The organism is Cupriavidus sp. C1SS-2L (assembly GCF_057073735.1).
In genome coordinates this window covers 226043-674819 of the sequence record NZ_CP172708.1, presented here as the reverse complement: position 1 = coordinate 674819, position 448777 = coordinate 226043, and the positions used below count along the sequence as shown (strand labels likewise).

Here is a 448777-nt window from a genome sequence, read left to right as displayed (position 1 = left end):
TTGCCGGGTGCGTCAGGGTGGCGTTCGTTGATGATCTTCATGAAGCCGGCCTCGGCGCGCGCGACGGCCTCGATGGTCTGGCCCGGACATGGGTCGCGGAAGAACGTGATGAAGTAGCACGGGTGCCCCATGCGCAGCGCGATGCCGATTTCGCTGTCCGCCTTGAAGCCGCCAATGCCGGGACCATGTCCAGCGCGCGGGTCGATGACGACGAACGGCCGCTTGGCCGGATCGGTCGGCATGTCGGCGGGCGGGATGATGCGCAGCAGCGCGTAGTTGACCGGCTCGGGCAGCGTGCGCGCGTCAGCGAGCGTCTCGTGCTCGAACACGAGCACGGGCGGCATGCCTTCACGCTCGTGCTCGGTGGATTCATTGCCGCGCTGGCGCAGGATGTCCTGCAGCAGGATGGAGCGCTGCCACGCATCGACGCCGTATTCGACGGCGGCCCATGGCCACGCAAAGAACGGGGCGAAGGCGCCGAACTGCGCCAGTGCACCGTTGGATTCAGGCTGGCCGGACTGCGTGCCCGGCGTGCCGGTGGATTCGCTAGCTGACATTCCACTTCCCCTGATTGGTGTCGGCGGACGCGCCACGCGTGCCGGAACAGTCCTTCGGGAACATCTGGATGTGACGCGTTGTGCTAAGCAGCAAAAACAAGCCTACCAGCGTGTCGTGCCAATGGCAATCGCGGAAACGTGTCGCTCGTGAGCCGGTTTGCGCACCTCGTTGCAGCGCTGCGTGGGCATTTCAGCACATCCGGAATGACGGAAAGGAAAGATTCGTGGCCTATACTGGGCCCGATGCGCCTTGCGCAGCGCAACATGCCGACCAACCTGACCGGAATCCGCCATGACTGCTGCCTCGTCCGCCCTGTCTCTGCCTGCCGAGCCCGGCCCCCCCGGCACCGACAAGTACGCCACGTTGCTGGCACGCTGCGCCGGCCTGCCGCCGATTCCCACTGCCGTGGCACACCCGTGCGACGCCTCATCGCTGAGCGGTGCGATGCAAGCCGCCAGCCTCGGACTGATCGTGCCAATCCTGTTCGGTCCGCAAGCGCGTATCCGTGAAGTCGCGGCCGAACAGGGGCTACCGCTCGGCGATACCGTCATCATCGATACGCCGCATAGCCATGCCTCCGCCGCGCGGGCGGTCGAAGCGGTGCGCAATGGTGAAGCGGAGCTGCTCATGAAGGGCAGCCTGCACACCGATGAACTGCTGCACGAAGTGACCGCCTCGGGCAGCGGCCTGCGTACGGGCCGGCGACTGTCGCACGTATTCGCGATGGATGTGCCGAGCTACCACAAGCCGCTGTTCATCACCGATGCCGCGGTGAACATTTTCCCCACGCTCAATGACAAGGCCGACATTTGCCGCAATGCGATCGACCTCGTGCGCGTGCTCGGCGTCGAGCGCCCGAAGGTGGCCATCCTGTCAGCCGTGGAAACCGTGACCGACAAGATCCCGTCGACGATCGATGCCGCGGCGCTGTGCACGATGAGCCGGCGCGGGCAGATCACCGGCGCGCTGCTCGACGGCCCGCTTGCGTTCGACAACGCCATCAGCCGCGAGGCCGCCGTGACCAAGGGCATTGACTCGGAAGTGGCCGGCGACCCTGACATCCTTCTCGTACCCGACCTCGAAGCCGGCAACATGCTGGCCAAGCAGCTCACCTTCCTGGCGGGCGCCGAAGCCGCCGGCATCGTGCTGGGGGCTCGCGTGCCCATCATCCTGACCAGCCGCGCCGACAGCGTGCGCGCGCGCATCGGCAGCTGCGCCATCGCGGTCCTGCTCGCGCATGCGCGCCGCAGCGCCGAAGCCGCCGTACCGGTCTGAGCTGCCCCCCCCACCTTATGCGGAGTGCATCGAGCGTGAGTGCCACCCATCCCGTCATCCTGGTCGTCAATGCCGGCTCTTCCAGCGTCAAGGTTTCCGTCTACACCGTGCCGGAAGCCGCGCATGACAACGCAGATATCAACCCCGTACTGAGCGCGCACGGGCAGATCGAAAGCATCGGCGTCGCGCCGCGGCTGCGCGCGAGCATGGCCGATGGCCATGTCGTCGCCGACGAATCGTTTCCCGTCGCGCAGGTCGCCGACCACGACGCAGCCTTCCGCCTGATACGCCTGGTGCTGAGCGTGGGGCTGCGCGACAACCCGCCGGTCGCCATCGGCCACCGCGTGGTCCACGGCGGCAGCGACTTCGCGCAGGCCGTGCGCATCGACGACGACGTGATCTCGCGCCTCGAGGCGCTGATCCCGCTGGCGCCGCTGCACCAGCCCCATAACCTCACTGCGATCCGTGCGGTGCGCAAGGCCGCCCCTGACCTGCTGCAAGTCGCCTGTTTCGACACGGCCTTCCATGCCGGGCACGACATGCTTGCCCAGTTGATAGCGCTGCCCTACGAGTACTACGAGCGGGGCATCCGGCGCTACGGCTTCCACGGGCTGTCCTACGAGTACATCGCCCGGCGCCTGGGCCAGGTGGCACCTGACGTCGCCGCGGGCCGCGTGATCGTGGCCCACCTGGGCAACGGCGCAAGCCTGTGCGCCATGCGCGATGGCCGCAGCGTGGAAAGCACCATGGGACTGACGGCGCTAGACGGCATGCCGATGGGCACGCGCTGCGGCTCCATCGACCCGGGCGCGGTGCTGTGGCTGGCGCAGCAGGGCATGACCGCCGACGCGATCCAGACGATGTTGTATGGCGCTTCCGGCCTGAAGGGACTATCAGGGGTCAGCAGCGACATGCGCGCGCTTCTGGCGAGCGAAGAGCCGCGCGCGCGGCTCGCGGTGGACTTCTACGCCTACCGCGCGGCGCAGGAGATCGGCAAGCTGGCCGTCACGCTCGGCGGCCTGGACACGCTGGTGTTCACCGCCGGCATCGGCGCCAATTCGCCGCCGGTGCGCGCACGCATCTGCGCACACCTGACGGACCTGTTCGGCATCAGCCTGGACAACGCGGCCAACAACGACAACAGCCAGCGCGTGAGCAGCGACGCCAGCCGCGTGCCGGTGCTGGTGCTGCCCACCGACGAGGAAGGCATGATCGCGCTGAGCACCGCGCGCATCCTGCGCGAAAGCGGCAAGCTGTAAGGCCGGCGCGGCGCTCGCCGCGCGTCAGGCTTCCAGGTAGTGCGCGCGCAGCTGCTCCACGTCGACGTCCAGCCCGTCGCGCAGGAAGCCATTCATGCTGCCGTACTCGGCCTCGATGGCCTGCACGGACGCATCGAGGTAGCTGGCGCGCACCTCGAGCAGCGGCATCATGACCTCCGGCCGAATGCCAAATTGCGTGATGCGCTCCAGCGCCTGCGTGTTGAAACGGGCATTGCGCTGGTTCGATTCCAGGTAGTTGGCGAGGATATCGTCCTGCCCCACACCCAGCGCCGAGAGCAGCAGCAGCGACGCGAAGCCCGTGCGGTCCTTGCCCGCGGTGCAGTGATACAGCAGCGTCTTGCCCGACTGCGCATTGCGCATGAAGTCACCGAACACCTGCCGGTAGCGCACCGGGAAATCGCGATAGACGCCGATCATGAACGCATCGACGTCTTCCGGCGTGCTCTCGCGCAGCCGCGGCATCAGCACGTCCATGGCCATGCTGCCTTCGAGCACCGGCATGGCGATCCAGTTGAAACGTTGCCCGAACGGCGCTTCGTCGGCCGACTTCTCGCCCGGAGAGCGGAAGTCCACGACGGCATCGAGCGCCAGGCCCTGCAACCGCTCGATGTCGGCGACCGACGCGAGCGCGGGATTGCCGCTGCGGTACAGGCGGCCATGCCGAACGCGGCGGCCGCCGGCTCCGGCGAGTCCGCCGAGGTCCCGTGCGTTGCTGATGCTTTCCAATCCGAGTTCGCTTCCGTTTGCGGCAGGCCCGAACGGCACTACCGTGTGCAAGCCCGGCGCGTGCGATGCCCGCAGGCATCCGGCCCAGGCCAACCAATGGCTGATCATCTGTTGTCCTCTTATCTGTCTTCTCCGGCGCTGTCCGTTCGCGCCTCGTTCCTGACGATCCTTCAGGCTGCTGCCGGCGCTGTGGTGCGGCCGCGATAGGCCGGCACGTACCAACGCAAATGGCAGCCGGCAATGTAGCGCCCATCAAGGCGATGCACCAGCTTCCATACCGCCAGCGCGCCCGCCGCGATGTCGACCCATGCCCAGGGACGGTTCGGATCGCCTTCGCGCACGAGTTCCACTGCACGCACTTCCGCATACGGCTTCAGCGCCTTGCGCAAGGTTGCAGCATCAACGCCGGGCCGTAGACCACGCACCAAAACCTTCATGATCGACTCCTAATTATTTCAGATCACTGCCTGCGCATGCGTCACCTGCAGATTTCCCGCATTGCGCCAGACCCCGGGGCATGCCGTTTGCCTTGCTGCATGCGCCTTTACAGGTAAGACGCCGCTGACGCGCGAGGAATCCCCACATCGCTTGCAATCTTGATCTGGCTCATGGCGGCCGCAATTTGCGCCGGATTCAACTCGACAAAAGCGTTGAACCTCGACCGAAATTTCCGATCGCTCGAACGCGGCGGTTCCGTCATAAGCGGGGTCGCTGCCGCACCCCTGATGCCAAGCGTACGACACCTGTTCACGCGGGGCTGGCACAATACGCGCCATGAAAAGTCTCTGGTCCGCCTTTGTCAAACTGCTGGTGCTCGCCGTGATCGGCGGCGCGCTGCTTGCCACCGTGGCCGTGCTCGTGGCCAATCGCCAGCTGCCATCGCTCGATGCCCTGACCGCGTTCCGCGGCACATCCGACTACGTGCCGCTACGCGAATTCCCGCGCGACCTGACCGACGCTGTGGTCGCCATCGAGGACGAGCGGTTCTACCTGCATGATGGCATCGACTACGTCGGCGTGATCCGTGCGGGCGTCGCCAATCTGTCCGACGAGCTGTCGCAGGGAGCCTCGACCATCACCATGCAGGTCGCGCGCAACTTCTTCCTGTCACGTGAGAAGACGTACACCCGCAAGCTGTATGAAGTGCTGCTGTCGTACCGGATCGAACATGCGATGAGCAAGGATGAGATCCTTGAGCTCTACATGAACAAGATCTACCTTGGGCAAGGGGCGTATGGATTTGCCGATGCGGCGCGGACTTATTTTGGCAAGCCGGTTGAGCGGTTGACGCTTGCCGAATGCGCAATGCTTGCGGGGTTGCCCAAGGCACCGTCTGCCAATAACCCTGTCGTCAATCCGCGGCGGGCGCGGCAGCGGCAGGCTTATATCCTGCATCGGATGCTGGAGTTGGGGAAGATTTCCAGGGGCGAGTATGACGGGGCGTTGCTGGAGCCGATGAGGTTGAAGTAGGGGGTGGATTTTTTGGGGCTTGGCGGGTTATCGCTCTTGGCATGCGCCGCTGACGTCCCACCAACATCCCAATTACTCCAATACCCCCCGATGCCTCCCCACCGCCTCCTGCACGATCTCCAGCAGCCCGGTGCCAGCATCGGCATCCACGTGGCCGAGCAGAGCTCGACGCATCCGGGGCTCCCAAAACCGCTTGATATGCCCGGCGATATCGGCCAATGCCTCCTCTCGATCCGGCATAGCCTCAAAGAAGCTGCCAATCTGATTGGCCATCGTAATCAGGTTGTCGATCTTCATACCAGACTCGCTTCGTGTTGCAGTCGTTGGGGATGGGAATAAACCACGTGGCCACTCGCGCGGACGAAGCCGGCCAGCGTAATGTTGGCCTGCTCGGCGAGCCGCACGGCCAGTGCCGTGGGCGCTGAAACGGCAGCGAGCACACCGGCGCCAATGGCCGCAGTCTTGAGCACCATTTCATAGCTCGCGCGGCTGGTCACCAGCACCGCGCCGCTGGCAATGTCCTCGCCGCTGCGCGCGAGCGCACCGGCAAGTTTGTCGAGCGCATTGTGGCGCCCCACGTCCTCGCGCACCATCGCGACATGGCCGTCGGCACGCAGCCAAGCAGCAGCATGCGTTGCGCCGGTTTCGCGCTGCAGCGCCTGCCGCAACTGGAGCTGCACGAACGCGGCCTGGATCACGTCGGTGTGGAAGCTCGCTGCACTCTTCACCGGCGCAGGCATGCGCATCACCTGCTCCAGCGATTCCGTACCACACAGGCCACAGCCAGTGCGGCCGGCCAGCGATCGGCGCCGCTCCTTGAGACCCATGAAGGCTTCCGAGGCGATCTCGATACGCACGGCAATGCCGTGTTCGCGCGCCTCGGTCTCGATGTCGTACACATCGCGCGCATTGGAGACAATGCCTTCGCTCAGGCTGAAGCCAAGCGCGAAGTCTTCGAGATCAGCCGGCGTGGCCAGCATCACCGCATGGGAGATACCGTTGTATTCCAGCGCGACGGGCACCTCTTCAGCGAGCTCGTCAGGACTCAGCGCATGTTCGCCGTGGCGCCACCGGCTCACCGCGAAGGTGCTGTGCGTGGCCGGTTCGCCATCCGCTTCCTGGACCGGTTCGAGTTCCGGTCCGTTCATGCAGCGCATCATGATGCGATCCTCCTGTCAGCCCACCGCGGCCTGGGCCGAATCGGTGCTCGCCGCTTCGAGCAGCTGAAGCTGCTGCGCGTTGAACGCCTGATATTGCTTCTGCCATTCCGAAGGTTGCGCCACCGGCATCACCTGCACCGCGGTCACCTTGTACTCGGGGCAGTTGGTGGCCCAGTCGGAGTTGTCGGTCGTGATCACGTTGGCGCCCGATTCCGGGAAGTGGAAGGTCGTGTAGACCACGCCCGGCTGCATGCGCTCGCTGACAATCGCGCGCAGTACGGTCTCCCCTGCCCGGCTCTGCACGCCGACCCAGTCGCCGTCCTTGATGCCGCGCTCCTCGGCATCATGCGGATGGAGCTCGAGCCGATCCTCGTCGTGCCAGTGGACGTTCTCGGTGCGGCGTGTCTGCGCGCCCACGTTGTACTGCGACAGAATGCGGCCCGTGGTCAGGATCAGCGGGTAGGCACGCGTGATCTTCTCGGTGGTCGGCACGTACTTGGTGATGATGAACTTGCCCTTGCCGCGCACGAAGCGGTCGATGTGCATGGTCGGCGTTCCTTCAGGCGCGTCTTCGTTGCACGGCCACTGGATGCTGCCCAGTTCGTCGAGGCGCTTGTAGCTCACGCCGTGGAACGTCGGTGTCAGGCGCGCGATCTCGTCCATGATCTCGGACGGGTTCTTGTAATTCATCGGGTAGCCGAGCGCATTCGCCAGCAGGATGGTCGCTTCCCAGTCTGCATAGCCGGCCTTGGGCGGCATCACCTTGCGCACGCGCGAGATGCGGCGTTCCGCGTTGGTGAAGGTGCCGTCCTTCTCCAGGAACGACGAACCCGGCAGGAACACGTGCGCGTACTTGGCGGTTTCGTTCAGGAAGATGTCCTGCACCACGATGCATTCCATCGACGACAGTGCTTCGGCCACGTGCTGCGTGTTCGGGTCGGACTGGACGATGTCCTCGCCCTGGCAGTACATGCCCATGAAGCTGCCGCCGAGCGCGGCTTCGAACATGTTCGGGATGCGCAGGCCCGGCTCCGGGCTGATCTCCACGTTCCATGCCGATTCGAACAGCGCGCGCACGGTCGAGTCCGACACGTGGCGATAGCCCGGCAGTTCATGCGGGAACGAGCCCATATCGCACGAACCCTGCACGTTGTTCTGGCCGCGCAGCGGGTTCACGCCCACGCCTTCGCGGCCGACGTTTCCGGTGGCCATGGCGAGGTTGGCGATGCCCATCACCGTGGTCGAGCCCTGTGCATGCTCGGTCACGCCGAGGCCGTAGTAGATGGCCGCGTTGCCGCCGGTGGCGTAGAGACGCGCGGCGCCGCGCAGCGTGTCGGCCGGCACGCCGGTCACTTCGGCCATGGCTTCGGGCGAGTTCTCGGGCTGCGAGACGAAGTCGCGCCATTGCTGGAACGCGCGGTCTTCGCAACGCTCGGCGATGAACTCGTCGGCAAGCAGGCCTTCGGTCACGATCACGTGGGCCATCGACGTCACCAGCGCGACGTTGGTGCCCGGACGCAGTTGCAGGTGGAAGTCGGCGCGGATATGCGGCGAATCGACCAGGTCGATTTTGCGCGGGTCAGCGACGATCAGCTTCGCACCGGCACGCAGGCGCTTCTTCATGCGCGAGGCGAACACCGGGTGGCCGTCGGTCGGGTTAGCGCCGATCACCATGATCACGTCGGACTTCTCGACCGACTTGAAGGTCTGCGTGCCGGCCGATTCACCGAGCGTCTGCTTCAGACCATAACCGGTCGGCGAATGGCAGACCCGTGCGCAGGTGTCGACGTTGTTGTTGCCGAATGCGGCGCGCACGAGCTTCTGCACGAGGTAGCCTTCCTCGTTCGTGCAGCGCGACGACACGATGCCGCCGATCGAATCCTTGCCATGCTTGGCCTGGATGCGCTTGAATTCCGAAGCCGCGTAGTGGATGGCCTCTTCCCACGACACTTCGCGCCACGGATCGGTGATCTTCGCGCGGATCATCGGCTTGAGGATGCGGTCCTGGTGCGTGGCGTAACCCCAGGCGAAGCGGCCCTTCACGCACGCGTGGCCTTCGTTGGCCTTGCCGTCCTTGTACGGCACCATGCGCACGACTTCGTTGCCCTTCATCTCGGCCTTGAACGAGCAGCCGACGCCGCAGTAAGCGCACGTCGTGACGACGCTGCGCGGCGCCTGGCCCAGCTTGATGACGGAAGTCTCGGTCAGCGTCGCGGTCGGGCAAGCCTGCACGCAGGCGCCGCACGACACGCAATCCGATTCCATGAACGACTGGCTGGTGCCCGGCGACACGCGCGAGTCGAAGCCGCGGCCCGAGATCGTCAGCGCGAACGTGCCTTGCGTTTCCTCGCATGCGCGCACGCAGCGGTTGCAGACGATGCACTTGGACGGATCGTAGGTGAAGTAAGGATTGGACTCATCCTTCTTCATGTCGGTGTGCGTGGCGATCGGGCCGCCGTCGTTGTAGCGCACTTCACGCAGGCCCACTTCGCCAGCCATGTCCTGCAGCTCGCAGTTGCCATTGGTCGGGCAAGTCAGGCAATCGAGCGGGTGGTCGGAGATGTACAGCTCCATCACGCCGCGGCGCAGGTCGGACAGCTTGTCGCTCTGCGTCTTGACCTTCATGCCGGCTTCCACCGGCGTCGTGCACGAGGCCGGATAGCCGCGGCGCCCTTCGATCTCGACCAGGCACAGGCGGCACGAGCCGAACGACTTCAGGCTGTCGGTCGCGCACAGCTTGGGCACGCTGACCTCCGCCTCCATCGCGGCGCGCATCACCGACGTGCCAGCCGGCACGGTGACGCTGACGCCATCGATCTCGAGGGTGACCATTTCGGTCGATTCGCTGGCGGGGGTGCCGAAGTCAATCACATCGCGGCAATCCATGGTTGTCTCCCGTAGTTCTGTTCTGGCGCAGGCTCAGGCCGCCTTGGCTGGGTTGGAGGCGAGGCCGAAGTCCTCGGGGAATTCGTTGAGTGCGGACAGCACCGGGTACGGCGTCATACCGCCCATGGCGCAGAGCGAGCCGTTGAGCATGGTGTCGCACAGGTCGCGCACCAGCTTCACATGCTTGACCGGCTCGTTGCCGGCGATGATCCGGTCCATGACTTCCACGCCGCGCGTGGAGCCGATCCGGCACGGCGTGCACTTACCGCATGATTCGATCGCGCAGAACTCCATCGCGTAGCGTGCCTGCTTCGCCATGTCGACAGTCTCGTCGAACACCACGATGCCGCCGTGGCCGACTACACCACCGAATGCCGCATAGGCTTCGTAGTCCATCGGCACATCGAAGCGCGCTTCGGGCAGATAGGCGCCGAGCGGGCCGCCCACCTGCACCGCGCGTACGGCGCGGCCGCTGCGCGTGCCACCGCCGTAGTCGTAGAGCAGTTCACGCAGCGTCACGCCGAATGCCTTTTCGACCAGACCACCTTGCTTGATATTGCCGGCGAGCTGGAACGGCAGCGTGCCGCGTGAACGACCCATGCCGAAGTCTCGGTAGTGCTGCGCGCCGCGCGCGAGGATGACGGGCACCGTCGCGAGCGAAATCACGTTGTTGATGACGGTGGGCTTGCCAAACAGGCCCTCCAGCGCCGGGAGCGGCGGCTTGGCGCGCACCACGCCACGTTTACCTTCCAGGCTTTCGAGCAGCGCGGTTTCCTCGCCGCACACATAGGCGCCGGCGCCCTTGCGCACTTCCAAGTGGAAGCGCTTGCCGCTGCCGCGGATGTCGTCGCCGAGCCAGCCGGCGGCCGTAGCCGTAGCAATGGCTGCATTCAGCACGGCAATCGCATGCGGGTATTCGGAACGGCAGTAGATATAGCCGTACTCCGCGCCGACCGCGAGACCGGCGATCGTCATGCCCTCGATCAGCACGAACGGGTCGTCTTCCATGACCATGCGGTCGGAGAACGTGCCCGAATCGCCTTCGTCGGCATTGCAGACGATGTACTTGACCGCGGACTTCGCGCCGAGCACGGTCTTCCACTTGATGCCGGTCGGGAACGCCGCGCCGCCGCGGCCACGCAGGCCGGAGTCGGTCACTTCCTGCACGATCGCGGCAGGCTCCATCGCCAGCGCGCGCTCGAGGCCGGCATAGCCTTCATGCGCACGGTAGTCGTCGAGCGACAGCGGATCGGTGATGCCGACGCGCGCGAACGTCAGGCGTTCCTGGCGCTTGAGGAAAGGAATCTCGTCGGTGAGGCCATGAGCCAGTACGTGTTCGCCGCCTTGCAGCAGGCCCGCATCTAGCAGTCCCGGCACATCGTCCACGCTGACTGGACCGTAGGCCACGCGGCCCGCTTCGGTTTGCACTTCAACCAACGGCTCGAGCCAGAACATGCCGCGCGAGCCGTTGCGCACGATGTGCACCGACTCGCCGCGCGCAGCCGCTTCACGAGCAATCGCGCGCGCCACGTCGTCGGCGCCAAGGGCCAGCGCGGTGGAATCGCGCGGGACAAAGATGGTGGTGACGGCGGCGCTCATGCCTGGGTCTCCTGATTGGCGGGCTGGTGGGCGGTCTGGTCGGCGCGCAGCTTGCGCACCAGCACATCGAAGCGCTTTGCGTCGACATAGCCGTGCAGCTGCTCGCCCATCATCACGGCCGGGCCGCACGCGCACTGGCCGAGGCAGTAGACCGGCTCCAGCGTGACGGCACCGTCGGCGGTGGTTTCATGGAAGTCGCAACCGAGTGCGCGCCTGGCGTGCTCGGCCAGCGCTTCGGCACCGACGGACTGGCAGGCCTCGGCACGGCAGACCTGCACCACGTGGCGGCCGGCCGGCTGCTGGCGGAAATGGTGGTAGAACGTGATCACGCCATGCACCTCGGCACGTGACAGGTTCAGCGCCTTGGCGATGACCGGCACGGCCGTGTCGGGGATGTAGCCGTGGGTGTCCTGGATTTCGTGCAGGATGGGCAGCAAGGCGCCCGGCATATCCTGGCGCGCCGCCACGATCGCGGCGATGGCCGCTGTGCGGGCCGCGTCGGCCGGCGCCGGAGCGGAAGTGGCGGTATCTGGCATGGCGTCTCCTGTGGGGGCCGCGCCCTCTGCAGGGCGACCGTTTATATGCTATTTTTTTCCTATTTACCGGGGTATAACCACGGCTTTATGGCCGTTGCAGCGACTATAAATAACTGTTTGGACTGATTCAATAAGCTATTTTGTTCATATGATCCGCATCTCGATCTCCCCCCATCTGCAGATCCGGGACGATGACCACCCGGCTGCCGAGCCGCTGGACGTGTCGCGCCTGGTGGCGCTGCTGGGCCATATCGAGGCCTCCGGCAGCATCAGCCAGTCCGCGGAGGCCGTCGCGTTGTCTTACCGCTACGCGTGGGGCATCCTGCGCGATGCCGAATCGCTGTTCGGCGGCCCGCTGATCGCCAAGACACGCGGGCGCGGCAGCGCGCTCACGCCGCTCGCTCAGCAGCTCGTGTGGGCCAGCAAGCGCATCGGCGCACGGCTGTCGCCGACGCTGGACAGCCTGGCGTCGGAGCTGGAGATCGAACTGAAGAAGCTGATGGATCGCACCGATCCGACGGTGCGCCTGCACGCCAGCCATGGTTTCGCCGTGGCGGCGTTGCGCGATTTCCTCGATGAGCAGCAGGTGCGGCACGACCTGAAGTACTGCGGCAGCGTCGAAGCGGTGGCCGCGCTGGCCGAAGGCGCCTGCGATATCGCGGGCTTTCATGTGCCGGTCGGCGAGTTCGAGCACGGCATGGTCCGGCACTTCACCACGTGGCTCAAACCGGACACGCACTGCCTGATCCACCTTGCGGTGCGCAGCCAGGGGTTGTTCGTGCGCATGGGCAATCCGCTCGGCGTACAGACGCTCGAAGACCTGACGCGGCGTGAAGTGCGCTTCGTCAACCGCCAGGTCGGCTCCGGCACCCGGCTGCTGCTGGACCTGATCCTGGAAGCGCGCAGCATCGACCCCGCCCGGATCGAGGGCTACAACAACGGCGAGTTCACCCACGCAGCGGTAGCGGCCTATATCGGCAGCGGCATGGCGGATGTGGGTTTTGGTGTAGAAACCGCCGCGCGGCGTTTCGGGCTGGAATTCGTGCCGGTGCTGAAGGAGCGATACTTCTTCGCCATCGAAAAGAAGATGCTGGCCAGCCAGGCGCTGGCCGGCGCCGTGGGTGCGCTCACGAGCGAGACCTTCCGCCAGCGCGTCGATGCGCTGCCCGGTTATGACGGCAGCCTGACCGGGACGGTTCTGACCTTGGCGGAGGCATTTCCGGAATACCGGGCCGGGAAACGCTGAGCGGAATATCCGGCTCTATCGCTGTCTTAGCGGATCAGCAGCGAAAGCCGGTCGGGATGATCGGCCCAGTCGGCATGGTCGGACAGCGGCCCCTTGGCCTTCCGCAACGGCAGCCAGTCAGGGCGGCGCGCAAGTTCGGCGTTGATCGCCACGAAATGGCGCTGGTCTTCCGGCAAGTCATGCTCGGAGTAGATGGCGCCCACCGGGCACAGCGGCACGCACATCGAACAGTCGATGCACTGGTCAGGATCGATGGCAAGGAAGTTGGGCCCTTCGTGGAAGCACGACATGGGGCAGACTTCCACGCAATCGGTGTGGCGGCACTGGATGCAGGCATCCGTTACGACAAAGGTCATCGGGGGCGAACAGCGGACAGCAAACTCCGCCATGCTAGCGCGCCGCCACGGCATGAGGGATGGCGCGCACTGTCCGAGTCGTTCAAATTGCTTCAAGCCGCTCAGTAGATCTCCGGCACGATCATGTCCTGCGGCACCGGCATGCGCACGTAATCGGCATGCCGCTCGCGCTTGGGCAGCACGACGGACGAGCTCTCCACATCTGTATAGCGAACTTGTCGCAGCAGGTGGTCGATGCAGTTCAGGCGCGCGCGCTTCTTGTCCACGGCCTGCACCACCCACCACGGTGCCTCGGGGATATGCGTGCGTTCCAGCATGATCTCCTTGGCGCGCGTGTAGTCTTCCCAGCGCCGGCGCGACTCCAGATCCATCGGGCTGAGCTTCCACTGCTTGAGCGGATCGTGGATGCGGCTCAAGAAGCGCAGATGCTGTTCGTCGTCGGAAATCGAAAACCAGTACTTGACGACCTGAATACCCGAGCGCACCAGCATGCGTTCGAACTCCGGCACGGAGCGGAAGAATTCCTCGTACTGGTCGTCGTTGCAGAAACCCATGACGCGCTCGACGCCGGCGCGGTTGTACCAGCTGCGGTCGAACAGCACGATCTCGCCGGCGGCGGGCAAGTGCGACACATAGCGCTGGAAATACCACTGCGTGCGCTCGCGGTCGTTGGGCGCGGGCAGCGCGGCCACGCGGCAGACGCGCGGGTTCAGCCGCTGCGAGATACGCTTGATCACGCCGCCTTTGCCGGCCGCGTCGCGCCCTTCGAACAGCACCACCAGCTTGTGCCCCGTGCTGACGACCCAGCTCTGCAGCTTGACCAGTTCGCCCTGCAAGCGGAACAACTCGTGGAAGTAGTGGTGCCGATGTGCCCGCTCGTCGGGGCCGTCCTCGACGAGCATTGCGTGGCCGTCGGGCCCCAGCACGAACTCGCGGTCTTCGAGCTCCAGTTCGAGTTCTTCGTCGTAGTTGTCCGCCACCTCGCGGTGGATGCGCCGGATCAGCGCTTCTTCGTGGTCTGTCATGGCTCGCTCCGCATGCTTGGGCCGCGTGGTACGGTTCCGGAAGGTTCGGCACAGACCCTCCGGGTGGCGATGCTAGCGCGGCAATGTGGCATTCGCGTGAAGCCCATGAGCCCTCAATCCGAGGCTGCTAAGGCCCCTCCTTGCGGAATGCCCAGCGCCCGGCCAGCACCGTGAACGTGGCAACGAGTGCCACCAGAATCCAGAAGCCGTGCGGGTGTTCGGCCAGCGGAATACCGCCGACGTTCATGCCGAAAAAGCCCGCGACGATATTGATCGGCAACGCCAGCACGGTGACCAGCGTCAGCGTGAACAGCGTGCGGTTGGTCTGCTCGTTGAGCTTGGCTGCGATCTCTTCCTGCAGCAGCTTGATGCGTTCCACCATGGCCGCAAGGTCGTTGAGCACCAGCGAAAATTCTTCTGTCGCTTCGCGCAGTTCCTGCAGGTCGTCGTCACGGATCCACGCCGGAGGGCGGTTCAGCAGCCGGAACATCGCGCCCGGCTCCGGCGCCAGAAGGCGCTGCAGCCGCACCAGGCCGCGCCGCATGGCGCCAAGATCGGCACGGTTGGCCTGCAGCCGCTGCGCGAGCAACTGGTCTTCGATGCGGTCCACGCCGATGCCGGTCTCTCGCACGATCTGCACCAGCACATCGGCCTGGTCGCGCAGCAGGTGCACCAGCAGGTCCAGCGGCGAGCGAAAGCCTTCGCCGCGACGCACCGCGGCGCGCAGCTTGTCCACCGAGCGCAGCGGCTTCGCGCGCGCCGTGACCAGCAGGCAGCGGTCGGCGCACGCCCACAGCGTCGAGATATCGTTGGACGAGACCCCGAAGTTGTAGATCACGTCATTGACCACCGCGAGCAACGCCGGGTCCTGGCGCTCGATGCGCGTGGAGTGCGAGCCTTGGCGCAATGACTCGAAGAAGTCATCGGGCAATTCGAGGCGGGCCTTCATCCAGCGCTCGCAGGCACTGTGCGACAGGTTGAAATGCAGCCACAGGAAGCCCTCGCCGCCGCCCACGCCACCCTGCTCCGCGGCGCGCGAACGCGCGAGCCATTCGAGCGCATCGGCCGAACCGATCTCACGCGCAGGCTGGCCGGGAGTAAAGAGATAGCCGTTGACCAGCCCCACCGGATCGGAGCCATAGCCGGGTTCGACGATGCCAGGTTGCATGCATGCCCTCGTTGCCGCAGTACTGTCTGCTTGACCGGAGACATTACCACGCCCGCGTGACGGGGCGGCCAGACCGCGCTCGCGCGTTCGCAGCTTTCGTGCGCATCTGCCGCGTGACTTCGCGAGCCTTTAAGTTTCGCTTAAGTCTGCCCCAATAGACTGCCCTCCATACCCAAGCACCGGACCATCCGGACAGGAGAGATCTCATGACCCCGCAGGAACTGCAGGCACTCGAAGCCTTTCTGACACAGCTCACGCAGGCCCGTGCCGGCGCCAAGGACCCGCAGGCGCAACAGCTTATTGCCGAGGCTGTGGCACGCCAGCCCGATGCCGCCTACCTGCTGGTCCAGCGCGCCATGCTGCTCGATCATGCGCTCGCGGCGGCACAGGCGCAGGTCACGTCGCTGCAGGGACAGCTTGCGGCAGCACAGTCGAACGCGGGCTATGGCGCAAGCAATGGCAGCTTCATCAGCGCGCAGAACGCATGGGGCAACAGTGCCACGCCGATGCCGGCCGCACCGGCGCCCGTGCCGCCCCAGGCAGCGCCCGTGCAACCGGCGCGTTCGGGCTTCCTGGGCGGCGGGCTCGGCAGTACGCTGGGCAGCATCGCGACCACGGCTGCCGGCGTCGCGGGCGGGGCATTCCTGTTCCAGGGCATCGAGAACCTGTTCCACCATAACAGCGGCAGCGGCAATGGCTTCTTCGGCCAGTCGGGTTCGGGCCTGGCCCCGTCCGACACGACCATCGTCAACAACTACTACGGCAACGACGATCCCGCCTTGTCACGTGCCGGCAGCACGGCCGACAGCTTTCTCGACGACGGCGGACTGTCCGGCGGGCTCGACGACGTCGGCTTCTCGGATGACGATTCATCGCTAGTGTGACGCGCACGCAGCGTGCGGCGGCCGTGAAGGTTTGCTAAGCCGCCATCAGGTGCTATGTTGGCAGGTACGGATCTGAGGCAGCGCCTTCGCTGACGCGAGGCGCCCTGCCTCTTTCCGCATGCGCGCGGCAGCCCGGCATGCATGGCGACAAAGCCGGCCTTGCCGCATACGACATTGCGCCCGACGCCCATCACCGGAGGGACTCGCATGCGCGCACGTTCCCGCTCTCCGATCGCAGGATTCCGCTGGCTGTGGCAGTTGTCGTCCGCCGGCTGGGGACATTGCGGGCTGGCCTATGCCAGCGCCGGAAGACTGCCGCCGCACTGGTGGCCGGCAAGATCCGGCATGCCGCTGCGCGACCGCTACTCGTCGCGCCGCACTTCGCTGGTGCTGTTCACGCTGGCGTATCGCAAGGGCGGCGCGCCCGGCGGTGCTGCGCCGCCGAGCGAAATCGTGTCGTGGCGCAATCAGGCGTGGGTGACCAACCAGGTTGCGAGCTGATTGCAGTTAGACGGCCATCACGTGACGTACACTGGGCATTCGCCCTCTTGCCGCCACGCGATCATGCTCGACATCCTGCGCAAGACAACCGACGTACTGTTCGATACGAACCGGCGTTTCCTTCAGGCCAGGCTGTTCCACGCGATACGCGTCGCGTTTGCGCTGCTGGTATCGATCGCGCTCACCACGGGTATCGACATCCCGCACGGCGAATGGGCCACGATTACCGTGCTGGTTGTAATCGGCGGGTTGCAGCACCACGGCAATATCCGGCGCCGCGCGGCGGAACGCGGCGTTGGCACGCTGATCGGTGCACTGGTCGGGCTTGCGCTGATCCTGCAGCAGTCGTATTTCGGCGCGCCGCTGCTGACCTATGCACTGATGGCCGCGATCTGCGGCTATTGCGCGTACCACGCAATCGGCAAAGGTGGCTATATCGCGCTGCTCGCGGCGATCACGGTGGTGGTCACGGCCGGCCACGGCAACCAGAACGTCTATGACGCGCTGTGGCGCACGGTCGATGTGTTCATCGGCACGGCCATTGCTCTCGTGTTCTCGTTTGCGCTGCCGGCCTATGCCTCGTATTCCTGGCGCATCCGGCTGGCCGCGCTGCTGCGCGCGAGCGCGGCCGTGCACCGCAAGATGCAGAGCGGCTTTGCCGATGCCACCGAACAGCGCGCCGCGATGCTGGACCTCGGCACGCGGCTGATCCCGCTGCGCGGCCTGATCCCTTCGGTAGCGAAGGAAACGGGCGTGCCGTCGTCAGAGTTCGAAGAGATCCAGCACGCCGCGCGCGTCTGCATCAGCGCGCTCGAACTCATGGCCGCGATCGAGCAGGAGACCGGTCTGCGCGAAGGCGAGGACCCGGGCATCGAGCCCGCCCTGCTGGCGATGGCCGAGGCGCTGGAGACAGGACAGGCGCCCGCGGCTGCTTCATCCGTGAATACTGCCGAGAACGACATCAACACGCAGCCGGGCCCACTCCCGTTCATGGCCCGGCAGCTCGCCGCGGACCTGAGCCGCATGCGCACGCGGCTGGACCGGCTGAGCGCACGGCACGGGTTCCCATACAACGCGCGATAGGCGGTACGTGCGGTGCGGGGGCCTGCTGATACCGCACTCGCCGCAAGTCCCGAGTCCCGAGTCCCGAGTCCCGAGTCCCGAGTCCCACACATCGTTCCTCCACCGACGCGCCCCTCCGGCGCTGTACGGATCCCGCCTACGCCTTTGTCAGACTGGCGCTGATAGCTGCGGCGCGCCGCACAAGCAATAACTCAAGGTGTGCAAGCAAACCGGAGGTACCGGAATGAAGTCCATGGACGTGCATGTCGTTCCCGCACAGGAAGGCTGGGCCGTCGAGGAAGCAAGCCATCCGTCCGGACGCAAGCTGTTTGCGACGCAGGAAGACGCCATTGCGGTTGCCACCGAGATGGCCAGGCAGCGCAAGAGCGAGTTGTTCATCCACGGCCGGGACGGGCAGATCCGCAGCCGCAGTTCGTTCGGCAATGATCCGCGCAATGTCAGGGGCTGAAGGCGTGTGACATGGCGCATCGCGGCCCGTGTCTGGCTCAAACCTTGCAGCAGTTAGCGGATCAGCCAAGCGGAGGAAGCGATGGATCCTATCGAGCAGACCGCCCGCTTTCTGCAGCGTCGGGGTCTGCGTCTTGCCACGGCCGAGTCGTGCACGGCCGGACTCATTGCCTCGCACATTGCCGATGTTCCCGGCTGCGGCAGCACACTGCAGTGTGCGGTCGTCGCCTATTCGCCCGAGGCCAAGAAGCAGATCCTGGGTGTCAGCGCCGCGCTGATTGAACGCCACGGCCTGACCAGTGAAGCCGTGTCGCTGGCCATGGCGCACGGCGTGATGGCGATCAGCCACGCCAATGTCGCCGTGGCCAACACCGGCGTTGCCGACGACGGCGCGCCGGACGGCACGCCACCGGGCACGCAATGCTTCGCCTGGCTGATCCGGCTGCCCGGACGCGCCGCACTTGCGCACACCTTCACCGAGACACGACGCTTCCGCGGCAATCGCACCGATATCCGCCAGGCTGCCTCTGCGTGGGCTCTGCAGCGCATTCCGCACTACTACGCGCTGGCAACTTCTACCAGCCAGTCGCCCGATGCGAAGACCAACCTTACCGATATGCAGGAGCCAATCATGACTTCCAGCAGTGGAACCCCCCGCGGCCCAACAGCGCCGGACGAAAACCCGCAAACCCCAACCCCTGAGACCATTGAAGTGAAAGTCTCCGGCGAAGGCAACGGCCTGGTCGACGACGAGACATCGGGAAACATGGCATTGCCCGACCCCGGCAAGCCGGTCGGCAGCCACAAGACGGCCAATGAGGCCAACGGTGGCGAAGGCGACGAGGACGCGACCAGCCAGTGACGCTGCACGGAGGCACGACGCGGGCGTGAAGATCGACCGGGACCGCGATACCCGCCATGGCATGGCGGATGCATGAAGGATAAATATCGCGGGAGCTTCAATGACCAGGAATGTCGTCACAATCGGCGGTTCACGCGGCGCGTTCACCGTGTTGCGGGACGTAGTGGCTGCATTGCCTGCAGCGCTCGACGCCGCGGTTTTCATCGTGCTGCACGTGGGCAAGCACAAGTCGGAGCTGCCATCGTTGCTCACGCGATGGGGCAAGCTACCGGCCTCGTATCCGCAGCACGGAGACATCTGGAAACCGGGGCACATCTATGTGGCGCCGCCCGATCACCACATGCTGATTACGGCGGACACCATCCACCTTTCGCATGGGGCCAAGGAGAACTTCAGCCGGCCGGCGATCGATCCGCTGCTCCGGTCCGCCGCCGTTGCGCTCGGATCGCGGGTGATCGGCGTGATTCTCAGCGGCGATCTCGATGACGGTGCCGCCGGACTGGCCTTCGTACGCGCCTTTGGCGGGCGCACGCTGATCCAGAACCCGCGCGACGCGGAGGCAACGTCGATGCCGAAATCTGCCATGGAAGCTGCGGGCGCCGACCTTATGGCGAGCCCGGCAGAACTCGGCCATGCCATTGTCGCGCTGCTTCAGGCAAGCGGCGAAGGCGAATTCGATCCAAAGCGGGAGAAAGACATGCAAGCACTGCGAAGCGAAGCCGCCACCGCGGACAACCCTGCAGGCAGCGCCTTCGAGGAACTGGACAGCATCGCCGCACGCGCGGCCATTACGTGCCCGGAATGTGGCGGAGCGATGTGGCAACTGCGCGATACGCATCCACTGCGCTTCCGCTGCCATACCGGCCACGCGTTCAGCGGCATGACCCTCACGGCGGCCGAGGACAAGGCCACCGAGCACGCGATGTGGACCGCGGTGCGAGCGCAGAAGGAAGCGCTTGCGCTGGCACGCATCCGCGCCGCGCACGCGAAGTCCGATGGAAACCGGGACGCGTATCAGATCGAGCTGTCGCGCATCCAGCAGTGCGAGCGCCTGCTAAAGGTGCTGCAGGGCGCTATCGCCGAGTGACCACGCCGAGGTACCCGCCGGCATGACGGTACGCATCGGCATTTCCGGGTGGCGCTACGAAGGCTGGCGCGGCGTGTTCTACCCGAAGGGGCTGGCGCAGCGCCGCGAGCTGGAATACGCATCGCGCCAGGTGGAAAGCATCGAGATCAACGGTTCGCATTACTCGCTGCAATCGATCAAGAGCTGGCGCGCGTGGCACGATGCGGTACCCGATGATTTCGTGTTTGCCGTCAAGGGCCCGCGCTACCTCACGCATCTGCTGCGCTTTCGAGACGAAAAGGCCGTACCGGCATTGGCGAACTTCTTCGCGTCTGGCGTGCTCGCGCTACGCCACAAGCTTGGACCATTCCTGTGGCAGTTTCCGCCCAACTACCGGTTCGACGCCGAGCGTTCGATCGCTTCCTGTCCTTGCTGCCCAGTGACACAGGCGCGGCGCGCGCGCTGGCCCGCCAGCACGATGGGCGCGTGAAGTCGCCATGGTTCGCCGCGCACGGCGATCGCCCTCTGCGCCACGCCGTGGAAGTTCGCCACGAAAGCTTCTGTACCGACGCCTTCCCGGCGATGTTGCGCCGGCATCGCGCGGCGCTCGTGGTCTCGCACGCCATTGCAGACTGGCCGTATGCCGAAGACGTGACCAGCGATTTCATTTACATCCGCCTGCACGGTGCGCAAGCGCTGTACAGCGGGGCCTATGCCGACAAGGCGCTCGACCGCTGGGCGCAGCGCGTCCGCGCCTGGGCCGCTGGCGGCGAACCGGCCGATGCGCGCCGCCTCGGCAAGGCGGCCGCACCGCGTGTCCGCCGCGATGTGTACTGCTATTTCGATAACGACCAGAAGGTCCATGCCCCGTTTGACGCGCAGCGCCTGCGTGAGCGGCTTGGCGCGGCCTGACGTTGAAGCCCGGGGCTGCAGCGATGTAATGTTGGCGGTACTGCGCGCTACCACGCCAGCCGCGGCGACACGACGACCAGCAAGTACACGAAGCCCACCATGCACAGCAGGACGAGCAGCGAGACATAGAAGCGGCTGCGCCCGCGCGGGTCCGCCTTCCGATAGATGCGGTGAGACTTTTGTATATGCGGCTTCATGGCGATGCCTCGAGCGACCGGCATGACTAGGCTGAATCCGCCACCAGCGTGTCCGCCAGCGCGCGCCCATCCACCAGGCACTGCTCCAGCGCCGCGCTGGCGTTGGCGAAATACTTGCCCACCGGGGATTCGAACTCCGATATCTGCGGACTGTCGCCGCCAATGCGCTGAATTTCCCCGCGATAGCGGTACTGGAAGCCGGTACTTCCGCCACCGACCTCCACGGCATGGGCGGTAATCGTCGTGCCGCGATACATGACGGATTTCATGATTCGCGCGCCGGTGCGGGGTCCGACGCGGCGCGCAACTCGTTGCGTATCAGGCAGTCCGGCAGGCAGTCGCCGGCTACCAATTCAACGCGCCGCTTCATCGCCAAGTCGCGCACGGTGCCGCGCAATGTGCAAACACCGTCGTGGAGATCGGCCTGCACGACCCCGGGATCCACGATGTCGGACAGCTGCATCTCGAGCCTTTCGCGCAATCTTGCCTCGCTGGCCGGCAACGCGGTGCGCACGCCATCGCCGTCGTATTGTCCCGGCATGGGCGCTGGCAATACCCTAAGCCCGTCGGAAGTCTCAGGCGACACGGTGCCCGGCGCGACACCGTACATGCCGTAGCGCTCGACGCCCATGGGCTCGTTGGCACCGGACGGCACATACGGCTGAGTGGGCATGTTGTCATGGCTCGTCGGCTGGACGTCGCCGGCCGCAGGCTTTCCGCGGTCGTCGCTCACCGCACTGTGGCCGCCATAGCGATAGTCGGTCAACCTCGTCTTGTATTCAGGCATGGCAGGACTCCGTGGCGTCGACAGTCATTCATCGACTGACTACGAGCAACCATCGTTCCAGGCGGTATTCCCTGGTGCCGCGGCAGCACCATCACTCTCCTGCGCTGCGGCCCGATCGCAACTTGTACGGCCGTCGCAATCATGGAGGTGAGCCGCGCGTGCTCGTTGAAGTCGAGAAGCGAAGCGGTCGCTGTATGGCGCCAATCCGCCGTCCTGAGTCCGTTGCGTGTGCGCATGGACAGTAATTCTTTCGTCGGCATTGAAGAAAAGGGACACGTAAGTTGCCTCCTGCGCCGCCTGGCGCGTTGCTGCGGGCCACTGTGCCGCGCAAGGCGCGTGCGAGGCGACACCGTCGCTTGTGCACCGGGCCAGCATCGTGCAGAGGCCGTGGTGGTTGTGTTGGGACACGCCTTGCTAGCAAGAACCGACAAAGCTCACGTGCCAATACGCGGAGGCGTGGCACGGCGGGTGCTTCCAGCATGTGCGACAGGGCATATGTCGCATGGAGGACAGCATGGGAAATGCTTGGCAAATGCGCAGCTGCGTGGTCCTGCTGCTTATCGCCGTGGCCGGAACGAGCGGTGCCGCATACGCGGCGCCCAATGACCCACCCAATGAGCCGGCCAATCGCCGCATCCACCAGCAAGGGACGACACCGCACACTGCGTCCACACCGGATGCACGCGCGGCCAGCGGACCACCGCCGCGCCCGCAAGCCAGGGATACCGGGCCATCGACAACGCGCGCGGCATCAACGCCGGATATGGGCGGCGTGGCCGGCGCTACCGGGGGTTCACGCTGACCAGGCAGCAGCGATGGTGTCTCGGGGACGGGCGCCTCGGTCGGCTCAGGAGGCACAGCGGACATGCGCGGCGAGCCGGCACGCAAGCGCTGACCCCCTCGAACTAGCAGACTTGGCGCGCCGTCACTCAGGCTCAGGCGGTTTCGCCAAGCAATTCCGACTTGCGGCTTTCGAGTTGCTGCGCCACGTCGGCCAAATCGATCTTGGCGCGGATGATTGCCGGAAAGAGTTCGTTCTCTTCTTCCTCGACATGGTGGCCGACATACTCGGACAGCACCGTATAGCGCGCCTCCAGCATCTCCTTCTCGCCTGACTCGATCTCCGCGATCAGGTCCTTGGCGACACCGTGCTCGACCTTGGCTTCATCGAGCATGTCGTCGATCTTGTCGCTCACGCCGCGCAGCGCGGGATAGAAGATCTCTTCCTCGATCTGCGCGTGTACCGTGAGCTGGCGGCAGGTCTCCGCCGCAATCGACTGCTTGTCGGCATCGTCCTTCGCGTCCTCGAACTGCTTGAACAGTTTCTTCACGGCACGATGGTCGTCGGCGAGCAAGGCCAGTGCGGCACGCTGCTCCGTGGGAATTTTAGATTTGTCCATGATGTCTCTGCAGTGGGGATGGAATTAAAGGAATGAACAGGACTCGGGCGCCGGGGCGCCCGCCCGGCATGAGCAAGACGCGTTCCATGCGGATCATGGACTAGATCGGTAGCGACGCGGTCTTCAATCGGCTCCCGTGCTTGTCACGCTTCTTGCGTCTCGGAGGCTTTCCCGAGCCGCGCAGGAGACAGCAAATGAAAGCAGTGGTATTCCTCGGCGACCGTGGTGATGCCATCCACGATCGCGTGCGGATATTGCCTGATGCGCCGAAGCGGCCCAGTTCGCCGATGCAGCACCGCTACTTCTTCACCTGAGCCGCCATCTGTTTCGCCATGTCGAGATGATGGCTCAGCGTGGGAAGTGTTTGCCGCGCGAAGGCCTTGACGTCCGCGTCCTTCGCGTCGTCGACGGCCTTCCGGAAGAGCGCCACGGCGTCCTGGTGTGCATCGATGCCGATCTGCTGCGCGTAGGCGTTGTCGAACGCCGGGCCGCTCAGTCGCTCCAGTTGCGCGAGCTCCTGCTTCTTGACGTCGGGCGGTGAAGACGGAAGCTGAATCCCGAGCCGCTGCGCGATCGGCTTCATCTTTTCGTTCGCTGCGCCGTGGTCGCGGATCATCATCGCGGCGAACGCCTTCACGGGCTCGCTGCTGGCCTTCGTTTGCGCGAGCCGGCTTGCCGCGATTTCCATGGTGCCGGCGTCCGCGGCCTTGCGCAGGAACATCACGTCGCTGTCGCCGGCCAGCGCGGTACCGGGCTGCTCGCTCATGGACGCGGCATACGCCATGTGAGAAACGCCGAGCAACAGGGCCGTGACGGCTCCGATCGCGAGATTGACGGGTCGCATGTGGCACCTCGACTGATTCGTTGCTGAACTGCCGAGGCAATGCAATGTGCGTGCCGAAGGCCCGAACGGTATTGGCTGGGATTCCGGGCAGCGCATGCTACAGTCGGCTTCCTTCAGGACAAGAGGCCGGCATGCAACTGTGCGAGAACTGTCTTTCCGTGACGCGCGATACATCTGGCGCCCCGGGACATCCTGGGCTTCGCATCGTCGACACCCGGCGCAGCAGGATTCCCGGATCGGTCACGGTCACGATCAGCACGTTCCGCTGCCAGGAGTGCGGCGCGATATGGCGCTATCGCGAAGCGAAGGACAACGGCCCGAAAGGCTGGGCACTCGTGCCGGACGAAGGGACTGGCAGCGAGTGATGCGCCGGGCGCATTGACATGGCTGCGGACCTGTTGCGGGCGAGAAAATCACGATAGTGGTACTATCGGAGCTCGTCGACATAGTTCGACGACAGATGCGCCGTCGGCAACATCATCATTAGAAGAGCACCGACGGCCCGCCGGGCGTACACCCGGCCCTTTTGCGGCAATCATCGCCTGCAACCACGACCCCGACCTGCGGCACGTCCGCTCCGCAACCATCGCGCATGTACTCGCACGCTGGCTTGCGCAAGCACGGTTACTCACACGTCAGTTTTGCAGCCTGCGTCGAAACGCAGGACATGGCACTGACTTTAGCAATGGCACCGATAGCCGGCACGCGCCCCCATAGGCGCGGCAAACGTTGTCTTACGGCTCTTGTGCCTTTCAGACAGGAAGCAATTTGAATCATTTGAATCCAAACACCAATCCGTTCACCGTCTCGGTGTACCCCATCCAGCAAGAGCCCGGCGTATGGTTCGCGAACTATATGATCTCGGAATACCGGGACGGCGCTGAACGCGTCGTGGCCAACGTCTCGTTGCGGCATGCCACGCACGGCACCGAAAACAAGGCGAGGCAAGCCGCCCGGCGTGCCGGCGAACACGCGATCGCACGCATGCGCGCGCCAGCATCGCGGCATCAGCACAACGCTATCCGCTCGTCATTGCCACGTCGTACTGCCTGAGGCAAGCATGGTTTCGCGCGGGGCAGTGTTTTCACCGCGGATTCTGCCAGCGTGGCAGTTCAGGTGAAAAGTTCTCTCCAGTGGAAGAAATGCGCGTACAGTGACTATTCAACCCGGAGGAGGTGCAGCGATGGACAACTATCCCGCAGCCAGCAGCAAAGGCTTCGACATCTATCCCCTGGTCTACAAATTCGACGCGCCGCGCGCATGGCACGAACCCCGGCCGGACCGGACCTATAGCGCCTCGGTTGTGATCTGCCGGGAAGGCGAGCAACCGGGCGCGGACAATGGCCGCGTGTTCCACGTCCCCGAAGCGCAATGGTCGGACCTTGGTGCCGCCAAGCGCGCGGCAATCGAGCACGGCGCGCACATCATCGACGGCCTGGTGCCAGGCGAGCCGCTCGCTGGCCTTTGATTGCCAAGTGGCGCTGCGTCAGACTACCGCGCGAACTGCTGCCGGATATCGCGCACCCACCTCAGCGTGGTCTGCGAGCGGCGCATCGCGACAAGGACAAACAGGGCAAGCTCCACGTCGCCACCGGCAAGTCGAGCCTCACGCACAATTTCGAGTTGCTGCCGTATTCGCCTGCGCGTTTGACGGATGCTTGATGTCTCCGGCCTCTTTTCGCCACGCTCGTGAGTCGCATTCATACGGTCTCCGCAAAGCGTCGGCATCGGTTCCAGGCGAAGTCGTGTGCCGGCTACAGGCTGGCAGACCCTGAGAACAACGAAGGCGCAACTGAAGTGTAGTCGCTTGCGGCTCTGCCCCGTCCGATTCACATCCACGATTGATGGGCGGCAATACGGGCGGTCCGATCGAAAGCGAAAAAAAGCCCCGAACATTTCGGGGCCTTGTATGCGCTGAAACGAATCAGCCTGCGAAGTTCTGAGCGGCGAAGTCCCAGTTCACGACGTTCCAGAATGCCTCGACGTACTTCGGACGGGCATTGCGGTAGTCGATGTAGTAGGCGTGTTCCCACACGTCGCAGGTCAGCAGCGGCTTGGCGTCGGTGGTCAGCGGCGTGGCGGCGTTGGACGTGGACACCAGGTCCAGCGAGCCATCGGCCTTCTTGACCAGCCATGCCCAACCCGAACCGAAGGTGCCAACCGCGGTCTTCGTGAACTCTTCCTTGAACTTGTCGAACGAACCCCACTTGGCGTTGATGGCATCAGCCAGCGCGCCGGTCGGCTGGCCGCCGCCGTTGGGCTTCATCGATTCCCAGTAGAACGTGTGGTTCCACACTTGGGCGGCGTTGTTGAAGATGCCGCCCGACGACTTTTTGGTGATCTCTTCGAGGGTCGCGTTTTCGAACTCGGTGCCCTTGATGAGGTTGTTCAGGTTGGTGACGTACGTCTGGTGATGCTTGTCGTGGTGGAACTCCAGCGTCTCCTTGGAGATGTGCGGAGCCAGGGCATCATGCGCGTACGGCAGCGGGGGGAGCTTGTGTTCCATTGTTCTGTCTCTGTGGGTTGGGGTTGTGGTCGAGGAATTGCCGATTGTAGGAGACTTGCAAGACCCACGCAAACCGCGGCGCAAAGCCCCCTAGGGTCATGTTAGTTTGTCCGCGCGATGCCGGCCGACCCTTAGATTCCGCCAAGTTTGGCCTGTACGCCGGCAATCGCGATGTCCGCCACGCCGTCGGCCAGATGGGCCTCCACCACGCTCCCTGCACGCAGTTCCGCGGGCGAACGCAGTGCGCGGCCGCGCTGGTCGAGCAGCACGGCATAGCCGCGCTCCAGCGTACGCTGCGGCGCCAGCAACTCCAGCGCACCGGCTACGCGCGCCAGGCGCTGCGTCTGGCGCTCATGCGTACGGGTTGCCGCGGCCTGCATCCGCTGTGACAGCCGCGCGACATCGGCGCTGGCCGCCGCCATATCGGGCCGGCAGGCGGTCCAGCGTATGGCCAGCAATTGCTGTCGGTGACGCTGGGCAACCACGGTTTCACGCAAGGCCGAACGCAAGTGTCGCGCGAGATTGTCGACGCGCGCACGCCGCTCCTGCAGTTGCGCCTGCGGGCTGCGCACCCGACGCGCGAGCCAGTCCAGATGCTGCGCACGCCGGTCCAGTTCACGACGCATCGACTGTACCAGCGCATCGCCGGCCCGCCGCGTCAGGCCTAGCAAGTGCCCGCGGTCGGGACTGACCAGTTCGGCCGCGCCCGTGGGTGTCGGCGCGCGCACGTCGGCAACGAAATCTGCAATGGTGAAGTCCGTTTCGTGGCCGACGCCAGACACCACAGGCACCGCGCTGCGCGCAATGGCGTGCGCTACCGCTTCTTCGTTGAAGGACCACAGGTCTTCAATGCTGCCGCCACCGCGGCACAGGATGATCACGTCGCACTCGCGCCGCGCGCTGGCCTGGTCCAGCATGTCGGCAATCTTCTGCGCGGCGCCCGCGCCTTGCACCGGCACGGGGTACACCGTGACCGGCACGTGCGGCGCGCGCCGCCGCAGCGTAGTCAGCACGTCGCGTAGCGCCGCCGCCTGCAGCGATGTGACGATGCCGATCGAGCGCGGGTGAGATGGCACCGGGCGCTTGCGCTCGGGCGCGAACAGTCCGGCCTGCGCCAGTTTTTCCTTCAAACGCAGGAACGCCTCGTAAAGATTGCCAAGTCCGGCACGGCGCATGGCTTCGACGCCGAGCTGGAGATCGCCACGCGCCTCGTACAGCGTGACGACGGCACGGACTTCCACCGCTTCCCCTTCGCGCGGCGTGAAGTCGACATGCTGGTTACGCCCGCGGAACATCACACAGCGAATCTGCGCGCGCGCGTCTTTCAGCGAGAAATACCAATGACCACTGGCCGCGCGGGTGAAGTTCGAGATTTCTCCGCGCACCCACGTCAAAGGAAAGCCCCGCTCCAGCATGGTTGCGATCGCATGGTTCAGCTCCCCCACGGGAATCGCTTCGCGCGGATTGCGAGCTGGCATGGAGGGCGTTTCACGCGAAAAGTTCTGCGGCTCTGGCATGGGTCGTAGCCGCGGTGCGGCGGGGATAGGACATGTCCACAGCATAACGGGTATGTCAAGAGGGGTGTCGTGATGGCGGCGACCTCTGCCAAAATCCGCATAAGTACGTACAACCCGTTGATTCTTTTGATTTTTCGGCGCGAAACAAAAATTAGGCAATGTAACCAATTTCCTTACGCGTCAATCACTTACAGGCTTCACCCGCGGGCTTGTTCACAAAGTTATCCACAGGAACTCTGGATAAAAGAGGACGATTCGGCACACTCATTTGGCGGGTGTTGCTTTAGGCGCCTGAACACGCGCGTCCCGGTACGCGACATCGCCGAGAAGAATCCCGGGGGCCACACCCTCGATTCATGCCCCCATGCCGCCTGAATGCCTATTTTGTGAGCACGGCACACGTACTTCAAACGAATCAAGTACTTAGGCAGGATCTCCATAGGTTGTCCACAACCCGTCCACAATGCTCTCCTTGTGGCATGTGGAAAAAGAAAGACATTGCCAGGTGGCTCGACGCAGGATCGGTGCTACTGGGATCAGCACCCTTTGCTTATTTTTTACGCAACACCTTCTTGGCCTAATGAAATCAAGAACTTAACTCGCTTCTCAGGCAGCTTTCCACAAGCCGTCCACACTCCTGTCCCGCACTGCTGTGGAAAGCAGCGGGGTAAACCCCGTTTCAAAGATCGCAACCACGCGGCCGGACCGGTATAACCGCCTCCAACAGGGGGCTGCACAAAAAACAGGCAACACTGCCATCTTCGTTTCAGATCAATGGCTTAGCGCGTTTGTCCGGCCGGTTTCCACAATCCATCCACAATCCTGTCCCGCACCGCTGTGGAAAGCGCACGCGGCCGCACCGATGCGCCGCCGAGACACCGTTTGCCAGTGTCTTGCCGCGCGCCATGGCGCGGGTTAGAGTGCTGCCTGATTTTTCGAGCAGTGCCGCTGCGCGCAGTGCCTCGGTATGCGCGTATCCAAGGGCTGCCATATAAAGCCGGTCCGTTTTCTGTCGTCTCTGGTTGTCGATTCGGGGGTCCAATTGTTTTCGATCATTCAAGCGGCCGGCTGGCCGATCTGGCCGCTGCTGCTCGCTTCGGTTCTCGCGCTGGCACTGATCGTCGAGCGCTTCCTCACCCTCAAGCGCAGCAAGGTGCTTCCCGCGCGCCTCTACGAAGAGGCGCTGTCGGCGGCGCAGCAGCGCCGCGCCACGCCCGAGGTGGTCAATACGCTGGAACAGAACTCCCCGCTGGGCCGCGTGCTCGCGGCCGGGCTCCGTCACGTAGTGCTGCAGCCCCATACGTCGCGCGATGCCGCCAAGGAAGTCGTGGAGGAAGCGGGCCGTGCGGTTGCCCATGAGCTCGAGCGCTACCTGAACGCGCTGGGCACCATTGCGTCGGTGGCGCCGCTGATGGGCCTGCTCGGCACGGTGATCGGCATGATCGAGATCTTCGGCAGCCAGGGCGGCACCGGCGCGAATCCCGAGCAGCTTGCGCACGGGATCTCGGTGGCCTTGTACAACACCGCGTTCGGCCTGATCGTCGCAATTCCGGCGCTGATCTTCTGGCGCTATTTCCGCCGCCGCGTCGACGACTACGTGGCCGAGCTGGAATTCCGCGCGACGGCGTTCCTCGACGCCATCCTGCCGCAACGGCGCGCCTGAGCGCCGGCATCCACGCAGGAAGCGCCATGCAATTCCGTTCCCGACAGCGGCGTGAAGAGCCGGAAATCAACCTGATTCCGCTCATCGATGTGCTGCTCGTGATCCTGATCTTCCTCATGATCACGACCACGTACTCGCGCTACACCGAGCTGCAAATCCAGCTGCCGACCGCCGACGCCGAGCGCGCGCAGCAGCGCCCGCAGGAGATCGTGGTGTCGGTGTCTTCGCGCGGCGTCTATTCCGTCAACAAGCATGTGATGGAGCAGAAGGACGTGACCAGCCTGGCGGACCAGCTTCGCGCCGCGGCCGGTCCGGCCACGAGCGGCCAGCCGCCGGTGGTGATCGTCAACGCCGATGCCCAGGCCACGCACCAGGCCGTGGTCAACGTGATGGAAGCGGCGCGGCTGGCCGGCCTGTCGCGCCTGACCTTCGCCACGCAGAGCGCGCAGCCGCGCTGATCGTGCCAGACCCAACCCGGTGCCGGCAGGGCGCCGGGGTTGCCCCGTGCGCAGGGCAATGCCCATAATGTGCGCGTCCGGCCGGCCGCCAGGCCAGCCAACCACCCTTCCCCTGCCCTTCCATGTCCGCTCCGCGCCATGACCTCGCCGATTTCGTGACCGCCCAGTGGCAACGCCGGGGTTGGTTCGCCTGGCTGATGCTGCCGTTCTCGCTGCTGTTCGGGCTGATCGCGCGCGTGCGCCGCTACGGTTACCTGCATGGCTGGTTCAAGTCGACGCGGCTGCCGATGCCGGTGATCGTCGTGGGTAATGTGACCGTTGGCGGTACCGGCAAGACGCCGGCAGTGATCGCGCTGGCGCAGGCACTGACCGAGGCCGGCCTGCGTCCGGGGGTGGTGTCGCGCGGTTACGGCGTTACGCTCAAGCATCCGCGCCGAGTCAAGCCGACGTCAAAGGCGTCGGATGTCGGCGACGAACCGCTGCTGATTGCGCGCGCCGCCGACGTGCCGGTCTGGGTATTCCCCGACCGCGCGCTGTGCGCGCAGACCATGCTGGTGTCGCACCCGGGCGTCAACGTGCTGCTGCTGGACGACGGCCTGCAGCACTACCGCCTGCAGCGCGACTTCGAGATCGTCATGTTCGATTCGCGCATGGGCGGCAACGGCCTGATGCTGCCCGCCGGTCCGCTGCGCGAGCCGCTTTCACGCCCGCGCGACGCCACGCTGATCAATGACCCGAACTTCCGCGCCACGCCCGAGCGGCCCGATGTCTATGGCATGCGGCTGGATCTTGATGAGGCCTGGCAGCTCAACGATCCGACCATGGCACGCCCGGTCAGCGCGTTTGCCGGGCGCCGCGTGCTGGCCGCAGCCGGTATCGGCAACCCCGAACGGTTCTTCGCGAGCCTGCGCGGTGCGGGCCTGAGTCCGAAGACCCTGCCGCTGCCCGATCACTACGATTTCGCCGAGGACCCGTTCGCCGGCAACCCTGACGCGCTCGACGCCGACGTCATCCTGATCACCGAGAAGGATGCCGTAAAATGCGAGCGATTCGACGACCCGCGCATCTGGGTCGTCCCCACCACGCCCGTGATCGATGCGGGCCTGATCGACAAGATCCGACGCGCCGTGCTGGCGCGCGTACCGGCCGCAAAGAGCACGCCCGCATCGGGCGGCGCCACGGGCCTCAACAAGGAACACCAAGATGGACAACCGGCTGCTTGAAATCCTGGTCTGCCCGCTTTGCAAGGGCAAGCTGGAATACGACCGCGCCGCGCAGGAACTGATCTGCCACGCGGACAAGCTCGCCTACCCGATCCGCGACGGCATTCCCGTCATGCTGGCCGACGAGGCCCGGCAATCGGTGCCAGGGCGCGTGATCGACCCGGCCGCGCCGCGGACGGAGTGAGGCGCGCATCATGAGCATCCCGGCCTTCACTGTCGTCATTCCGGCGCGGCTGGCTTCCACGCGGCTGCCGAACAAGCCGCTGGCCGATATCGGTGGTCACCCGATGATCGTGCGCGTGGCCGAGCGTGCGCACGCGTCGTCAGCGCAGCGCACCGTGGTGGCCACCGATGCGCCGGCTGTCGCCGAAGCGTGCGCCGCGCATGGCATCGACGCGGTACTGACGCGTGCTGACCACCCGTCGGGCACGGACCGGCTGGCCGAAGTCGCAGCACAGCTTGCGCTGCCTGACGATGCCATCGTCGTCAACGTACAGGGCGACGAGCCGCTGATCGACCCGCAGCTGATCGACGACGTGGCAATGCACCTTGCTCACCACGCCGATTGTGCGATCGCCACTGCCGCGCATGCGCTGCACGACGTGGCTGAAGTCTTCAACCCGAACGTCGTCAAGGTCGTTTGCGATGCCGGCGGACGTGCGCTGTACTTCTCGCGCGCACCGATTCCGTGGTCGCGCGACGACTGGGCCGGCGTGCCGGCGGTGCCCGCCTCGGCCGCGCAGGTGCCGCTGCCGGCCATGCCGGTGTTGCGCCATATTGGCCTGTACGCCTACCGTGCCGGCTTCCTGCGCCGCTTCCCTACCATGGCGGCGGCGCCGCTAGAGCAGACCGAAGCCCTGGAGCAACTGCGCGCCATGTGGCATGGCGAGCGCATTGCGGTGCTGGAAACGGCGGCCGCACCGGCCCCCGGTGTCGACACCGCCGCGGATCTCGAACGCGTGCGCGCGCTGTGGGCGCAAGGTATGGCTCAGGAAGGTCCCTGACCACTTTGCCACGCGGCGGAGTGCTTCGCGCCGCCTTTGCGTTGGGGTTCATACTGATGCAACCATGGAATCAGCCGAATTCGGGCCGGATTCGTTGCGCGTCATGGCATAATGTTTGCCGATACAGAGCCGTCGGGATGGCGCACCAGAATGCGCCGGCCGGCCAAAGCTCGGTGGGGAGATACAGATAGAGCCCGTCCGGTGTCCCGCGCCGCGTTCCCCGCAGCGCCGCGCCGGCCGACAGCGTGACCTGATTCATGCGCGCGCAGTAAGTCCTGCGTCAAGTTACGGCGTTACCCTCCTTCTTGTCTCCCGCTACACAAGATTCAAAACTCTGAGGACCCGTAAATGCGTTTGATCCTGTTGGGCGCACCCGGCGCTGGCAAAGGCACGCAAGCCAAGTTCATCTGCGAGAAGTTCGGCATTCCGCAAATCTCCACGGGCGACATGCTGCGCGCCGCGGTGAAGGCCGGTACACCGCTTGGCGTGGAAGCCAAGAAGGTCATGGATGCGGGCGGACTTGTGTCGGATGACATCATTATCGGCTTGGTCAAGGACCGTCTTAAGGACGCCGATTGCAAGAACGGCTACCTGTTCGATGGCTTCCCGCGCACCATTCCGCAGGCCGAGGCCATGAAGGAAGCCGGCGTGGCGATCGACTACGTGCTGGAAATCGACGTGCCGTTCGACGCCATCATCGAGCGCATGAGCGGCCGCCGCGTGCACGTGGCCTCGGGCCGGACCTACCACGTCAAGTACAACCCGCCCAAAACGGAAGGCGTCGACGATGAAACCGGCGAAGCGCTGATCCAGCGCGACGACGACAAGGAAGACACCGTCCGCAAGCGCCTGGACGTGTATTCGCAGCAAACCCGCCCGCTGGTGGACTATTACTCGGACTGGGCCGCCAAGGGCGATGCCACGGCCAAGGTGTCCCCGCCGAAGTACCGCAAGATCGCCGGCGTGGGCGATGTGGACAGCATCACTGCCCGCGTGTTCGAAGCGCTCAAGTAAGCCTCGATCCTGGCAGCCCAACAAAAAGCGACCTTCGGGTCGCTTTTTGCGTTCTGGGATCCTTATCGCTTTCCCCCTTGCCAGTCAGGCTACCGTCCGTACAATAGCGCCAGAGTTGACGTTTACGTAAACGGCAGTCGCCACGCGACTGATCACCGAGGAGACAGCAAATGGACATTCAGGACAATGTATTCATCGTCACGGGCGGCGCGTCTGGCTTGGGAGAAGGCACCGCGCGCATGCTGGCCGAGGCTGGCGGCAAGGTCGTCATCGCCGACCTGAACGAGGCTGCGGGCACCGCGCTCGCGCAGGAGTTGGGCGGGACCTTCGTCAAGTGCGATGTCTCGTCGGAAGCCGACGGCCAGGCGGCGGTCGCCGCCGCACAGGCGCTCGGCCGCGTGTCCGGGCTGGTCAATTGCGCCGGCATCGCCACGGCCAACAAGACCGTGGGCAAGAACGGCCCGCATCCGCTCGACGCGTTCGACAAGACCATCCGCGTCAATTTGATCGGCACCTTCAACATGATTCGCCTGGCCGCTGCGGCGATGGTGCAGAACACGCCCGACGCCGAAGGCGAGCGCGGCGTGATCATCAACACCGCGTCGGTGGCCGCGTTCGACGGCCAGATCGGACAGGCCGCCTATGCCGCGTCCAAGGGCGGCGTGGTCGGCATGACGCTGGCCATTGCGCGCGACCTGTCTCGTGACGGCGTGCGCTGCGTGACGATCGCCCCCGGCCTGTTCGAAACGCCGATGCTGCTCGGCATGCCGCAGGAAGTGCAGGACGCTCTCGGCAGGATGGTGCCGTTCCCCCCGCGTCTGGGCCGCCCGGCGGAATACGCCAAGCTGGCCAAGGCCATCATCGGCAATACCATGCTCAACGGCGAAGTGATCCGCCTCGACGGCGCGATCCGGATGCAGCCCAAGTAAGGGACCGCTTTGCCTGCTGCCGCTGCTTCACGCCGGCAGCAGCATCACCAGCATCAAACCCGGCGCCGCCGCCGGCCACAGCGTGAGCTGCTCGAACTGCAGCGCGCCGAGCGCCGGATGGCGGAAGCCGCGGCGCCCGCCTTCCCGGTCTTCCACGTCCTGCGACAGCCAGGCCGCGCGAAAGGCGGGGCTCTCCGCCATCAATCCTTCGATCAGCGCACGCATTGGCGCGTCGTCTGCATGGCGGATGCTGTGCGCGCGGAATTCCGCCACCAGGCGCCCGGCCCGGTGCGGCCAGTCCTCGACCAATGCCTGCAGCGGTGCCGACACGAACATTGCGCGCAGCAGGTTCCGCTCCTGACTGTCCCCGTCGAGCCAGCCGATAAACAACTCTGCAGCCGCCGCGTTCCACGTCAGTGCGTTCCACTGACGATCCAGCAGGTAGGCCGGGCCCCGGATGGCATGGACGCTCGCCATCACCGCTGCCGGAACCGCTTCACCGCCGGCCTGCTGCGGGTCGCGCCGCCCGGCCAGTTCGAACAGGTAGGCACGCTCGGCGCGCGACAGGCGCAGCGCGGCGGCCAGGCTCGCCAGCGCCCGCGCCGACAGCGCGACCGGTCTCCCCTGCTCCAGCCACGTCACCCATGTGGCGCTCAGTCCCGCAAGCTGGGCCACTTCCTCGCGGCGCAGGCCCGGCGTACGCCGGCGGCGCCCCGGCGGCAGCCCTACGTCTGCCGGCGCCAGCCGCTCGCGGTGGGCGCGCAGGAAAGCGCCGAGCACCGCTTCGCGCGTGACCGGCGCGGCGGCGCCCGCATCGGACAGAGAATCGGGCTGGACAATTGGGTCTGTATCGGAGGCAAACTGGACCATAGGGTGGTGCGTCTTATACCAGGATAAAACGGTAACTTGTACCGGGAAAACAGTCGGCCTACAGTAGCTCGAACCCGCTCTGCGGGCAACTCCCCGATCCATCAGAAGACCGGCATGAAGCCGGTTCAGGAGCAGCCATGCAACAACAGGAACTCGTCGCCGCCCAGTTCGGCGCCACCGCCAGCGCCTACCTCACCAGCGCCGTCCACGCACAGGGGGCCGATCTGGAACAGCTCAAACGGGAACTGGCGGACCTGATCCCGGCGGACAAGCGCGCGGCGAGCACCGTGCTCGATCTCGGCTGCGGCGCGGGGCATGCGAGCTTCGCTGCAGCGGCTGTTGCCGGCACGGTCACCGCCTATGACCTGTCCCAGGAGATGCTCGATGTGGTCGCAGGCGCTGCGCGCGATCGCGGACTCGGCAATATCGTCACGCGTCAGGGCGCGGCGGAAACGCTGCCGTTTGCGGATGGCACGTTCTGCGCCGTCGTGTCGCGCATGAGCGCGCACCACTGGCGCAGCGTGCCGGCCGCGCTGCGCGAGATGCGCCGTGTGCTCAAGCCGGGCGGCAAGGTGGTGCTGATCGACATCGCGGGCGCCGAGGACCCGCTGCGCGACACGTGGCTGCAGTCAGTCGAGTTGCTGCGCGATCCATCACATGTGCGCGACTACACGGGCCCGGCATGGCGCGCGATGTTCGAAGCTGCGGGCTTTGCGGCCGGTGAAATTGATGTCTCGCCGGTCTGGCGCATCGGCATCGAGTTCGATAGCTGGGTCAAGCGCATGCGCACGGCGCCGGTCGCGGTCGAGGCCATCCGCCATCTGTGGCAGTTCGCCCCCGCCGAAGTCGGCGAGCACTATCACGTGCAGCCCGACGGCAGCTTCGATCTGGAAGCGGTCATGATCACAGCCAGGGCACGCTAAGGTTGCGCAGATCGATCAACCGGCCACCGGCTCCCGCGTGGCCGCCTTGATGGTGAGATTGCGGACCAGCGCCCATACCGCTTCGGCGGCAGGCGACAGCGAACGGTCCTCGCGCCGGACCATGACGATGCGCCGCTCTTCGCGCGGCACCAGCGGCCGCCAGACCAGAGGCGACGCCGCCGGCAACGGCAGCGAGTACGTCGGCAATACCGATGCGCCGATGCCCGCCTCCACCATGCCGAACACGCTGGCCGAGTGGCCCAGTTCCTGCACCACGCGCGGCACGATGCCGTGCCGTCCGAACACGCGATCGATCAGCGGCCGGCTGCCCGAGGCAAAGTCCAGCAGCACCAGCCGCATGCCGTCCAGTGCGGACCAGGGGACCGTTTTCTCCTGCGCGAGCGGATGGTCGCGCCGGCACACGAAGCAGAACGGATCCGTCACCAGCGGCTCGATAGTGAGCCCGTCGTGCACGAGCGGGTCGATCAGCACGCCAAAATCCACGCCGCCAGCACGCACTTGCTCGATGCCATCGGCCTGCACGTTGTCGCGCACGGTCAGGCGGATCTCGGGGTACTGCGCGGCGCATGCGGCCACGTACATCGGCATCAGCCGCGCCGAAATCGTCGGGGCACCGGCTATCACAACGCGTCCGCGATAGTGCTCGCCGAGCTCACGCGTATCTTCAAGCGTATCGTCCAGCTGCCCCAGAAGACGTTCCAGTGCCGGAGCCAGCGCCTGGCCGGCATGGGTTAGCACCACCTCGCGCGTGGTCCGGTCCAACAGCCGCACGCCAAGGGACTCTTCCAGCTCCGCCACGCCGCGGCTGATGGCTGACTGGGTCAGGCCAACGGCATCCGCGGCCCGGCTGAAACCACCCGTTTCCGCGACTGCGAGGAACACCCGCAACTGACGGAGTGTGTAATTCATGCAACGACGAGATAAATGAATGCGATAAATGAATTTGCATTCTAGACCCGGGTAGCGTCCAATACTAGGCTAAACCCTTAGATGTCCAGCATGTTTACCAAGCTCAAGAAACTCTACGACCTGATCGACGGCTTCGTCCTGATCATGCTGACCGCCATCGGCATCGCGTTGCTCGCCCCTGAGTTCGGCAGCAGCCGCGGTCCGCTGCATCTCGGCACCATCACCAGCCTCGGCGTGGCGCTCGTGTTTTTCTTGCATGGCGCAGCGTTGTCGCGCGACAAGCTCGTGTCCGGGGCCAGGCACTGGCGCCTGCATGTATTCGTGCAGGTCTTCACGTACGTCGTGTTCCCGGTGGTGGGCTTGCTGCTGATGCTGTCGCTTCGCAACACACTGCCGGCGGACCTGCTGCTGGGCGTGTTCTACCTGTGCGCGCTGCCGTCGACCGTTTCATCGTCAGTCGCCATGACGTCGATGGCACGCGGCAACGTGCCGGGCGCCATCTTCAACGCCACCATCTCGGGCCTGATCGGCATGGCCGTCACGCCGCTGCTGATGGGTCTGGTCATCAGCGCGAGCGGCGCTTCCATGCCGCTCGGCAAGGCGCTCATGGGCGTGGCGCTGCAACTGCTGCTGCCGTTCGCGCTGGGCCAGTTGCTGCGCCCGCTGATCGGTAGCTGGCTGGCGAAGAAAAAGCACATCACCAACAAGATCGACCGCGGCGTGATCGTGCTGATCGTCTACTCGTCGTTCTGCGACGCGACCGCCGAAGGCCTGTGGCACCACTACCAGTGGCAGACCATTGCCGCAGTGATGGCGCTGGCCGCCGTGCTGCTGTTTGTCGTGCTTGGCACGACCACCTTTGTCGCGCGCCGGCTGCATTTCAGCGTCGAAGACGAAATTACCGCAGTCTTCTGCGGCTCCAAGAAGAGCCTGGCCAACGGCATCCCGATGGCCAACATTCTGTTCGCCGGGCATCCCGCGCTGGGGCTGTTGGTGTTGCCGCTGATGGTCTATCACCAGTTGCAGCTGATTGTGTGTTCGGTGATTGCGGCACGGTATGCGAATCGTGATGCGCTGGTGGAGGATCGGGCTGCGGCGCGGGCCTGAAACCTGGCATTCGCATAAAAAACGGGGGACATGTCCCCCGTTTTTATTTTCCTCGCCTCGCCCCCATCAAACCGACGGATTTTTCGACAACGGTGGATTCTTCGCAAAGTAGCTCCGAATCCCGCGCAAGATCGCATTAGCGAGCTGCTCCTGATGCGAATCGTCATTGAGCTTGCGCTCTTCCTCGGGATTGCTGATGAACGCGGTCTCGACGAGGATCGACGGAATGTCCGGCGCCTTCAGCACCGCAAACCCCGCCTGTTCCACGCTGCCCTTGTGCAGGCGGTTGATGCCGCCGATTTCCTGCAGCACCGCCTTGCCTACCTGCAGGCTGTCGTTGATCTGCGCCGTGGTGGACAGGTCCAGCAGCACGCGGGCGACCTGCGCGTCCTTGTTGAGGTTGGCGCCACCGATCAGGTCGGATGAGTTTTCTTTGTTGGCAAGCCAGCGCGCGGCCGTGCTCGACGCCCCGCGCTCGGACAGCGCGAACACCGAGGCGCCCTTCGCTTCCGGCGACAGGAACGCATCGGCGTGGATCGACACGAACAAATCGGCCTGCACGCGCCGCGCCTTCTGCACGCGTACGTTCAGCGGCACGAAGAAATCCGCGTCGCGCGTCATCATGGCACGCATATTCGGCTGCGCGTCGATCTTCGCGCGCAGGCGATGCGCGATCTGCAGCACCACGTCCTTTTCGCGCGAGCCCGAGGCGCCGATGGCGCCGGGATCTTCACCGCCATGGCCCGGATCGATCGCCACCGTCAGCAGGCGGCGCATCTTGAACGGACGCTCCGCGGTCGGGTCGTTCTGCGCGACGGGCGGCACCACCGGCGCGTTGGGCTTGGGCACGACCGGCACTGATGGCTTCGGCGGCTTGGCCGCGGCAATGGCGGGCGGTGGCGCCGTGGTTGCCGGCACATCGCCCTTTTCATCGAACTTGCGCACCAGCGCGCCGATGGCATCTTCCTCGGCGCCGGCAGGGGCACCGGCCACACCATCGGCACCAGTCGGCGACGCGCTGGTGGCGAAGCGGCGTTGCTTTTCCTCGGTGTCGCGCACCAGTTTCCATAGGGGATCAGGCGGATTGACCGGGTACAGGTCGAACACCAGGCGGTTCTTGTAGCTGCCGATCGGCAGCAGCGTGAACACCTGCGGCGCGACGTTTTCCTTGAGGTCGAACACCATGCGGACCACGCGCGGGCGGTTCTGGCCGACGCGCACGGTCTGGATATACGGGTCGTTCGGCGTGATCTTGGCCACGAGTTCGCGCAGCGTGGGCGAGAGGTCGAGACCGTCGATGTCCACCACCAGCCGGTCCGGATCACGCACCATCCGGTGCACCGCAACCAGTGGCGTGTCGGATTCAATCGTGACGCGGGTGTAGTCTTCCGCGGGCCAGACACGTACCGCGACGATGCCAGCGCCAAAGACCAGCTGCGGCCCCGCCAGCGTGAGCACGGCCGTGCCGGCGCTGAATTTCAGGCATTGCGCGATCCATTTGCGCCGGGCCTGCAGCAGTCCGTCGGGTCCATCGGGTCGGTCGGTGGCGAGTCGCTTGATCAGCATGCGTTCAGCAAGGTAATTCCAGTGGGAGTATAGGCGCGCAACGTCGCGATCCGCCGCTCGGCTGCCGTATCGCTCATATCGGCAGCGGGCATGTCCGATTGGAGCAACACGTGCAGATCCGGTTCCCCGAGCAGTCGGCCGGCCTTCTCGGGCCACTCGACGAGATTGAACGCCGGTTCGGCGAAGCAGTCGCGGAATCCGGCATCGATCCACTCTTCCGGATCGGCAAACCGGTACAGGTCAAAGTGGTAGACAGTAAGCGGCGAACCATCGGCGCGCGCGACGTCGTAGGGCTCGCACAGCGTATAGGTCGGGCTGCGGACCTTGCCCGCATGGCCCAGCGCCCGCAGGATCGCGCGCGACAGCGTGGTCTTGCCCGCCCCCAGGTCGCCCGAGAGCTGCACATGCACGGTCGTGGGCGGCAACTCGCGCACCACGCCGGCGAGCGCGGCACCGAGGCGCGCGGTGGCGGCTTCGTCGGTCAGCGTCAGGGAACGTTCTTCGAGCAGGGGCATTGCGTACAATTCAGGGATGACAGAGCGAGCATCCGAAGCGCCAGGCGCTCCCGTTCCACTGCCTGCAGCCGCTGCCGATGCAGCCGGCACAGACGGCCTGGAGGCGCTCGTGCAATCGATCCGGGACTGGGGCACCGAACTCGGTTTTGCCTCGGTGCGGATCGCCGACGTCGATCTCGGCCATGCCGAGCCCGGGCTAATGGCATGGCTGGCGCAGGGGTACCACGGCGACATGGATTATATGGCGAACCATGGCCCTCGGCGCGCCCGTCCCGCGGAACTCGTGCCCGGAACGGTGCGGGCGATCGTCGCGCGCATGCCCTATCTCCCAGCCCCGGCCACACCGGACTGGCGCCGGCACGAACTGGCGAGACTCGACGATCCCTCGACTGCCGTGCTTTCGCTCTATGCGCGGGGCCGCGACTACCACAAGGTGCTGCGCAACCGGCTCCAGCAGCTCGCGAGCCGCATCGAGGGCGCCATCGGCCCGTTCGGCTATCGCGTCTTTACCGATTCGGCGCCGGTGATGGAAGTCGCGCTGGCCAGCCAGGGCGGCCTCGGCTGGCGCGGCAAGCACACGCTGCTGCTGGACCGCGACGGCGGCTCGATGTTCTTCCTTGGCGAGATCCTGGTCGATATCCCGTTGCCCGCCGATCCGCCCGAAGCGTCGCATTGCGGCAATTGCCACCGCTGCATCGACATCTGCCCGACGCGCGCGATCCTCGCACCCTACAAGCTCGACGCACGCCGTTGTATTTCTTACCTGACCATCGAGCACAAGGGCCCGATCCCCGAGCAATTTCGCGCACCGATGGGCAACCGCGTGTACGGTTGCGATGATTGCCAGCTCGCCTGCCCGTGGAACAAGTTCGCGCACCGGGCCACGCTGCCCGATTTCGATGTGCGCAACGGCTTCGACGCCGCCGACATGGTCGACCTGTTCCTGTGGACCGAGGCCGAGTTCAACCTGCGCCTGGAAGGCAGCCCGATCCGCCGTATCGGCCATGAACGCTGGTTGCGCAATCTTGCTGTGGGACTCGGCAACAGCCTGCGCGCCGCGGCTTCGGGTCAACGCCCCCAGGACCGCGAACTCGCTGAGCGCATTCGCACAGCGCTGGAAAGCCGTCTTGCCGATGCCACGCCGCTCGTGCGCGAGCACCTCGACTGGGCCCTCGCGCAGGGCCGGGCCGTCAGCTGACCAGAGCGAGCCAGATCGGCGTAGTCACGATCGCCGCGACCGTCATCACCGATATCGTCGCGGCCACCATGGGCCCGTTGCCGCCCATGCGCACGGCGAGGATATAGGCGCTCGATGCCGTGGGCAGCGAGGCGTACAGCACCACGATCTGGTACTGCAACTCCGTCAGCGGCAGCAGGCGGCCTGCCAGCCAGGCCAGGCACGGCATGGCCAGCAGCTTGATGCCGGTCCACCACGCGACGGGGCCGACGGTACCGGTCGCGCCGCTCATCTGCAGTCCTGCGCCCACCGTCATCAGGCCGAGCGCCGTCGATGCCGAGCCCAGCCGGTTCAGTGTCATGGCCAGTACCTCGGGCGCGTGCAGCCCCAGCAAATTGGTCAGCAGTCCGCCGGCGGTAGCGAGGATCAGCGGATTGCGCGCGAGCTCTTTCCACAGCCGCGTATCGCCATGGCGCGCCAGCGCCCAGACCGCGGCCACATTGCACAGCGGCACCGTGCAGCCCACGATTACGGCCATCAGCGCGAGCCCTTCGCTGCCACCGAGGCGCGAGGCCAGCGCCAGTCCGATATACGAGTTGAAGCGGAACGCCGTCTGCAGGCCCGAGGCGAAATCCACGGCGTCAGGGCGCAGCACCCATTTGACGGCGTAGCCGCCAACCATGCCGAACGCCATGACAGTGAGCGCGAGCCCGAGCATGGCCGAGGTCGATGAAAAATCGAACACCGCGCTGTTGGTCGACTGCAGCAGCAGCGCGGGAAACAGCACGAAATAAACCAGGCGCTCCACACCACCCCAGAAGGCACGGTCGAATGGTGAATAACGGACCAGCAACCAGCCGATCAGGATCAGGCTGAAGTCGGGAACCAGCAGGAGGGCGGAAGACATCTCGTGAATGTTGTCGTTATTGTCGCGGCCGGGGCCGCCTGGCACTGCGGGGAAAAGAGACGGAATGTGCAGACTAGGGCAGATCCGGATAGGTATTTTTCCAGAAATGAGCCAGCATGGCATACCAAGTTGTACGCCTGCCCCCTATGCTGCACCGCCGTAACTCGCCATCGTCGGGCCCGCTTAGCGCCCCGCACCCGCTTTCACGACCCCGCCAGACCCCGCGCCGTCTGCTGGCCATGCTCGCCGCGGGCGTGGCGTTTGGCGTCCTGGTGCCGGCTGGTGCGACGGAAATCGAGGGGCTGCGCTTTGACGACGCGGCCCGCGTGTCAGGCAAGGTACTGCAGCTCAATGGCACGGCGCTGCGTTCGGGACTGCTGCTCAAGGGTTATGTGGCGGCGCTCTACCTGCCCGAGAAGGGCCGCAACGCCACTGTGGTACTCGGCACGCCGGGTACCAAGCGGTTGCAGCTCCGCATGCTGCGCGAAGTCGAACCCACCGCACTTTCACGGGCCATCCAGAAAGGCATGCGTGAAAACCACAGCGAACTGCAGATGCAGATGCTGTCAGCGCGGATGGTCCAGTTCGAACACACCATTGATCAGGTCGGCACGGCGCGCAAGGGCGACGTGATCAATTTCGACTTTTCGCCGGACGCCGGTACGGTGGTCGCCATCAACGGCACCCCGCGCGGCCGCCCGATTCCCGGCGACGACTTCTACCAGGCCGTGCTGCGCGTCTTCCTCGGCGAACATCCCGTGGACCGGGACGTCAAACGCGGCCTGCTGGGTGGCTGAGCCCGCCTGACCAGATGTTGCTGCTGCCTTGCCGCCACCTGCGGCAAGGCAGCGGCGTTTTCTTCCGGGCATCACCCCCAGCCCGGACTTTCCTGACGGGAGATTCGATCTCATGCAAGCTGGCAAAATTGCCCTGACCCTCGCCCTGGCCACCGCGGCCTCCATTGCGCAAGCGCAGAGCTTTCCGAGCAAGCCCATCCGCCTGATCATTCCGTTTGCGCCTGGCGGCACCACCGACATCGTCGGCCGCGGCGCCGCTGACCAGATGAGCCGCATTCTCGGCCAGCCCGTCGTGGTGGAAAACCGCGCCGGCGGCGGCGGCTCGATCGGCGCCGACGCCATCGCCAAGGCTGCCCCGGACGGCTACACGATCGGCATCTCGACCGTCTCGACCATGGCCGTGAACCCGGCTTGCAACCCGAAGCTGTCGTACGACCCGATCAAGGACTTCAAGCCCGTCACGAACCTGGCCAACGTGGCCAACGTGATCGCGGTGAACCCGAACTTCCCGGCCAAGAACTACAAGGAGTTCCTCGCCGTGCTGAAGGCCAATCCGGGCAAGTATTCATACGCCACGTCGGGCACCTGCGCGTTCGGCCACATGCTGGGCGAGCAGTTCAAGGTATCGACCAAGACCTTCATGGTGCATATCCCGTACCGTGGCGCGGGCCCGGCGCTGAACGACGTGCTGGCCGGCCAGGTGCCGATCATGGTGGATAACCTGCCCTCGTCGATGCCTTACATCAAGGCCGGCAAGCTGCGCCCGATCGTGGTGGCGTGGAACAAGCGGCTCGATTCGCTCCCGGACGTGCCGACTTTTGGCGAGATGGGGCTGAAGGAGCCCAACGATCCGGCGTGGTATGGCCTGGTGGCGCCTGCCGGCACGCCTGACGATGTGATCAAGAAGCTCAATGAAGCTGCGGTGAAGGCGCTACAGGACAAGGGTTTCCAGGAACGTCTGCGTGCCGCGGGCGCCGAGCCTTCGGGTAACTCACCGGCGCAGCATGCGGCGGAGATCAAGAAGGAGTTCGACAAGATGAAGAATCTGGTGAAGGTGCAGAATATTAAGTTGGAGCAGTAAAAGGCTCTCTTTGCCTTGTACTGGCCGCCTGCGGGCGGCTTTTTCTTTTGGGTTGCCTTATCGCGTGAATGGGTTCTTCGGGTCCCTCGCCTCGGTTGCCGTCAATCCCGGTAAAACGATTAAAATCCAGGCTTCCCTCGATGCTATTGCCATGCCTGCTCCCTTCGACGCCATTCTTCCTGCGCCTTTTGGCAAGGTCGGCGTGCGTGCCGACGATGTGCGGATCCGGGAGATTTTTTATCTGCCTGAGGACGTCGAAAGCATTGCGCCGCGCAGTGACGTGATTCTGCGCCTTGCCGCGCAGCTGGATGCCTATTACGCCGATGCCGGCGCGACCTTTGATGTGCCGCTGGCCATTGCCGGCACGCCGTTCCAGCAGCAGGTGTGGCAAGCGATCTGCGCGGTGCCGCGCGGCGGCCTGACTACGTATGGCGATATCGCGCGCAAGCTTGGGGGCGTCGCGCGGGCGGTGGGGCAGGCTTGCGGGCAGAACCCGCTGCCGATCGTGATTCCGTGCCATCGCGTGGTGTCTGCCAGCGGCATCGGCGGCTTTGCCCACCATGCCGAGGACGGTTTCCATCTGGAAGTGAAACGCTGGCTGTTGCGCCATGAAGGCGCCATGCTGATATGAAGCGCCCGGCCGGCGCAAGCCAGACCACACGCAAGCCGCGCGCGGTGCATGCCGATGCGGAGATGGTCGCCCTCGATGCGGCCATCGCCCCCGAACTCGATCTCGTCAGCCGTTTCTGCGACGCACTGTGGCTGGAGGATGGCCTGTCGCGCAACACCATGGACGCCTATCGGCGCGATCTGTCGATGCTCGCGCGCTGGCTGCATCAGTCCAGCAATGGCGGCTTGCTGGGCATCGGCGACACGGAACTGAACGCCTATTTCCTGGCGCGGCACCCCGAGACCCGCGCCTCATCCTCGAACCGCCGGCTCGCTGTATTCCGCCGCTTCTACCAGTGGGCACTGCGCGAGCAAATGATCGAGGCCGATCCGTGCATCCTGCTGCGCCCCGCCAAGCAGCCGCCGCGCGTGCCCAAGACGCTAAGCGAAGCGCAGGTTGAAGCGCTGCTCGAAGCGCCCGACACCACCACGCCGCTCGGCCTGCGCGACCGCACCATGCTCGAGCTGATGTACGCGAGCGGACTGCGCGTGTCGGAGCTGACGCAGATGAAAACCGTCGAGATCGGCCTGAACGAAGGCGTTGCGCGCGTGGTTGGCGGCAAGGGCGACAAGGAGCGGCTGGTGCCTTTCGGCATGCAGGCCAGCGACTGGCTGCGCCGCTATCTGGGGAGCGCGCGCCCTGCCCTTCTTGCCGGCCGCGCGTGCGACGCGCTATTCGTCACGCAGCGTGGCGAGGGCATGACGCGTCAGGCGTTCTGGCACCTGATCAAGCGCCATGCGCGCGATGCCGGCATTACCGCGCCGCTGTCGCCGCATACGCTGCGGCATGCGTTTGCCACGCACCTGCTGAACCACGGCGCCGACCTGCGCGTGGTGCAACTGCTGCTTGGCCATGCCGATATCTCCACTACACAGATCTACACCCACGTGGCGCGCGAACGGCTGCGCGAACTGCACCAGCAGCACCATCCACGCGGGTAAGACGAGCCGGGCTCGCCCCTGGCGCGACGAGAAGCGACAATGAGCAAAGCGAAACATATCTCCGAAACCCCGGCCACGCAGTTCCTGCGCCGCCACAACGTCGCCTTCGGCGAGCATCCGTACGACTACGTGGACCACGGCGGCACCGGCGAATCCGCCCGTCAGCTCGGCGTGCCGGAGCACGATGTCGTCAAAACGCTGATCATGGAAGACGAGCGCGCGCAGCCGCTGGTCGTGTTGATGCATGGCGACTGTTCGGTCTCCACCAAGAACCTGGCGCGCCAGATCGGCTGCAAGAGCGTGCAGCCCTGCAAGCCCGAGGTCGCGCAGCGGCACAGCGGCTACATGGTGGGCGGCACGTCGCCATTCGGCACAAAGAAGCGCATGCCCGTCTATGTCGAGTCGACGGTACTGGCGCTGGAGAAGATCTATATCAACGGCGGCCGGCGCGGCTATCTGGTCAGCCTGGACCCGAAGCTGCTGACCACGCTGGCCGATGCGAAGGCCGTGGAATGCGCGCTGCCTGACTGAACCGCCCGCGCCGCTCGCGGATATTGGGGAAGTCACGGTCGTGGCGACCCCGCCGCCGCGCTACAATCCCGCCAATTCCAGACAAGGCAGTCACTGCCGCGCGTATCCCCTCATGGCCAACCTGCTCTTCGCCCTCGCCGCCTACCTGATCGGATCGGTGTCCTTCGCCGTCGTCGTCAGCAAGGTCATGGGCCTGCCTGATCCGCACACCTACGGTTCCGGCAATCCCGGCGCAACCAACGTGCTGCGCACCGGCAACAAGAAGGCGGCGATTTTCACGCTGATCGGCGACGGGCTCAAAGGTTGGCTGGCGGTCTGGCTGGCGAGCCGCTTCGGGCCTGCCTACGGTCTCGATGACAATGGCCTGGCGATGGTCGCACTGGCCGTGTTCCTGGGCCACCTGTTCCCGGTGTTCCACCGCTTTGCCGGTGGCAAGGGTGTGGCCACTGCGGCGGGCGTCCTGCTGGCGATCAACCCGATCCTGGGGCTGGCCACGCTGGCGACCTGGGTGATCATCGCGTTCTTCTTCCGCTATTCGTCGCTGGCCGCGCTGGTCGCGGCGATTTTCGCGCCGGTCTTCTACGTGCTCATGGAAGGCATCGACGCCATGGCCGGCGCCGTGCTGATCATCGCCATCCTGCTGATCGCGCGCCACCGCCAGAACATTGCCAAGCTGCTGACCGGCAAGGAAAGCCGCATCGGCGAGAAGAAGAAGGTCTGAACGCGTTCCCTGGAGCGCGGGTGATCAGGCTGCCTGCGCCATCGACACCGGGAACTGCATCTCCACGCGCAGGCCGCCTTCGGCTCGGTTGAGGAGCGACAACCTCCCTCCCGCCTGCCGCACCAGGCGATCGACGATCGCCAGTCCGAGTCCCGAATGCGCGTTACCACCGCGTGCCGGATCGAGCCGCACGAACGGCAGTGTGACGCGTTCCATGTCAGCGTCCGGAATGCCCGGTCCCTGGTCTTCCACCGTAAGGCAGAAGCCTTCGGCCGTACGAGAGGTCGCCACGCACACCGGCGCCTGGCCGTAGGCGTAAGCATTGTCGACGAGGTTGCCGACGATGCGGTCGAGCTGCGTCGCGATCATGCGGAAGCCCTCGCCGGCATTGAGCGACAGCACCACCTGCCGTTCCTGCTCGGCCAGCGACGCCGCGAGCTCGTGGATACGCCGATCCACCGGCACCGGCCGCGCCGTCGGCTCGCTGCTTTGCGCAAAGCTCAGGAACTGCTCCACGATCGCCGACATGGATTCGACATCGCGCGTGACGCCTGCCGCGGCCTTCGGGTCGGACAGCATCTCGGCACGCAGCCGCAACCGTGCGAGCGGCGTTTTCAGGTCGTGCGCGATGCCGGCCAGCATGGTGTTGCGCTCCTGGTCGATACGGGTGAGGTCCGCCACCATGCGGTTGAAGCGCTCGATCAGCTGGCGCAGTTCATGCGGCCCGCGTTCGCGCAGCGGCGCCACCGGCTGCTGGCGTGAAAGCTGCTCGGCCGCGGCCGCCATATCGCGCACGGGCCGCTGGATCTGCCATGCAATCAGCAGTGCAAAGATGATGGCGACGCCCACCACGAGCATCACGCCCGGCACCAGGCGGTTGTCGGGCGGCGGATTGTGGACCCACAGGATCGGCATCGCGATCCAGTTGCTGCGCGTCGGCAGTTTGATCCACAGCCGCGGCGTGGCTTCGTCTTCGACCCGGATCTCGGTGCCCTGCGGCAGCCGCGTGATGAACTGCTCCACGAGCCGTCGCGAGCGGCCCTTGGGTACGACGGTATGTTGTTCGGCACTGGCCTCGCTGGCCACTTCGACCAGGCTTGGCAGCGGCACGGGCGGGCGCGCGTCGAGCGCGCGCTGGATGCTGGCGAACTGGAACAGCATCTGCTCGACCGAATAGTCGACCTGCTGCTGGCGCCGGTCCATGCGCAGGATTGCCAGCCACGAGAAATGGCTGATCACCAGCACGGCGGCAATCAGCAGTGCTATGCGGCCAAACAGGGTATCAATACGCAACTTCATGTCAGGACTCGTCATTGCCGCCCTGCCGCCGGACGGGCGACAGAGGCGACAGGCGTTACTGCGGAATTTCTTCGGCTTCGTCCGGTACGAACGTGTAGCCGCGTCCGCGCACGGTCTGGATGTAGCGCGGGCGCTGAGCGTCTTCGTCGAGCAGCCGGCGCAAGCGCCAGATCTGCACATCGATGCCGCGGTCGCTGATGCCGCTGGCGGTGCCATACATCAGCTCGACAATGCGCTCGCGCGAGAGCACTTCGAGCGGATGCATCAGCAGCAGCTTGAGCAGCGCGAATTCTGTGTCGCTGATCGACAGCACCTGGCCCGCTCGCTGCAGCGAGCGCTGGCGGAAGTTCACGCGGAACGGCCCGAACGCGATCGATTCGCGGTCTTCCGGTGCGGCCGCCGGCCGTGCGAGCTTGCGGCGCAGCACGGCATTGATGCGCGCGAGCAGCTCGCGTGGCGAAAACGGCTTGCCAAGGTAATCGTCGGCGCCGATCTCGAGGCCGACGATGCGGTCGATCTCGTCGCTGCGCGCGGTCAAAAGGATCACCGGAATGTCGTCGTTCTTGGCACGCAGATTGCGCAGTGCAGTCAGTCCATCGACCTTCGGCATCATCAGGTCCAGCACGATCAGCGCCGGGCGCTCGCGCTCGAGGCGCGCCTGCAGGCCGTCGCCATCGTGCAGTACCGAGACCGCAAACCCTTGCTGGGTCAGGTACTCGCGCAGCAGATCGCGCAATTCAGGGTCGTCGTCGACGACAAGGATCTGGGTGGGCTGGTTCGTTCGCATAGGCACATGATAGTCAGGCTGGCCGCTGTCCTGCCGAATCCGGCTCGCGGCTTTGTTTCTGGAGATTACACAGGCGGGGCTGGTAATTCTCTGTAATAAACGCGGGCTTCGCGGAAACACGTGCATCCGGCGTCTCACATTATCCTTGCGGCATGGCAGGTTCAGAACCCGGTTCTTACTCTGCCGCGGCCAAACCCACAAGGCCGCTGCCCGCTTGGGCAGAACCCCACGCCAGATGGGGCGAGTGCCGCACCTGATGCGGCATACTGCAGCATCGCCGCGCCCACGACGGCGCGAAGAACGCCGGCGCATTGCGCGCCGCTTCCAGGATTCCGGAAATGCCCAACCCCGAACAAGGCCAACAACAACCTATCCCGCCGTCCCGCCCGCCGGAGGTCCCCGGCCCGGCCGGTTCGCCACGGCGCAAGCTGATCGCCGCGGCCCTCGTCGTACTGCTTGCCGGCGGCGGCTGGTACTGGTACAGCCATCGCGGCGCCGGTGCGGACGCACAGGGGACACAGGGCGCGCGCGGGCCCGGCGGGCCGGGGGGCGCAAGTGGCCCGGGCGCCGGTGGCCGCGGCGGGCCGGGCGGCCCCGGTGCCCCGCGCTCACCGGTGGTCGTGTCCACGGTCGCGCAGCGCGACATGGACGTGACCCTGAACGGCCTGGGCAACGTCACACCCGTGTCCAACGTCACCGTGCGCGCCCAGGTGTCGGGGCCGCTGCTCAAGGTGCTGTTCAAGGAAGGCCAGATGGTCAAGGCCGGCGACGTGCTCGCGGAAATCGACCCGCGTCCGTTCCAGGCCGCGTTCGACCAGGCCGTGGGCCAGCTCGCGCGCGACCAGGCGCTGCTGCAGAACGCACGGCTGGACCAGAAGCGCTACCGCACGCTGCTGCAGCAGGATTCGATTTCCAGCCAGCAGGTCGATACGCAGGATGCGCTGGTGCGCCAGTATGAAGGCGTGGTCAAGACCGACCAGGGCAATGTGGACAATGCGCGGTTGCAGCTCGGCTACACCAACGTCGTGGCGCCGGTGTCGGGCCGCATCGGCCTGCGCCAGGTGGATCCCGGCAATATCGTCAATACGTCGGATACCAACGGCATTGCGCTGATCACGCAAATCCAGCCGATTGCCGTGCTCTACACCATTCCCGAGGACAGCCTGCCCGCTGTGCTGAAAAAGCTCAATTCGGGCGAGAAAATGCCGGTGCAGGCCTGGGACCGCCAGATGCGCAACCAGCTTGGCGACGGCACGCTGCTGACCACCGACAACCAGATCGACACCACCACCGGCACGGTCAAGATGAAGGCCATCTTCCCGAACGCCGACGGCATGCTGTTCCCTAACCAGTTCGTCAATGTGCGCACGCGCGTGGACACGCTCAAGGACGCGACCGTGATCCCGGTCGCGGCCGTGCAGCGCGGACAGCAAGGCACCTTCGTCTACGTCGTCGACGACAGCAGCAAGGTCAGGGTGCAGGTCGTCACGCTCGGTCCCAGCGACGGCAACCGTACCGCTGTGCTCAAGGGCGTGGAGCCCGGCCAGCGCGTGGTAGTGGACGGCGCCGATCGCCTCAAGGAAGGCATGACCGTGGAAGCTGTGGACCCGGCCGCCCGCGCGGCCCAACTCGTGCCGGCCAGCCAGCCGCGCGGGCGCGGACGCCGCCGCGATGGCGGCAGCTGGGGCGGCGCCAGCGGCGCTCAAGGAGAACGTGGAGAGCGCGGCGCCAGCGCGCCGCAGGGTGAACATCGCCGCCAGCGCGAAGGTGCCGGGTCCGGCGCCGATGCGAGCGGCGCCGCGGCCGAGGCTCCTGCTCCCCGCCGCCAGCCGTAAGGAATCCGCATGAACCCGTCACGCCTCTTCATCGAGCGCCCGGTAGCCACGGCGCTGCTGATGCTGGCCATCCTGCTCTCGGGGCTGGTGGCCTACCGGCTGCTGCCGCTGTCCGCGCTGCCCGAGGTGGACTACCCCACCATCCAGGTCACCACGCTCTATCCGGGCGCGAGCCCCGACGTGATGACCTCGTCGATCACCGCGCCGCTGGAGCGGCAGTTCGGGCAGATGCCGGGGCTCAAGCAGATGTCGTCGTCCTCGTCGGGCGGCGCGTCGGTGATCACGCTGCAGTTCGAACTGACGCTGCCGCTGGACGTGGCCGAGCAGGAGGTGCAGGCGGCCATCAATGCCGGCAGCAACCTGCTGCCGTCGGACCTGCCGATGCCGCCGGTCTACAGCAAGGTCAATCCGGCCGACGCGCCGATCATGACCATTGCGATGACGTCCGACACGCTGCCGCTACCCAAGCTGCAGGACATGGTGGACACCCGCGTAGCGGCCAAGATTTCGCAGATCCAGGGCGTGGGTCTGGTCACGATCAGCGGCGGGCAGCGCCCCGCCGTGCGCATCCAGGCGAACCCCACCGCGCTCGCGTCGCTGGGCATGTCGATCGATGACCTGCGCACAGCCATCGGCGCGGCCAACGTGAACGGCGCCAAGGGCAGCTTCGACGGCCCGGCGCGCGCTTCCACCATCGACGCCAACGACCAGCTGCGTTCGGCCGACGAGTATAAGCAGATCATCATCGCGTACCAGAACGGCGCGCCGATCCGCATTACCGACGTCGCCGAGATCGTCGACGGTCCCGAAAACAACCGGCTGGCCGCCTGGGCCAACGGCAACCCTTCGATCATCCTCAATATCCAGCGCCAGCCGGGCGCCAACGTGATCGAGGTGGTGGACCGTATCAAGACGCTGCTGCCGCAGCTGCAGACCGCGCTGCCGGCTTCGGTCCACGCGCAGCTCATGACCGATCGCACGACGACAATTCGCGCGTCGGTGCATGACGTGGAATTCGAGCTGTTCCTGGCCATCGCACTCGTGGTGATGGTCATCTTCGTGTTTCTGCGCAACGTCTCCGCCACCATCATCCCCGGTGTGGCGGTGCCGCTGTCGCTCGTCGGCACGTTCGGCGTGATGTACATGGCCGGCTTCTCGATCAACAACCTGACGCTGATGGCGCTGACCATCGCCACGGGCTTCGTCGTTGACGACGCCATCGTCATGATCGAGAACATCATGCGCTACATCGAGGAAGGCGATTCCCCGATGGAAGCCGCGCTCAAGGGCTCGAAGCAGATCGGCTTCACCATCATCTCGCTGACGTTTTCGCTGGTGGCTGTGCTGATCCCGCTGCTGTTCATGGGCGATGTGGTCGGCCGCCTGTTTCGCGAGTTCGCGATCACGCTGGCGGTGTCGATCCTGATCTCGGCCGTGGTGTCGCTGACGCTCACGCCGATGATGTGCGCGCGGCTGCTGCGCCATGTGCCGGAAGACCAGCAGTCGCGCTTCCACAAGGCGACCGGGCGTTTCTTCGACAACGTGATCCACCGCTACGGCGTGGCGCTCGAATGGGTGCTGGATCGGCAGAAGGCAACGCTGGTGGTCGCTGTCGCCACGCTGGTGCTGACCGTGCTGCTGTACATGCTCGTGCCCAAAGGCTTCTTCCCGGTGCAGGACACCGGCCTGATTCAGGGCATCACCGAAGCCACGCAGACCACCTCGTTCCAGGCCATGGGCATCAAGCAGCAGGCCGCGGCGAAGGTGGTCGCGGAAGACCCTGCTGTGGCGAGCGTATCGTCGTTCATCGGCGTGGACGGCTCCAACACCACGCTCAACGCCGGGCGCATGCTGATCAACCTCAAGCCCAAGGGCGAGCGCGATTCGATCGACGTGGTCTCGCAGCGCCTGCAGCACGCGGTGGAAAAGCTCGGCGGCATCTCGCTGTACACGCAACCGGTGCAAGACCTGACGATCGAAGACCGCGTCGCGCGCACGCAGTACCAGTTCACGGTGGAAGACCCCGATCCGCAGAACCTGGCGACGTGGGTGCCGCGCCTGGTCGAGCGCCTGCGCCAGGAGCCCGAACTGCGCGATGTCGCCAGCGATCAGCAGAACAACGGCCTGCGCGCCTACGTAGACATCGATCGCGACGCCGCCGCGCGTTTCGGCATCACGACTGCCGTGATCGACAGCGCGCTGTACAGCGCATTCGGCCAGCGGCTGGTATCGACCATCTTCACGCAGTCGAGCCAATACCGCGTGGTGCTGGAAACCATGCCCGAGTTCCGCAAGGACCCGCAGTCGCTCGCCGAACTGCGCCTGCCCTCCTCGTCCGGCGGACAAGTGCCGCTGGGCGCGTTCGCGCGCATCAGTGAACGGACGGGTCCGCTCGTGATCAACCACCAGGGCCAGTTCCCGGCCGCGACCATCTCGTTCAACCTGGCGCCGGGCGAATCGCTGGGCGCCGCGGTCGACAAGATCACCAAGGTGGAAAACGAGCTGGGCCTGCCGATCTCGATGCAAACCGAGTTCCAGGGCGCCGCGCTGGCGTTCCGCGCGTCGTTGTCCAACACGCTGTGGCTGATCCTGGCCGCCGTGGTGACGATGTATATCGTGCTGGGCGTGCTGTATGAAAGCACGATCCATCCGGTGACCATCCTGTCCACGCTGCCGTCGGCCGGCGTGGGCGCGCTGCTGGCGCTGCTGCTCGCGGGGCAGGACCTCGGCATCATCGCGATCATTGGCATCATCCTGCTGATCGGTATCGTCAAGAAGAACGCGATCATGATGATCGACTTCGCGCTCGAAGCCGAGCGCGAAGGCGGCATGGCCCCGCGCGAGGCGATCTTCCAGGCCTGCCTGCTGCGTTTCCGCCCGATCCTGATGACCACCATGGCCGCACTGCTCGCGGCACTGCCCATGATGCTCGGCACCGGCATCGGCTCGGAACTGCGCCGCCCGCTCGGTGTGACCATGGTCGGCGGCCTGCTCGTGAGCCAGGTGCTGACGCTATTCACCACGCCGGTGATCTACCTGGCCTTCGACCGCGTGGCTTTCCGCCTCAAGGACTGGCGCAAGCGCCGCTTCGGTGATCCGGAAGAAGGCGGCACCGATGAAGGCGATCCGTCGTCAGCGGGGCCGCGATGAACCTGTCCGCCACCTTCATCCACCGGCCGGTCGCGACGGCGCTGCTCACCATCGGCATCTTGCTGGCGGGCCTGGCGGCGCTGCGGCTGCTGCCGGTGTCGCCGCTGCCGCAGGTGGATTTCCCGACCATTTCGGTCTCGGCATCGCTGCCCGGCGCTAGCCCCGAGACCATGGCCGCCACGGTGGCCACGCCGCTGGAACGCGCGTTGGGCACCATCGCGGGCGTGACGGAAATCACGTCGAGCAGCTCGCTCGGCTCGACCCGCGTGACGCTGCAGTTCGACCTGTCGCGCGACATCGACGGCGCCGCGCGCGATGTGCAGGCGGCCATCAATGCGTCGCGCGCGACGCTGCCGACCAGCCTGCCGAACAACCCGACTTACCGCAAGGTGAACCCGGCCGACGCGCCGATCATGATCATTGCGCTGACGTCGCCGACCATGACGCGTGGACAGCTCTATGACGCGGCGTCGACCATCCTTTCGCAGAAGCTGTCGCAGGTGGAAGGCGTTGGCCAGGTAACGATTGGCGGTTCGTCGTTGCCGGCGGTGCGCGTCGAACTGAACCCGACGGCGCTGAACAAGTACGGCATCTCGCTCGAGGATGTGCGCAATACCATCAGCGCCACCAACGCCAACCGGCCGCTGGGCACGGTCGAGAACCGCACGAACAACTGGCAGGTCTACGCCAACGACCAGGCGATGAAGGCGAGCGACTACATGCCGCTGATCATCCGCTACGCCACGCCGGGCACGTTCTCGTCGGCATCGGCCGGCGCGCTGATCGCCAGCACCGCGAATGCGACCGCAGTGGGCGGCGTGAGCACCAAGGTCGTCAACGGTGTGACCGTGACCACCATCACGACCAGCAGCGGCACGACCACCGTCACCAGTGGCGCCACGGGCGGCAACAACACGACGAGCGGTCCCAATTCCTTCGCGGTGCCCGTGCGCCTGCAGGACGTGGCAAGCGTCGTCGACTCGGTGCAGGACATCCGCAACGCGGGCTCCGCCAACGGCAAGCCGTCCGTGCTGCTGGTGCTCAACCGCTCGCCGGGCGCGAACATCATCGAGACCGTCGACCGCGTGCGCGACATGCTGCCAACGCTGCAGAAGATGATCCCCGGGGCCATCTCGATGGAAGTGATGATGGACCGCACGCCGACCATCCGTGCGTCGCTGCGTGAAGTCGAGCACACGCTGATGATCTCGGTGGCGTTGGTGATCATGGTGGTGTTCCTGTTCCTGCGCAATGTGCGCGCGACGTTCATCCCCAGCGTGGCAGTGCCGGTTTCGCTGATCGGCACGTTCGGGGTCATGTACCTGGCGGGGTTCTCGCTGAACAACCTGTCGCTGATGGCGCTGACGATTGCCACCGGCTTCGTGGTGGACGATGCGATCGTGGTGCTCGAGAACATCTCGCGCCATATCGAGGAAGGCATGAAGCCGCTGGCCGCCGCGCTGCGCGGTGCCCGTGAAGTCGGCTTCACGGTGCTGTCGATGAGCCTGTCGCTGATCGCGGTGTTCATTCCGCTGCTGATGATGGGCGGCATTGTCGGACGCCTGTTCCAGGAATTCGCGATCACGCTGTCGGTGTCGATCCTGGTTTCGCTGGTAGTGTCGCTGACGACCACGCCGATGATGTGCGCACGCCTGCTGCGCACGCCTGTGCCCGAGGAAGAACGGGGCCGCTTCTTCCGCGCGAGCGAACACGTGTTCCGCTGGCTGCATGACAGCTACGCACGCACGCTGGCCGTCGCGTTGCGCTACAGCGCGGTCGTGTGGCTGGTCCTGCTGGCCACCGTGGCACTCAATGTGTGGCTCTACGTGATCGTGCCGAAGGGCTTCTTCCCGCAGCAGGACACGGGCCGGCTGATCGGCTTTATCCGCGCGGACCAGGCTACCTCGTTCCAGGCCATGCAGCCCAAGCTGGACAACTTCATCCGGATCGTCCAGTCAGATCCGGCGGTGGAGAACGTCACCGGATTCACCGGCGGTTCGCAGCGCAATACCGGCCAGATGTTCGTCACGCTCAAGCCGCTGTCGCAACGCAAGGAAAGCGCCGACGCCATCATTGCGCGATTGCGCGTCAAGCTGTCCAAGGAGCCGGGCGCCAACCTGTTCCTGCAGGCCGTACAGGACATCCGTGTCGGCGGTCGGCAGAGCAGTTCGCAATACCAGTTCACCCTGCAGTCCGACGACCTGCAGGTGCTGCGCGACTGGGAGCCGAAGGTGCGCGCAGCGATCTCCAACATCAAGGGCATCGAAGACGTCGACACCGACACCAACGACAAGGGCCTGCAGACCTCGGTCATCATCGACCGCGACGCGGCATCGCGCCTCGGCGTGACGGCGCAGCAGGTCGACGCCGTGCTCAACGACGCGTTCGGCCAGCGCCTGGTATCGACCATCTACAACCCGCTCAACCAGTACCGCGTCGTCATGGAGCTGAGCCAGGAGTACCTGCAGGGACCGCAAGCGCTGCACGATATCTACGTGGTCACGGGCAACGGCCGCCGCGTGCCGCTGTCCGCGTTCGCCTCGGTGATGCCTACCAGTACGCCTCTGGGCGTGAACCACCAGGGCCAGTTCGCGGCGTCGACGATCTCGTTCAACCTTGCAGAAGGCTTCTCGCTGTCGCAGGCCACCGATGCGATCAAGCGCGCCATGGCGCAGATCGGCGCGCCCGAGACGCTGCAGGCGAACTTCCAGGGCGGCGCCAAGGCGTTCCAGGACTCGCTAAAGAGCCAGCCGATCCTGATTCTCGCTGCGATCATCACGATCTACATCGTGCTCGGCGTGCTGTACGAAAGCTACGTCCATCCGCTGACGATCCTGTCCACGCTGCCCTCGGCGGGCGTGGGCGCGCTGCTGGCGCTGCTCGCGTTCAAGACGGAGTTCAGCATCATCGCGCTGATCGGCGTGATCCTGCTGATCGGCATCGTGAAGAAGAACGCGATCATGATGATCGACTTCGCGATCGATGCGGAGCGGCGCGAAGGCCTGTCCCCGCGCGATGCCATCCACCGCGCCTGCCTGCTGCGCTTCCGCCCGATCCTGATGACGACCATGGCGGCGCTGCTGGGCGCGATACCGCTGGCCATCGGCCGTGGCGACGGTGCCGAGCTGCGCGCGCCGCTGGGCATCTCCATCGTGGGCGGGCTGGTGGTGAGCCAACTGCTGACCCTGTACACCACGCCGGTGGTCTACCTGACGCTGGATCGCTGGCGCCTGAAAGTGAAGGCCTGGCGCGAACGCCGCCGCGGCAACCCGCACGGCTCCGCACCGGCTGCCGGCACCGAATCCTGATGATGAAGATGAATCCGCTTTCCCGTTTCCTCTCCCTTGGCGCCGTGCCGCTGGCCTGCGCGCTCCTGCTCGCCGGCTGCGCCGTCGGCCCCGATTACCAGCGGCCCGACGCGCCGACATCGCCCGCTTTCAAGGAAGCCCCCGCCGACGCCGAAGGGTGGACCGGCGAGTGGAAGACCGCCGAGCCGCAGGACGCGCACGCCCGCCCACAATGGTGGCAGGTATTCGGCGACAGCCAGCTCGACGGGCTGATGTCGCAGGTACAGATCTCGAACCAGAACATCAAGGCCGCCGAGGCGCAGTACCGGCAGGCGCAGGCATCGCTGCAGGCAGCGCGGGCCGGCTTCTTCCCAACCGTCGATGCCCAGGCCGGCGTGTCGCGCGCGCGCGGCGCAAGCGGCAATACGATCAGCGGCCAAAGCGTCACACTCGGCGCCACGTGGGAACTCGACGTCTGGGGTCGCGTACGTCGCCAGGTGGAAAGCAGCGAAGCGAACGCGCAGGCAAGCCAGGCAGACCTTGCCTCGACGCTGCTGTCGACGCAGGCAACGCTCGCGCAAAGCTATTTCCTGCTGCGCATCGCCGACGCGCAAAAAGCGCTACTGGACCGCACGGTGGCGGACTACGCGAAATCGCTGCAGCTGGTCCAGAACCAGTACAAGGCCGGCACGGCGCAAAGGTCTGACGTGCTGCAGTCCGAAACGCAGCTCAAGAGCGCGCAGGCGCAGCAGCTCGATATCCAGATCACGCGCGCGCAGCTCGAACATGCGATCGCCGTGCTGATCGGCAAGCCGCCTGCGGAACTGTCGGTCGGGCAGGCTGATTTCGCTTCCACGCCGCCGCGTGTGCCGGTGGCCGTGCCGTCGCAGCTTCTGGAACGGCGGCCGGACATTGGTGCGGCCGAGCGTCGGATGGCGTCCGCGAATGCGCAGATCGGCGTGGCACAGGCTGCGTACTATCCGACGCTGTCGCTGTCCGCCAGCGGCGGGCTGACTGCGAGCACGCTTGCGCGCTGGGTGTCGCTGCCCGACAGGATCTGGTCGGTGGGTGCCGGGCTGGCTGGGACGCTGTTTGATGGTGGGCTGCGCAGTGCTGCGAAGGCGCAGGCGGTGGCGGCCTATGACCAGACCGTGGCCAACTATCGGCAGACGGTGTTGGGGGCGTTCCAGGAGGTTGAGGACAACCTTGCTGCGCAGCGGCTGCTGGAGCAGGAATCGGTTGTGCAGAATGATGCGGTACGGGCGGCGCGGGAGGCGTTAGCGCTCGTCAATAACCGGTATCGCGCCGGCACCGCCAGCTTGCTTGATGTGCTGGTCGCCCAGACGACGGCTTATACGGCGGAGCGGACTGCGTTGACCCTGATGGGACGCCAATACACCGCTAGCGTGGTGCTGATCAAGGCGCTCGGCGGGGGGTGGCATCAGGGGGATGGTGGGGTGGAGACTGTGGGACAGCGGTGATTTGCGTGGTTATCGTTCTTGGCTAGTGCCGCTGTTTCGCCGGCGTAGCCGGCGACTTACTTCTTGTCCGAGCGACAAGAAGATGGTGTGAACGCGCCCTCCCATCACTTCACCCCACTCGGCCGCGGCAAGACCTGCCCACAAATCCTGTCCCTTAACCACCGGGCCGCCTTCCCAGCCGGCCGCTGCTTGAGCCAGACAAGCTCCATCGCCACCGGCCAATCCTGTTCCTGAAACGCCAAGGGCGGCGATACCAGTTTCGCCGCAGCGGGCGAGTTCGCCACGACGTGCCACGGCACAAAGGCCCAGCCAAGTCGGCGTTTGACGAGTTCGACAATCACCCACTGGCTTTCCACCCACCACACATCGGAGGCCACCCGCAGCCGCATCTTTTCCTCGCTGTCGGTCCGCGTAGCGACCATCAGCTGACGGTAGCGCTTGAGCTCTTCCCAGTCGATCCGCTGGCCGCCAGCCAGCGGATGATCGGGCGCACATACCAGCTGCATCGGCACCCACCCGAGCGCGTGAAAGCCGAGCGCCGGCGGCAGGACCTCCTGTCGCCACATGATGCCGAGGTCAGCGCCGCCTTCCAGCACCAGCCGGCTGACGTCCTCCATCAGTGGAAACAGCAACTCCAGCTCGACGGCGGGAAACAGGCCCGAGAATTCTTCCAGCAGCCCGCCAAGCGTTTCTTCCGGATAGAGTTCGTCCACAGCCAGGACAAGGCGGGTCTCCACGCCCTCCCCGAGGCTCATGGCCACGCCGCGAAAGTGCTCGCAGCGCTCCAGGATCACCCGCGCCTCTGCCAGCAGACGCTCGCCGACCGGCGTCAGTACGGGATAGCGACCAGTACGGTCGAACAGCGCGTTGCCAACGTCGATCTCGAGATTGGCCACCGCCGCGCTGATGACCGACTGCGCCTTGCCGAGCCTGCGCGCAGCGGCAGAGAAAGAGCCGGTTTCGGCTGCCGCGGCAAAAGCCTGCAACTGGTCGATGGAAAGCGACATGATGGATGCTGCGGATGATGTATCGGATTTTGCGATACTACCTAACTTGGCAATCCCGTCAAACCAGATAGACTCCATCCCATCGCTTCATTTGCAGGAGAGTCTCATGCGCAACACCCGTGACCGGATCCGCCACGCCATTGGCTTTGAAGTCATCGGCCTGCTGGCGTTTGCCCCGCTCGCGAGCTGGGTGTTCGGGTACGAGCTGCACCAGATGGGACTGATCGGCGCGGTGGCCTCGCTGATCGCCGCCGGCTGGAACTATCTCTACAACCTGCTCTTTGACAAGGCCATGCTTCGGTTCACCGGGCAGTTGCGCAAGTCGGTCATTGTGCGCGTTCTGCACGCCATCCTGTTCGAACTGGGGCTGCTGATCGTATTCCTGCCGTCGGTGGCGTGGTACCTGGACATCAGCCTGCTCGATGCACTGATCATGGATATCGCCGTAGCCGGCTTCTACATGGTCTACGCGCTGATCTACAACTGGCTGTATGACATCGTCTTCCCGGTGCCGTCGCTGAAGGCAAAGCCGGAAGGCGGCACCGCGCTGGGCTGACCCGCCGGCCCGCGCACGCGGGCATTTCCCCATCCATTGGCGGCTTGTCCGGCCCCTCTCAAATAGTTATACGCCATAACAAATTTTGAGCTGATTGGACAGACGAACGCGCGCCACACGGCTTTGCCGATATCGGACAGGTCATTCCGCGCGCCGAACTGAAAGCCATTGCACTGCGCTCCAAGCGGCTCGCGCGCTTCGATCCGCAGTCGCTGCAGGCGAGCCGGCGCTGAGCCACGCGGCAACAACGACAACGATGGCCCCGCCACATGACACCCCTGCAAAACCACTATGGCTTTGACCAGCGCGGGCGCGCTATGCTCACGCTCGGGAATGGCAACTGGAAGCTGCTCAAATGAGCCCTGACTCGTCGGACGCCGCCGCTGGCACATCGAAGGTCACACGGTCCGCGCGAACGCTGCGCAAGCCGGCCGACCCGCTTGCAGCCGAGCCCGCGGCGGGAGGTGCAGGCGCCGAAGGCGGCTTCGATCCGCATGTGCCGGATATCGACTACGGCGTGCTCGACAGCCTGATCGGCTATGCCATCCGCCGCGCGCAGATCCGCATCTACGAAGATTTCGTGGCGTCGCTCGCGCAATGGCAGATCACGCCGCCACGCTTTTCCGCGCTGGTGATCATCTCGCGCAACCCCAAACTGAAGCTGACCGAACTCGCGCATATCCTCGGCATTGCGCGGTCCGGTGCGGTGTTGCTCGTCGATGCCTTGCAGGAGATGAGCCTGGTCGCACGGCGCCCTGCCCCCGGCGACCGCCGCGCCTACAGCCTGGTGCTCACGCCTGCGGGCAAGCGCACGCTGGCGGCGGCGAAGCAGGCCGTCATCGCCCATGACGCGCACGTGGCCTCGGCGCTGACCGAACAGGAACAGGCCACGCTCAAGTCGCTGCTCGCGCGCCTGGCGCCGCCGCGCCCGGAGTAGCCGCAGGCCGGTCTGACTGAACCATCAGCGCCGGCACGCGTGTCATCCGTCAGCCACCGGCCATGCGTTAACATGGCCGCCATGCCAAAAAGAATCACCGTATTTTGTGCGGCAGCCCTGCTGCTCGCCGCCACCCAGCCGCCCGTTCTGGCCCGCCCGGCCAAGGCGATCAAGACTTCCGCCAGCGCGCGGGCGGATGGTGCGCTCGTACGCGCCGGCTTGCCGGCCCCGGTCGCCACGGCGCTGCAGCGCGCGCACGTGCCGGCCAGCGCGGCCAGTTTCTATGTCGTGAAAATCGGGGCGCCGCAGGCGCGCGCAAGCTGGAACGCGCAGCAGCCGATGAACCCCGCTTCGACCATGAAGCTGGTCACCACGTTTGCCGGACTGCAGTTGCTGGGCCCCGACTACCGCTGGCAGACCTCGCTCTATGCCGACAGCCAGCCCGCCGGCGACGGGACGGTCAACGGCAATGTCTACCTGCGCGGACGCGGCGACCCGAAGCTGGTGCCGGAGGAAATGGCCAAGCTCGTCGCCACCGCGCGCGCGGCCGGCGCCACCACGATCAATGGCGACCTGGTGCTTGACCGCAGCTTCTTTGCCGATGGCCTGAACGGCAACGGCACCATCGATGGCGAGGTCCAGCGCGCGTACAACGTCAGCCCCGACGCACTGCTGTACGCGTTCAAGACGCTGTCGTTCACGCTCACCCCCAACGATGCCAGCCAGACCGTGGCGGTCTCGGTCACGCCGGCGCTCGCGCAACTGCGCCTGGACAACCGCCTGACGCTGACCAATGGCCGCTGCGGCGACTGGCAATCGAGCGCCACGCCGACCGTGGCGCCGCAGGCCGACGGCACGGTGCTGGCGTCGTTCTCGGGCAACTATTCGAGCGACTGCGGCGAGCACGTGCTCAATATCGCGGCGCTGTCGCATGCCGAGTTCACGTGGGGCGGCTTCGTGGCCGAGTGGCAGGCCGCGGGCGGCCGTTTCACGCACGTGCCGGCGATGCGCAGCGGCTCCGTCCCGCGCGGCGCGGTGCTGCTGGCGCGCCACTACGGCCAGCCGCTCGGCGCGATCGTGCGCGACATCAACAAGTATTCGAACAACGTGATGGCGCGCCAGCTGTTCCTGACCATCGGCGCGGAGATGGATCGCAGCGGGCCGGCCAGCACCGCGCGCTCCACGCGCGTAGTGCAGCGCTGGCTGAGCCGCCAGGGCCTGGATATGCAGGGACTGGTGCTCGACAACGGCTCGGGCCTGTCGCGCGACGAACGTATCAGCGCCTACGACATGGCGCGGCTGCTGCAGCAGGCGGCCGCGAGCAACGTCGGGCCGACGCTGGTCGATTCGCTGCCGATCCTGGGCGTCGACGGCACCTTGCGCAACCGGCTCACGCGCGCCAACGCCGCCGGCAATGCTTACCTCAAGACCGGCACGCTGCAGGACGTACGCGCGCTGGCCGGCTATGTCGATGCGCTCAATGGCGAACGTTACGTGGTGGTGAGCTTTATCAACCACCCGAACGCCTCACAGGCGCAGGAAGCCCATGATGCGCTGATGCAGTGGGTGTATCGCGGCGCACCCTGAAGCACCAGCGGCACGGGGATGCGCAGGCCGGCGTGGGCGCCGGCCAACGCCGCCCGGGAACTTGTTAAGTATCTACTTACCAGCGCCGCGTCCGACCCTATAATGGTGCGATGCCGGCAGCCCCCGCTGCGCCGGCCCTGTCTGCGCCTAGGCCGCGCCTAGTCGTCGCATCCCCCGACATTGCCCATGACTTCCCCACAACCCTCGGCCTGGTTGCGACTCTGGCATCGCTTCGCACCCGCCGAACGGACCGCTTTTATCGAAGGCGTCCGCTTCTTCGCGCCATCCCTGCCCGCCGTATTCTCGTGGGGCCTGGTCACCGGGGTGGCGATGAGCAAATCCGTGATGACGGTGCCCGAGGCCATCGGCATGTCACTGCTGGTCTATGCGGGCTCGGCCCAGCTCGCCGTGCTGCCGCTGTTCGCGGCAGGGCTGCCGTTATGGACGGTGTGGCTGACCGCGGCCATCGTGAATCTGCGCTTCGTGATCTTCAGCGCGGCACTGCAGCCGCACTTCAGCTACATGCCGCTCTGGCGGCGCACGATACTCGGCTCGTTCAACGGCGACCTGCATTTCGTCTATTTCATGCAACGCTACAGCACGCCGGGCTATGAGGCGGGCAAGGAAGGCTATTTCTGGGGCATGGCGCTGTCGAACTTCGCGATGTGGCAGACGTCGTCGATCATCGGCATCGTGCTGGCCAGCCTGTTCCCGGACAGCTGGGGACTGGGACTGGCGGGCACGCTGGCCCTGATCCCGGTAATGATCGCCACGATCAATTCGCGTTCCACGCTGCTGGCGGTGGTGGTGTCGGCGATGCTCGCGCTGCTGTGCTTCGACCTGCCCTACCGGCTGAGCCTGGTGGTGGCCGTGATCGGCGCCATCGCGGCGGGCATGGCCAGCGACGAACTGGCCGCGCGCGCCACGCTGCGGCGCATCCACAGCCGCAAGGCGGCAGGCAAGGCCGCCACTCAGGCCGTGCCTGCCTCGCAGGCAGGACAGGGAGACCAGGCATGAGTCACACCGATATCTGGATTGCGCTCGCCGGCATGGCCGTGGTCACCATCGTCACACGCGCGCTGTTCCTGATGGCGGGCGAACACGTGACGGTGCCGGACCGGCTCCAGCGCGCGCTGCGCTATGCGCCGGCCGCGGCGCTGGCGGCCATCATCCTGCCGGATCTGATGACCTGGCACGGGCATTTCACGCTGTCGCCGTCCAACTACAAGCTCGTGGCGGGCGCCGCCGCGGCGCTGTTCTATCTGTTCACGCGCCGCATGGTGGGCATGATCGCCGTCGGCATGGCGGTCTACACCGCGCTACGGCTGCTCGCCTGACTCCGCATTCCCTGCCCCCAGCACCACGCCGAGGCGCGTGAGCAGGTGCGCAAGCTGTGCCTGCGTGCCGGTGCCGGTCTTGGTGAAAATCGATTTGAGCTGGGTGCGACTGGTCTCGCGCCGGATGCCGAGCTGCTCGCAGGCCTCGGGCAGGCCGATGCCGGTGGTCAGCAGCATGGCCAACCGGATCTCGGCGGGCGTGAGGCCATACAGTTCCCGCAGCACGCCGCCAATCCCCATGGCCGGGGCCCCGGCCTCGTGCACGGCAACCAGCACGGCCGGATGCTGCCAGTCGACCGCGAGATGGTGCGCCGCCGGCAGCGGCAGCACCACGACCTGGGCCTCCCGTCCGCCGGGGCCGGTGGCGCGCAGTGCCTGTGCCGGCTGGGCAACGGCCGGGTCGTTGGCGGCCCGCAGCACGTCCGGAAACGCCCGCGACAGGCGCCATTCGTCAGCCTTGGGATTGCCGGCCGCCCCGACGGCGCCGACCGCCGCCACGGGAAGCAGCGTGCGGGCCCACGCCTCGCCGGCACGATTTGCAATCAACACCTTGCCGTCCTCGGCAAAGACGATCACCGCGAATGGCAACCGTTCCAGCAGTTCGGCCGAGACATGCGCAAGCGTCGATACCTGGCGCGTGCGGTCGCGCAGCGCAATGGCGTGGCGCACATGCGGAATGGCCCAGTCGAGCGCGCGTGCGTCCTCCTGCGAATAGTGCGCGCGACCTTGCGGCCGCTGCAGCGACAGGAAGACTTCGTAGTGCGGCTGGCGCTCGATCAGGCAGGCCATCAGCGACGACATGCCGAACTGACGGAAGAACTCGCCATAGATCGGCAGGCTGCGCATAGCCTGCTCGCCAAGCTCGCGCGAGTCGATGTACCAGTTGCCCACGGCCAGCTGCGATACGAATGGGATCGCCGGGTCCACGGCCTCGTAGTAATCGCGGTAGGCCGCCACTTCTTCGGGCACCGGGTTGACCACCTGGTTGACCAGCACGCGGTCGCGCACCGTATCGCGCACCACCAGCGCGGCATGCATGCTGCCGCTGGACTGGCATAGCGCGGCGAGACTGCGCTGCCAGGCATCGGCATCGAAGATGCCCTGGTAGAGCGCCCGAATCGTCTCGTGCATCTCGTCTTCGTTCATTGCCTTCCCTTCTTTTTCTTTTTTCAGGGCAATTGCCGGGCTACTCAGTCCCTTCCAGCGCCGCCGCCAGCCGCGACAGCAAATGCGAAAGCTGCGCCTGGCTGCCTGTGCCGGTCTTCTGGAATACGGACTTGAGCTGGGTACGGGCGGTTTCGTGTCGGATGCGCAACTGCTCGCTGGCCTCGGGCAGGCCCTGGCCGCCGGCAAGCGCGGTAGCCACGCGGGTCTCCGCCGGCGTCAGGCCGTACAACTCGCGCAGGACCGTGCCCAGCATCGGCGGAGGCGTGCCGTCTTCATGGACGACGACGAGCGCAGCAGGCTCCTGCCATTCGGTGGCGAACGCATGCGCGGGCGGCAACGGCAGCACGATTACCTGCGCGCAGTTGCCTTGGCTATCGGCGGCGCGTGCGGCCTGCGCCGCGGCGGCACGCTGCGGATCGCACGCAGCCTGCAGCATGTCGCCGAACGAGCGCGACAGCGTCCATTCGGCCACCTTGCCGGCCGGGTCCAGGCGCCGCGCCCATTGCTCGCCGGCGCGGTTGCTCATCAGCACCTGGCGCCGCGGCGACATGACCAGCAACGCGAAGCTCAGGCGCTCCACGACCTGCGACGACAGGCTGGCCAGCGCCGACAGGCTCTGCGTGCGGTCGCGCAGGGCCATGGCGCCGCGCATGTGCGGGATCACCCAGGACAGGCCACGTACATCGTCGGTGGAGAACACCGGTTGCGACATGGCGCGCTGCATCGAGAAATAGACTTCGTAGTGCGGCTGGCGCGCGACCAGGCAGGCCACGTAGGAACGCAGGTCGAACCGGTTAAAGAAGTCGCGGTAGAACGGATGGCGCGACATAGCGCCTTCGCCGAGGTCGCGCGCGTCGATATACCACTCGCCCGGCTTCATGCGCGGCGCGAACTGCTTGGCCGGATCGATCGACTGGAAATCGGATTCGTACTCGCTGAAAAGCTCCACCACCGGGTTGACGATCTCGTTGACGGTGACCTGGTCGCGCACTGTGTCCCACACCATCATCGAGGCGTGGGCGGTACCGGCCATCTGCGTCAGGGTGTGCAGGCTCTTCTGCCACGCCCCAGGGTCAAGAATGCCCTCGTACAAGCCACGGATCGCTCCGTGCATGTCCGCTTCGTTCATCTGCAATCCCCTGCATTCACGACGAATTGTCCGCCCCGGCATGCTTGTGGCTCGCCCGGGCAGGCTTATTGTTATGGCCGCTTCACACCGGCTCTGTCAGTCTGCGTGTCTGCCATTGCAGACTTTACATACATTAACCCACTCGGGCCGCAAGCACGACATACCCCTCACCCCGCTTTCGTGGGGATCGGCGCGGGCCGCAACACATTACGGCTCGCCATTGTGCCGAGTCAGGCACAGCCGTCGTTGCGCCCGGTCCCAAACCGGCTAAGCAATGACTGCGATCAGGTAAAATGATTGTTTCCCCGAAATTTCAGCGAAATCTCGCGCCATCACACCGTCATGACCTCCGTCCTGCGTCTATCCGACCTCATCTCCCAAGGCAAAATCTCCGGCAAGCGTGTTTTTATCCGCGCCGACATGAATGTGCCGCAGGATGACGCCGGCAATATCACCGAGGACACCCGCATCCGCGCTTCGGTGCCGGCCATCGAGGCCTGCCTGGCTGCTGGCGCCGCCGTGATGGTCACGTCGCACCTGGGCCGCCCGACCGAAGGCGAGTTCAAGCCGGCCGATTCGCTGGCGCCGATTGCCACGCGCCTGTCCGAACTGCTGGGCAAGCCGGTGAAGCTGGTGCAGAACTGGGTCGATGGCGTGGAGGTCGCTCCGGGTCAGGTGGTGCTGCTGGAAAACTGCCGCGTGAACAAGGGCGAAAAGAAGAACAGCGACGAACTGGCGCAGAAGATGGCCAAGCTGTGTGATGTGTACGTCAATGACGCGTTCGGCACCGCCCACCGCGCGGAAGCGACCACGCACGGCATCGCCAAGTACGCGCCGATCGCCTGCGCCGGCCCGCTGCTGGCCGCCGAGATCGACGCGCTGGGCAAGGCGCTGGGCCAGCCGGCGCGTCCGCTGGTCGCCATCGTGGCCGGCTCGAAGGTCTCGACCAAGCTGACCATCCTGAAGTCGCTGGCCGACAAGGTGGACAACCTGATCGTCGGCGGCGGCATCGCCAACACCTTCATGCTGGCCGCCGGCCTGAAGATCGGCAAGTCGCTGGCCGAAGCCGACCTGGTGGCCGATGCCAAGACCATCATCGACATCATGGCCAAGCGCGGTGCCTCGGTACCCATTCCGGTCGACGTCGTGTGCGCCAAGGCGTTCAGCGCCACCGCCGCCGCCACCGTCAAGGACGTCAAGGACGTGGCCGACGACGACATGATCCTCGACATCGGGCCGAAGACCGCCGCGCAATTGGCCGACCAGCTCAAGGCTGCCGGTACCATCGTGTGGAACGGCCCGGTGGGCGTGTTCGAGTTCGACCAGTTCGGCAACGGCACCAAGGTGCTGGCCGAAGCCATCGCCGATTCCAAGGCATTCTCGATCGCCGGCGGCGGCGACACGCTGGCCGCCATCGCCAAGTACGGCATTGCCGACCGCGTGGGCTATATCTCGACCGGCGGCGGCGCGTTCCTGGAGTTCCTGGAAGGCAAGAAGCTGCCCGCATTCGAAGTGCTGGAGCAACGCGCAGCAGGCTGAGGCCGCGCTGGCCCGCGTCCGGACAAGGATCCCCCGCCATGACCCGCTCCACCAAGATCGTCGCCACCATCGGCCCCGCTTCCAGCTCGCTGGAAGTGCTGACGCGCATGATTGCCGCGGGGGTCGACGTGGTGCGGCTGAATTTCTCGCACGGCACCGCGCAGGACCATATCGACCGCGCCACGCTGGTGCGCGAAGCCGCGCAGGCCTGCGGGCGCGAAGTGGCCATCATGGCCGACCTGCAGGGCCCGAAGATCCGCGTGGGCAAGTTCGAGAGCGGCAAGGTCACGCTCAAGCCGGGCGACCCGTTCGTGCTCGACTCGTCGTGCCAGCTCGGCAACCAGGAACGCGTCGGCCTGGACTACCAGGACCTGCCGCGCGACGTGGGCCCAGGCGACCTGCTGCTGCTCAACGACGGCCTGATCGTGCTGGTCGTGGACCGTGTGCTCGGCACGGAGATCTTCACCACCGTGCGCATCGGCGGCGACCTGTCGAACAACAAGGGTATCAACCGCCAGGGCGGCGGGCTGTCGGCGCCGGCGCTGACGGCCAAGGACATGGACGACATCAAGACCGCCATGGCCCTGGGCGCGGACTATGTCGCGGTGAGCTTCCCGAAGAACGCCACCGATATGGAAATGGCGCGCCAGCTCGCAGCGGTCGCAGGCCAGCCGTATGGCCGCAAGGCGCGCATGATCGCCAAGATCGAGCGCGCCGAAGCGATCAACCCGGGCGTGCTTGAAGAAATCCTGCAGGCGTCTGACGGCATCATGGTCGCGCGCGGCGACCTGGCCGTGGAAGTCGGCAATGCCGCGGTGCCGGCACTGCAGAAGCGCATGATCAAGCTCGCGCGCGAGGCCAACAAGCTGACCATCACCGCCACGCAGATGATGGAAAGCATGATCGTGAACCCGGTGCCGACGCGCGCCGAGGTGTCCGACGTGGCCAACGCCGTGCTCGACGGCACCGACGCCGTCATGCTGTCGGCCGAGACCGCCGCCGGGCGCTATCCGGTCGAGACGGTCGAGGCCATGGCCGCAGTCTGCATCGAAGCCGAGAAGTCCGAAGTCGTGCAGCTTGACACGGACTTCCTCAATCAGACCTTTTCGCGCATCGACCAGTCAGTGGCAATGGGTGCGCTGTTCACCGCCTATCATTTGCAGGTGAAGGCGATTGCCGCACTGACCGATTCGGGCGCGACTGCGCTGTGGATGAGCCGTCACCGCATCCACGTGCCGATCTACGCGATGACGCCCAACGTGGCGTCGCAGCGCAAGATGCAGCTGTACCGCAACGTCGTGCCGCTGCCGCTTGACGCCAGCACCGACCGCGACACCGCGCTGGAGCAGGCCGAAGAGCTGCTGCTCGCGCAGGGCGTGGTGCAGCGCGGCGATTTCATCGTGCTGACCATCGGCGAGCCCATGGGCCAGCCCGGCGGCACCAACACCCTCAAGATCGTCAGGGTGGGAAGTTGAAGCCATTTGTGCGGCGGCGGGCAGAAGCACTACGGCAAGCGGTGCAAAAGGCGCTGCGCCGCAGGCTTGGCCCGCGCCAGCAGAACAAGATTCAGAGACACACCATTTACCTTCAGGAGTTTTGACATGCCACTCGTATCGATGCGCCAGCTGCTCGACCACGCTGCCGAAAACGGCTATGGTCTGCCGGCATTCAACGTGAACAACCTCGAGCAGGTCCAGGCCATCATGCAGGCGGCCGACGAGGTCAACGCCCCGGTGATCATGCAGGCCTCCGCAGGTGCCCGCAAATACGCCGGCGAACACTTCCTGCGCCACCTGATCGAAGCCGCGGTCGAAGCCTACCCGCACATCCCGGTGGTGATGCACCAGGATCACGGCCAGTCGCCGGCGATCTGCCAGGCCGCGATCGACCTGGGCTTCTCGTCGGTGATGATGGACGGCTCGCTGCGCGAAGACGGCAAGACTCCGGCCGACTACGAGTACAACGTCGACGTGACCCGCAAGGTCGTGCAACTGTCGCACGCGATCGGCGTGACCGTCGAAGGCGAACTGGGCTGCCTGGGCTCGCTCGAAACCGGTGAAGCCGGCGAAGAAGACGGCATCGGCGCCGAAGGCAAGCTGGACCACTCCATGCTGCTGACCGACCCCGAGCAGGCCGCCGACTTCGTCAAGGCCACGCAACTCGACGCGCTCGCCATCGCCATCGGCACCTCGCACGGCGCGTACAAGTTCACGCGCAAGCCCACGGGCGACATCCTGGCGATCAACCGCATCAAGGAAATCCACGCGCGCATCCCGAACACCCACCTGGTGATGCACGGCTCGTCGTCGGTCCCGCAGGAACTGCTGGAAGAAATCCGCAAGTTCGGCGGCGACATGAAGGAAACCTACGGTGTGCCGGTCGAGGAAATCCAGGAAGCCATCAAGTACGGCGTGCGCAAGATCAACATCGACACCGATATCCGCCTGGCCATGACCGGCGCGATCCGCCGCTTCTTCGTCGAGAACCCGAGCAAGTTCGACCCGCGCGAATACCTGAAGCCGGCCCGCGAAGCCGCCAAGCAGGTTTGCAAGGCCCGCTACATCGCCTTCGGCTGCGAAGGCCAGGCCGGCAAGATCAAGCCGGTGTCGCTGACCGATATCGCCAGCCAGTACAAGTCGGGCAAGCTTGCCCAGGTTGTGCAGTAATGTCCCCTGACCGCCATCCGCGCAAGCGGAAGGCGGTTTGACGTTCCGGCCGCCGCGGCAGCATTCAGTGCCCGGCGGCTTCGCCGTTTTATCGGAACCACCATGTCCAACGCTCTCTACCAGTCCTCCATCTCTTCCCTGCCGCTGCTTGGCCACGGCAAGGTGCGCGACAACTACGCCGTCGGCGAAGACAAGCTGCTCATCGTCACCACGGACCGCCTGTCGGCCTTCGACGTCATCATGGGCGAGCCGATTCCCGACAAGGGCCGCGTGCTGAACCAGATGGCGAATTTCTGGTTCCGCAAGCTCGCGCATATCGTGCCGAACCACGAGACCGGCGTTGCTGCCGAAACCGTCGTCGCGCCCGCAGAAGTGGAACAGGTCAAGGGCCGCGCCGTGGTGGTCAAGCGCCTGAAGCCGATCCTGGTCGAAGCCGTGGTGCGCGGCTACCTGGCTGGCAGCGGCTGGAAGGACTACCAGGCGACGGGCAAGGTCTGCGGCATCGAACTGCCGGCCGGCCTGCAGAACGCGCAGAAGCTGCCCGAACCGATCTTCACGCCGGCCGCCAAGGCCGAGATGGGCGAGCACGACGAGAACATCTCGTTCGGCGAAGTGGAAGAGCGCATCGGCATCGCGCTGGCCCGCCAGATGCGCGACATCTCGATCCGGCTGTACAAGGAAGCGGCCGAATTCGCCGCCACGCGCGGCATCATCATCGCCGACACCAAGTTCGAGTTCGGCCTGGATGAAAACGGCACGCTCACGCTGATGGACGAAGTGCTGACCGCCGATTCGTCGCGCTTCTGGCCGGCCGATTCGTACCAGGTCGGCACCAACCCGCCGTCGTTCGACAAGCAGTTCGTGCGCGACTGGCTTGAAGCCGTGCGCATCGACGGCAAGCCGTGGCCGAAGACCGCGCCGGCGCCAAAGCTCCCGGATGACGTGATCGAAAAGACCGCCGCCAAGTACCGTGAAGCGCTGACCCGCTTGACGGGTGAAGAACTCCAGTAAGCCCGGAGAACAAGACGTGAGCAAGCAAGAAAAGCCGGTCGTCGGCGTCGTAATGGGCAGCAGTTCCGACTGGGACGTGATGCAGCACGCCGTGGCCATGCTGAAGGATTTCGGCGTGCCGTTCGAGGCACAGGTCGTTTCGGCGCACCGCATGGCCGACGACATGTTCCGCTATGCGGAGACCGCGCGCAGCCGTGGCATCCGCGCGATCATCGCCGGTGCCGGCGGTGCCGCGCATCTGCCGGGCATGATCGCCGCCAAGACCATCGTGCCGGTGTTCGGCGTGCCGGTGCCGTCCAAGTACCTGCGCGGCGAGGACTCGCTGCTGTCGATCGTGCAGATGCCCAAGGGCGTGCCCGTCGCGACGTTCGCGATCGGCGAAGCCGGCGCGGCCAATGCGGCGCTGCATGCGATCGCCACGCTGGCCACCACCGACGACGCGCTGGCCAGCGCGCTGGAAGCATTCCGCGCCAGGCAGACCGAAGCCGCGCGCGCGATGACGCTGCCGCTGTAATCCATCGCGCAGTAACCCCCGGAAACCACGGAACCGAGCAATGCCGACCGATATCCATCCCTACCTCTCCGAAGCCCACACGCCGGAGTCGCGCGCCGAATTTGGCGTCGACAACCCCAGCGCGCCCATCCTGCCCGGCGCCTGGCTCGGCATGCTCGGCGGCGGTCAGCTTGGCCGCATGTTCACGCATGCGGCGCAGAGCATGGGCTATCGCGTCTGCGTGCTCGACCCGGACCAGGACAGCCCTGCCGGCTCCGTGGCCGACAAGCATATCTGCGCACCCTACACCGATGAGGCCGCGCTCGCCGAGATGGCAAAGCTGTGCCAGGCCGTCAGCACGGAATTCGAAAACGTGCCATCGCTATCGCTGGACCGGCTCGAACAGCTAGGCGCCTTTGTCGCGCCGCGCGGCTATTGCGTGTCGATTGCGCAGAACCGCATCGGCGAGAAGAAGTTCTTTGCCTCGTGCGCCGAGCGTACCGGCGTGCCAACCGCACCGCACTGGGTGATCCAGCACGATGCGGATGTCGACCAGTTGCCCGACACGGTGCTGCCCGGCATCCTCAAGACCGCGCGGATGGGCTACGACGGCAAGGGCCAGGCCCGCGTGAAGACGCGCGAAGACGTGCGCGCGGCATGGAAGGCCATGCAGCACGTGCCATGCGTGCTCGAGCAGATGCTGCCGCTGGCCTACGAGGTCTCGGTGCTGGCCGCACGCGCCGCCGATGGCAGCACCGCCACCTGGCCGCTGGCCGAGAACGTGCATCGCGACGGCATCCTGTTCTCGACGGAGATGCCGTCGGCCAGCGTGTCGGCCGACATCGCCGACCGCGCCCGTGCCGCCGCCGCGACCATCGCCACGGAAATGGGCTATGTGGGCGTGCTGTGCATCGAATTCTTCGTGCTCACCGACGGCTCGCTGATCGCCAATGAAATGGCGCCGCGTCCGCACAACTCCGGCCACATCACCATGGACGCGTGCGAGACCAGCCAGTTCGAGCAACAGGTGCGTGCCATGGCCCGCCTGCCGCTGGGCAGCACGCGCCAGCATTCGGCCGGCAAGATGCTGAACCTGCTTGGCGATGTATGGTTCGAGTTCGGTTTGGAGCGCACGCCGGCATGGGATGAAGTGCTGGCCCAGCCCGGCGCCAAGCTGCACCTGTACGGCAAGAGCGACGCGCGCCCGTCGCGCAAGATGGGCCATGTGAACTGCATTGGCGAGCATGCCGAGGCCGCCGCGCAAGCGTTCGATGTCGCTGCGAAGGCGCTGCACATCCCGCTCTGATCCAATCTGACCCTATCCGTCTCGCCCGCTTCAAGGAACACGATGTCGCGCATGCCCACGGCCGCCGAACTGGACGAAGCCGTCCGCCTGCTGGAGGCCGGCCAGCTGGTCGCCTTTCCCACTGAAACCGTCTACGGGCTCGGCGCCGACGCCGAAAGTCCGGAAGCGGTCGCGCGCATCTTCGCGCTCAAGGGCCGGCCGTCGAACCATCCGGTCATCGTGCATGTGGTTGACGGCGCCGACATCGGCTACTGGGTCGACGAGGTGCCCGAAGCCGCGACAAAGCTGATCGAAGCGTTCTGGCCGGGCCCGCTCACGCTGATCCTCAAGCGCGCCTCGCACATCCACGCGGCAGTGGCCGGCGGCCAGGACAGCATCGGACTACGCTGCCCGTCGCACCCCGTCGCGCAGGCACTGCTGTCGCGCTTCAAGCGCGGCCGCGGCGGCATTGCCGCGCCTTCTGCCAACAAGTTTGGCCAGGTCAGCCCGACCACTGCGCAACACGTGCGCGACGAATTCGGCGATGCGGTCTATGTGCTGGAAGGCGATGGCGTGGAAGTCGGCATCGAATCGACGATCGTCGATCTTTCAAGGCTCGACCAGGGCATCGGCCCGGTCCTGCTGCGACCGGGTGCGATCACGCCAGCGATGATGGCGAAGGTGCTCGGCGAAGCGCCGCTGCCGCCTGATGCCGCGGCCCCCCGTGCGTCGGGCACGCTGAAGGCTCACTACGCTCCGCATACCCCGCTGGTGCTGGCTGACGCGGCCGAGCTCGCGGCACAACTGGCCTCGCTTGCTGCCGATGCCCGCGTGGCGTGGGTAGGACGTGCCCCGATCGAAGATCCGCGCTGCACGTGGGTGCAGGCGCCTGCGGATGCCACCGCCTATGCGCGGGAACTCTACCGACTGCTGCGCAAGCTGGACAAGCAGGGCTTCACGCAGCTGGTGTTTGAGCCGCTGCCAGAGGGGCATGAGTGGGCTGGGGTCAGGGATCGGCTGCAGAGGGCCGCAGCCGCGTTCGGGGGATAGGCCTTCCTGGCTCTTCGCCTGAGCAGTACCGACTGCTATGCGGCAGTCCAGAAAGCCCTCCAGCCGTTCGCCAGAAGCGCCATATACACGCGACACCTCCACTGAAATTCAGCCTTTTCCTCAGCGACTTTAGGAATTTGTCGATTCCAAACGCGCCTTATCGGCGCTATACGCATGGATGCGCCCCCTTCTCAGGCAATGAAGGAGCATCCCATGCATCGACACATCCGGTACAACCTCGTACAAGGCGACAAGACCACCGCTAATGGCATAGTGGTTGGCGCCAATGATGCCCGAATGACCCAGATGGGCGTACCCCTAGCCCTGGAGGGCGACGCCGTCTGGTGTCCCGCCTGCAAGACCACGGGACATATCCTCTGCATCGGTCCACGGCACAGTAATTCATTCCATGGCAGAAAGGACGCACTCGAAGGCGATCTCTGTGTCTGCCGGTGCGATCCCTCGCCGCGGCTGATTCACTCCATGACGGGCATGTCCCACGTCCTGACGCACGACGAGCTTGTTGCGCAAGGGTTCGCCAAACATCCAGTACAAAGCGATTTCCCGGGAGAGTCCGGGCACTACGACGAGGCGGTCCATCTGTCCGCCGGCGCTGAACCGGCCTGCCTTGCCGGGCTGCCGTTCTTCATTGAAACCGCTGATGGCCGCCGATTTAGTGGGAAACTCGACGCGACCGGGCAGATGCCCCGCATCGCCACGGAAAGCCTCGGCGCTTACGAGATTTTTTGGGGCGATGATGCCCTGGCGCGAGGCTGACCATGCCGACGCAATCCTTACCTGCCGCCGGCGCCCGTACGATCCGGACAAACCCCGTTGCTGGCTCGACCATCAGTCTGAAAATTCAGCCAGTTACCTTCCGACAACTGTGGGACAACTACGTCACAGGCAAGCCCTATAGCGATCCGGAGAGGACTCGCACCAATCAGTGCGCCATCCGGCTCAGCGCGACCCTGCATCGCATCGGCATCGACATGAAGTCCTTTTCCCAGAAGAACGTCAGGCCGGGCCGGGGGAAATCAACGCTCGGGCGCATCCTTCTGGATGGAAAACCGACCGCTACGCGTGCGGACGAAATGGCTCAGTGGTTGTGTCTGAAGCCGTTTGCGGGATTACCGGAAAGGCCCGATGTGGTGACTGGGCCGGACTGGCACGACAAGGTGAGGGGCCGGACCGGGATTATCTTCTTTGGTGAATACTGGCAGCGCCATGATGAATCGGCCGATGCGGCAACAGGGGGGCATATCGACCTGTGGAATGGCGCCACGCTCACGGCAAATGGCCTCATCGGCGCCTTTCACAACTTTCTGAGATTCCGTGTAGGCATCCGTAGCATTCGTCGTACGTACGCCGATCTGGGCAAGGCAAGAGTGATTTGGTTCTTCGAAATCAGCTAGCCCGATAGCCATGAAAGCAATTCTTGCAAGGACTTTCCTGCTCTTGATTGGCTTTTTCCTCGGCTGCCTGTTTGATCTTGTACCAACCTATGTGGAGGAAACGCTGAATATCTCATCATGCTCGGAGGGATGCCCTTCGTGGATTCAGGCAAGCGCCATCTTCCTATACCTGCTGACGCCATTTGCTCTTTCCTTCGCTCTGGCCTGGATGCGCACAGTTAGGCAATGGGCGGTCATCTTGCTCTTGCTGGCACTCGCGCATTGCTCATTAGCGTGGCTCAGCCATGCGTATCAGATCGGACTGCTGCGGCGGATCCTCTCCCACTTCTAATCGAGTCGCACACAAAGTCTCTTCGGTCATGGAAAGCACAGGGAATCCTTGCAACTACCTGACCAATGCCCGAGGAATTCCGCTGATCAGCCAATCATGAAGACATTCTTTGCGAAAACCATACTCTTCATCATCGGCTTTGGCCTGGGTTGCCTGATTGACCTCGGGCCGACGTATGTCGCAGGAGTATTGAAGCTCCACTCCTGTGCCGAAGACTGTCCGACGTGGGTCCGGGTCTACGCCATCGTGGCTTACCTGATTCCCCCCTTCGCTGCAGGCGCGGTGATGGCGTTGGGTCGGTCCGTGGGACAGCGGGCACTCTGGCTCCTGTGCATTGCGCTTCTTCCGCTCTCCTTGCTTCCCCTCGACTCTTTACGCCACAGCAAGCTGTGGAAGCAGATCTACCTCTTTTTGTCTTAGCCGCGCACCCAGCGCCCGACGCGCCCGCACCTTCGCGGGCGCGTCTCCTTCAAACCCCGATCAATCGATCGACGCCCCAACCGTCTTCACCACACCCGCCCACTTCTGGCGGTCCGCCTTCACCGTAGCCTTGAACTGATCGACGGTCTCCACGCGCGGCGTGTTGCCCGCATCGATCAGCTTCTGGCGAATCGCCGGGTTTTCCAGCGCAACCTTCACCGCGTCATTGATCTTGCGTGCGATCTTCGGGTCCAGGCCCTTGGGCCCGAAGAAGCCGAACCAGATCGTGCTGTTGAAGCCGGGCAGGCCGCTTTCGGAAATGGCCGGCACTTCAGGAATGACCGGCACGCGCTTGTTCGTGCTCACGCCAAGCAAGCGCACCTTGCCCGCTCGATATTGCGGCAGCACGCTCTGGACCTGGTTAAAGATGCAGCAGACCTCGCCCTTGAGCACGGCCTGCAACGCGTCGGGACCGCCCTTGTACGGCACGTGGACCATGTCGAGACCCGCGCGCGCATTGAACTCGGCGAACGCCAGGTGCGTGCCCGTGCCGTTGCCCGTGGACGCGTAGTTGTATTTGCCCGGATTGGCCTTGATCTTCTCGATGAACTCTTTGACCGACTTCACATCGATCACGGCCGGGTTGATGGTCAGCACGTTCGAGACTTCGACCAGCGGCGCGATCGGCGTGAAATCGGCGTCGGCATCGAACGGCAGGGTCTTGTACAGCGCCGGGTTGATGCCGTGCGTGGCGGCCGTGCCGAGCAGCAGTGTGTAGCCGTCCGGCTTGGCGTGGGCCACGACTTCCGAGGCCACGTTGCCGCCCGCGCCCGGACGGTAGTCGTAGATGATGGTCGTCTTGAGCGACTTCTGCAGCGATTCCTGAAGCGTGCGGCCCACCATGTCCACACCGGAGCCCGCGGTGAAACCCATCAGGATGGTCACTGGCTGCGTCGGCCATTCGCCTTGTGCAAGCGCGGGCGCGGCAATGGCGCAGGCCGCGGCGAGGCCAGCGGTCAGTTTGAGTGCGGAGCGGAAGGACAAACGCAGGGGCAGGCGGGACATAGGGGCACCGTCGTGGAAAGTGAAGGACAACGGCGCCATTACCATTGCGGGGACGACGCCATCACGGGCCAGGGTCTTGGCGCCCTGGGCCAAGACCACACGATAGCAATGTTCGCGGCAAAACCAAACGACCGAGTTCACTTGAAGGTATGCCGCGCCGGCATATGGTGTGATCAGTCGTATCGCGGCAACGCTCAGCGCCGCAGCAGCCCGACCAGTTCATCCACGTCGGGCAGCGGTGCGCCGATGCCCGACGCGGCTTCGTCATCGGCATCGAGCAAGCCGTCGGCCAGCGCGCGCTTGTCCTTGTGCAGTTCGACGATACGCTCCTCGATGGTCCCCGCGGTGATGAGCCGGTACACGGTAACGGGACGCTGCTGGCCGATACGATGGGCGCGGCCCATGGCCTGGTCTTCCGCGGCCGGATTCCACCACGGATCGGCGATGATCACGTAGTCGGCCGCCGTCAGGTTCAGGCCGAAACCACCGGCCTTCAGGCTGATCAGGAAGACATCGCCCTCGCCCGCCTGGAACGCGGCCACGCGCCGTGTGCGTTCGGCAGCTGGCGTGGCGCCGTCCAGGTACTGCAGCGCGAGTCCCGCTTGTTCGATGCCCTGCCTGAGCAATTGCAGGAAATCCACGAACTGGCTGAACACCAGCACCTTGTGGCCATTGGCCGCGAGTTCGCCGGCAAGGTCGACAAAGGTCCGCACCTTGGCGCCTGCCTGACCCACCTCCGGCGTCACGAGCCGCGCATCGCAGGCCGCGCGACGCAGCCGCATCAGTTGCGCGAGCACGTGGATGCGGGCCTCCGCCTGAAACTGGGCCTGTGCCACTGCCCTCGCGCGCGCGCCCTCGGGAGCGCCGCGCGTAGCCTTGCGCGCAGCTTCGACGCGTGCGAGCGCAGCTTCGGCCTGGGACTGCGCCTGCCGTCGCAATGCCTCGTAGTGCGCGGCCTCGACCGGTGCCGGCTCGACGCGGATGACAAGTTCGGTGCGCGGCGGCAGTTCGTCGAGCACCTGCGCCTTGGTCCGGCGCAGCACGAAGGGCGCGATCATGCGCCCCAGCCGCTGACGGACTTCTCGTGCGCCACTGCGCTCGATGGGGTTCGCGAAATGCTCGTTGAAGCGGGCCAGCGAGCCGAGCAAGCCCGGGTTGCAGAAACGCATGACCGACCAGAGTTCGGCCAGCCGGTTTTCGATGGGCGTGCCCGAAAGCACCATGCGGAATCCCGATGGCAGATCGAACAATGCCTGCGCACGGCGCGATGCGGCGTTCTTGATCGCCTGCGCTTCGTCGGCCACTACCGTGTGCCACTCGCGCGCGCAGAATGCCTGGCGCGCCTGCTGCAGCAGCGTGTACGAGACGATGACGAGATCGCCTGCGCCCGCCTGGGCCAGCAGGGCTTCGCGCTCGCCTTCGGCATAGACGTGCACATTGAGCGTCGGCGCGAAGCGTCGCGCTTCAGCGGCCCAGTTGCCGCAGACCGAAGTCGGCGCGATCACCAGGCCCGCGCCGCCGCCCGCGCGCGCCAGCAGCACCGCCAGTGCCTGCAGCGTCTTGCCGAGGCCCATGTCGTCGGCAAGACAAGCGCCGAGGCCTGCGGAGGCCAGCGTCATCGCCCAGCGGTAGCCGTCGTACTGGTAGGGTCGCAGCTCGGCGGCCAGATTCGGCGGGAGCGTGATATCGGTCTCTCGCGCGGTCCGCAATCGTGCCAGCCGCTGGCGGAAATGCGCATCAGGATCGACCCCCGCGCCGGCCAGCACATCGTCGAGCCATGGCGTAGCCATCAACGGGACGCGGATACCATCGGGGACCTGGTCGGCAACACTGGCCAGATCGCGTAGGCGGCCCCGCAGCGTGCGCGTGAGCGCAATGTACACGCCCTGCCCCATCGGCACGAAACGGCCCGCGTGGCTGCTGGTCCAGTCGATCAGCTTGCCAAGTTCCAGCACGAGCCCTTCGGCCACACGCAGCTCGCCAACCAGCCGGTACCACGTGTTGCGCGTTTCGACCGTCACGCTGAGTTGCGGCAGGTCGGCGGCGACCACGCGCATCTCCTTGCCGCGCGGCCACTCGAGCGCCTGCACGCCGGCCAGGCGCGGCAGCGCTTCGACCACGGCCAATGCGTCCTCGGGATCGTCAAGCACCCAGCTATGCTCGCCATCGGGCGGAGCCAGCGGGACGAGAAACGGCAGTTCGGCAAATACCTCGGCCACGTTCGCCAGTTCGGCATCGAGATCGCGCTGCGTCGCGAGCGTTTCGCCGCGCACGGTGGCCATCAGCCGCTCGCGGCCCGCGCCGGGCGCCAGACGTGGACCGAGCGGTCCGAGTGGCGTGACCACGAGCCGCAGCGCGATGCCGCGTCCATGCGGCGCCACCTCGGCGCGCAGCCGCGCTTCGGGCTCCAGTTCGCGCACGGCGCCGGTCGGGTCGGCCTCGACCTGGAAGTGCCCCGCCAGCGCGCGCAGCGTGCGGTCAAGTTGCGCGCGGCCGGCTTCGGGAATCGAAAGGCCATCGGCAACGAGCTGCGCGGCGCCTAGTTGCGCCGGCGTAAAGCGGATGACGCGCAACCGCTGCGGGCCATCACGCAGCACCGTGATATGGCGCAGCGCCTCGGCATCCTGGCGTGCCGCCGCCGGCAGGTAGGCTTCCATCGCGGGCGCTTCGCGCAGCGGCGGGTAGATCCGCAGCAGGTAACGGCCGTCGGTATGCACGGCTTCGAGCGCTGGCGTGCCTTCGGTCACTTCCAGCACCTGTTCCGGCGAACGGGCCAGCACGACCGCGGGGTGGCCCACCAGCGCCGCGATGGCGGCTGCGCGATCGAGCACATAGCGCCGGTTGTGCGACTGGTCGCGCCGGATGGCATGCGCCACGCGTGTATCCCATGCTGGCAGTTGCCCGTCCTCCGCCACGCGCGCCAAGGGCACCGGGCGCGGCTTGCCCCAACCGCGCGCGCCGCGGACCTGCTCCAGCGGCTCGATGGCGCCGACGGCACCGTCGGCGTCCAGGGTCAGTGCCCACAGCAGGCGGCGATCCGTTGCAATGCCCACGCCCTCAGCGCCCGCCGCCAGCCCTTGCAGGGCTTCCAGTGCCTGTTGCCAGGCGGGAAGGCTGCTGCCGGGGGCAGCATCGGAGCCGGGAAGGGTGGCGGATTGCACAGAAACAGGTCCGGAATCAGGAAATTGGGGAAGAACGACGCGAAAGCGGGCATTTTAGACCGCCTTTCGCGAGTTGCCGCGTTGGCACCCATGCCCCCGCAGCTTACAATGTATGCTTTTGCCGCACCCCGGATATCCGGCGGAACCGGCAAGCCAGACAAGAAGCGGCTGACGCCCGGCAAGGCGGCAGCACGACCGAATCCCGAAGCACGACACCCCGCAACACCATGACGCAAACCGCCACCATCGTCGAAATCGGCGCCGAAGACATTCCCCTGCACTGCCCCACGGCCAACACGCCGGCGTGGAACTACCATCCGCGCGTGTTCCTGGACGTGGTCGACACCGGCGAAGCCAAGTGCCCGTACTGCGGCACCGTGTACAAGCTCAAGCCGGGCACCGTGCTGAAGGGCCACCACTGAGCGGCCCACACGCTCCTGCAGCACTCCGACGCTCCGGGCCGCCTGGCGGCGCCCCGGGGCGTTGGCATTTCCGCCCGCCACTGACGGCGGGCAAGCTTCGCCCCACTCATGAAAAAAGCCCTCGTCATCGCCCCTGACCGGATCAGCGACGCCCTGATGGCCCAGCCGCTGCTCGGGCTGCTCAAGGCGCGCCATCCGCGGCTGGTCATCGACGCCCTTGCACCCAAATGGGTCGGCCCGGTGCTGGCGCGCATGCCGGAGATGGGCAGGGTCTTCCCGAGCGACCTGACGCACGGGAAGCTGCAGCTTTCGGCACGGTTCATGTTCGCCCAGCAGCTCAAGAACGAAGGCTACGACATGGCCTACGTGCTGCCGGATTCGCTCAAGTCGGCGCTGATTCCGTGGCTGGCAGGCATTCCGCTGCGCGTCGGCTATCGCGGCGAGTCTCGCTTTGGCATGCTGAACGTGCGCCATGCCAACCCGCCGCGCAACGGCCGCCCGGTCATGGCCGAGCATTACGCGCGCCTGGCGCTGCGGCCCGGCGCAAAGCCGCCGGCGGAATTGCCCGAACCGCGCCTGCGTACCGATGCCGTCCGGATCGCCGCCACGGCCGAGCGCTTCGGCATCCCGCCGCAGACACGCGTGATCGCGTTCTGCCCGGGCGCTGGCTTCGGCCCCGCCCGTCGCTGGCCTGCCGCGCATTTCGCGAAGCTCGCACAGATGCTGAGGCGCTCGTACCCGTATGCCCAGATGATCACGCTGGGCGCGGCCGCCGATGCGGACGCCGCTGCGGAGATCACGAGCGAAGCGCCGTTCGTGCGCAACCTGTGCGGCAAGACTTCGCTCGACGATGCCATCGACCTGCTCGCGCTGTCCGAAGCGGCCGTATGCAACGACACCGGCCTCATGCACATCGCCGCGGCGCTGAACCGCCCGCAAGTTGCGGTGTTCGGCTCGAGCGATCCGCGCCAGACGCCGCCCCTGTCACAGGCAGCGAGTATCATGTGGCTGCAACTCGAATGCAGTCCGTGCCTCAAACACGAGTGTCCCCTGGGACACATGCGCTGCCTGAAGGACATCGAGCCCGAAATGGTGTTCGTTGAACTGCGCAAGCTGCTGCACCGGCCCTGACCCCTGAAATCGCGACCATGCCCCGTTTTGCCCGTCTGTTCGATTCCGCGGAAGACATTGTCCAGGCCTTCCGCGAGGCCATGAAACTGCGCGATGCCGACGGCGCGCTGCGACTGTGGCTCGACGAAGACTCGGTCACCTGCGTGATGCCTGACGGGCAGCGCCTGATCGGCCATGAACACCTGCGCCAGGCGTTCTCGCAATTGCTCGAAGAGCAGCCGGTGCTGATCGATGCGATCGAGACCAGCAGCCATGCGTCGCTGGGCGTATCGATCTTCGACGTGACCGAGGCCCTGCGCTTCGGCACGGACCGCGTCGAGGCCGACCTGTACGTGCACACGACATACGTGCTGATGCAAAACCATGAGGGCTGGCGCCTCGCGCATATCCACTGCAGCCCGGCCAACGCCGTGCAGGTAGCCACCGTGGCCGCTGCCCCGGGGCAGGCCCTGCACTGAACGCAACACAGGCTCCGGGCCGTCGCGCCCGGCCCTTCGCACGACCGATGCCGGCATGACGCAGCTTCCGCACCATCGCCTGCCATCCACCACCCAGGCCGACGCCACGGGCCACGCTTATGGCGACAGCATCGCCATGCCCTGGTGGCTGCGTGGCGGCCACGCCCAGACCATTATTCCCGCGCGCTTTACGCGCCGTCCGCCGCGCGTGCACTTTCGCCGCGAGCGCTGGGACACGCCCGACCAGGACTTCATCGACCTCGACTGGACCACGCACGCGGTCCATGACGGCTCGCCGCTGCTGGTGATGTTCCATGGGCTCGAAGGCGATTCCGGCAGCCACTACGCACAGGCGCTGATGCATGCACTGCGGCCACGCGGCTGGCAGGGCGTGATCCCACACTTCCGTGGCTGCTCGGGCGAGCTCAATCGCGCGCCGCGCTTCTATCATTCCGGCGATTCCGCCGAGATCCGCTGGGTACTCGAACGCCTGCGCCGCGAACACTGCGCGGGTGACCGCAAGATGCTGGTGGTCGGCATATCGCTGGGTGGCAACGCGTTGCTGCGCTACCTTGGCGAACAGGGCAGCACGGCCGACTTCGTGACAGCGGCCGCGTCGATCTCCGCGCCGCTGGACCTGGCCGCCGGCGGCGCTGCGCTGTCAGAAGGCTTCAACATGCTCTACACGCGCATGTTCCTGCAGACGCTCAAGCGCAAGTCGCTGGCCAAGCTCGAACAGTTTCCAGGCCTGTTCGACCGGGACACCATGCTGGCCAGCCGCGACCTGTACGCGTTCGACAACGTCGTCACCGCGCCGCTGCACGGCTTTCGCGATACCAACGACTACTGGAAGCGCGCCGCGAGCAAACCCGTGCTCGGCGAGATTGCCGTGCCGACGCTGGTGCTTAACGCGCGCAACGACCCGTTCCTGCCGGCCCGGCACCTGCCCGGCCCCGCCGACGTCAGTCCGCAGGTCTGGCTGGAGCAGCCCGAACACGGCGGCCACGTCGGCTTCATGACACCACCTGCCGGCCTGCTGGCACAGTTGCCGCTGCTGCCGTTCAGCGGGCATATCGAATGGCTGCCCGCGCGGATTCTGCGCTTCTTCGACAGCATGGCCTGAAGCCGGCACATCGCTGCGCGCCAAGCGCAACAAGGAGACACCACGATGGATGAATCAGTCCGGCAAGCGATGGCGCGCTGGCCCAATGTGCCCAACTGCTACGGCTGGCTTGCGCTTGATCGCCGCGGACAATGGCGCTTGCGCAATGAATTCGCGCAGGAGCACGGCCTGTCGGGCGACCCCATCCGGCATGAAACGCTGATCGCATTCATCGCGCGCAACTACCTGCGCGACGAGCGCGGCGCGTGGTACTTCCAGAACGGACCGCAGCGCGTGTTCGTGTCGCTCGGCTATGCGCCGTGGATCGTGCGGCTGCATGAAGGCAAGCTGAGCACGACCACGCAGCGTGCGTTTGCCGTGCAGTCCTGTTTCGCCGACGAAGACGGCAATGTCGTTCTGGCCGGCCCAATCGACGGGGAAGATGGCCTGCACGCAGCGCTGCTGCATGACCATGACCTCGATCTTTTCAGCGGCGCAAGCGAATGGCATGGCGATGCGTGCGGCGCGGATCTCGGCATCTTCCGTCACGACGGACGCGACATTCCGATCGAACCGATTGCCGCCGCCGAAGTCCCGAAGCGCTTCGGCTTCGTGCGCGATCCGCAGCCGCCGGCCGCCTGACCGCGCCGCTCAGTTCGGCATGCCCTTGTTGTCCTGCTTTTCCTCGCGGTACTGACGCTGGAGCTGGTGCAGGCGCGCATCGACTTCGGACAACGTGTAGAAATCGCCATCGCCGGCCTTGCGCGCGATCTGCAGCTGTTCGATCGCGGCCTGGTAGGCGCCGTCCATCGCATACTTTTCCGCCAGTGCCTGGTGCTGCTGCACCCGCTTGCCCTGTCCGGCATAGGCCCGCGCCAGCATTTCCCACCACTCGCTGCGCGTGGTTTCCTCCCGTGTGCGTTCGCGCAGGAACGTCACCGCCGCGTCGAACTGGCCAGTGCCGAGCAGCGTATCCGCATAGGCCAGCGCCACGGCGTGCGACAGCGGGAACGCCTTCATCGATGCCGTGGCCTGGCTCATCGCTTCGGGCACGCGGCCCTGCTGGCGCGAGAGCTCGATCGCCATCACATCGAGCATGGGGCTACCCGACGTGGCCCCGGGAATGTTGCCGTACAGCCGGCGCGTTTCGGCCAGTTCCTGCTCGGCCGCCGGATAGCGGCCGAGGCGCTGCTCGACGAAGGCCAGGCCATAGTGCAGCGCCGGCGCGCGCAGCGCCGAGGCATTTGCCAGTTGCGAACGTATCGCCGCGCGCAGGTTCTGCAGTTCGCTGGGCGAGGTTTCCTGGATCACGCGTGCCCGCACGCGCGCGAACTCGTATTCGGGCGTATTGGGCACCTTGCGCGCCGACACGTGGCTGACGCGATCCTGCATGTCCGCAATCCGCTCGGAGGTGAGCGGGTGGGTCCGCACGTAGGACGGCACCGAATTCTCCGCCGTGCCCGACGCCCGCTGGAGCCGCTGGAAGAAATCCGGCATGCCCTGCGGATCGAAACCAGCCGCGGTCATGATCTGGAAGCCGACCCGGTCGGCCTCGCGCTCAGCCCCGCGCGAGAATGAAAGCTGGTTGGCGATGGCCGCGCCCTGCCCGCCCATCGCCAGCGCGGCCGCCGCATCGGGACTGCGCGTGGCCGCCAGGCCCGCCAGCACCATCGAGGCCAGCGCGATCCACATCGACTGGTCCTGCTGCGTGATGCCGCGTGCGATATGGCGCTGCATCACGTGGCCGATTTCGTGGCCGAGCACCGACGCGAGTTCGGATTCGGTCTCCGACTGCACCAGCAGGCCCGTATGCACGCCGATATAGCCACCCGGCAACGCGAACGCGTTGATGCTACGGTCACGCACGGCAAAGAGGTCGAAACCCGTGGCGAAAGTCCCCGCACCGGTCGATCCGGAGATGTTCTGCCGCCGTGCGGCCTGCACCAGCCGGTAGCCCAACGCATTCAGATAGTCGGACAGCAGCGGATCGGGCACATACTGCGGATCGCGCCGGATGTCACGGATGATGCGGTCGCCGAGGCGCTTTTCCATGTCGGGCGACAGCGCCGCGGTGGACGGATCGCCCATATCGGGCAATTGCACGCCGCCGGCATCGACAACGGCATTGTTGGTGCGCAGCCCGAACTCCGATTTCTGCCCTGCCCGCACGCTGCGGCTCAGGTTGTCGTAGACCTGATCGCTAGTTTCCACCGGCACGGTGGCCGCCTTGGCCGTGGTGCCGGATGGCGCAGCGGGCGCTGTTCCCTGCGGCCACGCCGGCGTCACCATGGTCAGCGCGATCACGGCAACCAGCGAACGGCGCCATGGCCCCGCATTCCGCGCGGGGCCAAGTGATGCCGGGCCGGCAGGCATGGCGCCTTGCGGTCCGGAAAGGCCGGCGGCGCCTGGCCTGCGAAGCAATGGGGTCTTGGGCATGTTGCTATGATAGCGGCCTCCGCAACCCGTTCCCATCGGCGGTTGCACGCCCTTGCCGTACAGGATCCAGCCATGACGCAGCTCACCCATTTCGATACCGCCGGACAGGCCCATATGGTCGACGTCGGCGACAAGGCCAGCACGCACCGCGTGGCCGTGGCAACCGGCACCATCACGATGCTGCCCGACACGTTTGCGCTGGTGCGCGACGGCAACGCAAAGAAAGGCGACGTGCTGGGCATCGCGCGGGTCGCGGCGATCATGGCAACCAAGCGCACCGCCGACCTGATCCCGCTATGCCACCCGATCGGGCTGACCAAGGTCGCGGTGGACTTCGCGCTGGACGAGGCTGGCTCCAGCATTACCTGCACCGTCCGCACCGAAACGCGGGGTCAGACCGGCGTGGAGATGGAGGCGCTGACGGGCGTGCAGGTCGCGCTGCTCACCATCTATGACATGTGCAAGGCGGTGGACCGCGGCATGGTGATGGGCAATGTGAAGCTGCTGGAGAAGCACGGCGGGAAGTCGGGGGATTGGGTTTCCACACCGGCCGGCTAATGGTTCCATAAGCCTGTGTCTGCCCGGGCCGGCGGCCACGGCGTCATCCCGGCGCATCAGAGGCAGCCAGCACAAGAACATCGACGTCCTGTTCCCGCGATTTGCCGGGCCATTCCCGGAAGCGGATGCTGTTCCGGCCGGATGCCTTGGCTTCGTAAAGCAACGCATCGGCGGCTGCGATCAACGACGTTTCGGTGACATCACTTCCAACGGACGAGAAATCGACCGCCAGCACTCCAAAGCTGGCCGTCGCTTCGATGCTTCGGCCAGCGCCATCGATCGTCGGACTGCCCGCGATCGAAGTCCTGAGCCGCTCCGCCACATACGAGGCACCGTCCGGGCCCGTTTGCGGCAGGAGCAGCAGGAATTCTTCGCCGCCATAGCGGACCACGCTGTCCACGTGCCTGCGGGTGGTGGCCCGGAGAACGGCCGCGATGTGCTGCAGCACGGCGTCACCGGACTGGTGGCCATGCGTGTCGTTGATCGACTTGAAGTGGTCAATGTCACAGACCACCATGGTCAGCCAGTGCTGATACCGGCGCGCACTCGCGATTTCCGTGGGGAGCAGCGTCTCATGCAGATGGCGTCGGTTGTAGCAATCGGTCAGATGGTCTCTCAGGGACACCTGCTTCAGGTCCATGAGGACGCGATATTCGTCTCGCCACAGGCGATGGTAACGACGCGCTGCTACGAGCCCGAAGCTGTTGGCAAGCAGCAATAGCATCGACATGGTCAGCGTACCGGCGGGCGGGCCGGTTCCGGTTCCTTTCTCCAACGCGACGAGAACGAACGCCGCCGTCGAGGCAATCGCGATGCCCTTCGCGATGATCAGCCGGTTAGGGATGAAGATGTAGACGACGATCAGCATGATGCACAGCGACATCCCATGCCATGGAATTTCACTGGGGCGGTACCAGACGATAAGCATGAAGGTGGCCATGCCCACCACCTCGGCGGCACTGGCAACGAACCACAGGCCCGCAATGGGCTCCTGCTGGTTGCGGATCAGGAACAAGCCCATGGTTGCGGTGATCGCGACCAGCATGCGCGCGGCGAACAGGATCAGCGCCTCGCGTCCATAGCCCAGCACCGCCACATCCGTCATGGCAAAGGCCAGATAGAAGACGGAGCAGAAAATCAGTGTCAGGCGCAGGCTCGCCCGACTGCGATCCAGATGGTGGTGCTGGAACGCCAGTTCCGTTTCCGCGCTTCGGAACTCCAGACGCAGCGGATCGATCGCGAATTCAGGGATGGAATCGAGATTCAAGGTAATGCAGGCAGTTCTGCGGCTGCCTTGCCATGTAAGGCGACTTCGATCAAGGTGTGGACCGCCCTCGAACATGCCGCTGAACTCGACGCTTTCAGCGGCGTGGGATTTTCCGGATGCCATGGAAAGTATCCATCAATCCATGTTTGTATCATTGGACATGCACGACGGGGGAGTAACCACGACGTGGGGTGTTGGGTTGGAGCAACCGGCAAGCCCTGTTACTTCTGCTAGATTTGGCCTCAAACGATTTGAACAAAAACGAGGTAAATCAATGGGTCGGAGGAAAAGACAATCGCCTCTAAGCGAGGCTCTGCTGGATGCGCCATGGTGGGTTTCGGCTGCGTTGGCATTCGCCAGCTACATCGGGTTCCATGCCATTCTGCCCGCCTCGCTCGCCTCAAATCCATTCTTGATCGGCCTTGCCATGGTCAGCCGCTCCCTCGCATGGGTTCCGGCTGCGATATTCGGCTTTCTCGGGCTGCTGGCCTATCTGCGTGCACGAAAACGCCAAACGCAGGCCGGCAGGGTTCCTGGCGGCGCTGAACGCAGGGAGCGCACCTTACGAGCAGTTCCTGATCCCGGCTCCCTCGCCAATAAAACTCCCAAGGCGAAAGATCGGATCGGTGAGACACCCCCGGTTGTGCATCAGATGGCTCCCTCTGCAATACCGGAGGACTGGTCGCTGGATGCGCTCAGGCAACTGGAATGGAAGCGGTTTGAGACGCTTTGCGTGTGGTACTACGAGGCTATGGGGTTCGCTGTCAAAACGGTTCCCCATGGGGCCGACGGGGGTATCGATGCAACCCTGTACAAGGATGGGCTGCCGGCGCCGATCGCCGTCGTCCAATGCAAGGCATGGCGTTCACCAGTCAGGGTCGAACCGGTTCGGGCGCTTGGTGGAGTCATGCACTCGAACAAAGTGAAGAGGGGCGTGTTCTGGTCATTGACCGGGTACATCGGCCAGCCAGTGCAAACCTATGCCGCCGAGGCGGGCATCCAACTACTGGACGGCCCTGCCATCGTCGAGCGAATCCGCGCCCTGGACGCTGACAAGCAGATCAAGCTGCTTGCGCGAGCATTTGAAGGTGACTACCAGACGCCGACCTGTGCAGCCTGTGGCGTGAAGATGGTAGAGCGGCAACGTAGGGACGGTTCGTTCTGGGGTTGCCGTAACTACTCAAAGGGGTGCCGGTTCAAGCTTGCACGCGCGGCGTAACTTCACCCCACAATGGCTGCACCCTCAAAACTCATGAACACACGCATCAGCGGCACCCTCAAAAGCTGGAACAAGGACAAGGGGTTCGGGTTTATTGCCCCGTCGAATGGTGGTCGGGACATCTTCGTTCATATTTCGGACTACCCGAGGCAGGGTGGCATGCCGAAGATTGGTGAGTCATTGACGTTCCTTGTCACGCTCAACCAGGACGGGAAGAATAAGGCCATCAACGTTCAACGGCCGGGGGTCCCTCTGACGGCACCATACCGAAGTCGTATGAAACCGCCGGCGCGCCAGGAAAAATCACTTGGATCTCGCCTGGTCGGATTGGTCACTGTTGCTGCACTTTGCGCTTTTGGATACAAGTACTTCGCCCCCAAGTCCGGCGCATCGGAAACTTTGCCCTTGGAGGCCAATATGGCCACAATCTCGGCAGCGTCCACCGCATTCAGTTGTGATGGCAGGACACATTGTTCGCAAATGACCTCCTGCAGTGAAGCCAAGTTTTTCCTGAAAAGCTGTCCAAACACTCAGATGGACGGGGATAGCGATGGCATACCCTGTGAATCCCAGTGGTGTACTAGCGCCTTTTCCAGATAGCGGTCGGGCGACTTCCGCCAATGTCGCGCAAACATATGTATTAACACCCGGCCCAGGCAGTCGGCCGGGACGTGATGATGCACGGACCGAGGCCTCGAAGTACCGTTGACGATGCCTCGATTCTTGCAACATCTTCCCAATGCGTACCGCCACTGCAGTGCACCGTAATAAAGGTAACGCTGCATTTCGCCAGCCGATGCGGCACCGCCGGCAAGCGTAAATTGGTATTCAATAGCAATCAGGCCGGCATGGCCGGAAAGGCTGTTGCACTGCAGTGCCGCGGCCTGGAACCTTCGCAAAGGGTGGATTCCATGAACGGGCGCAAGCTTTGCCAGTTGGCGCTGGCCCTCGCGGCGGTCACCGCCACCGGCGCCGCGATTGCGGGCCGGGGCTACTACCATGGTGGTGGCTACCATGGCGGCGGCTATTACCACGGTGGCTACTATCACGGGTTCTACCCATCGGTGGGGGTGTACTTCGGGCCAGGCTGGTATGGTGGCTACCCATACGGCTATGGCTACCCATACCCGTACTACTATCCGCCTGCCGTCATGGCGGCGCCTGCATCGCCGCCGCAATACATCGAACAGGGTCCGAACGGTCCTGTTCCTGCGCCCGGGCCTGAACAGTCCGCCCCACAAACGCCGGACCAGGCGTGGTGGTACCACTGCAACCAGCCGGAAGGCTACTACCCGTATATCCATGCATGCCCGGGCGGCTGGCAGCGGGTGCCGGCACAGCCGCCATCCAGCTCCGAAGCACCTGAGTCGAGGATGTCATCATGAAGGCACGTGTCCAATCCGTCAGCCGCTCGCTCGTCGTAGCGATGTCCGCTGCGACGGTGGCATTGGGTGCCTGCGCCGTGCTGCCATCGGGCCCCTCCGTGACGGTATTGCCCGGCACCGGCAAGACGTTTGACCAGTTCCGCGCCGATGACGGCAACTGCCGGCAGTACGCGTTCGGGCAGGTCGGCGGCGTCAGTTCGGCGCAGGCGGCGAATACCAGTGCTGTGGGCAGTACTGTGGTCGGTACCGCGCTGGGAGCGGCCGCGGGCGCAGCATTCGGCGGCGGCGAAGGCGCGGCCGTGGGTGCCGGCGTAGGCCTCCTGACCGGCGCAGCATTTGGGGCAAGCAATGCGCAGTACTCGGGCTACGGCACGCAGCACCAGTATGACGCGGCTTACCTCCAGTGCATGTATGCCAGCGGCCACCGCGTGCCGGTCTACGGCAACGTCTCAACGGTTACGCGGCCGGCGGCGTCGTACTACTACCCTCCGCCGCCTCCGCCGCCCGGCTACGTCAGGCCGTACTGACAACGCCGCCCTATTCCGGCATGCGCCGCGCCTGTTCGCGGATCCATCTGCAGAACTCGCGCGGCCGCTCGGCCTCCGCTAGCTCGTGGCAAGCGTTGTCCAGCGTGGCGTACTGGTTCGGTTCATCGCCAAGATAGTAGTAGCGCAGGCGTTCCAGCCATGCGCGGCCCTGCGCGGCATCGCCCGTCAGTGCCATCAGCCAGGCGGTACGGGCAATCATCGTCGGCGTCGGCAGCAGATGCACCGCTGCGATATGGGCAGGCAGCAAATCCGCTGCATTGCCGGGGGTGATGATGACCCGTTCGGCTACATCGGCCGATGCATACGGGCGAAACCAGTATGCCGGCATCGGCAGCGTGGCACGCCGTTCGCGGGGAGCATACTCTCGCGCCTCGGCGCGACGGTAGTCCTGCCACATCGTCGCGAGCACGATCGCACTGACCGCCGCAAAGCCTGCCAGCAGTCCCAGCGACAGCCAGCGCGGCAGATGCCAGCGTCCAAAGCCGCGCGGCTCGAGCCAGCCCAACATGAAGCAGAATGGCAGGAAGAAGTACAGGTAGTGCAGCGGGTACTCGAGCATCGAATGCGCGCATAGCATGGCCAGCCACGTGAGCACGACGATGGCTTGCGCCCTTTCTTCGTTATCCGCGTGCCAGATGCGCACACGCACCACCCGCCACAGCCATCCCAGCAGTACCAGCGCGACACCGGCCATACCGACGATGCCGGTCTTCGCCAGCAAATCGAGCACTGCGTTGTGCGCATGCAGTGACATCTCGACCTTTACGCCGACCTGCGGCAACTGCTGGAACTGGGCCCAACCGAATTCGCCCCAGCCGACACCGAGCCATGGGTGCGATCGAAACATCGCCCACGCGTGCGTCCACAGCGCGCTGCGGGCGGACATCTGGTCTGCGGCCTGCAGTTGCGCAAGGGTGTCGAACAGGCGCCAGTCGAAGGCGTGGCCGGCTGTCTTGATGATGGGCTGCAGTACCAGCAAAACGGCGACCATCACAACCGCCGCGACCAGCAGCCCCGTGGGCCGGCGCATCGGATCGACATCATGGCGCGTATCGCGCGCGAGCCACGCGGCGATGACGGCGTACAGCGCGGCGAGACCCACGTGGAGCACGCCGGTGCGGGAACCGGACAATATGATGCCGCTTTCAAGCAGCACCACGGCGATCAGCCACATAGGGAATCGAAGCTTGCCGCGTGAGGCGAGCCAGGTCGCCGCGACAAGCGCCATGCCTTCCACGGTGGCCTGGTGGTTAGGCTGGTTCAGGTTGCCCCAGAGGCGGCGGTTGTCGTCGTAAAAATAGGAGGAGACGAGGCCGAACGAGCGGGATTCAAGGTGGAAGAGCTGGACCCATTGGGAAATGGTGCCGAGGAGGCCTGCTAGGAGGAAGGCCGTGGCGAGGGCATCTGTGATAGCTGAGCGTGTGTCAGGCGAAGCAGACGAACGGTAACGCCAGACCGCGGGCATGAGTGCCGCGCCGAGACCGAGCGTGAGTTGCGTTGCGAACCGGCTGCCGGTGACGTCATCGAATCCGGTGGCGGACTGGATGGTTCCGAGAATGACGAGCCATAGGGGGAGGCTGGCGATCCACGGGATGTTTGCATCCGATCCGCGTGAAGACCGCAGCGCGAATACGGTGAGCAAAGCTGCCAGTAGCAGGAACACTGCCGCTGCTGCCCACTCGCCATAGAACGTAGCCATCGGCAATGTGTGCCGGGATACCAGTAGTGGGAAAGCAATCGTGAGGACGAGGAAGATCGCCGGGGTGGCGGTCTTAGACTGCGGCATGCGGCGCCTTGCGGGGAAAAGGCGCATGATAGCTTGGTTGTTGGATAAAGAAAAAGGCGCCCAAAGGCGCCTAAAATCCAAGCCGCACTGTGTTTAGATGCCAGTCTGCGACTTGGTGCAAGCAGCCGCGCCACCGGTAGCGCCAGCCCACGTCACAGCGTTGGTACCAACGGTAGGCGTCAGCGTTACCGTACATCCCGGTGCGGCCAATGCCCCTGCACCAGTAACAACAATTGCTGCAGTCGCAGCGGTCAACGTCACAGTGCCATTGACCGGGTTTTGAATACCAGGATAACCCACGGTAGTAGTGAGCTTGGCCACGGTATCGCACGAGCCCAGAGCTCCGCTGTTATTTTGAAGACACTCCGCGATCGCCATCTTAAGCGTGGAAACGGAGGTGATATTGTCGCTCCAGCGTGAACGAGTAACATAATCCTGATACTGCGGAATAGCAATCGCCGCCAAAATACCAATGATCGCCACAACGATCATCAGTTCGATCAGCGTAAAGCCCTTCTGAACCCGACGGCCCAGCTTCTTGATTTGTTGTACCCGTTGCATGAGATGACCCCTCGAAGAGATTTTAGGTTGATGCACTGCACGTCTTCGATTTTGTGAAGTGCGGGGAGGCTAGAGCAGGTACTGTGCCAGGCACCGATACCCCACGAATCGGGGGTTAGGCGACAAATTTCGTCACTTGGTGAGCGCGCACGGTGCCCCAGCACCAAAAATTGTCAGTTGTCTGCCAATGTCTCGTGCCAGACCGACAAAATGTGCGATAACTCACATAAGTTAGTTCCGCATTTTCCGGCGCTGCATCAGCAGAAAGGGCAGCCACCAGGGCTGCCCTTTGCTTTGTGGACGCTTGCCTGCGTTAAGCCGTCTGTGCCGTCCGACGGCTCATCAGCTTGCCGACGACCACCACCAGGATCGCGCCGATGGCGCCGAACACCAGATGGGCATGCGGCACGTGCACTTCAAACCAGGCTGCGTCGACCGGATCGCTCACCAGCATTTCGCCAGCCAGATAGCCCAGCAGCGCGGCGCCCAGCACGATGATGACCGGGAAGCGCTCCATGACCTTCAGCAGGATGGTGCTGCCGAACACGATCAGCGGGATCGACAGGCCCAGGCCCAGGATCAGAAGCATCAGCTGGCTGCCTTCGGGGCCCTTCTGCGCGGCGGCGGCGACGGCGACCACGTTGTCGAGCGACATCACCAGGTCGGCGATCAGGATCGTGCGGATGGCGGCCCAGATATTGTCCTTGGCGTCGTGACCGTCTTCGTCATCTTCGCCAGTCAGCAGTTGCACGCCGATATAGACGAGCAGCACGGCGCCGATGATCTTCAGGTACGGCAGGCTCAGCAGCTTGACGGCTGCCACGGTCAGCACGACCCGCATGATGATGGCGGCGGCGCTGCCCCAGAAAATGGCCTTCTTCTGCTGCTTGGGCGGCAGATTGCGCGAGGCGAGCGCGATCACCACCGCGTTGTCGCCTGACAGGACGATGTTGGTCAGGATGATCGATCCCAACGCAATCCAGAACGTGGTGGAAGACAGCAGTTCCACGGCAGTGCTCCTCTAGGTTTCTATCTATATGTCCGACACCGCCCGATTGCGGCAGTTCGGATGTCTGAGAAAACAGACATGTATATCGCGCGAACCTTTCGATTCGGTTTCAAATCACGGGCAATCGACTCCGGAAATACCCTAGGAAGCACGTCGCCACAATGACATTGCCCCCGCACAGTGGCGGGGGCAAACCCGTCCCGGCCGAAGTCCGGGGCGGTTCAACACTGGCCCTGGGCGCCACGTGACGCGCAAGGCACGATGGTGTTGCTTACAGCTTTGCCTTCAGCAGGCGAGCCATTTCCGACGGGTTCTTGGTCACCGTGATACCGCAGGCTTCCATGATTTCCAGCTTGGCCTGGGCGGTGTCGGCACCACCCGAGATCAGCGCGCCGGCGTGGCCCATGCGCTTGCCCGGAGGCGCGGTCACGCCAGCGATGAAGCCAACCACCGGCTTCTTCATGTTGTCCTTGATCCAGTAAGCCGCGTTGGCTTCGTCCGGACCGCCGATTTCACCGATCATGACCACGGCGTCCGTTTCCGGATCGTCGTTGAACATCTTCATGACGTCGATGTGCTTCAGGCCGTTGATCGGGTCGCCGCCGATACCGACAGCCGACGACTGGCCCAGGCCCAGCGCGGTCAGCTGGCCCACGGCTTCGTACGTCAGCGTGCCCGAGCGCGACACCACGCCGATGCGGCCCTTGCGGTGGATGTGACCCGGCATGATGCCGATCTTGATTTCGTCCGGCGTGATCAGGCCCGGGCAGTTCGGTCCCAGCAGCAGGGTCTTCTTGTTCTCGCGGCGCATGCGGTCCTTGACTTCCATCATGTCGCGCACGGGGATGCCTTCGGTGATGCAGACCACCAGGTCCAGGTCGGCGTCAACGGCTTCCCAGATGGCGGCAGCGGCGCCTGCGGGCGGCACGTAGATCACGGAAACCGTGGCGCCGGTCTGGGCCTTGGCGTCCTTGACGCTCGCGTAGATGGGAATGCCTTCGAAGTCTTCGCCGGCCTTCTTCGGGTTCACGCCAGCGACGAAGCAGTTCTTGCCGTTGGCGTAGTCACGGCAGCCACGGGTGTGGAACTGGCCGGTCTTGCCAGTGATGCCCTGGGTGATGACCTTGGTGTCTTTGTTGATCAGAATCGACATGCTTTAGTCCTTTGCTTGGCCTTTGGCAGCGCGGGCACGAAGCCACGCGCGCTGCCCAAGTGCGCTTGTGTTTGGTATCGGCGCCCGGCTTACTTCTTGCCGGCGGCAGCGGCCACAACCTTCTGGGCCGCTTCTTCCATCGTGTCCGCGGCGATGATCGGCAGGCCCGAATCGGCCAGCATCTTCTTGCCCAGATCTTCGTTGGTGCCCTTCATGCGCACGACCAGCGGTACCGTCAGGTTCACGGCCTTCGACGCCGAGATCACGCCTTCGGCGATCACGTCGCAGCGCATGATGCCGCCGAAGATGTTCACCAGGATGGCTTCCACGTTCGGGTTCTTGAGCATCAGCTTGAAGGCTTCGGTCACCTTCTCGGTGGTGGCACCGCCGCCCACGTCTAGGAAGTTGGCCGGCTCGCCGCCGAACAGCTTGATGGTGTCCATGGTGGCCATGGCCAGGCCAGCGCCGTTCACCAGGCAGCCGATGTTGCCGTCCAGCGAGATGTAGGCCAGGTCGAACTTCGAGGCTTCGATTTCGTTGGCGTCTTCCTCATCCAGGTCGCGGTAGGCGACGATTTCCGGATGACGGAACAGCGCGTTCGAGTCGAAGTTGAACTTCGCGTCCAGCGCGATGACCTTGCCTTCGCCGGTCAGGATCAGCGGGTTGATTTCGGCCAGCGAAGCGTCGGTGTCGTAGAACGCCTTGTACAGGCCTTGCAGGGCCTGGCGAGCCTGGGCAACCGAAGCGTCGGGCACGCCGATCTTGCGGGCGATGTCGTCAGCGTCAGCGTCGGTCAGGCCGGTCGACGGCTCGATGATCAGCGTGTGGATCTTTTCCGGGGTGTGGGCAGCGACTTCCTCGATGTCCATGCCGCCTTCGCTCGATGCCATCAGGGCGATCTTCTGCGAAACGCGGTCCACCACCAGCGAAACGTACAGTTCCTTCTTGATGTCGGCGCCTTCTTCGATCAGCAGGCGGTTGACCTTCTTGCCTTCCGGACCGGTCTGGTGCGTGACCAGTTGCATGCCCAGGATGTTGGTGGCGTAGGTCTTGACGTCGTCGATGCTCTTGGCAACCTTCACGCCGCCGCCCTTGCCGCGGCCACCCGCATGAATTTGCGCCTTGACCACCCAAACCGGGCCGCCAAGCTCTTCTGCGGCCTTCAGGGCCTCGGCGACCGAGAACGCGGGGATGCCGCGCGGAACCGGCACATTGTATTTGCGCAGGATTTCCTTGCCTTGGTACTCATGGATATTCATGCGTGTTTCCTTTCGGGTAGGCGTAAAAGGTAGAAGGGGAAGAATCTGAAAAAGACGAACTCTCTCGTCCGTGGCCGATCCTGAGAATCAGCCGGAAGTGCCGGTTGGCCGGTCGTACGGAACATTGCCGTTGCCGGCTGCCGCTTGCGCCTGAGGCGTGTTCGCAGCGGCCTGCTCCGCCTCGGCCCGAACCTTGGGCTTCGGCTGGTGACCATACCAGCGCGGGTAAAACTCTCGGACCACCTCGCCGTCGAAGCGCAGCGCGTGGCAGCCGTTCAACTGGTAAGGCGGTTCGGGATTGGGATCGTCGTCGCCGCCATCGCGAATGCTGATGACTTCGCCGGCGAAAGCCTGGATCGCTGTACTCGGCAGCACGCCCGCAGCTTCGGTCAGATGCGAGCAGCCCTGGATACCGGACAGGCGCTCCTTGACCGCCTTGCGGAAGCCCTTGCGCAGGTTCAGCCCGATCAGCTTGCGGTAAGCCGGACCGATCTGATCGCAGTGTCCCGGATAAGGCACCCAGTCGGAGCAAGCCTCCGCGTCCAGCACGTTCAACGCCTCGTCGATCGTGACGCGCAGCCACAGGTCGTGCAACGGCTGTCCGACCGGTCGGATGCGGTTGCCCGCCAGGGCGATATCACGGGGCTTGGTGTCGGTCAGGCGCACCTCGATGTCCCACAAGCCGTCTTCCCTTAGGTAAGCCTGGGCCGTAATGGCGCGGGTATGGCGCGGGGAGCGGTTGACGGGCTGGGAAAGAGGCATGACCAGGCTGGGGAATACAGGTGCGAGGTACCGCGCAAACGCTGCGGCGCCGAAAAACCTGAGGAGTTTAACATGCCGGGGCGCTTTGCCCGGGAACATCGGCACGCGCGAACTGTCGGCGGCGGATTGTCGGCCAACCAGAAAGGGAAAATCGGGGAATACACGCCGTATGCGCCGCACCCGGTGACGGAGCCGCCTCGCGCTCTGGGGCATACCGTCGAATACACATGTAGCCAGTACTGGTATTCCCTTTTAAACCGGCCCGAAGGGCGACCGCCCGCGCACTCGATTTACTCGAAATCGTCAGGCAGTTCGTCCTCCGCGCCCTGAATCACCTTGCCAATCACCGAACGCGAAAATCCGCGGGTCATCATGAAACGGATCTGCTTGGCCCGCTCTTCCGGCGTCGCCGGCGGGGTGCCGAAGCGCTTGCGCCAGACCTCGCGTGCGCGGTCGGATTCGGTTTCGCGCAGCCGCTCCTGCAGTTCGCCGAGTTGCTCACTGCCAAGCTTGTGGTTCTTGGCCTCCTGCAGCACACGCGCAGCGCCATAGCGGCTGCCACGCCGGTGCAGCAGGCTGTCGGCAAAGCGCTGGTTGGACAGCCAGTTTTCCCGCTCCAGCGCATCCAGTAACTGTTCGAGCTGCTCCGGCGATTCCGCGTGCGGCGCAAGCTTTCGCGCCAGTTCGGCGCGGCTATGCTCACGGCGCGAGAGGTAACCCACGGCGCGGGCCTTCAGGGATAGCGGGGGGCGGGTGGACATCAGCGCGGTTCAGGAAAACGAGGGATCAAGCAAGAGGAAACAAAAAAGGCTGGCGCATCGGCGATGCGCCAGCCCTTGGGAGCGTGCCTGCCGGCCGGCGCTCAGTCTTCCGTCACGACCTCGGCCGCCGGAACACTGTTCATCGGCGCAACGCCCAGCGCGGCGCGGACCTTGTTCTCGATTTCCTGAGCGATGTCGGGATTTTCGCGCAGGTACTCGCGCGCATTGTCCTTGCCCTGCCCGATCTTGTCGCCGTTGTAGCTGTACCAGGCGCCCGACTTCTCGACGATCTTGGCGTCCACGCCGAGGTCGATGATCTCGCCCTGGCGCGAGATGCCCTGGCCATAGAGGATGTCGAAGAAGGCCTCGCGGAACGGCGGCGATACCTTGTTCTTGACCACCTTGACCTTGGTCTCGTTGCCGATCACGTCGTCACCCTTCTTGATCGAGCCGATGCGGCGGATGTCCAGGCGCACGGAAGCGTAGAACTTCAGCGCATTGCCGCCCGTGGTCGTTTCAGGCGAACCGAACATCACACCGATCTTCATACGGATCTGGTTGATGAAGATCACCAGGCAGTTGGTGCGCTTGATGGTGCCGGTCAGCTTGCGCAGCGCCTGGCTCATCAGGCGGGCCTGCAGGCCGGGCAGCGAATCACCCATTTCGCCTTCGATTTCAGCCTTCGGCACCAGCGCGGCCACCGAGTCGATCACGATCAGGTCGATCGAGCCCGAGCGCACCAGCGCATCGGTGATTTCGAGCGCTTGTTCGCCAGTGTCCGGCTGGGAGATCAGCAGCTCGCCCACGTCCACGCCAAGCTTGGAGGCGTAGTTGACGTCGAGCGCGTGCTCGGCATCGATAAAGGCGCAGGTGCCGCCAAGCTTCTGCATTTCGGCAACGACCTGCAGCGTCAGCGTGGTCTTGCCCGACGATTCCGGGCCGTAGATCTCGACCACGCGGCCGCGCGGCAGGCCGCCGACGCCCAGCGCGATGTCAAGGCCGAGGGAGCCGGTGGAGACCACCTGGATGTCCTTCTCGACCTCGCCGTCGCCCATGCGCATGATCGAGCCCTTGCCAAACTGCTTCTCGATCTGCGAGAGCGCGGCGGCAAGCGCCTTCTGCTTCTCGGCGCTCAGGCCGGCACCTGCCTTCTTGTCATCCATGGTGGTCCTTGAGTCAAATGTTGAGTCAATGGTGGTATAAATAAGTCGAATGTGGCGCGACACCGGCTTTTTCCGATTGTTCCGATCGACTTCCGGATCAGTGCGCCTCAACTACAAAATCACCCGACTGCCTGCACAGCCGCCTTCTGCGGCGGCCTGCGCGGAATGTGCGGGTACTGTATAAAAAAACAGTATGCTTGGCAAGCCCTGTCCGCATCGTTTGCGTGGCGACTGGCAATGCCGGCCGTGGTGGAGACAACCATGCGCATTCTGATTGCCGAAGATGACGATGTGCTTGCCGACGGCCTGACGCGCTCGCTGCGTCACTCCGGCTATGCGGTCGACCATGTCGCGAACGGTCTCGAGGCCGATTCCGCATTATCGACCCAGACGTTCGACCTGCTGATCCTGGATCTGGGCCTGCCTCGCATGCCGGGTCTGGAAGTGCTCAAGCGCCTGCGCGCGCGCGGCGCCATGCTGCCGGTGCTGATCCTGACCGCTGCCGACGGCGTCGATGAGCGCGTCAAGGGACTGGACCTCGGTGCTGACGACTATATGGCAAAACCGTTCGCGTTGTCCGAACTCGAAGCCCGGGTGCGCGCGCTGGTGCGCCGCGGCGCCGGCGGCGGCGCGACGCTGATGCGCCACGGGCCGCTCGCCTTCGACCAGGTCGGTCGCATTGCCTATATGAACGAGCAGATGCTGGACTTGTCGGCACGCGAGGTCGGCCTGCTCGAGATCCTCCTCACTCGCTGCGGGCGGCTGGTCTCCAAGGAACAACTCGTGGACCATCTGTGCGAGTGGGGCGAAGAGGTCAGCAACAACGCGATCGAGGTCTACGTGCACCGGCTGCGCAAAAAGATCGAAGTTGGCGGCATCCGCATTGCCACGGTACGCGGGCTGGGCTACTGCCTGGAGAAGTTCCAGCCAAGCGTGGCCGCGCATAGCTGACCCGCATCCGCTGCGCTTCCCGCCACGTTACTGAGCAGCCGATCACTCGACCGAATCCGCCCACACTTTGCCGAGATGAGCTTGCTGCGACTGCCATGGCGGCATCCGCCCGCCAAGCATCCCGTCCCTCCCCCCGGTGCCGCCACACCGGGCGACCCGGACGACCCGGACGACCTGGCCGATGCTCTGCCCCACCTGGAGGAGAGCACCGGCCAGCCTGCCCCGCGCTCGCTGTTCGGCGAGATCCTGGACTGGATGCTGGCGCCGCTGCTGCTGCTCTGGCCGATGAGCATCGCGGTCACGTACCTCGTCGCGAAGTCCATCGCCAACGGGCCGTTCGACCGTGCGCTGGAAGCCAGCGCCATCGTGCTGTCGCAGCAGGTCCGCGAAGTGAACGGCCGCGTCACGCTGCAGCTGCCGCTGTCGGCGCGCGAGATCCTGCGCGCGGACGAAACCGACAACATTTACTACCAGATCGTCGGCAAGCGCGGTGAGTATGTGGCCGGCGACCACGACCTGCCACTGCCGTCCGAGGAGGACGAGGGCCATCCCGGCCTGGTATCGCTGCGCGATGACCGCGTGTCGGGCAACGACGTGCGCGTGGCCTATACCTATATCGATCTCAAGAACGTAGGCGGCAACCAGCCCGTGCTGGTGCAGGTGGCCGAGACCCTCGACAAGCGCGCGCGCCTGGCCAACGAAATCATCAAGGGCGTGATCCTGCCGCAGTTCGTGATCCTGCCGCTGGCTGTGGTGCTCGTGTGGTTCGGGCTCTCGCGCGGACTGGCGCCGCTCACGGCGATCCAGCAACGCATCCGCGCGCGCAATCCCGGCGACACCAGCCCCATCGACGAACGCGCGGCGCCGCAGGAAATCACGCCGCTGGTCGCATCGTTCAACGAACTGCTCGCGCGGCTGGACCAGTCGGTGCAGACGCAGAAGCGCTTCATTGCCGATGCCGCGCACCAGATGAAAACGCCGCTGGCCGGACTGCGCATGCAGGCGGAACTGGCCCAGCGCGAACAGTCGCCCGAGGAATTGCGCCGCTCGCTCGCGCAGATCGCCGGCAGTTCGGAACGCACGGCGCACCTGGTCACGCAATTGCTGTCGCTTGCGCGCATGGAAAACCTGGCCGGCGCCGGCAGCATGGCGGCGCTGGACCTGGCCGCGCTCGCGCGCGAGGTCGTGAAGGACTGGCTGCCGCGCGCCTGGGCCCGTCAGATCGACCTGGGACTCGATGCCGACGATCACCCGGTCATGGTGCAGGGCAACCGGCTGATGCTCACGGAAATGCTGAACAACCTGCTCGACAACGCCATCCGCTATACGCCGATCGGCGGCCACGCCACCGTGCGCGTCACCGCCGATGCCTTCGAGCCGTTCGCATATCTCGACGTGGAAGACACCGGTCCCGGCATCGCGGCGGCGGACCGCGAGCGCGTGATGGAACGTTTCTACCGAGTGCTCGGCACCAACACCGAAGGCAGCGGCCTGGGCCTGGCGATCGTGCGCGAGATCGTGCAGCAGCACGGCGGCGAAGTCCGCATCGAGGACCACGTCTACCAGCAGGAGCCCCGGCTGGCCGGCGCGCGATTCCGCGTCACGCTGCGCCGTCCCGCACCGGAGGCATCAGCGTGAGCGCGCATCCGCCCGTCGATCCGGCACTCAAACGCTCGTGGCAGCGCAACCGGCGCTGGATCTGCGCGCTGCTCGCGGTCTGGTTCGTCGTGACCTTTGTCGTGAGCTGGTTCGCGCGCGACCTGCGCTTCGATTTCTTCGGCTGGCCGTTCTCGTTCTGGGTGGGTGCCCAGGGCGCGCTGGTCGTCTATGTCCTGATGACGGCGCTCTATGCCTGGCGCATGAACCGGGCTGACGACGAAGCTGACGCGGGCGTGCGCGACGCCCCCCCACTTCCGCAGGGCAATCCCGGCGATGTCAGCAAGGATGCTGCATAGCGTCACACCCGGATAGCGCGACGGCACGCCGTTTGCTGCACATTATTGCTCGCAGCGCAGCACGACAGGTGCCGTTACAGGCGCTGCGCGGGCTAGCGTATACCCCGACGTTTTGCGTGCAATAGCAAGGAAATTTGTCAGAACTCAGTAAGTTTCGCCTCCCAGAATCGTTTCAGCTCCGGTGCTACGGCTCCGCAGCGCGCCATGTCTTGCGGTGCGTCCGCGGCCTCACCGGTGACCCATTCAGACGGAGGAGACAACATGGCAAACGCGCAAAACGTAGCGATGCCCGGCGGGGGCGCGCAGAACGCACCGATGACAACCGAGGAGAAGAAGGTCATTCTGGCCTCGTCGCTCGGCACGGTGTTCGAGTGGTATGACTTTTACCTGTACGGCTCGCTGGCGGCAGTGATCGCCAAGCAGTTCTTCGCCGGTCTGGACCCGACCTCTGCGTTCATCTTCGCCCTGCTGGCATTCGCGGCAGGCTTCATCGTGCGCCCGTTCGGCGCGCTGGTGTTCGGCCGCCTCGGCGACATGATCGGCCGCAAGTACACCTTCCTGGTGACGATCCTGATCATGGGCCTGTCGACGTTCATCGTCGGCCTGCTCCCGGGCTACGCCACCATCGGCTGGGCCGCCCCGATCATCCTGATCGCGCTGCGCATGCTGCAGGGCCTCGCGCTCGGCGGCGAGTACGGCGGTGCCGCCACGTACGTGGCCGAGCATGCGCCGCACGGCAAGCGCGGTTCCTACACGGCCTGGATCCAGACCACCGCGACGCTGGGCCTGTTCCTGTCGCTGATCGTGATCCTGCTGTGCCGCGAGCTGACCGGTGCCAACTTCGAAGCCTGGGGCTGGCGTATTCCGTTCCTGGTCTCGATCCTGCTGCTGGCCATGTCGGTGTACATCCGCCTGTCGATGAGCGAGTCGCCGGCGTTCCAGCGCATGAAGGCCGAGGGCAAGACCTCGAAGGCTCCGCTGACCGAAGCGTTCGGCCAGTGGCGCAACCTGAAGATCGTGATCGTGGCGCTGGTGGGCCTGACCGCCGGCCAGGCCGTGGTCTGGTACACCGGCCAGTTCTACTCGCTGTTCTTCCTGACGCAGGTGCTCAAGGTCGATGCCAAGACGGCCAACCTGCTGATCGCCGGCGCGCTGGTGATCGGCACACCGTTCTTCCTGTTCTTCGGCTCGCTGTCGGACAAGATCGGCCGCAAGTGGATCATCATGCTGGGCTGCGCGCTCGCCGTGCTGACCTACTTCCCGCTGTTCAAGGCCCTGACGCACTATGCAAACCCGGCGCTCGAGCGTGCGCAGCAAACCGCGCAGATCGTTGTCACCGCCGACCCGAAGCAGTGCTCGTTCCAGGGCAGCCCGATCGCACGTGAAATCGACTTCCGCAGCTCCTGCGATATCGTCAAGCGTACGCTGGCCCAGGCATCGGCAAGCTATGAAGTGGTGCAGGCTCCGGCCGGCACGGTCGCTTCGGTGAAGATCGGCGACAAGGAGATCAAGGCGTTCGACGCTACCGTCACGGGCGGCCACAGCTTCGACGATGCCAGCAAGAAGCAGATCGCCGCGTTCAAGAAGGAGGTCGGCGAGTCCATGGCCGCGGCAGGCTACCCGACCAAGGCTGATCCGGCGCAGATGAACACCATCATGGTGCTGGTGGTCCTGGTGATTCTGGTGATCTATGTGACGATGGTGTACGGGCCGATCGCCGCCATGCTGGTGGAAATGTTCCCGACGCGTATCCGCTACTCGTCGATGTCGCTGCCCTACCATATCGGCAACGGCTGGTTCGGCGGGCTGCTGCCTACCATCTCGTTCGCGCTGGTCGCCCAGAACGGCAACATCTACTACGGCCTCTGGTACCCGATCATCATCGCCGCCGTCACCTTCGTGGTCGGTGCCCTGTTCGTGCGTGAAACCAAGGACGTGGACATCTACGCCCACGACTGAGCAACAGGTTAAGGCGAGACCGACCCGGTAATCGGTCGCTCCAGCCGGCAGGCCGCAAGGCCTGCCGGTTTTCTTTTCGGCGCCCAGCAAACATCTTCTCGATAAGGTGTTGACAGTCACGAAAATACCAGTACAATAGCGGTCTTCGTTGGCGAATTAGCTCAGTCGGTTAGAGCGACGGAATCATAATCCGCAGGTCCGGGGTTCGAGTCCCTGATTCGCCACCATCTATTTGAAAAGCCGCGATCCCGCAAGGGTTCGCGGCTTTTTGCTTTGCCGGCGTCCGATGTCTCGCTGCAGATCGACGTCTCCGCCCAGAGCCATCACAGCAACCGGTGCTGGCGCGCATAGTCGACCATCTCGACCACCGACCCCACGTTGAGCTTGCACATGATGTTGGTCTTGTGGGTGCTGACGGTCTTGCTGCTGATCAGCAGCCGCGCGCCGATCGTCTTGTTGGAATGGCCACGCGCGAGGTACTGGAGCACCGTGAGTTCGCGCGCGGTCAGCCGCGCGAGCTTGCCGGCCGATGGCAGGCGCAACTTGCGCGCGGCGTCCAGCGTATGCGTCGGAAAGACCAGGTAGCCGGACATCACGCCGCGCGCGGCCTGGACCATTTCCGCGAGATCGCGCTGCCGCGGCACGAAGCCGTGGGCGCCGGCGCGCAGCGCCTGAACGGGCGCCATCGTCGCATCGCTGTCGGACAACACCAGCAGCCGCACGTCCGGATGGCGCGCAGCCAGGCGCTTGATCAGCGTGATGCCGGCCTGCCCCAGCGCGTCCAGCTCGACGACCACCAGCCCCGGCTGGCGCTCCCGCACCATCTGCTGGGCCTGCCGCACATTGTCGGCCAGCAGCGTCCGGCGCGCACCGAGCGCGTGGGCAAGCTGCCACGACGCCTCGCCGGGCGGCACCGGCCGCGCATCGACGATCAGGGCTTCATCAAACGGGATGGGGTCCAACGCGCGGCTCCTTGGTGAATGGATACCGCGAAGGTTAGGCTCAGCGCGTCACGCCCGAGCGCTGAAACGGCTGCATCCGAACGCAAAGCCGTCGCGACGCGTTGCGAGAATTTCCGCTTCAGAATCTTTTTCCGGCCCAAGGCCGGGTAGCTATGCGCCCGCGGCTTCCAGCACTTCGGTGAGCTTGCGGCTGGCGTCAAGCGCGGCTGGAAAGCCGCAGTACACCGCGCTATGCACCATCAGTTCGCGCAGTTCCTGCGGCGTGACGCCGTTGGCCAGCGCGCCGCGCAGGTGGCCGGCCAGTTCTTGCGGACGGTTCAGCGCGATCAGCATCGACACCGTCGCCAGGCTGCGCTGCTTGCGGTCCAGTCCTTCGCGGGTCCAGACCGTGCCCCATGCAAACTCGGTCACCAGTTGCTGCAGGCTCGTATCGCCCTGCTGGGCGGCGGCGTCCAGCGCGCGCTGCACGTGGGCCGGGCCCAGGACTTCCGTGCGCGCGTTGACGCCGGCCTCGAAGGCCGGGTTGTCGGTATAGGCGGATGTATCGACTGGCGTGGTCATGGCAGATCTCCGGATGATGGATGCCGCATGGTATCCGAAGGTCTGCCCGCGCCTGCCGGCGCGACGCCAGTCTGGCTTACTTGGCCGCAGTGAAGCGCGGCGCCGGTGTGGAGCGCGCTACTTCGCGATCCCCCTGCTGGTACAGGCGGTAGGTGCCGCGCGCCTGGTTGTGCGGATGGCGTGCGGCCTCGTCCAGTGTCAGGACGCGGGCAAAGCAGACATCGGTGCCGCCGAGCAGCGATTCCCAGTGCGTGCTGGGCTTCGAAGCAATGAGGGCCGTGATGCGCGCCTTCACCGCCGGCCATTGGGCGCGGTCGTACTGCGCGGCCGGATCGATGTCGGTCAGTTCGAGCCGCTCGAGCAGTTCACGATAGAACTGCGGCTCGAGCGCGCCGAGCGTGATCGCGCGGCCATCGGAACAGGCAAAGACGTCGTAGAACGGCGAGTCATGGAATGCGCTGGGCTGCGGCCCGCCGAGCGTTCCGGCCGCACGCGACACCTGCACCAGCGAGCCCAGCATGGCGACGATATCGGTGATGGCAGCATCGACCACGCAGCCCTGCCCGCTCGAGCGCGCGTTCAGAATGGCGCTGGTGATGCCGAACGCCAGGCCAAGCGCGCCGGTGGCATCACCGACCACAGTGGGTGGCACCATCGGCAGCGCGTCGTCGCGCGCGGCCATCGACAGCAGGCCGGTCAGCGCGATGTAGTTGAGGTCATGCCCGGCGCTCTGCGCGAGCGGGCCGGTCTGGCCCCAGCCGGTCATGCGGCCGTACACGAGCCGCGGGTTGCGCGCATGGCATTCGGCCGGGCCCAGGCCCAGGCGCTCCATTGCGCCGGGGCGCAGCCCCTCGATCAGCGCGTCGGCGCCCGCCACCAGGTCCAGCGCGGCGGCGACGCCTTCAGCGGACTTCAGGTTGAGCTGCACCACGGCCTTGCCGTGTTCGAGTTCCATCTCGGCCGGCACATCCTGGCCGCGCAGGATGCGGCGCGCATCGGGGGCAACCGGGCGCGTCACCAGCGTGACCTCCGCACCAAGGCCAGCGAGCATGGCGCCGCACAGCGGGCCCGGGCCGATACCTTCGAATTCCACTACCTTGATGCCACGCAGGGGCAGGAGGTTGCCGCGCTCGCTCATGTTGCTGTCTCCGTCCAGGCATCGCGGCGGCCAGGCCTGGCGCGATTGCCCTGTGTTCTGGGATGAAAAGGCCGGGCGCCATGTCGCGGGCCCAAGCCGGGTTGGGCCCATGCTAAACGGGCGCGTGGCGGGCCAGCAATGGCCAAATGTGTCAGATGTCTTGACCAATCCGAACTCTCCCGCCCATAGGGCCCATAGGAGAATTCCGAATTTCTTGATCTGTGTCGGATTGTGACGAAAGACTTGCTGCGATGATGGTGCCAGACAGCCCGTCACCGCACCTGGAACCACGCGGTGGCCGATCCTGCCTATCCTAAAACCTGGCGTATCCGTACAGCGCCCCCATCCAGGAGATTCCCGCCATGTCCAATATCGTGCTCGCGACCGACGGTTCGGCCTTCAGTGACGCTGCCGCCCGCTTCATCGCCGAAGGCAAGCTGCTGCAGACCGGCTTCACCGTGCACGTGGTGCACGTCGCGCCCGAAGTCAGCGGCCAGGTCCGCGCCTTCGTCAGTAAGGAAACCATCGACGCCTGGCACCAGGAGGCCAGCGACAAGGCCATGGCCGGCGTGTGCGACATCCTGTCGGGGGCCGGCGTGCCGTTCGAGCGCCATGCGCTGCACGGGTTCGCGCCCGAGCGCATCGTGACCTACGCGCGCTCGGTGGATGCGCAGGCCATCATCATGGGCACGCACGGCCGTGGCTCGTTCTTTGATGCAGTGATCGGTTCGGTCGCCGGGCGCGTTCTCGCGCAGAGCGATTGCCCGGTGTTGCTGGTCAAGGCACCCCAGAAGTCCTGACCGGAACAGGCCGGGGGCTGACGCCAATGCGGCCGCCCTGATGCTTCAGGCGCCCCACAGGGGCGCTTCCTCCATCAGCGCGACTTGCTCGCGCAGCTCCAGGATGCGGTCCTGCCAGTAGCGCGCCGTCCCGAACCACGGGAACGCCGCCGGAAACGCGGGATCGCGCCAGCGGCTGGCCAGCCACGCGCTGTAGTGGAGCAGGCGCAGGGTGCGCAGCGCTTCCACGAGCCAGAGTTCGCGCGGCGCGAACTCGGCAAAATCTTCATAGCCCGCGACGATATCCGCGAGCTGGTCCTGCATGGCGGCACGGTCGCCTTCGAGCAGCATCCACAGGTCCTGCACGGCCGGAGCCATGCGGCTGTCGTCGAAGTCGACGAAATGCGGCCCTGCTGCGGTAAGGCCCGTAGACCGGACGTCGTCGCCGTCGATCCACAGCACATTGCCGCGATGGCAATCGCCATGCACGCGCAGCAGGCGGACGTCGCCGGCGCGGTCATAGCAGCGGCGCACGCCGTCCAGCGCAAGATCGACGACCGCCTGCCATGGAGCGAGCAGATCGGCAGGAATGCAGTTGTGGGCGAGCAGCCAGTCGCGCGATGCCACCCCGAACGTATCCGGATCGAGCGCCGGACGTGCCTGATAGGCGTTCGTCGCGCCAACGGCATGGATGCGGCCAATGAAGCGGCCGAGCCAGGTCAGCGTATCCGCACGATCCAGCTCGGGCTCGCGGCCACCGCAGCGCGCGAAGACCGCGAAGCGGAAGCCGGCATGGTGTTGCAGCGTGCTGCCGTCCGGCCCGGGCAGCGCGGGCACCGCCGGGATCTCCGCATCGGCGAGCTGCTGCACGAAGGCGTGCTCTTCGAGGATGGCGGCGTCCGTCCAGCGGCCGGGCCGGTAGAACTTGGCCACCACGGGCGCGGCGTCCTCGATGCCGACCTGCCAGACGCGGTTCTCGTAGCTGTTGAGCGCCAGCAGCCGGCCGTCGGTGCGCATGCCCGACGAATCCAGCGCATCGAGGATCAGTTCTGGCGTCAGCCCCGCGAACGGGATGTCGCTGTCGCCGGATGCCGGATGCGCGCTCATGGTTGGATAGCCGATCGGATCAGCGTGCCGGCTTGGCCCGCGCGCCGCCAAGCAGTGCGGCCTGCGGGGCCGGGCGGCGGTTGTTGTGGCGCGCCGGGGCGCCAGTGGCGTCCTGAGCAGGCCGCGCCTGGCCACCGCCGTTGCGTTGCGGATTGCGCGGCTGAGCCTGGCCGGCGTTGCGGCTTGCGCCGCCCTGACCACGGGCTGCCTCGCCCCCGGCCTGGCTGGCGCCACCACGCGGTGCGTTCTGGGCCGGGCGCTGACGCGGCTGGCCCTGCGACGGCTTGGCTGCCGCTGGCGCCGCAGGCTTTGCCTGCGCACGGCCACGTCCACCACCTTGTCCACCGCCCTGCCCGCCGCCTCGCTGCTGGCGACCCTTCTGGATCGGCTCCGCCGCGATGGTCGGATCGACTTCGAAGCCCGTCAGCACCGTCTGTTCGAGCTTGCGCTTGATCAGGCGTTCGATGTCGCGCAGCAGGCCATGCTCGTCCACGCAAACCAGCGAAATCGCCTCGCCCTCTGCGCCGGCGCGGCCGGTACGGCCGATGCGGTGCACGTAGTCTTCCGGCACGTTGGGCAGGTCGAAGTTGACCACGTGCGGCAACTGGTCGATGTCGATGCCGCGCGCGGCGATATCGGTGGCCACCAGCAGCCGCAGCGTGCCGGCCTTGAACTCGGACAGCGCGCGCGTGCGCGCCGACTGGCTCTTGTTGCCGTGGATCGCCAGTGCGGACAGGCCGTCCTTGGTCAACTGCTCGGCGAGCCGGTTGGCGCCGTGCTTGGTGCGCGTGAACACCAGCACCTGGTGCCAGTCATGCTCGCGCACCAGGTGCGCCAGCAGTTCGCGCTTGCGTTCGCGGTCGACGGGGTAGACGCGCTGCGCCACGGTTTCGGCCGTGGTGTTGCGGCGCGCGACCTCGATCGATGCCGGGTTGTTCAGCAGGCGGTCCGCCAGCGCGCGGATATCGTCCGAGAACGTTGCCGAGAACAGCAGGTTCTGACGCTTGGGCGGCAGGACGTTGAGGATCTTGCGGATGTCGTGGATGAAGCCCATGTCGAGCATGCGGTCGGCTTCATCGAGTACCAGCAGTTCCACGCTGGAAAGGTCGATCGTGCGCTGGGACACGTGATCCAGCAGGCGGCCCGGCGTTGCCACGACGATTTCCACGCCACGGCGCAGCTGTTCGATCTGCGGGTTGATGCCCACGCCGCCGAACATGACCATCGAGCGCAACCGCACGTACTTGCCGTAGTTGCGCACGCTTTCTTCCACCTGCGCGGCCAGTTCACGCGTCGGCGTCAGCACCAGTGCGCGCACCGCCGGCTTGCCCTGGCGCTGTGGCGCCGATTCGGACAGCAGCTGCAGCATCGGCAGCGTAAAGCCTGCCGTCTTGCCGGTACCGGTCTGCGCGCCGGCAAGCAGGTCGCCACCTTTGAGGATGGCGGGAATTGCCTGGGCCTGGATGGGGGTGGGGGTGGTGTAGCCCTGTTCGGCCACGGCCCGCACAAGCTTGTCGGACAAGCCGAGTTCGGAGAAAGACATGAATGAATGCTTCGGCCGTCCGTTGCGCGCTGGGCGCTGCGCGCGCCAGCCTGCAGGCAGCCTGGGTGATCTGACACAAAACCAGTCGGGGGACCGGCATAGCGGCGCGAGGCGTCCGCTGACGAAACAAAGGTCGGTAGTGTAACAGCCAAGCGCAAACCTATTGATCACATGGTGATGCATGCCGGTTACTACACACGCTACGTTGCGGGGGTGTGGCCCTGCGCTATCATGCGGCCACCATCTGCCCCCGAACGCTGAAAGCCGCGCCGCCGCGCGGCCAGCGCCAGCACCCATGCGGTTCCGATTTCTCGAAGACCAGGAAGTCACGCTGTTTGCGGCGATCCCGGTCGGCATTCTTGCTGCGATTGCGACCACCCTCTTCAAGGAAGCGCTGGAGAGGGCCGGCATCGTCATCTTTTCCAGCAACGCGGATATCGTCGCGATCTTTGCGGCGCTGGCGCTGGCATGGCGCATCGTGGTGCCGGCGGTCGGAGGCGCGGTGGCCGGGCTGCTGCTACAAGCCGCTAACCGGCTCGCTGGCAGCGGCGGCGCGACCGACTACATGGAGGCCGTAGCCAACGGCACGGGCCGCCTGCCCGTGCGCGTTACGCTGCTGCGGTCGCTATCGTCGTTTTGCTCCATCGTCAGCGGGGCTTCGGTCGGCAAGGAAGGCGCCATGATCCAGCTCGCTGCGTTGTGCGGCGCGCTGTTTCCATCCACGCGCATCGGACAGCCCCACGGCGCTTCGAACATGCGGCGCATGCTGACTGCGTGTGGCGCTGCCGCTGGCCTCGCCACGGTCTACCACACGCCGCTGTCCGCGGCCGTATTCGTTGCCGAAGTGGTGTTCGGAGCACTAGCCGTGCAGCGCCTGATGCCGCTGTTCCTGGCCTCGGTGGCGGGCGCCATGGTCAGCCAGTGGCATGGCGGCCTGCAGCCGCTGTATCCCGGCCTACACATCGCAGCCGACGTGCGTCCGCAATTGATGGTGGCCGCGGCGGCGCTGGGGGTGGCTGCCGGCATCGTCGGGGCATTGTTCCTGCGCGCCGCCAGCATCGCGCGCGGGCGCTTTGCGCAGGTGCCCGGCGGCCCGGTCACGCGGCTCGCGCTCGGCGGCGCACTGGTCGGCGTGCTGGCCATGGCCGTTCCCGAAGTGGTCGGCAACGGTTATTCCACGATCCAGACCATCCTGCAGGAACAGCCGCTGACAGTGTCGGTCGGCCTGGTGCTGCTGGCCAAGCTCGCGGCGACGGTCATCAGCATGGGCTCGGGCGCCGTCGGCGGTGTGTTCACGCCTTCGCTGTTTGTCGGCGCCGCGCTGGGCCAGTTGCTGGCGCTCGCAATGCAGGCGTTCGTGCCCGGCGCGCCGGCCTCGCCGGTCCTGCCGCTGGTCGGCATGAGCGCGTTCCTTGCCGCGACCAGCCAGGCGCCGCTGATGTCGGTGCTGATGGTGTTCGAAATGACGCTGGCGCCGGCTCTGCTGTTGCCCACCATGATCGGCGCGGTGGCGGCGTATTACACGGCGTCGCGCTGCCAGACGATGTCGCTCTACAGCGTGATCGCCGAACGCGCGCAGGCCTCCGCCGCGGAAGAACACGCGCGCGCGATGACGCTGGCCGGACTATGCGACCCGACCGATACCACGCTCGCACCGGATGCCTCGCTGGCCGCTGCCGCCGACAAGTTTGCGGAGACCGGCACACGCTACCTGTACCTGGTCGAGCCCGACGGGCGCCTGCTCGGGGCGCTGTCAATCCACGCGCTGCAACGCGCGCAGCGCGAAGACTCGGCCGCCGGCGTGCTCGCGCTAGCCGAACGCGACTTCCCGGCGCTGACGCCTGAGTCGCGGCTGCGCGACGCCCTGGAGGTCTTCGCCGCCCATGGCATCAACCGCATTCCGCTCGTGCGCGATGGCGCCAGCCGCGAACTGATGGGCACCGTTTCCAAGCAGCGTGTGCTGCAGGAAGCATCCTGTCTGTTCTAGGCGACGGGGCACCCGTGCCTTGAGCGATGCCGGACACGGTGCCATCGAACGGGTAAAATACCCGGTTACCCTTCAGCCTCCTTTTCAACCTGATCTGCGCTTTTCCGGAGCCCATATGCCCGCCGGCCGTTCCCTGCGTCAGAGTGCTTCATCGCGTTTCATCAAGCCGCTGCTGACGCTGTCGCTCGGCGCGGCGCTGTGGCTCGGAGCCACCGGCGCCATGGCGCAGCCGATACGGGTCATCCCGGTCGATGCACCGCAGGCGAAGCTGGTTGTCGCCGCACCGACCGCCGGATCGCCGCAGACGGTCACGCTCGACGGCAAGACCATCGGCGTGGCACCGGGCCTGCGCGTGTTCGGCACCGACAACCAATTGCAGAACCTCGCCGCCATCGCGGGCCAGAAGCTGGCGGTGCGGTACAAGCTCGACCTGTACGGCCAGTTGCTGACCGCATGGGTGCTCAGCGAGCAGGAACAGAAGGCACTGAAGGCCAAGTCCTGATCCCCGGGAAGTACGGAGGCGTTCGCGCCATCCGTGTTGTTGCAACACCCTGATGCCCCCAGGTGAACCACTGAGACCGGCACCATGAAGAAAGTATTTGTGAAGACGTACGGCTGTCAGATGAACGAGTATGACTCGGACAAGATGGTCGACGTCCTGAACGCCAGCCAGGGGCTGGAACCCACCGACAACGTCGAAGACGCCGACGTGATCCTGTTCAACACCTGCTCGGTGCGCGAGAAAGCGCAGGAAAAGGTGTTCTCCGAACTGGGCCGCATGAAGGCGCTCAAGGCCGTGAAGCCCGATCTCGTGATCGGCGTGGGCGGCTGCGTGGCAAGCCAGGAAGGCGCGAGCATCGTCTCGCGCGCGCCGTATGTCGATGTCGTGTTCGGTCCGCAAACCCTGCACCGCCTGCCCGACCTGATCGCGCGCCGCCAGCGCACCGGCCAGTCGCAGGTCGATATCTCGTTCCCCGAGATCGAGAAGTTCGACCACCTGCCGCCGGCACGCGTGGAAGGCCCGAGCGCCTTTGTCTCGATCATGGAAGGCTGCTCGAAGTACTGCAGCTACTGTGTGGTGCCCTACACGCGCGGCGAAGAAGTCTCGCGTCCGTTCGAAGACGTGCTGGCCGAAGTGGCCGGACTCGCGGAACAGGGTGTGCGTGAAGTCACGCTGCTGGGCCAGAACGTCAACGCGTATCGCGGCGCCATGGGCGGCACCAGCGAGATCGCCGACTTCGCGCTGCTGATCGAGTACGTGGCAGAGATCCCCGGCATCGAGCGCATCCGCTACACCACGAGCCACCCGAAGGAATTCACGAGCCGCCTGGTCGAGCTGTACGGCCGCTGCGACAAGCTCGTCAACCACCTGCACCTGCCGGTGCAGCACGCGTCTGACCGCGTGCTGATGGCGATGAAGCGTGGCTACAGCGTGCTCGAATACAAGAGCATCATCCGCCGGCTGCGCATGCTGCGTCCCGACATGTCGATGTCGTCGGACTTCATCGTCGGCTTCCCCGGCGAGACCGATGCGGATTTCGACAAGCTGATGGCGCTGATCGAGGAAGTCGGCTACGACACCTCGTTCTCGTTCATCTTCAGCCCGCGTCCCGGCACGCCGGCGGCCAACCTGCACGACGACACGCCGCATGAAGTGAAGCTGCGCCGCCTGCAGCATCTGCAGGCCACCATCGAAGAGAACGTGCAGCGCATCAGCCGCAATATGGTCGGCTCGGTGCAGCGCATCCTCGTCGAAGGCCCGTCGCGCAAGGACCCGACCGAACTGCACGGCCGCACCGAGAACAACCGCGTGGTCAACTTCGCGCTGCCGGGCGTGCCGCAGGCCCAGCGCGAACGCATGATCGGCCAGATGGTCGATGTGTCGATCACGCAGGCGTTCCCGCATTCGCTGCGCGGCGAGATCGTGGTGCGGCAATGAGCGAAGGCATCCCACGCGCCAAGATGAAGATCGCCACCGCCGAATTCGTTGCCCCGCGCGACGACAACACGCGGCTGCAGAACCTGTGCGGTCCGCTCGACGAAAACCTGCGCCAGATCGAGCAGGCGCTCGACGTGACCATCCAGCGCCGCGGCCACCGCATGACGATACGCGGCGCCAACGCGCAGGACGCAGCAATCGCGCTGGAGCGTTTCTATAACCAGGCGCGCACGGCGCTGACGGTCGACGACGTGCAGCTCGGCCTGGTCGAGACGCGCCAGCTCTCCGCGCACGGCAGCTACGTGCCGCAGGCCGATGACGAGAGCGGCGCGCCCGAGTTCGAGGACGAGTCCCCGGTGCTGCACACGCGGCGCGCGGGCCTGCAGGGCCGCACCGCCATGCAGCGCGAGTACCTGCGCCATATCCTGGCGCACGACCTGACGCTCGGCGTCGGCCCGGCGGGTACCGGCAAGACCTATCTGGCCGTCGCCTGCGCGGTGGACGCGCTCGAGCGCGACTCCGTCAAGCGCATCGTGCTGACGCGCCCCGCCGTGGAAGCGGGCGAGCGCCTGGGCTTCCTGCCTGGCGACCTTGCGCAGAAGGTCGACCCGTACCTGCGTCCGCTCTACGACGCACTGTATGACCTGCTTGGCTTCGACCGCACGCAGAAGATGTTCGAGCGCCAGATGATCGAGATCGCGCCGCTCGCCTACATGCGCGGCCGCACGCTGAACCATGCATTCATCATCCTGGACGAGGCGCAGAACACCACGCCCGAGCAGATGAAGATGTTCCTCACGCGCATCGGCTTCGGCTCCAAGGCGGTGATCACCGGCGACACCACGCAGATCGACCTGCCGCGCGGACAGAAGAGCGGCCTGGTCGAGGCCCAGCACGTGCTGCGCGATGTGCGCGGCGTCGCGTTCACGCGCTTCTCCAGCATCGACGTCGTGCGCCACCCGCTAGTGGCCCGCATCGTCGACGCCTATGACGAATACCACGCCCAGCACAAGGACGCGTAATTGAAAAACAGCAAATCGAAGTCTTCCGCAAAATCATCCGCCGTCAGCCTGACCCTGTTCGATGGTGACGGCCGCGCGCGCAAGAGCGCCGCGCATGCCGTACGCGTGCAGTTGCCTGACGGGCGCAGCCTGACCGTGGACCTGTCGCAGGCGGCCGACGGCGTGGTGGCCTTGCTGGCCGAACACACCGACACGCGCCAGCAGGCTGGCCTGCTGGTACGGCCCGACAACCATGATGCGCTGTCGGTGGCCGTCACCGCGACACCGGTGGTCACCACCACGGGCACCCCCGCCACGCCGCCCGCGCTGGAGCTCGACGTCCAGCAAGGCGACGGCATCGGCAAGCGCGCCGGCCTGCCATCGCGCAAGCAGATCGAGACGTGGGTGACGTCGGCGCTGTATGCCGACGCAGCGCTGACCGTGCGCTTCGTCGACGAGGAAGAAGGCCGCGCGCTGAACCGCAGCTATCGCGGCAAGGACTACGCGACCAATGTGCTGACCTTTGCCTACGCGGAGAGCGAGGACGACCCGGTGACCGGCGACATCGTGCTGTGCTGCCCCGTGGTCGAGACCGAAGCGCGCGAACAGCGCAAGCCGCTCGAAGCGCACTATGCGCATCTGATCGTGCATGGCGTGCTGCATGCCCAAGGCTACGAGCACGAGGACGACGCCGAAGCCGAGGAAATGGAAGCGATCGAGACCGAGACGCTGCAGGCCCTTGGTTTTGAGGATCCGTACCGCGACGACCACACACCGGTCGCGCACTGAAAACCGGGCTCGTCCACGTCTGAAGTGAGTCCGCCCGCACACAGTCGGCCGCCCCGCCGGCTGTGTCACGAGAGTAAACGGTCTTTTAGTGTATCCTTCAGACGATCTCCACCACGCGCTTGCCGCGAAATGAACGACCCCTATCCCAGTTCGAAGCCTGCCCATTTCAAGCAGTCCGATCGCCCCAGATCGCTTCTCGAACGCCTCACCGACCTGATTTCCCCTGAGCCCGAATCCCGCGCGGAGCTGCTTGCCGTGCTGCAGGATGCGCACGAGCGCAACCTGATCGACGCCGATTCGCTTTCCATGATCGAAGGCGTATTCCAGGTCTCCGAACTGACCGCGCGCGACATCATGGTGCAGCGCTCGCAGATGGATATGGTCAACATCGCGGACGCGCCGCAGGCCTTCATTCCCTTCATGCAGCTGACGGCGCACTCGCGCTTTCCGGTGTACGAAGGCAGCCGCGACAACATCATCGGCATCCTGCTGGCCAAGGACCTGCTGCGCTACTACACGGACGAGCAGTTCGACCTGCGCGAAACGCTGCGTCCGGCCGTGTTCATCCCGGAATCGAAGCGCCTGAACATCCTGCTGCGCGAGTTCCGCAACAACCGCAACCACATTGCCATCGTCGTCGATGAATACGGCGGCGTGGCCGGACTGGTCACGATCGAAGATGTGCTCGAGCAGATCGTCGGCGACATCGAGGACGAATTCGATCTCGACGAAGACCAGGACAACATTCTGCCGCTGCCCGACGGCGGCTGGCGCGTGCATGGCCTCACCGAGATCTCGCAGTTCAATGAGGCCTTCGGCACGGCGTTCTCGGACCACGACGTCGATACCGTGGGCGGGCTGCTGACCAACCATCTCGGCCACGTGCCGCATCGCGGCGAGATCATTACGCTGCCGCCGGTCAGCTTCGAAGTGCTGCGCGCCGATGCGCGCCAGGTGCACCTGCTTCTCGTGCACCGCGAGTCGTCCACGAACCACCTGACCGACGCATGAAGCGCCAGGCTCCTGCCCTGGCCGCCGCCACCGGCGCCGAACGCACACGCGTGTCCGGCGCGACCATGGCGCGCCTGCTGCTCGCGGGCATGCTCGGCATCGCCCATACGCAAGCGTTTGCCCCGCATGACTGGTGGTGGCTGCAGATTCTTTCGCTGGCCGGCCTGGCCGCGCTGGTCGCCGACGCGCCGCGCGCGCGGGTAGCTGCCGCCACGGGTTACGCGTTCGGCCTGGGCTGGTTCCTGTCCGGTATCTGGTGGCTCTACATCAGCATGCACGTCTATGGCGAGATGCCGGCCTGGATGGCCGCGCTCGCCGTGGTGCTGTTCAGCGCCTACCTGTCGCTCCACCCCGCGCTGGCCGCTGCTGCGTGGCACCGCCTTGCCACGCGGCTGCCGCGCCTGTCGATCTGGTCCCCGCTTGCCTTCGGCGCGGCCTGGGGATTGTCGGAATGGCTGCGCGGCGTTGTCTTCACGGGATTCCCCTGGCTGTCGGGCGGCTATGCGCATGTCGACGGTCCGCTGGCCGGCTTTGCGCCGCTCTTTGGCGTGTACGGCATCGGCGCGCTGGCTGCGACGGTGGCGGCACTGCTGGTGGTGGCGGTGCGCGCGTTTGCGCAGCGCACCCACGGCCGTGGGATGGTTGCCGCCATACTCGCCGTGGCCGTGCCTGCCGCCGGGGCGGCCCTGGTGCCACTAGCGTGGACCACACCGGCCGGGAAGCCGATCACAGTCAGGCTGCTGCAGGGCAATGTGCCGCAGGACATCAAGTTCGAGCAGGCCGGCGTGCAGCGTTCGATCGAACTCTACCGCGACATGATCACGGCAACGCCGGCCGATCTTGTCGTGACGCCGGAAACCGCTTTCCCGGTCATCCTGCAGGACCTGCCGGTCGAGGTCGCGCTCGCCATGCGCGACTTCATGGAGAAGTCGGGCACCACCGTGCTGTTCGGTGCGGCGGGCGCCGATTCCGCGGTCGATTTCACCAACAGCGTGTTCGGGATCGGTCCGCAGGCGCGCCAACTCTACCGCTACAACAAGCATCATCTGGTGCCGTTCGGCGAATTCATCCCGCTGGGCTTCCACTGGTTCGTCGACATGATGAAGATGCCGCTCGGCGATTTCCGGCGCGGTGGGCTAGACCAGCCGCCGATGCCTGTGCGCGGCATCCGCGTGGCGCCGAACATCTGCTACGAGGATCTGTTCGGCGAGGAGATCGCCCAGACCCTGCGGCACCAGGCCGAGCCGGCCAACATGATGGCGAACCTGACCAACCTGGCGTGGTTCGGCGACACCATCGCCCTGGACCAGCATCTGCAGATTTCACGCATGCGTGCGCTGGAAATGCGCCGCCCGATGCTGCGTGCGACCAATACCGGCATGACCGCAGTCGTGGCGCCGGACGGCAAGGTACAGGCGCGCCTTCCGACGTTCACCGTCGATGCGCTGACGGCATCGGTGCAGGGCATGCAGGGGCTGACGCCCTATATTCGCTGGGGAAATGTGCCGGTGCTGGCCTGGTTCGTAGCCGTGCTGGCTGCCGTAGCCTGGCGCGCGCGGCGCGCGGGCTGAAGCGCCTGTGCGATCACAGGCGGCAAGTGTGGCAGGGCGCGTCCGTCACGGGTAGTGCGAGGCGCGACCCGCCTCGGGCATTGCCACGGTGTTTCCCGGCAATGCCGTATTTGCGACCGCCTGGCGAATCAGCCAAGCAGGCTCGTCACAGCCGAAACGGCTGCTGCGGCGATCATGACCGCAATGGCGAGCAGATAAGGTTTGCGAGAAAGAATTGCCATGACCCATGTCCCCATTTGATAGCTGACAGCGGTATCCCCCAAACGGACATTTCGTGCAGCTTGCGCGGCATCGGCGCCCACTGTCCTTCGCAACTCTGTATGCAGGTTGCTTGATAATACTGTATACAAAAACATTATCGGCAAGGGTAAGGCCCCCCTTAAATCCCCGTCGGTGTTTTCCCCATGCGTTGCGAAAGCCCGACATGGCGTGCATCCCCGCAAACGCAGGCCAGTGGCTAAAAAACCGATAGAATTCAGGGTTTAGCACTAACCATATGCGTCGCCCGCTGCACTTTGTTTGCAGCCCGCGCCTGTAAGGGCGCGGCATTGCGGCGGGACCCCCGATCTAGCCTCCCTATGCTGACCTTCCAACAAATGATTCTGACCCTGCAGGCCTACTGGGACCGGCAGGGCTGCGCACTTCTGCAACCTATCGATCTGGAGGTCGGCGCGGGGACTTCGCACGTGCACACCTTCCTGCGGGCGATCGGCCCGGAGCCGTGGCGCGCGGCCTACGTGCAACCGTCGCGCCGTCCCAAGGACGGCCGCTACGGCGAGAACCCCAACCGCCTGCAGCACTACTACCAATATCAGGTCGTGCTCAAGCCCGCGCCGGAAAACATCCTGGAGCTGTACCTCGGCTCGCTCGAGGCGCTGGGCCTGGACCTCAAGCAGAACGACATCCGCTTCGTCGAAGACGACTGGGAGAACCCGACCCTGGGCGCATGGGGCCTGGGCTGGGAAGTCTGGCTCAACGGCATGGAAGTGACGCAGTTCACGTACTTCCAGCAGGTCGGCGGCATCGACTGCAAGCCGATCACGGGCGAGATCACCTATGGCATCGAGCGTCTGGCGATGTACCTGCAAAAGGTCGAGAACGTCTATGACCTCGTGTGGACCGAGTGGCAAGAGAACGGCGAAACGCGCCGCCTGACCTACGGCGACGTGTATCACCAAAACGAAGTCGAGCAGTCGACGTACAACTTCGAACACAGCAACACCGAAATCCTGTTCCGCCATTTTGCCGAGCATGAGGGTGAAGCGAAGCGCCTGATGGGTGATACCGGCACGGATGGACAGACTGCCACCGGCACGCGCCTGGCCTTGCCCGCCTACGAACAGGTCCTCAAAGCCGCTCACACGTTCAACCTGCTGGACGCACGCGGCGCGATTTCCGTGACCGAGCGCGCCGCCTATATCGGCCGCATCCGCAATCTCTCGCGCCAGGTGGCGCAGGCCTATTACGATTCGCGCGAAGCACTGGGCTTCCCGATGTGCGGCGGGGCCAAGGCATGACGGTGCTCGTGCGCAGCGTACTGTGCTGCGCCCTGGCAATGGCCGTGATGACGCCGCCCGCCGGTGCCGTCGCCGCGCGCGCGCAGCCCGCACCGGCTCCGCAGGCGCTGCTGCTGCCGGCCGAGCTGTCCAACGTCTGCGAAGCCGATCCGCAGGCACTGCAGCTTGCCATGGCACGCCACTGGCGGCCGTCGCTGAACGCTCTCGACCAGTGGACGCAGCTGGTGCGCTCGTTTGCTTGCGACCTGTCCGGCTCGCGCGATCTTGGCTGGCACCGGGTGCCGCTGCGCGCGTATGAGAGCGCGATCCGCTATCCGCTGACCTGGGTCGAGACGGAAGACCGTAACGGGCGCCCACGCCGCGTCGTGCGTACCTATTATTCGGCGGCACAACTGCCATCGAAGATCGATTTCTGGGTGGGCGGGCGCATCGACGAAATCCGCTACGACAAGCGGCTGCGCCGCATCGAAGCGCGCTTTCCGGCCGCGGGCACCCGCGGCGCTGCCAGCAACGGCGCGGCCAGTGCCGTGGCCGTGGCGCAGTGCGCGTCCACTACGCTGCAATTCCGGCAACAGAACGGCCTCTGGCTGCTCTCCGGGGTAGAACCTAATCTTGAGCCGCGCTGCTGATCGCAGCGCGAGCCACAACCTGTTGGAAACGATTCATGTCGCAACCCATGACCGACTCGCTGCTGATCGAACTGTTCACCGAAGAGCTGCCCCCGAAGGCCCTGGCGCGCCTGGGCGACGCCTTCGCGCAGGGCCTGTTCGCCGGCCTGCGCGAGCGCGATCTGCTTGAAGCCGATGCCGCCGTCACGCCGTTTGCTTCGCCGCGCCGCCTCGCCGCGCTGGTGTCCGGCGTGCGCCGCAGCGCGCCCGATCGCGAGCAGCGCGAGAAGGTCCTGCCGCTGACCGTGGCGCTGGGCGCCAACGGCGAGCCCACCGCGCCGCTGGCCAAGAAGCTTGCCGCGCTGGCGAAGTCCGTCGGCGTGGCCGAGATCGACTGGCAGACGCTGGAACGTGCCTCGGATGGCAAGGCTGAGGCCTTCTTCTACCGCTACACCGCCAAGGGTGCCGAACTGGCCGCCGGCCTGCAGGCCGCGCTGGACGACACCATCGGCAAGCTGCCGATCCCGAAGGTGATGAGCTACCAGCGCCCGGGCGGCGAAACCGTGCACTTCGTGCGCCCCGCGCACCGGCTGATCGCGCTGTTCGGCAGCGAGATCGTGCCCGTTACCCTGCTCGGCCTGCCAGCCAGCAACCTGACGCAGGGCCATCGCTTCCTGTCGCACGGCACGATCGAGATCGCGCACGCGACGCAGTACGCCGACACCCTGCTCGAGCAGGGCAAAGTCATCGCAAACTACGCGCAGCGCCGTGAATCGATCCGCGAGCAACTGCTGAAGGCTGCGGGCGCCGACCAGGTGGTCATGCCCGAAGCGCTGCTCGACGAAGTGAATTCGCTGGTGGAATGGCCGGTGGTCTACGCCTGCCACTTCGAGGAAGCGTTCCTGGCTGTGCCGCAGGAATGCCTGATCCTGACCATGCAGACGAACCAAAAGTACTTTGCGCTGACCGATGCCGAAGGCCACCTGCGCAACCGCTTCCTGATCGTCTCGAACCTCGCCACGGAAACGCCGCAGTCGATCATCACCGGCAACGAGCGCGTGGTGCGGCCGCGCCTGGCCGATGCCAAGTTCTTCTTCGACCAGGACCGCAAGAAGACGCTGGCCTCGCGCGTGCCGCAGCTTGCTAGCGTGGTCTATCACAACAAGATCGGCACGCAGCTCGATCGCGTACAGCGCCTGCAGCAGATCGCCGGCCACATCGCCGACGCGATGAATGCGTCCGGCGTCGCCGTCGACAAGGCCGCCGCGATGCGCGGCGCCGAACTGGCCAAGGCCGACCTGCTGACCGACATGGTCGGCGAATTCCCCGAACTGCAAGGCACCATGGGCACGTACTACGCGCGCCATGACGACGAATCCGAGGACGTCGCGCTGGCCTGCTCCGAGCACTACCGTCCGCGCTTTGCCGGTGACGTGCTGCCCGAAGGCGCCGTCAGCACTGCCGTGGCGCTCGCCGACAAACTCGAGACGCTGGTCGGCATCTGGGGCATAGGCCTGCAGCCCACCGGCGAAAAAGACCCGTTTGCGCTGCGCCGCCACGCGCTGGGCATCCTGCGCATGCTGATCGAGAAGCCGCTGGCCCTGTCGGTGGACACGCTGCTTGCGCTGACCCAGCAGGCCTTTGCCGGCGTGCCGGCCGTCAAGCCGGCACCCGACGCGATTGCCGATTTCCTCTATGACCGCGTGCGGGGCTACCTGAAGGACAAGGGCTACACCACCAATGAAGTCGAGGCCGTGGTCAGCCTGCGCCCGCAGCAGTTGCATGACATTCTCGGCCGCCTGGAAGCCGTGCGCACGTTCGCCGCGCTGCCTGAAGCCGAGGCGCTGGCCGCCGCCAACAAGCGCATCACGAACATCCTGAAGAAGAACGCCGAAGCCGCGCAGGACATCGCTGCGGTCAATCCGGCGCTGTTCCAGGAAGACGCCGAACGTGCACTGCACGGCGCCATCGAGCGCGTGCGCCCGGACGCGGAAGCAGCCTTTGCGCGCGGCGACTTCACCAGCGCGTTGCGCGACCTGGCCCAGCTGCGCGAAGCCGTCGACGGCTTCTTCGACAACGTGATGGTGATGGCCGAGGACGCGCAGCTGCGCGCGAACCGACTGGCGCTGCTGGCCTCGCTGCACGCGCTGGCCAACCGCGTGGCGGACATCTCGAAGCTGGCGGCCTGATCGCCACGCCACCACGCCAACCGGGAGCCAGACATGCCACAGACACCGCCCAAATTCGTCGTGCTTGATCGCGACGGGGTCATCAACCTCGACAGCGACCAGTTCGTCAAATCGCCCGACGAATGGGTGCCGATCGAAGGCAGCCTCGAAGCCATCGCCGCGATGAACCAGGCGGGCTACCGCGTGGTGGTCGCCAGCAACCAGTCGGGCATCGGCCGCGGCCTGTTCGAGATGAGCGCGCTCAACGCCATGCACGAGAAGATGTACAAGGCGCTGGCCCATCTCGGCGGGCGTGTGGACGCGGTCTTCTTCTGCCCGCATACCGCGGCCGACAGTTGCGATTGCCGCAAGCCCAAACCCGGCCTGCTCGACCAGATCAGCGAACGGTTCGGCATCGAACTCAAGGGCGTGCCGATCGTCGGCGACTCGCTGCGCGACCTGGAGGCCGGTGTGGCGGTCGGCTGCACGCCGCACCTGGTGCTCACCGGCAAGGGCCAGAAGACGCTGGACAAGGGCGGCCTGCCCCCGGGCACACGCGTCCATGACGACCTGCGCGCGTTCGCACGCTGGCTGTCCGGCGGCGATGGCCAGCCCCGCACAAGTTCGTCCTGATTCCCGCTGCTTCGCCAGTCATCTCTCAAGCGCCCCCCGATGATCTTTTTGCGTTCCTTTCTGTTCGCGCTGTACCTGCTGGTGCTGACGCCGCCCTATGCGTGCGCCTGCTTTATCGCATTTCCGTTCCTGAACGCCGCGCGGCGCTTCGACTTCGTGCGCGGCTGGACCCGTCTCGTGATCGGTGCCGCGCGCGTCCTGTGCGGCATCCGCTACCAGATGGAAGGCCGCGAGCATCTCGACGAGATGCTCGACAAGCCCGTGGTCCTGCTCTCCAAGCACCAGTCCGCCTGGGAAACCGTGGCCTATGTCGCGCTGATGCCCAAGCCGCTGTGCTATGTCTTCAAGCGTGAGCTGCTGCTGGTGCCGTTCTTCGGCTGGGCGCTCGGCATGCTGAAGATGGTTCACATCAACCGCAAGGAAGGCACCAAGGCGTTCTCCTCCGCCGCACGGCAGGGCCGTGAGCGCCTCGCCGAAGGCGCCTGGATCATCATGTTCCCCGAGGGCACGCGGACGCCGTCCGGCCTGGAAAATCCGCGCTACAAGAGTGGCGGTGCCCGCCTTGCCGTGGAAACCGGCGCGTGGGTAATCCCGATGGCCGTCAATTCGGGCCGCGTATGGCCGCGCAACTCCTTCCTGAAGTACCCGGGCATGATCACGATCTCGATCGGCCCGTCGATCCCATCGGCCAACAAGACTGCCGACCAGCTCAACCAGGAAGTTCGCGACTGGATCGAGCGCGACATGCGCCGCATCGACGCGCAGAGCTACCGGAACGCGGCCGCATGAGCTTGCTGCGCCCTGCCCCCGACACCCCCGGCGCACAGCTGGAACTGCCGCTGGCCGACAGCGGGCAGGGGATCGTCGCCGGGCTGGCGCCACAGGTTCCTGAGCCGACTGCCGCTTCATGGCCCGCGCCGCAGCCCGATGCGCGCAGGCTCCAGGTCGGCGAACACACGCTGCACTACGGACTCAAGCGCTCGACACGCCGCACGATCGGCTTCACGGTCGATGACCGCGGCCTGTCGATCACGGCGCCGCGCTGGGTCACGATCGCCGACGTCGAATCCGCGATCTTCGAGAAACAGCGCTGGATCTTCACCAAGCTAGCGGAGTGGCGCCAGCGCGAATCGAAGCGCGTGCTGCCGACCGTGCAATGGCGCGATGGCGCCAACCTGCCCTTCCTTGGGCAAACCATCACGCTGTCGCTCGAGTCGCCGATCGGCGCAGTGCTGTTCAATGGCGAGACCCGGATCCTGCACCTGTCGCTACCCGCGCATGCCGACGAGCAGCAGATCAAGGACCGCGTGCAGAGCTGGCTGCAGCAGCAGGCACGCCGGCTGCTCCCGCGACGGCTCGACGTCTACGCCGAGCGCCTGGGCGTGCGGCACACGGGATTTGCGCTGACCTCGGCCGCCACGCGCTGGGGCAGCTGCACCGCGGACGGCAAGATCCGCCTGAACTGGCGGCTCATGCACTTCCCCATGTCGATGATCGACTACGTTGCCGCGCACGAACTGGCGCACCTCAAGGAGATGAACCACGGCCCGCGCTTCTGGGAAACCGTGGAATCGATCTTCCCCGAATTCCGCGACGCGCGTGCGCAGTTGCGCGCGCATCCGCCCGAGTTGCTCCCGACGTTCTGAGTCGTTACTCCCGGCAGCGCGGCCGCGCTGCCGGCCCGCCGGTGCGTTTGGCACAAACGCACTAAAATGACGCACTCCCTCCAAGAACGACCCGACTCATAGGGCATCTCAAATGCGACTCCTCCACACCATGCTGCGCGTCGGCGACCTGCAGCGCTCCATCGACTTCTACACCCGCGTGCTCGGCATGCAGCTGCTGCGCCAGAGCGACAACCCGGAATACAAGTACCGCCTGGCCTTCGTCGGCTATGGCCCGGAAAGCGAGACCGCGGTGCTGGAACTGACCTACAACTACGGCGTCGACAAGTATGACCTCGGTACCGCCTACGGCCACATCGCGCTGGAAACCGACAATGCCGCGGCGGCCTGCGACCGCATCCGCGTGGCGGGCGGCAAGGTCACGCGTGAAGCCGGTCCGGTCAAGGGCGGCACGACGGTAATCGCCTTCGTCGAAGACCCGGACGGCTACAAGATCGAACTGATCGAGCGCCATTCCACGCGCGACGCCAGCCGTCCCTGAGCGCGCCCGGCATGGACGCGCAAACCCTGAGCCGGCGCCCGCTCGATGGCGCCGCCATCGGCCTGATGGTGGTGCTGTGCGCCGCCTGGGGACTGCAACAGGTAGTCATCAAGCTGACCGCGCCGCTGATGGGCGCGGTGCTTCAGGCCGGCGTGCGGTCCGCCGTGGCGGCACTGCTCGTGTTCGGCTTTGCCGCGTGGCGCGGCACGCCGATCTGGCGGCGTGACGGCACGCTCGGCGCGGGACTGCTTGCCGGCCTGCTGTTCGGTGCCGAGTTCTTCTGCATCTTCGTCGGACTCGGCCACACCACGGCATCGCGCATGGCGGTCTTCCTGTACACCGCGCCGATCTTCACGGCGATCGGACTGCATTTCGCCGTGGCCGGCGAGCGGCTGCACCGTGGCCAGTGGCTCGGCGTGGTGCTGGCCTTCTGCGGCATGGTGCTCGCGTTTGCCGATGGCATGACGACTACATCGGCGCACGGCAGCACGCTGGCTGGCGATGCACTGGGCGTGGTGGCGGGCTTGCTGTGGGCTGCAACGACAGTCGTCGTGCGTGCGACGCCGCTGGCAAGTGCGCCGGCGAGCAAGACGTTGCTTTATCAGCTCGCGGTGTCGGGTGTGCTGTTGTTGGCCATGGCGTTGATGGCCGGACAGGCCGAGAGCGTGCAGGTCAACGGCATGGTGCTGGCCAGCCTGTTCTACCAGTCAGTGCTCATTGCGTTTGCCAGTTATCTGGCGTGGTTCTGGTTGCTGCGCCGGTATCTGGCCTCGCGGCTGTCGGTGTTCTCGTTCCTGACACCGCTGTTCGGCGTGGCCTTTGGCGTGGCGCTGATGAACGACGCCGTGGGACCGCGCTTTGCTGTGGCGGCATTACTGGTGTTGTGCGGGATCGTGCTGGTGAACCGCCGCAGCTGAAGTGGCTGCCGAAGTGGCTGATTCCAAGGCATAAAAAAACGCGCGGATCGGTTCCGCGCGTTTTTTGTTGGCCGTTGCCGGCCTGATCAAAGATTCAGCGGCTGCCAAAAGAGAACATCCCCAGCGCCTCGCGGACCTCGTCCAGCGTCTGCTGGGTGATGGCCTTGGCCCGGTTCGTCCCCTCGCGCAGCAGGTCGAACACATAGTCCGGATCCTTGGCGAGTTGTTCACGGCGCTCGCGGATCGGGCCCAGCAGTTCGTTCAGAACGCCTTCGACGCGGCGCTTGAGCACCATGTCGCCAAGGCCACCGCGGCGATAGTGCGCCTTGAGTTCTTCGACTTCTTCGGTGTTCGGGTCGAAGGCATCCAGGTAAGTGAACACCATATTGCCTTCGACCTTGCCCGGGTCGGATACCTTCAGGTGATCCGGGTCGGTGTACATGCTATGCACGGCTGCCTTGACCTGCTCGGGGCTCGCGCCCAGCGCAATGGCGTTGCCCTGCGACTTGCTCATCTTGGCCTTGCCGTCGACGCCCGGCAGGCGGCCGAACTTCGGGATCAGCGCCTGGCATTCCTTCAGCACGTCGCGGCCAACCTGATGGTTGATGCGGCGAACGATCTCGTTGGTCTGCTCGATCAGCGGCGCCTGGTCTTCACCGACGGGCACGATGTCGGCCTTGAACGCGGTGATGTCCGCAGCCTGCGCAGCCGGATAGCACATGAAGCCGGCCGGGATATCGCGACCGAAACCGCGCGCCTGGATTTCTTCCTTGATCGTCGGGTTGCGCTCCAGGCGCGAGACCGTGACGAAGTTCAGGTACATCAGCGTCAGCTCGGCGAGCGCCGGCAGGTACGATTGCACCGTGATGGTGGTCTTCGTCGGATCGATGCCGACGGCCAGGTAGTCCAGCGCCACTTCCAGCACATTGCGGCGCACCTTGTCGGGATCGTGCGCGTTGTCGGTCATGGCCTGCGTATCGGCCAGCAGCAGGTACTGCTCATGCGTATCCTGCAGCTGCACGCGCGTCTTGAGCGAGCCGACATAGTGGCCGAGGTGCAGCGGGCCGGTGGGACGATCGCCGGTCAGGATGACGGGTCGCTTGTTGGTTTGCGTGTTGGCTGTCATTGCGGAAATTCGCGGAAATTTGGGGATGTAAGCGGTCCGGCCTTCAGGCGGCCGATCTGTCGGATGCATCGCCGCCCAGGCGGCGCGCCAGCTCGACGTACTCGCCGACCGGCACCTCTTCAGCGCGGCGGCCAAGGTCGAAGCCGATGGCCTCGAAATCGATCTGGTCGCGCAGGAACGAGAGCGTATTGCGCAACACCTTGCGCCGCTGCGAGAACGCTGCGGTCACCAGATCGCCGAGCACGGTAATGTCGCAATCGGCATGCGGCGAGCGCAGCCGGCCGCTTTCCGTGCGCGGCCACGGGATCATGCGCACCACGGCGGAATCGACCTTCGGCGGCGGATTGAACGAACCCGGCGGCACGTCGAGCACATGCTCCATGTGGTAGCGCACCTGCAGCATGATCGATAGTCGGCCGAAGGCCTTGCTGCCTGGTTCAGCCACCATGCGGTCGACCACTTCCTTTTGCAGCATGAAGTGCTGGTCGTGCACGTGGTCGGCGTAGTCCATCAAGTGGAACAGCAGCGGGCTGGAAATGTTGTACGGCAGGTTGCCGACGATGCGCAATGGCCGCCCGGGCACCGCGAGCCTGCCGAAGTCGAAGGCCAGCGCGTCGCCGGCATGGACCTGCAGGCGGTCGCCATAGCGGCGCCGCAGGCGCTCCACCAGATCGCGGTCCAGCTCGACCACCTGCATCTGCGGTACGCGCTCGAGCAGCGGATCGGTCAGCGCGCCGAGGCCCGGGCCGATCTCCACTAGCACATCGTCGGCCAACGGATTGATGGCATTGACGATGCCGTGAATGATGGAATCGTCGACCAGGAAGTTCTGGCCGAATCGCTTGCGGGCCACGTGGCCCTGGTGCATGTTTGAACGCATGGAGGAATACACCACTAGTGCGGCACCCTGGCTGAAGCATGCCTGCCGTTGGCATGTCCGGCCATGGTGACCGCACTGCGGATAGCCTCGATCATGCTGCCATGCTCGGCCTGGCCGCTGCCGGCCAGGTCGAGCGCGGTGCCGTGGTCGACCGAGGTGCGGATAAAGGGCAGGCCCAGCGTGATATTCACGCCGTGCCCGAACGTGCCGTACTTCAGGGGCGCGAGCCCCTGGTCATGGTACATCGCCAGTACGCAGTCGGCGTCGCGCAGGTGGCGCGGCTGGAACAGCGTGTCGGCCGGGTACGGGCCGCGCGCGTCGATGCCGGCATCGCGCGCCTGCGCTAGCGCCGGTTCGATGACGTTGATTTCCTCGCGACCCATGTGACCGCTCTCTCCCGCGTGGGGATTGAGTCCGGTCACCAGGATGCGGGGGCGTGCAATGCCGAACCAGCGGCGCAGGTCGGCGTCGATGATCGACAGCGTCTCCAGCAGCAGCGGCACCGTCACGGCGTCGGCCACGGCGCGCAGCGGCAGGTGCGTCGTGGCCAGCGCCACGCGCAGCATGGCGTTGGCGTGCGCCGGCTGCGGGCCGGCCAGCATCATCACCACGCGCGGTACGCCCGCGGCTTCGGCGAGGTATTCGGTATGGCCGGTGAACGGCACGCCGGCATCGTTGATCGTGCTCTTCTGCACGGGCGCCGTGACCATGGCGGCAAAGCGCGCCGGTGCGCCGGCATGCGTGCGGCAGCCCGCAATCGCGGCATCGAGCATCGACAGCACATAGGGACCGTTGCGCGCATCGAGCCGGCCCGGCTCGCACGCGACGGCCAACGGCACATGATGGATGACCACTTCGCCCTCGGCGATGCGGCGCTCCCACGCATGCGCAACGCCCAGCGCCGCGGCCCGGGAGGCCAGCAGGTGCGCATCACCAAGCACATGGTAACGGGCGTGCCCGTTCTGACCCGCGAGTTGCAGCAGCGCCCCGATGGTGATGTCAGGGCCGATACCGGCGGGTTCACCGGTAGAAATGGCTAGCGCAAGCGGGTCGGGCATGTCGTGGTCGTGCTACGGGGCGGCGGGGGCGGCGGGTACCTCAGCGCTGTCGGTTGACGCGGTACTCGACGTACGCCTGCGAACGCAGCTGGCGCACCCAGTCATCATAGGCCGCGCGCAGCTTCTGCTCGCGGATTTCAGCACGGGCGAAGTCGCGCTGCTTCTCTGGTGCCATCTCGGTCTCGCGGCGGTTCTCTACCTGGATCAGGTGCACGCCGAACTGCGTGACAACCGGTTCCGAGATCTCGCCGGGGCGCAGCCGGTTCATGGCCTGCTCGAATTCGGGCACCAGTTCACCGGGCGAGACCCAGCCCAGTTCGCCGCCGGCCTGCGCCGAGCCGTCCTGCGAGAAGCGCTTGGCGGCATCGGCAAAGTCCCCGCCGTGCGTGATGCGGTCACGCAGGGTGCCGAGCTGGCGGCGCGCCTCGGCTTCGGGCATGTTCGGGCCCGTACGGATCAGGATGTGGCGGACCTGAGTCTGCGTGATGCGGGAAGCCGCGGCAGGACTGGAAGCCGATGTCGACGCAGGCGCCACGCGCTTGGCGGTCAGCTTCAGGATGTGGAAACCGTTGGCGCTTTCCACCACCTCGGGCGCCACGGCGCCCGGCTGCAGGTCGACCACGGCGTTGGCGAACAGTGCCGGCAGGCGGCCAATCTCGCGGAAGCCTATCGCACCGCCCTGCGCCGCTTCGGGCCCCTGGGAATTTGCTTGCGCGAGCTGGGCGAAGTCGGCACCGCCCTGCGCCTGCTTGAGCAGTTGCTCGGCCTTCGTCTTGAGTTCCTGCTTCTGCGCATCGGAGGCATTCTCCGGCACGCGCACGAGGATCTGGGACACATTGAACTCGGTCGGCCCGGTGGCCGCCGCACCCTGACCGCCGCGCGCGGCGAGGTAGTTGTCGATTTCGCCGTCGTAGACCTGTACCTTTGAATCCACTTCGCGTTCGCGCAGGCGGATCACCTGCACCTGCTTGCGCAGTTCGTCGCGATACTTGGTCCACGTCATGCCGCTGGCCTCGACACGGCGGCGCAGTTCTGTCGCGCTCAGGCGGTTCTGCTGTGCGACGGATTCGATTGCGCGGTCGAGTTCCTGGTCAGTCACCTTGATGCCGGCATCCTGCGCGGCCTGGGTCTGCACGCGTTCCATGATCAGGCGTTCGAGCACTTCACCGAGCAGGTCCGCGCGCGGCGGCGCCGGCCGGTTGGCGGTGCGCAGTTGCGCTTCGATTTCGTCGGCACGGTCGAGCAGTTCGCGGCGCGTGATCACGCTGTTGTTGACCACCGCGACCACTTCATCGACGAGTTGCGAACGCTTGCCGCCGCTGCTGGGCTGCGGCACGCCGAGTTGCGGCTGGCTCGACGGCACGGCCACGTCCGACGATTGCGGCACAAAGATGCCTGTAGCGCGCGGTGCTTGGGAAGGCGCCTTGAGCTGGGCCAGGGCCGGCCCGGCCATGGCAGCGAGCACGGCCGGCAGCAGAACGCGGCGCCACGGCGACAACATCAGGGTCAGGGAAAACAAGGCGAATTCTTGACGTTTCATCGTAATCCGTCATTCATAGTGATCAAACTGGGTCGTCGGCACCGGCTTGGCGGTGACCGGTTCGTACCCAGGAACATTCAGGCGCAGGATATCAAGCGGATTCGAGCCGATCTTCGACAGTCCGCGGAACTCCACCTGCAGGAAGATCCGGCCGGTATAGCCCTGCGTGGTATTGCGGTAGCGCTGGTAGACCACGCGGCCCACCCAGCAGTCAGCCGCGTATTCCAGGCCGGCGAGCGCATCGACCATCTGGTTCGCATTGCGGTCGAACGCGAAACGGCCTATGCCATAGGCGCGCTGGGTAATGGGCCACTGACCGGAAATCTCGAACTGGTCAATGGCGGTGTTGTCCGTGACCGACGTGGCCCGCCGGTAGCGGTAGCCCACGTTGAGCAGCTTGCGCGGCTCCGGACGCCACGCGAACGCCAGGTTCGAGTAATTGATGTGTTCCGAATCCGGATTGTATTGGATGCCTGCATCCAGGTAGTAACCGCGGAACAGCTGGATGGTCGTGGCCGCCAGCAGGTCGGAGCTCCCGGCCTTCGGATCCGGCAGCGTGCCGTTGATCTGCACGCGCTGGCCGCTGAAGTCGTAGCGCTGCGCGATGGTGCCGCGGAAACGCTCGACACCCGTGTCGGCTTCGATCAAACGCGTGGTCAGGCCCGCAGTCAGCTTATTGTTGTCGGCCACCCGGTCATAACCCGTGAACGGGTTCTCGGAAAAGATCTGGCCGTAACCGAAGTCCGACTGCACGGTATCGAACAGCGGAAACTGGTTCTGGTCGCGGAACGGCGTGTAGACGTAGAACAGCCGCGGCTCGAGCGTCTGCAGGTAGTTGACCCCGAACACCCGGCTCATGGTCGGCGCGTCGCGCTCGAAGGTCATGCCCGAATCGAAACTGAATGTCGGTACCGTGCGAGAGAAGTTGTTCTGCGCCGTCGGCGTATTGCTTTGCGGCTCCATCTGGTACTGCGTCGCATTGAAGATGACCTTGGGCGTCGCGTACCAGCCCGGCCGCACGATCGGATAGCTGATGGTCGGCTGCACGAACATGCGCTCGCCCTGCGGCTGCTGGAAGCCGGTCGAGGTCAGCGGGATGCGGAAACGCGTGTAGTCGGCCTCCACCTGCACGTCGAAGCCGCCGAGGTCATAGCGGATGTACTTGCCGTTGAGCTGCGGCTCGCGCTCGTAGGACGGCCCGCTCGGCAGCAGTGTCTGGAACTTCTGTACGCGCGCGAGGACCGTGAAGTCCTGCCAGTTATAGGTGACACCACCTTCCTGGATGTACTGCCGCTGCGTCGATTGCGCCACGGTACGCGTCAGATCGTCCGGATACCGGTCGTCCGATACGCGGTTCAGGTTCAGGTAAGCGTTAAGCCCTTTCGCCAGGTTCTGGGTATGCTGGAACGAATAGGACCAGCGGTTCGAATTCGTCTGACGGTCATCCGGCAGGATTTCAGCGCGCAGCCGGCCCGAATATCCCTGGCCGATGTACCGGTAGTCGCCGCCGAGCATGAAACCACGCGACGTCATGATGCGCGGATACAGCGTCAGGTCACGGTTCGGCGCGATGTTGAAGTAGTACGGGAGCGTGACGTCGAGGCCCGATTTCGACCCGTAGCCGAACAGCGGCGACAGGAAACCGCTGCGGCGCTCGTCGGTGAGCGGGAAGCTGAACACCGGGGCGCCCGCGATCGGCACGTCGAAGAAATGCAGCACGCCGCCGTAGGCCACGCCCACTTCGCGATCACTGTCCAGGTCGAGTTGGCGCGCGCTGAAGTACCAGTCGGCGTTGTCCGGCGAGCACGTCGTGTACGTGGCCCGCTTGATCACACTGCGGTCCTTGTCGATGAAATCGATGCGTTCGGCCTTGCCTGTACCGCCGGTCTGCTGGAAGTAGTAGTCGGGCGAGAGCATGTAGCCCTCGTTCGCCTCGACCTTCATACGAGCCTCGGGGCCCACGGCCAGCGCGCCGCCGCGCGACACACGGGCATTGCCATGCGCGAAGGCTTCGTCGGTGTCCTGGTCGTAGGTCAGCTTGTCGCCCTTGACCACGGCGCCGCCCCGGCGCAATTCGGCATTGCCTTCGAGCACTACGCCACGCTCGTTGTAGCCGGTGAGCCGGTCGCCCGACACGAATGCTGGCGGGTTTTCCCCAGGCTGGGTGGTCTTCGCGGGCTCGGCCAGGCGCGGGACGAGCTCGCCGGACACAGGCGGCGCCAACGGCACTTCCGGGGCGGTTTCCACCACGGACTCGGTCTGATCGATGTCTGGCACCGCCGAACTGGACATCTGGGCGTGCGCGCCCACCGACAGGCCGGCCATGGCCAGCACCAGCGGCCGCAGGGCGCTGGCAGGCAGCCGGCCGGTGCGGCTGGATAGGCCGGAAAGCGCAGGCGGCTTGTTGGCTCGTTTGTTCGGTGATCGTCGTTGTTCGGTCATGCGAGCGGGTTGTCAGTCACGTCGGCGGCGACGGCTTGCCTGCTAGCCGCCAGCCCCCCACGGAACAGGCTGCGGGGCAACGGTGAGCCCCTCCCGGGGGCCGCCCGGCGCCCGGGTCTGGTCGGGTATTATACGGGGCAACCAATTCTCCATTTCCGGCATGGCAGCACTTCTTCACGACCCACGCCTGGACCAGCTCAAATCCTGGGTGTCCGGACTCGGTCCGGACTGGTCCGTCGACCCTGATTCCTGCACCCCCGCTTCGTCCGACGCGAGCTTCCGGCGCTACTTCCGCGTGAGCACCGGCAACCCCGCGCATCCGACCGCGATCGTGATGGATGCGCCGCCTTCGCATGAAGACTGCCGGCCGTTCGTCCATGTCGCGGCCCTGTTCGGCGCCGCCGGCGTCACGGTGCCGACGGTGCTCGAACAGGATCTCGACCAAGGCTTCCTGCTGCTGGCCGACCTGGGCAGCCAGACTTATCTGTCGCGGCTCGACGACTCCTCCGCCAGCGGCATGTACGCCGACGCGGCGGTCTCCCTCGTCCGTATCCAGGCCGCGACCCGTGCCGGCGAACTGCCCGCCTACGACCGCGCCCTGCTCCAGCGTGAGCTGGACCTGTTTCTGCAGTGGTACATCGCCAAGCATCTTGGCGCGACGCTGACTGACGCCCAGCAGGCCGACCTGCGTGAAGTGATGGATACGCTTCTCGCCAACAACCTCGCGCAACCGCAGGTCTATGTGCACCGCGACTACCACTCGCGCAACCTGATGGTGCTGCCCGGCGGCGCCAATCCCGGCGTACTCGACTTTCAGGACGCCGTGATCGGCCCGATCACCTACGACGCGGTGTCGCTGTGGCGCGATGCCTACATCGAATGGAATGAGGAGCAGCAGCTCGACTGGCTGATCCGCTACTGGGAGCGCGCGCGCAAGGCCGGGCTGCCGGTGAACGCCGACTTCGGCGAGTTTTACCGCGATTACGAGTGGATGGGCCTGCAGCGCCACCTGAAGGTGCTCGGCATCTTCGCGCGCCTGTACCACCGCGACGGCAAGGACGGCTATCTCGCCAACCTGCCGCTGGTGCTCAAGTACACGCGCCAGGTCGCCGGCCGCTACACCGAACTGCGCAAACTGATCCGCCTGCTCGACGCGCTCGAAGGCGCCGCAAGCCCGGCCGGCTACACGTTCTGAACGGGGGCCGAGCAGTGCCCCCTACCGGCCTTCCTGAAAGCTCCGAGACCATCACCCGCTCCGGCGAGTGGTGGGCCGGCATGCGCGCGCTCGCGCCCATGCTGCTGGGCGTGGTGCCGTTCGGCCTGATCTATGGCGTGCTGGCGGTCGGCGCCGGCATGCCCGCGTGGCTCGCCTGCGCGATGAGTGCCATCGTGTTCGGCGGCGCGTCGCAGATGATCCTCACGCAACTGTGGTCGGCCGGCACGCCGGCACTGATCATCGCGGTCACGGTCGCGATGGTGAACCTGCGCCATGCGCTCTACTCGGCCACGATCGCGCCGACGCTCGCGCACCTGCCGCGCCGCTGGAAGGCGCTCATCGCCTATCTGCTGACCGATGAGGCGTTCGCTGCCATGACGCACCGCCTGGCCGATACCGGGCCGCGCCAGCGCTATCGCCACTGGTATTACTTCGGCGGCGGCTTCGCGCTGTGGGCAAGCTGGCAGGTGTCGACACTGGCCGGCGTGCTGGTCGGCGCGCAGGTGCCGCGCGACTGGCCGCTCGATTTTTTCCTGCCGCTGACTTTCATCGGCATCATCGTGCCGGGCCTCAAGCACCGCGCACAGGTCGCAGCGGCGCTGGTCGCTACCGCGCTAGCTGTGGCCTGCTTCGGCATGCCGCACAAGCTTGGTCTGATGGTCGCGGCGCTGGGCGGCATTGCCGCCGGCATGCTTCTGCTTGGCCGCGGCAAGACCTCCGGCGAGCGGCCGGCAGGCAAGGCCGCCGTCGGCAAGGAGACGGCATGAGCTCGCTGACCTTGCTCTGGGTGTTCCTTGGCGCGGGGCTGGCTACGTTCCTGATCCGCCTGTCGTTTATCGCCGTGGAAGGCCGCGTACGGCTGCCGTCGTGGTTCCGTACCGCCCTGCAGTTCGTGCCCGCAGCCATGTTGTCCGCGCTGATCGCACCCGACCTGCTGATGCGCGGCGGCGAACTCTACGTGAGCCCGTTCAATGCAAGGCTGGTCGCCGGCCTGGTGGCGATCGTGATCGCCGCGCGCACGCGCAGCATCGGCTGGACCATCATTGGCGGCATGGCTACCCTGCTCGCCATGGAGACCCTGATTTGAAAGCCATGATCTTTGCCGCGGGCCGCGGCGACCGCATGCGCCCGCTGACCGACACCTGCCCCAAGCCGCTGCTGCCGGTCGGCGGCAAGCCGTTGATCGTCTGGAAGATCGAGGCGCTGGTGCGCGCGGGCCTGCGCGACATCGTCATCAACCATGCGTGGCTCGGCGAGCAGATCGAGGCGGCGCTGGGCGACGGCAGCCGCTATGGCGCGCGCATCGCGTACTCTGCCGAAGGCAGCGCGCTCGAGACCGCCGGCGGCATTGCGAAGGCCTTGCCGCTGCTGTCGCACGCGCCGGAACGCGGCGAGATCTTCCTTGCGGTTTCCGGCGATATCTTCTGCGAATACGACTTCCGCACGCTGTTGCCGCGTGCGCGCCAGATGGCCGGCTTGCCGTCGCCGCGCATGCATCTGGTGATGGTGCCGAACCCGCCGTTCCACCCGGCAGGCGACTTCGCGCTGCAAGCCGACGGCCTGCTTGCACTGGACACTGCGCCGGACGCCGAGCGCCTGACCTTCGGCAACATCGGCCTCTATGACACGCGCCTGTTCACCGACATCGCCCCTGGCACCAGGGTCGCGATGACCCCGAGCTACCGCGCAGCCATCGCGGCAGGCACAGCCAGCGGCGAGCGCTTCGACGGCCTGTGGGAAAACGTCGGCACGCCTGCCCAGCTTGCCGCACTGAACGACGCTGTCGCCTCGCGCGGTACCGCGATCGCAGGCGGCGCCTGAGCCGCTTGCCAGCGCCGCCGGGCCCTGCGCGCCGGCGGCGTTAGAATCTGATGCATTCCCCCTACACAGTTGGCGATCCTATGTCCGCACCCGATTCAGCCCTCTTGTCCGCCTGCCGCGATCGCCGCGCGCGCGTGTTGCAGCACCTGCGCGCTAGCGGCGGTGGCGTGGCCATCCTGCCCACGGCGCCGGAAGCCATGCGCAACCGCGACAGCGACTATCCGTACCGGCACGACAGCTATTTCTATTACCTGACCGGCTTCACCGAGCCCGAGTCCGTGCTGGTGCTGGTCGCCGGCCAGGGTGCCGAACCCGACCGCAGCATCCTTTTCTGCCGCCCCAAGCATGAGGAACGCGAGATCTGGGACGGCTTCCGCTACGGCCCGGAAGGCGCACGCGCGACCTTCGGCTTCGATGAAGCGCATTCGGTCGAGGAAATCGATGAGATCCTGCCTGGCCTGCTCGCCAATCGCGCGCAGCTCGCGTATCCGCTCGCTGCCTCGACGCGCACCGACATGCAGGTGCGCCGCTGGCTCGACGCGGTGCGCATGCAGGGCCGCGCGGGTGTTGCAGCGCCCTCGGTTGCGACCGACATCCGCACGCTGCTCGACGAAATGCGGCTGTTCAAGGATACCGGCGAACTGGCCACCATGCGCCGCGCCGGCGAAATCTCGGCAGGCGCCCACGTGCGCGCCATGCAGGCCTCGCGTCACGGCCTGCGGGAATACCACCTCGAAGCCGAGCTGCTGTACGAATTCCGCCGCCACGGCGCGCAGAGCGTGGCCTACAACTCGATCGTCGCGGCGGGTCCCAATGCCTGCGTGCTGCACTACCGCGCGGGCCCCGCCGAACTGCGCGACGGCGACCTGTGCCTGATCGATGCCGGCTGCGAATTCGATGGCTACGCGTCCGATATCACGCGCACGTTCCCCGTATCGGGCCGCTTTTCGCCGGCCCAGCGCGAACTTTATGACCTGGTGCTGGCCGCACAGGACGCCGCCATTGCCGAGACGCGCGTCGGCGTGCCGTACAACGTGCCGCACGATGCCGCAGTGCGCGTGCTCGCGCAGGGCATGCTCGACACCGGCCTGCTCGATCGCAACAAGGAAGGCACGCTCGACGACGTGCTGGCCAGCGGCAGCTATCGCCGCTTCTACATGCACCGCACCGGCCACTGGCTCGGCATGGACGTGCATGACGTAGGCGAATACCGCACGGCCACGCCCGCGGCAGACGGCGAACGCCCGTGGCGGCCGCTGGAGGCGGGCATGGTGGTGACGGTCGAACCCGGCATCTACGTGCGCCCTGCCGAGGACGTGCCCGAGCGCTACTGGCATATCGGCATCCGCATCGAGGACGATGCCGTGGTCACGAACGGCGACTGCGAGATCATCACGCGCGGCGTGCCGGTCAAGGCCGACGAGATCGAAGCGCTGATGCGAGACCGCAACACCCTGAACGGAGGCAAGGCATGATCGGATGGCTGCGCCGACTGTTCCCCGGCAATACCGGAACACCGCATAACCCGCCTGTAAAGCGCCACGTCGATCCGAGCGAACCGTTCGTGATCAACCTTTACGATGACCGCGTGGTGGTGCACCGACCCGACGGCCAGCGCGAAGAAGTCATGTGGGACACGCTCGAACGCGTCGTGGTGCGTGTGTCCAACGCAGCGCCATGGGCGGGCAAAGTCTGGCTGATCCTGATCGGCGCCGCCGATAGCGGCCAGGGCTGCGTGACGCCAATGGATGCCGCCAATGCCACCGCTCTGCTCGAGCGGCTGCAGGCGCTGCCTGGCTTCAACCAGCAGAAGCTCGACAACGCGCTGCGCGATGCCTCGGCCGGCAAGTCGCGCTCCGACGCGGTCTGCTGGAAGCGCGGCGCGCAGGCGGAGCCGGCATCGGATATCAACACGGACCGGAGTCCCGGCAATGACGCAGGCCGAACCTGAAGTCCGCGACATCGCCATCGTCGGTGGCGGCCCGGTAGGGCTGGCGCTGGCTTGCCAGTTGCTGCTGGCTACCGACTGGCGCATTACGCTGATCGACGCCGCCACGCCGGCGCGCGCGGCGCGCGACCCGCGCGCCATCGCGCTGTCCCACGGCAGCCGCCAGTTGCTGGAGCAGATCGGCGCATGGCCCGTCGCCGGCACGGCGATCGAGCACATCCATGTCTCGCAGCGGGGGCGTCTTGGTCACGTGAAGCTGCATCATGACGACTACGGGGTGCCGGCGCTGGGCTACGTGGTGCGCTATGGGGAGTTGTGCAACGTGCTGGAGCGCGCGATCGGCCGCGCCGCGAAGCAGGTAGGCGAATCGCGCCTGCTGCGCGTGTTCGAAACCCGCATCGACGACCTGCAGCAGGATCCGCTGATCGGCGGCGATTTCGACGGCATCGATGCGATGAGTGGCGCGGTCCATCTCACTGGCACGGCGACGGACGGCCAGGTAGCGCGCTTTTCCTCACGCATTGCGATCCAGGCTGAAGGCGGCCTGTTTCACCAGCAGGTCGCGCATGCGGGCCAGGGCTCGCGGCATCGCGACTACCGGCAAACCGCTGTGATCGGCCATGTTGCGTGCTCGCGCCCGCGCCACGGCTGGGCGTGGGAGCGGTTCACCGAGGAAGGGCCGCTGGCGCTGTTGCCCTATGACGAGCACGGCATCGACGGCTACGCGCTCGTCTGGTGCTGCCCGCCCGACCAGGCCGCGCGGCGCATCGCACTGAGCGATGCGGAGTTCGCGGAGGAGCTTAATGCCGTGTTCGGCGACCGCCTAGGGCGCTTCACGCTGGCTGGCAAGCGCCACGCGTTCCCGCTCGGGCTCAATGCCGCACCGGTAACGGTCGATGGCCGCATCGCGGCAGTTGGCAATGCCGCCCAGACGCTGCACCCGGTGGCGGGCCAGGGACTGAACCTGGGCCTTCGCGATGCATTTGCGCTTGCCGATTCCCTGCGTGCGGGCTGCTCGCCGCGCTCGCTGCAGGCCTTCGCATCGCGCCACAGGCTGGACCGCGCTGTGACCATCGGCGTCACCGACCTGCTGCCGCGCGTGTTCGGCATCCCGTCCCCGCTGGCCGCGCATGCGCGAGGCGCGTCCCTGGCGGCGCTGGCTTGCGTGTCACCGCTCAAGCATGCGCTGGCGCGCCACATGATGTACGGCATGCGCCGGTGATCCACAATGACGGGACCGCGACAGCGGCTCCCGCCATGCGCCAGGTAATCTATTCGAGGCATTTTCGGACTTCGCCTCTTGCTTTGATGCTCAATTCTTGGGCAGCAGCAGTCGTTTGGCGGTAGAATCCAGCCCTCGCTCATGCCCGTGAACATTGCCGACAGCCGTTTCGGCACGGGTGTGTTTTTTCGTTTCACTCCAGTTACGCCGCCGGGCAATCCCGTTTCGCATAGCGCAGCACGCGCGCCGCCGGGATCAGCGCTGGCCGGCATCGCCCGCCCAACTTGCAGATAGGACCACACCAACTTCGCAACAACCTGTTCGTCGCCCCCATGGCGGGTGTGACGGATCGCCCTTTCCGCCAGCTGTGCAAGCAGCTCGGGGCAGGCTACGCGGTGTCGGAGATGGTGGCGTCCAACGCACAGCTGTGGAAAAGCGAGAAGACCATGCGCCGCGCGAACCATGCCGGCGAGGTCGAACCGATCTCGGTGCAGATCGCCGGCGCGGAGCCAGGCATGATGGCCGAGGCTGCGCGCTACAACGTCGATCGCGGCGCGCAGATCATCGATATCAATATGGGCTGCCCGGCCAAGAAGGTCTGCAATGTGGCCGCGGGGTCCGCGCTGCTGCAGAACGAGCCGCTGGTGGTGCGCATTGTCGAGGCCGTGGTCGCCGCCGTCGGCGATCGCGTGCCGGTCACGCTCAAGATCCGCACCGGCTGGAACCGCGAGAACCGCAATGCGCTGCGCATTGCGCGCATGGTGGAAGACGCGGGCATCAGCATGCTGACCATCCACGGCCGCACGCGCGCGGACTTGTACCACGGCGATGCCGAGTACGAGACCATCGCCGCGGTCAAGGCCGAGCTCCGTATCCCGGTGGTAGCCAACGGCGACATCACCACGCCGCAGAAGGCGAAGCAGGTGCTGGCGCTGACGGGCGCCGACGCCATCATGATCGGCCGCGCGGCGCAAGGCCGGCCTTGGCTGTTCCGTGAGATCGAGCACTTCATGAAAACCGGCGAACTGCTGCCGTCGCCCGAAGTGGCCGAGATCCGCGCGATCATGAACGCGCACCTCGAAGACCACTATGCGTTCTATGGCGAGTTCACCGGCGTGCGCACCGCGCGCAAGCATATCGCGTGGTACACGCGCGGGCTGCGCGGCGCAAACCTGTTCCGCCACCGCATGAACACGCTGGAAAGCACCGGCGAACAACTGGCCGCGGTCAACGCCTTCTTCGATGAGCAGGCGCAATGGTCAGACCGGCTCGTCTATGTCGATGAGGCAGATGCCGGCGGAGAAGAAGCGAACAACAACAACGACAAAGGGGAGTTGCTTGCCGCATGAGCCGCAACGCTATCGACCAGTGCATCCGGGACAGCCTGGATAGTTACTTTCGGGATCTGGACGGCGAAGAGCCTTCCAATATGTACAACATGGTGCTGGAGGCCGTCGAGCGCCCGCTGCTCGAAGCCGTGATGGTGCGCGCCGAGCGCAACCAGTCGCTGGCCGCCGCCTACCTCGGCATCAATCGCAATACGCTGCGCAAGAAGTTGCAGCTGCACGGTTTACTTTGAATTTGAAGCGTTTCGCACAGCCATGATCAAGCAAGCTCTCCTCTCTGTTTCCGACAAGACCGGCATCGTCGAATTCGCGCGCGAACTGAACGCGCTCGGCGTCACGCTGCTTTCCACCGGCGGCACCGCCAAGCTGCTGGCCGACAGCGGCCTGCCCGTCACGGAAGTGGCCGACTACACCGGCTTCCCCGAAATGCTCGACGGCCGCGTGAAGACGCTGCATCCGAAGGTGCACGGCGGCATCCTCGCGCGCCGCGACCTGCCCGAGCACATGGCCGCACTGGCCGAGCACGACATCCCGACGATCGACTTGCTGGTGGTGAACCTGTACCCGTTCCAGCAGACCGTGGCAAAGGATGACTGCACGCTGCCCGACGCGATCGAGAACATCGACATCGGCGGCCCGACCATGCTGCGCTCGGCTGCCAAGAACCACCGCGACGTGACCGTGATCGTCGATCCGGTCGACTACGCCGTGGTGCTGGACGAAATGCGCGCCAATGGCAACAAGGTTGGCTACGACACCAACTTCCGCCTCGCGACCAAGGTGTTCGCGCACACCGCGCAATACGACGGCGCGATCACCAACTACCTGACCAGCCTCGGTGCCGACAAGTCGCACCAGGCCCGCAGCGCCTACCCGCAGACGCTGAACCTGGCCTTCGAGAAGGTCCAGGAAATGCGCTACGGCGAAAACCCGCACCAGTCGGCCGCGTTCTACCGCGACCTGAAGGCCGTGGATGGCGCACTGGCCAACTACGTGCAGCTGCAGGGCAAGGAACTGTCGTACAACAACATCGCCGACGCCGATGCGGCCTGGGAATGCGTGAAGTCCTTCGCCGTGACCATGCCCGCCTGCGTGATCATCAAGCACGCCAATCCGTGCGGCGTGGCTGTGGGCGCCAATGCCCTCGAAGCCTACGACAAGGCTTTCAAGACCGACTCGACCTCGGCCTTCGGCGGCATCATCGCGTTCAACGTCGAACTCGACGAAACCGCGGCCCAGGCCGTGGCGAAGCAGTTCGTCGAAGTGCTGATCGCCCCGTCGTTCAGCGCTGCCGCGCGCGCCGTATTCGCATCCAAGCAGAACGTGCGCCTGCTCGAAATCCCCCTGGGCAAGGGCATCAACCAGTATGACCTCAAGCGCGTGGGCGGTGGCCTGCTGGTGCAGAGCCCCGACGCCAAGAACGTGCAGCCGACCGAACTGCGCGTGGTCACGCGCCGTCATCCGACGCCGAAGGAAATGGACGATCTGATGTTCGCCTGGCGCGTCGCCAAGTTCGTCAAGTCCAACGCCATCGTATTCTGCGGCGGCGGCATGACGCTGGGCGTCGGCGCAGGCCAGATGAGCCGTGTGGATTCGGCCCGTATCGCCAGCATCAAGGCGCAGAACGCGGGCCTGACGCTGGCGGGTTCGGCCGTGGCATCGGACGCCTTCTTCCCGTTCCGTGATGGCCTGGACGTCGTGGTAGACGCCGGCGCAACCTGTGTCATCCAGCCGGGCGGTTCGATGCGCGACGACGAAGTGATCGCCGCCGCCGACGAGCGCGGCATCGCCATGGTCCTGACCGGCACCCGCCATTTCCGTCACTAAGCAAGGCGAAGGAAAGAAGCTCCGGGGCGCGGGCCCAACCCGCACCCCGGAGCTTTTTTGTTTCCACAAACCGCAGGCACAGCGCCCGAACAAGGCACCGCTCCCGCCTCCCGGGTTACAAAGACGGCCCGTCAACGAAGGTGCGCGCTCCGATCAGCAAGCGACAGGCAGCCCAACTAACCCCTGAAGCCCATCCCCCTACAAAAACACTGGCACACTACGATCAATATTCGCCCGTTAGGGCAACCGAACGCGCTTTTTGGTTACTTTTTGTCGCTCGGACAAAAAGTGACTCGCCGGCTACGCCGGCGAAACAGCGGCGCATGCCAAGCACACAAAGCCCGATCAAAGCTGACAAAGCAACCCCAAAAAACATAAATGCGTATTCTCGGCATCGACCCCGGCCTCCGCACCACCGGCTTCGGCGTCCTGGAAAAGCACGGCAACAAGCTTTCCTACATCGCCTCGGGCACCATCAAAAGCAATGGTGAAACCGACCTGCCCGCGCGCCTGAAGACACTGTTCGATGGCATCAGCGAGGTAGCCCGCACGTACACACCGGATTGCGCAGCGATTGAAAAGGTCTTCGTCAACGTCAACCCGCAGTCCACGCTGCTACTAGGTCAAGCACGCGGCGCGGCAATCTGCGGCCTGGTCGGCCAAGGCCTGCCGGTGTTCGAATACACCGCCCTGCAACTGAAGGTAGCCGTAGTCGGCTATGGCCGCGCCAACAAGGAACAAGTGCAGGAAATGGTCATGCGTCTGCTAAGCCTGCCGGGACGGCCCAGCACTGACGCCGCCGATGCATTGGGCGTCGCGATCTGCCACGCCAATGGCGGCGACACGCTCGGCACGCTGTCGGGCCTCGCCCCTGAACTGGTCCGCAAGGGCATGCGCGTCCGCCGAGGGCGCCTGATCGGCTGATCGGCCAACATCGGTTTCCACAAGAGACAGCGCCCGGTCTCTTACAATCGAGGGCATTTGCCGCGCACGGCGGCCACGGATCTTATTCCATGCCCAGCTTCCGATCTTGCTTTCGCATGACCCTGGCCGCAGCGCTGCTGGCGGGCTGCGCCACGAGGCCAACCCTGCCTCCAGCGCCCAAGTCTGCGGCCGTGCCTGCGGCAGCCCCCACCCCCGCCGCGAAGCCACTGGTCATCGCCCACCGCGGCGCCAGCGCACTGCGCCCCGAACACACGCTGGCGGCCTACGCGAAGGCCATCGAGGACGGCGCCGATGTCATCGAGCCCGATCTCGTCAGCACGCGCGATGGCGTCCTCATAGCACGCCATGAGAACGACATCGGCGGCACCTCCAACGTCGCCGAGCTACCGCAGTTCGCCAGCCGCAAGCGCACCAAGGTCATCGACGGCGTGCGCCTGACCGGCTGGTTCACAGAAGACTTCACGCTGGCCGAATTGAAGACACTGCGCGCGCGAGAGCGCATTCCCAAACTGCGCCCCGCCAACGCCCGCCTGAACGACCAGTTCGAGATCCCGACGTTCGACGAGATCGTACAGCTCGCGCAGCAGGCATCGCTGCGCACCGGCCGGCAGATCGGCCTGTATCCGGAGCTGAAGCATCCGAGCTATTTCCGCGGCATCGGCTTGCCGCTCGAAGACAAGCTCGTCGATGCGCTGCGCCGGCAGCCGTACCTGCGCGAGGCACCCGTCTTCATCCAGTCGTTCGAGGCTGGCAGCCTGCGGCAGGTGCGCAAGATGATCAATCACGGCATGCCGAATGTCCGGCTCATGCAGCTCATCGGGAACCTGAAGCAAACCCCGCCCGACTGGCGGCTCGCCGGCGACACGCGCACCTATGGCGACATGCTGACTACGACCGGCCTGCGCGAGGTGGCCAGCTACGCCGATGGCATCGGTCCGGAAAAGAACAGCGTGGTGCCGCGCGATGCGCAGGGCGGCCTTGGCGCGCCCACGGCCGTCGTGCGCAATGCGCATGCAGCGGGCCTGCTGGTGCACCCGTACACGTTCCGGCCCGAGAACGCCTTTCTGCCCAAGGCATTCCAGACCGGCGGCGACGATGCGACGCGCAGTCCGGCCGGCATGGTGCGCGAGGTGCAGGTCTTTGTCGCCGCCGGCGTGGATGGCGTCTTTACCGACGACCCGGCGCTGGGCCGGCGCGCCATCGACGCAGGAACTCCGTGAATCCGCGGCACGCCGCTGGGCTACACTTGCGGCCTTCCGCAAAAACGTTGAACCGACCTTTACTGCAAACACCATGATCGGACGCATCGCCGGCACGCTTATCGAGAAGAACCCTCCGCACCTGCTGGTGGACTGCCACGGCGTCGGCTACGAGATCGATGTGCCGATGAGCACGTTCTACAACCTGCCCGCGACCGGCCAGCCGGTCACGCTACTCACGCAGCTGATCGTGCGCGAGGACGCGCACCTGCTCTATGGCTTCGGCAGCGCGGCCGAGCGCAATACGTTCCGCGAGCTGATCAAGATCACCGGTATCGGCGCACGCATGGCGCTGGCGGTGCTGTCGGGCATGTCGGTGTCGGAGCTGGCCCAGGCCATCACGTTGCAGGAAGCCGGACGCCTCACGCGCGTGCCGGGCATCGGCAAGAAGACCGCCGAGCGGCTGATGCTGGAACTCAAGGGCAAGCTTGGTGCCGAACTCGGCCACGCGCCAGGCGCGGCGCCTGTGCACGACAGCGCGGTCGATATCCTTAACGCGCTGCTGGCACTCGGCTATTCGGAAAAGGAAGCGGCCACGGCCATCAAGCAGGTTCCCGCCGGCACGGGTGTCTCGGACGGCATCAAGCTGGCGCTGAAGGCCTTGTCCAAGGCGTGAGGCGTAAAATAGCGCGATACCAGACGCCGCAGCCATGATTGAAACCGACAAGTTTTCCGCCCCCGACCGCGTGATCTCGGCCACGCCCGCTTCCTCGCGCGAAGAGGCGTTCGAGCGCGCGCTGCGGCCCAAACTGCTCGACGAGTACGTGGGCCAGGAGAAGGTGCGCGGCCAACTCGACATCTTCATGCACGCGGCGCGCAATCGCCGCGAGGCGCTCGACCACGTGCTGCTGTTCGGCCCGCCGGGCCTGGGCAAAACTACGCTGGCCCACATCATTGCGCGCGAAATGGGCGTGAACCTGCGCCAGACTTCAGGGCCGGTACTCGAACGCCCCGGCGATCTGGCGGCGCTCCTGACCAACCTCGAAGCCAACGACGTACTGTTCATTGACGAGATCCACCGGCTCTCGCCGGTCGTCGAGGAAATCCTGTACCCGGCGCTCGAGGACTACCAGATCGACATCATGATCGGCGAAGGCCCCGCGGCTCGTTCGGTCAAGCTCGACCTGCAGCCGTTCACGCTGGTCGGCGCGACCACGCGCGCCGGCATGTTGACCAACCCGCTGCGCGACCGCTTCGGCATCGTGGCGCGGCTGGAGTTCTATGCGGCCGAGGAACTGGCACGCATTGTCACGCGTTCGGCGCAACTGCTCGGTGCGCACATCGATCCACTGGGCTCTCTGGAAATTGCACGCCGTGCGCGTGGCACGCCGCGGATCGCCAACCGCCTGCTGCGCCGCGTGCGCGATTACGCCGAAGTCAAGGGCGATGGCACCATCACCCGCGAGATCGCGGACGCCGCGCTGGCCATGCTGGACGTGGATCGCGTCGGATTCGACCTGATGGACCGCAAGCTGCTCGAAGCCGTGCTGCATAAATTCGGCGGCGGCCCGGTCGGCGTCGACAACCTCGCTGCGGCGATTGGCGAGGAACGCGACACCATCGAAGACGTGCTCGAGCCCTATCTGATCCAGCAAGGCTATCTGCAGCGTACGCCCCGCGGGCGCGTCGCGACGGCCGCCGCCTACCGCCATTTTGGCCTGGCATCACCGCAAGCCGGCGACAGTGGCGACCTGATCGACGGCGAATAACGAGAGCCTGCTGCACTGCGGCAAGTCCCCGCAGCGGCCGGTCGGGACGTCAATTAAACATTTTTGTCTCGCATCCCAAATTTTTTCGAAGTGGATTGCTGGCCCCTGCCCGATTGTCCACAATGGCTTCAACGGTACCCTTGCCCCGGTACCCGGCAGTCGTGCCGGCCGGCACGGGGCGTCACCCTCCTCCAAGGAAAGCCATGATCCGTCGTTCGTCCTCCCTGCCAGCCGCGGTACTCGCTGCGGCCATGCTCTTCGCCACCAGCGCCTACGCTCAGCGTCCGCAGGCTCCGGTCGGCGTGGCCGAGGAGGCCGTGGTCAGCGGCAAGATCATCGATATCGATCCGAACACCAAGGCCGTGCTGGTACAAGGACCGCGCGGCAATGTCGTAGAGATCGTCGCTGGAGAAGAAGCAAAGAACTTCGGCCAGATCCGCAAGGGGGACATCGTCACGATCGCGCGCGGCGCGGCCATCGTGGCATCGCTCGAGCCCCTGGACAGCAAGGCGACCGCCCTGGCCGAAACCGTGGATCGCACCTCGCACGCGGCCGAAGGCAGCAAGCCCGGCGTCATGCGCGAGATCACCACGACGGTGACGGCGGAGATCACGAAGGTCGACCCGGCCAAACACCTGGTCACGTTCCGCGGCCCGCGCGAAACCTTGCGCACGGTCAAGGTGGAAGATCCTGCCATCGATCTGACCAAGATCCAGCGTGGTCAGATGGCAAAGATCGTCTATCGTGAAGTCGTAGCCATTACGGTCAGGGCGCCGGCTGCATCCGCAGCCAACTGACTTCGTACCCGACGCGGTTACTTTACCCCACCAGGAGGTTACCTATGAATCGACGCCATTTTGTTACCCGGGTTGCCGGATCGGGGCTGCTCGTCGCCACCGCGTTTACGGTTGGCTGCACGACGACAGGCACCAAGGCCTCGTCCGATCCGGCAGCGAAAAGACAGGAAATCGATGCGGGTGTTGATGGCGCGTTGAACCGCCTGTATTCCTCGACCAACGGTGCGCGCGAACTGGCAAACCGCGCACAGGGCGTCCTGGTGTTCCCGCGTGTCATTGCAGCCGGCCTCGTGGTCGGCGGCGAATACGGCGAAGGGGCACTGCGTTCGCACGGCTCGACCGTCGGCTACTACAGCACGGCGCAGGCCTCGGTCGGCCTGACCGCGGGTGGCCAGTCCAAGGCCATCATCATCATGTTCATGACGCCGGAGGCGTACAACAAGTTCGTGTCGAGCAAGGGCTGGACCGCCGGCGCCGATGCGAACGTGGCATTGGCCAAGATCGGCGCCAATGGCCAGCTCGATACCCTGACCAGCCAGCAGCCGGTCGTGGGCTTCGTGCAGACCAACGCGGGCCTGATGTTCGATGCATCGATCAACGGCGCCAAGATCTCCAAGCTCGATATCTGATCCGGAGCCGTGGCCGGCGGCCCAGCCGCCCGGCCGCTCTGCTCGCATCCATCCCGGCCCTGGCCGGGATTTTTCTTGCGGCACGGCAAGACAGCGCCCCCGCTGGCATAATCCCGCGAAAAAGCAGCAGGCACCATGCGCGCCTGCCAAACCGGGAACGTCAATGTCCACCCTGCTCACCGCCGCAGCCCGCACCGATACCAGCGGGCGCGTCTACCGCTATTACGACCTCGTCATGGTGGCCTTCGTCACCGTGCTGCTGTGCTCGAACCTGATCGGGGCCGCCAAGGCCGCGCAGGTCACGCTGCCGCTGCTGGGGCCGGTCACCTTCGGCGCGGGCGTGCTGTTCTTCCCGATCTCGTACATCTTTGGCGACGTGCTGACCGAAGTCTATGGCTATGGCCGCGACCGTCGCGTCGTGTGGGCGGGCTTCGCGGCGCTTGCGTTTGCCACGTTCATGAGCCTGGTGGTACTGCACATGCCGGTCGCGCCGTTCATGGCCGACTACCAGAAGAGCCTGGAAGATGTGTTCGGCAACACCTGGCGCATCGCGTTCGGGTCGCTGATCGCCTTTTGCTGCGGCAGCTTCGCCAACAGCTATGTGCTGGCCAGGATGAAGCTATGGACAGGCGGACGGTGGCTGTGGACGCGCACCATCGGCTCGACCCTGGCCGGCGAACTCGTCGATTCGTCGTTGTTCTATGTGATCGCGTTCTACGGCATCTGGCCGCTCGAGAAGGTGATCCAGGTCGCGGTGGCCCAGTATGTGCTGAAGACCGGCTGGGAAGTCGTGATGACGCCGGTCACGTACAAGGTCGTGAATTTTCTCAAGCGCGCCGAGAACGAGGACTGGTACGACCGCAATACCGACTTCACGCCGTTCCGCATCCGCGTCTGAGGTCTGCGGCGCGGCAGCGCTCGGAGCGTCAGGGGACGCGCCGGTCCACTTCATCCAGCGCCAGCGTTTCGAGGTGCGTGACATCGCCCCACTGTGCCAGCGTCAGGTGATGGCTGTCGCTGCGTAGCCGGTTGATGCTGGCGTTGAGCAGTTCGTGCTGGCGCGGCGCCTCCAGCGTCATGCCGGTGGCTTCCCGGTAAAGACAGTCGAGCACGCCGCCGTGTGCGACCAGCGCGATACGCTCGCCCGGATGCCGGCGCGACAGCGACAGCGCGATCTCGACGGCCCGCTCATGGAATTGTGCGAGCGATTCCCCCTGCGGCGGCGTGTAGTCGGGCACGCGCGCCTGCCAGCGCGCGAAGTCCTCGGGCAGCTTCTCGGCGACCTCGGCGTAGGTCATGCCCTGCAGCGTGCCATAGCTGCGCTCGCGCAGGCGCGGCTCGGAGCGGACCTTGAGGCCAAGTGTCTCGGCCAGGGGCGCGGCGGTCTGCATGGCGCGGCCGAGGTCGCTCGAATAGACCGCGTCGATCGGCTCGCCAGCCAGTGCCGCCGCCAGCGCGCGGGCCTGGGCCTCGCCGGTTTCGTTGAGCGGGATGTCGAGCTGGCCTTGCAGCCGGCGCTCGCGGTTCCAGGCCGTCTCGCCATGACGGATCACGATCAGGTGCGTGTAGGCCAGCGAATGCGGCCCGGAGCTTTGCAACATGCCCTTTCCTTGCATTTCCTTGCGCTTGCCAGCGACCGGCGCCTGCCGGCCGCCCGGCTTCAGCCAGCTACCTTGGGATTGAGCGTGTAGGTGCCGGTCAGGCTCGCCTGTGCCAGCACATGGCCGCGAATGGCTTCCAGCACCTGGGCCCCCGTGAACTTGCCGTCCAGCGGCACGCGGTCGATATCGAGTGCGTAGACCGTGAACACGTAGTGGTGCAGCAGCGTGTCGTTCCACGGCGGGCACGGACCGTCGTAGCCGTAGTAGTCGCCCTTCATGTCGGCGTCATTGGCAAACCAGCCGGTGTAGTCGTTGATGCCATGGCGCAGGCCCCCCGCGGTGGCGGTGCCGCCGGCCGCTTCGGGGCCGGGCTTGCCGCGCGCGATCACGCCGTCGCTGTGCGAAGCCGCGGCGATCGAGGTCAGGCCCGGCGGCATGTCGACCAGCACCCAGTGGTAGAAGTCCACGCGCGGCAGCGATGCCGGCACTTCGCGGCCTTCCTGGTTGACGTCGTCGCCCTGGCTCGGCACGTCGCGGTCATGGCAGACCAGGACGAAGGACCGCGTCTGGGCCGGCGCATCTTCCCAATGCAGGTCCGGATTGCGGTTGCTCGACAGCGCGACGTGCGCGGCGGCATCAGGCACGCAGAAAGCGAACTCGCCCGGAATCGGCGCGTTGTCGGCGAAGGACTTGCTCCAGAGTTTCATTTGTCTCTCCTGTCTGTGGACGGCCGCGCCGGCGCGGCCCGTGGTTTCCTGTTGCCTGTCGGTGTATAGCCTTGCGGTTCAGGCGTTCCCCGGCGGCGGCACGCGCAGCCAGAACGTCACCGGTCCGTCGTTGGTCAGGCTCACCTGCATCATCGCGCCGAACTCCCCGGTCTGCACATCGGGGTGCGATGCACGCGCGCGCTCGACGAAATACCCGTAAAGGCGGCGCCCGTCCTCCGGGGATGCCGCCGGCGTGAAGCTGGGCCGGGTACCGCTGTTGGTATCAGCCGCCAGCGTGAATTGCGACACGACCAGCAGTCCGCCCGCCCCGCCGTTGCCGTCCATGTTCTGGACCGGCAGATTCATCTTGCCATCGGCGTCCGAAAACACACGGTAGGACAGCATCTTGGCGAGCAGGCGGTCGGCCTGCGCCTCGGTGTCGCCGCGCTCGGCGCAGACCAGCGCCAGCAGCCCGGCGCCAATCTCTCCGGTGGTGCGGCCCTCGACCGTCACGCGGGCCTGCGAGACGCGCTGGATCAGTGCGATCATCGCCCGCCTCAGGCCAGCGTCACGCGGGCAAAGCGGCGCTTGCCGACCTGCACCACGTAGGTGCCCGCGGCCACCTTGACGGCCTTGTCGCTGACGGTCGCGCCATCGATCTTCACGCCGCCCTGCTCGATATTGCGGTTGGCCTCGGACGTGGACGGCACCAGGTTGGCCTGCTTGAGCAGTTGCGCGATGCCCAGCGGGGCGCCCGACAGGCTGACTGCCGGGATGTCGTCAGGCACGCCGCCGCGCGCGCGGTGGTTGAAGTCCTCGAGCGCCTTTTCGGCATCGGCCTGGCTGTGGAAGCGGGCCACGATCTCCTGCGCCAGCAGCACCTTGCAGTCGCGCGGATTGCGGCCGGCCGCGATTTCCTGCTTCATCAGGTCGATCTCGGCGAGCGGGCGGAACGACAGCAGCGTGAAGTACTGCCACATCAGGTCGTCCGAAATGCTCATCAGCTTGCCGAACATCTCGTTGGGCGCCTCGGTCACGCCAACGTAGTTGCCCTTGGACTTCGACATCTTCTCGACACCGTCCAGGCCGACCAGCAGAGGCATGGTCAGGATGCACTGCGGCTCCTGGCCGTATTCCTTCTGCAGCTCGCGCCCGACCAGCAGGTTGAACTTCTGGTCGGTGCCGCCCAGCTCCAGATCGGACTTCAGCGCGACCGAATCGTAGCCCTGCATGAGCGGATAAAGGAACTCATGCACCGAAATGGGAATCCCAGACCGGAACCGTTTGGTGAAGTCGTCACGCTCCATCATCCGGGCCACGGTGTACTTGGCGGCGAGCTGGATCATGCCGCGTGCGCCGAGCGGATCACACCACTCGCTGTTGTAACGGATTTCGGTGCGGGCCGGATCGAGCACCAGGCTGGCCTGGCGGTAGTAAGTCTGGGCGTTGGCCTCGATCTGCTCGCGCGTCAGCGGCGGCCGGGTGCTGTTGCGGCCGGACGGGTCGCCGATGGTCGAGGTGAAGTCGCCGATCAGGAAAATCACCTGATGGCCCAGGTCTTGCAGCTGACGCAGCTTGTTCAGAACCACCGTATGGCCGATGTGGATGTCGGGCGCGGTGGGGTCGAGGCCGAGCTTGATGCGCAGCGGAACGCCGGTCGCCTCGCTGCGGGCCAGCTTCTGCAGCCATTCGGCTTCGATCAGCAGTTCGTCGCAGCCGCGCTTGGACACCTCCAGCGCGTGCATCACCGACGGCGTGAGGGGATATTTGGCCGCGGGGCCGGAGGAAGCTTCAGTCATGACGTAAGTCTTTGAAATACATGAAAATTTGGCGGATGCGCCACTCGGCCCCGGGCCGGTTTTTGGTATAATCCGCGCTTTGCGGCACAACGTGGCTCCGAGCCCGTGGGCCACCCGCCATTCTAGGCGGCAAATAAAGATGAACAGCCCGCGCCGCACCTCGGGGGAGGAAGGCAGACGACACACATCGTCGCGGCAGCGGTGCCCAGACCAAGGTTGAATTTTACGTGATGTGGTCCAGACTCCGCGAAGTTTTCGCGCGCGAGCTGGTGGTTCTCGTCGACCCGACCAACCCCCAGCACGCGCGACGGCGCAAACAACTCACCGCTTCGGTGGGTGCAATTTTCACGCTCGGCATGGCCGCCGCCATGGGCGTGGCGCCGCGCAGCGCCTTCAATGACCCGCTTGCGCCGCGCGTCAACGAGCCGCTGCGCATGCCCGATGTGCGCGAACAGCTCGAACAGATTTCCGATATCGATACCGATGCCGTCTACGTGCGCCAGGAGCGCATGCAGCGCGGCGACACCATCGGCTCGCTGCTGCGCCGCCTTGGCGTGGACGATCCCGATGCGCAGGCCTTCATCCTGAAGAACCCGACCGCGCGCGGCCTGTTCAACGTCAATCCCGGTCAGGCCGTGCAGGCGGAGATCGACGACAGCAATATGCTGGTCTCGCTGCAGGCCAACCTGGGCGGCAATGCCGCGACTTCGCGCGAACTCGTGATCGAGCGGGTCGAGCCGGCAAAGGCCGGTGGCACGACCACCTACAAGGCGCGCGTGCAGAACGTCGACAACGACCTGCGCTATGAAATGGCGTCCGGCTCGATTTCGTCCGGCGGCTTCTTCAAGGCCATGGATGCGGCCAATGTGCCCGACGACATCGTGCAGCAGATGCTGTCGATCTTCTCCGGCGTCATCGACTTCCAGCATGACATCGCCAGCGGCGACCGCTTCCGCATCATCTACGAAGCAGGCTTCCAGGATGGCGCGTTCATCCGCAACGGCCGCGTGGTGGCGATCGAACTGATCAACCGCAACCAACTCCACCAGGCGCTGTGGTTCGCACCGGAAGGCGAGAGCAACGGCGCCTACTACACGTTCGACGGCCGCAGCATGAAGCGCCCGTTCCTGCGTTCGCCGGTGGAATTCTCGCGCGTGTCGTCGGGCTTCGGCGGCCGCGAGCATCCGCTGCACCATGCGTGGGCCCAGCACAAGGGCGTGGACTTCGCCGCGCCCACGGGCACCAAGGTGCTGGCGACCGGTGAAGGCACGATCGACTTTGTCGGGCAGCAGAACGGCTACGGCAACATCATCATCCTGAAGCACGCGAACGGCTACTCGACCTACTACGCACACCTCTCCGGCTTTGCGGGCGTGCAGCAGGGCCAGCGTGTCACGCAGGGTCAGGTCATCGGCTATGTCGGCCAGACCGGCTGGGCCACCGGGCCGCACCTGCACTACGAGTTCCGCTTCAACGACGTGCCGCAGAACCCGTTGAGCATCGCGCTGATGGAAGCGCCGGTGCTGACCGGCAAGGCGCGCCAGGAATTCTTGGGCTATACCAGCGAAATGCTCGGCCGCATCAACGCGCTGCGCACCTATAACGTTCTTACCGCGGCCAACTGACAGCCGCTCCGCCCGGAGACTCCATGCGCGCGCAAGGCGACCGCTATATCGGCATCATGTCTGGCACCAGCATGGACGGCGCGGACGCCGTGCTGGTGGACTTCAGCGGTGAGCGCCCGGCCGTGCTGGCCGCCGCGCACGAACCCTTCCCCGACGCGCTGCGCGCGGACTTCGGCCAGCTGCAACAGCCGGGCGACAACGAGATCCATCGCGAAGCGCTGGCGGCCAATGCGCTGGCGCGCGTCTATGCCGGATGCGTGACCACGCTGCTCGGACAGGCCGGACTGCAAGCCGGCGATGTCGCGGCGATCGGCGCGCATGGGCAAACCATCCGCCATCGTCCGGGCCTGTACGACGAGATCGGCTACACGCGCCAGAGCCAGCATCCCGCGCTGCTGGCCGAGCTGGCAGGCATCGACGTGGTGGCCGATTTTCGCAGCCGCGACGTGGCAGCGGGCGGCCAGGGCGCGCCGCTGGTGCCGGCGCTGCACCAGGCGCTGTTTGGCGACGGCGCCGAGGCGCGCGTGGTCTGCAATATCGGCGGCATTTCCAACATCAGCGTGCTGCCCGGCGACAGCGGTGCCGTGATCGGCTTCGACTGCGGGCCGGGCAATGCGCTGCTCGACTACTGGATTGGCGAGCAGCTCGGCATGCCGTACGACGATGACGGGGCCTGGGCCGCGAGCGGACGCGTCGATGAAGCGCTGCTGGCCGCATGCCTTGCCGATCCGTACTTCAATGCGGCGCCCCCCAAGAGCACGGGCCGCGACCTGTTTCATCCCGCCTGGCTCGAAGCGCGCCTTGCGACGCGAAGCGGCCCTGCCCTGTCGCCCGCCGACGTGCAAGCGACGCTGGCCGCGCTGACGGCCGAAGCCATTGCGCGCGATGTCCGCGCTCATGCGGCCCCGGCAAAACGCCTGATCGTCTGCGGCGGTGGCGCGCGCAACGGCTACATCATGCGGCGCCTCGCGCAAGCACTGCCGGGTGTCGCCGTGCAGACTACGGAAGACTTCGGGGTGCCGGTTTCGCAGGTCGAAGCGATCGCCTTCGCCTGGCTCGCGCGGCAGTGCCTGCTCCGCCTGCCGGGCAATGTCGCCACGGTCACCGGCGCCGCCGGTCCGCGCGTGCTCGGCGCGATCTATCCGCGCTGATTGTCGCTGCGGCGATCGGGTTCAGACCGGCGCCGCGTGCCCGCTTTCCACCATCCATCCGATAAACGCCTGCGCGAGCGGCGACGCGCGCACGGCTTGCGCGCGCGCCAGCACGACCCGCTGGCCGGTCACGGGCTCGCGTAGCGGCAGGCACGCGATGGGTTGCCCGTCATAGCTGTGGTCGCCGGCCGGCCGCGTGCACGACAGCGCCACACCGTATCCATGCGCCACGAGACCGCGCTGCATCTCGAACGTCTGCGTGTACTGGTGCAGCGTCGGATGCAGACCGTGGGCCCAGAACAGCGATAGGAAATACTCACGCGTCTGCGCGATGTCCTCGAGGATCAGGCGCTCGCCAGCCAGTTCCGCAAGGCTGATATCACGCTGGCCCGCGCGCCGATGGTTCGCAGGCAACAACGCGTAGGGCGGCAGGCTCGCCAGAATCCATCGATCGATGCGCTGGTCAAAACCGAGGTCGTACGTCAGCGCAAGCTCGGCCTTGCCGGCCTGCAGCGTGCGATGGACTGCCGCCAGATCCGCCTCGAACAGCGTGATGGAAACCGCCGGATGCTGCTCCCGGAAGCCCGCCAGCAAGCGGGGGACGAAGTACGGACCCAGGTCCTGAAAGCAGGTCAGCGACAGCCGGCCGCTCAGCCCCTGCTGTCCGGCTTCATCGACGGTGATTCCCGCAGCCAGGGCCAGAATATCGCGTGCTCGTGCGAGCAGGCGCTGCCCGGCCGGCGTGAGTTCGAGGCCGCGGCTGACCTGCCGGCGAAACAGCGCCTCGCCCAGCGTGTCTTCGAGCTGCGCGATGGCCGTCGACACCGACGGCTGGGACACATGACGCGCCCGCGCCGCAGCGCTGATGCTGCCATGCTCGGCAGCCGCCACGAAGTACTCCAGTTGCCGGAATGAGAAAGGGATCATGATTTCCTATACTACAGCATAGGAAATATATGCTTTTCCTATTGATGAAGGTTGCCGATACTGGGCACGTCCCTGCCCCGGAGCCTGGCCATGGAAATCACCACAGAACAGATCAGCAGCTACCAGCGCGATGGCGTGCTGGTATTGCGCGGCGCCTTCACCGACTGGGTCGAGCGGCTGCGCGACGGCTTTGAACAGAACCTGGCGCAACCCGGACCGTTTGCCATCGAGAACGTGCGCGACGGCGAGCGCGGCCGCTTCTTCGAGGATTACTGCAACTGGCAACGCATCGAACCATTCGATGCCTTCATCCGGCAGTCACCGGCCGCGGCCATCGCCGGGCAGATCATGCAATCGCACGCTGTGCAGGTGTTCCACGAACACATCCTCGTCAAGGAACCCGGCACGGCGAAGCCGACGCCATGGCACCAGGACCTGCCCTATTACTGCATGGATGGCCTGCAGACCGCCAGCTACTGGATTCCGCTGGATCCCGTGACGCAGGCCAACACGCTGCGCGTGGTGGCGGGCTCACACCGCTGGCCGCGGCTCGTCCGCCCCAAACGCTGGGCCAGCAACGAGAACTTCTACGGCGGCGACGATGCCTTTATGGAAATGCCGGACGTCGAAGATGGCAGCCACACGATCCTCCAGCCCGAACTCGAGCCCGGCGACGCCGTGGTATTCGACTTTCGCACGGTTCACGGCGCTGCCGGCAATACCGGCACCGGCCGGCGGCGTGCATTTTCGGCGCGCTTTTTCGGCGACGACGTGCGGTTCATGGAACGGCCCGGCCGTACCTCGCCGCCGTTCCCCGGCATCAATCAGCAGACCGGCGAGCGGATGCGCGAGGACTGGTTTCCGGTAGTGTGGCGGGCGACGCCGGCATAAAAAAAAGCGCACCCGAAGGTGCGCTTTTCTTCCGGGACGTCTTGCCTCAGACCGAGAACGACGAGCCGCAACCACAGGTGGTGCTTGCGTTCGGGTTCTTGATCACGAACTGCGCGCCGTTGATGTCTTCCTTGTAGTCGATCTCCGCGCCGACCAGGTACTGGTAGCTCATCGAGTCGATCAGCAAGGTCACGCCGTTCTTGACCATCGTGGTGTCGTCTTCGTTGACTTCCTCGTCGAACGTGAAGCCATACTGGAAGCCAGAGCAGCCGCCGCCCTGCACGAACACGCGCAGCTTCAGCTCGGCATTGCCCTCTTCCTCGATCAGCTGCTTGACCTTGTCGGCTGCGCTGTCGGTAAAGACGAACGGTGCCGGCACGTCCTCGGTAACGGGGGCCTCTGCGACTGCGTTCATGGGGTTCTCCTGTTTAGGTACGACTGTATTTTAAGCGCTACTGGAAAATCGTGCCGAATCCCTTGGTTTTCAAGGGCTTCTGGCAAAGTATCGCGCGTGATATTTACGCCGCTTTACCGGCTTCCGCTTCTTCGCCCGGCAGCGGCACATTGTCGGCCGCTTCGCTCTGGCCTTGCGTGGACGACAGATTTGGCAGCGCCTTGATGTCTTCCTGCCCGAGCGGAATCAGTCGACCTTCGACGAGCGCGCCCTGATGCATCTCGAGCGCCGCATACCGCACCTCGCCAAGCACGCGCGCTTGCGGCTGTAGCTCAAGCAGTTCGCCGGCGTGGACAGGTCCTTTCACCGTGCCGTTCAGGATCAGGTGTCCAACCGCGAGCTCGCCTTCCACCATGCCCTTTTCGCTGATCACGAGCATGCTGGGCTTGTCGCCGGCAGCACGGATATTGCCGCGCACCTTGCCGTCCAGTCGCAGGCCACCCGAGAACACGAGATCGCCGTCGATGGCGGTGCCCTCGCCGATCAGCGTGTCGATCGTCAGTCCCTTCTTCTTGGAAAACAACATCCTTCCTCCGTATCTCATCGCGTGGCCGCCGTTGCACCGGCGCGGCAGCCAAGTGTCCGTCTGACGACTCGCCGCGATTGTATCCGCAGCCAGGCAAGGAACCCCGCGCAATCAATGAGGCAATTTGTGACTTTTTTCGCAGGCAGATGACAAAGGCAAAAAAAAACCGCACGGTAATCCGTGCGGTTTTTCTGAGGTCGCGCAATCCGGCGGGCCGGACTGGCGAACACACATCAGCGCTTCGAGAACTGCTTGCGGCGACGTGCCTTGTGGAAACCAACCTTCTTACGCTCGACTTCACGTGCGTCACGCGTAACGTAGCCAGCCTTCGACAGGGCCGACTTCAGCGTTGCATCGTAGTCGATCAGGGCGCGGGTGATGCCGTGACGGACCGCACCGGCCTGGCCGGTTTCGCCACCGCCGGTAACGTTGACCTTGATGTCAAACGTTTCAGCGTGCTCGGTCAGTTCCAGCGGCTGGCGCACGATCATCAGGGAAGTTTCGCGAGCGAAGTATTCCTTGATGGGCTTGCCGTTGACGACGATGTCGCCCTTGCCCGACTTGATGAAGACACGTGCCACGGCGCTCTTGCGGCGGCCAGTACCGTAATTCCAGTTACCGATCATGGATTGGCCTCCTTAGATTTCCAGCGCCTTGGGCTGCTGCGCTTCATGCGGATGCTCGGCTTCGGCGTAAACCTTCAGCTTCTTGATCATCGCGTAGCCCAGCGGACCCTTCGGCAGCATGCCCTTGACAGCCTTTTCCAGGGCACGGCCCGGGAAACGCTGCTGCATCTTGCCAAACGTCGTTTCGTAGATACCGCCCGGGTAACCCGAATGGCGATAGTACTTCTTGTCCGTTTCCTTGGTACCCGTGACACGCAGCTTGGCTGCATTGACGATGATGATGTAATCACCCGTGTCGACGTGCGGAGTGAATTCCGGCTTGTGCTTGCCGCGCAGACGGCGTGCCACTTCGCTGGCGACACGGCCGAGGACTTTGTCCGTCGCGTCAATCACGTACCAGTCGCGCTTTACCTCTGCAGGCTTGGCGGAAAAGGTCTTCATGATTTTTCCTGACTATTAGAGAACTGCCCGATACTGACTCGCGAAGGCTTGTACTCGCCCCTGCAAGTCTCGTCGGCCGATCCTGTGGACCTGGCCTTCCTGCTTGTCTTCGCAGGCTCTCCCTGCTTCTCTTTCCGCGGGCATGGCGGAAAAGCCGTAGATTATACTGTCGTACGCGAGCTGGACACAAGCAAAGTCAAGGGATTTCGTCAAGTTCGCCACGACTCGGACGCTGATGCGGAGATAACGTGGCGCCCGATGCACTCGCCAGACAGGGGCGAAAAAAAACCCAGGCGGTTTGGCCTGGGTTTGAATCCACCAAAGGAGGAGGGTGGAGGAGACACTGGGAGACCGACGGTGTTCTTGCGGGCGGTGCGGAGAGCTTGACCGGGGGCTTCGCTTTCGCACTCTGGCGCGCTGTCTGCGCCGTCGTTCAATGATTGGAATTATACATGGGGTAATCCCTGATGCAAGCGAAATTTGCACTGCGAAATTCGATTCCACATCATGGGAAGACTCGCACCCCACGAGATAGCCATCATTTTCCTTTAAAATCAATGAGTTGATCTGCAAAAAATGATGTCACGCCACTGACACATTAGAAGAAACCCTCAGTTTCTTCAGGGTTATCGGCATCCGCGCCCGAGGCTTTACGATGTCGTATCCCAGAAAAAGCAAGATGCGAGATCCCGCGCTTGCGCCCGAATACACACAACTCAGACGACAGGAAAGAACAAAATGGAATGCAAAGTGACATGGATGGGCGCCGACGGCATGAGCTTCGTGGCCCAGACCGGCAGCGGCCATATCGTCGCCATGGACGGCGCCCCGGAAGGTGGCGGCCATAACCTGGCACCGCGCCCGATGGAGATGGTGCTGCTGGGCACCGGCGGCTGCACCGCCTATGACGTGGTCCTGATCCTCAAGCGCGGGCGCCAGGAAGTGACCGGCTGCGACGTCAGGCTCGAAGCCGAACGCGCCGGCGAAGATCCGAAGGTCTTCACGCGCATCAACTTCCACTTCGTGGTGACCGGCAAGAACCTGAACCCGGCCACGGTCGAGCGCGCCATCAAGCTGTCGCACGAGAAATACTGCTCGGCGTCCATCATGCTGGCCAAGACCGCGGAAATCACGCACACGCTGGAAATCGTCGAAGGCTGACGAAATGTGAATGCCCGGGCAGATTGACTGGCCGGGCATCTGGGAAGACAAGCGCAAAGCAGGCCGATAAGCCGGATTCTGTGCACGTCACCGCACCTTGCGGCACGGCGGCGCGTGACAACCATTCCTCTAGGCCGGCTGTTACCAGTCGGCTCCAGCTCCCTACCCGCAGGCTCAGCGGGCCGCCTCGATGCCTGCCTATTTGGGATTGCTCCAGGTGGAGGTTACCGCGTTTCACCCTTCCCGCCAGGCGAACCTGGCGGCAAGACTCGTCTCTGTGGCCCTATTCCGCACGTTACCGTGGATGGCTGTTAGCCAACACCCTGCCCTGTGGAGTCCGGACTTTCCTCCCCTTGCACCTTGCGATGCAAGCAGCGATTGTCTGGCCTGCTTTGCGGCCCGAAGTCTAACACCAATGCAGGCTGTCGGTCAGGATGAAGGGCTTTGGCGCCGACCCGGCCGGAATACCGTCGCATCCCTATAGAATGCCGCGTCGGCATTGGCATCGCACCACCCCGGAATGCCCATGACGGGTAACGGCGCGAAGCTGCGGCCGCCACGCAGCGCCCCCGCATCGGCGGCGTGGTGCAGTGACTCTGCCAGAGAGGCATCGATGACGGACGGGCTTGCTGATCGAGCCGGGAGCGCCAGTGGCCACGCGTGGGCCGTGACGGACTTATACGGACTCACCAGCTTTTCGAGCAGCGCGTGGCCAAATGGCAGCACCACGCATTGATGGTCCCAGTCTTGCCTGCGCCGGACAAACAATTCTTCCCAGCCAAACCCGCGCAGCGCCGTCGCCAGGCTGGCGTCGATGCTCAGGAACAGCACGGCGTTCTCGTCGAATAGCGTCGCCGCGTCGCGCATGCCGCCGCGTCCAGCCTGCACACCGGCGTGCGCGATGACCTCGGCCTGGATCGCATTCAGCCTGGCCTTTGTCTGCGGAAAATGCAGCCAGATCAATGCGTTGAAGAAATCATGGAGGTTGTCGCGCGTTGGCACCGTCCCCGTGGCGTGGATGTGCGCCTCATAGGCGACGCCGACAGGCAGTTCGTCTTGTGCGACGAACGCCATCGGGAGGCCTCGCACATTGCGCAACCCTATGCCGCTTGCCAACTCGTTGAGGCAGGCATGCAGCGAGCCTCCGTCCGCCACAGCCGACCCGAGTCTGGCACCGATGGCCGCAAACGGCCGGAACCACGGACGCGTCCAGTCGATCGCCGAAAGCAAAGCGGCGAACCCCTGGTTCGCCGCCGATTGGGCTACGCTCAACGCCGTCCGTGTCAGCGCGCCTTCCAGCGCAGCGTCTCGCCGGCGCGCAGCGGCACCAGGGTGGCATCGCCATACGGCAGTTCCGCCGGCAGTTGCCAGTCTTCGCGCTCCAGCGTCAGCGTGCCGGTATTGCGCGGCAGCCCGTAGAACGCCGGGCCGTTGAAGCTTGCGAACGCTTCCAGCTTATCGAGCGCACCAGCGGCGTCGAAGGCCTCTGCATAGAGTTCCATGGCGTGCAGCGCGGTGTAGCAGCCGGCGCAGCCGCAGGCATGCTCCTTCAGGCCACGCGCGTGCGGCGCGCTGTCGGTGCCGAGGAAGAAACGGTCGCTACCCGAGGTCGCGGCCGCGACCAGCGCCTCGCGATGCGTCTCGCGCTTGAGCACCGGCAGGCAGTAGTAATGCGGGCGGATGCCGCCGGTGAAGATCGCATTGCGGTTGTACAGCAGGTGATGCGCCGTGATGGTGGCACCCACCGGGCCGCTCGCATCGCGCACGTACTGGGCCGCATCCCTGGTCGTGATGTGCTCGAACACCACCTTCAGTTCCGGGAAGTCGCGGCGCAGCGGCGTCATGACACGGTCGATGAAGACGGCTTCGCGATCGAAGATATCGATGTCGCCATCAGTGACTTCGCCGTGCACGAGCAGCGGCAGGCCCACACGCTGCATCGCCTCCAGCGCGCCCGCGCAGCGGCGGATGTCGGTCACGCCGGCATCGCTGTTGGTCGTAGCGCCCGCCGGATACAGCTTGACGCCATGCACGAAGCCGCTCGCCTTGGCCGCGACGATTTCCTCGGCCGGGGTGTTGTCGGTCAGGTACAGCGTCATCAGCGGCTCGAAGCTCATGCCGGCCGGCAGCGCAGCCAGGATTCGGGCGCGGTAGGCCTGCGCCTGCTCGACCGTGGTCACGGGCGGCTTCAAGTTAGGCATGATGATCGCGCGGCCGAACTGGCGCGCGGTGTCGGGCAACACGGCCGCGAGCGCCGCGCCGTCGCGCAGGTGCAGGTGCCAGTCGTCCGGGCGGGTGATGGTGAGCTTCTGAGTCATGGTTGCTGGGCCTGCCGCCGCATGCCGGCAGGCGTACTGAAAGTTAGAGAATCAGGATGGCGCGGTAATCGTTCACATTGGTGCGCGTCGGGCCGGTCACGACCAGGTCGCCTACCGCATCGAACAGACCCCAGGCATCGTGCGCATCGAGCTGGCGCCGGGCCGGCACGCCTGCCGCATCCGCTCGCGCCAGGGTCGTCGGATCGGCCAGTGCACCCGCATTGTCCTCGGAACCGTCTATACCGTCGGTGTCGGCGGCAATGGCGTACACACCTTCCATGCCAGCCAGTTCGATCGCCAGCGACAGCAGGAATTCCGAACAACGCCCTCCCCGGGCCTTGCTGCTGCCACCGCCGGCCGGCAATGTGACCGTGCATTCACCGCCAGAAATCAGTGCAACCGGCGCGGCAAACGGCGCATTGTACGCGCGAATCTCACGCACCAGCGCGGCATAGACGCGCGCAACTTCCTGCGCTTCGCCCGTTACCGTATCGCCGAGGATCACCGGGGTGATGCCGCGTTCGTGGAACAGCGCCGCAGCCGCCTGCAGGCTACCGTGTGCGGTAGCGATCATGCGGTTGTCGACGCGCGCGAACAGGGGATCGCCCGGCTTGGGCGTCTCGGCCACCTCACCGCGCGCGCCGCGCTCAAGGTGCGACTGGACGCTGGCCGGCACCGTCGCGCCGTAACGGCGCAGGATATCCAGCGCGTCCGCGAACGTGCTGGGATCCGCTACCGTTGGCCCCGAAGCGATCGCACTGGGATCGTCGCCGGCCACGTCCGAGACAATCAACGTCGTCACCGGCGCCTGGCTGGCCTGCGCCAGACGCCCGCCCTGGATGCGCGAGATGTGCTTGCGCACGATATTCATCTCGGTGATCGGCGCCCCGCAGCGCAGCAGTTCCTTCGTGGTGGCCTTCAGGTCCGCCATCGGAATACCTTCGGCAGGCAGCGACAGCAGGCTCGATCCGCCGCCGGACACCAGCACCAGCAGGCGGTCCGCGGGCGTCAGCGATGACACGCTGGTCAGAATGTCCGCTGCGGCCTGCTCGCCCGCCTCATCAGGAACGGGATGGCCGGCCTCGATCACGCGCACGTGCTGTGTGGGCAGGCCATGCGCGTAGCGCGTGACGACCAGCCCTTCGACCTGCGCCTTGCCGGCATAGGCTTGCTCCGCCGCCAGCGCCATCGACGCCGCGGCCTTGCCCGCGCCCACGACCAGCGTACGCCCTCCCGGCTGTGGCGGCGGCAAGTACTCGGCCACGATCTTCAGCGGATCCGCCGCCGCCACCGCCGCCTGGAACGTCTCGAGCAGCAGCGCGCGCGGATCGCCCGTGAAACTCCCCGGCGCGCTCACAGCGCCTCCGCGATTGCGCGGCCCAGGTCCTCGGTGCCCGCCTTGCCGCCGATATCGCGCGTCAGCGGCGCATGGTCGGGGCCCGCGGACAACACCTTCTCGATGGCGCCCAGCACGGCGGCACCCGCCGCGTCGTGCCCGAGGTGCTCCAGCATCATGGCGCCGCACCAGATCTGGCCGATCGGGTTGGCCACACCGCGACCCGCGATGTCGGGCGCCGAGCCATGCACCGGCTCGAACAGGCTCGGATACGTGCGGTCCGGGTTGATATTGCCCGACGGCGCGATGCCGATGGTGCCGGTACACGCCGGCCCCAGGTCGGACAGGATGTCGCCAAACAGGTTGCTCGCCACCACCACGTCGAACCAGTCGGGATGCTGGACGAAATGCGCGGTCAGGATGTCGATGTGGTACTTGTCGACCTTGATGCCGGGATAGTTCGCGGCCATCGCCTCCACGCGCTCGTCCCAGTACGGCATGGTGATCGAGATGCCGTTGGACTTGGTTGCCGACGTCAAGTGCTGTTTCGGACGCTTCTTCGCCAACTCGAAGGCGAATTTCAGGATGCGGTCAACGCCGACCCGGCTCATCACCGTTTCCTGCATCACGATCTCGCGCTCGGTGTTCGGGAACATGCGGCCGCCGATGCTCGAGTACTCGCCCTCGGTGTTCTCGCGCACGACATAGAAGTCGATGTCGCCGGGCTTGCGGTCGGCCAGCGGGCTCTTGATGCCGGGCATCAGCCGAACCGGACGCAGGTTTACGTACTGGTCGAACGAGCGGCGGAACTGCAGCAGCGAGCCCCACAGCGACACGTGATCGGGCACGGTATCGGGCCAGCCCACCGCGCCAAAATAGATCGCGTCGTACTTCACGAGCGTGTCGAACCAGTCGTCCGGCAACATCTTGCCGTGGCGCGCGTAGTAGTCGCAGCTGGAAAAATCGAAGTGGTCCCACTGGAAGTCGATGCCGAACTTGCGCGCGGCGGCATCCATGACACGAATGCCCTCGGGCATCACTTCCGTGCCGATTCCGTCTCCGGGAATCACGGCAATCCTGTATTGGCTCATAGCTGTCGGGAAGGGTGGTGCGGGATGGCCTGAGGCGCCCGAACGCGTGCGCTTGGCAGCGGCCCGGGGGCGCGGGATAATGTCTGCATTCTATTGCAAAGCGGCAGCCCCCTGCCGATCCGGTGCCCCGCCATGTGCCAGCTGCTAGGCATGAATTGCGCCACGCCAACCGACGTGACGTTTTCCTTCACCGGCTTCGCCGCCCGCGGCGGGCTGACCGACCACCACGCCGACGGCTTTGGCGTGGCTTTCTTCGAAGACAAGGCCTGCCGGTTGTTCATCGACAACCAGTCGGCGGGCACGTCGCCCGTGGCAGACCTGATCAAGCGCTATCCGATCAAGTCGAAGAACGTCATTTCGCATATCCGCAAGGCCACGCAAGGCACGGTCCTGCTCGAGAACTGTCACCCGTTCATGCGCGAACTGTGGGGACGGCACTGGATCTTCGCCCACAACGGCGACCTGCTGAACTTCACGCCATTCCTGTCCGGCGTCTACCAGCCCGTGGGCGACACCGATAGCGAACTCGCGTTCTGCACGCTGATGCAGGGGCTGCGCAAGCGCTTCCCCGGTTCGCAGCCGCCGCTGAACGAGCTGTGCCATGCGCTAGCGGACATCACGCGCGACATCACCACGCACGGTGTGTTCAACTTCCTGCTGTGCAACGGGCAGGCCCTGTTCGCGCACTGCTCGACGCGGCTGTACTACATCGTGCGGCAATGGCCGTTCTCGACCGCGCACCTGATCGACGCCGACCTGTCGATCGACTTCGCCCAGGTCACCACGCCGGATGACCGGGTCGCGGTGATCGCCACGCAGCCGCTTACCGACAACGAGACCTGGACGCCCTTCGAGCCGGGCGAGTTGATCATGTTCATCGACGGACGGCCGGAGATGACGCTGTCAGTGCCAATTCCGCCGGAAGTGCAGGCGAAGAACGCAGCCAACACGGCCTGTACCTGAATCCAGGCGGGGCCGGAAAGAAAAAGGGACGCCTCGGCGTCCCTTATTTCTCGCAGCGGGGCGCAAGACCTCAGTGCTGCAGAATCTTCGACAGGAACTGCTTCGCCCGCTCCGAGCGCTGTTCGATATTGCCGAAGAACTCTTCCTTCGCGCAGTCCTCGACGATCTTGCCGGCGTCCATGAAGATCACGCGGTTGGCCACCTTGCGCGCGAAGCCCATTTCGTGGGTCACGCACATCATGGTCATGCCTTCCTGCGCGAGCTGCACCATCACGTCCAGCACTTCGTTGACCATTTCGGGGTCCAGCGCCGAAGTCGGTTCATCGAACAGCATGCAGATCGGGTCCATCGACAGCGCGCGCGCGATCGCCACGCGCTGCTGCTGGCCGCCCGACAGCTGGCCCGGGTATTTGGCCGCCTGGCTCTTCAGGCCCACGCGCTCCAGGTACTTCAGGCCCTTGGCCATGGCTTCATCCTTCGAACGGCCGAGCACCTTCATCTGCGCGATGGTCAGGTTCTCGGTGATCGACAGGTGCGGGAACAGCTCGAAGTTCTGGAACACCATGCCCACGCGCGAACGCAGCTTGGGCAGGTTGGTCTTCGGGTCACCAACGGAGGTGCCATCCACCAGGATGTCGCCCTTCTGGAATGGCTCCAGCGCGTTGACGGTCTTGATCAGCGTCGACTTGCCCGAGCCCGACGGGCCGCAGACCACCACGACTTCGCCCTTGGCAACCCTGGTGGTGCAGTCGGTCAGCACCTGGAAGGAGCCATACCACTTGGAAACATTATTGATTTCAATCATAGGGCCACCTTTTTCTGGTAACGCTTGACCATCAGCGAAACGGAGTAGCAGATAACAAAATACACGAGGCCGGCGAACAGCAGCATTTCGACAATGCGGCCGTCACGCTCGCCCACGCCATAGGCCTGGCCGAAGAAGTCCGCCAGCGCGCTCACGTAGACCAGCGACGTATCCTGGAACAGGATGATGCCCTGCGTCAGCAGCAGCGGCACCATGTTGCGGAACGCCTGCGGCAGGATGACCAGCTTCATGGTCTGACCGTAGGTCATGCCCAGCGCCTGTGCCGCGAACATCTGGCCGCGCGACACGCTCTGGATACCGGCCCGGATGATCTCGGAATAGTAAGCCGCCTCGAACAGCGAAAAGGCGATCAGGGCCGAGGTCATGCGCAGATCCGATGCCGGCGACAGGTTGAAGATGTTCTGCAGCACCTGCGGGATGATCAGGAAGAACCACAGCAGCACCATCACCAGCGGGATGGAGCGGAAGATGGTCACGTACCCCTGCGCGAACCAGTTCAGCGGCTTGACGGACGACAGCCGCATCATCGCCAGGATGGTGCCCCAGACAATGCCGACGATGATGGCCGTGACCGTGATCTTGAGCGAGACCAGCATGCCCTCGCCCAACACCTCCAGCGTGGCCGGCGTGATGGAACTGAAGTCGAATTCGTATGCCATGGCGCCCCCTTACTTGCTGCCGATAAAGCCGGGTACGCGGCTGCGGGCTTCGACCCAGCGCATGACCAGCATGACGACGATATTGATGAGCGCGTACATCACCGTCACGGCGATGAACGACTCATACGGGCGCGCGGTGTAATCCACAAGCTGGCGCCCTTGGGCGGCCAGTTCCAGCAGGCCGATCGTCGACGCCACCGCGGAATTCTTGAAGATGTTCAGGAATTCCGAGGTCAGCGGCGGCACGATGACGCGAAACGCCATCGGCAGCAGCACGAAGCGATAGGTCTGCGGCAGCGTGAAACCCATGGCCAGGCCGGCGTTCTTCTGGCCGCGCGGCAGCGAATTGATGCCCGACCGCACCTGTTCGCAGACGCGCGCCGCAGTGAAGGTGCCCAGGCACAGCATGGCCGCCAGGAACTGCTGGGTGAACGGGTTCATCTGCTTGATCGTCTCGCCGCCCGGCAACAGCTCGGGGCCGACGAAATACCAGATGAACAGCTGCACCAGCAGCGGGATGTTGCGGAAAAGCTCGACATAGGCCGCGGCGAAACCCGACAGCCACTTGTTCGGCACCGTGCGCAGCACGCCAAGCACCGAGCCGATGGCAAGCGCGATGACCCAGGACGAAAGACCGAGCGCGATCGTGACCTTCAGGCCGGAAATCATCCAGTCGAGGTAGGTCTCGTTCTGGGCGGCCTGCTCGAGGAATACTCCCCAATGCCAGTTGTAGTTCATGTTGCGTCCTCAAAAAGAAACGGAAGGACTCGCCTTCCGTTTCGCACGCCTGATTTCAGCAGGTCAGTCGAGCGCCTTGTCGTTCGGATTCTTGATGAGCGCCTTCATGTCTTCCGAAAGCGGAAAATCAAGATTCAGACCCTTCGGCGGCACCGGCTGCATGAACCACTTGGTGTACAGCGTATTGATCGAGCCGTCCTTCATCATGCCGGCGATCACGGTGTCGGAAACCTTCTTGAACTGCGGATCATCCTTGCGGATCATGCAGCCATAGGCCTCGCGCGATTGCGGCTTGCCCACGACGATCCAGTCGGCCGGGTTCTTGGCCTTGGCGCGCTCGCCGTACAGCAGCGCGTCGTCCATCATGAAGGCCACGGCACGGCCCGATTCCAGCGTCAGGAACGACTGGCCATGGTCCTTGGTGCTGATGATGTTCATGCCCAGCTTCTGGTCATCGTTCATCTTGCGCAGCAGGCGCTCGGAAGTCGTGCCGGCGGTGGTCACGACGTTCTTACCCTTCAGGTCGGCCCAGTCCTTGATGCCGCCGTCCTTCTTCACCATGATGCGGGTGCCGATGATGAAGATGCTGTCGGTGAACGAAACCTGCTTCTGGCGCTCCAGGTTATTGGTGGTCGAGCCGCACTCGATGTCGATGGTGCCGTTCTGCAGCAGCGTGATCCGGTTCTGCGAGGTGATCGGGATTTCCTTCACCTGCAGGTTCGGCATCTTGAGCTGGTCCTTGATGGCTTCCACGATCTTCATGTTGATGTCGTAGGAATAGCCGACCTGACGGACGCCGCCAAGGTTGTAGTTGAACGGGATCGACGAATCGCGCACGCCAAGCGTAATCACACCGGTGTCTTTGATCTTCTTCAGCGTGCCCGTCAGTTGCTCGGCTGCCTGTGCGGAACCGCAAAACAGGCCAGCGGCCATCATCAGGGAAGCTAACTTGGCAAATTTCATAACATCTCCTTGACCATGAAGAGAAACGCGGGATTCTACTTTTGAATGCCCCACAGATGAAACAGTATTGCGCACGCTCCCCATCTAGACAACTGGGTTTTACTCCTAGAGTCCTTATTCAGGGCATACCTGCGCAGCAACGCAGATATGACAACGCGGCCCGAGGAAGCTTTCCCCGGGCCGCGTCTGATGGTCAGGCTGACGTTGCTGCGCCGCAACAGAGAGGTTGAGCGCGCAACGACCTCTGCATCAGGGGTACAGGCCTCGCATTTCGCGCGCCTGCAGGATGCGCGTACAGGCCACGATAAACGCGGCCGTGCGCAGCGTTACCTTGTTGTCCTGCGCGACCTGCCAGATAGCGCGGAACGCCTCTTGCATGATCCGTACCAGGCGTTCGTTGATTTCCTCTTCGGTCCAGAAGAAGCTGGAAAAATCCTGCACCCACTCGAAATACGACACGGTCACGCCGCCGGCGTTGGCGATCACGTCCGGCGCCACGAGGATATTGCGCTCGCGCAGGATGTCATCGGCCTCGGGCGTGGTCGGGCCGTTTGCACCTTCGATGACCAGGCGTGCCTTGATCTGGGGCGCATTCTTCGCGGTGATCTGGCCTTCCAGCGCGGCCGGGATCAGGATGTCGCAGTCCACCTGCCAGAACTGCTCCGACGAAATGGTTTCCGCCTGGAAGCCGTCGACGGTGCCGCTGTGCGAGGCGTATTCCATCATTGCCGGCACGTCCAGGCCGGCCGGGTTGTACAGCGAGACGCGATGGTCCTGCACGGCCACCACCTTGGCGCCCGCCTCCTGGAACAGTTTCGCGGCCACGGCGCCGACGTTGCCGAAGCCCTGCACGGCCACGCGGGCACCCTTGATCTCCAGGCCGATATTGCGCGCGGCCTCGGAACCCACCACGAACACGCCGCGGCCGGTCGCCTCATGGCGGCCCAGCGAGCCGCCCAGCGAGATCGGCTTGCCGGTCACGACACCGGTCGCGGTGCTGCCGGAGTTCATCGAATACGTGTCCATCATCCACGCCATCACCTGGGCATTGGTGTTGACGTCCGGCGCCGGGATGTCCTTGCTCGGCCCGATGATGATGTTGATTTCGCTGGTGTAGCGGCGCGTGAGGCGTTCCAGCTCGGCGTGCGACAGGGTGCGCGGGTCCACGCGGATGCCACCCTTGGCACCGCCGTAGGGCACGTTCACCGCGGCGTTCTTCACCGACATCCATGCCGACAGCGCCATGACTTCCGACAGCGTCACGTCCTGGTGGAAGCGCACGCCGCCCTTCCCCGGGCCGCGCGACAGGTTGTGCTGCACGCGGTAGCCCTCGTAGTGGGCGATGGTGCCGTTATCGAGCTCGATGGGTACGTCGACGATCATCGCGCGCTTGGGGCGCTTGAGGGTTTCAACCCAGCGTGCCAGCGAGCCCAGGTAAGGCGTGACACGGTCGACTTGTTGCAGGTAGATGCCCCAGGGGCCGAGGTTGTCGGCGTTGAGGTAGGACGGCAGTGCGTGCTTTTGGCCAGCAGTATGGGTCGGTGCTGCGGAGGACATCAGTGGGTTCCGGGGTGGAGAATGCCCGCAAGCTTAGGGGTGGGGCACATATGGAATCCAATGCCGTTTGCTCATCCGGTCATGCAAGATGCGCATAACGTTCGAGGATGACTGGTCAATGAAGGAAGGTCTCTTGCGGACCCCGGGCATGCTCCCTCTCCCGCTTGCGGGAGAGGGAGCATGCTTCCGTCAATCCGTCGTCAGCGTCGACCACACCCGATCCACGAGTTGCCGCTTCCGACGCGCCGCCGTCGCCCGCCGGTCATTGCCGTTATCGCCGGGCCGCTCGCGGTACAGACGGATCTCCATGTCGATCGACAGCGGCAGCCCGCGCGCCGACTCGGCCCGCACCAGCCGGCCCTGCGCCACGTCGTCGCGCACCGCGCTCTCGGGCAGAAAGGCCATGCCATGCCCCGAGAGCGCCATGACCTTGAGCGCCTCTGCCATATCGGTCTCGTAGCATTTGTCGAGCTTGAGTTCTTCCGAGGTATCGGCGAGCAGCATGTCCACCATGCGGCCGAGGAAGGCATTGGGCGTGTAGCTCAGGAACGGCACCGGCTTCTTGTCCGTGCCGGGCAGCCGGTACAGCGGCTTGCCCGTGCTGTCGGGCACACTGTACGGCGACAGCCGCTCGATGCCGAGCACGAGCATGTCGTAGCGTGCCGGATCGAGCTGGATCGCCTGGCGTGCATGGTGGTAGACCATGACCAGGTCGCAGCCGCCCTCGACCAGCAGCAGCACCGCGTCGTGCACGTTGAGCGCCCGCAGCCGGCACGGTAGCGTGCCGACCTTGCGCTCGAGCGTCTTGAGCCATTCCGGAAAGAACGTCAGCGACAGCGTGTGCGGCACCGCGAATTCCAGCACCTGCGCGTTCGACGAGCGCTGCCCGCGCATCAGCGCGCGCGTCTCGCTGACCTGCGCCAGCATGGCCAGGGCCTGCTCATAGAACACCTTGCCAGCGGCGGTCAGGCTGGTCGGGTAGCTGGAGCGATCGATCAGCTCCGTGCCGACCCACGCCTCGAGCGACTGGATCCGGCGCGAGAACGCCGGTTGCGTGACATGTCGCAGTTCGGCCGAGCGCGAGAAGCTGTGCGTCTCGGCCAGGCTGACGAAGTCTTCAAGCCATTTGATTTCCATGACGCGGATTATCCACCGGCTCGGACGGTGCCGTCACCGGGCGCGCTGGCTGTTTCGGCGGGTGGGCACACTGTAGAATGACATTCTACGAATCTGCCTTTTAGTAGCATGGAGCAACGATATTCGGTGATTTGTCACGACAGAATGCATGCCTTTGCTCAGGAGCCGCACCTATGATGGCCTCATACGAAGAAGATCCCGGAGCCATCCATGCAATCCTGCCCCACCGCTACGGGCGGCATGCCCGCCATCCACGCCAGCCCGCTGGGCCGGCTCGCGCAAAGCATGGAGGCCACATTCGCGCACAGCGCACGCATGGTGGCCGGCAATATCGACACCTGTCTGCCCGACGCCGACACCCTGCTGGCCTGGCTGCCGCCGGGCGCGCTGCTGGGCAGTCCGGACACGTACACACGCCATCTCGTCTATGCCGATCCGCTCGCGCGCTTCTCCGCGATGCTGCTGGTCTGGCGGCCCGGCCAGGCGAGCCCCGTGCACGGGCACCGCACGTGGTGCGCCTACCGCGTGCTGCGCGGCACGCTGAGCGAGCGCCACTACCAATGGGATCCGGCCAGCCGGCTTGCCACGCTGACCGGCGGTGTCGACCGCCAGGCCGGTGCCACCTTCAGCGTGCCGGCCGGCCTGCAGCATATTCATTCGCTCGGCAACGCCACCGACGCCATCGCCGTATCGCTGCACCTGTACGGCGTGGACCGCGACCACATCTCCACCGGCGTCAACCTGCTGGTTGATACCGACGACTGACGCGCCGGCACGGGGACGGCGCGCAGGCTGCCGCATCCCCCTGAAAGGACGCACACATCGATGGACCGCTACGACAAACAGATCCTTGCCATCCTGCAGGAAGACGCCACCGTGCCCGTGGCCGAGATCGGCGAACGCGTCGGCCTGACGTCGACACCGTGCTGGCGCCGCATCCAGAAGCTCGAAGAAGCCGGGCTGATCCGCAAACGTGTGGCGCTGCTCGACGCCGACAAGCTGAACGCTGGCGTGACGGTGTTTGTCTCGGTCCGCACGGCGCAGCACAACGTCAAGTGGCTCAAGCAGTTCCACGCGCTGGTTGCGTCGATTCCCGAAGTGACGGAGTTCTATCGCATGGCGGGTGACACCGATTACCTGCTGCGCGTGGTGGTGCCCGATATCGCCGCGTATGACCGCGTGTACAAGAAGCTGATCCAGGGCGCGGAGCTGGCCGACGTGAGTTCCAGCTTTGCGATGGAGCAGATCAAGTACACGACGGCACTGCCACTCGACTACGCGTAACGGCGCTCAGGCGTCCTGCGTCGCGTCGCCAACGTCGATGGCCAGCTCGTCCGCCACCGTCCCGCGTTGCGCGGCGCTGCGCGCCTGGATCTCCCACATCTCCGCATAGCGCCCACCCGCGCGCATCAGCTCGGCGTGGGTGCCGCGTTCCACGATGCTGCCCCGGTCCATCACCAGGATCTGGTCGGCATGGACCACGGTGGACAGCCGGTGCGCGATCAGCAGCGTGGTGCGATTCTGCGCAAGCCGCATCAGCTCAGCCTGGATGGCCTGCTCGGTCCGCGAGTCAAGCGCGGACGTCGCTTCGTCGAATACCAGGATCGGCGGGTTCTTCAGCAGCGTTCGTGCAATGGCCACGCGCTGCTTCTCGCCGCCGGAAAGCTTGAGACCGCGCTCCCCCACGGGGGTGTCGTAGCCCTGCGGCAACTCGCTGATAAAGCTATCGATCTGCGCCGCGCGCGCCGCCGCGATGACTTCATCATGCGTCGCATCGGGCCGGCCATAGGCGATGTTGTAGAAGATGCTGTCGTTGAACAGCACCGTGTCCTGCGGCACGATGCCGATGGAGCGGCGCAGGCTCTCCTGCGTGATGCTACGGATGTCCTGACCGTCGATCTGGATGGCGCCGTCGCTGACGTCGTAGAAGCGGAACAGCAGGCGTGCGAGCGTCGACTTGCCAGAGCCGCTGTGGCCGACCACGGCGGTGGTCGTGCCCGCCGCAATGGTGAAATCGACATCGTCGAGGATCACGCGGTTCGACTCGTAACCGAAGCGCACATGGCGGAAGCGCACTTGCGCGCCCTGCACTGCCAGCGGCTGTGCGCCGGCTTTGTCGGCGACTTCCTGGTGCGTACCGAGCAGCACGAACATTCGGTCCATGTCGGTGGTCGACTGCTTGATCTCGCGGTAGATCACGCCGAGGAAATTCAGCGGGATATAGAGCTGGATCATCAGCGTGTTGACCAGCACGAGATCGCCCAGCGTCAGCTTGCCCGCGACCACGCCTACGGTGGCGCGCCACAGGATCAGGATCAGCCCGACCGCGATGATGGTCTGCTGCCCAAAATTGAGGAAGGACAGCGAGTTCTGCGAGCGGATCGCCGCGGAGCGGTACTTCAGCAGGTTCTCGTCATAGCGCCGCGCCTCGTATTCCTCGTTGCCGAAGTACTTGACCGTCTCGAAGTTGAGCAGCGAATCGATGGCCTTCTGGTTGGCCCGCGAATCGAGCTCATTCATGCGGCGGCGGAAATGCGTGCGCCATTCGGTCACGACGATGGTGAACACGATATAGCCCACCAGCGCGCACCCGGTGATGGCCGCAAACCAGATGTCGTAGTGCAGGATGAAGAAGCCGAGCACCAGCGCCATTTCCACGAGTGTCGGCAGGATGCTGTACAGCGAATACGAGATCAGCGACTGGATGCCGCGCGTGCCACGCTCGATGTCGCGGCTCATGCCGCCGGTCTGCCGGTCCAGGTGGAAACGCAGCGACAGCGCATGCAGGTGCCGGAACACCTGTAGCGCGATCTCCCGCACCGCGCTCTGCGTGACCTTGGAAAAGAGGATTTCCCGCAACTCGGTGAACAAGGTCGCCGACAGCCGCAGCACGCCATAGGCCACGATCAGCCCGACCGGTACCACCAGCAGCGCGCGCGGGTCGCCCGCGGTGATGTTCATGCTGTCGATCAGCCGCTTCATCAGCACCGGCACGCCGAGGTTCGCGACCTTGGCCGACACCAGGCAGGCCAGCGCAAGCATTACGCGCCACTTGTAGTGCCAGACATAGGGCAGCAGGTTGCGGACGGTCTGCCAGTCGCTGCGCGGCGCGCGCTGGCCGGGGAACAGGGTGGCGGGCTTTGCGGGGGGCGGTTCCGCAGTCGTGGAATAGCGGCGCATACGATAGAATCCAAACCAATGGCCGATTGTCGCAGAGATCGCGCCGTCCGGCAGGAAGCGTCCCGGCCGCGGCCGCCGGACAACGCTGCCCTCCATCCCTCCCTTTCCGGTTTCCCGCCATGAATTCACCCCATACCGTCCCCGCCCTGCCCGCTGGAAAGAGCCCAGCGCTGCGTGTCGTGCCAATGCCCGCCGATGCCAACGTGCACGGCGACGTGTTCGGCGGCTGGATCATGTCGCAGGTGGATATCGCCGGATCGATTCCCGCGGTGGAACGCGCCCAGGGCCGCGTGGCCACGGTGGCGGTCAATTCCTTCCTGTTCAAGCATCCGGTGTTCGTCGGCGATCTGGTGAGCTTCTATGCCGAGATCGAAAAGACCGGCCGCACCTCGATCACCGTATCGGTCGAGGTCTATGCGCAGCGCATGCGGCACGCCAACGAGATCGTCAAGGTGACGGAAGCCACGCTGACGTATGTGGCGACGGATGAAAGCCGGCAGCCGAGGGTGTTGCCGACTTGATGGTGTCTACCCTCTCCCGCGCGCGCGGAGGGGAGTTGGTCTCACGGTGAAGCAGGCTTGCCAGGAGCCTGCCCCCTCGCCGGCTCAACTGAACTTCGTAAAATCCGGCTTCCGCTTCTCGAAGAACGCCGAGAACGCTTCCTTCGCTTCCGGTGCCACCAGCATGCGCCGGAACACCGCGCCCTCATCGGCCATCTTCTTCTCCACGGCTTCCACGTCATTGCCCTTCATCAGCCGTTTGGTCTCGCGCAGCGACGACGCCGGCAGCGCGGCCAGCTTGCGGGCCTGCTGCAGCGCAAAGGCATGCAGTTCGGCCACGGGCAACACGCGCGTGACGAGCCCGATCTCGTATGCTTCCTTCGCACCGAAGGGCTCACCGAGCATCAGTTTTTCAGCAGCGCGCTGGTAGCCGACCAGGCGTGGCAGCAGCAGGCTCGATGCAGCTTCCGGGCACAGCCCAAGCTGCGCGAACGGCAGCGACAGCTTCGCCGTTTCCGACGCGTAGACGAATTCGCAGTGCAGCAGCATCGTGGTGCCCACGCCCACGGCCGCGCCGCTGACCGCCGCGACGATCGGCTTGCTCGCATGGCTGATCTGGTACAGGAACTGGAACACCGGCGGTTGCTCCGCGCCTTCACCGCTGGTCGGCGGCCGCTGCATGAAATCTTCGAGGTCGTTGCCTGCCGTGAAGATCTCGTCCTTGCCGCGGAGCAGAATCACGCGGACCGCGCTGTCCGTCTCGGCCGCGCGCAGCGCGTCAGCCATGGCCTGGTACATCGCCGCCGTGATGGCGTTCTTCTTTCCGGCCCGATCGAACTCGATCGTCAGGATGCCGTGTTCAATGCTGGTGCTGATGCTCATGGAATGCCTCTCGTGGTGATGCGTTGCTGCAAGGACTGCGCCGCCATCGCTATGCAAGCGGCAGCGGCTCCTCGGAAAGATAGCTCAGGCCAAACGCGCGAGCGCCGACGTTGAGCGCGACGGTCAGGCTCATCGGCGCCAGCATTAGCTCGACGCCGCAGGCACGTGCAGTCCGCTCGAGCGACTGGTAGGCCGGCATGGCGCGCACCGCGTCGAGCGGACCGGCGAAGCACACCGAGATCGCTGGCGTCAGCAGGCTGCCATTGCGTATGCATTGCTCGGCATGCGCCAGCACGCGGCGGCGCCCTTCATCCGAACCACGCACTTTGGCCACGGCCCCGGTACGACCGCGATGCATATGGATGATCGGCCGGATATTGAATGCGCTGCCCATCATGTAGCGGCTCCACGTGATGCTGTCCTCGCCCTTGAGCCTGGCGCGCGTGTACATGTAGAGCAATTCGTCGGGCACCAGGTACATGTGCGCGGCATCGCGCAGGCGTGTTTCGACGGCCTCGACCACATCGCGCGCACTGGCGCCCGCTGCCGCCATGCGCGCGGCCTCGTGCACGATCAGCGCCTGCCCAGGGCCAATGGCGCCGGTATCGACGACGACAAGGTCGAACAAGCCCGAGCGCCCCGCCTCCTTGCGCAGGCGAACGCTGCGCGCAGCCGTGCCAATCACGGCGCCTGTCGCGTGGGAATAGAGCTTGCTACGCGTGCTCGCGATCGTGAATAGCATGGCCCGGTCGCACGTCGCCACCACGTGCCGCAGCAGATGGTCTTCGAGTTCGCGTTCGACCAGCGGGATCGATTCCGCATAGTGATCCTGCTTGCCGACCAGGTACTGCTCGTACAGCAATGGCAGCGACGCTTCATCGCGCGTATCGGCGATGAACTGTTCTCCCGCGCGGATGCGGAACGGAATCGTGCGTACACCAAGTTCCGTCATGACCGCGCGCGGCATATCGCATGCCGCGTCGGCCAGGATGGTTGTCTCCTGCATGGTGTTGTGCCCCCTTGCTGGTGAGCCGCATCGTGGTGCGGCAGCGTTTTCGGGGCGCGCCATGGGTCCTTGCCACGAGCGCGCCGACGTTGGCACTGCTTCTCTTCACCTGACAGAAGGATGGGATGCTGCGTGTGCTGCGCTTTGAAAGCGTTAAGCCGCAGCATCCCTGCTGGCGCGTTTCTTCAGACGCGCTCAAAGATGCCGGCCGCGCCCATGCCCGTACCGACGCACATGGTCACCATGCCGTACTTCAGGTTGTGGCGACGCAGCGCGTGCACCACAGTCGCCGAGCGGATCGCGCCCGTCGCGCCGAGCGGGTGGCCGAGCGCAATGGCACCGCCCATGCGGTTGACCTTGGACGGGTCGAGTTCAAGATCACGCATCACGGCCAGCGATTGCGCGGCAAACGCTTCGTTCAGTTCGATCCAGTCGATCTGGTCCTGCGTCAGCCCGGCTGCCTTCAACACCGCAGGAATCGCTTCCTTCGGGCCGATACCCATGATCTCCGGCGGCACGCCGCGCACCGCGAACGACACGAAGCGTGCGAGCGGCACCAGGTTGAACTGCTTCAGGATCTTCTCGGAGACCAGGATCAGCGCGCCGGCGCCGTCGGACGTCTGCGAGCTGTTGCCGGCGGTCACGCTACCCTTGTTTGCGAACACCGGGCGCAGCTTGCCAAGGCCTTCGAGCGAGGTCTCCGGGCGCGGGCCTTCGTCGAGCGAGATCGTGCGCGTCTTGACGCTCACCTCTCCCGTAGCCAGGTTCGGGAATTTCTCGACGATTTCGATCGGCGTGATCTCGTCGTTGAACTCGCCGGCCTGCTGGGCAGCGATGGCCTTCTGGTGCGAAGCCAGCGAAAACGCATCCTGGTCCTCACGGCTGACATTCCATTGCTGAGCGACCTTCTCGGCGGTCAGGCCCATGCCGTACGCGATGCCAACGTTTTCGTCCCGCGTGAAGATGTCCGGCGACATCGACGGCGAGTTGCCCATCATCGGCACCATGCTCATCGTTTCCACGCCGGCGGCGATCATCACGTCGGACTCGCCCACGCGGATGCGGTCCGCGGCCATCGCCACGGCACTCACGCCGGAGGCGCAGAAGCGGTTGACGGTGATGCCGCCCACCGTGTTCGGCAGGCCCGACAGCAGCGCGCCGATACGCGCCACGTTCAGGCCCTGCTGCGCTTCGGGAATCGCGCAGCCGACGATGGCATCTTCGATCAGCTTCGGATCGAGGTTCGGCACCTGCGCCACGGCGGCTTTCAGGATCGTAGCGAGCAGGTCGTCCGGACGCGTGTTCTTGAACGCGCCCTTCGGCGCCTTGCCGATCGGAGAGCGAGTCGCGGCAACGATGTAGGCGTCTTGCAGTTGTTTCATGATGTCGTTTCCTCGCTGCCTTAGTTGCGGACAGGCTTGCCGGTCTGCAGCATGCCCATGATGCGTTCCTGCGTCTTGCTGGTGCCAAGCAGGTCGACGAAAGCCTTGCGCTCGAGCGCGAGCAGCCACTCCTCGCTCACCAGCGAACCGGCCTCGACGTCACCGCCGCACACCACTTCGGCAATACGCGACGCAATCAGGAAGTCGTGCGCGGAGATAAAGCCGCCGTCGCGCATATTGACCAGCGATGCCTTGATGGTCGCGATGCCCGAGCGGCCGGCCACCGGCACCAGTGCCGGCAGCGGCGCGCGGTAACCCGCGTCGGCCAGCGCACGCACTTCGTTCTGCGCCACGTGAAGCAGCTCGTGCACGTTGAAGACGATCCGGTCGGACGCTTGCAGGTAGCCCATCTGGCGCGCTTCCAGCGCGGACGCCGACACCTTGGCCATTGCTGCGCTTTGGAAACGGCTGGTCAGGAACTGCAGGTAGTTGGTGCTGCCTGCGGCCTGTGCTGCGCGCGCTGCCGCCAGCGCGGCCTCCTTCAGGCCGCCGCCGGCCGGCACCAGGCCCACGCCGACTTCCACCAGCCCGACGTAGGTTTCCAGCGCGGCCACGCGTGCCGCCGAGTGCAGCATCAACTCGCAGCCGCCGCCCAGCGCAATACCCGATGCAGCCGAGACCACAGGCACTGCGGAATACTTCACGCGCATCATGCCGTCCTGGAACTTCTTCACGAACGGTTCGATGCCCTTGGCGCCGCCCATCATGAACGCCGGCATTGCGGCTTCCAGATTGGCGCCCGCCGAGAACGGACCACCGGGCGCGCCAAGTTGCAGCGACGTCGGCTGCCACACGACCAGGCCCTTGTATTCAGCTTCGGCAAGGTCGATCGCACGCGTCAGGCCGTCGATCACGTCCGGCCCGATGGTGTTCATCTTGCTCTTGAACGACACCACCAGCACATCGTCCTGGCCCTCGGCCACCCAGATCCGCACGGCGTCGTTCTCTTCGACGGTGCGGCCAGCCTTGCGCGGATCCAGCGCCGCCGTGCCCTGCAGCGCGGCGCGGAACACCTGGCGCTGGTAGACCGGCAGCGTGCTGCGCGCGACGAACTGCTGCGTCGCGGGCGACCACGAACCCTGCGCGGCGTGCACGCCCTGGTTCTCTGCCACCGGACCTTCGAACACCCACGCGGGCAGCGCCGCCTTGGACAGTGCCTTGCCGGCGTCGATATCTTCCTTCACCCATTCGGCGACCTGCTTCCACCCCGCGGCCTGCCAGTCTTCGAACGGACCCGAGTTCCAGCCGAAGCCCCAGCGGATCGCCAGATCGACGTCAGCCGCCGAACCCGCGATCTGCTCGAGGTACACGGCGATGTAGTGGAACACGTCGCGGAAGATCGCCCACAGGAACTGCGCCTGCGGATTTGTCGATTCGCGCAGCAGCTTGATTCGCTCCGCCGGCGCCTTCTTCAGCATGCGCGCGACGATCTCGTCGGCCTTCTTGCCCGACTCGACATACTGGCCGGTCCTGGCATCCAGCACCTTGATGGCCTTGCCTTCCTTCTTGTAGAACCCGGCGCCGGTCTTCTGGCCCAGCGCGCCCGCATCGACGAGGCCCTTCAGCACGGCCGGGGTCTTGTACACCGGCGCGAACGGATCCTCATGCAGGTTGTCCTGCATCGTCTTGATCACGTGCGCCATGGTGTCCAGGCCCACGACGTCGGCGGTGCGGAACGTGGCAGACTTCGCGCGGCCGAGCTTCGAGCCGGTCAGGTCGTCGACCACATCGAACGGGATGGCGAACTTCTCGGCTTCGGCAAACACTGCGAGGATCGAGAAGATGCCAACGCGGTTCGCGATAAAGTTCGGCGTGTCCTTCGCACGCACCACGCCCTTGCCGAGCGTGGTGGTCAGGAACGCTTCGAGCTTGTCGAGGATTTCCGGCTGCGTGGTCGCAGTCGGGATCAGCTCGACCAGATGCATGTAGCGCGGCGGATTGAAGAAGTGCACGCCACAGAAGCGTGACTTCAGTTCGGCATCAAAGCCGTCCGACAGCGCGGTGATCGACAGACCCGACGTATTGGTCGCGAAGATAGTGCTCGCGCCCAGGTGCGGCGCGACCTTCTTGTACAGGTCGTGCTTCCAGTCCATGCGTTCAGCGATCGCTTCGATCACCACGTCGCATTCCTTGAGCAGCGCGATATCGTCTTCGTAGTTGGCGGCCTGGATCAGGCCGGCCTCGTCCTTGATGCCCAGCGGCGCGGGCGACAGCTTCTTGAGGTTCTCGATCGCACGCTGCGCAATGCCGCTCTTGGGGCCTTCCTTGGCCGGCAGGTCGAACAGCACCACCGGCACGCGCGCGTTGACGAGATGGGCAGCGATCTGCGCTCCCATGACGCCGGCGCCGAGCACGGCGACTTTCTTGACGATGAAATTGGACATGAGCGCTCCTGATGGATTGAGCGTTTTGAAGAGAGGCGGGCCCTCCCTCCTGCCATGAGGAGAGAAGGCCGGCAATCAGGCCGTCAGAACAGGTCTGCGTCCAGCGCCATCAGCGTGGCCGAACCGGCGCGCGCCTTGCGGATCTCGGCGGCGGTTTCCGGCAGCAGCTTGGCGAAGTAGAAACGTGCCGTGGCCAGCTTGGTCGTGTAAAACTTGTCGCCGCTGGCTTCCTTCTCCAGCGCGATCTTGGCCATGCGGGCCCAGAAGTACGAGAACACCAGGTGGCCCACCACGCGCAGGTACGGCACGGCGGCGGCGCCGACTTCATCGGCATTGCCCATGGCCTTCATGCCGATTTCCATGGTCAGCTTCTGCACCTTGTCGCCAAGGTCCGCGAGCGGGTTGACGAACTCCTGCATCGCTTCGTTGGTGCCCTCTTCCTCGACGAATGCCTGCACGATCTTGCCGAAGGCCTTCATCTTGGCGCCCATGTCGCCGAGGATCTTGCGGCCCAGCAGGTCCAGCGCCTGGATCGTGTTGGTGCCTTCGTAGATCATGTTGATGCGGGCGTCGCGCACGTATTGCTCCATGCCCCATTCGGAGATGTAGCCGTGGCCGCCGAATACCTGCATGCCTTCGTTGGTGCTCGTGAACGCGTTGTCGGTCAGGAACGCCTTGATGACCGGCGTCAGCAGCGCGACCAGGTCGCCGGCCTGCTTGCGCACTGCCTCATCCGGGTGCGACAGCTCGCGGTCGATCTGCAGCGCGGTCCAGTAGCTGAATGCGCGGCCGCCTTCGGCGTAGGCCTTCTGCGTCAGCAGCATGCGGCGCACGTCCGGATGCACGATGATCGGATCAGCCGGCTTGTCCGGTGCCTTCGGGCCGGTCAGCGAACGCATCTGCAGGCGGTCCTTGGCGTAGGCAACCGAGTTCTGGTATGCGACCTCGGTCAAACCCAGGCCTTGCGCGCCGACACCGAGGCGCGCGGCGTTCATCATCACGAACATCGCGTTCAGGCCCTTGTTGGCCTCGCCCACGAGCCAGCCGCGCGCGCCGTCGAGGTTCATCACGCAGGTGGCATTGCCGTGGATGCCCATCTTGTGCTCGATGGAGCCGCACTTGATACCGTTGCGCTCGCCCGGATTGCCGCTGGCATCGGGGATGAACTTAGGTACTACAAACAGCGAGATGCCCTTGGTGCCTTGCGGCGCGTCCGGCAGGCGCGCCAGCACCAGGTGGATGATGTTCTCGGCCATGTCGTGCTCGCCGGCCGAGATGAAGATCTTGGTGCCTGTCAGCAGGTACGAACCATCGGGCTGCGGTCCGGCCTTGGTGCGCAGGATGCCCAGGTCGGTGCCGCAGTGCGGCTCGGTCAGGCACATGGTGCCAGTCCACTCGCCCGTCACCAGCTTGGGCAGGTAGGCTTGCTGCAGTTCCGGCGTGCCGTGCGCGTGCAGGGCCTCGTACGCGCCGTGCGACAGGCCCGGGTACATGGTCCACGCCTGGCTGGCCGAGTTCAGCATCTCGTACACGACGTTGTTGATTACGATCGGCAGGCCCTGGCCGCCGAACGCCGGGTCGCAAGCCAGTGCGGGCCAGCCTGCTTCGACGTACTGCTGGTACGCCTCCTTGAAGCCGGTCGGTGCCTTCACCACGCCATCGCCGACGTAGGTGCAGCCCTCGCGGTCGCCGACCTGGTTGAGCGGGAACACCACGTCCGAGCAGAACTTGCCCGCTTCTTCGATGACCTGGTTGATGGTGTCCGCGTCGATGTCCGCGTGCGGCGGCATCGCCTTGAGTTCGGCTTCAGCGCCGAGCAGTTCGTGAAGGACGAACTGCATGTCGCGCAACGGTGCGGTGTACTGGCCCATCAAAAGCTCCTTGGAGTTTCACGATGCCGCCACGCCGCCCGCGCAATGCCCGCAGAGAGCGGGTGCCACGGTCCGTACGCAGCAGCTTCAGGTACGGTAAGACTGAATCAGTTTATTGAGCGCGACCATGGCAAGTTCGGCGCTGTCCGGCAGGCGCAGGAAACGGGCGTCATGATGCAAGCCTAGTTCAAGGCTGTACATCTCGAACAGCATCAGGCGCGGATCGCAATCCGCGCGCAGGTGCCCCTCTTCCTTGGCCTGGCCGATGGCACGCGTCAGCGCGGCACGCCAGATGGTGACGCTCTTGACCAGCTCGTCACGCACCAGGCTTTCCGCGCGGTCGTCGTACTCGACCGCACCGCTGATGTAGATGCATCCCGTCGTCACTTCCTGGATGCGTTTCTCCATCCACCGGCGCACCATGGACCATAGCCGGGGCAGCCCGCGCGGCTCGTGCAGCGAGGGGTAGAACACCTCCTGCTCGAACCGCCGGTGATACTCCCGCACAACTTCCACCTGCAGGTCTTCGCGCGAACCGAAATGCGCGAAGACGCCGCTCTTGCTCATCTGCATGCGTTCCGCCAACAGGCCGATGGTCAAACCCTCGAGCCCGTCGCGGGACGACAGTTCCAGTGCGGCATCCAGAATCGCCACGCGCGTCATCTCACCCTTACGCATCGGCGCGGGAGAGGCGGTAGCGGATTCGAGACGGGCTGACTGGTGTCGCATAGTTAATTCTCCGTTCTTGTGACGCCTTCACTGGGCACCACATATGACCCTGACGTTGCTTAATTGCCCGCGGCGGCAGCAAAATGCCGGAATTCGCCGCGTAAGCACGCAGTCTAAGCCAAAAAAGAACGGTCGTTCAGATTATTCTGGCGCGACCCGTTGCCATCAAGCTTTTAATTAGACCCACGTTTCTAAACCGACTGCGTTGCAACATCAACACGCAGCCTGATGCCATCAGCCGCGCAGCCCCTGTCATGCTGCGGGGCAATATCGGCGTGCCGTTTCAATAGCGCCCCGTCACACCGGCAATAACGACGCCAAGACGCAACACCATGTAGGCGGCCCAGTTCGCCACACGGTGCACCGCCGAGCGCCGGGCATGCGCCTCCGGCATAACGCGCACGCTGCGCTCGGCAATGGCGCGCTCCAGCTGCGTGCGCAGGACGGCGGCGAAGGCAGGATCATAGACGCAGACGTTGGCCTCGCGTGCGAGCAGCAGGCTGAACGGATCCATATTGCTGGATCCGACCGTGGCCCAGGATTCATCCACCACACCGACCTTGGCGTGCAGGAAGCTCTGCGCGTACTCGTAGATCTCGATGCCGGCATCAAGCAAGCTCGCGTACAGCGCGTGCGTGGCGAAATGCTGCAGCCGGTATTCGACGCGACCCTGCAACAACAATCGTACCCGCACGCCGCGCTTGCGGCAGGCCAGCAGCGCGCGCCGCATCTTGTGGCCCGGCAGGAAATACGCGTTGGCGAGAATCACGTCGTCGCGCGCAGCACCCAGCGCGTGCAGATATTCGCGCTCGATGGTGCGGCGGTTGCGCAAGTTGTCCCGGAGGAGAAGCGCCGCCCGCATGCCGCCTTCCGTATCGCGCCGCGGCGGCAGGTCGGTCACAAGCGGGTATCCCGCTGCCGCGCCCGCCAAACCAACGTCATGCAGTTCGGCGCGCAGCGACAGCCGCCACCAGAGGCGCTCCGCCGTCAGCGCAATGCGGTCGACCAGCGGGCCGCGCACTTCCACGGCGAAGTCGTAGCGTGCCCCGAGTCCCTCCTGCTCGAACGGGCCGTGATTGTAGTCGTCGATGATGTTGATGCCGCCTACGAACGCTACGCGCCGGTCGACCACGGCAAGCTTGCGGTGCAGGCGGCGCAGGTGCCTGCGCGCCAGCCGGAAGCCGCGCATCACGCGGTAGACACGCAGCTGCACGCCCGCGTCGCGCAGGCGCTGCATGAGTTCGGCAGACATGTCGCCGGCACCGAAACCGTCCACGGTCAGCCGCACGGCTACGCCACGCGCCGCGGCCCGGATCAGCGCATCGCTGACGGCGCGCCCGACGTCGTCGTCGGCGTAGATGTAGGTTTCAATGATGACCTGGAGAACCGCCGCGTCGATCGCCTCGATCAGCGCTGGGAAGAAGTCGCGCCCGCCGCACAGCAGCCTTACCTGATTGCCGCCGACCGGCTTGCCGTGCCGTCCGGCCCAGCGCAGCAGACGCCGCCGCCCCGCGCGTGCTGCGGGACCGGCGCTGTCATCCCGCGCCGCAACATGCGCCGCGCCGTTGGATCGTGCGGCATTCGGTGGGTCGGTGTCGGATATCCGTGACATGATGCGATTATGGGACACACGCCGCCATCTGCACATGGGGCGGTGCATCTCTGCTATCGTCGATCACTCATGCACCAAGGGATAGCACTGTGAAGGTATTCGGCATCACCGGCTCCTCCGGCAGCGGCAAGACCACGCTCCTGGACGCGCTGATCCCGCGTTTTGTCGCCACCGGCATGCGCGTCAATGGCATCAAGCATACGCATCACGGCTTCGATCCCGACACGCCGGGCAAGGACTCCTGGCGAATGCGCGAGGGGGGCTGCCGCAACGTGGTGCTGGTCGGCGCGCGCCACATGACGCTGATGCGCCACTACCCCGAGGATGTGCCCTCGCCCGAGCTGGACGAAGCGCTGGCCGTGCTGCCCGCGGATACCGACCTCGTGCTCGTCGAGGGCTACAAGCGCAGCGATTTCCCCAAGCTCGAAGTGTTCCGCCCGTCGCTGGGCCGCGCGCCGCTGTGGGACGAGGTGCCCGGCGTCGTAGCCGTCGCCACCGACGCGCCGGACGCCGTCGCGCAGCTCACATCGCTGCCCGTGCTGGATCTCGCCGATCCGGACGCCATCTTCGCGTTCATCCGGGCCAGCCTGGAAGCGCCGGAGACTGCCTAAGCCGCCTTGCCGGCTGCGGGGCTGTCGCTATCGTCGTGATGGGCTGCCCCGTGCGCCAGTTCCGCGACCAGCGGCACATGGTCCGAGCGCTGGGCCCAGTCACGCCCGGTGAGCGCGTGTGCGCGTTCGATTTCGAAGCCGCGCACGTAGATGCGGTCAAGCTGCCACCACGGCATATGGCTGGGAAACGTATGCAGCCGCGCGCCGCGTGCGTGCGAGGCCTCCACCGCGCCTAGCGTATTGCAGATCTGCGAGTCGAGCCGGTGGTTCCAGTCGTTGAAATCGCCGGCAATCACCAGCGGCGCGGTGGACGGCACCACGGTTCGCACGCGCTCGACCAACGCTTCCGCCTGACGCGCACGGCTGCGTGCGAACAGGCCGAAGTGAACGCAGATCAGGTGTGCTTCCACGCCGTTTACGTCGGCCACCGCATGCAGCAGCCCCCGCTGCTCGAACCGGTGATCCGAGATATCGAGGTTCTCCGACATCAGGATCGGGTGGCGCGACAGGATCGCATTGCCATGATGGCCGTGCTCGTAGACGGCATTGCGTCCGTACACCGAATGCGGATAGGAATCCGTGGCCAGATAATTCAGCTGCGTGTGGTCCGGGTCGAACAGCGCCGCGGCGACCAGGCGGTCATTGCGGTCCTGCACTTCCTGCAGGAACACGATATCCGCATCCATGGCATGCAGCCCCGCGCGCACGTTCTGGATGCGCGGGCGGCGCGCGATGCCGGTCACGCCTTTATGGATGTTGTAGGTGACCACGCGCAACTTCATCATTCGGCTCCACAAACGGCCGGCCGGCCCGCGACGCGCCACGCGAGCTGGCGCACCGCCTCGGCGTTGCTGCTCGAGAAGCACTGCTGCGCCGCGACTTCCCATGGCAGCCATTTCGACTGCAGGTGCTCGCGCGGCGCCAGCGTCACAGGCAGCGGTTCCGATACGCACAACCCGAACCAGTGTTCGGTATTGCGCGTGACGCCAGCCTCATAGCGGTGGCGCCATTGCGGATAGATTTCGTACTCGATGGTGTGCTGCCAGTCGGCAAGCTGGTGCTCGCCGGCAATGATGCCGGTTTCCTCGAACACCTCACGCGCGGCGGTGAGCGCCAGCGGCTCGTCGACGGTATCGAGGCTGCCGGTCACGGACTGCCAGAAGCCCGGCCGGTCGGCGCGTTCGAGCAACAGCACTTGGAGATCTGGCGTGTAGATCACGACCAGCACGGATTCAGGGATTTTGTAAGGCATGGAACCGAGTCCGATGGACATCCCCAAGGATAGCGCAGCCTAGCCCGCTTGCCACGAATAGCCGCCCGCATTCAGGCGGCGTTTCGATGTGCCTCGGCGTCCATCGGGTCGACGCGCAGCCACGTGTCGAAGACATCCGGCGCGTCGCCGTGCCCCCATGCCTCGCGCAGCTGCTGCATCAGCGGCGCCAGCGATTCGCGGTAGCGCTGCGCGGCTTCGCGCGCCTGGAAGGCCAGGTCTTCGGCACTGGCCTGCGCCTGCTCACGCAACACGCCACGCTGCTGGGCGATTTCCTTCTCGCGCTGGCCCAGCGCGTTGTACTTCTGGATCAGGAAACGCTGGTAGTCGCCGGCTTCGACACGCTGCGCCGACTGGGCATTCGCCTGTTCGAAGCGCAGCACGATGCTGGCGGTTTCCTGCTCGACGTGGGCGGCTTCGTCTTCCAGTGCCTGGAGGTCGTCCTGCCGGCGCTGGGCGTCGCGCCGGCTGTCCTGGATTCGCGCGGCTTCGTCTTCAAAGGTACGCTGTGCGAACAGGTAAGCCTGCACCACAGGCTGCGGCGCGACCACCAGCAACGGGTCGGCCCCGGCGGCGCGCTGGCCGGTCAGCAAGGCATCGTCAGGCAAGCGCAGGTTGCCCAGCTCCTCCAGCCAGCGGCCACGTGCCATCACGGCGGCCACGGTGTCCAGCGCCACGCGCCGCAGGGCGTCGGCGCGCTGCGAAGTGACCGGCTCCGCGGCCGGCACGCCGCTGGTCGCCTGCGCGGCAGCGTGGGCAACGTCCGGCACGCAGGCGGCCACTGTCGTCGCCACCGACTCCGACATGGCTTGCGCGGACTTGCGCACCGCGCGGCGCAGCTCGAAGCGCGCCAGCAACATCATCACCAGCCCAGCCACCAGCCAGGTCAGGATCGTCTCGGCATGGGCCAGCAGAAACTGGCGGATCAGGTCGGTATCCAGGTTCACGGCGTATTCCTCCCGCGCGCCGGCCACCTTCATCGCGGGGGCTCGGTCAACGCTCAATTAGAAAGAGACATTGCCAGCCGCGGCCATGTTCCGGCCAGTAACAAATAGAAACGTCGGCACGCAGGCCAGCCACGGATCACTTGCGTCCGCAAACGTCCGCAGGCATCCATAAACGAAAAAACCGCGCACGCGGCGCGGTTTTTCTTCAGCCAGGGCCGTCAGGCTCAGACCGTGGTCTTCGGCTCGGTGGCGCGCAGGCGGATATGCAGCTCGCGCAGTTGCTTCTCGTCGACGGCGCTCGGGGCCTGCGTCAGCAGATCCTGGGCGCGCTGGGTCTTCGGGAAGGCGATCACGTCGCGGATCGAATCGGCTCCGGCCATCATCGTGACGATACGGTCCAGGCCAAAGGCCAGGCCACCGTGCGGGGGCGCGCCGTATTGCAGCGCGTCAAGCAGGTAACCGAACTTGGCACGCGCCTCTTCGTCGTTGATCTTCAGCGCACGGAACACCTTGCTCTGGATATCCGAACGGTAGATACGGACCGAGCCGCCACCCATTTCCCAGCCGTTCAGGACCATGTCGTAGGCCTTGGCGATGCACTTGCCCGGATCGGTTTCCAGGTACTGCATGTGCTCGTCCTTCGGGCTCGTGAACGGGTGGTGCATGGCCACCCAGCGGGCATCTTCCTCGTCGTACTCGAACATCGGGAAATCGACCACCCACAGCGGCTTCCACACGTCTTCGAACAGGCCGCTGGCCTTGCCGAATTCCGAGTGGCCGATCTTCAGGCGCAGCGCGCCGATGGCGTCGTTGACGACCTTGGCCTTGTCGGCGCCGAAGAAGATGATGTCGCCGTCCTGGGCGCCGGTGCGCTTCAGGATTTCGGTAATTGCCGCGTCGTGCAGGTTCTTGACGATCGGCGACTGCAGGCCATCACGGCCCTTGGCCACTTCGTTGACCTTGACCCAGGCCAGGCCCTTGGCGCCGTAGATACCGACAAATTGCGTGTAGGCATCGATCTCGCCGCGCGAGATCGCGCCGCCGCCCGGCACGCGCAGGCCGACCACGCGGCCGTTGTCGCTGTTGGCGGGACCCGAGAACACCTTGAAGTCGACGTCCTTCATCACGTCGGTCAGTTCGGTGAATTCGAGCTTCACGCGCAGGTCCGGCTTGTCCGAGCCGAAACGGGCCATGGCTTCGCGGAACTCCATCACCGGGAACTTGGCATCCAGGTCGACATCGATGGCGTTCTTGAACACCGTGCGCATCATGTCTTCGAACAGGTCACGGATTTCCTGCTCGGTCAGGAACGAGGTCTCGCAGTCGATCTGCGTGAATTCGGGCTGGCGGTCAGCGCGCAGGTCTTCGTCGCGGAAGCACTTGGTGATCTGGTAGTAGCGGTCAAAGCCCGAGACCATCAGCATCTGCTTGAAGATCTGCGGCGATTGCGGCAGCGCGAAGAAGTGACCCGGGTTCACGCGCGACGGCACCAGATAGTCGCGGGCGCCTTCCGGCGTGCTCTTGCCGAGCATCGGGGTTTCGATGTCGATGAAGCCTTGCGCGTCCAGGTACTTGCGCACTTCCATCGCGACCTTGTAGCGCAGGCGCAGGTTGTACTGCATCTGCGGGCGGCGCAGGTCCAGCACGCGATGCGTGAGGCGCGTGGTTTCCGACAGGTTGTCGTCGTCGAGCTGGAACGGGGGCGTGACCGAGGGGTTCAGCACGGTCAGCTCGTAGCACAGCACTTCGATCTTGCCCGAGGTCAGGTTGGTGTTCTCGGTGCCGGCCGGGCGCGGACGCACCTTGCCGGTAATGCGGATGCAGTACTCGTTGCGGATCTCTTCGGCGGCCTTGAACATTTCCGGGCGGTCCGGATCGCACACCACCTGCACCAGGCCTTCACGGTCGCGCAGGTCGATGAAGATCACGCCGCCATGGTCGCGGCGGCGCTGAACCCAGCCGGTCAGGGCCACTTCCTGGCCCGAGAGTTGTTCGGTCACCAGACCGCAGTAGTGAGTACGCATGGAGGACATAGGATATTTCCCGGTAATACGTGACCGCCCGCCAGGCGGCCCGTGATCAATTGGTATGCGAAGGATCGGCCGTCTCGACCTCTGCCTCGCGGCCGGCGCCGGCGCCGTTCGTCGTGGCAGGGCTGACGGGATCCGCCGGGCGGCTCGGGCCGCCGTTTTTGCGGGGCAGGTCCGCCGGTGCCACGACGCCCATCGAAACGATGTACTTGAGCGCGGCATCGACGGTCATGTCGAGTTCGATGGTGTCGGCCTTGGGCATCATTAGGAAGAAGCCCGAGGTCGGGTTGGGCGTGGTCGGCACGTAGACGCTGACGTATTCGCCCTGCAGGTGATTCTGCACGTCGCCGCCCGGACGGCCGGTCAGGAAGGCGATGGTCCACGAGCCCTCACGCGGGTACTGCACCAGCAGCGCCTTGCGGAATGCATTGCCCGACGACGACAGCAGCGTGTCGGAGACTTGCTTGACGCTCGTGTAGATCGGGCCCACCACCGGGATGTGGCCGAGCAGCGCTTCCCACCAGCGCACCAGTCGCTGACCGATGAAGTTGTGCGCGAGCAGCCCGACCAGCAGGATGCACAGCAGCGTCAGGATCGCGCCGAGGCCGGTCACGCGCTTGCCGAACAGCAGCTGGTCCGGACGCCAGGCCTCGGGCAGCAGCGCCAGGCTCTGGTCCATGGTGCCGATGATCAGGCTGAGCACCCACAGCGTGATGCCCAGCGGCACGAGCACCAGCAGCCCGGTCAGGAACCAGGTCTTCAGCGCGGAGGTTTTCTTTGCGACCACGGCCAGCCTGCGATCAGTGGCAGGCGCAGGCGCTGCCGCAGCCGCCGGCGGCAGGTGCCGCAGAAGCCGTAGTGCTGGCCGACGACTCGGTCGAAGCCGCCGCAGGGGCAGCCGCTGAGTCCCCGGTTGCGCCGGACGTCGCCGCGGCGCTGGTGCCGCCGCTGCCGCCGCTGCCGCCACGGAAATCGGTCACGTACCAGCCCGAACCCTTGAGCTGGAAGCCAGCCGCGGTGAGCTGCTTCTTGAAGGTCCCGGCGGTGCCGCACGACGGGCAATCGGTGAGCGGGGCATCGCTCATCTTCTGCAGCACATCGCGCCCGTGGCCGCAGGCGTCGCAACGGTAGGCATAGATCGGCATGATATTTATTTCGCGAAAAACTTGGATCGGAACGGTGCGGGCACCGTCCGCGCGACCGCGCACGACGATGCAAAGCCTTGAATTATAAACCCTTACGGGATCGCCTGACGGGAGGAAATGCGGGCACAAAGCGGCACACCTGGCCGCCGGGGGCCAGGATCGGGCAGTCCAGGCGTCGCCGCGCCGGGAAGGCGGTCAGGCGATATGCACTTCCTTGACCGGCGCGTGATCCGCAATCCACTGCGGCAGCAGCGAACCGACCACCATGCCGCTGATCGAGAACGTCAGGCCGACCATCTGCGGCGGCACGGTCGCATCGGCAAACGCGATCTCGCACGTCAGCCACGAGGCCAGGCCCAGCAGGATGGCGGACAGGCCGCCCTGCCGCGTCGCCGGCTTCCAGAACATGCCGAAGGCGAGCGGCACGAACGACGACACCAGTGTGACCTTATAGGCATTTTCGACCATATGGAAGATCGAAAGGTGCGAGTTCAGGGCGAACAGCGTCACGGTGGCGGTGAATACCAGCACGACCGTCTGCATCACACGCAGGAACTGCTTGTCTTCGAGGTGGCGGAAATACGGCCGCAGGATGTTCTCGGCAAATGTTACGGACGGTGCCAGCAGCGTCGCCGACGCGCAGCTCTTGATGGCCGACAGCAGCGCGCCGAAGAACATCACCTGCGCGAACATCGGAGCGTGTTGCAGGATCAGCTGCGGCAGGATGAGCTGGGAATCCGCGTTGATGTACTTTTCCACCATGCCCGGATCGATCAGCGTGGCCGAATAGGCGAGGAACATCGGGATGAAGGCGAAGAAGAAATACAGCACGCCGCCGAGCACCGACGCGCGGCCGGCGATCTGCTCGGTGCGCGACGATGTCACCCGCTGGAACACATCCTGCTGTGGGATCGAGCCGAGCATCATGGTGAACAGCGCCGCGGCAAACCCAACGATCTGCACCAGGTCCAACGACGGCAGGAACTCGAACTTGCCGGCCGCCGCGGCGTGCGACACCACCGCCGTCACGCCGCCGGCCTGGCCGCTGACCTCGTAGCCGATATAGAGCATGCCGACCACGATGATGATCATCTGGATGAAGTCCGTCACCGCGACCGACCACATGCCGCCGAACAGCGTGTACACCAGCACGCTGGCCGCGCCGATCATCATGCCGGCGTCCTGCGACAGCGCGCCGTCGGAAACCGTATAGAACACGAGACCAAGCGCCTTGATCTGCGCCGCCACCCAGCCCAGGTAGGACACCACGATGCACAGGGTGGTCAGCACCTCGGCCAGCCGCCCGTAGCGGTTGTGGTAGTAGTCGCCGATGGTGAGCAGGTTCATCCGGTACAGCGGCCGCGCAAAGAACAGGCCCACCAGGATCAGGCACAGCGAAGAGCCGAACGGGTCGGATACGACCCCGGACAGGCCCTCTTTCAGGAATACCGCGGGAATGCCCAGCACGGTTTCGGAACCGAACCAGGTGGCAAAGACGGTGGCGGTAACGACGTAGAACGGCAGGCTGCGCCCGGCGACGGCGAAATCGGTCGTGTTGCGCACGCGCAGCGCCGCCCACAGGCCGATGCCGACCGAAATTACCCAGTAGATGATGACGAACCAGATCAGCATGCCGCTGCCCTATGCAGAAATTGCCCTTGTGGCGAAAAACCGAATGCCGGGCTGACGGCTGAATCTGGCGCCTGTCTGCCCGGAGTCCAATTCATCGGTCGGGGCCGCTTGAGGGGCATTGTGGCGGCCGTCCCGGAGCGGGATGGCGCACTTGGCCTGCGGTCGTAGCCGAATCAAAACGCGGATTATAGCGACGCTGACATTGGCGGGCGAAAAAAATTCCCCCGGCCCTCGTGAATTCACGCTGACGTGCATCCTGCCCGGCACCGCGCCTCGCAAACCTGTTGCGTCGGCGCGCCACCTGTGTAGCCTGCGTTCGCGTCAGTCAGCCCGGCGGCGCCAGACCTGCCAGCGCTCCTGCCCTTCGAAGACGGGCAGCGGCGCGGCGGAAGGACGGTCATCGATCCGCTCGAACGCGGGTTCCAGCAGGGCATCTAGCTCGGACGCCGGCATGGCGAACGGTGGCCCGCCACGCTTGTCACCCAGAAAGAAGTAGCCGGCCAGCAGGCCACCCGGCGGCAGCAGCGCCGCCACACGCTCCGCGTAGGATTCACGCAGAGGCGGCGGCAGCGCGCACAGGAAAGCGCGCTCGTAGATCAGTTCGCAGGCCGGCTCGGGCGTGAAGGCAAAGAAATCCGCCTCGCGCACGATGGCGCCGGCGGGGCCCAATGCGCGCTTGGCCGACGCGACTGCCTGCGGCGAGAAGTCGATGGCGGTGACCGGCCAGCCGCGCTCGAACAACCAGCCAGCCTCCCATCCGTTGCCGCAGCCCGGCACCAGCGTCGGGCATGGTGCCCGGCCGGCGATGAATTGCTGGAACTCCTCAGGCACGCCATGCATGTCCCACGGCGTGAAGTCCTGCTCGAAGCGCTCGTCCCAGAATGCCGGATCCGCCGCATCGCGCGTGGTAAATGAAGGCGGAGTCGGAGCCTTGTCGGCGGTCATGTCGTATCTCCTTCGAAAGCGCAGAACTGCCGCTTCAGCCGCTTACCAGTAGCCGATCCAGCCGAGCACATGCGTGAGCACGATACCGGCGACAAAGCCGCCCACCAGCAGCAATGCCGTGCCGACCAGCCGGTTGGTGCGCCGCTGCTCCGTGAGCAGCTGCGCGAGCAGCCGTTCCTGCTCGCCGTTGGTATTGAGCGCACGGCGCTCCAGGAACTGGTGCGCGAGGCGCGGGAAATCGGGCAGCATCTTGGCCCACAGCGGCGCCTCGACCTTGATCCGTTCCCACGCGCCCTTCCAGCCAACCTGCTCGTGCATCCAGCGCTCGAGGAACGGCTTCGCGGTTTTCCACAGGTCCAGGTCCGGGTCGAGCTGGCGGCCCAGGCCTTCGATATTGAGCAGCGTCTTCTGCAGCAGCACCAGCTGCGGCTGGATCTCGACGTTGAAACGGCGCGAGGTCTGGAACAGGCGCATCAGCACCATGCCCAGCGAGATTTCCTTGAGCGGCTTGTCGAAATAGGGCTCGCAGCAGGCGCGCACCGCGCTCTCCAGTTCCTCGACGCGCGTGTCGGGCGGCACCCAGCCCGATTCCACGTGCAGCAAGGCCACGCGGTGGTAGTCGCGGCGGAAGAACGCGATGAAGTTTTGCGCGAGGTAGTTCTTGTCGAACTCCGACAGCGCGCCCACGATGCCAAAATCCAGCGCAATATAGCGGCCGAAGGTCTCGGGCTGGACCGACACCAGGATGTTGCCGGGGTGCATATCGGCATGGAAAAAGCCGTCACGGAACACCTGCGTGAAGAAGATCTCGACGCCCTCTTCCGCTAACTGGTGCATGTCGACGCCGGCCGCCTTCAGCGATTCGGTGCGCGAGATCGGGATGCCATGCATGCGTTCCATCACGAACACCGTGCTGCTGCACCAGTCCCAGAACACCTCGGGCACCAGCAGCAGGTTGGTATCGGCGAAATTGCGCCGGAGCTGGCTGGCGTTGGCCGCCTCGATCATCAGATCGAGTTCATCGTGCAGGTACTTGTCGAACTCCGCCACGACCTCGCGCGGCTTGAGGCGCTTGCCGTCAGCCCAGAAGCGCTCGAGCCAGGTGGCCAGGTCGCGCATCAGGGCCAGGTCGCTGTCGATCACCGGCAGCATGCCGGGGCGCAGCACCTTCACCGCAACTTCGCGGCCGTGGTTCGGCCCCCCTTTCAGCGTGGCGAAGTGCACCTGCGCGATCGAGGCGCTCGCGACCGGCTGGTGCTCGAAGGTTTCGAACAGATCCGCAAGCGTGCGGCCGAGCGAACGCTCGATGATCTTCACGGCGACGGCCGAGTCGAACGGCGGCACCTGGTCCTGCAGCAACGCCAACTCATCGGCGATGTCCGGCGGCATCAGGTCGCGCCGCGTCGACAGCACCTGGCCGAACTTGACGAAGATCGGCCCGAGCTTGGTCAGCGCGAGCCGCAGCCGCTCGCCGCGCGGCATATCGAGCTTGCGCCCGATGGTCATGACGCGGACCAGGAAGCGGATCTTGCGGTTCTGGAAGCCGGACAGCACGAGCTCATCGAGCCCGTAGTACAGGATGACGAAAAGGATCTTGCCGAGGCGCAGAAGGCGGGTCATGCGGCGGTATTCAGGGAACGGTGGTGCTGCGCGACGCGGGCAGCAGCGAAAGATGGCGTCATGCGGCGGTGCGCTCAGCGATGGGCGGACGGCAATGCCGCCGGCCCGGCTGGACGGGTGCGCTCAAGCCGCTCCAGGCGTTTCTCGAGGCGGGCCAGATCATCACGCACGCGGCCCACGTCCGAACTGAAATCCTCCAATGCCACGTGGCGCACCAGCGTCGGATTTTCGTCCAGCAGGTATTCGGTCACATTCTCAACGAGCGTGCGGCCCACACGCGTGGCCTGCTCATGGACCTGGCGCGCGCCATCGACCATGCGCTGGGCCAGGCTATCGCTGACCGGCCCGCCAAGAATGCCCCGGAACGCGCGCGACAGGTCCTCGGCCGCGTCCCAGCGCAGATTGCGCGCGAGCATGGACACCGTGTTGGCGAGTTCGGCATCGCCCTCCAGGCGCACATGGCGCATTGCCGCAGGCTGGCCGCCGTCGGCTACATCGGCGGCCACGAGCGGCCATTGCTGCAACGGCACCAGCAGCGACACGGCCGGTGCTTCGGCGGCCGGTGCCAGCTCCGTCGTGCCGTCCTCGGTCACCCGCAGCGACAGCGCGAATGCCGCGGCGTCGAAGCGGATCACGCGGCCGGCAAAAGGCACCAGCTGGCTGCGGGCCCAGGGCTCCTGTTCGAGCAGGTGGTTCAGCGCGGCAACGGCAGGCGCGGCCAGGGCGGAAGGCAGAGGATTCATGGCAATGGGCGTGCGGCGCACGGCTGGACAGGCAGACGTCGCACAGGGCCACGCACCGCCTCCAAACGGAAAAGGCCCGCGCTTTCGCGCGGGCCTCCATTCTAAGCTACTCCCCGACAGCGTCGCCGCCATGGGGCACAGACGACACTCAGGATTCCTGCTGGATACCGGCCAGCAGCCAGCCGCCCGTGCCGGCAACCGGCTTGGTCAGGTTCCAGACCTCGGCGAACGGCTGTGCCGCTTCGCCGGTTCGCTCGCGGATCATGCCCGAGAAACGCACGCTGGCCAGGTGCTGGTTCGGCGCGGATTCAATGCCAAGCAGTTGCGCCTCGAGCGTGACCACGTCGGTCTTGTTGACCTCCGCGCCGCGCTCAGCCAGGTCCATCTTGATCTCGCCGAACATTTCCGGCGTCGTGAATTCGCGGATGTCGTCCAGGTTGCCGGCGTCCCACGCGGCCTGCAGGCGCACGAAATGGACCTTGGCGTTGCGCAGGAACGCTTCGGTGTCGAAGTCCGCAGGCACGCCCCAGGGCTGCTGGGCCGCATCGGCAGCGACCGCGGCCGCGCCGGCAGCCGGCATCACCGGATTGCTGGCCGCAGGCGAAGGCGTCTGCTCACGCAGCATCGGCTCGGCGCTGTTGCCAAGGCCACCCATGCCGCCCGCGTTGCCCGCACCGGCGTAGGCCGGCTGCTGGTTACGCTGGCTGCCGCCCCGGAACTTGCGGATCAGCCAGATTGCCACGAACGCGACCAGCGCGATCAGGATCAGGTTGGACAGGAAGCTGGCGGCGGCGCCGGCCAGTCCAAAGTGCGACAGCAGCGCCGCAATACCGACGCCGGCAGCAATACCGCCCAGGATGCCGGCCCAGTTTCGCTTGGGCTTGGCTGCGGCGGCGGCTGCGCCGGCAGCCCCGGCGGTGGCCGGCGCAGCCTGCTGCGCAGGTTGCTGGGCCGGCTGCTGCGACGGCGTTTGCTGAGCCGGCGTTTGCTGAGCCGGCGCCTGCTGGCGTTGCTGCGTCACATTGGACGACTGCTTCCCGATGCTGCGCGAACCGCCCATGCGCTTGGCATTGGCGTCCAGCGCCATGCCCAACGCGATCGCGGCAATCAGCGACCCCACCAGGAATTTTCCGCGAAGTGATGACATATTCAGTGATCCCCTGTCAGTGTCCGCTCAAATTCAGGCTGAGCCGCCGGAATTCAAGCCAGGAATGGCGATTTAATACTTGCGCCCGACGTGGAGCGCCACTACTCCGGCCGTCAGATTGAAGTATTCGACCTTCTCCAGCCCAACTTGTTCCATCAAGCGTACAAGTGAAGTCTGGTCTGGATGCATTCTGATCGATTCTGCCAGATAACGATAGCTCGCGGCATCCCCGGCCACCTTCTGGCCGAGCCACGGCAGCACCTGGAACGAATAGACATCGTATGCCTTTTCCAGCGGCTTCCACACCTTGGAGAATTCCAGAACCATGACCTTGCCGCCAGGCTTCACCACGCGGCGCATCTCGGCCAGCGCAGCGTCCTTGTGGGTCATGTTGCGCAGGCCGAATGCAACGGTGACCAGATCGAAGTAGTTGTCCGGAAACGGAATGTGCTCGGCGTCGCACAGCGCCACCGGTGTGACGACGCCCTTGTCGAGCAGGCGGTCGCGGCCCACGCGCAGCATCGACTCGTTGATGTCCGTGAGCCAGACCTGGCCGGTCGGGCCGGCCTGCTTCGCGAACGCCTTGGCCAGGTCGCCCGTGCCGCCGGCAATGTCCAGCACCTTGTGGCCGGGCCGCACGTTGGCCTGGGCGATGGTGAACATCTTCCACAACCGGTGCATGCCGCCCGACATCAGGTCGTTCATCACGTCATACTTGCTGGCGACCGAATGGAACACGCCGGCAACTTTGCCGGCCTTTTCCGTTTCGTCGACCTTCTCGAACCCGAAGTGGGTTTCGCTCATATCTCGGACTCCAGGTACAGAGGGTACAGATCAGTGGTGATGGCCGCAGCCATGGCCGCCCGGCGCCGCCATGGGCGTGTCACGGTCGGCGCCGGCAGCTTCCAGGCGCTTCAGGTAATCGGCCCACAGCGCCTCCTGCTGGTCGCCAAGGCGGTAGAGCAGTTCCCAGGAATAGATGCCCGTATCGTGGCCGTCGGAGAAGCGGATCTGGACCGCGTAGTTGCCCACGGGCTCCACGGCGGCAATGCCGACATCGCGCTTGCCGGTCTGCAGCACTTCCTGGCCAGGGCCATGGCCCTGCACTTCGGCCGATGGCGAATACACGCGCAGCAGCTCGAACGGCAGCCGGAAGCTGCGCCCGTTGTCGAAGCCGATTTCGAGCACGCGCGACTGCGTGTGCACGGTCAGCGCAGTGGGATGGGGAGTATCTTTTTCGAGGCCTGCCATATTGGGTACGCCGGCTTGGGCGCCTGGTGGATTGGCGTGCCGCGGTCCGCGGTCACGCCTCGCATACGACCCGATAGCTTACCGCAGGCACCCCACCTTGCCCATCTGCCGTGCCGGCACCGTCTTCGGGAACATAGCGCAGCCGGCGGCCGTGGAAGGTCGCCACGGTACTGCGGTGGGCAATGCTGATGATCGCCGCTTCGGGCAATGCCTGCACCATCAGGCGGTACATGGCGCCCTCGGTTTCCTCGTCGAGCGCGCTGGTGGCTTCGTCGAGGAACAGGTACTGGGGCTTCTGCAGCAGCGCACGGGCAAACGCCAGTCGTTGTTGCTCGCCCGGCGACAGCCGCAGCGACCAGTTGTCAAAGACGTCGAGCTGGTCGACAAGCTGTGGCAGCTGCGCCTGGCGCAGTACCGCCTGCAGAGATTCGCCGTCGTGAGCCGTGCCCGCGTCGGGGTACGCCAGCGCATCCGCCAGCGTGCCGATTGGCAGGTAGCTGCGCTGCGGCAGGAACAGCATGCGCGCGCCGGCCGGCATGGTCACGGTACCGGTGCCATACGGCCAGATGCCAGCCAGCGCGCGGAACAGCACGCTCTTGCCGCAGCCGGACGGCCCGCTTACGAGCCAGCGCTCGCCCGGCGCAATCGCCAGCGAGAACGGTGCGACCAGCGGACGCTGGCCCACGCTCGCGCCGCGTTGCGCCCGCACTGGCAGGGCGAGGCCAAGGCCGTCGACGTCGATACCCGCCTGCGATTCGCCGGTATGCTCGACCTCGATGTCGCGCGTGCCGGTGTGCGTCACGTCCTGCCGCTCCGCGACGCGGATCGCTTCCTGGAAATCGATCAGACGGTTGGCCGCGGCCTTCCAGCCGACCAGCGTCGCGTAGCTATCCACGAACCACGACAGCGCGCCCTGTACCTGGCCGAACGCCGAGCTGGTCTGCATCAGGCCGCCCAGCGTCATCTTGCCGGCGAAGTAACGCGGCGCCGCAACCAGAATCGGGAAGATGATCGCGAACTGCGCATAGCCCGAACTCACGAACGTCAGCCGCCGCGTATAGCGCATGAGCTGGTTCCAGTTCGCACGAATGCGGTCGAAGCGCGCGCGCAGCCCGGCCTGCTCGGTCGGCTCGCCGCGGTACAGCGCCACGGGTTCGCTGTTCTCGCGCAGGCGCACCAGCGTGAAACGGAAATCCGCCTCGTACTGTTCCTGCTGGAAGTTCAGGCCGATCAGCGGCCGGCCGACGACGTGCGCAATCAGCGAGCCGATCACGGCGTAGCCCGCGGCAAACCACACCATGTAGCCTGGGATCACGAACTCGTTGCCGCCCAGCGCTATGCTGATCGGGCCCGACACCGTCCACAGGATGCCGACGAAGGACAGCAGCGTCACCACGGAATTGAGCAGCCCCAGCGACAGCGTCAGCGCGCCGTCGGTGAACTGGCGCAGGTCGTCGGAAATACGCTGGTCGGGGTTGTCGGTGGTGTGCGTCTGCTCGATCCGGTAGTACGCCTGGTGTCCCATCCAGTGGCCCATGAACTGGCCCGTCATCCAGGTACGCCAGCGCATCTGCAGCATCATCGTGTAGTACTGCCGCGAGATTGCGGCGACGATGAAGAAAGCCGCGATCCATGAGAAGCGCAGCAGCAGCACCTTGAACGACGCGTAATCGCGCTGCTCCAGCGCGTTGTAGAACACGCGGTTCCACTCGTTGAGCAGCACGTTGATGTAGACGATGCCAAGGTTGAGCGCGACCACCAGGGTCAGCAGGCCCAGGCCCGCCTTGCGGTCTTCGGACTTCCAGTAGGGCTTGATCAGCGCCCAGGTCGCGCCCATGCGCAACCGGCTCTGGATCTTGAGGGCCCTGGCGGGAACGGCCGGGCCCGGTACGGTGACGGAAGTCGGTGTAGTGGACATAGCGGCAGCGGTACGCCCGCGGCGCTACGGCGGGCTTATTCTTCTGGAAACAGCAACGGCCGCGACGGCCCTTGCGACGACAACAGGGATTCAGACGCATCCCGCGCGGCGCGGTTCCGCCGCGCCGCCCGGAAGGCAGTTGCCGCCGCGTAGCTTAGCTGTCGGCCGCCAGTGCGGAAAGTGCCGTGCGCAGCGCCGGCAGCCGGCTCGCCAACTCCGCCATGCGTGCCGGGTCCGCGGCACGTTGCGGCGCGGCCCAGATGGCTTCGGGGAAATGCGTATCCCAGCGATAGCGCGGGATGATGTGCCAGTGCAGGTGCGGCACCATATTGCCGAACGCGGCCAGGTTGACCTTGTCCGGCGTCATGACTTCGCGCACCAGGCGCTCCACGCGCGCGACCAGCCGCATCAGCCAGGCCTGGTCGGTCTCGTCGAGATCGGTCAGTTCCGCCGCATGGTCGTTCCAGACGATGCGGCAGAAGCCCGGGAAACGGTCGTGCTCGACCAGGATCACGCGCGCGCGGTCACCCATCCAGACGAGCTCGCCGCCGTCGGCTTCGCACAGGGGGCAGCCCTGCATGCGCGTCACACCAGCACCCGCTCGATGCCGCCGGCGTTGGCCTTGGCCACGTACTCGGGCATCCAGTTGTCGCCCAGCAGATGCTTGGCCATCTCCACGACGATGTAATCAGCCTGCACCGATGCATCTTCGTTGTAGCGCGACAGGCCCTGCAGGCACGACGGGCAGCTGGTCAGGATCTTGACGTCGCCGGTGAAACCGTCAGCGCGCAGCTTGTCGGCGCCCTTGGTCATCTCCTCTTCCTTGCGGAAGCGGATCTGCGTCGAGACATCCGGACGGGTCACGGCCAGCGTGCCCGACTCGCCGCAGCAACGGTCGTTCTTCTCGATCTTGCCGGCCGCACCGTTGCCGCCCACGAGCTCGTTGACGAGCTTGGTCGGATCCATGGTCTTGATCGGCGTGTGGCACGGGTCGTGGTACATGTAGCGCGTACCGGTGATGCCTTCGAGCTTCACGCCCTTCTCGAGCAGGTATTCGTGGATGTCGATGATGCGGCAGCCCGGGAAGATCTTCTCGAATTCATAGCCGGCGAGCTGGTCGTAGCACGTACCGCAGCTGACCACCACCGTCTTGATGTCGAGGTAGTTCAGCGTATTGGCGACGCGATGGAACAGCACGCGGTTGTCGGTGACGATCTTCTCGGCCTTGTCATACTGGCCGCTGCCGCGCTGCGGATAGCCGCAGCACAGGTAGCCCGGCGGCAGCACGGTCTGCACGCCGACGTGCCACAGCATTGCCTGCGTGGCCAGGCCCACCTGCGAGAACAGCCGCTCCGAGCCGCAGCCCGGGAAGTAGAACACCGCTTCCGTTTCCGGCGTGGTCGCCTTCGGGTCGCGAATGATCGGCACGATCTCGTTGTCCTCGATGTCGAGCAGCGCGCGTGCCGTCTTCTTGGGCAGGTTGCCCGGCATCTTCTTGTTGATGAAGTGGATCACCTGCTCGCGCACCGGCGGCTTGCCGACCGTGGCGGGCGGGTGAGCGGTCTGCTTCTTCGCGAACTTCTTCAGCACCTCGTTGCCGAGGCGCTGTGCCTTGTAGCCCCAGTCGATCATGACCTTGCGGGTCAGGTTGATGGTCTCGGGGCTGGTGGCGTTCAGGAAGAACATCGACGCTGCCGTGCCGGGGTTGAATTTCTTCTGCCCCATCTTGCGCAGCAGGTTGCGCATGTTCATCGACACATCGCCGAAGTCGATCTTCACCGGGCACGGCGTCGCGCACTTGTGGCAGACCGTGCAGTGGTCGGCCACGTCGGAGAACTCGTCCCAGTGCTTGATCGACACGCCGCGGCGCGTCTGCTCTTCGTACAGGAAGGCCTCGACCAGCAGCGAGGTCGCCAGGATCTTGTTGCGCGGGCTGTACAGCAGGTTCGCGCGCGGCACGTGCGTGGCGCACACCGGCTTGCACTTGCCGCAGCGCAGGCAGTCCTTGACGCTGTCGGCAATCGCGCCGATATCGCTCTGCTGCATGATCAGGGACTCATGCCCCATCAGGCCGAACGACGGCGTGTACGCATTGCGCAGGTCGGCGCCCGGCAGCAACTTGCCCTTGTTGAAGCGGCCTTGCGGATCGACCTTCTGCTTGTAGGTGCGGAAGTCGCCGATCTCATCCTCGGTCAGGAATTCGAGCTTGGTGATGCCGATGCCGTGCTCGCCCGAAATCACGCCGTCGAGCGAACGCGCCAGATCCATGATGCGGGCCACCGCGCGGTGGGCGTCCTGCAGCATGTCGTAGTTGTCCGAATTGACCGGAATGTTCGTGTGCACGTTGCCGTCGCCGGCATGCATGTGCAGCGCGACAAAGACACGGCCGCGCAGCACCTGCTTGTGGATCGCCTGCGCTTCGTCGAGGATCGGCTTGAACTCGCCGCCGTTGAAGATCTTGCGCAGCTCGGCGCGCACTTCGCTCTTCCAGGACACGCGGATCGTGCGGTCCTGCAGCAGGTGGAACACATTGGCGTCCGGCTGTTGCTGCAGGCGCGCATCGAACGCCTGGCCGAGCAAACCCAGGCCATGGCCGATCAGCGCAGCCTTGGCGGTGGCCAGCGGCGTGTCGAGGTGGTCCTGCAGGTAGCGCCAGCGCGAGCGGATCTCGCGCAGCAGCGTGAGCGCATGCTGGACGCGGTCTTCGAGCAGTTCGGCGCTCGGGATCTCGTTGGCGTCGTCGCTGCGGCCCAGCGGCAGGTTGCCGCGTGCGAAGAACGCTTCCAGCGCGTCGACCAGCGCGAGCTTGTTCTTGATCGACAGCTCGATGTTGATGCGCTCGATGCCGTCGGTGTACTCGCCCATGCGCGGCAGCGGAATCACCACGTCTTCATTGATCTTGAAGGCGTTGGTGTGGCGTGCGATGGCAGCGGTGCGCGAACGGTCGAGCCAGAATTTCTTGCGGGCCTCCGGGCTCACGGCGATAAAGCCTTCGCCGCTCTTGCCGTTGGCCATGCGGATCACTTCCGAAGTGGCGCGCGCCACGGCGTCTTCATCGTCGCCGACGATATCGCCGATCAGCACCATCTTCGGGAACGCGTTGCGCTTGCTCTTGGTCGCGTAGCCGACCGCGCGCAGGTAGCGCTCGTCGAGGTGCTCCAGGCCTGCCAGGATGGCGCCGCCCGGCTTCTTCGACTCGGCGTCGAGGTAGTCCTTGATCTCGACGATGCTCGGAATCGCATCGCGCGCCTGGCCGAAGAACTCCAGGCACACCGTGCGGATGTGCTTCGGCATGCGGTGCAGGATCCAGCGCGCGCTCGTGATGATGCCGTCGCAGCCTTCCTTCTGCACGCCGGGCAGGCCCGCCAGGAACTTGTCGGTAACGTCCTTGCCCAGCCCTTCCTTGCGGAACACGCGGCCCTGGATGGCGAGCGTCTCGGTGCGCAGCACCTTCTCGCCCGGCGCGCGGTTGCCGTCCGACCACTTCAGTTCGAACGTGGCGACCGCCACGTCGTGGATCTTGCCGAGGTTGTGGTCCAGGCGCGTGACTTCAAGCCAGTTGCCTTCCGGATCGACCATGCGCCACCAGGCCAGGTTGTCCAGCGCGGTGCCCCACAGCACGGCCTTCTTGCCGCCGGCGTTCATGGCCACGTTACCGCCGATGCAGGATGCGTCGATCGAGGTCGGGTCCACGGCGAACACCAGGCCGGCCTTCTCGGCGGCGTCGGCCACGCGGCGCGTCACTACGCCGGCGCCGGAGAAGATCGTAGCGACCTTGTGGGACAAGCCCGGCAAGTCGGTTTCCTCGACCGGGCCGAGCTGTTCGAGCTTCTCGGTGTTGATGACCGCGCTCATCGGCGTCAGCGGCACGGCGCCGCCGGTGTAACCGGTGCCGCCCCCGCGCGGGATGATGGTCAGGCCGAGTTCGAAACAGCCCTTGACCAGGCCGGCGATCTCTTCCTCGGTATCGGGCGTCAGCACGACGAACGGATACTCGACACGCCAGTCGGTCGCGTCGGTCACGTGCGACACACGCGACAGCCCGTCGAATTTGATGTTGTCCTTCTGCGTGACGCGGCCCAGCACGCGCTGCGCGCGCTTGCGCAGATCGTAGGCGGCGGCAAATTCGTTCTTGAAATCCTCGATCGCCTGCTTGGCAAACGCGACGAGCTGCTCCACGCGGTGCGAGCGGTCCTCGGCGGCCGGCTCGGCGTGCTCGGCACGGTCGGCCGCGCGGCGCTTCTCGATCTCGCCCAGGCGATGGTGCAGCGCGCTCACCAGCATCTGGCGGCGCTTGGGATTCTCGAGCAGGTCGTCCTGCAGGTACGGGTTGCGGCGCACGACCCAGATATCGCCGAGCACCTCGTACAGCATGCGTGCCGAACGGCCGGTCCGGCGTTCGCTGCGCAGTTCGTCCAGGATGCGCCAGGCCTCTTCGCCGAGCAGGCGGATGACAATCTCGCGGTCCGAGAAGGACGTGTAGTTATAGGGGATTTCACGCAGGCGCGGAGGGGCGTCCTGCGCGGCGAGCTTGGCGTCGAGCACGAGTGGGGCGTTCATGGGGGGACCGCTTCCTGCTGCGCACTGAAGGGGTGCGCCGATCGTTCATTAAAGGGCGATTGTACTGCATGGCACGGTTTCGCCGCGCCGCAACATGGCACAACCCGTGCCGGAACAAGGGTTTAGCGCCGCTCTGCGCACCATCCGACACGCAAGCATTCAGAACCAGGACCGCAACATCTGGGCAATGTTGTGCCAAAAACTGTCCGGAATCCACAGCAGACTGGCAGTCATGGCCAGATATCGCAGGAATTTGCCGATCGCCATGTAAGCCAGGCTCGGCCAGAACGACAATCGGAGCCAACCCGCCAATGTGCATAAAGGATCACCAATGGCAGGCAGCCATGACAGTAGCAGCGTTGGCGGCCCAAGGCGTTTCATCCAGTGAAAGTAGCGTGCGTCGAGCTTTGGCTTGGTGGGCTTGCGCACATGACGGCGATGTTCGCGATGTTCCTGCTCGTGCTCGCGCATCTGGCGCCGCTTGCGGTAGCGCACCAGCGCGAGCTTGGCCGCGTAGCCGAGCCACCAGTCGATGGCACCGCCCGCGGTGTTGCCCAGCGTGGCAACCAGCACCGCCGGCCAGAACATGTCCGGGTTGAGCTTGATGTAGCCGAATACGGCCGGCTCCGAGCCCAGCGGTAGCAGCGTGGCCGACACCAGGCTCACGACGAAGATCGCGGGCAGGCCCACCTTGGGGAGGGCGACGGTCTCGAACAGCCAGTCGAAGAAGGCTTCCATGTCTTGGTGCCGGGGTATCTGAGCGTGCCGGTTCGGTGCCAGCCATTCTAGCCGCCCCCCTTTCGAGGCACGGGGAACCCGCATGGCACCGCCCGGCGATTTGTGATTAACTGTTAGAGCCCGTCGCGGCCAAACGTTCGCCGGCCGCCGGGAGTTTTCCTCCCGCACGGCAGCCGCCGTGGGCAGCACCGGCAGCACCAATATCACGAAATAGCCGTAGCAAACGGCAGTACCGCGTCGTGGCCAGTCCCGCGCTGTTCTTTCGGGTTCCTGGGAATTGGTCATGCGCTTCCACCCCTCATGGAGACAAGCATGCCGATTCCGATCCGCCTGACGGTCAATGGCAAGGCCGTTGACGCTCAGGTAGAACCCAACACCCTACTCGTCCAGTTCCTCCGCGAACAACTCCGGCTGACCGGCACGCATGTCGGCTGCGATACCGCGCAGTGCGGCGCCTGCACGATCCACCTGGACGGGCGCGCGGTCAAGTCCTGCAATATCCTCGCCGTGCAGGCCGATGGCGCCGAGGTTACGACCATTGAGGGCCTCGCAGGCATACGCGTGGGCAACGGGTCTCCGGCCATGCACCCGATGCAGGAAGCCTTCCGCGAATGCCACGGCCTGCAATGCGGCTTCTGCACGCCCGGCATGGTCATGGCAGCCACGGCGCTCGTGAACGCGCGGCCGGATGCCGATGCCACCACCATCCGCCAGCAACTCGAAGGCAACCTGTGCCGCTGCACCGGTTATCACAACATCGTCAAGGCCGTGCAGCAGGGCCAGGCCGCCATGCTCGCGGGCACCGCCGCGAGCGCCGAGTAAGGGAGGCCAGCCATGAACGCACCCGAATCGCAGAAATTCGTCGGCACGGCGGTCAAGCGCAAGGAAGACTTCCGCTTCCTGACCGGCAACGGCCAGTACACCGACGACATCGTGCTTCCGCAGCAGAGCTACGGCTACTTCCTGCGCTCGCCACACGCCCATGCGCGCATCAAGTCGATCGACAAGAGCGCGGCGCTGGATTCGCCCGGCGTGATCGCCGTATTGACCGGCGAGGACATGGCCGCCGACAAAGTCGGTGGTTTGCCCTGCGGCTGGCTGATCCACAGCATCGACGGCACGCCGATGAAGGAGCCGCCCCACCCCGTCATCGCGCAAGGCAAGGTGCGCCATGTCGGCGACCAGGTGGCGCTGGTGGTGGCCGAGACGCTGATGCAGGCGAAGGACGCCGCCGAGAAGATCGACGTCCAATACGAAGAACTGCCTGCCGTCGTCAACGCGGCCGATGCCGCCGCGGCCACGACGCTCGTGCATGACGACGTGCCAGCCAACACCTGCTACACGTGGGGCCACGGCGACAAGGCCGCAACCGACGCCGCGTTCGCCAAGGCCGCGCACGTGACCACGCTGGATATCGTGAACAACCGGCTGATCCCCAACGCGATCGAACCGCGCGCGGTCAACGCGAGCTACACGCGCCAGGACGACAGCTACACGGTCTACGTGGCCAACCAGAACCCGCATGTCGAACGCCTGCTGATGGGCGCCTTCGTGCTGGGCCTGCCGGAATCGCGGCTGCGCATCATCGCGCCGGATGTTGGCGGCGGCTTCGGCTCGAAGATCTTCCTCTATGCGGAGGACGTGGCGCTAACCTGGGCCTCGAAGAAGATCGGCCGGCCGATCAAGTGGACGGCCGAGCGGTCGGAATCATTCCTGACCGATGCCCATGGCCGCGACCACGTGACCAAGGCCGAGCTCGCGCTCGACAGCGACGGCAAGTTCCTGGCCATGCGCGTGCACACCACGGCCAACATGGGCGCGTACCTGTCGACATTCGCGAGCAGCGTGCCGACCATCCTTTACGCGACGCTGCTGGCCGGACAGTACGCCACGCCGGCGATCTACGCCGAAGTGAAGGCGGTGTTCACCAACACCGCGCCCGTGGACGCCTACCGTGGCGCGGGCCGCCCCGAAGCGACATACGTAGTCGAACGCCTGGTGGAAACCGCCGCGCACGAGATGAAGATGGACCCGGCCGAACTGCGCCGCAAGAACTTCATCCGCGATTTCCCGTACGCGACGCCGGTCGGCCTGACCTACGACACTGGCGACTACGAGCCCTGCCTCGCACGTGCGCAGGAACTCGCCGACGTGAAGGGCTTCCCGGCGCGCCGCGACGAAGCTAAGCAGCGCGGCAAGCTGCGCGGCCTCGGCTACTCGTGCTACATCGAAGCGTGCGGGCTGGCGCCGTCGAACATTGCCGGCGCACTGGGCGCGCGCGCGGGCCTGTTCGAAGTCGGCGAGATCCGCGTGCACCCGACCGGCTCCGTCACGGTATTCACCGGCTCGCACAGCCATGGGCAAGGCCACGAAACCACGTTCGCGCAGATCGTGGCTGACCGGCTTGGCATCGCGCTGGAATCCGTCGAGATCGTGCACGGCGACACCGGCCGCGTGCCGTTCGGCATGGGCACCTACGGCTCGCGCTCGCTCGCGGTGGGCGGCTCGGCGATCATGAAGGCGCTTGACAAGATCGAGGCCAAGGCCAAGAAGATCGCCGCGCACTTGCTCGAAGCGTCCGATGCCGATGTCGAGTTCAGCAACGGCGTGTTCCGCGTGGCCGGCACCGACCGCACCAAGACCTTTGGCGAAGTCGCGCTGACCGCCTATGTGCCGCATAACTACCCGCTCGACAAGCTCGAGCCCGGGCTGAATGAAAACGCGTTCTACGATCCGACCAACTTCACGTACCCTTCGGGCGCCTACGTATGCGAGGTCGAAGTCGACCCGGAAACCGGCGAGTCGCAAGTCGTGAAGTTCACCGCAGTCGACGACTTCGGCAACATCGTCAACCCGATGATCGTTGAAGGCCAGGTGCACGGCGGCATCGGCCAGGGCCTCGGCCAGGCCATGCTGGAACAGTGCATCTACGACAGCGATAGCGGCCAGTTGCTGACCGGCTCGTACATGGACTACGCGATGGCGCGCGCGGGCGACCTGCCCGACTTCACCGTGGAAACCGCCAAGGGCACGCCGTGCACGCACAACCCGCTCGGCGTGAAGGGTTGCGGCGAAGCCGGCGCCATCGGCTCGCCGCCCGCGTTCATCAACGCGCTGGTCGATGCGCTATCGCCACTCGGCGTGAAAGACCTGCAAATGCCAGCCACGCCGCATCGCGTGTGGCAGGCCATCCAGGCCGCCAAGCCCTGAGTCCGCCGACGAACCACAAAGGAAACCGACATGTACGCATTCCAGTTTGAACGTGCAGCGGATGCCAAGGCGGCCGTCGCGAAGCTCAAGGCCGACCCCGACGCCAAGTTCCTGGCCGGCGGCCAGAGCCTGCTGGCCGCGATGAAGCTGCGCCTCGCCTCGCCGTCCACGCTCATCGACGTAGCACGCATCCCCGGCATGGCCGATATCCGCGTCGAAGGCAACGAAGTCGTGATCGGCGCCGCCGCGCGCCACGCCGACGTTGCCGCCAACGCCGAGGTACGCCAGCGCATCCCCGCACTGGCCGCACTGGCCGAAGGCATCGGCGACCGCCAGGTCCGCGCGATGGGCACCATCGGTGGCTCGCTAGCCAACGACGACCCCGCCGCGTGCTATCCGGCCGCCGTACTGGGGCTGAACGCAACGGTAGTCACCGACCGCCGCACCATCGCCGCCGACGACTTCTTCAAAGGCTTGTACGAAACCGCGCTGGAGCCAGACGAACTGATCACGGCCGTGCGCTTCCCGATCCCCGAGAAAGCGGCCTACATCAAGTTCCGTAACCCGGCCTCGCGCTTCGCGCTGGTCGGCGTGATGGTCGCGCGCACCGGCGGCAATGTGCGAGTCTCCGTCACCGGCGCAGCGGACAGTGTGTTCCGCAGCCAGCCGCTGGAGCAGGCGCTCGCGACCAGCTTCACGCCAGCGGCAGCCAAAGCGGTCAAGGTGGACCCATCACGCCTGAACGCAGACCTGCACGCGTCAGCCGAGTACCGCGCTCACTTGATCCCGGTGCTGGCAGCGAGAGCCGTGGAGGCCGCAGGCTAGAGCAGGAAGGTGCCGCTCAAGGAGCAGGAAGTCGAAACCCGCACCGTCAGCACAACGATGGTGTGGCCTTTCCCTCCCCTTGATCGGCGCCTCGCGCTCGGCCAGCTCCGCGGTCGTCCGGGGCTGCGCCCCGGACAGCTCGCGCAGTGTCTGAGCAGCCGTTCAGGCTGCGAGTTTTGCGCGAGCGCCGCGGAGCTGGCCGAGTGCGAGGGGGTGTCGCCGATCACGGGGTCGCCTTTCTTGCTTCTTCTTTGGCGAGACAAAGAAGAAGTAGCCTCCGAAGGAGGCTATAGCCACGGCGCCAAGCCAAGCAACAACGCATGCAGCAACAAAAAGCCCCAATGCAACCCACCTCCATCGACGAAACCGTCGCACAACTAGCCTCCCACCAATACTTCGCCGACCGCGAAACCGCCACCGTCCTATACCTGGCCCTGCGCATGCAGCGCCCCCTATTCCTCGAAGGCGAACCCGGCGTAGGCAAAACAGCCCTGGCCCAAGCCATGGCCGAAGTCATGGGAACGAGGCTGCTGCGCCTCCAATGCTACGAAGGCCTGGACGCGGCGAGCGCCCTATATGAATGGGACTACCCCCGCCAGATCATGGCCCTGCGCGTAGCCGAAGCCCGCGGCGAGCGCCCCGAAGCGCAATCGCTCTACCACGACGACTACCTGCTCAAGCGTCCGGTGCTCGAAGCCCTGCTCCCCGACCCGGCCGCACCGAACTCGCCACGCGTCCTGCTGATCGACGAGATTGACCGCGCCGACGAACCGTTCGAAGCGTTCCTGCTGGAGATACTTTCCGAGTACCAGGTATCGATTCCCGAAATCGGCGTGATCCGCGCCGAGCGTCCGCCGCTGATCATCGTCACATCGAATCGCACGCGCGAAGTGCATGACGCCCTGAAGCGCCGCTGCCTGTACCAGTGGATGGGCTACCCGCAACGCGACCGCGAACTCCAGATCGTCGCCGCAAGAGCCCCCGAAGCCGCCGCGAAATTGCAGGCGCAGGCCGTCGATTTCATCCACCGCCTGCGCGGCATCGACCTGTTCAAGGCCCCCGGCATCGCCGAGGCCATCGACTGGTGCCGCGCGTTGTCCGCGCTCGGCGTCACCGAACTCGACCCGCAGTCCGTGCGTGACACGCTCGGCGTGCTACTCAAGTACCAGGACGACCTGGCCCGCGCCGACGGCCCCACTGTCGCCGAACTGCTCGCGGGCACATCAGCCGCGACCTGACCGATGGCCACGCTGCACCCCGCCCCCGCCAGCAGGCCTGGCCCCGCCCTGCCAGTGCTGGCCCGCAACGTCACGCATTTCATGCGCCTGCTGCATGACGGTGGTTTCGCGCTGTCCCCCGCGCATTCGATTGACGCATTGGAAGCGCTGCAATATGTCGACATCGGCCAGCGCGACGACGTGCGCGCAGCGCTCGCCGCACTGGTGCTCACAGGTCCCGACCAGCGCCCGCTGTTCGATGCCGCCTTCGACCTGTTCTGGCGCGACCCCGACTGGGAAGGCAAGCTGCGCGCGATGCTGCTGCCGCGCGTCGATGCGGGCGCGCCGCCGCCGCGCCGCAGCAACCGGCTCGCCGATGCACTCGCGGCACGCCAGCCGGAACTGCCCTCGCGCCCGCAACAAACCGAAGCGGAACGCATGGCGGTACCGCTGACTTTTTCCGATCAGGAGCGCCTGGCGCAGCGCGATTTCGAAACGCTGACCGCGCAGGAATGGCGCGCATTGCAGCACCTGATCCGCAAACGCCGCGCGCACCTGGCAATGGAACGCACGCGCCGCCTGCGTCCGGCCAGCCGTGGCACCCATGCCGACCTGCGCGCCAGCGCGCGCCTGGCGGTACGTCAGCATGGCGAATGGCTGCGCTGGAAATACCGCCGCCACGCCGAACGCAAGCCTCCGGTCGTGCTGCTACTCGACATCTCCGGCTCGATGAGCCAGTACTCGCGCGCGGTGCTGTACTTCTGCCATGCGCTGACGCTGTCGCGCGAACGGCTGTCGGTGTTTCTGTTCGGCACGCGGCTCACCAACATTACGCGCGCCTTGCGCGAACGCGATCCCGACGAGGCCGTGGCGGTGATCACCGGGCAGGTACGCGACTGGGCCGGCGGCACGCGCATCGGTGAAGCACTGGCCAGTTTCAACCGCCAGTGGGCGCGCCGCACGCTGTCCGGCCGGGCCACGGTGCTCCTCGTCACCGACGGGCTCGATCACGAACACATCGAACTGCTCGGCAACGAGATGGCGCGGCTGCGACGCTTTGCGCACCGCATCATCTGGCTCAATCCTCTGCTGCGCTATCCGGGCTTCACACCACAGGCGCGCGGGGTACAGGCTATCCTGCCTCATGTCGACGCGCTGCGGCCGGCCCACAATCTCGACAGCCTGCTTGCACTGCAGAGCTTGCTGTCCGAGCCGCATATGGGCCCCGCGCCAGCGGCTTCGTTTCACCTATGAAATAAACAAGGAATCCGCCCCATGGAAATGAACCAGAGCCAGCGCCTGCCGGTGCCCCAGCAAGTGGCATGGGAGGCTCTCAACGACACGGCGCTGCTCAAGCAGTGCATTCCCGGATGTGAGAGCATCGAGCCTGACGGCGAAAATGCCTACCAGCTCGCATTGACGGCGGCGGTGGGTCCGGTCAAGGCCCGGTTCAAGGGACGCATGGCACTGCAGGACATCCAGGCGCCCCACAGCTACACGATCCAGTTCGACGGACAGGGCGGTGCTGCGGGCTTCGGCAAGGGGTCCGCACGCGTCACGCTGGAACCCGACGGCGATGAAACGGTTCTCACGTACGTGGTCAATGCGCAGGTGGGCGGCAAGATCGCCCAGATCGGCTCGCGGCTGGTAGACGCCGCGGCGCGCAAGATGGCGGACGCCTTCTTCACGCGTTTCACCGAGGCGCTGTCTGCGCCCGATGACGCCGCACAACAACAAGACGCCGCCCCTGAAGGCGGCGACACGCAACAAACAGAGGAACCCAAGCGGAAGCGATCATGGACAGCGTGGATCTCGAAGTCCTGAGAAGCAGCGTACGGTGGCAGCAGGAAGGCCACCGCGTACTGCTGGTCACCGTAGTCAGAACCTGGGGCTCGTCGCCCCGCCCCGAAGGCGCGATGCTGGCCGTGCGCGACGACGGGCTTGTCGTCGGCTCGGTCTCCGGCGGCTGCATCGAAGACGATCTCATCGACCGCGTGCGTCGGCTTGGCATCACCGCGGATCATCCCGAATCGGTCAAGTACGGCATCAGCGCCGAAGAAGCCCACCGCTTCGGCCTGCCGTGCGGTGGCACCATCGAACTGGTGACCGAGCCGCTCAAGCCGGCGAGCGGCATCGCGGAATTGCTCGACGCCGTCGAGAACGGCAGGCTGGTGACACGCACGCTCGACATGGCCACCGGCACGGCCACGCTCGGCCCGGCCGAGGCCACCGACGGCCTCGTTTTCGACGGCAATTCGCTGCTGACCATTCATGGCCCGCGCTATCGCATGCTGGTGATCGGCGCCGGGCAGTTGTCGAAATACCTGTGCCAGATCGCCGTGGGCCTGGGCTTCCAGGTCACCGTATGCGACCCGCGCGAGGAATACACGGAAACGTGGGACATCCCCGGCGTGACGATGGTCCGCACCATGCCCGACGACACCGTGACGGACATGAAGCTCGACGAGCGCTGCGCGGTGATCGCGCTCACGCACGACCCCAAGCTCGACGACCTGGCCCTGATGGAAGCGCTGCGCACCCGCGCGTTCTACGTCGGCGCGCTGGGTTCGCGCCGCAACAACCAGGCCCGGCGCGAACGTCTCAAGGAATTCGACCTCAACGACGTACAGCTTGCCCGGCTGCACGGTCCGGTCGGTATCTTCATCGGCAGCCGCACGCCGCCCGAGATCGCCATTTCCATCCTTGCCGAAGTCGTGGCCGCCAAGAACCACGTCTCGCTGCCCGACATCCTGCAGGTGGAAGGCGCCAAGGCGGCACGTGAACTGGCCGCGGGAACCGGCAGCAGCTGCGACACCTGAGTGTGAGTTTCGCCATGAATGCTGCCCGCAATGCTCCGCTGATCAAGACCGACCTGCCAACCGGGATTCTTCTGGCAGCCGGATTCGGCCGGCGCTTCGACGCCAATGGCCAGCGCAACAAGCTGCTGGAAAAGCTGCCTGACGGCCGCACCATCGCATGGCGCAGCGCGCGCACGCTGGCGGCTGCGCTGCCCGAATCGATTGCCGTGATCCGGCCCGGCAATCCTGCGTTGGCGGAAGAGCTGAGGCGTGGTGGCTGTCGCGTGATCGAGGCTGCCGAGGCAGAGGCTGGCATGGGTGCAGCGCTGCGCGCTGCGGTGGCGGCAACCCCTGATGCGCATGGGTGGGTAGTCGCGCTGGCTGACATGCCGTGGCTGCCATTGGAGCTGGTGCGCGCTGTGGCGTTGACGATCACCTCGCCCGAGACGATCGCTGCGCCGTGGCGGGATGGGCGGCGCGGGCATCCGGTTGGTTTTGGCGCGGCCTGGCGGGAGGAGTTGCTGAAGCTCGATGGGGATGAGGGGGCGCGGGCGCTTTTGAAGGCGCAGCCGGTGACGCGGATCTTGACCGAGGATGAGGGAGCGTTCAGGGATGTGGATTTGCCGGGAGATTTGAAATAGCGGCTCCGGCTTCTCCCCTCTCTCACTGCGTGAGCGAGGGGAGCCACATCATCCGTGGCGTTGCGTCATCGGGATTTCTGGCGAGAACGCTATCCCTGGGTCATCCCGGCCGCCAACTCCGAAGTCTTGGCCGCCATCACAAAATCATTCCGATGCAACCCCTTGATCTTCTTGGTCCGCCAGGACACGGTGGCATGCCCCCATCCAAAGCTGATTTCCGGATGATGCCCCTCCTCCTCAGCCAGCCGCCCGACACCACTGACGAACTCCAGCGCCTGCGCAAAGTTGCGAAACGTGAAGCTGCGTTCAAGCCGGCCGGCGTCATCGGCAAGCGTCCATCCCGGCGTCTCGACCAATAGCGCCTCGGCCTCTGCCCGCTCCAGCGGAGGAATACCCCCACGGCAAGGCGTGCAAGTCTGCGATTCCAGTTTCTCGCTCATGGCAACACTCCTTCAGCAGCGGCAGGCAAAACCCAGCGCCTTCAGCCGCCGTCCGTTTCCGTCAGCGCGCGCAGAAACTCCTGGCTCCACCAGTGCACGTCCTGCGTACGAATGCGCTCCAGCAGCTTCTCATGCCGCGCCTGCCGCTCGGCCAGCGGCATGTGCAATGCCTGCTGGATCGCCTGCGCGGTGGCGTGCGTGTCGTAGGGGTTCACCAGCAGCGCTTCCTTGAGCTGCTCGGCCGCGCCCGCAAAGCGCGACAGCACGAGCACGCCAGGGTCTTCACGATCCTGCGCAGCGATGAATTCCTTCGCCACGAGATTCATGCCATCGCGCAGCGGTGTCACGAGCGCTACGCGGCTCGCACGGCACAAGCCCGGCAGCCTCTTGCGTGCCGTGGTGCGATGGATATAGCGCACCGGCATCCAGTCCAGCTCGCCGAATTCACCGTTGATGGCACCACTCAGCCGTTCCATCTCGCTGCGCAGGTCGGCATAGGCATCTACCGATTCGCGCGACGGCGCCGCGATCTGCACCAGCGTCGCGCTCATGCGGTTCTCCGGATACTCGGCCAGCAGCCGGTAGAAGGCCTTGAGCCGCTGCGGCAGGCCCTTGGAGTAATCGAGTCGGTCGATGCCGAGCAGCAGCCTGCGGCTCGCGTACTGCGCGCGCATCATCTCGAAGGTCTCCTGTGCTTCAGCGCCCCGACCGAGTTCCCGAAACTCCTCCACATCGATGCCGATCGGGAACGCCTCGGCACGTACGGTGCGATGGAACGCGCGATAGCGGTGTTCGCCCATTGGCTCGGCGAACGCTTCGTTCTGCACGTAGCGCGAGAAATGCTCCAGGTCGGTGTGGCTCTGGAAGCCGATGAGGTCGTACGCGAACAGCGCGCGCATGAGCCAGTCATGCTGCGGGATGGCGGCCAGGATCAGCGGCGGCGGCAGCGGGATATGCAGGAAGAAGCCGATGCGCTGTCCGCAACCGATGGCGCGCAGTTCTGCTGCCAGCGGGATCAGGTGGTAGTCGTGGATCCAGATGATGTCATCGGGCTTGAGCAGCGGCGCCAGCTTGCGCGCGAACAGCTGGTTCACGCGACGGTAGCCGTTGAGATAGTTCGAGTCGAAGTCCGCCAGATCCAGCCGGTAGTGGAATGCGGGCCACAGGACACCGTTGCTGTAGCCGAGGTAGTAGGCGTCATGGTCTTCGCGGCACATGTCCACAGTGGCCAGCGTGACATTGCCCGCTTGCTGCAAGTGCAGCTCCCCTTCGCCAGGCGTGCCGCCATGGTTCGTTTCCAGCGCCTTGCCGCTCCAGCCAAACCACATCCCGCCAGTCTGGCGCAGCGCTTCGGACAAGGCCACGGCGAGGCCGCCCGCGGCAACGTTGCGCGGATCGGCAACCCGGTTGGATACCGCTACTAGTCTTGGCATAGATGGTTGATCGTGTTTGTCATGCCCCGTCCCGTTCCGCTCAGATCACGCTGTCCCAAGGCGCCGACAGGCGCGTGGCGCCGTTGATCAGCCCGACCATCGAATAGGTCTGCGGGAAATTGCCCCACATCTCGCCCGTAACAGGGTGGGTGTCTTCGGACAACAAGCCCAGCGGGTTGCGCGCGGCGAGCATGGACTCGAAGATCTCGCGCGCTTCATCGCGCCGGCCAACGCGTGCTAGTGCGTCGATGCGCCAGAAGGTGCAGATGTTGAACGCGGTCTCGGGCTTGCCGAAGTCGTCGGGGGCCTCGTAGCGGCGCATGTAGGGGCCGTCGCAAAGCGTGTCTTCGAGCGCTTTGATCGTGGAGATGAAGCGCGGGTCGCGCGGTTCGATAAAGTTCACCTCGGCCATCAGCAGTACGCTCGCATCGAGTTCGCGGCCGCCGAAGCTTTCGGCGAACGCCTGGCGCGACTCGTTCCAGGATTCGGCCAGGATGCGTTCCTTCATGCGCTGCGCATGGTCCTGCCAGTACTCGGCACGCGACTGCAGCGCGAGCTTCTCGGCAACCTTCGCGAGGCGGTCGCAAGCGGCCCAGCTCATCAGCGCCGACGACGTATGCACGCGGGCACGCGTACGCAGCTCCCACATGCCCGCGTCGGGGGTGCCGAACACTTTCACGGCCTGCTCGCCCACCTCTTCCAGCCGGCGGAATTCGGCCGGGCCGCCGCGATGCAGCAGCCGGTGGTCATGGAACGCCTGTGCGGCGCCCAGCACGATATTGCCGTAGACGTCGTGCTGGAAGTGCTCCTGCGCCTGGTTGCCGACGCGCACCGGACCCATGCCGCGATAACCGGGCAGATGGTCGAAGATGCTTTCTGGCAGTTCGCGCTCGAGCCCGATGCCGTACAGCGGCTGGATATGTCCGTCCTGCGATTGCATGACCACATTGGACAGCCAGCGCAGATAGTCTTCCATCGTGCCGACCTCGGACAGGCTATTGAGCGCGCGCACCACAAAGAACGCATCACGCAGCCAGCAGAAGCGGTAGTCCCAGTTGCGTCCGCTGCCGGGCGCTTCGGGGATGCTCGTGGTCATGGCGGCGACGATCGCTCCGGTTTCCTCGTACAGCGACATCTTGAGCGTGATGGCCGCGCGAATCACCGCGTCCTGCCATTCGCGCGGCACTGCCAGCCGGCGGCTCCACAGCCGCCAGTAGGACGTGGTCTCCTGCTCGAAGTCGCGCGCGGTTTCTTCGACGCCGTGATTGAGCGTCTCGTCGGGCCCCAGGATGAAGTTGTGGCTGCGCGTGACCAGGAACGGTGTATGCGACAGCACGTACGCAAGCGGCGCATCGGTGGTCATGCGCAGCGTCATATTGTCGCCGATGAAGCGCACATGGCTGCTGCCGCGCGTGACTTCGGGCACCTTGCGTCCCCAGTCGAAGCGCGGCGCGACCACCACGCGCACGCGCGGCGCGCCGCGCACCGGACGGATGCGGCGCACGAGTGTTATCGGACGGAAATAGCGGCCGAGCCGGAAGAAGCGCGGCGCGAAGTCGGTGATCTCGAGGCAATTGCCATGGATGTCCGTCACGCGCGTGCGCAGCACGGCGGTATTGGGCTCGTACCACTGGCTCGAAGACTGGAAGTCTTCAATCTCGATCGAGAAATGGCCAGCGTTTTCGCTCGGGTCGAGCAGCGCGTTGAAGACCGGATCGCCGTCGAAGCGCGGCATGCACGACCACACGATGCGGCCGCGGCTGTCGACCAGCGCCGAGAACGCGCAATTGCCAATCATGCCGAGAGACAGCGATGGCGTGGCATGAATCGCGCCGCCGTCGACCGTCTTGTGCACGCCTTCGGACGGCTGCTGGCCCAGTTCCGATGGGCTGCTTGGGTTGCTTGCGGATGTCACAGCGAATCCCCCTCAAGATCTCGTTGTGGATCGGACACCGCCGGCCGCTCGTCCGGGGCCGGTGTGCCATCGAATGCGCGCGCTGAGCGGTGTAGCCAGCAGCGCAGTGCGGCCGGCCCGGTGACGCTGACCGTAGCCATGGTCTCGCGCTGGCCCACCAGCACGCCGACCCCGCCGAGCTTGCGCACGACCGCGAAGCCTGCTTCGTCAGTCACATCGTCGCCCGCAAAGAGCGGGCCACGTCCAGCGAATGGCGGCATGTTCATGAAAGCTGCGATCGCATCGCCCTTGTTGATGCCGGCGGGCTTGATCTCCACCACCATCTTGCCGGGCATGCCCTCCAGCCCGTTCGCATGGCGCAGCACGTCGGTGACGGCCGCGCGCACCAGGCCTTCGAGTTCGGGCGCTTCGCGATAGTGGATGGCGACGGCCACGGACTTGCGCTCGAGGCGCAGGCCGGGATGCCGGCGCACAAGTGCTTCAAGCGGCGGGATCAACGGCTCCAGGCCGGGCGCGGGCTTCATCTCGATCTGCGCGCCGGCGGTGCGGAGTTCCGCACCGTGCACGCCGGCGGCCGGCAGCAACAGCGGCTGCAGGAAATGGTCTAGTTCAATGATCGGCCGGCCGGATACGATGGCGAGCGCGCCATCCAGACGGTCGTACAGCCTGCGCAGCGTCCCGACCAGTTCGGGCTCTACCTGCACAAGCTCGGGCCGCGGGGCGAGATCGGCCAGCGTACCGTCGAAGTCGAGAAACAGCGCGGTATTGGGTTCGATAAGCGGTAAAGGGGGCATCGCGTAAAACCGTACATGTGATTCCGGCGGGCGCCTACCGGGCGCTGTCCTACACGGCGCAGATCGTCACATTGGTGGGATTCCTGCGTGGCAGTGCTCGCGGCGCCACTCCAGCCTCGGCACGGGTCGTCGCTCCAGACCTTGTGCGGCGTTCCGATCCTTTATCATTGGCGGTTTCCGCCAAAATTTCCGGCCTTTTTTGCGCCCTTTTTGCCCTTCCCCGCGTCGTTCTGCGTCGCGCCGCCAGGGCCCATCGCCAACCGCAGACATGAACCGCAAGCCCGCCTCCTCCAAACCCGACTATCTCAGGAAGATCCTGACCGCCAAAGTGTATGACGTGGCGCAGGAGACCGAGCTGACCTTTGCGCACAACCTGTCGGCGCGCACCGGCAACTCGGTGTGGTTCAAGCGCGAGGACACGCAGCCGGTGTTCTCGTTCAAGCTGCGCGGCGCATACAACAAGATGGCGTCGCTGACGCAGGAAGAACTCAGGCGCGGCGTGATCGCGGCGTCGGCCGGCAACCACGCGCAGGGCGTGGCGCTGTCCGCGGCGCGCCTGCAGTGCCGCGCAATCATCGCCATGCCGGTGACCACGCCGCAGGTGAAGATCGACGCGGTGCGCGAGCGCGGCGGCAAGTGGGTGGAGATCGTGCTGCACGGCGATTCGTACAGCGACGCCTACAACCATGCGGCAATCCTGGAGAAGAAGCACAAGCTGACCTTCATCCACCCGTTCGACGATCCGGAAGTGATCGCCGGCCAGGGCACCATCGCAATGGAAATCCTGCGCCAGCATCCGGGCCCGATCCACGCGATCTTCGTCGCGATCGGTGGCGGCGGGCTGATTTCAGGCATCGCGTCTTACATCAAGGCCGTGCGCCCCGAGATCAAGGTGATCGGCGTGCAGACCGTGGATTCCGACGCGATGAAGCGCTCGGTCGAAGCGGGCAAGCGCATTGAACTCAAGGACGTGGGCCTGTTCTCTGACGGCACCGCGGTGAAGCTGGTCGGCAAGGAAACATTCCGCATCACGCGCGAACTCGTCGATGAGATCGTGCTGGTGGACACCGATGCGATCTGCGCGGGAGTGAAGGATGTGTTCCAGGACACGCGCAGCATTCTTGAACCCGCGGGCGCGCTGGCCGTCGCCGGCCTCAAGCTGTATGCCGAGCGCGAGAAGCTCAAGGGCGAGCATCTGGTCGCGATCGCCTGCGGCGCCAACATGAACTTCGACCGCCTGCGCTTCGTCGCCGAGCGCGCCGAAGTGGGCGAGGCACGCGAAGGCGTGTTCGCCGTCACTATTCCCGAAGAGCGCGGCAGCTTCAAGCGCTTCTGCGAACTGGTGGGCACGCGCAGCGTCACTGAATTCAACTACCGCATTGCCGACCGGAACATCGCGCATATCTTCGTCGGCGTACAGATCGCCAGCCGCGCCGAGAACGACAAGATCGCCGCGAACTTCCGCCGCCATGGCTTCGACACGCTGGACCTGTCTAACGACGAACTCGCCAAGCAGCACATCCGCTACATGGTTGGCGGCGTCTCGCCGCTCGCGCACGACGAACTGCTGTATCGCTTCGAATTCCCCGAGCGCCCGGGCGCGCTGATGAAGTTCCTGTCGAGCATGAGCCCGAACTGGAACATCAGCCTGTTCCATTACCGCAACCAGGGTGGCGACACGTCCAACATCCTGGTCGGCATCCAGGTGCCGAAGAACGAAAAGCGCGCTTTCCGCGCATTCCTTTCGACGCTGGGTTACGTACACTGGGACGAGACCGAGAACCCGGTCTACAAGCTGTTCCTCTCCGACCGCGGAAATCAAGCATGAGCCTTCCTGAACACTCGCCGCTGGGCAAGCCCTCGGCCTACAAGACGGAATACGACGCGACGCTGCTGTTCCCGATCGCGCGCCAGCCCAAGCGCACGGAAATCGGCCTGCCCGCAGGCAAGCCCGTGCCGTTCTTCGGCGTAGATATCTGGAATGCGTATGAAGTGTCGTGGCTCAACATGCGCGGCAAGCCGCAGGTCGCGCTGGCCACGTTCATCATCCCGTCCGATACGCCGAACATCATCGAATCGAAGTCGTTCAAGCTGTACCTGAACTCATTCAACCAGACAAAAATCGCCTCGCCTGAAGCGCTGCAACAACTGCTCCACCATGATCTCTCGGAAGCCACCGGCGGCACCGTGCAGGTGCGGCTGGTGACGGAAGCCGATCTGGGCAAGCAGAAGATGGGCGAGCTGGAGGGATTGCTGCTCGATCGGCTGGACATCGAGGTCGATCGCTACGAGCCGGCACCCGACTTGCTGAAGGCTGACCAGCAGGAATCACCGGTCGAGGAAACGCTGGTGTCGCACCTGCTGAAGTCCAATTGCCTGGTGACCGGGCAGCCCGATTGGGGCAGTGTGCAGATTCGCTATGTGGGCGCGCCGATCAACCAGGAAGGGCTGCTGAAATACCTGATCTCGTTCCGCAATCACAATGAATTCCATGAGCAGTGCGTGGAGCGGATCTTTATGGACGTGATGAGGGAGTGCAAGCCGGTGAAGCTTGCCGTCTATGCGCGCTACACGCGACGCGGCGGGCTGGATATCAATCCGTTCCGCACCAACTTCAATACGCCCTGGCCGGATAATCTCAGGAACGCAAGGCAGTAAGGGAATCTGAGGTGCCGGATGGTGTTGGCGTGTGTGGCTCGCGCCAACACCCCTCAAAACTCGGCGTGAAACCGGATCCCGTAGAACTTCGCCGGCCCGCGGTCGGCGTTGTAGCCAGGATTGCGCACATACTGGAAATCCGGGCTGATACTCAGGTACTTGAACGGCTGGAAGCTGTAATAGATCTCGAACACCTGCTCAGGCGCATAGTTCAGCGTCCCATCACCCAAAAACGCGCCCTGCCCGCCAGCGGCAAGATAAGCCCGGTGATTCTGTCCCAGCATATTGACTGCAAACGCCACGCCCACCGCATCGCGCGCACGGCCCCATGAGCTGCCGTTCAACACCCCTCCGAACGAAACCTGCCGCCCGATCTCGGTGAAGGCATAGGTCTCGGTCTTGTCGTCCGACATGCTGGCCCGGAAGAACACCCCCAGCGAATCATTGACCTGCTGCAACAGCGTCAGCCCCACGCCGACCTTGGCGTGTTCCTGCCGCACGTCCGCGACATCGGGCGTGATGTTGTTGGCCTGACCGAACCGGATCGCGTCGTTGAACGCGCCCATGCGCGCCTTGTTGCGGAAGAACAGCAGGCGAGCCGTGCCAGGCCGGTCGTACAACTTGTAGCGCTTTTCGAGTTCGAGCACGTCGCCGTAGTGTTCGAACATCCGCGTGTCGAGTTCGAGCCCGTTGGACTCGAGCGGCTGCAGGAAGCGGCCGATGCGCGCGGACCAGTCGTCGCCGATGTATTCGAGTGCCACGCCCCACGTGTAGCCGCGTGAATCTGCCGCGTAGTCCCACGCGCCATGGGTCAGAAATGACCAGTTCATGAACTGCGTACGCGGGTCGGAACCGTAGTCGTTCTGGTCGAACACGTCGAGCACGCCAAAGTTGCCGGCGGTCAGTACCACGCGGCGCTTGTCGACGGTTCGGGCGAACTGGTTGAAATCGTCGTCGAGCTTTTCCGTGTCTCCGCCAAGGCCCCAGGTCTGCCGGATGAATGCGCGCGCACGGTAGAAGACGGGGTTCGTGCTCGCGCCCTTGGCAAGTTCGCCATTTGTCAAGCCGGCCATGCCGTGCAGCCCCGAGAACGGGACGCCTTGCGCCACTTCCGGGTTGAGGTGGAACTCCGCACCGTCCCACAGGCGCAGACCTAGGTCCAGCGTGCTCGTGAAGGAATAACCCTTCGCGCGATCCGTGCCCAGACTGTTGGGCCCCGAATAGGCGGCGTTGAACGCGGGCTTGCGCTGCCAGACATAGGTGGCCTGACCATGGAAGCCGAACGGGTTTTCGGTCTCCATCACATCCGTTCCGGCCGCTGGCGCCAGGTCCTGCGCCAGCGCCGGCGCGCACGCTGTCAGCGACAGCATCGCAGCGAAACAGCTGGAAAGGATCGGGCGCGGCATCGCGGCCGGGAATGGGAAACGCATGGGTGGAAATTCGGCTAGCGCCGGCCGGAACGCCGGGCCGTGGGCGGTCGAAGCATAGCCAAGGCGACATGACATGTCTACCGCCGATTGCTGCGACGCAGCAATTGTTCCGAATGCAGTCATGTGCCGCAAGTTCAACGTTGTAACAAGTCTTGAATTAATTAACTCGAAAATTAATATCCATCGAGGGAATGCTTTCGCTGGTTGAGATCCTGATTCGCCCCATGCCACCCGACCGCCCTTCTCCGCGCAAGACCACCAAGCTGCGTGCAGAACGGCGGGGTCCCGGGCGCCCTTCAGCGGGCAACCCCGGGCAGCGCGACCAGTTGCTCGATGCCGCGACCGAGCTGTTCGCGCGCCATGGCGTGGCGGCGACTTCGATCCGCGCGATTGCCGAGCACGCCGGCGTGACGCCGGCGCTGGTGCACTACTACTTCCGCGACCGCGATCAATTGCTCGACGCCATCGTTGAAGAACGGCTGCAGCAGCTTGTCGACGCGATCTTCACGCCATCCGCCACGCCTGAAGACCCGGTGGCGATGCTGGTCGGCATAGCCAGCCGCCTGATCCGCGTGGCCGCCGCGACGCCTTGGTTTCCCGGCCTCTGGATCCGCGAGGTCGCGGGCGTCGATGGCCTGCTGCGCGAACGCGTGCTGAACCGCTTTGCGTTGCAGCGGGCTGGCGCGCTGAGCGCGCCGCTGGCCGCGGCGATTGCGGGCGGCAAGCTCAACCCCGGTCTGGAGCCGACGCTGGTAATGCCCTCGCTGGTCGGGTTGACGCTGCTGCCGCTGGCCACCACGCACATCTGGCAGCGGCTGCCCGGTGCCGAGCATATCGATACCGAGGCGCTGGTCCGCCACGTCAGCACGCTGCTCACCCAGGGCCTGACCCCCACCGCTCCCGCGCCGCGTGACGGCGCCTCAGACTGACACAGCCTTCACGTTTTGCCCAGAACCGCCATGCACGCACGAAACTTGCCGCCCGATACCCATCTCTTCGCAACGCAACGCCTCCGGCTTGCGCTGGCCCTGCTGCTTCCGCTGGCCGCGCTGTCTGGCTGCGGCCAGAACACGTCCGCCGCGTGGCAGGGCTATGTGGAAGGCGAATTCGTCAGCGTGGCGTCGCCATTCGCGGGGCGGCTGGACAGCCTGTCTGTGCAGCGCGGGCAGCAGGTCGGCAAGGGCACGGCGCTGTTCGTGCTCGAATCCGACGATGAGCGCGCGGCGCGCCAGCAGGCGGCCGAGCAAGTGCGCGTCGCCGAGGCACAGCTTGCCGACATGAAGACCGGCAAGCGGCCGGTCGAAGTCGATGTTAGCCGTGCGCAACTGTCGCAGGCACAAGCCGCCGCACAACGCAGCGCCGCGCAGTTCCGGCGTGACCGGCAGCAGTACGACATTGGCGGCATCTCGCAGGCACAGCTCGACGAATCGCGCGCCACGGCCGACAGCGACGCGGCCCGCGTGCGCGAACTGCAGCGCGACATCGACGTGGCGCGCCTGCCCGGCCGCGACGCCCAGCAGGCGGCGCAGGCCGCGCAGGTTGAAGCCGCGCGCGCCGCGCTGGCGCAGGCGGAATGGAAGCTCTCGCGCAAAGCGGTTGCGGCCACGCAGGCCGGGCTGGTGTACGACACGCCCTACCGGCTCGGCGAATGGGTGCCGGCCGGCAGCCCCGTCGTGCGCATGCTGCCGCCCGGCAACGTCAAGGTGCGCTTCTACGTATCGGAAACCGTGGTTGGCTCGCTGCGCAACGGCCAGTCGGTGCAGGTGCATTGCGACGGCTGTCCCGCGCCGGTGGCGGCTAACATCACCTATGTCTCGAACGAAGCCGAATACACGCCGCCGGTAATCTACAGCAACGAGACGCGCCGCAAGCTCGTGTTCCTGATCGAGGCACGCCCGACCGAAGCCGACGCGCCCAAGCTGCGCCCGGGCCAGCCCGTGGAGGTGAGCCAGTCATGAGCGGCACGCCCGAGCACAGTACGCCCCCACACAAGAACGGCGACCTTGCCATCGACGTGCGCGGCCTCAACAAGCGCTACGGCGACAAGCACGTGGTCAACGACCTGAGCATGCAGGTGGCGCGCGGTGAAATCTTCGGCTTCTTGGGCCCGAACGGCAGCGGCAAGACCACATCGATCCGCATGATGTGCGGCCTGCTGACGCCCGATTCCGGCGAGGGCACGTGCCTGGGCTTCGACATCCTGCGTGAATCGGACGAGATCAAGCGCCGCGTCGGCTACATGACGCAGAAGTTCTCGTACTGGGACGACCTGTCGATCCGCGAGAACCTGGACTTCGTCGCGCGCGTCTACGGCATGCCGAACCGGCGCGAGGCCGTCGACCGCGCGCTGGAAGACCTCGGGCTCGCCACGCGTTCGGCGCAGCTTGCCGGATCGCTGTCGGGCGGCTGGAAGCAACGGCTCGCGCTCGCGGCCTGCCTGCTGCACGAGCCCGAACTGCTGCTGCTCGACGAACCGACCGCCGGGGTCGACCCCAAGGCACGGCGCGACTTCTGGGAGCAGCTTCACCTGCTGGCCGCGCGCGGCATCTCGGTACTGGTCAGCACGCACTATATGGACGAGGCCGAGCGCTGCCACAAGCTTGCGTATATCGCCTACGGCAAGCTGCTCGCGCAGGGCACTGCCGATGAAGTCGTGGAAAGCCAGCACCTGACCACGTGGAGCGTCGAGGGCGACGACCTTGCCACGCTGTCGGAGCAATTGCACGGTGCGCCGGGTGTCGAGCAGACCGTGGTGTTCGGCACCGCGCTGCACGTGACCGGCCGCGACGCCGCGCAACTAGAAGACACGCTGCGGCGCGTGGCCGGACCGGAGAGGCGCGTCGAGCCGACCCAGACCAGTCTCGAAGACGTCTTCATCCACATGATGAGCCGTGCGGAGGACAACATGAACGCCGGCGCCGGCCGCAAGCCGCATAAGGGGAAGCCATGAAACGCAAAGGACGATTCAGCTTCTCCTTCGACCGGTGGTGGAGCATCGTGCTCAAGGAGTTCCTCCAGTTGCGGCGCGACCGTGTCACGTTCGGCATGATCGTGGGCCTGCCGATCATGCAGCTGCTGCTGTTCGGCTTTGCCATCAACACTGATCCGCGCCACTTGCCGACCGCCGTGATCGCCGCGGACCAGAGCGAATTCACGCGCTCGTTCCTGGCCAGCATGGAGCACTCGACCTACTTCAAGATGGTCGGCACGCTGCCGGACGAAGACGCCGGGCGCGAGGCGCTGATGAAAGGCAACGTGCAGTTCGTGGTCAGCATCCCGCCCGATTTCACGCGCAAGCTGCTGCGTGGCGAACGGCCCGCGCTGCTGGTGGAGGCGGACGCGACGGACCCGTCCGCGACCGGCGCCGCCATCGCCGCGCTCGCGCAGCTGCCGTTCACCGTGGCGCGTGTCGACATGAAAGGGGCGCTCGCCCCGCTGGCCGGCGGCAAGGCGCCGTTCGACGTGCAGGTGCAGCGGCTCTACAACCCTGAGGGCATCACGCAGTACAACATCATCCCCGGGCTGATGGGCGTAATCCTGTCGATGACGATGGTGATGATGACGGGCCTGGCGATGACGCGCGAACGCGAGCGCGGCACCATGGAAAACCTGCTCGCCACGCCGGTGAAGCCGATCGAGGTCATGACCGGCAAGATCGTGCCGTACATTTTCATTGGCCTGATCCAGTCGACCATCGTGCTGCTCGCCGCGCGCTGGGTGTTCCAGGTGCCGTTCTTCGGCTCGGTCATCGCGGTGTACCTGGCGGCGCTGCTGTTCATCGCGGCCAACCTGACCGTGGGCATCACGCTGTCGTCGCTCGCGCAAAACCAGTTGCAGGCGATGCAACTGACGTTCTTCTACTTCCTGCCCAACATCCTGCTGTCCGGCTTCATGTTCCCGTTCGCGGGCATGCCGGGGTGGGCGCGGGGCATCGGCAACATCCTGCCGATGACTTACTTCCACCGCATGATTCGCGGCATCCTGCTCAAAGGCAACGGCTGGACCGAGCTGTGGCCCAATGTGTGGCCGATGGCCCTGTTCATCGTGGTGGTGATGGCGATCGCGGTGCGCTTCTACCGCCGCACGCTGGACTGAAGGAGCCACGCCATGCGTTCCCGTCTTCCATTACTAGCCTGCCTGCTGCTTTCGGCGTGCGCGGTCGGCCCCGATTTCCGTGCGCCGGCACCAACCGATGATCCCGGTTACGTAGCCGGCCCGCAGCCGCAATCCACGGTCGCCGCCGAGATGCCCGGCAACCTGCCGCACGGCCACCCGCAGACCTTCGCCAACGGCGCCGACGTGCCCGCGCAATGGTGGGCGCTGTTCCGCAGTCCCGCGCTGGATGCGACGATTCGCGCTGCACTCGATGGCAGTCCCACGCTCGCGCAGGCACAGGCGAAACTGCGCGAGGCGCAGGAAAACCTTGCTGCGCGCACCGGCGCCACGCGCTGGCCGACCGTGGATGCGAACCTCAACACGACGCGCCAGCAGGTCAACTTCCAGTCGCTCGGCATCACCGCCATTCCGAGTCCCGGCCCGTTCACGCTCTACGGCGCGACGGCGCAGGTCTCGTACGTACTCGATCTGTTCGGCGGACAGCGGCGCGAGCTCGAAGGCCTGCAGGCAGCGGTGGATTACCAGCGCTATGAATTCGAGGCCGCCCGCCTTGCCCTGGCCGCCAATGTCGCCACGGCGGCGATCCGGGAAGCGGGATTGCGCGCGCAACTGGCCGATACGTTCGCCATTGCCGAGGCGCAGCAACGCGAACTCGGCATCGCCGAGGAACGGCTGCGCACCGGCGGCATCGCGCGCGTCGACGTGCAGCGCCAGCGTTCCGAACTCGCGCAGACGCAGGCACTGATTCCGGGGCTCGCACAGCAGATCGAGTCCACGCGCCACCAGCTTGCGGTCTATACGGGCCAGACGCCTGCGGCGGCGCAATTGCCGGAATTCAGGCTTGAAGACTTGCAGTTGCCGGAGACCTTGCCAGTCAGCCTGCCGTCCACACTTGCGCGCCGCCGTCCGGATATCCGCGCGGCTGAAGCGCTGCTGCACCAGGCCTCGGCAAATATCGGCGTGGCCACGGCCAACCTCTATCCGCAGATCACGCTCAGCGCGAGCGGTGGCTGGCAGTCCACCACCGCTCGCAATCTGTTCGACAGCTTCAACGTCTGGAGCCTTGCCGCCGGCCTTGTGCAACCTGTTTTCCACGGTGGCGAACTGCTGGCGCGCAAGCGTGCGTCGGAAGCGGCCTACGAGCAGTCGCTCGCGGCTTACCACCAGGCCATTCTGCTAGGCCTGCAGAACGTGGCCGACGCGCTGCGCGCGCTCGAGGCCGACGCCGCCACGCTACGCGCCCGCGCGGACAATGCGCGGCAGGCGCGTGCAACGCTGGATATCGTGTCGCAGCAGTACCGGCTCGGCGGTGTGAGCCAGCTCACGCTGCTCGATGCGGAGCGCCAGTCGCGCCAGGCATCGCTGGACCTGTCACAGGCGACCGCAAGCCGGCTCGCCGATTCGGCGGCGCTGCTGCAGGCGCTCGGCGGCGGATGGTGGGAGGAGGAGGCGCAGGCCAGCGCAGGAAGTCCCTCTACGCCGGCCGTGCAGTGACAGTCCGCAGGCTCAGCGCCCGATGAACCCGCGCAGGCGCCGCACGCCTTCATCGAGGCGATCCGTGTCGCACGCATAGCACCAGCGCACGAAGCCCTCCCCTTCATCGCCGAATGCGCTGCCCGGTGCCAGCCCCAAACCCGCTTCCCGCACGAGCTGCTTGCACAGGGCCAGGCTGTCCGTGGCGCCGGACAGGCGGAAGAACACGTACATCGCGCCCTCCGGCGCATGCGCGTCCACACCGGGCAAGGCGGACAGCGCATCCACGAGGTGGTCGCGCGCCGTGCGCAACCGCTGGACGAGGTCGCGCGTGAACGCTTCGCCTTCGCGCACCGCCGCCACGCCTGCCTCCTGCACGAACGAAGGCGCGCACGAGGTGTTGTATTCGATCAGCTTGCCGAGATCGTCGGTCATCGATGAAGGCAACACCATCCAGCCGAGCCGCCAGCCCGTCATCAGCCACGCCTTGGAAAACGAGTTGACGCAGATGACGCGCTCCTCGCGCGAGGCGATGTCCAGGAACGACGGCGCGGTGCGGCTGTCGCCCCCACCGGGTTCATCGCCGTAGTAGAGCCGCTCATAGACCTCGTCGGCAATGATCCAGATCCCGTGCCGGCGGCAGTGGTCCAGCACGGTCTGTTGCGCCGCGCGCGACATCACCCAGCCGGTGGGGTTGTTCGGCGAATTGACCATCAGCGCACGGGTGTCCGGCGTCAGCGCCGCGAGCAGCTTGTCGACATCGAGCGTCCACCCGTGCGGACCATAGTCGAGCGAAACGGTTTCGACCGAGGCGCCGAGAATCTTCGGAATCTCCACCAGGTTGGGCCATAGTGGCGTGACCGCCACCACGCGATCGCCGGGCCCGGCAATGAGCTGGGCGGCCAGCATCAGGCCGTTGACGCCGGCACTCGTGACCGCGACGTTCTCGATGCGCGTGGCGCCATGCAGCGCGCCGACATAGTCGGCCAGCGCACTGCGAAGGGGCGCGATGCCGAGGTTGTGCGTATAGAACGTGGCGCCACCCGCCAGCGCACGCGCCGCGGCGTCGCGGACGAAGTCCGGCGTGACCTGATCCGATTCGCCGAACCAGAACGGCAGCACCTCAGGCAGGCCGATGCCGGCGTTCGCGACTTCGCGGATGCGCGACGCGCGCAGATTGTGGACGGCGTCCCGGGCGAGAGGAAGTTGCGGATCAGGCGAGTGGCGGCTTGGGCTGTCTGGCATGAGCGTTCCTGCGGTTGCGAGCGAGATGCCAAGCGTAGCGCAAAGCGCCCGGGATGTTGCTATCTTGCCGGACCGTAAAGCCCCGGCGATCGTGTGTTGTCGTCCTGGGGTGGGCCAGACGGCCTTAGCTTGAGGCCAAAGCTGCTGCTTTGCCCGCGGTCGTCGTGGCTGGGGCGCAAGGAGTAGAGGTCCGAGCGGGCCGGTCGTGCCGCCTGGGCGGCAGATGCCGCCGCGGGCGCGCTCGCGGGCTGGCCGCCGGCTGCACGCGCCGGTGGCATCAGAGCCAGCAACACCAGGAACGGAACAACGGATCTTTGCAACACGGAAAGCGCCCGCCAGACGGCGGCGACGTAAGCGACGAAAACGTCGACGAAGCCGATATTGTGGCAGGCGGCCGGAGCCGCCGCCAGCCGTGCGTTCGGTCAGGACATCACTTGTCGATCTGCGAGTACCAGTAAAGGCGCTTTCGCTTGCCAACGCCAAGCGGCACGACCTTCTGGCCACCCAGTGGCGATGTATTGTTGCCGCCGCCTGGCCCGGTCTGGTTGCCGCCGCCGATCAGCACACCGACGTTGCCGGTCACACCGGAGGCATTCGTGATCGACACGATGCCAAACACCGGCGACGGCGGCAGGCCGCCACCGTCGAACGTAATGAAGCGGTTGGTATTCTGCCCAAGCCCGGTCAGGAACGAAACGGAGTAGCCGCGGGCCACGCCAAGGTCCGGATAGCAGGCACCCGGCGTCGGCACGGAAGGCGTATTGGTGCCGAAGTAGGTGTAGCCCGAGACCGTCAGCGGCGCATTGACGATCTTCTCGCCCTTGGCCAGCGTGATGTAGAAGCCCTTGCCGCTGGTCGAGTCCACATACTGGGTGGCCGTCGCATCGAACAGGTTCGCTTCGGTCAGCGGCGTCCAGGTGGACGGCAGCCCGCCCGACAGCGTCGTGTCCTTGATCACATAGAACCGGTTGACCACGTTGTAGGCCGTGCCCGCCGTGGTCGATGCAGAGTAAAGCGGATGCTCACGGTCGCCCGTGCCCATCGTGATGGCGTCGTAGGTGCCGGTGGAGACTACATCGGGTGCGTACAGGAACTTGCGCGCGTCGTTGGTGTTCGCCGCACCGCCAAGCGCCGCGAGCTTGCCCATGGTCCATGCGGTCGGTGCAGTGCCTGCGCTGGTCTCGAAATCGACACGCCAGACATTGCCGCCGACGTCGCCCACATAGGCCTTGTCGATATAGCCATCGCCGTTGCGATCCACCGCCGCCACATCGGACGGGACCGCGCGTGACAAGCCCGTCGGGCTTGCGCAGACGGTACTGGCGAGCCCGGTACAGTCGCCCAGCCACGCGCGCACCACGCCGCCTGTCAGCGCGTCCAGCACAATCACGCCGCGCCCGCTGGTGTTCGTGCCTGGCGCCGGGTCGCTGTCCTCGGCGGTGTCGTAGCCTGCGCCCATGACGAGCACCGGGTTGGTGTTCCCCTTCACCAGGACCACGCGCGGCTGCGACCACGTCTGGCCCAGTTCGGGAATCTGCGTGTTCGTCGTCGACCAGAGGTACTTCGGATTGATCGGGTCGGTCACGTCCATGGCATAGAGCAACGCGCCCCCGCGACGCGCGGTGATGTACAGGATCACGCGCGGATTCTTGGGGTCGCGCAGATCCTGGTAAAGCGTGGTAGTGCCATCGAAGAAGTAGTCGCGCGCCGTGCCATAGGTGGATCCGGGCAGCTTGATGGTGGGTGTATTGCTGTAGATGCGGCCCAGCTTGCCGTAGAACTCCGGTGGCACGAAACCCCACAGTTCGCCGCCCGGCCGCACGCCGCCGATGCCGCTCGACTGGTTGCCGTTGATCGCGTGGAAGACGCCGTCGTTCGCGCCGTAGAAGACCACGATGCCGGTCGATCCTCCATAGTTCACGACGACCGGGCGTGAATGCAGCACATCGCCATGAATGGAGGGGCGCACGGTCACCGCGCCGCCAGGCCCTGGTTCGGCCTCCGCGCCCACCGCGCTGGTCGAGGTGCCGGAACCGGAACCGCTGGATCCCTTGCCGTTGCCGGACGATCCGGACGCCGCCGCAAGCGCGGCATAGATGTCCGCTCCGCGTACCCAGTTGACCATGTTGCTGACGTCCGTGGCCGTGGTCTTGAGCGCGGCCTGCCCGGCAGTGCCCACCAGCCACGTATTGCTGGTGTCGAACGATGCCAGCGCCGTGTTCGCTGCGCACGCGCCATTGGCGCACGTCAGCAGCCGGCGGCCGGTCTGGGTGGTCAGGTACTGCGCGCGCAGCATCTCGCCAGCGCCCCCCTTTTCGACGATTTCCCCATCGGCGAGATCGAGCGCTCCGGAAGAACCGGACGGGCTGTTGGCCCAGAAGCCGGTTGACGGCCAGCTTGTCACACTGCCCGTGCCATAGCCGCTGCTGCTGAAACTGAGTGGCGGCTCGGCGCTCCAATAGCTCTTTGCGTTCGGCGAAATGAAGCCTGTGCCGGCATTGCTGATTGCGCTTTGCTGGTTCGGGCCTGCGGCCGTCGAATCCAGCATCACGATCTGGTTGTTGCTGTCATAGCCAAGCTTGTACTGCTTGAGGTTCCCGATCCAGCGCGGTGCCGCGGTGGCGTCCGGACGGAACATGCCGATATAGACCTGGTTCAGGTAGGTACCCTGGCTGTTCACGCTGACTGGCAGGCTGACCGACGCAAACACGTTGTTGACCGCCTGCATTTCGCTGAAGATCTCCAGCAGCGCGTTGGTCATGGCAGTGATGTCGCCCATCTTGACGACATAGGACTTGCCGCCGCCGTTGGTGGCCATGCTCTGGGTGAAGGCAACATAGTCGGGATTGTTGCCGTCGGTCACTGCAATCGTGTACGTGATGACGTTCTGGTTGTTCACCAGGCTGCCATTCACGTCGGTCTGATACATGAACCGCGCCCACTCGTCACCCCAGTTGCTCTGGTATTTCGTATAGGACCCCGGTATGGTGATCTGCTGCTGTTGCGCAGCCGTTGCCCCGGCAGCGGCAAGCGTTGCAGCGGAGAGCTGCCCACCGTCCTGAGGCTTGCCGTTGTTCATCGCATTGGCGATGTAGATGATGAAATTCCGTTGGCAGGGGTTGGTGATGGGCGACCGGTTCGCATAGTTGGTCCCCGAAATGCCGGTCTTGCCGGCAAAGAAGGCCCATGCCTCCTGCATACCGCCGCCCACCTGTGAACCGTTGCCCTTGTCGCCATTGCGGTCGATGGTCTTGAGGTAGGCCATGAAGTTGGCCGTGCCCGTCGCGTCCATCAGCGGCAGTGCGGGCGAGGGCGGCGGGCTTGGCGGTGTCGCTGCCTGGAACTTGAATTGTCCGCCGTAGTTGCTGCTGTTGCCGAACATCATCAGGCCCATGTTCATGTTGCCGGCCATGGCGGGGTTCTGCGCCAGCGTCGCCACCGCCGCGTGCAATGCACACTGTTCCGCGCCAACGTTGCTCGTGCTGTTCCCGGATGAAACGTAGCCCGGCGACGTGCAATTGACAGTCACGTTCGCGTCCCAGGCCGCGGCATTGTCCAGCAGGATCAGGACATTGGGCTTGGCATTCGAATTGTTCTGCAAGCCGGTGAACAGGTCGATGTCCTCGGCCCGGGCGCTGCCAGCGCCGGCAAGGGTCAGCAGCGTGAGCGCGCACGCGGCATGGCGACGAAGGCTGCGGCCCGGATTTGGCATGCTGGTTCCTGAATGATGAGTTGTAGGTCTGGAGATTGCCCTGGAGCAATCTCGCCGGCCAAGTCGATGCATGGCGTCTGTCAGGGACATACCGCTGGCGCGGGGACGCGCACACCGATGCCTTGATGCACCGTCACGGCGGTATTGGTCGCGGCCGCGTCGGTCACGGTCGATGCAACGTCCCACTGCGTGGATTCGCACAGTGAACTGCCGGCGGCGCTGTTCGACCCCGTGAGGATGCCGGTGTTCTGGCTGCCACTGCCGACGAAGCACGAGACATCGTTCGCATCGTTAAGATCCAGCTGCGTGTTCTTGATCGGCAGCGCCGAGGTGCAGGCCGGCACCGCAACCTGGGCCGTGTAGTCCGTCTTGCCATCCGCGTTCAGGTCCACCGGCAGCGCCACCGCGGCGGACGCCGGTGCCGAAGTGAAGTCCTGACTGATCACCTGTTCAACGGCCTGCTGGGCCGCATCGCGTGCTTCCACGGTGTGCTGCTGGTTCGCGGCTACCTTGACGTTGACCAGGCCCGAATTGACGATCGTCAGCGCCATCAGCATGAACATGGCCAGGAAGATCAGCGTGACGATCAGCGTCACCCCAGACTGGCCGCGGCGAATTCGTTCCACTGCTTACTCCCGTGTGCCGGCCACATTGACCAGCCGCGCAACCGTCGAGTAGACGTGGCGCTTGTAGCCGTCATTGAAGGGACCGCTGGCCGTGGCGCGGCCCAGGTCATAGGTGCGGTTGTCGACCTGGCCCATGGACTGCTGCAGCGTTCGCGCCAGCACGCTCACGCGCATCGTCGTGACGTTCGACCAGTTGGTCAGCGGGACGCTCCAGTCGTAGCCGGGGACACTGGTGCAGGCCGCCGCATTGTTGGCGCCCGGATCGTCCACATAGCAATCCGCGGAGCCGTTGTTGTCGAGATCCATGCCGTAGATCACGTGCATATCCTGGATGCCCTGCGCCAGCGACTGGCTCTGGAAGGCGCCGTTCACGAGCTCCGCCATCTTGAGCGTCGGAATGCCGTCGCCGCCATTGCTGCACAAATCGCACGCGGACAGGTAGAAGATGCGCACCACCGCTTGCCGCAACGGCGCGGGTACGGTCGGATCGCACGCCTTGGTCCGCATGGTGAACGCCGGGGCGCTGGCGTCGAAGACAAAGGACACGCTGTCGTCGGGGCAGGACGATACCTGCAGGTACGGCACGCCCGCCGCAGGCGCGGCCGAGGTCACCGTGGCAACGCGGCGCATCACGACGATCTCCGATCCTGCAGTGACATCCGGCAGGCATGGCAGGACCGTACCCGGCGCGAACCCTGTCACGGCCAGCGGCAGCGTGATGGACGGCGATGTGGAAAAGCCGAGCGCCGCGGGCGACGTCGCGCATGGCACAGGCTGGGGATTGGTCGGCGTGGCGCCCTTCGCGATGCCGCCCGCACCAAAGAAGCCCGCCAGCTCCGCATCACGCCGGATCAGGTCCAGCGCATAGCGGCCATTCTCGATCTGCTCGCTCGACTTGATGAGCTCGGACCGCGACATGCTGTTGGCGTAGTAGAGGCTCGCAAGCGCCGTCAGCAGCAACAGGCCCAGCGTGATGCCGATCATCAGCTCGACCAGCGAGACGCCGCGCTGGCGGCGCAGGATGCTTCGGTGCCCCGCCATCATGACAGCACCCCGATCCGGACTTGCGTGCTGATGGCGCGCCGGTAGGCGTCATTGCCATACTGGTTCTGCCCGCAAGGCAGTGACGGCGCGACCGTCTGGGTAAGCCCCTGCCAGGTCACCGTGACCCGATAGATCTGGTTGACCACATCGACGTTCTCGATGCAGCCGCGCGCGCCGATCATGGCGCCCACCGCCTGCGCGCCGCTCGCACTCTGACGGACTTCCCCACTGCCGAGCAGTGCGGCGTTCCAGGCCTGGAGATCGGCCGTCGCCATCGCCTGTTGTGCTGCGGAGCCCTGCGTACATGCCGCAGGCGCTGCAGCGCCGGTGCCCAGGCTCATTCCTGTGGCGCCGTTCGAATAGCACGTGGCAATCTGCCGATTCGCATTGAGTCGCGTGGCCATGTCCTGCAGCAGCGCAATGGCCTGTACCCGCTGGTAGGACTCCATTTCAGACTGGCTGGAACGCGCGACCAGCCCCGCTGTGCCCATGAGGGCCACCAGCAGGATGACGACCGCCACCAGCACCTCGATCAGCAGAAACCCCTTCTGGGCGACGACCAGGCGACCCACGCGCGCCCTTGCCTGATGACGCCTCATGAGCAGACTCCGGTCGAGGATGCGACGCGGCCGGTCGGACTGATCTGGACGCACACGGTCGAGGCACTGGTCGCGCCGCTGGAAGGCGCAACCTGGAAGGTCAGCGTGCCACCGGCGAGGCGGCCGTCGTTGCCGACGCTCAGCGCATTGCCGCCGCTCGCGGCAATGGCCAGCCCCTGGTACGGCCCGAAGCTGCGAACCGTTTCAGCACCTACCGAAACGGTCCAGCCCGCCGTCCAGGCGGCACCAGTAGTCGACATGCTGACGTTCGCATTGCGCTTGACCGCCTCGCTGCGTGCCAGCAGCAGCGATGAACTCAGGTCCAGCGCGGCACCTCGTACGCGCTGCATGGCGATCATGGACGAAAACGAAGGCGCTGCCGCGAACGTGATGATCGCCAGAATCGTCACGACGGCAATCATCTCGACAAGCGTGAATCCGCCGCGACTGGCTTGAGGCAAGGGAGACGAGCCGAAGGCAGCCATGTTCAGTTCCAGCAGTTGGAACCGCTGCCCGACGCTGACTTGACGCCGGCACTGGTCAGGGTCAGCGTGCCGCAGGACGTATCGCCGCTGAGCTGCGAGCCGACGGGCGTTGCGACGATGTTGTATGCAGGGGGTGGACCCGCAACGAGCGCGGTGGTGACGGTATAGTTGGTCGCGACGCTCGATGGCACGGTGGTGTACCCGAGCGTAGCCATGCTGGACGCGTAGGCGCGGTTGTCGAGCAGATATCGCTCTTGCGCGCCCGAGACTTCGAGCATGAACGCCTCGGCTGCCGCCCGGTTCGAGCGCAACACGTACCGCGTATAGGACGGAATGGCGATGGCCGCCATGATGCCGATAATGGCCACGGTGATCATCACTTCGATCAGCGTGAACCCACGCGCCTGCCTGGCGCTGCGCAAGCGCGCGCACCGGCATGGCATGCCGGCAGACCCACCTTCCCCAATGACCCGAAACGACAGCGTTACAAGCTTGACCCTGCTGTCGTGTCGCACTGCAGGGCTTCTATGTCCCATGCTCGCGCTCCGAAGCTTATTTATGTGGCGGCCGACCTATTTCCGGCGGCTCTGGCGCGAAGTGTAAGACACCGAATTGTATGGGTCAAAGAAATTACTATGTGGACCGTGCGGCGTTGCGGCTACAAGACAGGCCGGTCATGTACCCCAATGATCACAATCGTGACAAATAACGGCACGCCGCACTGTTGTGTCGCTAGGCGGGCAACACCGCGGCGACCGCAGCCGTGAAGCGCTCCACGATCTTGTCGATGTCCTGCGCCGTGCAGATGAATGGCGGGGCGAACAGCACGTGGTCACCATGCACGCCGTCCACGGTGCCGCCCATCGGGTAGACCAGCAGGCCGTGCTGCATGGCGGTGCTCTTCAGCCTGGCATGGGTTTTCAGCTTCGGGTCCAGCGTCGCCTTGCTGTCGCGGTCGGCGACGAACTCGACGCCGACAAACAGGCCGCGGCCGCGGATATCGCCAAGGTTCGGATGGTTGCCCAGCGATTCGCGCAAACGCGCGCGCAACTGCTCGCCGCGCTGTCGCACATTGGCCAGCAGGTTGTCTTCGGCGATCGTGCGCTGCACGGCCAGCGCGGCGGCGCATGCCGTGGCGTGGCCGATATAGGTGTGGCCATGCTGGAAGAAGCCGCTGCCGGCGACGATGGTGTCGTAGATCCGGCGCGTGGAGATCATCGCGCCGATCGGCTGGTAGCCACCGCCAAGGCCCTTGGCAATGGTGACGATATCGGGCACCACGCCATCTTCTTCGCAGGCAAACAGATATCCGGTGCGGCCCATGCCGGACATGACCTCGTCCAGGATCAGCAGCACGCCGTACTTGTCGCAGACAGCGCGAATGCGCTTCAGGTAGTCGCCCACCGGCGGCACGGCGCCGGCGGTGGCGCCGACCACGGTCTCCGCAACGAAGGCCGCGACGTTCTCGGCCCCGAGTTCCTGGATCTTGGCCTCCAGTTCGTCAGCGAGCCGTTGCGCATATTGCGCGTCGGTCTCGCCGGCCACCTGGTCGCGGTAGGCATAGCACGGCGACACATGGTGCGCGGGCACTAGCAGCGGCAGGAATGGTTCACGCCGCCATGCGTTGCCGCCAATGGCCAGCGCGCCGAGTGTATTGCCGTGATAACTCTGGCGCCGCGCGATGAAATGGCGGCGGCTGCCCTGCCCCAGCTCGACGAAATACTGGCGCGCGAGCTTGAGCGCGGCCTCGACCGCCTCGGAGCCGCCCGAGACGAAGTAGACATGTTCCAGATCGCCGGGCGCGGCCTGCGCCAGCGTTTGCGCGAGCGTTTCGGAGACCTCGGTGGTGAAGAACGAGGTATGCGCATACGCGATGGTGTCGAGCTGCGCCTTGATCGCCGCGATCACGCGCGGATGGCCATGGCCCAGCGACGACACCGCCGCGCCGCCCGAAGCGTCGAGGTAGCGGCGCCCCTCGCTGTCGACCAGTTCGACGCCGCTGCCGGCGACCGCGACGGGCAAGGTTTGGCGCGGGTTGCGATGAAAGACATGGGTCATGGCGATCGGTCCTGCGAAATGGAGAGTCAAGAATTCGAAGCGTCGAAGCGGAGCCGGGCGGCGCGCCGTGGACTTACACGTTCTAGTCCCGGTGGTCGATATACAGCGAGCGCCGCAGCACGGTTATGGCAAGTATAAGAAGAAGGCTGTCCAATTTGCAACATATGTTTCATTGATTGCAACACAGGAATCGGATGCTTCATTTGCACGCAGCCGATACAGCGTCCCGCCGTCCGCCGCAGGACATGGCTGCGACAACGGCCCGGTAATGCCGAGGCGCTGCAGCTGTGCAACAATCGTTACAACCCCAATCCGGAGTACCAATGTCGTCCGACAGCATCACCCCGCCCGAAGACCTGGATGCACTGCAGGCCCGGCTGCGCGCGAGCTTTCCGACACTAAGCCTGCAGTTCCAGAGCGGCGCGCGTTACCTGCTGGACCATCCGCAGGACGTGCCGGTGCTGTCCATGCGCAAGATCGCTGCCAGTGCGGGGGTGCAGCCGGCTACGTTGGTGCGACTTTCGCAGCACATGGGCTTCGAAGGCTGGCAGGGTCTGCGCGAGCTGTTCGTCGACGCGCTGCGCGGCAGTTCGCAGCCGTATGCGCGCCGTGCGCGCAAGGTGGTGCGCGACGGCGGCACGAGCCGCATGCTCGGCGAGATGCTGGAAGCGCAGCACAACAACCTCGACCAGATCGGCGCGGGCAATGAGAATGCGCTGCAGGCCGCCGCCGACCTGATGTCCGGCGCGGCGTGCGTGCACGTGGCGGGGTTCCGCTCGTGCTTCCCGATCGCCTTTACCTTCCACTATGTCTACCGGCTGTTCCGCAGCACCGTGCAGCTCGTGCGTGGCGACGCCGGCACGCTCGAGATGGAGCTGCGTGCGTTCACCCCACGCGATGTCGTGATGGTGATCAGCTTCGCGCCGTACTCGCAGGAGATCATCCGCGTGGCCAGCGCCGCGCGCGAAGCCGGCTGCAAGGTCGTGGCGCTGACCGACAGTTCGGTCGCGCCGATCGCGCTGGCTGCCGACTGCACGCTGCTGTTCTCGGTGGAAAGCCCGTCGTTCTTCCCGTCGATCACGGCCGGCATCGCCACGGTCGAAGCGCTGGTCGAGCAATTGCTGGCGCGCAAGGGCAAGGGCGCGATCCGCGCGCTGGAACTGGCTGAAGGCGAACTGCACCGCGCCGGCGCTTACGTGCCGGCGAGCCGCAGTTAGTTGCCAGGCTTATTCGAAAGCCTCGTCGTTCGGATTGGCGTAGGCCTTCTTCACGGGCTCGCTCATCGGGAACTCGAAGTTGATGTTCTTGGGCGGCACCGGCTTGAGGAACCACTTGTCATAGAGCGTGTTGATCTCACCGCTCTTCATCAGGCCGGTCAGGACGCCGTCCACAAGCTGCTTGAAGCCGGGATCGTCCTTGCGCAGCATGAAGCCGTAGGCCTCGAACGACTGCGGCGTGCCGACCACCACCCACTCGGCCGGGTTCGGCGCCAAAGTGCGCGCGCCCGACAGCAGCACGTCATCCATCATGAACGCCGCCACGCGGCCCGACTGCAGGATCAGGAATGATTCGCCATAGTCCTTGGCGCTCTGGATCGTGATGTTGGCCTTCTTCTCGTCGTTCAGGCGCCGCAGGATGCGCTCGGATGTCGTACCGGCGTTCGTGACCACCGCCTTGCCGGACAGGTCGGAGAAGTCGTGCACCGGGCTGCCCTTCTTCACCAGCAGCCGCGTACCCGCGACGAAGAACGTGGTGGAAAACGCCACCTGCTGCTGACGCGACTTCAGGTTCGTGGTGACGCCGCATTCGAGGTCGACCGTGCCGTTCTGCACCAGTGAAATGCGGTTCTGCGAGGTGACCGGCACCATGCGGACCTGCAGGTTGGGTTGGTTGGTCTGCTTCTTCACCTCGTTCACCACACGGTCGCAGAGGTCCTGCGAGAAGCCGATCACCTTCTGGTTGCTGTCGTAATAGGAGAACGGGATCGAAGAGGTACGGTGGCCGATGGAGATGGTGCCGGAGGATTTGATCTTGCTGAGTGTGGGGCTGGCTGCGACGTCGACGGCATGGGCCAGGCCGGCGGGCAGGCTGGCCGCCAGGGCCAGGCACAGGAAGGTGGCTTTCACGACGTTCATGGTGGCTCCTTGGGATTGAGGAATCCGGGTAAGGGAATGCTAGGGGCCAGGAAACATTCGTTCCATTATGGATAACCATGAAACGGTTGTTTTGTTGGACGGGGTGACCGCTCTTGGCACCACTATTTGCCCGACCGCTTTTCCGCCTCCTGCACTTCATCGATCTGCCAGTCGCGCCGCATCATGACGTAAGTGAACGAGGTCGACCAGCCGATCAGGATCAGGCCGACCAGCGGCTCGATACTGGCGATCAGGCGGCTGGCACCTATCGGGTAGATATCGCCGAGGCTCTGGGTGGTGTAGGTTTCCAGCGCGAAGTAGACGTAGACCACCGGCGTTATCTCGCGGCTGCCAGCGAGTCCGCCGAGGCCCAGGCCGTGGTCGGACAGCCAGAAGCCGAACGCGAAGACCATGGCCTCCAGGCAATGGACCAGGATGATGCAGACGATCAGCACGCCGAGGTTCATGCGGCCGCTCCAGCGCTTGGGGTGCAACGCCCAGAACAGCCGCAGCGCTTCGTAGTGGATGGCAACCGCCGTCACCGTCAGGATGGCGGCACACACCAGGGCCAGGGAATAGTGCTCGGCAGAGGATTCCATGCGAGATCAGATCGGTCGGGACGAGAACGGCCAGCGGCCTCCAACATAACACCGGAATGCCTGCCGGGGCACCCGCCGGCACAGCGCCGCACTGCGACAGGCGCCGGCATTGCGCATGGACTATGCTGGATTTCCCAACCTCATAAAGCGGGAGGGAATGTGCGCAAGACTCTATCGATCCTCGCGGCCGTGCTGCTGACCAGCATCAGCGGCCTGGCACTGGCCCATAACTGCCCCAACGAGATGAAGGCCATCGACGCCAAGCTGTCGACCAATCCGGCGCTGTCGCCGGAAGACGCCGCACGCGTGCAGAAACTGCGCGCCGAAGGCGAGGCGTACCACAAGGCCGGCAAGCATGACGAATCCATGAAGTCGCTTCAGGAGGCAAAGAAGATCCTCGGCATCTGAACGCCGGTAGCAAAAAGAGCCGCCCGCGGGCGGCTTCTTTGTTGCAGGAGGGATGAAGTTTGCGGCGATCGGCCTCAGGTCCCGGCACCCACCTGCTGGATCACGCCATTCGGCGCAACCAGGTAGTACTGCGCCCCCACACCGACCCAGTGCGTGCCCTTGCGCGGCGCCGGCAGGCTGTATTGCTTCCAGTTGTCGATCACATACTGACGGTCGCGGAATTCAGTGGGCAGGCGATCGCCCTTCTTCCATTCCTCAACCTGCATGTAGGGCGACGAGGCAGGGGCCGGAGCCGCAGGTGCGGCCTCCTTGTGCTTTCCCTTGCCTTGGGCAAAGCTGGCGGAAGCTGTGAGGACGCCAGCGATCAGCAACAGCGCGGGCAGCGCTTTTTTTGTCTTCATGGTGATCTCCTTGCGTACGGAAAACGGAACTGCCGGAGCAAACAAGCAGTAACTACCAGCTTAGTCACAAATCGCCGCATATGCGTCCGGACACCTATAAGTGCGGCAACAAGCATGTAACAGGACAGCGCTGCGGCGAGCACTCCGACGACGCTCAGATCGCGGCCGATGCCGACAACCATCCCTCTTCCGTGCTCGCCGCCATCACCTGCATGGCGATCGAATCGGCAAGCCGGGTGGCATCGGCATACAAGCTGTCGCGCTTCGCTTCAGACACCCCATGCACGCCCGTGCCCGCCGCAGCGGCCATTGCAATGTGGCCCGCGGCGGCGCCTACGCCTGCCGTCTCGGCAACGCCGGGAACATGGCCACTGTCGGCCGTGGCGACAAAGTTCTGCAGCGCCACCGCTGCACCGTTGGCGGGCTTGTACGAGATCCGCACCGAGGCACCGACTTCGCTCTTGCCCGCACCGAGGCCGATCAGCAGGCGCCGGCGGCTGGAGCCTTCATCGATCTTGCTGAAGTCGCCATCGACGAGCAGCGCGTTGGCGCCGGCGGGCACCGGACCATCGGCACGCACGGCGTGCAGCCCCCTGGCCTGCAACTGGCGCACGATCACGTCGGCAACCTGCGTGCGCGCTTCGGCGGCAGTGCCGGACTGCGCGCTGGCTGCCGAGCCACCGGAGCCCAGCGTCTTCAGCTTCTGCGCGAAACCGCTGTCGAGCTTCACCTGTCCAGCCTCGGCACCGAATGCGCGGACATAGATGACGTCCGCGTGCACGGGTTGCATCAGGCCGGTCTGCTGGATGCCGGTGACGGACGCGCTGGCGCAACCGGCGCTCAGCATGGCCGCAGTGGCCACGGCAGCGATTGCGAGGCGCTTGGTGTTCAGGGCGATGGCTTGGAAGGTGGTTTGCATGTCGAATCCTTTAATCGGCGGCAATGGCCATTCAGTGATCGGAAACGCTGTCACTACGTGGGGTTGCGGTGAGTGGCGTCGCGGTGACCAAAGTATGGGAAGTGCCCGCCCGAATCGCCATGCATCAAATATTTCGCGCGATGTCACGGCGCGAGGCCCTGGCGTTCTCAGGTGCTCAGATGTGCTGCACGCCTTGCGCGTGGAGCGGCAGCGATACCACGGCCTCCAGGCCGCCGCCCTCGCGCGCGCGGAACTGCAGCGAGCCGCCATGCAGGCGCGCGATGCGATCGACGATCGCGAGACCCAGGCCCGTGCCGCCCGAATGCGTTCGCGCATTCGGGCCGCGGCTGAACGGCGCTTTGAGCTGTTCGAGCTCGGCCGCCGCCATGCCCGTGCCGCGATCGCCCACGGCAATGCACGCGCGCTCGCCATCGCGCCACGTGCGCACGGCCAGGCCCGTCTTGCCGTAGACGACGGCGTTCTGCATCAGGTTCATCAGCAGGCGGAGCAGGCTGACCGGGCGGAACGGAACCGGAGGCAGATCGCCGAGGGACAGATCGAACTCATGGCCGAGCCCCGCGAAGTCCGACGCAAGCTGGCCGACGAGCGCATTGATGTCGCCGGGATGCGGCTGCTCCTTCTCGCCGCTGCCCGCATAGTCCATGAACTGCTGCAGGATGGTCTCGATGTGATCGAGATAGCCTTCCGCGGACGCCACGAACGCATCGTCGGCGCCGCGCGGGATCGACATGGCCATCGCCAGGCGCAGCTTGGTCAGCGGCGTGCGGATGTCGTGCGAGACGCCTGCGAGCATCAGCGCGCGCGTCTGCTCGGCCTGCTGCAGCGCCTGCGTCATCTGGTTGAAAGCGCTGCTGACCTGGGCGATCTCCGTAGGGCCGTTGGTCGGCAGCGGCGGCGGCGAATCGCCCGCGCAGATCTGGCGCGCGGCGTCTGCGAGGTCCCGCAACGGACGGTTCAGGTGAAGCTGGATCAGGTAGCCGGTCAGAGCGGCCAGCAAGGCGAGCGCTGTCGACAAGATCAACGCCGTGGTGATGCCGCCCGCACGCGCATCCTCGGTCATCGGCATGGCGACCCAGCGCGCGGTATCGGCGACGTGCAGGCGGATCCATAGCCGCTCTTCGTCGCCGGACTGCCAGCGCACGGGCATGTCGGATGGCAGGTGGCGCCGCAGCGCTTCGAGGAACACGTCGCGCTGGTAAGTGCGGAAGAGCTGCAGCGGGTTGGGGTCGGCCTGCGGCGTAGCGTGGTCGGGATCCTCCAACTGTGCGCCTAACCGCTGGACCACGGCACCGCTCGTACCGGCGGGCATGGCACCGAGAACGCCGTCGAGCATCTTCACATAGTCCGCAAAGATGATGGCCGCACGCTCGAGGCGCGGACGCTGCACGTAATGCAGCAGCACGGTGAGCGAACACGCCTGCGTGAGCGCCACCAGCGCGAGCAGCAGCGCGATATTGCGCGCCAGCAGCGAACGCGGCAGCCCGATCCGCATCACGATTCGACGCCGGCCACCAGCATGTAACCGATTCCCCAAACGGTCTTGATGAAGCGCGGCTTGGACGGATCGTCCTCGACGATCTGGCGCAGGCGCAGGATCTGCACGTCGATGCTGCGGTCGAGCGCGTCATGGTCGCGCCCGCGTGCCCGCGCGAGCAGGTTGTCGCGGCTCACGGCGCGATTGGGCGACGAACCGAGCGCATGCAGCAGCAGCATCTGAGCGGAATGGACTTCCACGGGCTCGCCGCTGCGCGTGAGAGTCTGCTTGCCGACATCGAAGGTGAAGTCACCAAAGCGCAGTGTCTGCGTGGTGACGGTGGGATCGCCCGCGGCCATCTTCTGGCGACGCAGCAGCGCACGGATGCGCGCCACCAGTTCGTCCGGGACAAAGGGCTTGGCCAGGTAGTCGTCGGCACCGGTTTCCAGACCGGCGACGCGGTCCATCGGGTCGCCCTTCGCGGTCAGCATCAGGATCGGCAGCGTATGCCCTTCGGCACGCAGGCGGCGGCAGATGGTGAGGCCGTCTTCAGGTTCCATCATCAGGTCCAGCACCAGCAGGTCATGGGGCTCGCGCTGCAGGTGGCGGTCGAGCTGCTTGCCATCGGCCACCGCACGCACGCGGAAGCCATGGCCCGTCAGGAACCGTTGCAGCATATTGCGCAGCTCGGCTTCGTCGTCGAGCACGATAATCCTGTTCACCTGCTCCATCGCGAGCCTCCGGCATCGTTGTGGTCTCAACCACCTCTGCGCGACATCATTTCCTGCGTCATGAACGCCTCGATCTGCGGCAGCGTAATGGAGCCGTTGCGCTGCGCGTCGATCTCGTCGAAATGCTTCGCCACCATCGGCATGCCGGCCGCGGCCTGTTCGCGGGTCAGCTTGCCATCATGCGTGGTGTTGGCACTGGCGAAACGCGCCTGCAGTTGCTGCACCGCGCGCTCGACGCGCGGGCCGCCCGCTGCGGGCATCTCCGCACTTTGCGCCAGGGCGCCTGCTGAAACAATACACAAGGCGAGCACTGCAATCATCTTCTTCATGATGTTCTCCGTGGGGTAGCCGGCACACGCCGGCAAGGCATTGAGATTGGGTTTCGAACGAGTCGGACTCATGTGAGGTGCGCAGGCACCCATACACCGGCGGCCCAGTGGCCAGGCACCATCACGGCGGCACGCGGCGGGCGCGCCACGTAGACCACTCGCGGCACGACGTAGACGGCACGCGGCACCGGCGCGGGCCTGACCACCACCATTGGCAGCGGTGCCGTCGCGACGACGACCTTTGGCGGCGGCGGCGGGACATAGACCGTGGCCGGCGGCGGGGGCGGGATATAGACGGCGGCCGAAGGCGGAGGCGGCGGAGGCGGCGGCGTGACGACCACCGGCGGCGTGGCCACCGTTACGACGGCTCCGCCAGTCGTCACAGTTCCTGTGGTCACCGTGCCGCTGGCAACGACCGTGCTGCCATGGACGACGGTGCTGCCGCCACCCGTGGTCACGACGCCCGGCGCCACGCGGGTCGCACTGCCCGAATGCGTGCCGGTGCCGCCATCCGCGCCGGTGACAGTGCCCGAACGTGCGCAGCTCGAACCCGCGCAGTTGGTCGATGCGGCATGGCTGACGGTGTTGCCGTTCGCACCGGTCACCGTGCCGGACGAGGAGTACTGGCCGGCGCCCTCGCGCGTCACGCTGCCTGATGTGCTGGCAGTCTGCCCGTCCGGGCCGGTCAGGTTGCCGGTGTGCGAACAAGTGCCGCCAGTGCAGCTCGTATTGCCGTCATGCTGCACCGAGCGCCCGTTCGGGCCAGTTGCAGTGCCGCTGTTCGAAAACTGGCCGGGAGCGTTACGGGTCACGGTGCCGGTGTTGGTAGCCAGTCCACCGTAAGGGCCGACCACGCCGCCGGCATGCGAGCAGCTGCCGCCGCCGCAGTAACCGTAGTGCGCACCGTTGTAGGTGCCATGCGGCGTGTAGGCCGTGCCGTGGCCGCCCCAGCCCGCAAAGGCCGGGGTGCTGGCCAGCACGATCAACGCGCCGGTAGCGGCGCCAAGCAGTCGGGGAAAGCGTGAGCTCATGTCAGGTCCTTCAGGTTCGGTTCGGTTCGGTTCAGGCCGCACTGTGCGGCGCGGCAACGGACCGAACTATAGGAGGACCACCGGCGCTTTTCGCGGTGGAAAACATGTCACGGTGTTACACGGCGCGCGGCGCCCACTCACTGCCGCCGGCCTGCGATCCGCCGCCATTCCGTGCGTGGCGGCACCCTGCCGGCCATGACACATGGCGACATATTTCCTGCATGGCGCCCGGCGCGGCCGGCCACTACATTTGCCTCACCGACGCGACGGCGGCCCGCTCCGCAAACCAGGCGTCCCACCCACTGCACTGGAACGATCATGCACAACCTACACAAGATCACCCTCTTCGCCACGGTCTTCGTCGTGGCGGCCTCCATGGTGGAAGCCTTCTTCCTGTCACGGAAGGCGCGCCTGCAAGGCAAGACCTACCCCTGGCACGAAATGGGGCTGTCGCTGGCCGACATGCTCGGTCGCAAGCTGATGGCACTGCTGCCGCTGTCGCTGGCCACGCCGATCTTCGCGTTCGCCTGGGATCACCGGATCAACACGATCCACATCCACAACGTGCTGATGGTGCTGCTGCTCTTCATCGGCCAGGAATTCTGCTACTACTGGTACCACCGCGCATCGCACCGCATCCGCTTCTTCTGGGCCACGCATGCGGTGCACCACTCGCCGAACGAGCTGACGCTGGGCACGGCCTACCGCCTGGGCCTGACCGGCAAGCTCACCGGCACCGCGATGTTCTTCGCGCCGCTGGTCTGGCTCGGTGTTCGCCCCGAAGCCGTGCTGGCCGCGCTGAGCCTCAACCTGCTCTACCAGTTCTGGCTGCACACCACGTGGATCCCCAAGCTCGGCTGGTTCGAGTACGTGTTCAACACCCCGTCGGCGCACCGCGTGCACCATGCCTCGAATGTCGACTACCTCGATGCCAACTACGGCGGCGTGCTGATCCTCTTCGACCGCCTGTTCGGCACCTATGTGGAAGAGCGTGAAGACGAACCGTGCCGCTTCGGCCTCGTCCACCCGACCACCACGCATAACCCGATCGTCAACCAGTTCGAACACTGGGTCAGCCTGGGTAAGGACATGATGAAGTCGGGCAGCGTGCTCAATGCTGTCGGTTATCTGGTGATGCCGCCGGGCTGGAGCCACGACGGCAACGGCGAAACCACGGAGACGCTGCGCAGGCAGGCGGCGGTGGGTGTGAGGTAGTCAGCGAAGGGAGCAGCCCGGCCGAAGACTCGGCGGGGCCAGAGAGGCGCGGCTTTGCCGCGCTTTTTTTGGTTGTGTCGTCGACACATCAGGCAACCGGTGATGTTGCGCCGAACAGCCGATGCACGGCAATCCCCTCTATCGGGTCCAGCGGCTCGCGCCATGGGGCACGCTCCAGCACGCGTCGCGTGTCCTCGTAGCCGGCCATCCGGCGGCGCTCGATCCCACAGGTGGAGAAGTCGATATCGCGGTGCATGTCGTTGCCGTCGAGTTGCGGCGCGTCGAGTTCGACCACGTGCATGGTCGTCCCGCATCCCCAACCGAGCAATTCCTGCACGGCGGCCTGCTCGCGCTCACCTTCCGGAATATGCTCGCCCAGTTCGCGTATGACGTGCCGCAGGCGGTGGATCTGCCGCTGGCGCTCCAGATGGGACTCGGCACGGCTGGAATACTGGATATCCCGCAGCCGGCTCATGACCTGCCAGATGGAATCGGGCTCCGGGCCGCTGGCGGGCCAAAGCTGCACGGCGAAGATCAGCGAGCTGTGGCGCGGGCGGTCGTCGAGAATGGCTTCGAGCGGGGTGTTGGAATAGATGCCGCCGTCCCAGTATGGCTCGCCCTCGATCGATACGGAGGGGAAGCCAGGCGGGAACGCGGCCGAGGCCATCACGTGGTCCACACTCAGCGGCGCGTCGCGGTTCGTGAAGTAGCGCATGCGGCCGCTGCGCACACTGACCGTGCCGACTGTCAGCCTGGTCTGCCTGGCATTGAGGTACTCGAAGTCGACCACTGCGGCCAGTGTCGCGCGCAGCGGCGATGTGGAGTAGAACGCCGCCCTGGCAAGGCCGACCGCGGCGTGTACCCCCGGCCACCACGCATCGGGGCTTGGCGTAAAGAACGACGGAATGCCCCGCGTCGTGATGTTCACCACCCGCAGCCAGTCTTCGAGTTGCCGAAAGCTGCTGCTCCCCAGCGCGGCAGCGCGATAGGAAACGCTGTCCCAGAACTGCTTAAGCCGGGAGACCCGCTGCTCTGGCGGATTGCCAGCGATGATGGCGCCGTTGATCGCCCCGATCGAGGTGCCAATCACCCATTCCGGCTCGAGACCTGCCTCATGCAAGGCCTGGTAGACACCTACCTGGTAGGCGCCGAGCGCCCCACCACCCTGCAATACCAGCACGACCTTGCCCGGCAGCTCTGCGAGCGGCGCTTCCGCTGACGCGGGGCTGGCGCCTGGTGCCTTCTTATTCATGGCCATTCCCCCATCCTTGCGCACGGGCGCCGGCTAGCCCGGTACCCGCAACTCCTGCAGCAGCGTCGGTACCAGTTCGGACACCGTGGGATGGATGTGCATCGCGCGACTGATGACCGTATAGGGAGCGCCGGCATACATGACATCAAGGATCGAGTGAATCACCTCGTCGCCGGTCAGGCCGAGGATCGCCGCTCCAAGGATCACCCGGGTGTCCGCGTCGACCACGACCTTCATGAACCCGAGACTCTCGCCTCGCTCCACGGCGCGCCCGACACGGCTCATCGGGCGGGTGCCGACCAGTATCTTGCGGCCGGATTGCCGGGCTTCCGTCTCCGTCATGCCGGCGCGGCCGAGCGGAGGGTCGATGAACATGGCATACGCGGCGATGCGATCCGACACCTTGCGCGGGTCATTGTCGAGGAGATTGGCAGCGACGATCTCATGGTCGTTGTACGACGTATGCGTGAAGGCGCCGCGACCATTGCAATCGCCAAGCGCCCAGATGCCGGGGACATTGGTGCGCAACTGTTCGTCGACCTTGATATAGCCGCGGGCGTCGGTCTCCACCCCTGCCTTGTCGAGTCCGAGATCGTCCGTGTTGGGCACGCGCCCGACCGCCATCAGCAGATGCGTGCCGTGGACTTCGGGCGCACCGGACGCGCAATCCAGCCCGACGGCAAGATGGTCGCCGTCCCTGCGCGCGCTGAGGCAGTTGGCATTGAGCCGGATGTCGATGCCTTCGGCTTCCAGAATTTCCCGCACTGCCTTCGAGACATCCTCATCCTCACGCTGGATCAGGCGCGGGCCTTTTTCGACGACGGTCACCCTGGCGCCAAATCGCCGGTACATCTGCCCAAACTCCAGGCCGATGTAGCTGCCGCCAATCACGATCAGGTGCTCCGGCAGGAAATCCACATCCATCATCCCCGCGTTGGTGAGGTACGGCACCTGATCCAGCCCTGGCATGGGAGGAACCAGGGCCCGGCCGCCGACGTTCACGAATATCTGCGTGGCTTCCAGCAGTTCACCGTTGACCTGTACGCTGTGCGCGTTCTCGAAACGGGCGTGCCCCTGATAGACCGTTATATTGGCCAGGCCGCGCATCCACTGTTCCACACCGTTGCTGGAGCGGCCAGAGATCTCGTCCTTGCGTGCCTTCACCCGTTTCATGTCGACGGCGACCGGCCCACCGATGGTCACGCCGTACTCCGCGGCTCGGCGCGCCAGTTGGGCTGCATACGCGCTCGCAATGAGGGTCTTGGTGGGAATGCAGCCGGTGTTCACGCAGGTGCCGCCGAAACGTGCGCGCTCGATGATGGCCAGCTTCATGCCCGCGCCGGACAGCCGCGCGGCAAGTGCGGGGCCAGCCTGTCCGGTTCCGATGATGATCGCGTCGAATCCCTGAGCCATCACGACTCTCCTTGCCTTGTACCGTGCTCATCGCAGGTCACAGCTGCCTCGGCGGCTACCGCCGGATGCCAAAGCCACTAGCAAACTTTAGGCGATATGCGCCGGCGAAACGATCCCGTGCGGATTCCCTTCGTTCAGGACCCGCTGTTCAAGCCACCCTGCTTGCCCCGCCCTCCGACACGCGAAAGAGCGTTTCACATTGTGGGATCCGCCCGAATTTTCCGCAGCCGCCGGTTTTCGCCCGGCGAAAACATGTTTCATATCGCGAAAATCGTTACGTATGTCATTGAAAAATAAGAACAATTAAAGTCTTATGTCTTATATAAGACTGACGCTGCAACGCATCAAATGGCGCTACTATTTACCCATGCAGTTCGCTGCCACATACGCAGCGGCAAGCTCCGATCCTCTACTCAAACGCGCTTTGCTCCCAGGAGAGACAAATGGCTCAGTATCAAGACGACATCAAGGCAGTTGCTGGTTTGAAGGAGAAACACGGCAGCGCGTGGGACGCCATCAATCCCGAGTACGCCGCTCGCATGCGGGCCCAGAACCGGTTCAAGACGGGCCTGGATATCGCCAAGTACACTGCCAAGATCATGCGCGCCGACATGGCCGCCTATGATGCCGATCCGTCGAAGTACACCCAGTCGCTCGGCTGCTGGCACGGCTTTATCGGCCAGCAGAAGATGATCTCCATCAAGAAGCACTTCAACAACAACACCGACCGCCGCTACCTGTATCTGTCGGGCTGGATGGTCGCCGCACTGCGCTCGGAGTTCGGCCCGCTGCCGGACCAGTCGATGCACGAGAAGACCTCGGTCAGCGCCCTGATCCGCGAGCTGTACACCTTCCTGCGCCAGGCCGACGCCCGTGAACTGGGCGGCCTGTTCCGCGAACTGGACGCCGCCAAGGACGCCACCGCCAAGGCTGCCATCCAGTCGAAGATCGACAACCACGTCACCCACGTGGTGCCCATCATCGCTGACATCGACGCGGGCTTCGGCAACGCCGAGGCCACCTACCTGCTGGCCAAACAGTTCATCGAAGCCGGCGCCTGCTGCATCCAGATCGAAAACCAGGTGTCCGACGAGAAGCAGTGCGGCCACCAGGACGGCAAGGTCACCGTGCCGCACGAAGACTTCCTGGCCAAGGTTCGCGCAGTCCGCTACGCCTTCCTGGAACTGGGCGTGGACGACGGCATCATCGTGACGCGCACCGACTCGCTGGGCGCCGGCCTGACCAAGCAGATCGCCGTGACCCACACGCCGGGCGACCTGGGCGACCAGTACAACTCGTTCCTCGACTGCGACGAAGTCTCGGCCGACACGCTGGGCAACGGTGACATCGTCATCAAGCAGAACGGCAAGCTGATGCGCCCGAAGCGCCTGCCGAGCAACCTGTTCCAGTTCCGCGCCGGTACGGGTGAGGCACGCTGCGTGCTGGATTGCATCACCTCGCTGCAGAACGGCGCCGATCTGCTGTGGATCGAAACCGAAAAGCCGCATATCGCCCAGATCGCCGGCATGGTCAACGAGATCCGCAAGGTCATCCCGAACGCCAAGCTGGTGTACAACAACAGCCCGTCGTTCAACTGGACCCTGAACTTCCGTCAGCAAGCGTATGACGCCATGAAGGCAGCAGGCAAGGATGTATCGGCCTACGAGCGTGCCCAGCTGATGAGCGTGGAATACGACGACACCGAACTGGCCAAGATCGCCGACGAGAAGATCCGCACCTTCCAGGCCGACGCATCGCGTGAAGCCGGTATCTTCCACCACCTGATCACGCTGCCGACGTACCACACCGCCGCGCTGTCGACCGACAACCTGGCCAAGGAATACTTCGGCGACCAGGGCATGCTCGGTTATGTGGCTGGCGTGCAGCGCAAGGAAATCCGTCAGGGCATCGCCTGCGTCAAGCACCAGAACATGTCGGGCTCGGACATCGGCGACGACCACAAGGAATACTTCAGCGGCGAAGCGGCCCTGAAGGCAGCGGGTAAAGACAACACGATGAACCAGTTCTGATATCGGTTCATCGCCCAAAGCAAAACGCCAACCCGCAAGGGTTGGCGTTTTTTTTTGCGAGACACCGGAGCAGTGAGCCGGTTGTCGCCTCCTGGTCTAGGGATAAATGGTTTCGCCGCGATTGAGCATGCCGATGAACTCTTCGATCTTGCGCACTCGTGTTGCGGGCTTTTTGGCATTCTGTATCCGAAACAGGATAGCGTAGCGGTTACGGCCGTTCAGCGTGGCAAAGAAAGCGCTGGCCTTGGGATTGGCATCCAGTGCCGCCTGCAGGTCATCCGGAACGACCGAGTTGCTCGCCGACGTATAGGCAGCCTCCCAGCGGCCATCCTTCTTGGCATTCTCGATTTCTCGCATGCCAGAAGGAAACATTCTGCCTGCAGCGATCAGCGCTTCGGCCCGGTCTTTGTTGAGCTTGGACCAGATACTTCTTGCGGAACGTCGAGTGAAGCGTTGCAACCAGTATTCTTCACTTTCAGCCTTTTTTTGACCATCGATCCAGCCATGACAAAGGGCACCTTCCAGTGCCTGTTCGTAAGTCAAGGTTGTCTGCCCCGCCCCCTTTTTGGCAAGGCGCATCCATATCCCGGCCGAGGTACCGCCGTTTTGCGTCAACCAGTGTTCCCATTCATTCTGGTCAAGGAATGTCAGACGAGGCTCAGTCATGGAGGATTCAAATGGTTGCATTCAGGCAGCAAGGCCCTGTCTTTCACTGCGATGCCTGCCCGGCGTATGCCCAACCGGTTCCTTGCCACCGTGAGCGCCTGAGACCAGAGCTTCTCACAACATTGGCTTGGACTGAAGCTTCACCGCCCCGCATGCGATGAAGGCATCCGACCACCCACTTCGGTCGAACAGCCACAGCGACGCGTATGCCGAACCGCCCGGTATTGTGAGCCTGACCGGACGCGCGCCTTCGCCAATGGCGCAGAAAGCGATGGCATGCGTGGAACGCGTGGCGCGCGAGCTGGCGGAAGCAGCGGTCGCGAATGGATAGCGACCGCGTCGGCGCCAATGCGGCGTTTGCCGGGAAAGATTACCGCCCGGCTTTCAGAGACCAGCCTCCACACGGCTGACCACCGGCGGCTTCCACGTACCGTCCAGCGCCTCGGGCTTGGGCAGGTACAGCCGCAGATTCATCGTGAAGTTGCCTGCGGCCGGCGCGGGCAGCCAGTTGGATTCACCACCCTTGGGCGGGTCGCGCTGGATGACCAGATCGAGCGAGCCATCGGCGTTGTACTTGAGCGGATCGCGATCGCCGATGGCGAAGCGGTTGATCGGATTGGCCGTGAAAAACTGGCGATCGTTGTACATCGTCAGCGACCAGAAGGCGCGCGCAGGCGGCAGCCGTTCCTTGTCGAAGTGGATCACGTACTTCGCGCCACTGTCGAAGGGCTTGCCATCGACATCTGTCATCGCAATGGGATAGATGGCATCCTCGACCGTGTTCGCCCCCAGCCCTACGAAGGCGATCATCGCGCGCCGGAGGTAGTCGGTACCGTAGGTGCCAATCGGATTGCCGATCGTCCGCCAGCCGTTGCTCACGACACCGGCCCGGGGCAGCGCTTCGGCAATCTGCTTGCGCGCGGTGGCCGGGGCGTCCCGCAGCGCGGCCTGCACTTCCGGCGCCTGTCGGTTCAGGTTGAAGGCTTGACCGGGCACCAGCCCCACATGGGCGATGCGATCAAGCATTGGATAGTCGTTTGCGTGCGGCGGATTGTTCTTCATCAGCTCGGCGAACATCGCGAAGTAGCTCGCGGCGTCCATCTTTGCCACCTGCTCCACCGGCGCGCCCATGTCCTGCTGTGGATTCTTCCTGCCCGCGGGCGGCGCGTATCCCGGCTTTCCCCAGGCGCTGAGCGGCGTGGCCCTGAGGCCGGCCTGAAACTTATGCACGGCGGCATAGTCGGCAACGCCGTTGGTCTGCGTGCGGCCGATCATCCAGCCCACGGCGGTCGGCGAGACATACGGAGTCACACCCGCCGGCAGCTTGCCATGCCAGCGCGGCCCCACAATGGCGATCTGCTGCGAACCGTTGCCCGTGGTGCGCGTACCGGGAGAGGTAAAGACGTCCGTCCACATGTCGAGCACCGGCAGCAGATAGTAGCGGCCACCGGAATCCGGCACGGTGAGGATCAGCGGCTCGCGCGTGACGTCGAACCAGAGCGCCGAGTACAGGGTGTCTGCATTCGGGCGAACCACCGTGTCGAACTTCTCGTCAGGGAACTCCGCGACATGCGCGAACTGGTTGATCGGCGCGCGGATTCCGCCCTTGGGATCCGACGCATCGACGTTCGTGGAAACGCGGCGCGTGACTTCCATCAGCACCATCGGATAGGCATAGATATAAGCCTCCGTGGCGATCTTCTGTACATCGGTGGCGCTGGGCGAAGCCGCGCCTGCGCTTGCCTGAACCACGGCTGTGCCAAGCAGCGCGACCAGAATGCGCCGAAGCCCTTGTTTGCGAGCCCATGCAATCATGTCTCCTCCTCGTTTTTTCCATGGCGTTGCGACTCAATTCGCGAACGGCCAATGCCTGATGCGTTTCCAGTACGGATTGTTCCCGCAGATCAGCCTTCGAACGTAGACAAGTCCTTGGGCCTGATACCGTGGGCCTTGCAGTAGTTGAGGTAGCGATCCATCGAGGTCTTCCAGTTTTCGACCGCGATGATGTTGTCCTTGTCGTCGAGGTATAGCAGTTCACCGGCCACGATGTTGAACGTGATGATGTCGGGGCCTTCGGCATAAGCCGACTGCGGCGTGTGCCGCGTGGAAGCCGTCTCGTAGACGACACTGCCCGCATGCGCGACCCAGTCGTGCTCCTTGTAGCGCCAGCTTCCCTGAACGGTGTAGACGATCACCGTACCGGTGTGATGATGGCGCGGCATTTCCATGCCGGCGGGCGCCTTCAGCAGCGTAATGGTTTCGCCGCGTACCGGATCGATCTTGAAGTACTTGACCATCACGTCGTTGCTGTACGGCGCAAAGGGCATCCACGGGGTGTCGTTGCCGTCCAGGCAACCGGTGTTGATGGATTCGAACAACATGGACTGTCTCCTGTTATGTCGCCGGCTCCGAGACGGATTCGGCTTTGGCAGGTACCCATTCTGGCGAGCCGGCCCGCCTCCGGACTTGTCATTTCCAGACAGCGATCTATCATTTTCAGACAATGACCAGTGCCCCGTTGTGCCCCCTCCTTCGAACATGAAAGCCGCCATCCGCCCCCTGATTCCGGCCCGCTATTTTCTGCTGATGGCCGACTGCCTGAAGTCCGCCGGCACTTCGCTGCACGAACTGGCGAGCGCGGCCGGCATTGATCCCGACCGGTTCAGGGAAACGGATTTCGGGCTCACTACCCAGCAGATCGATGGCTTGCTGGCAGAAGCGCTGCGCCTGACCGGGCGGACCGACATCGGCTTCGAGTGGGGTCGCCGCCTCAAGCTGAATTCGCACGACATCCTGGGGTATGCCATGCTTTCCTGCCCCACCCTGGACCAGTTGCTGCGGCTGTGTTCGCGCTACTACAAGCTGCTGACGCCAATGTTCAGGATGAGTTATCAGCGCACTGGCGATCACGCCGAGGTCATCTTCCGGCCGGCGCTGCCGATGGCCAGTGCAACGCTGAACCTGCTTCAGGAGGCGATTGCCGTTTCGACGCATCTGCAATGCAAGTCGCTGTTGCAGAACCCCTCATCGGTCTACGACATTTACCTGTCGATGGAGCCGCCACCGCACGCGGCACGTTATCGCGAACTGGCGCCCGCGCGCGTGCACTTCGCCGCATCGCCGCTGCCCGAAATCCGCATGGTGGCCGACACGTGGAGCCTGGACGCGGCGCTGCCGATGGCCGACGTGCATGCGGTCCGCATGGCCGAGGAACGATGCCGTGCTCTGCTGCAACGCCACAGCGAGCAGGGCAACTGGGCCGAGTGGGTGGTCATGATGCTGAACGAAGCGGAGGACAGCCAGCCTACGCTGGAAGAACTTGCCGGCCTGCTCGGCATTTCGGCGCGCACGCTGGACCGTTACCTGAAGAAGGAGGAAAGCAGCTTCCGCGACCTCGCCATTACGGTGCGCAATCGCCGCGCGCGGAGCTTGCTGCTCGAAGGGGAGCTGCCGGTTTCGCAGATCGCTTACCGCCTCGGGTTCACCGATGTCGCCAATTTCAGCCGGGCCTTTCGCCGGGCCAATGGCGTCAGTCCGTCCGATTTTCGCGGTAGTGGCGAAGCGGGTCGGTGACGGGAGCAGCTGTGGGGCAGCTGTGGGCCGGGCGCTTCAATCCGCCCCCACGCCTGCACTCCCATGCAACGCCGCGATCTCCTGCAGATCCAGATCGTATTCAAGATGACGCAGCAGTTCGTCATGAAGCTGCCCCGCACGATGCATCTGCAGCAACTCCTCCCGCGCTGCGGCAAGGCCCGCCAGGATCACACCATAGTGGGAAGTGCGCTCTTCGTCGGGAATGATGTTGTCCTTGAAACTCTCGGTAATCTGCGCGCGGTAGTTGACCTGTTCCCATAGCCGCGGATGCCGCAGCGCACCGTCTGCGTCGAACACCAGCGGGCGGATCGCATCGCGCTGCACCGCTTCGAGACGGGCCCATGCCTGCGCTTCGGTCAGTTTACGGCCCGAGGCATCTTCGATGCGCCGGATATCCAGCAGGCGGATCAGCGGCCCAATGGTCGTGCCCTGCAACAGCACGGTGACGAGGATCACCGCGAACGATGCGACGAGGATCAGGTCGCGGCCCGGCATCTGCTCCGGAAGCGCCAGCGCAATGGCGAGGGTCACGACGCCGCGCATCCCGGCCCAGCTGACGATGGTGGCCGAACGCCAGTCCGCGCGAGCCTGACGGCGTACCACGCGCTGCCACGCCGACTTCAGCGCCTCCGACCCGAACACCCATGCGAAGCGCGAGAGCACGACCGAGACGATCACCATGCCAACCGGCAGGGCCAGCGACGCCATCACATCAGCGGTGCCACCGTGCCGCGCAATCACGCCGCGCAGCGATAGCCCGATCAGTATGAACACCAGCGCCTCGAGCAGGAACACCATGACCTGCCAGAACGCCGTGCCACGGATTCTTGTCGACGCCGAGAACACCTGGTGCTGGTGCCAGCCAAGGATCATGCCGGTGGTCACCGTCGCGATGACGCCGGAGACTTCCAGCCATTCGCCGACGATGTAGCTGACCCAGGAGGACAGTATGGCTGCGGTGATCAGAAGATATTCGTCGGCCAGCCGCCGCAGCACGCGCACCAGCGCAAAGCCGATGGCGATCCCCACGGCAACCCCGCCCAGTGCGAGCACGAAGAAATCCACGGTGGCATGTTCGAGGCTGAACGCACCGGTCAGCGCGGCCGCGACGGCGAAGCGGTAGAGCACCAGCCCGGTTGCGTCATTGAGCAGGCTTTCGCCCTCCAGCAAGGTCATGAGCCGCCGCGGCAGCGCGACCCGCTCGAGCACGGCCTTGGCCGCGACGGCGTCGGGCGGCGACACGATCGCGCCGAGCGCAAAGCACGCCGCCCACGGCAGGCCCGGAACCACCATGTGGACGGCCACGCCAACGACCAGCGTCGTGAACAACACGGCTCCGATCGCCAGCATCAGGATGCCGCTGAGATTGCGCCGGAACTCGTCCCACACTGAAAAGTACGCGCCGTCCGTCAGCAGCGGCGGCAGGAAGACCAGCAACACCAGGTCCGGACTGAGCTCGACCGCCGGCAGGCCCGGCACGAATGCCATGGCAATGCCACCGACCAGAAAGGCCGCCGCCGGCGGCAGCCGCAGCTTTGCCGCCAGCAACTCCAGCGCGATGATGGCGATCAGTGACAGCAGTACCAGCTTGAATGCCAGGACAGGCGACATGCACCACCCCTGAAGTTTGGCGTTGCAGCGATTATTACCAGGGGTGGTTCAACGCGTCGAGCCGGTAGCTCGCCATGCAGGAAGGTTCGATCGGCGGTCAGGCCGGAGGAGGCTCGCCTGCGGCAACCGTCACCCCACACTCCTGCGCCACGGCAAGCAGTTTCTCGATATCAGGGGGACCCGGCGGGATTTCCTCGTCGAGCCGGGTGAAGAGACGCGATGCCCGACCATTGTGGCTCGTGACGGAAATCATCTCGCCACCGCCCGCACCGAAGCGGAAGTGATGCACAGTGCCCGCCGGCACATGCACGAACGTGCCGGCCGTGGCCGTGATGACCTGGTCGTCGTAACCGATGTCGATCGTGCCGCGCGTGATGTAGAACGACTCGTCCCAGTCGTGGCTGTGCGGCGGCGGTCCGCTGCCCTCTTCGCCCTGCTGCAGGAACACCTCATACCCTTGGGTGGCGGTATTCGGCGCCAGCACCGTAATCTTTTCACCTACCACATTGAGCGCGCGCGCCTGCGCGTCGGGAGTCACTGCGAACGGTTGCGGCTTCATCGTTGGCTCCATCCCACAGCGCAGGCTCGTCCGGGCCCGCGCTGTGCAGGGAAGTGACCCCAGGCGCCGTCGGTGCGCCCGGTGCCAGCACCCGCGTTGCATGCCGACGGCGGGACGTTGCTGATCCTCGATCCAAGATAGCAGACGCCCCCGCACGTTGCGCGGAGCGCCGATGGCTTACCAGTGGAATCCGGCGGCAAGGCTCGCGCCATACGTATTGCGCGCGGTGCTGCCGGTCAGCTTGTACACCCAGCGACCGCCCGGCGACATCACCGAGGCACCGATCGCCAGACCGCTCTGGCCACGGTAAGTCGCACCGCCAAGGGCAATCATGCTCTTGCCCGGAATGGTCGCCTGCGGCAGTCCGGCCATGGCCATGGCGGCCGCCGTGCCCGCGTGAGCTTCGCGGCTCAGGGCGTCGACGCGTTGGTCGGTGTAGCTGTTGGCCTGGCTGACGGCCTGCCGGCCGGCCTCGTTGGCGTAATCGCGCAGTTGCCCAAGGTTGACCGCATCGGTGTCTTGCGTCGCGGCCGCCACGTTCGTGATCTGGCGCTCGGCGCCGGCCGCGCCCACCGACACCGTATTGGCGCGGTCCGCTACCGAATTGGTGCCGATCGCCACGCTGCCCTGGGCCGTTGCCTGCGCATTTGCGCCGAGTGCCGCGGAGTCACTGGCCATCGCCTGCGCGTTCGCACCGATCGCGACGCTGTTGGTGGCCTGTGCCTGCGCGTTAGCACCGGCCGCTACGCCCAGTGTGCCGGCGGCGACGACCGCGGCATCGCTGCCATCGAGCTTGCCGTCCGCGTGGAAATAGGCATTTTCCGAAGCGCCACCACCACCCTGTTGCCCCATGCTGGTGATGCGTCCGTCAAGATTGCTCAGTGCAGAACCGACGTCATTGAACGTGCCGCCGCCGAGCGTGTAGCTCGGCGCGATGACCGAGCCATCGGCGGCAACACCCGCTCCGCCGCCGAGCGCCGCGAGTCCGCCCTTGAGCTGGCTCACGTTGACGGCGTCCTGGTCGCCGGTGCCCGCGCCAAGCATGCTGATTCTCGTGCCTTGCATGTTCACGCCGTCAAAGAAGGTTGCAGCCTTCCAGACATCGAGGTAGCCACCAATCGATAGGGAATCCACCTCACCGTTAATGTTTATGTTCGGGTACATAACGATGTTTTGCCCCGGATTTCCAGCGCTGGACGGCCCCGGCCCCCACTCAGGAGCCACGCAACCGCTGCCGCCGTCGGCACCCATCGCCACCTGACCCGGTTCAATTTTTGAACAGATCGTGCCCCCACCCGAAAACTGATAATTGTCGATGACCACGCTGGCATTCGACTCCGCCATGCCAAACGCCAGCGTCGATACGGCAACCAGTCCTTTCGAAACCCGGGATAAGCCGCTGATCAAAATGTGCCCGGAACCGCAGCTCCCGTTCTTATGACTTCTCATAAAGATATCTCCCTGAAAAAATTCCCATTAATCCGTTGTTTCATTTCTTTTTGCTCCGCACCTTGCAGAGCAATGGGAATTATTCGTTTCGATCCAAGAAGATAGATTCATCATTCCCCGAATCCGCCTTCAGAATCTTCCAGATATCAATAAGAAAATTCCGTATGACATCAGAATCTCCAAGCAAAGTAGCTTGAGAACCGATGGTGGTTTTTTTCGTGCAGAATCTGAGCGAGATTTCACGGAAATCCATGTGCGAATGGTCCATTTCTGAATCATCCTGGTCTGCAATTCCAGTAGACGCCCCGCCGCACCAGCGCAAACGGGTATTCATTGAGCCAGATCATCAGTTGCCGCCTTCTGTTTGAGTAGCGTCCGAAATTCGTAACTCCGCGAGCCCTGTCGCCCTACGAACGATGCCTAGTGCTCGTGGACATCCATGGAGAATTCCGAATGCTGACTCGACGCGACTTACTCAGATCCATCCCTTCCGCCGCCCTGATGGCAATGGGCCCCGCTTTCCCGGCGCACGCAGATGGCGCCCTCGGGAAACTGCCCATCGCCGATCCGATGGAAGACTTGAAGACCATCCTCGAGGTCGTGCTTGCGGAGGTCCCTGTCGTCGGCGGCGCCGTGTCCGCGCTGGTCGGACTACTTTGGCCGGTTGAACCTGCGGACGTCTGGGAGGAAATCAGGCAGAAGGTCGAAGCCCTGATCCAGCAGAAGATCAATGACGCGGTCTACAGCTTGCTGAAGAGCAAGCTCGACGGCATTGGCAACACGCTGAAGCTGTACCTGAACGCGGCGGCGACCGGCGACACATCAAACATGCGTATGCAGTTCATCGCCACCAACACCCAGATGACGCTGGCGGCATCGGAATTCCGCAACCCGGATTTCCAATGGGTACTGGCCCCGTTGTTCGCCATCTTCTCCCAGCTGCATGCCGTGCTGCTGCGCGACTGCGTGCTGCATGGCAGGGACTGGGGATGGAACACCGCGACCTACGAGGGCTATGTCAGGCTCGCGAGCGATACGATCAACGAGTACCACGCCTATCTGGACGCCGTCGTCAGGAAGGAGCAGGACCGGCTGGCACCGGCCGCGCCCACGAGCCCGGGCAAGCACTACACCGCCATCTACAACTACTGGCAATCCTTTTCGCAGAAGAAGCAGGTCCTGTTCGGCGACTACATGCTGCTGCTGAACGCCCTGGACCCGATCCGGAACCCCGGTCAGGTAAAGACCATCCCGTTTCCCGATGTGTTCAGCGCCGCCTATGGCACGGCGGATGACTGGGATGCCACGTGCCGCGCCTGGGCCGGTGCCGTCGCGACACCGTTCAGCCTGCCCGCCGCCAACATCTCCGAAATCTATATCGAGCTGTTCAACTTCACGCCCCGGATCGTCGACGTCAGCTATCCGGCCGGGAGCGGGCCGAAGGTGTGGGGCGGCAACCGGCAGGACCGCACCGGCATCATCGCGGATCGAGTGAGTGGCGTGGAGCAAAAAACGATCAGCATTCCGCGGTCCACGGACGGCAAGACATTCAACATCGCGGGCGCATCGATCCGAGCCGGCAGTATTCCAACCGCGGTATCGCTGGTCATGGACGACGGCAAATCGATTGCGCTCTGGGACCGCCGCGATCTCGGCGGCCAGCAGTTCTACGTGTCTGTTCCCGGCAGAAAGCTCACGACGCTAAACATGTGGTCGCGCAGCCGGTTCTATGACAATGACCTTGGCTGCATCATCTTCGGCTTCAGCCGCGATCCGAGCGATATCCCGCCTGCTGTCAGGGAGGCGCTCTACGTCACCGCGATCCAGCCGCCCAGTGTCGGGCCGAGGTTCCTGCCATCGACAGTGTCGCGCGATGCACAGTACAAGCGCGATCGCTTCTGGCAGCAAGTACGCAGCGCCAGACCAGCCCAATAACAAGAACGTCGACGTACCAGCAACCGCTCGAACAAAAACGCCCGGCTCGCAAGCCGGGCGTGTCTGATAGCGTCATGATTCCGCTGTCAGTGGCTTGCCCCCTGCACGGCGCCAATGCCGGTCTCCGAACGCAGCTCCTGCGCCTCGAAACCTGCCATGTCGAGGCGTGCGCGTGCGGACTTGTCGGTCAGCGAGAAGATCCAGATGCCGACAAAGCCGATCGTCATCGAGAACAGCGCCGGAGAGGTGTACGGGAACGGCGCGTCCTTGAAGTGGAACACGTCGACCCACACGGCTTGCGACAGCACGGTGAGCACCACCGCCGACAGCAGGCCAAGGAAGCCGCCGATGGTCGCGCCGCGCGTGGTGCAGCCCTTCCACAGCACCGACATGAACAGCACCGGGAAGTTGGCCGACGCTGCCACAGCGAACGCGAGCGACACCATGAACGCGATGTTCTGCTTTTCAAACACGATGCCGAGCACCACCGCAACCATGCCGAGGATGATGGTCGTGATGCGCGATACGCGCAGCTCCATCGAGCTGGTCGCCTTGCCGTGCTTGAACACCGTGGCATAGAGGTCATGCGAGACCGCCGATGCGCCGGCGAGCGTCAGGCCCGCTACCACAGCAAGGATCGTCGCGAACGCCACGGCCGAGATAAAGCCAAGGAACACATTGCCGCCGACCGCGCTGGCCAGGTGCACCGCCGCCATGTTGACGCCGCCGAGCAGCTTGCCGCTGCCGTCCTGGAAGCTCGGGTTGGTGCTGACAAGCACGATCGCGCCGAAGCCGATGATGAAAGTCAGGATGTAGAAGTAGCCGATCCATGTGGTTGCCCAGAACACCGACTTGCGCGCTTCCTTTGCGTTGGGCACGGTGAAGAAGCGCATCAGGATGTGCGGCAGGCCCGCCGTGCCGAACATCAGCGCAATGCCGAACGAGATTGCCGAGATCGGGTCCTTGATGAAGTTGCCCGGACTCATGATCGATTCCTTCTTGGCGTGGACCTCGACCGCCTTCGCGAACAGCGCCTCGGGGCTGAAGTGGTACTGCGCCAGCACCATGAACGCCATGAACGTCGCGCCGCCGAGCAGCAGGCACGCCTTGATGATCTGCACCCACGTCGTGGCCGTCATGCCGCCGAACAGCACGTACACCATCATCAGCGCGCCGACGATCACCACCGCGATCCAGTATTCCAGGCCGAACAGCAGCTTGATGAGCTGGCCCGCACCGACCATCTGTGCGATCAGGTAGAACGCCACCACGACAAGCGTGCCCGATGCGGCGAATGCGCGGATCGGTCCCTGCTTGAATCGGTACGCCGCGACGTCGGCAAACGTGAAGCGGCCCAGATTGCGCAGGCGTTCGGCCATCAGGAACGTGATGACGGGCCAGCCGACCAGGAAGCCGATTGAATAGATCAGCCCGTCATAGCCATTGGCATAGACCGCCGCGGAGATGCCGAGGAACGAGGCCGCGGACATGAAATCGCCTGCGATGGCCAGGCCGTTCTGGAAGCCCGTGATGCCGCCACCGCCTGTATAGAAGGTCGCTGCGGAGGTGGTTCGCTTTGCGGCCCACTTGGTAATGAACAGCGTGCCGATCACGAATACCACGAACATGCCGATGGCAGTCCAGTTGGTCGGCTGCCGGACGGCCTGCCCGAGGTCTCCGCCCGCGGCCAGCGCGGCGGTGGAAAGCAGCAGCGCGCTGCCGGCAATGAAGGCATGGTTCGCTTTCATGCGACCTCCCGCTTGATCTGTTCGGTCAGCTCGTCATACGCGCGATTGGCGTGACGCACATAGAAGCCGGTGATGGCCACGGTGAAGAGAATCACGAACAGCCCGATCGGCATGCCCCACGTCATCACGCCGGCGCCGACCTTGGCGGCAAGGACTTCCTTGTCGAAGGCGATCAGCAGGACGTATCCGTAATAGATCACGAGCATCACCGCCGTCAGCGTCCATCCAAGGCGCGACCGCTTGTGCACGAGCTCGCGGTACCGCGGGTTCGCTTTCAGTCTTGCGACCAGTTCTTCATTCATTTGTGTCTCCTGCCAATCGTGCTACGGGATTGCCGATCGCTGGTGGTCTCAGCTCCGGACCGTGCACATAAGGTAAAGCCCGCCCCTTACCTGCTTCTTACACGGAGCACCGGGAGACACCGGGGAAAACACGTAGATGACCCGACATGGAGGACGAAAGCGCCACCGGCCGCCCCACGGAAGCAGCGAAGCCAGCACTCGGCCATGGCGTCAGTACCAGCGGCGCGAAGCCATCGACATAGACCGGAATGTCGCCCTTCACGACAGCCTGGATGGCCTGCGTCGTGCCGCTGAAGCTGACCTGCCGGAATTTGGTCTGCTGCGACTGGCCCATCATCTCGGCCGTTAGTGCGAATGATGGTGTCAGCAGAGGCGCCGTGCTGGCAGAAGGCACGATATCCAGGCCACTACCAGCCAGCCCGAACGTCCGCTACCACGTGTACTTCACCCCAACCCGCACCGCATATTGATAAAAACTCTGCGCGCCCCAAGCCCCGGACACATTGCTCCACCCGGTCCAGCGCTTGCCAAGATCCGCATTGACACCGAGCTTCAGCTCGTAGCGGTTGCTCGGGTACAAACTCCCGACCGGCAAATCATTGAACCGGATACTGCTGCTCACGCTCGTGTGCCACCAGTTGAGCGTCATGTACGGCTGCCATTTGCGAGCATCCTCGCGAACGTAGGTCCGATGCACCCGCGCGCCCAGCCGCGTGATCCAGCCGTGTGAATCGGCGCCGCCGATCTGCGTGCCGTTCTGTTCCGTGATGTCATCTTCGTTGTAGCCGACGTAGATCACCTGTCCCTGTGGTTCGAGGATCCAGTCATTGCGCAGCGGCGTGGCGTAGCCGACCTCGCCCGAGGCAGCCCAGCCACGCGCGTGGTAGCGCACGGTCGGCAGCAGGTCGCCCTCTACCCGGTTCGTGAACCATCCGTACTGAAGCCAGGAATCGACATAGGTGCCAAGTTTCTTCTCATCGTTCTGGTACCACGTGCCGTAGGCGCCGATGCTCCATCCTTCCACCTTGCCGCGTGCGGAGAACGGGTTGCCTTGCGCGCTCGCGTCGGAATCGGCCATGCCATAGCTGCCCATCAGCCCGAGGTGGCCGCGGTCCGATTCGCCGAACACATTCCATCTGGCGAGTTCGGTACCACCATGCAGCAGAAAGGAGTCGGTGCTGGTCTTGAAGACGCCATCCGCACTCCGGCTGCCTTCCCATTTTCCAACCACGCGCAGCCAGCCGGAGCGCGGCTTGTCGCCGGCGGGATCGAAGCCCTGCCCCTCGACATATTGTGGCTCGCCAAGCCGGTCATGCAGGCTGTGCACGAACATCTGCCCTGTCAGGCGCTGGTTGGCAAGATACGCCGCCACTTCAGGGCGAAACAGCGGCTCTGGCGGCGTCGGCGGCGCGGGCGGCGGCATTTGCATCGATCGCAGATACCAGGAGCCAGCCTGGCTACCGTCGACACCGCCCTGGAACAGCCGGTATTCATACGCACCAGCCACCGCGCGCCCGTCGAGCGTAAACGCGTTCGGGGCCGACGCGCCCGGCGCCGTGTTCAGGACCTCGACCACGCCGATCCCGTTGCCCTGAGTCACCGCACCGGCTCCGCCGACATTGTTGATGCGCAGGCGCGTAGGCCCGCCGGCGCCGGTGCTCGTCGCATCGACCACGAGGACATCTGACTTGCTGTTCGCAGCGCCTTCATTCAGTACCGTGTTGAGCTTCAGCACGCCGCCGTTGGAAATGAACACGCCAGCGCCGTCCTGACCGGCAGTCTGCCCGCCCGTGATGACCAGCACATTGCCCGCCACACGGGCCCCGCCCGTGAGGTCAAGCACGCCGCCGTTCGTGAAAGTGCGCACGCCGAGTATCTGGCCCTGCACCGCCCTACCCTGCGTGTGTGCATTGGCAGCCTGCCCGAACGGCAGGTAGGCGCCGGCCGCGTCGAAGCTGACAGTGGCCGCGGCGGGTGAAAGCAGCGTAGCGCCCGGCTGCGCGGCCAGCACGACGCTGCCGCTGTTCACGATGCTGTTCGCAGCGTTCGTCCCGAGGTTGCTGACCGCCACGGCCCACCTGTCGCGCGTACCGGTGCCAGTCGAGTCACTGAATGCGCGCAGGTTCCAGGTGCCGCCATTGGTCATCGTGACGGCGGAGCTTGCTGCCGTGACTGTCCCGGTAATCTGCCCACTGTTGCTCAATAGCAGGGTTCCAGCCGATCCGTTCGCATCGGCGCGTATCGCGACATCGCTCAGCGCGCCGACTGCGGAGGTATTGTCGATGGTCTGCGACGCTCCGGCGGTCTGTATGCCTGCACTCGACCCCCATCCGGCTGCGATGGACTGACTGTTGCGGATGTCGACCGTACCGCCGGCCGTCTGCGCATCAATGCCGGATGCATTGTCGCCTGACGCGGTCAATGCGCCGCTGTTGACGATGTGAATCGCTGCGGCGCCCGTGCCCTCGGCAAGAATGGCCTGGCTGGCGGTCGGCCCTGAAGTCTGTATAGCAGCGGTATTGGTGATGGTCTGCTCGCCGGTGAGCGAGCGCGTATGGATGCCCTGCTGACGGTCGCCGCGAGCGATCAACGCGCCGCCGTTGTCCACGGTCACCGTGCCCAGTCCCGTGCCATCGTAAGCATTGGCCGCCAGGATCGCCGCGCCAGAACCGTTGACATCGATTGTCGGGCCGGCGAACGATACGCGCACATTGCCCCCTTGGCTGACGCCCTGCAGGCCAAACGAGGCGACACCGCTGCCGTCACCCGAGCCGTTGTCCGAGTGCGTGACGATGGTGCCCTGTGCCGCGATGTCCACCGTGCCGGTGGCCGACCTTGCCGTGGCATAGATGCCGTTGGCATTGGAGTGGAATGTCTCGATGCGGTTGCCTGTGTAGTTCACCGAGACATTGCCGCCGGCTGTGTCCGCACGTATGCCGCCGGCGCCGAAGCCACGCACGGAGATGCCACCGCTGTACGCGACGGAGATGTCCCCTTGCTCGGCGCTGATGATGATGCCGGACCCGCGTTGCGACTGCACATTGCCCTGCACCGTGATATCGCCGGTACCGGTGACGTTCACCGCGCCGGCACCGCGCGCGATGATGTTGATGCCGCGCGAGCCATCTGCGTTTGCTGTGCTGCCCACGGCGATCGGCGCCCGGTTGTCGACCGTAATGGCGCCCGAACTGCTGTTCGCGTAGATCCCGTGCGCCGCCGGACCTGTCGTTGTAATAGCACCTTCGTTGCGGATCTCGATGCTGCCGGTGGTCGCCGTCGACCGGATACCGAAGCCGTTCAGACCGTCCGAGGTCAGCGCGCCGCTGTTGTGAACCAGCGTGGCGCCGCTGCTGCCCTCGGTAAGGATGCCGAACGCGTTGGTGGCAATCGCACGGACCATCGCCGCGGTATCGACGTTGATGGCACCGCTTCCCGAAGCCTTCGCGTGAATCCCCGCATGGTTGGCCGGCCCCGCCTCCACGCCGGGGTCGTCCGGGTCGGCAACGCCGTTGGTGTTGTCGACATTCAGTGTGATCCCGCCGGCGGCCTGCACCGTGACATTCCCGGCGCCGCTGGTGCGGGCCCTGAGGCCGCTGCCGCCCGCGGTGGAGATCGTCCCCGCGCCCTGATGGACGATGGTGGCGTCGCCGCCCCCGGATGCGTTGATGTCCAGGCCGTCGCGGTCGTTGCCCGACAGTGGGTTGTCGATGTTCAGCGTGGTGCCGGCATTGACGAGAATGCTCGACTGGCCGGATGTGTTGTTCAACACCGCAACGCCGTCGAGCGTACCGCTGCCTGCCATCGTGATGTTGCTGGTGCCACCGGCGAACGTAACGGTTGCAGAGCCGGTGCCGCCATTGACCTGCGCCTGCACACCGCTGACCGCTGTCGTGGCGCGGTTGGTGATGCTGGTGCCGGTGATCGATACCGAAGCGTTAGCCTGGGTTCCAGTCGCACGGATGCTTGCGAGGGATGCGTTGTCGATGGTTGTCCCGTCGGTCGTCGTGACGATCGCAGCCGTGCCCGCTGCGGGCGCGCAAACCGCGCCGGCCGTGCGAAGCCCGGAGAGCGTGCCGCAGGCCTGGCCATGGGCGTCGTCCATCGCGATGAAAAGCAGCGTGCCGGCGTGCGCGGCAAGGATGATGGAAGCGCGGATGGAAAGATGTGGACTGATGATCGCGCTTCGATTGATGGCCGCCCACAGCGGACGAAGCCGGAACGGCGGTGCACAGGTGCATGATCTGAACCGCGAGCAGCGCTGCATGGAATCTCCTGCCATCTGAGCGGGATCGCCATGACGTTGTCCTGCTTTGCCGCATCAGGCCTCTTCGTCTGGCGGGAACGCAGGCATTATCGAACCGGTCGGCAAAAACGCGTACTTAGAGGTTTTTCATGGCGATCTGCCGATTTCTTTGGATTCGTGACCCGTTTGGGTGGAGGGCTCTTGAGAGCAAGCGAGCGCGGGCGCATCGAAGCCGGCGGGACCAGTGAGCATGAACCATGTCGTCAGATCGAACCCGGGATAGCCCGACTCCGCCACGGTCTGCATGGCAATCAGCACTGGCCACCCTGCTGGAGCGGCACGCGCGCATGCAGACACCGGCCATCGATATGAGCAGTTTGCGGCCAGATGACCGGACGTGCCATTTCGAAAGTTGAAGGGTGTGCTGATCGATCGCCAACCGATGGCGCGCCGCCCCTTTGCGACAGCGGTGCAGAGCATGGTGGAAGGGCTCGGGCAGAAGGGTTGAAGCGGCGTCGCCCGTGTCCATCGGTGCGGCGATTGATGACATTCCCCTTCTTAAGAAGGGTTTCACCCACGCGTGTTCTGCGCGCTGCGCTGATCGCAGTACCACACCGTTGTTTCCGCGCAAATGTATCGGATGTCTATCACCAAAATTGGTGACGACCGGCATTTTGAAAATTTGTAGTATCGCCCCCGCTTCCATCACGGATTCATATGTTCCGGCCGAAGCATCAGTACGCAGCATTCCTATAACGGGGGGAAGAAAACAACCATGAAAATCAAACTGCTTGTGTCCACGCTTGCCGCAGCCGCGCTGAGCGCTTGCGGCGGCGGCTCCGACTCTCAGTCGTCCGCGCCTGCGACACCCACCACCAAGATCGCGGGCACGGCGGCAGTAGGCGCGGCGCTCGCCAACGCCACCGTGCAGGCCAAGTGCGCCTCGGGCAGCGGCAGCGCCACCACGGCTGCCGACGGCACCTTCACGATCGATATTCCGAACGCAAAGCGCCCGTGCGTGCTGAGCGTTTCCACGCCTGACGGCACCACCCTCCACTCGGTGGTCGAAGCCGGCTCCGGCACCACCGCAACGGCCAACATCACGCCGCTGACCGAGCTGATCACCGCCTCGATCGCCGGCAAGAGCACCGAAGAATTCTTTGCCAGCTTCGACGAGCAGGCCCAGGCGAAGCTGACCACCGACGGCGTCTCCACGGCACTCGACAACGTCAAGCTCATCTTGACCGGCACGATCGACCTGGGCGGCATCGACCCGCTGAAAGACACTCTGGTTGCCGCGCACGGCAATACGCCGGGCAACGCGCTGGACCAGAAGCTCGACACCCTTGGCGAAACGCTGAAGGCATCGCAAACCTCCATCGCCGATCTGTCGAGCGCGGTGGCGTCAAACACGGGCTCGGCCAGCGGCGTGCAGACCATCCTGCAACCGGCTTCGGCAACGTGCGCAGCGTTCCGCAGCGGCAAGGTGCAGAAGGTCGATCTCACCGGCAATACCGTCCAGCGTTTCACGGTCGATGCGGTCAAGCTGACGCGCACGAATGATTCCACGAGCGCGGTCGAGCAATTCCAGGCAAACGACAGCCAGGCCTGCCGCTTCGGCAATGACAACGCGCGGATGCTGGTCTCGAAGTCGGGCATTGCACTCGAGCGCCGTGCCGGTGCGTCCAGCCTCGTGATCCCCGACCAGACCATCCCCCTGAGCGAACTCGCCGGTGACTGGAACGCGCTCGCTTTCGAACGCGACGACAACAGCCCGTACTACGGCACGGGCCTGGTCAAATTCCGCATGGACAGCACCGGCAAGTTCACCAGCGGCGCGGATTGCAGCCTGAGCAGCTGCGACCAGTGGCCGGCAGCCGAACTGCCTTCGGCAGCGACGAATGCCGACGGTGGCTTCAATATCTCCGATCCGTCGGGAACGGCCCGCGCATTTGCCTTCAAGGGCGTCGATGGCCAACTGGCGATCGTCATCGTTCACGGCGCCGGCTTCATGCTCGCCACGCGGCCGAAGGCCTTCGCGCTGCCGGCAGTCGGGTCCGTCAGCAGCTATTGGGATGCCACGCTGAACGCAAGCGGCGTGACCAATATCGAAGACGGCTCCCACACCGTGACGGCAGTCGATACGGCGGCGAACACCTATACGCGTCAGAACACCACGGGCCGCATCGATACGTGGCAGAACGGCGTGCCGTCCGTCGGCCTGCGTTATCGCGCACCGGCAACGGGCATCAACGAGGCGGTGTCGATGAACCTGGCCAACTCCGGCATCAGCGTGGCCGTCAGCGTCAATCCGAGCAATGTGTTCTACAACATCTCGGTGGGTCGTCCGTAAGCTGGAAAATCAGTAGTTTTGACAGCCCCCTGCGAGAACGCGGGGGCTTTTGTTTTTTTTGCCTTCTGCGCGGAGAGGATCGCCAGCAAAAAGGCTCGTCAGCCAGCCTCCCGCCCGCCCGACCTGCCGACAACCTGTCGAAGAGTCAACCCTGCGAGGCCCACAAAAAGAAAAACCCCGCACCAGGCGGGGTTCTTCCATACCAATATCCGTTCGACCAAACTCAGAACGGAATATCGTCATCCATATCCTCAAACCCGTTCGACGGCGCCTGCTGCTGACGGCGTGCGCCGCCCTGCTGGCCACCGCCCTGACCACCGCCACCGCCTTGGCCGCGGCCACCGCCATAACCGCCACCCGACGATTCGCGGTTGTAGCCACCACCGCCGCCACCGCCGCCGTAGCCGCCTTCATCCCCGCCACCGCCGGCGCCCTGGCGTCCGCCCAGCATCTGCATCTGGTCAGCAACGATTTCGGTGCTGTACTTGTCCTGACCGCTCTGGTCCTGCCACTTGCGGGTGCGGATCTTCCCTTCGATGTAGACCGACGAACCCTTGCGCAGGTACTGGGCGGCGATTTCGGCCAGCTTGCCGAACATCGCGACGCGGTGCCACTCAGTGGCTTCCTTCATCTCGCCGGACTGCTTGTCCTTGTAGCGGTCGGTTGTCGCCAGGCGCAGGTTGGTCACTGCGTCGCCGCTCGGCATGTAGCGGGTTTCCGGGTCCGCGCCGAGATTCCCGACGAGAATGACTTTGTTGATCGATGCCATGAATGTTCTCCAAAAGCCACGCGCTGCACTGAAAAGCGTGGCATTGCTCAGTAAGTAGTAGTTTGAACCGGATTGCTGCAGGTGCGGCTACCGCATGGGTGACGACTGCAAAAACGACAACGTAAACGAATAACGCGCCCCCGGCCAGACAAGTCGGGAAGCGCGGTCATGCTAGGCCATATCCGGCCGGGATCTGTTGCAAAGTGATGCGGCTGGCGCAATTTCAGGCCGTGGACGGGGCACTGGATTGCCCCCTGGCCGGCGGCGGTTTCATGCTCCAGGCGATTATAAGCCAGACCAGAAGTACCACCGCGCACCCCACAAAAACAGCGCTGCGGCCTTCATGCTTGAGCAGCCAGCCGCCCACCACGCCGCCCAGGAACAGGCCCATCGCCTGCGTGGTGTTGTACACGCCGAGCGCCGCGCCGCGCGAAGCAGCTGCATAGCGCGAGACCAGCGAAGGCTGCATCGCCTCCAGCACGTTGAAGGCTACAAAGAAAAGCAGAAGCACACCCACGATGGGCCACAGCCCGTGCACAGCGGCGAACAGCAGCTGCACTGCCGTCATCAGGCCCACGGCACCGAGCAGTACGGGGCGCACGCGGCCATAGCGCTCCGCAGCCATCATTGGCCCGAGCATCAGTACGAATGACACCAGCACTACCGGCAGGTAGACCTTCCAGTGCTGATCCAACGGCATGCCGGCGTCGGACAGCATGGCCGGCACCACCATGAACATGGCGACCTGCGAGGCGTGCAGCGCAAGCACGCCGACGTTCAGACGGATCAGGTCGGGATTGAGCAGCACCTGGCGGAACGGCAAGCGCACCGGATGCGGCGGCGGCGGGCTAGGCACCACGAACAGCGTCACGCCGATTGCCACGAGGCCCAGTACCGACATCAGCGCGAAGATGCCCGGCATGCCGATGGCATGCAGCAGCGGCGAGGCGATCACGAGCGACAGCGCAAAAGTCAGGCCGATGCTGCCGCCGACCATGGCCATGGCCTTGGTGCGATGGCGCTCGCGCGTGAGATCTGCGATGCAGGCGGTAATGGCGGCGGAGATCGCGCCGGTACCCTGCAACGCGCGGCCCACGGTGATGCCCACCAGCGTATCGGAGAACGCGGCCACCAGGCCGCCGGCTACGAACAGCAGCAGCCCGGCCACCATGACCGGCTTGCGGCCAATGCGGTCCGACAGCCACCCGAGCGGGATGTGCAGGAAAGCCTGCATCAGGCCGTAGATGCCCATGGCCAGGCCGACGCGCTGGGCGTCATGGCCGTCGGGCAGCGCGCGTGCGTACTCGGCGAAGACCGGCAGGATCAGGAACAGGCCCAGCATGCGCAGCGCAAAAATGCTGGCCAGCGAGAGGCTCGCTCGCAACTCGGTGCGCGTCATGCGCTCGCGTTGCGGCACGGTCTTGGATTCGCCGGCAACGGCTGCATCTGGGGAAGAAGAGGGGATCGGCGACATGGCGATCGTGGAATGGGTCAGGCGGGCTGCCGGCGCAGACGGCAATGGCTGTTTCGATCGGCATCCGGGGCGGAAGTTGCCATCCCGGGCGACCAGGCAAGCGCGGCAATCGGCCCTTTGGCCCGGTTTGCTTCAGTGCGCTCCTGGCGCAGGCAACCCGGGAAACCGAAGTTCGGTATATTAACAGGTTTGCTTCTTCGCGCTTTCCGGGTCACCCGGCCTGACCATGCGGCCTAAGGATGGCGCATGAAGCACTGCATTTCAGTTTGGGATTTCCGTTAGACCGACCTGTCCATGCGCCTCGCGCCGACCGGCGGCCTGCCCGGCGACGACTTTTCGGCATATGGAAGAAATCAAGATCCGTGGGGCGCGCACCCACAACCTCAAGAACATCAATCTCGACCTGCCGCGCAACCGGCTGATCGTGATCACGGGCCTGTCGGGCTCGGGCAAGTCGTCGCTGGCGTTCGATACCCTCTACGCCGAAGGCCAGCGCCGGTACGTGGAATCGCTCTCGGCCTACGCGCGCCAGTTCCTGCAACTGATGGAAAAGCCGGACGTGGACCTGATCGAGGGCCTCTCGCCGGCCATCTCGATCGAGCAGAAGGCCACCAGCCACAACCCGCGCTCGACCGTCGGCACGGTGACCGAGATCCACGACTACCTGCGCCTGCTGTACGCGCGCGCCGGCACGCCCTACTGCCCCGACCACAACCTGCCGCTGCAGGCACAGAGCGTCTCGCAGATGGTGGACGCCGCGCTGGCGCTGCCCGAAGACACCAAGCTGATGATCCTGGCGCCGGTGGTGGCCGACCGCAAGGGCGAGCACTCCGACCTGTTCGACACCATGCAGGCGCAGGGTTTCGTGCGTTTCCGCATCCGCTCGGGCGGCGGCACCGCGCATGAAGCCGAGGCCAAGGTCTATGAAGTCGATGCGCTGCCCAAGCTGAAGAAGACGGAAAAGCACACCATCGAAGTCGTGGTCGACCGCGTCAAGGTTCGCGCGGACATCAAGCAGCGTCTGGCCGAATCGTTCGAGACCGCGCTGCGCCTGGCCGATGGCCGCGCCGTCGCGCTGGAACTCGACAGCGGCAAGGAGCACATGTTCAGCTCGCGCTTCGCGTGCCCGATCTGCTCGTACTCGCTGCAGGAACTGGAACCGCGCCTGTTCTCGTTCAACAATCCGATGGGCGCGTGCCCGAGCTGCGACGGCCTGGGCCAGATCACGTTTTTCGATCCGAAGCGTGTGGTGGCCTTCCCGAATCTGTCGCTCGCCTCTGGTGCGATCAAGGGCTGGGACCGGCGCAACCAGTTCTACTTCCAGATGCTGCAGAGCCTGGCGGCCTACTACGACTTCGACACCGAGACCGCGTTCGAAGACCTGCCGGCCAACGTCCAGCAAGTGGTGCTGCACGGCTCGGGCGAAGTCGAGATTCCGTTCACCTATATGAACGAACGCGGCCGCACCACGGTGCGCGAGCACGTGTTCGAAGGGATCATCCCGAACCTCGAACGCCGCTACCGCGAGACCGATTCGGTGGCCGTGCGCGAGGAGCTGGCCAAGTACCAGAACAACCAGCCCTGCCCCGCCTGCCAAGGCACGCGGCTGCGCACCGAGGCACGCCACGTCAAGATCGGCGAAGAGGATCAGGCTCGCGCCATTTTCGAGATCAACGGCTGGCCGCTGCGCGACACGCTGACGTATTTCCTGACGCTGGACATGCACGGCGCCAAGCGTGAAATCGGCGACAAGATCATCAAGGAAATTACCGCGCGGCTGAACTTCCTGAACAACGTGGGTCTCGATTACCTGTCGCTCGAACGCAGCGCCGATACGCTGTCGGGCGGCGAGGCGCAGCGCATCCGGCTGGCTTCGCAAATTGGCTCCGGCCTGACAGGCGTGATGTACGTGCTCGACGAGCCGTCGATCGGCCTGCACCAGCGCGACAACGATCGCCTGATCGGCACGCTCAAGCACCTGCGCGACATCGGCAACTCGGTGCTGGTAGTGGAACATGACGAGGACATGATCCGCGCGAGCGACTACGTGGTCGACATCGGCCCGGGCGCCGGCGTGCACGGCGGCATGATCGTGGCCGAGGGCACGCCAAGGCAGATCGAAGACTCGCCCGCGTCGTTGACGGGGCAGTATCTCTCCGGCCAGCGACGCATTGAAGTCCCGGGCAAGCGCGCTGCGCCCGACGATGAGCGCCTGCTGCGCATCGTCAATGCGAGCGGCAACAACCTGCGCAACGTCACGGCGGAGGTCCCGGTCGGGCTGCTGACCTGCATCACCGGCGTGTCGGGCTCGGGCAAGTCCACGCTGATCAACGACACGCTCTACCACGCGGTGGCGCGTCACTTGTACGGCTCCACGCCGGAGCCCGCCGCGCACGACCGCATCGAGGGGCTTGAGCATTTCGACAAGGTGATCAACGTCGACCAGAGCCCGATCGGCCGCACGCCGCGCTCGAACCCCGCCACGTACACAGGCCTGTTCACGCCGATCCGGGAACTGTTCGCGGGCGTGCCGTCGGCCAAGGAACGCGGCTACGATCCGGGCCGCTTCTCGTTCAACGTCAAGGGCGGGCGCTGCGAGTCCTGCCAGGGCGACGGCGTGCTCAAGGTCGAGATGCACTTCCTGCCCGACGTCTACGTGCCTTGCGACGTCTGCCACGGCAAGCGCTACAACCGCGAGACGCTCGAAGTCCTGTACAAGGGCAAGAACATCTCCGAAGTGCTGGACCTGACCGTCGAGCAGGCACATGAGTTCTTCAGCGCGGTGCCCGTCGTGCGCCGCAAGCTGCAGACGCTGCTGGATGTGGGCCTGGGCTATATCCGCCTTGGCCAGTCGGCCACCACGCTGTCGGGCGGCGAGGCGCAGCGCGTGAAGCTGTCGCTGGAGCTATCGAAGCGCGACACCGGCCGCACGCTCTACATCCTCGACGAGCCGACCACGGGCCTGCACTTTCATGACATCGAGCTGCTGCTTAAGGTCATCCACAAGCTGCGCGACCAGGGCAATACGGTGGTGATCATCGAGCACAACCTTGATGTGATCAAGACCGCGGACTGGCTGATCGATATGGGGCCCGAAGGTGGCGCTGGCGGTGGCCAGGTAATTGCGCGCGGAACGCCCGAGGATGTAGCGAAGAGCAAGGCGAGTTTTACGGGGAAATATCTCGCGCCGCTGCTCAAGCGCGCCTGAGCGCAGCAGCCCGAACGGCGCCGGCTTGCATTCGGTGCCGCACGGCCTACCATGAACGGCGAGGACGGCCACCACGGCCGTCGCCGCCTACACATGGAGGCCCGCCATGGAACTCCTGTCGGTACCGGTCACGAAGCCGGAAGCGACCAACTTCATCTTCGGCCAGTCGCACTTCATCAAGACCGTGGAGGACCTGCATGAGGTGCTGGTGGGCACCGTGCCCGGCATCCGCTTCGGGCTGGCGTTCTGCGAGGCCTCGGGCAAGCGATTGGTCCGCTGGTCAGGCACCGACGAGTCGCTGATTGACCTGGCGTGTGAAAACGCCCGCGCGGTCGGCGCGGGGCACTCCTTCTTCATCTTTCTTGGCGACGGATTCTTTCCCGTCAATGTGCTTGGCGCAGTGCGTGCCGTGCCCGAGGTCTGCCGGATCTACTGCGCCACCGCCAACCCGGCCGAGATCATCGTCGCGCAGACCGATAGCGGCCGCGCCGTGCTCGGCGTCGTAGATGGCGCATCGCCGCTCGGCATCGAGACGGATGCGGATATCAGCGAACGGCGCGAGTTGCTGAGGAAGTTCGGCTACAAACTGTAGCCGCTCACTGCCGCGCGGCGGTGCTCAACTGCTGCATGGGCGGCGTGCCGGAGGCATCGTCTTCCTTCATGCGGCTGCGGTTGAGCACGCCCGCCTGTTCGAGCACCGGATAAGCCGTCGCGCAAAACAGCGAGTTCAGGCGCTTCAGTTCGCTGATCACGTCGAGGTGCAGCGAACTGGTCTCCACGCTTTCGGCCGTCTGGATGGCCACGCGCTGCAGGTGCGTGCGCGCGTATTTCTGCTCGAGTTCGCGGAAGTTCGCCTTCTCGGCCATCAGCGTCTGTGCGCTCTTCAGGTCGCCGTTGAGAAACACCGACAGGCCGAGCCGCAGGTTCGACACGAGCCGCGCGTGCATCTCGGCAATCTCCTGCATGCCCGCTTCGGAGAACATCAGGTTGTGGGCGATCTTCTTTTCCTTGGCATCGACCAGTACGCGTTCGATGATGTCGCCCGCATGTTCGAGATTGATGGTCAGCGAGATGATCTCGGTCCAGCGCTGGCCGTCACGTTCGTCGAGCGCTTCCAGGCTGATGCGGGTCAGGTAGAGCTTGATCGCGGTGTAGAGGTCGTCGACCTCGTTGTCGATGCGGCAAGTGGCGGCAGCGAGCTTGGCATCGTTGGTGCGCAGCACGCGCAGCAGGTTGTCGAGCATCTGTTCGACGCGATCGCCGATGCGGAGCACTTCGCGCGCGGCGTTGGCCAATGCGAGCGTCGGCGTGGGCAGCGCGGCGGGGTCCAGGTGGCGCGGAGTAACCTGGCTTTCGCCGGTGTTGCGCCCGGGCAGCACCGCCTCGCAAAGACGCGCGAGCGGCGCGGTGGCGCCGAGCAACAGCACCGCGAGCGCGACATTGAACAGCAGATGGAAATTGACGATCAGGCGCTGCGGATCATGGTCGATCAGCGCGAGCAGATTCTCTGCCTCGCCAAGGAATGGCAACGCCACCACGCAGCCCAGCAGCCGCGACAGCAGGTTGCCGAGCGTCACGCGCTTGCCGGGCTGGTTGTTGCCCGAGGTCGTCAGCAATGCCGAAATGCCGGAGCCAAGGTTGGCCCCGAGCACGAGCGCCAGCGCCACATGGATCGACACCACGCCGGCCGAGGCCAGCGCCCCACAGAACAGCACTACGGCCAGGCTCGAATAGCACAGGATGGTCAGGAACGCGCCGATCAGCATGTCCAGCGCCGCATCGCCGGTCAGCGTGCCGAACAACACTTTGACGCCTGCGGCTTGCACCACAGGGCGCGTGGCGATCGAAATCAGTTCTAGCGCCAGCGTGATCAAGCCGAGGCCGATCAGCACGCGGCCGACGTGGCCGGGCTTGCTGCCCTTCCAGGTCAGATGGAGGATCACGCCGAGAAAGATCAGCAGCGGCGACAGCCACGACAGGTCCAGCGAAAAGACCTGCACCATGACAGCGGTGCCTACGTTGGCGCCGAGCATGATGGCCAGCGCCGGCGCCACGGCGATCAGGCCCTGTCCGACGAAAGAACTGACGATGACCGCGGTGGCGTTGCTGCTCTGGACGAGTCCCGTGACGCCAAGCCCGGCAAGGAAGGCGGTGAACCGGTTGGCGACGCTGGTCGAGAGTACGTGACGGAGATTGGCACCGTAGACGCGCAGGATGCCGACTTTGACGATGTTCGTGCCCCAGACAAGAAGGGCCACGCCGGAAAGAAGATGCAGAAGTACGCCCATTGCGCGTCCCTGTGTGACCGGTGACGAACACAGCTCGGAGGCTCCGCCCGGTCATCATGTTGTTGTCAATGGGCCATTATGCGCCCCGCATGTAACCGGGGCAACGCCAAGGGGCGCGGGCAGCACGCCCGCGCAGCGCTCAGGGAAGCGCCACCTTGATGCCGAGGCCGACGAAGATCGCGCCGGCCGCGCGGTCAAGCCAGCGCCCCGTGGTCGGCCGCTTGCGCAGCCATGCGCCGAGCCAGCCCGCGCACAGGCCGAACAGCGAGAACACCACGGCCGTCTGCAGCATGAACACCAGGCCCAGCAGCACGAACTGCAAGGCCGGGTGCGTGGCATCGGCATGCACGAACTGCGGCAGGAACACGAGGAAGAACAGCGTGACCTTGGGGTTCATCATGTTGCCGAGCACGCTCTGCCGGAACACCTTGCCAAGCGGCACCGCGGCCACGTCGGCGCCCTGTGCGAGTCCGCCCTTCGCACGCAGCGCCTGGATGCCGATCCAGATCAGGTAAGCCGCGCCGGCGTACTTGATCAGCTGGAACGCCAGCGGCGACGAGCGCAGCACCGCCGCGAGCCCGACCGCGGCAATCATCGTATGGAACAGGCAGCCGACGGCAAACCCGAGTGCTGCCACCACGCCTGCGCGGCGCCCCTGTGCCATGCCGCGCGCCAGCACTTGCAGGTTGTCCGGGCCGGGGGCCAGGGTGATGGCGATCGAGGTCACAAGGAACAGCAGCAGGTCGGGCATGAAAATCTCCGTCGGAAAGGATCAGGCAGCGCGCACGGGCATATTAGTGGCCATCGAACCGGCACACCGTGAACAGAGGCAAACCCGCATTCTGCAGCAGCTTCGAACCGCCCAGTTCGGGCAGGTCGACGATCGCCGCGCCTTCCACCACGGTGGCGCCCAGGCGCTCGAGCAGCTTGCGGCCGGCCATCATGGTGCCGCCGGTGGCGATCAGGTCGTCGATCAGCAGCACGCGGTCGCCGGGCTTGCAGGCGTCGGCGTGGATCTCGACCGTGGCGCTGCCGTATTCGAGCTCGTATTCCTCGGCCACGGTCTGGAATGGCAGCTTGCCCTTCTTGCGGATCGGCACGAAGCCGAGGTTCAGTTCGTACGCGACGATCGCGCCGAGAATGAAACCGCGCGCGTCGATGCCCGCGACCAGGTCGAGCTGCGCGTCCATGTAGCGGTGCACGAAGACGTCGATCAGCACGCGCAGCGTCTTGGGGTTCTGCAGCAGCGGCGTGATGTCGCGGAACTGCACGCCGGGCATGGGCCAGTCCGGCACGGTACGGATGCGGTCGCGCAGGTATCCGGTGACATCGCCGAGATCGGGGGACTGGATGAGGGAATCTGCCATGGAAATCTTGAAATGAAGGTTGCGCCACGCGCCGGCACATCGCATTGGCTGCGGTAACCGGCTACCACCCGGGCCGCGCGGGCCGCACGCAAAATGGCCCTGCCGGTGCCGCGCCTGGCCCGACGGGCCGGCCGGGCACCCGTAACCATACAGGAGACCGCGATGGCAAAGAAGATTCTGATGCTGGCAGGCGACTTCGCCGAAGACTACGAAACCATGGTTCCGTTCCAGGCGCTGCAGATGGTGGGCCACACCGTGCATGCGGTGTGCCCGGACAAGAAAGCAGGCGACAACTGCGCCACGGCCATCCACGACTTCGAAGGCGACCAGACCTACACCGAAAAGCGCGGCCACAATTTCACGCTGAACGCCACATTCGCCGAGGTCGACCCGGCCGCCTACGACGCGCTGGTCATCCCTGGCGGTCGCGCCCCGGAGTACCTGCGCCTGAATGCCCGAGTGCTGGAGATCGTGCAGCACTTTGCCAGCAACAACAAGCCGATCGCGGCGGTGTGCCACGGCGCCCAGTTGCTGGCCGCTGCCGGCGTGCTCGAAGGGCGGACCTGTTCGGCCTACCCCGCCTGTGCACCGGAAGTGAAGCTTGCGGGCGGCAAGTACGCCGATATCCCGGTCGACCAGGCCCACACCGACGGCAATCTCGTGACGGCGCCGGCGTGGCCCGCACATCCCGCATGGCTGGCCCAGTTCCTTGCCGTGCTGGGGACGCGGATCGTACATTAGAGGCTTCCGAACGCGGCGCGGCCGTTCCTGGCAGGCGCCGACAGCACGGGGGTTCCCATGTGTGAGATCTTCATCCGCGCTAATCCGCAGTCCTACGAGTGCCAGGCGCGGTCGCTGCGGCTGCATGGCGTTGCCACCAGCATCCGCCTCGAAAACCTGTTCTGGGAAGTACTCGAGGAACTCGCGCAACGCGACGGCATGACCGTCAACCAGCTCATCACGCGGCTGCATGACGAGCTCACCGTACATCGCGGCGACGCGGCCGTCGCTGGCAACTTCTCGTCTTTCCTCCGTGTGTGCTGCCTGCGCTACCTGATGCTGCAAGGCAAGGGGCGCATTCCCGCGGATACCAGCGTCGCGATCCGCTCTCTCGACGCCCGGTCTGTGCTGGACAACCTGCCGGCGTCGTGGGCGGAAGCGCCAGCCGGAGCGGCGCACTAGGGGACTCCAGCCAGATCAGTCGCTCAGGATCCGCGTCTCCGCCGCCTCCAGTGCCTCCGGCGTGCCACGCAGCACGATGATGTCGCCGACTTCGAGGATGGTGTCGGGCTCCGGATCGAAGGCGCGGATGCCACGGCGGCGAACGGCCGTGACTTCGGCGCCGATTCGCTCCAACCCCAACGCGCCCAAGCGGCGGCCGACGGCCGTCGCGGCCGGCTCGAGCGACACCGAATGCAGCCGCACGCTATCGCGCTCGACCATGTCCTCTTCATCGTCGCGGCCGTGAAAGTAGCCGCGCAGCAGGCTGTAGCGCGCATCGCGTGCTTCCTGCACGCCACGCAACACGTGACGCATGGGCACCCCGAGCAGCACCAGCGCATGCGAAGCCAGCATCAGGCTGCCCTCGATGATTTCCGGCACGACTTCGGTGGCACCCGCTTTCTGCAACGTGTCGAGTTCAGAATCGTCGACCGTGCGTACGATCACCGGCAACGCCGGCGCCAACTCCTGCACATGGTGCAGCACCTTGAGCGCTGACGGCGTGTTGGCATAGGTGATGATGACGGCGGCGGCGCGGTGGATACCGGCGGCAATCAGCGCCTCGCGACGCCCAGCGTCACCGTAGACCACGGTATCGCCCGCCGCGGCGGCATCGCGCACGCGGTCCGGATCAAGGTCGAGCGCCACGTAAGTGATGCTCTCGCGCTCGAGCATATGCGCCAGGTTCTGGCCGCTGCGCCCGTAACCGCAGATGATCGCGTGCTTCTCGGTCTGCAGGCTCTGCGCGGCGATACGCGTCATGTTCAGCGACTGCATCAGCCATTCGTTCGCCGCAAAGCGCAGCACAATGGCATCGCTGTACTGGATCAGGAACGGCGCGGCCAGCATCGAGAGCAGCATCGACGCCAGGATCACCTGGATCAGCACCGGGTCCACCAGGTTGAGGCCGTCAATCTGGTTGAGCAGCACGAAGCCGAATTCGCCGGCCTGCGCGAGCCCCAGGCCCGTGCGGATGGCCACGCCCTGGCGCGAGCCGAACAGGCGCGCCAGTACGGAGATCAGCAGCAGCTTGAACAGGATCGGCACCCCCAGCAGCACCAGCACCAGCCAGATGTGCTCGATCACCACCTGGATGTTGAGCAGCATGCCAATGGTCACGAAGAACAGCCCGAGCAGCACGTCGCGGAAGGGCTTGATGTCCTCTTCCACCTGGTGCCGGTAGGGCGTTTCCGAAATCAGCATGCCGGCCATGAACGCGCCCAGCGCCATCGACAGGCCCAGCCGCTCGGTCAGCGCAGCCATGCCAAGCGTGACCAGCAGCAGGTTCAGCATGAACAGTTCCTGCGAGCGCCGCGCCGCCACCACGTGGAACCAGCGGCTCATCAGGCGCTGTCCGAGGAAGAAGATCACACCGAGCGCCACCGCGATCTTCGCCGTGGCCATGCCGAGTGCAACCATCAGGTCACCGGGGTCGCGCGACAGCGCCGGGATCACGATCAGCAGCGGCACCACGGCCAGGTCCTGGAACAGCAACACGCTGATGATGTTGCGGCCATGCTCGCTTTCCAGCTCCACGCGCTCGGACAGCATCTTCGACACGATGGCCGTCGACGACATGGCCAGTGCCCCGCCAAGCGCCACGGAAGCCTGCCAGGACAACGGAAACAGCCAGTTGAACAGCCAGCTCGCCGGCACCACGGCCAGCATCGACAATACGACCTGCGAGCCGCCCAGCCCGAACACGAGCCGTTTCATGGCGCGAAGCTTGCTCAGGCTGAATTCCAGGCCAATCGAAAACATCAGGAAGACCACGCCGAACTCGGCCAGGTACTTGGTCTGGGCCGTGTCGCTGGCCAGGCCCAGCGCATGCGGGCCGATCAGGATGCCGACCGCCAGGTAGCCGAGCATGGGCGGCAGCTGGAGCATGCGGAACGCGACCACGCCGAATACGGCGGCAGCCAGCAGCACCAGGGTCAGTTCCAGCGGAGAATGCATCAGGCGGCTCAGGAAGAACCGTCAGGGCTGGCCGGCTGCGCCCCGGCACGGGCCCTGCCGGCGGAACACGGCAAGCGCGGCGCTTGCCGGGACGGCCCGGGCGTCGCCGCATTCGTTGGTATACTTCGACGCCATGATAGCCAATTTCGATGCGGATCGAGCACTCCGGCTCGCCCAAAGTACCCTCCAGATTGAAGCCGAAGCGGTCGCCGCACTTTCGGGGCGCCTGACCCCGGACTTCTCGCACGCGGTGCAGCTCGTCCTGCAGTGCACGGGACGCGTCGTGGTGTCGGGCATCGGCAAGTCAGGCCATATCGGCCGCAAGGTCGCGGCGACGCTGGCCTCGACCGGCACGCCGGCCTTCTTTGTCCATCCGGCCGAAGCCAGCCACGGCGACCTCGGCATGGTCACGCGCGATGACGTCCTGATCGCATTCTCCAATTCCGGGGAAACCGGCGAGCTGCTGTCGATCATCCCGATCGTCAAGCGCATCGGCGCGCGGCTGATCTCGGTCACCGGCAACCCGGAATCGAACCTGGCCAAGCTCGCAGACGCCCATCTCGATGCCGGCGTGGAAAAGGAAGCCTGCCCGCTGAACCTGGCGCCAACGGCCAGCACCACGGCGGCGCTGGCACTCGGCGACGCGCTCGCGGTCGCGGTGCTCGATGCGCGCGGCTTCGGCGAGGAAGACTTCGCGCGCTCGCACCCGGGCGGCGCGCTCGGCCGCAAGCTGCTGACCCACGTGCGCGATGTGATGCGCAGCGGCAATGCGGTGCCGGAGGTCCGCGAAAACACGCCGCTGGCCCAGGCGCTCATGGAAATCACGCGCAAGGGCATGGCCATGACCGCCGTGGTCGACTCTGACGGCAAGGCCATCGGCGTCTTCACCGACGGCGACCTGCGCCGCCTGCTGGAAACCCCGCGCGACTGGAAGACCGTGCCGATCGGCGATGTGATGCACCACAACCCGCACGTGGTGCACGAAGACCAGTTGGCCGTCGAAGCCGTGCAGGTCATGGAAGCCAACCGCATCAACCAGTTGCTGGTGGTCGACCATGACGGGCGCCTGGTGGGCGCGCTGCACATCCACGACCTGACCCGCGCCAAGGTCATCTGATCCACGGCGCGCACGCAAAGAGACCATGCAGGCCCTCCTGTCCTCCCTCACCGGGATCGTCTTGCGCCTGCTGCCATTGCTGCTGATGGCAGTGGTGGCAGGCAGCACGTTCTGGCTGGTGCAGATCAATTCGCAGCAGGAAGGCACCAAGGCGCCTGTCGTCCGCAAGCACGAGGCCGACTACTACATTGAGCGGTTCTCGGCCACCGAGCTGGCGCAGGACGGCGGCACCAAGGTGCGGTTCACCGGCGACAAGATGGTCCACTTCGACGACGACCAGACCTACGAAGTGACCCGTCCCGCCATGCGCGCCTATCAGCCTAACCGGCCGCCGGTGTCCGCGCGTGCCGACCTCGGCCGCATGAACGCCGAAGGCTCGGTCATCGACCTGTATGGCAATGGCTTCGTCGAACGCCAGCAGGGAGCGGATGCGGCCAAGGACCCGCTGCTGACGGCGGCGTCGAGCTACTTCCAGGTGCTGCTCAACGATGACATCGTCAAGACCGACAAGGCCGTCAAGCTCACGCGCGGCCCGTCGGTCATGACCGCCAACGGCCTGATCTTCAACAACGTTACCCGCGAAGTACAATTGCTGGGTAACGTACGGGGCACCATCATTACCGGTGCACCTGCCCGGACTCCGGGATCCTGACAACAACAGCCGCCCGCGCGCGACGGGGCGGCACCGCGGACCCGAGGTTCGCGCGAATTTCCGCCTTCCTGCGACCCTTTGCCAACATGATTGCCTCCCTGTCGACCTTGTCCCGCCGGCGCGCCGCCCCGGTGCTGCTGGCCGCAGCCGCCGTGCTTGCCGCGCTGGCGCCGCCGGCCGCCCATGCCGAACGCGCGGACCGGGACAAGCCACTGGTACTGGAAGCCGATAACGCCAGCTACGACGACGTCAAGCAGATCTACACGCTGACCGGCAATGTGGTCCTGACCAAGGGCACCATGGTGCTGAAGTCCGACGCCGCCGAGATCCGCACCGACCCCGAGGGCTACCAGTACGCGGTGGCCACGGCCAAGGGCGGCAAGCAGGCGTATATCCGCCAGAAGCGTGACGGCGTCGACGAGTACATGGACGGCTGGGGCGATCGCATCGAGTACGACGGCAAGCAGGAGCTGTCCAAGCTGATCGGCCACGCACGCATGGCGCGCCTGCAAGGTGCCAAGCTCGTCGACGAGATCCGCGGCGCGGTGCTGACCTATGACAGCCGCAATGAGTTCTATACCGCGGCCGGCGGGGGTGACAACACCTCGGCCGGCAACCCGTCTGGACGCGTGCGCGCGGTGCTCTCGCCGCGCCAGGAAGCGAGTGGTGCGGCCGCTGCCGCGCCGCTCGACCTGAAGCCGGCGCCCGCGCCGTCCAGCAAGCCCTGAATCCCGCGCGCGAGCGCACGACCGCCATCATGACCGATACCGCAACACTCGCCCCCACGCCCGCTTCCGCCGCCAACGACGTCCGTGCCGAGAGCAGCACGATGGTCGTGCGCCACCTGAAGAAGCGCTACGGGACGCGTACGGTGGTCAAGGACGTGTCGCTCGACGTGAAAAGCGGCGAGGTCGTGGGCCTGCTGGGTCCGAATGGCGCCGGCAAGACCACGTCGTTCTACATGATCGTCGGCCTGGTGGCGCTCGACGAGGGCGATATCGTGCTCGACGGGCAGCACATCAGCGGCCTGGCCATCCACGAACGCGCGCGCATGGGGCTTTCCTACCTGCCGCAGGAAGCGTCGGTGTTCCGCAAGCTGAATGTCGAAGAGAACATCCGCGCGGTGCTGGAGCTCCAGGTCGTGAACGGCAAGCCGCTGCCAAAGGCCGAGATCGACGCGCGGCTCGATACGCTGCTGGACGACCTGCAGATCGCCCACTTGCGCAACAACCCGGCGCTTTCGCTGTCGGGCGGCGAACGCCGCCGCGTTGAAATTGCGCGCGCGCTGGCATCGTCGCCGCGCTTCATCCTGCTGGACGAACCGTTCGCCGGCGTGGACCCGATCGCGGTCGGCGAAATCCAGCGCATCGTCAGCTTCCTGAAGGCACGCAATATCGGCGTGCTTATCACCGACCACAACGTGCGCGAGACGCTCGGCATCTGCGACCACGCGTACATCATCAGCGAAGGCACCGTGCTCGCGGCGGGCCAGCCTGAAGACATCATCGCGAACGAATCGGTGCGGCGCGTCTACCTGGGCGAGAATTTCCGCATGTGAAGCGGGGGTGGCACGCGGCCACCGGGAAAGAGACGATCAGGCGACACATGCGATAGCAATTTCCGTTCCAACATCGGAAAGATGCGCATAAAATAGGTCGCATGAAACCGTCGCTCCAGCTCCGCCTTTCGCAGCATCTGGCACTCACGCCGCAACTGCAGCAGTCGATCCGACTGCTGCAACTCTCAACGCTGGAACTGCAACAGGAAGTCGAGCAGGCGCTCACGGAGAACCCGCTGCTGGAGCGCGAAAACGACTGGATCGAAAGTCCGCTGCGCGTAGCGGCAGATGGCTCGGTCAACCTGCAAAGTGCCCCGGCTCCCGCTCCTGCCGAACCGCAGGGCAATGGCGAAGCGAATGCCGACAGCGCACGCGGCAGCGATGACGAGAACTACACCGACAGCGGCGGTGACGACTACGGCAGCGACTGGAGCCTCGACGATTTCGCGCGGCGCCCCCAGGGCGAGGACGACGAAAAGACGCCCATGCAGCTGCGCGATGCCGAGCCCACGCTGCGCGAACATCTGATGGAACAGCTCACGCCGCTGAAGATTTCGCTGCGCGACAAGGGGCTGGCGATCTTCCTGATCGAATCGCTCGATGACGACGGCTACCTGAGCACGTCGCTCGACGAGATCTGCTCGGAACTGCCCGAGGAACTCGAATTCGAAGTCGACGAAGTCCAGGCCATGCTCACGCTGCTGCAGAGCTTCGACCCGGCGGGCGTGGGCGCGCGCAATGCAGCCGAATGCCTGAGCCTGCAATTGCGCCGGCTGCAGCACCCGCAGCGCGAACTGGCGCTGTCGATCGTCCAGCATCATCTTGAATTGCTTGCGGTGCGCGACTACACGCGCCTGAAAAAAGCGCTGCAGGTGGACGAAGCGGCGCTAAAAGCCGCGCATGAACTGATCCGTTCGCTCGCGCCGTATCCCGGGCATGCGTACAGCCGGCCTGAAGCGGATTTCGTAGTGCCCGACGTGTTCGTGCGCAAGAGCGGCAGCGGCTGGATTGCACAGCTGAACCCGGATGTGATGCCCCGCCTGCGCATCAACGACATGTACGCGCAGATCCTGCGCGGAGCGAAGGGGGAATCCGGCGCTGCCGGGCTGCAGCAAAAGCTGCAGGAGGCACGTTGGCTGATCAAAAATATTCAGCAAAGGTTCGACACAATCCTGCGAGTTTCACAGGCAATTGTCGAACGTCAGAAGAACTTTTTCACGCACGGCGAAATCGCGATGCGCCCCTTGGTTTTGCGGGAGATTGCCGATACACTGGGATTACACGAGTCAACCATATCCCGGGTGACGACCAATAAATACATGGCAACGCCGATGGGTACTTTCGAACTGAAGTACTTCTTCGGTAGCCACGTGTCCACCGAAACCGGTGGCGCGGCTTCATCAACGGCGATCCGCGCCTTGATCAAGCAACTTATAGGAGCCGAAGACCCGAGGAGTCCTCTTTCCGACAGCCGAATTGCCGAATTGCTGGGTGAACAAGGCTTCGTTGTCGCGCGCCGTACCGTCGCCAAGTATCGCGAAGCCCTGAAGATCCCCGCTGTCAATCTCCGCAAGACTTTGTAGCCGAGTTGCACCGCCTGCCTGGTGCAGCTCTTTCAGAAGGAGAAGCGCTATGAACTTCAAGATCAGTGGACACCACCTGGACATCACGCCTCCGCTGCGTGAGTACGTGGAAACGAAGCTGGAGCGTATCGTCAGGCATTTCGATCAAGTCATTGGCGTTAGCGTGCTACTTTCAGTCGATAACCATAAGGAAAAGGACAGGCGGCAGTACGCGGAAATCAATCTGCACCTTCGGGGCAAGGACATCTTTGTTGAAGCCCATCACGAAGACCTGTATGCGGCCATCGACGCACTTGTCGACAAGCTGGACCGCCAGGTGCTTCGCTACAAGGATCGCGTGCAAGGCCACGACCGCGAAGCGGTCAAGTACCAGATGGCCGAAGCGCAACTACAGCAGCAATGATCATGCCTGCCGGTCGTAAGGCTGGCCGCTGAAAGGGACTGAGAAAAGCAAGCCGCGCCATGTAGCGCGGCTTTTTTGCGTCTGTTGGCGGCCATCCTGTGCAGGTTACTGGCATAGGTGTTCGCAACTGACGCGGCGCGGTGTATGCTCTCTAAGACATAGCCGGTAGCGACTCCTGTGCGCGCGCCCTATCCCGGTGCGGCGGCACGAGCACGGCACAGGGATACACAAGGCCCGACGCTGCGTTGCACAAGTCAGGGGAGACGCTGCTCTATAATGGCCAAACGCCTGGCAAACCATGGTATCGCCATAAAGCGGCCCGCAGCCTTGCACGGCCGAGCAGTCCCATCTGCCTGCTAACTGAAATCCTCGCATCGCCCATGAATCGTTTGGCCAAACTGCTGCCACCCGGCAACATCAACCTCGACGTCAGCGTCACCAGCAAGAAGCGTGTCTTCGAGCAAGCCGGGCTCCTCTTCGAGAACAACCATGGCGTGGCGCGGGCGACCGTGACCGACAACCTGTTTGCGCGCGAGTCGCTCGGTTCGACCGGCCTTGGCGCAGGCGTGGCCATTCCGCATGGGCGCATCAAGGGACTGAAGCAGCCGTTGGCCGCGTTCATGCGGTTGGCCGAGCCGATCCCTTTCGAATCACCCGACGGCAAACCCGTTTCGCTGCTGATCTTCCTGCTGGTGCCGGAACAGGCCACGCAGCAGCATCTCGAGATCCTCTCGGAAATCGCGCAGTTGCTGTCCGATCGCGACATGCGCGAAGGCCTCGCAACGCTGGCCACACCCGAAGAAGTGCATCAGCTACTGACACAGTGGCATCCCTGACCCTTCCCCTGGGCTGGCAACAGACCGGACGACCCTAAAGCCCGGCACTGCCCCCGCCCCGAAAGTCATACCGCATGGAACTCACCGGCGTCACCTCGCAGTCGATCTTCGACGACAACGCAGCCGACATCAAACTCTCGTGGGTGGCTGGCCTGGAAGGTGCGGACCGCGCCTTCGACGTGGAGTTTGCCCGCGAGGCCACCTCGGCCGCGGACCTCGTCGGCCACCTGAACCTGATCCACCCGAACCGGATCCAGGTCCTCGGCAAGCCCGAAATCACGTACTACCAGCGCCTGGACGACGAAACCCGCAAGCGCCAGATGGGCGAGCTGATCCTGCTGGAGCCGCCGTTCCTCGTTGTGGCCGACGGCATGGAGCCGCCGCCGGACCTGGAACTGCGCTGCACGCGTTCATCCACGCCACTGTTCACCACGCCGGTGTCGTCCGCAGCGGTAATCGACCACCTGCGGTTGTACCTGTCGCGCATTTCCGCGCCGCGCGTGACCATGCACGGCGTGTTTCTCGACATTCTCGGCATGGGCGTGCTGATCATGGGCGAGTCGGGCCTGGGCAAGAGCGAACTGGGCCTGGAACTGATTTCGCGCGGCCACGGACTGGTAGCCGACGATGCCGTGGATTTCGTGCGCCTTGGGCCGGATTTCATCGAAGGACGCTGCCCGCCGCTGCTCCAGAACCTGCTGGAAGTGCGCGGCCTGGGCCTGCTCGACATCAAGACCATCTTCGGTGAAACCGCCGTGCGTCGGAAAATGAAGATGAAGCTGGTCGTGCAGCTTGTGCGCCGCAACGACGGCGAATTCGAACGTCTGCCGCTCGATTCGCAGTACCTCGACGTACTTGGCCTGCCGATCCACATGGTCAAGATCCAGGTCGCGGCCGGCCGAAACCTCGCCGTGCTGGTCGAGGCTGCCGTGCGCAACACGATCCTGCGCCTGCGCGGCATCGACACGCTGCGCGACTTCATGGACCGCCAGCGCGCTGCCATGCAGGCCGACGCAGTTTCGCGCGGCCAGGGCCGCCTGCTCTGACCCGGCATCGCGACTCGCTTTCAATTGCTTACATCGACGTTGGCAAATCGGTCAACGCGGTGGGTACATGCTTCGTTTTGTGCTGTAATGGGCATCGAGCCCAGTCCGGAGCCGCTGCACCAGCCGTTGGCTGGCATTAGGTGGCCATGAAGTTTCCCACAGCCAGGAGAGCAAGCATGAAGAAACTGATCGCGATGTGTGTGCTGGTGACGCCGCTGCTGGCCACTGGCGCAATGGCACAGCCCGCACCCCAAACCACGCCTGCCGCGCCCGCCATGCCGGCTGCACCGGGCCCGGGAGACAAGGCTGTACCGGCATCGGCCACCAAGGCGCCCACCGCGCAGCAGCAGAAGATGAAGGACTGCAACGAGCAGGCTGGCGACAAGAAAGGCGACGATCGCAAGGCCTTCATGAAGCAATGCCTCTCGGCCAAGGGCGTGCAACCGACCAAGAGCCAGCAGGAAAAGATGTCGGCCTGCAGCAAGGAAGGCAAGGGCAAGAAGGGCGACGAGTACAAGGCGTACATGAAGGAATGCCTGTCGAAGTAAGCCTCAGCCCCCGCTGATGACATGGCGAACCGAGCGGTTCGCCATTTTTGTTTGCATCAGGGCGCTGTCATGACGAGGCCTTTGCCGGATGCTATCCTTCCGATGATATGCGCATCATTCTCATCACCGGCATCTCCGGCTCCGGCAAATCCGTCGCACTGAACGTGCTTGAAGATGCAGGCTTTTACTGCGTCGATAACCTGCCCGCTCAATTCATTCCCGACCTGGCTCGCTACCTCGCCAGCGAGGGTTACACGCATCTGGGCGTGGCCACCGACATCCGCAGCCGCGAATCGCTGGAACACCTGCCCGATACGGTCCGCGAACTGGCCGAAACGCACCAGGTCGAGGTCCTGTTCCTGACGGCCAGCACCGACGCGCTGGTGCAGCGCTACTCGGAAACGCGGCGCCGGCACCCGCTGTCGATCCTGACTGACGGCGTGCCTGGCTCTGACGGCGAACCGGCGTTCAACGACCGGGCCCTGATGGAAGCGATCGAGATGGAGCGCGAACTGCTCAGCCCGCTGGCCGAGTCCGCGCACCGCATTGACACCAGCAACGTGCGCACCAATACGCTGCGCAGCTGGATCAAGGAACTGATCCGCGAAGATAGCGAGCGTCTAACGCTGCTGTTCGAATCGTTCGGCTTCAAGCACGGCGTACCCAGCGATGCCGACCTCGTGTTCGACGTGCGCTCGTTGCCCAACCCGTACTACGACCTCGCGCTGCGCCCGCTGACCGGCCGCGACGGCCCCGTGATCGATTTCCTGCAGGCGCAGCCGATGGTGCTCGCCATGGCCGAAGACATCCGCGCCTATGTGGAAAAGTGGCTGCCGAGTTTCATTGCGGACAATCGCAGCTACCTGACCGTGGCGATCGGCTGCACCGGCGGACAGCACCGTTCGGTCTATATTGCGGAAAGGCTTGCCAACTATTTCCGGGCCCATGGTAATGTGCTGGTGAGACACCGCGAGCTCGCGCCGGCAACGTAGTCCGCTGCGCAGTCCGCCGGTGCCGCCAGGCATCTCTGACCCTGGCAGCCATGGCGGCCGCCGCATGCGATCTGGCGGCCGTTCCCTCGATTTAGCGGAATGGCAGCCATCGCATGTCCTCGACAGACCTTCTCCGTCACACCGTTCCCGCCGACGCAACGCCGCTGACGCTGGACGACCTCCCTCTCTTCCCTCTGCACACGGTGCTGTTTCCGGACGGCCGCCTGCCGCTGCGCGTGTTCGAGAAACGCTACGTCGACATGGTGCGCAACTGCCTGCGCGATGCGGCGCCGTTCGGCGTGTGCCTGATCGCCAGCGGCGAGGAAGTGGCACGCACAGGCCAGCAGACCGTGCCCGAATCGATCGGTTGCCTTGCCGAGATCGTCGACTGCAATATGGAGCAGCTTGGCGTGCTGCTGATCGAAACGCGCGGTCGCCAGCGTTTCCGTGTGATCGAGCACCGCACCCGCGATGACGGGCTGATCGTCGCCAGCGCTGAACTGCTACCCGCCGACATCATCGACTGCAAGCTCGAACTGCTGGGTGAATGCCTGTCGGTGCTGCGACGGATCGTCACGCGGCTGCATGCCGAGCAGCCTGACCGCATGCCGTTCGCCGAGCCCTATCAGTGGGACGACCCAAGCTGGGTCACCAACCGCCTGTGCGAACTGCTGCCCGTGCCGATGAAGGCCAAGCAGATGCTGATGGCGTTGCCCGACGCGGGCATGCGCATCGAGATCGTGCACCGCTACATGCGGCAGCACCACATGGTGTAGGGCTCGCTGCGCCCCTTTCGAGGTTCAGAACAGGCCGCCGCGGGCCTGCGTTTCGAGCAACTTGCGCACGGGCGCCGGCGTGCCGAGCGCATCGAGATCATCGAGCGAGATCCAGCGCTGCGCCGGTCCGTCGACCGGCTCGCGCAGCAACAGACCTTTCATGTCGACGCGGATGGCGCGGATCAGTAGACGGAAATGCGTGAAGACGTGGACCAGTTCGCCGGTCATGTCCGCGCGCGACGGTTCCCCAAACGCACGCGCGTAACCCAGCGCATCCTGCTCGGCGAGTTCCGCGTCGAACGGCACCGTGGCGACAGGCATCTCGGGCAGGCTCCACAGGCCGCCCCAGACGCCGCTGTCAGGCCGAAGCTGCAGCAGCACGTCGCGTCCGTGACGCACCATGACCATCACGGTGCTGCGCTCGGGCACCGGCGAGCGCGGCTTGGGCGTGGGCAGCGTCGCGGTCAGGCCATCGCGCCGCGCCACGCAGTCCGACGACAACGGGCAGGCCGCGGCATCGGACAGGCAGGCGGGCTTGCCGCGCGAACACACGGTAGCCCCAAGGTCCATCAGGCCCTGCGTGTAGGCCACCATGTCGTCGGCCTGGTGCGGGCCCGGGGCGGGCAACGCGGCGTCAGCCAGCTCCCACATGCGGTTCTCGATCGCACGTTCGCCGGGGTGCCCATGGATGCCGAAGAAGCGCGCGAATACGCGCTTGACGTTGCCGTCGAGAATCGGCGAGCGCACGCCCGCACTGAACGCCGCAACGGCCGCGGCCGTCGATCGGCCAATGCCCGGCAGCGTGGCCAGTACTGCGGGATCGGGCGGAAAACGACCCCCATGCTCGCTGACGACCTGCATCGCGCAGCGGTGCAGGTTGCGCGCGCGCGAGTAGTAGCCCAGCCCCGCCCACAGCGCCATCACCTGGTCGGCGGGCGCGGCGGCCAGCGCCTGCACCGTGGGCAGTTGCGTGATGAAGCGCTGGAAGTAATCGATCACCGCGCTGACCTGGGTCTGCTGCAGCATGATCTCCGACAGCCAGATCCGGTACGCGTCGCGCGTGTTCTGCCACGGCAGGTCATGCCGGCCGTGCACGCGCTGCCATTCGACCACGCGTGCGCCGAAATCGGCAGGAACGTGGATGACGGACGGCACGGCAGAGGCATTGGCAGTGGGCGGGACGGCGGGGGCGGACTTGCGGGGCATCGGGGACGTTCAGGCGCTTGGACTGCGCGGCAGGCAAACAAGGCGCGGGCCGCACAAAAGAAATGGCGCCGCACAGAGGCGGCGCCACATGATATACCGGACAGCCGGCGATCAGGCCACGGCGAGCTGCGCAGCTTCCGTTCCGGCACCGTCCGGGCGGACGATGCGCTGCGCATACGTTTCGATTCGCCCGCTGCGCTCATCAAGGCCGTTGAGCACCTCTTCCATATCGGCGATACGGCTTTCGAGCGTGTCGGTGGCCTCGTGGATGCGTTCGATCGAATCCACGCGGCGGCGCAACTGCTTCTGGTGCTCACGCACCTGTGCCTCCAGCGGCGTCATTACAGATTTGAGCCAGACTTCGATGTCGCGGTTCAGGTCGCGGAAATTCTCGAGCACGCGACTCGCCATCGTATCGAACGCACCCTGCACCAGATGCGGCCGCGAACGCGTGAGCATGCTGACCGTGCCGAAGTGCGTCTGCACAAGCTGCAGGATCTCCTTGAGCTCGGCGACATAGCGTGTGGTCACAAACTGCATCGGCGCCGGCAGCGTGAAGCCATGCTCGGCATTGAAGCGGCGGTACATGCTTTCGATCAACTGGTGCAACTGGCTGATCTTGTTGTCGGCGTCGGTAATCAGCGTGGTGAGCTGGCCGAACAGCGCATCCATGTCCTCGCGCAGGCCGCGCGAGAAGAAGCGTTCCTTCATCTGTTCGCGCGAGCTGCGCATGGTGCTGCGCACGTCGCGCAGCTGCAGGCTCTTGATGATATCGGCGCTGTGGCGGCCGAACACGAGGCGCAGCGCCTGGAACTTGCTGATGCTTTGCTCGAACTCTTCCTTCTCGCTCTGCACGCGCATCAGCATGTGCTTGACCATCGCATGGTTCTTGCCGCGCAGCCCGCGCAGTTCGAACAACTGTTCGACGATGTCGCGGCGGCGGCTCTGCAGCAGCTGCTGCGCGCCGCGCGCCATGTCCTGCACGGAACGGTGAACCTGGTCGGCGACGATCTCGCGCCGGCGCGGGATCAGCTGGTCGGACAGCACATGCTCGAAATTCGGCAGGCCGCTGCGCACGAGCAGCGTTTCGTCATGCGTGACCTTGGCGACCAGGCCCTTCTGCGCGGACACCGGATAGACGCGGCCCTGCTCAATGCCGAGCACCTGTGCGGTCGAGGTGATCTGGCCCGAGATTTCCTTCGCGATTTCGGCCTGCGACTTGAGCGGATCCCACAGGCCGTCGATCTTGTTGAGCACAGCCAGACAGCCACGGCGATGGCCGGCGCCCACATGGCCGCGCCAGAGCTCGAGGTCGCTCTTGGTCACGCCGGCGTCGGCGGCCAGCACGAACACCACCACATGGGCGTCCGGGATCAGGCGCAGCGTCAGTTCAGGTTCGGTACCGATGGCGTTCAGCCCGGGCGTGTCGAGGATCACAAGACCCTGGCGCAAGAGCGGGTGCGGGAAATTGATGACCGCATGGCGCCAGCGCGAGATCTCGACCATGCCTTCCGCATCGACCGCATAGGCGGCGTCGGGATCTTCCTCGTGATACAGGCCCAGCGTTTCGGCCTGGGCCGGCGTCACGCGGATGGTCTCTACCACGTGCTGGAATGCTTCGAGCATGCCCTCGGGCGACGACGGGTCCAGCGGCACCGAATGCCAGTGCGAGGCAGACGTGCCGGCTTCGAGGAAATCCGCTGTCGAGGCCTCCTGCAGCCGGGTTTCGATCGGCAGCAGCCGGATGCTCGGCGGTTCGCTCTCGTCGTAGCGCAGCTCGGTCGGGCACATTGTCGTGCGCCCTGCCGACGACGGCAGGATGCGGCGGCCGTAGTCGGCGAAGAAGATCGCGTTGATCAGTTCGCTCTTCCCGCGCGAAAACTCGGCAATGAAGGCGACCTTGAGCCGGTCGCTGCGCAGCACGCTCTGGATGCGCTGCACGCGCTCGTCGGCCGTCGCATCGTAGAGGTCGTGCTGCTGCAGCCACGACTGGAATTCGGCCAGCGACTGGAGTACCCCGGTTCTCCAGGCACCGTATTGTTCAAATTGGTGGGTGAGCGTTGTCATGGCGGCGGTTCGGCTGGGTTCGTGTCCGGCAAACTGGCGCAAGTGCCGATTCTGGACTTCGGCGTGTTTTTGTAACTTTTTATGACTGCGCACAAGATACAGGTTTCCGGGGTGCTTTTGTGGCGCTTTTGTGGAATTCGCGCCCCTTGCCAGGCCGAGTGTTGCGCCCAGCCATCGACATGGCGCCCAGTGAACGCCAGTGCCCACCCGTGCGCCCCGCTTCAGTGCTGGCAGTGCGTGCAGTAGAAGGTCGAGCGCTGGCCCTGGACAATCTGCCGCACCGGCGTGCCGCAAACCTTGCAGGGCTCTCCGGCGCGGTCGTAGACGAAGCATTCGAGCTGGAAATAGCCGCTGGCGCCGTCACTGCCGACAAAGTCGCGCAGCGTGCTGCCGCCCCGCTCGATGGCTTGCGCCAGGGTTTCGCGCACGGACTGCGCCAGCCGCTCGCAGCGCGCCAGGCTCAGCCGGCCAGCCGGCGTTGTCGGGCGGATGCCGGCGCGGAAGAGGCTTTCAGAAGCGTAGATGTTGCCGACCCCGACGACGATATTGCCGGCCAGCAGTACGGTCTTGATCGCCGCGGAACGGCCCCGCGTATGGCGATGCAGCCAGCTGCCGTCGAAATGCGAATCGAACGGCTCAATGCCCAGGCCGCGCAGCAGCGGGTGGCCGGGCAGCATGGCTTCGCTCAGCGGGCTCCACAGCACGGCGCCGAAGCGGCGCGGATCGCGAAAGCGCAGCACAATGCGGCTGCCGCCGGCGTCGTCCAGCACGAGATCCAGGTGGTCGTGGGCGCCGGCCGGCGGCGCGTCGGGCAGCACGCGCAGCGTTCCGGTCATGCCGAGGTGGACCAGCAGCCAGCCGGCGTCGTCGGTGGCTTCATCGACGCACTCGAGCAGCAGGTATTTGCCGCGCCGCTCGATCCGCCTAACCAGGCGGCCGGCAAGGCGCGCCTCCAGGTCGTCCTCGACCGGCCAGCGCAGGCCGCGGTGGCGCACCGTTACGTCGGCAATACGCCGCCCCACCACATGCGGCAGCAGGCCGCGCCGGGTCACTTCGACCTCCGGCAATTCAGGCATCGAACCTCTCCGTTGGTTACCGCTCCAAATTCCTGCCGGGACCGTGCCAGACTGGCCGCGCCGGCAAGCAGCGCATTGTAGCGGCACGCTACAATGCCCCTATCATTCGAACGCCTGCGAGCGCCGGAGCAATCATCACATGTCGGACTTTTTTCCGGATCCTGTTGCCAGACCCGCCGCGAAGGCCATCACTGTCCGCCCAAGCATGTTCGCGGCGCCAGTTTCCCGCACCGGGCGCCACATCCGATCCCTGGCCGCGGCCGCCTGCCTGGCGATTGCCGCGGCCGGTACCGTCCATGCCGCGTCCGCACAGCCCGACACAGCGCCTGCCGGTGTGACCCTGCCCAGCGTTCCGCTGACCAGCGATATCCTGTACCGCGTGATGGCGGCCGAGATCTCGCTGCAACGGGGGCTGGTCGGGCCGGCCTACCGCACCTACGTCGAACTGGCGCGCACCACGCGCGACCCGCGCTTTGCGCAGCGTGCGACCGAGATTGCGTTCAACGCGCGCATTCCGCAGCAGGCGCTCGACGCCGCGCGGCTGTGGGCCGATATCGCGCCGGCTTCGCCGGCGGCGCGGCAGGTCCTCTCCACGCTGCTCGTACTCAACGGCCGCTGGAGCGAGGCCCGGCCGCTGCTGTCGCAGCAACTGTCGAGCGTACCCGCCAACCACCGCGGCGAGAGCATCCTCCAACTGCAGCAGCAGATGTCGCGCACGAGCGACCCGGCCGGCGCGGCCAGCCTGCTGCAGGACCTGACCCGCGACGACACGCGCCTGCCCGAGACGCACCTTGCGATTGCCCGCGCGCAGGAAATCGCCGGCAACACGCCTGGCGCACTGTCGGCGCTCGACGAAGCGCTGCGCCTGCGTCCCGACTTTGAACCGGCTGCGCTGATGGTGGCGGAACTGCGCGCCGAAGACGAGCCCGACAAAGCCATCGCGGGCCTGCGCCGCTTCCTGGACAAGTCGCCGCGTTCCGTCAACGGACATATCACGCTCGCGCGCCTGTACCTGATGCGCAATGACATGCCCGCAGCGCGCCAGGAATTCGAAACGCTGCGCAAGGTGGCGCCCGCCGATCCGCGCGTACCGCTCGCACTGGGGCTGACCAGCCTTCAGGCCAAGGAGTACGGCGAGGCCGAACAGTACCTGAAGGAATACCTGCAGCTCGCCGCGAAGGTGCCGACCGCCAATCCGGACATCGCCTTCCAGTACCTCGCGCAGATTGCCGAGGAGCGCAAGGACTACGCCGGCGCGATCCAGTGGCTCGAGCGCATCGAGGATAGCCGCCTGGCACCGGCGGCTGCAGCCAAGCGCGCACAGTTACTCGCACGCATGGGCAAGCTCGACGACGCGCAGGCCATCTTCGGCGACATGCTCAGCGATGCCGAGGACATCCCCGATCCGGCGCAACGCACGCAGCGCATGACCGCCATCCGCCAGGCCGAGATCGCCACGCTGATGGAGACCAAGGCCTACGACCGCGCGCGCAAGGCGCTCGACGAACGCGTATCGGCCGAGCCGGACAACGCCGACTGGATCTACGAACTTGCCATGCTCGACGAGCGGCAGAAGCGCTACGACAGGATGGAACAAGGCTTGCGCCGCGTGATTGCGCTGCAGCCGGAGCAGAAGCAGGGGTACAACGCGCTCGGCTATTCGCTGGCCGATCGCAATGTCCGCCTGCCCGAAGCGCGCAAACTGCTCGAACGTGCTTCGGAACTGGGGCCCGATGATCCTTACATCATGGACAGCCTGGCCTGGGTGAAATACCGCATGGGTGAGTTGCAGCCAGCTGCTGACCTGCTCAAGAACGCGTACGCCAAGGCCCCCGAAGCCGAGATCGGCGCGCATCTGGGCGAGGTACTGTGGCAGCTCGGCGAGCGCGAAGAAGCGCGCAAGACCTGGACGGAAGCCGCCAAGATCGAGCCGGACAACGAGACCCTCGTCGACACGCTGCGCCGCTACAACGTCCTGCTGTCCAAGTAAGCCCGGGCCCGTTCCGGTGAACGGGCCCCGCATCCATAACGAGCCGCCCCGCGCGGGCGGCGCGCTTTCCTGAATGCCGACCATGAACCGATCCCGCCGCCTGGCTCTGCTTTGCCTTGGCGCGCCCCTGCTGCTGGCGGCCTGCGCCAGCGTTGCGCCCTCGCGCGGCTTCGATGCCGGTGAAGGCTCCGCCAGCCGGCACTACACGGGCCGCTTCTCGGCCAACTATGTCCGCTACGGGCGCGACGAAGGCGTGCAAGGCAGCTTCCGTTGGGAAGAACAGGGCCGCAACGTACGGCTCGACCTGCTGTCGCCGCTGGGCCAGACACTGGCCGTGGTCACGGCCACGCCATCGGGCGCGACGCTCGACCTGCCTAACAAGCCGCCGCGCAATGCGCCCGAAGTCGACAGCTTGCTTGAGGAAGCGCTCGGCTTCGCGCTGCCCGTGGCTGGCATGCGCGACTGGCTGCACGGTCGGCCCGCACCAGGCCGACCGGCGAAATCCACGCGTGACACCGAGGGTCGACTTGCCACACTCGCCCAGGACGGCTGGAGCGTGCGCTACGTGGCCTGGCAGGAAGTGCCATCGGCTTCGCAAGCGCCCGCCCCGCGGCCGCGCCGCATCGACCTGGAACGCGAAGGCGGCCCCACGCCGCTGGCCGTGAAGCTCGTGATCGATCCGGAGGAAGCGCCTTGACCGCAGCCTTGACCGCGGCACCCACCCTGCCGCCACCGGAACTGCGCGACTGCCCCGCGCCAGCCAAGCTCAACCTGTTCCTGCACGTCACGGGCCGGCGCCCGGACGGCTACCACATGCTGCAGACGGTATTCCAGCTCGTGGACTGGTGCGACACGCTGCATTTCCGCCGCCGCGATGACGGCGTCGTGACGCGCACCACCGACATCCCGGGCGTACCGGCGGAGACCGACCTGATCGTGCGTGCCGCGCGCGCGTTGCAGCAGGCCACGGGCACGCGCTTCGGTGCCGATATCGCGATCGACAAGATCCTGCCGATGGGCGGCGGCATCGGCGGCGGCTCGTCCGACGCCGCCACGACGCTGCTCGCGCTGAACCACCTGTGGGGCCTGGGCCTGCCGCGCGCCGAACTCATGCGGATCGGGCTGGCGCTGGGTGCCGACGTGCCCGTGTTCGTGTTCGGCGAGAACGCGTTCGCCGAGGGCATTGGCGAGGAACTGACTGCCGTCGACTTGCCGGACAGCTGGTTCGTGATCGTCCATCCGAAACAACATGTGCCGACCGCAGAAATTTTTTCGGACGAGTGCTTGACAAGGGACACGCCCCTCTCCATAATTGCGGTCTTCGCTGCTTGCACAAACAAATTCTCTTTCGGTCGCAACGACCTGGAAGCGATAGCAACAGCGAAGTTCGGCGAAGTTGCCCGAGCCCTTGAATGGCTGAAGCAGTTTAATCAGCATGCAAGGATGACCGGCTCCGGAGCCTGCGTGTTTGCACGTTTTCCCGACGAGCAGAAGGCGCAGCAGGTTCTGAAGCGGTTGCCTCCCGAGTGGGATGGCAGGTGTGTGCGCAGTCTGGCACGTCACCCGCTCGCAGCGTTCGCATAGCAAGTTATCGTTCGGCGCGGTACGGCAGTCAGGTACCACGAAGAACGGCAAGGTTGTGTAGGGGAGTCGCCAAGTTGGTCAAGGCACCGGATTTTGATTCCGGCATTCGAAGGTTCGAATCCTTCTTCCCCTGCCATTACATTCCTATAGTGTCGTTACGACACTCAGTATCAGTCACCGGTTTTTGCCGGTGACGCCAAGCTCCCCCAGCAGCAAGACAGGTGCCCCGAATGAGCAGCGAAGGCTTGATGGTATTTACCGGCAACGCCAACCCCAAACTCGCGGAGGCTGTTGTACAGCACCTCGGCATTCCGCTGGGTAAGGCGCTCGTAGGCCGTTTCTCCGACGGAGAAGTTCAGGTCGAAATCCAGGAAAACGTTCGCGGCAAGCACGTCATCGTGTTGCAGTCCACCTGCGCGCCGACCAACGACAACCTGATGGAACTGATGGTGATGGTCGATGCGCTCAAGCGCGCTTCGGCACGCAGCATCACTGCCGCAATGCCCTATTTCGGCTACGCCCGCCAGGACCGCCGCCCGCGTTCCGCACGCGTGGCGATCTCGGCCAAGGTTGTGGCCAACATGCTGGAAGTCGCCGGCGTGGAGCGCGTCCTGACCATGGACCTGCACGCTGACCAGATCCAGGGCTTCTTCGATATCCCCGTCGACAACATCTACGCATCCCCGGTACTGCTGGGCGACCTGCGCGAGAAGAACTACGGCAACCTGCTGGTCGTGTCGCCGGACGTCGGCGGCGTGGTTCGTGCCCGTGCGCTGGCCAAGGAGCTGAACTGCGACCTGGCGATCATCGACAAGCGTCGTCCGAAGGCCAACGTGGCCGAAGTGATGAACATCATCGGTGAAGTCGACGGCCGCAACTGCGTGATCATGGACGACATGATCGACACCGGCGGCACGCTGTGCAAGGCGGCCCAGGTGCTGAAGGAGCGCGGCGCGCAGAAGGTCTTCGCCTACTGCACGCACCCGGTGCTGTCCGGCGGCGCGGCTGCCCGCATTGCGGACTCGGCGCTCGACGAAGTGGTGGTGTGCGACACCATCCCCCTGTCGGAAGAGGCAGCCAAGTGCGGCAAGATCCGTCAGTTGTCGACCGCTCCGCTGCTGGCCGAGACCTTCACCCGTATCGTCAAGGGCGACTCGATCATGTCGCTGTTTGCTGGTTCCTGATAGAATTTAGAGCTTTGCTGCGCTGATAGCGGGTGTGTCCCACAATCAGCGTGATGTGACCGGCGCATGCATTTTACATGCGCCACAACAAGGCTGTCTGGTCGCGGACGGCCTTCTTACTTTGGAGTCATCATGAAAGTAGTCGCTTTCGAGCGTAGCGTACAGGGTACGGGTGCGAGCCGCCGCCTGCGCAATTCGGGCAAGACCCCTGGCATCATCTACGGCGGCGCCGCCGATCCGAAGATGATCGAACTGGATCACAACGCGCTGTGGCACGCCCTGAAGAAGGAAGCCTTCCACTCGTCGATCCTGGACCTGGAAGTCGCCGGGAAGTCGGAAAAGGCGCTGCTGCGTGCATTTCAGATGCACCCGTTCAAGCCGCTGGTTCTGCACGTCGATTTCCAGCGCGTGTCGGCCAATGACAAGATCCACGTCAAGGTGCCCCTGCACTTCATGAACCAGGAAACCGCTCCTGGCGTGAAGCTGGGCCACGGCTTGGTCAACCACATCGTGAACGACCTGGAAGTGTCGTGCCTGCCGGCCGACCTGCCCGAGTTCATCGAAGTGGACGTTGGCAACATGGAAGTGGGCCAGACCCTGCACCTGGCTGATCTGAAGCTGCCGAAGGGCGTGACCGTCGTGACCCACGGCGACGAAAACCCGGCCATCGCCAGCATCTCGCTGCCGGCTGGTGCCGCTTCGGCCGCCGAAGGCGAAGGCGAAGGCGAAACGCCGGCTGCCTAAGCTGCCACGCAGCATTAGTCTTGCGGCCTGGCCGCAAGACGAAAAAACCGCCGGTCATGCCGGCGGTTTTTTTTGGCGTATGCTTTGCGCCTGCGGACGACAGCAACGCTGCCGCCAACCAACCCTGTTCATCGCATGATCAAGCTCATCGTCGGTCTCGGCAATCCCGGAGCGGAATACGAGGCCACCCGCCACAACGCCGGCTTCTGGCTCGTGGACCAGCTTGCCCGCATGGGCGGCACCACGCTGCGGGTGGAAGGCCGTTTCCACGGCCTGGCCGGGCGCGCGCGCCTGTGGGACCAGGACATCTGGCTGCTCAAGCCCTCCACGTTCATGAACCGGTCCGGCTTGGCCGTGGTATCGCTGGCCCGCTTCTACAAGATTCTGCCCGACGAAATCGTCGTCGCGCATGACGAAATGGATCTGCCCCCGGGCGCCGCCAAGCTCAAGCGCGGCGGCGGCGCGGGCGGCCACAATGGCCTGAAGGACATTGCCGCCCACCTGACCACGCAGGAGTTCTGGCGTCTGCGCCTGGGCGTCGGTCATCCGCGCAACCTGCCCGGTGGTGCCGGCGCCGGGCGCGAGGATGTCGTCAACTTCGTGCTCAAGCCACCGCGCAAGGAAGAACAGCAGGCGATCGACGAAGCGATCGACCGTAGCATCGATCCGCTCGGTCTGCTGGCCCGCGGCGATGCGGAACGCGCCATGGCGCAACTTCACACTGTGGCGCGCTGACCCCGGCGCACATCGTCGCACGGCCGTTGCATCGCCGCCAAAAACAAAGCCCCCGTTACCTCTCGGTGACGGGGGCTTTGTTTTTGTACCCTGCCGATTGCGCCGGTGCTCAGGCCGCGTGCTTGGCCGCTGTCAGCAACCGGTACCGCTGCATCAGGACCTCATGCGTCTCGACGCGGTTCGGATCCTTTGGAATGCACGCTACCGGGCAAACCTGCTGGCACTGCGGCTCATCGAAATGGCCGACGCACTCGGTGCACTTGTTGGGGTCGATTTCATAGATCTCGGGCCCCATCGAAATGGCTTCGTTCGGGCACTCGGGTTCACAAACGTCGCAGTTGATGCAGTCGTCGGTGATCAGTAGCGCCATGGTGTTTCCTTCCTGCGGACGCGCCCGCGCCCGAACTGGCCGCGGATCGACGCGTCTGAAACCGTCATTTTATTCCGGTTTGCTGATTTTCTCAGCGAGCCACCGCTCCACCGACGGGAACACGAATTTGCTGACATCGCCGCCAAGCACCGCAATCTCGCGCACGAAGGTCCCGGAGATGAACTGGTACTGATCGGACGGCGTCAGGAACATGGTTTCCACGTCCGGCAGCAGGTAACGGTTCATGCCTGCCATCTGGAACTCGTACTCGAAATCCGACACGGCGCGCAGGCCACGGACGATCACGCGCGCATTGTTCTTGCGGACGAAATCCTTGAGCAGCCCGGCAAAGCCCTCTACGCGCACGTTGGGGTAGTGGCCCAGCACTTCACGGGCGATGCTGATGCGCTCTTCGAGCGAGAAAAACGGGCGCTTGTTGGGGCTGTGCGCCACGCCAACCACCAGTTCGTCGAAAATGTTCGACGCACGGCGGACCAGATCCTCGTGCCCCCGGGTCATGGGATCAAACGTACCGGGGTAGACCGCGATGGCCATACTTCCTCCTTGATCTGCCCGCTGCCGGTCCTTTTCCGGACCGCCTTGCCTGCCGGCTGCCGACGGGTGGTTGATGCGTCGCGAGCGTTGTAACAGCGGCGTAGTGTAACCCTAAATCTGTGAATTGGAAGGCGTCGATCTGTGCTCTGCACCGTACCGTGTGCGGCTACCGGCGTTACGCAGCGCCCGCCTCGGCGCCGCGGTGCTGCAGGAGATGGAAGTGCACCGCACCGGCCCGCGCCTGGCGGACGATCTCCAGCGACGCAGGCACCGGTGCATCGGCACCAGTCAGGGAACGATCCGTCTCCACGTACACCGCGCCGCCAGGGCGCAGCAGCCGCGCGGCGTGCTCAAGGGCGGGCCGCAGCCAGTCTTCGGCGAACGGCGGATCCAAAAAAATCACGTCGAAGCTGGCATCCGGCATCTGCGCGGCAATCGCGAAGGCATCACCCTGCACGACGCGAATGTGCGCGGCATCGAGCCGGTATTGGTTGTCGCGCAACTGCTTGGCGACACGCGGGTTGAATTCCACCAGCGTGACGGCTTCGGCACCGCGGGAGGCCGCTTCGAAACCGAGTGCGCCCGAGCCCGCAAACAGGTCCAGGCAATACAACCCGGCCAAGTCCTGGCCCAGCCAGTTAAACAGGGTTTCCCGCACGCGGTCGGGCGTCGGCCGCAAGCCTTGCGCGTCGGGGACGGGCAGCAACGTGCGCTTCCAGCGGCCACCGATGATACGGACCTGGGACGGCGCCTGGCGCGGCGCCGGAGAAGACGATCGCCCGCTCGCGGCGGGCGATGGAGATCGGGTACGCGAATTCATGCCGTGATTGTAGAGCCTGTCGGCGCTTCAGCCATCACCGGCCATTGCGCTGCGTGCGGCAAGCCCCACAAGGCGCATGCTTACTCCGGGCCGCCGACGATCACCGTGGCCATCGCGTTCGGGTGAACGTGGCGCTGGAACGCCGCCTGCACCTGCTGGCGCGTGACCTTGCCGACCTGGGCCGTCCACGTATCCAGATAGTCCAGCGGCAGCCCGTACCAGCCGATATTGGCCACGTTCGTCAGCAGCTTGCGGTTGCTGTCAATACGCAGCGGGAAGCCGTTGACGAGATTGTCCTTGGCCGCCTTGAGTTCGGCATCGGTCGGGCCTTCGGTGACGAAGCGGGTCAGCACCTGCCGCACCAGCGCCAGCGCTTCGTTGGTCTGCTCCTTCTTGGTCTGCAGGCTGATGCCGAACGGACCCGCCTGCTTGGAGGGCGCGAAATAGCTGTCCACACCGTAGGTGAGTCCGCGCTTCTCGCGCACTTCATCGGTCAGGCGCGAGCTGAAGCCCCCGCCGCCCAGCACGTAGTTGCCGACCAGCAGTGCGAAATAGTCGGGATCGCCGCGCGCCATCGACGGCTGGCCGGTCACCACCGCCGCCTGCTGGGCCGGATGCGGCACGCGCTGCTCGCTGGCCGGGATAGTCATCTGCACCTGCGGCATGGCCGGGGCCGCGCTGCCCGGCGGCAGGCCGCCGGTCAGCTTCTCGGCGATCGCCTCCGCCTGCTTGCGGTCGATCGCGCCGATCAATGTGACCACAGCGCGCGACGCACCGTAGTTGTCCCGCCAGAACTTGACGATGTCATCGCGCGAGATCGATTCCACCGACGCCTGCGTAGCCGACACGCCGTACGGATGGCCCGGGTACATCGCCTTGGCCAGCGCCTTGTCGGCGATCACGCCGGGCTTGGCATCGGCTTCACGGATAGCGCTGATCAGGCGCTGCTTCTCGCGCCCCACCACGGCATCCGGATAGGTCGGAGCCTGGATCAGCTGCATGGCCAGCGCCACGGACTGGTCGAGTTCCGGCTGCGCGGTCAGCGTGCGCATGCCGATGCCGCCACGGTCGCCACCGGCCGCGCCGCCGAAGACAGCGCCCGTATCGGCAAAGGCGTCGGCAATCTGCGCCTCGTCGCGGGCCGGCTGGCCATTGCGCGCGGCAGCGCCCTTGTCGAGCAGCGCCGCCGCCAGCGTGGCGAGTCCGGCCTTGCCGGACGGGTCATAGCGGCTGCCGGCGTCGAAATCGACATTGATATCGAGCATCGGGATCGACGGGCTGTGCACGTAGAACACCTGCGCGCCGGTCGATGCAGTCCAGTGTTCGATGGGAATGGCAGCCAGCGCGCATTGCGTCGCCAGCAGCGCCAGTGCGCCCAGGGCTGCACCGGCCAGCCGGCGCAGCGCGCGCGGCGAAAGAATGGTCGTCTCGCTCATCTCACTGATCTCGCTCATTTCCGACAGGGACATGCGTGGCTCCTCAGTGGCGCAGGCCTTCGGGCGCCTTGGCCTTGGGCTTGTTGGGATCGATCGGCTGCGGCAACAGCGTGGCCACGGTCAGGTTGTCGTCGGTGAAATACTTCGCGGCCACGGCCTGGACCTGCGCCGACGTGACCTCCTTGATCTTGTCGAGGATGCGGTCGATCTTGCGCCACGAGATATCGGAGATCTCTGCCACGCCGATCTCCATGCCTTGGCCGAACACGGAATCGCGCTTGTAGATCTGGCTGGCCACGACCTGCGCCTTGACGCGCTTGAGCTCTTCCGGCGAAACACCGTTCCTGGCAATGCGCTGGATTTCCTCGCGCAGCGCGGCCTCGATCTGCTCGGTGGTATGGCCGTCGGCCGGCGTGCCATCGAGCACAAACAGCGAATTGCCGCGGTTGATGCTGTCGTAGCCGACATTGACGTCGTCGGCCAGGCGCTGTTCGCGCACCAGTTCACGCGTCAGGCGCGCGTTGTCGTAACCGTTGAGCACCGCAGCCAGGACTTCGAGCGCATAGGGATCGACATCCTTCTCCACGTCGCGCAGGCGCGGCACCTTGTAGGCCATCACCATGTACGGGTTCTCGGCTGGCGCCTTGACCCAGACGCGCTTGATGCCCAGTTGCGGCGGGTCGATCTGCTCCTTGCGCAGCGGCAGCGGGCGCGGCTTGAGCTTGCCGTAGTAGCGCTCGGCCAAAGCGCGGACCTCGGCCGGATTGACGTCGCCGGTCACGATTACCGTGGCGTTGTTCGGGACGTACCAGCTCCGGTACCAGGACTGGACGTCTTCCAGGCGCATGTTGACGAGGTCGTCCATCCACCCGATTACCGGATGCCGGTAAGGTGCAGCGACATAGACGTTGGCCAGCAACTGCTCGTAGACCGTGCCACGCGCAGAGTCATCGGTGCGCAGGCGCCGCTCTTCCATCACTACCTTCATCTCGCGGTCGAACTCGCCCTTGTTGAAGATCAGGTTGGCCATACGGTCGGCTTCGAGCTCCATCATCTTCGGCAGGTATTGCTTGCCGATCTGCTGGTAATACAGCGTGAAGTCGCGGTTAGTCATGGCGTTTTCGCGGCCGCCCAGCGCGGCGACCTGCTTGGAGAATTCGCCCACGCCTACCTTGGGCGTGCCCTTGAACATCATGTGTTCGAGCATATGGGCGACGCCCGTGGTGCCACTGACTTCGTCGATACCGCCGACGCGGTACCAGATCTGGTGCGCCACCGTGGGCGCTCGGTGGTCTTCCTTGACGATCAGGCGTAGTCCATTGGACAGCTTGTACTCGGTGGTGCCCTGTGCCGTGGCGTCTACCGGAGCAGTCTGCCCGGATGGCATGGGGGAAGCGACAGTGCGCGGCGTTTGCGCGCCGGCAGTCCAGGGCAGCGCCGCCAGCAGCAGGACCGGCAGCAGGACCGGCAGCGCCCGCCGTGCCAGGCGTTCCAGGCGCGCCCGGCATTCGGCTGGGGCGGGAATGGGTTCAGGGCGGGTACCGCCCGTTCCGGTCACGACAGTGCAATGGTTCATGCAACCCCGTCTGTTAGAATTTTGCCGATCGATTCATGTGCCCATGAATCCGCTGTGTTACGAACTATACGCAATAGCGGCTACGCACCACAACGACAGGCTGATGGTGCGGCCGGATACTGCGTACGGCCCGGATGATTAACGCGCCGCCGGACGGCGGCCGATCCTGACGGGGTATTGACCCCTTTCCCCAATGTTTAGTTTCTGGAAGAAGCGCAAGGCCGAGCCAGCCCCTGCGCCGGCAGAACCGCCCGCCTCGGCCCCCATTGCGGTCCCCACGCCGGCTCCCGTGGACGCCCCTGCGGCCGTCCCCGTCGCCAGCCCCGATCCGTCGCCCGCCGAGGCTCCGTTGCCGCCTGCCGCGCCGGCCATCCCGGCTGCGGCAGCCGTGCCGGCCGCGGGGGACATGGAGTTGACCCTGGCCCCGGCCCAGACCGCTGAAGCCCGCCGCGGCTGGATGCAGCGCCTGCGCACCGGCCTGTCCAAGACCAGCCGTAATATCAGCACGCTGTTCGTCGGCATGAAGGTCGACGAGGCGCTGTTCGAAGAGCTCGAAACCGCGCTGCTGATGGCCGATGCCGGCGTCGAGGCGACCGAATACCTGCTCGGCGAGTTGCGCAAGCGTGTGCGCAGCGATCGCATCGAATCGGCCGAAGGCGTCAAGGCCGCGCTGCGCGACCTGCTGATCCAGCTGCTGCGCCCGCTGGAAAAGACCATGGAGCTGGGCCGCGAGCAGCCGCTCGTGATGATGATCGCGGGCGTCAATGGCGCCGGCAAGACCACCAGCATCGGCAAACTGTGCAAGCACTTCCAGCACTACGGTCAGTCCGTGCTGCTGGCAGCCGGCGACACCTTCCGCGCCGCTGCGCGCGAGCAACTCACCATCTGGGGCGAGCGCAACAACGTCACCGTGGTCGCGCAGGAAAGCGGCGATCCGGCTGCGGTAATCTTCGATGCAGTCAACGCGGCGCGCGCGCGCGGCATCGATATCGTGATGGCCGACACCGCCGGCCGCCTGCCGACGCAGCTCCACCTGATGGAAGAGCTCAAGAAGGTCAAGCGCGTGATCAGCAAGGCGATGCCCACGGCCCCGCACGAGGTCCTGCTGGTGATCGACGCCAACACCGGCCAGAACGCGCTGGCGCAGACACGTGCGTTCGATGACGCGCTTGGCCTGACCGGGCTGATCGTGACCAAGCTCGACGGCACGGCCAAGGGTGGCATCCTCGCGGCCATCGCGCGCCAGCGGCCGGTGCCGGTCTACTTCATCGGCGTCGGCGAGAAGGTGGAAGACCTGCAGCCGTTCAAGGCTGAGGAATTTGCCGACGCGCTGCTCGGTTGATGACATCGCCCGAAAGAAAAAAACGCCCCGGCAAACCCGGGGCGTTTTTCATGGGCACTTTCCGCGCGCATCACTCCGCGTCAGGCTGTTCCTTCGGCTGGGCCTTCTGGAACGCCGGCAGTTCCATGCACGCTTCCTGGATCCGCGCGATGGTCGGGTAGCGGCTCACGTCGATATTGAAGCGCTGCGCGTTGAACACCTGCGGCACCAGGCAGATATCGGCCAGCGTCGGCGTATCGCCGAAGCAGAAGCGGCCGGCCTTGCCCTGGCGTTCCAGATTGGCTTCGAACGAGGCGAAGCCCAGTTCGATCCAGTGGCGATACCACGCGTCCTTCGCCTCGTCGGCGACGCCCAGCGTGCGCTTGACGTACTTCAGCACGCGCAGGTTGTTCAGCGGATGGATCTCGCACGCGACCTCCAGCGCAAGGCCGCGCACGTAGGCGCGGTCGAGTGCATTGCCGGGCAGCAGCTTCGGTTCTGGATGGATCTCATCCAGATACTCGATCATGGCCACGGACTGCTGCAGCACGTTGCCATCGTCGAGCACCAGCGCCGGCACGAGTCCGTCAGGATTCACCGCGCGGAACTCGGGCAGCAACTGCTGGCCACCGTCCTTGAGCAGGTGCACGGGCACGTACTCGTACGGCAGGCCCTTCAGCTCCAGCGCGATACGCACGCGATAGGACGCCGAGCTGCGGAAATAGCTGTAGAGCTTCATCGGTTCAGACCACTTTGATGGTCAGGTCGCCCACGCCGCCGACATGGCACTGCATGACGTCGCCCTTGACTACCGGGCCCACGCCTTCGGGCGTGCCGCTGAAGATCAGGTCGCCCGGCTGCAGTTCGAACAGCTTCGACAGGTACGACACCATCTCCGGCACCGACCAGATCAGGTCGGACAGGTCGCCGCGCTGCTTCTCGGCGCCGTTGACGGACAGCGTGACCTCGCCCTTTTCCGGATGGCCGATGGCCGACACCGGCACGATCGGGCCGATCGGCGCCGAGCGGTCGAACGCCTTGCCGGTCTCCCAGGGGCGGCCGGTCTTCTTCGATTCGTTCTGCAGGTCGCGGCGCGTCATATCGAGGCCCACGGCGTAGCCGAACACGTGGCTGGCTGCCTGCTCGACCGAAATGTCCTTGCCGCCCTTGCCGATCGCCACGACCAGTTCCACCTCATAGTGGACGTTGCTGGTGCCCGGCGGATATGGGAAGGTGCCCTCGGTGCCGTCCGCCACGTAGCTGACCGCGTCCGACGGCTTGCAGAAGAAGAACGGCGGCTCGCGATCGGGGTCCGAGCCCATTTCGCGGGCATGGGCGGCATAGTTGCGGCCGACGCAATACACGCGGCGCACCGGGAAGCTAGCGTTGCTGCCGCGCACGGGCACGCCAACGGGTGCCGGCGGGGCAAAAACGAATTCGGTCATGCATCTCTCCAGGCTTGTTCTGATATTCCTGCGCACAGGCGACCAGTGTCGCCAGCAGACACCGCCCGGGCGCAGCAGGGCAACAGCATACACCTGCCCGCCAGCCTGCGTACGACGGCATACAGTGATTATGGGTAAGCCCCGATGCGCAAGCCGGCGTGACGGATTGACCGCCCGGCGCGGATCTTGCATAACGCGGGGCAACCCACGACAAGTCATGACTCGCCGCCACCCGCCCCCTTCTTCCAGCCTGCCTCCACAGGGCGCCGCGCCAGCCAACCGCACGCTGCGCATCCTGCTGGTGCGCGACCCACACGATGCTGATCCGCTCAATGTGGAAACCATCCGCGCGGGCCTGGTCAGCACCGGCTTTACGGACATCGAGACCGTCGACGCCGACCTGCGCCTACCCGATGTCATCACAGCCAGGCAGCCGGATCTGATCATCATCGCGTCCGAGTCCGCCGCGCGCGATACCGTCGAGCATGTTTGCGTGTCCACGCAGCACGCGCCGCGCCCGATCGTGCTGTTCACCGACAATGACGACGCCCGGCGCATCAAGGCCGCGCTGTCGGCCGGCATCACGGCCTATATCGTCGACGGCCTACGCGCCGAGCGCGTGAAGACCGTGCTCGATGTCGCCTATGCGCGCTTCGAAATTGACCAGCAGCTTCGCGCCGAACTCGACGCGACCCGTCTGAAGCTGGCTGAGCGAAAGGTGGTGGAGCGCGCCAAGGGCCTGCTGATGCAGGCGCGAGGCATCACCGAGGACGAGGCCTACAAGCGCCTGCGCAGCATGGCCATGGAACGCGGCATCAAGCTCGTGGATGCCGCCCAGCGCGTGATCGACGTGATGGGCTGAGCATCCGCAACCGGTGCCTGCGTGGCACGGGGCTGGTGCAATGCACAATTCTGGCGCTGCTCCCTGATCGGGGCGCTTTCCCCCGGCCCGGCCTGCGCGGCCGGCAGATATCGCTCGTCCGCGAAGTCCTCTTTTTCCTGCGTTGAGTGCTGGCACAGCCATTGCGTTATCGATGCGTCGGCCAACGAGGGCCGATCACAATTCAGGCGGGCATGGCCAACGCGGGCCGCGCCACGCCACGGACAACGGCGTCCTGAACCGCCCCCGTCTTCTGGCGAAACGGGCTGCGGATCGGGACGCCTTTTTTCTTGGAGCCCAGCAATGCCCTCTCGCCTCAGGATTGCCAAACCGCTGCCCGCCGCAGTCGACACCACCCTCGCCGCTCCCGATGCGGCGCCGGCGAGCAGCGGCCGCCGCCGCGCGCTCGCCTCGATCGCCGGGGCCAGCGTGATGACGCTGGTCGATCCGCTGGTGCGTGCCGGGGCGTGGGCGGCGGGGTCGGATGCGCCCGAGAAACCCGAGGTACGCATCGGCTTCATCCCGCTGACGGACTGCGCGTCGGTCGTCATGGCGGCCGCGCTCGGGTTCGACAAGAAGTACGGCATCAAGATCACGCCGAGCAAGGAAGCGTCCTGGGCCGGCGTGCGCGACAAGCTCGTCAATGGCGAACTCGACGCGGCGCATGTGCTGTACGGCCTGATCTATGGCGTGCAGCTCGGTATCGGCGGCCCGAAGAAGGACATGGCCGTGCTGATGAGCCTGAACCACAACGGACAGGCCATCACGCTGTCGTCGAAGCTGGCCGAGAAAGGCGCGAAGGACGGCGCCAGCCTGAAGGCGCTGATGAGCAAGGAAAAGCGTGAATACACGTTCGCGCAGACCTTCCCGACCGGCACGCACGCGATGTGGCTGTACTACTGGCTGGCGGCCAACGGCATCAATCCGATGCAGGACGCCAAGGCGATCACCGTGCCGCCGCCGCAGATGGTCGCCAATATGCGCGTGGGCAATATGGACGGCTTCTGCGTGGGCGAGCCCTGGGGCGCGCGCGCGATTGCCGACAAGATCGGCTTCACGGTGGAAACGACGCAGGCGATCTGGAAGGACCATCCCGAGAAGACGCTCGGCACCACCGCCGAATTCGTGCAGAAGTACCCGAACACCGCGCGCGCCATGGTGGCGGCGGTGCTGGAGGCATCGAAATTCATCGACGCCTCGGCGTCGAACCGCCGCAAGACGGCCGAGACCATCGCCGCCAAGTCCTACGTCAACACCGACATGGACATCATCCTGGACCGCATGCTGGGCCGCTACAGCAATGGCCTGGGCAAGACGTGGGATGACCCCGACTCGATGAAGTTCTACCAGGACGGTTCGGCCAACTTCCCGTTCCTGTCGGACGGCATGTGGTTCCTGACGCAGCACAAGCGCTGGGGCCTGCTCAAGGAGCATCCCGATTATCTGGGAGTGGCGAAGCAGGTCAACCGCATCGACATCTACAAGCAGGCCGCCACGGCAGCGCAAGTGCCGCTGCCCAAGAGCGACTTCCGCACCGCGAAGCTGATCGACGGCGTGGTGTGGGATGCCACCCGGGACCCGAAGGCCTACGCCGACGGCTTCAAGATCAAGGCCTGATGCGCAGGCTGCCGCCATTGTTTCGGATTGCCCCTGATTTAAGGAGCCAGACGTGAATGCCATCGCCAGACCCGCGCCGGAAGGCGCTACCGGCCTGAAGGCCGACCCCGATGCCGGCGAACGCGCGCGGCGACGTGCGCTGGAAATCGAAGCGCAGGCCCGCCGTGCCGAACGGCGCGATGTACTGCGCGGGGTCGTGCTGAGAGGCGTACCGCCGCTGCTGGGCTTCGCGCTGTTCGTGCTGGCGTGGCACGGCATCGCCACGATGATCCCCGCCATTCCCACTCCGGGCGCCACCTGGAACGCCGCTGTGCCGCTCTTCGCCGATCCGTTCTACCGCAATGGCCCCAATGACCAGGGCGTCGGCTGGAACGTGCTGGCATCGCTTGCTCGCGTCGGCGCCGGCTTCGGGCTCGCGGCGCTGATCGGCATCCCGGCGGGCTTCATCCTCGGACGCTTCGCCTTCCTGAACGCGATGGCGTCGCCCGTGATCAGCCTGCTGCGGCCGGTTTCGCCGCTGGCATGGCTGCCGATCGGGCTGCTGCTATTCAAGGCTGCAAACCCGGCCGCGATCTGGGCCATCTTCATCTGCTCGATCTGGCCGATGGTGATCAACACCGCGGTCGGCGTCACCCGTGTGCCGCAGGACTACCTGAACGTGGCGCGCGTGCTCGACCTGTCGGAATGGAAGGTATTCACGCGCGTGCTGTTCCCCGCCGTGCTGCCCTACATGCTGACCGGCGTGCGGCTGTCGATCGGCACTGCATGGCTCGTAATCGTGGCCGCGGAGATGCTGACCGGCGGCACCGGCATCGGCTTCTGGCTGTGGGACGAATGGAACAACCTGAAGGTCGAGCACATCGTCATCGCGATCTTCGTAATCGGCATCATCGGCCTGCTGCTGGAACATGCGCTGCTGGCGCTGGCCCGGCGCTTCAACTACGGCAACAACTGACTGCCCCGCGCGCCAACCCAACCGGACATCGCCATGGAAAAGTTCGTCAGCATCGAAAACGTCGGGCAGACCTTCAAGACACGCAAGGGGCCGTTCGTGGCGCTGCGCGACATCAACCTGCAGATCGCACAGGGAGAGTTCATCACGCTGATCGGCCATTCGGGCTGCGGCAAGTCCACGCTGCTGAACCTGATCGCCGGGCTTGCCACGCCGACTACCGGGGCGCTCATCTGCGCGGGCCGGGAAATCGCGGGCCCCGGTCCCGAGCGCGCCGTGGTGTTCCAGAATCACTCGCTGCTGCCGTGGATGACCTGCTTCGATAACGTCCATCTGGGCGTGGAGCGCGTCTTTGGCGGCAGCGAGAGCAAGGCGCAACTGAAGGCACGCACACATGACACGCTGGCGCTGGTGGGCCTGACCCACGCGGAAGGCAAGTATCCGCACGAGATCTCGGGCGGCATGAAGCAGCGCGTCGGCATTGCGCGCGCGCTCGCCATGGCACCCAAGGTGCTGTTGATGGATGAACCGTTCGGCGCGCTCGACGCGCTCACGCGCGCGCACCTGCAGGATGCGCTGCTGAAGATTGTCGAACAGACCCGCAGCACCGTGGTCATGGTCACGCACGACGTGGACGAGGCCGTGCTGCTGGCCGACCGCATCGTGATGATGACCAACGGCCCGGCGGCGACGATCGGCGAGATCCTCAGCGTTGGCCTGCCGCGACCACGCGACCGCGTGGCGCTGGCCGAGGACAAGGGCTACCATGCGTGCCGCACGGCGGTGCTCGACTTCCTCTACCGCAAGCAGCGCAACCCGGCGTTGCAGGAAGCGGCCTGAACGGCCACCGAACGCCCGCCCGTCATGGGCGTGGCGGCGGTGCTCCGCTATCATGAAGCGGAATCCCATCCCCACACAACACGCCCATGACCACTTCCTCCGCCACTCCCGCCGCGGACGCCTTCCCCGCGGCCCGCTACATCAAGGAAATCGGCCGCGGCGTGAACGGCGCCCGTGCGCTGCCGCGCGAAGACGCGCAGACACTGTTCGACGCCATGCTGGCCGGCCGCGTGTCGGACCTGGAACTGGGTGCGGTGCTGATGGCGTATCGCATCAAGGGCGAGGCGCCGCACGAACTGGCCGGCATGCTCGAAGCCGCGCACGCGCACTGCCGCCCGCTGGCCGCACCGGGAGATCGCCAGGTCGTGGTCGTCCCGAGCTACAACGGCGCGCGCAAGCAGCCCAATTTGGTGCCACTCCTGGCTCTGTTGCTCGCGCGCGAGAATGTGCCGGTGCTGGTGCATGGTTCCCGCACATTCCAGGGCCGCGTGACGAGCATGACCTTGTTCGAGGCGCTCGGCGTGCCGCTGTGTGCATCCACGGACGAAGCCGCTGCGCGCCTGCGCGATGGCGACGGCGCCCATGGGCCGCTGGCCGTGGTGCCCGTGGACGTGCTGTCGCCGGGCCTGTCGCAGTTGCTGGACCGGCGCAATGTCATCGGCCTGCGCAATTCCTCGCACACGGTGGCCAAGATGCTGCAGCCGGTGGGTTCGCACTCGCCAGCCGAGGCGCTGCGCCTGTACAGCTACACGCACCCCGAATACCGCGAGACGCTGACCGACTATTTCTCGCACGAGCCTGCCAATGTGCTGCTGGCGCGTGGCACCGAAGGCGAGGTAGTGGCCGATGCACGCCGCAGCAGCCGCATCGACTGGCTGCACGACGGGCACCAGCAGACCCTTGTCGATCCGACCAGCGGCTCGATCGCAGACGTGCCCGAACTGCCGCAGGGCAGCGACGTGGCCGAAACGGCCGCGTGGACGCGCAAGGTGCTGGACGGCGCCGTGCCCGTGCCGCCGCCGATCGCCACCCAGGTGCGCGCCATTCAGGAATGCCTGCAGCAAGGCACGCGCGTCGCCTGGGCAAGCCCGCTCTGAGCGGCGCCAGTCCGTCCGCTGCTCAGGATTTGCGCTGGGGCAGCGGAATGCGCTCCGTTTCGCCGGGAACGTGGGGAAACTGGTCGTCCTCCCAGCGCTGCGAAGCGGCTTCGATAGCCTCTTTACTGCTGGCCACGAAGTTCCAGAAGATGAATCGGTGGCCGTCTGTGGGATCGCCGCCGAGCAGCATCACGCGCGATGGCGCCGTGGCGGTCAACGTCACCGCCTGACCGGGCGTCAGCACGACCAGATGCTCGGAGGGCAAGGTTTCGCCGTCGAGCGCCACGCTGCCGTCGACCGGGTAGACGCCCCGCTCGGCATGCTCGGCGGGAATCTCCAGGGTCGCGCCGGCGTCCATCTCGATCGCTACGTACAGCGTGCGGCTGAACACCGTGACCGGCGAAGTCTTGCCAAAGGCATCTCCGGCAATCACCGTCATGCGCACCCCCGGCTGTTCAATCTTTGGCAGCGTGGCGCCCGGATGATGGAAGAACGAGGGCGCGACAGTTTCGTGGTCCTTGGGCAGCGCCACCCAGGTCTGGATACCGTGCAGCCTTGCGCCGGCTTCGCGCACGGCGTCGGGCGAGCGTTCGGAGTGCACAATGCCGTTGCCGGCCGTCATCCAGTTCACGTCACCGGGCCGGATCACCTGCTCGCTGCCGAGACTGTCGCGGTGCATGATCTCGCCTTCGAACAGATAGGTGACCGTGGCCAGTCCGATATGCGGATGCGGGCGCACATCGGCGCCCTTCCCCGGCGGCATCGCCACGGGTCCCATGTGATCAAAGAAGATGAACGGGCCGATGGTCTGGGTCGCCGCTGCCGGCAGGAGGCGACGCACAGTGAAATCGCCCAGGTCCCGCACATGGGGCTTGAGCAAGTGTTCGATGGCAGACATAGGTTCTCCGGTTTGTAGGGGCTTTATTGGCCGTGGCGTGCGCCAGCACTGCCAGTGTAGCGGGTGGTGCAACACAGTATCCCGCCAGGCGGTGCGAACCGAGGCGTGTCGGGGCCCTCTAATTGAGGATATCCAAGCCGCCGATATGCAGGGTAAGTGCCTTAGCGGGACCAAACGCTATCCGAATATATATGATGATCATCAGGAACTATCGACGGCTTCGGGACTCCAATTAGCACTCACCCGGCTTGAGTGCTAAGATGTGTTGCAATGCCGTGCCCTCCCACCGGAGCGGCGCGCCGGCAACCGAACGCCGGATGCGAAAGGAGCTACTGAGTGAACGCAGTCTTGTCTGCCGACCAAACCCTGATGAACAGCCGTCTGCCGACGGCGCCCAAGCAGGCCGGAAGCTTTGCATTGACCTTCCCGGCCACTGTGGGCAACCTGGAAAGCTATATCCAGGCCGTCCATCGCATTCCTATGCTCACCGCAGAGGAAGAGCAACGCCTCGCGCGCGAATTGCGCGAAGATGATTCCGTCGATGCCGCACGCCAGCTGGTGATGTCCCACCTGCGCCTGGTGGTGTCGATCGCACGCCAGTACCTCGGGTACGGCCTCCCGCATGCCGACCTGATTCAGGAAGGCAATATCGGACTGATGAAGGCCGTGAAGCGCTTCGACCCGAATCAGGGCGTGCGCCTGGTGTCGTATGCGATGCACTGGATCAAGGCCGAGATCCACGAGTACGTGCTGAAGAACTGGCGCATGGTCAAGGTGGCGACCACCAAGGCCCAGCGCAAGCTGTTCTTCAACCTGCGCAGCCACAAACAGGGTTCCCATACCTTCACGCCGGAGCAGATCGAAGCCGTTGCGCGCGATCTCAACGTCAAGCCGGAAGAGGTGATGGAGATGGAAACCCGCATGTCGGGTGGCGATCTCGCGTTGGAAGGCCAGGTTGATGACGGCGAGGAGGAATTCGCGCCGATCGCCTATCTGGCGGACAACCACAACGAGCCCACGCGCGTGTTGGAAGCCAAGCGCCAGGACCGTATGCAGGTCGAGGGGCTCGAAGAGGCGCTGGCGCGACTGGATGAGCGCAGCCGCCGGATTATCGAGGCACGCTGGCTCAACGTTGAGGATGACGGCTCGGGCGGTGCGACGCTGCACGAACTGGCTGACGAATTCGGTGTGTCGGCCGAGCGTATTCGCCAGATCGAGGTAGCGGCGATGAAGAAGATGAAGGGGGCGTTGCAGGCGTTTGCCTGACCCCCGGCGCTAACGAGGCGCCATGCAAAAGGCCGGTCCAGTGGACCGGCCTTTTTTCATTGCCGTGCCGTCTCTCAGGACAGCAACTGCTTGATATCGTGGGCGATGGGCTCTGGTCCCTGGCCGTGACGAATGAACAGCCGCAGATGCCCTTCCGGGTCGAACACGTAGCTGCCAGCCGAGTGATCCATGGTGTAGTTGTTGGGCGACGTACCCGGTACCTTGGCGTAGTAGACCTTGAAGTCCTTCGCCACCTTCTGCAACGCAGCCTCATCGGCCGGTCGCATGCCCAGGAAACGCGGATCAAACGCCGGCACGTACTGCGCCAACAGCGCCTGGGTATCCCGCTCCGGATCCACCGTCACGAACAACACCTGCACCTTGTCCGCATCCGGCCCAAGCTGCTCCATGACCGCCTTCAACTCCGCCATGGTGGTCGGGCAGACATCCGGGCAATGGGTGTAGCCGAAGAACATCACGACAACCTTGCCCTTGAAGTCCGAAATCGTCCGGACTTTGCCGTTGTGGTCGATCAGCGAGAAATCCTTGCCGAAATCGGCCCCGCCGCTGATGTCGACGTTCCGGAAAGACGCCTTCTGTTGTCCGCAGGCTGCCAGGGCGAGGGCGAGGAATGCGAGCGCGGCAAAGCGGCGGAATGAGGCGAAGAGCCCGTGGGGCTGGCTTGGCTTGGTCATGGGAAATCGGAAGTCGAGGGGCGCCGGCAAATCCGAGGCGCCGCGATGGCGAGGGCAGCACACAGTATCGCCCATTCGTGCTGTGCGGCACCGCGGCCGCGACAAGATGCCGCAGGCCGCGAAGCTCCAGACCGCTCAGATCTGGGGCACGAACTTGAAGTAGTGATCGATCAGCAGCGCCGCGAACAGCAGCGACAGGTAGAGGATCGAGAAGCGGAAGGCGCGTTGGGCCAGCTGGTCCGAGTAGTTGCGGTACATCGTCCACGAATACTTCAGGAACCAGGCGCCGAGCACCAGTGCGCTGGCCAGGTAGATGTAGCCGCTCATGCCGTAGACGAACGGCAGCAGCGTCGCGGCGATCATCACCAGCGTGTACAGCAGGATGTTGAGCAGCGTGTACTTTTCGCCGTGCGTGATCGGCAGCATCGGCAGCCCGGACTTGGCGTAGTCGGCGCGGCGGTACAGCGCGAGCGCCCAGAAATGCGGCGGCGTCCAGGTGAAGATGATCAGCACCAGGAACCACGCTTCGGCAGGTACGTCGTTGGCAACAGCCGCCCAGCCCAGCGCCGGCGGCATGGCGCCCGACAGGCCTCCGATGACGATGTTCTGCGGCGTGGCCGGCTTGAGCAGAATGGTGTAGACGACCGCGTAGCCGAGGAATGTGGCGAAGGTCAGCCACATCGTCAGGTCGTTGGCAAACACGTGCAGCAGCCACATGCCGGCGCCACCGAGGACGGCCGAGAAGATCAGCGTCTGCGTGGTGGTGATCTCGCCGGTGGCTGACGGCCGCCAGGCGGTACGGCGCATCAGCGCGTCGATCTTCTGCTCGACGAGGCAATTGATCGCGAACGCGGCCCCGGCCAGCAGCCAGATGCCGGCGCCGCCGCCGATCAGCACGCGCCACGGCACCATGCCGGGCGTAGCCAGGAACATGCCGATGATGGCGCAGAACACCGCGAGCTGCGTCACGCGCGGCTTGGTCAGGGCGGCATACTGGCGGGCCAGGTGACGAACCCGGCCCACGGGATGGGAGTGTGTTGCGGTTACCACGGGAGGGAGTTTGTCTTTCATGTGGCGCGAGCGGCGGTCGGCACGCTGGAGGCAGCGCCGGCGGGTCGGGTCGCGAGCCCTATATTGTAGTTGAGACGTACCAACAGCAGCAGGAGCACCGCCGCGCCGCCGTTGTGGGCGACGGCGGCGACCAATGGCCAGTCCAGCACGATATTCGACAGCCCGGTGGCGAGTTGCAGCGCCAGCGCGGCCAGCAGCCAGCGCGACGCGCTGCCCAGCCCTTCGAGCCGGCGCGCACGCATGCCGAACCACGCGAGGTAGCCCAGCACCACCACGGCGAAGCAGCGGTGCACCCAGTGGATCGCCACTAGCGCCGCATGCGGGATGTAGTCGCCGTCAGCAGTCATGCCGAGCTGGCGCCACAGCGTGAAGCCGTGCATGAAGTCCATCTCGGGCACGACCTTGCCGTTGCACAGCGGGAAATCCGTACACGCCAGCACCGCGTAGTTGGTGCTGACCCAGCCCCCGAGGAAGATCTGGATCACCAGCAGCAGCAGCGCCGCGCGCGCGGGCCAGCGCAGCGCGCCAGCCTCGGGTGCGACAAGATGCCGCGGATCATTGCGCGAGCCAAGCCAGATCAGTGCCGCCAGCAGGCTCATGCCGAGCAGCAGGTGCGTGACGACGATGATCGGCTGCAGCTTCATCGTCACCGTGAATGCGCCGAACGCGCCCTGCACGCACACGAGCAGCAGCACGCCCGTGGCGAACCACGGCGATTGCTTCAACTCCTTGCGCTTGACCCACGCCAGCACCATCAGTGTGATGATCAGCACGCCCACGGCCATCGCGAAATAGCGGTGGATCATCTCGATCCAGGCCTTGGCGAGCGTTACCGGGCCGCTGGGCAGCGCGGTTTCGGCCGCGCGAATTGGCTCCACGGCCGAATGCGGGTTGGAGTGGCCATAGCAGCCCGGCCAGTCCGGGCAGCCGAGACCGGAATCGGTCAGCCGCGTAAAGCTGCCGAACATGATCAGGTCGAGCGTCAGGAACGCGGTGATCCAGACCAGCTTGCGATACTTGTTGCGGTCGCCGCGGACCAGCACGTACGAGATCGGGAACAGCGCGATCAGGATGCCAATGATGCCGAGTTGGAGCAGCATGCGTGTCGTCCCTCAGCCGATTCGCGAAACCCGGAGCAGCTTTTTGAGGTCGCCGCTCATCTTCTTGGGATCGGGGTCTTTCGGGAAACGCATCATCAGGTTGCCGAGCGGATCGACCAGGAAGATGGTGTCCTCGATGCCGCTGCCCTCGGCCGCCGGCAGCCACTGGCGCGCGACGTCGGGCGGGATGCGCAGGAAGCGCACGCCGGCATAGGGCTCGTTGTAGGCCGCGCTCAGGCGCTCATCGACCGCGCCTTCGTCCGTGATCAACCAGACCGGCACGATACGCTCGCGGTCCTGACCCTGCCCTGCGCGGATCTGGCGAATGGTGAACAGCTTCTTCGCGCAGGCTTCGTCGCAGGCCGACGGATCGGCGGTCACCAGCAGCCACTTGCCGCGGAAGCTTTCGAGCGGAACCGCCTCAGCGCGCTCGTTGGCGACGCGCACAGGAGGCATCGGGCGCTGCGGATCGATCAGCGCGCCGTAGTTGGTGGCGCCGCCGGTTGGCTTGAATACGTAGTAGGTCAGGTAGGACGCGATCACCGGCGATGCGCACACCAGCAGCAGCAGCAGCATCTGAAGGCGGCCGCGGCGCGTGCGCGCGTCGATGCGCGAGTCCGGCGGAGATGCCGTGCCGGCCGGGGCCGGGGCGGAGTCTTGGTGTGGCATGCGTACGTCTGTCGTTCGTTTGTCGTGGCGCCCGCACGGAGGCGTACGCCGATGTTTATGGCCAGCTGGCCGTTACGGTTGTCCTGCACCGGCAAGCCGCCGCGCACGGCGCCAGCCCAGCACGATCACCAGCACCAGTGTGAGCGCGGCCAGGCCGAACCACTGGAAGGCGTAGCCGTAATGCCGGTCGGCACCCAGGTCGGCCGGTGCCCAATCTCGCGCGAGGCCGTCGCCAGTGTCGGTGCGCTGCTCGATCACGAGCGGCTGCAATGTCACGCCCAGTTCGGCCGCATAAGCCGGCAGGTCGACGTTCTGGCGAATCCGTTTCCCGGCTTCCGCGCTGGCCGACTGGCCGAGGCTATAGACCTTCGGCACCGCGGCAAGTGCCGTGCCTTCGATCGTCACCTCGCCGGCCGGCGTCGTAAATGGCGCGATGCGCGTCCGGTCCTGGGCATCGCGCGGCAGCCAGCCGCGCAGGATCAGCACACTGCGGGCAGCGCTGCCGTCACTCCGGATCACCAGCGGCGTCAGCACCAGGAAGCCGGCGCGGCTGTCGGTGCCATTGCCGTGGGGGCGATTATCCAACAAGACGGTCCGGTCCGCTTCGAAACGGCCTGTCACGCGCACGGTACGGTCGGTGAGATTGGCCTGCACCGGTGCCGTGGTCAATGTCACCGGCGCTTGCGCGGCAAGCTCCTGCAGTCGTGCGGCGCGCGCGATCTTTTCATGTGCGCGGTTGAGCTGCCAGTTGCCGAGCGCGCAGGTCACTGCGATCACGATGGCGGCCGCGACGATCGGCACGGGGCTGAGGGCACGCCACGGCTTCATCGCGCGACTCCAGCCGGGCAATACAGCGCCTTGCCGGCGATGAGATAATGACACTTTCCGCCCACGAGCCCGCGGCACGCACACGTAGTGCACGTATTGCGGCCAGCCTGCCCCGCCATGCGCTTTGTCATCATCGTCGCTTTCCTCCTGATCATCGGCAGCCTGGCCTCGGCCCTGTTCTTCATGATGCGCGACCGCGGCAGGACGCCGAACATGATGCGCTCGCTGATGTTCCGCGTCGGCTTCTCGGTGGCGCTGTTCCTGTTCATCCTGTTCTCGCACTGGATGGGCTGGATCCACAGCACCGGCATCCGTATGAATCCGTAGGGTCCGGAATCCCCAAAAAACAAGCGCCGCAGGGTGGTCATCCTCCTGCGGCGCTTCTGTTTTGCGGTTCCGCGGCGGGAGGCGCTCAGGCCTTCCGCCGGGTACGACAAGTTGCTGCTTACAGCCAGTACACCACGATGTAGAGGAACAGCCACACCACGTCAACGAAGTGCCAGTACCAGGCGGCGCCTTCGAACGCGAAGTGATGATCGGGGGTGAAGTGGCCCTTGAGCACGCGGATCAGCACCACGGTCAGCATGATCGCGCCCATGGTCACGTGGAAGCCGTGGAAGCCCGTCAGCAGGAAGAACGTGGAACCGTAGACGCCCGAGGTGAGCTTGAGGTTCAGTTCCGAGTAGGCATGCATGTACTCGTAAGCCTGGAAGCACATGAAGACCGCGCCGAGCAGGATGGTCAGCACCAGGCCCTGGATCACCTGGCTGCGCTTGCCGGCCAGCAGCGCGTGGTGCGCCCAGGTCAGCGTCACGCCCGACATCAGCAGCAGTGCCGTGTTGATGGTGGGGATCGGCCACGGGCCCATGGTCTGGAAGCTCTCGACCACGCCGGCCGGGCCGCTATTGGGCCATACGGCGGCAAAGTCGGGCCACAGGATCTTGTTGTCGAGGTCGCCAAGCCACGGCATGGCGATGGTGCGGGCGTAGAACAGCGCGCCGAAGAACGCGGCGAAGAACATCACTTCGGAGAAGATGAACCAGCCCATCGACCAGCGGAACGACAGGTCGATGTTCTTGCCGTACATGCCCCCTTCGGATTCGCCGATGGCGTCGCTGAACCAGCTCTTGAGCACGAACAGGAACCACAGCAGGCCGAAGCCGCACAGGTACGGCGCCCAGTGCTGCCCGTTCACCCAGCCGGCTGCGCCGGCGCCGGTCATCAGCAGGCCGAAGCTTGCCGTGATCGGGTGGCGCGACGGTCCCGGTACGAAGTAGTACGGAGCGTTTGCGCGATTCGCACTCATTCTTTTATCTCCAGCTCAGAGTCTTGGTTCAATCGTTATCGGCACATCCGGCAGCCTTCCCTCCCAGGCTGCCGTTGGCACTGCTTTTCTGTCTACCCTACTTCCTGCCCTGCTACGCCGCGGCCGAACTGACCACGACGCGTACGATCGTAATGAGGATCGCGATGAATACCGCCGCCGCGATCACCCCGGCAATGACCACATGCACGGGATTCAGCTTCGCCATGTCGCTCTCGTGCGCCGCGCCCTTGCGCAGGCCGATGAACGACCACAGCACCGCGCGCATGGTCTGCCCGAAAGACATCTTGCGTTTGACCGCGTCCTTCAGTTCATCCACCGCCGTCTCCTCTGTCCTGCCTCAACCTGCGTTCAACCTGTCCTCAGCTACCGTTGCCGGGCCGGCTGTCCAGCTCGCCCTGCGGTGCCTGCGCCACCGGCGCACCCACTTCGAAGAACGTGTACGACAGCGTGATGTTCTTCACATCCTTCGGCAGCTTCGGGTCGATCACGAACACCACCGGCATCTCGCGCGCTTCCTTGGCCTTGAGCGTCTGCTGCTTGAAGCAGAAGCACTCGAGCTTCTTGAAGTACTCGGTGGCTTGCTTGGGCGCATAGCTCGGGATCGCCTGCGCGGAAATATCGCGCGGTTGCCCGTTGGCCACTTCGTAGACGATCGTCGCCATCTCGCCGGGATGCACTTCCATGCTGTTCTTCACCGGACGGAACGCAAACGGGCCGCGCGCGTTCGAATCGAACTCCACCGTGATGGTGCGGCTCGTGTCGACCTGCGTGTTCTTGAGCGATCCGCCGTACAGCTCGCGCGTGGTCACCACGTTCAGCCCGGTGAGATCGCAGATCTTCTTGTACAGCGGTACCAGCGCGTAGCCGAACCCGAACATCACGCCGACGATCACGATCAGCCGCAGCATCATGCCGCGGTTGAACCGCTTGTCGGCTTCGTGGTTCTGGCTCTGCCCGTTCTGATCGACGCTCATCCCGCTACCCCGCAGCTTCAGCCAAGGAAAACCATCTTGGCGAAGAACCCCAGAAAGAAAACCACCACGATCGAAAACAGGATCAGCCCCAGGCGCCGGTTGGCGGCTTTCTGGTCAGTTTGCGATGGGTTTTTTTGTGGAGCCTGCATCTTGTGTTACCTGCCGGCCCGGGAGACGGCGTTGCGTCTCCCGAAGCCTTGTTGCGACTAGTGCTTAGCGAACTTGCGGCGGCACTTCAAAGGTGTGGAACGGCGCCGGCGACGGCACGGTCCACTCCAGGCCCTCGGCACCTTCCCAGGGCTTGTCCGCGGCCTTCTCGCCGCCACGGTAGGACGGCAGCACCACGAAGAAGAAGAAGTACACCTGCATCAGGCCGAAGCCCAGTGCCCCGATCGACGCGATCGCGTTGAAGTCCGCGAACTGGGTCGGGTAGTCGGCGTAGCGACGCGGCATGCCGGCCAGACCCAGGAAGTGCATCGGGAAGAAGGTAACGTTGAAGAAGATGATCGAGCCCCAGAAATGGATCTGGCCGCGGGTTTCGTTGTACATGAAACCGCTCCACTTCGGACCCCAGTAGTAGAAGCCCGCAAACAGCGCGAACAGCGAGCCGGCCACCAGCACATAGTGGAAGTGCGCCACGATGAAGTAGGTGTCCTGCAGCTGGATGTCGATCGGCGCCACGGCCGGCATCAGGCCGGTGAAGCCGCCGATGGTGAACACGAAGATGAAGCCGATCGAGAACAGCATCGGGGTCTCGAAAGTCATCGAGCCGCGCCACATCGTCGCGATCCAGTTGAAGATCTTCACGGCCGTCGGCACCGCGATCAGCATGGTCGCGTACATGAAGAACAGCTGGCCCGTCACCGGCATGCCCGTCGTGAACATGTGGTGCGCCCATACGATGAACGACAGGATGGCGATCGAAGCAGTCGCGTACACCATCGAGCTGTAGCCGAACAGGCGCTTGCGGGCAAACGCCGGCACGACCTGCGAGATGATCCCGAAAGCCGGCAGGATCATGATGTACACCTCGGGGTGGCCGAAGAACCAGAAGATGTGCTGGTACATCACCGGGTCACCGCCGCCGGCAGCCGAGAAGAAGCTCGTGCCGAAGTGGCGATCAGTCAGCACCATGGTGATGGCGCCGGCCAGCACGGGCATCACGGCGATCAGCAGGTAGGCGGTGATCAGCCACGTCCAGCAGAACATCGGCATCTTCATCAGCGTCATGCCCGGGGCGCGCATGTTGAGGATGGTCACGATGATGTTGATCGAGCCCATGATCGACGACGCGCCCATGATGTGCATGGCGAAGATGGCCATGTCCATGCCCGGACCCATTTGCACCGACAGCGGCGCGTACAGCGTCCAGCCGGCGGCGGTGGCGCCGCCCGGTGCGAAGAACGAACCGGCTAGCAGCAGCGCGGCCGGCGGCATCAGCCAGAAGCTGAAGTTGTTCATGCGCGCGAACGCCATGTCGGACGCGCCGATCTGCAGCGGGATCATCCAGTTCGCGAAACCCACGAAGGCCGGCATGATCGCACCGAACACCATGATCAGGCCATGCATGGTTGTGAACTGGTTGAACAGCTCGGGGCGGAAGAACTGCAGGCCCGGCTCGAACAGCTCCAGGCGGATCAGCAGTGCCAGCAAGCCGCCCGACAACAGCATGATGAACGCGAACAGCAGGTACAGCGTGCCGATGTCCTTGTGGTTGGTGGCGAACAACCAGCGGCGCCAGCCATGCGGGTGATCATGCGCGTGGTCGTCGTGCGCGTGATCGTGCGGATGGCCGATTGCGTCGGGGGTAGCAGTACTCATCGCAAATGCTCCTCTAATCCTGTCCTGTCTTCAGCCGGTCAGCCTGCGGTGCGGTCGCCCGCGATGCTGGCCTGCTTGCTGCCCTGGTCTTTGGCGGGCTTCGCGTCCGCCTTCGGTGCGTCGCCGCCTGCAGCGCCGCCGCCCTCGGGGAACTTGCCGGCGCGGGCATTCACGAAATCGCTGGGCTGGATCACTTCGCCGGTCTTGTTGCTCCAGCTGTTGCGCACATAGGTCATCGCTGCAGCCAGCTCCGTATCGGACAGCTGCTTCCACGACGGCATGGCGTTCTTGCCTTCCAGCATGATGTGCATCTGGCCGGCCTTCGGGCCATTCACGATCTTCGAGCCGTCCAGCGCCGGGAACGCGCCGCCGCCCTTGCCGTTCGGCTGGTGGCAGACCGCGCAGTTGGCGGTGTAGACCTTCTCGCCGCGCGCCTTCATTTCGTCGAGCGTCCAGGTCTTGTTCGGATCATCGGCCTTGGCGGCCATTTCCTTCTTCTTGCCGTCGACCCACTTGGTGTAGTCGGCGTCGGACACCACGCGCACGACGATCGGCATGAACGCGTGTTCCTTGCCGCAAAGCTCGGCGCACTGGCCGCGGTACACGCCGATTTTCTCGGCCTTGAACCACGTGTCGCGCACGAAGCCGGGGATCGCATCCTGCTTGACGCCGAATGCCGGAATCATCCAGGCGTGGATCACGTCATTGGCGGTCGTGACGATGCGCACCTTCTTGTTGACCGGTACCACGAGCTCGTTGTCGACTTCCATCAGGTAGGTGTTCGACTTCGGCGCTTCGTTGTTGATCTGTTCGCGCGGCGTGGTCAGCGTGGAAACGAAGGAGATGCCTTCGCCCTCGCCCTTCAGGTAGTCGTAGCCCCACTTCCACTGGTAGCCAGTGGCCTTGATGGTGACGTCGGAGTTGGTGGTGTCCTTCATGGCCACCACGGTCTTGGTGGCGGGCAGGGCCATGGCGATCACGATCAGGAACGGGACGATGGTCCAGACCACTTCGACCGTGATGCTTTCGTGGAAGGAAGCAGGCTTCGCACCCTTGGCCTTGCGGTGCGTGAACACGGAATAGAACATCACGCCGAACACGGCAACGAAGATCACCGTGCAGATGATCAACATCATCCAGTTCAGCCAGTGAATCTGTTCGGCGATCTTCGTGACCGGCTCGGTCAGGTTCAGCTGACGCACGGCGGGACCGCCGGGCATGTCACTGACCGCCAGGGCCGCCTGGCTGGCAAGCAGGGATGCGCTCGCCAGACAAACTGCGGATGCCTTCTTCCACATTTTCATTTGTTATCTACCCAATTTACAGATCCAAATCTGTCCCCGCATCCGCCCCCGCCACCTCTCAGAGGCGGCGCAGGGCCGCTGCGAGCTCCTGGGCGAACTTGCGCCGCTTGTGCGGGTCCAGATAGCACCCCACCTGCACAACGCGCTTGCCCGAACGCAGAGTCACCAGCGCGCGGAACGATTCCCCCAGTTCGACCCGCACCCACTGCGGGTTGAATTCATGGCGCGTCAACCGCTGCGCACTGGCTGTCTCCACGACCAGCACGCCATCGTTGATGCTGACACGCTCATAGTCCGTCGCATGACGCGCATACACAAGCAGAGCAATCCCCAGTCCGAGCAGGTCCAGGCCGGCAAATGGCAGCACGAGCCAGGACCCTTGCACCGCGAAAAACAACGCGATAGCAAGCGAGACAGTGAAGATCGAGAGGTAAAACCAGCCGACCTGGCGTGGAGAGAGCGAGCAATTTCGCTTCATCAGCCAGTCGTGGGGCGCGGGGGGAGGTCCGTCGAGATTTCCGCCGGAGTCACCACTTGCCGTCTGGAATGCGATACCCAAGTCTTGCATCGCCAACCACTCTGCATCGGATGCACACCCGGGACGATTGCGCCCTGAGTGCACCGTGCGAGTGCAACTCCAGGACGTTCTTGTGCCAGGGGACCACTGCGACAAACTGGCGCATTATAGGGCGCTTCGCATACACGGACAAGGCCGCACATTGACCAAAGCGCTTGCGCGGCGTAGGGATTTATGCTTAACGCGCATTAACGAGATCGCCCGCAAAGCCAGTGCAGACGCGGCCTCGCGGGCGATCCGCGCGTGTTTTCGTTACGCGGAAGTCATTACAGTCGTAACTGCTCAGCGGCGGGGCCTGGCCCGGCCGATCTTGTCCAGCGGCACGACCGCGCGGCCAAGTTCGTCCACCTGCTGCGCACCACGCGGGGGCAGCTTCCAGGCGTGGCCGTAGACGATTTCGAAGGTCAGCGGAATCACGCCATCGGCATTGCGCAGGCGCTCAAGCGCCGCGCACACCGCCTGATGCCAGCGCCGGCCATGCAGGCCGGCACGCCGCAGGGCCGGATGCGCGCGCAGGCCGCCGAAGGCTTGCACCTCGCGCAGCAGCATCTCGGGCGATTCATAGGTCACGGTGAGCGTTTCCATGTCCATCACCGGCGTGGACCATCCACCATGTACCAGCATGTCGCCGATATCGTGCATGTCGACAAAGCGCAACGTGTGGGTCGCGGTATCGACTTCCTCGAACGCCGTGCGCAGTTCGCGCAGCGTATCGGGGCCGAACAGCGAGAACATCACGAGGCCATCGTCGCGCGTCACGCGGTGCCACTCCGGGAACACGCGATGCGGCTCCGGATGCCAGTGCAGCGCCAGGTTGGACCACAGCAGGTCGAAGCTGCCGGGCGCAAAAGGCAGTGTGGCAAGATCGCCCTGGACCAGATCGAACAGCGGGCGCTTGCCGAGCAAGCGGCCGACCCAGCCGGGCCGCCGTTGAGGATCGCGCTGGCCCGCTTCGGCCAGCATCACGCCGGAAATATCGAGGCCGGCAATCTGTGCATCGGGAAAGCGCGCGCGCAGGCCGGCCAGGCCCTGGCCGTGTCCGCAGCCGATGTCCAGCGCGCGCTGCGGCGTCAGCCGGACCACCTCCATGCGTTCCTGCATGCGGCGGCCGATCTCGCCAAGCAAGAAATCGAGCTGGCCGAACGCGGCGCTGCGCCGGTCGAAGGCGATCCGGGTCAGCCGCGTGGGCGGCACGAAAGCATCGGGAGAATCGGCGGCATGCAGGGACACGGGAAAACCAGGCAACAGGAAGACAAGGAAGGCGCGGCAATATTGATGGCGCATGGCAGCCGCGCGCCATGGCGGACGACTGGACGGCAAGTATACGCGCGCACCGCGAAAGCCGCCGGACAGGTCCGCGGGCTGATGCGCAAGCTGCTGCCATGTGCGTGCGCGCTGTGCGGGACGGTGCAGGATGAAGTAGTGTGCCGCGACTGCGTTGCCGAACTGCTCTACCCGGTGTCGCGCTGCCCGGTTTGCGCGATGGGGCTGGCACCAGGCGAGCCGTGCCGGGCATGCGCGCAGCATCGGCCCGATTTCGACCGCGCCTTCACGCTCGGCGACTACGGCATTCCGCAGGATTCGCTGGTTCTGGCACTCAAGTATGGCAAGGTGCTGTCGCTGGCCGGGTGGCTCGCTGCCGCGCTCGCAAGCCGGGTACGGGCCGCTGGCACGCCGATGCCGGAGCTGATCGCGCCCATCCCGCTGTCGCCGCAACGGCTGGCCGACCGCGGCTTCAATCAGGCGTGGGAGATCGCCCGTCCGCTCGCGCGCCATCTGGGCGTGGCGAGCGACCCGGCGCTACTGGAACGTCCGCGCGATATCGCCACCCAGCACTTGCTTGATCTGGCCCAGCGTCAGATGAATGTGCGCGGCGCATTCCGCATAAGCCGGTCCCGACCCCTTGCGGGCATGCACGTGGGTCTCGTCGATGATGTGATGACGACCGGCGCCACACTGGACGAAGCGGCGCGCACGCTGAAGGCACATGGCGCGGCACGAGTCAGTGTGATCGTCGCGCTGCGTACGCCATAAGAGGCCAATGGCGGCGGATGACAGCGCCGCCCGCGCGCGGTAAGCTGCGCACCGTTTTTGATGCCGGGGCCATGGCGCCCTGCCCTGCCAAGGAAACCGCCCCATGTTCCATGTCGTCCTGGTCGAACCGGAAATCCCGCCTAACACCGGCAATGTGATCCGTCTGTGCGCGAATACCGGTGCGCAGCTGCATCTGGTCAAGCCATTGGGATTTCCGCTCGAGGATGCCCGCATGCGGCGTGCGGGACTCGACTATCACGAGTACGCTACCATGCGCGTGCACGACAGCTGGGACGCGCTGATGGCCAGCGAGCAGCCCGATCCATCTCGCATGTTCGCACTGACCACGCATGGCTCGACGCCATTCGGGCAGGTCAGTTTCCAGCCCGGCGACTGGTTCGTATTCGGTTCCGAAACGCGCGGACTCGCACCGGAGCGGCGCGAATCGTTCCCCCCGTCACAGCGCATCCGTCTGCCGATGCGGCCCAACAACCGCAGCCTGAACCTGTCGAATACCGTGGCCGTGGTCGTGTTCGAGGCGTGGCGCCAGAACGGCTTTGCCGGCGGCGCCTGAACGCCGGCGCTATTCCGGCTGCACGCCCGCCGCGCGGATCACCTTGTCCCAACGCACCTTCTCGCTCGCCATGGTTTGGCGCAGCGATGCCGGCGCCGTGCCTGCCGGCACGAAATACTGCGCGCGCATTTTCTCGCGCACGTCGGCGCTGCCGATGATGGCCACCAGCTCACGATAAAGCCGGTCGATGATCGCAGGCGGCGTGCCCGCCGGCGCCAGCACTGCCTGCCATGAAATCGCTTCGAATCCGGGATAGCCGGATTCCGCCACGGTCGGCACCGATGGCAACACCGCCGTGCGGCCCGTGGTGGTCACCGCGAGGATGCGCAGCTTGCCCGCATTGACGAGCGGCATCGCAATCGCCGGCACCATGAAGCCGGCCTGGATCTGTCCGCCCACCATGGCCGTAGTGACCTGCGGGAAGCCAGGATACGGCACGTGCTGCAGGTCGATGCCGGCCATGGCCTTGAGTTGCTCCATCGCGAGATGCGCGGCACTCCCGTTACCGACTGAACCGTAGTTCAGCGCCCCGGACTTCGTCTTCGCCAGCGCCACGAACTCGTGCAGGTTATGCACGGGCAGCCTTGCATCGACGACCAGCACATTCGGTGATGTCGCGACCAGCGTAACCGGCGCCAGCTGACGGAACGGATCGTAGTTCAGGTTGCGCGACAGAGATGGCGCAGTCACCAGCGGCCCGTTGATCGTGAATAGCAGCGTGTAGCCATCGGGCGCGGCCTTGGCCACCATGCCCGTGCCGATATTTCCGCCGGCGCCAGGCCGATTTTCCACGACTACGGGCTGGCCCAGCGTCCCCGCGAGCTTTTCCGTAAGCAGGCGCGCGATCAGGTCGGGCGACGATCCCGCGGGGAACGGCACCACCATGCGCAGCGGCCGCGACGGCCAGTTGTCGGGCTTGTCGGCCCAGGCAGGGGAAACTGCGCCGGCAGCGCAGGTACAGGCAAGCGCGATCAGCGCGCGGCGACGGGAAGTCATGCGTAGGGAATCGAAGAGTACTGAACGAAGGCTATTCGTCGCGCGCGTCGCGCTGCAGGAGTTGCGCCACGGCATCCGCGGCGCTCAGGCCTTCGAACAACACCGCGCACACGGCGCGCGTGATCGGCATCTCGATCTTGCAGGCCTCGGCCAGTGCGGCCACGGCCTGCGCGCAACGCACGCCCTCGGCGACATGCCCAAGGCTCGCGAGGATCTGATCGAGGCTTTGTCCGGCCGCGAGCTGCTGTCCGACCTTGCGATTACGCGACAGGTCACCGGTAGCCGTCAGGATCAGGTCGCCCACGCCGGCGAGGCCCATGAACGTTTCCGCGCGTCCACCAAGCGCCAGGCCAAGGCGCGTCATTTCGGCCAGCCCACGCGTCACCAGCGCGGCGCGCGCGTTGAGCCCCAGACCCAGGCCATCGCTCGCACCGGTGGCGATCGCCAGCACGTTCTTCACTGCGCCGCCGACCTCGACACCGGTCAGGTCGTCGCTGCCGTAGATGCGCATGGCGTGATGATGGAATGCCGCCTGCGCGCAATCCGCCAGCGTTGGCACGCTGCCCGCGACTGTCAGCGCGCACGGCAGGCCCAGCGCCACCTCGCGCGCAAAGCTGGGGCCGGTCAGGACGCCATAGTCGAATCCGCTGGTGCGGCCCGCGGCGTCGAGTTCTTCGCGCACCATCTGGTGCGGCAGCGCGTGCGTGCCGGCCTCGAACCCCTTGCACAGCCACAGCATGCGCACATGGCCATTGCCGCGCCCGGCGAGCCGGCGCGTCATTTCGCGCAGGCCCGACACGGGCGTGGCTACGACTACGAGGCCATCGGGATCGCCGGCGGCATGACCGACTGCCTGCTCGAAGTCCGCTTCCACGCGCAGCCGCGGAGACAGTGGCACGCCCGGCAGATAGGCCTCGTTGCTGCCGGTCGCCGCGATCGCGGCAAGCTGGGCGGGATCGCGTCCCCACAGCACCACGTCATGGTTGGCGGCGGCATGGCTCGCAAGTGCGGTGCCCCAGGCACCTGCACCGAGGAAGGTCAGTTTCATGGCGGCTCGAACGGTGGATCGGCGCAATCGATGGTAGCCCTGTGCGCGGGCCCCGGAAAGGCAAAACGGGGCCGCAGCCCCGTTTCGTCAGGCAGTGCGGGACTGCCGGATCAGTGGCGAGCCTGGCTGCCGTCAGGCATCACGATGCCGCTGTTGGCGCCGCCGGCGGCCTGGGCTTCTTCCATGGCGGCCTGCAGGCGCTGCTCGTACAGGGCCTGGAAGTTGATTTCCGACAGGTGGATGGCCTGGAAGCCTGCACGCGTGATGACGTCGGCAATATTGCCGCGCAGGTACGGATACAGGATGGTCGGGCAGGCAATGCCCAGCAGCGGGTCGAGCTGCTCGACCGGCACGTTGCGGATGTCGAAGATGCCGGCCTGGTGCGCTTCCACGAGGAAAGCGACCTTTTCCTGGACCTTGGTCGTCACGGTGCCCGTCACCACCACTTCGAAGATGCCTTCCTGCAGCTGCGAAGCGGCCACGTTGACCTGGACTTCGACCGACGGCGCTTCCGATTCGAGGAAGATGCCCGGCGAGTTCGGCTGCTCGAGCGACATGTCCTTGAGGTACACGCGCTGGATGTTGAAGAAGGGTTGGTCTTCCTGCTGGGTGTTTTGCTGGTCGCTCATGAAAGGCTTCCGGGATGGGCGTTGGACGCGGCGGCCGGGTGCGGCACGAGCCTGCGCCCGGTTGGAAAACGCATATGGTACATGACGCGGGTGGCAATATCACCCGCGCCGGAGCCGCGGGTTGCTCTGGCTCAGGCGGCCAGCAGCGGCGTCAGTCCGCCCTGGCGGTCCAGCGCGGAGAGATCGTCGAAACCGCCAACGTGGGTGTCGCCGATATAGATCTGGGGCACGGTGCGGCGACCGGTGCGCGACATCATTTCCTCGCGCTTGCCGGGTTCACGGTCGATCAGGACCTTCTCGATCGTCTCGACGCCCTTGGACTTGAGCAAGCGCTCAGCCATCACGCAATAAGGGCACACCTGCGTGCTGTACATGACGACGCGGGCCATGCAGTTCTCCTTCGTTACTCAAACGCCGCCGGCCCCGCGCTAGCGGGATCCGGCGTATGTGACGGACAGGCCGGCCAGTCTGGCGCGGCTTACTTGATGACCGGAAGCCCGGCCTGCTGCCAGGCGGCGAGGCCGCCTTCGAGCACATAGGTCTCACTGTACCCGGCTTCCTTGAGCGCTGCCTGAGCCTTGCCGAGGCCCTGGCCGGTCTGGGATACCACGATGATGGGGACAGCCTTGTCCTTTGCAAGACCCGCCGCGCGCGAGGCCAGGTCCGACAGCGGGGCGCTCTTGGCCTGCGGCAGGTGCCCCTTGGCATACTCGGTGGCTTCGCGAATGTCCACGACCACCGCGCCACGCTTGTTGATCAGCTGCGTGGCGGCGGCCGTATTGACGGCCTTTCCGCCCGTGCCGCGGGCGATCGTGGGCCAGGCCAGCAGGCCGCCCGAGACCACGGCGAGGGCGATCAGGGCGAGGTTGTTATAGTCGGCGAAGAAATTCACGTTGGCATTCCGTTGGGTTGGGTCGGCGGCATTATAAAATACGCGGTTTGGCGTCCGGGCCTCCGCCGCCAGGCCACAGCGGCCATTGTCGCCTCTTTGTCGTTTCCCGGGCACACAGGAACACCGGCAGGCGGCACCGATGCGGCGGCCCCGGCGCACGCAGGTTATTTACTCTCTGGAAGCAGCAGCATGTACAAGCTAGTCCTCATCCGCCACGGCGAATCGACGTGGAACCTCGAAAACCGCTTCACCGGCTGGGTCGACGTCGACCTCACTGACACCGGCGCCGCGCAAGCCCGCCTGGCCGGCAAGCTGCTCAAGGAAGCCGGCTTCGCCTTCGACGTGGCCTACACGTCCGTGCTCAAGCGCGCGATCCGTACGCTGTGGCACGTGCAGGACGAAATGGACGAGATGTGGATCCCGGTACGCAACGAATGGCGCCTGAACGAGCGCCACTACGGTGCGCTGGCCGGCCTGAACAAGGCAGAAACCGCCGCCAAGTTCGGCGACGAGCAGGTGCTCGTGTGGCGCCGCAGCTACGACACGCCGCCGCCCGCGCTGGAGCCGACCGATCCGCGTGCCTCTTACGACGATCCGCGCTACGCCAATGTGCCGCGCGAGCAGATTCCGCTGACCGAATGCCTGAAGGACACCGTGGCCCGCGTGCTGCCGCTGTGGAACGAATCCATCGCTCCGGACATCCAATCGGGCAAGCGCGTGGTCATTGCCGCTCACGGCAACAGCATCCGCGCCCTGGTTAAGTACCTGGATCAGATTTCGGATGACGATATCGTCGGCCTCAACATCCCCAATGGCACCCCGCTCGTCTACGAGCTGGACGCCAGCCTGCGCCCGCTGCGCCACTATTACCTGGGCGACCAGGAAGCCATCGCCGCCTCGCTGGCGGCCGTGGCCAGCCAGGGCAAGGCCCGCTGAAGGGCCGCCGGGCGGCATGCACCACCCAAAGTGCGGCCGCCCACCGACAGCGGGTACGTGACAGGCCTATTTCTCCACACCGTTTTATACTGTCGGACAAACCGCCCCGCGCCCGGCGCAGGGCGGCTGCAGCCGGCATAATCCCCCTACGTACACGTTCAGGCAGCCCTCATGCGTAAGACGCTCAAGAACATCAGCCTCGTTTCGGTCGGACTCGTCGCCGGCGTGCTGGCCACGCTGCAGATTTCAGCCACCGCGCAGAATTCCGCCGGCCCCCTGCCACTCGACCAGTTGCGGCTGATGGCCGACATCTTCGGGCAGATCAAGCGCGAATATGTAGAGCCGGTCGATGACAAGAAGCTGCTGACCGAAGCCATCAAGGGCATGGTCGCGAGCCTTGACCCGCATTCGGCCTATCTGGACGAGAAAGACTTCAAGGAACTGCAGGAAGGCACGCGCGGCCGCTTCGCCGGCCTCGGCATCGAGATCTCGCAGGAAGAAGGCCTGGTCAAGGTCATCAACCCGATCGAGGACACCCCCGCGTTCCGTGCCGGCATCCAGCCCGGCGACCTGATTACCCGTATCGACGACAAGCCCGTGCGCGGGCTGCCGCTGGAACAGGCGGTCAAGCGCATGCGCGGCGAGCCCGGCACCAAGGTTACGCTGACGATCTATCGCAAAAGCGAAGAGCGCACCTTCCCGATTTCCATCACCCGTGCCGAAATCCGCGTCCAGTCGGTCAAGACCAAGATGCTGGACAACAACACCATCGGCTGGGTGCGCCTGACCAGCTTCCAGGAACGCACGGTCGGGGACCTGGGCCGCCGGCTCAACGAGATGGCCCAGAAGAACCCGGGCCTGAAGGGTATCGTCCTGGACCTGCGCAACAACGGCGGCGGCGTGCTGCAGGGCGCGGTCGGCGTAGCGGCGGCGTTCCTGCCGGACGACTCGACGGTGGTGTCCACCAACGGCCAGGTGCCCGACGCCAAGCGCGTGTACAAGGCGACGTTCAACAACTACCGCCTGTCGTCGCTCGAGGACGATCCGCTCAAGGACCTGCCGGCGCTGTACAAGAAAATCCCGATGGTCGTGCTGACCAACGCCTATTCGGCGTCGGCGTCCGAGATCGTGGCTGGCGCGCTGCAGGACCACCACCGCGCGCTGATCATGGGCAAGACCACGTTCGGCAAGGGTTCGGTGCAGACCGTGCGGCCGCTGACCAATGACACCGGCATCAAGCTGACCATCGCGTACTACTACACGCCGACGGGCAAGTCGATCCAGGCCAAGGGTATCCGCCCGGACATTCCGGTCGACCAGAACCCGGAAGGTGACCCGGACGACGCGCTGATCACGCGCGAAATCGACACCGAGCGCCACCTGCACAACAAGCAGGAATCGGAAGAGCCGGAAATGAACGAGCGTGAACAGCGCCGCGTGGAAGAACTGCGCCGCCTGGAAGAAGAGAACGCGAAGAAGACGCCGGAAGAGCGCGAGAAGGAACGTCGCAAGAAGCCGATCGAATTCGGTTCGGCCGACGACTTCATGTTGCAGCAGGCCATCGCCCAGCTCGACGGCCGGCCGGTCAAGCGCTCCAAGTCGAAGCTCGAAACCAACCCGCCCGCCGACAAGCCGGCCAAGGCCGCGCCTGCGAAGAAGGGCGCCAGCGCCCCGGCTGCCAAGCCCGCCGCGCCGGCGCCCGGCAAGCAGCCGCCGGCCAGTGCGCCGATCGGCGAGCCGCTGGGCACGCCGACCGGCAAGGCGCCCTGAGCGGCACCCTGACCAGAAGCGGCCCTGCGGGGCCGCTTTTTACATTGCACGTCCTGTCCTGAGCCTCATGCCATGAACGACGATCAACTGCTGCGCTATTCGCGCCATATCCTGCTCGATGAACTCGGCATCGAAGGCCAGGAGCGCCTGCTAGGTGCCCATGCGCTGGTGATTGGCGCGGGCGGCCTGGGCGCCGCCGCCCTGCCCTATCTGGCGTCGGCCGGCGTCGGCCGGATCAGCGTGGTCGACAACGACCATGTGGACCTGACCAATCTCCAGAGACAGATCATCCATACCACGGACAATGTCGGGCGCCTGAAGGTGGAGTCCGCGCGTGAGGGCATGCTGCGGATCAATCCGGGTGTGCAGGTTGATGTCATCGCCGCTCGCGTCGGTGATGCCGATCTGGAACAGCTCGTGACACAGGCCGACGTGGTACTCGACTGCTGCGACAACTTCGCCACGCGCCAGGCGGTCAACCGCGCCTGCGTGCATCACCGCGTACCGCTGGTCTCCGGGGCGGCGCTGCGTTTCGACGGGCAGATCAGCGTCTTCGACCGGCGCCAGGACAACGCACCGTGCTACGCATGCCTGTTCCCGCCGTCAGAGCCCGCACCGGAAGTCGCCTGCGCGACCATGGGCGTGTTCGCGCCGCTGGTCGGCATGGTTGGTACCGTGCAGGCGGCCGAGGCGCTCAAACTGCTCAGTGGCGTGGGCCAGAGCCTGGCCGGCCGGCTGCTGATGGTCAATGCGATGACGATGGAGTGGACCACGATGCAGCTCGCGCGCACACCCGACTGCCCGGTTTGCGCCGGGCATTGACAGGCATCAGCGTGCCGAGCGCTCGCGCAGCCAGTCGGTGACCGCCGCGCGGTCGCCGCGGCACACCACACGCGCGGCGCGTTTCTCTTCCTGGTACGCGTACATCGGATCGTAGTAGTCGCGCAGCAGCACTTCGATCCAGGCGCGGTGCGGCGCGGTTTCCCCCCGCTCCGACTGGCTCGTCAGCGCCTGCTCCAGCAACGCCGACAAACGGCCATAGCGTTCACTGCCGAGCCGCGGGGAGATGGCGGCCATGGCGTCACGCAAACGCGTGGCATACGCCTCGAAGCCGGCCACCGGACCAAGCTGCTCGATATGCTCGGCAGCCAGCCCCAGCACATAGTCGCGCAAGACACGCTCCACGCGTTCCTCGAACGACGCCTCCAGCCACACCATCGGGCTGGCCTGCATGCGCTGCCACAGCACTTTGGGCAAGTCCCGGCCACCGATGAAGCGGCCCTCGTCCTCGACCACCAGCGCACGGTAGCCGGCCTCGGCACGCCGCAGCACATCGATGGCCAGCGAATTTTCGAAGTCGATCTGCTGCGGCTGTGGTTGCGCGCGGCGACCGAATGCCGAGCCACGGTGGCAGGCTAGCCCTTCAAGATCCACAGCCGCCGGCACTTCGGCAATCACATCCGTCTTGCCGGTGCCGGTCAGGCCGCCCAGCACAAGAAAGTCCTGCTTGGCCGCGGCCTGCTCGATCACGTCGATCAGGAAGCCACGCATCGCCTTGTAGCCGCCGGTCACGCGCGGATAGTCGATACCCGCTTCGTCGCGGAGCCACTGCTGCACGATCTGCGAGCGCAGTCCGCCGCGGAAGCAATACAGATAGCCGTCCGGATGGGCGCGGGCAAAATCCGCCCATTGCGCGATACGTGTCGCCTTGAGAGCGCCCCACACCAGCCGATGGCCGAGTTCAATCGCCGCGTGCTGCCCTTTTTCCGCATAGCAAAGGCCGACCTGATGCCGCTCTTCGTCATCCATCAGCGGCAGGTTCACGGTGCCCGGGAACGCGCCACGCGCGAATTCGAGCGGTGCGCGCACGTCCATCATCGGCGTGCCGCTCAGGAACAATCGGCGGAGATCGCCGGTATCTTCACGCATCAGGCGACCTCTACGGCATGCTCGCCGCGTGCGGCCAGTTCGCCGATGGGCGCGAGGTCCAGGCCAAGCCGGGTGCAGGCATCGAGGAATGCCGCCTCTCCTGCCGGCTCGACAGCCACGAGCAGGCCGCCGCTGGTCTGCGGATCGCACAGCAGCGCGCGCTGCTCGTCGGTGAGTGTGCCGATGCGATGGCCGTAGCTGTCGAAGTTGCGCTGGGTGCCACCCGGCACGCAACCGGCATCGATATAACGCCGGATTTCCGGCAGCACCGGCACCGCCGCATAGTCGAGCCGCGCGGTCAGGCCGCTGCCATCCGCCATCTCCACCAGGTGGCCCAGCAGTCCGAACCCGGTCACGTCGGTCATCGCACGCACGCCTGCGAGCCGCCCAAACGCGCTCCCCGGACGATTCAGCACGCACATCCAGTCGCGCGCCACATGGGCATGCTCGGGCCGCAGCAATCCCTTCTTCTCCGCAGTGGTCAGCACGCCGATGCCGATCGGCTTGGTCAGGTAAAGCCGGCAGCCGGCGGTGGCCGTGTCGTTGCGTTTCATGTGCATGCGATCGACCATACCCGTCACAGCCAGCCCGAAGATCGGCTCCGGCGCATCGATGGAATGCCCGCCGGCCAGCGGGATCCCCGCGTCGTCGCACGCCTTGCGGCCGCCCGCCACGACTTCGCGCGCAACCTCGGGCGGCAGAACGTTGACTGGCCAGCCGAGGATCGCGATGGCCATCAGCGGATCGCCACCCATGGCATAGATGTCGCTGATGGCATTGGTCGCGGCAATGCGGCCAAAGTCGAACGGGTCGTCGACGATCGGCATGAAGAAGTCCGTAGTGGACACCACGCCGCGCCCGCTGTCGTCGCCGTCGATGGCATAGACAGCCGCATCATCGCGCGAAGCATTGCCGACCCACAGGCGCGGGTCGAGGTTCTGCGCGCCGCTGCCGGCCAGGATCACGTCGAGCACCTTGGGGGAAATCTTGCAGCCACAGCCGGCACCGTGGCTGTATTGCGTCAGGCGGATGGATTCGGCCATGGTCGTGACTCCTGTACGGCAGCCTGGATGGAGAAAGGAATTGGAATGAGAAGGGTTACTGCAGGCGGGCAAGCGAATCGGCGGCGCCAGGATGCGCCACGCGGGGATGCCGGCCGCCACTGCAGGCAGCCTGGCAGGATGCGGCGGCTTACTGCTCGCCCGGCTCCATCTGCGACTGCAGGTAGTTCTGCAGGCCGACCTTGTCGATCAGGTCCAGCTGCGTTTCCAGGTATTCGATGTGCTCCTCGGTGTCGGTGAGGATGTCGACCAGGATCTCGCGGCTCACGTAATCGCCAACGGATTCGCAGTACGCGATCCCTTCCTTCACGGTAGCGTGCGCGGTCTGTTCCAGCTTCAGGTCGCACTTGAGCATTTCGGGCGTGTCTTCGCCGAGCAGCAGCTTGTGCAGATCCTGCAGGTTGGGCAGGCCGTCGAGCATCAGGATGCGGTCGATCAGCCGGTCGGCGTGCTTCATTTCGCCGATGGATTCCTTGTACTCCACGTCGCCGAGCTTCTTCAGGCCCCAGTGGCGATACATGCGCGCGTGCAGGAAATACTGGTTGATCGCGGTCAGCTCGTTCTTGAGCTGGGCATTCAGATGCTGGATGACCTTCTTGTCACCTTTCATGGGTGGCTCCTGTTGCATCGGGCCCGCGCAAAAACACGAACGGCGCCAGAGGCGCCGTATGCAGTCGAATGAAGATGCGAATGCGCGAAAACGCGCCGTGAACTGTGATTCAGTTCATGGGCGCGTTCAAGCCACCAGCGCCTCGCGCTGGTCGTTCGCGACTGCCGGGTCCCGAGTGTCCATTATGGTACATGTGCTGGACACGGAACAGGAGGAAATCTCCACAACCTGGATGTTCGCGATCGTGGCCGCGGTCACGTTGCGCACGGCGGCAACGCCTTCCGCCAACACTTGCTGGGCGCACTCGCGGCACCGTCCGCAACAGGTACCGACACCAAGCGTTTCGGCCAGTTCGTCGAGGGTTTCGACGCCTAGGTGAGCGGCTCCGTGGATTTCACGATCGGTAATCTGGTTGCAGATGCAGACGTACACAACTCCCTCCTTGGGGGCTGGCGGCACCGGCATGCCGCTCGAATGAACATCAGAATACCAAAGATCGAAAATGATAACAATTCCCATTAAGCCACAATTGCACAGGTGGGATTTGCGTCACTCAAGGAGAAGGGAGAAGCCGATTCCGGCGCACATCGCCATCAACAAAGTGATGGTTTATGCGCCGGTGGCGAGCAAAAAACCCTTTAGATTTTAGGGCTTAGCGAGCTGTTCCAGCGCCGCCGTCTGTTCCAGGGGGTCATAGGCGTTGAGGACCTGGTCCACGAGCGGCTCCAGCCGCGCGCAATCGGCGTGCAGGACTTCTTGCTTGACCCGCAGCAGTTGGGCCGGATGCATCGAGAACTCACGCAGGCCCATGCCCAGAAGCAGCCGCGTCATGCTCGGATCCCCGGCCATCTCGCCGCACACTGCCACCGGTACGCCGGCACGATTGGCTTCGCGGATGGTGCGCGCAATGAGCTGCAGCACGGCCGGGTGCATCGGATCGAACAGATGCGCCACGGCGTTATCGGCGCGGTCGATGGCAAGCGTGTACTGCGTGAGGTCGTTGGTGCCGATCGACAGGAAATCCATCCGGCGCAGGAACAGCGGCAACAGCAGCACAGCGGCCGGAATCTCGATCATGGCGCCGACCTTCAGGCCGGGATCGTAAGGCACGCCGCGCTCGTCGAGCTGGCGCTTGGCCTGTGCGAGCAGTTCCAGTGTCTGGTCGATCTCACGCGCATGCGAGAGCATTGGCACGAGCAGCCGTACCGGCCCGAACGCCGACGCGCGCAGCAGCGCACGCAACTGGGTCAGGAACATGGCCGGCTCGGACAGCGACCAGCGGATCGCACGCAGTCCGAGCGCAGGATTCAGTGCGGTCTCAAAATCGTCGCCGCGGCCATCCAGCGGCTTGTCGGCGCCGATGTCGATCGTGCGGATCGTCACCGGCAAGCCGTGCATGGCTTCGACCGCACCGCGATAGGCCGCGAATTGCTCATCCTCGTCCGGCAGTTCGCCGCGACGGTTCATGAACAGGAATTCCGAACGGAACAGGCCCACGCCCACGGCGCCTGCCGACAGCGCTACGCCCGCGTCCTCGGCCATCTCGATATTAGCCAGCAGGTCGATTTCCTGGCCGTCCAGCGTGACCGCCGGCGTATGGCGAAGGCGCTGCAGGCGCTTCTTTTCCAGCGCGCGCTCGCTCTGGCGGTGGCGGTATTCCTCGAGGATGATGGCCGACGGATCGACGATCACGAGACCCGCATCGCCGTCGACGATGATCCAGTCGTCCTGGCGGATCAGCTCGCTGGCGCTTTGCACACCGACCGCGGCCGGAATGTCCAGGCTACGCGCGACGATGGCGGTATGCGACGTCTTCCCGCCCATGTCGGTGACGAACCCGTGGAAGACCGTGTGCCGGAACTGCAGCATGTCGGCCGGCGCAATGTCGTGCGCGACGACGATCACGCCCGGCGCCGGCTCGCCGTCCGCAGCCAGCGCGGGAACCGGGGCCGGCGCCAGCACCGGCGCACCGGCCAGCACCTTCAGGATCCGTTCGACGACTTGGTGGATATCGGTCTTGCGCTCGCGCAGGTATTCATCTTCGATCTCGTCGAACTGGCGCATCAGCTCTTCGAGCCGCGTGGTCAGCGCCCACTCCGCGTTGTAGCGGCGTCCGCGAATCAGTGCCTCGGGCTCGCGCGACAGCGCCTCGTCGTCGAGGATCATGGCATGCACGTCAAGGAACGCGCCGAGTTCCTCGGGGGCGTCACGCGGGAGGTCGCGCTTCAGCGTGATGAGTTCCGCACGTACTGCGGCACGTGCGGATCGAAGTCGTTCGACTTCGTCGTCGAGCCGGTCTTCATCGACCAGGTAGTGCGAGACGTCCAGCGCGGCTGGAGCAAGAAGATGCGCGCGGCCGATGGCGACGCCGCGCGAGACCGGGATGCCGTGCAGGGCAAATGACATGTGCCGCTCCGTCAGGAACGTTCAGGAAACCATGGCAGCGCGGCGGGCCTCACTCGCCCTCGCCAAAGCGGTTGGCGATCAGCGCCAGCAGCGCATCCATCGCCTCCCGCTCGTCCGGTCCGTCGGTCTCGATGGTCACGGTGGAGCCGATCCCCGCCGCAAGCATCATCACGCCCATGATGCTCTTGGCATCGACCTGGCGTCCGTTGCGGGACATCCTGACCTGGCTGGCGAAGTTGCCTGCCAGTTGCGTTAGCTTGGCCGAAGCGCGGGCGTGCAGCCCGAGCTTATTGATGATGGTGGTGTCCCTCTGCAGCATATCGGTCGGGATGGTTGGCTGTTTGATTTTGTACGGTTGTAGTGCCTACCTGCAGCACGCCCTGCGACCCGCCGGCAAGCGCCTTGGCCACGAGCTGATCGAGCTTTTCCCCGCGATAGCAGATGGCGCGCACGAGCATCGGCAGGTTGACGCCAGCCAGCACCCGGACGCGGCCCGGTTCAGCAAGCTTTGCGGCAATATTGGCCGGGGTGGCACCAAAGATATCGGTCAGCACCAGCGCGCCATTGTCTTCGCAGACGGCGTCGAGCCGCTGACGGGCTTCCGCAAGGACGGCGGCAGGATCTGCGTCCGGAAGGACGTCGATGGCCTCCAGCCGCTGTGGCTGGCCACAGTAGACGTGGGCGGCGCAATCGCGCAAGGCCGAAGCCAGGGGAGTGTGCGCGATGATCAGAATTCCTGCCATGATGGTGAATCCGTTGGACTGGCCCGATTGTAGCAGGCGCCCTCCCCCGTATTTTCGCGCCTACGCCCGCTTTCTGCCGGCCTTCGCCCGCTTGTAACGCTCAGGCGCCCGGCGCCTCCACGGCGTGCTCGAGCGCGTCGATAAACATGGCGGCTACTTGAAAACCGGTCTGCTGGGTGATTTCCTGGAAACAGGTCGGACTCGTCACATTGACTTCTGTGAGGTAATCGCCGATCACATCGAGACCCACCAGCAGCAAACCTTGCTCCCACAGGCCCGGCGCCAGCGCCTCCGCAATGTCGCGGTCGCGCACGGTCAGTTCCTGCGCGCGGCCGGTGCCGCCCGCCGCCAGGTTGCCGCGCACTTCGCCCGCCATGGGAACTCGCGCCAGCGAATACGGCACGGGCACGCCGCCGATCAGCAGGATGCGCTTGTCACCGTCCTTGATCGCCGGGATATAGCGCTGGATCATCAGCGTGCGACGGCCATCTTCGCCAAGCGTTTCGACGATGGCCCCGAGGTTCATGCCGTCCGCGCCGACACGGAACACGCCCATGCCACCCATGCCGTCGAGCGGCTTGATGATGATGTCGCGGTGTTCGGCGTGGAAGTCGCGGATGCGCGCGATGTCGCGCGTGACCAGCGTCGGCGTGATGAATTCCGGAAACTGGTTGATGGCCAGCTTCTCGGAATGGTCGCGGATCGCGCGCGGCTTGTTGAACACGCGCGCACCCTGCGACTCCGCCAGTTCCAGCAGCCAGGTGCTGGTGACGTATTCCATGTCGAACGGCGGATCCTTGCGCATCAGCACCGCGTCGAAGTCCTTCAGCGACGTCAGCGCCGGCGTGCCTTCGCGGTACCAGTCATGGCTGTCGCCGGTGAGCTGCAGCGGGGTCGCTACAGTCTCGACCTGGTCGCCAAACAGCGACAACTGGGACTGCAGGCTCCAGAACACGTGATGGCCGCGCGCCGCGGCCTCGGTCATCATGGCGTAGGTGGAGTCCTTGTAGGTCTTGAAGGTCTCCAGCGGATCGGTGATGAAGAGGATGCGCATGGGGGCTCGTCAGAGAATCGGGTTCGGGTCGGTCTTTTCGAGTTCGATCGAGGCCGCCAGCAGCGCCAGCCGAGCTACTACGCCGTACATATAGAAGCGGTTCGGCACTGCGGCACCCGGCTTGGCGTGGCTGTCCGGGATGCCGTTGGGCGCGAACGCAAGCGGCACGAAATGCATGCCCGGCGCATTCAGGTTCTCGTCGTTGCCGCGGCCGGTGTGCACGCGGTAGAAGCCGCCGACCACGTAGCGGTCGATCATGTAGACCACCGGCTCGGCCACGGCCTCGTTGACCTTCTCGAACGTGTGCACGCCTTCCTGGATGATGACGTCGCTGACCTCCAGGCCTTCCTTGACGACGCTCATCTTGTTGCGTTCCTTCCGGTTCAGGCCCTTGACCTCGGACGGATCGCGCACGGTCATGATGCCCATGCCATACGTACCGGCATCGGCCTTCACCACCACATACGGCGTTTCCTTGATCCCGTACTCGCGATACTTCTTGGCGATCTTCTTGAGCACCGCTTCCACCGAATCCGCGAGTTCTTCCTCGCCGATGCGCTCGTGGAAATTCACGCCCGAACAGCGCGCGAAGTACGGGTTCACCATCCACTGGTCGATATCGATCAGCTTGGCGAACTTCTTGGCCACTTCGTCATACGCGGCGAAGTGACTGCTCTTGCGGCGCGTGGACCAGCCGGCGTGCAGCGGTGGCAGCAGGTACTGCTCGTTGATGTTCTCGAGGATCGGCGGAATGCCGGCCGACAGGTCGTTGTTCAACAGGATCGAGCACGGGTCGAAATCCTTCAACCCGAGCCGGCGGTCCTTGGTGCCCAGCCGGGCCAGCGGCTCGACCACCAGGGTCTGGCCATCCGGTAGTTCGATCGGCGTGGGCTCGGTGATTTCCTCCGACAGCGACCCAAGGCGCACATTGAGGCCCGCCTGGCGCATGATTAGCGACAGCCGTGCGACGTTCTGCAGGTAGAACATGTTGCGCGTGTGCCGCTCGGGGATCAGCAGCAGGTTCTTGGCATCCGGGCAGATCTTTTCGATCGCGGCCATGGCCGCCTGCACCGCCAGCGGCAGCATTTCAGGCGCCAGGTTGTTGAAGCCCCCCGGAAACAGGTTGGTGTCGACCGGCGCGAGCTTGAAACCGGCATTGCGCAGGTCCACCGAGCAGTAGAACGGAGGCGTATGTTCCTGCCATTCCAGCCTGAACCAGCGCTCGATGGACGGCGTCGCGTCCAGGATCTTCTTCTCCAGTTCGAGCAGCGGACCGTTCAGCGCGGTAATGAGATGCGGGACCATATCCATCCTGTTGATCTATTGGTCGTCTTAATCGTTCGCCCCGATTGTAGAGGAACGGCCAATTGGCTGCTGGCAAGCCCTTTATAAGGATATGCCCGGCGCAGCCTAAGGGATTGGGATATGGGGATGCCTGCGCGGAAGTAAACCCCCGCCGGCGTAACGAAAAAAAAAGCGCGGCTTGCCGCGCTTTCAAATGGCCTGACAGATACGGGGAGCGTTCTGCAGGTGGAGGAAACTGCCTCAATGGCACTGTATGTGCGCGGCACCACAAAAACAATTGAAGCTTTTTTAGATCGGATTTAAGCGCCCGGCGAAAAGCCGTCCACTTCACCCGCTCCTGCCTTGAACCGCTCGCCGTATGAAAAAAGCCCGGCTCGCGGCCGGGCAAAACTCCTGAGAGTCGATTCCCAATCAGCTCTCCAGCACAACACCTTGACGATCAGACTTCATAGGCGGTTTCGCCGTGCGAGGTGATATCCAGGCCCTCGCGCTCTTCTTCTTCCGGCACCCGCAGGCCGATCAGCATATCCACCAGCTTGTATGCCACGAAGGCCACCACACCGGACCAGACGATCGTGGTCAGCACGCCCTGGAACTGGATCCAGACCTGGCCGGCGATCGAATAGTCGTCGGCCACCTTGTTGGCCACGTAGTCGTAGATGCCGGTGCCGCCCAGGCTCGGCGAAGCGAACACGCCGGTCAGCAGCGCACCCAGGATGCCGCCCACGCCGTGCACGCCGAACACATCGAGCGAGTCGTCCATGCCCAGCATGCGCTTCAGGCCGGTCACGCCCCACAGGCACAGCAGGCCGGCGATCAGGCCGATCGCGATCGAACCCATCGGGCCGACGAAGCCAGCTGCCGGCGTGATGGCCACCAGGCCCGCCACGGCACCCGAGGCACCGCCCAGCATCGACGGCTTGCCCTTGCTGATCCACTCGCCGAAGGTCCAGGACAGCACCGCGGCGCAGGTGGCCAGCAGCGTGTTGACGAAGGCCAGTGCGGCCGAGCCGTTGGCTTCCAGCGCCGAGCCGGCATTGAAGCCGAACCAGCCGAACCACAGCAGCGAGGCGCCGACCATGGTGAAGGTCAGGCTGTGCGGACGGATCGCCTCGCGGCCGAAGCCGATGCGCTTGCCGAACATGAAGGCGCCAACCAGGCCAGCCACAGCGGCGTTGATGTGGACCACGGTGCCGCCGGCGAAGTCCAGCGCGCCCTTCTGGAACAGCCAGCCCGACTTGGCCGTCGCAGCAGTACCGGCGGCAGCGTCAGTGAAGGCGTCCGGACCCGGCCAGAACCAGACCATATGGGCGATGGGGATGTACGAGAACGTGAACCACAGCACCACGAACACCAGCACGGCCGAGAACTTGGCGCGCTCGGCAAAGGCGCCGATGATCAGCCCGCAGGTGATGGCCGCGAAGGCGCACTGGAATGCAAAGTAGCCCAGCTCCGGCACCACCACGCCCTTGCTGAAGGTAGCCGCCACGGCGTCAACCGTCAGGCCCTTCATGAATAGCCGGTCGGTTCCGCCGAAGAAGGCATTGCCCTCGGTGAACGCAAAGCTGTAGCCGTAGACGGCCCACAGCAGCGACACCACCGAGAAGATCACCAGGCACTGCATCAGCACCGACAGCATGTTCTTGGAACGGACCAGACCGCCATAGAACAGCGCCAGGCCCGGCAGCGTCATCAGGATCACGAACGCCGTGCTCACGAGCAGCCAGGCAGTGTCGCCCTTGTTTGGAACGGGTGCTGCCGGAGCGGCAGCGGCCTCGGCCGGTGCGGCGGCAGTGGTTGCAGCCGCGGGGGCAGCCGCAGCAGCGGGTGCCGCTGCAGGCGCAGCGGCGGCGGCCGGCGCGGAGGCCTCGGCCGCCGGCTTGTCCTGCGCGACGGCATGGGTGGACAGGCCGACGCCGGCCGTGCCGATGGCCAGCGCCATCGCGCCCGCCGTCAGGATTCGCTTGAACCAGGTTGTCATTTGCTTAACCTCTTGTCGTTGTGCTGTCACAGGGCATCGCTGCCGGTCTCGCCGGTGCGGATGCGGATGACCTGCTCGATCGGGGCCACGAAGATCTTGCCGTCGCCGATCTTGCCGGTGCGGGCCGACTTCTCGATGGCCTCGATGGCGCGTTCGACCACGTCGTCCGGCACGGCTACCTCGATCTTCACCTTGGGCAGGAAGTCGACGATGTACTCCGCGCCGCGATACAACTCGGTGTGGCCTTTCTGGCGGCCAAAGCCCTTCACTTCCGTGACGGTGATGCCGGACACGCCAACGTCCGACAGCGCTTCGCGCACTTCGTCAAGCTTGAACGGCTTGATGACTGCGATGATCAGTTTCATCGGTTTCTCCTGTGGGCATGCCGGCTTCGGCCTGCCCTGGCTGACGCTCAATTAGAAAGTCTTGGAAAGGGACACCCACCCCGTGTTGTTGCCCACGTTGTGGTTGTAGCTGTTCGTGTAGAACGAGTCCTTTGCGTTGGTGCCGATATAGGCCACCGCCACAGCGAAGCCTTTACCCAGGTCCTTGGTGATGCCGAGCTTCCAGTCCAAGTACGAAGCCGCACTGATGTGCTGGACGTTCTGGTAGCCGACATGCGCGTTCAGCGTCAGGTCCCACACATTGAGCGGGTAATTCACGCTCAGGTCGATGTAGCTGCTGTACTGGCTGTTGGCGATGCCGAACAGGTTGGTGAGCGCCTGGGAGTACTTCAGGAAAACCGGGCCGTAGCCGATGCCGGCATAAATCTCGGTCGTGTAGGGACGCGGCTGGCTGTAGCCACCCGGATAGAAGTACTGCAGCACGCCGACGTCATAGTTGAACTCGAGATCGCTCGCCTTGAAGGTATTCTTGAAGCCGCCGTAGAAATCCATCTCGATCGGCGCCGACACTGACTTGTCAGCGTCCGAGATCCAGCTGATGCTGGAGTTCCAGTTGCCGATGTAGAAGCCGCTTTCGTGCGCGTAGTCGAAGCCGCCCTGAATGGCCGGGCGGCGGTTGGACTGGCTCAGGCCGCGATAGCGGTAATCCGATACCAGTGCAACGTTCGCCGTGAACGTGTGCGGCGACGCGGGCTCGGCAGCGGCGGCAGCCGGAGCCGGCGCCGCTGCGTCCGTGGCGGTCTGGGCGAATGCGGTGGCAGCGGAACTACAGAGAACGACTGCGCTGACTGCAAGGGCCAACTTCTTCATGGATTCCTTCTCCTTTTCCTTTTTGGCTCGGATTTCGTTTCTTAGGGTTTCGGTGATGCTGTCCAACTCACTACTGCAACAGCCGTGCCAGGTATGAGAAAAACACGCATCCGGAAATGCCCGAAGGCTAAAGGGTGATCAAAACCCGGCTTGAATCTGCCTTGCATCAAAGCCAGATCGCGTCAAAAGGTGTGAACGGCCACGACACGGTGCTTTCATGCACGTGCCTGAAGGGCGATAATCGAAGCCTGAAGATGACCAGCCGGCACGCGCGGCACCGCGGTCGCCCGCATTAGGGGCGCCCAATTCCTGTGCGAAAGCGAGGCATGCGGCAGGTCATTTCCCGCATTGGCACCACCACGGTGCGCGAAGGAGAAACCATGAAACCGACCGATCTCTTCAACGACCTGCAGAACAAGGTCAGCGAGGCACTGCGCAACTCGCCGGCAAGGGACATCGAAAAGAACGTGCGCAGCATGATGACCCAGGGCTTCGCCCGGCTGGACCTGGTCACGCGCGAGGAATTCGACGTGCAGTCGCAGGTCCTGGCGCGCACGCGCGCACGCCTCGAGGAACTCGAAGAGCGCGTGGCAGAGCTCGAACGCCGCGCGGGCATCCCGCCCGGCCCGGGCGCGGTGGACACCACCGGGGGCGCATGACGCCACGGTCCAGCGACCCGATCCTTGCCGAAAGGCCGCCGTTTCACGGCGGCCTTTTTCGTTAACGCTTCCATCACAACTTCTTCCCGATATGAGCCTCGCCGTCCTGCATAGCCGCGCGCTCACCGGCATCGAAGCGCCGCCCGTGCGCGTCGAAACCCATCTGGCCAACGGCCTCCCCGTCTTCACCATCGTCGGCCTGGCCGACACCGGCGTACGCGAAAGCCGCGAACGCGTACGTGCCGCCATCATCAATAGCGGCTTTGAATTCCCGAACCGCCGCATCACCGTCAATCTGGCGCCAGCGGACTTGCCGAAGGAGTCCGGGCGATTCGACCTGGCCATTGCGCTGGGCATCCTGGCGGCGAGCGGCCAGATTCCCTCCGCCGAGTTCGATCAGTACGAGTTCGCCGCCGAACTGTCGCTGTCCGGCGACCTGCGCCCGGTGCGCGGCGCGCTGGCGATGGCCATGCGCCTGGCGCGCGAAAACGCCGCGCGGCAGGTCTCCGGCGGCAACCCTCGCGCGTTTCTGGTGGCGGCAGGCAACGGGGCCGAAGCGGCATTGATCGAAGACCTGACCGTCCACAGCGGCACCACGCTGCGCGAGGTCTGCGCCCATTTCACGCCACCGCACGACCGTCGGCTCGCCCGCGCCGTACCGGCCGCGCTCTCGCGGGTGCCGGAGCCCGGGCCGGACCTGCGCGACGTACGTGGCCAGGCGCAGGCGCGGCGTGCCATGGAAGTGGCCGCCGCCGGCCAGCATTCGGCATTGCTCGTTGGACCTCCCGGCACCGGCAAGTCGATGCTGGCTCAGCGGCTGCCGGGGCTGCTGCCGCCCATGTCGCTTGATGAAGCGCTCGAGTCAGCCGCCGTGCTCAGCCTGACGCCGGGCGGCTTCAAGCCGTCGCGATGGGGCGTGCGGCCGTGCCGGGCGCCTCACCACACCGCTTCGGGGCCGGCCATGGTGGGCGGCGGCGGGAATCCTCGCCCCGGCGAGATCTCGCTGGCCCACCACGGCGTGCTATTCCTCGACGAATTGCCGGAGTTCGACCGAAAGGTGCTGGAGGTGCTACGCGAGCCGCTGGAATCTGGCCGTATTACCATCGCACGCGCCGCAGGCCACGCCGACTTCCCGGCGTGCTTCCAGTTCGTGGCGGCCATGAATCCCTGCCCTTGCGGCTATCTCGGGCACCCCGAACGCGCGTGCCGCTGCACGCCGGACCAGATCCGGCGCTACCAGTCGAAGATATCGGGGCCGCTACTGGACCGGATCGACCTGCAGATCGAAGTACCGGCCCAGGACCAGGGCGAGATGCTGGACGGGCCCGCGGGCGAATCCAGCGAAGTCGTGCGCGCACGGGTGCTGGCGGCGCGCGAACGCCAGCTTGCGCGGCAGGGCAAACCCAACAGCGACCTGTCCGGCCGTGAGATCGACAAGCACTGCCCGCTGGAACCGACCGCCCAGGCCTTGCTGCGCGGGGCCATGGCGCGGCTGGCATGGTCGGCGCGCTCTTACTTCCGGGTGCTCAAGGTGGCCCGCACGATTGCGGATCTGGAAGGTGCTGAAGTCCTGACCACCGCGCACGTGGGCGAAGCGATCCAATACCGGCGCGCCTTGCGCACGCCGGGATGAGGGAGATCCAATGCGCTCAGCGGCGCGGCGGCACGCCGACGGGCGGATCGACCGGAGGCGGAACCGGATCCTCTTCGGGCGGCAAAGGCAGATCAGGCGGGACGCCCGGCGGCGGGGGTTCGTCGACAGGCGGCACGGTATGCGTGGGGTGCGCAAACGTGCCGGCTTGGGGGAACGGAATGGTCGGCATTCGGGAGATCTCCGCGGCGAGGGGTCTCTCCCATTGAAGCAAACCGGGCGTCAGGCCGCCAGCACGCAACCGGGATGCGGCTATCAGGCGTGCTGCCGACGCACGAAGAACAGCGCCGCGCCTACCGCCATCAACACGCTGCCGAAGAAGCGGTTCTGCCAGTGCACGGCACGCGCGTTACGGAACAGGCCCTGCATGCGCGAGGCCAGCAACGCGTAGCCGTGCATGACGATCAGGTCCACGCCGCACATGGTGGCCGCCAGGATGGCGAGCTGCGGTGCCAGCGGGCGGGACGGGTCGATGAACTGCGGCAGCACGGCGACCATGAAGATGATGCCCTTCGGGTTGGTCACATTGGTCAGCAGCCCCGTGGCGAAGCGCCGGCGCGGGCTCATGGGCGTCACGCGGACAGCGGTGCTGCCGCTGTCGGTGCCGCCCTCCTCGACCTTCGCTCGCCATTGCTGCAGGCCCAGATAGATCAGGTACATCGCGCCGACGGTCTTGACCACGGCAAACGCATGCTCCGACGCGAGCAGCAGCGCGCCGAGCCCGCCGCCGGCCACGAGCAGGATGATCACCAGCCCCGCCTGCAGGCCGAAGATCGTGGTCGAGGTCCGACGCACGCCGTACGACAGGCCGTGGCTCATCGACAGCACCGCGCCCGAACCGGGCGACACCGCAATGACCCAGCACGCGGCGAAATAGGCCAGCCAGACTTCCCAACGCATCACTTCTCTCCTTCGAATAAATCTTGCCGGGTGGATCAATACGGATGGAATCCGCCCAGGAACTGCTCCACCTGCTCGGCGTTGCGCTGGTCGCGCGCGCCCTCGCCCGATTCCAACACCACTGCCTGGTAAGCCTTGGTGCCCACGGCCACAAGCCGCGCGGTCAGGCGGCGCGGCGACCGGTCCTGCGGCGACACACCGCTGACCTGAACCTCTACGCCATCGAGCGGCCGCGCGGGCTGGTCCGCCGACTGGATTGTCACCGGGCGCGTATGCGCCGGTTCGCTGCCATGCACGCCAAGGTTGGCCACCAGGCCCGACTGCATCGCGGCCAGCGCTTCGCGCCGCAATTCGGCGTCGTCAGACGGCAGCGTGACCACACCGACGGCGAACAGCGTGTCGTCGACGCGGGCTGCCTGCATGGTCATCGGGAGCTTGTGTCCAGCGATGGCCACGTCGCGCGCGGCGCTCGTGGGCTTTGCCGGATAGAGCGCCGCATAGCCTCCGTCGCCCGACTGGATCGTGCGCCAGTCATAGCGCGGCGAGCACGCGCCGAGGCAGGCCACGGCGAGCATCGCTGGCAGAACCAGGCGGAGCCGGGAAAACCACTGACAGGGCTGAGGAAGGGGCATCGGGACGTGGCCGTACACGGTGCGGCGCTTATTGTCGGGACCGGCGCGCGGCGGGCGGGCACGCCTTGCCGTCGGGCGGAAACCGGTATTATCCGGGAAGCGGCCCGCCCGTGCTTGCCGCACTCCACATGATGCGCCCCATTAGTCCGCTCGCTCCAACCGCCACCATCCGTTACCTTGCCGTCCGCCTTGCGGCCAGCTTGCTGTTGACGATGGCAACGCTCGCCGTCCCTGCGTTCGCGGGCACCGCACACCTGCCGCTTGCGACCGACCTGGCCACCCATGCAGCCGATGCCACACGCCGCGGCGAACCGCTCTTGGTGCTGGTTTCCCTGCCCAATTGCGGCTACTGCGAGACCGTACGCAAAAGCTATCTCGGCCCGCAGGCGGCGGCTGGCGAGATCGCTGTGCGCGAACTCGACATGACCGCCGACACGCCGCTGCGCGACACCGACGGCACCATGACCACCGCACGTGCATGGGCGCGAGCCCATCAGGTCCGTGTTGCGCCGACGGTGCTGTTCCTTGACCGGGACGGCAAGCAGGCGGCCGCCCCGCTGCGTGGCCTGCAGCCGGACTTCTACGGTGCCTATCTGGAACAGGCATTGGGCCAGGCGCGTGCAGCCATCGCCGCCTCGCGCTGACCGGCTCCGGACTGCGGCGGATTGACGCAGACGCCGGATGACAGCAACACGGCGCGCACGGGTTTAGAATGGCCTGTTGCCAGTTGAACGGGTCCGGTTCTCGCCGGTCCGCATTGCCATGACAAACCCCGCATCCGCCACTTCGAAACCCCGCAAGCTTTGGCCCATCGCCGTGGCCGTCGTCGTACTCGCCGTGCTGGGCTGGTTCGGCTATCGCGCGCTGTCCCCGTCGAGCCAGGTGCCTGCGGCCACGTTCACGCTGCTGTCGGGCGAGAAGGTCAGCACCGGCGATCTCAAGGGCAAGGTCTACCTGATCAATTTCTGGGCAACGAGCTGCGCCACCTGCGTCAAGGAAATGCCCGACATGGTTCGCACCTACGAGCAGTACAAGGGCAAGGGCCTGGAGTTCGTGGCCGTGGCCATGAACTACGATCCGCCGATGTACGTGATGAACTACGCCAAGACGCGCGGCCTGCCGTTCAAGGTCGCGATGGACTCGGACGGCGCCGCGGCCAAGGCCTTCGGCAATGTGCAGCTCACGCCCACTACCTTCGTCGTCGACAAGGACGGCCGCATCCTGAAGCGCTATGTCGGCGAACCGGAGTGGGACGCCCTGCACAAGCTGCTCGACGGCGCGCTGGAGAAGGCTGCCTGACCGATTTCCCGGCAACGGCAGCGAAAGTTACGAAAAAGGTGCTCATCGAGCACCTTTTTTGTTGGGCGGCTACCGCGTTCGCTTAAGCGGCTTGCGCCACCGGCCTGTATGGATATACAGTTTGCGCCAGTCTCATCCGCCCTGCGCCCCGGCGCTTCCGAACCGCCCGTGTCACTGGATCTTGCCCCTCTCGCGGAACGCCCGTCCGCTCCCGCCGCAGTCGTCTCCCCGGACGCTGATGTTCCGGCATACCTGTCGCGGCTCAATCCGGAGCAACGCGCGGCGGTCGAGCACCACAGCGACGGACCGCTGCTGATCATCGCCGGCGCAGGCTCGGGCAAGACCAACACGCTCGCGCACCGCGTCGCGCATCTGGTGCTCAATGGCGCCGATCCGCGCCGCATCCTGCTGCTCACGTTCTCGCGACGCGCCGCGGCGGAGATGGGGCGGCGTGTGGAGCGCATCGTCGATCAGGCGCTTGGCACCAATACGGGCGCAGGCCGCGCCGCGCTGCAGTGGTCGGGCACATTCCACGCGATCGGCGCGCGCCTGTTGCGCGAGTATGCAGAAACGCTGGGCCTGTCGCCCGCCTTCACGATCTGCGACCGCGGCGACGCCGCCGACCTGATGCACGTCGTGCGGCACGATCTCGGACTGTCCGAGCAGGCCAGCCGCTTCCCGAAAAAGGAAACCTGCCTGTCGATCTATTCGCGCGTGGTCAACACGCAGGCGCCGCTCGAAGACGTGCTCAAGCACTGGTTCCCGCGCTACACCATGTGGGTAGATGCGCTGCGCACGCTGTTCGCGGGCTATGTGGAGGCCAAGCAGAAGCAGCAGGTGCTCGACTACGACGACCTGCTGCTGTACTGGGCGCAGGCGCTGACGGAACCCGCGATCGCGCAGGACATGGGTGCGCGCTTCGACCATATCCTTGTCGATGAATACCAGGACACCAATGCGCTGCAGGCTTCTATCCTGCTGGCGTTGCGGCCCGACGGGCGCGGCCTGACCGTGGTCGGCGATGACGCGCAGTCGATCTACGCGTTCCGCGGCGCAACCGTGCGCAATATCCTCGATTTCCCGGCACAGTTCACGCCGGCCGCGCATCAGGTCACGCTGTCGCAGAATTACCGTTCGACGCAGCCGATCCTGCACGCCGCCAATGCGGTGATCGGGCTGGCTGCCGAGCGCTACACGAAGGATCTGTGGTCGGAGCGGACCTCGGCCGAGAAGCCCGGCGTGGTCGTCGTCAACGATGAAGCCGACCAGGCCCGCTTCGTGGTCGAGCGCGTGCTCGAGCGGCGCGAGGCCGGCCTGTCGCTGATGTCGCAAGCGGTGCTGTTCCGCGCCGCCGACCATAGCGCGCAGGTCGAGATCGAGTTGGCCCGGCGCAATATCCCGTTCGTGAAGTTCGGCGGGCTCAAGTTCCTCGAATCCACGCACGTGAAGGATGCGATGGCGGTGGTACGCTGGCTCGAAAATCCGCTCGATCGCATCGCTGGCTTCCGCACGCTGCAGTTGCTGCCCGGCATCGGGCCCAAGACCGCGGCGCGCGTACTCGATGCGCTCGCGGTCGCCACGGAGCCGCTCTTCGCGCTGGAATCGTTCGAGCCGCCGCCTGCTGCCGCGCCGGCCTGGACAGACCTGCTGACACTGGCCCGCACGCTGCTGGGGCCCGCATCACCGTGGCCGTCGGAGTTCGAGCAGGTTGTCGCCTGGTATCAACCGCACCTGGAACGCATCCACGACGATGCCGCCGCGCGCATGGCCGACCTGCAGCAGCTCGAACGCATTGCCGCGACCTATGCCTCGCGCGAGCGCTTCCTGACCGAGCTGACGCTCGACCCGCCGAGCGCGTCCAGCGATGAATCGGGCGTACCGCTGCGCGACGAGGATTTCCTGATCCTGTCGACCATCCACTCGGCCAAGGGCCAGGAATGGAAGGCGGTGTACGTGCTCAATGCCGTGGATGGCTGCATGCCGTCGGACCTGGCCACCGGCACCACGGAAGAGATCGAAGAGGAAAGACGGCTGCTGTATGTGGCGATGACGCGCGCCAAGGACCATCTGGATGTCGTCGTGCCGCAGCGCTTCTACGTGCATCAGCAGCCGGGGTTCGGCGACCGGCACGTCTATGCGTCGCGCACGCGCTTCCTGCCGAATCGCGTGATGCCGAACTTCTACAGCCGGTCCTGGCCGCCTCCGCCGATGCCGGGGGAGGCGCCGTCGAAGGCTACGCTGGCGCCGGTGGACCTGGCCAGCAGGATGCGGAATATGTGGCGGTGAGCCTCACGCTTCCGCCGTATCCCTTTACGCCACCTTCTCCAGCAGCAACCCCTTCAGGTACTCCCCTTCCGGGAACGCCGCCAGCATCGGGTGATCCGTGCCGGCCGACAGACGCCGCATGATGCGCGCATCAGCGCGCGCATCCGTCACCGCACCGGCCACGATCTTCTGGAACAGCTCCATGCTGATCGCACCCGAGCACGAGTACGTGAACAGCAGCCCGCCCGGACGCAGCAACTGCATGCCGACCAGGTTGATTTCCTTGTAGGCACGCGCAGCGCGGTCGATATGCTGCGACGACGGCGCGAACTTCGGCGGGTCGAGCACGATCAGGTCAAACTGGCGGCCCTCCGCGCGGAATTCGCGCAGCGTCTTGAACACGTCGGCGTCGAGCCACGTCGCGCGGTTCTCATCGAAGCCGTTGAGCGTGACATTGCCGGCGGCGATCTTCAGCGCCTCGCCCGAGGAATCGATCGACGTCACCGACGTGGCGCCACCGCGCAGCGCGGCCAGCGAGAAGCCGCCCGTGTAGCAGAAGCAGTTGAGCACCTCGCGGCCCGCCGCGAGATCGCCGACGAGTTTGCGGTTGTCGCGCTGGTCGACATAGAAGCCAGTCTTGTGGCCGTTGCGCACGTCGACGTAGTAACGCACGCCATGCTCGGTCACCGACAGCGCCGGGTCAGGTTCAGCACCGGCCAGCACGCCGGTCACGAGTTCCAGTCCCTCGCGCTGGCGCACGGCGGCGTCGGACCGCTCGTACACGTTCGGGCAGCCGGTCTCCTTGACCAGCGCCTGCACGATGGCGGTCTTCCAATGCTCCACGCCCGCGGCGTTGAACTGGCACACGAGCTGGCCGCTTTCGCCATTGCCGTAGTAGTCGACGATCAGGCCCGGCAGGCGGTCGGATTCACCGAAGATCAGCCGTACCGCGTCGCTGTCCTTCACCCACTGACGGCGATGCGCCACCGCCGCCGAGATGCGGCGCTTGAACATGGCGTGGTCGACGGGCTCGTTCTCGTCGAAGGTCCACACGCGTGCGCGGATCTGCGATTCGGGGCTGTAGGCGGCCTTGGCCAGGAAGCGGCCATCGGCGGCGCGCACGATGACGGTGGCGCCCGGCTCGCAGCGGCCTTCCGTGGTCGCAATGCCCGTCGCGTAGATCCACGGGTGGCGGCGCAGCAGGGATTTTTCCTTGCCGGGCTTGAGGGTGATGATGTTCATGTTGGTATGGGGAAAAGCTCGCCACGCCAGAAGCGTTTCTCACACTGCGGCGCGGCCCCCTCTCCGTGTACGGGAGAGGGGTTGGGGGTGAGGGGCGGAGTATCAACGAAGTGACGGGCGCTGGTATGCCAGTGCCTGCCCTCACCCCCGGCCCCTCTCCCGTGCGCGGGAGAGGGGAGAAAACACGCGTAATTCGAAACGGCAATGCCTTACAGCACCACCTTGACCATCGGATGCCCTGTCAGCGCGCGATAGATATCATCGAGCTGTTCGCGGCTTGTGACCCACACGGTCACGGTCAGGCCCAGGTAGTTGCCCTTGCTCGACGGACGCATTTCCATCTTGCCCGCGTGGAAACCAGGGTCGAATTCCTGCACCAGCGCCACGATGGCTTCGGCAAAGCCGTCCTGCATCGCGCCCATCACCTTGATGGGGAAATGGCTGGGGTATTCGATCAGCGACTGTTCGGGCGGAATGTCGCCCGGTTTGCCGCCGCCAGTATTGTCGGCTGTCATGTCAGTATCTCCGGCAGCCCGGCGCACGGATGGCGCACCGGACCGCTCTATCCCATCACTTGCGCTTGAACCACAGGCGGATGGTGTCCCACAGGCGGCCGAAGAAGCCGGCTTCGGGCACTTCCTCCAGTGCCACCACCGGGAATTCTGCCACCTTCGTGTTGCCATCCATCAGCTTCACCGAGCCCACCTGCTGGCCGGCGGCGATCGGGGCGATCAACAGTTCCTGACGCTCCAGCACCGGCTTCAGGCGGCCGCCCGTGCCCTTGGGCACCGTGACGAAGGTCTCGTTCTGCACGCCGATCTTGACCGTGCCGGCCTTGCCCTTGTAGATGTCCGGCGTAGCCAGCACCTGGCCCTTGTCATACAGGCGCAGCGTGTCGAAGAACTGGAAGCCGTAGTTGAGGATCTTCAGGCTTTCCTGGGTGCGCACCTGTTCGGTGGTGGTGCCGATCACGACCGAAATCAGCCGGCGCGATCCGTTCGGCACATTGGCCAGCGGCCGCTTGGCCGACGAGATCAGGCAGTAGCCGGCCGACTTGGTGTGGCCGGTCTTGACGCCATCGACGGTCGGGTCGATATACAGCAGGCGGTTGCGGTTCGGCTGCTTGATTTTGTTATAGGTGAACTCCTTCTGCGAGTACATGCCGTAGTACTCGGGGAAGTCCTGGATCAGTCGCGTGGTCAGCGTCGCAAGATCCACCGCGGTGGTGTAGTGGTTCGGGTCGGGAATGCCGTCGGTGTTGGTGAAGTGCGTGTTCTTCATGCCCATGCGCTGGGCTTCGCGGTTCATCATCGCGACGAAACCCTCTTCCGAGCCGCCCACGGCTTCGGCCAGCGCCAGTGCGGCGTCGTTGCCCGACTGCACGATCAGGCCCATCAGCAGGTCCTGCACGCTGACCGGCTTGTTGGGCTCGATGAACATGCGCGATTCATCGCTTTTGACCTTCAGCACCAGCGTGGTCGGGACCACGGCCTGGTCCAGCGTCAGACGCTTTTCCTTCAGTGCCTCGAACGCCAGGTAGGCGGTCATCAGCTTGGTCAGCGACGCGGGCTCGATGCGCTGGTCCGCGTTCTGCGAAGCCAGTGCCTGGCCGCTGGTCACGTCGAACAGCATCCAGGACTTGGCGGCCACCTGCGGCATCGGCACACCCTGGGCCAGCACGGCGGCGGGCGCGGCGGCGAGCGTGGCTGCCGCGACGATGGCGGCGGGGGCAAAGACGGACGCTAGGCGCGGCGTGGCTCTGTTCAGCATGTTTTCAGTTTCCGACAAGATAGATTTCGCGAAAGACGGTAGCGGCTACGGGCAAGGCCGTCCTTACCGGTCCCACGCGTTGACGACGAGCTGCTTGATCAGGTGCAGCTTGCGATGAAAGAAATGATCGGCGCCCGGTATGACAATCACGGGTAGTTCCTGCGGGCGAGCCCAGTCGAACACGCTCTGCAGCGGCACGGTGTCGTCCTGCTCGCCGTGGATCACGATGGTATCGGCGGGCACATCGGCCACCTGCCAGCGGCTCGCGGCGGTGCCGACCAGCGCCAGGCGCTGCGCGGGCGTGCCGGCATCGGCCAGGCGCTTGGCGACGTGCGTGGTCACGAAGCTGCCGAACGAAAATCCGCCCAGGGCCAACGGCAGCGTCGCGGCATCAGGCGACCATGCGGTCTGCTCGCGCATCCATGCGATCACGGCCAGCAGGTCGTCCTGCTCGCCCACGCCGTTGTCATGCTCGCCGGCACTGTTGCCAACGCCGCGGAAATTCGGACGCACCGTGGCATAGCCAAGCTGCACGAAGCAGCGCGCCAGCGTCTGCGCGACCTTGTTGTCCTTGGTGCCGCCGAACAGCGGGTGCGGGTGCGCGACCAGCGCCAGTCCGCGCGGCGCGGATTGCGGCAGGTCGACCGAGAGGTCGATCGCGCCGGCCGGGCCGGCAATGGTCAATACCTGGGTATGCGCGTTCATGATGACGATGGACGATGCAACTGGGGCAATGAAAAACGCTGCCGCTGCGCTCGCGCTGGAGCGGCATCGCTACGGTAAACACTGGAAAAAACCTCGGAGACATCCGTGATGCGGGCTCTGCCGCACTGGCAGGCACCGCATTCAGCGGTTCAGCGGTTCAGCGGTCCACCATCAACCGCTCCACCGGCTTGCCGTTCAGCAGATGGCTGTCGATGATTTCGTCGATATCTTTCTCGTCGACGAAGGTGTACCAGACGGCCTCGGGGTAGACCACCAGTACCGGTCCGAGTTCACACCGGTTCAGGCAGCCGGCCTTGTTGATGCGCACGCGGCCCTCTCCGCCGGCGATGCCCAGTTCCTTGCAACGCTTCTTGGCGTACTCCTGCATGGCCTTGGCATTGTGCTGGGCGCAGCAGTTCTCGCCGGCCTCGCGCTGGTTGAGGCAGAAAAAGACGTGGTGCTTGTAGTAGCTGCTCATGCGTGCTGGGGAAGATGGCTTGCCGCACCGGCACAGGGTTAGGCGCGTCCGGCGGCATGGGTGGAAGCTCGGAATTATACGGTGTGCGGAGGGCCGGACCAGGTCAATCCGGCTTCCGCAAGCATGGTCTGCGCTCGCTGTCGCCCAATCCTGCCGCCTCATGTGCCATATGGGGCACCCCCACGCGCGCAGGCATTCCGGATCCCCGGAGCCGGCGATTCCGGATTTCCGGAAATCCGGAGTGCCGGACCCTGCGCCCCGCTGCATGTCGTCTTTCAAATCAAGGGGTTACGAATCCGGCGCGCCCTGGCATAGCCATTGCAAATCCAGATCCCGAGACGCGCCGCATCCGCGACGGCGCGCGCCCGCCGCCCCCGGCGGGTTACGGCCCAAAAAACCGAGGACGACATCATGAGGAAACCCTTCTACAAGATCCTGTACGTGCAGGTGCTGTTCGCCATCTTCGTCGGCATCCTGCTGGGCCATTTCTGGCCCGACACAGGCGTTGCCATGAAGCCGCTCGGCGATGGCTTCATCAAGCTGATCAAGATGATCATCGGGCCCATCATCTTCTGTACCGTGGTGACCGGCATCGCCGGCATGAGCGACATGAAGAAGGTCGGCCGGGTCGGCGGCAAGGCGCTGCTGTACTTCGAGATCGTGTCGACATTCGCGCTGCTGATCGGCCTGGGCGCGGCGCACCTGCTCAAGCCCGGCGTGGGCTTCAACATCGACCCGGCCACGCTGGACACCAAGGCGATCGAGCAGTACGTGTCCAAGGCTCACGGCCAGAGCACGGTCGAGTTCCTGATGCACATCATCCCGGACACGATCTTCAGCGCGTTCTCCAACGGCGACATCCTGCAGATCCTGCTGGTTTCGCTGTTCTTCGGCGCCGCGCTGGCCGCCATCGGCGAACGTGCCCGCATCGTCGTCCAGCTGATCGAGCAGGTGTCGAAGGTGTTCTTCCACATCGTGCACGTCATCACCAAGGTCGCGCCGATCGGCGCGTTCGGCGCGATGGCCTTTACCATCGGCAAGTACGGCCTGGGCTCGCTGGTGCCGCTGCTCAAGCTGATCGGCACGTTCTACTTCACGGCCATCGTATTCGTGGTGTTCGTGCTGGGTGCGATCGCGCGCGCGACCGGCTTCAACATCCTGCGCTTCATCTCGTACATCAAGGAAGAGCTGCTGATCGTGCTGGGCACGAGCTCGTCCGAAGCCGCGCTGCCGCACCTGATGGAAAAGCTGGAAAAGCTCGGCTGCTCCAAGTCGGTGGTCGGCCTGGTCGTGCCGACCGGCTACTCGTTCAACCTGGACGGTACCAACATCTACATGACCATGGCGGTGATCTTCATCGCGCAGGCCACCGGCATCGAACTGACGCTGTTGCAGCAACTCACCATCCTCGGGGTGGCCATGCTCACGTCCAAGGGTGCCAGCGGCGTGACCGGCGCGGGCTTTATCACGCTGGCCGCGACGCTGGCCGTGGTGCCGACCATTCCGGTGGCCGGCATGGTGCTGATCCTCGGCATCGACCGGTTCATGAGCGAATGCCGTGCGCTGACCAACATCATCGGCAACGGCGTGGCCACCGTGGTGGTCTCGGCCTGGGAGCACGAGCTTGACCGCGCCCAGCTCAAGCGCACGCTTCAGCAAGGTGGCGAGGATGAGGCAGAACTCGCCGACGCCGGCCAGAACGTCTGACGCCTCGCAGGCAAGCGGCCGGCCCGGTGGGCCGGCCGCGCCGCAGCGAGTATCATCGGCGCGACAGCCTTCGCGCGCGCCGATGCCCCATTCCGACGACTTCCTCGCCGTACATGACCCCGCCGCCGCCCAGGCGGCGCACGAGCCCGGCAGCGAGAACCGCCGCTGGTGGGGCTTTGCCGTGGCATTGGCGGCCGGCCTCGTGCTGCTATGCGCGCTGACGTGGCTGGTATCCGTGCAGCGCGGCCTGGCAACACTGCAGGAAAGCACCGCTACACGCGCCGACCGCTACGCCGCCACGCTCGAAAGCACGCTCGACCGCTACGAATTCCTGCCCGCGCTGGTATCGCTGCACCCGTTCGTGCGTGGCCTGCTGCAGGCGCCCGATGATCCCGCACGCGTCGCTGCGGCCAACCATTATCTTGCTGAAGTCAACCGCCGCTCGCATGCGTCGGCCACCTACGTGATCGCCACCAACGGCATCGCGCTGGCCGCCAGCAACGCCGGCGAGCCCGGCAGCTTCGTCGGCACCGACTACCGCTTCCGCCCCTACTTCCAGATCGCATCGCGCGGAGAGATGGGGCGCTTCTATGCGATCGGCATCACCAGCGACGAGCCGGGCTACTACATCGCGCAGCCCGTGGAGTCGGGCGGCAAGGTGATCGGCGTGACGGTAGTCAAGCTCAACCTGGAGTGGTTCCAGCGTGCCGGCGGCGGCAGCGCCGAGCCGCTGATGGTCAGCGACGACCACGGCGTGATCTTCCTGTCGTCCGTGCCTGCCTGGCAGTACCGCACGCTGGGGCCGTTGCCGGCCGAGCTGCACGACGAGCTGGGCAAGACCCGTCAGTATCACGACCGTGATGTCACGCCGCTTCCGCTCGAACCGCTAACCTCGCCGGTCACCGAGTGGCTGGCCTCCAGGGCGCTCGACCCGGGCGCGCGCCTGGTGCGTGTGCGCGCCGACGGCCCCAACCCCGACGGCAGCGAGCGCGCGGACCGCTACCTCGAACTCGGCCGCAAGGTGGGCCCCGCGGAGTGGACCATGCAGGTGATGGCACCGCTCGACCCGGTGCTGGCCAATGCGCGCAATGCCACCGTGGCAGCGGCGCTGGCTTACGCGTGCATTTGCCTGCTGCTGGTCAATTGGCGTCAGCGCCGCCAGCGCGCACGCGACATGCTGTACAGCCGCCGCCTGCTCGAAGCCGCCTATGACGAGCTTGAGCGGCGTGTCGAAGCCCGCACGGCCGACCTGATGGCCATCAACGAAAAGCTCGAAGAAGAAGTCGCCGAACGCACACGCGCGGAGAGCGAGTTGCGCGCGGCACAGGACGAACTCGTGCAGGCCAGCAAACTCGCTGCGCTGGGTCAGATGGCCGCCGGCATCACGCATGAGCTGAACCAGCCGCTGGCCGCGTTGCGCACGTTCTCCGACAACACGCGCGTGTTGCTGGAGCGTGGGCAACTCGCCGCTGCGGAAGGCAACCTGTCCGCGATTGCCGACCTCACCGAGCGCATGGGCAAGATCACCGGCCAGCTCAAGCTGTTTGCCGGCAAGGCGCGCCCGCCGCGCCGTTCGGTGCTGGTCAGCGCCGCGATCGAGCACGTGCTGGCCCTGCTGGCGCCGCGGCTGACCGGCGTGACACTGCATGTTGATGGACTCCACGCACTGCCCAACATTGCCGTGCGCGCCGACGAACTCAAGCTTGAGCAAGTGCTGCTCAACCTGATCGGCAATGCGCTCGATGCCATCGCCAGCGCGGCGCCTGCGCAAGGGCGCATCGACGTTTCCGTCAGCGCCGACGCAAGCGCGGTGACGATCCAGGTGCGCGACAATGGCACGGGTATCTCGCCGGAAGACCTGCCGCGCCTGTTCGAGCCGTTCTTCACGACCAAGGAAACCGGCCAGGGGCTGGGCCTCGGCCTGGCGATCTCCTCGTCGATCGTGCGCGAGTTCGGCGGACAACTCAGCGCCGCCAATGCTGACGGCGGCGGCGCGGTATTCACCATCGTGCTGACGCGCGCACCGGTCGACGCCGGCGCAGGCGTCACCCAGACACATTGAGGCATCCCATGCAAGACGGTTTGCGCGTCCTCTTCGTCGAAGATGAACCGCTGGTGCGCCAGGCCACCGCGCAAAGCCTGGAGCTGGCCGGCTTTTCCGTGCTCGCGCTGCCCACGGCCGAAGCTGCCCTGCCCCACTTGAGCGCCGATTTTCCGGGCGTGCTCGTGACCGACGTGCGCCTGCCCGGCGCGAGCGGTCTCGAACTGCTGCATCACTGCCGCAACGCCGCGCCCGGCGTGCCGGTGATACTGGTCACGGGACACGGCGACATCACCATGGCGGTGCAGGCCATGCGTGAGGGCGCGTACGACTTCATCGAAAAGCCCTTCGGCGCCGACCGCCTGACCGAGACCGTGCGCCGCGCCATCGAACGGCGCGGGCTCGAACTGGAAAACCAGGCACTGCGCCGCGAACTGGCGGGGTCGGCCGCCGGCACGCGCATCATCGGCCGCTCGCATGCGATCGATCAGGTACGTGGGCTCGTGGCCAATGTCGCGGCCACCGACGTGCCGGTCATGATCAACGGCGAGACCGGCACCGGCAAGGAACTGGTCGCGCGCAGCCTGCATGCGTTGTCCAACCGCGCGGACGGCCCGTTCATCGCGCTCAATTGCGGTGCCGTCCCGGAATCGATATTCGAAAGCGAGATGTTCGGCCACGAAGCCGGCGCTTTCACCGGCGCCGGCAAGCGCCGCATCGGCAAGCTCGAACATGCGTCGGGCGGCACGCTGTTCCTCGACGAGATCGAAAGCATGCCGCTGGCGCTGCAGGTGAAGCTGCTACGCGTGCTGCAGGAAGGTACGCTGGAACGGCTCGGGTCCAATGCGTCGGTGAAGATCGACGTGCGCATCGTAGCCGCCGCCAAGGGCGACATGGACGCCTTGGTCGCGCAGGGCGTGTTCCGGCAGGATCTCTACTACCGCCTGAACGTCGTCACCATCGCGCTGCCGCCGCTGCGTGAGCGGCGTGAAGATATCGTGCCGCTGTTCGAGCATTTCATGCTCGTCGCGGCGGTGCGCTATCAACGGCCTGCGCCCATTCTTTCGGAGTCGCAGCGCCAGGCGCTGGCGCAGCGGCCGTGGCCCGGCAATGTGCGCGAGCTGCGCAATGCGGCTGACCGGCTAGTGCTGGGCGTCCCCGAAGGCGGGCAGTCCGGGGCGACCACGGCAGCACCGGATGAGAGCGCGCCGCTGCGGGAGCGCATGGAGCACTTCGAGCGTGCCGTAATCGCTGATGCGCTGGCCCGCACCGGCGGTGCGGTCAGCCAGGCGGCAGACTTGCTGCAGGTCGGCAAGGCAACGCTGTATGACAAGATCAAGCGTTATGGCTTATAGGAAACCTGCTACATAACCTGTCTCAGGGTTTTCACTACGCTGCCATGTCAACGTCACAATCGGCGGCTATATTTCGTGTGCGGTTGCGGCATTGGCAGGTGCCATGACTGCTTGCTTCTTTTATGAGTCTTCGTGGTAGTTGATGCCCCGCGTTTCTGCGGGGCGTTTTTTTGAGGTCTCAGCTGCACCTGGGACATTGCTCTTCGCTCGCGCCAAGAACGACACCCTGCCCCAAGCTCCCCCTCAATTCCCCAAAAAATCCACGACCATCCGATTAAACGCCTCCGCATGCTCCCACTGCGCCCAGTGCCCGCAGCGATTGAAGATATGCATCTGCGCATTCGGAATCCCGGCGATCAGCCGCAGCCCGACATCCATCGGCACGAAGCGATCGTCACGCCCCCAGATCACTAGCGTCGGCGCCGTGATCTCGCCCAGGCGCGAACCGTAGTCGGTGAACTGCTTGGGATTCGCCGCCAGGCTTTTCACGAAATTCTCGAGGTGGTCGCGCCGCGCCAGCATATTGTCGAGCCGCGCCTGCATCAGATCGTCAGTCAGTGAACTGGCGTCATAGACGAACACATTCATCATGCGCTTCAGGTTTTCGATCGACGGCTCGCGGTACAGGCCGTTGAGCAGCTTGATGCCTTCCGTCGGCATCGGCGCGTACAGGCTCGGGCCGCCGGTGCCACCACCCATCAGCACGAGCTTGCCCACACGCTGCGGGTTGGCAAGCGCAAATGCCACCGCGCTGTGACCGCCCATCGAGTTGCCAAGGATGTGCACGCGTTCGATATCAAGTTCGTCCAGCACACCCTTGAGCACGCGGCCATTGAGTTCCGAACGCGAGCCCGCGTTGACGACAGGATCGCTCTTGCCCCAGCCCGGGCAATCGACCAGCAGCACGCGATAACCGGCCGCGACCAGCGGCTCGACATTGCGATTGAAGTTGGCCCAGCCGGTCGCGCCGGGACCCGAGCCGTGCAGCATGACGACAGTCTCGGCACCGGCGCCGGTGTCGTTGCAGTGGATGCGGAATTCGGTATCGCCATCCTTCACGGTCACGAAACGGCTTGTGCCGGCTTCGGTGATGGCTTGTACGTTCGCTTGCATGTTGATCTTCCTTGCTCGACTGAATCTGTAGGGAATGGAATGTGCTGACAGTGCGCCGCTCACGCGCCGCGCCCGCCTGGAACTGCCGCGCCGGATGCCAGGCGCGGCGAGAATGAACCCACCACCGCCAGCGCGGCGAGTGCGGCGATGACGATCAGCGGAATGCTCGCGGCTACCAGCATCGACGCACTCTGGCCCAGCGCGAACAATTGCCCGGCGACGAGCGGCCCGAGGATCGAGCCCAGCCGGCCGATTGCGACTGCCGCGCCTACGCCTGTGCCGCGCACCTGCGTCGGATAGGCCTGGCCGGCCAGCGCGTACAGCACCGACTGCCCGCCCACGAGGAACAGGCCGCAGAAGAATGCGCCGACCGCCATCGAAGTACTGCCGCCCGCGCCGGACAGCCCCGCCAGTGCGGCGCCGATGCCCACGTACATGCCGACCACCGTGAGGCGGCGGCTGAAGCGGTCCATCACGTTGGCGATGCCCACCGCACCGATGCCGCCACCGATGTTGAACATCATCATTGCGATGCCCGCCTGCGTTCGTGTCAGGCCGTTGGACAGCACCATCGAGGGCAGCCAGTTCATCAGGAAATACAGCACGATCAGCGTGCCCAGATAGCTGATCCACAGCGCGAGCGTGGTACGCGTACGGCCGTCGCCGCACAACGCCTCGACAAAGCCCGGCGTGGCTTCGGTGCGCTTCACCGATTGCGACTTTGCTTCGACGAACTGTGCCGATTCGGACAGCCACAGCGCGAGCAGCGGCACCATCAGCAGTGGCCCGAAGCCGCCCACGTAGAAGATGTGCCGCCAGCCTTCGTCAGCGGGGCTGACGATCCCGATCGCGGCGGCGAGTGCTGCGCCGAACGGCATGCCGCAGTACATCGCGCCAACGGCGGTGCTGCGCTGCGCGGGCGACGCCGCTTCCGAGCACAGCGCGATCAGGTTGGGCATGGCGGCGCCGAGGCCCAGGCCCGTCAGCAGGCGCGCGGCCAGCAGGCTTTCAAAGTTCCACACGAGCGTCGTCGCCAGCGAGAACGCGCCGAACAGCGCGACCGACAGCATCAGCACGCGCTTGCGGCCCAGCCGATCAGCCAGCCGGCCGCCCAGCGCCGCGCCCGGCAGCAGGCCGATGGCGCCGGCACTGAAGGCCCAGCCCATTTGCGCCACCGACAGCGAGAACTCCTTTGCTATGCGGGGCGCGGCGACGCCGGCTGATTGCAAGTCAAGCCCCTCCAGCAGGGCGATGGCCAGGCACAGGCCGATGGTGGTGATGCTGCTTGTTGTGCTGCGCCCGTTAGCGCCGCTGCTGTTTGATGGTTGCATTCTTGTCTCCGCTTTTGTCTGTGTGTGCCGCTCTTGGTGACGGCTTATGCGGCGAACGTCGCGCGGACGCTGCCGAGTCCTTCGATTTCGGTGGTGTAGGTGCCGGGCTCGGTCACGGCGACCATCGGGCCGAGCGCACCGGTCAGCACCACGTCTCCAGCACGCAGCGGCGTGCCGAGCTGCACCATGCGATCCGCAAGCCAGACCGCCGCATTGAGCGGGTTGCCGAGGCAGGCCGCACCGTTGCCGCGCGACAGCACTTCTCCGTCGCGCGACAGCGTCATCGCGCATGCAGTGAGATCGACGGCGGACAGCGGCACCGGACGGCTACCGAGCACGAACAGCGCGCTCGACGCGTTGTCGGCGACGGTATCGACAAAGCGAATGTCCCAGTTCTGGATGCGGCTGTCGACGACCTCGATTGCCGCCAGCGCGTAGGCGCTCGCGCGCAGGATGTCGGCAAACGTATGACGCTCGTGCGTCAGGTCGTGCTCGAGCACCAGTGCGATCTCGGCTTCGACCTTCGGCTGGATCAGGCGCGACAGCGGCATCGGCTGGCTGTCGCCATACGCCATGCTCGCGAACAGCGCGCCGAAGTCGGGCTGGTCGACGCCGAGCTGCTTCTGCACGGCCAGCGAAGTCAGGCCGATCTTGCGGCCGACGATGCGTTCGCCTTGTGCGAGGCGCGCGTCGACGTTGGCCTGCTGCACGGCATACGCGGTGGCGATGTCATCGATCGCGATCTCGCCACGCACCGGCGCGACGGTCTGGCGCGTGGCCTCGGCATCGCGCAGGCGTGCTGCGATGGCGTTGACGAAATTAGGTTCAGTCATCGGGGTTCTCCTTGATCGGGTCAGACCGCTGCAGGCTCGGCATGCATGGTGGCGAAGCCCGCGATCCACTCAGGAATCGCGCGGTAGAAATCGAGCGATGCGCGATACGGCCCGTACGCAGCCAGCGCACCGAATGCAGCCACCCACGTGCGAATCTCGTGCGCCGACTTGCCGCCGTCGCGCGTGATCGCGTCGTTGGTCATGCCATCGACGGCGGTGAGTTCACCGGAAGCGAGCAGCGACAGGAATGCGCGGTCCCACTCGGGATTGAGCGGATGCAGGTGGCTGTCGCCCGCGACGAAAGCCTTCGCGGCGGCAACAGTGCGGGCCTGGCGCGCGGCGCGCGATTCGGGCGACGGGTTGCGTCCTGCGATCAGGCGTTCGGCAACTTCCTCGCTGGCGCCGGCCAACTCCGGCACCGGCGGCTCATGCGAGATGCCGCCAGAACCGACCACCAGCACACGCTTGCCGGTACGCGACAGGAAGCGGCCGACCGCATCGCCGAGCAGGCGCGCGCGGCGCAGTGTCGCCATCGGCGGCGCCACGGAATTGATGAACACGGGGATGACCGGATAGCGATCCAGGCTGCCGGTCAATGCCGCGAGCGCATCCGCGCAGCCATGGTCGACCTGCATGCGGTGCGACAGCGCGACATCGATATCGGCGGCCATCACGCTTTCGGCCAGCGACAGAGCGAGGTCCGCCGGCACAGGCAGCTTGCCGGCCAGGCTCTTGAAGTCACCGATCGCGGTGGCGGCTGCGCCGATGCAGAACGGCGGCATCACGTCATAGAAGAAGCCGTTGAAGTGGTCCGGCGCAAAGACCACGACCAGTTCGGGATCGAATGCACGCACGCGATCGCGCGCCGCAGCCTGTACGCGCTCGACCTCGGCGACGACTTCGGGCGCGGGGTCGACGTAGCCGTGCAACGGCGTATGCGACAGACATTCCAGTTGGATCGGCATCTTCATGCTCCTGCTGCCTGGGTAACGGTGACGGGGTCGAGCACGGGGCGCGACGTCTTGGAAGGGGTAGAGGCCTCGGCATAAGGCGGCACCTCCGTCATGCCGAGCTTGCCGGCGAGTTCAGTGATGGCCTCCGACACCTGCTGGGGCGAGCACACGCCCGCAACGAAGCGATCCGGACGCAGCAGGACCACCGACTGCGGCAGGCGGCTGAACCATTCCTTCAGGCGGCCGCTTGCATCGCCGATCGCGATCACCCCATCGGGCACGTCGTCGCCGTGACGCAGTTGCACATCAGGCTTGGCGAGTACGAAGCGCATGCCGGCCTTCTCGGCGAGCGCGCGTGCCTGCGGCGTCAGGCCGAAGGTCGGATCGGTGCCCCAGCCGATCACGGCAAAACCATTGCCGATGGCGTCGTCGAGCAGCGCGAGGCGATCATCGGCAGTACGTACGCGCGGCTGGATGAACATGCGGCCCACGGGCGAGCCGGCCAGCGGATCCTTGCCATACACCAGGCGACCGAGGAACGACTCGCGTTTCTCGCTCATCAGGCCAAGCAGGCGTCCCGGTGCCGAGTTGCCGGCGCGTTCCAGCATGCGGGCGAGCCAGCCGCCGCGATGTTGCGGCGGCGGCAGCAGCACCACGCCTTCCTCATAGCGCGGCATCGGCTTGAACCGCATCTCGATGAAGTAGCGCTTGACCGCGGGCAACACGTTGAAGCTGCGCACGAAGGCGTCGCGGAAGCGCACGCCGAAGCGCGTGTTCGGTGCGAAGATGTCGCCTGCCACTTCGGACAGGTGGATCATCGAACGCGCATGCGCACGGCGTTCGGCTGTGTAGGTGTCGAGCAGCCGGCCATCGGCAAGGCCCTTCGCGACCATCGCGAGCTTCCAGCCTAGGTTGTTGGCGTCGCGGATGCCGCTGTTGTAGCCCTGCCCTTGCCACACCGGCATGATGTGCGCGGCGTCGCCAGCCAGCAGCACGCGATCGACGCGGAACGTCGAGGCGAGCCGGGCGTTGTGTGTGTACACGCGCTTGCGGATGTAGTCGACCTTGTCCGGATCGGCCACCACCTTGCGGATCAGCGCGGCCATGTTCTCGGGCTTCGACAGCTCCTCTTCGGTCTCGCCCGGCATCACCATGAACTCGAAGCGGCGGATACCGTGCGGCAGCGCGGCCGAAACATAGGGGCGCTCGTGATCGCAGTGCATGTAGATGTGCGGCGAACCGACCGGGTCGTTGCGCACGTCGACGACGATCCACTGGTTCGGCTTGGTACGCCCTTCGAACGGCACCTGCAGCGCGCGGCGCACAATGCTGTTGCCGCCGTCCGCGCCGACCATGTACGCGGCGCGGATCGTGCGGCGCCGGCCGGCGCTGGTGGTCACCTCGACACTGACGCCGTGGCCGTCCTGCGTGAACGCCTCGACACCGTGGCCGAACAGCACCTGCACGTGCTCGAAGCGCTGCAGGCCCTCGAACAGCACGCGGTCGGCCAACGGCTGGATGAACGCATTGCGGCGCGACCAGCCGAACTCGTCGGTGCGCGGCTCGATGGACGCGAAGCAATGGCCGTCCTTCGTGACGAAGCGCATCCAGTGGTCAGGCGTGGTGTGCGGCAGCAGCGTGTCGGCAAGCCCGATCGCCTGGAACACGCGCAGCGCTTCGTCGTCGAGGCCGATGGCGCGCGGATAGTCGATCAGTTGGTCCAGCTTTTCGACGACCGTGACGCGCACGCCCTGCAGGCCGAGAATGTTGGCGATCATCAGCCCGACCGGGCCCGCGCCGATGATGGCGACGTCGGTATCGACATCGGGAAGACGGTCGGCGTGTACCGTCTGCGTGGCCGTGGTGTTCATAGGTCTCCTACTGTGCAAGGCACGAGCGCGCCCCCGCGCCGCTGTGGCGCGTATTGGCTCTGCTGCGATGAATTGGAATCAGGTGGCCGGCGATGCCGGCTGGGGTCAGGCGCCGGAACTGCGGCGCCGGCGACGGATCAGGCGGGTCATTGGGGGCGTCTCCGTGGATTTGCGATTTTCAGAGGAGTCTAGGCATCCGCCAGCGCGCGCTCAAACATTTCTATAAAATGTGCAAGGAGTGCACATCTTTGATTTTTAAGGATTTTCGATGACCAAGTACGCCAACGTGCGGGGGTTGTCACGCGGCCTGCAGGTGCTGCGGGCGCTCAATGCCATGGAAAACGGCCGTGCCACCAGCCAGCAGCTCAGCGAGGCCACGGGCCTGCACCGGACCACCGTGCGGCGTTTGCTGGAAACACTGGTCGAAGAAGGCTTCGTGCGGCGCAGTACATCGGACGACAGCTTCCGCCTGACACTCGACGTGCGCGCGCTCAGCGAAGGCTTCACCGACGACGAACGCATCGCCACCATCGCGCCGCCGATCATGGGACGGCTCCTGCAGCGCGTAGTGTGGCCGTCCGACCTGACCACGCCCGACGGCGACGCCATGATCATCCGCGAAACCACGCACCGCTTCAGCCCGCTGTCGTTTCACCGCTCCATGGTCGGCAGGCGGCTGCCGATCCTGCTGACCTCCGCGGGCCGCGTGTATTTCTCGATGTGCCCGGATGCCGAACGCGAAGACATTCTCGAAGTGCTGCGCTCTGGCGCGGGCGGCGAACAGCAGTTCAAGCTGGCGATGGATGACGCGTATATCCGCAACCTGATCCGGCAGACCCGCAAGGATGGATTCGGGTCGAATCATGGTGACTGGGCGGATCAGAAGAAGATCGGGGCGGTGGCCGTAGCGATCCAGGCGGAGGGGCGGGTGCTGGCGAGCCTGAATGTCGTTTATCTGGAGCAAGCGATCAGTCCGGCAGAGGCGACGCGGCGGTTTGTGCCGGAGTTGCAGCAGGCGGCGAAGGAGATGGTAGCTGCGTTGAGCGCGTAGTCGCGGCGTAAGCCGCCCCGCGGTTGCGCACCGCCCCGACGATTCCCCGATTTGGCGTAGATTGACGCTTCTAGCCCCTGCAATCGGAAAATCCCTATAATCGAACGACCGTTCATTTCAGGGTGCCACCGGCGCCCGCACGTGGCTCAGGAGACATCATGCCCGCCGCAAGACAACTGCCTCAGGCGCTCCAAAACCTGGCTCTTCCCGTCATCGCCTCGCCGATGTTTATCGTCAGCTATCCGGAACTGGTGCTGGCGCAGTGCAAGGCTGGCATCGTCGGTTCGTTCCCGGCGCTGAATGCGCGCCCGGCGGAGCTGCTCGACGAATGGCTCACGCAGATGCAGGAGGAGCTGGCCAGCTTCCAGGCCGCCAATCCGGGCAAGCCGGTCGGCCCGATCGCGGTGAACCAGATCGTGCATACGTCCAACGCGCGCCTTGAACACGACGTGAAGGTCTGCGTGGACCACAAGGTGCCGATCTTCATCACGTCGCTGCGCGCGCCGGTCAGGGAGATGATCGACGCCGTGCACAGCTACGGAGGCATCGTGCTGCATGACGTGATCAACCTGCGCCATGCCGAGAAAGCGCTCGAAGCGGGTGTCGACGGGTTGATCCTGGTCGCCGCCGGCGCGGGCGGCCATGCCGGCATGCTGTCGCCGTTCGCGCTGGTTGGCGAGGTGCGCAAGATCTTCGACGGCCCGATTGCGCTGTCAGGGTCGATCGCCACCGGTGACGCCGTGCTGGCGGCGCAGGCCATGGGCGCTGACTTTGCCTACGTGGGCACGCGCTTCATTGCCTCGCAGGAAGCGCACGCGAACGAAGCGTACAAGCAGTCGATCACCGATTCGGCCGCCGCCGACATCATCTACACCAACCTGTTCACGGGCGTACACGGCAACTACATCCGCGAGAGCATCGTCGGTGCCGGCCTCGATCCGGAGAACCTGCCGGTGGCCGACAAGACCAAGATGGACTTTTCCAGCGGCAGCTCCAAGACCAAGGCGTGGAAGGACATCTGGGGCGCCGGCCAGGGCGTGGGCCAGATCCACGACATCCCGCCCGCTGGAGAGATCATCGCGCGCATGAAGACCGAGTACGACGCCGCCAAAGCGCGGCTGGGTATCGCGCGCTAAGCTTGCCCCCAGCCGTTGCAGCCCGAGCCCCGCAACTCCCCTGCCCCGAATCTCGCTGCCGCGGTCGAACTGAGCCGCCGGCAGCGGCTGCTGCGCGCAATGTGGGTGACGCTGGGAGCGTTGAGCCTGCTGCTCGGGATCATCGGCATTTTTCTGCCGGTGCTTCCCACCACGCCGTTCGTGCTGCTGGCTGCGGCCTGTTTTGCACGTGGGTCGGAGCGCTTTCATGGCTGGTTGCTCGAGCATCCGCGCTTCGGGCCGCTGGTCAGCGACTGGCAGCGCCATCACAGCATTCCGCTGCGCGCGAAATGCCTGGCACTCGTGATGATGTGGACGTCGATGAGTGCCACCGCGTGGCTGATGCGTGCGCGGCCTCTGGCGTCGGCCGCCCTGATTGCGTGTGCGGCCGCCGTCAGCATCTGGATGCTGCGCCTGCCCACCCGGCCGCCGGGCGGGCACGGCAATTAAACCGCTAATCGTAGCGGCGGGCGTCCTCGATTACCTTGCCGTCCTGCGGCAATGACCCTGCCTGCACGAACGCCACCTCGCCGCGCAGGCGCATCACTTCGCGCAACGACTCCGCCACGGCCTGTTTCAGCCCGTCGTCGTCGCGAGCGGCGTCGCAATGCAGCGTCATCACGTCGGCACCCATGGTTCCGGTCACGACCAGCCGCGCAGCCCGGATTTCCGGATGGCGGCGCAGCACGTCCGCGACTTGCCCCGGATGCACGAACATGCCCTTGACTTTGGTAGTCTGGTCGGCGCGCCCGAGCCAGCCCTTAAGGCGGACATTGGTGCGCCCGCAAGGGCTCGCGCGATGCGAAGAATCGGCGACGATCGCCGACAGGTCGCCCGTACCAAAGCGGATCAACGGATAGTCGCCATTGCCGAGCACGGTCACCACGACCTCGCCGGTCTCGCCTTCGGGCATCGGCCGCGTGCCGCCCGGTTCGACGATCTCGACGAGCACGTTTTCATCGACGACCCATCCATCGCCGCCGTCCGTTTCGTAAGCGATGAGTCCGAGATCGGCCGAGCCATACATCTGCTGCACGCGGATGCCGCGCTCCTGGAACCAGCCGCGCAGCGATGGCGGCAATGCCTCGCCAGAGACCAGCGCTTTGGACAGGCTGTGGCATGGCGTGCCCATTTCCGCGCCACGATCCAGCAGCAGCTTGAGAAACGACGGCGTGCCCGCGTAGGCGGACGGCTGCAGGCTGGCCAGCGCCTGCACCTGCGACTCGGTTTGTCCGACACCTGCGGGGAACACGCAGCAGCCGAGCCGATGCGCGCCCGTCTCCATCATCATGCCGGCCGGCGTGAAGTGATAGGAGAAGGTGTTGTAGACCAGTTCGCCAGCGCGGAACCCAGCCGCGAACATGGCGCGTGCGATACGCCACCAGTCGGCGTCGTGGCCATCGGGCTCGTGGATCGGGCCCGGCGACTGGAAGATGTGGCGCAGGCCGCCGATCGGCGTGGCATTTAGGCCGCCCAGCGGCGGCATGGCCTTTTGCCGCGCGGTCAGGTCCGACTTGCGTGTTACCGGCAGCGCGGCCAGCGCTTCGCGCGTGGTCAGCGTGGCGGGATCCACGTCGCGCAGAAGTTCCGCGAAGTAAGGCGCATGCGCACGGGCATGGGCTACCTGGCGGGACAGTGCGGCCAGCAGCGCCTGCTCGCGGACTTCCGGCGCACGGGTTTCGAGCGAATCGAAGTATTCAGGCATGGTGGGATACGACGAATAAGTTCGGTGAATTCGGCGGGTGTTGCGCCCCTCTTCCGCTGAGGGGACGTGGCAAGCAACCGGAGTGCGTCACGCCAGCCAGCGCTTTCTGCGGCGATAGCTCTTCACATCGCGGAACGACTTGCGCTCTCCACCCTCCGCGTCGTTGGCGGCCACGCCAAGGTAGAACTCCTTGACGTCCTCATTGGTGCGCAGCGACTCGGCGTCGCCGTCCATCACCACGCGGCCGTTCTCCAGGATGTAGCCGTAGTCGGCATAGCGCAGCGCCACCATGGTGTTCTGCTCGGCCAGCAGGAAGCTGACCTTCTCACGCGTGTTCAGGTCGCGCACGATCTCGAAGATCTCCTCGACGATCTGCGGCGCGAGGCCCATCGACGGCTCGTCGAGCAGGATCATCGCGGGCTTGGCCATCATGGCCCGGCCGATCGCGCACATCTGCTGCTCGCCGCCGGAGGTATAGCCCGCCTGCGACTTGCGGCGCGTCTTCAGGCGCGGGAAGTAGGCGTAGATCTTCTCCAGCTCGTCGCGCGTTTCTCCGCGCGACAGGCCGCGCGTGTAGGCTCCGGTCAGCAGGTTCTCTTCGATGGTGAGGTGGGCGAAGCAGTGGCGGCCCTCCATCACCTGGATCACGCCACGCCGGACCAGGTCGTTCGGCGTGAGCTGGTCGACGCGGTCGCCGCGGTATTCGACCGAGCCCTTGGTGACGTCACCGCGCTCCGCATGCAGCAGGTTGGAGATGGCCTTGAGCGTGGTGGTCTTGCCCGCACCGTTGGCGCCCAGCAGCGCGACGATCTTGCCCTCCGGCACTTCGAGCGATACGCCCTTGAGCACCAGGATCACGTGATCGTAGATGACTTCGATATTGTTGACGGAGAGAAGGGTCATGGTACGGCTCTCAAATGTCTGGGGCCTCTCCGCCCGTGCACGCACGAGCGGAGAGCACACAACTGGCAGCGTTCACTGCCGCAGCAATCACGACTTCATGCACCCCGGCGTGATTCCCTTCTCCTTCGCGTACTGCGCCGCGGTCGCCTTGAACAGCGGGTGGATCAGGTTCTTGTTGCCTTCGATCCAGTCGGACACCACGACCCACTTGGTGCCGTCCCACTGCTGGATCTTCACCTTCCCCGAGCCCTCATGGTTGTCGCAGCTCGTCTTGATCTCCGGCAGCAGGCCGGTCGCCCCGAGCTGCTGCAGGCGTGCGTTGGTCAGGTTCAGGTTCTCGAACGCCCAGCGCATCTGATCGCCGGTCATCGGCTTGCCCTTGCCGAACTTCTCCTGTGCCACACGCACCGCCTCCACGGTCACCACAGCCGCGGAAACACCACGGTTGTAGAGCACCGAGCCAACCTTGTTCTTGTCCTGCATATTGCCCTTGCCCGCGCCGTACACCACCTTGTCGATGTCGGCGATCAGCGGCACGCCGCGGCCCGCCACGTTCCAGGTAGCGCTCATATAACCCTTGGCGGCTTCGCCGGCCGGCACGGTGTCCTCTTCGGAGCCCGCCCACCACGAGCCGATCATCTTGTCACGCGGGAAGCCCACCTTCTGCGCTGCCTTCAGCGCGGTCTGGTTCATCACGCCCCAGCCCCAGAAGATCACGTAGTCCGGGTTTTCCTGGCGGATCTTCAGCCACTGCGCGCCCTGCTCGTTGCCTGGGTGCGCCACCGGAATCTCCACCAGGTTGAACTTGCCCAGCTTGGCCTCGGCCTGCAGCGCGACGATCGGTTCCTTGCCATAGGCCGAGTCGTGGTACAGGTAGACGATCTTCTTGCCGGCGAGCGAGCCGCCATTCTTGGTCGCCAGGTATTTCACGATGGCCGACACCTGCATCTGGTAGGTCGTCACCAGCGGGAAGGCATAGGGGAACACAGAGCCATCCACCGCATCGGTGCGGCCGTAGCCCATCATCACCAGCGGCACCTTGTCGGCCGCGGTCTTGTCGACCAGCGCGTACGAGATGCCCGTCGACATCGAGTGATAGGCGGTGCCCTTGGTGGTGGCGTTTTTCGCCTTCAGGCGTTCATAGCACTCCACACCCTTGGCGTTGTTGTATTCGGTCTCGCACTCTTCCCAGCTCAGCTTGACGCCGTTGACGCCACCGTCCTTGAGGTTGACGTAGTTCAGGTAGTCGACGAAGCCGCCATACCAGGACTGCCCGTTGGCGCCATACGGGCCTACGCGGTAGCTCGGCAATGCCACGAACTGCTCGTTGGCCTGCGCCAGTGCGGATGCCGCCGGCGCCATCAGTGCGGCCGCGGCGCTCGCGGCCAGCACGGCACGCTGCACATTGCGAATCAGGGTTGTCATGACAGTCTCCTTCACCTTGGCAGGTGCGTTTGTTATGGGGTACCCGTTGGATCGAACTACGTCAGAAAACGATAAGCGGTGCGACGGTCAGTGCGGGAACGGCCACAGCCTGAGTTTCTCCTTGGAGATCTGCCACAACCGCGCAAGCCCGTGCGGCTCGACGATCAGGAAGAAGATGATCAGGCCACCGAACACCATCAACTGGATATGCGACACCGTGGCATTCGTGAACGGCAGGTGCAGCAGCGATGCGAGCGGCGGCAGCACGTTGTCCAGGAAGATCGGCAGCAGCAGGATGAACGCCGCGCCAAGGAACGAACCCAGGATGCTGCCCACGCCGCCGATGATGATCATGAACAACACGCGGAACGACAGGTCCAGCGAGAAGCCGTCCGGCTCGACCGAGCCGAGATAGCAGAACGCATACAGCGCGCCGGCCACGCCGCAGTAGAACGAGCTCACGGCAAAGGCCAGCAGCTTGGTGCGCATCAGCGGAATGCCGATGACTTCCGCTGCCACGTCCATGTCGCGCACCGACATCCATGCACGGCCCGTGGCCGAGCGCACCAGGTTCTTGGCGATGAACGCCAGTACGGTGACGAGGGCCAGCACGAACAGATACTTCTTCACCGGCGTGTCGATGGCGATGCCGAACAGGTCCAGCCGCTGCGCCGTGATCACGCCCGACGAGCTGTTGTTGGAGAACCAGGGGAACTTGGTCAGCGCCCACACTACGAAGAACTGCGCGGCGAGCGTGGCGACCGCGAGATAAAAGCCCTTGATGCGCAGCGACGGCAAGCCGAAGGCCACGCCCACCACCGCCGCCGACAGGCCGGCGAGGATGAAGGTGAGCAGCACCGGCATCCCCTCGATGCGAAGCTGGAAGTTGTACGCGGCGTAGGCACCCACCGCCATGAAAGCGGCCGTACCAAGCGACAGTTGGCCTGCGTAGCCCGTGAGGATGTTCAGCCCCAGCGCCGCGAGCGAGAAGATCAGGAACGGAATCAGGATGGCCGAGAACCAGTATTCCGACCCAACGAACGGAATCACGCCGAAGGCCACCGCCATCAGCACCGCAAAGCCGATGCGGTCCTGACGGATGGGGAAGATCTGGCTGTCCGAGACGTAGCTCGTCTTGAACTGGCCGGCTTCACGATAGAACATGGAAAGTCTCCTGGAGCGTAGTCAGTTCAGACGCGGTCGATGTGCTTCTCGCCGAACAGCCCTTCCGGACGGACCAGCAGGAAGAGCAGCGCGAACACATACGGGAACCAGCCTTCGATGCCGCCGAAGTTTCCGCCGAACGCCGACTGGAACACCGGCGGGATGTAGATCTCGGCGAGCTTCTCCGACGCGCCGATGATCAGCCCGCCAACGATGGCGCCCGGCACCGAGGTGAAGCCGCCAAGAATCAGCACCGGCAGCGCCTTCAGCGCGGTCAGCGTCAGCGCGAACTGCACGCCATTGCGCGAGCCCCACAGCATGCCGGCCACCAGTGCCACAAAGCCTGCAACGCCCCACACGATCGCCCAGATATGCTGCAGCGGAATGCCCAGCGACAGCGCGGCCTGATGGTCATCGGCAACGGCGCGCAGCGCGCGTCCAACCTTCGTGTACTGGAAGAACAGCGCGAGCGAACCGACCAGCAGACCTGCGATCGCGGCGGCAGCGAGATCGAACTTGGAGAGAACGACGTTGAAGCGCGTGAGGATGGCTTCGATCGGCTCATCGACGATGCCGAGATTGATCGGGCGCACTTCGTTGCCGAACAGCAGCGGCCCCAGTCCTTCGAGGAAGAACGACAGGCCGATGGTCGCCATGAACAGCGTGATCGGCGGCTGGTTGACCAGCTTTCGCAACACGAAGCGCTCGGTGCTCATACCGACGAGGATCATCACCACGAAGGCGCCGATCACGGCGGCCCACATCGGCAGGCCCTTGTCCATCAGGCCCACCACGGCCAGCGCGGCGAAGTACACCATCGCGCCCTGCGCGAAGTTGAACACGCCGGAGGCCTTGTAGATCAGCACGAAGCCCAGCGCCACCAGCGAGTACATCAGGCCCGACAGCAAGCCGCCGAGCAGGATTTCAATGAAGAACGTCATGGCTGCGTTCCGGTGGAATCAGTTGAATGGAAAGCCGCGTGCGGGCTCAGTGCGACGTACCGAGGTAGGCCTTGATCACATCTGGATTCGCCTTCACCTCTTCCGGCGTCCCGTCACCGATCTTCTTGCCGTAGTCGAGTACCACCACGCGGTCCGAGATATCCATCACCACGCCCATGTCGTGCTCGATCAGCACGATGGTGGTGCCGAACTGGCGGTTCACGTCCAGGATGAAGCGGCACATGTCCTGCTTCTCTTCCACGTTCATGCCGGCCATCGGCTCGTCGAGCAGCAGCATCGACGGCTCGGCCGCTAGCGCGCGTGCCAGCTCCACACGCTTCTGCAAGCCGTACGGCAGGCGCCCGACCGGCGTCTTCCGGATCGACTGGATTTCCAGAAAGTCGATCACCTCTTCCACCTTCTGACGGTGCCGCATTTCCTCGTTGCGCGCCGGGCCCCACCACAGCGCATGGGCGAGGAAGCTCGTGCGGAACTGCGTGTTGCGGCCGGTCATGATGTTGTCGAGCACGGTCATGCCCTTGAACAGCGCGATGTTCTGGAACGTGCGCGCGATGCCCTGGCGCGCAGCGGCGGTCGGGTGCATCTGGCGGCGTTCCTCGCCACGGAACACGATGCGACCCTGTTGCGGGTGATACACGCCGTTGATCACGTTCAGCATCGAACTCTTGCCCGCGCCATTGGGGCCGATGATCGCGCGGATCTCGTGCTCGCACACATTGAACGAGATGTCCGTCAGCGCCTTCACGCCGCCGAACGACAGCGAGATGTTCTGCAGGTCGAGGATCACCTCGCCGCCGGTGCGCGCGTGCTCATGCGTCTGCTGCGAATGCCGCGTGCCGGTCTGCAGGCCGAGATCAGCCCGCGTATCGGGCGCCATCGGGCCAACCGGCGCGATGGCGCCGCCACCAGGCATTGCACCGCTCGCGTCCGTACGCGCCGCGGGCATGCGGTCCGTTCCTTGCCAGGCCACTTGCGTCATGCTTTCGCTCCCCTGCTCATGCCGCGCGTGCCGCCGGCGGCAGGCGTTTGGCATCCATCAGCTTCAGCGTGGCCGACACGCTGCCCTCGCGCCCGTCCTCGAACTTGACGCGCGTCTCGATGAACTGCTCGGACTTGCCCGCATACAGCGCATCGACCAGCACCGCGTACTTCTCTGCGATAAAGCCGCGCCGCACCTTGCGCGTGCGGGTCAGTTCGTCGTCATCCGGATCAAGCTCCTTGTGCAAAATCAGGAAGCGCGCGATCTGCGAGCCGGCCAGCATGCCGTCGTTGACGAGGTCGGCATTCACCTGTTCGACGCATTCGCCGATCATCGCGATCACGTCAGGCTGGCCCGCGAGATCCACATAGCCGGCGTACGGCAGGTGACGGCGCTCGGCCCAGTTGCCCACCGCGTCGAAATCGATATTGATGAACGCGCACACCTTGTCGCGGCCCGTGCCGAAAGCCACCGCTTCCTTGATGTACGGAAAGAACTTGAGCTTGTTCTCGATGTACTTGGGCGCGAACATCGAGCCGTCGGCAAGCTTGCCCACGTCCTTGGCGCGGTCGATGATCTTGAGATGGCCGTCGGCATCGATCACGCCGGCATCGCCGGTCATGAAGTAGCCCTCGTCGTTGATGGCCTCGCGCGTGGCATCGTCGCGCTTGTAGTAGGACTTCAGCAGACCTACGCCACGCACGAGCACTTCGCCGTTGTCGGCGATGCGGATTTCCATGCCCGGTGCCGCGGGCCCCACGGAATCGAACTTCACCTGACCATCGGGCTGCAGGCAGACATAGGCGCAGGTTTCGGTCTGGCCATAGAACTGCTTGAGGTTCACGCCGATCGAACGATAGAAGCGGAACAGGTCCGGGCCGATCGCCTCGCCAGCGGTATAGCCCACGCGGATGCGGCTCATGCCGAGCACGTTGCGCAGCGGCCCGTAGACCAGGAACTCGCCGGCGGCGTAACGCATGCGTTCGGCCAGTCCGACGTGCTTGCCGTCGAGGATGTCGGCGCCGCAGCGGCGCGCGACGTCCATGGCCCAATGGAACAGCTTGCGCTTGATCCAGCCTGCGTCTTCCATGCGGATCATCACCTGCGTGAGCAACCCTTCATAGATGCGCGGCGGCGCGAAGTAATAGGTTGGGCCGATCTCGCGCAAGTCCGTCATCACGGTCTCGCGCGATTCGGGGCAGTTCACCGTGAAGCCGGCCACCATGGCCTGCGCATACGAGAACAGGTTGTCGCCAACCCACGCCATCGGCAGGTAGGACAGCACGTCGTCCTTCGCCGTCAGGCCGTCGAAGCCGCAACCGTTCTGCGCCGAGCCGATCAGGCCCCGATGCGCGTGGCAAACGCCCTTGGGCTTGCCGGTGGTACCCGATGTATAGAGGATAATGGCCGTGTCCTCGGGCGATCCCGCGACAATCGATGCGTCATAGAAGCCGGGATGCGCCTGGTCGAACTCGCGCCCGATTTCCTGCAGGCGCTCGTACGACATCAGCGACGGATGATCGTAGTCGCGCAGGCCGCGCGGATCTTCGTAGATCACGTGCCGCACGCTGCGGCCGGAAGCGGCAAGCTGCTCTTCGACTTCCAGCAGCTTGTCCACCTGCTCCTGGTCCTCGACGATCGCGAAGTCGATCTCCGCGTCGTTGAGCACGTAGACCATTTCATTCGCAATGGCGTCCTGGTACAAGGGCACCGGCACGCCGCCCAGGGCCTGTGCGGCGGTCATGGCCCAGTACAGGCGCGGGCGGTTGTCGCCCACCACCGCCAGGTTCATGCCGCGCGTGAATCCCAATGCCGCAAGCCCGCAAGCAAGCGCCCTGACCTCCTGCGCCGCCTGTGACCAGCTGTATGTTTGCCAGATGCCGAGATCCTTTTCGCGATATGCCGGATGCGCCGGCCGCTGCCGGGCGTGCTCCAGCAGCAATCGCGGGAAGGTCGTCGCCGACGATTCCTGCATCGCTGTCTCCTGTCCCTCCGCGGTGGGGATCCACTCGCGGTGTCAAGCGCCGGTCCGGTCGTTATACTTGGCCTGTTTTGCCTGGCGGCAGTCATGCCGCGGCGCATCAAGCCCGTCGTGCCCTGTTTGTTGTCTTGCCTTGTGGCACTTGCCGGCTCCGTGGTGAACGTAAGATAGCCGATGCCTTCCCCCCCGGTTGTCACGCCGGTGACAATTCCGGGTTAATCCCTACACAATGATTTTTTCGCCATGCTGAACGATTTTGTCGACCGTTGTGTGTGGGCCGCTGACCTCAGTGCCGAGCAGCGTGATCGCGTCCGCCGCGCGATGTTTGTGCGCGAGTACACGCAAGGCGACTACGTTTGTCATAAGGGTGAAATCGCCGAGCACTGGCTGGGCGTGCTCGAAGGCATCGTCAAGATCACTACCGTGTCGCCGTCCGGCAAGTCGGTCACGTTCACCGGCGTACCGACCGGCGGCTGGTTCGGCGAGGGCGCGGTGCTCAAGTCGGAGATCCGCAAGTACGACGTGATGGCATTGCGCCGCTCGACCATCGCGTTCCTGCCGCGCGACACTTTTCAGTGGTTGCTGGATACCAGCCTGCCGTTCACGCGTTTCCTGCTCACGCAGTTCAACGAGCGACTCGGCCAGTTCATCGCGGCGGTTGAGTACGAACGCCTGCTCGATATCGACTCGCGCGTGGCGCGCGCAGTCTCGTCGCTGTTCAATGAGCATCTCTATCCCGGTATCGGCAACACGCTGGAGATCTCGCAGGAAGAGATCGGCCTGCTCGCCGGCATTTCGCGCCAGCGCGCCAACCAGGCGCTCAAGGTGCTCGAGCAGCAGGGCCTGGTGCGCGTGGACTATGGCGTGATCGAAGTGCTGGACCTGGAAGGACTGCGCCAGTACGGCGAGTGATGCGATGCCAGCGCGCTCCGCGATCGATAACGCCACGCTGCAGGCCTATCGCGAAACCGAGTACCGCGTGCATGGCGATGCGCCGCTGACACTGAAGATCGACGAACCGAGCGCACCGCTAGTTGCATTGCACGAACGCCTGAAGGTGACATCGAGCGCGTTCATCACCGCCGCCAATCCGTTCAGCCAGCCGTGCGATGCCTCGCAAAACGACGCACGCCAACACGCGCTGGCCGATGAACTCGCGCAACTCGGCTTCGCGGCCATCCCGGGCATCGGGCAGCATCCGGGCAACGGCTGGCCCGGGGAGCCGAGCTTCCTTGTACCGGGCATCTCGCTGGAAGCCGCCCGCATGCTCGGTACGAAGTACGGCCAGAACGCCATCGTTTGGAGCGGCGCCGACGCCGTGCCGCGCCTGATCCTGCTGCGCTGAACGTGCGCCGCGCCTTTGCACGTACCATTCGCCTTCTGACCGGCGCGGCCGCTTTGGCGTCTGCCGCATGCGCGCCGCTGCCGCCTGCACCGTCCACCACGCCAGCCATCCCGGTTGCCGCCACGATCGCCGTGGTCGCGCGCGACTGGCACACCGACGTCTGCCTGCGCAGCGAGGATGCAGGCGCCGGCGTGCACAGCCTCGCCAGCGGGTTCGAGGACGTGCGCTATCTGTGCTTCGGTTTCGGCGACCGCTCGTATGTGGTCCGGCGCAATCATGGGATCGGCACCATGCTGCTGGCGCTGGTGCCCGGGCGCGGCGTGGTGCTGATGACCGCGCTGCGCGCGCCGCCGGCGGATGCGTTCGGGGCGGAGAATGTGGTGAGCCTGGCCGTCGGCGATGCCGGGCTTGAAGGACTGCAGACCTACCTGCGCAACGCCGTGGAAAGGAATGCTGACGGCGGCGCCATACCGCTTGGCGCCGGGCCCTACGAAGGCGGCGCCTACCTGTCAGCAACAGCCGCTTACAGCCTGCTCTATACGTGCAATACGTGGACAGCCAACGCGCTGCGCCATGCCGGGCTGCCGCTCGCACCCATCGCGGTCTTCGCGGACGACGTCATGATGCAGGTCAGGCGGATTGGGTCGGAACAGCAGGAGGACGGGTTGGTCCGGGTTTCGCCGCTCTCCCATCCGATGGGCGCGGAGAGAAGTCCGTCAGCCCCTGCCAGCGCTCAATAGCACGGCAACTGCGTACATGTGACCGTAGTTCCGGACGACGGCCTCGCCGCAGCATTATTGGCAGGAGGATTCGGATCGCTGCTGCTGACGGAAATACAACCGGGGAGCGACAGGGCCAGCAGCAGGACAGCCAGACAGGTTCTTAGCATTGCCGTCTCCGGTGATGAGCAGGGGCGACTTCAGTTATAGGCGAAATCGGACCCTGCCCCCGGAGGGCAATGACCAGCGATCACCAGCGATCGTGGTCGTGATGGTGGCGATGGCCGTAGTACTGCTCGCGTCCCCACCAGCGTCGGCCGTCCCAGTAGCGGTCACCATGCCAGCCGATCACGAGGGCCGGCGCAACCACCACCGGAGCCGGGCCATAGGCAACGGGCGGCGGGCCATACACGACAGGCGGCGGCGGCGCCACATAGACCGGCTGCGGCGGCGGGGCATAGACGGGTGCCGGCGCGACATACACCGGGGCGGGCACGCCGATACTCACACCAACATCAACATGTGCCATCGCCGGGCTCGCTGCCAGCGACAGCGCACCGAGCGTCAGAGTGGCAAGCAGGGGGCGGATCATTTGATTCCTCTTTTGTATTGCATCCATGATTCACTCTAACGCGCGAAACGCGTAACGGGTGACGGGGAATTGTTTCCGCATATGAATCCGTGTAAGCGGCTTTCGCAGCGCGCCGCCAACGCCCGAATTCACGTCAAAAGCGGACCGGCCGCCTGAAAGGCGGCCGGCGATTACTGCACATCGCGCGTTGCGTCAGGGCAACACGCGCAGGCGGTAGGGATTACTTGCTGTAGACGTACACGCCACGGCCAGTCTTGCGGCCCAGATACCCCGCAGCCACCATCTCGCGCATCAGCATGGCCGGACGATACTTCGGGTCGGCAAATTCTGTGTACAGCACTTCCATCACTGCCAGCATGGTGTCCAGGCCGATCATGTCGGCCAGTGCCAGGGGGCCGATCGGATGGTTGCAGCCGAGCTTCATGCCTTCGTCGATCTCTTCCGGCGAGGCCAGGCCTTCACCGAGCACGCAGAAGGCTTCGTTGATCATCGGGCACAGGATGCGGTTGACGACGAAGCCCGGGCTGTTCTTGACGGTGATCGGGTACTTGCCCAGTTCCTTGGCCAGCGCCTCGACATCGGCGTGAGCCGCGTCGCTGGTCTGCAGGCCGCGGATCAGTTCCACCAGCGCCATCACCGGCACCGGGTTGAAGAAGTGCATGCCGATGAAGCGCTCGGGGCGACTCGTCACGGCGGCCAGCTTGGTGATCGAGATCGACGACGTGTTCGAAGCAATGATGACGTTCTCGCCGACGATGCTGTCGATCTGCTTGAGGATCTTGACCTTCAGGTCAAAGTTCTCGGTGGCGGCCTCGATCACGATATCGGCCTTCTTCAGGTCGTCATACGCGGTGCTGCCGTGGATGCGCGCGAGCGCAGTCATCTTGTCGGCTTCGCTGATCTTGTCCTTCTTGATCAGGCGGTCCAGGCTGCCGGCGACGGTGGCGATGCCCTTCTGCACCGCTGCGTCGCTGATATCCACCATCACCACGTCCAGGCCCACCACCGCACAAGCCTGCGCGATGCCGTTGCCCATGGTGCCGGCACCCACGATGCCCACTGTCCTGATTGCCATCTCTTCTTCCTCTTTGCTGGTTATATGTTTGGGGTTCGTGCCAGATCAGGCTGCCTGTTCGCGCAGCGCGGCGATGATGCGCTCCGCGTGCTTCTTGAGCAGGTCCGGGTCCTGCATGTCACGCGCGTGGCCGCGCAGCGTCTGGTCGGCATAGCGCGGCACGATATGGAAATGGATGTGCGGTACGGTCTGGCCGGCTGCCGCGCCGTTGAACTGGCCAATCGACAGCCCGTCCGGATTGAACGCCTGGCGCACCGCGCGCGCGACGCGCTGCGTGGTGCGGATGGCGGCCTGGGCGCCGGCTTCCGACAAATCGAACAGATTGACGGCGGCCTCCTTGGGCACTACCAGCGTGTGGCCATCCGATTGCGGCATGATGTCCATGAAGGCGATGGTCTCGGCATCTTCATAGACCTTGTGGCACGGAATTTCCCCGCGCAGGATCTTCGCGAAAATGTTGTTCGTGTCGTACGGGCTGTTCATGGTCGGGTGCGGCGGTGGTTCCGGAATCCGGCGAGCCTCCGAGTTTACCGCACGAGGGCCGCCATGGATGTGACAGCCACCCTCCGCCCCCCGATTTCGGGGTGCGGTTTTCCGCGCTTTCAGCCCGGTTCGACCTACATATTGCGCCGGTACTGGCCTCCAACCTCAAACAGCGCGTGCGTAATCTGCCCAAGAGAGCACACGCGCACCGCGTCCATGAGCACCGCGAACACATTCTCGTTGTCGATCACGGCCTGGCGCAGCCGTTTCAGCATGGCGGGTGCATCGTTGGCGTGCGCATGCTGGAACGCTGCCAGGCGGTCGAGCTGGCTTTGTTTCTCGGCTTCGCTCGAGCGGGCCAGTTCGAGCTTCTGCGGAATCGGATCGCCTGCCGGATTGCGGAATGTGTTCACGCCGATGATCGGCAGCGTGCCGTCATGCTTTAGCTGCTCGTAGTACAGCGACTCTTCCTGGATCTTGCCGCGCTGGTAGCCGGTCTCCATCGCCCCGAGCACGCCGCCGCGCTCGGCGATGCGTTCGAACTCCTGCAGCACGGCCTCTTCCACCAGGTCGGTCAGTTCCTCGATCAGGAAACTGCCCTGGTTCGGGTTCTCGCACTTCGCCACGCCCCATTCGCGATTGATGATCAGTTGGATCGCCAGCGCGCGGCGCACCGACTCGCCCGTGGGCGTGGTGATGGCCTCGTCATACGCATTGGTGTGGAGCGAATTGCAGTTGTCGTAGATCGCGATCAGCGCCTGCAGCGTGGTGCGGATATCGTTGAAGTCGATTTCCTGCGCGTGCAGCGATCTGCCCGAGGTCTGGATGTGGTACTTGAGCTTCTGGCTGCGCTCGTTGGCGCCGTACTTGTCGCGCATCGTCACGGCCCAGATGCGGCGCGCCACGCGGCCCAGCACGCTGTATTCGGGGTCCATGCCGTTCGAGAAGAAGAACGACAGGTTCGGCGCGAAATCGTCGATATGCATGCCGCGCGCGAGGTACGCCTCGACATAGGTGAAGCCGTTCGCCAGCGTGAACGCGAGCTGCGAGATCGGATTCGCGCCGGCCTCGGCGATGTGGTAGCCCGAGATCGACACCGAATAGAAGTTGCGCACCTGGTGGTGCACGAAATACTCGGCGATGTCGCCCATGACCTTGAGCGAAAACTCGGTCGAGAAGATGCACGTGTTCTGGCCCTGGTCCTCCTTGAGGATATCGGCCTGCACCGTGCCGCGCACATTCTGCAGCACCCAGGCGCGGATCTTGGCTTCTTCGTCGTCGGTCGGCTCGCGGCCGTTGTCGGCGCGGAACTTGTCGAGGTTCTGGTCGATGGCGGTGTTCATGAACATCGCGAGGATGGTCGGCGCCGGACCATTGATGGTCATCGACACCGAGGTATTCGGGCTCGTCAGGTCGAAGCCGTCGTACAGCACCTTCATGTCGTCGAGCGTGGCGATCGACACGCCCGAGTTGCCGACCTTGCCGTAGATGTCGGGGCGCACATGCGGGTCTTCGCCGTACAGCGTGACGGAATCGAAGGCAGTGGAGAGGCGCTTCGCCTCCATGCCTTCCGACACCAGCTTGAATCGGCGGTTGGTGCGGAACGCATCGCCCTCGCCCGCGAACATGCGCGTCGGGTCTTCGTTCTCGCGCTTGAATGCGAACACGCCGGCCGTGTACGGGAAGCTGCCGGGCACGTTTTCGCGCATCAGCCACGTCAGGATTTCGCCCTCATCCTCGAAGCGTGGCAGCACCACCTTGCGCACCTTGGTGCCGGACAGCGTGGTCGTAACCAGTCGCGTGCGCAGTTCCTTGTCGCGGATCTTCACCACGTAGTCGTCGCCACTGTAGGCCTGCTGCATCTGCGGCCACATCGCGAGCAGCTTTCGCTCCAGAGCGCCGAGCGCTGCGTCGCGAGCCGCGGCGAGGTTGTCGAGCGCTGCAGCACCCTCGCCCTTTGCTTCGATCAGCATCCGGCTCGATGCGCGCAGTTGCTGGCGCTCGCGTGCGATGCGGCTCTGATCAACCGCACGACGATGGTATGCGCGCACGGTATCGGCCAGTTCCGCCAGATAGCGGCTGCGTTGCGGCGGCACGATGACGTTCTGGCCTGTGGAGATGCGGCCGCTCACCGGCGGCAGCGCACCGGATTCGACCTTCAGCCCTTTACCTGCCAACGCCTCGCGCAAGCCCTGGTAGAGCATAGTGACGCCGTCGTCATTGAAGCGCGACGCCTGCGTGCCATACACCGGCATGTCCTCTGGCTTGCCATGCCATTGCTCGCGATTGCGCTGCACCTGCTTGGCCACATCGCGCCACGCATCCTGCGCGCCCTTGCGGTCGAACTTGTTGATCGCGACGAAGTCGGCGAAATCGAGCATGTCGATCTTCTCGAGCTGGCTCGCCGCGCCGAACTCTGGCGTCATCACGTAGAGCGACAGGTCCACGTGCGGCACGATGGCTGCATCGCCCTGGCCGATGCCAGAGGTCTCGACGATCACGAGATCAAACCCGGCAACTTTGCATGCGGCGATGACATCGGGCAGCGCCTGCGAAATCTCGCTGCCTGCCTCGCGCGTCGCCAACGATCGCATGAAGATGTTCGGATGGTTGATCGCGTTCATGCGAATGCGGTCGCCGAGCAGCGCGCCGCCAGACTTGCGCCGCGACGGATCGATCGACACCACCGCGATACGCAGCGTGTCCCGCTGGTCCAGCCGGATGCGTCGGATCAGCTCATCGGTCAATGACGACTTGCCCGCGCCCCCCGTGCCGGTGATGCCGAGCACTGGCACCGCCGCCTTGCCGGCCTGCGCGTGCATGTCCGCGACAAGTCCCGGATTCGCCTTGCCGTTCTCCAATGCCGTGATGAGCTGCGCCAGCGCGCGCCGGTCACCGCCCTTCACGGCATCGAGCGTCGTCGGCGCGTAGCGGCTCAGGTCAATGTCGCAGCGCTGCACCATGTCGGCAATCATGCCTGCGAGGCCCATGCGCTGGCCGTCCTCGGGGCTGAAGATGCGTGCGACGCCGTAGGCCTGCAGCTCACGGATCTCGTCCGGCACGATCACGCCGCCGCCGCCGCCGAACACCTGGACATGCTCGCCGCCCTTCTCGCGCAGCAGGTCGACCATGTACTTGAAGTACTCGACGTGCCCGCCCTGGTAGCTGGAAATAGCAATGCCCTGCGCGTCTTCCTGCAGCGCCGCCGTCACGATCTCCTCGACCGAGCGGTTGTGGCCGAGGTGAACCACCTCGCAGCCCTGCGATTGCAGGATGCGCCGCATGATGTTGATCGACGCATCGTGGCCATCGAACAGCGAAGCCGCCGTGACGAAACGCACCTTGTTGACGGGGCCGCGCGCCTGGGCCTGGGGCACGTCGCGACGTACGTCTCGCACATCGGAAAGGTCGGTCATAGTCTCCACCGCTCGCTGGTATGGGCTGGCGGCCGCTTGCTGGCCTGGTGCGCCGGTCTGTTGCCGGCTTGGCCGTGCAGGCGGGGATGGCCCTCGCGAGGCGAAGGCCAGTCGATTATATGACTTTGACGTCAGACAGGCGTCGGTCCTCTGTGTCTTGAATGCGCCCCGATCACTCCTTCATCACCGCACACCCAACCTCGGACATTCCCCGAACGCATCCGTCTTCCACTCGCCCCAGCGGTGCGCCAGCACCCGCAGTAGGCCGGCCAACCGCCGCAATGACAGCGGCGCCGACGTTGCAGCCAGCGTGAAGCGAGCCGGGCCGCCCTCGCCCGACAGCCAGAAGCGCTCCCCCTCCGCCAGTGCAAAGACTTCGCCCGGCTGCAGCCAGAAGTCGGCCACGCAGCCTTCCACCGTGACCCATACCCGGCCCTCCATCACCTTCACGCTTTGCCCATAGCCGGCGCGCAGGCTCACGGGCTGCCCCGGCTCTTCCAGTTCGAACACTCTGAGTTCACGCATGTCGCCACTCCCTGTCTGCCTGGCGGCACCCTTCTCCGCCATGCTTCCATTATTCGGATTGGCGCCTACAATCCCATGTACAGTTGTGAACAGTTTTCGATGAACTGTTCAGCAGTTTTCACTGACAGTTCGCCCGCGCCGCCATGAAGCTGATCCTCGACGCCGACACCGGCATCCCGCTGACCGACCAGATCATCCAGGGCGTGAAGGCCTGGATCAGCTCGAGCGAAGCGCGCCCCGGCGCGCGGCTGCCGTCGATCCGGCAACTGGCGGCCGACAACGGCATCAGCCGCTTCCCGGTGATCGAAGCTTATGACCGGCTCGTATCGCAGGGATTGCTCGATTCGCGGCAAGGATCGGGGTTCTATGTCGCGGACAGCCCGCTGGCGAGCCGTTCGGCGCGCGGCTGGTCGGATCCGAGCTTGGCCGAGGACCTGTCCGACCATATCCTCGAACAGTTCAATCACCCAAGCAACACGCTCAAGCTCGCAGGCGGCTTTGTGCCGGAGACATGGCGCGATGTAGAGGGCCTGACGCAGGCGATCCGCGCGGTCTCGCGCAACGAGATCGACAGCGTGATCCACTACGCGACGCCGATGGGCCACCCCGAACTGCGCCGGCAGGTACTGCACCGCGTGCGCCAGCTCGGCATCGCAGCGGAACTGCCGCAGGTGCTGATCACGACCGGCGCGAGCCAGGCACTCGATCTCGTCGTGCGCCATCTGCTCAAGCCCGGCGATACCGTGTTCGTCGAGGACCCGGGCTACTACAACCTCTTTGGCCTGCTGCGCCTGCACGGCGTGCAACTCGTCGGCGTACCCCAGACCCCATCGGGACCCGATCCGGATGCGACCGAGGCGCTGTTGCGCCAGCACAAGCCCAAGCTGTTCTTCACCAACAGTGTGTTGCAGAACCCCACGGGTTCGACGCTGGCGCCGCCGGTCGCGTTCCGGCTGCTGGAACTCGCGCGCCGCCATGGCTTCCGCTTTGTCGAGGACGACATCTTCTCGGACTTCCAGACGCACTTCACCGACCGGCTTGCAACGCTGGACCAGCTCGAGCACGTGATCTACATCGGCGGGTTTTCCAAGACCGTGTCGGCGTCGCTGCGCATCGGCTATGTGGTCGCCGACAAGGCGCTGGTGAAAGACCTCGTGGATGTGAAAGTGCTGACCAGCGTGGCCGGATCGCACTTCGGTGAAGCCGTCACGGCCGCGCTGCTGGAGCGCGGCGGCTATCGCAAGTATGTGGAACGGCTGCGCCTGCGCGTGCGGGAGTCATCGGCCAACGCGCTGCGCCAGCTTGCGTCCTGCGGGTGGGAGGTATTCTGCGAGCCAGCCGGCGGCAATTTCCTGTGGGCCCGCCCGCCGGGCGTCGAGGATTCACGCGAACTGGTCACGCTGGCCGAGACCTTCGGCGTAACGATCGCGCCGGGAAACTACTTCCGTCCCGGCGGCGAGACCTCGGCATGGATCCGCGTCAACACCGCCTATGTCAACGAGCCTCGCGCGGTAGCGTTCATGCGCGAGGCCGCCTCCCAACGCTAGGCCAGCGGCGGGCTCAGCCGCCGTGGTTATGCAGCACGGCGTTGCGCCGCGCGTAGAGGAAATAGATCGCCAGCCCGATCACGAGCCAGACCAGGAATGCGATCCACGTGAGTGCCTGCAGATGCGCCATCAGGAACAGGCAGAAACCGGCCGACAGCAGCGGCACCACGGGCACGCCAGGGCAGCGGAATGCACGCGGCAGGTCGGGGCGCGTGCGGCGCAGCACCAGCACGGCGATGGAGATCAGTGTGAATGCTGCCAGCGTGCCGATGTTGATCAACTCCGCCAGCACATTGAGCGGCACGAAGCCGGCAATCGCGGCAAACACGATGCCGACGGTCCACGTGGCGAAGTATGGCGTGGCATGCACCGGATGCACCGATGACAGTCGCTCGGGCAGCAGGCCGTCACGCGACATCGCGAAGATGATGCGGGTCTGGCCGTAGGTCATCACCAGGATCACCGTGGTCATGCCGAGAATGGCACCAAGATCGACAAAGCCCGCCACCCAGTTCTTTCCCGCGTACTGCAGCGCCAGCGACACGGGGTGATCCACGCCCGCGAACTTGGCGAACGGAACGATGCCCGTCATGATCGCGGCCACGACAACGTAGAGCACCGTGCAGACGGCCAACGAGCCGATGATGCCAATCGGCAAGTCCTTGCTCGGATTGCGTACCTCTTCGGCGGCCGAGGTCACGGCATCGAAGCCGATGAAAGCGAAGAACACGAGCGCCGCCGCATTGAACACGCCAGTCATGCCGAAGGGCGCGAACGGCTCCCAGTTGGCCGGCTTCACGTGCCATACGCCGACCGCGATGAACAGCAGCACCACGCCGATCTTGATCGCCACCATCACGTTGTTCAACCGCGCCGATTCCTTCACGCCGTACGACACGATCCACGTAATCGCCAGCATGATCAGCACGGCCGGCAAGTTCACCATGGTCTCGACACCGGGCACCGCACCGGGCGCCGCGGTCAGCGCGGCCGGCAACTTCACGCCGAATCCGGACACCAGCGACTGGAAATAGCCGGACCAGCCCACCGACACCGCTGACGTGGCGAGGCCGTATTCGAGCAACAGGTCCCAGCCGATCATCCAGGCGATGATCTCGCCGAGCGTGGCATAGCTATAGGTGTAGATAGAACCCGAGACGGGAATGGCCGACGCGAACTCCGCGTAGCACAGCGCGGCAAAACCGCAGGCCATCGCGGCAATCACGAATGACACGGTAAGTGCGGGCCCCGCGGTCAGGGCACCGGTCCCGGTCAGCACGAAAATGCCGGTGCCGATGATGGCGCCGATGCCCATCATCACGAGATCCATCGGCCCGAGGACCTTCTTCAGGCCGTCGTTGTTTGCCACGGCGAGCATGGCGTCGATATTCTTGGTGCGGAACAGACTCATCGGAGCAACTCCTGCGAATGCCCGTCTTGTGGAGGGGATTCGGCTTTTCTGGAAAGGGTCGGAGTTTACTCTTTTGGGGGTGCGCGTCGGGTCACTATTTGACGGAGTCTGCTGGTCGGGGTTGGGTTGTCGTGCTTGGCATGCTCTGCTGTTTCGCCGGCGTAGCGGGCGACCTCCTTTTGTCCGAGCGACAAAAGGAGGCAAAAGCGCGTCAGGCTTGCCCTAACGGGCGAATATTTATCGTAGGGAGCTTGGGGTGTTGTACGGGTATGAGCTTCAGAGGTTTTTTCACGCTGCCTGCCGCGTGGGGCACCACCGTGGGTGGGAATACAGCGCTGATTGAACGAGCCCCGAAACTGTCCGTGGACCCTGCTGCAAGCGATATCGTGTGATCGCCCTCGGCTGCGCTACGCGCTGAGCTCTAGTCTGAGCGCGTGAGCCCAGGGCCAACCACGCCGCGGTGACGAGGCCTGCGCATTGATGCGCGAAGTAGAGAGAGGTAGAAGAAAACGGACCTCGTGCGCCAGCGACGCTGATGAGCTTGCGTCCAGACGACGACGTGCGCGCAGCGCAGCCGAAGGCGTCCCACCACTGACGTTGTTGAAACGCTGTACCCGAGTCCAACTTGGGGATCGTTCAAAAGTCGTGCCGCGCCAGGCACAGGTTCTGACTCACATAGCGTGAGCAGGCCTGAACGAGCACCCAGGCATCGCGAGACCAAAGCCGCTCGAACCATAGAAGCGCATCGTTGATGGCCGTCTGCCCAGACACGCGTTTTTTGGTTACTTTTTGTCGCCCGGCCAAAAAGTGACTCGCCGGCTACGCCGGCGAAACAGCGGCGCCTGCCAAGAACGACAACACCGCCATTACCGGCCCGCCCTTTACTTCGCCACCGGCATCATAAACTCCGCCCCCTTCCCAATCGAATCCGGCCACCGCTGCATCACACTCTTGTAGCGCGTGTAGAAGCGCACGCCTTCTTCACCATACGCATGATGATCGCCAAACAGCGAACGCTTCCAGCCACCAAACGAATGCCAGGCCATCGGCACTGGGATAGGAACATTGATTCCGACCATACCAATCTGAATCTGCCGCGCAAAAGCACGCGCAATACCACCGTCGCTGGTGTAGCAAGACACGCCGTTGCCATACTCATGTGCATTGATCAGCGCCACCGCCTCGGCAAAGTCATGCACACGCACGACCGACAGCACCGGCCCGAAGATCTCTTCCTTGTAGATCGTCATGTCCGGCGTGACATGGTCGAACAGCGTGCCGCCGACATAGAAGCCGTTCTCGTGGCCTTCGACCTTGTGGCCGCGGCCATCGGTCACCAGCGTCGCGCCTTCTTCCACGCCCTTGGCGATATAGCCTTCGACCTTCGCCTTGTGCGCGCCGGTCACCAGCGGTCCCATTTCGGCGTCGGCTTCCATGCCATTGCGGATCTTCAGCGCGGCGGCGCGCTCGGCCAGGCGCGGCACGAGCTTGTCGGCGACGTCGCCCACGGCTACCGCTACCGAGATCGCCATGCAGCGCTCGCCAGCCGAACCGTAGCCTGCGCCGATCAGCGCATCGACGGCCTGGTCCAGGTCCGCGTCGGGCATCACCACGAGATGGTTCTTCGCACCGCCGAGCGCCTGCACGCGCTTGCCGTGCTTCGTGCCTTCCGTGTAGATGTACTCGGCAATCGGCGTCGATCCCACGAACGACAGCGCCTGCACGTCCGGATTCGCGAGCAGCGCATCGACCGCGACCTTGTCGCCTTGAACGACGTTGAACACGCCATCCGGCAAGCCTGCCTGCTTCAGCAGATCGGCGATCAACAGGCTCGGCGACGGATCACGTTCGCTCGGCTTCAGCACGAACGTGTTGCCGCATGCTAGCGCCACCGGGAACATCCACATCGGCACCATCACCGGGAAGTTGAACGGCGTGATGCCGGCCACCACGCCCAGCGGCTGGCGCAGGTTCCAGTTGTCGATACCGCCGCCGACGTTGTCGGTGAAATCGGTCTTGAGCAGGTTAGGGATGCCACAGGCGAACTCGACGATCTCCACGCCGCGCGTGACTTCGCCTTTTGCATCGCTGAACACCTTGCCGTGTTCACGCGTGATCAGCGCAGCAAGGTCGTCGTGATGCTTGTCCAGCAACTCCTTGAACTTGAACAGGATGCGCGCGCGGCGCAGCGGCGGCGTGTCGGCCCATGCCGGGAACGCTGCCTTCGCGGCGGCGACGGCGTCGGACACTTCTTGCGCAGTGCCCAGCGCCACGCGTGCGGCCACTTCACCGGTGGCCGGGTTGAAGACGTCGGCAAAGCGCGCGGACGCGCCTGGCCGGACGGTGCCACCGATGTAGTGGTGGATTTCGGCGATCTGCCGGTTCTCAGCAATATTCACTTTGGAATCCCTCTTTACTGCACTTCCTGCAAGGCCTGCTTGACCGTATCGAACAGCTCGGCAATCTGCGCCTCGCTGATGATCAGCGGCGGCGAGAACGCGAGGATATCGCCGGTGTAGCGCACCAGCACGCCACGCTCAAGGCATTTGAGGAAGGCTTCGTAGGCGCGTGCGCCGGGCTGGCCCGGACGCGGCTCCAGCTCGATGCCGGCCACCATGCCGAGGTTGCGGATGTCCTTCACATGCGGCGCGCTGCGTACGCTGTGAACGGCCGCTTCGAACACCGGCGACAGCTCCGCGGCACGGCCGAACAGGTTCTCGCGCTGATACAGGTCCAGCGTGGCGATGGCAGCGGCGGCGGCCAGCGGGTGGCCCGAGTAGGTGTAGCCATGCGCGAGTTCGATCGCGCCCGGCGCGGCCGAGTTGACCACGGTGTCATGGACTTCGCGGCGCACGGCCACGGCACCCATCGGCACGGCGGCGTTGTTGATGGCCTTGGCCATGGTGATCAGGTCCGGCGTGACCTTGAAGCGTTCCGCCGCGGTGGCGGTACCCAGGCGACCAAAGGCCGTGATGACCTCGTCGAAGATCAGCAGGATGCCGTGCTTGGTCGTGATCTCGCGCAGCTTGTCGAGGTAGCCGACCGGCGGCACCAGCACCCCGGCGGAGCCCGCCAGCGGTTCCACGATGACGGCGGCAATCGTGGACGGATCATGCAGCGCGACGATGCGCTCGAGTTCGTCGGCAAGGTGCGCGCCCCATGTCGGCTGACCCTTGGAGAACGCCGCTTCGGCGATATTCAGCGTCGCCGGCAGATGGTCGGTGCCCGGCATCAGGTTGGCCGAGAACGCCTTGCGGTTCGGCCCGATGCCACCGACAGCCATGCCGCCAAAGCCCACGCCGTGGTAACCGCGTTCGCGCCCGATGAAGCGGGTGCGCTGGCCCTCGCCGCGCGCACGGTGGTAGGCCAGCGCAATCTTCAGCGCGGTGTCCACCGATTCCGAACCGGAATTCGTGAAGAAGATGCGGTCCAGTCCCTGCGGCATGATCGCGGCCACCTTGGTGGCGGCTTCGAACGACAGCGGATGGCCCATCTGGAACGGCGGCGCGTAGTCGAGCGTGGCGGCCTGGCGGGCCACGGCCTCGGCAATCTCCTTGCGGCAGTGGCCGGCCGCTACGCACCAGAGGCCCGCGCAACCGTCGAGGATCTGGCGTCCGTCGTGGGTGGTGTAGTACATGCCGCTGGCCGAGGCCAGCAGGCGCGGCGCCGCCTTGTACTGGCGGTTCGCGGTAAAGGGCATCCACAGGGCATCGAGATCGGGAATCACGGTCTTCGCGGCGTCCATACGTCCTCCTCTGGGCAATCTGGGCGATTCGGGTTGGCGCGCGCTGTCACGGCGAAACGTGTGCAGCGGCAGGGATGTCGGCCACTCTACCGGCGGCGCCGGGACGACAAAATATACAGTCCGGACAACTTCGCCTTACCGTACAGTTTAGGCAAGCCAAACCGTACAGGATTGTGCCGGTGCAGCAACGATCCGCAGGCAGTCTGACAGCGCAGGCTATGCGATGCCGTGCGTCACCCCACATTGCACCGCGTCATTTGCAGCGACCGCGCAGACGCACAGGCCAGCCGGGCTCGTGCAGCCGCTAAACTGTACAGGTTAGAACTTGCCTGAAGTGCCCCATGCTGACCCTGGACCTCACCCGCAGCCGCCGTGGCGGCGAGACCCTCACCGAACAGATCGTGGCGGGAATTGCCGCGCTGGTGGACCGCCGCGCACTGCGTGCGGGCTCTGCGCTGCCCTCGGTACGCCGCTTTGCGCAGCAGCATGGCATCAGCACTTTTACAGTCGCGGAAGCCTACGGTCGCCTCACGGCGCTCGGCTATCTCGCTGCCCGCCCGGGCTCCGGCTACACCGTCGCGCATCGCCATGCGCCCGCCGGCGGCATGCGGTCGCCGCAGTGGGAGGCGCCCGGTCTGAATGCGGCGTGGCTGCTGTCGGATGTATTCGCCGATCATTCGGTGCCGATCAAGGCCGGCGCCGGCTGGCTGCCGGGCGACTGGCTCAATGAGGAAGGCCTGCACCAGGCCATGCGCGCGGCGGCGCGGGTGCCGGCCGCGCAGGTATCGGGCTATGGCCATCCCTACGGCTACGCGCCGCTGCGCGAGCATATCGCCACGGGCCTGGGCCAGTACGGCATTCCTGCGCAGGCACAACAGGTCGTGCTGACGCAGGGTGCCACGCAGGCGCTGGATCTCGTGGTGCGCACGCTGCTGCGCGCCGGCGATACGGTGCTGGTCGAGGCGCCGTGCTACTGCAACCTGCTGCAGATCCTGCGACTTGCCGGGCTACGCGTGATTGGCGTGCCACGCACTGCGGCCGGGCTCGATACCGATGCACTCGAAGACGCCATCCGCACGCACGCACCGCGCGCACTCTTCATCAACACCGTGCTGCAGAACCCCACTGGCGCGACCCTGACCAGCATGAATGCGTTCCGCGTGCTGCAGCTTGCCGAGCAGCACCGGCTGCTCGTCGTGGAAGACGACATCTACCGCGAACTTGCGCCGGCCGGCTCACCGATGCTGGCCGCGATGGACGGGCTGTCGCAGGTGGTCTACATCAACGGGTTTTCCAAGACGATCACGCCGTCGCTGCGCGTGGGTTACGTCGCCGCCAGCGCGGACCTGGCCAAGGCGTTTGCGCGGACCAAGATGGCGGTCGGGCTGACATCTTCGGAAGTCACGGAGCGGCTTGTGTACTCGGTGCTCACGAGCGGCCACTACGGGCGGCACGTGGCAGCGCTGGCCGAGCGCCTGCGCGCGCAGCAGGACTGCGTGACGGAGAAGATGGAAGCGCACGGCCTGGAAGTGCTGCTGCGGCCGGAAGGCGGAATGTTCGCGTGGGCACGTGTGCGCGATGTCCTGCATGACGGCGCGCCCATGACCGGCAACCGGCTGGCTACGCTGGCGCTGGAACGTGGCATCTGGCTGGCGCCAGGTTCTTATTTCGAGCCGGAGGAGACGGATTCGCCGTGGATACGTTTCAACGTGGCGACCGGAGACGCGCCACAGTTATGGGAATTCTTTGACAGCCTGGCGAATGGGCAGCGCGCGGTACGTGCTGCGTGAGGTCCGCGAACCGGCCGCTGCGGGAGATCAGCCCCAGAGGCGCTCGACCACCCAACCCGCTGTGGCGCAGACGCCAATCCAGACGGTCATGCAAGTAGCGATAAAACGGTAGCTCATATCGAAATCCACAACAAATGTGAGGCAGGAATGTGAATACTTCGGAAATTATACATGCATTCATGAATGTATGTTTTTGGCGGAAGTCGTCACATCTGGCGACTTTCCAGCCTCACGGTGATTCGCCCGGCTCATTTCCCTTCCGTGCAGCATGGACGGATGCGATACCGACATCGCCCTCTGCTACGCTTTTCGTCTCGCTTCCTTCGGTCTTCTAACGCCATGCACACCGAGAATCTTTCCTCCTGGACCCACAGCCACGTCTTCGACAGTGGCAACCATGCGGCCGAGCGCGGCACGCGGCTGGTGATGGCGATCACCGCCGCGACCATGGTGGTAGAGATCGCCGCGGGCTGGTGGTTCAACTCGATGGCGCTGCTGGCGGATGGGTGGCACATGAGTTCGCACGCGTTGGCCATCGGCATGACGGCATTTGCCTACGCCGCCGCGCGCCGCTACGCGAGCGATGCGCGCTTTGCGTTCGGCACCTGGAAGATCGAGGTGCTGGCGGGTTTCGCCAGCGCCATATTCCTGCTTGGCGTGGCCGCGCTGATGGCGATCGGCTCCGTGGAGCGTTTGTTCAGCCCGCAAGCGATCCACTACCGTGAAGCCATGGCGGTTACGGCGCTCGGGCTGCTGGTGAATCTTGGCTGCGCGCTGATTCTCGGCGGCGCGCATCACCACCACGACGGTCACGACCATCACGGGCATCACCACGGGCATGCGCACGATCACCATGATCACGGCCACCACCACGACATCAACCTGCGCTCGGCCTACCTGCACGTGCTCGCGGACGCGGCAACGTCAGTGCTCGCCATCGTCGCACTGGCTGGTGGATGGTGGCTCGGCTGGAGCTGGCTGGACCCAGTGATGGGACTGGTGGGCGCGGCACTGGTCGGCCGCTGGGCACTAGGCCTGCTGCGCCAGAGCGGCACCGTGCTGCTGGACAGAGAGATGGATCATCCCGTGGTCGAAGAGGTACGCGAAGTGCTCGCCGCCTTCGAGGACGCCGGCGATGCGCGTGACGCCACGCGCGTGACTGACCTGCATGTCTGGCGCGTCGGCAAGCAGCAGTTCGCCTCCATCGTCTGCCTGGTCACGCACGACGCCACGCTGACGCCGCAGTCTGTGCGCGAGGCGTTGTCCGTGCACGAGGAACTCGTGCACGTGACGGTGGAGATCAGTGTTTGCCGCGACCAGCACTGGCACGCGGCGTCCGCAACGCAGCAAGTCTGATCGACACTACGGGAGCAATACGATTGCCCCGGTCGTCGCCCGGGACTCTGCGGCGGCATGCGCTTTGGCAACGTCCTGCAGCGCGAAACGCGCGCCGATCTCCACCTTCACATGGCCGGCGGTAACGGCGTCGAACAGGTCCTTCGCGTTGGCGCGGAACATATCCGGGTCCGCGTTGTGCGGAAACACCGAAGGTCGCGTCAGGAACAGGCAACCCTTCTTGTTCAGCAGTTCGGGTTCGATCGCCGGCGCCGGGCCAGACGCGGCACCGTACAGCACCACCAGGCCGAACTGCTGCGCGCAATCGAGCGAGCCCAAAAAGGTGTCCTTGCCCACCGCGTCATATACGACGCGCACGCCACGTCCGCCGGTGGCCTCGCGTACGGCCTTGACCCAATCGCCGCTGCGATAGTCGATGGCCACGTCACAGCCCATCCGGCGCGCGAGTTCGCACTTCTCCGGCGAGCCCGCAGTGCCAATCACATAGGCGCCCAGCGCCTTGGCCCAGCTGCTCAGTATCTGGCCCACACCGCCCGCGGCGGCATGGATCAGCACCGCATCGCCCGCCTTCACGGCATGGGTATGGCGCACCAGGTATTGCGCAGTCATCCCCTTGAAGATGACGGCGGCAGCCTGCTCGTCGGAAATACTGTCCGGCACGCGTACCAGCTTCGCGGCCGGCACGTTGCGGTAGTCGGCATAGGCACCAAGCCCCGCATTCATGTAGGCCACGCGGTCGCCCGGCGCAAACCCCCTCACGCCCGCACCGACTGCCTCGACCACGCCGGCGGCCTCATGGCCAAGGCCGGTGCCCGGTGGCAAGGGATACGTGCCGCGGCGCTGGTAGATATCAATGAAGTTAAAGCCCATCGCCGTCTGGCGCACCACTACCTCGCCTTCGGCGGGCGGTGGCAGCTCCATGCGCTCGAGCTGCATCGCTTCGGGTGGGCCAAATTCGTGGACGCGTATGACGCGGGCGGTCAGCATGCCGGGTCTCCTCTGACTGGGAAGACCCGATTATTTCCGGTTTTGCGAAAACGTGCCCGGGCTCAGACGCAAGCGATCACGTCAGGTCGCAGCACATGCATAGCGGCGGCGTGTCGGTATGGCGGTGGAATTCCTTCGACGACAGGACTTCCGCCGGCAGCTTGGCGGCCGGGATCAGCGAGAAGCCGTAGCGCGCAAAGTAGCTTGGGCAACTGGTCGTCAGCAGCACGGCGCGCTTGACGCCGTTGGCACGCGCTCGCATCAGCACCGCGCGGACCACGTGGGACGCAACGCCCTGGTCGCGGTATTCCGGCAGCACCCCGACCGAGCGGACCACGACGGTTTCGCCAAACCGCTCGCCGGCCCCGCAGCCGACAATCTGCGATTCGTGGACGGCGACGTGGAAGTGTTCCAGCAAGCGGAACACATCATCGGTCGGCAGGCCGCAACGTTCGAGCACCGCGCCAACCGCAGGCGCATCCGGAGCCAGCGCCGCCCGGATTCGCAAATCTTTGATCATCTGGAGCCTCTTGTTCTTGCGTCACTCACGTACAGCAAACCACGGAAGCCCTGCATGGTTGTCACGTGCGCCTGCTTGCATTGTATGTCGCGTATCGACTCGCAGCCGCGCCAACACACTACCCTAAACAGCGTTGTTGTTCCAGACGGGAAGAACGCGTAGATAACCGTCGATCACGCCGAGGGCAGCCCGTTTCATGAGCGAGCCGGCCGGCTCTCAAACGGGTGAGGCGGGAAAGGAGAAAAGCCGTGGCGCGCACCGCTGTACGGCGCCACGCAGATTCCGCGCCAGGTGCGTAGAAGGAAACTGGAGGCGGGGATCCGGAATCGAACCGTCGTAAACGGCTTTGCAGGCCGTCGCATCACCACTCTGCCACCCCGCCGTGGACGAAACGTCCGGGGACAAATCGTGTTGCGGGGCGCAGTGTAGCGGGAAATCGGAAACTCTGCAGAAACGCTGTTCGCAGTGCGGCTATTCCATGCCGCCCATGGCCGACTGGATGTAGTTCTGGATGCCCACCTTGGCGACCAGTTCGATCTGGGATTCGATCCAGTCAATATGCTCTTCGGTCGCTTCAAGGATATCGACAACGACCTCGCGCGAGACGTAGTCGCCCACCGACTCGAAATACTTGATCGCATCCTTGCAGCTCGCCTGGGAAACCTGTTCCAGCTTGAGATCGCAGGCCAGCATTTCCTCGGTGTTTTCGCCGAGCAGCAATTTGTCGAGATCCTGCAGGTTTGGCAAACCGTCGAGCAACAGGATGCGCTCGATCAGCTTGTCGGCATGCTTCATTTCCTCGATCGATTCCTCGTATTCATGCTTGCCGAGCGCGTTCATGCCCCAGTGCCGGTACATGCGCGCGTGCAGGAAATACTGGTTGATCGCAGTCAGTTCGTGCTTGAGTTGGGCGTTGAGCAGCTGAATGACTTTCTTGTCCGTTTTCATGGCATATTCCCTTCCCCCGGCGGCTGAAAATCGTGCTTCTCCTTTTTTTCCATCGTGCCCGGCTTTTACCGGTGCGTTTTCATGGTAGCCACAATTGGGGCGACATCAAGCGACACGCCAAAATGCGACGGTAATCGCCACATCTACCGCATGCAATCGAGAATGCGTATGGTTTTGATTTTCGTCCTGATTATGCCCCGCCATGCAGAAGCAGAAAACCGCCGTGGCCGGCGGCTTTTTTGCCACGTAGGGATGCCCGGACTCAGTCGAGCTTCGCCCCCGAATCGGCCACCAGCATCTTCAGCACCGGCCAGTCGCGCGCGAAGATCGCCTGGGCCTCGGCCGGGGTGCTGCCCAGCGGGCGCAGGCCAAGCCCAGCCATGCGCGATTGCATGTCAGGCGTCTGCATAATCGCGCGCACCTCTTCCTCGAGCTTCGCGGTCACTGCCGGCGGCACGCCGACAGGGGCCGCCATGCCGATCCAGCCGACCGTCTTGAACGCGCTGTCGCCCATGCCCAGTTCGGCGAACGTCGGCAGCTCGGGCAGCGCGCTGCTGCGTTGTGCCCCCGTCACCGCCAGCGCCTTGAGCTTCCCGCTTTGAATATACGGCTTGGCCGTGAGGATGCTGGCGAAGCCGAACTGCACCTGGCCGCCGAGCAGGTCCTGCAGCATCGGCGCTTCGCCCTTGTACGGCACATGGGTGGACTCGGCGCGTGAAAGCTTGCTGAAATACGCGCCGCTCAGATGTGAGTACGAGCCCACACCCCACGACGCATAGCTGACCTTGCCCGGCCGCGTGCGCGCATAGTCGCCCAGTTCGCGCGGCGTGCGTGCCGGCAATGACGTATTCGTCACGAGTACGAGCTGCGCATCGGCGAGCACGCTGACCATCGACAGGTCCTTGCGCGGGTCGTACGGCAGCTTGGCGAACAGGAACTGGTTGGTGAGAACGGTCTGCGTGATGGTCACCAGCAGCGTATAGCCGTCCGGTGCAGCTTTTGCCACCGCATCCGTGCCAATGATGCCGGAAGCACCGGCCTTGTTCTCCACCACGACGGGCTGGCCCAGCCGCTTGCTGAGCTTCTCGCCGAGCGCGCGCGCCACGGTGTCGGTGCCGCCGCCAGCCGCATACGGCACGACGATGCGAATCGGCTTGGAGGGATAGGTCTGCGCGAGCGCCGGTGCGCTGCAAACGGTAATGCCACTCAGGGCGAGCGCCAGCAGCGCACGTCGGTTCATGCCTTGTCTCCGGTTGCTTGAGCTTGATGTTTTTGGTTTGCAGACAAGCTAACCAGCTTGAGAAAATACGTCCAATGCAATATTTTTCAAATTTCCATGCATAAAAACTGAATTCATGAGCCTGCGTCAGCTCCATCACTTCGTCACGCTGATCGAGCAAGGCAGCTTCGCCCGCGCCGCCGATGCGCTGCACCTGTCGCAGCCCGCGCTCACACGCAGCATCCAGACGCTCGAGGGCGACCTGGGCACGCTGGTGGACCGCGCATATGGCAAGGCCAGACCGACCGCTGCCGGCGCCATCGTCCTCGAGCGCGCACGGCGCATGCTGCGCGAAGGCCGCGAACTCAGGCGCGACCTGCAGATGCTGCAGGACATCGAGATCGGAGAGATCCGCATCGGCTTCGGGCCATTCGCATCAGCGTTCCTTCTTGAGCCGGTGCTGGCCGCGCTGGTGGCGCGCCATCCGACGTTGCGCATCGACCTGGAGACAGCGGACACGCGCACCATGCTGACGTCGCTGGAGGCGGAACGGCTCGATGCCTTTGTCGGCGAGAGCCAGAGCCTGACCCGACTGCCACACCTGCAGATTGAACGGCTGCCGGCGCTGCAGACTGCATTCTTCGTGCGCAGCAGCCACCCGCTGGCCAAACGCCGCGCGATCAACCTGGCGGCACTGACGCCCTACCCCGTGGCCGGTCCGCGACTGCCCGCCGGCGTACGTGACTTCTTCAACCGCCGGGTCGCGGAGGATCAGGGCAACATTGATGGCACGCCGTGCGAACTTCTGACGGTCACGTGCGACGACATGCACGCGCTGCGCACGCTGATGCTGTCGACCGATGCGGTGGTGCTGGTGCCGCGCGCGATGATGGCGAGCCTGCAGGCCGACGGACAAGCCGTGGCGCTGCCGCTGCGTCCCGCCACGGAACTGCGTGCGCCGTATGGCGTGGTGTCGCTGGCCGGGCACTCCCTGTCCCCCGCAGCGCGGGCGTTCGTGACGCTGGTGCACGAGGTGCTGGCCGAGCACCCGGCCTTGCGCAAGGGCGCACGTCAGTCGCACTAGTGAGCGTATGCTGTGCGCTTCGGTTTCCCGAAGGAAAAAGGAGACACGGCAATGTCCAGACTCAGAGTGAACAGCTTTACGTTGTCGCTTGACGGCTATGGCGCCGGGCCCGCCCAAAGCCTCGAAAACCCGTTGGGCGTGGGCGGCGAAGCGCTGCACGAATGGGCGTTCGCCACGCGCCGCTTCCAGGTCATGTTCGCCGGCGAAGGCGGCAGCGCCGGCGTCGACAACGACTTCGTCGAACGCGGCTTTGACAACATCGGCGCGTGGATTCTCGGACGCAATATGTTCGGGCCCGTGCGCGGGCCATGGCCCGACGAGAGCTGGCGAGGCTGGTGGGGCGACAAGCCGCCCTACCATGTGCCGGTGTTCGTGCTGACGCATCACGCGCGGCCGTCGATCGAGATGGAAGGCGGCACGACCTTTCACTTCGTCACCGAAGGCATCGATGTGGCACTGGCGCGTGCTCGCGAAGCGGCACAGGGACGCGACGTGCGGCTTGGGGGCGGCGTGTCAACGATCCGCCAATACCTGCAGGCCGGCCTGGTCGACGAGATGCACCTTGCCATCGTGCCGAAACTGCTAGGCGGTGGCGAGGCACTACTGGCCGGGCTGGATCTCCCGGCACTCGGCTTCGCCTGCAGCGAGCATGTGACCACGCCGGCTGTGCTGCACGTCGTGCTGACCAGGCAGGCTTAGGGGGGCCTCAGGCACCTGCGGCAAATGGTAGAGCCGTATCGGTGCTGACGGGCCGCATGGCGTGCGACCCGGCATCAGCAGCCGGTTGCGGTCCCTGGCAGTAGCTATTGCCAGCACGCGCACACCCCACACCGGTCTGGCGCGGACGATCCGTATCGGCGCGCGCCGCGGTAGTGGCGCATGTGGCCAACATCACAGTACAGAGCAAACGCGTCAGGGCATCAAGTTTCATGGCTGAACTCCGTAGCACTGCGGCTCAATGCGCATCCGCAGACGGAGCCTTCGGCGGCGCGACCTTGCGCATCAGCGGGACCATCGCGGTGGCAATCACGAAACACACCATGACGATCAGGAACGCATCGCCGAACGTCTGGGTCTGCGCTTCACGCCACGCGAGCGCAAAGAGTTGCTTCAACGCGACCGTATTCGCATCGACCAGGTCGTGGCCAGCCGCGAGCATCTGGCTTCCTGCGCTTTGCAGGAACGCGCCCATGGCCTCGTTGCGGATATTCAGGTGCTCCGCCTCGCGCAGGAAATGCAGGTTGCCGCGGTCGTTGAGCACGGTGGCGCAGGCCGCGATGCCGATGGCGCCGCCCAGGTTGCGCATCAGGTTGAACAGGCCTGATGCGAGCTTGAGCCGTTCGGGCGGCAGGCTGCCCAGCGTCAGCGTGACCGTCGGCGCCACCGCGAACTGCTGTGCCATGCCGCGCAGTGCCTGCGGCAGCAGCAGTTCGGCGCCGCCCCAGTCGTGAGTGATCGGTGCGAAGAACCACATCGACAGCGCGAACAGGCCGAGTCCGAACATCATCAGCCAGCGCAGGTCGACGCGATTGGCCAGGAACGCATAGAGCGGAATCGATGCGACCTGAAACAGGCCCGTCGAGAAGATCGCCAGGCCGATGTCCAGCGCGCTGAAGCCGCGCACGCGTCCCAGGAACAACGGTGTCAGGTAGATCGTCGCGAAGATGCCGATACCGGTGACGAACGAGAAAAAGCAGCCCAATGCGAAGTTGCGCTCGCGCAGCGCGCGCAGGTCCACCACGGGATTCGCGTAGGTCAGCGATCGCCAGACAAAGGCCACGCCAGATAGCCCGGCAATCCATGCGGTGGCGAGGATCACTTCGTCGCCAAACCAGTCCCAGCGCGGCCCCTCTTCCATCGTGTATTCGAGGCAACCCAGAAACAGCGCCATGAGCACAATGCCGAGGTAGTCGGCGCTGCGCACCAGCGACCAGTTCGGGCGGTCGACCTTGACCAGCATCGGCACGGCCACCGTGACGAAGATGCCGGGCACCAGGTTGATGAAGAACAGCCAGTGCCACGAGAAGTTGTCGGTAATCCAGCCGCCGATGGTCGGGCCAAGCGTTGGCGCGAGAGACGCGAGCGCGCCGATGGTCGCTGCGGCGATCACGCGCTGCGGGCCGGCAAAGAACGCAAAGGCCGTGGTGAACACCAGCGGGATCATCGACCCGCCCAGGAAGCCCTGCGCCGCACGGAACGCGATCATGCTCTGAATATTCCACGCCACGCCGCACAGCAGGCTGGTTAGCGTGAACCCCGCGGCCGACGCGGCAAACAGCCAGCGCGTCGACATCACGCGAGACAACCAGCCCGACAGCGGAATGACGATGATCTCCGCGATCAGGTAGCTGGTCTGGACCCAGACCGTCTCGTCGGCGCCCGCCGACAGGCCGCCACCAATATCGCGCAGCGACGCCGAGACGATCTGGATATCGAGCAGCGCGATGAACATGCCCACGCACATGGTCGCGAAGGCGAAGATCTTCGCGGGCATCGATAGCGATGCCGGGGACGGCAACGCCGCCGCCGGTGCCGCGACCGGCCTGTCGAGTGTGGCCGTGCTCATCATTGCACCTGCCTGGTTGAATGCGTATCCGGATGCGTATCGACCTGCGCGATCACGGACAGGCCCGGGCGCAAGGTGCCGAGCGTGGCATCTTTCTCGTCGAGCTGGATGCGTACCGGCACGCGCTGGACGATCTTGGTGAAGTTACCGGTCGCGTTTTCGGCCGGCAGCACGCTGAACTGCGCCCCAGTCGCCGGCGCGAGGCTGCCGACGCGGCCATGGAAGACGCGTCCGGGCAGCACATCGGCCTCGATGGTGACAGGCATGCCCTCGCGCATATGCGCGAGCTGACCTTCCTTGAAGTTTGCATCGACCCACAAGCCGCTGGCCGGAACGATGGACAGCAACTGACTACCGCTGCCGGCGTAGGCGCCGACGCGCGCGCGGCGGTTGCCCACCGTGCCGTCGACCGGCGCGCGCAGTTCGGTGTAGCTGAGGTTGAGCTTTGCGATGTCGCGTTCCGCCACGGCCTGCGCCAGCGCCGCTTTCGCCTGCAGCTTCTGCGTGCCGATCACCTCGAGCTGGCGCTGCGCGGCGAGCAGCGACGCTTGCGCCTTTTCGCTGTTGGCGGCCGCCTGCTTGTAGTCGGCATCGGCCTTCTGCGAACTCTGGATCGACACCGCCGATTTTTCGACCAGGCTCGCATAGCGTGCCTGGTCCTGGCGCGCACGAACGGTGTCGGCATTGGCGCCCGCGAAGCCGGCCCGCGCCTGGCCGATGACGGCTTCCTGCAGCCGCTGCGTGGCGTCGAGGTTTTCGAGCAGCGCCTGCTGCGCAGCCACCGCGCCCTCGGCCTTGGCCAGCGCGGCACGATAGTCGCGGTCGTCGATGCGCACCAGCACATCCCCTGCATGCACAGGCTGGTTGTCGGTCACGGCAACTTCGGAGATATAGCCGGCAACCTTCGCGCCGATCACGGTCACGTCGCCGCCCACGTAGGCATCGTCGGTGCTCTGCACGAAGCGCGCAGAGCTCCACCAGTGGTAGCCGTAGCCGACGCCGGCCAGACCCGCGACAAGCAGCGCCCCGGTCACGAGCAGCTTCTTCGTAGTGGGCCGCGATCCTGCCTGTTTCGCGGCCGGAACAGGCTGCTCGCCCGTGCGTTCGGTGATGGTGTTGCTAGTCATGGCACTTCCTTTCAGCGCACTCAGTTTCGATGGGATTCAGATTCGAGGCGGATGCGGCCTGCATCGCCGCTGCACGATTCAATTTCTGCCGCATGCGCTCGGTCGCGGCAGGGCCAGGCCCAAGCGCGTAGTGAGCTTCAGTAATCGGCCGTCCGTTCGCGGCGTCGACCAGCACGGGCTCGACACGTGCGCCGGTCTCGCGGTCCAGCAATTGCACGCTTTCGCCCTCGGGGGAGAAATGCCGGTTGCCCCAGGCCAGCAGCGCCACCAGCACAGGGCGGAAATCACGGCCGCTCGGGGTCAGCACGTATTCGAAGCGCGGGGGGCGTTCGCAGTAGCTGCGCCGCTCCAGCAGACCTTCCTCGACGAGCGCGCTGAGCCGGCGCGCGAGCATGTTCGGCGCGATGCCAAGGCTCTTCCCGAAATCGTCGAAGCGGGCCGTGCCGTAGAACGCCTCGCGCAAGATCAGCACGCTCCACGCGTCGCCGATCCGCGCGACAGTCCGCGCAATGGGGCAAGGCGCTTTGTCCAGTGGCTTTCTCTGCATGATCATCATCCCTCTTCATCAGGGGTTGCTATCAAGTTGAAAGTTAGTCTAGAGTAGTGACTAGCATGTTGCAAGTTAATTTGGCAACATGCAGTACGAATCACGAACGAGAGGTGCATGACATGACGCAAGGGCAACCCTTCCCTCCGGCACGGCGCTTTGGGCGCAGCCTCGCGGTACTCGCCGCCACAGCCATGGCCGCGAGCCTGGCCGCGTGCGCGGTCGGTCCCGATTACCATGCCCCCGCGCCGGACTTGCCGGCGGCATACGCGCACGCCGCCGCATTGCAGGCCCAGGAAGCAGCGCCTGCGGCGCCCGCGCTCGATAGCTGGTGGAAGGGATTCGACGATCCCGCGCTGACCCGGATCATCGAGCGCGCGCTGGCGCAGAACCTGGACCTTGCTGCATCGGTAGCCCGTGTCGACCAAGCGCGTGCGGCCGCCGACTACGCCGGCGCGGCATTGCTGCCGGAGGGATCGCTGTCCGGCAGCGTCGCGCGGCAACGGCAGTCACTCGAAAGCCCGCTGGGCAAGATCGCCAGCAAGTCGCCTGGCTTCGAGCGCAACAACACGCTGTACAACGCCGGTGCGGGGGCCAGTTGGGAGATCGACATCGCCGGCGGCCTGCGGCGCGGGGCCGAGGCGGCCGACGCGGAAGCCCAGGCGGCCGAGGCCGAACACCTCGGCGTGCGCGTGCTGGTGGCAGCGGAAGCCGCCGACGCCTACTTCCGCGTGCGCGGTGCGCAGCAGCGCATCACCATCGCGCAGCAGCAGGTGCAGACCAATGCGCGGCTGCTGGATCTGGTGAAGCTGCGCCTGGCCGACGGCATCGGCGCCGAGCGCGAACGCGCGCAGGCCGAAGCGCGGCTCGCACAGACCCGCGTCACCATCCCGCCGCTCCAGATCGAGCTCGACACGCAGCTCAACCGACTCGACGTGCTGATGGGCGCGGCGCCGGGCACCTATGCCGCCGAACTCGCCACGCCGGGTGCGCGTACCGGCGTTCCGCAGATTCCGCTCGCACAGGGTCCTGCCGCGCTGCTCGAACGCCGCCCCGACGTCATTGCCGCCGAACGCCGGCTGGCCGCGTCCAGCGCGCGCATCGGCGTGGCTACGGCGGAGTACTACCCCAAGCTATCGCTCGCGGCATTGCTCGGCTTCGAAAGCCTGTCGGCGAGCAAGATGTTCACGGCCGCCACGTTCCAGCCCGCAGCCATGGCCGGCCTGCGCTGGCGTCTGTTCGATTTCGGCCGTGTGGACGCCGAAGTCGCCCAGGCACGCGGCGCGAATGCAGAGGCACTCGCCACCTATCGGAAGTCCATGCTGCGCGCGACCGAGGATGTAGAAAACGCAATCGTCACGCTGACCCAGCTGCAACTGCAGAGCCAGGACCTGACCGTGGAAGTCGATGCTCAGGCCCGATCGCGCGGCGCGGCCGAAGAGGCCTACAAGGGCGGCGCTGTCAGCCTGTTCGAAGTGCTTGAGGAAGACCGCCAGTTATTGGCCGCGCGCGACCAGCAGGCACGCGCGGGCACCGATAACGCACGCGCCGCAGTGGCGGCGTTCCGTGCGCTGGGTGGCGGCTGGTAAGAATCAGGGGAGAAAGCGCCGCGTCGCCTTAGTCGGCTTCGGCCTTTTCCGTGGTCGACAGGTAGGCGGCGGCATCGGCCAGGCGCCGGCGCACGCCTTCGCCGGCAGCGGGCCCGGGTGCCAGCGCGTAACGCGCGAGGTCAACGGGCGCGCCGCTCGCGGCATCGACCAGTACGGGTTCGATGGGCGCCCCAGTCGCCTTGTCGACAAGCTGCACGCTCACCCCCTCGGGGGCGAAGTGTTTGTTGCCCCAGGCCAGCATCGACAACATCACCGGCTCGAAATCGCGGCCGCACTCGGTCAGCACGTATTCGTAGCGCGGCGGCCGCTCCGAATACTGGCGGCGCTCCAGCAAGCCTTCATCCACCAGTCCGTTGAGGCGGCGCGTCAGCATGTTCGGCGCAATGTCGAGGTTCTTCTGGAAGGCGTCGAAGCGGGTCGTGCCATAGAACGCCTCGCGCAGGATCAGGATGCTCCACCACTCCCCGACCCGCTCCAGGCTGCGTGCGATGGGACATTGCATGTCCCGGAAGGTCTTTCTTTGCATGGTGGTCGGCAATGGCTAAGGGCAGCTTCGTGCCCGTGTCAGGAGCATGCTACTGCCGAGGGTTTAATCATGCAAGTGAGACCCGGCTCATGGGTGAACGTCGACGGCGAAATTCTTCTTTTTTATATTATATATTTGTATATAATATCTGATACGAAACTATAGCCGACCCATGAACCAGCCTCATCCCAACATCGAACTCCCCACCATGCAGGCTGCTGCGACGCGCGCATGCGGCTTGCTCAAGGTGCTGGCCAATCCGGACCGTCTGCTGCTGATGTGCCAGCTGTCGCAGGGAGAACTTGCCGTGGGCGAACTGGAGGAACAGCTTGGCATCCGCCAGCCCACGCTGTCCCAGCAACTCGGCGTGCTGCGCGAGAACGGCCTCGTGGCAACACGCCGGGACGGCAAGAACATCTTCTATTCGGTCGCAAGTCCTGAAGCGCTCGCCGTCATGGCGGTTCTCTACGAACAGTTCTGTGCAAACCCCGGCCAGGAGCCAACATGCTGATTGATCTTGCCAACTTCACGCCGGGCTTCTCGCTTGCCGGCGGACTTGTCATCGGCGCGGCGGCTGCCGTTCTGGTGCTGTTCAATGGCCGCATTGCGGGCATCAGCGGCATCCTCGGTGGTCTGCTGACGCTGCCTCGCGGGGACATGGCATGGCGCCTGGCCTTCCTTGCCGGCCTGATCGGCGCCCCCATCGTTGCCGGCCTGGTCGGCAAGCCGGCGATCGCCGACATTCAGGCAAGCTGGGGAGAGATCATGATCGCGGGCTTCCTCGTCGGTATCGGCACCCGCTATGCCAGCGGATGCACCAGCGGGCACGGCGTGTGCGGAATCTCGCGCGGCTCGATCCGCTCGCTGGTCGCCACGCTGACATTCATGGCGGCCGGTTTCCTGACCGTCTTCGTGCAACGGCACCTGATCGGAGGCTGATATGGCTGCTTTTTTCGCATTGCTGGCCGGCTTGCTCTTCGGCATCGGCCTGATGGTTTCCGGCATGGCGAATCCCGCCAAGGTGCAGGGATTCCTAGATCTGGCTGGCCGCTGGGATCCATCGCTGGCCTTTGTCATGGCCGGGGCCATTGCCATCGGGCTGGTGGCTTTCCTGATCGCGAAGCGCCGCAAGCGCTCGTGGCTCGGCTTCCCCATGCAGCTGCCGGCCACCACGGCCGTGACTGTGCGCCTGGTGCTGGGCAGCGCGGCCTTCGGCGTCGGCTGGGGGATCGCCGGGTTCTGTCCGGGCCCGGCGCTGGTGGCGCTTGGGGCGGGCTATCCCAAAGCCATCGGCTTTGTGGCGGCCATGGTGGCCGGCATGATCGTCTTCGAGATCGTCGAGCGCGCAACGTCCACCATGCGGCAAGCCTGAGTGCGTCGGCATTGTCGCCGGAGATTGCGCCAGATCAAGAGCCAGCCCGCACGCAAGGCGCAGTATGGATTTGCCGGCGTTACTGCCGGCAGATCACGGGAATTTCACCCGCATCGCAAACTGGCAAGGAGCCGGCCATGCAAGCAAACGTCGGAACCCTCGACCGGACGCTCCGGATCGTCATCGGCCTGGCCCTCATCGTCCTGGCGGCAACCGGACATATCGGGGCGTGGGGATGGATCGGCATCGTGCCGCTGGCGACGGGCATCCTGCGCATCTGTCCAGCGTATAGCCTTCTTGGCGTAAAGACGTGCACGGCGTCCACACCGGACGCCAAGTAACGCCCTGCCATCTCGCCTAATAAAGAAGCCCCGCACAAGCGGGGCTCATTCTTGCCGGGCGTATGTGTTTTACGCGCCGCCAGGCGCGCCCGATTACTCCACCGTCACCGACTTCGCCAGGTTCCGCGGCTTGTCCACGTCGGTACCGCGTGCGCACGCCGTGTGATACGCCAGCAGCTGCAGCGGCACCACATGCAGGATCGGCGACAGGGCGCCATAGTGCTCGGGCATGCGGATCACCTGGATGCCATCCGTCGACTGGATGTGCGTGTCGCTGTCGGCGAACACGTACAGGCGGCCGCCGCGTGCGCGCACTTCCTGAATGTTGGACTTCAGCTTCTCGAGCAGTGCATCGTTCGGCGCCACAGTGACCACGGGCATGGCCTCGGTCACCAGCGCGAGCGGGCCGTGCTTGAGTTCGCCGGCGGGATACGCCTCGGCGTGGATGTACGAGATTTCCTTGAGCTTGAGCGCGCCCTCAAGCGCGATCGGGTAATGCATGCCGCGGCCGAGGAACAGCGCGTTCTCGCGGCGCGCGAAATCTTCCGACCACGCGATGATCTGCGGCTCCAGCGCCAGCACGCCATGCAGCGCGGCGGGCAGGTGGCGCAGGTTGGCCATGTCCTTGGCCTCGGCTTCTTCCGACAGGAAACCGCGCACCTTGGCCAGGGCCAGCGTCAGCATGTACAGCGCGGCGAGCTGAGTGGTGAAGGCCTTGGTCGACGCCACGCCGATTTCCGTACCGGCGCGCGTAAGGAAGCGCATCTCGGTCTCGCGAACCATGGCGCTGGTCGCCACGTTGCAGATCGACAGCGTATGCGTATGACCGAGCGCGCGCGCATGGCGCAGCGCGGCCATGGTGTCGGCGGTCTCACCGGATTGCGAGATCACCACGACCAACGCACGCGGATTGGGTACCGTGTCCCGGTAGCGGTACTCGCTGGCCACTTCGACCTGCGTGGGGATCTTTGCGATGCTTTCGAGCCAGTACTTCGCCGTACAGCCCGAGTAGTAGCTGGTGCCGCACGCCAGGATCAGGACGCTGTCGATCTCCGGGAACACCTCGGCGGCACGATCGCCGAACAGCGCGGGCGAGATACCGTCGACGCCTTCCAGCGTGTCGCCGAGCGCGCGCGGCTGCTCGAAGATTTCCTTCTGCATGAAGTGGCGGTACGGCCCCAGATCCACCGTGGCGGCATGCGCTTCCACCACGCGCACTTCGCGTTCGACCGGGTGATCATGGCCGTCGTGGATGGTCACGCCGTCGCGCGTGACCTCGACGACATCGCCCTCTTCCAGGTAGATGATGCGGTTGGCCGTGCCGGCCACGGCCAGCGCGTCCGAAGCGAGGAAGGCCTCGCCGTCGCCGAGCGCCACCACCAGCGGCGAGCCGGCGCGTGCACCGACCACGCGCTCGGGCTGGTCCTTGGCGAACACGGCGATCGCGTATGCGCCGTGCAGGCGCTTGGTCACGGCGCGCACCGATGCGAACAGGTCGCCGCGCGTGGCGCTGCTCGGATAGCAGTAGGCCTGGTGGATCAGGTGGGCGACGACTTCGGTGTCGGTCTGCGACTCGAAGCCGTAGCCGACCGCGCGCAACTCTTCGCGCAGTGGCTCGTAGTTTTCGATGATGCCGTTGTGCACCAGCGCGATGGTTTCGCCGGACAGGTGCGGGTGGGCGTTCACGGTGTCGGGCTTGCCATGCGTGGCCCAGCGCGTGTGCGCAACGCCAGTGGTGCCCGCCAGGCCCGATGCCTGCGTCTGGGCGTCCAGATCGGCCACGCGCGACACCGTGCGTGCGCGCTCGACAGCGTTATCGCGCACGACGGCGACGCCGCAGGAGTCATAGCCGCGGTATTCGAGGCGGCGCAGGCCTTCGATCAGGACCGGAACGATGTTGCGCGTGGAAACCGCGCCGACGATGCCACACATGGCTGTACCCCCGTGCTCGGCGCCGATGCCGGCGCCTGTTTCAATGCCTGCGCAGCCACAGCGGCGCGCCGGAACGGCCGCAACACTGCGTCCGTCGTATTGTGTCGATCGATGGCCACCGTACACGACATGCAGGCGGCCATACCGCTTACTGCTTCGCCTTCTTGACTGGGCGCTGCCAGGCGTCGAGCGTCATCTGCTTGGCGCGCGACAGCGTCAGCTTGTCGGCCGGCGCCTCCTTGGTCAGCGTCGTGCCTGCGCCGATGGTCGCACCGCGGCGCACCGTGACCGGCGCAACCAGTTGCGTATCGGAGCCGATAAAAACGTCGTCCTCGATCACCGTGCGGAACTTGTTCGCACCGTCATAGTTGCAGGTGATGGTGCCGGCGCCAATGTTCACGCGCGCGCCGACCGTGGCGTCGCCCACATAAGCCAGATGATTGGCCTTGCTGTGCGCGGCGACCTGCGAATTCTTCACTTCGACAAAGTTGCCGATATGGACATCTTCGCCCAGTTCGGTGCCGGGGCGCAGGCGCGCATACGGGCCGATGCGGCCGTCCGCGCCGATCTTCGCGCTGTCGATATGGCAGAACGGCTGCACCTGCGCGCCGGCATCGATGCTGCTGTTGCGAATGACGCAATTGGCGCCGATCTGCACGCCGTCGCCGAGATGCACGCGGCCTTCGAACACGCAGCCGATGTCGATGGAAACATCGCGGCCGCAGGTCAGCTCGCCGCGTACGTCGATGCGCGCCGGATCGGCCAGCGTCACGCCAGTTTCGAGCAGGCGCTGCGCCAGATTGCGCTGGTGGATGCGTTCCACTTCGGCAAGTTGCACCTTGCTGTTGACGCCGAGCGTCTCCCACAGCGCCGCAGGCTGGGCCGAGACAATGTCGATGCCTTCGGTCGCCGCGCGCTCGACGGTATCGGTCAGGTAGTACTCGCCCTGGGCATTGTCGTTGCGCAGCGTGGCCAGCCAGCGGCGCAGATGGCCTGTCGGGCACACGATGATGCCGGTGTTGATCTCGCGGATCGCGCGGACGGCCTCGCTGGCGTCCTTCTGCTCGACGATCCGTACGATGCTGCCCGCGGCATCGCGCACGATGCGCCCGTAGCCAGTCGGATCGGGCATTTCCACGGTCAGCACGCCGAAACGCGTGTTGCCGGCTGCCTCGACCAGCGCCTTGAGGGTGGCTGCCGTGGTGAGCGGCACGTCACCATAGAGAACCAATGTGGGCTGGTTGTCGTCCAACTGAGGAAGTGCCTGCATCACCGCATGGCCGGTACCCAGTTGCTGGACCTGTTCGGCAAAGGTGACGTCATCGGCGGCGACGGCTTCGCGCACGCGCTCCGCGCCGTGGCCAATGACCACCACGAGCCGCGAAGGCGACAGCGTACGCGCCGTATCGATGACATGCGCGAGCATCGGGCGCCCGGCAACAGGGTGCAGGACCTTTGGCAAATCGGAATGCATCCGCTTGCCCATGCCCGCGGCGAGAATGACGATATTCACAAGGAGACCCCTTGGTGCGTGTATCGGGAAATATATTCTTTAAAGCACCAGCCGGAGGTTCGATAACCGGCGTCACGGCGTTCGACAACCCGGCTTCCGCCAGCCCGGCGGTGGGGCTTCCGGCCTTTCTGGAGCCGCCGACCCTTGCCAGGACTGGGCTTGCGGACGATCAGCAGACCCTGGCAAGATCCGCGGCGATTTTAACATGACGGTATCTGCTCAATACGCCCCTGTTTCCGATTCTCACAATCGCTGGTTGCGCCTGATATTGGCGATATTTGCCACGGCAATCCTTTGCGCGTGCAGCGCAATGAAGACCGGCTACCAGCAAGGCGACCGACTGGCTTACTGGTGGATCGACCACTACGTTGATGTCTCCGACGCGCAAGAGCCGCTCACACGCGACGCCATCGCGCGATTCTTCGCCTGGCACCGGCAGGCGCAGCTGCCGGAAATCGCCGGCCTGCTGACCCAGGCCCGCAACCAGGTCCAGCAACCAGTCAGCACCGCCGCTATCGTACAAATCCAGGAGGCCACCCAGCACCTGGCGCGGCAGTCGTTCGACCAGGCTGTCCCCGATGTGGCGGACCTGCTGCTCACGCTGACCCCGGCCCAGATCGACCGGATGGAAAAGAAATTCGACGAGGGCAACACCAAGTACCGCAAGAAATTCCTGAGCGGCAGTGCCGAGGACCGCGAATCGGCGCGTTTTGACAAGGTGATGAGCTACGCCAAGCTAATCTACGGAAGCTTCTCGAACGAGCAGGAACAGGCCATCCACGCCGCCCTGGCCCCGCTGATGCAGGGTGCCCAGGCGCGCTATGCGGAGCGGCTGCGGCGGCAGGAGGAATGGCTGGCGCTGGCGCGGCAGGTCCAGCAGACGCATCCGCCCAAGGCACAGGTCGTCGAACTGCTGCGCCGCTTCGGCGACCACTGGCAGCACCCGCAGGGGCAAATACGCGCCGCCAGCTATGAAGCCAACAACCAGGCGGGCGTAGCGCTGGCCACCACCATCGCCAACCTCGCGACGCCCACGCAGAAGGCGCATGCCGTGGAACGCTTCCAGAAGTGGATCGACGACACGCGCAGCCTGATGCGCGAGCGGCAGGGCAACACGTCCCAGGCGGCCAACAAGTAAGCCGAACCCAAACAAAACGCCCGCGTCACGACGCGGGGTTCTGTCTGACGGCGGGCCGCTTATTCGATGCTGGCCTGCTGGACGGTCGCCGACGTCTGTGGCGGACGTTCGAAACGCACAAATTCCAGCCGGTTCTCGTCGCTGCTGCCCGCAAACACCAGCGGCTGCTGCGTGAACGTGGTCTCGCCGAACAGGGAGGCCTCGTCCACCTTGGCCAAGCCCGTGGCCAGCCCCGTGAACGGGAACAGGTCAGTATCAGCCAGGTGCGACGGCACCACATTGCGCAGCGACGCGAAGATATTGTCGATACGGCCCGGGTTCTCGCGCTCCCATGCCTGCAGCATTTCACTGACCTTCTTGCGCTGCAGGTTCTCCTGCGAGCCGCACAGGTTGCACGGGATGATCGGGAATTCCATCGCGCGCGCATACGCGGCGATGTCCTTCTCCGAGCAATACGCGAGCGGCCGGATCACGATGTGCGCGCCGTCGTCCGTGGCGAGCTTGGGCGGCATGGCCTTCATCTTGCCGCCGAAGAACATGTTCAGGAAGAACGTGTTGACGATGTCGTCGCGGTGGTGGCCCAGCGCGATCTTGTTGGCGCCAAGCTCCTTGGCGGTGCGGTAGATCACGCCGCGGCGCAGACGCGAGCACAGCGAGCACGTGGTCTTGCCCTCGGGCACCTTCTCCTTGACGATCGAGTAGGTGTCCGCCTCGACGATCACGTATTCCACGCCCGTCGACTTCAGGTACTCCGGCAGCACATGCTCGGGGAAGCCGGGTTGCTTCTGGTCCAGGTTCATCGCAATCAGCTTGAACTGGATGGGCGCGCGCTTCTGCAGCGCCATCAGGACCGACAGCATGGTGTAGGAGTCTTTGCCGCCACTCATGCAGACCAGCACGGTGTCGCCGTCCTCGATCATGCCGAAGTCGCCGATGGCCTTGCCGGTTTGCGATTGCAGCCTCGTTTCGAGGCGGTAGAAGTTATTGGAGTGGCTCATGAGACATACCTGATCGTTGCGGCCGCCCGGATGAAATGGCCGGGATGGCTCGGAAGGGCCAAGATTTTACTCGGGCCGGCTCAGTTCTGCTTGATGTGGAAGACTTCCACGCCGACCGAGTCGCAATCCGGGTAGACGTCGGGCTTCTCGGTCGACACGCGCACGGCGCGCACCTTCGGGTGCTTGAGCATGGCGCGGGCCACGTCGTCGCACAGCGTTTCCTGCAGGTGCACGTGGCCCTGCGCCATGCGCTCGGCCACGGTATTGCGCATGAAATCGTAGTCGACGACTTCTTCTAGCTTGTCGGCTTGCGGCGTGCTCGCGGCCAGCGGCACGAACAGGTCGATATTGATCAGCACGCGCTGCTCGCCCTTCTTTTCGAATTCGTGCACGCCGATATTGATCTGCACTTCGTAGTTACGCAGGAACATGCGGCGGCAGTCTTGCAGGCTGGGATGGGTCAGGGCGGCGAGCATGGTCATGGCAAGCGGGGGAAAGGGAATTCAGGAGGGGCCGCGCCAAAACAGCCGGCGCGGCAGGTGGTTACATCATTCGGTCAGGAACATCACGTCGCGCGACAGCGGCATCAGGTGCTGGCCGCCGTCGACGTAGAGCGTGGTGCCGGTCACGGCATTCGCGCAGGCAAGGTAAGCCACGGCCTGGGCGATATCCTCAGGCGTGGACGACTTGCCCAGCGGCGTAACGCGGTGCGCGCGGCGGAAGCTCTGCTCCGACTGCTCGCCCGACACCAGCGTGATGCCGGGCGCGACGCCGACCACGCGCAGGCGCGGCGCGAAGGCCTGCGCAAGCTGCACCGTGGCGGTCTGCAGCGCGGCCTTGGACAGCGTGTACGACAGAAAGTCCGGATTCAGGTTGTCGAGCTTCTGGTCCAGCAGGTTGATCACGACACCGCGCGGATCCGTCGCGGTCGCGTCTGCCGCGCTCAGTGCCTTGTACATCTCACGCGCGAGCAGCAACGGCGCTGCCACATTGGTGCGCATATGCGTGTCGAGCGATGCATACGAGAAGCTCGTCGCCACGTCGTACTGGAACAGCGAGGCATTGTTGACGAGGCAGGTCGGTACGCCGAGTGCAGCCGTGCACGCGGCGATCAGCGTCCCCGTGGAGGCTTCGTCGGCCAGGTCGGCCTGCAGCACGGCGGCACGGCGGCCCCCGGCGCGGATCTGCGCGGCCAGCGCCTCGGCCTCGTCGCGCGAGCGGTGGCAGTGCACGGCCACATCCCAGCCTTGCGCGGCCAGTTCGAGCGCGATGGCGCGGCCAAGCCGGCGCGCGCCGCCGGTGACGATGGCCACGCCACGCGCAGCAGTGGCCTGCGGCGGGGCCGGCGATGGAGCGGCGGCAGATGGATTGGATTCGGGCATTGCTACAATCAAGGCATGCAGAAAGCCGCTAGTTTACCCCTTCCCCCCGCCGACGCGCTGGCCGCCTCCGACGCGCTGGCCACCCTGATCGGCGAAACCATCGATGCGGCCGGTGGCTGGATCGGCTTCGACCGCTACATGTCGCTGGCGCTGTACGCGCCAGGCCTGGGCTATTACAGCGGCGGCGCCGCCAAGTTCGGTCGCGATGTGCGCGACGGCAGCGACTTCATCACCGCCCCGGAACTGTCCCCGTTCTTTGCCCGCACGCTGGCGCGCCAGTTCGCGCCGCTGCTGGCACAGGGCCTGCCGCGCATGCTCGAATTCGGCGCGGGCACCGGGCGGCTGGCAGCCGACCTGCTGCTGGCGCTGGAACAGGAAGGGCAATTGCCCGACACCTACGGCATCGTCGAACTGTCCGGCGAACTGCGTGCGCGCCAGCAAGACACACTGGCGCAACGCGCACCACACTTGGCGCCGCGCGTGCAATGGCTTGATACGTTGCCCGAACATTTCGAGGGCATCGTGGTCGGCAACGAAGTGCTGGACGCCATGCCGGTGCGGCTGTTCGCGCGCACGGCCGGGCGCTGGCATGAACGCGGCGTGGCCCGCAGCGTCGCCGGCGACGACAGCACCGCTGCGCACGCGTTCACGTTCGAAGACCGCCAGCTCCCCGCACAAGCGATCCCCGAAGTGCTGCACGCCATTCCCGGCGACCATGACATCGTCACCGAAACCCATGCCGAGGCCGATGGCTTCGCGCGCGCGGTGGGCGCCATGCTCGCGCGCGGCGCGGCGTTCTTCATCGACTACGGCTTCCCGGCGGGCGAGTACTACCACCCGCAGCGCACCGGCGGCACGCTGATGTGCCACTACCGCCACCATTCGCACCCCGATCCGTTCTTCTATCCGGGGCTGCAGGACATCACGGCCCACGTCAACTTCAGCAGCATCGCCCATGCGGCCGTGGATGCCGGCCTGTCCGTGTCGGGCTTCGCCTCGCAGGCGCGCTTCCTGATGAATGCCGGCATCACCGACCTGCTGATGACGCTGGACCCGTCCGACACGCGCGCCTTCCTGCCCGCCGCCAACGCGGTGCAGAAGCTGCTGTCCGAAGCGGAGATGGGCGAACTGTTCAAGGTGGTGGCGCTCACGCGCGGGCTGGACGACAGCGAACCGCTCGCTGGCTTTGCACGCGGCGACCGCTGCCACACGCTCTGAGCCGGTGACGCCATGCTGCGCTGGACCCTCACCATCTTCCTGAGCGTGGTCGTACTGTCGGCAGCGTTGCCGTGGCTGCAGAAGCTCGGCATCGGCCGGTTGCCCGGCGACGTGCGCTTCCGGCTGTTCGGGCGCGACTACACCCTGCCATTCGCGTCGACGATCGTGCTGTCGCTGATCGCGCTAGTGATCGGCAAGCTGCTTTAATCGGGCATCCACCGCTGCCACGCGTGCCTCGTGCACGCGTTCCCTGATCTTGCTGACATCGTCGGCCAACGCCTTGGCAATGGCGCCGGCGTCCACGCTGGCTGCGGCATCCAGGGCTGCCAGCAGCCGTGCCTTTTGCGGATAGGTGTCCGACTCGAATCCCTTGCGCCCGCGCTTGTCCGCCTCGCACGCGAGCAGTGCGTCGGCAAAGCGGCCCGGCTTGCGCAGCGCGTCGCAGCGCTCGAGCAGGCGCGTGATCGCGGCCGCGCCGAATTCCATCGATCGATGGATGTTGCCGTGCTCGCGCGCCACCACCACGGCCAGGTCGCGGCAGTCATTGGGCACGCGCAGGCGCTTGCAAACGTCTTCGAGCAGTTCGACGCTGCGCGTTTCATGGCCCAGGTGGCGCGGCAGCACGTGCTCGGGCGTGGTGCCCTTGCCAAGGTCATGGACCAGCGCGGCGAAGCGCACCGCGAGCGTCGTGCCCATCGCAGCGGCGCAATCGATCACCATCATCACATGGACGCCCGTATCGACTTCGGGGTGGTAGTCCGCGCGCTGCGGCACGCCCCACAGCCGGTCCAGTTCGGGCAGCAGGCGCGCGAGCGCGCCGCACTGGCGTAGCACCTCGAACATGCGCGCCGGGCGTGCCTCCATCAAGCCGCGCGCAAGCTCCTGCCAGACACGCTCGGGCACGAGCGCGTCGACTTCGCCGGCGTCCACCATCCTGCGCATCAGCGCAACGGTCTCGGGCGCGACGGTGAAGTCGTGAAAGCGCGCGGCAAAACGCGCAACGCGCAGGATGCGCACCGGATCTTCGGCGAACGCTTCGGAGACATGCCGGAATTGCCGGGCCGCCAGGTCGCGCTGGCCGCCGTGCGGGTCGATAACGGGGCCAACCAGCTTGCCGTCATCGTCGACGGCGCGCGCCATCGCGTTGATGGTCAGGTCGCGCCGGACCAGGTCGTCGTCGAGCGTGACATCAGGCTCGCAATAGAACGCGAAACCCTTGTAGCCCATCGCGGTCTTGCGCTCGGTACGCGCCAGCGCGTATTCCTCTTTCGTGCGCGGATGCAGGAAGACCGGAAAGTCCTTGCCGACCGGCTTGTAGCCGGCGGCCTCCATGTCGGCCGGGGTAGCCCCCACCACGACATAGTCGCGGTCCTGGCTGGGCTTGCCCAGCAGTTCGTCGCGGATCGCGCCGCCGACGGCGTACACCTGCATTGTCTTGTCTCGCTGTGTTCCGCCGCTGACGCGGCGCTCAGTGGTTGATGATTATCGCATCGGCGCGGTCCGGGGCCAGGCGATACGGCTCGTCGTCAGCCAGGAAATCGCGCTCTTCGCGAGCATCGGCAATCCACTCCTGCACAGCCGGCAATTCGAGGATGAAGTCCGCGTAGGCCTTGGCCGCCTCCGGCAGGTGAACGCCGTACGTCGCGAAGCGGGAGACCACCGGCGCGTAATAGGCATCGGCCACCGTAAAGGCGCCGAACAGGAACGGGCCCGCGTCGCCATGGCGCGTGCGCAGGTCCGTCCAGATCTGCGCGATGCGGTCGACGTCGCGCTGCACGGAGACGTTCCAGCCGCAGCCGGGCAGCACCGCGGTCACGTTCATCGGCATCTGGTTGCGCAGGTTGGTGAAGCCGGCGTGCATCTCGGCGCAAACCGAGCGCGCATGCGCGCGCGCGGCGCGGTCAGCGGGCCAGAGCGCCTTTTCGGGGAAACGCTCGGCCAGGTATTCCGCGATCGACAGCGTGTCCCACACCGCGATGTCGCCATCGATGAGCACCGGGACCTTGCCGGCCGGCGAATACTGCGCGATCTCCGCGGCAAAGCTTTCTACGAACAGTCGCACCTTCACTTCTTCGAACTCAATGCCGGCCTGGCGCATCAGCAGCCACGGGCGGAGCGACCAGGACGAGTAATTCTTGTTGCCGATGACGAGCTTCATCGCGAAATCCTTGGGGGAGGAAGGGATGGAGAATGGCCGCCGGACAGCGGCATTGCCTGACCGGAGCCGGACAGCCGCCGCTTGAGGAACGGTGTGCCAAACCGATCATTTTGCCAGCGCGGCGTTCGCTCTCAAAGTGAAAAGGACTCGCAACGGCTGCGAATCCCGATCACATAGAAGCAAGCGCGGCGTTGCGAGCCGGGTCCGCTACCGATGCACGCTCGCGCGCATGACCGTGAGCTGGGCATCACGGGTGCGCCCGGCCAGCACGTCTGTCATCACGGCTTCCAGCCCGACCGGATGCAGGCCGAGTTCGCTCGCCATGGGCCCGTGCAGCACGTTGTCGAACTGCATCGAATCGAGGTTGTCGCGCGAGAGCAGCGTATCGCCCGGCATGTGCTCCATCACTGCGGCCTGCACGCGTGCCAGCGCGTCGGGCAATGCGATCACCGGGCGCGGGTGTCCCGATGCGCGGCCCGCAAAGCGCACCAGTTCTTCCAGCGTGTACACCGTGGGGCCGCCGAGGTCATAGCCATGTCCGATGGTCGCGGGCGTAACCATGGCGTTGACGAAGGCCTGCACCACATCCAGTACGTAGATCGGCTGGAAGCGCGCATGCGCGCAGGCCAGCGGCACCACCGGCGCGATCTCCTGCATATGCGCGAACAGGTTGAGGAAGTGGTCGTCGGGACCAAAGACTACGGAGGGGCGGAACACAGTCCAGTCCAGGCCGCTGTCGCGCACCAGCCGTTCGCCGTCGCCCTTGCTGCGCTGATACATCGACGGACCGCGGCTGTCCGCGCCCAGCGCGCTCATATGGAGCAGCCGGCGGACGCCGGTGCGCAGGCACGAACCCACCACCTGCTCGACGATTTCGACATGGGCAGCCGCGAACTCGGGCCCGTACGGGTCACCACGCTCGCCGTGCAGCACCCCGACCAGGTTGACGACAATGCCGTCCGTGCCGAGCGGGCCAATCGCATCGTCGAGCGCCGCATTGTCGGCCAGACCGAGTTCCACCACCTCCACACGCGGCAACAGCAGCAGATGCTGCGCATGCTCCACGTTGCGCGTGCCGATCACGATGCGTTCGGGTGCGATGGGGGAATCTGGATTGGAGCCCGGTTCAAGCGGCGCGCCGGACGCCGAGGCGGCACCGGCCAGCCGGGAAGCGAGATGGCTGCCGATAAACCCGGCGCCACCGACGATGAGGACGTTGCTGGTCTGCATGGATGCCTCCGTGCGAGGAAAACGGCACGTGGCGGCAGACCGGCCATGGCACGCGCCCCGGAAAGGCGGGGCGCGCACGCGTTCACGGCAGGCTGGTGGTGGTCACCGCCGACGGTGCAACCTGGCCCAGGCGCGACTTCAGTGACTGAGGCTGGCCGCTCATCAATGCAGCATAGTACGTAGCGTTGGAAAGCACATTCTTCACGTACGTGCGCGTTTCGTTGAACGGAATGGTCTCGGCGAAGATCGCGCCTTCGACCGGCCGCGTCAGCGTACTGCGCCAGGCCTTGGGCCGCCCCGGACCGGCGTTGTAAGCGGCCGACGCCAGCGTCCACGAGCTGTCGAGATCAGTCAGCACCATGCTCAGGTAATTGGTGCCCAGCACGATGTTGATGTTGGGATCACCCATCATCGATGGCGAGAAGTCGGCCATGCCGATCTTGCGCGCCACGTACTTTGCCGTCGCCGGCATCACCTGCATCAGCCCATGCGCGCCCGCCGACGAACGCGCACTCATGATGAAGCGCGATTCCTGGCGGATCAGGCCGTAGGCCCATGCCATGTCGAGGCCGACATCGTCGGTCGCGCGCTGCATGAGGTCGCGATACGGCATCGGGAAGCGTAGCGAGAAGTCATGCTCGGCGCGCGTGCGGTCCGCCGTGTTGACGGTGCGGTCCAGCAATTCGACGCGGCGTGCGTACTCGGCCGCAGCCAGCAGCTCGCGGTCGCTCATGCCGCGCAGTTCCCAGTTCCATTCCCGCGTGCCTTCAAAACGCAGGTTCATGTTGTAGAGCTTCTGCGCGCGCTGGAAGCCCGCACGGCTGCGCATGGTCATGGCCTCGGCATCGCTCACAGTGGTGCGCGCCGGCAGCGTGATGCGGTTGCCGAGTTCTTCGCTGGCGAGCTGGCCATAGAAATTGAACTGGCCCGCGATCTGCTGGTACTGCTGCTGTGCCTCGGCGTCGCGGCCATCCGCCTTCAGCGAGCGGCCGTACCAATAGGTCCAGGCCGGGTCCTTGGCGCGCAATTCGGGCCGCATCATCTCGATGGCCTGGCGCACCTGCTTCCAGTCGCCCTGCCGCAGCGCCGCGCGCACGCGCCACTCCTGCGACTCGTCCGACATCCACTGGTTGCCGCCCAGGTCCATCTGGCGGCGGTAGTAGAAGGCGGCATCGGGCAACAGCTTCTTGGCCGCGTACTGACCGATCACTCCCCAAGCCGCACCCTGTTCATCGCGCGACAGGCTGCCGCCGCTTGCTGTCAGATAGGCCACGGCCTGCGACGGATCATTGCGCGCCATCTTGACGATAGTCGCCAGCGTGTCGCTGTCCACGCGCGCATCGGGCACTGTGGCCGCGATCCTGCCGGCCAGCGTGACGAGGTTCTGTTCCAGCGCCTGGCGCGCCTGGAACGCGACATCGCTGCGCTGGATCTGCTGGCTCTGCACGAGATAGCCGATCAGGTCGACGCAGCCTTCGCCGTAGTAGCGCACATCGCTGAGCACGTTGCGCGTATCGGCCGCCACATTCTGCCCCTTGAGCGCGCGCGACAGCAGCGCGTAGCACTCGACCTGCGTGTCGTCCTTGAGCACGAACTGCGGATACTCCGCATCAAAGTTGGCCCAGTCGCGCTTCTTGCCGAGCACCAGCAGCCAGTCGTTGCGCATGCGGTCGGCAATGGCCTGACCCTTGTAGCGTTGCAGGAACGCGCGCACCTGGTCGTCCGGCGCATCGATGCGAGCCAGTCCGCTGCCGTCGAACATCTGCGGCTTGATGCGGAAATATTCGACGTACGACGGGATCGGGTAGTCGACCAGCGTCGCCGAAATGGCGTACGCACGCTCGACGTCGTTCTTGCGCGCGGCTTCGCGCAGCGCAACGAATGCGTCGTCGGGATCGGACGGGATCACCGGCGCGGCCTGCACGCGCGGCGCAGCCTGCTGCTGCGGGCGCTTTTGCGCGAGCGCGGGGGTGGAAAGCACGGCACACGCCACGGCGACCGATGCGGCCTGCCCAGCACGCCGCAGATATACTGCCTTCAGCATTCTTAGCTTCCTTATTGTGACGTCAGACGGCGCCAGCTTTGCACGCTGCCACCGTCAATTATTGGTTTGATTGCAGGCATTATCCCACGCCATGTCAGCCCCTTCTCCGCCTTCCCCGCCACCTGACAGCGCCGCCGCAGAAGACCGCCGCGCGCTGCGCGCGCGCCTGTTGGCGCAGCGCGCCGCCGTGGCGGACCGCGCCGATGCCGACGAGCGCATCGCCGCCGGCCTGCTGCCGTTGCTCGAACGGCTGGCCATCCGTTGCCTCGGTTTCTACTGGCCGATCCAGCAGGAATTCGATGCACGCGGCGTCGTGACACAGTGGCTGTCGGCGGACACCAGCCGCCGCGCCGCGCTGCCCGCGGTCAGCCGCCCCGGCGCGCCGCTCGACTTCCACCTGTGGACACCGGACACGCCGATGACCAAAGGCCACTACGGCATTCCGGTACCGGACGGCACCGACGCAGCGCAGCCCGATGCGTTGCTGATTCCCTGTGTCGGTTTCAGCCCCGATAAGTTCCGCCTCGGCTACGGCGGCGGCTTCTACGACCGCACGCTGGCGGCCATGTCCGGGTTCCCCGTGGCTATCGGCATCGGTTTCGAAGCCTGCCGCATCGCGCTGCAAGCGCAGGAGCACGACCTGCCGATGGACTGGATCGTCAGCGAGGCTGGCGTGTTCTGACGCTGACTAACGGTGAAACCGCGCGGGGCTTGAGGGCTCAGCCCGCGCAGACGAGCTCGTCCACGAGCGCGCGCATGCAGCGCCAGTGCGAGCCTTCCCAGAACACGCGCCGGCAGCCATCGCAGGTGACGAAGCGGTCGTGGCGTTCGAGCACGGCAGGCGGCACGCGGTCCGCCACGACATCGCGCGCCACCGGTTGCAGCGGTACGTTGCAGTCCAGGCAGAGCGAGAACGGCCTGGCGCTGCGAGCCAGGTCGAGCCGTTGAAAGATCTCGCGCACCTGCGGCGTGGACTTGATCGCGCGCACATAGCAGCCGTGCGTAATGCCGCGGCGCTTGAGCAGCTCGCGATCGCGCGTCAGCACGATGCGGCCTTCGCGCTCGGCAATGCGCTCGATCTCGCTGTCTTCGAAGTGGTTGTCGTAAAGCGTGTCGAAACCCATCATGCGCAGCAGGTGGGCCAGCCCGCCAAGATGGGCATCGGCCACGAAGCGCATGATCCGCAGCGGATGCGCGCGTACCCGCAGCAACGGGGAAACATCGAGCGATTCAAATTTGGGATAGACCGAGACGCGGTCGCCGTCCTCGAGCATGCGGTCGAAGCCTGACGACTCGCCATTGACGAGAATCAGCTCCACCTCGGTATGCGGCACGCCCAGTGCCTCGATCATGTGCTTGACCGTGGCGGCGCGCGCGCACGGGCACGACAGGTCACGCCTGCGCTGGTCCGGCGCAAGAAAGTCGTTCAGCTCCTCGTAGAAGCGGAAGGTAGCGGTGACCATGGGCCAGAGTATGACACCGTTGGCCCCGTGGCGCGGCTCAGCCCTTCTGGTTCGCCAGCCGCAGCGCGGCCTCCACGGCCATCTGCGCCCACGGCGTCATCGCGGCCGGCGATTCCAGGCACTCCGCCGGCAGGCTCAGGTAGTGCCGCAACGCCACCTCGCCCCGGGAGGACTGGTAGCGGAACGTATGGCTGCTCTCGGCCTCGAAACGCGGCAGCGTCTTGTCATCGGCCTTGAGGTAGCACTGGCCATCGCTGACCAGCGCGAACATCAGCCCGTCATAGAACAGGCCATGCCCACCGAACATGCGTCGCGCGGAAATAGCGCCGATGCGCGCCCCCAGCGGCCCCATCAGTTCGAGCAGGTGCTCGATGAAGGGATCAGGTCGGCGCGCGGCCACGCTCAGAGCTTCAGGCGCTGCCAGATCGCCTTGGTGGCGCCGGCCGCGTTGAGCGTGTAGAAATGCAGGCCCGGCACGCCGCCGGCCAGCAGCCGTTCGCACAGTGCCGTGACCACGTCCAGCCCAAACGCGCGGATCGACTCGCGGTCATCGCCGAAGCTCTCCAGCCGCTTGGCCACCCAGCGCGGCACTTCCGAGCCGCACATGTCAGAGAAGCGCATGAGCTGCGAGTAGTTGGTGATCGGCATGATGCCCGGGACGATCGGCACGTCCACGCCCATCGCGCGCGCATCGTCGACGAAGCGAAAGTACGCGTCGGCGTTGAAGAAGTACTGCGTGATGGCGGAGTTCGCGCCGGCCTTCACCTTGCGCACGAAGTTCTCCAGGTCGTGGCGCGGCGATTTTGCCTGCGGATGGTATTCCGGATAGGCCGCCACTTCGATCTGGAACCAGTCGCCGGTCTCGGCGCGGATGAACTCCACCAGTTCGTTGGCGTAGCGGAATTCGCCGATCTCGCCCATGCCCGACGGCATGTCGCCGCGCAGCGCCACGATATGGCGGATGCCACCGTCGCGGTACTGCTGCAGGATTTCGCGGATGCTCTCGCGCGACGAGCCCACGCACGACAGGTGCGGCGCGGCTTCGATGCCTTCGCGCTGGATTTCCAGCACGGTATCGAGCGTGCCCTGCTGTGTGGTGCCGCCGGCGCCGAACGTCACCGAGATGTACTTCGGGTTGAGCGGGGCGAGCTGCGCACGCGTGTTGCGCAGCTTCTCGGCGCCCTCCGCCGTCTTCGGCGGGAAGAATTCAAAACTGTAGTAGCGGTCTTGCATGATGGTGGCGCGCTGCGTTGGCACAGCGCGCTTGGTAGGACCCGCGGTAGTGCGCGGCCGTCAGGCCGCGCGTTCGCCCAGCAGCAGGCTGGACAGCAGCCACGAGATCACGCTGTACAGGATGGAGCCCAGCAGAGCCGCCCCGAAACCGCCGACCGAGAAGCCCGACAGCAGGTTGCCGACGAACAGGAACAGCAGCGCGTTAATCACGAAGATGAACAGCCCCAGCGTCAGCACTGTCACCGGCAACGTCAGGATCACCAGGATCGGCCGGATCAGCGTATTGACCAGGCCCAGCACCAGCGCGGCCAGCATCGCCGAGCCGAAGCTTTTGAGGTGGATCGACGGCAGGATGTACGGCAGCACGAACAGCGACACGGCGTTGATGATCCAGACGATCAGCAGTCTCATGACGGCTCCTTGGAATCGGTTTCTCCCCTCTCCCGCAAGCGGGAGAGGGGTGCGCGGCAACGGTATCAATAACGGTAGTGATCGGCCTTGTACGGGCCTTCCTTCTTCACGCCGATGTACGCGGCCTGCTGCTCGGTCAGCTCGGTCAGCTGCGCGTTCAGCTTGCGCAGTTGCAGGCGGGCGACCTTTTCATCCAGGTGCTTCGGCAGCGTGTAGACACCCACGGGGTACTTGCCGCTGTCGCGCTCTTGCCAGAGTTCGATCTGCGCGATGGTCTGGTTGGCGAACGACGAGCTCATCACGTACGACGGGTGGCCCGTGGCGCAGCCCAGGTTCACCAGGCGGCCCTTGGCCAGGATGATGATCTTCTTGCCGTCCGGGAACTTGACGTGGTCAACCTGCGGCTTGATCTCGTCCCACTCGTACTTCTCGATCGACGCGATGTCGATCTCGTTGTCGAAGTGGCCGATATTGCAGACGATGGCCTGGTCCTTCATCCTGGCCATGTGGTCATGCGTAATGACGTGGTAGTTGCCGGTGCAGGTCACGAAGATGTCGCCGTGTTCGGCAGCGTAGTCCATGGTCACCACGCGGTAGCCTTCCATGGCAGCCTGGAGCGCGCAGATGGGGTCGATTTCGGTGACCCACACTTGTGCCGACAGCGCGCGCAGCGCCTGCGCGCTGCCCTTGCCCACGTCGCCGTAGCCGGCCACGATGGCGATCTTGCCGGCGATCATCACATCGGTGGCGCGCTTGATGCCGTCCACCAGCGACTCGCGGCAGCCGTACAGGTTGTCGAACTTGCTCTTGGTGACCGAGTCGTTGACGTTGATGGCCGGGAACTTGAGGTCGCCCTTTTGCGCCATCTGGTACAGGCGGTGCACGCCGGTCGTGGTTTCCTCGGTCACGCCGCGGATGGCGGCCAGGTTGCGGCTGTACCACGACGGGTCCTTGGCCAGCTTTTCCTTGATCGCCGCGAACAGGAAGGTCTCTTCCTCGCTGCCGGGGTTGGCGATCAGCGAAGCGTCCTTCTCGGCCTTGGCGCCCAGGTGCAGCAGCAGCGTGGCATCGCCGCCGTCGTCCAGGATCATGTTCGGGGTGCCACCGTCGACCCAGTCGAAGATGCGGTGCGTGAAGTCCCAGTATTCCTTGAGCGACTCGCCCTTGAACGCGAACACGGGCGTGCCGCCCGCGGCGATCGCGGCAGCGGCGTGGTCCTGCGTCGAGAAGATGTTGCACGAGGCCCAGCGCACGTCGGCGCCGAGCGCCTTGAGCGTCTCGATCAGCACGGCGGTCTGGATCGTCATGTGCAGCGAACCGGCAATGCGCGCGCCCTTGAGCGGCTGAGCGGCGGCGAATTCGTCGCGGATTGCCATCAGGCCCGGCATTTCGGTCTCGGCGATGGCGATTTCCTTGCGGCCCCAGCCGGCCAAACTGATGTCGGCGACGAGGTAGTCTTGCTTGAGGTCGGTCACGGCGTTCATGTATCACTCCCGGTGAAGAGTGGATGACGGTGACGGGCGGAGATCAGGCCGCGCTTCCCATATGCATGGATGCCATGCGTGAAGCGGGCGGATAGGTCGACTCGCCACCGTGCAAACCACGGATCAGCGAGCGCCGTTGAAGACAGTCCGAGCCTGGCGGAGGGCATGTTACGCCACGATCCGTTGCAACGCTCCTCGGAGTGGCGGTATTGTAGCCTGCCCGGCGTGGACCCGCACAATGGCCACCGGCATTTTTTTCCGCTATTTCCTTGACATGACCCCGACACCACCCCGCACCCTCACCATCGCAGGTTCCGACTCGGGCGGCGGCGCCGGCATCCAGGCCGACCTCAAGACGTTTTCGGCACTCGGCTGCTTCGGCATGAGCGCCATCACCGCGATCACGGCCCAGAACACGCTGGGCGTGACGGGCGTGCATGCGATTCCGGCCGATATGGTCACCGCGCAGATCGATGCGGTCGCCTCGGATATCGGCGTCGATGCCGCCAAGACAGGCATGCTCGGCACCGCAGCCATTGTCGAGGCCGTGGCCGCGGCAGCGGACCGCCACGGCATCCGCAAGCTCGTGGTTGACCCCGTGATGATCTCCACCTCGGGCGCGACGCTCTCGGATAACGCTACCAGCCAGGCCATGGTGCGCCTGCTGTTCCCGCGTGCCGTGCTGGTGACGCCCAACCTCCCCGAGGCCTCCTACCTGCTGGGGCGGCCGATCACGCGCCGTGCCGAGATGGAACAGGCCGCCGCCGACCTGATCGCGCTGGGCTGCCCCGCAGTGCTGCTAAAGGGCGGCCACCTCGATGACGATGGCCCCGCGAGCGTTGCCAGCGGACTGGACGATCTGCTGATGCTGGCCGACGGCACCGTGCGCGTCTTTACGCACCCGCGCATCGACACGAAGAACCTGCACGGTACCGGCTGCACGCTGGCTGCGGCCATCGCCGCACAACTGGCACGCGGCGACGCGCTGGAAGAGGCCGTCAGCAAGGGACTGGACTTTGTGGCGCAGGCGATCGCCGCAGGCGCCGGCCTCGAACTCGGTGCGGGCAACGGCCCGCTCAACCACGCCTTCGCACCGCGCGTGCTGGGCTGAACGGAGACGACATGCAGCTATCCGACATCGACCTGCGCGAAGACCCTGCCGCCGCGCGCTACGTCAAGGAAGAGCAGGTACAGGTGATGTTTGCCGCCAAAGCCGGCGAACTGGAGAGCCGCGAAGGCCCCAACCGCTACCGCGTCGGCGATGCCATCGTCACCGGCGCGACCGGCGACCGCTGGGTCGTCTCGCGTGAACGCTTCGATCCGAAGTACGTGGCATTGGAGCCGTCTGCCCACGGCCAGGATGGCCCCTACCGCAACAAGCCGGTACCCGTGCTGGCCCGGCGCATGGAAGAGGCGTTCAGCATCGCGCGCTCGGACGGCGGCGATGTGCTGCACGGCAAGCCGGGCGACTGGCTGATGCAGTACGCGCCCGGCGACTACGGCATCACCGAGCAGAAGCGATTCGCAGCGGTCTACCGGCGCCTGCCGGACTGATCAGTTGCCGCCGCTGGACAGCGGCACGAGCTTGAAGGCCGCGCGGGCCACGCATACCACGGTGCCCGAGGCGTCCTTCACCTCACCCTCGCAAAACGCGATGCGTGCGCCCCGGCGCATGCAGCGGGCTTCGAGCGTCAGCTCGCCGCGCGCCGCCGCCAGGAAATGTGTGGACATATCGATCGTGATCACGCCCGTTTCCGTGGGCGCGTGCGAACGCGCCGCGCCGCTCAGCGTGAAATCCAGCGTCGCCATCAGCGTGCCGCCGTGCACGTCGCCGCGGCTGTTCACAAGCTGCGGATGCGCGGGCAGGCGCGTGCGGCAATAGCCCTCCTCGATCAGCTCCGGCTGCAGGCCGAAGTAGCGCATCAGCGGGACATCGATGCCGAAATACGGTTTTTCAAGCGTGCCGGGCGCGGCGGGGATGATTTCGGGGATGGGGGTGGACATGATGGGCGCGAGGTGATTGGCCGGGAATGCTGTGCGACATGATAGCGGCGGGGTCGGGATTGGTTCCGGCGCCTGGGCGAATGTCGCACAAATGTTGGAGCATTGCGCATCCGAGGTTCACTGAAGCTTCGGGCATGCTGACCACGCGAGAACAGCGCAAGCAGGTCGATATCCGGGAACAGCGCAGTTGCAGCCAGATCGCGGCGAGAACATGCGGCACGTCGTCCGCCGTGGCCTGGCGGACGACGAAGGGGGCCGGCGCTTACGCTGCCGGGAAAAGGCTGATCAGGTGTGCGACGGCCGCCGGGACATCGTCGGCTTCAGTGATCGCACGGACCACCGCAGCGCTGCCGACGCCCACCGCCAGCACCTGCCCCATATTGGAAGCATTCACCCCCCCAATACCCACCAACGACGGAATCACTGGCTGCATCACCTTCGCATACGCCCGGAACCGCCCCATCCCCTGCGGCGCCGTAGGCATCACCTTGGTAGTCGTCGGGAAGATCGCGCCCAACGCCAGATAGCTAGGCCGAATCGCCGCCACGCGCAGCATCTCCGCATAGCCATGCGTCGACACGCCGAGCCTGAGCCCCGAAGCGCGCAGCGCATCAAGATCCGCATTGTCGAGGTCTTCCTGACCGAGGTGGATGCCATAGATGCCGCTGTCGCCGCCAGCGGCGGCGTGCAATTCAACAGCCACCTGCCAGTGGTCGTTGATGAACAGCCGGGACTGCGATCCCTTTGCAGCCTGCGCGGCACGCGCGATTTCCGCGCGCACGGCGGCCGGGTCATCCGACTTGAAGCGCAGCTGCACCGTCGGAACGCCCAGCGGCACCAGGCGTTCGATCCATTCGGCGCTCGGCACCACGGCGTAGAGGCCCAGTGCCGGCGGGCACGGCGCGAAGGCTTGCGTAGCGGCTTCCGGCGCCACCAGCGCGGCATGGCGCACGCGCGGGAAGCGCTCGAACTCGGACGGCCATTCCGCCGACCCCGGCCGCCACGCACGTGCGAGGCACAGTGCGTCATGCGCCGGGAAATGCAGCGACAGACAGGCCAGCAGCACCGCGACAAACGCCGGTGAGTGCGCGTGGTCATCATCAGCGTGCGACGAAAGCACCCACGTGCCCATCGGGGAACGCACGGTGTCGATCCATTGACCGCCTTCGCGATCTGTCTCGATGAGCGTGGCACCGGCGGCCCCAACACGTGCGATCAGGTCGGCATCGGCCTCACCATCCGACAGCAGCACGTCGTGTACGCCGGGGCTGGCGGGCGCATCGGCAAGCCGCCAGGCCTGCCACGGATGATCCGACACGCCGAAGGTCTCGCCGTAGTGTTCAAGCACGGCCTGGCGCAGCGGGCCGTCGCTCGGGGCGTGCACCGCGTGGCGGGTCATGCGCGGTGCTCCGTGTTTTCGGCGTGCCAGAACGGCATGCCGACCACCGGGGTGCTCGCCTGCGCGACTTCGCGCTCGGGCATCGGGCCGGCCAGATAGGCGGTGCGTCCGGCTTCGACGGCCTGCGCGAACGCGCGTGCCATGTTGACCGGATACGCGGCCTGCGCCACAGCGGTGTTCAGCAGCACGCCGTCATAGCCCCACTCCAGCACCTGCGCCGCATGCGACGGCAGACCCAGGCCTGCGTCGACGATCAGCGGGGTGTCCGGCAGGCGTTCGCGCAGTACGCGCATCGCGTGCGGGTTGATGGCGCCACGGCCGGTGCCGATCGGCGCGGCCCACGGCATCAGTGCCTGGCAGCCGACGTCGAGCAGACGGCGGCACAGGACGAGGTCCTCAGTGCAGTACGGCAGCACCTTGAAGCCTTCCTTGATCAGCGTTTCGGCCACGTCGGGCAGGTTCAGCGTGTCGGGCTGCAGCGTGTAGTCGTCGCCGATCAGCTCGAGCTTGATCCAGTCGGTCTCGAACACCTCGCGCGCCATCATGGCGGTGTTGACCACTTCCTGCGGCGTGAAACAGCCGGCGGTGTTCGGCAGCACGGGCACGCCGAGCGCCTTGAGCATCTGCCAGAAGGCCTGGCCACCCTCGCCTTCGCCCACCGCGCCCTGGCGGCGCAGTGCCACGGTCACCATGGCCGGGCGCGAAATTTCCACGGCTGCCTGCAGCGTGGCCGGCGACGGATAGCGGGCCGTGCCCAGCAGCAGGCGCGAGTCGAAGGACTCGCCATAGAGCACGAACGGGTCGCGCAGGGTTTCAGTCGGTTCGAATGTCATGGGGGTCAGCCTCCCGTCACGGGTTGGACGAGGTCAATGCGGTCGCCGGCCGCGAGGGGCGTGGCCGCGTGCGCGGCGCGGGGCACGAACTGGCCGTTGACCGCCGCGGCGAACGGCGGAGCAATCTTGGCGGCCACCACCGCGTCCGCGAGCGTGGCGGCGTCGGCGACAACGAAGGGGCGGCCGTTCAACAGGATATCCATGGGTTCAGCATCAGTGCAGCAGGCCGGTGGGGCCCACAGGGGCTTCGGCAAGCGCGGGGGTTTCCGTCACGGCGTCGATCATGCCGGGCCAGCGCAGCGCGGACGGCACCGCATGGGCGGCCGGGTCATCGTTGAGCAGCGCATTCACCACCTCGCACGCCGCCTCGGTCACCGCGGGCGCGATCAGGAAACCGTGCCGGTACAGCCCGTTCACGCGTACCACGCGGGCCTGCTGGTCTACGCGGATCGCGGGCAGGTGATCGGGACGCGTGGGACGGCGCTGCACGTTGAGTTCGAGCACGCGCGCCTCCCCAAATGCCGGGTGCAGGGAGTGCGCGGCCGACAGCAGTTCCAGCGCGGAACGCACGCTCATCGGCGAATCGTCCTCGCTCTCGAGTTCGGTGGCGCCGATCACGTACAGGTCGTTGGGCTTCGGTGCGATGTAGATCGGATAACGCGGATGCAGCAGGCGCACAGGACGGTGCAGCTTCACGTCTGGCGCATGCACCCGCACGACTTCGCCACGCAGCCCGCGCAAGCCAGGCATCGCGCCGCGGCCGTCCTTGCCGGGCTCCGCAGGCCATGCGGCGCGCGCGCCCAGACCGCGGCAATCCAGCACCACGCGCGCACGAATGCCGAGCGATGGCAGCGTGGCAACGTCTACATCTCCGGCTTCCCACACGCAATGCACGCCGTCGCCGACGGCGCACGACAGTAGCGCGCGCAGCGCACCGCGATTGTCGAGCTGGCCTTCGCCAGACAGCAGCAAGCCTTGCGGAAACCGTCCTGCCAGCGCGGGTTCCACCTCGCCCACGCCCTTGCCGTCGAGCGCGCGCATGCGCTGCGCCACGAGTTCCGGCGGGGACACCGCGCGCACGCGGCTCGTGAACAGGGACATCTCGCCGCGATCGCGCGCATGCCAGACTACGAGCGTGCCGTCCTCCTGGAAAAACACGGGTTCGCGCAACTGCATGAGCCACGCGCGCCACAGGCCGACGCTGGCAATGCCGAGATCGACAATTCGGCGCTCCGCGATCGCCGACTCCGCAAGCGGCGCGAGCATGGCGGCCGCAACGTACGCGGCGGAGCCCGAACCGTCCGGGCCGCCGCGCTCGACCAGCGCCACGCGCGCGCCCTGGCGCACGAGCAGCCAGGCGGCCAGGCGGCCGGCAAGGCCGGCACCGAGGATAGCGACATCAAAGGACTGCACTGCTGTCATGAGGTTTGTGCCGCCGGCGGCGCAATGCGCGCCGCCGCCGGCCTCCTTTTCCGGATAGCCCGTCGCGCGGGGCGCTGCGCGGCGGGCGAAAAAACGCGGGCATGGCTGCGAACCATGCCCGTACTGCCTTACGAATAGATCTTGCTGCCCTTCTTCAGGAACTCGATCGACTTCTCTTCCATGCCCTGCTGCGCTTCCTTCGGCAGCGATGCCGCGTAGTCGCGCACTTCCTGCGTGATCTTCATCGAGCAGAACTTCGGCCCGCACATCGAACAGAAGTGGGCAATCTTGGCGCCTTCGGCCGGCAGCGTGGCGTCGTGGTACGAACGTGCGCGTTCCGGATCCAGGCCGAGGTTGAACTGGTCTTCCCAGCGGAACTCGAAGCGCGCCTTCGACAGCGCGTTGTCGCGCAGCTGCGCGCCGGGCCAGCCCTTGGCCAGATCGGCGGCGTGGGCGGCGATCTTGTAGGTGATGATGCCCTCGCGCACGTCTTCCTTGTCCGGCAGGCCCAGGTGCTCCTTCGGCGTGACGTAGCACAGCATGGCCGTGCCCATCCAGCCGATGTTGGCCGCGCCGATGCCGCTGGTGATGTGGTCGTAGCCCGGGGCGATGTCGGTCACGAGCGGTCCGAGCGTGTAGAACGGTGCCTCGTAGCAGTGCTTGAGCTCTTCATCCATGTTCGCCTGGATGCGCTGCAGCGGCACGTGGCCCGGACCTTCGATCATGACCTGCACGTCGTGCTTCCATGCCTTGGCCGTCAGCTCGCCAAGCGTGCGCAGTTCGCCGAATTGCGCGTCATCGTTCGAATCCGCGATGCAACCCGGACGCAGGCCGTCGCCGAGGCTGAACGACACGTCGTACGCCTTCATGATCTCGCAGATCTCGTCGAAGTGCGTGTACAGGAAGTTCTCCTTGTGATGCGCCAGGCACCACTTGGCCATGATCGAACCGCCCCGCGAGACAATGCCCGTCACGCGGTCGGCCGTCAGCGGCACGTAGCGCAGCAGCACGCCGGCATGGATCGTGAAGTAGTCCACGCCCTGCTCGGCCTGCTCGATCAGCGTGTCGCGGAACATCTCCCAGGTCAGGTCCTCGGCGATGCCGCCGGTCTTGTCGAGCGCCTGGTAGATCGGCACCGTGCCGATAGGCACCGGCGAATTGCGCAGGATCCATTCGCGCGTTTCATGGATGTGCTTGCCGGTCGACAGGTCCATGATGGTGTCGGCGCCCCAGCGGATCGACCACACCATCTTTTCCACTTCCTCGGCCAGCGACGACGTCACGGCGGAGTTGCCCAGGTTGCCGTTGATCTTGACGCGGAAATTGCGCCCGATCGCCATCGGCTCCAGCTCGGTGTGGTTGATGTTGGCGGGGATGATCGCGCGACCCGTGGCAATCTCGTTGCGCACGAATTCCGGCGTGATGTCTTCCGGACGCAGCGGCAGGCCGGCGCCCAGCGCATTGCCCGGGTGCTGGCGCAGCAGCGCCTTGTATTCGGGCTTGTCGTACAGCGCCTGCAGGTTCAGCGATTCGCGCAGCGCCACGTATTCCATTTCCGGCGTGATGATGCCCTTGCGCGCATAGTGCATCTGCGACACGTTGGCGCCGGCCTTCGCGCGGCGCGGGTTCGTCAGCTGGGCAAAGCGCAGGTGCGCGGTGGCCGGGTCGTTGGCACGGTCACGGCCATATTCCGACGACAGGCCGGGCAGCACTTCGGTGTCGCCGCGTTCTGCGATCCACTTTTCGCGCAGCGCCGGCAGGCCGGCCTTCAGGTCGATATGCACGTCCGGGTCGCTGTACGGGCCCGAGGTGTCGTACACGGGGATCGGCGGATTGGGCATTTCGCCCTTCTCGGTACGCGTGGACGTCTGCAGGATCGTGCGCATCGGCACGCGGATATCCGGGCGGCTGCCGGGGATGTAGGTCTTGCTGGAAGCCGGGTAGGCAAACTTCTGGTCGAGGTCGCTCTCGAGCGATTCGAATGATGCGGCGGGGGCAGTACGGGCCATGGGTGTCGTCCTCTCTCTTGCGGGGTGGACGAAACCAGGAGCCCTGTGAGCGCCGCCGGGGCCTGAGGCCGGGGAGGCGAGTCCCGGAGGGACAAGAGACTTGGTCTTGCTAGAAACTTCCCACGCCGGTACTAACCGGATCGGGTTCGAAGGGACTCTCTCAGCTCGCACGGCCCATCCGTACGGCACCCCTGTTTCATCCAACGGGGTGAATTTAAGCATAAGCACCGGGTGGGCGCCAGTGCCAGTTGCCGGTCATTTGTGGTGCCACAGCTTTGCGCTGCGGTATCGAATCACGGATGTTGCGGCGCAGTACGTGCCATAAGGGCACCACGAGGCACTCGCGCGCCGTTCTACGTGCTCTACCATGCAATCAAAGGCCAGCACAATCCAGGAGACATCATGACCGACGCCGCCACGCATCGCGTCTTCAACCAGGTGCCCGATCTCGCGCACTACAACCTGTTTGGCTGCGATCCCATCGTCGGCGACGCGCTGGAGCGCCTCGGTGGCGGGTGGCACGCGGCGGACCTGATGGCCTATGGCGCGCGGCTTGGTGAACCGGAAGTGCTCGCGTGGGGTGCCGATGCCAACCGGTACGCCCCCGAACTGCATACGTACAGCCGCACCGGCGAGCGCGTCGACCAGGTCACGTTCCACCCGAGCTGGCATGCGCTGCTGTCCCTGCTGCGCAGCCAGCAGTTGCAGGCAATGCCGTTCGCAGAACCGCGCGCCGGTGCCTGGATTGCGCGCACGGCCGGCTATTTCCTGCAGGCGCAAGTCGAGTCGGGATCACTGTGCCCGATCACCATGACCTTCGCCAGTATTCCCGTGCTACGCAAGGAAACCGCGCTGTTCGCCGACCTGGAGCCGCGCCTGTACGCGAAGAACCATGATGCGCGCGATCTGCCGTGGCGCGACAAGACCGCGATCATGATCGGCATGGGCATGACCGAGAAGCAAGGCGGCTCAGATGTGCGCGCCAACACGACGGTAGCCCATCCCTTGCGCGGCGAGGGCCGCGGCGCCGAATACCTGCTGACCGGGCACAAGTGGTTCTTCTCCGCGCCGATGTGCGACGCGCATCTGGTGGTCGCGCGCATGGGCGCCGAAGACGGCCCGCTGTCCTGCTTCTTCGTGCCGCGCTTTCGCGACGACGGCAGCAAGAACCCGATCCAGATCCAGCGCCTGAAGGACAAGCTCGGCAACCGCTCCAACAGCAGCAGCGAAGTGGAGTTCCGCGAGGCCAGCGGCATCCTGATCGGCGAGGAGGGCCGCGGCATCCCGACCATCATCGAAATGGCCACGAGCACACGGCTCGATTGCGTGATCGGCAGCGCGGCGATCCTGCGCGCAGCGTACGTGCAGGCGCTGCACCACACGCGCCACCGCGCCGCCTTCGGCAGCCTGCTCGCGGACCAGCCGCTGATGCGCAACGTGCTGGCCGACCTCGCGCTCGAAAGCGAGGCCGCCACGCTGCTGATGATGGAACTGGCCCATGCGTTCGAGCACGCCGAGACCGATCCGCTTGCCGCCGCGTGGAAGCGCGTGGTGACGCCTGCTGCCAAGTTCTGGATCTGCAAGCGAACGATCGAGGCCACCGGCGAGGCGATGGAAGTCTGGGGCGGCAACGGCTATGTCGAAGACGGCCCCATGGCACGCCTCTATCGCGAAGCGCCGGTCAATTCGATCTGGGAAGGATCGGGCAACATCATGTGCCTGGACGTACTGCGCGCGATCCAGCGCACGCCCGACGACGCAGCGCGCCTGCTGCATGACCTGTCCCGGCGCGCCGCGGCGCATCCTGCGGTTCGCGCCGAACTGGCATCGCTGCAGGCCATGCTCCGCGAGCCCGCGGAACAGCTTGAGGCCCATGCGCGGCGCTTTGCGCAGGGACTTGTACTGACCGCGCAGTCCGCCCTGATGCTCGCACATGCAGACGCCGAGAATGCCGAAGCGTTCGTCGCAAGCCGGCTCGGCCGGCAGCACGGGCGCGTGTTCGGCACGCTCGACATGGAGCCCGAAGTGCTGAAACGCGTATTCGAACGCGGCTGGACCGCGTGAAACCCGCGAAGCGACTCAGGCCTCCATCGGCTCGCGAATCCTGAGCAGTACGCGCGGCGCATAGCGGATCAGGTCATGCGCGCGCTCGCCGATCATGATGGCGGGTGCATTGGTATTGCCGCCGATCAGCGTCGGCATGATCGACGCATCGACCACGCGCAGACCTTCCACACCGCGCACGCGCAATTGCGGATCGACCACCGCCATTGCGTCCATGCCCATGCGGCACGTGCCCACGGGATGGTAGATGGTGTCCGCGCGTTCGCGGATCATCTCGCGCACGGCCGCGTCGTCGCTGTCGTCGGCACGCAGGTGCGCGGAATACAACTCGCGCCCGCCGAAGCACAGAAGCTGCGGCTGATTGAAGATCCGGCGCACGATTTTCACGCCGGCCACCATATCGTCCAGGTCGCGCGGATCTGACAAGTAGCCGGGATCGATGCACGGCGGCTGCCGCATATCGGGCGAATCGAGCCGGACTTCACCGCGGCTGCGCGGACGCAGCACGCACACATGGCATGAATAACCGTGGCCGAAGCGGATCTTGCGCATGTGGTCGTCGGCCATGCCCACCACGAAATGCAGTTGCAGGTCCGGTTCTGCCAGGTCGGGATGGCTGCGGATGAAGCCGCCGGCCTCGGCAAAGTTGGAACTCATCATGCCCGCGCGCTCGCGCCGGTAGCGCAGCATCTCGGACAGCAAGTGCATGGCACCGCTGAGCGACAGGCCAAACAGCTCCAGCGCGGGCACGCGCTTCTGCAGGATGACGTCGAGATGGTCCTGGAGGTTGCCGCCGACACCGGGCAGGTCGTGCACCACAGCAATACCGAGATCGCGCAGGTGCGCCGCGGGGCCGATGCCGGAGGCCATCAGCAGCTGCGGCGAGCCGAAGGTGCCAGCCGACACGATGACGTCCCGACGAGCGCGAAGCAGGTGCTGGCGGCCATTGCGCACAGCCAGCACGCCTACCGCATGCCTGCCCTCGAAGACAATACGCAGCACCTGCATGCCGGTCAGCACGTGCAGGCCGGCACGTCCGCCGTTACAGGCCTTGTCGCGTGCATTGCCGCCATGCAGGTAAGCGCGCGCGGCGTTCCAGCGCTCGCCTTCGTGCTGCGTAACCTGGTACCAGCCGACGCCTTCCTGCTCCTCGCCGTTGAAATCGTCGTTGCGCGTGAAGCCGGCCTGCTGGGCGGCGTCGATGAAATGCTGGCCGAATGGATTGGGCGTGCGCAGGTCCGATACGTGGAGCGGGCCCGTGCCGCCATGCAGTGGATCCTCGTCGCTGCCGGCCACGCGCGCATTGCACTCGGCGCGGCGAAAGTACGGCAGCACATCGTCCCATGACCACCCGTCGCAGCCTGCGGCGGCCCACGCGTCGTAGTCGGCGGGGCGGCCGCGCGTGTAGATCATGGCGTTGATCGATGAGGAGCCACCGAGCCCGCGGCCCCGTGGCTGGAAGCCGCGCCTGCCGTTCAGTCCGGGCTGCGGCACGGTTTCATAGGCGTAGTTGCGGGCCCCGCCGCGCGGCAGCATGGCGCCGATGCCCGCGGGTGTGCGCACCAGCACATGGTGGTCGTGATGGCCCGCCTCGACCAGCGCGATACTGTCGCTGCCGCTGTCAGCGAGGCGCCCGGCCAGCGCACACCCCGCCGAACCCGCGCCGACAACGACATAGTCATACGTGGTTTCCATCAGTCTCCCCGCGTGTCCGGAGAGGGCGGCGGGGCGTATGCCCTCTGCCCGCCCACCCGGAAGGATGGCAGCCTGAAAACCAGTGTAGGCGCTGCCGCCGCGTGAAGTGAAGGGCGGAGGAAGCGCGCGTGGCTGGGTTACCGGGCGCGCGGCACCGTCAGGAGAGCAGCATCGGCCGGCCCAGCATGCGCGACAGCACGGCTTCCGGCGAGTGGGTGTGGTCGGAGATCGCCTTCGGGTCCAGGTAGATGGTCTGCTCCATCATCGCGCGGCCGCGCATGGCGGCGTGCAGTAACTGGTCGCTGAAAACAATCCAGGTCGAACCCGGCGGAAAGTGGAATTCCTGCTGCGGCACGCTGGCCTGGTAGTCCAGGTCGGCCTTGGCCAGGTCGTGCAGTTGCAGCATGCGGTGGTCGTATTCCGAACGCGTGCGCTTGGTGATGTGCAGCAGCTTCATCAGCGCCGCCTGCCCCGGCCACATGCCGTGGGTCTTCGGCACGAAGCGTTGCGCAAAATCGGCAAACGGCTCGCCCACGCGCCACACGCGCGGCGCTTCGGGGTCGATGTTGTGGAACACGCGCAGCAGGCGCTTGCCCAGCAGCGGGTTCGACGGGAAGGAATCGACGTGCAGGCGCGTGTCGTCCTTGCGCCAGCTCACGGCGCGGCCGGCGATCTGGCTCGGGCGCAGCGACGTGCCCGCGCGCGTCATGTACGGGGCGTACTCCGGGAACAGCGACAGCACCAGCTTTTCGCTGAAATCGGCGTAGCGGCGGATCAGGCGGTACAGATCGGCGCGATCCTGCTCGCTGCCCTGCGCCCCACGCACCGCGGTGTCGCCCGCGCGCAGGTTGATGTTCTTGGATTTGCCGTCCGAATAGCGGCTGTCGAGGAAGCGCTCCTCGCCCGGCTCGAAACGGAAGTGCAGATCGGGGAAATAGAGCACCGCGCCCTGCTCCAGCTGGCGGCGCAGGTCCGCTTTGGTTGCGCCATCCACCTCCGGCGACCAGTCGGTGTACGGCTGCGGGCGGATCAGGTCGAGTTTGGCTGAGGAAGTGGAGGCGGAAGCGGATGGCATGGGCGTTCTCGGTTTGCCGGATAGCCGGATTTTACGCGCTATTTCTGGTGACTAATTGATCACAGTCATAGCGGCCGCAAAGCGCCCAACAAAAAACCCCGCCGACCATTGGCCGGCGGGGTTTCATGCCAGAAAGGCGAATGCTTACAGACCAGCCGCTGCGCGCAGGATCGCAGCCTTGTCCGTCGCTTCCCACGAGAATTCCGGCTCTTCGCGGCCAAAGTGGCCGTAAGCGGCAGTCTTCTCGTAGATCGGGCGCAGCAGGTCGAGCATCTGCACGATGCCCTTCGGACGCAGGTCGAAGTGTTCCTGGACCAGTTCGGCGATCTTCGCGTCGGAAATCTTGCCCGTGCCTTCGGTGTAGACCGTCACGTTGATCGGACGCGCCACGCCGATGGCATAGCTCACCTGCACCTGGCACTGGCGCGCGAGGCCCGCGGCCACGACGTTCTTGGCAACGTAGCGCGCGGCGTAGGCGGCCGAACGGTCGACCTTCGACGGGTCCTTGCCCGAGAACGCACCGCCGCCGTGCGGCGAAGCGCCACCGTACGTGTCGACGATGATCTTGCGGCCGGTCAAGCCGCAATCGCCCTGCGGGCCGCCGATGACGAAGCGACCGGTCGGGTTGACCAGGTACTTGGTGTCCTTGAGCATCTCGGGCGGCAGCACCGGCTTGATGATCTCCTCGATCACCGCTTCGCGGATCTGGGCCTGGGTGATGTCCGGCGCATGCTGGGTCGACAGCACGACGGTGTCGACACTGTGCGGACGGCCGTCGACATAACGGACGGTGACCTGCGACTTGGCGTCCGGGCGCAGCCACGGCAGACGGCCATCGCGGCGCAGCTGCGACTGGCGCTCGACCAGACGGTGCGAGTAGTAGATCGGGAACGGCATCAGTTCCGGGGTCTCGTCGCAGGCGTAGCCGAACATCAGGCCCTGATCGCCGGCACCCTGGTTCAGGTAGTCGTCCGAGGCGCGGTCCACGCCCTGGGCGATGTCGGGCGACTGCTTGTCATAGGCGACCAGCACCGCGCAACCCTTGTAGTCGATGCCGTACTCGGTGTTGTCGTAGCCGATGCGCTTGATCGTGTCGCGCGCGACCTGGATGTAGTCGACGTTGGCCGTGGTGGTGATTTCCCCGGCCAGCACGACCAGCCCGGTGTTGCAGAGCGTCTCGGCAGCCACACGCGCGTACTTGTCCTGCGCCAGGATGGCATCGAGGACGGCGTCGGAAATCTGGTCTGCGACCTTGTCGGGATGGCCTTCGGAGACGGACTCCGAAGTGAAAAGGAAGTCGTTTGCCACGAACTTGTTCTCCAGGTTGGCTATTGCGTGCCACCCTGTCGGGTCATGGCGGCGACGCTTTAGCGGTATTTTCAGGCCGCTCGGTTAGAGCGGTATCGCCCCGCAAGTTGTCAGTTAACTCGGCGATACACGCTATTATACGCGCCTGCCGGCACAATGCAGCCTGTGGCCCAAGGGCCACCGTGCGCCGGCGCACGCCGATCCGATCCATGGTTAGCGGCAGGAATCCTACGGATCCTTAGCCCTGAACGACGGCTTGCTCCAGCATTGATGACCCTTTCCACAAGGGACCCGACATCCACCGCCACGCAATGACTTTCCTGTTCTGGCTGATCTCCCGCTTGCCGCTGCGCCTGCTCCAGGCCGTGGGCGGTGCGCTCGGACTGCTGGCAGCGCGTGTGCCGGGGCGTTATGGACGTCGGCTGCGAGAGAACTTCCTGCTCGCGTTCCCGGACGCGACCGAACAGATGATTGCCGAAGCGGCCCGCTCGAGCGGCCGGATGATCCTGGAAATGCCGTACTTCTGGAGCCGAAAGACCATCGCCGCGCGCCTGTACGGCTTTGACGATTACCTGTGGCCGGAACTGGAAAAGCTTCAGGCCCGCGGCAACGGCATCATCATCCTGACGCCTCACCTGGGCTGCTTCGAGGTGCTGCCGCAATCGC

The 448777-nt window shown here is 65.3% G+C and carries 428 protein-coding genes, 3 tRNA genes, 1 other RNA gene, 1 pseudogene and 2 riboswitches (2 of these 435 cut by a window edge); of the genes and pseudogenes, 196 read left to right on the top strand and 237 right to left on the bottom strand.

Features of this window, described 5'->3' with window-relative positions:
* On the bottom strand, window positions 1–557 hold the beginning of the coding sequence (locus tag ACIGJG_RS03175) for a DUF3141 domain-containing protein (RefSeq protein WP_483672738.1). The gene continues 1819 nt to the left of window position 1, outside the view; only the first 557 of its 2376 coding nucleotides appear in the window; it begins with the start codon at window positions 555–557; its stop codon lies off the left edge, out of view.
* 292 nt (window positions 558–849) lie between these two features.
* Here ACIGJG_RS03175 and ACIGJG_RS03170 point away from each other — a divergent pair, with 292 nt between their 5' ends.
* On the top strand, window positions 850–1833 hold the full coding sequence (locus ACIGJG_RS03170; RefSeq protein ID WP_011296814.1) for a phosphate acetyltransferase: 984 nt from the start codon (window positions 850–852) through the stop codon (window positions 1831–1833).
* Between the two features lie 35 nt (window positions 1834–1868).
* Entirely contained in the window at window positions 1869–3092 is a 1224-nt protein-coding gene (locus tag ACIGJG_RS03165) for an acetate/propionate family kinase (RefSeq protein ID WP_220631318.1), read from the top strand.
* A 24-nt stretch (window positions 3093–3116) separates the two neighbouring features.
* Here ACIGJG_RS03165 and ACIGJG_RS03160 read toward each other — a convergent pair whose 3' ends face one another.
* Both ACIGJG_RS03160 and ACIGJG_RS03155 read right to left on the bottom strand, forming a co-directional pair.
* On the bottom strand, window positions 3117–3947 hold the full coding sequence (locus tag ACIGJG_RS03160) for a tyrosine-protein phosphatase (RefSeq protein ID WP_011296812.1): 831 nt from the start codon (window positions 3945–3947) through the stop codon (window positions 3117–3119).
* A 62-nt stretch (window positions 3948–4009) separates the two neighbouring features.
* Window positions 4010–4276, bottom strand: coding sequence for an RNA-binding protein (locus ACIGJG_RS03155; protein ID WP_011296811.1), 267 nt, complete (start codon window positions 4274–4276; stop codon window positions 4010–4012).
* 337 nt (window positions 4277–4613) lie between these two features.
* Between ACIGJG_RS03155 and ACIGJG_RS03150 the strand changes: the two genes are divergently transcribed.
* The gene (locus tag ACIGJG_RS03150; RefSeq protein ID WP_011296810.1) at window positions 4614–5309 is read left to right on the top strand and encodes a transglycosylase domain-containing protein; all 696 of its coding nucleotides are present in this window, start codon (window positions 4614–4616) and stop codon (window positions 5307–5309) included.
* A gap of 72 nt (window positions 5310–5381) precedes the next feature.
* Here the strand turns inward: ACIGJG_RS03150 and ACIGJG_RS03145 are convergent, their stop codons facing one another.
* The 5 genes from ACIGJG_RS03145 to ACIGJG_RS03125 are packed head-to-tail and all read right to left on the bottom strand — an operon-like array spanning window position 5382 to window position 11490.
* Window positions 5382–5606: a formate dehydrogenase subunit delta gene (locus tag ACIGJG_RS03145; RefSeq protein WP_011296809.1), complete on the bottom strand. Its 225-nt coding sequence runs from the start codon at window positions 5604–5606 to the stop codon at window positions 5382–5384.
* Entirely contained in the window at window positions 5603–6469 is an 867-nt protein-coding gene (fdhD, locus tag ACIGJG_RS03140; protein ID WP_181184446.1) for a formate dehydrogenase accessory sulfurtransferase FdhD, read from the bottom strand. Before fdhD ends, ACIGJG_RS03145 begins: the two co-directional genes overlap by 4 nt.
* 15 nt (window positions 6470–6484) lie before the next feature.
* Window positions 6485–9355 (bottom strand): formate dehydrogenase subunit alpha, encoded by a 2871-nt coding sequence (fdhF, locus tag ACIGJG_RS03135; protein ID WP_483672737.1) that lies wholly within the window; start codon window positions 9353–9355, stop codon window positions 6485–6487.
* Window positions 9356–9388: 33 nt separating this feature from the next.
* On the bottom strand, window positions 9389–10954 hold the full coding sequence (locus tag ACIGJG_RS03130) for a formate dehydrogenase beta subunit (protein WP_140950573.1): 1566 nt from the start codon (window positions 10952–10954) through the stop codon (window positions 9389–9391).
* Window positions 10951–11490: a formate dehydrogenase subunit gamma gene (locus ACIGJG_RS03125; protein WP_140950572.1), complete on the bottom strand. Its 540-nt coding sequence runs from the start codon at window positions 11488–11490 to the stop codon at window positions 10951–10953. Before ACIGJG_RS03125 ends, ACIGJG_RS03130 begins: the two co-directional genes overlap by 4 nt.
* 148 nt (window positions 11491–11638) lie before the next feature.
* On the opposite strand from ACIGJG_RS03125, the gene ACIGJG_RS03120 reads away from it, so the two are divergent.
* Entirely contained in the window at window positions 11639–12736 is a 1098-nt protein-coding gene (locus tag ACIGJG_RS03120) for a substrate-binding domain-containing protein (protein WP_483672736.1), read from the top strand.
* 26 nt (window positions 12737–12762) lie between these two features.
* Here ACIGJG_RS03120 and fdxA read toward each other — a convergent pair whose 3' ends face one another.
* The 3 genes from fdxA to ACIGJG_RS03105 all read right to left on the bottom strand — a co-directional run bounded on the left by fdxA (window position 12763) and on the right by ACIGJG_RS03105 (window position 15285).
* The gene (gene fdxA, locus ACIGJG_RS03115) at window positions 12763–13092 is read right to left on the bottom strand and encodes a ferredoxin FdxA (RefSeq protein WP_011296803.1); all 330 of its coding nucleotides are present in this window, start codon (window positions 13090–13092) and stop codon (window positions 12763–12765) included.
* 101 nt (window positions 13093–13193) lie between these two features.
* The gene (gene ppk2, locus ACIGJG_RS03110; protein WP_011296802.1) at window positions 13194–14117 is read right to left on the bottom strand and encodes a polyphosphate kinase 2; all 924 of its coding nucleotides are present in this window, start codon (window positions 14115–14117) and stop codon (window positions 13194–13196) included.
* Between the two features lie 127 nt (window positions 14118–14244).
* Window positions 14245–15285, bottom strand: a complete 1041-nt coding sequence (locus tag ACIGJG_RS03105; protein ID WP_011296801.1) for a transporter — start codon at window positions 15283–15285, stop codon at window positions 14245–14247.
* Window positions 15286–15491: 206 nt separating this feature from the next.
* Between ACIGJG_RS03105 and ACIGJG_RS03100 the strand changes: the two genes are divergently transcribed.
* From ACIGJG_RS03100 to ACIGJG_RS03070, 7 genes and pseudogenes are all read left to right on the top strand, one after another.
* Window positions 15492–16169, top strand: a complete 678-nt coding sequence (locus tag ACIGJG_RS03100; RefSeq protein ID WP_011296800.1) for a DUF2076 domain-containing protein — start codon at window positions 15492–15494, stop codon at window positions 16167–16169.
* Between the two features lie 207 nt (window positions 16170–16376).
* Window positions 16377–16670, top strand: coding sequence for a hypothetical protein (locus tag ACIGJG_RS03095; RefSeq protein WP_011296799.1), 294 nt, complete (start codon window positions 16377–16379; stop codon window positions 16668–16670).
* A gap of 63 nt (window positions 16671–16733) precedes the next feature.
* Window positions 16734–17753, top strand: coding sequence for an FUSC family protein (locus ACIGJG_RS03090; RefSeq protein WP_011296798.1), 1020 nt, complete (start codon window positions 16734–16736; stop codon window positions 17751–17753).
* 223 nt (window positions 17754–17976) lie between these two features.
* On the top strand, window positions 17977–18201 hold the full coding sequence (locus ACIGJG_RS03085; protein WP_011296797.1) for a DUF2188 domain-containing protein: 225 nt from the start codon (window positions 17977–17979) through the stop codon (window positions 18199–18201).
* Window positions 18202–18282: 81 nt separating this feature from the next.
* The gene (locus ACIGJG_RS03080) at window positions 18283–19062 is read left to right on the top strand and encodes a CinA family protein (RefSeq protein WP_483672734.1); all 780 of its coding nucleotides are present in this window, start codon (window positions 18283–18285) and stop codon (window positions 19060–19062) included.
* Between the two features lie 100 nt (window positions 19063–19162).
* Window positions 19163–20149: a chemotaxis protein CheB gene (locus ACIGJG_RS03075; protein WP_483672733.1), complete on the top strand. Its 987-nt coding sequence runs from the start codon at window positions 19163–19165 to the stop codon at window positions 20147–20149.
* Window positions 20150–20171: 22 nt separating this feature from the next.
* Window positions 20172–21040 (top strand): annotated as a pseudogene (locus ACIGJG_RS03070) (DUF72 domain-containing protein).
* A gap of 47 nt (window positions 21041–21087) precedes the next feature.
* On the opposite strand, the gene ACIGJG_RS03065 reads toward ACIGJG_RS03070, so the two are convergent.
* The 5 genes from ACIGJG_RS03065 to ACIGJG_RS03045 all read right to left on the bottom strand — a co-directional run bounded on the left by ACIGJG_RS03065 (window position 21088) and on the right by ACIGJG_RS03045 (window position 24268).
* Window positions 21088–21237, bottom strand: coding sequence for a hypothetical protein (locus tag ACIGJG_RS03065; protein ID WP_220631313.1), 150 nt, complete (start codon window positions 21235–21237; stop codon window positions 21088–21090).
* Window positions 21238–21263: 26 nt separating this feature from the next.
* Window positions 21264–21506: a hypothetical protein gene (locus tag ACIGJG_RS03060; protein ID WP_011296793.1), complete on the bottom strand. Its 243-nt coding sequence runs from the start codon at window positions 21504–21506 to the stop codon at window positions 21264–21266.
* Window positions 21503–22024, bottom strand: coding sequence for a BON domain-containing protein (locus ACIGJG_RS03055; RefSeq protein ID WP_011296792.1), 522 nt, complete (start codon window positions 22022–22024; stop codon window positions 21503–21505). Before ACIGJG_RS03055 ends, ACIGJG_RS03060 begins: the two co-directional genes overlap by 4 nt.
* 935 nt (window positions 22025–22959) lie before the next feature.
* Window positions 22960–23424 carry a hemerythrin domain-containing protein gene (locus ACIGJG_RS03050; RefSeq protein ID WP_011296791.1) on the bottom strand — a complete coding sequence of 155 codons (465 nt, stop codon included), beginning with the start codon at window positions 23422–23424 and terminating at the stop codon, window positions 22960–22962.
* Window positions 23425–23722: 298 nt separating this feature from the next.
* Window positions 23723–24268, bottom strand: coding sequence for a DUF4142 domain-containing protein (locus ACIGJG_RS03045; protein WP_483672732.1), 546 nt, complete (start codon window positions 24266–24268; stop codon window positions 23723–23725).
* 131 nt (window positions 24269–24399) lie between these two features.
* Between ACIGJG_RS03045 and ACIGJG_RS03040 the strand changes: the two genes are divergently transcribed.
* The 3 genes from ACIGJG_RS03040 (at window position 24400) to ACIGJG_RS03030 (ending at window position 25736) form a co-directional block, all read left to right on the top strand.
* Complete coding sequence (locus tag ACIGJG_RS03040; RefSeq protein WP_041679485.1) at window positions 24400–24633, top strand: hypothetical protein; 234 nt, start codon at window positions 24400–24402, stop codon at window positions 24631–24633.
* Window positions 24634–24997: 364 nt separating this feature from the next.
* Window positions 24998–25321 (top strand): hypothetical protein, encoded by a 324-nt coding sequence (locus ACIGJG_RS03035; RefSeq protein WP_011296788.1) that lies wholly within the window; start codon window positions 24998–25000, stop codon window positions 25319–25321.
* A 130-nt stretch (window positions 25322–25451) separates the two neighbouring features.
* Window positions 25452–25736, top strand: a complete 285-nt coding sequence (locus tag ACIGJG_RS03030; protein WP_011296787.1) for a hypothetical protein — start codon at window positions 25452–25454, stop codon at window positions 25734–25736.
* 456 nt (window positions 25737–26192) lie between these two features.
* Here the strand turns inward: ACIGJG_RS03030 and sodB are convergent, their stop codons facing one another.
* Window positions 26193–26774, bottom strand: a complete 582-nt coding sequence (sodB, locus tag ACIGJG_RS03025) for a superoxide dismutase [Fe] (RefSeq protein ID WP_211954553.1) — start codon at window positions 26772–26774, stop codon at window positions 26193–26195.
* A gap of 131 nt (window positions 26775–26905) precedes the next feature.
* Complete coding sequence (gene xseA / locus ACIGJG_RS03020; protein ID WP_483672731.1) at window positions 26906–28291, bottom strand: exodeoxyribonuclease VII large subunit; 1386 nt, start codon at window positions 28289–28291, stop codon at window positions 26906–26908.
* 1042 nt (window positions 28292–29333) lie between these two features.
* Between xseA and ACIGJG_RS03015 the strand changes: the two genes are divergently transcribed.
* The 5 genes from ACIGJG_RS03015 (at window position 29334) to kdsB (ending at window position 32639) form a co-directional block, all read left to right on the top strand.
* Complete coding sequence (locus ACIGJG_RS03015) at window positions 29334–29954, top strand: MotA/TolQ/ExbB proton channel family protein (RefSeq protein ID WP_041679824.1); 621 nt, start codon at window positions 29334–29336, stop codon at window positions 29952–29954.
* 26 nt (window positions 29955–29980) lie between these two features.
* Window positions 29981–30412 (top strand): ExbD/TolR family protein, encoded by a 432-nt coding sequence (locus ACIGJG_RS03010; RefSeq protein WP_011296782.1) that lies wholly within the window; start codon window positions 29981–29983, stop codon window positions 30410–30412.
* Window positions 30413–30534: 122 nt separating this feature from the next.
* The gene (gene lpxK / locus ACIGJG_RS03005; protein ID WP_011296781.1) at window positions 30535–31635 is read left to right on the top strand and encodes a tetraacyldisaccharide 4'-kinase; all 1101 of its coding nucleotides are present in this window, start codon (window positions 30535–30537) and stop codon (window positions 31633–31635) included.
* Entirely contained in the window at window positions 31616–31819 is a 204-nt protein-coding gene (locus tag ACIGJG_RS03000; protein ID WP_011296780.1) for a Trm112 family protein, read from the top strand. Before lpxK ends, ACIGJG_RS03000 begins: the two co-directional genes overlap by 20 nt.
* Window positions 31820–31829: 10 nt before the next feature.
* On the top strand, window positions 31830–32639 hold the full coding sequence (kdsB, locus tag ACIGJG_RS02995) for a 3-deoxy-manno-octulosonate cytidylyltransferase (RefSeq protein WP_011296779.1): 810 nt from the start codon (window positions 31830–31832) through the stop codon (window positions 32637–32639).
* A gap of 70 nt (window positions 32640–32709) precedes the next feature.
* Here the strand turns inward: kdsB and ACIGJG_RS02990 are convergent, their stop codons facing one another.
* Entirely contained in the window at window positions 32710–32898 is a 189-nt protein-coding gene (locus ACIGJG_RS02990; protein ID WP_140950565.1) for a hypothetical protein, read from the bottom strand.
* 89 nt (window positions 32899–32987) lie between these two features.
* Between ACIGJG_RS02990 and adk the strand changes: the two genes are divergently transcribed.
* Complete coding sequence (adk, locus tag ACIGJG_RS02985; protein ID WP_011296778.1) at window positions 32988–33653, top strand: adenylate kinase; 666 nt, start codon at window positions 32988–32990, stop codon at window positions 33651–33653.
* Between the two features lie 170 nt (window positions 33654–33823).
* Entirely contained in the window at window positions 33824–34582 is a 759-nt protein-coding gene (locus ACIGJG_RS02980) for a 3-hydroxyacyl-CoA dehydrogenase (RefSeq protein ID WP_011296777.1), read from the top strand.
* A gap of 27 nt (window positions 34583–34609) precedes the next feature.
* On the opposite strand, the gene ACIGJG_RS02975 is transcribed toward ACIGJG_RS02980, so the two are convergent.
* Entirely contained in the window at window positions 34610–35452 is an 843-nt protein-coding gene (locus ACIGJG_RS02975; RefSeq protein ID WP_011296776.1) for an MmyB family transcriptional regulator, read from the bottom strand.
* 137 nt (window positions 35453–35589) lie between these two features.
* On the opposite strand from ACIGJG_RS02975, the gene ACIGJG_RS02970 reads away from it, so the two are divergent.
* The gene (locus ACIGJG_RS02970) at window positions 35590–36375 is read left to right on the top strand and encodes a class I SAM-dependent methyltransferase (protein ID WP_140950564.1); all 786 of its coding nucleotides are present in this window, start codon (window positions 35590–35592) and stop codon (window positions 36373–36375) included.
* Between the two features lie 15 nt (window positions 36376–36390).
* Here ACIGJG_RS02970 and ACIGJG_RS02965 read toward each other — a convergent pair whose 3' ends face one another.
* Window positions 36391–37305 carry a LysR family transcriptional regulator gene (locus ACIGJG_RS02965; protein ID WP_011296774.1) on the bottom strand — a complete coding sequence of 305 codons (915 nt, stop codon included), beginning with the start codon at window positions 37303–37305 and terminating at the stop codon, window positions 36391–36393.
* Between the two features lie 81 nt (window positions 37306–37386).
* On the opposite strand from ACIGJG_RS02965, the gene ACIGJG_RS02960 reads away from it, so the two are divergent.
* Window positions 37387–38412, top strand: coding sequence for a bile acid:sodium symporter family protein (locus tag ACIGJG_RS02960; protein WP_011296773.1), 1026 nt, complete (start codon window positions 37387–37389; stop codon window positions 38410–38412).
* A 66-nt stretch (window positions 38413–38478) separates the two neighbouring features.
* Here the strand turns inward: ACIGJG_RS02960 and ACIGJG_RS02955 are convergent, their stop codons facing one another.
* Window positions 38479–39978 carry an N-acetylmuramoyl-L-alanine amidase gene (locus ACIGJG_RS02955; RefSeq protein ID WP_011296772.1) on the bottom strand — a complete coding sequence of 500 codons (1500 nt, stop codon included), beginning with the start codon at window positions 39976–39978 and terminating at the stop codon, window positions 38479–38481.
* Window positions 39972–40493 (bottom strand): tRNA (adenosine(37)-N6)-threonylcarbamoyltransferase complex ATPase subunit type 1 TsaE, encoded by a 522-nt coding sequence (gene tsaE / locus ACIGJG_RS02950; protein ID WP_041679482.1) that lies wholly within the window; start codon window positions 40491–40493, stop codon window positions 39972–39974. Before tsaE ends, ACIGJG_RS02955 begins: the two co-directional genes overlap by 7 nt.
* Before the next feature lie 16 nt (window positions 40494–40509).
* On the opposite strand from tsaE, the gene queG reads away from it, so the two are divergent.
* Window positions 40510–41691 carry a tRNA epoxyqueuosine(34) reductase QueG gene (gene queG, locus ACIGJG_RS02945; RefSeq protein ID WP_011296770.1) on the top strand — a complete coding sequence of 394 codons (1182 nt, stop codon included), beginning with the start codon at window positions 40510–40512 and terminating at the stop codon, window positions 41689–41691.
* On the opposite strand, the gene ACIGJG_RS02940 is transcribed toward queG, so the two are convergent.
* Complete coding sequence (locus ACIGJG_RS02940) at window positions 41684–42577, bottom strand: AEC family transporter (protein WP_041679822.1); 894 nt, start codon at window positions 42575–42577, stop codon at window positions 41684–41686. The genes queG and ACIGJG_RS02940 overlap by 8 nt on opposite strands.
* A 116-nt stretch (window positions 42578–42693) precedes the next feature.
* On the opposite strand from ACIGJG_RS02940, the gene ACIGJG_RS02935 reads away from it, so the two are divergent.
* From ACIGJG_RS02935 to plsY, 6 genes are all read left to right on the top strand, one after another.
* Entirely contained in the window at window positions 42694–43374 is a 681-nt protein-coding gene (locus tag ACIGJG_RS02935; RefSeq protein WP_011296768.1) for a chalcone isomerase family protein, read from the top strand.
* Window positions 43375–43486: 112 nt separating this feature from the next.
* Entirely contained in the window at window positions 43487–44455 is a 969-nt protein-coding gene (locus ACIGJG_RS02930) for a tripartite tricarboxylate transporter substrate binding protein BugE (RefSeq protein WP_011296767.1), read from the top strand.
* Window positions 44456–44606: 151 nt separating this feature from the next.
* On the top strand, window positions 44607–45086 hold the full coding sequence (locus ACIGJG_RS02925; RefSeq protein WP_041679480.1) for a methylated-DNA--[protein]-cysteine S-methyltransferase: 480 nt from the start codon (window positions 44607–44609) through the stop codon (window positions 45084–45086).
* Between the two features lie 62 nt (window positions 45087–45148).
* Window positions 45149–46066: a site-specific tyrosine recombinase XerD gene (xerD, locus tag ACIGJG_RS02920; protein ID WP_011296765.1), complete on the top strand. Its 918-nt coding sequence runs from the start codon at window positions 45149–45151 to the stop codon at window positions 46064–46066.
* A 39-nt stretch (window positions 46067–46105) separates the two neighbouring features.
* Complete coding sequence (locus tag ACIGJG_RS02915) at window positions 46106–46597, top strand: aminoacyl-tRNA deacylase (RefSeq protein ID WP_220631311.1); 492 nt, start codon at window positions 46106–46108, stop codon at window positions 46595–46597.
* Window positions 46598–46709: 112 nt separating this feature from the next.
* Entirely contained in the window at window positions 46710–47318 is a 609-nt protein-coding gene (plsY, locus tag ACIGJG_RS02910) for a glycerol-3-phosphate 1-O-acyltransferase PlsY (RefSeq protein WP_011296763.1), read from the top strand.
* A gap of 24 nt (window positions 47319–47342) precedes the next feature.
* Here the strand turns inward: plsY and ACIGJG_RS02905 are convergent, their stop codons facing one another.
* Both ACIGJG_RS02905 and ACIGJG_RS02900 read right to left on the bottom strand, forming a co-directional pair.
* The gene (locus tag ACIGJG_RS02905) at window positions 47343–48617 is read right to left on the bottom strand and encodes an ATP-binding protein (RefSeq protein ID WP_041679479.1); all 1275 of its coding nucleotides are present in this window, start codon (window positions 48615–48617) and stop codon (window positions 47343–47345) included.
* Between the two features lie 55 nt (window positions 48618–48672).
* Window positions 48673–49404 carry a response regulator gene (locus tag ACIGJG_RS02900; RefSeq protein ID WP_011296761.1) on the bottom strand — a complete coding sequence of 244 codons (732 nt, stop codon included), beginning with the start codon at window positions 49402–49404 and terminating at the stop codon, window positions 48673–48675.
* Between the two features lie 338 nt (window positions 49405–49742).
* Between ACIGJG_RS02900 and ACIGJG_RS02895 the strand changes: the two genes are divergently transcribed.
* Genes ACIGJG_RS02895 through ACIGJG_RS02880 form a run of 4 tightly spaced genes read left to right on the top strand, consistent with a single transcriptional unit; the run spans window position 49743 to window position 59157 of the window.
* Complete coding sequence (locus ACIGJG_RS02895) at window positions 49743–51239, top strand: MdtA/MuxA family multidrug efflux RND transporter periplasmic adaptor subunit (protein ID WP_483672730.1); 1497 nt, start codon at window positions 49743–49745, stop codon at window positions 51237–51239.
* Between the two features lie 9 nt (window positions 51240–51248).
* Window positions 51249–54389, top strand: a complete 3141-nt coding sequence (locus ACIGJG_RS02890) for an MdtB/MuxB family multidrug efflux RND transporter permease subunit (protein ID WP_011296759.1) — start codon at window positions 51249–51251, stop codon at window positions 54387–54389.
* Window positions 54386–57697 carry an efflux RND transporter permease subunit gene (locus tag ACIGJG_RS02885; protein ID WP_011296758.1) on the top strand — a complete coding sequence of 1104 codons (3312 nt, stop codon included), beginning with the start codon at window positions 54386–54388 and terminating at the stop codon, window positions 57695–57697. Before ACIGJG_RS02890 ends, ACIGJG_RS02885 begins: the two co-directional genes overlap by 4 nt.
* The gene (locus tag ACIGJG_RS02880; protein WP_011296757.1) at window positions 57697–59157 is read left to right on the top strand and encodes an efflux transporter outer membrane subunit; all 1461 of its coding nucleotides are present in this window, start codon (window positions 57697–57699) and stop codon (window positions 59155–59157) included. Before ACIGJG_RS02885 ends, ACIGJG_RS02880 begins: the two co-directional genes overlap by 1 nt.
* Window positions 59158–59261: 104 nt before the next feature.
* On the opposite strand, the gene ACIGJG_RS02875 is transcribed toward ACIGJG_RS02880, so the two are convergent.
* Entirely contained in the window at window positions 59262–60164 is a 903-nt protein-coding gene (locus ACIGJG_RS02875; RefSeq protein WP_041679478.1) for a LysR family transcriptional regulator, read from the bottom strand.
* Between the two features lie 106 nt (window positions 60165–60270).
* Here ACIGJG_RS02875 and ACIGJG_RS02870 point away from each other — a divergent pair, with 106 nt between their 5' ends.
* The 5 genes from ACIGJG_RS02870 to ACIGJG_RS02850 all read left to right on the top strand — a co-directional run bounded on the left by ACIGJG_RS02870 (window position 60271) and on the right by ACIGJG_RS02850 (window position 64581).
* Window positions 60271–60720 carry a PACE efflux transporter gene (locus ACIGJG_RS02870; RefSeq protein WP_011296755.1) on the top strand — a complete coding sequence of 150 codons (450 nt, stop codon included), beginning with the start codon at window positions 60271–60273 and terminating at the stop codon, window positions 60718–60720.
* A 355-nt stretch (window positions 60721–61075) separates the two neighbouring features.
* Complete coding sequence (locus ACIGJG_RS02865) at window positions 61076–61657, top strand: MarR family winged helix-turn-helix transcriptional regulator (RefSeq protein ID WP_011296754.1); 582 nt, start codon at window positions 61076–61078, stop codon at window positions 61655–61657.
* 72 nt (window positions 61658–61729) lie between these two features.
* A complete protein-coding gene (gene dacB, locus ACIGJG_RS02860) occupies window positions 61730–63244 on the top strand; it encodes a D-alanyl-D-alanine carboxypeptidase/D-alanyl-D-alanine endopeptidase (protein ID WP_011296753.1) in 1515 nt (504 codons plus the stop codon).
* A gap of 186 nt (window positions 63245–63430) precedes the next feature.
* Window positions 63431–64261: an AzlC family ABC transporter permease gene (locus tag ACIGJG_RS02855; protein ID WP_483672729.1), complete on the top strand. Its 831-nt coding sequence runs from the start codon at window positions 63431–63433 to the stop codon at window positions 64259–64261.
* Window positions 64258–64581: an AzlD domain-containing protein gene (locus ACIGJG_RS02850; RefSeq protein WP_011296751.1), complete on the top strand. Its 324-nt coding sequence runs from the start codon at window positions 64258–64260 to the stop codon at window positions 64579–64581. The genes ACIGJG_RS02855 and ACIGJG_RS02850 overlap by 4 nt, the downstream gene beginning before the upstream one ends.
* Here the strand turns inward: ACIGJG_RS02850 and ACIGJG_RS02845 are convergent.
* Entirely contained in the window at window positions 64564–65727 is a 1164-nt protein-coding gene (locus ACIGJG_RS02845; RefSeq protein WP_483672728.1) for a helix-turn-helix transcriptional regulator, read from the bottom strand. The two genes, ACIGJG_RS02850 and ACIGJG_RS02845, sit on opposite strands and share 18 nt — an antisense overlap.
* Window positions 65728–65767: 40 nt before the next feature.
* The gene (locus ACIGJG_RS02840) at window positions 65768–66877 is read right to left on the bottom strand and encodes a helix-turn-helix transcriptional regulator (protein ID WP_483672727.1); all 1110 of its coding nucleotides are present in this window, start codon (window positions 66875–66877) and stop codon (window positions 65768–65770) included.
* A gap of 342 nt (window positions 66878–67219) precedes the next feature.
* Here ACIGJG_RS02840 and ACIGJG_RS02835 point away from each other — a divergent pair, with 342 nt between their 5' ends.
* The 11 genes from ACIGJG_RS02835 (at window position 67220) to ACIGJG_RS02785 (ending at window position 77087) form a co-directional block, all read left to right on the top strand.
* Entirely contained in the window at window positions 67220–68416 is a 1197-nt protein-coding gene (locus ACIGJG_RS02835) for a phosphoglycerate kinase (protein WP_011296748.1), read from the top strand.
* A 38-nt stretch (window positions 68417–68454) separates the two neighbouring features.
* Window positions 68455–69891 carry a pyruvate kinase gene (pyk, locus tag ACIGJG_RS02830; RefSeq protein ID WP_011296747.1) on the top strand — a complete coding sequence of 479 codons (1437 nt, stop codon included), beginning with the start codon at window positions 68455–68457 and terminating at the stop codon, window positions 69889–69891.
* 126 nt (window positions 69892–70017) lie between these two features.
* Window positions 70018–71082, top strand: a complete 1065-nt coding sequence (fba, locus tag ACIGJG_RS02825; RefSeq protein WP_011296746.1) for a class II fructose-bisphosphate aldolase — start codon at window positions 70018–70020, stop codon at window positions 71080–71082.
* A 102-nt stretch (window positions 71083–71184) separates the two neighbouring features.
* Complete coding sequence (locus ACIGJG_RS02820) at window positions 71185–72093, top strand: phosphoribosylaminoimidazolesuccinocarboxamide synthase (RefSeq protein ID WP_011296745.1); 909 nt, start codon at window positions 71185–71187, stop codon at window positions 72091–72093.
* Between the two features lie 16 nt (window positions 72094–72109).
* The gene (gene purE / locus ACIGJG_RS02815) at window positions 72110–72607 is read left to right on the top strand and encodes a 5-(carboxyamino)imidazole ribonucleotide mutase (protein ID WP_011296744.1); all 498 of its coding nucleotides are present in this window, start codon (window positions 72110–72112) and stop codon (window positions 72605–72607) included.
* Window positions 72608–72647: 40 nt separating this feature from the next.
* Window positions 72648–73892 (top strand): 5-(carboxyamino)imidazole ribonucleotide synthase, encoded by a 1245-nt coding sequence (locus tag ACIGJG_RS02810; RefSeq protein ID WP_011296743.1) that lies wholly within the window; start codon window positions 72648–72650, stop codon window positions 73890–73892.
* Window positions 73893–73934: 42 nt separating this feature from the next.
* Complete coding sequence (locus ACIGJG_RS02805; protein WP_483672726.1) at window positions 73935–74921, top strand: L-threonylcarbamoyladenylate synthase; 987 nt, start codon at window positions 73935–73937, stop codon at window positions 74919–74921.
* A gap of 213 nt (window positions 74922–75134) precedes the next feature.
* On the top strand, window positions 75135–75698 hold the full coding sequence (locus tag ACIGJG_RS02800; protein ID WP_166486979.1) for a PAAR domain-containing protein: 564 nt from the start codon (window positions 75135–75137) through the stop codon (window positions 75696–75698).
* A gap of 2 nt (window positions 75699–75700) precedes the next feature.
* The gene (locus tag ACIGJG_RS02795) at window positions 75701–76336 is read left to right on the top strand and encodes a type VI secretion system amidase effector protein Tae4 (RefSeq protein WP_140950772.1); all 636 of its coding nucleotides are present in this window, start codon (window positions 75701–75703) and stop codon (window positions 76334–76336) included.
* A gap of 10 nt (window positions 76337–76346) precedes the next feature.
* Window positions 76347–76667, top strand: a complete 321-nt coding sequence (locus tag ACIGJG_RS02790) for a hypothetical protein (protein WP_011296739.1) — start codon at window positions 76347–76349, stop codon at window positions 76665–76667.
* Window positions 76668–76763: 96 nt separating this feature from the next.
* The gene (locus tag ACIGJG_RS02785; RefSeq protein WP_041679476.1) at window positions 76764–77087 is read left to right on the top strand and encodes a hypothetical protein; all 324 of its coding nucleotides are present in this window, start codon (window positions 76764–76766) and stop codon (window positions 77085–77087) included.
* A 60-nt stretch (window positions 77088–77147) separates the two neighbouring features.
* Here the strand turns inward: ACIGJG_RS02785 and ACIGJG_RS02780 are convergent, their stop codons facing one another.
* Both ACIGJG_RS02780 and ACIGJG_RS02775 read right to left on the bottom strand, forming a co-directional pair.
* Window positions 77148–78152 carry a Bug family tripartite tricarboxylate transporter substrate binding protein gene (locus ACIGJG_RS02780; RefSeq protein WP_011296737.1) on the bottom strand — a complete coding sequence of 335 codons (1005 nt, stop codon included), beginning with the start codon at window positions 78150–78152 and terminating at the stop codon, window positions 77148–77150.
* Between the two features lie 194 nt (window positions 78153–78346).
* Entirely contained in the window at window positions 78347–81313 is a 2967-nt protein-coding gene (locus ACIGJG_RS02775; RefSeq protein WP_140950773.1) for a DEAD/DEAH box helicase, read from the bottom strand.
* A 227-nt stretch (window positions 81314–81540) separates the two neighbouring features.
* Between ACIGJG_RS02775 and ACIGJG_RS02770 the strand changes: the two genes are divergently transcribed.
* The 5 genes from ACIGJG_RS02770 (at window position 81541) to ACIGJG_RS02750 (ending at window position 85068) form a co-directional block, all read left to right on the top strand.
* Window positions 81541–81735 carry a zinc-finger domain-containing protein gene (locus ACIGJG_RS02770; protein WP_140950774.1) on the top strand — a complete coding sequence of 65 codons (195 nt, stop codon included), beginning with the start codon at window positions 81541–81543 and terminating at the stop codon, window positions 81733–81735.
* 108 nt (window positions 81736–81843) lie between these two features.
* Entirely contained in the window at window positions 81844–82866 is a 1023-nt protein-coding gene (waaF, locus tag ACIGJG_RS02765; protein ID WP_011296734.1) for a lipopolysaccharide heptosyltransferase II, read from the top strand.
* Window positions 82867–82883: 17 nt separating this feature from the next.
* Window positions 82884–83324 carry a YybH family protein gene (locus ACIGJG_RS02760; RefSeq protein WP_011296733.1) on the top strand — a complete coding sequence of 147 codons (441 nt, stop codon included), beginning with the start codon at window positions 82884–82886 and terminating at the stop codon, window positions 83322–83324.
* Window positions 83325–83379: 55 nt separating this feature from the next.
* A complete protein-coding gene (locus ACIGJG_RS02755; protein WP_220631306.1) occupies window positions 83380–84447 on the top strand; it encodes a YheT family hydrolase in 1068 nt (355 codons plus the stop codon).
* 45 nt (window positions 84448–84492) lie between these two features.
* Entirely contained in the window at window positions 84493–85068 is a 576-nt protein-coding gene (locus tag ACIGJG_RS02750; protein WP_011296731.1) for a DUF2946 family protein, read from the top strand.
* A gap of 9 nt (window positions 85069–85077) precedes the next feature.
* Here ACIGJG_RS02750 and ACIGJG_RS02745 read toward each other — a convergent pair whose 3' ends face one another.
* The gene (locus ACIGJG_RS02745) at window positions 85078–86862 is read right to left on the bottom strand and encodes a beta-barrel assembly-enhancing protease (protein WP_041679475.1); all 1785 of its coding nucleotides are present in this window, start codon (window positions 86860–86862) and stop codon (window positions 85078–85080) included.
* Between the two features lie 72 nt (window positions 86863–86934).
* Here ACIGJG_RS02745 and moaC point away from each other — a divergent pair, with 72 nt between their 5' ends.
* Window positions 86935–87420 (top strand): cyclic pyranopterin monophosphate synthase MoaC, encoded by a 486-nt coding sequence (gene moaC / locus ACIGJG_RS02740; protein WP_011296729.1) that lies wholly within the window; start codon window positions 86935–86937, stop codon window positions 87418–87420.
* Between the two features lie 43 nt (window positions 87421–87463).
* Here moaC and ACIGJG_RS02735 read toward each other — a convergent pair whose 3' ends face one another.
* Entirely contained in the window at window positions 87464–88810 is a 1347-nt protein-coding gene (locus ACIGJG_RS02735; RefSeq protein ID WP_235679814.1) for a GGDEF domain-containing protein, read from the bottom strand.
* Between ACIGJG_RS02735 and ACIGJG_RS02730 the strand changes: the two genes are divergently transcribed.
* The 4 genes from ACIGJG_RS02730 to ACIGJG_RS02715 all read left to right on the top strand — a co-directional run bounded on the left by ACIGJG_RS02730 (window position 88761) and on the right by ACIGJG_RS02715 (window position 91818).
* Complete coding sequence (locus ACIGJG_RS02730; protein ID WP_235679815.1) at window positions 88761–89906, top strand: restriction endonuclease; 1146 nt, start codon at window positions 88761–88763, stop codon at window positions 89904–89906. The two genes, ACIGJG_RS02735 and ACIGJG_RS02730, sit on opposite strands and share 50 nt — an antisense overlap.
* Window positions 89907–89939: 33 nt before the next feature.
* Entirely contained in the window at window positions 89940–90506 is a 567-nt protein-coding gene (locus tag ACIGJG_RS02725) for a cold shock domain-containing protein (RefSeq protein ID WP_483672725.1), read from the top strand.
* A 311-nt stretch (window positions 90507–90817) separates the two neighbouring features.
* Window positions 90818–91291 carry a hypothetical protein gene (locus tag ACIGJG_RS02720; RefSeq protein ID WP_041679817.1) on the top strand — a complete coding sequence of 158 codons (474 nt, stop codon included), beginning with the start codon at window positions 90818–90820 and terminating at the stop codon, window positions 91289–91291.
* On the top strand, window positions 91288–91818 hold the full coding sequence (locus ACIGJG_RS02715; protein WP_220631302.1) for a YMGG-like glycine zipper-containing protein: 531 nt from the start codon (window positions 91288–91290) through the stop codon (window positions 91816–91818). Before ACIGJG_RS02720 ends, ACIGJG_RS02715 begins: the two co-directional genes overlap by 4 nt.
* A gap of 10 nt (window positions 91819–91828) precedes the next feature.
* On the opposite strand, the gene ACIGJG_RS02710 is transcribed toward ACIGJG_RS02715, so the two are convergent.
* The 8 genes from ACIGJG_RS02710 to recA all read right to left on the bottom strand — a co-directional run bounded on the left by ACIGJG_RS02710 (window position 91829) and on the right by recA (window position 100293).
* Window positions 91829–93625 (bottom strand): PglL family O-oligosaccharyltransferase, encoded by a 1797-nt coding sequence (locus tag ACIGJG_RS02710; protein WP_483673045.1) that lies wholly within the window; start codon window positions 93623–93625, stop codon window positions 91829–91831.
* A gap of 93 nt (window positions 93626–93718) precedes the next feature.
* Entirely contained in the window at window positions 93719–94186 is a 468-nt protein-coding gene (locus tag ACIGJG_RS02705; protein ID WP_483672724.1) for a pilin, read from the bottom strand.
* Between the two features lie 313 nt (window positions 94187–94499).
* Entirely contained in the window at window positions 94500–95195 is a 696-nt protein-coding gene (locus ACIGJG_RS02700) for a TerC family protein (protein WP_011296721.1), read from the bottom strand.
* Between the two features lie 271 nt (window positions 95196–95466).
* On the bottom strand, window positions 95467–96348 hold the full coding sequence (gene sucD, locus ACIGJG_RS02695) for a succinate--CoA ligase subunit alpha (protein WP_011296720.1): 882 nt from the start codon (window positions 96346–96348) through the stop codon (window positions 95467–95469).
* A gap of 89 nt (window positions 96349–96437) precedes the next feature.
* A complete protein-coding gene (gene sucC, locus ACIGJG_RS02690) occupies window positions 96438–97607 on the bottom strand; it encodes an ADP-forming succinate--CoA ligase subunit beta (RefSeq protein WP_011296719.1) in 1170 nt (389 codons plus the stop codon).
* An 87-nt stretch (window positions 97608–97694) separates the two neighbouring features.
* A complete protein-coding gene (locus ACIGJG_RS02685) occupies window positions 97695–98369 on the bottom strand; it encodes a DUF2889 domain-containing protein (RefSeq protein WP_011296718.1) in 675 nt (224 codons plus the stop codon).
* 290 nt (window positions 98370–98659) lie between these two features.
* On the bottom strand, window positions 98660–99130 hold the full coding sequence (recX, locus tag ACIGJG_RS02680; protein ID WP_483672723.1) for a recombination regulator RecX: 471 nt from the start codon (window positions 99128–99130) through the stop codon (window positions 98660–98662).
* 101 nt (window positions 99131–99231) lie between these two features.
* A complete protein-coding gene (recA, locus tag ACIGJG_RS02675) occupies window positions 99232–100293 on the bottom strand; it encodes a recombinase RecA (protein WP_011296716.1) in 1062 nt (353 codons plus the stop codon).
* Window positions 100294–100554: 261 nt separating this feature from the next.
* On the opposite strand from recA, the gene ACIGJG_RS02670 reads away from it, so the two are divergent.
* The 5 genes from ACIGJG_RS02670 (at window position 100555) to ACIGJG_RS02650 (ending at window position 105385) form a co-directional block, all read left to right on the top strand.
* Window positions 100555–101244, top strand: a complete 690-nt coding sequence (locus ACIGJG_RS02670; RefSeq protein ID WP_011296715.1) for a response regulator — start codon at window positions 100555–100557, stop codon at window positions 101242–101244.
* Window positions 101245–101319: 75 nt separating this feature from the next.
* Window positions 101320–102882 (top strand): sensor histidine kinase N-terminal domain-containing protein, encoded by a 1563-nt coding sequence (locus tag ACIGJG_RS02665; RefSeq protein ID WP_483672722.1) that lies wholly within the window; start codon window positions 101320–101322, stop codon window positions 102880–102882.
* Complete coding sequence (locus tag ACIGJG_RS02660) at window positions 102879–103199, top strand: DUF4212 domain-containing protein (RefSeq protein ID WP_483672721.1); 321 nt, start codon at window positions 102879–102881, stop codon at window positions 103197–103199. The genes ACIGJG_RS02665 and ACIGJG_RS02660 overlap by 4 nt, the downstream gene beginning before the upstream one ends.
* A 261-nt stretch (window positions 103200–103460) precedes the next feature.
* Window positions 103461–105158, top strand: a complete 1698-nt coding sequence (locus tag ACIGJG_RS02655) for an MFS transporter (RefSeq protein WP_483672720.1) — start codon at window positions 103461–103463, stop codon at window positions 105156–105158.
* A 150-nt stretch (window positions 105159–105308) separates the two neighbouring features.
* Window positions 105309–105385, top strand: a tRNA-Met gene (locus ACIGJG_RS02650).
* 96 nt (window positions 105386–105481) lie between these two features.
* Here the strand turns inward: ACIGJG_RS02650 and ACIGJG_RS02645 are convergent.
* From ACIGJG_RS02645 to ACIGJG_RS02635, 3 genes are all read right to left on the bottom strand, one after another.
* Window positions 105482–106120 carry a response regulator transcription factor gene (locus ACIGJG_RS02645; RefSeq protein WP_011296711.1) on the bottom strand — a complete coding sequence of 213 codons (639 nt, stop codon included), beginning with the start codon at window positions 106118–106120 and terminating at the stop codon, window positions 105482–105484.
* A 150-nt stretch (window positions 106121–106270) separates the two neighbouring features.
* Window positions 106271–106681: a carboxymuconolactone decarboxylase family protein gene (locus ACIGJG_RS02640; protein ID WP_011296710.1), complete on the bottom strand. Its 411-nt coding sequence runs from the start codon at window positions 106679–106681 to the stop codon at window positions 106271–106273.
* Between the two features lie 76 nt (window positions 106682–106757).
* Window positions 106758–107819, bottom strand: coding sequence for a CaiB/BaiF CoA transferase family protein (locus ACIGJG_RS02635; protein ID WP_011296709.1), 1062 nt, complete (start codon window positions 107817–107819; stop codon window positions 106758–106760).
* A 362-nt stretch (window positions 107820–108181) separates the two neighbouring features.
* Here ACIGJG_RS02635 and ACIGJG_RS02630 point away from each other — a divergent pair, with 362 nt between their 5' ends.
* Entirely contained in the window at window positions 108182–108619 is a 438-nt protein-coding gene (locus ACIGJG_RS02630; protein ID WP_011296708.1) for a universal stress protein, read from the top strand.
* 45 nt (window positions 108620–108664) lie between these two features.
* Here the strand turns inward: ACIGJG_RS02630 and ACIGJG_RS02625 are convergent, their stop codons facing one another.
* Both ACIGJG_RS02625 and ACIGJG_RS02620 read right to left on the bottom strand, forming a co-directional pair.
* Entirely contained in the window at window positions 108665–109705 is a 1041-nt protein-coding gene (locus tag ACIGJG_RS02625) for a serine/threonine protein kinase (RefSeq protein ID WP_483672719.1), read from the bottom strand.
* Window positions 109706–109724: 19 nt separating this feature from the next.
* Window positions 109725–111248 (bottom strand): DEAD/DEAH box helicase, encoded by a 1524-nt coding sequence (locus ACIGJG_RS02620; RefSeq protein WP_483672718.1) that lies wholly within the window; start codon window positions 111246–111248, stop codon window positions 109725–109727.
* 295 nt (window positions 111249–111543) lie between these two features.
* On the opposite strand from ACIGJG_RS02620, the gene ACIGJG_RS02615 reads away from it, so the two are divergent.
* From ACIGJG_RS02615 to ACIGJG_RS02545, 15 genes are all read left to right on the top strand, one after another.
* Window positions 111544–113235: a ClcB-like voltage-gated chloride channel protein gene (locus tag ACIGJG_RS02615; RefSeq protein WP_483672717.1), complete on the top strand. Its 1692-nt coding sequence runs from the start codon at window positions 111544–111546 to the stop codon at window positions 113233–113235.
* A 115-nt stretch (window positions 113236–113350) separates the two neighbouring features.
* Complete coding sequence (locus ACIGJG_RS02610) at window positions 113351–113737, top strand: hypothetical protein (protein ID WP_011296704.1); 387 nt, start codon at window positions 113351–113353, stop codon at window positions 113735–113737.
* 84 nt (window positions 113738–113821) lie between these two features.
* Complete coding sequence (gene miaB, locus ACIGJG_RS02605; protein ID WP_483672716.1) at window positions 113822–115174, top strand: tRNA (N6-isopentenyl adenosine(37)-C2)-methylthiotransferase MiaB; 1353 nt, start codon at window positions 113822–113824, stop codon at window positions 115172–115174.
* Window positions 115175–115197: 23 nt separating this feature from the next.
* On the top strand, window positions 115198–116196 hold the full coding sequence (locus ACIGJG_RS02600; protein ID WP_483673044.1) for a PhoH family protein: 999 nt from the start codon (window positions 115198–115200) through the stop codon (window positions 116194–116196).
* A complete protein-coding gene (gene ybeY / locus ACIGJG_RS02595; RefSeq protein WP_140950791.1) occupies window positions 116197–116964 on the top strand; it encodes an rRNA maturation RNase YbeY in 768 nt (255 codons plus the stop codon).
* 129 nt (window positions 116965–117093) lie between these two features.
* Complete coding sequence (locus tag ACIGJG_RS02590) at window positions 117094–117975, top strand: HlyC/CorC family transporter (RefSeq protein ID WP_011296700.1); 882 nt, start codon at window positions 117094–117096, stop codon at window positions 117973–117975.
* Complete coding sequence (gene lnt / locus ACIGJG_RS02585) at window positions 117972–119546, top strand: apolipoprotein N-acyltransferase (protein WP_011296699.1); 1575 nt, start codon at window positions 117972–117974, stop codon at window positions 119544–119546. The genes ACIGJG_RS02590 and lnt overlap by 4 nt, the downstream gene beginning before the upstream one ends.
* Window positions 119547–120124: 578 nt before the next feature.
* Complete coding sequence (gene glyQ, locus ACIGJG_RS02580) at window positions 120125–121063, top strand: glycine--tRNA ligase subunit alpha (RefSeq protein ID WP_041679472.1); 939 nt, start codon at window positions 120125–120127, stop codon at window positions 121061–121063.
* A complete protein-coding gene (locus ACIGJG_RS02575; protein WP_011296697.1) occupies window positions 121060–121692 on the top strand; it encodes a hypothetical protein in 633 nt (210 codons plus the stop codon). Before glyQ ends, ACIGJG_RS02575 begins: the two co-directional genes overlap by 4 nt.
* A 35-nt stretch (window positions 121693–121727) precedes the next feature.
* A complete protein-coding gene (gene glyS / locus ACIGJG_RS02570) occupies window positions 121728–123860 on the top strand; it encodes a glycine--tRNA ligase subunit beta (protein ID WP_483672715.1) in 2133 nt (710 codons plus the stop codon).
* 33 nt (window positions 123861–123893) lie between these two features.
* Window positions 123894–124472, top strand: a complete 579-nt coding sequence (gene gmhB, locus ACIGJG_RS02565) for a D-glycero-beta-D-manno-heptose 1,7-bisphosphate 7-phosphatase (RefSeq protein ID WP_011296695.1) — start codon at window positions 123894–123896, stop codon at window positions 124470–124472.
* A gap of 39 nt (window positions 124473–124511) precedes the next feature.
* Window positions 124512–125261, top strand: a complete 750-nt coding sequence (locus ACIGJG_RS02560; protein ID WP_011296694.1) for a lysophospholipid acyltransferase family protein — start codon at window positions 124512–124514, stop codon at window positions 125259–125261.
* Window positions 125258–126118: a M48 family metallopeptidase gene (locus tag ACIGJG_RS02555; RefSeq protein ID WP_483672714.1), complete on the top strand. Its 861-nt coding sequence runs from the start codon at window positions 125258–125260 to the stop codon at window positions 126116–126118. Before ACIGJG_RS02560 ends, ACIGJG_RS02555 begins: the two co-directional genes overlap by 4 nt.
* A 112-nt stretch (window positions 126119–126230) precedes the next feature.
* Window positions 126231–126638, top strand: a complete 408-nt coding sequence (gene gloA / locus ACIGJG_RS02550) for a lactoylglutathione lyase (RefSeq protein ID WP_223999037.1) — start codon at window positions 126231–126233, stop codon at window positions 126636–126638.
* A gap of 11 nt (window positions 126639–126649) precedes the next feature.
* Window positions 126650–127555, top strand: a complete 906-nt coding sequence (locus ACIGJG_RS02545; RefSeq protein ID WP_483672713.1) for a DMT family transporter — start codon at window positions 126650–126652, stop codon at window positions 127553–127555.
* Window positions 127556–127649: 94 nt separating this feature from the next.
* On the opposite strand, the gene trpS is transcribed toward ACIGJG_RS02545, so the two are convergent.
* The 5 genes from trpS to ACIGJG_RS02520 are packed head-to-tail and all read right to left on the bottom strand — an operon-like array spanning window position 127650 to window position 134601.
* On the bottom strand, window positions 127650–128681 hold the full coding sequence (gene trpS / locus ACIGJG_RS02540) for a tryptophan--tRNA ligase (RefSeq protein ID WP_041679471.1): 1032 nt from the start codon (window positions 128679–128681) through the stop codon (window positions 127650–127652).
* 43 nt (window positions 128682–128724) lie between these two features.
* Entirely contained in the window at window positions 128725–129561 is an 837-nt protein-coding gene (gene rsmA / locus ACIGJG_RS02535; RefSeq protein ID WP_011296689.1) for a 16S rRNA (adenine(1518)-N(6)/adenine(1519)-N(6))-dimethyltransferase RsmA, read from the bottom strand.
* Window positions 129562–129575: 14 nt separating this feature from the next.
* Window positions 129576–130619: a 4-hydroxythreonine-4-phosphate dehydrogenase PdxA gene (gene pdxA, locus ACIGJG_RS02530; protein WP_011296688.1), complete on the bottom strand. Its 1044-nt coding sequence runs from the start codon at window positions 130617–130619 to the stop codon at window positions 129576–129578.
* A 40-nt stretch (window positions 130620–130659) separates the two neighbouring features.
* Window positions 130660–132159 carry a peptidylprolyl isomerase gene (locus ACIGJG_RS02525; RefSeq protein WP_140948939.1) on the bottom strand — a complete coding sequence of 500 codons (1500 nt, stop codon included), beginning with the start codon at window positions 132157–132159 and terminating at the stop codon, window positions 130660–130662.
* Window positions 132160–132168: 9 nt separating this feature from the next.
* On the bottom strand, window positions 132169–134601 hold the full coding sequence (locus tag ACIGJG_RS02520; RefSeq protein ID WP_483672712.1) for an LPS-assembly protein LptD: 2433 nt from the start codon (window positions 134599–134601) through the stop codon (window positions 132169–132171).
* A gap of 160 nt (window positions 134602–134761) precedes the next feature.
* Here ACIGJG_RS02520 and ACIGJG_RS02515 point away from each other — a divergent pair, with 160 nt between their 5' ends.
* The 17 genes from ACIGJG_RS02515 (at window position 134762) to ACIGJG_RS02435 (ending at window position 150218) form a co-directional block, all read left to right on the top strand.
* Window positions 134762–135796 carry an aminoglycoside phosphotransferase family protein gene (locus ACIGJG_RS02515; RefSeq protein ID WP_483672711.1) on the top strand — a complete coding sequence of 345 codons (1035 nt, stop codon included), beginning with the start codon at window positions 134762–134764 and terminating at the stop codon, window positions 135794–135796.
* An 80-nt stretch (window positions 135797–135876) separates the two neighbouring features.
* A complete protein-coding gene (locus ACIGJG_RS02510) occupies window positions 135877–136584 on the top strand; it encodes an AzlC family ABC transporter permease (protein WP_084791892.1) in 708 nt (235 codons plus the stop codon).
* Complete coding sequence (locus ACIGJG_RS02505; RefSeq protein WP_011296683.1) at window positions 136581–136904, top strand: AzlD domain-containing protein; 324 nt, start codon at window positions 136581–136583, stop codon at window positions 136902–136904. The genes ACIGJG_RS02510 and ACIGJG_RS02505 overlap by 4 nt, the downstream gene beginning before the upstream one ends.
* On the top strand, window positions 136901–137638 hold the full coding sequence (murU, locus tag ACIGJG_RS02500) for an N-acetylmuramate alpha-1-phosphate uridylyltransferase MurU (RefSeq protein ID WP_483672710.1): 738 nt from the start codon (window positions 136901–136903) through the stop codon (window positions 137636–137638). The genes ACIGJG_RS02505 and murU overlap by 4 nt, the downstream gene beginning before the upstream one ends.
* A gap of 80 nt (window positions 137639–137718) precedes the next feature.
* Entirely contained in the window at window positions 137719–139113 is a 1395-nt protein-coding gene (locus ACIGJG_RS02495; protein WP_483672709.1) for an aminopeptidase P N-terminal domain-containing protein, read from the top strand.
* Complete coding sequence (locus ACIGJG_RS02490) at window positions 139110–139589, top strand: hypothetical protein (RefSeq protein ID WP_011296680.1); 480 nt, start codon at window positions 139110–139112, stop codon at window positions 139587–139589. The genes ACIGJG_RS02495 and ACIGJG_RS02490 overlap by 4 nt, the downstream gene beginning before the upstream one ends.
* Window positions 139570–140808 (top strand): UbiH/UbiF/VisC/COQ6 family ubiquinone biosynthesis hydroxylase, encoded by a 1239-nt coding sequence (locus tag ACIGJG_RS02485; protein ID WP_011296679.1) that lies wholly within the window; start codon window positions 139570–139572, stop codon window positions 140806–140808. Before ACIGJG_RS02490 ends, ACIGJG_RS02485 begins: the two co-directional genes overlap by 20 nt.
* A 284-nt stretch (window positions 140809–141092) precedes the next feature.
* Window positions 141093–142157, top strand: coding sequence for a tRNA dihydrouridine synthase DusB (dusB, locus tag ACIGJG_RS02480; RefSeq protein WP_140948943.1), 1065 nt, complete (start codon window positions 141093–141095; stop codon window positions 142155–142157).
* Window positions 142154–142387 (top strand): Fis family transcriptional regulator, encoded by a 234-nt coding sequence (locus ACIGJG_RS02475; RefSeq protein ID WP_011296677.1) that lies wholly within the window; start codon window positions 142154–142156, stop codon window positions 142385–142387. Before dusB ends, ACIGJG_RS02475 begins: the two co-directional genes overlap by 4 nt.
* 22 nt (window positions 142388–142409) lie before the next feature.
* Window positions 142410–143981 (top strand): bifunctional phosphoribosylaminoimidazolecarboxamide formyltransferase/IMP cyclohydrolase, encoded by a 1572-nt coding sequence (purH, locus tag ACIGJG_RS02470; protein WP_483672708.1) that lies wholly within the window; start codon window positions 142410–142412, stop codon window positions 143979–143981.
* A 378-nt stretch (window positions 143982–144359) separates the two neighbouring features.
* A complete protein-coding gene (gene ruvC, locus ACIGJG_RS02465; protein WP_011296675.1) occupies window positions 144360–144905 on the top strand; it encodes a crossover junction endodeoxyribonuclease RuvC in 546 nt (181 codons plus the stop codon).
* A gap of 116 nt (window positions 144906–145021) precedes the next feature.
* Window positions 145022–146146 carry a glycerophosphodiester phosphodiesterase gene (locus ACIGJG_RS02460; protein WP_235679816.1) on the top strand — a complete coding sequence of 375 codons (1125 nt, stop codon included), beginning with the start codon at window positions 145022–145024 and terminating at the stop codon, window positions 146144–146146.
* 73 nt (window positions 146147–146219) lie between these two features.
* Entirely contained in the window at window positions 146220–146801 is a 582-nt protein-coding gene (gene ruvA / locus ACIGJG_RS02455; protein WP_011296673.1) for a Holliday junction branch migration protein RuvA, read from the top strand.
* A gap of 34 nt (window positions 146802–146835) precedes the next feature.
* A complete protein-coding gene (gene ruvB / locus ACIGJG_RS02450; protein ID WP_220631286.1) occupies window positions 146836–147894 on the top strand; it encodes a Holliday junction branch migration DNA helicase RuvB in 1059 nt (352 codons plus the stop codon).
* A 203-nt stretch (window positions 147895–148097) separates the two neighbouring features.
* The gene (locus tag ACIGJG_RS02445) at window positions 148098–148691 is read left to right on the top strand and encodes a hypothetical protein (protein ID WP_011296671.1); all 594 of its coding nucleotides are present in this window, start codon (window positions 148098–148100) and stop codon (window positions 148689–148691) included.
* Window positions 148692–148735: 44 nt separating this feature from the next.
* Entirely contained in the window at window positions 148736–149320 is a 585-nt protein-coding gene (locus ACIGJG_RS02440) for a BPSL1445 family SYLF domain-containing lipoprotein (RefSeq protein ID WP_011296670.1), read from the top strand.
* A gap of 163 nt (window positions 149321–149483) precedes the next feature.
* Window positions 149484–150218 (top strand): queuosine precursor transporter, encoded by a 735-nt coding sequence (locus ACIGJG_RS02435; protein ID WP_220631285.1) that lies wholly within the window; start codon window positions 149484–149486, stop codon window positions 150216–150218.
* A 28-nt stretch (window positions 150219–150246) separates the two neighbouring features.
* Here the strand turns inward: ACIGJG_RS02435 and ACIGJG_RS02430 are convergent, their stop codons facing one another.
* The 4 genes from ACIGJG_RS02430 to tyrS form a co-directional block, all read right to left on the bottom strand.
* Entirely contained in the window at window positions 150247–150921 is a 675-nt protein-coding gene (locus ACIGJG_RS02430) for a histidine phosphatase family protein (RefSeq protein ID WP_041679469.1), read from the bottom strand.
* 59 nt (window positions 150922–150980) lie between these two features.
* Window positions 150981–151628: a YbhB/YbcL family Raf kinase inhibitor-like protein gene (locus tag ACIGJG_RS02425; protein ID WP_011296667.1), complete on the bottom strand. Its 648-nt coding sequence runs from the start codon at window positions 151626–151628 to the stop codon at window positions 150981–150983.
* A 78-nt stretch (window positions 151629–151706) separates the two neighbouring features.
* Window positions 151707–152177, bottom strand: a complete 471-nt coding sequence (gene dtd / locus ACIGJG_RS02420; RefSeq protein ID WP_011296666.1) for a D-aminoacyl-tRNA deacylase — start codon at window positions 152175–152177, stop codon at window positions 151707–151709.
* 8 nt (window positions 152178–152185) lie between these two features.
* A complete protein-coding gene (gene tyrS / locus ACIGJG_RS02415) occupies window positions 152186–153427 on the bottom strand; it encodes a tyrosine--tRNA ligase (protein ID WP_011296665.1) in 1242 nt (413 codons plus the stop codon).
* Between the two features lie 230 nt (window positions 153428–153657).
* Here tyrS and ACIGJG_RS02410 point away from each other — a divergent pair, with 230 nt between their 5' ends.
* A complete protein-coding gene (locus ACIGJG_RS02410) occupies window positions 153658–155052 on the top strand; it encodes a M23 family metallopeptidase (RefSeq protein WP_011296664.1) in 1395 nt (464 codons plus the stop codon).
* A 23-nt stretch (window positions 155053–155075) separates the two neighbouring features.
* Window positions 155076–156203 (top strand): anhydro-N-acetylmuramic acid kinase, encoded by a 1128-nt coding sequence (locus ACIGJG_RS02405; RefSeq protein WP_011296663.1) that lies wholly within the window; start codon window positions 155076–155078, stop codon window positions 156201–156203.
* A 21-nt stretch (window positions 156204–156224) separates the two neighbouring features.
* Here ACIGJG_RS02405 and ACIGJG_RS02400 read toward each other — a convergent pair whose 3' ends face one another.
* Entirely contained in the window at window positions 156225–157130 is a 906-nt protein-coding gene (locus ACIGJG_RS02400; RefSeq protein WP_011296662.1) for a LysR family transcriptional regulator, read from the bottom strand.
* Between the two features lie 90 nt (window positions 157131–157220).
* Here ACIGJG_RS02400 and ACIGJG_RS02395 point away from each other — a divergent pair, with 90 nt between their 5' ends.
* Window positions 157221–158021, top strand: a complete 801-nt coding sequence (locus ACIGJG_RS02395; RefSeq protein ID WP_140948949.1) for a phytanoyl-CoA dioxygenase family protein — start codon at window positions 157221–157223, stop codon at window positions 158019–158021.
* A gap of 46 nt (window positions 158022–158067) precedes the next feature.
* Here the strand turns inward: ACIGJG_RS02395 and erpA are convergent, their stop codons facing one another.
* From erpA to rplM, 4 genes are all read right to left on the bottom strand, one after another.
* Window positions 158068–158436 carry an iron-sulfur cluster insertion protein ErpA gene (gene erpA, locus ACIGJG_RS02390; RefSeq protein WP_010813904.1) on the bottom strand — a complete coding sequence of 123 codons (369 nt, stop codon included), beginning with the start codon at window positions 158434–158436 and terminating at the stop codon, window positions 158068–158070.
* A gap of 103 nt (window positions 158437–158539) precedes the next feature.
* Window positions 158540–159001 (bottom strand): bactofilin family protein, encoded by a 462-nt coding sequence (locus tag ACIGJG_RS02385; protein ID WP_011296660.1) that lies wholly within the window; start codon window positions 158999–159001, stop codon window positions 158540–158542.
* Window positions 159002–159234: 233 nt separating this feature from the next.
* On the bottom strand, window positions 159235–159627 hold the full coding sequence (gene rpsI, locus ACIGJG_RS02380; protein WP_011296659.1) for a 30S ribosomal protein S9: 393 nt from the start codon (window positions 159625–159627) through the stop codon (window positions 159235–159237).
* Window positions 159628–159639: 12 nt separating this feature from the next.
* On the bottom strand, window positions 159640–160068 hold the full coding sequence (rplM, locus tag ACIGJG_RS02375) for a 50S ribosomal protein L13 (RefSeq protein WP_011296658.1): 429 nt from the start codon (window positions 160066–160068) through the stop codon (window positions 159640–159642).
* Between the two features lie 738 nt (window positions 160069–160806).
* On the opposite strand from rplM, the gene ACIGJG_RS02370 reads away from it, so the two are divergent.
* Window positions 160807–161229: an OsmC family protein gene (locus tag ACIGJG_RS02370; protein WP_011296656.1), complete on the top strand. Its 423-nt coding sequence runs from the start codon at window positions 160807–160809 to the stop codon at window positions 161227–161229.
* A 51-nt stretch (window positions 161230–161280) separates the two neighbouring features.
* On the opposite strand, the gene rnpB is transcribed toward ACIGJG_RS02370, so the two are convergent.
* The 5 genes from rnpB to ACIGJG_RS02345 form a co-directional block, all read right to left on the bottom strand.
* Window positions 161281–161623: RNase P RNA component class A (gene rnpB, locus ACIGJG_RS02365), an RNA gene on the bottom strand.
* Window positions 161624–161658: 35 nt separating this feature from the next.
* Window positions 161659–162501, bottom strand: coding sequence for a DUF3025 domain-containing protein (locus ACIGJG_RS02360; RefSeq protein ID WP_245001910.1), 843 nt, complete (start codon window positions 162499–162501; stop codon window positions 161659–161661).
* Window positions 162502–162512: 11 nt separating this feature from the next.
* Window positions 162513–163547 (bottom strand): dihydroorotase, encoded by a 1035-nt coding sequence (gene pyrC, locus ACIGJG_RS02355; RefSeq protein WP_011296654.1) that lies wholly within the window; start codon window positions 163545–163547, stop codon window positions 162513–162515.
* 43 nt (window positions 163548–163590) lie between these two features.
* The gene (locus ACIGJG_RS02350) at window positions 163591–164904 is read right to left on the bottom strand and encodes a glycerate kinase type-2 family protein (RefSeq protein ID WP_011296653.1); all 1314 of its coding nucleotides are present in this window, start codon (window positions 164902–164904) and stop codon (window positions 163591–163593) included.
* Complete coding sequence (locus tag ACIGJG_RS02345; protein ID WP_483672707.1) at window positions 164901–165974, bottom strand: tartrate dehydrogenase; 1074 nt, start codon at window positions 165972–165974, stop codon at window positions 164901–164903. The genes ACIGJG_RS02350 and ACIGJG_RS02345 overlap by 4 nt, the downstream gene beginning before the upstream one ends.
* Before the next feature lie 132 nt (window positions 165975–166106).
* On the opposite strand from ACIGJG_RS02345, the gene ACIGJG_RS02340 reads away from it, so the two are divergent.
* Complete coding sequence (locus ACIGJG_RS02340; protein ID WP_140948951.1) at window positions 166107–166937, top strand: class II glutamine amidotransferase; 831 nt, start codon at window positions 166107–166109, stop codon at window positions 166935–166937.
* Window positions 166938–167007: 70 nt separating this feature from the next.
* Here the strand turns inward: ACIGJG_RS02340 and ACIGJG_RS02335 are convergent, their stop codons facing one another.
* The 6 genes from ACIGJG_RS02335 to ACIGJG_RS02310 form a co-directional block, all read right to left on the bottom strand.
* Window positions 167008–167742 (bottom strand): amino acid ABC transporter ATP-binding protein, encoded by a 735-nt coding sequence (locus ACIGJG_RS02335; RefSeq protein ID WP_011296650.1) that lies wholly within the window; start codon window positions 167740–167742, stop codon window positions 167008–167010.
* Entirely contained in the window at window positions 167739–168422 is a 684-nt protein-coding gene (gene gltK / locus ACIGJG_RS02330; RefSeq protein WP_011296649.1) for a glutamate/aspartate ABC transporter permease GltK, read from the bottom strand. The genes ACIGJG_RS02335 and gltK overlap by 4 nt, the downstream gene beginning before the upstream one ends.
* A gap of 9 nt (window positions 168423–168431) precedes the next feature.
* A complete protein-coding gene (locus ACIGJG_RS02325; protein ID WP_011296648.1) occupies window positions 168432–169160 on the bottom strand; it encodes an amino acid ABC transporter permease in 729 nt (242 codons plus the stop codon).
* Window positions 169161–169223: 63 nt separating this feature from the next.
* Window positions 169224–170123 (bottom strand): glutamate/aspartate ABC transporter substrate-binding protein, encoded by a 900-nt coding sequence (locus ACIGJG_RS02320; protein WP_011296647.1) that lies wholly within the window; start codon window positions 170121–170123, stop codon window positions 169224–169226.
* A gap of 249 nt (window positions 170124–170372) precedes the next feature.
* Entirely contained in the window at window positions 170373–171680 is a 1308-nt protein-coding gene (locus ACIGJG_RS02315; RefSeq protein WP_011296646.1) for a Glu/Leu/Phe/Val family dehydrogenase, read from the bottom strand.
* A 189-nt stretch (window positions 171681–171869) separates the two neighbouring features.
* Window positions 171870–172817 (bottom strand): LysR family transcriptional regulator, encoded by a 948-nt coding sequence (locus ACIGJG_RS02310; RefSeq protein ID WP_011296645.1) that lies wholly within the window; start codon window positions 172815–172817, stop codon window positions 171870–171872.
* Between the two features lie 210 nt (window positions 172818–173027).
* Between ACIGJG_RS02310 and ACIGJG_RS02305 the strand changes: the two genes are divergently transcribed.
* Both ACIGJG_RS02305 and ACIGJG_RS02300 read left to right on the top strand, forming a co-directional pair.
* Entirely contained in the window at window positions 173028–173582 is a 555-nt protein-coding gene (locus tag ACIGJG_RS02305) for a cysteine dioxygenase family protein (RefSeq protein ID WP_140948952.1), read from the top strand.
* Window positions 173583–173642: 60 nt separating this feature from the next.
* Window positions 173643–174101 carry an Lrp/AsnC family transcriptional regulator gene (locus ACIGJG_RS02300; RefSeq protein ID WP_011296643.1) on the top strand — a complete coding sequence of 153 codons (459 nt, stop codon included), beginning with the start codon at window positions 173643–173645 and terminating at the stop codon, window positions 174099–174101.
* 6 nt (window positions 174102–174107) lie between these two features.
* Here ACIGJG_RS02300 and ACIGJG_RS02295 read toward each other — a convergent pair whose 3' ends face one another.
* Window positions 174108–175997 (bottom strand): ABCB family ABC transporter ATP-binding protein/permease, encoded by a 1890-nt coding sequence (locus ACIGJG_RS02295; protein WP_483672706.1) that lies wholly within the window; start codon window positions 175995–175997, stop codon window positions 174108–174110.
* Between the two features lie 119 nt (window positions 175998–176116).
* Here ACIGJG_RS02295 and ACIGJG_RS02290 point away from each other — a divergent pair, with 119 nt between their 5' ends.
* A complete protein-coding gene (locus tag ACIGJG_RS02290; RefSeq protein ID WP_011296641.1) occupies window positions 176117–176518 on the top strand; it encodes an acyl-CoA thioesterase in 402 nt (133 codons plus the stop codon).
* Window positions 176519–176602: 84 nt separating this feature from the next.
* Here the strand turns inward: ACIGJG_RS02290 and ACIGJG_RS02285 are convergent, their stop codons facing one another.
* From ACIGJG_RS02285 to clsB, 7 genes are all read right to left on the bottom strand, one after another.
* Window positions 176603–177379: an enoyl-CoA hydratase gene (locus tag ACIGJG_RS02285; protein ID WP_011296640.1), complete on the bottom strand. Its 777-nt coding sequence runs from the start codon at window positions 177377–177379 to the stop codon at window positions 176603–176605.
* 49 nt (window positions 177380–177428) lie between these two features.
* A complete protein-coding gene (locus tag ACIGJG_RS02280) occupies window positions 177429–178385 on the bottom strand; it encodes a DegV family protein (protein WP_011296639.1) in 957 nt (318 codons plus the stop codon).
* A 185-nt stretch (window positions 178386–178570) separates the two neighbouring features.
* Window positions 178571–179770, bottom strand: a complete 1200-nt coding sequence (locus tag ACIGJG_RS02275; RefSeq protein WP_041679812.1) for an acetyl-CoA C-acyltransferase — start codon at window positions 179768–179770, stop codon at window positions 178571–178573.
* Between the two features lie 17 nt (window positions 179771–179787).
* Window positions 179788–182211 carry a 3-hydroxyacyl-CoA dehydrogenase/enoyl-CoA hydratase family protein gene (locus ACIGJG_RS02270; protein WP_011296637.1) on the bottom strand — a complete coding sequence of 808 codons (2424 nt, stop codon included), beginning with the start codon at window positions 182209–182211 and terminating at the stop codon, window positions 179788–179790.
* Window positions 182212–182294: 83 nt separating this feature from the next.
* Window positions 182295–184082: an acyl-CoA dehydrogenase C-terminal domain-containing protein gene (locus ACIGJG_RS02265; RefSeq protein WP_483672705.1), complete on the bottom strand. Its 1788-nt coding sequence runs from the start codon at window positions 184080–184082 to the stop codon at window positions 182295–182297.
* Between the two features lie 87 nt (window positions 184083–184169).
* Window positions 184170–184760 carry a TetR/AcrR family transcriptional regulator gene (locus ACIGJG_RS02260; protein ID WP_041679468.1) on the bottom strand — a complete coding sequence of 197 codons (591 nt, stop codon included), beginning with the start codon at window positions 184758–184760 and terminating at the stop codon, window positions 184170–184172.
* A gap of 334 nt (window positions 184761–185094) precedes the next feature.
* Window positions 185095–186423 carry a cardiolipin synthase ClsB gene (gene clsB / locus ACIGJG_RS02255; protein ID WP_011296634.1) on the bottom strand — a complete coding sequence of 443 codons (1329 nt, stop codon included), beginning with the start codon at window positions 186421–186423 and terminating at the stop codon, window positions 185095–185097.
* Between the two features lie 89 nt (window positions 186424–186512).
* Here clsB and mobB point away from each other — a divergent pair, with 89 nt between their 5' ends.
* On the top strand, window positions 186513–187034 hold the full coding sequence (mobB, locus tag ACIGJG_RS02250) for a molybdopterin-guanine dinucleotide biosynthesis protein B (RefSeq protein ID WP_011296633.1): 522 nt from the start codon (window positions 186513–186515) through the stop codon (window positions 187032–187034).
* Here mobB and ACIGJG_RS02245 read toward each other — a convergent pair.
* From ACIGJG_RS02245 to ACIGJG_RS02165, 17 genes are all read right to left on the bottom strand, one after another.
* Window positions 187031–187816: an endonuclease/exonuclease/phosphatase family protein gene (locus ACIGJG_RS02245; RefSeq protein ID WP_041679466.1), complete on the bottom strand. Its 786-nt coding sequence runs from the start codon at window positions 187814–187816 to the stop codon at window positions 187031–187033. The genes mobB and ACIGJG_RS02245 overlap by 4 nt on opposite strands.
* Window positions 187816–188286, bottom strand: coding sequence for a dihydroneopterin triphosphate diphosphatase (gene nudB, locus ACIGJG_RS02240; RefSeq protein ID WP_041679811.1), 471 nt, complete (start codon window positions 188284–188286; stop codon window positions 187816–187818). Before nudB ends, ACIGJG_RS02245 begins: the two co-directional genes overlap by 1 nt.
* A gap of 71 nt (window positions 188287–188357) precedes the next feature.
* A complete protein-coding gene (locus ACIGJG_RS02235) occupies window positions 188358–189251 on the bottom strand; it encodes a hypothetical protein (RefSeq protein WP_049796443.1) in 894 nt (297 codons plus the stop codon).
* Window positions 189252–189475: 224 nt separating this feature from the next.
* Window positions 189476–191284, bottom strand: coding sequence for an aspartate--tRNA ligase (aspS, locus tag ACIGJG_RS02230; protein ID WP_011296629.1), 1809 nt, complete (start codon window positions 191282–191284; stop codon window positions 189476–189478).
* 46 nt (window positions 191285–191330) lie between these two features.
* The gene (locus ACIGJG_RS02225) at window positions 191331–192068 is read right to left on the bottom strand and encodes a DUF502 domain-containing protein (protein WP_011296628.1); all 738 of its coding nucleotides are present in this window, start codon (window positions 192066–192068) and stop codon (window positions 191331–191333) included.
* Between the two features lie 13 nt (window positions 192069–192081).
* Window positions 192082–192426 (bottom strand): FmdB family zinc ribbon protein, encoded by a 345-nt coding sequence (locus ACIGJG_RS02220; protein WP_140948955.1) that lies wholly within the window; start codon window positions 192424–192426, stop codon window positions 192082–192084.
* A gap of 195 nt (window positions 192427–192621) precedes the next feature.
* Complete coding sequence (locus ACIGJG_RS02215) at window positions 192622–194058, bottom strand: high affinity choline transporter 1 (protein ID WP_140948956.1); 1437 nt, start codon at window positions 194056–194058, stop codon at window positions 192622–192624.
* 321 nt (window positions 194059–194379) lie between these two features.
* A complete protein-coding gene (locus ACIGJG_RS02210) occupies window positions 194380–195003 on the bottom strand; it encodes a methyltransferase domain-containing protein (protein WP_483672704.1) in 624 nt (207 codons plus the stop codon).
* A gap of 42 nt (window positions 195004–195045) precedes the next feature.
* On the bottom strand, window positions 195046–196623 hold the full coding sequence (ubiB, locus tag ACIGJG_RS02205; protein ID WP_483672703.1) for a ubiquinone biosynthesis regulatory protein kinase UbiB: 1578 nt from the start codon (window positions 196621–196623) through the stop codon (window positions 195046–195048).
* A 74-nt stretch (window positions 196624–196697) separates the two neighbouring features.
* On the bottom strand, window positions 196698–197366 hold the full coding sequence (locus ACIGJG_RS02200; RefSeq protein WP_011296623.1) for a ubiquinone biosynthesis accessory factor UbiJ: 669 nt from the start codon (window positions 197364–197366) through the stop codon (window positions 196698–196700).
* Between the two features lie 148 nt (window positions 197367–197514).
* Window positions 197515–198513 carry a Tim44 domain-containing protein gene (locus ACIGJG_RS02195; protein ID WP_483672702.1) on the bottom strand — a complete coding sequence of 333 codons (999 nt, stop codon included), beginning with the start codon at window positions 198511–198513 and terminating at the stop codon, window positions 197515–197517.
* A gap of 72 nt (window positions 198514–198585) precedes the next feature.
* The gene (gene ubiE, locus ACIGJG_RS02190; protein WP_011296621.1) at window positions 198586–199317 is read right to left on the bottom strand and encodes a bifunctional demethylmenaquinone methyltransferase/2-methoxy-6-polyprenyl-1,4-benzoquinol methylase UbiE; all 732 of its coding nucleotides are present in this window, start codon (window positions 199315–199317) and stop codon (window positions 198586–198588) included.
* 30 nt (window positions 199318–199347) lie between these two features.
* Window positions 199348–199764, bottom strand: a complete 417-nt coding sequence (locus ACIGJG_RS02185; RefSeq protein ID WP_011296620.1) for a gamma-butyrobetaine hydroxylase family protein — start codon at window positions 199762–199764, stop codon at window positions 199348–199350.
* A 52-nt stretch (window positions 199765–199816) separates the two neighbouring features.
* The gene (locus tag ACIGJG_RS02180) at window positions 199817–201682 is read right to left on the bottom strand and encodes an ABC transporter ATP-binding protein/permease (RefSeq protein ID WP_483672701.1); all 1866 of its coding nucleotides are present in this window, start codon (window positions 201680–201682) and stop codon (window positions 199817–199819) included.
* A gap of 154 nt (window positions 201683–201836) precedes the next feature.
* Window positions 201837–202262 carry an HIT family protein gene (locus tag ACIGJG_RS02175; protein ID WP_011296618.1) on the bottom strand — a complete coding sequence of 142 codons (426 nt, stop codon included), beginning with the start codon at window positions 202260–202262 and terminating at the stop codon, window positions 201837–201839.
* Window positions 202263–202267: 5 nt separating this feature from the next.
* Entirely contained in the window at window positions 202268–206242 is a 3975-nt protein-coding gene (locus ACIGJG_RS02170; protein ID WP_483672700.1) for a DUF3683 domain-containing protein, read from the bottom strand.
* 159 nt (window positions 206243–206401) lie between these two features.
* A complete protein-coding gene (locus ACIGJG_RS02165; protein ID WP_220631274.1) occupies window positions 206402–206980 on the bottom strand; it encodes a YqaA family protein in 579 nt (192 codons plus the stop codon).
* Between the two features lie 312 nt (window positions 206981–207292).
* Here ACIGJG_RS02165 and ACIGJG_RS02160 point away from each other — a divergent pair, with 312 nt between their 5' ends.
* The 8 genes from ACIGJG_RS02160 (at window position 207293) to ACIGJG_RS02125 (ending at window position 215671) form a co-directional block, all read left to right on the top strand.
* The gene (locus ACIGJG_RS02160) at window positions 207293–207802 is read left to right on the top strand and encodes a (2Fe-2S)-binding protein (protein ID WP_011296615.1); all 510 of its coding nucleotides are present in this window, start codon (window positions 207293–207295) and stop codon (window positions 207800–207802) included.
* Between the two features lie 12 nt (window positions 207803–207814).
* Window positions 207815–210190 (top strand): xanthine dehydrogenase family protein molybdopterin-binding subunit, encoded by a 2376-nt coding sequence (locus tag ACIGJG_RS02155; protein WP_483672699.1) that lies wholly within the window; start codon window positions 207815–207817, stop codon window positions 210188–210190.
* 30 nt (window positions 210191–210220) lie between these two features.
* A complete protein-coding gene (locus ACIGJG_RS02150) occupies window positions 210221–211015 on the top strand; it encodes an FAD binding domain-containing protein (RefSeq protein ID WP_011296613.1) in 795 nt (264 codons plus the stop codon).
* Window positions 211016–211356: 341 nt separating this feature from the next.
* On the top strand, window positions 211357–212253 hold the full coding sequence (locus ACIGJG_RS02145) for an AAA family ATPase (RefSeq protein ID WP_483672698.1): 897 nt from the start codon (window positions 211357–211359) through the stop codon (window positions 212251–212253).
* Between the two features lie 3 nt (window positions 212254–212256).
* On the top strand, window positions 212257–213486 hold the full coding sequence (locus tag ACIGJG_RS02140) for a vWA domain-containing protein (RefSeq protein WP_483672697.1): 1230 nt from the start codon (window positions 212257–212259) through the stop codon (window positions 213484–213486).
* A gap of 21 nt (window positions 213487–213507) precedes the next feature.
* Entirely contained in the window at window positions 213508–214056 is a 549-nt protein-coding gene (locus ACIGJG_RS02135) for an SRPBCC family protein (RefSeq protein WP_140948962.1), read from the top strand.
* On the top strand, window positions 214029–215051 hold the full coding sequence (locus ACIGJG_RS02130) for an XdhC family protein (protein WP_140948963.1): 1023 nt from the start codon (window positions 214029–214031) through the stop codon (window positions 215049–215051). The genes ACIGJG_RS02135 and ACIGJG_RS02130 overlap by 28 nt, the downstream gene beginning before the upstream one ends.
* Before the next feature lie 14 nt (window positions 215052–215065).
* Window positions 215066–215671 (top strand): nucleotidyltransferase family protein, encoded by a 606-nt coding sequence (locus tag ACIGJG_RS02125; RefSeq protein WP_011296608.1) that lies wholly within the window; start codon window positions 215066–215068, stop codon window positions 215669–215671.
* A gap of 89 nt (window positions 215672–215760) precedes the next feature.
* Here the strand turns inward: ACIGJG_RS02125 and ACIGJG_RS02120 are convergent, their stop codons facing one another.
* From ACIGJG_RS02120 to otsB, 4 genes are all read right to left on the bottom strand, one after another.
* Window positions 215761–216111 (bottom strand): 4a-hydroxytetrahydrobiopterin dehydratase, encoded by a 351-nt coding sequence (locus ACIGJG_RS02120; protein WP_483672696.1) that lies wholly within the window; start codon window positions 216109–216111, stop codon window positions 215761–215763.
* Window positions 216112–216152: 41 nt separating this feature from the next.
* Window positions 216153–217544, bottom strand: a complete 1392-nt coding sequence (otsA, locus tag ACIGJG_RS02115) for an alpha,alpha-trehalose-phosphate synthase (UDP-forming) (protein WP_011296606.1) — start codon at window positions 217542–217544, stop codon at window positions 216153–216155.
* A gap of 40 nt (window positions 217545–217584) precedes the next feature.
* A complete protein-coding gene (locus tag ACIGJG_RS02110) occupies window positions 217585–219342 on the bottom strand; it encodes a glycoside hydrolase family 15 protein (RefSeq protein WP_245001955.1) in 1758 nt (585 codons plus the stop codon).
* Between the two features lie 113 nt (window positions 219343–219455).
* Entirely contained in the window at window positions 219456–220253 is a 798-nt protein-coding gene (gene otsB, locus ACIGJG_RS02105) for a trehalose-phosphatase (protein ID WP_011296604.1), read from the bottom strand.
* Between the two features lie 268 nt (window positions 220254–220521).
* On the opposite strand from otsB, the gene ilvA reads away from it, so the two are divergent.
* Both ilvA and queF read left to right on the top strand, forming a co-directional pair.
* A complete protein-coding gene (gene ilvA / locus ACIGJG_RS02100) occupies window positions 220522–222081 on the top strand; it encodes a threonine ammonia-lyase, biosynthetic (protein WP_011296603.1) in 1560 nt (519 codons plus the stop codon).
* Window positions 222078–222911, top strand: a complete 834-nt coding sequence (gene queF, locus ACIGJG_RS02095) for an NADPH-dependent 7-cyano-7-deazaguanine reductase QueF (RefSeq protein ID WP_011296602.1) — start codon at window positions 222078–222080, stop codon at window positions 222909–222911. Before ilvA ends, queF begins: the two co-directional genes overlap by 4 nt.
* A 53-nt stretch (window positions 222912–222964) precedes the next feature.
* On the opposite strand, the gene ACIGJG_RS02090 is transcribed toward queF, so the two are convergent.
* Window positions 222965–224341, bottom strand: coding sequence for a carbohydrate porin (locus tag ACIGJG_RS02090; RefSeq protein WP_084791891.1), 1377 nt, complete (start codon window positions 224339–224341; stop codon window positions 222965–222967).
* Window positions 224342–224565: 224 nt separating this feature from the next.
* Here ACIGJG_RS02090 and ACIGJG_RS02085 point away from each other — a divergent pair, with 224 nt between their 5' ends.
* The 5 genes from ACIGJG_RS02085 to ACIGJG_RS02065 are packed head-to-tail and all read left to right on the top strand — an operon-like array spanning window position 224566 to window position 229951.
* Window positions 224566–225270 (top strand): TetR/AcrR family transcriptional regulator, encoded by a 705-nt coding sequence (locus tag ACIGJG_RS02085; RefSeq protein WP_140948974.1) that lies wholly within the window; start codon window positions 224566–224568, stop codon window positions 225268–225270.
* A 30-nt stretch (window positions 225271–225300) separates the two neighbouring features.
* A complete protein-coding gene (locus ACIGJG_RS02080; protein ID WP_011296599.1) occupies window positions 225301–226299 on the top strand; it encodes an HlyD family secretion protein in 999 nt (332 codons plus the stop codon).
* On the top strand, window positions 226296–227291 hold the full coding sequence (locus ACIGJG_RS02075) for an ABC transporter ATP-binding protein (protein ID WP_220631269.1): 996 nt from the start codon (window positions 226296–226298) through the stop codon (window positions 227289–227291). The genes ACIGJG_RS02080 and ACIGJG_RS02075 overlap by 4 nt, the downstream gene beginning before the upstream one ends.
* Window positions 227288–228436, top strand: a complete 1149-nt coding sequence (locus ACIGJG_RS02070; RefSeq protein ID WP_483672695.1) for an ABC transporter permease — start codon at window positions 227288–227290, stop codon at window positions 228434–228436. Before ACIGJG_RS02075 ends, ACIGJG_RS02070 begins: the two co-directional genes overlap by 4 nt.
* Before the next feature lie 12 nt (window positions 228437–228448).
* Window positions 228449–229951, top strand: a complete 1503-nt coding sequence (locus ACIGJG_RS02065; protein ID WP_483672694.1) for an efflux transporter outer membrane subunit — start codon at window positions 228449–228451, stop codon at window positions 229949–229951.
* Between the two features lie 12 nt (window positions 229952–229963).
* Here ACIGJG_RS02065 and ACIGJG_RS02060 read toward each other — a convergent pair whose 3' ends face one another.
* The 8 genes from ACIGJG_RS02060 to ACIGJG_RS02025 form a co-directional block, all read right to left on the bottom strand.
* Window positions 229964–231175, bottom strand: a complete 1212-nt coding sequence (locus ACIGJG_RS02060; protein WP_483672693.1) for a pyridoxal phosphate-dependent aminotransferase — start codon at window positions 231173–231175, stop codon at window positions 229964–229966.
* A gap of 430 nt (window positions 231176–231605) precedes the next feature.
* The gene (locus ACIGJG_RS02055; RefSeq protein WP_220631267.1) at window positions 231606–234887 is read right to left on the bottom strand and encodes a pilus assembly protein; all 3282 of its coding nucleotides are present in this window, start codon (window positions 234885–234887) and stop codon (window positions 231606–231608) included.
* A gap of 80 nt (window positions 234888–234967) precedes the next feature.
* Complete coding sequence (locus tag ACIGJG_RS02050) at window positions 234968–235513, bottom strand: pilus assembly PilX N-terminal domain-containing protein (RefSeq protein WP_220631266.1); 546 nt, start codon at window positions 235511–235513, stop codon at window positions 234968–234970.
* 3 nt (window positions 235514–235516) lie between these two features.
* Window positions 235517–236554: a PilW family protein gene (locus tag ACIGJG_RS02045; RefSeq protein ID WP_041679804.1), complete on the bottom strand. Its 1038-nt coding sequence runs from the start codon at window positions 236552–236554 to the stop codon at window positions 235517–235519.
* Entirely contained in the window at window positions 236554–237156 is a 603-nt protein-coding gene (gene pilV, locus ACIGJG_RS02040; RefSeq protein ID WP_011296591.1) for a type IV pilus modification protein PilV, read from the bottom strand. Before pilV ends, ACIGJG_RS02045 begins: the two co-directional genes overlap by 1 nt.
* Window positions 237153–237641, bottom strand: coding sequence for a GspH/FimT family pseudopilin (locus ACIGJG_RS02035; RefSeq protein WP_011296590.1), 489 nt, complete (start codon window positions 237639–237641; stop codon window positions 237153–237155). Before ACIGJG_RS02035 ends, pilV begins: the two co-directional genes overlap by 4 nt.
* Window positions 237642–237643: 2 nt before the next feature.
* A complete protein-coding gene (locus tag ACIGJG_RS02030) occupies window positions 237644–238084 on the bottom strand; it encodes a type IV pilin protein (protein ID WP_011296589.1) in 441 nt (146 codons plus the stop codon).
* A 289-nt stretch (window positions 238085–238373) separates the two neighbouring features.
* A complete protein-coding gene (locus tag ACIGJG_RS02025) occupies window positions 238374–239699 on the bottom strand; it encodes an aspartate aminotransferase family protein (protein WP_011296588.1) in 1326 nt (441 codons plus the stop codon).
* A gap of 323 nt (window positions 239700–240022) precedes the next feature.
* Here ACIGJG_RS02025 and ACIGJG_RS02020 point away from each other — a divergent pair, with 323 nt between their 5' ends.
* On the top strand, window positions 240023–240916 hold the full coding sequence (locus ACIGJG_RS02020) for a MurR/RpiR family transcriptional regulator (protein WP_011296587.1): 894 nt from the start codon (window positions 240023–240025) through the stop codon (window positions 240914–240916).
* Window positions 240917–240925: 9 nt separating this feature from the next.
* Here ACIGJG_RS02020 and ACIGJG_RS02015 read toward each other — a convergent pair whose 3' ends face one another.
* Together ACIGJG_RS02015 and ACIGJG_RS02010 are read right to left on the bottom strand one after the other, a co-directional pair.
* Window positions 240926–241834 (bottom strand): glutamate/aspartate ABC transporter substrate-binding protein, encoded by a 909-nt coding sequence (locus ACIGJG_RS02015; RefSeq protein ID WP_011296586.1) that lies wholly within the window; start codon window positions 241832–241834, stop codon window positions 240926–240928.
* Window positions 241835–241956: 122 nt separating this feature from the next.
* Window positions 241957–242433 (bottom strand): ion channel, encoded by a 477-nt coding sequence (locus ACIGJG_RS02010; protein ID WP_011296585.1) that lies wholly within the window; start codon window positions 242431–242433, stop codon window positions 241957–241959.
* Between the two features lie 159 nt (window positions 242434–242592).
* Between ACIGJG_RS02010 and ACIGJG_RS02005 the strand changes: the two genes are divergently transcribed.
* Window positions 242593–242841 (top strand): hypothetical protein, encoded by a 249-nt coding sequence (locus ACIGJG_RS02005; protein WP_011296584.1) that lies wholly within the window; start codon window positions 242593–242595, stop codon window positions 242839–242841.
* 74 nt (window positions 242842–242915) lie between these two features.
* Here ACIGJG_RS02005 and ACIGJG_RS02000 read toward each other — a convergent pair whose 3' ends face one another.
* The 6 genes from ACIGJG_RS02000 to ACIGJG_RS01975 all read right to left on the bottom strand — a co-directional run bounded on the left by ACIGJG_RS02000 (window position 242916) and on the right by ACIGJG_RS01975 (window position 247747).
* Window positions 242916–243242 carry an RcnB family protein gene (locus ACIGJG_RS02000; protein ID WP_011296583.1) on the bottom strand — a complete coding sequence of 109 codons (327 nt, stop codon included), beginning with the start codon at window positions 243240–243242 and terminating at the stop codon, window positions 242916–242918.
* Between the two features lie 154 nt (window positions 243243–243396).
* A complete protein-coding gene (locus ACIGJG_RS01995) occupies window positions 243397–244161 on the bottom strand; it encodes a DUF4410 domain-containing protein (RefSeq protein ID WP_011296582.1) in 765 nt (254 codons plus the stop codon).
* Between the two features lie 175 nt (window positions 244162–244336).
* The gene (locus tag ACIGJG_RS01990; RefSeq protein ID WP_220631636.1) at window positions 244337–245674 is read right to left on the bottom strand and encodes an ATP-binding protein; all 1338 of its coding nucleotides are present in this window, start codon (window positions 245672–245674) and stop codon (window positions 244337–244339) included.
* Window positions 245674–246387: a response regulator gene (locus ACIGJG_RS01985; protein WP_483672692.1), complete on the bottom strand. Its 714-nt coding sequence runs from the start codon at window positions 246385–246387 to the stop codon at window positions 245674–245676. The genes ACIGJG_RS01990 and ACIGJG_RS01985 overlap by 1 nt, the downstream gene beginning before the upstream one ends.
* 26 nt (window positions 246388–246413) lie before the next feature.
* Window positions 246414–246716, bottom strand: a complete 303-nt coding sequence (locus ACIGJG_RS01980) for an EF-hand domain-containing protein (protein WP_041679462.1) — start codon at window positions 246714–246716, stop codon at window positions 246414–246416.
* 68 nt (window positions 246717–246784) lie between these two features.
* Window positions 246785–247747 carry a hypothetical protein gene (locus ACIGJG_RS01975; protein ID WP_483672691.1) on the bottom strand — a complete coding sequence of 321 codons (963 nt, stop codon included), beginning with the start codon at window positions 247745–247747 and terminating at the stop codon, window positions 246785–246787.
* Window positions 247748–248065: 318 nt separating this feature from the next.
* Between ACIGJG_RS01975 and ACIGJG_RS01970 the strand changes: the two genes are divergently transcribed.
* On the top strand, window positions 248066–248962 hold the full coding sequence (locus tag ACIGJG_RS01970) for a sterol desaturase family protein (RefSeq protein ID WP_483672690.1): 897 nt from the start codon (window positions 248066–248068) through the stop codon (window positions 248960–248962).
* Between the two features lie 88 nt (window positions 248963–249050).
* Here the strand turns inward: ACIGJG_RS01970 and ACIGJG_RS01965 are convergent, their stop codons facing one another.
* Together ACIGJG_RS01965 and ACIGJG_RS01960 are read right to left on the bottom strand one after the other, a co-directional pair.
* Window positions 249051–250214, bottom strand: coding sequence for a patatin-like phospholipase family protein (locus tag ACIGJG_RS01965; protein ID WP_483672689.1), 1164 nt, complete (start codon window positions 250212–250214; stop codon window positions 249051–249053).
* 33 nt (window positions 250215–250247) lie between these two features.
* A complete protein-coding gene (locus ACIGJG_RS01960) occupies window positions 250248–251627 on the bottom strand; it encodes an FAD-containing oxidoreductase (RefSeq protein ID WP_483672688.1) in 1380 nt (459 codons plus the stop codon).
* A gap of 443 nt (window positions 251628–252070) precedes the next feature.
* Between ACIGJG_RS01960 and ACIGJG_RS01955 the strand changes: the two genes are divergently transcribed.
* Window positions 252071–253657: an isocitrate lyase gene (locus ACIGJG_RS01955; RefSeq protein WP_011296574.1), complete on the top strand. Its 1587-nt coding sequence runs from the start codon at window positions 252071–252073 to the stop codon at window positions 253655–253657.
* Between the two features lie 96 nt (window positions 253658–253753).
* Here ACIGJG_RS01955 and ACIGJG_RS01950 read toward each other — a convergent pair whose 3' ends face one another.
* The 3 genes from ACIGJG_RS01950 to ACIGJG_RS01940 form a co-directional block, all read right to left on the bottom strand.
* Window positions 253754–254323 (bottom strand): YdeI/OmpD-associated family protein, encoded by a 570-nt coding sequence (locus ACIGJG_RS01950; protein WP_220631256.1) that lies wholly within the window; start codon window positions 254321–254323, stop codon window positions 253754–253756.
* 384 nt (window positions 254324–254707) lie between these two features.
* A complete protein-coding gene (locus ACIGJG_RS01945) occupies window positions 254708–256138 on the bottom strand; it encodes a DUF1254 domain-containing protein (protein WP_220631255.1) in 1431 nt (476 codons plus the stop codon).
* Window positions 256139–256227: 89 nt separating this feature from the next.
* The gene (locus ACIGJG_RS01940) at window positions 256228–256704 is read right to left on the bottom strand and encodes a 2,4'-dihydroxyacetophenone dioxygenase family protein (RefSeq protein ID WP_011296571.1); all 477 of its coding nucleotides are present in this window, start codon (window positions 256702–256704) and stop codon (window positions 256228–256230) included.
* On the opposite strand from ACIGJG_RS01940, the gene ACIGJG_RS01935 reads away from it, so the two are divergent.
* A complete protein-coding gene (locus ACIGJG_RS01935; protein WP_483672687.1) occupies window positions 256688–257896 on the top strand; it encodes an AraC family transcriptional regulator in 1209 nt (402 codons plus the stop codon). The two genes, ACIGJG_RS01940 and ACIGJG_RS01935, sit on opposite strands and share 17 nt — an antisense overlap.
* 36 nt (window positions 257897–257932) lie before the next feature.
* On the opposite strand, the gene ACIGJG_RS01930 is transcribed toward ACIGJG_RS01935, so the two are convergent.
* The 4 genes from ACIGJG_RS01930 to ACIGJG_RS01915 all read right to left on the bottom strand — a co-directional run bounded on the left by ACIGJG_RS01930 (window position 257933) and on the right by ACIGJG_RS01915 (window position 261870).
* Window positions 257933–259528 (bottom strand): Na+/H+ antiporter, encoded by a 1596-nt coding sequence (locus ACIGJG_RS01930; protein ID WP_483672686.1) that lies wholly within the window; start codon window positions 259526–259528, stop codon window positions 257933–257935.
* Between the two features lie 97 nt (window positions 259529–259625).
* Window positions 259626–260087, bottom strand: coding sequence for a cupin domain-containing protein (locus ACIGJG_RS01925; RefSeq protein WP_011296568.1), 462 nt, complete (start codon window positions 260085–260087; stop codon window positions 259626–259628).
* A gap of 177 nt (window positions 260088–260264) precedes the next feature.
* Window positions 260265–261152 carry a YadA family autotransporter adhesin gene (locus ACIGJG_RS01920; protein WP_483672685.1) on the bottom strand — a complete coding sequence of 296 codons (888 nt, stop codon included), beginning with the start codon at window positions 261150–261152 and terminating at the stop codon, window positions 260265–260267.
* 463 nt (window positions 261153–261615) lie between these two features.
* A complete protein-coding gene (locus tag ACIGJG_RS01915) occupies window positions 261616–261870 on the bottom strand; it encodes a hypothetical protein (RefSeq protein ID WP_220631253.1) in 255 nt (84 codons plus the stop codon).
* 236 nt (window positions 261871–262106) lie between these two features.
* Here ACIGJG_RS01915 and ACIGJG_RS01910 point away from each other — a divergent pair, with 236 nt between their 5' ends.
* A complete protein-coding gene (locus ACIGJG_RS01910) occupies window positions 262107–263471 on the top strand; it encodes an insecticidal delta-endotoxin Cry8Ea1 family protein (RefSeq protein WP_245001908.1) in 1365 nt (454 codons plus the stop codon).
* Between the two features lie 86 nt (window positions 263472–263557).
* Here the strand turns inward: ACIGJG_RS01910 and ACIGJG_RS01905 are convergent, their stop codons facing one another.
* The 4 genes from ACIGJG_RS01905 to ACIGJG_RS01890 all read right to left on the bottom strand — a co-directional run bounded on the left by ACIGJG_RS01905 (window position 263558) and on the right by ACIGJG_RS01890 (window position 269785).
* The gene (locus tag ACIGJG_RS01905) at window positions 263558–265219 is read right to left on the bottom strand and encodes a cation acetate symporter (RefSeq protein ID WP_140949313.1); all 1662 of its coding nucleotides are present in this window, start codon (window positions 265217–265219) and stop codon (window positions 263558–263560) included.
* Window positions 265216–265521 (bottom strand): DUF485 domain-containing protein, encoded by a 306-nt coding sequence (locus ACIGJG_RS01900; RefSeq protein WP_140949314.1) that lies wholly within the window; start codon window positions 265519–265521, stop codon window positions 265216–265218. The genes ACIGJG_RS01905 and ACIGJG_RS01900 overlap by 4 nt, the downstream gene beginning before the upstream one ends.
* Before the next feature lie 97 nt (window positions 265522–265618).
* Window positions 265619–265915, bottom strand: coding sequence for a hypothetical protein (locus ACIGJG_RS01895; RefSeq protein WP_483672684.1), 297 nt, complete (start codon window positions 265913–265915; stop codon window positions 265619–265621).
* A 36-nt stretch (window positions 265916–265951) separates the two neighbouring features.
* A complete protein-coding gene (locus tag ACIGJG_RS01890; protein WP_483672683.1) occupies window positions 265952–269785 on the bottom strand; it encodes an autotransporter outer membrane beta-barrel domain-containing protein in 3834 nt (1277 codons plus the stop codon).
* A 754-nt stretch (window positions 269786–270539) separates the two neighbouring features.
* On the opposite strand from ACIGJG_RS01890, the gene ACIGJG_RS01885 reads away from it, so the two are divergent.
* Entirely contained in the window at window positions 270540–272117 is a 1578-nt protein-coding gene (locus ACIGJG_RS01885) for a hypothetical protein (RefSeq protein WP_011296560.1), read from the top strand.
* A gap of 223 nt (window positions 272118–272340) precedes the next feature.
* Here ACIGJG_RS01885 and ACIGJG_RS01880 read toward each other — a convergent pair whose 3' ends face one another.
* Window positions 272341–272886 (bottom strand): single-stranded DNA-binding protein, encoded by a 546-nt coding sequence (locus ACIGJG_RS01880; RefSeq protein ID WP_011296559.1) that lies wholly within the window; start codon window positions 272884–272886, stop codon window positions 272341–272343.
* Between the two features lie 223 nt (window positions 272887–273109).
* A complete protein-coding gene (locus tag ACIGJG_RS01875) occupies window positions 273110–274360 on the bottom strand; it encodes an MFS transporter (protein ID WP_140949318.1) in 1251 nt (416 codons plus the stop codon).
* A gap of 343 nt (window positions 274361–274703) precedes the next feature.
* Here ACIGJG_RS01875 and uvrA point away from each other — a divergent pair, with 343 nt between their 5' ends.
* Window positions 274704–277568 carry an excinuclease ABC subunit UvrA gene (uvrA, locus tag ACIGJG_RS01870; RefSeq protein ID WP_011296557.1) on the top strand — a complete coding sequence of 955 codons (2865 nt, stop codon included), beginning with the start codon at window positions 274704–274706 and terminating at the stop codon, window positions 277566–277568.
* Between the two features lie 106 nt (window positions 277569–277674).
* Entirely contained in the window at window positions 277675–278160 is a 486-nt protein-coding gene (locus tag ACIGJG_RS01865) for an adenosine-specific kinase (RefSeq protein ID WP_011296556.1), read from the top strand.
* Between the two features lie 4 nt (window positions 278161–278164).
* On the opposite strand, the gene ACIGJG_RS01860 is transcribed toward ACIGJG_RS01865, so the two are convergent.
* The 3 genes from ACIGJG_RS01860 to ACIGJG_RS01850 form a co-directional block, all read right to left on the bottom strand.
* Window positions 278165–279856 carry a Na/Pi cotransporter family protein gene (locus ACIGJG_RS01860; protein ID WP_011296555.1) on the bottom strand — a complete coding sequence of 564 codons (1692 nt, stop codon included), beginning with the start codon at window positions 279854–279856 and terminating at the stop codon, window positions 278165–278167.
* Window positions 279857–279995: 139 nt separating this feature from the next.
* Window positions 279996–280607 carry a LysE family translocator gene (locus ACIGJG_RS01855; RefSeq protein WP_011296554.1) on the bottom strand — a complete coding sequence of 204 codons (612 nt, stop codon included), beginning with the start codon at window positions 280605–280607 and terminating at the stop codon, window positions 279996–279998.
* A gap of 43 nt (window positions 280608–280650) precedes the next feature.
* Window positions 280651–281223 carry an adenine phosphoribosyltransferase gene (locus ACIGJG_RS01850; protein ID WP_041679800.1) on the bottom strand — a complete coding sequence of 191 codons (573 nt, stop codon included), beginning with the start codon at window positions 281221–281223 and terminating at the stop codon, window positions 280651–280653.
* 162 nt (window positions 281224–281385) lie between these two features.
* Between ACIGJG_RS01850 and ACIGJG_RS01845 the strand changes: the two genes are divergently transcribed.
* Both ACIGJG_RS01845 and ACIGJG_RS01840 read left to right on the top strand, forming a co-directional pair.
* Window positions 281386–281964, top strand: a complete 579-nt coding sequence (locus tag ACIGJG_RS01845) for a DJ-1/PfpI family protein (protein ID WP_011296552.1) — start codon at window positions 281386–281388, stop codon at window positions 281962–281964.
* A gap of 57 nt (window positions 281965–282021) precedes the next feature.
* Window positions 282022–282405: a ribbon-helix-helix domain-containing protein gene (locus tag ACIGJG_RS01840; protein WP_011296551.1), complete on the top strand. Its 384-nt coding sequence runs from the start codon at window positions 282022–282024 to the stop codon at window positions 282403–282405.
* 15 nt (window positions 282406–282420) lie between these two features.
* On the opposite strand, the gene ACIGJG_RS01835 is transcribed toward ACIGJG_RS01840, so the two are convergent.
* A complete protein-coding gene (locus ACIGJG_RS01835) occupies window positions 282421–284400 on the bottom strand; it encodes a monovalent cation:proton antiporter family protein (protein ID WP_011296550.1) in 1980 nt (659 codons plus the stop codon).
* Window positions 284401–284533: 133 nt separating this feature from the next.
* On the opposite strand from ACIGJG_RS01835, the gene ACIGJG_RS01830 reads away from it, so the two are divergent.
* The 11 genes from ACIGJG_RS01830 (at window position 284534) to ACIGJG_RS01780 (ending at window position 293911) form a co-directional block, all read left to right on the top strand.
* Window positions 284534–285517 carry a KpsF/GutQ family sugar-phosphate isomerase gene (locus ACIGJG_RS01830; protein ID WP_011296549.1) on the top strand — a complete coding sequence of 328 codons (984 nt, stop codon included), beginning with the start codon at window positions 284534–284536 and terminating at the stop codon, window positions 285515–285517.
* Between the two features lie 25 nt (window positions 285518–285542).
* Entirely contained in the window at window positions 285543–286169 is a 627-nt protein-coding gene (gene lptC / locus ACIGJG_RS01825) for an LPS export ABC transporter periplasmic protein LptC (protein WP_011296548.1), read from the top strand.
* Between the two features lie 86 nt (window positions 286170–286255).
* Window positions 286256–286897: a lipopolysaccharide transport periplasmic protein LptA gene (gene lptA, locus ACIGJG_RS01820; protein WP_483672682.1), complete on the top strand. Its 642-nt coding sequence runs from the start codon at window positions 286256–286258 to the stop codon at window positions 286895–286897.
* Between the two features lie 29 nt (window positions 286898–286926).
* A complete protein-coding gene (gene lptB, locus ACIGJG_RS01815) occupies window positions 286927–287727 on the top strand; it encodes an LPS export ABC transporter ATP-binding protein (RefSeq protein WP_011296546.1) in 801 nt (266 codons plus the stop codon).
* Window positions 287728–287828: 101 nt separating this feature from the next.
* A complete protein-coding gene (locus tag ACIGJG_RS01810; protein WP_483672681.1) occupies window positions 287829–289310 on the top strand; it encodes an RNA polymerase factor sigma-54 in 1482 nt (493 codons plus the stop codon).
* A 49-nt stretch (window positions 289311–289359) separates the two neighbouring features.
* Window positions 289360–289713, top strand: coding sequence for a ribosome hibernation-promoting factor, HPF/YfiA family (hpf, locus tag ACIGJG_RS01805; protein ID WP_011296544.1), 354 nt, complete (start codon window positions 289360–289362; stop codon window positions 289711–289713).
* Window positions 289714–290093: 380 nt separating this feature from the next.
* A complete protein-coding gene (ptsN, locus tag ACIGJG_RS01800) occupies window positions 290094–290549 on the top strand; it encodes a PTS IIA-like nitrogen regulatory protein PtsN (RefSeq protein WP_011296543.1) in 456 nt (151 codons plus the stop codon).
* Window positions 290550–290623: 74 nt separating this feature from the next.
* Entirely contained in the window at window positions 290624–291595 is a 972-nt protein-coding gene (hprK, locus tag ACIGJG_RS01795) for an HPr(Ser) kinase/phosphatase (RefSeq protein WP_011296542.1), read from the top strand.
* 176 nt (window positions 291596–291771) lie between these two features.
* Window positions 291772–292143, top strand: a complete 372-nt coding sequence (locus tag ACIGJG_RS01790; RefSeq protein WP_011296541.1) for a PsiF family protein — start codon at window positions 291772–291774, stop codon at window positions 292141–292143.
* Between the two features lie 107 nt (window positions 292144–292250).
* Window positions 292251–293135 (top strand): RNase adapter RapZ, encoded by an 885-nt coding sequence (gene rapZ, locus ACIGJG_RS01785; RefSeq protein WP_011296540.1) that lies wholly within the window; start codon window positions 292251–292253, stop codon window positions 293133–293135.
* A gap of 113 nt (window positions 293136–293248) precedes the next feature.
* A complete protein-coding gene (locus ACIGJG_RS01780; protein WP_011296539.1) occupies window positions 293249–293911 on the top strand; it encodes an LON peptidase substrate-binding domain-containing protein in 663 nt (220 codons plus the stop codon).
* Between the two features lie 24 nt (window positions 293912–293935).
* Here ACIGJG_RS01780 and mutY read toward each other — a convergent pair whose 3' ends face one another.
* The 3 genes from mutY to mutM all read right to left on the bottom strand — a co-directional run bounded on the left by mutY (window position 293936) and on the right by mutM (window position 298260).
* Window positions 293936–295117, bottom strand: coding sequence for an A/G-specific adenine glycosylase (mutY, locus tag ACIGJG_RS01775; protein WP_140949319.1), 1182 nt, complete (start codon window positions 295115–295117; stop codon window positions 293936–293938).
* A gap of 111 nt (window positions 295118–295228) precedes the next feature.
* Window positions 295229–297184, bottom strand: a complete 1956-nt coding sequence (locus ACIGJG_RS01770; protein WP_011296537.1) for a dynamin family protein — start codon at window positions 297182–297184, stop codon at window positions 295229–295231.
* Between the two features lie 221 nt (window positions 297185–297405).
* Window positions 297406–298260, bottom strand: a complete 855-nt coding sequence (mutM, locus tag ACIGJG_RS01765; RefSeq protein WP_011296536.1) for a bifunctional DNA-formamidopyrimidine glycosylase/DNA-(apurinic or apyrimidinic site) lyase — start codon at window positions 298258–298260, stop codon at window positions 297406–297408.
* Between the two features lie 139 nt (window positions 298261–298399).
* Here mutM and ACIGJG_RS01760 point away from each other — a divergent pair, with 139 nt between their 5' ends.
* From ACIGJG_RS01760 to pth, 7 genes are all read left to right on the top strand, one after another.
* On the top strand, window positions 298400–300250 hold the full coding sequence (locus ACIGJG_RS01760; protein WP_483672680.1) for a tetratricopeptide repeat protein: 1851 nt from the start codon (window positions 298400–298402) through the stop codon (window positions 300248–300250).
* Between the two features lie 82 nt (window positions 300251–300332).
* A complete protein-coding gene (gene lolB / locus ACIGJG_RS01755) occupies window positions 300333–300947 on the top strand; it encodes a lipoprotein insertase outer membrane protein LolB (protein ID WP_041679457.1) in 615 nt (204 codons plus the stop codon).
* Between the two features lie 8 nt (window positions 300948–300955).
* Complete coding sequence (gene ispE / locus ACIGJG_RS01750) at window positions 300956–301834, top strand: 4-(cytidine 5'-diphospho)-2-C-methyl-D-erythritol kinase (RefSeq protein WP_041679798.1); 879 nt, start codon at window positions 300956–300958, stop codon at window positions 301832–301834.
* A gap of 59 nt (window positions 301835–301893) precedes the next feature.
* Window positions 301894–301970, top strand: a tRNA-Gln gene (locus tag ACIGJG_RS01745).
* Window positions 301971–302064: 94 nt separating this feature from the next.
* On the top strand, window positions 302065–303018 hold the full coding sequence (locus tag ACIGJG_RS01740; protein ID WP_011296532.1) for a ribose-phosphate pyrophosphokinase: 954 nt from the start codon (window positions 302065–302067) through the stop codon (window positions 303016–303018).
* Window positions 303019–303150: 132 nt separating this feature from the next.
* Window positions 303151–303762 (top strand): 50S ribosomal protein L25/general stress protein Ctc, encoded by a 612-nt coding sequence (locus ACIGJG_RS01735; protein ID WP_140949320.1) that lies wholly within the window; start codon window positions 303151–303153, stop codon window positions 303760–303762.
* Window positions 303763–303897: 135 nt separating this feature from the next.
* Entirely contained in the window at window positions 303898–304497 is a 600-nt protein-coding gene (gene pth / locus ACIGJG_RS01730; RefSeq protein ID WP_011296530.1) for an aminoacyl-tRNA hydrolase, read from the top strand.
* 109 nt (window positions 304498–304606) lie between these two features.
* On the opposite strand, the gene ACIGJG_RS01725 is transcribed toward pth, so the two are convergent.
* The 5 genes from ACIGJG_RS01725 to ACIGJG_RS01705 form a co-directional block, all read right to left on the bottom strand.
* The gene (locus tag ACIGJG_RS01725; protein WP_011296529.1) at window positions 304607–304867 is read right to left on the bottom strand and encodes a YfhL family 4Fe-4S dicluster ferredoxin; all 261 of its coding nucleotides are present in this window, start codon (window positions 304865–304867) and stop codon (window positions 304607–304609) included.
* A gap of 69 nt (window positions 304868–304936) precedes the next feature.
* Window positions 304937–305422, bottom strand: coding sequence for a pantetheine-phosphate adenylyltransferase (gene coaD / locus ACIGJG_RS01720; protein WP_011296528.1), 486 nt, complete (start codon window positions 305420–305422; stop codon window positions 304937–304939).
* 175 nt (window positions 305423–305597) lie between these two features.
* Complete coding sequence (gene rsmD, locus ACIGJG_RS01715) at window positions 305598–306242, bottom strand: 16S rRNA (guanine(966)-N(2))-methyltransferase RsmD (protein WP_220631246.1); 645 nt, start codon at window positions 306240–306242, stop codon at window positions 305598–305600.
* Window positions 306243–306322: 80 nt separating this feature from the next.
* Window positions 306323–307678 carry a M16 family metallopeptidase gene (locus tag ACIGJG_RS01710; protein WP_483673042.1) on the bottom strand — a complete coding sequence of 452 codons (1356 nt, stop codon included), beginning with the start codon at window positions 307676–307678 and terminating at the stop codon, window positions 306323–306325.
* A gap of 43 nt (window positions 307679–307721) precedes the next feature.
* A complete protein-coding gene (locus tag ACIGJG_RS01705; RefSeq protein WP_483672679.1) occupies window positions 307722–309254 on the bottom strand; it encodes a M16 family metallopeptidase in 1533 nt (510 codons plus the stop codon).
* A gap of 193 nt (window positions 309255–309447) precedes the next feature.
* On the opposite strand from ACIGJG_RS01705, the gene ftsY reads away from it, so the two are divergent.
* Window positions 309448–310596, top strand: coding sequence for a signal recognition particle-docking protein FtsY (gene ftsY / locus ACIGJG_RS01700; protein ID WP_140949322.1), 1149 nt, complete (start codon window positions 309448–309450; stop codon window positions 310594–310596).
* A 70-nt stretch (window positions 310597–310666) separates the two neighbouring features.
* Here ftsY and maiA read toward each other — a convergent pair whose 3' ends face one another.
* Together maiA and ACIGJG_RS01690 are read right to left on the bottom strand one after the other, a co-directional pair.
* Window positions 310667–311314 carry a maleylacetoacetate isomerase gene (gene maiA, locus ACIGJG_RS01695; RefSeq protein ID WP_011296523.1) on the bottom strand — a complete coding sequence of 216 codons (648 nt, stop codon included), beginning with the start codon at window positions 311312–311314 and terminating at the stop codon, window positions 310667–310669.
* A gap of 4 nt (window positions 311315–311318) precedes the next feature.
* A complete protein-coding gene (locus ACIGJG_RS01690) occupies window positions 311319–312020 on the bottom strand; it encodes a fumarylacetoacetate hydrolase family protein (protein ID WP_011296522.1) in 702 nt (233 codons plus the stop codon).
* 217 nt (window positions 312021–312237) lie between these two features.
* Between ACIGJG_RS01690 and ACIGJG_RS01685 the strand changes: the two genes are divergently transcribed.
* The 5 genes from ACIGJG_RS01685 to ybiB all read left to right on the top strand — a co-directional run bounded on the left by ACIGJG_RS01685 (window position 312238) and on the right by ybiB (window position 317406).
* Window positions 312238–312882: an ANTAR domain-containing response regulator gene (locus ACIGJG_RS01685; RefSeq protein ID WP_011296521.1), complete on the top strand. Its 645-nt coding sequence runs from the start codon at window positions 312238–312240 to the stop codon at window positions 312880–312882.
* A 321-nt stretch (window positions 312883–313203) separates the two neighbouring features.
* Window positions 313204–314517, top strand: a complete 1314-nt coding sequence (locus ACIGJG_RS01680) for a CmpA/NrtA family ABC transporter substrate-binding protein (protein WP_011296520.1) — start codon at window positions 313204–313206, stop codon at window positions 314515–314517.
* A gap of 52 nt (window positions 314518–314569) precedes the next feature.
* Entirely contained in the window at window positions 314570–315472 is a 903-nt protein-coding gene (ntrB, locus tag ACIGJG_RS01675) for a nitrate ABC transporter permease (protein ID WP_011296519.1), read from the top strand.
* A 33-nt stretch (window positions 315473–315505) separates the two neighbouring features.
* Complete coding sequence (locus ACIGJG_RS01670; RefSeq protein WP_011296518.1) at window positions 315506–316309, top strand: ABC transporter ATP-binding protein; 804 nt, start codon at window positions 315506–315508, stop codon at window positions 316307–316309.
* A gap of 86 nt (window positions 316310–316395) precedes the next feature.
* Window positions 316396–317406 (top strand): DNA-binding protein YbiB, encoded by a 1011-nt coding sequence (gene ybiB, locus ACIGJG_RS01665; protein ID WP_483672678.1) that lies wholly within the window; start codon window positions 316396–316398, stop codon window positions 317404–317406.
* A gap of 22 nt (window positions 317407–317428) precedes the next feature.
* Here ybiB and ACIGJG_RS01660 read toward each other — a convergent pair whose 3' ends face one another.
* Complete coding sequence (locus ACIGJG_RS01660) at window positions 317429–318304, bottom strand: pirin family protein (protein ID WP_140949324.1); 876 nt, start codon at window positions 318302–318304, stop codon at window positions 317429–317431.
* A gap of 336 nt (window positions 318305–318640) precedes the next feature.
* Here ACIGJG_RS01660 and rpoH point away from each other — a divergent pair, with 336 nt between their 5' ends.
* Window positions 318641–319570, top strand: a complete 930-nt coding sequence (rpoH, locus tag ACIGJG_RS01655) for an RNA polymerase sigma factor RpoH (protein ID WP_011296515.1) — start codon at window positions 318641–318643, stop codon at window positions 319568–319570.
* A gap of 74 nt (window positions 319571–319644) precedes the next feature.
* Here the strand turns inward: rpoH and ACIGJG_RS01650 are convergent, their stop codons facing one another.
* From ACIGJG_RS01650 to ACIGJG_RS01630, 5 genes are all read right to left on the bottom strand, one after another.
* A complete protein-coding gene (locus ACIGJG_RS01650) occupies window positions 319645–320265 on the bottom strand; it encodes an SCO family protein (RefSeq protein WP_041679454.1) in 621 nt (206 codons plus the stop codon).
* A gap of 135 nt (window positions 320266–320400) precedes the next feature.
* Window positions 320401–321336, bottom strand: a complete 936-nt coding sequence (gene cyoE / locus ACIGJG_RS01645) for a heme o synthase (RefSeq protein WP_011296513.1) — start codon at window positions 321334–321336, stop codon at window positions 320401–320403.
* Window positions 321333–322436: a COX15/CtaA family protein gene (locus ACIGJG_RS01640; RefSeq protein ID WP_011296512.1), complete on the bottom strand. Its 1104-nt coding sequence runs from the start codon at window positions 322434–322436 to the stop codon at window positions 321333–321335. Before ACIGJG_RS01640 ends, cyoE begins: the two co-directional genes overlap by 4 nt.
* Window positions 322437–322448: 12 nt before the next feature.
* The gene (locus tag ACIGJG_RS01635) at window positions 322449–323105 is read right to left on the bottom strand and encodes an SCO family protein (protein ID WP_011296511.1); all 657 of its coding nucleotides are present in this window, start codon (window positions 323103–323105) and stop codon (window positions 322449–322451) included.
* 72 nt (window positions 323106–323177) lie between these two features.
* The gene (locus ACIGJG_RS01630; RefSeq protein WP_483672677.1) at window positions 323178–323933 is read right to left on the bottom strand and encodes an SURF1 family protein; all 756 of its coding nucleotides are present in this window, start codon (window positions 323931–323933) and stop codon (window positions 323178–323180) included.
* A gap of 117 nt (window positions 323934–324050) precedes the next feature.
* Between ACIGJG_RS01630 and ACIGJG_RS01625 the strand changes: the two genes are divergently transcribed.
* On the top strand, window positions 324051–324260 hold the full coding sequence (locus ACIGJG_RS01625) for a twin transmembrane helix small protein (protein WP_011296509.1): 210 nt from the start codon (window positions 324051–324053) through the stop codon (window positions 324258–324260).
* A gap of 118 nt (window positions 324261–324378) precedes the next feature.
* On the opposite strand, the gene ACIGJG_RS01620 is transcribed toward ACIGJG_RS01625, so the two are convergent.
* From ACIGJG_RS01620 to ACIGJG_RS01585, 8 genes are all read right to left on the bottom strand, one after another.
* A complete protein-coding gene (locus tag ACIGJG_RS01620; RefSeq protein WP_011296508.1) occupies window positions 324379–325239 on the bottom strand; it encodes a cytochrome c oxidase subunit 3 in 861 nt (286 codons plus the stop codon).
* A gap of 112 nt (window positions 325240–325351) precedes the next feature.
* Window positions 325352–325576 carry a DUF2970 domain-containing protein gene (locus tag ACIGJG_RS01615; RefSeq protein WP_011296507.1) on the bottom strand — a complete coding sequence of 75 codons (225 nt, stop codon included), beginning with the start codon at window positions 325574–325576 and terminating at the stop codon, window positions 325352–325354.
* A gap of 43 nt (window positions 325577–325619) precedes the next feature.
* Window positions 325620–326234: a cytochrome c oxidase assembly protein gene (locus ACIGJG_RS01610; RefSeq protein ID WP_011296506.1), complete on the bottom strand. Its 615-nt coding sequence runs from the start codon at window positions 326232–326234 to the stop codon at window positions 325620–325622.
* Between the two features lie 17 nt (window positions 326235–326251).
* On the bottom strand, window positions 326252–326383 hold the full coding sequence (locus ACIGJG_RS01605) for a cytochrome oxidase small assembly protein (protein WP_219916587.1): 132 nt from the start codon (window positions 326381–326383) through the stop codon (window positions 326252–326254).
* Window positions 326384–326447: 64 nt separating this feature from the next.
* Window positions 326448–328055, bottom strand: a complete 1608-nt coding sequence (ctaD, locus tag ACIGJG_RS01600) for a cytochrome c oxidase subunit I (protein ID WP_220631240.1) — start codon at window positions 328053–328055, stop codon at window positions 326448–326450.
* 38 nt (window positions 328056–328093) lie between these two features.
* The gene (gene coxB, locus ACIGJG_RS01595) at window positions 328094–329359 is read right to left on the bottom strand and encodes a cytochrome c oxidase subunit II (protein ID WP_011296504.1); all 1266 of its coding nucleotides are present in this window, start codon (window positions 329357–329359) and stop codon (window positions 328094–328096) included.
* Window positions 329360–329417: 58 nt separating this feature from the next.
* Window positions 329418–329927: a DUF2244 domain-containing protein gene (locus tag ACIGJG_RS01590; RefSeq protein WP_011296503.1), complete on the bottom strand. Its 510-nt coding sequence runs from the start codon at window positions 329925–329927 to the stop codon at window positions 329418–329420.
* Between the two features lie 291 nt (window positions 329928–330218).
* A complete protein-coding gene (locus ACIGJG_RS01585) occupies window positions 330219–331220 on the bottom strand; it encodes a methyltransferase domain-containing protein (protein ID WP_011296502.1) in 1002 nt (333 codons plus the stop codon).
* Window positions 331221–331301: 81 nt separating this feature from the next.
* Between ACIGJG_RS01585 and ACIGJG_RS01580 the strand changes: the two genes are divergently transcribed.
* Both ACIGJG_RS01580 and trmL read left to right on the top strand, forming a co-directional pair.
* A complete protein-coding gene (locus tag ACIGJG_RS01580; RefSeq protein WP_140949327.1) occupies window positions 331302–331970 on the top strand; it encodes a ComF family protein in 669 nt (222 codons plus the stop codon).
* 103 nt (window positions 331971–332073) lie between these two features.
* Window positions 332074–332544 (top strand): tRNA (uridine(34)/cytosine(34)/5-carboxymethylaminomethyluridine(34)-2'-O)-methyltransferase TrmL, encoded by a 471-nt coding sequence (gene trmL / locus ACIGJG_RS01575; RefSeq protein ID WP_011296500.1) that lies wholly within the window; start codon window positions 332074–332076, stop codon window positions 332542–332544.
* Window positions 332545–332553: 9 nt separating this feature from the next.
* On the opposite strand, the gene ACIGJG_RS01570 is transcribed toward trmL, so the two are convergent.
* From ACIGJG_RS01570 to ACIGJG_RS01550, 5 genes are all read right to left on the bottom strand, one after another.
* Entirely contained in the window at window positions 332554–333540 is a 987-nt protein-coding gene (locus tag ACIGJG_RS01570) for a Bug family tripartite tricarboxylate transporter substrate binding protein (protein ID WP_011296499.1), read from the bottom strand.
* A gap of 31 nt (window positions 333541–333571) precedes the next feature.
* Window positions 333572–334588, bottom strand: coding sequence for an NAD(P)H-dependent glycerol-3-phosphate dehydrogenase (locus ACIGJG_RS01565; RefSeq protein ID WP_140949328.1), 1017 nt, complete (start codon window positions 334586–334588; stop codon window positions 333572–333574).
* 110 nt (window positions 334589–334698) lie between these two features.
* Window positions 334699–335217, bottom strand: coding sequence for a protein-export chaperone SecB (gene secB, locus ACIGJG_RS01560; protein WP_011296497.1), 519 nt, complete (start codon window positions 335215–335217; stop codon window positions 334699–334701).
* Between the two features lie 131 nt (window positions 335218–335348).
* A complete protein-coding gene (gene grxC / locus ACIGJG_RS01555) occupies window positions 335349–335606 on the bottom strand; it encodes a glutaredoxin 3 (RefSeq protein WP_011296496.1) in 258 nt (85 codons plus the stop codon).
* A gap of 89 nt (window positions 335607–335695) precedes the next feature.
* Window positions 335696–336109: a rhodanese-like domain-containing protein gene (locus ACIGJG_RS01550; protein ID WP_011296495.1), complete on the bottom strand. Its 414-nt coding sequence runs from the start codon at window positions 336107–336109 to the stop codon at window positions 335696–335698.
* Between the two features lie 189 nt (window positions 336110–336298).
* On the opposite strand from ACIGJG_RS01550, the gene gpmA reads away from it, so the two are divergent.
* The 3 genes from gpmA to ACIGJG_RS01535 all read left to right on the top strand — a co-directional run bounded on the left by gpmA (window position 336299) and on the right by ACIGJG_RS01535 (window position 339637).
* Entirely contained in the window at window positions 336299–337045 is a 747-nt protein-coding gene (gpmA, locus tag ACIGJG_RS01545; protein ID WP_011296494.1) for a 2,3-diphosphoglycerate-dependent phosphoglycerate mutase, read from the top strand.
* 171 nt (window positions 337046–337216) lie between these two features.
* Entirely contained in the window at window positions 337217–338815 is a 1599-nt protein-coding gene (locus ACIGJG_RS01540; RefSeq protein ID WP_011296493.1) for a S41 family peptidase, read from the top strand.
* Between the two features lie 72 nt (window positions 338816–338887).
* Window positions 338888–339637, top strand: a complete 750-nt coding sequence (locus tag ACIGJG_RS01535) for a HesA/MoeB/ThiF family protein (protein ID WP_483672676.1) — start codon at window positions 338888–338890, stop codon at window positions 339635–339637.
* Window positions 339638–339643: 6 nt separating this feature from the next.
* Here the strand turns inward: ACIGJG_RS01535 and mnmH are convergent, their stop codons facing one another.
* From mnmH to ACIGJG_RS01475, 12 genes are all read right to left on the bottom strand, one after another.
* A complete protein-coding gene (gene mnmH, locus ACIGJG_RS01530; RefSeq protein ID WP_483672675.1) occupies window positions 339644–340744 on the bottom strand; it encodes a tRNA 2-selenouridine(34) synthase MnmH in 1101 nt (366 codons plus the stop codon).
* The gene (gene selD / locus ACIGJG_RS01525) at window positions 340744–341787 is read right to left on the bottom strand and encodes a selenide, water dikinase SelD (protein WP_011296490.1); all 1044 of its coding nucleotides are present in this window, start codon (window positions 341785–341787) and stop codon (window positions 340744–340746) included. Before selD ends, mnmH begins: the two co-directional genes overlap by 1 nt.
* A gap of 148 nt (window positions 341788–341935) precedes the next feature.
* Entirely contained in the window at window positions 341936–342415 is a 480-nt protein-coding gene (gene bfr, locus ACIGJG_RS01520) for a bacterioferritin (RefSeq protein WP_011296489.1), read from the bottom strand.
* Window positions 342416–342541: 126 nt separating this feature from the next.
* Entirely contained in the window at window positions 342542–342847 is a 306-nt protein-coding gene (locus ACIGJG_RS01515; RefSeq protein WP_041679451.1) for a (2Fe-2S)-binding protein, read from the bottom strand.
* Window positions 342848–343060: 213 nt separating this feature from the next.
* Window positions 343061–344821, bottom strand: coding sequence for a phosphoenolpyruvate--protein phosphotransferase (gene ptsP / locus ACIGJG_RS01510; RefSeq protein ID WP_011296487.1), 1761 nt, complete (start codon window positions 344819–344821; stop codon window positions 343061–343063).
* A 49-nt stretch (window positions 344822–344870) separates the two neighbouring features.
* Window positions 344871–345140 (bottom strand): HPr family phosphocarrier protein, encoded by a 270-nt coding sequence (locus ACIGJG_RS01505; RefSeq protein ID WP_011296486.1) that lies wholly within the window; start codon window positions 345138–345140, stop codon window positions 344871–344873.
* Complete coding sequence (locus ACIGJG_RS01500; RefSeq protein ID WP_011296485.1) at window positions 345109–345564, bottom strand: PTS sugar transporter subunit IIA; 456 nt, start codon at window positions 345562–345564, stop codon at window positions 345109–345111. The genes ACIGJG_RS01505 and ACIGJG_RS01500 overlap by 32 nt, the downstream gene beginning before the upstream one ends.
* 100 nt (window positions 345565–345664) lie before the next feature.
* Window positions 345665–346618, bottom strand: coding sequence for a glutathione synthase (gshB, locus tag ACIGJG_RS01495; protein ID WP_011296484.1), 954 nt, complete (start codon window positions 346616–346618; stop codon window positions 345665–345667).
* 9 nt (window positions 346619–346627) lie between these two features.
* The gene (gene gshA / locus ACIGJG_RS01490; protein ID WP_011296483.1) at window positions 346628–347923 is read right to left on the bottom strand and encodes a glutamate--cysteine ligase; all 1296 of its coding nucleotides are present in this window, start codon (window positions 347921–347923) and stop codon (window positions 346628–346630) included.
* Between the two features lie 439 nt (window positions 347924–348362).
* Entirely contained in the window at window positions 348363–349904 is a 1542-nt protein-coding gene (locus ACIGJG_RS01485; RefSeq protein ID WP_011296482.1) for an ammonium transporter, read from the bottom strand.
* Window positions 349905–349930: 26 nt separating this feature from the next.
* Window positions 349931–350269 (bottom strand): P-II family nitrogen regulator, encoded by a 339-nt coding sequence (locus ACIGJG_RS01480; RefSeq protein WP_011296481.1) that lies wholly within the window; start codon window positions 350267–350269, stop codon window positions 349931–349933.
* A gap of 51 nt (window positions 350270–350320) precedes the next feature.
* Complete coding sequence (locus tag ACIGJG_RS01475; RefSeq protein WP_011296480.1) at window positions 350321–351118, bottom strand: TorF family putative porin; 798 nt, start codon at window positions 351116–351118, stop codon at window positions 350321–350323.
* A gap of 380 nt (window positions 351119–351498) precedes the next feature.
* Between ACIGJG_RS01475 and ACIGJG_RS01470 the strand changes: the two genes are divergently transcribed.
* Together ACIGJG_RS01470 and ACIGJG_RS01465 are read left to right on the top strand one after the other, a co-directional pair.
* Window positions 351499–351777: an accessory factor UbiK family protein gene (locus ACIGJG_RS01470; protein ID WP_041679795.1), complete on the top strand. Its 279-nt coding sequence runs from the start codon at window positions 351499–351501 to the stop codon at window positions 351775–351777.
* Between the two features lie 91 nt (window positions 351778–351868).
* On the top strand, window positions 351869–353410 hold the full coding sequence (locus tag ACIGJG_RS01465) for a YifB family Mg chelatase-like AAA ATPase (protein ID WP_011296478.1): 1542 nt from the start codon (window positions 351869–351871) through the stop codon (window positions 353408–353410).
* 16 nt (window positions 353411–353426) lie between these two features.
* Here the strand turns inward: ACIGJG_RS01465 and ACIGJG_RS01460 are convergent, their stop codons facing one another.
* From ACIGJG_RS01460 to ACIGJG_RS01450, 3 genes are all read right to left on the bottom strand, one after another.
* The gene (locus tag ACIGJG_RS01460) at window positions 353427–353600 is read right to left on the bottom strand and encodes a hypothetical protein (RefSeq protein ID WP_166486975.1); all 174 of its coding nucleotides are present in this window, start codon (window positions 353598–353600) and stop codon (window positions 353427–353429) included.
* An 83-nt stretch (window positions 353601–353683) separates the two neighbouring features.
* On the bottom strand, window positions 353684–354328 hold the full coding sequence (locus ACIGJG_RS01455) for a LysE family transporter (RefSeq protein WP_140949331.1): 645 nt from the start codon (window positions 354326–354328) through the stop codon (window positions 353684–353686).
* Window positions 354329–354363: 35 nt separating this feature from the next.
* Window positions 354364–354960 carry a hypothetical protein gene (locus ACIGJG_RS01450; RefSeq protein ID WP_011296476.1) on the bottom strand — a complete coding sequence of 199 codons (597 nt, stop codon included), beginning with the start codon at window positions 354958–354960 and terminating at the stop codon, window positions 354364–354366.
* A 131-nt stretch (window positions 354961–355091) separates the two neighbouring features.
* On the opposite strand from ACIGJG_RS01450, the gene ACIGJG_RS01445 reads away from it, so the two are divergent.
* From ACIGJG_RS01445 to ACIGJG_RS01435, 3 genes are all read left to right on the top strand, one after another.
* Complete coding sequence (locus ACIGJG_RS01445; protein ID WP_220631635.1) at window positions 355092–355604, top strand: SoxW family protein; 513 nt, start codon at window positions 355092–355094, stop codon at window positions 355602–355604.
* Between the two features lie 118 nt (window positions 355605–355722).
* On the top strand, window positions 355723–356259 hold the full coding sequence (locus ACIGJG_RS01440; RefSeq protein WP_011296474.1) for a TlpA disulfide reductase family protein: 537 nt from the start codon (window positions 355723–355725) through the stop codon (window positions 356257–356259).
* A gap of 168 nt (window positions 356260–356427) precedes the next feature.
* The gene (locus ACIGJG_RS01435; protein WP_041679793.1) at window positions 356428–358545 is read left to right on the top strand and encodes an ATP-dependent helicase; all 2118 of its coding nucleotides are present in this window, start codon (window positions 356428–356430) and stop codon (window positions 358543–358545) included.
* A gap of 24 nt (window positions 358546–358569) precedes the next feature.
* Here ACIGJG_RS01435 and ACIGJG_RS01430 read toward each other — a convergent pair whose 3' ends face one another.
* From ACIGJG_RS01430 to ACIGJG_RS01410, 5 genes are all read right to left on the bottom strand, one after another.
* Complete coding sequence (locus tag ACIGJG_RS01430) at window positions 358570–359766, bottom strand: class I SAM-dependent rRNA methyltransferase (RefSeq protein WP_011296472.1); 1197 nt, start codon at window positions 359764–359766, stop codon at window positions 358570–358572.
* Between the two features lie 209 nt (window positions 359767–359975).
* Entirely contained in the window at window positions 359976–360281 is a 306-nt protein-coding gene (locus ACIGJG_RS01425; RefSeq protein ID WP_011296471.1) for a YbeD family protein, read from the bottom strand.
* Between the two features lie 55 nt (window positions 360282–360336).
* The gene (locus ACIGJG_RS01420) at window positions 360337–361536 is read right to left on the bottom strand and encodes a D-alanyl-D-alanine carboxypeptidase family protein (protein WP_011296470.1); all 1200 of its coding nucleotides are present in this window, start codon (window positions 361534–361536) and stop codon (window positions 360337–360339) included.
* A gap of 63 nt (window positions 361537–361599) precedes the next feature.
* Window positions 361600–362241, bottom strand: a complete 642-nt coding sequence (locus tag ACIGJG_RS01415; RefSeq protein ID WP_011296469.1) for an alpha/beta hydrolase — start codon at window positions 362239–362241, stop codon at window positions 361600–361602.
* A gap of 157 nt (window positions 362242–362398) precedes the next feature.
* Window positions 362399–362719 carry a (2Fe-2S) ferredoxin domain-containing protein gene (locus tag ACIGJG_RS01410; RefSeq protein ID WP_011296468.1) on the bottom strand — a complete coding sequence of 107 codons (321 nt, stop codon included), beginning with the start codon at window positions 362717–362719 and terminating at the stop codon, window positions 362399–362401.
* A 408-nt stretch (window positions 362720–363127) separates the two neighbouring features.
* On the opposite strand from ACIGJG_RS01410, the gene ACIGJG_RS01405 reads away from it, so the two are divergent.
* From ACIGJG_RS01405 to ACIGJG_RS01395, 3 genes are all read left to right on the top strand, one after another.
* Complete coding sequence (locus tag ACIGJG_RS01405; protein ID WP_041679792.1) at window positions 363128–364426, top strand: dicarboxylate/amino acid:cation symporter; 1299 nt, start codon at window positions 363128–363130, stop codon at window positions 364424–364426.
* A gap of 82 nt (window positions 364427–364508) precedes the next feature.
* The gene (locus ACIGJG_RS01400; protein ID WP_011296466.1) at window positions 364509–366488 is read left to right on the top strand and encodes a sensor histidine kinase; all 1980 of its coding nucleotides are present in this window, start codon (window positions 364509–364511) and stop codon (window positions 366486–366488) included.
* An 8-nt stretch (window positions 366489–366496) separates the two neighbouring features.
* Entirely contained in the window at window positions 366497–367822 is a 1326-nt protein-coding gene (locus ACIGJG_RS01395) for a sigma-54-dependent transcriptional regulator (RefSeq protein ID WP_011296465.1), read from the top strand.
* A 243-nt stretch (window positions 367823–368065) separates the two neighbouring features.
* Here ACIGJG_RS01395 and ACIGJG_RS01390 read toward each other — a convergent pair whose 3' ends face one another.
* From ACIGJG_RS01390 to ACIGJG_RS01370, 5 genes are read right to left on the bottom strand one after another with little or no spacing between them, the layout of a single operon-like run.
* Window positions 368066–368935: an alpha/beta fold hydrolase gene (locus tag ACIGJG_RS01390; RefSeq protein ID WP_140949333.1), complete on the bottom strand. Its 870-nt coding sequence runs from the start codon at window positions 368933–368935 to the stop codon at window positions 368066–368068.
* Between the two features lie 59 nt (window positions 368936–368994).
* A complete protein-coding gene (gene mhpT / locus ACIGJG_RS01385) occupies window positions 368995–370266 on the bottom strand; it encodes a 3-(3-hydroxy-phenyl)propionate transporter MhpT (protein ID WP_011296463.1) in 1272 nt (423 codons plus the stop codon).
* A 44-nt stretch (window positions 370267–370310) separates the two neighbouring features.
* Window positions 370311–371099, bottom strand: coding sequence for a 2-keto-4-pentenoate hydratase (gene mhpD / locus ACIGJG_RS01380; RefSeq protein ID WP_140949334.1), 789 nt, complete (start codon window positions 371097–371099; stop codon window positions 370311–370313).
* 20 nt (window positions 371100–371119) lie between these two features.
* Window positions 371120–372064: a 3-carboxyethylcatechol 2,3-dioxygenase gene (locus tag ACIGJG_RS01375; protein WP_220631235.1), complete on the bottom strand. Its 945-nt coding sequence runs from the start codon at window positions 372062–372064 to the stop codon at window positions 371120–371122.
* 2 nt (window positions 372065–372066) lie between these two features.
* A complete protein-coding gene (locus ACIGJG_RS01370) occupies window positions 372067–373923 on the bottom strand; it encodes a bifunctional 3-(3-hydroxy-phenyl)propionate/3-hydroxycinnamic acid hydroxylase (protein WP_140949336.1) in 1857 nt (618 codons plus the stop codon).
* Between the two features lie 268 nt (window positions 373924–374191).
* On the opposite strand from ACIGJG_RS01370, the gene ACIGJG_RS01365 reads away from it, so the two are divergent.
* The 3 genes from ACIGJG_RS01365 to ACIGJG_RS01355 all read left to right on the top strand — a co-directional run bounded on the left by ACIGJG_RS01365 (window position 374192) and on the right by ACIGJG_RS01355 (window position 376578).
* Window positions 374192–374974: a DNA-binding transcriptional regulator gene (locus tag ACIGJG_RS01365; RefSeq protein ID WP_140949337.1), complete on the top strand. Its 783-nt coding sequence runs from the start codon at window positions 374192–374194 to the stop codon at window positions 374972–374974.
* Window positions 374975–375132: 158 nt separating this feature from the next.
* On the top strand, window positions 375133–376110 hold the full coding sequence (locus ACIGJG_RS01360; RefSeq protein ID WP_220631234.1) for an NAD(P)H-dependent flavin oxidoreductase: 978 nt from the start codon (window positions 375133–375135) through the stop codon (window positions 376108–376110).
* Window positions 376111–376209: 99 nt separating this feature from the next.
* On the top strand, window positions 376210–376578 hold the full coding sequence (locus tag ACIGJG_RS01355; RefSeq protein WP_011296457.1) for a YbaN family protein: 369 nt from the start codon (window positions 376210–376212) through the stop codon (window positions 376576–376578).
* Window positions 376579–376582: 4 nt separating this feature from the next.
* Here ACIGJG_RS01355 and ACIGJG_RS01350 read toward each other — a convergent pair whose 3' ends face one another.
* The 7 genes from ACIGJG_RS01350 to ACIGJG_RS01320 form a co-directional block, all read right to left on the bottom strand.
* Window positions 376583–377833: a phenylacetate--CoA ligase family protein gene (locus tag ACIGJG_RS01350; protein WP_140949338.1), complete on the bottom strand. Its 1251-nt coding sequence runs from the start codon at window positions 377831–377833 to the stop codon at window positions 376583–376585.
* Window positions 377834–377920: 87 nt separating this feature from the next.
* Window positions 377921–378736: an ABC transporter ATP-binding protein gene (locus ACIGJG_RS01345; protein ID WP_011296455.1), complete on the bottom strand. Its 816-nt coding sequence runs from the start codon at window positions 378734–378736 to the stop codon at window positions 377921–377923.
* 87 nt (window positions 378737–378823) lie between these two features.
* A complete protein-coding gene (locus tag ACIGJG_RS01340) occupies window positions 378824–380161 on the bottom strand; it encodes an ABC transporter substrate-binding protein (protein ID WP_011296454.1) in 1338 nt (445 codons plus the stop codon).
* Window positions 380162–380248: 87 nt separating this feature from the next.
* Entirely contained in the window at window positions 380249–381325 is a 1077-nt protein-coding gene (locus tag ACIGJG_RS01335; protein ID WP_011296453.1) for a branched-chain amino acid ABC transporter permease, read from the bottom strand.
* A gap of 26 nt (window positions 381326–381351) precedes the next feature.
* Window positions 381352–382266, bottom strand: coding sequence for a branched-chain amino acid ABC transporter permease (locus ACIGJG_RS01330; protein WP_011296452.1), 915 nt, complete (start codon window positions 382264–382266; stop codon window positions 381352–381354).
* A 46-nt stretch (window positions 382267–382312) separates the two neighbouring features.
* The gene (locus ACIGJG_RS01325) at window positions 382313–383266 is read right to left on the bottom strand and encodes an ABC transporter ATP-binding protein (protein WP_041679450.1); all 954 of its coding nucleotides are present in this window, start codon (window positions 383264–383266) and stop codon (window positions 382313–382315) included.
* Window positions 383267–383282: 16 nt separating this feature from the next.
* Window positions 383283–385241, bottom strand: coding sequence for an AMP-dependent synthetase/ligase (locus tag ACIGJG_RS01320; protein ID WP_483672674.1), 1959 nt, complete (start codon window positions 385239–385241; stop codon window positions 383283–383285).
* 249 nt (window positions 385242–385490) lie between these two features.
* Here ACIGJG_RS01320 and ACIGJG_RS01315 point away from each other — a divergent pair, with 249 nt between their 5' ends.
* The 3 genes from ACIGJG_RS01315 to ACIGJG_RS01305 are packed head-to-tail and all read left to right on the top strand — an operon-like array spanning window position 385491 to window position 387332.
* Window positions 385491–386159: a Crp/Fnr family transcriptional regulator gene (locus ACIGJG_RS01315; protein ID WP_011296449.1), complete on the top strand. Its 669-nt coding sequence runs from the start codon at window positions 385491–385493 to the stop codon at window positions 386157–386159.
* 4 nt (window positions 386160–386163) lie between these two features.
* Window positions 386164–386592: a DUF3293 domain-containing protein gene (locus tag ACIGJG_RS01310; protein WP_483672673.1), complete on the top strand. Its 429-nt coding sequence runs from the start codon at window positions 386164–386166 to the stop codon at window positions 386590–386592.
* Window positions 386593–386645: 53 nt separating this feature from the next.
* Window positions 386646–387332: a DUF2459 domain-containing protein gene (locus ACIGJG_RS01305; RefSeq protein WP_166486974.1), complete on the top strand. Its 687-nt coding sequence runs from the start codon at window positions 386646–386648 to the stop codon at window positions 387330–387332.
* A 229-nt stretch (window positions 387333–387561) separates the two neighbouring features.
* Here the strand turns inward: ACIGJG_RS01305 and ACIGJG_RS01300 are convergent, their stop codons facing one another.
* The 5 genes from ACIGJG_RS01300 to ACIGJG_RS01280 form a co-directional block, all read right to left on the bottom strand.
* The gene (locus tag ACIGJG_RS01300) at window positions 387562–387903 is read right to left on the bottom strand and encodes a hypothetical protein (RefSeq protein ID WP_011296446.1); all 342 of its coding nucleotides are present in this window, start codon (window positions 387901–387903) and stop codon (window positions 387562–387564) included.
* A gap of 220 nt (window positions 387904–388123) precedes the next feature.
* Entirely contained in the window at window positions 388124–388978 is an 855-nt protein-coding gene (locus ACIGJG_RS01295) for a 3-hydroxybutyryl-CoA dehydrogenase (RefSeq protein WP_011296445.1), read from the bottom strand.
* A 45-nt stretch (window positions 388979–389023) separates the two neighbouring features.
* On the bottom strand, window positions 389024–389461 hold the full coding sequence (locus ACIGJG_RS01290; protein WP_011296444.1) for an HIT family protein: 438 nt from the start codon (window positions 389459–389461) through the stop codon (window positions 389024–389026).
* Between the two features lie 134 nt (window positions 389462–389595).
* The gene (gene icmF / locus ACIGJG_RS01285) at window positions 389596–392877 is read right to left on the bottom strand and encodes a fused isobutyryl-CoA mutase/GTPase IcmF (protein ID WP_011296443.1); all 3282 of its coding nucleotides are present in this window, start codon (window positions 392875–392877) and stop codon (window positions 389596–389598) included.
* A gap of 183 nt (window positions 392878–393060) precedes the next feature.
* Complete coding sequence (locus tag ACIGJG_RS01280) at window positions 393061–393402, bottom strand: DUF2917 domain-containing protein (RefSeq protein ID WP_011296442.1); 342 nt, start codon at window positions 393400–393402, stop codon at window positions 393061–393063.
* A 143-nt stretch (window positions 393403–393545) separates the two neighbouring features.
* Here ACIGJG_RS01280 and ACIGJG_RS01275 point away from each other — a divergent pair, with 143 nt between their 5' ends.
* Complete coding sequence (locus tag ACIGJG_RS01275; protein ID WP_483672672.1) at window positions 393546–394949, top strand: aminotransferase-like domain-containing protein; 1404 nt, start codon at window positions 393546–393548, stop codon at window positions 394947–394949.
* A 13-nt stretch (window positions 394950–394962) separates the two neighbouring features.
* Here ACIGJG_RS01275 and bcaP read toward each other — a convergent pair whose 3' ends face one another.
* The 3 genes from bcaP to aptA form a co-directional block, all read right to left on the bottom strand.
* The gene (bcaP, locus tag ACIGJG_RS01270; RefSeq protein WP_483672671.1) at window positions 394963–396360 is read right to left on the bottom strand and encodes a branched-chain amino acid transporter BcaP; all 1398 of its coding nucleotides are present in this window, start codon (window positions 396358–396360) and stop codon (window positions 394963–394965) included.
* Between the two features lie 881 nt (window positions 396361–397241).
* Entirely contained in the window at window positions 397242–398759 is a 1518-nt protein-coding gene (locus tag ACIGJG_RS01265; protein ID WP_011296439.1) for a CoA-acylating methylmalonate-semialdehyde dehydrogenase, read from the bottom strand.
* Window positions 398760–398773: 14 nt separating this feature from the next.
* On the bottom strand, window positions 398774–400105 hold the full coding sequence (aptA, locus tag ACIGJG_RS01260; protein WP_011296438.1) for an omega-aminotransferase AptA: 1332 nt from the start codon (window positions 400103–400105) through the stop codon (window positions 398774–398776).
* Between the two features lie 341 nt (window positions 400106–400446).
* Between aptA and ACIGJG_RS01255 the strand changes: the two genes are divergently transcribed.
* The gene (locus tag ACIGJG_RS01255; RefSeq protein ID WP_011296437.1) at window positions 400447–401895 is read left to right on the top strand and encodes an aminotransferase-like domain-containing protein; all 1449 of its coding nucleotides are present in this window, start codon (window positions 400447–400449) and stop codon (window positions 401893–401895) included.
* Between the two features lie 339 nt (window positions 401896–402234).
* Window positions 402235–403251, top strand: coding sequence for a CDF family Co(II)/Ni(II) efflux transporter DmeF (gene dmeF / locus ACIGJG_RS01250; RefSeq protein ID WP_011296436.1), 1017 nt, complete (start codon window positions 402235–402237; stop codon window positions 403249–403251).
* 6 nt (window positions 403252–403257) lie between these two features.
* Here the strand turns inward: dmeF and ACIGJG_RS01245 are convergent, their stop codons facing one another.
* The 5 genes from ACIGJG_RS01245 to ACIGJG_RS01225 all read right to left on the bottom strand — a co-directional run bounded on the left by ACIGJG_RS01245 (window position 403258) and on the right by ACIGJG_RS01225 (window position 406946).
* Complete coding sequence (locus ACIGJG_RS01245; protein WP_011296435.1) at window positions 403258–404238, bottom strand: quinone oxidoreductase family protein; 981 nt, start codon at window positions 404236–404238, stop codon at window positions 403258–403260.
* A gap of 76 nt (window positions 404239–404314) precedes the next feature.
* Window positions 404315–404758 (bottom strand): GNAT family N-acetyltransferase, encoded by a 444-nt coding sequence (locus tag ACIGJG_RS01240; protein ID WP_011296434.1) that lies wholly within the window; start codon window positions 404756–404758, stop codon window positions 404315–404317.
* A 307-nt stretch (window positions 404759–405065) separates the two neighbouring features.
* Window positions 405066–405140, bottom strand: a tRNA-Cys gene (locus tag ACIGJG_RS01235).
* An 89-nt stretch (window positions 405141–405229) separates the two neighbouring features.
* Entirely contained in the window at window positions 405230–405706 is a 477-nt protein-coding gene (bfr, locus tag ACIGJG_RS01230) for a bacterioferritin (RefSeq protein WP_011296433.1), read from the bottom strand.
* 262 nt (window positions 405707–405968) lie between these two features.
* Entirely contained in the window at window positions 405969–406946 is a 978-nt protein-coding gene (locus ACIGJG_RS01225) for a Bug family tripartite tricarboxylate transporter substrate binding protein (protein WP_483672670.1), read from the bottom strand.
* Between the two features lie 115 nt (window positions 406947–407061).
* On the opposite strand from ACIGJG_RS01225, the gene ACIGJG_RS01220 reads away from it, so the two are divergent.
* On the top strand, window positions 407062–408009 hold the full coding sequence (locus tag ACIGJG_RS01220; protein ID WP_483672669.1) for a LysR family transcriptional regulator: 948 nt from the start codon (window positions 407062–407064) through the stop codon (window positions 408007–408009).
* Between the two features lie 51 nt (window positions 408010–408060).
* A complete protein-coding gene (locus ACIGJG_RS01215) occupies window positions 408061–408708 on the top strand; it encodes a dihydrofolate reductase family protein (protein ID WP_011296430.1) in 648 nt (215 codons plus the stop codon).
* 256 nt (window positions 408709–408964) lie between these two features.
* Here ACIGJG_RS01215 and ACIGJG_RS01210 read toward each other — a convergent pair whose 3' ends face one another.
* From ACIGJG_RS01210 to ACIGJG_RS01200, 3 genes are read right to left on the bottom strand one after another with little or no spacing between them, the layout of a single operon-like run.
* Complete coding sequence (locus ACIGJG_RS01210) at window positions 408965–410575, bottom strand: DHA2 family efflux MFS transporter permease subunit (RefSeq protein WP_011296429.1); 1611 nt, start codon at window positions 410573–410575, stop codon at window positions 408965–408967.
* On the bottom strand, window positions 410575–411702 hold the full coding sequence (locus ACIGJG_RS01205) for an HlyD family secretion protein (protein ID WP_483672668.1): 1128 nt from the start codon (window positions 411700–411702) through the stop codon (window positions 410575–410577). The genes ACIGJG_RS01210 and ACIGJG_RS01205 overlap by 1 nt, the downstream gene beginning before the upstream one ends.
* A complete protein-coding gene (locus ACIGJG_RS01200) occupies window positions 411695–412249 on the bottom strand; it encodes a winged helix-turn-helix transcriptional regulator (RefSeq protein ID WP_483673041.1) in 555 nt (184 codons plus the stop codon). Before ACIGJG_RS01200 ends, ACIGJG_RS01205 begins: the two co-directional genes overlap by 8 nt.
* Before the next feature lie 122 nt (window positions 412250–412371).
* On the opposite strand from ACIGJG_RS01200, the gene ACIGJG_RS01195 reads away from it, so the two are divergent.
* Window positions 412372–413838: an efflux transporter outer membrane subunit gene (locus ACIGJG_RS01195; RefSeq protein ID WP_483672667.1), complete on the top strand. Its 1467-nt coding sequence runs from the start codon at window positions 412372–412374 to the stop codon at window positions 413836–413838.
* Window positions 413839–413866: 28 nt separating this feature from the next.
* Here ACIGJG_RS01195 and ACIGJG_RS01190 read toward each other — a convergent pair whose 3' ends face one another.
* Window positions 413867–414385: a winged helix-turn-helix transcriptional regulator gene (locus ACIGJG_RS01190; protein ID WP_011296425.1), complete on the bottom strand. Its 519-nt coding sequence runs from the start codon at window positions 414383–414385 to the stop codon at window positions 413867–413869.
* Window positions 414386–414557: 172 nt separating this feature from the next.
* On the opposite strand from ACIGJG_RS01190, the gene ACIGJG_RS01185 reads away from it, so the two are divergent.
* The 4 genes from ACIGJG_RS01185 (at window position 414558) to ACIGJG_RS01170 (ending at window position 416098) form a co-directional block, all read left to right on the top strand.
* Window positions 414558–414896 carry an ArsR/SmtB family transcription factor gene (locus ACIGJG_RS01185; RefSeq protein WP_011296424.1) on the top strand — a complete coding sequence of 113 codons (339 nt, stop codon included), beginning with the start codon at window positions 414558–414560 and terminating at the stop codon, window positions 414894–414896.
* Window positions 414890–415324, top strand: coding sequence for a YeeE/YedE family protein (locus tag ACIGJG_RS01180; protein ID WP_011296423.1), 435 nt, complete (start codon window positions 414890–414892; stop codon window positions 415322–415324). Before ACIGJG_RS01185 ends, ACIGJG_RS01180 begins: the two co-directional genes overlap by 7 nt.
* A gap of 1 nt (window position 415325) precedes the next feature.
* Window positions 415326–415757 (top strand): DUF6691 family protein, encoded by a 432-nt coding sequence (locus ACIGJG_RS01175; protein WP_011296422.1) that lies wholly within the window; start codon window positions 415326–415328, stop codon window positions 415755–415757.
* A 137-nt stretch (window positions 415758–415894) separates the two neighbouring features.
* Entirely contained in the window at window positions 415895–416098 is a 204-nt protein-coding gene (locus ACIGJG_RS01170; protein ID WP_011296421.1) for a YgaP family membrane protein, read from the top strand.
* 93 nt (window positions 416099–416191) lie between these two features.
* Here the strand turns inward: ACIGJG_RS01170 and glmS are convergent, their stop codons facing one another.
* Both glmS and glmU read right to left on the bottom strand, forming a co-directional pair.
* On the bottom strand, window positions 416192–418030 hold the full coding sequence (gene glmS / locus ACIGJG_RS01165; protein WP_011296420.1) for a glutamine--fructose-6-phosphate transaminase (isomerizing): 1839 nt from the start codon (window positions 418028–418030) through the stop codon (window positions 416192–416194).
* A gap of 148 nt (window positions 418031–418178) precedes the next feature.
* The gene (glmU, locus tag ACIGJG_RS01160) at window positions 418179–419543 is read right to left on the bottom strand and encodes a bifunctional UDP-N-acetylglucosamine diphosphorylase/glucosamine-1-phosphate N-acetyltransferase GlmU (RefSeq protein ID WP_140949349.1); all 1365 of its coding nucleotides are present in this window, start codon (window positions 419541–419543) and stop codon (window positions 418179–418181) included.
* A 310-nt stretch (window positions 419544–419853) separates the two neighbouring features.
* Here glmU and ACIGJG_RS01155 point away from each other — a divergent pair, with 310 nt between their 5' ends.
* Window positions 419854–420681, top strand: coding sequence for a DUF6279 family lipoprotein (locus tag ACIGJG_RS01155; protein WP_483672666.1), 828 nt, complete (start codon window positions 419854–419856; stop codon window positions 420679–420681).
* Between the two features lie 59 nt (window positions 420682–420740).
* Here ACIGJG_RS01155 and ttcA read toward each other — a convergent pair whose 3' ends face one another.
* The 3 genes from ttcA to ACIGJG_RS01140 all read right to left on the bottom strand — a co-directional run bounded on the left by ttcA (window position 420741) and on the right by ACIGJG_RS01140 (window position 423061).
* The gene (ttcA, locus tag ACIGJG_RS01150) at window positions 420741–421679 is read right to left on the bottom strand and encodes a tRNA 2-thiocytidine(32) synthetase TtcA (RefSeq protein ID WP_011296417.1); all 939 of its coding nucleotides are present in this window, start codon (window positions 421677–421679) and stop codon (window positions 420741–420743) included.
* An 80-nt stretch (window positions 421680–421759) separates the two neighbouring features.
* Window positions 421760–422161, bottom strand: a complete 402-nt coding sequence (locus ACIGJG_RS01145; protein ID WP_011296416.1) for a dihydroneopterin aldolase — start codon at window positions 422159–422161, stop codon at window positions 421760–421762.
* Window positions 422162–422227: 66 nt separating this feature from the next.
* The gene (locus ACIGJG_RS01140) at window positions 422228–423061 is read right to left on the bottom strand and encodes an SDR family oxidoreductase (protein WP_011296415.1); all 834 of its coding nucleotides are present in this window, start codon (window positions 423059–423061) and stop codon (window positions 422228–422230) included.
* 15 nt (window positions 423062–423076) lie between these two features.
* On the opposite strand from ACIGJG_RS01140, the gene ACIGJG_RS01135 reads away from it, so the two are divergent.
* On the top strand, window positions 423077–424279 hold the full coding sequence (locus ACIGJG_RS01135) for a class I SAM-dependent methyltransferase (protein WP_140949351.1): 1203 nt from the start codon (window positions 423077–423079) through the stop codon (window positions 424277–424279).
* Between the two features lie 12 nt (window positions 424280–424291).
* Complete coding sequence (locus tag ACIGJG_RS01130; RefSeq protein WP_483672665.1) at window positions 424292–424486, top strand: DUF2905 domain-containing protein; 195 nt, start codon at window positions 424292–424294, stop codon at window positions 424484–424486.
* Here the strand turns inward: ACIGJG_RS01130 and ACIGJG_RS01125 are convergent.
* The 4 genes from ACIGJG_RS01125 to ACIGJG_RS01110 all read right to left on the bottom strand — a co-directional run bounded on the left by ACIGJG_RS01125 (window position 424463) and on the right by ACIGJG_RS01110 (window position 429711).
* Complete coding sequence (locus tag ACIGJG_RS01125; RefSeq protein WP_011296412.1) at window positions 424463–425710, bottom strand: multifunctional CCA addition/repair protein; 1248 nt, start codon at window positions 425708–425710, stop codon at window positions 424463–424465. The genes ACIGJG_RS01130 and ACIGJG_RS01125 overlap by 24 nt on opposite strands.
* 37 nt (window positions 425711–425747) lie before the next feature.
* On the bottom strand, window positions 425748–426437 hold the full coding sequence (locus ACIGJG_RS01120) for a glutathione S-transferase family protein (protein WP_011296411.1): 690 nt from the start codon (window positions 426435–426437) through the stop codon (window positions 425748–425750).
* A 207-nt stretch (window positions 426438–426644) separates the two neighbouring features.
* Window positions 426645–427667 carry a complex I NDUFA9 subunit family protein gene (locus ACIGJG_RS01115; RefSeq protein WP_011296410.1) on the bottom strand — a complete coding sequence of 341 codons (1023 nt, stop codon included), beginning with the start codon at window positions 427665–427667 and terminating at the stop codon, window positions 426645–426647.
* An 82-nt stretch (window positions 427668–427749) separates the two neighbouring features.
* Window positions 427750–429711, bottom strand: coding sequence for a lytic transglycosylase domain-containing protein (locus tag ACIGJG_RS01110; RefSeq protein WP_011296409.1), 1962 nt, complete (start codon window positions 429709–429711; stop codon window positions 427750–427752).
* A 91-nt stretch (window positions 429712–429802) separates the two neighbouring features.
* On the opposite strand from ACIGJG_RS01110, the gene ACIGJG_RS01105 reads away from it, so the two are divergent.
* A complete protein-coding gene (locus ACIGJG_RS01105; protein ID WP_011296408.1) occupies window positions 429803–430393 on the top strand; it encodes a 5-formyltetrahydrofolate cyclo-ligase in 591 nt (196 codons plus the stop codon).
* A gap of 37 nt (window positions 430394–430430) precedes the next feature.
* Here ACIGJG_RS01105 and ACIGJG_RS01100 read toward each other — a convergent pair whose 3' ends face one another.
* From ACIGJG_RS01100 to ahcY, 5 genes are all read right to left on the bottom strand, one after another.
* Window positions 430431–431174 carry a Mut7-C RNAse domain-containing protein gene (locus tag ACIGJG_RS01100; protein ID WP_011296407.1) on the bottom strand — a complete coding sequence of 248 codons (744 nt, stop codon included), beginning with the start codon at window positions 431172–431174 and terminating at the stop codon, window positions 430431–430433.
* A gap of 37 nt (window positions 431175–431211) precedes the next feature.
* Window positions 431212–431574 (bottom strand): TfoX/Sxy family protein, encoded by a 363-nt coding sequence (locus ACIGJG_RS01095; protein WP_483672664.1) that lies wholly within the window; start codon window positions 431572–431574, stop codon window positions 431212–431214.
* A 2-nt stretch (window positions 431575–431576) separates the two neighbouring features.
* The gene (metF, locus tag ACIGJG_RS01090) at window positions 431577–432407 is read right to left on the bottom strand and encodes a methylenetetrahydrofolate reductase [NAD(P)H] (protein WP_011296405.1); all 831 of its coding nucleotides are present in this window, start codon (window positions 432405–432407) and stop codon (window positions 431577–431579) included.
* Window positions 432408–432467: 60 nt separating this feature from the next.
* The gene (locus ACIGJG_RS01085; protein ID WP_011296404.1) at window positions 432468–432818 is read right to left on the bottom strand and encodes a phage holin family protein; all 351 of its coding nucleotides are present in this window, start codon (window positions 432816–432818) and stop codon (window positions 432468–432470) included.
* Between the two features lie 65 nt (window positions 432819–432883).
* Complete coding sequence (gene ahcY / locus ACIGJG_RS01080) at window positions 432884–434302, bottom strand: adenosylhomocysteinase (protein ID WP_011296403.1); 1419 nt, start codon at window positions 434300–434302, stop codon at window positions 432884–432886.
* A gap of 121 nt (window positions 434303–434423) precedes the next feature.
* Window positions 434424–434505: riboswitch (S-adenosyl-L-homocysteine riboswitch) on the bottom strand.
* Between the two features lie 71 nt (window positions 434506–434576).
* Between ahcY and thiD the strand changes: the two genes are divergently transcribed.
* A complete protein-coding gene (thiD, locus tag ACIGJG_RS01075; protein ID WP_049796439.1) occupies window positions 434577–435413 on the top strand; it encodes a bifunctional hydroxymethylpyrimidine kinase/phosphomethylpyrimidine kinase in 837 nt (278 codons plus the stop codon).
* A gap of 11 nt (window positions 435414–435424) precedes the next feature.
* Complete coding sequence (locus ACIGJG_RS01070) at window positions 435425–435856, top strand: PGDYG domain-containing protein (protein WP_011296401.1); 432 nt, start codon at window positions 435425–435427, stop codon at window positions 435854–435856.
* Here ACIGJG_RS01070 and ACIGJG_RS01065 read toward each other — a convergent pair whose 3' ends face one another.
* The 6 genes from ACIGJG_RS01065 to thiC form a co-directional block, all read right to left on the bottom strand.
* Window positions 435857–436306 (bottom strand): PaaI family thioesterase, encoded by a 450-nt coding sequence (locus ACIGJG_RS01065; RefSeq protein ID WP_011296400.1) that lies wholly within the window; start codon window positions 436304–436306, stop codon window positions 435857–435859. It lies immediately after the preceding gene.
* Between the two features lie 262 nt (window positions 436307–436568).
* Window positions 436569–437705 carry a thiamine phosphate synthase gene (locus ACIGJG_RS01060; RefSeq protein ID WP_140949355.1) on the bottom strand — a complete coding sequence of 379 codons (1137 nt, stop codon included), beginning with the start codon at window positions 437703–437705 and terminating at the stop codon, window positions 436569–436571.
* Window positions 437702–438538: a thiazole synthase gene (locus tag ACIGJG_RS01055; RefSeq protein ID WP_011296398.1), complete on the bottom strand. Its 837-nt coding sequence runs from the start codon at window positions 438536–438538 to the stop codon at window positions 437702–437704. Before ACIGJG_RS01055 ends, ACIGJG_RS01060 begins: the two co-directional genes overlap by 4 nt.
* Before the next feature lie 5 nt (window positions 438539–438543).
* Window positions 438544–438741, bottom strand: a complete 198-nt coding sequence (gene thiS, locus ACIGJG_RS01050; RefSeq protein WP_011296397.1) for a sulfur carrier protein ThiS — start codon at window positions 438739–438741, stop codon at window positions 438544–438546.
* 10 nt (window positions 438742–438751) lie between these two features.
* Window positions 438752–439960: an FAD-dependent oxidoreductase gene (locus ACIGJG_RS01045; protein WP_011296396.1), complete on the bottom strand. Its 1209-nt coding sequence runs from the start codon at window positions 439958–439960 to the stop codon at window positions 438752–438754.
* A gap of 128 nt (window positions 439961–440088) precedes the next feature.
* Window positions 440089–441969 (bottom strand): phosphomethylpyrimidine synthase ThiC, encoded by a 1881-nt coding sequence (gene thiC / locus ACIGJG_RS01040; RefSeq protein ID WP_011296395.1) that lies wholly within the window; start codon window positions 441967–441969, stop codon window positions 440089–440091.
* A 100-nt stretch (window positions 441970–442069) separates the two neighbouring features.
* Window positions 442070–442172: riboswitch (TPP riboswitch) on the bottom strand.
* Window positions 442173–442371: 199 nt separating this feature from the next.
* Between thiC and ACIGJG_RS01035 the strand changes: the two genes are divergently transcribed.
* Window positions 442372–444033 (top strand): acyl-CoA dehydrogenase family protein, encoded by a 1662-nt coding sequence (locus ACIGJG_RS01035; RefSeq protein WP_483672663.1) that lies wholly within the window; start codon window positions 442372–442374, stop codon window positions 444031–444033.
* Between the two features lie 15 nt (window positions 444034–444048).
* Here the strand turns inward: ACIGJG_RS01035 and ACIGJG_RS01030 are convergent, their stop codons facing one another.
* The 3 genes from ACIGJG_RS01030 to metK form a co-directional block, all read right to left on the bottom strand.
* On the bottom strand, window positions 444049–445728 hold the full coding sequence (locus tag ACIGJG_RS01030) for a GMC family oxidoreductase (protein ID WP_011296393.1): 1680 nt from the start codon (window positions 445726–445728) through the stop codon (window positions 444049–444051).
* A 157-nt stretch (window positions 445729–445885) separates the two neighbouring features.
* Window positions 445886–446803: a Kdo hydroxylase KdoO gene (kdoO, locus tag ACIGJG_RS01025; protein WP_011296392.1), complete on the bottom strand. Its 918-nt coding sequence runs from the start codon at window positions 446801–446803 to the stop codon at window positions 445886–445888.
* Between the two features lie 144 nt (window positions 446804–446947).
* Window positions 446948–448111, bottom strand: a complete 1164-nt coding sequence (gene metK, locus ACIGJG_RS01020; RefSeq protein WP_011296391.1) for a methionine adenosyltransferase — start codon at window positions 448109–448111, stop codon at window positions 446948–446950.
* A gap of 311 nt (window positions 448112–448422) precedes the next feature.
* Between metK and ACIGJG_RS01015 the strand changes: the two genes are divergently transcribed.
* Window positions 448423–448777, top strand: the beginning of a protein-coding gene (locus ACIGJG_RS01015) for a lysophospholipid acyltransferase family protein (protein WP_011296390.1). 533 nt of this gene lie beyond the right edge of the window; only the first 355 of its 888 coding nucleotides appear in the window; the start codon lies at window positions 448423–448425; its stop codon lies beyond the right edge, outside the window.

What these genes read in the sequence shown, in the direction of transcription:
- ACIGJG_RS03170 (WP_011296814.1), top strand. Translation starts at nt 850, where the DNA reads ATGACTGCTGCCTCGTCCGCCCTGTCTCTGCCTGCCGAGCCCGGCCCC.
- ACIGJG_RS03160 (WP_011296812.1), bottom strand. Translation starts at nt 3,947, where the DNA reads ATGATCAGCCATTGGTTGGCCTGGGCCGGATGCCTGCGGGCATCGCAC.
- ACIGJG_RS03155 (WP_011296811.1), bottom strand. Translation starts at nt 4,276, where the DNA reads ATGAAGGTTTTGGTGCGTGGTCTACGGCCCGGCGTTGATGCTGCAACC.
- ACIGJG_RS03150 (WP_011296810.1), top strand. Translation starts at nt 4,614, where the DNA reads ATGAAAAGTCTCTGGTCCGCCTTTGTCAAACTGCTGGTGCTCGCCGTG.
- ACIGJG_RS03145 (WP_011296809.1), bottom strand. Translation starts at nt 5,606, where the DNA reads ATGAAGATCGACAACCTGATTACGATGGCCAATCAGATTGGCAGCTTC.
- fdhD (WP_181184446.1), bottom strand. Translation starts at nt 6,469, where the DNA reads ATGATGCGCTGCATGAACGGACCGGAACTCGAACCGGTCCAGGAAGCG.
- fdhF (WP_483672737.1), bottom strand. Translation starts at nt 9,355, where the DNA reads ATGGATTGCCGCGATGTGATTGACTTCGGCACCCCCGCCAGCGAATCG.
- ACIGJG_RS03130 (WP_140950573.1), bottom strand. Translation starts at nt 10,954, where the DNA reads ATGAGCGCCGCCGTCACCACCATCTTTGTCCCGCGCGATTCCACCGCG.
- ACIGJG_RS03125 (WP_140950572.1), bottom strand. Translation starts at nt 11,490, where the DNA reads ATGCCAGATACCGCCACTTCCGCTCCGGCGCCGGCCGACGCGGCCCGC.
- ACIGJG_RS03120 (WP_483672736.1), top strand. Translation starts at nt 11,639, where the DNA reads ATGATCCGCATCTCGATCTCCCCCCATCTGCAGATCCGGGACGATGAC.
- fdxA (WP_011296803.1), bottom strand. Translation starts at nt 13,092, where the DNA reads ATGACCTTTGTCGTAACGGATGCCTGCATCCAGTGCCGCCACACCGAT.
- ppk2 (WP_011296802.1), bottom strand. Translation starts at nt 14,117, where the DNA reads ATGACAGACCACGAAGAAGCGCTGATCCGGCGCATCCACCGCGAGGTG.
- ACIGJG_RS03105 (WP_011296801.1), bottom strand. Translation starts at nt 15,285, where the DNA reads ATGCAACCTGGCATCGTCGAACCCGGCTATGGCTCCGATCCGGTGGGG.
- ACIGJG_RS03100 (WP_011296800.1), top strand. Translation starts at nt 15,492, where the DNA reads ATGACCCCGCAGGAACTGCAGGCACTCGAAGCCTTTCTGACACAGCTC.
- ACIGJG_RS03095 (WP_011296799.1), top strand. Translation starts at nt 16,377, where the DNA reads ATGCGCGCACGTTCCCGCTCTCCGATCGCAGGATTCCGCTGGCTGTGG.
- ACIGJG_RS03090 (WP_011296798.1), top strand. Translation starts at nt 16,734, where the DNA reads ATGCTCGACATCCTGCGCAAGACAACCGACGTACTGTTCGATACGAAC.
- ACIGJG_RS03085 (WP_011296797.1), top strand. Translation starts at nt 17,977, where the DNA reads ATGAAGTCCATGGACGTGCATGTCGTTCCCGCACAGGAAGGCTGGGCC.
- ACIGJG_RS03080 (WP_483672734.1), top strand. Translation starts at nt 18,283, where the DNA reads ATGGATCCTATCGAGCAGACCGCCCGCTTTCTGCAGCGTCGGGGTCTG.
- ACIGJG_RS03075 (WP_483672733.1), top strand. Translation starts at nt 19,163, where the DNA reads ATGACCAGGAATGTCGTCACAATCGGCGGTTCACGCGGCGCGTTCACC.
- ACIGJG_RS03065 (WP_220631313.1), bottom strand. Translation starts at nt 21,237, where the DNA reads ATGAAGCCGCATATACAAAAGTCTCACCGCATCTATCGGAAGGCGGAC.
- ACIGJG_RS03060 (WP_011296793.1), bottom strand. Translation starts at nt 21,506, where the DNA reads ATGAAATCCGTCATGTATCGCGGCACGACGATTACCGCCCATGCCGTG.
- ACIGJG_RS03055 (WP_011296792.1), bottom strand. Translation starts at nt 22,024, where the DNA reads ATGCCTGAATACAAGACGAGGTTGACCGACTATCGCTATGGCGGCCAC.
- ACIGJG_RS03050 (WP_011296791.1), bottom strand. Translation starts at nt 23,424, where the DNA reads ATGGACAAATCTAAAATTCCCACGGAGCAGCGTGCCGCACTGGCCTTG.
- ACIGJG_RS03045 (WP_483672732.1), bottom strand. Translation starts at nt 24,268, where the DNA reads ATGCGACCCGTCAATCTCGCGATCGGAGCCGTCACGGCCCTGTTGCTC.
- ACIGJG_RS03040 (WP_041679485.1), top strand. Translation starts at nt 24,400, where the DNA reads ATGCAACTGTGCGAGAACTGTCTTTCCGTGACGCGCGATACATCTGGC.
- ACIGJG_RS03030 (WP_011296787.1), top strand. Translation starts at nt 25,452, where the DNA reads ATGGACAACTATCCCGCAGCCAGCAGCAAAGGCTTCGACATCTATCCC.
- sodB (WP_211954553.1), bottom strand. Translation starts at nt 26,774, where the DNA reads ATGGAACACAAGCTCCCCCCGCTGCCGTACGCGCATGATGCCCTGGCT.
- xseA (WP_483672731.1), bottom strand. Translation starts at nt 28,291, where the DNA reads ATGCCAGAGCCGCAGAACTTTTCGCGTGAAACGCCCTCCATGCCAGCT.
- ACIGJG_RS03010 (WP_011296782.1), top strand. Translation starts at nt 29,981, where the DNA reads ATGCAATTCCGTTCCCGACAGCGGCGTGAAGAGCCGGAAATCAACCTG.
- lpxK (WP_011296781.1), top strand. Translation starts at nt 30,535, where the DNA reads ATGTCCGCTCCGCGCCATGACCTCGCCGATTTCGTGACCGCCCAGTGG.
- ACIGJG_RS03000 (WP_011296780.1), top strand. Translation starts at nt 31,616, where the DNA reads ATGGACAACCGGCTGCTTGAAATCCTGGTCTGCCCGCTTTGCAAGGGC.
- kdsB (WP_011296779.1), top strand. Translation starts at nt 31,830, where the DNA reads ATGAGCATCCCGGCCTTCACTGTCGTCATTCCGGCGCGGCTGGCTTCC.
- ACIGJG_RS02990 (WP_140950565.1), bottom strand. Translation starts at nt 32,898, where the DNA reads ATGAATCAGGTCACGCTGTCGGCCGGCGCGGCGCTGCGGGGAACGCGG.
- adk (WP_011296778.1), top strand. Translation starts at nt 32,988, where the DNA reads ATGCGTTTGATCCTGTTGGGCGCACCCGGCGCTGGCAAAGGCACGCAA.
- ACIGJG_RS02980 (WP_011296777.1), top strand. Translation starts at nt 33,824, where the DNA reads ATGGACATTCAGGACAATGTATTCATCGTCACGGGCGGCGCGTCTGGC.
- ACIGJG_RS02975 (WP_011296776.1), bottom strand. Translation starts at nt 35,452, where the DNA reads ATGGTCCAGTTTGCCTCCGATACAGACCCAATTGTCCAGCCCGATTCT.
- ACIGJG_RS02970 (WP_140950564.1), top strand. Translation starts at nt 35,590, where the DNA reads ATGCAACAACAGGAACTCGTCGCCGCCCAGTTCGGCGCCACCGCCAGC.
- ACIGJG_RS02965 (WP_011296774.1), bottom strand. Translation starts at nt 37,305, where the DNA reads ATGAATTACACACTCCGTCAGTTGCGGGTGTTCCTCGCAGTCGCGGAA.
- ACIGJG_RS02960 (WP_011296773.1), top strand. Translation starts at nt 37,387, where the DNA reads ATGTCCAGCATGTTTACCAAGCTCAAGAAACTCTACGACCTGATCGAC.
- ACIGJG_RS02955 (WP_011296772.1), bottom strand. Translation starts at nt 39,978, where the DNA reads ATGCTGATCAAGCGACTCGCCACCGACCGACCCGATGGACCCGACGGA.
- tsaE (WP_041679482.1), bottom strand. Translation starts at nt 40,493, where the DNA reads ATGCCCCTGCTCGAAGAACGTTCCCTGACGCTGACCGACGAAGCCGCC.
- queG (WP_011296770.1), top strand. Translation starts at nt 40,510, where the DNA reads ATGACAGAGCGAGCATCCGAAGCGCCAGGCGCTCCCGTTCCACTGCCT.
- ACIGJG_RS02940 (WP_041679822.1), bottom strand. Translation starts at nt 42,577, where the DNA reads ATGTCTTCCGCCCTCCTGCTGGTTCCCGACTTCAGCCTGATCCTGATC.
- ACIGJG_RS02935 (WP_011296768.1), top strand. Translation starts at nt 42,694, where the DNA reads ATGGCATACCAAGTTGTACGCCTGCCCCCTATGCTGCACCGCCGTAAC.
- ACIGJG_RS02930 (WP_011296767.1), top strand. Translation starts at nt 43,487, where the DNA reads ATGCAAGCTGGCAAAATTGCCCTGACCCTCGCCCTGGCCACCGCGGCC.
- ACIGJG_RS02925 (WP_041679480.1), top strand. Translation starts at nt 44,607, where the DNA reads ATGCCTGCTCCCTTCGACGCCATTCTTCCTGCGCCTTTTGGCAAGGTC.
- xerD (WP_011296765.1), top strand. Translation starts at nt 45,149, where the DNA reads ATGGTCGCCCTCGATGCGGCCATCGCCCCCGAACTCGATCTCGTCAGC.
- ACIGJG_RS02915 (WP_220631311.1), top strand. Translation starts at nt 46,106, where the DNA reads ATGAGCAAAGCGAAACATATCTCCGAAACCCCGGCCACGCAGTTCCTG.
- plsY (WP_011296763.1), top strand. Translation starts at nt 46,710, where the DNA reads ATGGCCAACCTGCTCTTCGCCCTCGCCGCCTACCTGATCGGATCGGTG.
- ACIGJG_RS02905 (WP_041679479.1), bottom strand. Translation starts at nt 48,617, where the DNA reads ATGAAGTTGCGTATTGATACCCTGTTTGGCCGCATAGCACTGCTGATT.
- ACIGJG_RS02900 (WP_011296761.1), bottom strand. Translation starts at nt 49,404, where the DNA reads ATGCGAACGAACCAGCCCACCCAGATCCTTGTCGTCGACGACGACCCT.
- ACIGJG_RS02895 (WP_483672730.1), top strand. Translation starts at nt 49,743, where the DNA reads ATGCCCAACCCCGAACAAGGCCAACAACAACCTATCCCGCCGTCCCGC.
- ACIGJG_RS02890 (WP_011296759.1), top strand. Translation starts at nt 51,249, where the DNA reads ATGAACCCGTCACGCCTCTTCATCGAGCGCCCGGTAGCCACGGCGCTG.
- ACIGJG_RS02885 (WP_011296758.1), top strand. Translation starts at nt 54,386, where the DNA reads ATGAACCTGTCCGCCACCTTCATCCACCGGCCGGTCGCGACGGCGCTG.
- ACIGJG_RS02880 (WP_011296757.1), top strand. Translation starts at nt 57,697, where the DNA reads ATGATGAAGATGAATCCGCTTTCCCGTTTCCTCTCCCTTGGCGCCGTG.
- ACIGJG_RS02875 (WP_041679478.1), bottom strand. Translation starts at nt 60,164, where the DNA reads ATGTCGCTTTCCATCGACCAGTTGCAGGCTTTTGCCGCGGCAGCCGAA.
- ACIGJG_RS02870 (WP_011296755.1), top strand. Translation starts at nt 60,271, where the DNA reads ATGCGCAACACCCGTGACCGGATCCGCCACGCCATTGGCTTTGAAGTC.
- ACIGJG_RS02865 (WP_011296754.1), top strand. Translation starts at nt 61,076, where the DNA reads ATGAGCCCTGACTCGTCGGACGCCGCCGCTGGCACATCGAAGGTCACA.
- dacB (WP_011296753.1), top strand. Translation starts at nt 61,730, where the DNA reads ATGGCCGCCATGCCAAAAAGAATCACCGTATTTTGTGCGGCAGCCCTG.
- ACIGJG_RS02855 (WP_483672729.1), top strand. Translation starts at nt 63,431, where the DNA reads ATGACTTCCCCACAACCCTCGGCCTGGTTGCGACTCTGGCATCGCTTC.
- ACIGJG_RS02850 (WP_011296751.1), top strand. Translation starts at nt 64,258, where the DNA reads ATGAGTCACACCGATATCTGGATTGCGCTCGCCGGCATGGCCGTGGTC.
- ACIGJG_RS02845 (WP_483672728.1), bottom strand. Translation starts at nt 65,727, where the DNA reads ATGAACGAAGACGAGATGCACGAGACGATTCGGGCGCTCTACCAGGGC.
- ACIGJG_RS02840 (WP_483672727.1), bottom strand. Translation starts at nt 66,877, where the DNA reads ATGAACGAAGCGGACATGCACGGAGCGATCCGTGGCTTGTACGAGGGC.
- ACIGJG_RS02835 (WP_011296748.1), top strand. Translation starts at nt 67,220, where the DNA reads ATGACCTCCGTCCTGCGTCTATCCGACCTCATCTCCCAAGGCAAAATC.
- pyk (WP_011296747.1), top strand. Translation starts at nt 68,455, where the DNA reads ATGACCCGCTCCACCAAGATCGTCGCCACCATCGGCCCCGCTTCCAGC.
- fba (WP_011296746.1), top strand. Translation starts at nt 70,018, where the DNA reads ATGCCACTCGTATCGATGCGCCAGCTGCTCGACCACGCTGCCGAAAAC.
- ACIGJG_RS02820 (WP_011296745.1), top strand. Translation starts at nt 71,185, where the DNA reads ATGTCCAACGCTCTCTACCAGTCCTCCATCTCTTCCCTGCCGCTGCTT.
- ACIGJG_RS02810 (WP_011296743.1), top strand. Translation starts at nt 72,648, where the DNA reads ATGCCGACCGATATCCATCCCTACCTCTCCGAAGCCCACACGCCGGAG.
- ACIGJG_RS02805 (WP_483672726.1), top strand. Translation starts at nt 73,935, where the DNA reads ATGTCGCGCATGCCCACGGCCGCCGAACTGGACGAAGCCGTCCGCCTG.
- ACIGJG_RS02800 (WP_166486979.1), top strand. Translation starts at nt 75,135, where the DNA reads ATGCATCGACACATCCGGTACAACCTCGTACAAGGCGACAAGACCACC.
- ACIGJG_RS02795 (WP_140950772.1), top strand. Translation starts at nt 75,701, where the DNA reads ATGCCGACGCAATCCTTACCTGCCGCCGGCGCCCGTACGATCCGGACA.
- ACIGJG_RS02790 (WP_011296739.1), top strand. Translation starts at nt 76,347, where the DNA reads ATGAAAGCAATTCTTGCAAGGACTTTCCTGCTCTTGATTGGCTTTTTC.
- ACIGJG_RS02785 (WP_041679476.1), top strand. Translation starts at nt 76,764, where the DNA reads ATGAAGACATTCTTTGCGAAAACCATACTCTTCATCATCGGCTTTGGC.
- ACIGJG_RS02780 (WP_011296737.1), bottom strand. Translation starts at nt 78,152, where the DNA reads ATGTCCCGCCTGCCCCTGCGTTTGTCCTTCCGCTCCGCACTCAAACTG.
- ACIGJG_RS02770 (WP_140950774.1), top strand. Translation starts at nt 81,541, where the DNA reads ATGACGCAAACCGCCACCATCGTCGAAATCGGCGCCGAAGACATTCCC.
- waaF (WP_011296734.1), top strand. Translation starts at nt 81,844, where the DNA reads ATGAAAAAAGCCCTCGTCATCGCCCCTGACCGGATCAGCGACGCCCTG.
- ACIGJG_RS02760 (WP_011296733.1), top strand. Translation starts at nt 82,884, where the DNA reads ATGCCCCGTTTTGCCCGTCTGTTCGATTCCGCGGAAGACATTGTCCAG.
- ACIGJG_RS02755 (WP_220631306.1), top strand. Translation starts at nt 83,380, where the DNA reads ATGACGCAGCTTCCGCACCATCGCCTGCCATCCACCACCCAGGCCGAC.
- ACIGJG_RS02750 (WP_011296731.1), top strand. Translation starts at nt 84,493, where the DNA reads ATGGATGAATCAGTCCGGCAAGCGATGGCGCGCTGGCCCAATGTGCCC.
- ACIGJG_RS02745 (WP_041679475.1), bottom strand. Translation starts at nt 86,862, where the DNA reads ATGCCCAAGACCCCATTGCTTCGCAGGCCAGGCGCCGCCGGCCTTTCC.
- moaC (WP_011296729.1), top strand. Translation starts at nt 86,935, where the DNA reads ATGACGCAGCTCACCCATTTCGATACCGCCGGACAGGCCCATATGGTC.
- ACIGJG_RS02730 (WP_235679815.1), top strand. Translation starts at nt 88,761, where the DNA reads ATGCCGCTGAACTCGACGCTTTCAGCGGCGTGGGATTTTCCGGATGCC.
- ACIGJG_RS02735 (WP_235679814.1), bottom strand. Translation starts at nt 88,810, where the DNA reads ATGGCATCCGGAAAATCCCACGCCGCTGAAAGCGTCGAGTTCAGCGGC.
- ACIGJG_RS02725 (WP_483672725.1), top strand. Translation starts at nt 89,940, where the DNA reads ATGAACACACGCATCAGCGGCACCCTCAAAAGCTGGAACAAGGACAAG.
- ACIGJG_RS02720 (WP_041679817.1), top strand. Translation starts at nt 90,818, where the DNA reads ATGAACGGGCGCAAGCTTTGCCAGTTGGCGCTGGCCCTCGCGGCGGTC.
- ACIGJG_RS02715 (WP_220631302.1), top strand. Translation starts at nt 91,288, where the DNA reads ATGAAGGCACGTGTCCAATCCGTCAGCCGCTCGCTCGTCGTAGCGATG.
- ACIGJG_RS02710 (WP_483673045.1), bottom strand. Translation starts at nt 93,625, where the DNA reads ATGCCGCAGTCTAAGACCGCCACCCCGGCGATCTTCCTCGTCCTCACG.
- ACIGJG_RS02705 (WP_483672724.1), bottom strand. Translation starts at nt 94,186, where the DNA reads ATGCAACGGGTACAACAAATCAAGAAGCTGGGCCGTCGGGTTCAGAAG.
- sucD (WP_011296720.1), bottom strand. Translation starts at nt 96,348, where the DNA reads ATGTCGATTCTGATCAACAAAGACACCAAGGTCATCACCCAGGGCATC.
- sucC (WP_011296719.1), bottom strand. Translation starts at nt 97,607, where the DNA reads ATGAATATCCATGAGTACCAAGGCAAGGAAATCCTGCGCAAATACAAT.
- ACIGJG_RS02685 (WP_011296718.1), bottom strand. Translation starts at nt 98,369, where the DNA reads ATGCCTCTTTCCCAGCCCGTCAACCGCTCCCCGCGCCATACCCGCGCC.
- recX (WP_483672723.1), bottom strand. Translation starts at nt 99,130, where the DNA reads ATGTCCACCCGCCCCCCGCTATCCCTGAAGGCCCGCGCCGTGGGTTAC.
- recA (WP_011296716.1), bottom strand. Translation starts at nt 100,293, where the DNA reads ATGGATGACAAGAAGGCAGGTGCCGGCCTGAGCGCCGAGAAGCAGAAG.
- ACIGJG_RS02670 (WP_011296715.1), top strand. Translation starts at nt 100,555, where the DNA reads ATGCGCATTCTGATTGCCGAAGATGACGATGTGCTTGCCGACGGCCTG.
- ACIGJG_RS02665 (WP_483672722.1), top strand. Translation starts at nt 101,320, where the DNA reads ATGAGCTTGCTGCGACTGCCATGGCGGCATCCGCCCGCCAAGCATCCC.
- ACIGJG_RS02655 (WP_483672720.1), top strand. Translation starts at nt 103,461, where the DNA reads ATGGCAAACGCGCAAAACGTAGCGATGCCCGGCGGGGGCGCGCAGAAC.
- ACIGJG_RS02640 (WP_011296710.1), bottom strand. Translation starts at nt 106,681, where the DNA reads ATGACCACGCCAGTCGATACATCCGCCTATACCGACAACCCGGCCTTC.
- ACIGJG_RS02635 (WP_011296709.1), bottom strand. Translation starts at nt 107,819, where the DNA reads ATGAGCGAGCGCGGCAACCTCCTGCCCCTGCGTGGCATCAAGGTAGTG.
- ACIGJG_RS02630 (WP_011296708.1), top strand. Translation starts at nt 108,182, where the DNA reads ATGTCCAATATCGTGCTCGCGACCGACGGTTCGGCCTTCAGTGACGCT.
- ACIGJG_RS02625 (WP_483672719.1), bottom strand. Translation starts at nt 109,705, where the DNA reads ATGAGCGCGCATCCGGCATCCGGCGACAGCGACATCCCGTTCGCGGGG.
- ACIGJG_RS02620 (WP_483672718.1), bottom strand. Translation starts at nt 111,248, where the DNA reads ATGTCTTTCTCCGAACTCGGCTTGTCCGACAAGCTTGTGCGGGCCGTG.
- ACIGJG_RS02615 (WP_483672717.1), top strand. Translation starts at nt 111,544, where the DNA reads ATGCGGTTCCGATTTCTCGAAGACCAGGAAGTCACGCTGTTTGCGGCG.
- ACIGJG_RS02610 (WP_011296704.1), top strand. Translation starts at nt 113,351, where the DNA reads ATGCCCGCCGGCCGTTCCCTGCGTCAGAGTGCTTCATCGCGTTTCATC.
- miaB (WP_483672716.1), top strand. Translation starts at nt 113,822, where the DNA reads ATGAAGAAAGTATTTGTGAAGACGTACGGCTGTCAGATGAACGAGTAT.
- ACIGJG_RS02600 (WP_483673044.1), top strand. Translation starts at nt 115,198, where the DNA reads ATGAAGATCGCCACCGCCGAATTCGTTGCCCCGCGCGACGACAACACG.
- ACIGJG_RS02590 (WP_011296700.1), top strand. Translation starts at nt 117,094, where the DNA reads ATGAACGACCCCTATCCCAGTTCGAAGCCTGCCCATTTCAAGCAGTCC.
- lnt (WP_011296699.1), top strand. Translation starts at nt 117,972, where the DNA reads ATGAAGCGCCAGGCTCCTGCCCTGGCCGCCGCCACCGGCGCCGAACGC.
- glyQ (WP_041679472.1), top strand. Translation starts at nt 120,125, where the DNA reads ATGCTGACCTTCCAACAAATGATTCTGACCCTGCAGGCCTACTGGGAC.
- ACIGJG_RS02575 (WP_011296697.1), top strand. Translation starts at nt 121,060, where the DNA reads ATGACGGTGCTCGTGCGCAGCGTACTGTGCTGCGCCCTGGCAATGGCC.
- glyS (WP_483672715.1), top strand. Translation starts at nt 121,728, where the DNA reads ATGTCGCAACCCATGACCGACTCGCTGCTGATCGAACTGTTCACCGAA.
- gmhB (WP_011296695.1), top strand. Translation starts at nt 123,894, where the DNA reads ATGCCACAGACACCGCCCAAATTCGTCGTGCTTGATCGCGACGGGGTC.
- ACIGJG_RS02560 (WP_011296694.1), top strand. Translation starts at nt 124,512, where the DNA reads ATGATCTTTTTGCGTTCCTTTCTGTTCGCGCTGTACCTGCTGGTGCTG.
- ACIGJG_RS02555 (WP_483672714.1), top strand. Translation starts at nt 125,258, where the DNA reads ATGAGCTTGCTGCGCCCTGCCCCCGACACCCCCGGCGCACAGCTGGAA.
- gloA (WP_223999037.1), top strand. Translation starts at nt 126,231, where the DNA reads ATGCGACTCCTCCACACCATGCTGCGCGTCGGCGACCTGCAGCGCTCC.
- ACIGJG_RS02545 (WP_483672713.1), top strand. Translation starts at nt 126,650, where the DNA reads ATGGACGCGCAAACCCTGAGCCGGCGCCCGCTCGATGGCGCCGCCATC.
- trpS (WP_041679471.1), bottom strand. Translation starts at nt 128,681, where the DNA reads ATGACAGCCAACACGCAAACCAACAAGCGACCCGTCATCCTGACCGGC.
- rsmA (WP_011296689.1), bottom strand. Translation starts at nt 129,561, where the DNA reads ATGCGTTCAAACATGCACCAGGGCCACGTGGCCCGCAAGCGATTCGGC.
- pdxA (WP_011296688.1), bottom strand. Translation starts at nt 130,619, where the DNA reads ATGCCCGACCCGCTTGCGCTAGCCATTTCTACCGGTGAACCCGCCGGT.
- ACIGJG_RS02525 (WP_140948939.1), bottom strand. Translation starts at nt 132,159, where the DNA reads ATGAAACGTCAAGAATTCGCCTTGTTTTCCCTGACCCTGATGTTGTCG.
- ACIGJG_RS02520 (WP_483672712.1), bottom strand. Translation starts at nt 134,601, where the DNA reads ATGACCGAACAACGACGATCACCGAACAAACGAGCCAACAAGCCGCCT.
- ACIGJG_RS02515 (WP_483672711.1), top strand. Translation starts at nt 134,762, where the DNA reads ATGGCAGCACTTCTTCACGACCCACGCCTGGACCAGCTCAAATCCTGG.
- ACIGJG_RS02510 (WP_084791892.1), top strand. Translation starts at nt 135,877, where the DNA reads ATGCGCGCGCTCGCGCCCATGCTGCTGGGCGTGGTGCCGTTCGGCCTG.
- ACIGJG_RS02505 (WP_011296683.1), top strand. Translation starts at nt 136,581, where the DNA reads ATGAGCTCGCTGACCTTGCTCTGGGTGTTCCTTGGCGCGGGGCTGGCT.
- ACIGJG_RS02495 (WP_483672709.1), top strand. Translation starts at nt 137,719, where the DNA reads ATGTCCGCACCCGATTCAGCCCTCTTGTCCGCCTGCCGCGATCGCCGC.
- ACIGJG_RS02490 (WP_011296680.1), top strand. Translation starts at nt 139,110, where the DNA reads ATGATCGGATGGCTGCGCCGACTGTTCCCCGGCAATACCGGAACACCG.
- ACIGJG_RS02485 (WP_011296679.1), top strand. Translation starts at nt 139,570, where the DNA reads ATGACGCAGGCCGAACCTGAAGTCCGCGACATCGCCATCGTCGGTGGC.
- ACIGJG_RS02475 (WP_011296677.1), top strand. Translation starts at nt 142,154, where the DNA reads ATGAGCCGCAACGCTATCGACCAGTGCATCCGGGACAGCCTGGATAGT.
- purH (WP_483672708.1), top strand. Translation starts at nt 142,410, where the DNA reads ATGATCAAGCAAGCTCTCCTCTCTGTTTCCGACAAGACCGGCATCGTC.
- ruvC (WP_011296675.1), top strand. Translation starts at nt 144,360, where the DNA reads ATGCGTATTCTCGGCATCGACCCCGGCCTCCGCACCACCGGCTTCGGC.
- ACIGJG_RS02460 (WP_235679816.1), top strand. Translation starts at nt 145,022, where the DNA reads ATGACCCTGGCCGCAGCGCTGCTGGCGGGCTGCGCCACGAGGCCAACC.
- ruvA (WP_011296673.1), top strand. Translation starts at nt 146,220, where the DNA reads ATGATCGGACGCATCGCCGGCACGCTTATCGAGAAGAACCCTCCGCAC.
- ruvB (WP_220631286.1), top strand. Translation starts at nt 146,836, where the DNA reads ATGATTGAAACCGACAAGTTTTCCGCCCCCGACCGCGTGATCTCGGCC.
- ACIGJG_RS02445 (WP_011296671.1), top strand. Translation starts at nt 148,098, where the DNA reads ATGATCCGTCGTTCGTCCTCCCTGCCAGCCGCGGTACTCGCTGCGGCC.
- ACIGJG_RS02440 (WP_011296670.1), top strand. Translation starts at nt 148,736, where the DNA reads ATGAATCGACGCCATTTTGTTACCCGGGTTGCCGGATCGGGGCTGCTC.
- ACIGJG_RS02435 (WP_220631285.1), top strand. Translation starts at nt 149,484, where the DNA reads ATGTCCACCCTGCTCACCGCCGCAGCCCGCACCGATACCAGCGGGCGC.
- ACIGJG_RS02430 (WP_041679469.1), bottom strand. Translation starts at nt 150,921, where the DNA reads ATGTTGCAAAGCTCCGGGCCGCATTCGCTGGCCTACACGCACCTGATC.
- ACIGJG_RS02425 (WP_011296667.1), bottom strand. Translation starts at nt 151,628, where the DNA reads ATGAAACTCTGGAGCAAGTCCTTCGCCGACAACGCGCCGATTCCGGGC.
- dtd (WP_011296666.1), bottom strand. Translation starts at nt 152,177, where the DNA reads ATGATCGCACTGATCCAGCGCGTCTCGCAGGCCCGCGTGACGGTCGAG.
- tyrS (WP_011296665.1), bottom strand. Translation starts at nt 153,427, where the DNA reads ATGACTGAAGCTTCCTCCGGCCCCGCGGCCAAATATCCCCTCACGCCG.
- ACIGJG_RS02410 (WP_011296664.1), top strand. Translation starts at nt 153,658, where the DNA reads ATGTGGTCCAGACTCCGCGAAGTTTTCGCGCGCGAGCTGGTGGTTCTC.
- ACIGJG_RS02405 (WP_011296663.1), top strand. Translation starts at nt 155,076, where the DNA reads ATGCGCGCGCAAGGCGACCGCTATATCGGCATCATGTCTGGCACCAGC.
- ACIGJG_RS02400 (WP_011296662.1), bottom strand. Translation starts at nt 157,130, where the DNA reads ATGATCCCTTTCTCATTCCGGCAACTGGAGTACTTCGTGGCGGCTGCC.
- ACIGJG_RS02395 (WP_140948949.1), top strand. Translation starts at nt 157,221, where the DNA reads ATGGAAATCACCACAGAACAGATCAGCAGCTACCAGCGCGATGGCGTG.
- erpA (WP_010813904.1), bottom strand. Translation starts at nt 158,436, where the DNA reads ATGAACGCAGTCGCAGAGGCCCCCGTTACCGAGGACGTGCCGGCACCG.
- ACIGJG_RS02385 (WP_011296660.1), bottom strand. Translation starts at nt 159,001, where the DNA reads ATGTTGTTTTCCAAGAAGAAGGGACTGACGATCGACACGCTGATCGGC.
- rpsI (WP_011296659.1), bottom strand. Translation starts at nt 159,627, where the DNA reads ATGATCGGTAACTGGAATTACGGTACTGGCCGCCGCAAGAGCGCCGTG.
- rplM (WP_011296658.1), bottom strand. Translation starts at nt 160,068, where the DNA reads ATGAAGACCTTTTCCGCCAAGCCTGCAGAGGTAAAGCGCGACTGGTAC.
- ACIGJG_RS02370 (WP_011296656.1), top strand. Translation starts at nt 160,807, where the DNA reads ATGGAATGCAAAGTGACATGGATGGGCGCCGACGGCATGAGCTTCGTG.
- pyrC (WP_011296654.1), bottom strand. Translation starts at nt 163,547, where the DNA reads ATGACTCAGAAGCTCACCATCACCCGCCCGGACGACTGGCACCTGCAC.
- ACIGJG_RS02345 (WP_483672707.1), bottom strand. Translation starts at nt 165,974, where the DNA reads ATGAGCCAATACAGGATTGCCGTGATTCCCGGAGACGGAATCGGCACG.
- ACIGJG_RS02340 (WP_140948951.1), top strand. Translation starts at nt 166,107, where the DNA reads ATGTGCCAGCTGCTAGGCATGAATTGCGCCACGCCAACCGACGTGACG.
- ACIGJG_RS02335 (WP_011296650.1), bottom strand. Translation starts at nt 167,742, where the DNA reads ATGATTGAAATCAATAATGTTTCCAAGTGGTATGGCTCCTTCCAGGTG.
- gltK (WP_011296649.1), bottom strand. Translation starts at nt 168,422, where the DNA reads ATGGCATACGAATTCGACTTCAGTTCCATCACGCCGGCCACGCTGGAG.
- ACIGJG_RS02325 (WP_011296648.1), bottom strand. Translation starts at nt 169,160, where the DNA reads ATGAACTACAACTGGCATTGGGGAGTATTCCTCGAGCAGGCCGCCCAG.
- ACIGJG_RS02320 (WP_011296647.1), bottom strand. Translation starts at nt 170,123, where the DNA reads ATGAAATTTGCCAAGTTAGCTTCCCTGATGATGGCCGCTGGCCTGTTT.
- ACIGJG_RS02315 (WP_011296646.1), bottom strand. Translation starts at nt 171,680, where the DNA reads ATGTCCTCCGCAGCACCGACCCATACTGCTGGCCAAAAGCACGCACTG.
- ACIGJG_RS02310 (WP_011296645.1), bottom strand. Translation starts at nt 172,817, where the DNA reads ATGGAAATCAAATGGCTTGAAGACTTCGTCAGCCTGGCCGAGACGCAC.
- ACIGJG_RS02305 (WP_140948952.1), top strand. Translation starts at nt 173,028, where the DNA reads ATGCAATCCTGCCCCACCGCTACGGGCGGCATGCCCGCCATCCACGCC.
- ACIGJG_RS02300 (WP_011296643.1), top strand. Translation starts at nt 173,643, where the DNA reads ATGGACCGCTACGACAAACAGATCCTTGCCATCCTGCAGGAAGACGCC.
- ACIGJG_RS02295 (WP_483672706.1), bottom strand. Translation starts at nt 175,997, where the DNA reads ATGCGCCGCTATTCCACGACTGCGGAACCGCCCCCCGCAAAGCCCGCC.
- ACIGJG_RS02290 (WP_011296641.1), top strand. Translation starts at nt 176,117, where the DNA reads ATGAATTCACCCCATACCGTCCCCGCCCTGCCCGCTGGAAAGAGCCCA.
- ACIGJG_RS02285 (WP_011296640.1), bottom strand. Translation starts at nt 177,379, where the DNA reads ATGAGCATCAGCACCAGCATTGAACACGGCATCCTGACGATCGAGTTC.
- ACIGJG_RS02280 (WP_011296639.1), bottom strand. Translation starts at nt 178,385, where the DNA reads ATGCAGGAGACAACCATCCTGGCCGACGCGGCATGCGATATGCCGCGC.
- ACIGJG_RS02270 (WP_011296637.1), bottom strand. Translation starts at nt 182,211, where the DNA reads ATGTCCAATTTCATCGTCAAGAAAGTCGCCGTGCTCGGCGCCGGCGTC.
- ACIGJG_RS02265 (WP_483672705.1), bottom strand. Translation starts at nt 184,082, where the DNA reads ATGGGCCAGTACACCGCACCGTTGCGCGACATGCAGTTCGTCCTTCAC.
- ACIGJG_RS02260 (WP_041679468.1), bottom strand. Translation starts at nt 184,760, where the DNA reads ATGCGTAAGGGTGAGATGACGCGCGTGGCGATTCTGGATGCCGCACTG.
- clsB (WP_011296634.1), bottom strand. Translation starts at nt 186,423, where the DNA reads ATGTCACGGATATCCGACACCGACCCACCGAATGCCGCACGATCCAAC.
- ACIGJG_RS02245 (WP_041679466.1), bottom strand. Translation starts at nt 187,816, where the DNA reads ATGAAGTTGCGCGTGGTCACCTACAACATCCATAAAGGCGTGACCGGC.
- nudB (WP_041679811.1), bottom strand. Translation starts at nt 188,286, where the DNA reads ATGCCTTACAAAATCCCTGAATCCGTGCTGGTCGTGATCTACACGCCA.
- aspS (WP_011296629.1), bottom strand. Translation starts at nt 191,284, where the DNA reads ATGTCCTCCATGCGTACTCACTACTGCGGTCTGGTGACCGAACAACTC.
- ACIGJG_RS02220 (WP_140948955.1), bottom strand. Translation starts at nt 192,426, where the DNA reads ATGCCGATCTATGCCTACCGTTGCGACGCCTGCGGCCACGGGCGCGAT.
- ACIGJG_RS02215 (WP_140948956.1), bottom strand. Translation starts at nt 194,058, where the DNA reads ATGCTGATCTGGTTCGTCATCATCTACTGGGTAATTTCGGTCGGCATC.
- ACIGJG_RS02210 (WP_483672704.1), bottom strand. Translation starts at nt 195,003, where the DNA reads ATGACCGCCGACAAGGCTCCGACTCCGCCTTCATTTACCACGCGCGAT.
- ubiB (WP_483672703.1), bottom strand. Translation starts at nt 196,623, where the DNA reads ATGACCCGCCTTCTGCGCCTCGGCAAGATCCTTTTCGTCATCCTGTAC.
- ACIGJG_RS02200 (WP_011296623.1), bottom strand. Translation starts at nt 197,366, where the DNA reads ATGAATCCTCTGCCTTCCGCCCTGGCCGCGCCTGCCGTTGCCGCGCTG.
- ACIGJG_RS02195 (WP_483672702.1), bottom strand. Translation starts at nt 198,513, where the DNA reads ATGTCATCACTTCGCGGAAAATTCCTGGTGGGGTCGCTGATTGCCGCG.
- ubiE (WP_011296621.1), bottom strand. Translation starts at nt 199,317, where the DNA reads ATGAGCGAAACCCACTTCGGGTTCGAGAAGGTCGACGAAACGGAAAAG.
- ACIGJG_RS02185 (WP_011296620.1), bottom strand. Translation starts at nt 199,764, where the DNA reads ATGGCAGGCCTCGAAAAAGATACTCCCCATCCCACTGCGCTGACCGTG.
- ACIGJG_RS02180 (WP_483672701.1), bottom strand. Translation starts at nt 201,682, where the DNA reads ATGTCCACTACACCGACTTCCGTCACCGTACCGGGCCCGGCCGTTCCC.
- ACIGJG_RS02175 (WP_011296618.1), bottom strand. Translation starts at nt 202,262, where the DNA reads ATGCAGGGCTGCCCCCTGTGCGAAGCCGACGGCGGCGAGCTCGTCTGG.
- ACIGJG_RS02170 (WP_483672700.1), bottom strand. Translation starts at nt 206,242, where the DNA reads ATGAACGCCCCACTCGTGCTCGACGCCAAGCTCGCCGCGCAGGACGCC.
- ACIGJG_RS02165 (WP_220631274.1), bottom strand. Translation starts at nt 206,980, where the DNA reads ATGGAAGCCTTCTTCGACTGGCTGTTCGAGACCGTCGCCCTCCCCAAG.
- ACIGJG_RS02160 (WP_011296615.1), top strand. Translation starts at nt 207,293, where the DNA reads ATGCCGATTCCGATCCGCCTGACGGTCAATGGCAAGGCCGTTGACGCT.
- ACIGJG_RS02155 (WP_483672699.1), top strand. Translation starts at nt 207,815, where the DNA reads ATGAACGCACCCGAATCGCAGAAATTCGTCGGCACGGCGGTCAAGCGC.
- ACIGJG_RS02150 (WP_011296613.1), top strand. Translation starts at nt 210,221, where the DNA reads ATGTACGCATTCCAGTTTGAACGTGCAGCGGATGCCAAGGCGGCCGTC.
- ACIGJG_RS02145 (WP_483672698.1), top strand. Translation starts at nt 211,357, where the DNA reads ATGCAACCCACCTCCATCGACGAAACCGTCGCACAACTAGCCTCCCAC.
- ACIGJG_RS02140 (WP_483672697.1), top strand. Translation starts at nt 212,257, where the DNA reads ATGGCCACGCTGCACCCCGCCCCCGCCAGCAGGCCTGGCCCCGCCCTG.
- ACIGJG_RS02135 (WP_140948962.1), top strand. Translation starts at nt 213,508, where the DNA reads ATGGAAATGAACCAGAGCCAGCGCCTGCCGGTGCCCCAGCAAGTGGCA.
- ACIGJG_RS02130 (WP_140948963.1), top strand. Translation starts at nt 214,029, where the DNA reads ATGGACAGCGTGGATCTCGAAGTCCTGAGAAGCAGCGTACGGTGGCAG.
- ACIGJG_RS02125 (WP_011296608.1), top strand. Translation starts at nt 215,066, where the DNA reads ATGAATGCTGCCCGCAATGCTCCGCTGATCAAGACCGACCTGCCAACC.
- ACIGJG_RS02120 (WP_483672696.1), bottom strand. Translation starts at nt 216,111, where the DNA reads ATGAGCGAGAAACTGGAATCGCAGACTTGCACGCCTTGCCGTGGGGGT.
- otsA (WP_011296606.1), bottom strand. Translation starts at nt 217,544, where the DNA reads ATGCCAAGACTAGTAGCGGTATCCAACCGGGTTGCCGATCCGCGCAAC.
- ACIGJG_RS02110 (WP_245001955.1), bottom strand. Translation starts at nt 219,342, where the DNA reads ATGATTGGCAATTGCGCGTTCTCGGCGCTGGTCGACAGCCGCGGCCGC.
- otsB (WP_011296604.1), bottom strand. Translation starts at nt 220,253, where the DNA reads ATGCCCCCTTTACCGCTTATCGAACCCAATACCGCGCTGTTTCTCGAC.
- ilvA (WP_011296603.1), top strand. Translation starts at nt 220,522, where the DNA reads ATGAACCGCAAGCCCGCCTCCTCCAAACCCGACTATCTCAGGAAGATC.
- queF (WP_011296602.1), top strand. Translation starts at nt 222,078, where the DNA reads ATGAGCCTTCCTGAACACTCGCCGCTGGGCAAGCCCTCGGCCTACAAG.
- ACIGJG_RS02090 (WP_084791891.1), bottom strand. Translation starts at nt 224,341, where the DNA reads ATGCGTTTCCCATTCCCGGCCGCGATGCCGCGCCCGATCCTTTCCAGC.
- ACIGJG_RS02085 (WP_140948974.1), top strand. Translation starts at nt 224,566, where the DNA reads ATGCCACCCGACCGCCCTTCTCCGCGCAAGACCACCAAGCTGCGTGCA.
- ACIGJG_RS02080 (WP_011296599.1), top strand. Translation starts at nt 225,301, where the DNA reads ATGCACGCACGAAACTTGCCGCCCGATACCCATCTCTTCGCAACGCAA.
- ACIGJG_RS02075 (WP_220631269.1), top strand. Translation starts at nt 226,296, where the DNA reads ATGAGCGGCACGCCCGAGCACAGTACGCCCCCACACAAGAACGGCGAC.
- ACIGJG_RS02070 (WP_483672695.1), top strand. Translation starts at nt 227,288, where the DNA reads ATGAAACGCAAAGGACGATTCAGCTTCTCCTTCGACCGGTGGTGGAGC.
- ACIGJG_RS02065 (WP_483672694.1), top strand. Translation starts at nt 228,449, where the DNA reads ATGCGTTCCCGTCTTCCATTACTAGCCTGCCTGCTGCTTTCGGCGTGC.
- ACIGJG_RS02060 (WP_483672693.1), bottom strand. Translation starts at nt 231,175, where the DNA reads ATGCCAGACAGCCCAAGCCGCCACTCGCCTGATCCGCAACTTCCTCTC.
- ACIGJG_RS02055 (WP_220631267.1), bottom strand. Translation starts at nt 234,887, where the DNA reads ATGCCAAATCCGGGCCGCAGCCTTCGTCGCCATGCCGCGTGCGCGCTC.
- ACIGJG_RS02045 (WP_041679804.1), bottom strand. Translation starts at nt 236,554, where the DNA reads ATGGCGGGGCACCGAAGCATCCTGCGCCGCCAGCGCGGCGTCTCGCTG.
- pilV (WP_011296591.1), bottom strand. Translation starts at nt 237,156, where the DNA reads ATGAGGCGTCATCAGGCAAGGGCGCGCGTGGGTCGCCTGGTCGTCGCC.
- ACIGJG_RS02035 (WP_011296590.1), bottom strand. Translation starts at nt 237,641, where the DNA reads ATGGCTGCCTTCGGCTCGTCTCCCTTGCCTCAAGCCAGTCGCGGCGGA.
- ACIGJG_RS02030 (WP_011296589.1), bottom strand. Translation starts at nt 238,084, where the DNA reads ATGCCATGCCGGTGCGCGCGCTTGCGCAGCGCCAGGCAGGCGCGTGGG.
- ACIGJG_RS02025 (WP_011296588.1), bottom strand. Translation starts at nt 239,699, where the DNA reads ATGACCCATGTCTTTCATCGCAACCCGCGCCAAACCTTGCCCGTCGCG.
- ACIGJG_RS02020 (WP_011296587.1), top strand. Translation starts at nt 240,023, where the DNA reads ATGTCGTCCGACAGCATCACCCCGCCCGAAGACCTGGATGCACTGCAG.
- ACIGJG_RS02015 (WP_011296586.1), bottom strand. Translation starts at nt 241,834, where the DNA reads ATGAACGTCGTGAAAGCCACCTTCCTGTGCCTGGCCCTGGCGGCCAGC.
- ACIGJG_RS02010 (WP_011296585.1), bottom strand. Translation starts at nt 242,433, where the DNA reads ATGGAATCCTCTGCCGAGCACTATTCCCTGGCCCTGGTGTGTGCCGCC.
- ACIGJG_RS02000 (WP_011296583.1), bottom strand. Translation starts at nt 243,242, where the DNA reads ATGAAGACAAAAAAAGCGCTGCCCGCGCTGTTGCTGATCGCTGGCGTC.
- ACIGJG_RS01995 (WP_011296582.1), bottom strand. Translation starts at nt 244,161, where the DNA reads ATGCAAACCACCTTCCAAGCCATCGCCCTGAACACCAAGCGCCTCGCA.
- ACIGJG_RS01990 (WP_220631636.1), bottom strand. Translation starts at nt 245,674, where the DNA reads ATGCGGATCGGGCTGCCGCGTTCGCTGCTGGCGCGCAATATCGCGCTG.
- ACIGJG_RS01985 (WP_483672692.1), bottom strand. Translation starts at nt 246,387, where the DNA reads ATGGAGCAGGTGAACAGGATTATCGTGCTCGACGACGAAGCCGAGCTG.
- ACIGJG_RS01980 (WP_041679462.1), bottom strand. Translation starts at nt 246,716, where the DNA reads ATGAAGAAGATGATTGCAGTGCTCGCCTTGTGTATTGTTTCAGCAGGC.
- ACIGJG_RS01975 (WP_483672691.1), bottom strand. Translation starts at nt 247,747, where the DNA reads ATGAGCTCACGCTTTCCCCGACTGCTTGGCGCCGCTACCGGCGCGTTG.
- ACIGJG_RS01970 (WP_483672690.1), top strand. Translation starts at nt 248,066, where the DNA reads ATGCACAACCTACACAAGATCACCCTCTTCGCCACGGTCTTCGTCGTG.
- ACIGJG_RS01965 (WP_483672689.1), bottom strand. Translation starts at nt 250,214, where the DNA reads ATGAATAAGAAGGCACCAGGCGCCAGCCCCGCGTCAGCGGAAGCGCCG.
- ACIGJG_RS01960 (WP_483672688.1), bottom strand. Translation starts at nt 251,627, where the DNA reads ATGGCTCAGGGATTCGACGCGATCATCATCGGAACCGGACAGGCTGGC.
- ACIGJG_RS01955 (WP_011296574.1), top strand. Translation starts at nt 252,071, where the DNA reads ATGGCTCAGTATCAAGACGACATCAAGGCAGTTGCTGGTTTGAAGGAG.
- ACIGJG_RS01950 (WP_220631256.1), bottom strand. Translation starts at nt 254,323, where the DNA reads ATGACTGAGCCTCGTCTGACATTCCTTGACCAGAATGAATGGGAACAC.
- ACIGJG_RS01945 (WP_220631255.1), bottom strand. Translation starts at nt 256,138, where the DNA reads ATGATTGCATGGGCTCGCAAACAAGGGCTTCGGCGCATTCTGGTCGCG.
- ACIGJG_RS01935 (WP_483672687.1), top strand. Translation starts at nt 256,688, where the DNA reads ATGGATTCGAACAACATGGACTGTCTCCTGTTATGTCGCCGGCTCCGA.
- ACIGJG_RS01940 (WP_011296571.1), bottom strand. Translation starts at nt 256,704, where the DNA reads ATGTTGTTCGAATCCATCAACACCGGTTGCCTGGACGGCAACGACACC.
- ACIGJG_RS01930 (WP_483672686.1), bottom strand. Translation starts at nt 259,528, where the DNA reads ATGTCGCCTGTCCTGGCATTCAAGCTGGTACTGCTGTCACTGATCGCC.
- ACIGJG_RS01925 (WP_011296568.1), bottom strand. Translation starts at nt 260,087, where the DNA reads ATGAAGCCGCAACCGTTCGCAGTGACTCCCGACGCGCAGGCGCGCGCG.
- ACIGJG_RS01920 (WP_483672685.1), bottom strand. Translation starts at nt 261,152, where the DNA reads ATGCAAGGCACGAGAATCAGCATGCTTGGCGCGGGCACCGGCGACCAG.
- ACIGJG_RS01915 (WP_220631253.1), bottom strand. Translation starts at nt 261,870, where the DNA reads ATGAATACCCGTTTGCGCTGGTGCGGCGGGGCGTCTACTGGAATTGCA.
- ACIGJG_RS01910 (WP_245001908.1), top strand. Translation starts at nt 262,107, where the DNA reads ATGGAAGACTTGAAGACCATCCTCGAGGTCGTGCTTGCGGAGGTCCCT.
- ACIGJG_RS01905 (WP_140949313.1), bottom strand. Translation starts at nt 265,219, where the DNA reads ATGAAAGCGAACCATGCCTTCATTGCCGGCAGCGCGCTGCTGCTTTCC.
- ACIGJG_RS01900 (WP_140949314.1), bottom strand. Translation starts at nt 265,521, where the DNA reads ATGAATGAAGAACTGGTCGCAAGACTGAAAGCGAACCCGCGGTACCGC.
- ACIGJG_RS01890 (WP_483672683.1), bottom strand. Translation starts at nt 269,785, where the DNA reads ATGCAGCGCTGCTCGCGGTTCAGATCATGCACCTGTGCACCGCCGTTC.
- ACIGJG_RS01885 (WP_011296560.1), top strand. Translation starts at nt 270,540, where the DNA reads ATGAAAATCAAACTGCTTGTGTCCACGCTTGCCGCAGCCGCGCTGAGC.
- ACIGJG_RS01880 (WP_011296559.1), bottom strand. Translation starts at nt 272,886, where the DNA reads ATGGCATCGATCAACAAAGTCATTCTCGTCGGGAATCTCGGCGCGGAC.
- ACIGJG_RS01875 (WP_140949318.1), bottom strand. Translation starts at nt 274,360, where the DNA reads ATGTCGCCGATCCCCTCTTCTTCCCCAGATGCAGCCGTTGCCGGCGAA.
- uvrA (WP_011296557.1), top strand. Translation starts at nt 274,704, where the DNA reads ATGGAAGAAATCAAGATCCGTGGGGCGCGCACCCACAACCTCAAGAAC.
- ACIGJG_RS01865 (WP_011296556.1), top strand. Translation starts at nt 277,675, where the DNA reads ATGGAACTCCTGTCGGTACCGGTCACGAAGCCGGAAGCGACCAACTTC.
- ACIGJG_RS01860 (WP_011296555.1), bottom strand. Translation starts at nt 279,856, where the DNA reads ATGGGCGTACTTCTGCATCTTCTTTCCGGCGTGGCCCTTCTTGTCTGG.
- ACIGJG_RS01855 (WP_011296554.1), bottom strand. Translation starts at nt 280,607, where the DNA reads ATGCCCGACCTGCTGCTGTTCCTTGTGACCTCGATCGCCATCACCCTG.
- ACIGJG_RS01850 (WP_041679800.1), bottom strand. Translation starts at nt 281,223, where the DNA reads ATGGCAGATTCCCTCATCCAGTCCCCCGATCTCGGCGATGTCACCGGA.
- ACIGJG_RS01845 (WP_011296552.1), top strand. Translation starts at nt 281,386, where the DNA reads ATGGCAAAGAAGATTCTGATGCTGGCAGGCGACTTCGCCGAAGACTAC.
- ACIGJG_RS01840 (WP_011296551.1), top strand. Translation starts at nt 282,022, where the DNA reads ATGTGTGAGATCTTCATCCGCGCTAATCCGCAGTCCTACGAGTGCCAG.
- ACIGJG_RS01835 (WP_011296550.1), bottom strand. Translation starts at nt 284,400, where the DNA reads ATGCATTCTCCGCTGGAACTGACCCTGGTGCTGCTGGCTGCCGCCGTA.
- ACIGJG_RS01830 (WP_011296549.1), top strand. Translation starts at nt 284,534, where the DNA reads ATGATAGCCAATTTCGATGCGGATCGAGCACTCCGGCTCGCCCAAAGT.
- lptC (WP_011296548.1), top strand. Translation starts at nt 285,543, where the DNA reads ATGCAGGCCCTCCTGTCCTCCCTCACCGGGATCGTCTTGCGCCTGCTG.
- lptA (WP_483672682.1), top strand. Translation starts at nt 286,256, where the DNA reads ATGATTGCCTCCCTGTCGACCTTGTCCCGCCGGCGCGCCGCCCCGGTG.
- lptB (WP_011296546.1), top strand. Translation starts at nt 286,927, where the DNA reads ATGACCGATACCGCAACACTCGCCCCCACGCCCGCTTCCGCCGCCAAC.
- ACIGJG_RS01810 (WP_483672681.1), top strand. Translation starts at nt 287,829, where the DNA reads ATGAAACCGTCGCTCCAGCTCCGCCTTTCGCAGCATCTGGCACTCACG.
- hpf (WP_011296544.1), top strand. Translation starts at nt 289,360, where the DNA reads ATGAACTTCAAGATCAGTGGACACCACCTGGACATCACGCCTCCGCTG.
- ptsN (WP_011296543.1), top strand. Translation starts at nt 290,094, where the DNA reads ATGAATCGTTTGGCCAAACTGCTGCCACCCGGCAACATCAACCTCGAC.
- hprK (WP_011296542.1), top strand. Translation starts at nt 290,624, where the DNA reads ATGGAACTCACCGGCGTCACCTCGCAGTCGATCTTCGACGACAACGCA.
- ACIGJG_RS01790 (WP_011296541.1), top strand. Translation starts at nt 291,772, where the DNA reads ATGAAGAAACTGATCGCGATGTGTGTGCTGGTGACGCCGCTGCTGGCC.
- rapZ (WP_011296540.1), top strand. Translation starts at nt 292,251, where the DNA reads ATGCGCATCATTCTCATCACCGGCATCTCCGGCTCCGGCAAATCCGTC.
- ACIGJG_RS01780 (WP_011296539.1), top strand. Translation starts at nt 293,249, where the DNA reads ATGTCCTCGACAGACCTTCTCCGTCACACCGTTCCCGCCGACGCAACG.
- mutY (WP_140949319.1), bottom strand. Translation starts at nt 295,117, where the DNA reads ATGCCCCGCAAGTCCGCCCCCGCCGTCCCGCCCACTGCCAATGCCTCT.
- ACIGJG_RS01770 (WP_011296537.1), bottom strand. Translation starts at nt 297,184, where the DNA reads ATGACAACGCTCACCCACCAATTTGAACAATACGGTGCCTGGAGAACC.
- mutM (WP_011296536.1), bottom strand. Translation starts at nt 298,260, where the DNA reads ATGCCTGAATTGCCGGAGGTCGAAGTGACCCGGCGCGGCCTGCTGCCG.
- ACIGJG_RS01760 (WP_483672680.1), top strand. Translation starts at nt 298,400, where the DNA reads ATGTCGGACTTTTTTCCGGATCCTGTTGCCAGACCCGCCGCGAAGGCC.
- lolB (WP_041679457.1), top strand. Translation starts at nt 300,333, where the DNA reads ATGAACCGATCCCGCCGCCTGGCTCTGCTTTGCCTTGGCGCGCCCCTG.
- ACIGJG_RS01740 (WP_011296532.1), top strand. Translation starts at nt 302,065, where the DNA reads ATGAGCAGCGAAGGCTTGATGGTATTTACCGGCAACGCCAACCCCAAA.
- ACIGJG_RS01735 (WP_140949320.1), top strand. Translation starts at nt 303,151, where the DNA reads ATGAAAGTAGTCGCTTTCGAGCGTAGCGTACAGGGTACGGGTGCGAGC.
- pth (WP_011296530.1), top strand. Translation starts at nt 303,898, where the DNA reads ATGATCAAGCTCATCGTCGGTCTCGGCAATCCCGGAGCGGAATACGAG.
- ACIGJG_RS01725 (WP_011296529.1), bottom strand. Translation starts at nt 304,867, where the DNA reads ATGGCGCTACTGATCACCGACGACTGCATCAACTGCGACGTTTGTGAA.
- coaD (WP_011296528.1), bottom strand. Translation starts at nt 305,422, where the DNA reads ATGGCCATCGCGGTCTACCCCGGTACGTTTGATCCCATGACCCGGGGG.
- rsmD (WP_220631246.1), bottom strand. Translation starts at nt 306,242, where the DNA reads ATGAATTCGCGTACCCGATCTCCATCGCCCGCCGCGAGCGGGCGATCG.
- ACIGJG_RS01710 (WP_483673042.1), bottom strand. Translation starts at nt 307,678, where the DNA reads ATGAGCGAGACGACCATTCTTTCGCCGCGCGCGCTGCGCCGGCTGGCC.
- ACIGJG_RS01705 (WP_483672679.1), bottom strand. Translation starts at nt 309,254, where the DNA reads ATGAACCATTGCACTGTCGTGACCGGAACGGGCGGTACCCGCCCTGAA.
- ftsY (WP_140949322.1), top strand. Translation starts at nt 309,448, where the DNA reads ATGTTTAGTTTCTGGAAGAAGCGCAAGGCCGAGCCAGCCCCTGCGCCG.
- maiA (WP_011296523.1), bottom strand. Translation starts at nt 311,314, where the DNA reads ATGAAGCTCTACAGCTATTTCCGCAGCTCGGCGTCCTATCGCGTGCGT.
- ACIGJG_RS01690 (WP_011296522.1), bottom strand. Translation starts at nt 312,020, where the DNA reads ATGACCGAATTCGTTTTTGCCCCGCCGGCACCCGTTGGCGTGCCCGTG.
- ACIGJG_RS01685 (WP_011296521.1), top strand. Translation starts at nt 312,238, where the DNA reads ATGACTCGCCGCCACCCGCCCCCTTCTTCCAGCCTGCCTCCACAGGGC.
- ACIGJG_RS01680 (WP_011296520.1), top strand. Translation starts at nt 313,204, where the DNA reads ATGCCCTCTCGCCTCAGGATTGCCAAACCGCTGCCCGCCGCAGTCGAC.
- ACIGJG_RS01670 (WP_011296518.1), top strand. Translation starts at nt 315,506, where the DNA reads ATGGAAAAGTTCGTCAGCATCGAAAACGTCGGGCAGACCTTCAAGACA.
- ybiB (WP_483672678.1), top strand. Translation starts at nt 316,396, where the DNA reads ATGACCACTTCCTCCGCCACTCCCGCCGCGGACGCCTTCCCCGCGGCC.
- ACIGJG_RS01660 (WP_140949324.1), bottom strand. Translation starts at nt 318,304, where the DNA reads ATGTCTGCCATCGAACACTTGCTCAAGCCCCATGTGCGGGACCTGGGC.
- ACIGJG_RS01650 (WP_041679454.1), bottom strand. Translation starts at nt 320,265, where the DNA reads ATGACCAAGCCAAGCCAGCCCCACGGGCTCTTCGCCTCATTCCGCCGC.
- cyoE (WP_011296513.1), bottom strand. Translation starts at nt 321,336, where the DNA reads ATGAAAGACAAACTCCCTCCCGTGGTAACCGCAACACACTCCCATCCC.
- ACIGJG_RS01640 (WP_011296512.1), bottom strand. Translation starts at nt 322,436, where the DNA reads ATGCTGCTCCAACTCGGCATCATTGGCATCCTGATCGCGCTGTTCCCG.
- ACIGJG_RS01635 (WP_011296511.1), bottom strand. Translation starts at nt 323,105, where the DNA reads ATGCCACACCAAGACTCCGCCCCGGCCCCGGCCGGCACGGCATCTCCG.
- ACIGJG_RS01630 (WP_483672677.1), bottom strand. Translation starts at nt 323,933, where the DNA reads ATGAAGCCGTGGCGTGCCCTCAGCCCCGTGCCGATCGTCGCGGCCGCC.
- ACIGJG_RS01625 (WP_011296509.1), top strand. Translation starts at nt 324,051, where the DNA reads ATGCGCTTTGTCATCATCGTCGCTTTCCTCCTGATCATCGGCAGCCTG.
- ACIGJG_RS01620 (WP_011296508.1), bottom strand. Translation starts at nt 325,239, where the DNA reads ATGAGTGCGAATCGCGCAAACGCTCCGTACTACTTCGTACCGGGACCG.
- ACIGJG_RS01610 (WP_011296506.1), bottom strand. Translation starts at nt 326,234, where the DNA reads ATGAGCGTCGATCAGAACGGGCAGAGCCAGAACCACGAAGCCGACAAG.
- ACIGJG_RS01605 (WP_219916587.1), bottom strand. Translation starts at nt 326,383, where the DNA reads ATGCAGGCTCCACAAAAAAACCCATCGCAAACTGACCAGAAAGCCGCC.
- ctaD (WP_220631240.1), bottom strand. Translation starts at nt 328,055, where the DNA reads ATGAGTACTGCTACCCCCGACGCAATCGGCCATCCGCACGATCACGCG.
- coxB (WP_011296504.1), bottom strand. Translation starts at nt 329,359, where the DNA reads ATGAAAATGTGGAAGAAGGCATCCGCAGTTTGTCTGGCGAGCGCATCC.
- ACIGJG_RS01590 (WP_011296503.1), bottom strand. Translation starts at nt 329,927, where the DNA reads ATGCAAGACTTGGGTATCGCATTCCAGACGGCAAGTGGTGACTCCGGC.
- ACIGJG_RS01585 (WP_011296502.1), bottom strand. Translation starts at nt 331,220, where the DNA reads ATGCGCCATCAATATTGCCGCGCCTTCCTTGTCTTCCTGTTGCCTGGT.
- ACIGJG_RS01580 (WP_140949327.1), top strand. Translation starts at nt 331,302, where the DNA reads ATGCGCAAGCTGCTGCCATGTGCGTGCGCGCTGTGCGGGACGGTGCAG.
- trmL (WP_011296500.1), top strand. Translation starts at nt 332,074, where the DNA reads ATGTTCCATGTCGTCCTGGTCGAACCGGAAATCCCGCCTAACACCGGC.
- ACIGJG_RS01570 (WP_011296499.1), bottom strand. Translation starts at nt 333,540, where the DNA reads ATGACTTCCCGTCGCCGCGCGCTGATCGCGCTTGCCTGTACCTGCGCT.
- ACIGJG_RS01565 (WP_140949328.1), bottom strand. Translation starts at nt 334,588, where the DNA reads ATGAAACTGACCTTCCTCGGTGCAGGTGCCTGGGGCACCGCACTTGCG.
- secB (WP_011296497.1), bottom strand. Translation starts at nt 335,217, where the DNA reads ATGAGCGACCAGCAAAACACCCAGCAGGAAGACCAACCCTTCTTCAAC.
- grxC (WP_011296496.1), bottom strand. Translation starts at nt 335,606, where the DNA reads ATGGCCCGCGTCGTCATGTACAGCACGCAGGTGTGCCCTTATTGCGTG.
- gpmA (WP_011296494.1), top strand. Translation starts at nt 336,299, where the DNA reads ATGTACAAGCTAGTCCTCATCCGCCACGGCGAATCGACGTGGAACCTC.
- ACIGJG_RS01540 (WP_011296493.1), top strand. Translation starts at nt 337,217, where the DNA reads ATGCGTAAGACGCTCAAGAACATCAGCCTCGTTTCGGTCGGACTCGTC.
- ACIGJG_RS01535 (WP_483672676.1), top strand. Translation starts at nt 338,888, where the DNA reads ATGAACGACGATCAACTGCTGCGCTATTCGCGCCATATCCTGCTCGAT.
- mnmH (WP_483672675.1), bottom strand. Translation starts at nt 340,744, where the DNA reads ATGCGTGAAGATACCGGCGATCTCCGCCGATTGTTCCTGAGCGGCACG.
- selD (WP_011296490.1), bottom strand. Translation starts at nt 341,787, where the DNA reads ATGGCCGAATCCATCCGCCTGACGCAATACAGCCACGGTGCCGGCTGT.
- bfr (WP_011296489.1), bottom strand. Translation starts at nt 342,415, where the DNA reads ATGAAAGGTGACAAGAAGGTCATCCAGCATCTGAATGCCCAGCTCAAG.
- ptsP (WP_011296487.1), bottom strand. Translation starts at nt 344,821, where the DNA reads ATGTCATTTGCCCTGCACGGCATCCCGGTCTCGCGCGGCGTCGCCATC.
- ACIGJG_RS01505 (WP_011296486.1), bottom strand. Translation starts at nt 345,140, where the DNA reads ATGCTGCAGAGGGACACCACCATCATCAATAAGCTCGGGCTGCACGCC.
- ACIGJG_RS01500 (WP_011296485.1), bottom strand. Translation starts at nt 345,564, where the DNA reads ATGGCAGGAATTCTGATCATCGCGCACACTCCCCTGGCTTCGGCCTTG.
- gshB (WP_011296484.1), bottom strand. Translation starts at nt 346,618, where the DNA reads ATGCGCATCCTCTTCATCACCGATCCGCTGGAGACCTTCAAGACCTAC.
- gshA (WP_011296483.1), bottom strand. Translation starts at nt 347,923, where the DNA reads ATGGTCCCGCATCTCATTACCGCGCTGAACGGTCCGCTGCTCGAACTG.
- ACIGJG_RS01485 (WP_011296482.1), bottom strand. Translation starts at nt 349,904, where the DNA reads ATGACAACCTGGTTCAAGCGAATCCTGACGGCGGGCGCGATGGCGCTG.
- ACIGJG_RS01480 (WP_011296481.1), bottom strand. Translation starts at nt 350,269, where the DNA reads ATGAAACTGATCATCGCAGTCATCAAGCCGTTCAAGCTTGACGAAGTG.
- ACIGJG_RS01475 (WP_011296480.1), bottom strand. Translation starts at nt 351,118, where the DNA reads ATGAAGAAGTTGGCCCTTGCAGTCAGCGCAGTCGTTCTCTGTAGTTCC.
- ACIGJG_RS01470 (WP_041679795.1), top strand. Translation starts at nt 351,499, where the DNA reads ATGAAACCGACCGATCTCTTCAACGACCTGCAGAACAAGGTCAGCGAG.
- ACIGJG_RS01465 (WP_011296478.1), top strand. Translation starts at nt 351,869, where the DNA reads ATGAGCCTCGCCGTCCTGCATAGCCGCGCGCTCACCGGCATCGAAGCG.
- ACIGJG_RS01460 (WP_166486975.1), bottom strand. Translation starts at nt 353,600, where the DNA reads ATGCCGACCATTCCGTTCCCCCAAGCCGGCACGTTTGCGCACCCCACG.
- ACIGJG_RS01455 (WP_140949331.1), bottom strand. Translation starts at nt 354,328, where the DNA reads ATGCGTTGGGAAGTCTGGCTGGCCTATTTCGCCGCGTGCTGGGTCATT.
- ACIGJG_RS01450 (WP_011296476.1), bottom strand. Translation starts at nt 354,960, where the DNA reads ATGCCCCTTCCTCAGCCCTGTCAGTGGTTTTCCCGGCTCCGCCTGGTT.
- ACIGJG_RS01445 (WP_220631635.1), top strand. Translation starts at nt 355,092, where the DNA reads ATGCGCCCCATTAGTCCGCTCGCTCCAACCGCCACCATCCGTTACCTT.
- ACIGJG_RS01440 (WP_011296474.1), top strand. Translation starts at nt 355,723, where the DNA reads ATGACAAACCCCGCATCCGCCACTTCGAAACCCCGCAAGCTTTGGCCC.
- ACIGJG_RS01430 (WP_011296472.1), bottom strand. Translation starts at nt 359,766, where the DNA reads ATGAACATCATCACCCTCAAGCCCGGCAAGGAAAAATCCCTGCTGCGC.
- ACIGJG_RS01425 (WP_011296471.1), bottom strand. Translation starts at nt 360,281, where the DNA reads ATGACAGCCGACAATACTGGCGGCGGCAAACCGGGCGACATTCCGCCC.
- ACIGJG_RS01420 (WP_011296470.1), bottom strand. Translation starts at nt 361,536, where the DNA reads ATGCTGAACAGAGCCACGCCGCGCCTAGCGTCCGTCTTTGCCCCCGCC.
- ACIGJG_RS01415 (WP_011296469.1), bottom strand. Translation starts at nt 362,241, where the DNA reads ATGAACGCGCATACCCAGGTATTGACCATTGCCGGCCCGGCCGGCGCG.
- ACIGJG_RS01410 (WP_011296468.1), bottom strand. Translation starts at nt 362,719, where the DNA reads ATGAGCAGCTACTACAAGCACCACGTCTTTTTCTGCCTCAACCAGCGC.
- ACIGJG_RS01400 (WP_011296466.1), top strand. Translation starts at nt 364,509, where the DNA reads ATGCCCCATTCCGACGACTTCCTCGCCGTACATGACCCCGCCGCCGCC.
- ACIGJG_RS01395 (WP_011296465.1), top strand. Translation starts at nt 366,497, where the DNA reads ATGCAAGACGGTTTGCGCGTCCTCTTCGTCGAAGATGAACCGCTGGTG.
- ACIGJG_RS01390 (WP_140949333.1), bottom strand. Translation starts at nt 368,935, where the DNA reads ATGCAAGCGAACGTACAAGCCATCACCGAAGCCGGCACAAGCCGTTTC.
- mhpT (WP_011296463.1), bottom strand. Translation starts at nt 370,266, where the DNA reads ATGCAACCATCAAACAGCAGCGGCGCTAACGGGCGCAGCACAACAAGC.
- mhpD (WP_140949334.1), bottom strand. Translation starts at nt 371,099, where the DNA reads ATGACTGAACCTAATTTCGTCAACGCCATCGCAGCACGCCTGCGCGAT.
- ACIGJG_RS01375 (WP_220631235.1), bottom strand. Translation starts at nt 372,064, where the DNA reads ATGCCGATCCAACTGGAATGTCTGTCGCATACGCCGTTGCACGGCTAC.
- ACIGJG_RS01370 (WP_140949336.1), bottom strand. Translation starts at nt 373,923, where the DNA reads ATGAACACCACGGCCACGCAGACGGTACACGCCGACCGTCTTCCCGAT.
- ACIGJG_RS01365 (WP_140949337.1), top strand. Translation starts at nt 374,192, where the DNA reads ATGACCAAGTACGCCAACGTGCGGGGGTTGTCACGCGGCCTGCAGGTG.
- ACIGJG_RS01360 (WP_220631234.1), top strand. Translation starts at nt 375,133, where the DNA reads ATGCCCGCCGCAAGACAACTGCCTCAGGCGCTCCAAAACCTGGCTCTT.
- ACIGJG_RS01355 (WP_011296457.1), top strand. Translation starts at nt 376,210, where the DNA reads ATGTGGGTGACGCTGGGAGCGTTGAGCCTGCTGCTCGGGATCATCGGC.
- ACIGJG_RS01350 (WP_140949338.1), bottom strand. Translation starts at nt 377,833, where the DNA reads ATGCCTGAATACTTCGATTCGCTCGAAACCCGTGCGCCGGAAGTCCGC.
- ACIGJG_RS01345 (WP_011296455.1), bottom strand. Translation starts at nt 378,736, where the DNA reads ATGACCCTTCTCTCCGTCAACAATATCGAAGTCATCTACGATCACGTG.
- ACIGJG_RS01340 (WP_011296454.1), bottom strand. Translation starts at nt 380,161, where the DNA reads ATGACAACCCTGATTCGCAATGTGCAGCGTGCCGTGCTGGCCGCGAGC.
- ACIGJG_RS01335 (WP_011296453.1), bottom strand. Translation starts at nt 381,325, where the DNA reads ATGTTCTATCGTGAAGCCGGCCAGTTCAAGACGAGCTACGTCTCGGAC.
- ACIGJG_RS01330 (WP_011296452.1), bottom strand. Translation starts at nt 382,266, where the DNA reads ATGACGTTCTTCATTGAAATCCTGCTCGGCGGCTTGCTGTCGGGCCTG.
- ACIGJG_RS01325 (WP_041679450.1), bottom strand. Translation starts at nt 383,266, where the DNA reads ATGACGCAAGTGGCCTGGCAAGGAACGGACCGCATGCCCGCGGCGCGT.
- ACIGJG_RS01320 (WP_483672674.1), bottom strand. Translation starts at nt 385,241, where the DNA reads ATGCAGGAATCGTCGGCGACGACCTTCCCGCGATTGCTGCTGGAGCAC.
- ACIGJG_RS01315 (WP_011296449.1), top strand. Translation starts at nt 385,491, where the DNA reads ATGCTGAACGATTTTGTCGACCGTTGTGTGTGGGCCGCTGACCTCAGT.
- ACIGJG_RS01310 (WP_483672673.1), top strand. Translation starts at nt 386,164, where the DNA reads ATGCCAGCGCGCTCCGCGATCGATAACGCCACGCTGCAGGCCTATCGC.
- ACIGJG_RS01300 (WP_011296446.1), bottom strand. Translation starts at nt 387,903, where the DNA reads ATGATCCGCCCCCTGCTTGCCACTCTGACGCTCGGTGCGCTGTCGCTG.
- ACIGJG_RS01295 (WP_011296445.1), bottom strand. Translation starts at nt 388,978, where the DNA reads ATGGCAATCAGGACAGTGGGCATCGTGGGTGCCGGCACCATGGGCAAC.
- ACIGJG_RS01290 (WP_011296444.1), bottom strand. Translation starts at nt 389,461, where the DNA reads ATGAACAGCCCGTACGACACGAACAACATTTTCGCGAAGATCCTGCGC.
- icmF (WP_011296443.1), bottom strand. Translation starts at nt 392,877, where the DNA reads ATGACCGACCTTTCCGATGTGCGAGACGTACGTCGCGACGTGCCCCAG.
- ACIGJG_RS01280 (WP_011296442.1), bottom strand. Translation starts at nt 393,402, where the DNA reads ATGCGTGAACTCAGAGTGTTCGAACTGGAAGAGCCGGGGCAGCCCGTG.
- ACIGJG_RS01275 (WP_483672672.1), top strand. Translation starts at nt 393,546, where the DNA reads ATGAAGCTGATCCTCGACGCCGACACCGGCATCCCGCTGACCGACCAG.
- bcaP (WP_483672671.1), bottom strand. Translation starts at nt 396,360, where the DNA reads ATGAGTCTGTTCCGCACCAAGAATATCGACGCCATGCTCGCCGTGGCA.
- aptA (WP_011296438.1), bottom strand. Translation starts at nt 400,105, where the DNA reads ATGGACGCCGCGAAGACCGTGATTCCCGATCTCGATGCCCTGTGGATG.
- ACIGJG_RS01255 (WP_011296437.1), top strand. Translation starts at nt 400,447, where the DNA reads ATGCTGACCCTGGACCTCACCCGCAGCCGCCGTGGCGGCGAGACCCTC.
- dmeF (WP_011296436.1), top strand. Translation starts at nt 402,235, where the DNA reads ATGCACACCGAGAATCTTTCCTCCTGGACCCACAGCCACGTCTTCGAC.
- ACIGJG_RS01245 (WP_011296435.1), bottom strand. Translation starts at nt 404,238, where the DNA reads ATGCTGACCGCCCGCGTCATACGCGTCCACGAATTTGGCCCACCCGAA.
- ACIGJG_RS01240 (WP_011296434.1), bottom strand. Translation starts at nt 404,758, where the DNA reads ATGATCAAAGATTTGCGAATCCGGGCGGCGCTGGCTCCGGATGCGCCT.
- bfr (WP_011296433.1), bottom strand. Translation starts at nt 405,706, where the DNA reads ATGAAAACGGACAAGAAAGTCATTCAGCTGCTCAACGCCCAACTCAAG.
- ACIGJG_RS01225 (WP_483672670.1), bottom strand. Translation starts at nt 406,946, where the DNA reads ATGAACCGACGTGCGCTGCTGGCGCTCGCCCTGAGTGGCATTACCGTT.
- ACIGJG_RS01220 (WP_483672669.1), top strand. Translation starts at nt 407,062, where the DNA reads ATGAGCCTGCGTCAGCTCCATCACTTCGTCACGCTGATCGAGCAAGGC.
- ACIGJG_RS01215 (WP_011296430.1), top strand. Translation starts at nt 408,061, where the DNA reads ATGTCCAGACTCAGAGTGAACAGCTTTACGTTGTCGCTTGACGGCTAT.
- ACIGJG_RS01210 (WP_011296429.1), bottom strand. Translation starts at nt 410,575, where the DNA reads ATGAGCACGGCCACACTCGACAGGCCGGTCGCGGCACCGGCGGCGGCG.
- ACIGJG_RS01205 (WP_483672668.1), bottom strand. Translation starts at nt 411,702, where the DNA reads ATGACTAGCAACACCATCACCGAACGCACGGGCGAGCAGCCTGTTCCG.
- ACIGJG_RS01200 (WP_483673041.1), bottom strand. Translation starts at nt 412,249, where the DNA reads ATGCAGAGAAAGCCACTGGACAAAGCGCCTTGCCCCATTGCGCGGACT.
- ACIGJG_RS01195 (WP_483672667.1), top strand. Translation starts at nt 412,372, where the DNA reads ATGACGCAAGGGCAACCCTTCCCTCCGGCACGGCGCTTTGGGCGCAGC.
- ACIGJG_RS01190 (WP_011296425.1), bottom strand. Translation starts at nt 414,385, where the DNA reads ATGCAAAGAAAGACCTTCCGGGACATGCAATGTCCCATCGCACGCAGC.
- ACIGJG_RS01185 (WP_011296424.1), top strand. Translation starts at nt 414,558, where the DNA reads ATGAACCAGCCTCATCCCAACATCGAACTCCCCACCATGCAGGCTGCT.
- ACIGJG_RS01180 (WP_011296423.1), top strand. Translation starts at nt 414,890, where the DNA reads ATGCTGATTGATCTTGCCAACTTCACGCCGGGCTTCTCGCTTGCCGGC.
- ACIGJG_RS01175 (WP_011296422.1), top strand. Translation starts at nt 415,326, where the DNA reads ATGGCTGCTTTTTTCGCATTGCTGGCCGGCTTGCTCTTCGGCATCGGC.
- ACIGJG_RS01170 (WP_011296421.1), top strand. Translation starts at nt 415,895, where the DNA reads ATGCAAGCAAACGTCGGAACCCTCGACCGGACGCTCCGGATCGTCATC.
- glmS (WP_011296420.1), bottom strand. Translation starts at nt 418,030, where the DNA reads ATGTGTGGCATCGTCGGCGCGGTTTCCACGCGCAACATCGTTCCGGTC.
- ACIGJG_RS01155 (WP_483672666.1), top strand. Translation starts at nt 419,854, where the DNA reads ATGAAGACCGGCTACCAGCAAGGCGACCGACTGGCTTACTGGTGGATC.
- ttcA (WP_011296417.1), bottom strand. Translation starts at nt 421,679, where the DNA reads ATGAGCCACTCCAATAACTTCTACCGCCTCGAAACGAGGCTGCAATCG.
- ACIGJG_RS01145 (WP_011296416.1), bottom strand. Translation starts at nt 422,161, where the DNA reads ATGACCATGCTCGCCGCCCTGACCCATCCCAGCCTGCAAGACTGCCGC.
- ACIGJG_RS01140 (WP_011296415.1), bottom strand. Translation starts at nt 423,061, where the DNA reads ATGCCCGAATCCAATCCATCTGCCGCCGCTCCATCGCCGGCCCCGCCG.
- ACIGJG_RS01135 (WP_140949351.1), top strand. Translation starts at nt 423,077, where the DNA reads ATGCAGAAAGCCGCTAGTTTACCCCTTCCCCCCGCCGACGCGCTGGCC.
- ACIGJG_RS01130 (WP_483672665.1), top strand. Translation starts at nt 424,292, where the DNA reads ATGCTGCGCTGGACCCTCACCATCTTCCTGAGCGTGGTCGTACTGTCG.
- ACIGJG_RS01125 (WP_011296412.1), bottom strand. Translation starts at nt 425,710, where the DNA reads ATGCAGGTGTACGCCGTCGGCGGCGCGATCCGCGACGAACTGCTGGGC.
- ACIGJG_RS01120 (WP_011296411.1), bottom strand. Translation starts at nt 426,437, where the DNA reads ATGAAGCTCGTCATCGGCAACAAGAATTACTCGTCCTGGTCGCTCCGC.
- ACIGJG_RS01115 (WP_011296410.1), bottom strand. Translation starts at nt 427,667, where the DNA reads ATGCAGACCAGCAACGTCCTCATCGTCGGTGGCGCCGGGTTTATCGGC.
- ACIGJG_RS01110 (WP_011296409.1), bottom strand. Translation starts at nt 429,711, where the DNA reads ATGCTGAAGGCAGTATATCTGCGGCGTGCTGGGCAGGCCGCATCGGTC.
- ACIGJG_RS01105 (WP_011296408.1), top strand. Translation starts at nt 429,803, where the DNA reads ATGTCAGCCCCTTCTCCGCCTTCCCCGCCACCTGACAGCGCCGCCGCA.
- ACIGJG_RS01100 (WP_011296407.1), bottom strand. Translation starts at nt 431,174, where the DNA reads ATGGTCACCGCTACCTTCCGCTTCTACGAGGAGCTGAACGACTTTCTT.
- metF (WP_011296405.1), bottom strand. Translation starts at nt 432,407, where the DNA reads ATGCAAGACCGCTACTACAGTTTTGAATTCTTCCCGCCGAAGACGGCG.
- ACIGJG_RS01085 (WP_011296404.1), bottom strand. Translation starts at nt 432,818, where the DNA reads ATGAGACTGCTGATCGTCTGGATCATCAACGCCGTGTCGCTGTTCGTG.
- ahcY (WP_011296403.1), bottom strand. Translation starts at nt 434,302, where the DNA reads ATGAACGCCGTGACCGACCTCAAGCAAGACTACCTCGTCGCCGACATC.
- thiD (WP_049796439.1), top strand. Translation starts at nt 434,577, where the DNA reads ATGACCCCGACACCACCCCGCACCCTCACCATCGCAGGTTCCGACTCG.
- ACIGJG_RS01070 (WP_011296401.1), top strand. Translation starts at nt 435,425, where the DNA reads ATGCAGCTATCCGACATCGACCTGCGCGAAGACCCTGCCGCCGCGCGC.
- ACIGJG_RS01065 (WP_011296400.1), bottom strand. Translation starts at nt 436,306, where the DNA reads ATGTCCACCCCCATCCCCGAAATCATCCCCGCCGCGCCCGGCACGCTT.
- ACIGJG_RS01060 (WP_140949355.1), bottom strand. Translation starts at nt 437,705, where the DNA reads ATGACCCGCCACGCGGTGCACGCCCCGAGCGACGGCCCGCTGCGCCAG.
- ACIGJG_RS01055 (WP_011296398.1), bottom strand. Translation starts at nt 438,538, where the DNA reads ATGACATTCGAACCGACTGAAACCCTGCGCGACCCGTTCGTGCTCTAT.
- thiS (WP_011296397.1), bottom strand. Translation starts at nt 438,741, where the DNA reads ATGGATATCCTGTTGAACGGCCGCCCCTTCGTTGTCGCCGACGCCGCC.
- ACIGJG_RS01045 (WP_011296396.1), bottom strand. Translation starts at nt 439,960, where the DNA reads ATGACAGCAGTGCAGTCCTTTGATGTCGCTATCCTCGGTGCCGGCCTT.
- thiC (WP_011296395.1), bottom strand. Translation starts at nt 441,969, where the DNA reads ATGGCCCGTACTGCCCCCGCCGCATCATTCGAATCGCTCGAGAGCGAC.
- ACIGJG_RS01035 (WP_483672663.1), top strand. Translation starts at nt 442,372, where the DNA reads ATGACCGACGCCGCCACGCATCGCGTCTTCAACCAGGTGCCCGATCTC.
- ACIGJG_RS01030 (WP_011296393.1), bottom strand. Translation starts at nt 445,728, where the DNA reads ATGGAAACCACGTATGACTATGTCGTTGTCGGCGCGGGTTCGGCGGGG.
- kdoO (WP_011296392.1), bottom strand. Translation starts at nt 446,803, where the DNA reads ATGCCATCCGCTTCCGCCTCCACTTCCTCAGCCAAACTCGACCTGATC.